The following is a 461373-nucleotide window of genomic DNA, read 5'->3' as shown; positions in this document are numbered from 1 at the left end:
GACGGGCAGGTCAGACTTTCAGCATGGACGGGCAACGCGACGAGCGGCACGACGACGCCGATGACCGGGACGACCCGGTGACCGGCGTCGATCGGCCGCGCCCGACGGGTTGGTGGGTCGGGGCCGCCGGCCCGCTGCGCCGCCTCGGGCTGATCGTCGCCGTCCTCGCCGTGGCCTTGGCCGGGGCGGTGCTCGGGGTGCTGGCCGGTGGCCAGGTGAGCACCGACATCGGCCCGTTCCGAGCCAATCTCAGCATCTCCCCGGCCCGGGACGGCGGCACCACCGTCGACATCCCGCCGCTCGGCGCGCTGCTGCTCGACAGCCACGACGGGCCGACCCATCTCACCGTCCGGCTGGGCGCCCTCGACCAGGGGCGCACCGAGGCGCTGATCGACGACCCGGCCAGCATCAGCCGGGCCAGCCAGAGCGCCGTGGAGGACGTCCGCTCCGGGGTGATGCGCCTCGGCCTGCGCACCCTCGGCGCGTCGCTGCTCGTCACGTTGATCCTGGCCGGGCTGATCTTCCGCGACGTCCGGCGCACCGCCTGGGCGGGAGGGTTGGCGTTGCTGGTCACCGCCGGCAGCCTCGGCACGGCGGCGGCGACACTTCGTCCGCAGGCCATCGAGGAACCACGCTACGAGGGGTTGCTTGTCAACGCGCCGGCCATCGTCGGTGACGCCCGCCGGATCGCCAACGACTACACCAAGTACGCGGAGCAGTTGCAGCGCCTGGTCGGCAACGTCAGCCAGCTCTACACCACTGTCTCGGCGCTTCCGCTGTTGGAGCCAACCCCGGGCACCACCCAGGTGCTGCACGTCTCCGACATGCACCTCAACCCGACCGGATGGCAGCTGATCCGGACGGTAGTGGAGCAGTTCGGCATCGACGTGGTGATCGACACTGGGGACATCACCGACTGGGGCAGCGAACCGGAAGCCTCCTTCGTCGCCTCGATCGGCCTGCTGAAGAAGCCGTACGTCTTCATCAGGGGCAACCACGACTCCGGTAAGACCGCCGCCGCTGTGGCCCGTCAGCCGAACGCGATCGTGTTGAACAACACGACGACGACCGTCGCCGGGCTGACCATCGCCGGCATCGGCGACCCGCGCTTCACCCCGGACAAGAACACCTCCCCGGCTGGCAGCGGGTTGACCCAGCAGGTGGCCGACCAGGTGATCGGGGTCGGCAACCAGCTCGCCGCGACGGTTCGCAGCTCACCGCGACCTGTCAACATCGCGCTCGTGCACGACCCGGCGTCGGCCGGGCCGCTCGCCGGCACCTGCCCGCTGGTGCTGGCCGGGCACACCCACTCCCGGCAGGTCTCGGAGTTGCCGCAGGCGCCCGGGCAGCAGCGCACCACGCTGATGGTGGAGGGCTCCACCGGCGGCGCCGGGCTGCGCGGCCTGGAGGGCGAGAAGCCCACCCCGCTGTCGATGAGCGTGCTCTACTTCGACCAGCAGAAGCTGCTCCAGGCGTACGACACCATCACCGTCGGCGGCACCGGGCAGGCCCAGGTCAACCTGGAACGGCGCCTGGTGGAGAACCCGGCCGCCGGTGTCCCCGCCACGCCCACACCCACGCCGAGCGGCGGTGTCCCCGCCACACCCACGCCCACGCCGACCGGCTGAGCCGACGTCGACGCCCGCCAACGGATCGGCGGGCGGTCGACGGGTCAGCGCAGGGCGATGGCGGCCAGTGCGGCGTTGACGATGCTGCCGGGCAGCAGGTCGTGCAGTTCGTACAGCTCGGCGACGCTGCCGGACTGGCCGAACTCGTCCACCCCGAGCGGCACCGCCGGCGCGCCGACCGCCGAACCGAGCCAGGCCATCGCGTGCGACGCGGCGTCGTGCACTGTCACCACCGGCACCCGATCGGCGAACGCGGACCGCAGCGCGCCCGGCACGCTGGGCACAGTGGCCGTCCGTACGCCCTGGCGGAGGGTGCGCTGCCAGGCCCGGTAGAGCCGGTCCAGCGAGGTCACGTCCACCACGTGCGCGGCGATGCCCTCGTCGGCCAGTTCCGCCGCGGCGGCCAGCACCTCGGGCAGGACCGCGCCGGAGGCGGCCAGTTGCACCACCGGGGCGTCGACCAGGTGCGGGTACGTCTGGTGCGCGTCGACCAGCCGGTACGCCCCGGCGACGACCTGCCGGCGCAGCACCGCGTCGCCGAGCCGCGCCCGGGCCGCCTCGAACGGCGCCTGGTCCAGCGGTCGGGTGCTCAACCGGAAGTAGTACGCGCCGTCCTCGGCGGGTGCGGCGGTCGCGGCCGGGGCCGGCCCACCGGCGATCTGACCGAGCGCGTCGCAGAGCAGCCAGTCGAGGGTGGCCGCGTACGCCGGCTCGATGAAGGTCACCCCGGGCAGCTCCAGGCCGACCGACGCGGTGATGGTGGACTGGTGGGCGCCGCCCTCCGGGGCGAGGGTGATGCCGGACGGCGTGCCGGCCACCACGAACCGGGAGCCGGAGTAGGTGCCGTAGAGGAACGCGTCGAGGCCGCGCAGCACGAACGGGTCGTAGACAGTGCCCACCGGCAGCAGCGGCTGCCCGGACAGGTCCCAGGACAGCCCGAGCTGGCCGAGCAGCAGGAACAGGTTCATCTCCGAGATGCCCAGCTCGATGTGCTGCCCAGCGGGGCTCTCCGTCCAGCGCAGCATCCGGTCCTCGGTCCAGGAACGCTGCTCGGTGGGGGCGAACACCCCGGTCTTGTTGATGAACCCGGCGAGGTTGGTGGAGGTGGCCACGTCCGGGGCGGTGGTGACCAGGTAGCGGCCCACCTCCCGGTCCCGCGCCAGGTCCACCAGCACCCGACCGAAGACCTCCTGCGTGGAGATCGGCTTGTTGGCGCGTACTCCGGTGCTCTCCGGAACGGTGACCGCCAGCGCGCGCTCGCGCGGCGCACGGGACAGCGCCTCGCGGCGGGCGCCGGCCTGGATCCCGGCGGGTGACGCCGGGTCGAGGCGGTCCCACTCGGTCTCGGCGGTCAACCCCTGCGCGGCGCGCAGCGTGTCGACCTGCTCGGAGCTGAGCAGCGCGGAATGGTTGCGCGGGTTGCCGGCGATGGGCAACCCCCAACCCTTGACGGTGTACGCGAAGACGACGCTGGGCCGGTCGGTGACCGCGTCGCACTGGGCGTACGCGTCAAGCATCGCCTGAAGGTCGTGCCCGCCCAGGTCGGTGACGAGCGGGCCGAGCTCCTCGTCGGAGACGTCGGCGATCAGCTCGGCGATGCCGGCCGGAGCGCCGTCCAGGAACTGCTTGCGCAGCGCCGGCCCGGCCAGCCCGAACAGCGACTGGTACTGCTCGTTGGGCATCGCGTCGATCCAGTCGCGCAGCGCCTCGCCGCCCGGCCGGGCGTACGCCTCGGCGAGCCGGCGGCCGTACTTGACCTCCACGACGTGCCAGCCGGCCGCCTCGAACTGGCCCCGCCACTGGTTGATCCGGATGCCGGGGACCACCCGGTCCAGCGACTGGCGGTTGAAGTCGACGAGCCACATGACGTTGCCCAGCCCGGTGGTCGCCGGGTCTGCCACCGCCTCCCAGATGTTGCCCTCGTCCAGCTCGGCGTCGCCGATCAGCGCCACGAACCGGGAGTGCGGGCGGGCCCCGAAGTGCGCGTCGACGTACCGCCGGGTGGCGGCGGCGAAGAGCGGCGCCGCCGCGCCCAGACCGACCGAACCGGTGGAGAAGTCCACAGCGTCCGGGTCCTTGGTGCGCGACGGGTACGACTGGAGGCCGCCGCGGGCCCGCAGCCGGGGCAGGTAGGAGCGGTCCAGGTTGCCGAGCAGGTACTGGATGGCGTGGAACACCGGGGACGCGTGCGGCTTCACGGCGACCCGGTCCTCGGCGTCGAGGTGCGCGAACCAGAGCGCTGTCATCGCCGTGACCAGGGAGGCGCTGGACGCCTGGTGGCCGCCGACCTTCACACCGTCGCCGGTGACCCGGTCATGGTTGGCGGCGTCCACGATCCGGGTGGCGAGCCAGAGCACCCGCCGCTGGATCTCGTCGAGGACATCGAGGTCGTGCTCGGTCACTGTGGCTCCATCCAGGCGTCGCCGTTGACGCCCTCGCGAGGGGTGTGCGGGGTGGCCGCGTAGTCGACAGGGGGTTGCGGAAGGCCGCCGCCGGGTCACGGCGGCGGCCTGCTCCGGTCGGGTCTCTCAGCCCTCGACGCCGAGGCGCTCCAGGATCAGCTCACGCAGGGTCTTCGCGTCGGCCTGACCACGGGTGGTCTTCATGACCGCGCCGACCAACGCGCCGACCGCCGCGACCTTGCCGCTGCGGATCTTGTCGGCGATGCCGGGGTTCGCGGCGATCGCCTCGTCCACGGCGGCGGTGAGCGCGCCGGTGTCCGACACGACCTCCAGGCCCCGGTTGGTCATGATCTCGGTGGGCGAACCCTCACCGTCGACCACGCCCTCCAGCACCGTACGGGCCATCTTGTCGTTGAGCTTGCCGGCGTCGACCAGCCCCTGGAGCTCGGCGACCTGGGCGGGGGTGGCACCGATCTCGGCCAGCTCCACGCCGCTCTCGTTGGCCCGACGGGACAGCTCACCCAGCCACCACTTGCGGGCCGCGGCCGGGGTCGTGCCGGCGGCCACTGTCGCCTCGATCAACTCGACCGCGCCGGCGTTCAGCACCGACTGCATGTCCAGGTCGGAGAGGCCCCACTGCTCCTGGAGCCGACGCCGGTGTACCCGGGGAAGCTCCGGCAGGGCGGCCTTCAACTCGGCGACCCAGGCCGGGTCCGGGGCGATCGGCACCAGATCCGGCTCCGGGAAGTACCGGTAGTCGGTGGCCGTCTCCTTCGAGCGACCCGGCGTGGTGTCACCGGTGTCCTCGTGGAAGTGGCGCGTCTCCTGGGTGATCCGGCCGCCCGCGTCGAGCACCGACGCCTGCCGCAGCATCTCCGAACGGACCGCCCGCTCCACCGACCGCAACGAGTTGACGTTCTTGGTCTCGGTGCGGGTGCCCCACTCCGCGCCCGGCAGGTTGAGCGAGGTGTTCACGTCGCAGCGCAGCGAACCCTCCTCCATCCGCACGTCGGAGACCCCGAGCGTGCGGATCACGTCGCGCAGTTCGGCGACGTACGCCTTGGCCACGTCGGGGGCGAGCGCACCGGTGCCCGTGATCGGCTTGGTGACGATCTCGACCAGCGGAATGCCGGCCCGGTTGTAGTCGACGAGCGACTCCGTCGCGCCGTGGATGCGGCCGGTGGCGCCACCGACGTGCAGCGTCTTGCCGGTGTCCTCCTCGAGGTGCACCCGCTCGATCTCGATCCGTACCGTCTCGCCGTTGACCTCGACGTCCAGGTAACCGTCGACGCAGATCGGCTCGTCGTACTGGCTGATCTGGAAGTTCTTCGGCATGTCCGGGTAGAAGTAGTTCTTCCGGGCGAACCGGCACCACTCGGCGATCGAACAGTTCAACGCCAGGCCGATCCGGATGATCGCCTCGATGGCCGCCTTGTTGGCCACCGGCAGCGAACCGGGCAGGCCCAGGCACACCGGGCAGACCCGGGTGTTCGGCTCGCCACCGAAGTCGGTCGGGCAACCGCAGAACATCTTGGTGTTCGTGCCCAGCTCGACGTGGGTCTCCAGGCCGATCACCGGCTCGAAGCGTGCAACGACCTCGTCGTACGCGGGCAGTGTCGTGGTCATGAGACGCTCCAGGCGCGATCCGGGACAGAACCTGTCCAGCCTAATGGGGTTGCCCGATCAATCCTCGGCCGGGTTTCGTCCGGCACGCGTGGCGTCACCGACAGCGGGGTACGGAACGACAATGACGAATACGGGGAGAGAGTCAGGAGCCCAGGTCCGGCCGGTGCTCGTCGGGGTGGTCGCGGTGTGGGCGGTGGCCGTCGTGGTGACGCTGATCAGTTGGTTCGCCTCCGGGGAGGACCGGAACCCGGACACGGCCGCCGAGTTGGTGATCGGCATGGTGCTGCCCGGGGTGGCGGCGGTGGCGATCGCGTACGCCGGCGTGCACCTGGTGAACCGGCGGCGTCGGAATCAGGGGCGGCCGTGAGCACCGAGGAGAGTGTCGCCGCTGAGAAGCAGGTGGCGAAGGAAGACCTGGCCGCGGCACAGGTTCCGGAGAACCGGGGCCGGCAGCGCCCCCGGAGCACGTACGTTGTCGCCGCGTTGGTAGTGGTCCTCTTCGCCGCGCTGGGCACCGCCGCATTTGTCGGCCGAGGCACCGTGAAGTCCGATGACCTGCTCGTGACGTTCGCGTGGATGCTGATCCCGCCGCTGGTCGGCGCGGCCGTCGCCCTCGCCTTCGGCCGCCGGCTGCTCAGGCGGCTGCCCCGGACGGCCGGTGCCGACCCGACGACGAGGCGGCGGATCGGGCAGGCGCTACGCGACGGGTCCACTGACGACCCTCGCCTGGACGCGCTGGCGCGCAAGGAGGCTCGAACCCGGGTCAGTCAACGCTGGCTGCTGCTGCTGTTCGTGGCAGGTCTCCTCACCCAGGTGGGGCCCCTGGTGAGCCCGGTCCGCCCGTTCGGCCGCCTGCTGGCCGCACTGCTGATCCTGCTCTGGGGAGGTGCCGCCTGGTGGCGCTGGCGTGGTCTGCGGGAGGCCCGCCGCTACCTCGCCGGGCCGCCGAGCCAGCCCTGATCCACGCCCAACCCGCCAGATGCGCGATCGGCGCCGAGGGACAGGTCCCTCGGCGCCGATGCGGTGACGTCCGTTCTAGAGCGCCGGCGGGGTGAACGTGCCGACTGCGGACTCCAACGCGGCGGCGACCCGGTACATCCGGTCGTCGGCCATCGTCGGGGCCATCACCTGCAGACCGACCGGCAGCCCCTCGGAGAGCCCACAGGGCACCGAGATGCCCGGCCCGCCGTACAGGTTCGTCGGAATCGTGTACAGGTCGGCCAGGTACATCTGGTACGGGTCGGCGGTCCGCGCGCCCATCGGGAACGCCACCGACGGGGTCGTCGGCGAGATCAGCGCGTCGACCCGCTCGAACGCGGCGGTGAAGTCCCGGGTGATCAGCGTCCGAACCTTCTGCGCCTGCCCGTAGTACGCGTCGTAGTAACCCGACGACAGCGCGTACGTGCCGATCATGATGCGGCGCTTGACCTCCGGGCCGAAGCCGGCCTCCCGGGTCAGCGACATGACCTCCTCCAACGACCGGTTGCCGTCGTCGCCGACCCGCAGGCCGAACCGGACACCGTCGAACCGGGCCAGGTTGGAGGAGCACTCGCTCGGGGCGATCAGGTAGTACGCCGGCAGGGCGTACGCGAACGTCGGGCAGGACACCTCGACGACCTCGGCGCCCATCTTGGTCAGCGCGTCCACCGACTCACGGAACGCGGCCATCACGCCCGGCTCGGCGCCCTCGCCCACGAACTCGCTCACGATGCCGAGCCGCACACCGGTCAGGTCACCGGTAGCGCCGAGCTTCGCCGCCGCCACCACGTCCGGCACCGGCTGCGGGATGGAGGTGGAGTCGCGCGGGTCGTGCCCGCCGATCACCTGGTGCAGCAGGGCCGCGTCGAGCACCGTACGGGCACACGGGCCGGGGGTGTCGAGCGACGAGGAGAAGGCCACCAGCCCGTAACGGGAGGTGCCGCCGTAGGTGGGCTTGGCGCCCACGGTGCCGGTGACCGCGCCGGGCTGGCGGATCGAGCCGCCGGTGTCCGAGCCAATCGCCAGCGGCGCCTCGTACGCGGCCAGCGCGGCGGCGCTGCCACCACCCGAACCACCGGGGATCCGGCTCAGGTCCCACGGGTTGTGCGTCGGGCCGTACGCCGAGTATTCGGTGGAGGAGCCCATGGCGAACTCGTCCATGTTGGTCTTGCCGAGCATCACCGTGCCGGCCTCCCGCAGCCGCTGCACGATCGTCGCGTCGTACGGCGGGCGCCAGCCCTCCAGGATCTTCGACCCCACGGTGGTCGGTACGCCCCGGGTGGCGAGCACGTCCTTGACCGCGACCGGCACACCCGCGAGCGGGCCCAGTTCCTCGCCGGCGGCCCGGCGCTCGTCCACCGCGCGAGCCGCGGCGAGCGCGCCCTCGGTGTCGACGTGCAGGAAGGCGTGCACCCGGTCGTCGACAGCGGCGATCCGGTCCAGGTGCGCCTGGGTCACCTCGACGGCCGAGGTCTCGCCCCCGGCGACCAGGCTCGCGATCTCCGTCGCGGTCATTCTGGTCAAATCGCTATTGCCGGTCAGCTCGCTCATGAGGCCACATCCTCGGTCAGGATCCGCGGTACGCGGAACCGCTGGTCCTCGGCGTCGGGCGCGCCCGACAGCGCTTCCTCCGGGGTCAGGCACGGCGTGACGACGTCCTCGCGGAAGATGTTCGTCAGCGGCACCGAGTGCGAGGTCGGCGGGATGTCCGCGGCGGCGACCTCGCCGACCTGGGCGACCGCCTGGAGGATCACGTCGAGCTGGCCGGCGAACGTGTCCAGCTCCTCCTCGGTGACGGCGAGCCGCGACAGGCGCGCCAGGTGCGCGACCTCCTCGCGGGAGATGGCGGCCATCCGTGCCCCCTTCTGAATTCCTGCTGGTCGGGCGGTGTGCCGGCCGCGCGACAGGTGGAGCGTGACACGCGGTGACCGGAGCGAGTCTATTGTTCCGCTCCGGTGCCGCGTCCCCGACTCCCCCTCCGGCGGCCCTCGTGCCGGGTCAGCGGGTGGGGCGGCGAGCGACATCCGGCTGTGGGAGCCCGCCGGTCGGGCGGACCGGCCGGTACCGGGCCAGCCAGGTGACCAACTCCTCGGCCGGCATCGGCCGGGCGTAGAACCAGCCCTGAGCGGCGTCGCAGCCGGCGGCGTGCAGCATCCGCCAGGTCCGCTCGTCCTCGACACCCTCGGCGACCACCCGCAGCCCCAGCGCGCCGGCCAGCTCGATCATCGACCGGACGATCGCCGCGTCGTCGGCGTCGTCGGCCATGCCGAGGACGAACGACCGGTCCACCTTCACCTCGGACAGCGGCAGGCGGCGCAGGTGCTGGAGCGAGGAGTAGCCGGTGCCGAAGTCGTCCAGCGCGATGGCCACCCCGATCCGGTGCAGTCGGGAGATGGTGGCCAGCACCCGACGCGGGTCGGCCATCAACGCACCCTCGGTGATCTCGACCTGAAGCCGCTCGGCCGGCACCCCGTAGCGGGCCAACCGGTCGGCGATCTGGTCGGCGATCTCGCCGGTGTGCAGGTCGCGCACGCTCACGTTCAGCGCCGCGCGCAGGCCGATGCCGGCCGCCGACCACTTGGCGAGCTGCTCCACCACGTCGTCGACGACACGACGGGTGAGCAGTCGCATCACGGCGCTCTGCTCGGCGACCCGGATCAGTTCCTCCGGGTCGACCATGCCCCGCCGGGGGTGCCGCCACCGCAGCAGGGCCTCGACACCGACCACCTCGCCGGTCGCGATGGCGATCTGCGGCTGGTAGTACATGGTGATTTCCCCGGCGTCGTCGGCCGGCTCGTCGTCCGCGTGCGCCCACCCGGTCGATTCGAGTGGCTGCCCAGGCGTACCCGGCCCGACATCCCGACGAGCCCCGTTGCGCCCCTTGCCCACCGCGCTCCCGTTCGGGGACCGCCGACCGATCACGCCACCGGCGCGCCGCTCCCGAGCCGGGCCGGAGCGGGCGCCGGCGACAGTGGCACGGGCATTGCGGCCCCGGATCGGGTCGGCGCCGGTGGCGATCCGGTTGATCAGCTCATCGGAGTGCACCAGCTCGGCGTCGGTGCGCCTACGGCGTGCCCACCACCGGGCGGCAACCGGCCGTGCTGTGACAACCGCCGACGCCGGGTCCGCCGCCAGCCCGGCCCGGTCCGACGCCGCACCGGGCAGCGCGCCCTCGGCCGGGGCGCCGGTGGGCAGCGCCGCCCCGTCACCGCCGCGCACCTCCGCCGACGCGACAAGGGGTACGTCGGCAGTCCGCTCGGCGTCGCTCGGCACGCCGTGCCGGTCGTTCCCGTCCGGTTCCGTACCCTCGCCCTGGCCCTCAACCGCCGACTCGGCGTCGGCGTCGAACGGTCCCTCGGCCGACGGGCTGGTCTCCAGCACGCGGCGCAGGTCGGCGAGGAGGCCGAGTCGCTCGGCGGAATTGTGGTCGGACTCCGGGGCGTACACGGCCACCGTGTCGTTGCGGTGTTTGGCGTCGTACATCGCCACGTCGGCGTGGCGCATCAGGGTGGCGAAGTCCTCGCCGTGCTCTGGGAAGAGGGCGATCCCGATCGACCCGCCCACGTCCAACGGCAACCCGTCGAGCGGCACCGGCTCGGCCAGCGCCTCGACGACCCGGTCGGCCAACTCCCGCGCCTGACCGACATCGGTCAGCCCGGTCATCACGATGGCGAACTCGTCACCACCCAGCCGGGCGATCATCTGTGGTCGGGGTTGCATGTCGGTGAGCCGGGCGCTGACCTCGACCAGCAGCCGGTCGCCCACGGCGTGCCCGAGGGCGTCGTTGACGTTCTTGAAACGGTCCAGGTCGATCAACAGGAGCGCGAGCTGCCCGTCGGGTTCACCACGGGCCGTCCGCTCGGCGTGCAGGTGCACCTGCTCGGCCACCTCGGCCAGCAGGGCCTTGCGGTTGGGCAGCCCGGTCAGCGGGTCGGCGGCGGCGAGGTGCTGCTGTTCGTTCGTCAGCCGCGCCATCCGATAGACGGCGAAGAGCGGCACCAGCACCAGCGGGATCAGCGCGGCGCTGACCCGCGCCGCCGCGACCAGCACCGGGGCGAGCAGCAGCAGCGAGCCGGTGGAGAGCAACTCGAAGCCGAGGCCCTGGCGGACGGTCGGCCACCAGCGATCCCCGAAACGCAGCCGCACCGCCCAGCTCACCAACCCGTAGTTGACGACGAACCAGGCCAGCGCGGCACCGCCGACAGCGGCCACGTCAGTCCAGTGCAACCGCCCACCGGAGAAGATGGTGCCCGAGCCGAGCTGGATCACCCCGTACGCGGCGGCGAGGGCGCACGCGTACTGGCCGACGTTGAACGCCGTGCGCCACGCGGCGTGCCGCATCCGCCAACCCGAGACGACGACACCGACCGCCTGCACCACCACCGCCGGGCCGAGGCCCCAGCCGAGCAGGATCGCGAAGGTGAAGCAGGTGGACGGGAACACCGCCGACGTCTGCCGGCGCCCCGGTGGCACGAACGGGCGCGCGTCGCAGATCACGGCGAGCGCGGCCATCGTCCAGAACGCCACCGGCAACTGGGACAACTCGCCGGGAAGCCTCGCGAGTGGAACGGCGGCGGTCAGCGCGGCGAACGCCAGGATGCCGGCGACGAAGGCGGCGAACGGTGCGACCCGTCCCGCAGGAAGCGAGTTGCGTGGGTCGGCGACCTCCACCACACCTCCCGACCGACCATCGGCGTGCCGGTGCGCGCGCCGTGACCCAATGAAACGCCCTCGGCCCCCAGTTTCCCGGTATGACAGTCACGAATCGGTCGTAGTCGTAATTAAGTTGGTATACGCGGCCACTCGCCGTGCCGTGCCGCCGGCGGGGGTCAGCCGCCCGGTTGGGCGACCTCCCGGGCGGCGTCCGGGCCGGCCTCCAGCAGGAGGCGGAACCCGTCCTCGTCGAGCACCGGCACCTTGAGACTGGCGGCCTTGTCGGCCTTCGACCCGGGGTTGTCCCCCACCACCACGAAGCTCGTCTTCTTGGAGACCGACCCGCTGACCTTGCCGCCCCGGCTCTGCACGGCCTCCGCGGCCTGGTCGCGCGAATAACTGGCGAGGGTGCCGGTCACCACCACCGTCAACCCCTCCAACGGGCGCGGCCCCTCGTCGACCGCCTCCTCGGCCATCCGTACGCCGGCCTCGGCCCACTTGCGGACCACCTCGCGGTGCCAGTCCACAGCGAACCACTCGCGGATGCTGGCAGCGATGGTCGGCCCGACCCCGTCGACGGAGGACAGTTCCTCCTCGGTGGCCGCGTCGATGGCGTCCATCGAGCGGAAGTGCCGGGCGAGCGCCTGGGCCGCGGTCGGGCCGACGTGCCGGATGGAGAGCGCCACCAGCACCCGCCACAGGTCCCGTTCCCGGGCGACCGCGAGATTGTCCAGCAACTTGGTGGCGTTGCTGCCCAGGCTGCCGTCCTTGTTGACGAAGAACGGCGACCGGGACAGCTGCTCGGCGTCGAGCTGGAACAGGTCGCCCTCGTCGCTGATGATCTCCGCGTCGAGCAGGGCGGCGGCACCCTTGTAGCCGAGCACCTCGATGTCGAAGCCACCCCGGCCGGCGAGGTGGAACACCCGCTCCCGCAACTGGGCCGGGCAACTGCGGGTGTTGGGGCAACGGATGTCCACGTCGCCCTCCTTGGACGGCGCGAGCGGGGTGCCGCAGGCCGGGCAACTGGTCGGCATGACGAACGGCCGGGCGTCGGCGGGCCGCAGATCGACGACCGGGCCGAGCACCTCGGGGATCACGTCTCCGGCCTTGCGCAGCACCACCGTGTCGCCGATCAGCACCCCCTTGCGCTCCACCTCGCGGGCGTTGTGCAGCGTGGCGAGCGCGACTGTGGACCCGGCCACGCGCACCGGCTCGAGCACGGCGAACGGGGTGACCCGGCCGGTGCGCCCCACGTTGACGTCGATGTCGAGCAGCTTGGTGGTGACCTCCTCCGGCGGGTACTTGAAGGCGATCGCCCAGCGGGGGGCACGACTGGTCGACCCGAGCCGGCCCTGGATGGAGACCGGATCGACCTTGACCACCACGCCGTCGATCTCGTGCTCGACGTCGTGCCGGTGCTCGGCGTAGTAGGCGATGAACTCCGCCACGCCGGCCAGGTCCGGGACGACCCGCCACCGGTCGCTGGTCGGCAACCCCCAGGACTTGAGTGCCGCGTACGACTCGGACTGCGCCGTGGGCTGGAACCCGCGGCGGGCGCCGATGCCGTGCACCACCAGGCGCAGCGGCCGGGTGGCGGTGACCCGTGGATCCTTCTGTCGCAGGCTGCCGGCGGCGGCGTTGCGGGGGTTGGCGAAGGGCGCCTTGCCCTGCTCCACCAGACCCGCGTTGAGATCGGCGAACGCGGCGATCGGGAAGTAGATCTCGCCTCGGACCTCCACCAACTCGGGGACATCCGGGAATTCGGCGGACGCGACGAGCTGGCCGGGCACGTCCCGGATGCTGCGCACGTTTGCCGTGACGTCCTCACCGGTACGCCCGTCGCCTCGGGTGGCGGCCCGGACCAGCCGGCCGTTCTCGTAGGTCAGGTTGATCGCCAGCCCGTCGACCTTCAGCTCGCACAGGTAGGGCACCGGGCCGCCCGCGTCCCGTTCGACCCGCTCGGCCCAGGCCGCCAACTCCTCGTCGGCGAAGGCGTTGTCGAGCGACAGCATCCGTTCGGCGTGGGTGACCGGTGTGAAGTCGGTGGAGAAGGTGCCACCCACCCGCTGGGTCGGCGAGTCGGGAGTCCGCAGCGCCGGAAACTCCTCCTCCAGTGCCTCCAACTCGCGCAACTGCCTGTCGAAGTCGGCATCGGGGATGGTCGGCGCGTCCAGCACGTAGTAGCGGTACTGGTGCTCGGTCAACTCCTGACTGAGCGCGGCATGCCGTTCCCGGGCCTGCGGCGTCGGCTCAGCCCCGGCCGCCGCCTCCTGCGCCGGGCTGACCTGCTGACCGATCTGTTCCTCGGACACACCGCCACCTTCGGACACGCCTGCGACCTCCCTGATCACGCTACTCCGGCACCGTATCGGGCCGGTGGGACAATCCGCCGCCCACCCGCACCCAAAGCGCCACCCCCCTCCCCTCCTTCCCCCTCCCCTCCTTCCCCCCTCCTTCCCCCCTCCTTCCCCCCAGCCCTATCCGGTGATCAGTTGATCCACCCTTCCCGCGATCTTGCATTTGCTGTCGCGGCATTTGGGGTGTTCCGCGCATCTCGGCGACCGAAACTGCAAGATCGGCGCGGGCGGGGCGGCTGCGGTGTGGTTGGCGAGCGGCACGGGCGGTGGCGTGCGAGGATCGCCGGACGATGGCGGCCCGTGGGCCGCCGGGACACGGAGGTACGGATGCCCGAGGCACTGCTCTGGGCGGCGGCGATCCTGCTGGCCGTGGCCGCCGGCTGGGCGTGGAACAGTTGGCGGCACCGGGTGGCCAACCGTCCGGGCACCCGGCCGGGTCGGGGCGGCAGCGGTGGCCGTCGTTCCACCCCACCACGGCCCCGTGGCGCCGGACGGCCGTCCACCAAGCCCCGCTCGCGTGACACCGACCGACACGGCGACGCCCCGGCGCCCGGTGAGATCTGGTGGGCCGACGTGCCGTACGCCGACGGCAGCGGGTCGAAGGTGCGCCCATGCCTGGTGCTGCGCGCCGACTCCCGGGGCGCCGACGTTCTGAAGATCACCAGCCAGGACAAGAGCGACCGGGACGACCACGTGCGGATTCCCACCCGGGACTGGGACCCGGGCGCGGAGCACGACAGCTACCTCAGCCTCACCGAGCCGATCCGACTCAACTCGGCCGCCTTCGCCGACCACGCCGGCCGCTGCGACGCCGACCTGTGGCGAAAGGTCCGCAGCCTGCGCCACCTCCCCACCTCCTGACCACCCCCTCGTGGCCGCCCCTCGTGGCCGCCCGCCCCTTCACATCCTCACGGCCTGGCTCTGCTCATGGTCGACTCGGGTTCCTGAAAGTCGCGGTGTCCTGAACTCCCGGATACCCCGGTTTGCAGAAACCCGAGTTGATCATGACTGCGCGGTCGCGCCGGTCGGGGCCGGCTGAGCCGAACCGGACCCGACCGGGCCGAGGCGGACCCGACCGGGCCGAGGCGGACCCGACCGGGCCGAGGCGGACCCGACCGGGCCGAGGCGGACCCGACCGGGCCGGGGCAGGCCGGGCCGACCCGGCCGCCCGGATCAGTCCCAGGTCGCGCCGAGCGTGGCCAACTGGTCCGCGTACTCGATGCGGTTGGCCCAGTCGCGCGGCCAGGCGGTCATGCCGACGGCCGCGCCCACGAACGCGCCGGCCAGGGCGGCGATCGAGTCGGAGTCACCGGCGGTGGTCGCGCCCCGGGCCAGCGCAGCGACCGGGTCGTCGGCGTGCCGTACGGCGCAGAGCAGCGCGGTGGCCAGCGCCTCCTCCGCCACCCAGCCCTCCCCGGTGTCCCGGCACGGGTCGCCGCCGTCGTCGGGCTGGCGCAGGGCGTCCGTCAGTCGGCCCAGCACCGCCAGGCACTCGTCCCAGCCCCGGGCGATGAACTCCTGCGGAGAACCGGAACCGGCGTGCTGCCAGAGGTCGCCCAGCCACCGCTCGGAGTAGACCAGGCGCTGGGACAGTGCCCGCTCGGTGAGCACCGCGGGAAGGTCGGGCAGCGAAACGCCCGCGCGCAGCACGAAGACCGCGTACGCGGTGAGTTCGCTGGCGGCCAGCCCGGTCGGATGGCCGTGGGTCAGCCCGGCCTGCAACTGGGCCAACCCGGCGAGCGTGTCGAGGTCCACGTCGAGCAACCCGACCGGGGTGACCCTCATGTTGGCCCCGCAGCCCTTCGAGCCGACCACCGTCGCCTCCTGCCAGGGCAGCCCACGGCTCAACTCCGCGCAGGCACGCAGGCAGGTCATGCCCGGGGCTCGGTTGTTGTCCGGGCTGACCGCCCAGGCCAGGAAACGTTGACGCAGCAGCGGCTCCACCGCCTCCGGCGTGAACGACGGCGCCTCGTGCAGCGCCCAACCCACCGCGAGCGCCATCTGGGTGTCGTCGGTGACCAGTGCCGGCTCGCCGGACAGCTCCCGGGGGCCGGCCGGGCCGTACCGGCGCACGATCTCGGCGACGGTCAGGAACTCCGTCGGCTTGCCCAGCGCGTCACCGTAGGCGAGACCGAAGAGCGAACCGGAGGCGCGAAGCGCAGAGGTATGGATCACGGCGGCCATGATGCCGGGCCGCCGCAACCCACGGCAGGGTCAGTCCCAGCAGAGGCAGAACGGGTGGCCGGCCGGATCGGCGTAGACCCGGAAGCCCTCGCCCTCACCTGGCAGCCGCCGAGCACCCAGCGCGAGCGCGGCCTTCTCGGCGGCTTCGATGTCGTCGACCGTCACGTCGAGGTGGAACTGCTGTGGGCGCTCAGGATCCGGCCAGGCCGGTTGGCGCAGGTTGAGCGCCTGTTGAAAGGCGAGGCGCGGCTGGTGACCGGGTGGGCCGCCCAGCACCACCCAGTCGTCATCGGAGTCACCCTCGGCGAGCGGTACGCCGAGCAGCTCGGCGTAGAACGCCGCCAACGCCCGCGGATCCGGGCAGTCGATCACCACTGAACGCAGCTGTCCAATCATGACCGTCATCCTGCCCACCGGGTACGACAGGAAACCTCAGTCCTCGCCGAGGCGTCGGCCGGCGTCCCGGCACGCGGCGAGCACCGCCCGCGCGTACTCCGGTGTGGCGCCGGCGAGGCCGCAGGCCGGGGTGACCACCACCTGCTCGGCGAGTTGGCGACGAGGGAAGCCGAGGCGGTCCCACACCTGGCGTACCCGATCGGCGATCTGCGCGGAGGTCGGCACGCCACCGGCCGACGGCGGCCGGGTCGGCGCGGCCCCGGCCAGCAACCCGAGGCCGGCGTCGATCGCCTCGCCCAGCGGGTCGAGCTTGGTGACCAGGTCCAGGTCGAGGGCGACCGCGACGGCGCCGGTGGAGCGGATCAGCTCCAGCGGCACGTCCGGGGCGCAGCAGTGCACCAGCGTCGGCACGCCGACCGCCTCGACGACAGTGCGCAGCAGGGCGGCGGCGTCCACCGAGTCGACCGCCCGGTACGCGCCCAGACCGCTCTCCGTCGGCACCCGCCCGGCCAGCACAGTCGGCAGTGACGGCTCGTCCAGTTGCAGCAGCACCGATGCCTGGGGCAGCCGGCGGGCGACCGCCGCGACGTGCGCGCGCAGCCCTTCGGCGAGGGAGCCGGTCAGGTCGCGGACCGCGCCGGGATCGCGCAGCATTCGGCCACCGATCGGCAACTCCAGGGAGGCGGCCAGCGTGAGCGGGCCGGCGGCCTGCACCTTGATCGGCCCGGCGTACCCCTCGGCCTGCTCGGCGAGCTGGTCCAGGTCGCGTTCCATCAGGTCACGGGCCCGGCGCAGGTCCCGGCCCGGGCGTGGGGCGACCCGCCACCGCCCCGCGTACACCTCGACGGGCACCTCGACGAGCAGCCCGGCGGACCGGCCGATCATGTCCGCTCCGGGGCCACGGGCCGGCAACTCGGGCAGGTGGGGCAGCTCGGGAAGCTCACCGAGGACCACCCGCTGAGCCTCGCCGATGTCGGTGCCGGGCAGCGAACCAATTCCGGTTGCCGCGCCGGCCGGCCAGGGCCACGCCTGATCTGTCACGGGCGAAGGCTATCCCGCGAACACCCAGGCCGTGCGGTCAGCCGGTGATGGTCGCGGAGCCGAGGACCACGTCGCCGGCAGGGTCCGGCCGGTACGCGACCACGGCCTGACCGGCGGCGACACCGCGGACCGGTCGGCGCAGCTCGGCGTGCAGCCGGTCACCGTCGAGGGCGACGGTCGCCGGCACCGCGTCGCCGTGCGCGCGCAACTGCACCTCGCACTCGACCGGGGCGTCCGGACGGGCGCCGCCGGTCCAGACCGGACGTACGGCGTGCACGTCGGACACGTCCAGGGCCTCGGCCGGGCCCACAGTCACCGTGTTGGTCTTCGGCGTGATGGAGAGCACGTAGCGTGGCCGGCCGTCCGGGGCGGGCCGGTCCAGGTGCAGCCCGCGGCGCTGCCCCACCGTGTAGGCGTACGCGCCGCTGTGACTGCCGACGACGGCGCCGGTGGAGGCGTCCACCACCTCGCCGGGGGCCTCACCGAGCCGGCCGGCCAGGAAGCCGCGGGTGTCCCCGTCGGCGATGAAGCAGATGTCGTGCGAGTCCGGCTTGTCGGCCACGGCCAGGCCACGCTCGGCGGCCTCGGCGCGGACCTGCGCCTTCGTCGCGTCACCGAGCGGGAAGATCGATCGGTCGAGCTGCTCACGGGTGAGGACGGCGAGCACGTACGACTGGTCCTTGGCCAGGTCGACACTGCGCCGCAGGAGCCCGTCCGCGCCGAGGCGGGCGTGGTGCCCGGTCACCACCGCGTCGAAGCCCAGGGCCACCGCCCGGTCCAGCACCGCCGCGAACTTGATCTTCTCGTTGCAGCGCAGGCAGGGGTTCGGCGTACGACCGGCGGCGTACTCGGCGACGAAGTCGTCGACCACGTCCTCGTGGAAGCGGTCGGCCATGTCCCACACGTAGAACGGGATGCCGATCACGTCGGCCGCCCGCCGGGCGTCCCGGGAATCCTCCAGAGTGCAGCAGCCTCGCGCGCCCGTCCGATAGGTCTGTGGGTTGCGGGCCAGCGCCAGGTGCACGCCGGTCACGTCGTGCCCGGCCGCCACCGCCCGCGCCGCCGCCACGGCCGAGTCAACCCCACCCGACATCGCCGCCAGAACCCTCACTGAGCCACTCCCCTTCCCGTCCCCACCACAACCCTATCCACCAGCCCCGGAAACCCGCCGGACCCGTGCCCGCCCCGCCCGTCCACCTTCGCGATCTTGCAGTTTCTGCGGCGACATATGCCGCGCAAGGCGCGAACGGCCAACCAATAGCGCACGATCGCGGGGCTTGACCCGCGCTAGCGGGGGGTGCGGAGAGCGGCGGCTCGGCGGGCCCGGTCGACAGCTGCCGGGAGGGCCGCGATGAGGGCGTCGATGTCGGCCTGGGTGCTGGTGTGGCCCAGTGTGAAGCGCAGCGAGGAGCGGGCGCGGTCGTCGTCGGCACCCATCGCCAGCAGCACGTGCGAGGGCTGGGCCACGCCGGCCGAGCAGGCGGAGCCGGTCGAGCAGGCGATCCCCTGCGCGTCGAGCAGGAGCAACAGCGCGTCGCCCTCGCAGCCGGGGAAGGAGAAGTGCGCGTTGCCGGGCAGCCGGTCGGTCGGGTCACCGTTGTAGATCACCTCGGGCACCGCCTGGCGGACCCGCTCGATCAGGTCGTCGCGGAGCGCGGCCACCCTGGCCGCGTACTCCTGCTGACCCTTCACTGCCGACTCCACAGCGACCGCGAAGGCGACGATGCCGGCGGTGTCCAGGGTGCCGGAGCGGATGTCGCGTTCCTGACCGCCGCCGTGCAGCAGCGGCGTGGCCGGCACGTCCCGGGCGAGCAGCAGCGCGCCCACCCCGGTCGGGCCGCCCAACTTGTGCCCGGTGACGGTCAGCGCGGCGACCCCGCTGGCGCCGAAGTCGACGGGCACCTGACCGACCGCCTGGATGGCGTCGGTGTGGAAGGGCACCCCGTGTTCGGCGGCGACGGCGGCCAGCTCGGCCACCGGCTGGACGGTGCCCACCTCGTTGTTCGCCCACATCGCGGTGACCACTGCCACCTGGTCGGCGTGCGCGGCCAACTCGGCGCGCAGGGCCTGCGGGTCGAGCCGACCGACGGCGTCCACCGGCAGCCAGCCGACCTCGGCGCCCTCGTGCTGGCCCAGCCAGTCGACAGCGTCCAGCACCGCGTGGTGCTCGACGGCGCTGGAGACCACCCGGCGACGGTCGGGCCGGGCTGCTCGACGGGCCCAGAAGATGCCCTTGACCGCGAGGTTGTCGCTCTCCGTGCCACCACCGGTGAAGATCACCTCGGAGGGCCGGGCGCCCAGCACCGCTGCCACCTGTTCCCGTGACTCTTCGACCCGGCGACGGGCACGGCGGCCCGCCGCGTGCAGCGAGGACGCGTTGCCGACCTCGCGGGCGGTAGCGACGTACGCCTCCAGTGCCTCATCGAGCATGGGAGTCGTCGCCGCGTGATCCAGGTAAGCCATCGCCGTTCAGCGTACGGCCGACACGTTGGGGACCGGATGCCGGAGGGGACTGCACGCAACGGCCGGGGTGGAACTCCACCCCGGCCCGATGCGCGCGGACCCGGTCAGGCGGGCACCGCGGTGACGACGATGTTGTCGCGGTACTTTCGGGCCTTGGCGTCGAACGGCCCACCACAGGTGATCAGGGTCAGCCGCGGCTTGCCGTCGCGGGCGAAGTACCGGTCCAGCGGGATCTTGGTCTTGGCGTACTCCTCCCGGGCGACGACCCGGTACCGCCGCGCCTCACCGTCGCTGCCCGTCGCTGTCAACGTGTCGCCCTGGTCCAGCTCACGCAGCCGGAAGAACGCCCCCTTGCCCTGCTTGGCGCTGTCCACGTGACCGGCGATGACCACCGAGCCGACCTCCGCCTCCAGGCCGGGGCCGTAGCGGTACCAGCCGATCTGGTCGACGCTCGGCGGCACCTCGAACTCGTTGGTCCGCTCGTTGATGCCGACCGCGTTGACGGTGGCGGTGACGCCGATCTCCGGGATCAGCAGCCGTACCGGCGGGATGATCTTCGGACCGGCGGGCAGTTCACCAGCGGTCACCGGCACCGACGGGGCACTGGCGGCGGTCGGTGCGGGGCTGGCCAGCGTGCTCGCCTCCTCGGCCCCCACCGTCCCGGCCGGCTGGTTGGCGCACGCCACCAGGGTGGCGGCGGTGAGCGCGGCAACGCCGGCGGCGAGGGCCGCCAGCGCGCCGCGGTTGCGCACCGTCACTTGCGGCCGGTCCGCGCGGTCGCCATCCGCACCCCACCACCAAGCAGCAGGAGTACGCCGGCACCGGTGAGCACGTACCACCAGGTGTCCACGCCCGTGCCGGCCTGGCCGCCGTCACCGCTGGGCACGCCGCCCGGGGCGGAGTGCAGGCCGGTGATGGTCTGGGCCACCACGTCGAGAGTCTTGCCCTCGGCGGAACCGATCGCGTAGACGATCGTGGCGGTGCCCTCCTTGAGGTTGAGGTCCGCCGGGCCGATGGCGACGGTGTCGGTGCCGGCCAGCACCACGTCGGCCTTCACCTCGCCCGCGTCGACGTCGCCCTTGGCCTCGTTCGGGTTGGTGAGGCCCTCGAAGACAGGGGTGCCACCGGCGCGGACGTCGACCGCCGGGGCGGCGGCGGTGTGCCGGACGATCAGCCGGGCCTTGCCGGCGTCGACCTTCGAGACGTCGTTCACGAACGGGGTGATCTTCGGCTGGCCGGCGGCGTCGAGGTGGGCCGCGATGCTGATGTTCGCACCGCCCGGCACCGCGGCGTTGTCGACCTTGAGGATCGCGCTGCCGATCGGCTCGCCCGGCTTGGTGAGCGCGATGTCGTAGTCGCCCTCCTCCAGGTTCAGCGGGCCGGCGACGTCGCCGGGCTTGAAGTTGTCAAGCGTCTTCTTGCCGTTGACGTAGACGTCGACAGGGGTGTCCGGGATGCCGTGCACGACGGAGACCTTCGACGTGGCGGCGTACGCGGGGCTGGCGGTGAGGGCACCGACGCCGGCGAAGGCCAGCGCGGCGACCGCGCCGCCCGCGGCGACCCGACGGAAGTACGAGAGCTGCATGTCTGCCTCCTGATATTTGGTGCTGATTCGTCAGGCCTGGCTTGCAGAACGGGTTACGCCGGCTCTCGGTCGGGCGGATGCGCCCCGGAGGCACTTTTCTTTTCCGGCCCCAACCGCATCCGGAACGGGGTCGGGAGACGAAGAGCTGGTGAGATGACATCGACCGGGGAAGTGGGGCGGGGACTGTGGCAGCTACAGTCGGGCATGCCCCATCGAAGGCGAGCCGCCCGATGACGGCGCTACGACAGGAACCGGACCCTCCGGTGGACGACCTCGACCGCAGGTTCCGCGACGGCGACGACGTGGCGCTGCGCGAGGCGTATGACCGCTACGGTCGTGCCGTGCTCCACCTGGCCACGTCCATGCTGGCGAACCGCAGCGACGCCGAGGACGTCACCCAGGCGACGTTCGTCGCCGCCTGGCTGGGACGCGACACGTTCGACCCGGCCAAGGGGTCGCTGATCGGTTGGTTGCTCGGCATCGGCCGGCGAAAGGTGATCGACCGGATGCGCGCCTCGGCCCGGGAGACCCGGGTGGTGGAGACGGTCCGACAACTGCCCGAGCCGGCACAGACCCAGCCGGACCCGGACCGCGTGGTGGACCGGTTGGTGATCGCCGACGAACTGGCTCGTCTCCCGGACGATCAGCGACGGATGCTGGAGCTGGCCTTCTACGACGACCTGACACACCAGCAGATAGCCACTGTGACCGGCGTGCCGTTGGGCACCGTGAAGAGTCACATCCGACGCGGCATGGCGAGCTTGAAACGCAGATGGGAGGTGGACGGTGCAGCACCTGGACCACGACCGGCTGGTATTTCTGGCACTCGGTGAGAGCGAGGCGGACAACGGGGAGAGCACCCACCTCGGCACCTGCGCGCTCTGCCGGGCGGAGGTCGCGAGCCTTCAACAGGTGGCGGGGCTCGGCACCGAGACGCAGGGCCTGGCCGACCTGCCCGACCCGCCGGAGCACGTCTGGCAGGGCATCGAAGCCCAGGTCAGGGCGGCGGAGGCCGGGCCTTTGCTGACCGAGACCCGTCGACACCGGGTGCCCGAGCAGGCCGACACCACGACGGCCGAGCAGGCCGACACCACCACGGCCGAGCAGACCTTCGGCGCGGCGGCCGAGCCGACGGTGACCCGACTCGACCCGACGCGGCGATCCCGCCGGGGTCGCGGCTGGTCCGGTTGGGTGGCCACAGCGGTCACCGCGGCCGCCGCCGCGGCGGTCGGCGTCGTTGGCACCGTCTCGGTGCTCCGACCGGACGATCCGACGCCCACCCCGACGCCGGTGGTGGTGGCGAGCGCGCCGCTGGCGGCGTACGGGGCGACACCGCCCGCGGCCAAGGGCGACGCCCGGGTTTTCCAGGACGGCCAACTACATCTGCATGTGGCGAATCTCCCGAGCGTCCCGGGGTACTACGAGGTCTGGCTCATCAATCCGACGACGATGGAGATGTTCTCGGTCGGCACCCTGGGTGGCGGCCCGGACGCCCTGCTACCCCTGCCCCCGAATGTCGACCTCAAGAGCTACTCGGTGGTCGACGTCTCCGCCGAGCAGTACGACAACAACACCCGCCACTCCGGCGACAGCCTGCTGAGGGGCTCCCTGACGGGCTGATCGGCGGGCCGGCTCAGCTCCCCGGCTCGCCGATCAGCTCCCCACACGTCAATGGCCGCCCGTTCACACGGGCGGCCACTGACGTATCGCTTGCCTACTTGCGCTTGCGGATCTCCTCGGCGGCCTGCGGGACGATCTTGAACAGGTCGCCCACCACCCCGAAGTCGGCCAGCTCGAAGATCGGCGCCTCGCCGTCCTTGTTGACAGCGACGATGGTCTTCGACGTCTGCATGCCGGCCCGGTGCTGGATGGCACCGGAGATGCCGAGGGCGACGTAGAGCTGCGGGGAAACCGTCTTACCGGTCTGGCCCACCTGGAACTGGTGCGGGTAGAAGCCGGAGTCGACGGCCGCGCGGGACGCGCCGACGGCGCCGCCGAGCAGGTCGGCCAGCTCCTCGACCAGCTTGAAGTTGTCGGCGTTGCCGACGCCCCGGCCGCCGGAGACGACCACGCCGGCCTCGGTCAGCTCGGGGCGGGAGCCCTTCTGCTCGGCGACCCGCTCGACGACAGTGGCCAGCTTGTCGGTGTCGGTGACCGAGACGCTGAGCTGCTCGATCGCCGGGGTGGCGGCCGCCGGGGTCGGGGTGACCGAGTTGGGCCGGACGGTGACCAGCGGCAGGCCCTTGGTTACCTTGGACTTGACGATGGTGGAGCCGGCGAAGGCGACCTGGGTCGCGGTGCCGTCGGCGTCCAGGCCGACCACGTCGGTCAGGATGCCGTTGTCGAGCTTGACGGCGAGCCGGGCGGCGATCTCCTTGCCCTCCTGGGCCGACGCCAGCAGCACGGCGGCCGGCTGCACCCGCTTGACCAACTCGGCCAGCACTGTCGCCTTGGGGGCCACCAGATAGCCGTCGATCTCGTCACCCTCGGCGGCGTAGATCTTCTCCGCGCCGTACTCGCCCAGCTTGCCGCTCAGCGCCTCGGCGGCGCCGGCGCCACCGAGCACCACAGCGCTCGGGGCGCCCAGCTCACGCGCGAGGGTGAGCATTTCCAGGGTGACCTTCTTGACGCCGAATTCCTTTGTGGCTTCGACGACGACGAGAACCTCGGACATGTCAGAACCCCCCTCTCACACGAACTTCTCGGTGGCGAGGAACTCGACCAGCTTGACGCCGCCCTCGCCCTCATCAGTGATCTTGGCGCCGCCGGAGCGCGGGGGGCGCTTGGTGTGCTCGACGACGGCGCTGGTGGCGCCGTCGAAGCCCACCTCGTCGGCAGCGACCCCGAGGTCGGCCAGCGAGAGCGTCTGCACCGGCTTCTTCTTGGCGGCCATGATGCCCTTGAAGGAGGGGTAGCGCGGCTCGTTGATGGTGTCCCAGACGGAGACGACGGCCGGGGTGGCGGCGGTGACCACCTCGTAGCCCTCCTCGGTCTGCCGCTCGACGGTCAGCGTCGCGCCGTCGACGGTGAGCTTGCGGGCACCGGTGAGCGCCGCGACGCCCAGCCGCTCGGCGATCATGTGCGGCATGACCTGGACCCGGCCGTCGGTGGACTCGGCACCGCAGATGACCAGGTCGGCATTGAGCTGACCGAGCGCGGCGGCGAGCACCTTCGAGGTGGCGACGGCGCACGAGCCGTGCAGGGCGTCGTCCAGCACGTGGACGGCCTTGTCCGGGCCCATGGAGAGCGCCTTGCGGATCGACTCGGTCGCCCGGTCCGGACCCATGGTCAGGATGGTGACCTCGCCGCCGTGCGCCTCCTTGATCTTCAGCGCCTCCTCGATGGCGTACTCGTCCATCTCGTTGATCACGTTGTTCGCCGAACCGCGGTCGACGGTGTTGTCGTCATTGCGCAGGTTGCGGTCCGCGCCCGAATCAGGCACCTGCTTGACGAGTACGACGATGTTCATCGCGCTTCGACGACCCTCCTGTGTGGTGTTGCGATTCGCTCGCCCGGTCTGGGGCGCAGCGTCGCGCGTCGGTCGACGCCAGGTCAACCGAGGGCGGTTGTGCAGTTGCCCACGGCGCAATGTTACCTGCCAGTAGGTTGCGCTCCCGCAGCACTCAGAGTGACACAGCTCACCGACGCGCAGCCGGTCAGGCCGGCTCGGCCAGGGCGACCCGAATCTGGTCGATGGCCGCCGCCTCGGCGGGCGCCACCCCGTCGTGCGCGCGGGCCACCTGATCCGCCGCGGCCAACACCAGTTCGCGGTACGCGTCCACGTCCCGTGGGGACTTCTCGCGCAGGATCCGCACCGCCTGCCCCAGCGCCGGCAGCACCACCGACTCGATCTCCAACTGCGAGTCCCGGGGAAGTCGCGGCAGCGGGCCGGTGGTCAGCGCCTCCTTGACCGTGCCACTGGCGTCGGCCAGCGCGCCAGACGCGGCGATGCTCTCCCGAATCACCCCCAGGACACCGGGGTCGGCGTTGGAGACCAGGAAGACGGCGCCGAAGGCACCCGTCTTGAGGGTCAGCCGCTCCTCGTCCGTCAACCGCTGCTCCATGATCACGGAGTGTAGACGTACGGGGTGGTGGTGGTGACCGCGACGAGGCCGAGCCGCTGCAGGATGGGCCGGCTGTCCTCGGAACAGTCGACCTGCATGAGCGTGCGACCTCGCTGCTCGGCCAGCCGCGCCCGGTAGTTGACCAACGCCCGGTAGATGCCCCTGCGCCGCCACTGCGGCAGGGTCGAGCCGCCCCACAGGGAGGCGAAGCCGGTGTTCGCCGGGAACCGCACCCAGCCGGCACTCACCACAGTCCCGTCCGCCTCGGCCACCACGACGGTGATCGAGTTCGGGTCGGCGTCGATCTCCTTGCCCAGGCCCCACACGAGGTGCGAGCGGTCCTCCTGCCAGACCTCCTCCTCCATGGCGGCGATCCGCTCCAGGTCCTCCCGGGACGTCACCTCACGCAGACGTACCCCCTCGGGGACGACCGGTAGCGCGGCGGCGAGCGGCGCGACCGGGCCGACCACGACGGTCTCCCGGTCCGCCGGCACGAAGCCGGCCGCGCGCAGGCGGTCCGCCAGGTCCGCCGGTTCGTCGTGCTCGTTGAGCTTCCACTCCGCCGACTCGCCCCGCTCACCGCACAACCGCGCCTGCCGGGCGATCAGCTCGTCCAGCGCGTCGCCGGTCAACCCGCCCAGGTCGCGGTAGGTGATGAACCCACCGGAGTCGAGCCCGGAGATCCGGACCAACGGCCCGTCCCGCTCCACCGTCACCCCGGCCGGAACCGGGTCGAAGATCTCCGGACGGAGTTGGTTGTCGTAGGCGGCCCGGAGCGTCTGTACGTCGAGATCAGTCACCGGCCCAGGCTAAGCGGGATGGGAAGCGGATAATCTCCCACTGTGTGGGAGGCGATCAGGCGGTGGTTCGACCCGGCGGAGCTGGGCTCGGTCGGTGAAACGCCGGACTACCGCTTCTCCCTGGCCAACGAACGGACCTTCCTCGCCTGGCTGCGCACCGGGTTGGCGCTGGTCGGGGGCGGTTTGGCCGCCGCGCAGTTCCTGCCACCCCTGCCGATGAGCCACCTGCGGGAGGTGATCGCCGTGGCGTTGCTGCTGCTCGGCGCGGCGGTCGCGATCCGCGCTGTGGACCACTGGGCGCGTACCGAGCGGGCCATCCGGCTCGGTCAGGAACTGCCCGCGTCCCGGTTCCCCGCCATCCTGGCGCTCGCCGTCGGCGTCGGCGCGTTGCTGCTGGTGGCCGCCGTCCTGATGCGGGCGGTCGGCGGGCGGTGAGCACCGGACGCGACCCGGGGCTGCAACCGGAGCGGACTCGGCTGGCCTGGCGGCGCACCCTGCTCACTGTGACAGTGGTGACAGTGCTCGCCGTCCGGCTGGCGTCGACCGGCGACGCGACCGGTGCGCTGATCGCCGGCGGCGCCGTTCTGGTGTGGGGCGCCGTGCTGGTGCTCTGCTGGCCACGGGGCACCGGCACCGGTCCGGCCCGCACCGGCGGCCGGACTCTGCCCCTGGTCACCGTGGGCACTGTGGTGCTGGCGTTACTCGGAGTGCTGCTGGTGCTGCGCGGACTGTGGTGACGCGCGCCGGTGCGTCATCATGGGTCCATGGCCCGGCTTGGCGTACTCCTCTTCCTGGTGCAGATTGTCCTCGCCGTCTGCGCGCTGATCAGCTGCCTCTCCGCTGAGGAGGGCAAGATCCGTGCCCTTCCCCGGATCGCCTGGGTGCTGATCATCCTGTTCTTCCCGCTGGTGGGCTCGATCGCCTGGTTCATCGTCGGCCGGGAGCCCAGCCCCGGCGCCCACAAGGGCTGGCCGGGCGGCACCGGCGGCGGCGAGCGGCAGCGCCCTCGGCCGGTGGCCCCCGACGACGACCCGGAGTTCCTGCGTTCCGTCGAGGAACGCGCCCAGCAGCAGGACCAGGAGCTGTTCCAACGCTGGGAGGAAGACCTGCGGCGACGCGAGGACGACCTGCGCCGCCGCGACGGTGAGCCGCCGCGTGAAGGCGACCGACCGGAGGTGTGAGCGCGCCGCCGCCGCCGGCGCAGGAGCGACGGCGGCGGCGGGTGCGACTCAGGCCAGGTTCGACGACCGCGGGTACGCGTCGGTCGGGTCGGTGAGCACGTTCACCAGGTACGGCACTCCGGAGTCGAACGCCCGCTGGAGCGCCGGGCCCAGGTCAGCCGCCTTGGCGACCGTCTCCCCCGCCCCGCCGAGCGCGCTGACCACCGTGTCGTACCGCAGCTCTGGCTGGAGGTCGGCGGCCACGTCGTAGCCGTACATGGCCCGCATCGGGTGCTTCTCCAGCCCCCAGATGCCGTTGTTGCCGACGACGATCACCACCGGCAGCTTCTGGCGGACCAGCGACTCGACGTCCATCAGCGAGAAGCCGGCCGCCCCGTCGCCCATCAGCACGCAGATCTGCCGGTCCGGGTGACTGACCCGGGCGCCCATCGCGTAACCCATGCCGGTGCCCAGGCAGCCGTACGGGCCCGGGTCAAGCCAGGTGCCGGGCTGGGCCGGCTCCAGGTACCGCCCGGCGTACGACACGAAGTCGCCGCCGTCGCCGATGGTGATCGCGTCCGGGGCGAGCGCCCGACGCAGCTCGCCGTAGATCCGGGCCGGGCGGATCGGGTCGGTCTCGGCGGCCATCTCCGCGGCGTCCCGAGCCTTCGCCGCGTCCTCGGCGACGCGCAGGTCGGCGATCCAGTCGGCGTGGTCGGCCCGGTCGCCGGAGTGGTCGGCCAGCGCGGAGAGGATCAGGCGCAGGTCACCGGCGGGGGCGGCGGCCGGCTGCACGTGCGTCGCCCGCTGGCTGGGCGCGTCGACGATGTGCACCACCTTGGCGTCACCGAAGTCACCGAAGCTGAGCCGGAAGTCCAGCGGGGTGCCCACCACCACGACCACGTCGGCGCCGGAGAGCGCGGCCCGGCGGGCCTTGGCGAACGCCAGCGGGTGCTCCGGCGGGAGTGAGCCGCGACCCATGCCGTTGGTGAAGACCGGCACCTGCAACGCCTCGGCCGCCTCGCGCAGCGCGGCGACCGCGTCGCCCGCGTACACGTCGGAGCCGGCGATGATGACCGGCCGCTGCGCCCCGGCGATGAGCAGCGCGGCGCGGCCGACCTCCTCCGGGTCCGGGGCGATCGGGTCGACACCGGTCACGGTCGGCAGCTCGGCCTCCGCGACCGAGAAGACCGTCTCCAGCGGAAAGTCGAGGAAGGCCGGGCCGCGGTGCGGGGTGAGCGCGGCGTTGAGCGCCGCACCCACCGCACGCGGGATGTCGTCGGTGCTGAACACCGTCTCGGCGTGCTTGGTGACCGGGGCGACCAGCGGCAGGTGGTCCATCTCCTGGAGGCTGCCCGAGCCCCAGCGGAACGCGGGCGCGCGCCCGCCGAGCACCAGCACCGGCGAGGCGTTGAAGAACGCGCTGGTCATGCCGGAGATGCCGTTGGTGACACCGGGCCCGGCGGTGAGCACGGCGAGGCCGGGGCGGCGCTGGAGCTTGGCCACCGCCTCGGCGGCGAAGACCGCGGACTGCTCGTGCCGGACGTCGTAGATCGGGAAGTCGGTCTTGTACGCGGCGTCGTAGAGCGGGAAGACGTGCCCGCCGGACAGAGTGAACATCTCCCGTACGCCGTGCGCGCGTAGTGCCGCGAGCGCCAACTCGCCGCCGTGACCCTCGATCCGCTCCGTCATGTCGCTCCCATCGTCCGTGGCCGGGATCACAGGTTACCGGCCAGTCACTTGGCAGTGCGACCGTGGCCCCTGCCGGGGGACGTTGCCGAGGTCAGGGGCCGTTGGCGCGGGAGGCGACGGATCAGCGGCCGGTGAAGCCCGGCTTGCGCTTCTCGACGAAGGCCGCCATGCCCTCGCGCCGGTCGTCGGTGGCGAACAGCGCCGCGAAGAGCTGACTCTCCCAGGCCAGGCCCGAGTTGAGATCCATGTCCAGGCCGCCGTCGACCGCCAGCTTCGCGGCGCGCAGCGCCTGCACCGGCCCGGTCAGGTACGGAGTGATCAGCGCGACGGCCGTGTCGTACACCTCGGCGGCCGGGGCGACCCGGTCGGCCAGGCCGATGCGCAGCGCTTCCTGCGCGTCCACCATCCGCCCCGACATGATCAGGTCCTTGGCGCGGGCCGGGCCGACCAGGCGGGCCAGCCGCTGGGTGCCGCCCGCCCCCGGGATGATGCCCAGCTTGATCTCCGGCTGGCCGAGCTTCGCGTCCTCGGCGACCACCCGCCAGTCACAGGCCAACGCCAGCTCACAGCCGCCACCCAGGGCGTACCCGGTGATAGCGGCGACCACCGGCTTGGGGATCCGGGCGATCGCGCCGAGCGCGCTGGACAGGTTCGCGGCCCGGTCGGCCATGTCCACGTAGGACATGTCGGCCATCTGCTTGATGTCGGCGCCGGCGGCGAAGACCTTCTCCCCGCCGTACACGATGACGGCGCGGACCTCGGGATCGGCGGTGGCCGCCGTGGCGGCGGCGCGCAACTCCTCCTGCACCTGGGTGTTGAGCGCGTTCATCGGCGGCCGCTCCAGCCGGATCGTGCCGATGCCGTCAGTGGTCTCCAGCCGAACGAACTCGCCCACGCTGCCCTCACTTCCTCGTCGAAGTCGCGTGCCAACCTTACGACCCGGCTCGTTTGGGTAAGTAGTGTGGTGTCAGCCCCGTGGGCGGGAGTCCAGCCATGATCACGTATTACGACGACAGGTCGGTGCAGGTCACCTCCACCACCCTCCGTGTCGACGGTCGCAGCTACAAGCTGGCCGACATCACCATGATCTGGCACCGCCGGGGCACCCGTTCCTGGCGCGTGCTGGTGGGACGGGGTGCGATCGGCGCAGCGCTCGCCGGCCCGCTGGTCGCGGCGGTGCTCGGCATTGGCGTGGCCGTCTGGCTGCACCGCTCACCCACAGTGACGATCGCGATCGTCGGCGCGTCGGTGCTGGTCGGGTTGGCCGTCGGGCCGGTCGCCGACTTCCTCTTCGAACACCTGGACCGCTCGTACGCCCGGGGCAGCCGCCAACTGGAGATCTGGGCCCGTTGGCGGGGTCAGCCGGTGCGTCTGCTGCGCACCGGTGACGCGCTGCGCTTCGGGCAGATCTACCGGGCCGTGCAGCGCGCGGTCGAGCACAGCCAACCGGCCCACCCCGTCACGCGCCGCTAGCCAGCCTGGTACCGCTTCACGTCCCGACCTGACCGGACCTGTCGTCACTGGTGGGACCTGCGCAGCGACAGCTCTCGCCGAGCCAGGTGGGACGCAGCGGACGCGAGCGCAACGGACGCGAGCGCAACGGACGCGAGCGCAACGGACGCGAGCGCAGCCTTCCTGCAGTGCCTTTGGAGCTGATATCACAAACGAATCGACCGTTGGCCTTGCGGCGCGACGCGTGATGTCGCAGACGATTCAGCTCCAAAGGACCACTGCAACATCACCTCTACCCCGTCGGACGGCCTCCGTCGAATCCTCTGCGCGGACTGGCCGATCCTCTGCGAAAGAAGCCATCTGCCAAGGTCCGAGCGAGGCGCGGTTTGCCTGGCGGTGGTTAGGCTTAGTGATGACCCTCTATTACCGGGACGACGCGGTGCAGGTGACCTCCGAGTCGATCCGGGCGGGCGGTCACGTGATCGCCCTGTCCGACGTGACGTTCGTCTGGCACGACCGGGGGCGGAAAACCCTCGCCGTACGCGGCCGTGTGCTGGGGCGCGGTGTCCTGGTCCTGCTGCTCTCGCTGCCGCCGCTGGTCGCCGTGGTCTGCGTGCTGTCGCTGGCCTGGTCGGCTCAGGACCGGGGCAACTGGCAGCTGGCGCTGATCATTCTCGCCGCCTGCGCCGCGGGGGCGCTCGCCTTGGCGCCGTTCCTGGAGATCCCCCTTGGCTGGCTGGACCGCTCCTACGAGCGCGGCAGCCACGTGCACGAGTTGTGGGTGCAGCACCACGGTCGGGAGGATCTGCTGGTGCGCACTCCGGACGCGCTACGGTTCGGGCAGATCTACCGGGCCGTGCAGCGCGCCGTCGAACAGCAGGGGGACCATCGATGACCAACCGTCGCGGCGAGGCCGTCGCACTGGCCGGCCTGCTCGCGGCGGCCGGCGTCACCCATCTGCTGCGACCCGGCGTCTACGACCCGATCGTGCCGCGCGCGTTGCCTGGCCCACCCCGGTTCTGGACGTACGCCAGCGGGGTGGCCGAGCTGGCGGTGGCGGCGGCCGTGGCGCACCCGACCACCCGGCGGGCCGGCGGTCGGGCAGCCGCCGCACTCTTCGTCGCCGTCCTGCCGGCGAACGTGAAGATGGCAGTGGACTGGCGACACCGACGCCCGACGAAGCGGGCCATCGCGTACGGCCGGGTGCCGCTGCAGGTGCCACTGATCTGGTGGGCGCTGCGGGTGGCCCGTGCCGACACCGCTGGTCGACAGGCCCGCTGACCGGCTCCGTCGGGCGGTTGTGGCACGGCCGACGCACACTTGATCCCATGGCGATTCCCCTCCCCACCCCGGCCGCCGTGGTCGGCCTGACCCGCTCCGCTCTCGACCAGGCGCTCGGCTCCGCGGCCTCGATGGCGGCCGTGCCCGCCCGCGCGTTCGCCGTGCTGGACGGGGTGGAGGCGCTGGTGGCCCGGATCAACGGCGTGGTCGACCGGATCGAGACGACACTGGACCGGACCGACCAGGTGCTCACCGACGCCGAGGCGGCGGTCCGCGAGGTGGCCGTCATCAGCGCCGCCGCGACCACCGCCATCGACACGGCCACCGAGGTGGCCACCGCCGCCGCCGTGGTGGTGGCCGAGGCCGAACGGGTCTCCCGGGCGGCGGGCACCGTGGTCGCCGAAGCCGACCGGGTCGCGAACCGCGCCGCCACCACAGTGGGCACCGCGACGGAGGCCGCCGCCACGGCGGCTGAGCTGCTGGCGGCGTACGAGCCGGCGCTGCGCCGGGCCGCGCCGATGGCCGGGCGGTTCGTCGAGGAGCTGAGCCACGAGGAGATCAGCGCGGCGATCCACCTGATCGACGAGTTGCCCAAGCTCAAGGAACACCTGACGGCGGACATCCTGCCGATCCTGGCCACGCTGGACCGGGTCGGGCCGGACCTGCACGACCTGCTGGACGTGACCCGCGACCTCAAGCTCGCGGTGGCCGGTATCCCCGGGCTGGGCATGCTGCGCCGACGCGGCGAGAAGCTCACCGACGAGCCGGTCAGCTGACGGCCGGCCGCGCGGGCGGGCGAGTCGGCCGGTGTGCGGCGGGTGCGGCCGGTGTGCGGCGGGTGCGGTCAGGCCGGTACGTACAGCTCGTCGATCTCGGCGCGTTGCGGTAGCGCCACCGAGGCGCCGAGCTTGCGGACGCAGGCAGCGCCGGCCGCCGACGCCCAGCGCACCGCGTCGACCAGGTCGCGTCCTTCGCCCCAGCCGACGGCCAGCGCGGCGGTGAACGCGTCACCGGCGGCGGTCGAGTCGACCACGTCGACAGGTACCGCCGGCACGTGCACCTCGGTGCCGTCCCGGTCGACGTACCAGGCGCCCTCACCGCCGAGAGTGAGCACGGCCCGGGGGGTCAGGTCGAGCAGCGCACGCGGCTCCTCCCGACCCCGGCCGGCGAGCGCCTGCGCCTCGCCCTCGTTGACGACCAGCAGGTCCACCGCGGCGAGCAACTCGGGTGGGAGGTCCCGCGCCGGGGCGGCGTTCAGGATGACCCTGGTGCCGGCCTCGCGGGCGGCCACCGCGGCGGCGGCCACGGTCTGCACCGGGATCTCCAGTTGGGCGACCAGGACGTCCGCCGCGCGCACCGTGGCCAGTTCCTCCTCGGTGAGGCCGACCAGGGCGTCGTTCGCGCCGGGGGTGACCACTATGGCGTTCTCCCCCTGGGCGTTGACCATCACCAGCGCCACCCCCGAGGCGCCGTAGACCACGCGAAGCTGACTGGTGTCCACGCCGGCAGCGGTGATGCGGGCCTTGAGGGTGACGCCGAAGGCGTCCGAGCCGATCGCGCCGAGGAAGGCGCAGGAGGCACCGGCCCGGACCGCGGCCACGGCCTGGTTGGCGCCCTTGCCGCCGGGCACCATCACGAAGTCGGTGCCGAGCATGGTCTCGCCCTGTCGGGGCAGCGCGGGTGCCATCGCGACGAGGTCCATGTTGGCGCTGCCCACCACGGCAACCCGGGTCTGCGGCACGGCCGTCTCCGCCTGTCCGACGCTCAGGCGGCGCGAGCCGTGAAGCGGTCGCCCGACCGCTCGACCACAAGTGGCAGCCCGAAGGTCTTGGAGAGGTTGTCACCGGTCAGCGTCTCGGCGAGCAGGCCCTGGGCGACCACCCCACCCTCGCGCAGGAGCATGGCGTGGGTGAACCCGGGCGGGATCTCTTCGACGTGGTGGGTGACCAGCACCATCGCCGGGGCGTCCGGGTCGTACGCCAGCTCGGCCAGGCGGGCGACCAGGTCTTCCCGACCACCCAGGTCGAGCCCGGCGGCGGGCTCGTCGAGCAGCAGCAGCTCCGGGTCGGTCATCAGGGCACGGGCGATCTGCACCCGCTTGCGCTCACCCTCGGAGAGGGTGCCGTAGCGGCGTTCGGCGAGGCCACCGACGCCGAGTTGACTCAGCAGCGCTCGCGCCCGCGCCTCGTCGCCACGGTCGTAGTTCTCCCGCCAGCGGCCGACCACCGACCAGGCGGCGGTCACCACCACGTCGCTGACCCGCTCGTCGGCGGGCAGCCGCTCGGCGATCGCCGCGGTGGTGAGCCCGATCCGGGTACGCAGCTCGTTGACGTCGGTGCGGCCGATCCGCTCGCCGAGCACGTGCGCGACGCCCGTGGTCGGGTGCAGCCGACCGGCGGCGAGGTTGAGCAGTGTGGTTTTGCCGGCGCCGTTGGAGCCGAGCACCACCCACCGCTCGTCCAGTTCGACGCGCCAGGTCAGGTCCTGGAGGAGGGCGGTGCCAGAGCGGCGTACGCCGACGCCGTCGAGGCTGACCACCAGATCCGGGTCCACGAAAGCGGCGGCAGGCGTGGCGCCGGCAGCGCCGGGGATCAGGTCACCAGTCACCACACCATCCAACCACGCAGCGCCGGGGTACCCCCCATGGGCGGCACCTCAGCCATAGGGTGAAGCGCCGTGTCATTGATCACCAAGCCCGAAGGACGACCCATGCCACGCCGACGTACGGAGCCGCGCAGATGAGCGCGGTCATCGAGATCGAGGGTCTGCGCAAGACCTTCCGCAGCCTGCACAGCGGTCGACGGGTGGCGGTGGACGGGTTCGACCTGTTGGTCGAGGCGGGCCAGGTCCACGGTTTCCTGGGCCCCAACGGCTCGGGCAAGACCACCACCCTGCGGGCCCTGCTCGGGCTGGTGAGCGCCGACAGCGGCCGGATGACGGTGCTCGGCGAGCCGTCGCCGGAGCTACTGCCCCTGGTGGCGGGCCAGGTCGGCGCCATCGTGGAGAGCCCGCAGTTCTTCGGCAACTTCACCGGCTACCGGACGCTACGGTTGTTGGCCCGCGCCGGTGGTGTGCCGGTCTCTCGGGTGGACGAGGTGCTGGATCTGGTGGGCCTGCACGACCGGGGCGATGAGCGGGTGAAGGGCTACTCGCTGGGAATGAAGCAGCGTCTGGCGGTGGCGTCCGCGCTGTTGAAGGACCCGCGCCTGCTCATCCTGGACGAGCCGGCGAACGGGCTGGACCCGGCGGGCATCCGGGAGATGCGGGACCTGATGCGGTCGCTGGCGGCCAACGGGGTGACAGTGCTGGTGTCCAGTCACATCCTGGGCGAGATCCAGCTGATCTGCGATCACGTCACGATCATCTCTCGGGGCCGGCGGGTCGCGACCGGTCGGGTGGACGAGGTGCTGGCGGGCCACGACCGGCACGAGTTCCTGGTCCGGGTGGCCGAACCGGAGCGGGCCGTCGAGCTGCTGCAGGCGGCCGAGCTGACGGCGGTCGTGGACGGCGGAGCGTTGGTGGTGAGCGGGGTGGACGACCCGACGGCGATCAGCCGGGTGCTCGGTGAGCAGGGTCTGTGGGTGGGCGAGCTGACGCCGCTGCGGCCGGATCTGGAGAGCGTCTTCCTGGAGCTGACCGGCGCGTACGAGCATCCGTCGGTGCCCCGGCAGGGCGGCGACTCGTCGCTGCCGCAGGGCGAAGCTGTGATCGACCTCGATCGGGGAGTGGACGCGTGAACCTGGTGCGTGCCGAGTTGGAGCGACTGTCGGCGCGTCGCTTCGTGCAGCTCATGCTCGTCCTGTTGGTGTTGGCGTTCGCCGTCACGGCGGCGACCACGCTGGCCGGTTCTCACAAGCCGAGCGTCAGTGAGCTGAACTCGGCGCGGGCGCAGGCCGCCGAGGCCAGGCAGAGCATGGAGGCGAGGCACCAGGAGTGCCTGGCCCGCCAGGACGGCACCATCCAACCCGACCCGGACGACTACCTCTCCACAGACTGTTCGGAGATCGACCCGATCCGGCAGGACCGGTTACCGATCGCCGCCGACTTCCTGCCGGGTGTGTTCAGCTTCGCCGAGCAGGCCGAGTCGCTGCTGTACTTCCTCATCGCGTTCCTGGTGTTGTTCGGGTTCCTGGTCGGCGCCTCCTACATCGGCGCCGACCTGAACTCTGGCGGGGTGGTGAACCTGCTGCTCTGGCGACCGCGCCGGATGACGGTGCTCGCGACCAAGTTGGGCACCCTGCTCGGCACTGTGCTGGTGCTTGCCCTGCTGGCGTCGCTGGCCTACCTCGCCACGTTCTGGGTGATCGGTCAGACCGCCGGCCTACCGGGCCGGTTGAACAGCGACTTCTGGAGTTCGCTCGGCGCGGTGCACGGCCGTGGCCTGGTGCTGGTGCTGCTGGCTTCCACGCTGGGCTTCGCGATCGCCACGCTCGGTCGGCACACGTCGGCGGCGTTGGGCGCGTTCGCCGCGTACGCGGTGCTGTGGGAGTTGGGTGGCCGGCTGGTGCTGGAGATCATCGACGCGCGGAAGTCGGACCTGTTCATGCTCTCCAGCCACATCGGGGCGTGGCTCAACGGCGGGGCGCGTTTCTATGACGAGCAGCTGTGCCGGGGCAACAACTACGGCTCCTACTGCGAGGGGTTCTACACGCTGCCCTGGCTGCCGGCGCTGTTGGTGCTGCTCGGCCTCACCGGCGGGTTGACCGCGGCGGCGTTCGCCGTGTTCCGTCGCCGTGACCTGATCTGAATCGAGACCGTCGGGTCGCCCGGCTGCGGGCGGCCCGACGGAACGGCCAGGCCGGCGCTCGGCAAGAGCTTGCAAGCTGTGGGCACGCGGTGAAATATTCCTTCGCATGACCGCCGCAGCGGGCTCAGCCGACGGTGGAGCCGAACACCTCGTCGCGCACCGCGTCCAGGGCGGTGCGCAACGCGCCCTGCAGGATCGGCTCCTCGGTCAACCCGGTCGGCACCACTCGCGGCTGGACCAGGGTGATCGCCGCGACCTCCTGCTGCACCCGGTCGGCGAGCGCCGCGCCACCGGCCTGGCCGACCTCGCCGGCGAGCACTACCAGCGGTGGGTCCAGCACCACGCAGGTGCTGGCCACGCCGAGCGCGAGCCGACGGGCCAGTTCGTCGAGCATCGGGCCGCCGTCGGCGCCGGCCGCGACGGCCGCGCGGACCGCCTCGGCGGCATCGGCGTCCGGGTAGCCGTGCTCGCGGGCCACAGCGCGCACCGAGTCCGCACCGATCAGCTGCTGGAAGGCCGGCTTGGCACGACGGGAGACATCGCGCGGGATGGGCGCGCCAGGCACCGGCAGGTAGCCGATCTCGCCGGCGGCGCCGCTGCTGCCGTGGTGCAACCGCCCGCCCAGCATGATCGCCAGGCCGACGCCGGCGCCCACCCAGACCAGCACGAAGTCCGACAGCCCCTGCGCCGCGCCGGACTGCGCCTCGGCCACCGCGGCCAGGTTGACGTCGTTCTCGAAGACCACAGGCGTGTGCAGGTCGTCCCGCAACGCGGCGAGCAGACCGCTGTGCCAGCGCGGCAGGTTGAAGGCGAAGGTGATGTCGCCGGTGCCGGGGTCGACCAGGCCCGGCGTGCCGAGCACGATCCGTCGTACGCTGCTCAGCTGCGCCTGGGCGCTGCTCGCCGCCTGCACGACGGCGTTGTGCACCACGCCCACCGGGTCGTCGGTGTCCCGGGTCGACTGCTCCACGCGGCCGATGACCGCACCGGTGATGTCGGCGCACGCCGCCACCACCCGGTCCGGCCCGACGTCCACACCGACCACGTGGGCGCTGCTCGGGCGGACGGCGTAGAGCTGGGCGTTCGGCCCTCGCCCGCCGGCCTGCTCGCCGACCCGCGCGACGAGGCCGCGCTCCTCCAGCCGCTCGACAAGTTGCGACGCGGTGACCTTCGACAGCCCGGTCAGCTCGCCGAGTCGAGCTCGCGTCAGCGGGCCGCGTTCGAGGAGCAGCTCCAGCGCGGCACGGTCGTTGAGCGCCCGCAACAGACGGGGGGTGCCGGGCAGCCGGGTCGCACTCATGACACGTCCTCTAGTTTTAGTAAACTTTGCTAACTGTAAACCGACCTGCGAACGGGTAGCCGTAGCGTAACGGCCACTCGACGGTGGGACGCTCCGCCGAGTCGGCAGGGCCAAGACCACCACCGGTACGACGTTTCGTACCCGCGGGGCACCGAAGGGGGAAGCACGTGGGGTTGGATCCAGGACTGCGCCGGCTCGCGCTGGGCACGCTGCTGGGCGCGTACCCGGGACCGGTCCCGCCGGACTGGGCGGTCGACCTGCTGGCCGACGGGCTGGCCGGGCACACCCTGTTCGGCACCAACGTGCACGACCCCGCGCAGGTGGCGGCGAGCACCGCCGCGCTGCGCGCCGGTCGGCCGGACGCGCTGATCGCGATCGACGAGGAGGGCGGCGACGTGACCCGGCTGGCGCACGCCACCGGCAGCCCGTACCCCGGCAACGCCGCCCTGGGTGCGATCGGCGACGTGGCCCTCACCCGACGGGTCTACCAGTCGATCGGTGCCGAACTGGCAGCGCTCGGCATCACCGTCAACCTCGCGCCCACTGTCGACGTCAACACCGCCGACGACAACCCGGTGATCGGCACCCGGTCCTTCGGCGCGGATCCGGTGCGGGTGGCCGCCCACTCGGCCGCCGCCGTGGCGGGTTTGCAGGCCGCCGGCGTGGCCGCCTGCGCCAAGCACTTCCCCGGGCACGGCGCCACAGTCACCGACTCCCACCACGAACTGCCCACTGTGGACGCTCCGCTGAGCCTGCTCCGCCAGCGGGACCTACCGCCGTTCGCGGCCATCGTCGCCGCCGGAGCGCGCGCGGTGATGACCGCGCACATCCGGGTGCCGGCGCTCACCGGCGCCGACCCGGCCACCTTCAGCCGAGCCGTCCTGGTCGACCTGCTGCGTACCGAGTACGGCTTCACCGGCACCGTCATCACCGACGCGCTGGAGATGAAGGGTGCCGCGGTGGCAGCCGGTGGGGTCGGGCCGGCTGCGGTCCGGGCCCTGAGCGCGGGTGCCGACCTGCTCTGCATCGGCGCGAAGGTCGACGCCGGACTGGTCGAGCGGGTGGCCGCCGAGATCGTCGACGCGCTCGCCGACGGCCGGCTGGCGAGAGCGCGGGTCGAGGAGGCGGCCGGCCGCGCCGCCGATCTCGCCGCCTGGACCCGGGCCGCCAGCGGGTCGCCGGCCACCGGCGATCCCGAGCTGGGGTACGCGGCAGCACGTCGAGCGGTACGGGTGGACGGTGTGCTCAGCGGCCTGGACCAGCCACTGGTGGTGCAACTGCACACCGAGTCGACGATCGCCGAGGGTCGGGTGCCGTGGGGCCTCGGACCGCACCTGCACGCGGTGCCGGAGATCCGGGTGATCGCCACCGAGACCGACCCGGCCACGCTGCGCGGACTGGCGGGCGACCGTCCCATCGTGCTGGTCGGGCGACACCTGCACCGGCTGCCCGGCGGTCCGGAGCTGATCGCCGACCTGGCGGCCCAGCACCCGGTGACAGTGGTGGAGATGGGCTGGCCGGCACAGTGGCGGCCCGCGGGTGTCCGCGCCTTCGTCACCACCTACGGCGCGAGCCACGCCAACGGTCGCGCGGCGGCCGAGGTGCTCGGCCTGGCGGGCTGAACCACCGCGTTCTCCGGCCGAGCTGAAACGCTCGGCCGGACGCCGCGCCTTTGAGCACCGCGCCAGAAGTGTCCACAGTCACTCGTCGCCACTTCTTGAACATGTTCAATATCGGCCCTAGTCTGATGACGTCGGTAGTTGAACACGTTCAAGAAGGGCGTCCACATGGACATCAAGGTCTGGATGTACGTGATCTACCTCGCGGTCAGCGTCGGGCTGACCATCTGGGTGGCTCGAGCGCTGTCCCGCAACGGGCTGGTCTTCCTGGAGGAGGTGTTCGCCGAGAAGCGACTCGCCCAGGCGGTCAACAGCCTCCTCGTGGTCGGCTTCTACCTGCTCAACCTCGGCTACGTCACCGTGGCGATGAAGCACTCCGACCCGGTGGGTTCGACAAGCCAGGCCATGGAGGAACTGTCACTCAAGATCGGCTTGGTGCTGCTGGTGCTTGGCGCGCTGCACTTCTTCAACGTCTTCGCACTCGGCCGCTACCGCCGAAACCGACTCCGCCAGCTCGCCACCCACCCCCCGCTCGCCCCGATCGGCCGGCTCCCCATGCAGTCCGCCCCACCCGGATCGCCGTTGGTCGGCGCGTACCCGGCCGGACCCCAGCCGACCGGCCCACACCCGGCCGGACCCCACCCGACCAACCCGCACCCGGCCGGTCCGCAGCCGGGCGTCGGCCCGAACCCGCCGACCCGATGACAGTGCCCCCGACCCACGGCGTCGGTCGACTCCCGGATCCCACCGCCCACTCCGGCGGTGGGATCCGGGGGTTCACCGTCCTCTTCGACGCGGCCTGCCCAATCTGCCGCGCCGCCCGCCGCTGGTTGTCGTCCCGCGCCCAGCTCGTACCCCTGGAGTTCGTGCCAGCCGGGTCCGCCGAGGCCAGGCGGCGCTTCCCCGGCCTGAACCACGACGCGACGCTGCGCGACCTCACAGTGATCGCCGACACCGGCGAGGTGTACGCGGGCGACGGCGCCTGGTTCGCCTGCCTCTGGGCGCTGACCGACCATCGGTCCACCGCCGAGCGGCTGGCCCGACCGCACCTGCTGCCCCTCGCCCGGCAGACGGTGGCCGCCGCCTCGGCGATTCGGGAGCGGATCCGCGACCCGTGGGCCGAGCCGACCGACGAACCGGCGGGATACGGTGACCCCGATGACCGAACAGCCTGCGCAGACGACCACTGCGGGTGACCCAGCCACCGCCCGAGGCGAGCAGACCCGGCAGCTGATCCGGGACACCGCGATGCGGCTGTTCCGCGAACGCGGATACGCCCAGACCACCATGCGGGCCATCGCGCAGGAGGCCGGCGTGGCGGTCGGCAACGCCTACTACTACTTCGGTTCCAAGGACCATCTGATTCAGGAGTTCTACGCCCAGTCCCAGGTCGAGCACCGGGCCGCCGCGCAGCCAGTGCTCGATCGGGAGGAGGCGTTCGGTCCACGGCTCGCCGGAGTGCTGCACGCGGGGATCGACGTGTTGACGCCCTCACACGGGTTCGCGGCGACCTTCTTCAAGACGGCGGCGGAGCCCACCTCCCCGTTGAGCCCCTTCTCCGCGGAGTCCTCCGGCCCCCGACAGGCGGCCATCGACCTCTTCGGCGAGGTGGTGAGCGGCTCGACGGCCAAGGTCGACGCCGAGTTGCGCCCACAGCTGCCCGAGCTGCTCTGGCTCGCGTACATGGGCGTGATCCTCTACTGGGTGCACGACCGATCGCCGGGCCAGACCAAGACCCGCCAGCTGATCGACGGGGCCGTACCACTGATCGACCGGCTCGTGGCGCTGTCCCGGCTCCGGGTCCTGCGGCCGGTGACCCGACAGGTGCTCGACCTGATTCGCACGCTCCGTCACTGATCCGGCCGACCCCTGCGGCCGGCTAAGCAGCAGGTCAAGTCCACTTTTCGACACTCCGAACCGACAGCTTCAACCTTGCCCCGAGCCTGTTCGATACGTAGCGTGATCGACACGTAGCGGCTCGTCCCCGGCGAGGCCGTTACACCCGGTACCGGGGCCTGGGGGGAGGTTGCGGACCGTGGATCCGGCCCGGGATCCACGGTCCGCGCCGATTGCCCCGCCACCCCACCCGCCGCCCAACCCCGCCCCGCCCCGCCCCACCCCGCCCCGCCCGCGCCGATCTTGCAGTTTCGGTCGTCGAGATGCGTGGAATGCCCGCCATGTCGCGACAGAAAGTGCAAGATCGCGGGCCCGCTGCGGCTTCGGGCCCCGCTCAGCGCGGATAGACGCCGTACGCGCGCCAGCCCCGGTTCGGGAAGCCGGCCGCCTCGGCGACCCGGGCCGAGGCGTGATTGTCCCGCTCGTGCAGGTAGGTGGGGACGGCTCCCTCGTCGAGCACCCGCCGTGCGGCCTGGGCCACCAGTCGACGGGCGAGGCCGCGCCCCTGGGCTGCCGGTACGGTGCCGACGGCCAACTCGTGCCCGTACGCGTCGTGCCGTTTGATCCCGGCACCGGCCAGGTAGACGCCGTCCGGGTCCCGGACCACGAGCACCGGCCGGTCGAAGAGTCGCAGCCACGGCGGCAGCCCGGGAGCGGTCGGCTCGGTCCACTCCCCCACGTCGGGCAGTGGCGCGGGGGCCAGGCTCCACCGGAACGGACCGTCATGCACGGAGAATTCGGGCCGGCCGACGGCCTCCGGCAGCGCGGCGAGCAGCCGAGCCGGCGTACGGCCAACCAACGCGCGGATCGCCGCCACGCGGTCCGGCGCCACGGAGAGCACGGCGCTCTGCCCGGTGTCCACGGCGAGCGCGGGGCGTAGCCGGCCGTCCCAGGCCGGTTCGGCCCGCCGCTGCGAGGCGACCACGTGCAACCCCGGCCCGGCCGGCCACTGGCCGAGCCAGGTGGCCAGGTGCAGGTGAAGTCGCCGGTCGAGCATGCGCACCTCCCCGTCACCCGACCCGTCGTCGATCACCGTACGCCGGACGGCGGGGCCGGGCGCGGGATACGTCAGGGCCGAGTGGGCCAGGGGTCCGGGAACCAGGCACATGAATCGACCGTCATATGTATTTCCATATCTGGACACCTTTGTTTGGGACGGTGAACCCATGCCGATTCAGCCGAGCGACCACTACCAGCAGGACCCCGAGCGACTCTGGCAGGCGGGGGAAGCCGTCGGAGGCAATCCGCCCCAGCCGCGCTACCGGAACCCGCGGACGATCGGCGGCGGCGCCCTGTCGTGGGCCGGGCTGAACAAGCTGCCCATCGGAAGCTCCAGTCGGCACCGCCTGAACAACCACTGACCCACCACCGAGTGGGTGGCACCGAAGGGAAGCCTCTGACGTTCGCCCGGGGCGACACACCGGAGGAGGTCCAGCGGCGGCTTTCGCACACCTGTCGGGTAATTTCTTGTGGTCCGCCATCCCGGCCTACGACAGGAGAAGCTCCGCGCATGGGCAAGAAGACGATCCACGTCTCCGACTTCACCGGCACGGTTCTGCAGCAGGACGACGAGGTGGTCCGCGTCGTCGTGCTGGAGCACCCGGACCTGGTCGCCGGGCCCGTGCAGCTGGACGCCACCCCGGGCGAGGTGGAGAACATCGACGACGCCGCGTTGGACGTGGCGGTGGTGGAGATCCACGATCGGCACGGTGGCGGCGAGCCCCGCCGGGTGGTGTTGACCGCCAGCGAGTTCGACGCGATGGCCACCGACGTGCCGATGGCACAGCTGTTGAAGACGGCCGAGCGGGTCCGCCCACCCAAGGCCCGGAAGACCACCGAAAAGATCGACTACGGCACGCTGGAGCACGCCGGCAAGCCACACCGGGGCCGGGTCACCGAGGAGGAGGCCCGCCTGGTGCGCGAGCAACTCGACGAGGTCAACAAGCGCCTCGCCGACGCGGGCGTACGCCAGATCGACCCTGCCGATCCGGAGCACGCCCTGCGTTACGGCTTTCCTGAGGCGTCCTGACCCCGGGTTCTCACTTCTTTCCGACGGCGGCGGCGAGGGCGGCGGCCAGGTCGGCCTCGACCGTCGTCTTGTCCAGGCCGAGGTTGGTGAGCACGCCGGCGCCGTCCTCCTGCTCCAGCAGTGCGAGCAGCATGTGCTCGGTGCCGATGTAGTTGTGCCCGAGGCGCAGCGCCTCCCGGAAGGTCAGCTCCAGCGCCTTCTTGCCGCGCGCGTCGTACGGGATGAGGTCCGGAACCTGCTCGGCCCGTGGTGGGAGGACGGCGTCGACCGCCTCCCGTACCGCCTCGGGGGTGGCGCCGCGACCGGCCATCACCCTGGCGGCCAGCCCTTCCGGCTCGGCCAGCAGGCCCAGCACCAGGTGCTCGGGGCCGATTTCGGCGTTTCCGCTGGCCCGGGCCTCCTCCTGCGAGGCCATCACCACGTTGCGGGCACGCGGGGTGAACCGGCCGAAGCCGGCGTTGGGGTCGAGCGCTGCCGCCTCGGTCGCCTTCGGCACGAAGCGCTTCTGGGCGGCCTGCTTGGTGACCCCCATGCTGCGGCCGATGTCGGTCCAGGAGGCGCCGGAGCGTCGTGCCTGGTCGACGAAGTGCCCGATCAGGTGGTCGGCGACCTCGCCGAGGTGATCGGCGGCGATGACCGCGTCGGTGAGTTGGTCGAGCGCGTCGGTGTGCGCCGTCTTGATCGCCTGGATCAGGTCGTCGAGCTTGACGGTGTTACCCATCTGAAGAGGATCTGTCATGCGTCAACCATAGGTTGACGCACTCCTCGCGTCAACCCTGAGTTGACGATGTTGTGTCAGATCAGGCGGCGTACTCCGGCAGCAGTCGAGCGACGGCCCCCGGCGAGGGCATGGCCGCGATCTCCTCGGCGACCGCCCGGACCGCGTCGCGCTGCTCGGCGTTGCCGTGCTGCGACAGCAGGCGGTGCGCCTGCTCGGCGACGGCGCTCGCGTCCACCTCGCCGGGAAGGAGCCGCACTGCGACACCGGCGGCGGCGAGCGTGTCGGCGTTGGCGAACTGGTCGGCGCCCTGCGGCAGCAGCAACTGCGGTACGCCGGCCGCGAGCGCGCCGAGGGTGGTGCCGCTGCCTCCGTGGTGCACCACCAGGTCGACGAGCGGCAGCAGCTCCGCCTGCGACACCCACTGGTGCACGCTGACGTGGTCAGGGATCTCGCCCAGTTGTTCCGGGGGCACCCGGCCCGCCGCGACCACCACCTCGGCGTCCAGCGCCGCCAGGCCGGCGATGGCGGTGCGCAGCAGCTCCGGCGTACCGAACGCGGTCCCGAGGGTCAGGTAGATCAACGGCCGGGACGTTCGACCGCTCACCCGTTCGGGCAGCGGGGCCGGTGTGGAGAAGGCGACCGGTCGCAGCTCGATCCGACGTTCGGTGGCGAGGAAGTTCTTGTCCTGGAGCGAGGGCGGCCAGATGTCCAGGTGCGGCCGGCCGACGACCTCGGGGTTCCTGGTGGGCAGTTCCAGGCCGATGCCCTCGGGAAACATCCGGCCGAAGCCGTGCCACAGGCCTGGGATCCCGGCCCGGTGAGCCGCCACGGCCGCACCCGGCAGCCCCCACTCGTGCACCACCAGGTCGGGCCGCAGCCGCGCCAACTCAGGAGCAAGATCCTCGGCGTACACCTCGTAGAAGGCGTCGCCGGGCCGGAACGGCCGCAGGCCGTGCGCGGCGAGCGGTGGGTGCACCTCTGGACCGGCGGCGAAGTGGACCTCGTGCCCGGCCTCCCGGGTGGCGATCGCCAGCGGGATCAGCGGGTACGTGTGACCGACGGACGCAAGACTGGCGAACAGCACACGCATGGCGTCGGACCCTACCTGCCGCACCGTGGACCCGGCCGGGTCCGCCGGCCCGTATACGGTGGGCTCCGGTCGAGCGCGGTCACCGGCGGGAAGGGCGGTCATGCGTCTGCACGTGGGGTGCGCGATGTGGAGTCACCGGTCGTGGCCGGGCCAGCGGCTGCCGCCCGCCGAGCGCCTGCGGCACTACGCCAGCTGGTGCGACGCCGTGGAGGGCAACACCACGTTCTACGCGACCCCGGCCCGGGACACAGTGGCCTCGTGGGCAGCCCAGACGGGTCCCAACTTCCGGTTCGTCCTCAAATTTCCCAAAGTCATCACGCACGAACGCCGGCTCACCACCGTCGACGAACCGCTGCGCGTCTTTCTGGACGCCATCGAACCGCTCGGCCCGCGCGCCCACGCCCTGTGGATCCAACTGCCCGGCTCGTTCGCGCCCGCCGACGTCCCAACCCTGAGCCGTTTCCTGGAACAGCTCCCGCGGTCCCACCGGTACGCGGTGGAAGTCCGCCATCCCGCGTTCTTCACCGACACCCGCGCGGCCCGACTGCTCGGGGCGACCCTCGCCGCCGCCCGCGCCGAGTGGATCCCCTTCGACACGACAGCCTTCTTCGCGAGCCCGCCGACCAGTGACGCGGAGCGGGACGCCTGGACCAAGAAGCCCCGCGTGCCGCTCCGGTCCCTCGCGCTGACCGACCGGCCGATCGTCCGCTACCTCGGTCGTGACGACTCGACGCGCACTGTCGAGGGGTGGCAGCGCTGGGTCGACGTGACAGTCACCTGGCTCCGCGAGGGGCGCTCGCCGACCATGTTCATCCACACCCCGGACAACGCCGACGCGCCGGCGCTCGCCCGCCGGTTCCACGACGAGGTACGGGCACGCGTACCCGGGCTCGACGCGTTGCCCGAGCCGATCCCCGTCGAGCCGCTGACGCTGTTCTGACCGGACCGGTCAACCCTGCTGGTCGAGCAGGTCGTCGAGGTGGGCCGCCGTGCTGATCAGCGAGAGGTGGCTGAACGCCTGCGGGAAGTTGCCGATCTGCTCACCGGTCGGCGCGATCTCCTCGGAGTAGAGGCCGAGCGGGTTGCTGTAGGTGAGCATCTTCTCGAAGGTCAACCGGGCGTCGTCGATCCGGCCGGCCAGGGCGAGCGCCTGCACGTACCAGAAGGTGCACATGTTGAAGGTGCCCTCGGTGCCGGCGAGACCGTCCGGCGAGGCCTTCGGGTCGTAGCGGTAGACCAGGCTGTCGGAGACCAGGCCGGTGTCCATCGCCCGCAGCGTCGACTCCCACATCGGGTCGGTCGGCGAGATGAAGTTCAGCCCCGGCATCGCCAGCAGCGACGCGTCCAGGATGTCGGACCCGTAGTGCTGCACGAACGCGCGATGTTCCTGGTTGAACCCACGAGTCATCACCTGCTCGTAGATGGCGTCACGTTCGGCGGACCAGCGGGCGATGTCGCCGGGTCGGCCCCGGCGTCGCGCGATGCGGATGGCCCGGTCCAGCGCGACCCAGGACAACACCCGACCGTAGGTGAAGTCCTGCCGGCCGGAACGGGTTTCCCAGATGCCGTCCTCGGGCTGGTCCCAGTGCGCACAGAGCCAGTCCATCAGCCCGGCCGTCTTGCGCCAACCCTCGTACGGCGCGATCAGCCCGTTGCGGTCCGCGAGTTCCAACGAGACGAGCGCCTCGCCGTAGATGTCGAGTTGGAGTTGGCCCGCGGCGCCGTTGCCGATCCGCACCGGCGCGGAGCCGCGGTATCCCTCCAGGTGACCCAGCACCTCTTCGGGGAGGTCCGGTGAGCCGTCGATGCGGTACATGATCTGCAGGGGAAGGTTGCCGTCCCGTGCCTCACGGATGCGCGCGTCGAGCCAGAGCAGGTACTTCTCGGCCTCTTCGGTGAAGCCCAGGCGCAGCAGCGCGTGCACGGAGAAGGACGCGTCCCGGATCCAGGTGTAGCGGTAGTCCCAGTTCCGCTGCCCGCCGATCTGCTCGGGCAGCCCCGCGGTGGGCGCGGCGACCAGGGCGCCGGTGGGTGCGTACGTCATCAGCTTGAGGGTCATCGCCGACCGCTCGACCACCTCCCTCCAACGGCCCTTGTAGCGGGAACCGCTCACCCACCGCCGCCAGTAGTCGCGGGTCTCGGCAAGCAGATCGCACGCCTCGTCGGTGCTGAGTGCTCGGGGCGCGTGCGGACAGGCAGTCTCCAGGACCACCCCGCCGATGTCGCCGGCGTGCAGGGTGAACGACGCGGACACGCCGTCGGTGTCCCGTTTGATGTCCCTCGCGTCGAACTCGTGGAGCGAGTTCTTGAAGGCGGCCAGGGTGAGGTCCATCGTCGGGCTCCGGAAGACGTCGCCCTCGGGGTGCACCTCCAGCTCGTACGAGTCGCGCCCGTAGTTGAACCGTGGGTGGCAGTGGAAGCGGAAACGCATGCTCCCCCGAACCATCCGCACCAGCCGGATCAACCGATGCCGATCGGTGGCCTCCGCACCGGTGACCGGCATGAAATCCAACAGCTCGCCGACACCGTCGGCGCTGTGGAAGCGGGTGATCAGGATCGGCGTACCGGGCAGGTAGAGCTGCTTGCTCGTGTAGTCGACATTCTCGGGCGAGAGTTGGAAGTGGCCGCCGTTGCGGCGGTCCAGCAGCGCGCCGAAGACGCTCGGCGAGTCGAAGCGGGGCGCGCAGAACCAGTCGACCGTACCGTCCGTGCTGATCAGTGCCGCGGTCTGTAGATCACCGATCAGACCGTGGTCCTCGACTGCCGGGTAGCTGTCCACGCCATCCCCCGCCATGAGTACTGGCAATGGCGGCGACTACCCGGGCACCGGCGAAAGATGCGGCCCGCGGCTCGACACGGTCGAGACCACCGCTTATTGCGGAAGCAAACCTTCCGCAATCGTCGATAGCGTCGACATCAACGACATCGACGAGAGGACACCTGATGAGCCTGCGAGGATTCGCCACCCTGAACATCTGGGCGGACGACGTGGAAGCGGCCACCGCCTGGTACGCGGACTTCCTCGGCATCGAGGCGTACTTCATGCGCCCCGGCCCCGACGGACGCCCGGCCTACACCGAGTTCCGCATCGGGGACTACCAGGCCGAGCTGGGCATCATCGACAGCAGGTACGCACCGGCCGGCCCGGCGACCGGGCCCGGCGGGGTGGTCATGCACTGGTGCGTCGACGACCTCGACGCGACAGTCGAGCGGCTGCTGGCGTTGGGTGCCACGGAGTACCAGCCGATCACCCCGCACGGGGACGAGGGGTTCATCACCGCGGCGGTGGTCGACCCGTTCGGCAACGTGCTGGGGGTCATGAAGAACCCGCACTACCTCGACGTCCTCGCCTCGCTGAAGGCGACCTGACGGGTGCCCGGGCCGTTCAGTCCCACTCGTCCCGACCCGACGTCCGCCGCACCAGCGCTGCCGCCTCTTCGGTGTCCAACCCACTGGCGATGAGCAGGTCCTGGGCGGCCATGCGGAATTCACCCGCGGCGATCATCCCGGAGTAGCCCAACCGGTGGGAGTGGGGGCGGGTGGGATCCGGGGCGGCGGGGCCCTGCGCCTCTCCGACCAGCTTGAGAGCGGTCAGGATCTGCTGGCGCGCCTTTTGCGGATCCGCCCGCTCGGGAGTGGTGGTGCGTCTCAGCGTATGCATGCTGGTGGCCAGCAGCTCGACGGCTGCCGCGAACTCCTCCGGTATCGGCTCATCCTCCCGGAGAGCCTTGGTGAGTCTTCGCGCGACGGCCCGACAGCCGTAGAGGCTGCGCTCGAGATGTTTGACGGCCTGGGTGGAGCGGGCCAGCAACCTACGTTGGTGCCACCGTAGCGGCGCCAGTCGTACCACCTCCTGGGCAGCCTCCAGCCCTTCGTCCAGCGCGGTCACCCGCGACCCGAGGATCCGCAGGCCGGTCAGACTCTGCTCGGTGCCGTCAAGGTCCCGACGGCGCAGCGCCGCGCCCAGGTTGTGCAGGGCGTCGATAGCCGGGTCGAGGACCGGTTCGGCCAGCCGCTGCACCGTCCGTTGCGGGTGGATGGGCACCACCAGCAGACCGACCGCCAAGCCGACCAGGCCGCCGACCGCAGCATCGACGAAGCGAGGAACGGACAGGTCACGCACTGGCGGTTCCAGGGTGGCGATGAGCACCGCTGTGCCACCGGCCTGGGTGAGCAGGGAGCCACCGCCCTTGAGCAGGATGGCGACGATGATCGCCAGTACGACGACCAGGCCGGTCTGCCAGGGCCCGATGCCGAACAGCGGCATGACCGCGTCACCGACGGCGAGCCCGAGAACGACCCCGACCAGCAGCTCGATGGTGCGCCGCAGGCGTGTGCCCATCGAGGCGGCCACGATGCCGACCGCTGTGGTGGGCGCGAGGACCGGGGCGGGATTGTCCAGGAACTGGGCCCCCACGAACCAGGCTATCGTCGCCGCGACGCCGGCCTGCACGGCGAGCAGCCCGTAGAGGCGAAACCGCCAGGCGCGGGAGCCCAGCCCGTGCCGCACCCGCTCGCGCAGACCGGCCCAGGTTCGGTCGACCCGGGACACCCCGTGCGGGGGCGGGTCGTTGTCGGCTGCCGGCTCCTGCTTGGCGGGCATCCGCGCCGCTTACCCAGCGGATACGGACCTATCCGGCCAGCGAGCCGAATCGTGCGGATCCCCGTCAGTGGGCGGGGTTCGGCGTGTGCGGGAGTTTGCCGAGCTGGCGCCAGTTCGTCTCGGCGACGTCGACACCGTAGTGCTTGGCGGCGGCGAGGATGTTCTGAAAGGCCAGGTCCCGGTCCTTGTCGGTGACGCCCTGCACCTGATCGAACCGGGCGACGGCATTGCGGACGTGGCTGGCATCGGTCATCGGTTCCTTGCGTTTGCCGGGGAACGCGAAGACGGTCTCCGGCAGCTCGCGCTTGTCCTTGTCCGACAGGCCGCCGTGCTTCTCGTGGGGCTTCCAGGTTGATGTCATCGTCCAGCATTACCCGCACGCCGTCCGGCAGCACCTCCGAAGCCGACATTTCCCCGACCACCGCCACCGGCAAGATCCATATCATGGCGACACCTCGGGTCGAGGCCGAAGCCCTGCACACGTCGTCCTTTGTGGAGTGCGAGCATGGCCGGCATGGATATCTATGAGGACTCCCGTACGGTGTCACGCTCCGACCTGGCCGCCTGGCTGCGCCAACTGGCGAACCAGCTGGAGTCTGACGGGCGGCTCTTCTACGGCGCGGCGGGTGCGGTGACGGTCGCGGACACGGTGCGGTGCGAGCTGGAGATCGAGCGAGAGAGCGAGACGGAGGTGTCCGTCGAGATCGAGTTCTCCTGGACCGAGCCCGCGCGCGTCAAGGTGGCGGACGAGGAGGAGCCCTCGAAGGACGACGAGGCCGCCGAGCCGGCCGACACCACGCCGCACGCCGCCCCCTAGCGACGTCGCCGACCCGAGATCGGGCGTGGGCACCGTCCGTCGGATCCGGCGGACAGTGCCCACGTACGCGGCCAGCCCGCGTACTTTAAGGAAGGTTTAAAGACCTTCCGAGCGCGAGCCGCAAGCGCCTACCATTCGGCGGCCGTGGCCGTTCGGGTCATCCTGGCGTCCACTCGTTGGGAGAGACCCCGTGTCCTACGAAAGCCCGCAGCCGCCCCGTCATCGCGTTCCTGGCTGGCTCGGCCGCAACAGGCTCGGCGTGGCCGTCGGCGCGGCGGCCGTACTCGTCATCGCGGCCGGGGGCGTGTACCTGGGCAACGGCGCGGCGCAGCCCAAGCCGTCGAACGCGGCCAACGCCCTCGAATACCCGTCACCACCGGCCGGGCAGCCGGCGTCGCCCGGCGTGGCGGTGTCGACCTCCGCGACGCCGTCGGCCTCCACGACCCCGTCGACCGGCGCGGCACCGTCGACCGCTGCCGCGCCAAAGGTCCCGGCGACCGGCTGGATTCCGGTCGACCGGGCGACCTGGAAGGCGCAGGCCGACGCGTACCGGGCGTTGAAGGTCGACCCCGTCCCGTCCGGAGTGGGCAACCTCCCGGAGTTCCGGGCGGACTGCCAGTACAGCCACCGGCTACCGGACGACCCGATCGTCGCGCCCGGCCTACCGGGCGCGTCACACATGCACTCGTTCGTCGGCAACAAGGCCGTCGACGCGAACACCGTCGCCGGCGACCTGACGAAGTTCACTGCCACCTCCTGCAAGCCAGTCCAGGACCACTCCGCCTACTGGGTGCCCACGCTCTACGACAACGCCACGGGAAAGCCGGTCGAGACCACCGGGTTCCGGGTCTACTACCGCTCGCTCGCCAAGAACTCGACAGGCCAGATGCCGATGCCCAACGGCCTGCGCATGATCTCCGGCGACGCCAAGAAGAAGAAGCCGACCCCGCGCGGCGCGACCGGCCAGTTCTACTGCGCCTTCTACGGCCCCGGTGACCTCGACGGCATCGCCCGCAGCACCAACGGCAACTGGCCCATCTGCGGGGGCGACGCGACGCTGCACTTCATGATGCAGTTCCCCGACTGCTGGGACGGCAAGCACCTGGACAGCCCCAACCACAAGGACCATGTGGCGTACGGCAGCGGCAACTCCTGCCCGACCAGTCACCCGGTCCGGATCCCGGCGATCACCTTCGACATCCAGTACCCGGCCAAGGGCACCCCGGCCGGCTACTACCTGTCCTCCGACAAGGAGGGCAAGAGCGCCTCGTCGATGCACGGCGACGCGTTCGTGATGTGGGACGTCGACACCATGAACAAGCGCACGAAGAACTGTGTCCAGGGACGCCGGACCTGCGACAACTACGGCTACCAGAAATAGCCGGGGCCAGGCCCGTGTCGGCCTGGCCCCGGGGTCGGGTCGGTCAGCTACGCAGCGTCCACCGCTGGTTCGTGCCGCCGTTGCAGGACCAGAGGATGAGCTTCGTGCCGTTGGCGGTGGCGGCACCGTTGGCGTCGAGGCAGAGCCCCGACTGGGCGTTCGTCACGGTGCCGTTGCTGTTGACGTTCCACTGCTGGTTGAGCCCACCGTGGCAGTCCCAGATGATGACCGCGGTGCCGTTGGCAGTGCCCGACCCGGAGGCGTCCAGGCACTTGTTGCCGTACACGGTCAGCTGCTTGCTGGCGGTCTGGGCCCACCGCTGGTTGGCGCCCGTGGAGCAGTCCCAGAGTTGGGTCTGAGTGCCGTTGGTGGTCGAGGAGTTCGGCACCTCGACACAGCGGCCGGACTGGCCACCCACGAGTTGCCCGCTCCCCGTGCCGCTGCCACCGCCCTGCTGCTGCCGGACGAGGAAGGTCGACTCCGCCGACCGGTTGCCCTGAGCGTCGACGACGTACAGCCGGTACTCGCCCTGGGTGGCCGGCACGGCGATGGACGTGGCGTTGCCGGCGGACCTGGTCATCGTCGCCCCGGCGGTGAAGGTGGTCGTGCCGGACGGCGCCAGCCAGACCGACTTGGTGGCGTCGCCGGTGCTGCGGATCGGGATCGACGCCGTGGCACTGGTGACGAAGGTGCTGGCGGGCAGCACGTAGTTCGGCGCGGAGAAGGTGCTCGCCGGGACGATGTCCCGGTACGCGTCCTCAAGGCCGGAATTCGCGGCGATGCCGTACGCCGCAGCGGGCCAGACATAGTCGGAGGAGACGAGGATGTCGGCGACCGTGCTGTTCGGCAGATTCTTGTTCGAGACCTTGTTGATCGGGCCGTAGATCTGCGTGATGCTCAGATCGTGCTTCCGCCCGAAATCGTCCGAGTTGATCATCCAGGTGACGTTCTTGTCGATACTCAGGACGTTGTCGCGGAACGTGATGAACGCTGATCCCTCATCCGGGTGCAGTCCGTACTTGTGGCCCGACGGCACACCCTGCAGATAGTTGTTGGTGATGGTGGTCCCGGGCTGGCTTCCGAGCGTGTAGATGGGGCCCGTGTCGCTGAGACGCTGCACGGTGTCGATGATGTGGTTGTAGCTGATGGTGTTGTTTCTCGCCGTGGTGGTCGGCCGGTTCGGCACGATCGAGCCCGACGATCCGTCGAAGTTCCACCAGCCCCAGCCGAGCGTGATGCCCGACCACGGGGTCTTCTCGATCCGGTTGCGCTGGATGGTGAGGGTGTCGACGAAGTACGCGGAGATGGGGCTGTGCCCGTTGAACAGGACCGCGCTGTCGTAGAGGTAGTTGTTCTTGATGTCGATGTTCTTCGGTAGTCCCTCGACCGACGCGGAGTACTTCTCGCGGTTGGTCGACGTGCCGTCCCCGATGTAGACGTGCTGCGGATGGCCCACGAGGATCGCGGACCCGGCAATGTCGTTGGTGTGGTTGCCGATCAACTGTGTGCCCTGCACGTCGTTGACCATGCTGATCCCGTCGGCACCGGTGTGTTGGACCCGGTTGCGTTGCAGGAGGATCCCGTCGGCGTTCTGCACCTGGACGATGCCGGGAACCACGTCGACGTTGCGGTAGTGGTAGACGTGGAAGTTGCCCTTGGCGTACACGTTCGCGCTCAGATTGCCCTGCTGTGCCTGCTTGAGGACCGAGCCTGCGACGTTGACCAGGTTCCAGTCGGAGTGCTGCACCGTCAGGCCGGAGAACGTGATGTTGCGCGCGTGGCTGCTCGTCGAGGTGCCGGCGACCCGCAGCACTGTGGAGACGTTGTTCGGCGCGTAGACCGTCGCTGTCGACATGTTCTCGGCGCTGGCCTTGTAGTAGTAGAGCGTCCGGCTGCCCTTGTCGAAGAAGAACTCGCCGGGGGTGTCCAGGAACTCGTAGGCGTTCATGAGCTTGTGCGTGCCACCGACCTGGGCGTTGCCGTTGAACGAACCCTGGGCGATGGCCGCACCGGGTTGCTGGAAGAGGGCCACCCGGTTGGCGCCGTCGGAGCTCGTGGTCACCTGGCGGACGCCAACGATGGCCGTGGTCCAGGTCGTTCCGGTCTCGATCTCGATGTCGTCCTGGTTGCGGGCGACGGCAGGGAAATCGTTCAGGCTGTATTTCGCGCCGTCGCACTGCGAACCTGACTCCCAGGCCCACGCGGCCTGGTTGGCAGTGATGTTGTACGTCCCGTAGCAGCCCGCCGAGCTGATCGTCTTCGACGCCATGAACGCGCGCTTGTCATTGACGTAGAGCGCCCGCAGCTTGTTGGCGCGATCGAGCGGCGCCTTCCAGATGTTGCCGCTGTGCTGGCTCCACCCGGTCACCGGGACGCCGCCGTCGAGGACCGGCGTCTCGCCGGGATAGGCGGCGTAGGCGACCCGGAACCCGTTGTTTCCGGAGTCGCTGGCGCCGAACTCGACGGTGCTGGTGACCGGATATCTCCCGCCGCGGAGATACACGTTGATGTCGCCGCTCATCGTTGAATTGATGGTGCGAACCACGTCCCGCGCGCGTTCAACCGTCTTGAACGGCGATTGAATGGTCCCCGGATTGGCGTCGTTACCGTCCGGGGCGACATAGTAGGTCGCCTGGACTGCGGCCGAGGCCGGTAGTTGGTTTGTCAGCACTGCCGGCAGTGTGGCGGCGACAAGCGCCGCCACCGCCAACACTGACATTCGAGCGGTGGATATGGCTGACTTCACGTCTGTTCCTCTCACTGGTCGTCGATGTGGTGCCCAAAGTGCGTATCGAGCGACGAGTACGGAACAGCGACGCCACTAAGGGCCGGCGGGGACTTCCGTCGCCCCGACCGCACTCTTTGTTAACCGCCCCGAAATTCTTACTGGGAGCGTAGGTCACACGTCTGACCAATGCAACCGGCAATTGGAGGGCGTCTATGCAGAAATGCCGTCGGATCGGGCAGATCAACCACGCCGGCCATACAACCCTGCCTACGTCGTCCGACGAATCCGCAGGGACGACGCGAGGCTCGTCGTGGAGGCCCGCGACCACTCGCACGCACCTCGGCGATCGACAACTGGACGGCGGCCTCGGCCTGCGCCCCGCAGCGCAGGGCGCTGAACGTCGCGAGCAACCACAGCCCTCCAGGGGACGCCGGACCAGGGGACGCCGTTGGTCCGGTCCTCCTTTGGAGCTGAATCGCCTACGACATCACCGACAGCCGACCCCTCGAACCGCTCCAGCGACACAGCCCCACACGATCCCCACGACATTGCCGCCAGGCGGCTCGCCCGCACGGTTCGTCGCGACCGGGCCCGGGGAAGGCCAACCGGACCCGACGCCGGGCACACCACCGACCCCTTGCCTGATTCGTTTACGGCATCAGCTCCATAGGCGCCCGCAGGTACTAGGCCCCCGCCCACCCGAGCGGTCGCGAGAGGGCTCAGCGACCCCCGGCCGGACCGACGATCAACCCACTCCCAGGACTCGATCAATAAAGAGGCCGCGCGACCCGAAAGGCTCCGAAAGTTTCGGCGACCTCGTGAGCCGGGGTGGCGTCCCGGGCATGCCCACGTCAGACGCACCACACCCTCGCCAGCCGGCCCGGGGACCTGCCGGTGCACACGGATCACACATTGACTTGCATTGATGTTCTGCTTACAGTCGCCAACGAAATACCGAAAGTTTACCGAAAAGTAGCCCGGAGGTCCGGCCACCTTCCGCAGGTCGCCACGCAGCGACGGCGGTCTGGCGTCGGTCCGCTCCGGCGTGAACCAGGAGGAACCCCAGCGATGTCGCAGCTCGTCCTGTTCGCGATCGACATCTGCGCGGTGGCGCTGCTCGTCTTCGGGCTCTACTTCCCCCGGCACCGCCGACGCGACCTGGTCGTCGCCTATCTGGGGGTCAACGTCGGCGTCCTCGCGGTGGCGAGCGCGCTGAGCGCCAGCGACGTCGGTGCCGGGCTCGGGCTGGGGCTGGCGCTGTTCGGAGTGCTCTCCATCATCCGACTCCGGTCGACGGAGCTCGACCAGCACGAGGTCGCGTACTACTTCTCCGCTCTCGCACTGGGCATTCTCGGCGCACTCAGCACCACCTCGGTCTGGCTCAGCGGAGGCCTGATGGCACTCATCGTCGCGGTGATGTTCGTCGGCGATCACCGACGGCTGCTCCGGCACTACCGGCACCAGATCATGGTGCTCGACTCCGCCGTCACCGATCACGTCGCTCTCGTCGCCCAGCTGGAGCAGCTGCTCAACGCCCGGGTGCACAACGCCATCGTCCAGCGGCTCGACATGGTCAACGAGACCACTGTGGTCGACGTCCGGTACTCGGTCGCCCGGCGCAGCGCGGCGGCCGGCACCAGCAAGTCGGTACGGGCCGGGGCACTCCGATGAGCGCGCCACAGCTGGCGACGCTGACGCCGATCGCACTGGCCGAGGTGATCGACAGGGCAGCGCTGCAGTGCAGGGTGGACCGCAAGTACGTCCTGACGGTAGGCGAATTGCCGTACCTGCTGGACCAGCTCAGCCCGTACGCCCGGGTGCTGGACATCGATGGTGAGCGCAGCTTCCGGTACGAGTCGGTGTACTTCGACACGCCCTGCCTGGCCAGCTACCACTGCGCCGCGTACCGGCGGCGCAGGCGCTTCAAGGTACGGACCCGGACCTACCTCGACTCCGCCCAGTGCTGGCTCGAAGTGAAGATCAGCGGAGCACGCGGACGGGTCACCAAGCACCGACTGCCGTATCTGGCCGAGGACCGCCGCACCGTCCGGTCCGGGCGCGGGTTCGTCGACGAGGTGCTTGACCGGGAGTCGATTCTGTCCAATCTCACCGGCAGCCCGCTGGAGCCGATGCTGGTCACCAGCTACCGTCGCTCCACTCTGCTGCTCCCCGCGACCGCGAGCCGGGTCACCATCGACACCGGGCTCACCTGGCAGGACGGTGACCGCACACTGCGACTGCCCGGCATCGCCGTGGTCGAGACCAAGACCAGCTCGGCCCCCTCTCTGGTCGACCGCGCGCTGTGGCAACGCGGGACCCGTCCCGTACGCATCTCGAAGTACGCCACCGGTCTCGCGGCCCTGCGCGTGGACCTTCCAGACGTGCCGTGGCGACGGACCTTACGCCGCCATTTCCGCGCCGACCCGTCCTCGGCGCTCCTGGAGTTGACAGTTCCGACCCGATCAGAACAGGAGGCATCGTGCGCATGACCACCCGCAACACCGGTCTTCCGGTGGCGGCCCTTCGTGCCGCCGGGATCGCCGCCACCGCCGTGTTCGTCGCAGGCCTCCTCGTGGTGTCCTCGCCACCGGCCGGCGCCGAACCCGTCTCCGCTGTCCAGGCCGCCCAACCGGTCACCGAACTGCTCGCCGGTGCCCCGGCGGCCGATGCCGCCGCCGCACCGGCCGTGGCAGACGACCTGGTCGGCGACATCACCTTCTCGGTGCCCAGCGGCACCTTCCAGGGGGAGGTGGCGGTGACGCTGAGCAGCACCGTCAGCGGCGCCCAGATCCGCTACACCACCAACGGGCAGCCGCCGACCGCCCAGTCGTCGCTCTATTCGGGCTCGGCGCTGCGCTTCACCCGCACCACCCAGTTGCGGGCTCAGGCGTTCGTCGGCCAGACACCGACCGGTGCGCCCGGCACCGCCATGTACGCCGCCCAGAACGTCACCACCGCCCACGACCTGCCGGTAGTGCTGATCGACTCGTACGGCGCTGGTCGGCCCGACCGTGAGTACTTCGACGCCACCACAATGATCTTCGAACCGACGGGCGGCGGCACCACATCGTTGGCGGCCGCCCCGACACTCAGCACCCGCGCGGGATTCCGGCTGCGCGGCAACTCGTCGGCGACGTTCGAGAAGACGCCGTTCCGCGTCGAGTTCTGGGACAACGAGGACGACGACGCCGACCACCCGGTGCTGGGCATGCCCGCCGACTCGGACTGGGTGTTGCGCGGCCCGTTCCCCGACAAGGCGCTGATCCGTGAGGCGCTCGTCTACGACCTCGGGCGCGAGATGGGGCTGCCCGCCCCGCGCTACGCGTTCGCCGAGTTCTACCTCAACACGGACGCCGCACCGGTGGGTGCCAGCGACTACATGGGCGTCTACATGCTGATGGAGACGATCAAGAACTCCAAGGACCGCCTCGACCTGAAGCAGTTGGACGCCGACGACGTGACACTGCCGAAGATCCAGGGCGGGTACATCTGGAAATTCGAGTGGATGGCGGCCGAGGAGCCGACGTTGCCGTGCACCGGGCCGGCGGCCACCTGCTGGAACTACCTCGAAGTCGCCGACCCGTCGCCCCTGCAACCGCAGCAACGGGACTGGCTGCGCGGTCACCTCCAGGAGTTCAACGACGTGTTGCACTCGTCGAACTTCGCCGACCCGACCACGGGCTACCGCAAGTACATCGACGTCGACTCGTTCATCAACCTCATGATCGTCAACGAGCTGAGTCGGGAGATGGACGCCTACGTCCGCAGCTCACACTTCTACAAGGACCGAGACAGCAAGATCTTCGCGGGTCCGCTGTGGGACTTCGACCTCAGCTTCGGCGTCGGTGGATTCTTCGCCAACGACCAGGTGTCGGGCTGGCAGCACCAGCAGACCCGGCAACCGTCGGCCAACGACTGGTTCGCCCAGTTGCTGCGCGACCCCGCGTTCGTCAACCAGGCCCGATCGCGCTGGCAGACGCTGCGACGGGGCCCGCTCTCCGACGCCGCGCTCCAGACCCGGGTCAATGCCCTCGCGGCCCCGCTGACCAACGCCGCCCAGCGCAACTTCCAACGCTGGCCCAACCTGACCGCGCCGACGGTCAGCTTCTTCCGCACCCCGACCTCGCCCACCTGGCAGGGGCAGGTCCAGGTCATGCGGGACTGGATGCTGCGACGCGCCGCCTGGCTGGACTCCACCGCGGGCTGGGGTGGGTCCGTCACCACGCCACCGCCCACCACGCCACCGCCGACCACACCACCGCCCACCACCCCACCGCCCACCACACCACCGCCGGCGGCGGGCTGCACCGCGACGTACACGGTGACCAGCCAGTGGACCGGCGGCTTCCAGGGCGAGGTACGGGTCACCGCCGGAACCTCGGCGATCAGCAACTGGACCGTGACGTGGACCTTCACCGGTGGCCAGAGCGTCGCCCAGGCCTGGAACGCGACAGTCACGAGCCAGGGCTCGACGGTCACCGCCCGCAACGTCGCCTACAACGGGGCACTCGGCGTCGGCGCGAGCACCGCGTTCGGGTTCCTCGGCTCGTCCACCGGCGCGCCCAGCACACCGACGCTGACCTGCACGGCGAGCTGACCAACCAACGTCCCGGGCCGGGTCGACATTCGACCCGGCCCGGGGCTTCGGTCACCTGATGGAGAATTCCGCCAGCCGCAGCGGGGAGTCGAACACCAGGTACACGTCGTGAGTGCCGACGGCCCGAGCCAACTCGGTGCTGGTGCTGACGTACCGGTAGTCGTCACCGGTGCTGGGCACTGTGGCCGTACCGAGCAGCCGGCCGGTGGGCGACCCCAACCGGATCTGGATCGTGCCGACGCCCGCTCCGGCCTTGGCGACCTTCGCGGTGAAGGTGCGCGCGTCGGCTCGCAGCCCGGAACCGTCGAAGGAGATCCACTGACCGGCGGCGGTGGCACCGACCGCCGTACCGCTGGGTTTCGTCTCGTCGACGAGCCGGGCACCCGCGTACCTGTCAAAGTTCTCCGCCCTGGTGGGCCGGGACAGGTCGCGGGCCGGAATGGTCTCACCGCGGACCCGGACCGCGGCGCGGGCCCGGATGTCCTCGACGGACGCCCCGACCATCAGGTCGTGGACCGACGACTCGACCACCCACTTGCTGCGGGTGACGTCCCAGTGCGCCAGGTCGGCGGCGGGCAGGCGCAGGGTCACCGTACGGGTCTGCCCGGGTGCGAGTTTCACCTGTTGGAACGCCTTGAGCTGGCGGATCGGGGTGGTGTCCCGTGAGGTGCGCTGGTGGGTGTAGAGCTGAACGACCTCGGTCCCGGTCCGGCTGCCGACGTTCGTCACGTCGACACTGGCCGTGATGGTGCCGTCGGCCGCCACCGACTGGGCACCGGCACGCAGCTGGCCGTACCGGAACCGGGTGTACGACAGCCCGTGGCCGAACGGGTAGAGCGGCTTCGCGCGGCTGTACAGGTAGGTCTGCCCGGACGAGATGATGTCGTACTCCAGCAGGTCCGGTGGTAGTTGCGAGTCCGAGCGGTACCAGGTCTGGGTGAGCCGGCCGGACGGGTTGCGGTCGCCGAAGAGGACGTCGGCGACGGCGTGACCGGTCTCCGCGCCCGCGTGGGTGGTCCAGACGATGGCCGGTACGTGCTCCTGCTCCCATCGGATGGTGACCGGGTAGCTGGTCTGGAGCACGAGAACGGTCCGCGGGTTGGCCCTGGCCACGGCCTTGACCAGCGCCTCCTGGCCGGCGCTCAGCGCCGTTGAGGTCCGGTCGTGTGCCTCGCGGCCGTTGATGAACGGGTTGCTGCCGACCACCAGCACTGCGGTGTCGGCCGCCTTGGCCGCCGCCACGGCCCGGTGGATTCCGTTGCTGATCAGCTCGCGACTGAAGTGGGTAGCGGCGGCCGGGGTCGAGGCGCCGAGCTTGAGGGCGCCGTCGTCGCCGATCGTCACGTACGTGTCGGCACCGAACCAGCTCTCCTTGGTCTCGTAGCCGACGTAGCGCAGCACCACGGTGCCGTCGGCCTGCGGCTCCAGCTTGAACTGCTGCTGGACGTACCAGCCGTTCGGCTGTTCGTCCCGGGTGAGGAACGGCCCCCAGTTGTAGCCGAGGTAGCGGCCGTTGGCGGCGTTGCGCAGCGTCACCACGTCCTGCCCCCAGTCGACGACGTCGAACTGGGCGACGAGCGCCGGGGTGGCGCCGGTTCCGAGGACGCGGTCGGCGTCGGTGGTGCCGGTTGCCGAGACGTACCGGCCGGTCGACACGTCCTTCAGGGCGATCCGGTCCGCCCCGTCGAACCCGCTCACACTGGCCGAGCTGCCCAGCCGCTCGCGGATGCCGTCGAGCGCCGTCACCTCGTACGGCAGGTCGCCGCCGTACCAGTCCGAGTAGAGGGTGTCGGCCAGCGGGCCGAGCACCGCCACCTTGCGGGTCCGGGCCGGGTTCAGCGGTAGCGCCTGCCGCTCGTTCTTCAGCAGCACCATCGCCTCGCCGGCGGCCTGCCGGGCCAGTCGCTGGTGTTCGGGGCTGTTGATGACATCCGGGGTGATGCCGCCGTACCGGCCGCCGCCCGGGTCGAACTCACCCAACCGGAACCGGACGTTCAGGATCTCGCGGATCCGGGCGTCGATGTCCGCCTCGGTGAGCAGGCCGGTGGCGAGGGCCTGCTTGATGGCGGTGATGGTGGGCTGCGCGTTGGTGTCGTCGGTGATGAAGCTGTTGAGGCCGGCCTTGATGATCGCGGCGTTCCCCTCGGCCTGGGTCGGGTAGTACCCCTGCGAGGCGACGAGGTTGTTCGGCGCCCAGGCGTCGGTGACGTTCATCAGCGGCTGGTCGGTCCAGTCGCGTACCACTGTGGCCAGGTCCGGGTCCACTGTTGCCGGACGGCCGTTGACCAGGTTGTACGCGGCCATCATCCCGGTCGCCGCGTCGGCGGCGATGGCCGGCTTGAAGGCGGCGCGGTCGTACTCGTTGAGCACCCGAGGCGGGACGTTCGAGGAGGTCACGTCGCGTCGGACCTCGTTGTTGTAGGCCAGGTAGTGCTTGAGGGTCGGCGCGCTCTTCAGGTGGTTGGGGTCACCGCCGGTCATTCCCGAGCCGTACGCGGTGGAGATCTCGGCGGTGAGCAGCGGGTCCTCGGAGTAGCCCTCCTCGTTGCGGCCCCACCGGGGGTCGCGCAGCAGGTTGACCACCGGCGCCCACAGGTTGAGCCCCCAGACCCTGGGGTTCTGCGCGTGGTAGCCGCGCGCCTCGTCGCCCACGGCCGAGCCGACCTGCCGGATCAGGTCGGTGTTCCAGGTGCTCGCCATGCCCACCGGCTGTGGGAAGACGGTGCCGCGAGCCTTGACCACCGCGCCGTTGTTGTCGATGTCGGTCGACCAGGCCACCCCGTGCAGCGCCTCGGTCCCGGTCTTGAACAGGCCGATGCCCAGCCGGGGAATGGCCGGCTGGTACTGGTGCAGCCAGGAGATCTTCTCGTCCTGGGTGAGCCGGCCGAGCAGGTCGTCGACCCGGACGTTCACGGGCAGGTGGGGATCTCGGAACGGATAGGTGGGTTCGGCGAGCGCGGTGCCGGGAACGGCCGGTAGGGCTAGCAGGGCGAGCGCGAGCGCGGTGATTCCGCGCCGAAGGCGCCAGTTCCGCATGCGGTTCTCCTCATGTCGTACGACAGACGCCCAGTCGGGCGCCGAGGCCGGCGTGACCAGGCTCGACACCCGGCTGACGGGCCTGAACGACGAATCGTCGAAGCGCTTCGACGACCCGGCCGCGTCACCACGGCCATGATTGTTGTGATCCGCGCAACTATAGATGCACGCCAATGACTGGGCAATACCTGTTTGCCCTACTGGCCGGTGGACCCCAGCCGCTTGACCAAAACGCCCTCGATGTCTTTCAGTGGCACGAATCCCCACCGACGCGAGTCAACGCTGTCCGGATGCTCGCCGAGCAGCACCGCCATGCCGGCCGGCACCTGCCGCACCCCGGCACCGACGGCCGGGGCGACCACGTCCGGGACGGCGTCGCCCGGCAGCGCCACGAGGCGTTTGACCAGCCAGCCGGACGCGGGAGAGCCCGCGACGACATCCCGGGGACCACCCTCCTGATGGCGCGCGACGACGATGCCGCCGGCTCGGAGTCGGCGCGTTCGGCGCACCACGAGGCGGTCGCCGTGAGCCAGAGTGGGGGCCATGCTGTCACCCATCACATCGACTATCATCAGCCGCTGGCGCGCCAGGGCAACGCCGACGACGGGTGCCGCGAGCGCGGCAAGCCCACCCAGGACGGTGAGCAGGAATTGTGACTCGTCGGTCATAAGACCCCCTTCGAGGGGTATTACTCTCATCTTTCCGTCGGCAAATCAACCCGTTGACAGCATCGAAGCACGCCGATAATCTCGGGTTTCCCAGCCGGGGTTCTTGAGGTCTGTGCGACTCGCACCTCGGCACATGGGCACCACGGGGAATGGGGGACTATGTGGGTGTCGCTGTTGTCGCGTCCATTTTGACGCTGGCCGGCGTTCTTGCGATATCTGTCATCGGAAAAGTGCGTAGTCGAATGAGTTTTCGCGCGTTCGCCGACGGCATTGCCCAACTGCGGGTCGCCCCCGTGCCCTGGTCCCGCCCGGTGGCGGTGGCATCGATCGCGTCCGAGGTTGCCGTACTGGCGCTTGTCCTGTGGCCCAAGGGCGCGGTCATCGGCCTAGCCGCGGCCGTGCTGCTCTTCGGCGCGTTCACCGTCGTGCTCGCGCGGGCCGTCCGACAAGGGTCCACGGCGGGGTGCCACTGTTTCGGCCCGACGGACACGCCCGTTGCGTGGCGGCACGTCGCTCGCAGTGCTTTCCTCGCCAGCACGGCCGCCGGCGCCCTTCTTGGCGCGATCACTGTGCCCGCCATATCGCTCAGAAGTCTAGAGCCGCCGCACCTCATATTGGCTCTTTCCCTAGCGGGATTCATCGTCACGACGCTGGTCAGGCTTGACGACCTCACCTGGCTCCTTCGTGGAGCGTCTCACGCGCGCTGAATCTCTCCAATCGATCGCGCACTTCTCGTGCGCTGCGCTTCGACGCCCCGATCCAAGGAGCCCCACAGTGCTATTTCTGTCCACCGCCGTCGGCATACTCGCGGCGCTCGTCCTCGTCGATCTCGCGCTGAGCGCCGCAGTGATCAGGCGGCTACGCGAGACGGAGGCGAAACTCATCGAGATGAACTCGCCGCCCGCCTCGGGGCTGCCGGTCGGCGCCACCATGCCGGAGTTCGTGTCACCGGACGGCCAGGTCTCCAGCGCCGACCTCGCGGGCAGCCCGACCCTCATCGGGTTCTTCTCCGCCGGATGCCGACACTGCCCCACGCAGGCGGAGAAACTGGCCGACCGGGCCGAGGAGTTCGGCGGCACAGGCGTACGGGTGGTCAGCTTCCTCACTGTGGGTGAGGGCATGACCGACGAGCTTGGCCCGACGCTGCGGAAGGCCGGCCTCCTCGTCATTGACGACAGCCCGAGCGCGGTGATGGCCGCCTTCCAGGTGCAGGGCACTCCATCGTTTGTGCTCTTCGGCGCGGACGGACGACTGGCGGCACGCGGGCATGACCTGAGCGAGGTATTGGGCAGCCGATGAGGCGGTCGGCAGCGTTGATGCGTCGCGCGTTCGGGATCTACTTCGGCGCCGCACCCTGGGCGGCGGCGGTGAGCGTCGTGATCATGGTGGTGGGTGGTCTGACAGCGGTAGCCACCGCCTGGTTCACCCGAGCCCTCATCGACGGTCTCTCCGCCGACGCCACGTCGACGATCTGGCTCGGTGTCGTCGGTTTCGGCACGCTGGCCATCGTGTCGCCAGTCATCCTGCACGTCTCGCAGTACGTACAGCGGGACGCGGAACGCCGGGTGACGATACGCACGCAGCAGGAACTGTTCACAGCGGTGTCGGCGCACCCTCGGCTGACCGAGTTGGAGGACAGCAAGTTTCATGATCGGCTCCGGCTCGCCCACGAGGCGAGTCGCTTCGCGCCGACCCAGCTCAACAGCATGGTCCTGGGCATCGGGCAGGAGATGATCACCATCGTCGCCTTCGGCGTGACGCTGGTGCGCTGGTCTCCCCTGGTGAGCGCGTTGGTCATGCTGGCGGTGCTGCCCACTCTCGTGGCCCAGATCCGGTTGGCGCGGATGCGCGGGGCGATGATGGAACGCACCGTGCCGATGTTCCGCCGGCAGACGTTCTACGCGGCACTGCTGCTGGACATGCGCGCCGCGAAGGAGATCCGGCTGTTCGGGCTCGGCCAGTTCTTCCAGGGTCGCCTGCTGCGCGAGCTGCGCGCGGCACAGGGACAGGAACGTCACCAGGACCGGCTTGCCCTGTGGGTCGACAGCGCCCTCGCGACGCTGACCGGCATCGTCTCGCTGGTCGCTCTGGCCGTCTTCGTCGCACGGGTGGTCGACGGACACGGCACCGTCGGCGACCTCGTGCTCGTGATCGCGGCACTGACCGCGTTGCAGATGTCCGCGTCGAGCCTGGTCCGACAGATCGCGATGCTCGGCGAGACATTGATCGTGTTCGGCCACTACGTCGACATCACCGCGGTGATCCGCGAGGCCCGACGTGCCGTTCCGCTGCCCGCCCTGCCGCCACTGACGCGAGGTCTGGAGTTCGAGAACGTCTGGTTCCGGTACGCCCCCGAGCACGACTGGGTCCTGCGCGGTCTCACGTTGCGGATCCCCTGCGGCTCGTCCCTCGCCCTGGTGGGCGACAACGGCGCCGGGAAGTCGACAGTGGTCAAGCTCCTCTGCGGCTTCCACGTCCCGAACAAGGGCGTCATCCGGTGGGATGGCGTCGACATCACCACCATCGACCCGGCTTCGCTCCGCGCCCGTCTCGGGGCGACATTCCAGGACTTCATGACCTACGAGTTTTCCGCCCACGACAACATCGCTGTCGGCGACATCAGCGCGCTGGACGACCGGGCCCGCGTACGGGCAGCAGCCGCCACGGCGGACATGGACGCCACCCTGGTTGCGCTTCCGAACGGGTACGACACCATGCTGACGCGAACCTTCAGCGACGGGGATCTGCCCGGGGTGGGTGTGGTGCTGTCCGGGGGGCAGTGGCAGCGGCTGGCGCTGGCCAGAGCCCTGCTCAGGGAGGGCGCGGACGTGTTGATCCTCGACGAACCGTCGTCAGGTCTCGACGTGGCGACCGAGCACGAGATCAACCAGCGGCTGATGTCGCTGCGCCGCACACACACCAGCCTGCTCATCTCGCACCGGCTCAACACCGTCCGCGAGGCGGACAGCATCGCCGTGCTGGCCGCCGGCCGCATCCTCGAACAGGGCAGCCACGACGAGCTGATGGCATCGGGAGGGCGCTATGCCGAGTTGTTCCACCTCCAGGCATCCGGTTACGACGACGCGATCACCACTCGGACCTCGATGTGAACGCTAACACCCTGCTCAGAGTGTCACTGCTGGGTCCGATCGAGGCAACCGTCGGCGGGCAGCCGATGGCCGTCGGCGGCCTGGGCAGGCGAGCACTGCTGGCGGCGCTCGCCTTCAACCTGGGCTCGGTGGTCGCCGTCAACCGTCTCATCGAGGTGATCTGGGACGACCACCCGCCGGCGACGGCGACGACGAAGCTGCAGGGCCACGTCTGCGCCCTGCGGCGAAGCCTGGTGCGGCTCGGCGGGCCGGACGCCGTGAACATCCTGCAGACTCGCCCACCGGGTTACCTGCTGTGCGCCCGCCTCGCGTCGACAGACCTCGCCCGTTTCGACGACCTGACGCAACGGGGTGCCGGCGCTCGGCTCCCCGAAGGTGCCGAACGCCGGGTCGCCGCCCTCTCCGCGGCACTGCGGCTGTGGCGGGGGGACGCCTGCGTCGATGCCCGGTCCGCTGGGGTGGCGGTCGTGGCGGCATCACTGGACGAGCGACGGTGGCGGGCCATGGAGGACCTCGCCGAGGCGCAACTCGTCCTCGGCGACAACAACTCCGTCATCGACGCGATGGAGCCGCTCGTACGCCGGTGGCCGTACCGGGAACGGGCCTGGGAGCACCTCATCGAGGCACACATGAGACGTGGTGACGTCGCGTCCGCCCTGGCCGCCCACGACCAGTTGTGCGAGATCCTCGCCGGGGACCTCGGCGTCGCGCCCGGTCAACGAATCGGCCGGTTGGTCAGCATCATCCGCGCGAGCGGCCAGCGGTAGCACCGTCGCCCACCTGCCACCGACGACCACCACACGAGGCGGCGGCTTGGCCGCCGACGTCGTGCGTCGGGCGGCCGTGACCAGTGCTGATGCCGACCCGGAGTCGCTCGCCGGGGCATTAGCGCACCGTTAGCGAATCGTAAGTGGTCGATGACATCGTGACCTCTGTCGACAAACCGTCGTACCGACGGAGAAGGAGAGAGGTCGTATGATTATCAACAAGCTGGCGGACAAGCTACTGGCCACGCTGCTGCCAAAGGCCACGGCGTCCGCGTGCAACGTCTGCTCTCTCGCCTATGTCGGGTGTGGAGGGCCGTTCTGCTACTACTACTACAACAAGGTGGTCGCGGGGCAGGTCCGCTGTTACGCCAACACGGCGAGAGACTGCAACGCGTCCTACGTGAGCTACTCCACGGGCTGCTGCTGATCGTCGATTCGCGGCCGTCGGTCGGATGTCACCATCCGGCCGACGGCCTCATGCTGGAGGACCAACGATGCGGGGCACGGTGCGTCGATGCTGGGGATAGCCGCGTCGCAATGGCGGGTACGACTACGCCGGTCACTGGCCCTGCTCTCGATGATCGCCGTCGCGGTAGCCGGGTTCACAGTGCTCACCGGGGCCGCTGTGACCTCCCGGCTGGATGCGGTGGGCGCGGTCAGCGCCAACTACCGCCCGGTCTACGACCTCCTGGTACGCCCCCAGGATGCGGTGCTGCCGCTGGAGCAGGAGCGCAATCTGGTCCAGTCCGGCCAGTTGGCGGGCATGCGTGGCGGCATCACCCACGATCAGTGGCGCGAGATCCAGGCGGTGCGCGGGGTGTCGGTGGCGGCACCGGTCGCGATGATCGGGTACGTGATGCGCACAGTGCCCGTGACTGTCGACCTGTCGGAACACCTTGACCCGACCGCCGAGCGTCAGGTGTTGCGGGTCCAGCCGACCTGGGCGACGGACGCGGGGCTGAGCCAGATCCCGGACGGGCCGGCGTTCCTCTACGCGACGCGGAACCGGCTGGACGTGGTGCCGAACAGCGAGCTGAAGAGCGGCGGGGGCCTGCCACCGCCGGAGGAGGTCGACGCCGACGGCCAACGGGTGAAGATCTGCCCAGCGGCTCCGGCCATCACCGCTGAGGACTGGCTCGCGCCGACCGACCTCCGAGCCCGATCGTCGTTGACGTGCGTCGGCGGCATGGGCTCGACGGATCGCGAGGGAAAGGCGACGCGGCCGACAGTCACGTTGGCGTGGACGGTGCCGTTCCTGATGGCTGCGGTCGACCCGGAGTCGGAGGCCACGCTGGCCGGGTTGGACCAGGCCGTCACCTCGGGCCGATACTTCACCTCGGCCGAAGCGCCGGCCTCGCGGCGGCTGGACGGAATGCCGTACCCCTACTCGGTGCTCCCGATCCTCGTCGCGGACCGACCCCAGGTCGACAGGACGCTCAACGTCACAGTGCAGCGCCTGAACTCCGACGTGCCCGAGCTGGTCCGGAGATCCGCCGACGACCAGCGGCTCCGCGCCGCTCTGGTCAACGAGTCCGGCACGCCGGTCGCCACACGGGCGATGTCGTTCGAAGAGCCGTACCAGAACCTGCTCGACCGGATGCTCCGCCCCGACGACCTCGGTGTCGAATACGACCTGGCAACGTCGAACACCAGGTGGCTCGACCAGTTCTGGACCGTCGGACCGCCGAAGAGGGTACGGGCCGGGGACGGTCTGCGGGCCCAGCCAGATCCCTACGACCTGAAGATCTGGGGTCAGGGCGCCGACGACGGTGGGTCGTCCCGGCACGTGCCGATGGAGTTCGCCGACACCAGCGTGCGCAGCGAGGTGGCCGTCCATCGGAACCTGGCGCACGGTTACCAGGAGCAACCGGGGGACGTGAGCATGCCCGACGCCGCGCTGGGCGCGGTGGGCACCTTCGACCCCGCCAAGGTTTCGCTGGGCAGCGCGCTGTCAGCGGTGCCCATGGACACGTACTTCAACCCGGGCGCCGAGGGTGCCGACGAAGCGTCACGGCAGGCACTGGGCGGCCGACGACTGACCCCGAATTCGAACGTCACCGGCCTGCTCAGCCAACCTCCGCTGATGCTCACCACCATGGCGGCCCTGCCCGCCATCTTCGACCCCGGCGCGTACAGCACCGAGCCCAGCTACCCGGAGTACCAGCTCAACACCACCGCGCCGATCAGCGTGGTGCGAGTTCGGCTGGCCGGGGACGTCGGCATCGACCCGGTCTCCCGGGAGCGGGTACGGGTGATCGCCGAGGAGATCGCGCAACGCACCGGCCTCCAGGTCGACATCACCCTGGGGTCGTCACCCACCGCGATGACTGTGCACTACCCGGCGGGCAACTACGGCCGGCCCGACCTCGCCGTGGCCGAGCCCTGGGTCCAGAAGGGCGTCGCGTCCGTGCTGGTCCGCGCGGCCGACCGCAAGAGCGTACTGCTGTCCCTCCTGGTGCTCGCGGTGTGCGCGCTGGCAGTGCTCAACGCCAACACCGCCGCCATCCGCGCCAGACGCACCGAGTTCGGCATCCTCACCTGCCTCGGCTGGGGCCGCCGGCACCTCCTCCAACTGATGTTCATCGAGATCGTCGGCATCGGCCTCGCCGCAGGCATCGCCGGCACCGGGCTGGCGCTCGGGATCGCGTTCGGTCTCGGGCTGAACATCGCGTGGAGCCACACACTGCTCGCCGTACCCGCGGCGGTGGCCCTGGCCCTGCTCGCCGGCGGCTGGCCGGCCTGGCGGGCCGCCCGGCCGGATCCCGGCGAGATCATCAGGCCCGCCGTCTCGGGTTTCGCCCTCCGCCGGCAGGCGCCGCGCCGGCTGGGCACTCTCGCGCTGGCCAACCTTGCCCGCACCCCCGGTCGGACCGCGCTCGGCGCGCTGAGTCTGACGATCGGGGTGGCCGCGCTGACCATGTTGTTGGCGATCACGTTCGCGTTCCGTGGTGCGATCACCGGCACCCTGCTCGGTGATGCCGTCACCCTCCAGGCCCGCACCGTCGATCACATCGCCGTGGCGGTCACGATCGTGCTGGGCATCGTGTCGGTCGCTGACGTGCTCTATCTCAACATCTCCGAGCGCGCCGCCGAGTTCGCCCTGTTCGCAGCCGTCGGCTGGACCGACGCCATGCTGAACCGGCTGGTCATCATCGAGGCCATCGGCATGGGTGCCATCGGCGGCACGCTCGGCGCCGCTGCCGGCCTGGGCGCGGCGGCGGCCTTCGCCGGGGGCGTCACCGCTGCGATCCTCTGGTGTTCCGCAGCCGCCCTGGTGTTCGGCGTCGCCGTCTCCGCCCTGTCCGTGGTGGTGCCGATCGCCGTGCTCCGCCGACTGCCCACCGCCCACCTGCTCGCCGAGGGGTGAGCGGCAAAGGAGTAGGTCCGATGGAACAGACGTCAGCTGCGACGTCGAGCACCGTCACCATGCCGCTGGTGTGTCTCACCCGGGTACGGAAGTCCTTTCCGCTGCCCGACGGCGCACCGCTGGTCGCTGTGAACGACGTCAGCCTGGCGATCGACGCCGGCACCGCGATCGCGTTGACCGGGCCGAGCGGCTCGGGCAAGTCGACGCTCCTGCACCTCATCGGTGCCATCGAACGAAGTGACGGTGGCACCATCGAGGTCGGCGGCCAGGAGGTGAGCGGCTTGGCCGGCCGGGGGTTGGCCGCCTACCGGCGACGGGTCGGCTTCGTGTTCCAACGGTTCCACCTGCTGCCCACGCTCACCGCACTGGACAACGTCGTGGCACCCCTGATTCCGTTCCGCACCGACTTCGACAAGGTCGCTCGTGCCCATGAACTGCTGGCGATGGTGGGGCTCGCCGACCGGGCCGCCGCCCTGCCGTCGCGGCTCTCCGGGGGGCAGCAGCAACGGGTCGCCATCGCTCGCGCGCTGATCAACCAACCTGCCCTGTTGCTGGCCGACGAACCCACCGGCAATCTCGACAGTCAGACCGGCACCGCGATCGTCGACCTGTTGCTGAGGCTGCGCGACGAGCAGGGCACGACTCTCATCATGGCGACCCATGACGCCGCTATCGCCGCGCGTTGCGACCGAGCCGTCCAGATGCGGGACGGGTGCCTGACGTCGTAGCTGACGGATCACCAGTGGTGGAGCACATTCACCACCAGTGCGGCCACCACGGTGACGAAGAATACGGCCCATCCCACCAGCTGACGGGAGCCGACGCGCAGATGGGCGATGAGCGCGCCGATGAAATACAGCACCAGCCCAGCGGCCGCGAGGGTGCCCAGCAGCGGTACGGCGAAGCCGGCCAGCAACCCCAACGAGCCTGCCGCCAGCGCCACGCCCAACCGCGGCACCCACGACCGTGGCACGCGCTTCATGTCCGCCTGTGCCTTCGGATAGTCGTGGCCGATCAGGTAGGTGACGGCGGCGAAGCCGGTGAAGACCGACGCGAGAATGGTGACAGCGACATAGGCAGCGAACATTGTTCCTCCGTCGTGGTTGCTCGCCCCCTGGACGATCTGGCGCTGCGGAATGTGACGGCTGGATGCGCCGCGATCAGCTCGTTTGTCGCAGCGCGCCGAACCGTACGCCGGTGGCCTGTTCGGACAGTTCCCACAGACGGCGGCCGTGCTCGGGGTCGGTCGCGGCGGTGGAGAGCTTCGCCGGCGCGGGGTGACCGCGCAGTTCACCCGGCCCACCCGGGGCGACGAGTTGGCCCGGCTGCGCCCCCGGGTCGGTGGCGGCGAACAGCTGCGACCAGACGCCGCGACGGATGGCCGCCGGAATGGCACTGCTGGCACTCGACACCGTGCTCCAGCGGTGGCAGCCGGGCGACGACGAGCAGCACCTGGCCGAGCTGATGGACCAGGCGTTCGCCGTCGTGGCACCGGCCCTCGACGCGCCCGCCGCGTCACCCTCCGCCGGCTGAGCGCGAGTCAGCGCGGTTTCAGCGCCCTTTCCGGGCGCTCAATACGTTCGCGGCATGACAGTCAAACGTTCCACGCGCACCAGGCGCGGGACCGCCGTGCTGGCGATGATCGCGGTCACGGCGGCAAGCGTGCTCTTCGGCGAACCCGCGTCGGCCGATCCCGTCCCCGTCCCCGTCCCTCAGGCAGCGCTCACCGACCGGGCCTTCGGCCAGGTCGCCGAACTCCATCTCCAGGGCGCCGCTCGGATCACCACCGTCGTGCTGTCGGCCGAGTTCGTCCAGTGGCACCGGTTGCACCCCAACGCCACAGCCGCACAGGCGCAGGCCCAGCTCACCGCACGCCACCAGCTGCTCGACGAGTCGCTGACCACGTTCGACCTCCTGCTTCCCGAACAGGACCTGCTGCTCAAGTCCGTCGACATCCTGCTCGGCGCGCCCGGCGGCGACACCCGGACCTCGCCGGAGATCACCGGCCTGGTCGGGGCCGTGATCGGCAAGACTGTCGAACCGTGGGACACCCGCGAGGAACTGGCCTCCGGCGCGCTGCGGACCGCCCAGTGGCTGCGCGGCCGCGATGACGCTCTCGCCGCGGTGTGGTCCGCGACCCGGCAGGCGGGGGCCGCCAGCGCGCCCGTCGCCACCGCCTGGAACGCCGTCCTCGGTGAGCCGGTCGGGGTGGACATCACCAGCACCTACGAGGAACTCCAGCAGGATCCCGGACTTTCGCATGTCGACCTCGACGCGATCCTGGCGCTGCGGGACGATTCGACGGCGTACGTAGCGGCCGCCAAGCAGCAGCTAGCCTCCCTGCACGCGGAGCTGCTCGGCCTGAGCCTGGAGATCCGCCTCGAGATCGGCGAGAACAACCAGAAGTGTCCGCCGGAGGGGCCGCCGAGCGCCGCGTGCACCGCGGCGGCCAAGAAGGCCGCCGAGGACCGGGACAAGGCTCGGCAGCAGACGATCTCCGACATCAAGGCCGGGGTGGGCATGGTCTCCACCATCATCGGGTTCGCCGACCCCGCCGCCGGCAAGAAGTCCAAGGTGATCGGGGAGGCGGTCCTCACCACGATCAGCGCGATCTCCAAGTACGCGGCGGCGATCACCGGCCGCGGCCTCGCGGGCTCGATCTTCAGCACCGCGACGTTGGCGATGACCGGCAACGTCTTCGGTGCGGTGATGTCGATCGTCGGGCTCTTCGGCAGCAGCGGACCGTCGCTGGACGCACAGATCCTGGCCCAGGTGAAGGCCCTACGCGACGAGGTGCGGGCCCTCGGCGACGAGATGCGGGCCAGCTTCGCGCGGGTCGAGGCCCAGATCAACACGGTGTACGCGAACATGATGGCCCAGTTCGACAAGTTGAACGCCGCGATCGCCGGCAACACCGCGCAGATCACCCTCGTCCAGCAGCAGGTCGCCCAGCTCGGTCTGCGCCTGGAGGACATCGCGGCCACAGTGCTGGCCGCGATCGGCGACGCCACACTGCACGACGCCCGCGCCGACATCAACAAGTACATCGGCTACCTGGAGAACTTCGGTCAACCGATCCCGACGTACGGCGAGTTCGTCGGCCCGGAAAACGAGTTCCACCTGACCTCGACACAGCTGGCCAGCGGCGCCGCGTTCGTGGTGCCCCGGACCGACGCCGACAACCCGGCGGTCGACCCGACCACGGTGCTGAACAGCTTCGGCGAGGCCCGATCGATCAACTACCTGGCCCGGGTCGCCAACGGACGTGACCCGTCGATGGTCGAACCGTCGACGCCGGTCGGCAACCCGACGGTGTGGAACCTCGGCGCGCAGGCGTACGCCATGTTGATGCTGCAGAACCCGACGTACGCCGCCCAGGTCAGCACCGGCCGCGCGGCGCAGATCGAGGCGGAGGGCACCCGGATCGCCGACCTTGCGGCCAGCTTCGCTCAGCCGGTCAACGGCAACGCCAACGTCCTGATCACCGGGCTGGTCAACGACTACGTCGCCGCCACCAACGAGCTGTCGACAGCGCTGGCCGCCTTCCGGACCAACGACGTCCAGGTCCGCTACGAGCCGGACGCCAACGGCGTACAGGTGAAGACGCCCAAGAGCTACGACCTGTTCTGGGACACCGACAAGCCGCTCGCCGCGGCGCCGGCGAAGGCCGACGAGGCGACGGTGCCCGCGTGCGAGGGCAGCAGGCAGATCGACCGACCGAGCAACGTTCGCCACGAGCTGACGTCGAACATGGTGCGGGCAGTCCAGTACGCGTACACACCGCGCCACGACGAGCCGCCCGCCGGGGTACGGGAGTTGCCCGAGGTCGGCTACTGCTACACGCCGAGCTGGGTCTACACGCGTACGACGGGCTACGGCAGCGGGGTGATCCGCCACTACGGCAAGCTGCGGTTGCAGATCCACAGCCGATTCCGGCTGAACTCGAACACGGCCTGGCAGAACTCGCGCACCGCCGACTACACCTGGCCGAACGAGCAGGTCTACCAGGTCGACTGCGAGTTCTTCAACTGTGACAGCGAGACCACGCCCGAGCAGGGACTGACCCAGAAGTGGCCGTCCGGACGGTACGCCTTCGAGGGCGGCGCGACGGCCGTGAACAACGCGGCGCTGGACGCCACGCTGACGCCGACCCTGCGCGGTTTCCTCCAGGCACGGCAGAAGTCCATGTACGACCGGCTACGGGACCAGAGCACCCAGGTCAGCGGGCCGGTGCCCACCGCCCTGAAGAAGCTGAACACGGCGGCGCGGCTGCTCCAGGCGTACACCCGGTTGGGTCTGCCCAACGCCCTCGACTCGGACGACGTGTTGTCCGCGAACCTGTTCGGGCAGTACCAGATCCCGGTGAACATGCCGACGGACGCCAAGATCGGTAACGCCTATGCCAGGGCGAGCGGGAACTACGCCCTCTGCGGGCCCACGCCGTGCTCGCCCGACTCCAGCCGCCCGCTGCGCGACCAGGTCAGCCTCAAGGTGCCCTGCGAGCCCGCTGTCGACTCGTCCCACCTGCCCGGTGACCCACTGGGCGACTGTCTGATCACCAGCGCGCGGTCCCGCGCCAACACGCTGATGCAGCGGTACGAGGTCTGGGCGGACCAGATGACCGCCGGCCTGCACCGCGAGCGGGTGCCGTGGATGAACGACACCCTTCTGGGCTTGCGCATCACCACACGCCTGACCCACGCCAACTGATCCACTCGCGTTGCCGGCGTCTGCGGACGCCGGCAACGCTTGGTGTCAGGTTCAGTTAGCGTTCGGGCCATGGGATCCGTGGACGTGGTCTTGGCGGTCATCGCCGCCGCAGCCAACCTGGCTTTCGCCACTGTGCTGTTCCACAAGAGCCGTGGCGGCACGACGGCGCCCCGGATCTTCGGCCGCCCTCAGCCCCAGCCGCGCCTGCGGGCAATGATGCACGTATGCCTGGGGCTGGGGACGGGCGTCGGCTGGCTCGCCAAGGACATCTTCCCGCCCCACTCCACCGGCGACACGGTGCTGTTCAACGTGGCGAGGGTCCTGCTGTTGGCTGCGGTGGTCTCGGCCCTGCTGACCGCCTTCCGGCACTCGCGACCCATCGGTGACAGGGCCGCTCGCTAGCTCTGGCGCTGGCCGACGGCCGGGTGATGATCACCACGTTCGGTGAACTCTCCTCTGACGGAAGGGTAGGTTCGCCGTCGGCTATCAGGGCGAGAGCGCATGGCTCCCCCGGCGACCGTGACACGTCCGGGCAATGACCCCCTGAGGCCGCTCGACCGCTGTCGCTGATCGTCGGGTAGCTGCCCGGTCCAGGGCGGAGCTGAGCGCGTCCACGGGACGCCCGAGTGGAAATGGCTGTATGTCTTCTGTGCTGTCCGCGGTCAACCGGCCGCGTCTGTCCCGTCCGTCCTGGTTGTCGCCGAAGGTGTTCCGCACCGAGGTCCTCGCCGGTCTGGTCGTCGCCCTGGCGTTGATCCCGGAGGCGATCTCGTTCTCGATCCTCGCCGGTGTCGACCCCCGCGTGGGGCTGTTCGCCTCGTTCACGATGGCAGTCACCATCGCGATCTGCGGAGGACGTCCGGCGATGATCTCCGCCGCGACCGGAGCCATCGCCCTCGTCGTCGGGCCGCTGGCGAAGGAACACGGGCTGGACTACCTGATCGCGGCGGTGATCCTCGGCGGCGCGATCCAGATCCTGCTCGCCGTGCTCGGCGTAGCGAAGCTGATGCGGTTCATCCCGCGCAGTGTCATGGTGGGCTTCGTCAACGCCCTGGCCATCCTCATCTTCGCCGCCCAGGTCCCGCACCTGCTCGGAGTGCCGTGGCTGGTCTACCCGCTCGTCGCCGTCGCCCTGGCGATCATGGTGGGGCTCCCCCGGCTCACCCGCGCCATCCCGGTGCCGTTGGTCGCCATCGTGGTCCTGACCCTGGTCACCGTTTCCGCCAGCGTCGCGGTGCCGACCGTCGGCGACGAGGGTGCCCTGCCGGACAGCCTGCCCACCCTCGGCCTTCCGCAGATCCCCTGGACCATGAACACCCTCACCCTCGTCGCCCCCTACGCCCTGGGGATCGCGCTGGTCGGGCTGATGGAGTCGCTGATGACCGCCAAGCTGGTCGACGACATCACCGACACCCCCTCAAGCAAGACGCGCGAGTCCTGGGGCCAGGGCGTGGCCAACATCGTCACCGGCTTCTTCGGTGGCATGGGTGGCTGCGCCATGATCGGCCAGACGATGATCAACGTGAAGGCGTCCGGCGCCCGTACCCGGCTGTCGACGTTCCTGGCCGGCGTTTTCCTGCTGGTCCTGGTCGTCGCGCTCGGCGACGTGGTGGCGCTGATTCCGATGGCCGCCCTGGTCGCCGTGATGATCATCGTGGCGGTGTCGACGTTCGACTGGCACTCCGTCGCCCCTGCCACGCTGAAGCGGATGCCGTACGGCGAGACCATCGTCATGGTCGCCACCGTCGCCACCACCCTGGCCACCCACAACCTCGCCATCGGCGTCGTGGTCGGCGTCCTCACCGCCATGGTGATCTTCGCCCGGCGGGTGGCCCACCTGGTCGAGGTGACCAGCGTCCTGGACCCGGACGGCACCACCAGGATCTACTCAGTGCGCGGCGAGTTGTTCTTCGCCTCCAGCAACGACCTGGTAGGCCAGTTCGACTACGCGAACGACCCCGAGACGGTAGTCATCGACATGACCCACGCCCACGTCTGGGACGCCTCATCCGTCGCCGCCCTCGACGCCATCACGCAGAAGTACGCCACCCGCGGCAAGACCGTCGAGATCATCGAACTGAACAAGCCCAGCGCCCGCATTCACGACACGCTCGCCGGTCAGCTCGGCGTCGGCCACTGATGGCCACCACCACCCGGGGTACGGGGCCGGAGCAGCACGGCTCCGGCTCGGCCACCGGCCGGCTCATGCAGATCGGCGAGGCCGCCGAACGGGTCGGGCTGAGCATCCGCACCATCCGCCACTACGAGGAAGCCGGCCTGATCGTGCCCTCCGCCCGCAGCGAGGGCGGCTTCCGCCTCTACACCGAGCCCGACCTCGACCGCCTCGCCGTCGTCAAACGCATGAAACCCCTTGGCTTCACCCTCGACGAGATGCGGGACCTCCTCACCGTCCTCGACGCCCTCGACACCGCCACCGGCGCCGACCGCGCAGCCCTGCTCGACCGGCTCGCCATGTTCCACACGGCCGCCACCACCCGCGTCACCGCCCTCCGCGACCAACTCGCCGTGGCCGAAGGCTTCGCCGACACGCTCCGCGCCGAACTCGACCACCGCACAGGGCCCACCTGTCCGAACGCCCCTCATCGGTGACCCTGAGCTGTGGTGTCCGGTCGGCAAGCTTGCCGGGCGCCGGGCTTGCATCCGGTACTCAGGTACAGGCTTACCGTCGTTGGTATGACCGCTGATCCCCAAACGTGGGTGCCCGAGTCGTGCACCTTGCCGAGCGGGCAACGGCCGCTGCGGCTGGCCGAATTCGACTACCTGTTCGCCACCGCCCTGCTGGCGCAGCAGCGACTGTCCCCCACCGAACTGCTGTGGCATCTTGAGCCGACCGCCGAGGCGGTCGTACGGGACCTGGTCGGCCGGGAAAGCTCCTGCTGCTCGTTCTTCTCGTTCACCCTCTCCGCCGACACCTGCACGCTGCGCCTCGACGTGCAGGTGCCGGCCGCGCACCTCGACGTCCTCGACGCGCTCGCGCTGCGAGCCGCCGCCGGGATGACGGCGTGAGCGGATTGCGCAGCGGCCAGGTCGCCGCCGCGGCCGGAGTGAACCCGCAGACGCTGCGCTATTACGAACGCCGCGGACTGCTCGCCGAACCAGACCGGAGCCTGGGAGGGCACCGCCTCTACCCGGCCGAAACGGTCACCGTGCTGAGGGTGATCAAAGCGGCGCAGCGGCTCGGGTTCACCCTCGACGAGGTCGCCGAACTTCTCGACGCGAGCCAGCACCGTCACGGTCGCCACCCCGACGCCGGCCTACGGGTCCGCGCCCAGGCGAAGCTCGCCGAGGTCGAGGCGAAGATCGCTGATTTGCAGGTCATCGCCGACACACTGCGCGCGGCGGTTAAGGCCGGCTGCGACGACCTCGTCGAGTGCGCCGGCCAGCCGTGCTGCCCCATCCCCTTCGCCACCATCGCTCCAGGAGGCACCTGTTCGAGCGGGTCACCGGCGTGATCGGGGTCCGAGGGCACATCGGTACGGTCCACGGATGACAGTCGTCCGCTCTGTCCTGCTGTTCGTCGTCGCCGCCCTGTTCGAGATCGGCGGGGCCTGGCTGATCTGGCAGGGCTGGCGCGAGCACCGCGGCCTGTGGTGGATCGCCGCCGGAGTCATCGCCCTCGGCGCGTACGGATTCGTCGCCACCTTCCAACCCGACCCGAACTTCGGGCGCATCCTCGCCGCCTACGGCGGCGTGTTCGTCGCCGGATCCCTCGCCTGGGGCGTGATCGTCGACAAGTTCCGGCCAGACCGGTGGGACGTCATCGGCGCCGGCATCTGCCTGATCGGCGTCGCCCTGATCATGTACGCGCCGCGTGACGCAGGCGGCTAAGTCCGCCCATTCCCCGCTCCGCCGACCTCAGCCTCGTTCCGCCGCACGACCGTCCCGCACAGTCCCCGTCCACGGCTCCTGAGGTGCACCGGAGGTGTTCGGAGTGTTCGGACCTGTTCGGACCTGTCCGCGCGTCTGTCATCCATCGACGGATCGCGCCCATCATCGGTCGTGACGACCACACCGGTCGTTTCTCGACGGTAGGAGATTGCCGATGATCCGCAAGAATTCACGCTGGTTCGGTGCCACGCTGATGGCGATGGCGCTCACGGTCACCGGGCTCGTGGCCACCCCGAGCACCGCTTCGGCGGGGTACCCCGTGATCGTGTATTCGGCCGACCCGTACTCCGCCGGCAACGGCTTCGCCATCTACACCAACTCCGGAATTGATTCGGCGTTCAGAGCCTGCGACGAGGGCGCAGCCGACGGTCGCCGTACCATTGGCCGCATTTGGTGGGAGCCCGTCTACGCCAAGGTCACGCTCCACGCGGCGAACGGCAGTGGCACCTGCTCCGAGCCTTACTACGTCAGACTGCTGCCGGGCACGAGGGTCTATGTCGAAGCCTGTGAACGCAAAGGCGCTGGCGGCTCCGACGAGAAGTGTCGAACGACCTGGGACATTGTGGCGTGACGGAGGACGGCCGGCCGGCGTTCGCCGCTGCCGGCCGGCCGTCAGGCCGGTCGCGCCGACGTGTCGCCGGGCAGGACGGCGGTGCGCAGCGCGGGGGTCGGTTCCGGTGTCCGGCTGAAGACTGACGTCAACGCTGATGCCAAGCCCGACCCGCCGTAGCGTGGCGGGGTGGCAGCACCCCGCATGGCACCCCCGTCAGGGATGAGCCGCCGGCTGACGTTCCTTTTCGCGTTGGCGGCGGGAGTGGCAGTCGGCAACCTGTACTGGGCCCAGCCACTGCTCGGCTTCATCGCGGGCGATCTACGCGTCACGACCGCGACGGCCGGCTGGCTGGTCACCGCGGCGCAGCTCGGGTACGCCGTCGGCGTGCTGCTGCTGGTACCGCTCGGTGACGTCCTGGACCGCCGCCGGTTCGTCCCGATCATGCTGCTGACCTCGGCCGCCGCACTGCTGATGTGTGCGCTGGCGCCGTCGATCGGCGTACTCCTCCTCGCACTCGGCGTGCTCGGCGTGACGACGATCTCCGGGCAGATCCTCACCCCGCTCGCCGGAGACCTTGCCGGCGACGCCCAGCGCGGTCGGATCGTCGGCGTCGTCGGATCGGGGACCCTCACCGGCATCCTGGCCTCCCGCACGATCAGCGGCCTCGTCGCCGACGCCGCCGGGTGGCGGACGATCTTCGCCCTCGCCGCGGTCCTCGCCGTCCTGCTCGCGATCGTGCTCTACCGCGCGATCCCCCCGCTGGCGCCGCGGACGCGCATGCCCTACGCGCAACTCATCGCCTCGGTCGGCGCGGTCGTCGTACGGGAGCGGGCGGTCAGGTGGACGCTGGTCCTGGCCGCCACCGGGTTCGCCGCGTTCTCGCTGTTCTGGACGGCGCTGACGTTCCTCCTCAGCGGCCCGCCGTTCCGGTACCCGGTGGCGGTGATCGGGTTGTTCGGGTTGGCCGGCCTCGCCGGCGTCCTCTCCGGCCTGCGCGGCGGACGGCTGCACGATCGCGGTTGGTCGGTCCCGGCCACCGGCGCGGCCTGGGTACTGGCCCTCACCGCGTTCGTCGTCGCGGCGTTCGCCGTACGGTCCGTCGTCCTCGTCATCATCGTGATCGTCATGCTCGACGTCGCCCTCCAGACGCAGGCCCTGCTCAACCGGGCGCGCCTTTTCGCCCTCTCTCACGAGGCCCGGAGCCGGCTCAACACCGCGCTGGCCACCTGCAACTTCGTCGGCGCCGCCATCGGCTCCGCCGCCGCGACCGCGCTCTGGACCGCGGGCGGCTGGACAGCGGTCACCATCGCGGGAGCGGCGCTCTGCTGCTTCGCGCTCATCGTGTGGGCGCTCGGACGTCGTGGTCCACTCGTGCTCCGCGTCGCCCCGCTGGACGACGCAATTCAGGGGGTATGACCAATTGGTCACGCCCCCTGAATATTGCTGGTGCGCCGCCAGGGACTCGAACCCCGAACCCGCGGATTAAGAGTCCGCTGCTCTGCCAGTTGAGCTAGCGGCGCTCGCTGACAACGGGACGAGACGTTAGCAGCAGGCCGGACGGTTCCCCAAGGCGGCCACCGAGCGCGGCGTCACCGGGTCGGACGTGCTCACCGACGTGCAGGCAAACCCGGGTCAGGCTTAGAGTTGTGGTCGTACCGGGTTCCACAGTGACGAGGCCGGCTTGACGGCAGCGCAGACGCCAACGCCGTGGATGCTGCGGTCGGCCAGGTCCGGTTGATCAAGCGGGTTTGCTCGTTACCGCTACCTGCCGCGCTGACCGGCGTCAACGGCGCCGAACGGCCGGCTCGGCCGCGAGCCCGCGGTGGATCCGAGGAACCTCGCGCCGCGGCAGGGGGAAGTAGCCAGGTGAGCACCCATTCGATGTTGTTGTTCGTGCTCGCCGCTGTCGCGGTCATCGTCGTCGTGCGGTGGGTGGCGGCCCGCACCGGTCTGCCGGCCGCGGCGCTTCTACCGCTCATCGGCATCGCGTACGCGCTGCTCCCCGGCCCCAACGTCGGCCTGGATCCCGAGCTTGTGCTCATGATCGTGCTGCCGCCGTTGCTCTACAGCGCCGCACTGGACTCCTCGCTGTTGGACATCCGCCGGAACCTCCGCATCGTGGTCAGCCTGTCCGTGCTGCTGGTGCTCCTCACCGGGATACTGGTCGGTATCGGGTTTCACCTGTTCGTCGCCGGGGCGACGCTCGCCGCCGGGATCGCTGTTGGCGCCGCCATCGCGCCGCCCGACCCGGTGGCTGCCCTGGCGGTGGGCCGCCGAGTGAACCTGCCACCGAAGATGGTCACGATCATCCAGGGCGAGGGGCTGCTCAACGACGCCACCGCGCTGACGATGCTCAGCGTCGCGGTGGCCGCCGCGGTGGGTGGTGAGTTCTCGTTCCCGTCCGCGATTGGTCAGTTCGTGTTGGCGGCGGTCGGCGGGGTCGCCGTGGGAGCGGCAGTGGCCTGGCTGGTACGTCTGGCCCGACCGTTCACCGCGGACCCGCTGTTGTCGAATGCCATCTCGCTCGCGACACCGTTCGTGGCCTACCTGTTGGGCGAGGAACTGCACGTCTCCGGGGTGCTCGCCGTGGTGATCGCCGGGCTGATCGTTGGCCACAAGACGCCTCAGCTCACCTCGGGCGCCGCCCGGCTGCAGACCAGCGCGGTGTGGCGGTTGGTCGACTTCCTCCTCGAAGGCTTCGTCTTCCTGCTCATCGGCCAGCAGCTTCCCGAGGTAGTCAAGGGCCTGCGTCAGTACGACACGTCGACCATCGTCATCGCGGTCGCGGTGTCCGTGGGCGTGGTGCTCCTGCTGCGTCCCGCGTGGCTGGTGATGACCCAGTCCCTCCCCCGGTCGCTGCACACCCGGCTGGGCGGCATTTCCGAGCAGGACGACCCCGACGAACCCGGGACCGCCCGGCAGATCGAGCGTGCCGACCGCAACGCCCGCCGACTCACCTCCCGCGAGGTGGTGGCACTGAGCTGGTCCGGCACCCGTGGGGTGATCAGTCTGGCCGCGATCTTCACCCTGCCGCTGACCACTAACAGCGGCGCGCCCTTTCCCGACCGTGACCTCCTGCTGTTCTGCACCTTCGTGGTCGTCCTGGTGACACTCGTCGGGCAGGGCCTGACGTTCGCGCCGCTCGTGCGGATGCTGGGCCTGCGCGCCAACGAAGCCGACCAGGCCCGCGTACGCAACGAGGCCCGCTCGGCGGCGGTCGAGGCCGCCCTGGCTCGCCTCGACGAGGTTGCCGCGGTGGAGCCGGACAGCGCGGTGGCCGTCAACACCACTCGTACGCAGCTGCTGGCCCGACTGGCGCGCTACCGCGGACGGCTGGACCTTCTGGAGCAGAGCGGATCATCCGAGCTGCCCACCTCGCCGGCGTACGAGGCGGCGCTTCGTATCCGGCGGACAGCCATCGACGCGCAGCGCGAGGAACTCGTGCGCTGGCGCGACTCCGGCCGACTGCCGGACGAGGAGCTCCGTGTTCTGGAACGTGAACTCGATCACGAGGAGCTGTTGCTGCCGAGGCGGTCCTCCAGCTGACCTGCCACGCCTGTGTCGAGCCACCGGCGTCGTACCCCGTCGCACTGGCGTACGCGAAAAAGGCCCTGACCGGCAGACATCTGCCAGGTCAGGACCTTCATCGTTGGTGCGCCGCCAGGGACTCGAACCCCGAACCCGCGGATTAAGAGTCCGCTGCTCTGCCAGTTGAGCTAGCGGCGCTCATCGGCAACGGAGAGAACATTAGCACCCCTCCAACACGGGCTCCAATTTGGTTCCCCGGGTCCCCCCTTCGGTCGAGCTTTGCCGGCAAAAAGCCCCAAACCGACCACCGCCGCCAAGATCGGGGCGTGGGTTGCGGCGGTGATGCGGCACGATGTCCGCCAGGTACGCGAGAACAGAGGTGGGCATGGCACGGTTCACGCGAGCCGGGGCGGTGGTGGGCGCCCTGACTCTGGCGGCGTCGCTGGCACTGACCGGATGCGGCGGCGGCGAGAAGAAGCCGGAATTCGTTGGCGGGGCGTCCTCGGACGTGAGCGCCACCCCTGGCTCAGCCGCACCTTCGACACCGAGCACACCGAGTGGGCCGGCGCTCACGCTGAGCCCGGCGAACGGCACCAAGAATCGGCCGGTGAGCACGGAGATCAGCGCCAAGCTCCCGGACGGCGGGAAGGTGTCCGCTGTCACCCTGACGGCGGACGGCGGCGGCTCGATCGAGGGCAAACTGCGTAGCGATGGTTCGTCCTGGGTGCCGTCAGCTCCGCTGAAGTGGGGTACGCGCTACACGGCCACTGTGACGGCGAGCGCGTCGGACGGCACGAGCAGCCAGGGCACCAGCAGCTTCACCACGATGGCCAAGCCGAAGTCGACAATCGGTTCGGGCCTGTACCTCTTCGACGACAAGAGTTACGGGGTGGCCATGCCGGTGGTCACCGAGTTCCACCCGGGCATCCCGAAGAAGGACCGGGCTGCGGTGCAGAAGCGGATGTTCGTCCGGACCGACCCGCCTCAGCCGGGCGCGTGGCACTGGGTCAGCAATGGCACGCAGGCCTACTACCGGGCCCCGGAGTACTGGAAGCCGGGCACCACCATCACCGTGCGGATCGCGCTGGCGGGGGTGCCGTTGAGCAACGGCAAGTACGGCGACATCGACCGCAAGGCCACCGCCAAGATCGGCCGGTCGTTCGAGATGAAGGTCGACAACGCCAACAAGAAGATGACGGTGTACGAGAACGGCGCGCCGGTACGCACCATTCCGGTGAGCCTGGGCAAGAAGAGCACACCGTCGTCGAGCGGCACGATGGTGGTGATGGAGAAGAAGGAAGCCACTGTCTTCGACACCCGCGACGACCCGGATCCGGCCAACCGCTACGTGACCGACATCCAGTTCGCCCAACGGCTGACCTGGGGTGGCGAGTACATCCACGCCGCGCCCTGGTCGGAGCACGTGCAGGGGCGGCAGAACGTCTCGCACGGCTGCGTGAACGTGTCGATGGCGAACGCCAGGTGGTTGTTCGGCAAGACCCGGATCGGTGACCCGATCACGATCAAGGGCACCGAGCGCAGGATCGCCGCCGGTAACGGTTGGACGGCGTGGAGCCTGAGCTGGTCGGAGTTCGTCAAGGGCAGCGCGTTGCCGGTGCCCAGTGGTGGGGCCGGTCCGGCGGTCTGAGCCGTCGGCCTCGTTGCGCCGGCTCGGCCGTTGGCCGGGCCGGCGTACCCTTGCACTCCCGCCGCTCGATGACAGCGCGGCGACCCCCGCGCTCCCGACACGGAGACGAACCAGGCTCACGAAACGCCGGATAGTAGCAGGATTCGGGCACTATTGATGGCGTGTTTCGGTTCACCCTCGGCAACCGGGGCCGGCTCTGGCGCGTCAGTAAGAGACGATGGGGCAGCGACCACAACTGTGAGGGAATTCATGCGAGCTAGCCAGGACCAGCTGATCAGGCCCGGTGGGCGACGCCGCGTGTTCGCGGCGGGGCTTCTCGCCGTGGCGCTGGCCTTCACCTCGGCCTGCACCGACGGCGACGGCGGCAAGCCGTCCTCGTGGCACGGCGGCGGCGAGAACCCGGCGCCGAAGGCCGCCGCGACGATCAGCGAGCCGGCGGCCGACGCCAAGGACGTGCCGGCGTCCACCGGCGTCACCTTCACCACGAAGGACGCCGTGGAGACCGCTGTCGAGCTGAAGGACGCCGCCGGCAAGGTGGTCGAGGGCGCCCTCGCCACGGACGGCAAGTCGTGGCTGCCGACCGGCGCGCTGGCCTACGGCACGAGCTACACGGCCACCGTTACCGCCAAGGGCGACGACGGACGCCCGGCCACCGCGACGAGCACCTTCACCACGATGGCCAAGCCCGGCAACCAGGTACGCGTGAGCAGCTTCCTCGGCGACAACCAGGTGGTCGGTGTGGGCATGCCGCTGATCGTGAAGTTCAGCCGGGGCATCCCGGAGGACTACCGCGACGACGTGCAGCGCCGGATGACTGTCACCTCGACGCCGGCGCAGGCGGGGATCTGGCACTGGGTCAGCCCCACCGAGATCCGGTTCCGGCCGAAGGAGTTCTGGAAGACCGGCAGCAAGGTCTCCTACCGGGTCCAGGCGGGTGGCCTGCCGATGGGTGAGGGTTGGTACGGCCGCGCCGACCTCTCGGTGGACGTCAAGATCGGCGCGGCGGTGGTCATGACTGTGGACAACAAGACCAAGCGGATGACGGTGACCCGCAACGGCTCTGTGATCAAGACCATCCCGGTGAGCCTGGGCAAGAAGAGCACCCCGTCGTCCAGCGGCACCATGGTCGTCATCGAGAAGTTGCGCAAGACGGTCTTCGACACGTTCGAGGAGCTGGGCCCGGAGGAGGGTTACCGCACCAAGATTGACTTCGCGCAGCGCCTCACCTGGGGCGGGGAGTTCATTCACGCGGCACCCTGGTCCGAGGGACAGCAGGGCACCACTAACGTGTCGCACGGCTGCGTGAACGTGTCGATGGCCAACGGCGACTGGCTCTTCAAGAACACCCAGATCGGCGACCCGATCACGGTGAAGGGCACCGAGCGCAAGCTGCAGAACGGAAACGGCTGGACCGACTGGAACATGAGCTGGGACGAGTACGTCAAGGGCAGCGCCCTCCCGTACGAGCCTCCGGCCGACCCGGACGCCACGCCGACCCCGGACGGGACGGGCGCCCCGTCCCCCACGCCGACCTCCTGAGCCAGCCGACGAAAGCCCCCTCCTCGGAGGGGGCTTTCGCGTAGGCCCTGTCTCGCCCCGACAACGACTCAGGCCCCCTCCGAGGAGGGGGCCTGAGTCGGTGAAACCAGTGGGGTGACTGAGGGGAATTGAACCCCCGACAACCGGGACCACAACCCGGTGCTCTGCCAACTGAGCTACAGCCACCATGCCGCCGTCGCCCGGTCGATCGCTCCGGGCGGGGTGCGGACCAATAATAGCCACACCACGACGCACCTCGTCCAGCGGGTTCCCTGCTCTCCGAGAGGAGCTGCCGCGGTCAGAGTTCGGCGGCGATGGCCTTGGCGGTCTCGACATCCGGGCCGGGCAGCGGAACGAAGACGGTGCGCCGGTAGTACTCCAGCTCCCGGATGCTCTCCCGGATGTCGGCCAGCGCCCGGTGCGCCAGACCCTTCTGCGGCTGACCGAAGTAAACACGGGGGTACCAGCGGCGACAGAGTTCCTTGATCGAAGACACGTCGATCATCCGGTAGTGCAGGTGGGCGTCGAGGCGGGGCATGTCCCGGGCGATGAAGCCCCGGTCGGTGGCGATCGAGTTGCCGCAGAGCGGCGCCGTACGCGGATCCTTGACGAAGGTGCGGACGTAGTCCAGGACCAGGTCTTCGGCCTCGGCGAGGGTGACCGCCGAACGGCGGACCTCCTCGGTGAGGCCGGACTTGGCGTGCATGGTCTGCACGATCTCCGGCATCCCCTCCAGCGCCGCCTCGTCGGCGTGGATCACCACGTCGACACCGTCACCCAGCACGTTGAGGTCGGGATCGGTGACCAGTGCCGCAACCTCGATCAGTTTGTCCCTGCCGAGGTCCAACCCAGTCATCTCACAGTCGATCCAGACGAGGAGATCAGCCACCGGGACAGCCTACGCGCAGCCCACGCCCCGCGGCTGCGCGCTCTCGGCCGACCGGACCGCTAGGGTTTCGGGGTGCCAGCAGAACCCGTCGCACCGCCCGCCGTCACCGAAGACGATCCCGGCGGCCGTACGGTCCGTCGTCTGGTCACGGTGGTGGCCCTCGGTGCTGTGCTGCCAGCGCTCTACCTGCCCGGCCTCGTGCACGATTTCTTCGATCTCAAGATCTACATGTCCGCGATGGACTGGTGGCGCGTCGGCCACCCGCTCTACGACTACGTCCAGCCCGACCGGGTGCAGGGCGAGTTGTACTTCACCTACCCACCGTTCAGCGCGCTGCTGCTGTGGCCGTTCGGTCTGTTGCGGCTCGGCGCCACCGTGGCGATCTTCACGGCGCTCACCGTGCTGGCCGTGGTGCTGACCACCCGGTGGCTGGTGACTCCGGTGATCGCCCGACACGACCTGCCCCGAACGTTCACACTGATCGCCGCCGTACTGCTGGTGCTGGCGGTGGAGAGCATCCGCGAGACGATCACCTTCGGCCAGATCAACATGTTGCTGGTCGTGCTGATCCTGGCCGATCTACTGTTCGCGGTGCCGCGGGCGCGACGCTGGGCCGGGGTGGGCGTGGGGCTGGCGACGGCACTCAAGCTCTTCCCCGGCATCTTCATCGTGTACCTGCTGGCCACCCGGCGGTGGCGGGCGGCGGCCGTGGCAAGCGCGACAGCGGCGGCGGCGACCCTGCTCGCGGCGGCGATCGCCCCTCGTGACTCGTGGCGGTTCTGGACGCACGAGCTGTGGACCACCGAGCGGGTGGGACGCACCGACATCGTCGGCAACCAGTCGCTGTTCGGCCTGCTCAGCCGGTTCACCGAGCCGGAGAAGCCGGACCGGCTGCTCTGGCTGCTGCTGGTCGCCGCGGTGGCCGGCTACGGGCTGTGGCGGGCCGCCCGTGCGGCGCGGGCCGGCGACGCGGTGGCCGGCCTGACGTTGACCGGGCTGGTCGGTTCCCTGGCGAGCCCGATCACCTGGACCCACCACATCTACTGGTTCGTGCCGGCGGTGGTGCTGCTCGCCGACGCGGCGTTGAGCGCGGACCGCCCGGAGGAGGCACGCCGGCGTCGCTGGCTGGCCGGGCTCGCGCTGGGCATCACCGCCGTGACCATCTACGGCGTGGTGACGTTCCAGGCCTGGGGCGCGGGACCGGTCCGCACTCACGACCCGGTGGACTTCGTCGTGCAGAACACCTATGTGCTGCTCAGCCTGCTGCTGCTGGTGGCGTTGCCGGTGCGCTCCGGGCTCGGTGCGGAAAATCGCACCAATTGGACAGACCTCCCGAGTGGCCATGTTCGGCGCTAATCTGTCCTCATCTACCTCAAGCGTCGCTCGGGTAGCACCGATCCCCCGGTGAGGGTGGCCCTCCGCGTCGGCAGCGCGGAGGGCCGCTCGCCGTCTCACCCACCACCACCGGCCGGGCAGTCACCCGACCGGGCCACCACGGGCCGGGTCGTCGCCCGGTGCGGCCGCCACCGGCCCGGCCGTCGGCTCGTCCACGTCGGCCGGCGGCCAGGCGAGACTCAGCGTCACCTCCGGTGGACGGGGCAGCCGGACCGGTTCGTCCAGGTCGGCGAGGGTGGCCGCACGGGCCGCGCCGATCGCCGACCGCGCGGGTTCCGGGGCTCCGGAGCCGACCGGGGCGAGTTGTCGTGCCGGCAACGGTGGGGTCGGATCGGGTTGGCGAGGGCCCAGGCCACTCAGCGAGGTGACCCCGAGCCGGCCGGCGAGCACCGGCACCTGATCCGGCTCGACCACGAAGATCACCTCGCGTGGCCGTAGTGGCCGTAGCAGGAGCAGCGCCGCGCACACCACCAGCAGCACGCCGACGGTCAGCAGACCCCAGGTGGCCGGGCCGGTCCACCCGACCCGCAACTCGGCGTGCAGGTCCAGGGCCAGGTCGTCCTCGCCGTCGGGGCGCATCACCACCAGGCTCACGGGTTCGCCGGCGAGGTCGTCCGCGCTCCACTCCAGCGAGCCGATCCCCTCTCGTACCCAGAAGGGCCGGCCCAGCGGCGTGACCGGCCCGTCGGCCGGCGCGACGCCCGGGGTGTCGGCGGCCGGTCCGGCCGGATCGAGCCGGACCGGCAGCGGACCACGGGCCAGCGCCACGCGACGGACCGTGGCGTGCGGCACCGCCTCCAGCCAGCCACGCACCTCGGCGGTGGGCGCCAGTCCGACGAAGGCCGGCCCACCCGTGGTCCGGGCGTCCAGGCGCAGCCGGGTCTGCGCGGTACGCGCGAAGGGCGCGTCCTGCCGCAGCAACCGGTCGAGGTCGGTGACGACGATCGCGTGACCGGGCGTGCGGACCGTTTCGAAGCGGGCGGCGAAGGACCCGCCGGGGTCGGCGTGTCGGGTCACCAGCCACAGCCCGCCACCGGCGAACAGCGCCGGAATTCCCACTACCAACAGCAGCACTCCGGCGATCACCCGCACGAACCGCATCCGCACCGTCCCCCTCCGTAGCCAAATACCCGGCCGACCTTACCGACGTACACCGCCTGATCAGGGGATATCCACGGCACGGTCGGCATCGGCTCCGGAAAGCACGCTGGCCCGCCGGAAGATCCGGCGGGCCAGCGGATGGAACAGGATCAGGCCTTGGTGATCGACTCCCGGCGGGTACGCGTGAACGCCAGCCCGCCCAGCACCAGACCGGCCAGACCGGCAACGAGACCGGCCACGCCGAGGCCGACCGCGAGCCCGTTGCCGTCGTCGTCGTCATCGTCGTCGGGCGAGGCGACGGCTGCGGCCGGCGAGGCCGAACCCGACGGCGCCGCGGCGGCGGCGGCCAGGGTGAGCACCGGGGCCGGGTGCTCCGGCTCCTCGGCACCCGGCGCCGGGTCGTCGATCCACCGCGAGATGGTGCCGTCCGAGTAGGTCTGCAGGGTCTTGAACACCATCGAGTCGACCTGCGGCAGAGGCCCCATCGAGACGGGGAACTCCTGGAACTGACCCGGCTTCACACCCGCGTCGCCGGAGGCCGTCCAGGTGATCTTGGAGACCGCTTCGGTGAGCTGACTGCCGTGCACCTCGATCGGCGGGTCCACCTTGCGCTTCTCCGTGGTAACCGTCCAGCCCGGCACCGGCATCGTCGACACCGAGCCGACCGGGGCGTTCTCCGGCAGGACCACCTCAAGCTTGGTGGTCGACGCGGTGTCGCTCTCGTTGGGCACCCGGAACGCCACCCGGGCGTAGCCGCCCTGGGTCGCCTCCTTCGGGTTCACCGTGACGTGTGCGGACGCCGGTCCGGCGAAGCCGAGCACAGCGGTGGCGGCGGCGGTGAACGCCAGGGCGGCAGCGGCGGTTGCGGTACGCCGGAATCGGGTCATGGGTTTCGCGAGCCTTTCTAACGGATGGGCACGGTGGCGGTCACCGTGGCCTGGTCGATGTCGGTCGTTCGGGCGGTGATCTTCAATTGCCACTCGCCGGGGGTCGGCAGGCTGATGTCGCCGTAGGCGTGACTGTCCGTCAACCGCAGCAACGGCACCTCGATCGGCTCGATCCCGGCCGAGGGCAGCGCGACTGTCGCCTTCCACTCCGCGACCAGCAGTGGCTGGTTGGCCTTGTCGTACGCGTAGAGGTGCACCGAGTTGTTGCCCCGCTCGGCCGGGCTCACCTCGACCTCGACGGACAGGAGCGGGCTGGAGAGCCTGGTGCTGAAGAGGCCGGCCTCGGCCCCGGCGGATGGGGCGGCTCCGGCGGTGCGCGCCGGCGTGGTCTGCACGAGCGTGGCGGACACGGCCAGCACCACGACGGTGACGGCCAACTCCACCAGGACCGCCCGGCGCACCGGTGCCGGGCGTTGCGCCGCGACACGGCTGCGCACCAACTTGCGGGAGTACGCGGCCACGGCGATGACCAGCGCGAACAACCCGATCTTGGCGAGCAGCAAGCGCCCGTACGTGGTGTCGAAGAGTGCCTGCGGGGTGGCCACCTCGATCAGCGCCTGGACGGTGCCGGCCAGCAGCAACGCCGAGACGGCGAGCGCCGCCCAGCGCGACCAGATCGGCAGGATCGCGCCCAACTCCCGCTCGTCGGCCTGGCGCAGCAGGAAGACGGCGAGCATGAGCAGACCGCCCAGCCAGACCGCCATGCTGCCCAGGTGGACGGCGTCGACCACCACCGAGACCGCCGGGGCCGGGGACGCCGCCGGGTGCCCGGCCAGCGGCCAGGTCAGCAGGGCGGCGACGCCGAGCACGGCCAGGATGATCGCGTCCGCGCGGCCGGCGGGCCGGGCCAGCAGCGGGCGGAGCAGGAAGACGGACGCCGCCAGCAGGCCGAGTCGGACCAGGTGGGCGGCGCCGAAGGCGCTGCCGAACACACTGCCGAACCCCTCGCCGGTGACGTCGAAGAGACCACCACCGGCCGTGTAGGGCACCTGCAACCACAGGTCGGCGAGGGTGGCGACGGCCACCAGACCGAGGCCGGTCCAGGCCAGCCGGGTCGGCCCCCGCCGGGAGAGCCGTCGTGGCCAGAGCGCGGCGAGCACCAGCGCCGGCCCCACCAGCAGCACCAGGCCGGCGTAGCCGAGGAAGCGGGCCACCTTCACCGCCGTCTCCACCACCGGGTTGGCGCGGCTGTCAGTGCCCGAGTCGACGGGTGGGGTCGAGGGTGCGCCGACCGAGTAGGTGTACGCCCCGGAGACCGGATGGCTGTCGGCGGAGATCACCCGGAAGCTGACCAGGTAGGTGCCGCGGGCGCCGGCCGGGTCCACCGGGATGGTCACCACACCGCCGCTGAACGACGGTTCACCCCGGTCGGCCCGGGAACCGTCCGGCGCGATGATCCGGATCTTGCCGGGCACCTTACGGACCGACTCGCTGAACGTGAGGACCACCTCGGACGGCCCGCTCGGCACGATGGAGGCGGCAGCCGGGCTGCTGCTCTCCAGCACCGCGTGGGCGCTGGCGGAGGTGGCCGGCGCGATCAACAAGGCGACGACGGTGACCAGGAGGCCGGCGGCTGCGGCCAGCCTGGCGGCCCAGCGGCGGGGGGCGACAGTCATGCCGGCCATGGTCGCCGATGGGTGTCCCATTCGGCGACCCGAGGGGGGTGGTCGCTTCTGTGGTCGCACGTCATGAACTGGTAGTCGGCCCGGGTCGGGGAAAAGTTCCCGACGTGTCGCAGACCATCCAAAGGCCGAACGACACTGACGCGCCGCCGACTGCCGCGTAACCTGGTGTGTCGTGATCCCTGTCCCGCGTGACTCCGGTGCCGCCGGTCCGGCAGAGCCGGTCGACGAGGTCGCCCGGGACCCGGCAACCGAGTCGGCGCTGACCGCCCGCGACGGTGACCCCACCGCCCAGGCCGCGTTCGTCCGGCTGACCCAGGCCGAGGTCTGGCGGTTCGCCGCCGCCCTGGTCGACCCGGACAGCGCCGACGACCTGACCCAGGAAACCTACCTGCGGGCGTTCCGGGCACTCCCCGCCTTCGAGGGTCGCTCCAGCGTCCGCACCTGGCTGCTCGGCATCGCCCGCCGGGCCTGCGCCGACCACCTGCGCACTGTCATCAGGCGTCGGCGACTCGACGAGCGCCTGGCGGCGAACGCGTACACCGACCGGCCGCACCCGGACCCGGCCGGCCAGTTCGGCGCCGCCGACCTCGTTCGTCGCCTCGGCCCCGAGCGACGCTCAGCGTTCGTGCTCACCCAACTGCTCGGCCTGTCGTACGCCGAGGCCGCGGCCGTCGAAGGGGTGCCGGTGGGCACCATCCGGTCCCGGGTCGCCCGGGCCCGAGACGACCTGGTCGAGGCGGTCGGCGACGCCCTGACCGGCTGAACCCGGAACTTCCGGCGCGGACGGGACGACAAATGAGCGTGACAGCACCTTCCACCCGCTTCGGCCGTTGGCCAGTGGTCCGCCCGTGGCTCGGCATCGCGGCCCGACTCGGCCTCGCCGCCGTGTGGCTGGTCGCCGGCGCGTCGAAGGTCAGCGATCTCGCCGCCTCCGGGCGGGCGGTCAACGCGTACCAGGTGATGCCGTACGACGTGGCGACAGTGATCGGCGCGGCCCTGCCCTTCGTCGAGCTGGCGTTGGGCGTGCTGCTGCTGCTCGGGCTGGCCACCCGGCTCATCGCCGGGGTGTCCGCAGCGCTGCTGGTGGTCTTCATCGTGGGGATCGCCTCGGCGTGGGCGCGTGGGCTGGCCATCGACTGCGGCTGCTTCGGCAGCGGCGGGCAGTTGGCCGCGGGGCAGGCACCCAGTTACCTCCCGGAGATCCTCCGGGACCTGGGATTCTTGGTTCTGGCCGGATTTCTGCTGATCTGGCCGCGTACGCCGGTATCGGTGGACGGGTGGTTGTCCGGCGAACCCGTTGTGGAGGACGAGGATGAGTAGTCGTAAGGGGCAGCGGGACGCCGCCCGGGTGGTTCGCGAGCAGTTGGCCCGCGAGCGGCGCCGCCGCCGCACGATCTGGGTCTCCGCCGCCGCGGTCCTCGTCCTGGTCATCGCCGGGGGCATCGGCTGGGCCGTCTGGTCCAGCCAGCGCTCCGACAGCTTCACCACCCCGCCCGGCGCCAACGCGGCCGGCACCGGCATCGTCACCGGCGGCGGGCCCGTCACCGTCGACGTCTACGAGGACTTCCTCTGCCCGGCCTGCAAACAGTTCGAGCAGACCAGCGGATCGACGCTCGAACAGTTGGTGGCCGAGAACAAGGCGAAGGTGGTCTACCACCCGGTCGCGTACCTCAACCGTTTCTCCACCACCGACTACTCCACCCGCTCCTCGGCGGCCTCCGGCTGCGCCGCCGCGGGCGGCAAGTACCACGAGTACGCAAAGGCGCTCTTCGCCCAGCAGCCGCCGGAGGGCAGCGCCGGGCTCACCGACGACAAACTCATCGACATCGGCACCAGCGTGGGCCTCGACCGGGGCGCCTTCGGAAGCTGCGTGAAGGACAAGACGTACCGGACCTGGACCGAACACGTCACCGAGGACGCCAGCCAGAGCAACGTCACCGGCACGCCGACCGTCAAGGTCAACGGTCAACCCGTCGAGAACCCCACCCCGGACGCTCTCACCGCAGCCGTGGCGGCGGCCGGCAAGTGATCCGTACCCTGCTGGGCCGCGCCGGACTGGTCGCCGCCGCAGCCAGCCTGGTGACGCTGATCAGCGCGGCGCCCGCCGCCGCGCACGGCGCGGACGCACCGGACGGCACCGACTACCGCACCCGGACCACAGGGGTCGCACCAGCGCGGCCAGGGCTTGAGGTACGCGTCATCGAGGCGGGCGCCCGACTGGAGCTGACCAACCGCACCGGCCGCACCATCGAGGTCATCGGCTACTCCGGTGAGCCGTACCTGCGCGTCGGCCCGGACGGGGTCTTCGAGAACAGCCACTCCCCCGCCACTTACCTGAACCGCACCATCGCCGGGGACACCGCGCTCCCGGCCGAGGCGGACCCGGCAGCCGCACCGTCCTGGCAACGGATCGACCACGGCACCACAGCGCGCTGGCACGACCAACGCGCGCTGTGGCAGGAGTCGGCACCACCGGCCGCGGTACGCGCCGCACCGGACCGCGAACACCGGGTCCGGGACTGGGCCATTCCACTGCGCGACGGCACCGACCCGCTGGCGATCGGCGGCACGCTGGACTGGGTGCCGCCGCCGGACGCGTACACCTGGTGGGCCGCGACCATCGTGGGGCTGCTCGCGGTGGGCGCGCTCGGCCTGTTCGCCGCCACCGCACCGGCCGGCTCCCGCGCGCTGTCCGCGCTCGGCGTGTTGCTGATCGGCGGCGGCGTGCTGGCCGTCGGGTACCCGGTGGGACGGGAATTGGACGCGGGCGCCCAAGGCGTGGGCGGGGTGCTGGTCGGGCTGCTCTCCGGGCAGATCTGGTCCCTGCTCACCGGCGTCGGCGCGATCGCCGCCGGTTGGTACGCGCTGAGCCGCCGCCCGGCCGCCGACTTCGTGGTCGCGCTGGCCGGTGCCTGCCTGGCGCTCTTCGCCGGTGCGTCGAACGCCGCCGTCTTCGCCCGCGCCATCGCCCCGGTGCCCTGGTCACCCGCTGCCGCCCGGGTGATGGTGGCGCTCTTCCTGATCACCGGCGCCGGCGCGACAGCCGCCGGCATCCTGCGCCTACACGCCACCTCCCGCACCACCGCCGCAACCGTCCCAACCCCCTAACCCCCGCAACCCCGCCCCGCCCCGCGCGCCCCGCCGCGCAGCCCCGCGCAGCGCAGCGCCGCGCCGCGCCGCGCCGTGCCGCGCAGCGCCGCCCCGCCCCGCCCCGCCGCGCGCCGATCTTGCACTTTGGGTTGGCTAAATGCGCCTTTCGCCCCAAAGGCGGGGACAGAAAGTGCAAGATCGGCGGGGCGAGGGCGGGGGCGCGGGCGAGGGGCGCGGGCGGGGGACGCGGGCGGGGGGCGCGGGCGGGGGCGCGGGCGGGGGCGGCCGCTGGGAGTTGGTTTAGGACTGCGGGGTGAAGCCTCGGGGGAGTTCCAGGCGGTGCCTTGCCAGCAGGGGAGCGTCGTTGAGCAGGGTGTTGGTGGGGGCGTCGGCGACGATCCGGCCGTCGTCCAGGATCACCGAGCGCTCGCACAGCTCCGCCGCGTACGGCAGGTCGTGCGTGACCATCAGCAGGGTCACCGGCAGGCCGCGCAGGATCTCGGCGAGCTCCCGACGGGCCGCCGGGTCCAGGTTCGACGACGGCTCGTCGAGCACCAGGATCTCCGGGTGCATGGCGAGCACCGTGGCCACCGCCACCCGGCGACGCTGCCCGAACGACAGGTGCTGCGGGGCCCGTTCCCGATGCTCGCTCATCCCCACCGCGGCGAGCGCCTCGTCCACCCGGGCGGCCAGCTCGGCCCCGCGCAGACCCAGGTTCGCCGGCCCGAACGCCACGTCCTCCGCAACCGTGGGCAGGAACAACTGGTCGTCCGGGTCCTGGAAGACGATGCCCACCCGGCGGCGCACCTCGGCCAGGGTGGCCCGATCCGGGGTGACCGTCAGCCCACCGACGCTCACACTGCCCTCGGTCGGGGTGAGGATGCCGTTGAGGTGCAGCACCAGCGTGGTCTTGCCGGCGCCGTTGGGCCCGAGCAGCGCCACCCGGTCGCCCCGCGGCACGGTCAGGTCGACCCCCTGAAGGGCGACGTGCCCGTCCGGGTACGCGTAACGAACACCCCGAACGTCCAGCGAGACAGCGGTCTGCACGACACCGATCATGACAGCACGACGGCGGTGGCGGCGATGGAGGCCGCCACCACCGGAACGGTCGCCGCGACCAGCCACTGACCGGCGCTCGCCGCACCCTCGCCCTGCCACACGGCGGGCATCCGCCCGGTGTAGCCCCGGGACAGCATCGCCAGATAGACCCGCTCGCCGCGCTCGAAGGCACGCAGGAACAACGCCCCGATCCCGGCCGCGAAGCCGCGCAGCTGCCACAGGAAGCGCGGATCGTCGCCCCGCGAGATCCGGGCCACCCGCATCCGCCGCGCCTCACCGACCAGCACGTCGAGGTAACGCAGCATGAACGTGGCGATCTGGGTGAGCACCTGCGGGCAGTGCAACCGGTCCAGCCCCACGATCAGGTCCCGGGTGGTGGTGGTCGCGGCCAGCAGCAGCGAGGCGAGCACCCCCAGCGTGCCCTTGGCCAGGATGTTCCACGCGCCGTGCAGCCCGTCCTCGGACAGCCGCAGGCCGAGCACCTCGACCCGGTCGCCGCTGCCGAGGAACGGCAGGGCGACAGCGAACAGCACGAACGGCAGCTCGATCAACGCTCGGCTGAGCAACCACCGTGGGCCCACCCGGGCCAGCGCCGCTACCGCCGCCACCAGCACGGCGTACGCGCCGAAGGCCCAGAACGCCTCGCGTGGAGTGGCCACCACGGCGAGGGTGAAGACCACCATCGCCACGATCTTGACCTCGGGCGGGAGCCGGTGCACCGGCGAGTCCGACTCGCGGTACAGCACGTGCCCGTGACCGGCCCCCATCCGCGTACCCCTGCTCAGCTGGCCGCGTCGGCGCGACGCCGGATGTCGCTGGACGTCGCGGGGTCACCCTCGGTGGGCGTCGCCGCGTCAGCGCCGGTCGGTGTGCCGCCTCGACGGCGCAGCAGCCAGAATCCGCCGGCCCCGATCGCGAAGGTGACCAGCACCCCGAGCACCCCGGAGAGGCCGGTGGAGACGAAGCTGTTCCGCACGCCCCGTACGCCGTAGTCGGCGAGCGGGCTGTCGGCCAACTCGTGGTCACGGGCCTGCTGGGCCGGGCAGCTGCCCCCGACGATGTTGTCGTCGGCGTCGACGGTGCAGCCCTTGAGCAGGGACGAGTCCAGCCCATCCGGGTGGGAGGAGGCGTAGTTGCTCACCACGCCGGCGAGCAGCAGGGCGACCAGCAGGCCGCCGGCCAGGAAGGCCCAGGAGCGGTTCTTCATCGGACACCTCCGGCGACCGGGACGGCGGGGGCGGCGGGCGCGCGCAGCGAACGCAGCGCGTACACCAGGTCGGGGCGCACCTTCGCGACGGTGAGCACCGTGGTCGCGGTGATCAGGCCCTCGCCGATGCCGATCAACAGGTGGACGCCGGCCATCGTGCCGGCCAGGCCACCCAGGTTGTTGCCCAGGTCGGTGGTGCCACCCAGCCAGTACTCCAGGACGAAGCCCTGCGACGCCACCACCACGCTGAGCGTCGCGGCGACGAAAGCGGTCACTGCCAGACCGGCACGCGTGCGGGGCAGTACCCGCAGCAGCAGCGCGATCAGCGCGTACGCCGCGGCGGTGCCGAGCAACGCCATGTTCGTGATGTTGAGGCCGAGCATCGCCACGCCGCCGTCGCCGAAGATCAGTGCCTGTACGACGAGCACCACCGCCACGCAAAGCGCGCCGACCCACGGGCCGACCAACATGGCGGCCAGCGCTCCACCGAGCAGGTGACCACTGACACCGGCCGTGAAGATCGGAAAGTTGAGCATCTGGACGGCGAAGATGAACGCCGCCACCAGGCCGGCCATCGGGGCCAGCCGGTCATCCAGGTCACGCCGGCCGCGCAGAACGCAGGCGGTGAGCGCGGCAAGAGCGAGCGCAGCGAAGATCGCTGCCACGGGACCGTCGATGATCCCGTTCGAGATGTGCATCGCCAGTGTCTCCACGCGACCTCCCACGCGTCAGCGGGCCCAACCGGGCCGGCGTGGGTCAGCCTATTTCCCAAGCATCGTTGTTGCCAGACTCTGGCAACAACGCATGGGCTTGATCACTCCAGGTCAGACCCCGCCAGCCCATCGGTGCTCGGCCGCTCGCCGGCGCGGCGGTAGGGTCGAGGCCATGACCTCGCCCGACCGCCTCTCCCCCGGTGACCCCGCGCCCGAGTTCACCCTCGCCACCGACACCGGCGACCAGCTCTCCCTCGCCGACCTGCGAGGTCGCAAGGTCGTCCTGTACGCCTACCCGGCCGCGATGACCCCCGGCTGCACCAAGCAGGCCTGCGACTTCCGCGACTCGCTCGCCTCACTCCAGGCCGCCGGCTACGAGGTCGTCGGCATCTCCCCGGACAAGCCGGAGAAGCTGGCGAAGTTCCGCGAGCGCGACGCCATCACCTTCCCGCTGGTGTCGGACCCGGACAAGTCGGTGCTGACCGCCTACGGCGCGTACGGCGAGAAGCAGCTCTACGGCAAGACCGTCACCGGCGTGATCCGCTCGACGTTCGTGATCGACGCCGACGGCAAGGTCGAGCGGGCGCTCTACAACGTCAAGGCCACCGGGCACGTCGCCAAGCTCCGCCGCGACCTCGGCCTGGACTGACCTGTCGTACCGGATCGCTACGGTCCGTCAGTGGTTCGATACAAGTACACGCCCGAAGCGCTGGCCGCCGCTGCCGCCGCCGCCCGCAACATCACCGAGGTGATGCGGTTGCTCGGCGTACGCGTCAGCGGTGGCTCGCACGCGCACATCAGCCGACAGCTCAAGCGGTTCGGCATCGACACGTCGCACTTCGCGAGGCAGGCCCACAACAAGGGGCGGCGTGGCGAACGGCGCACCACATCGGCGCAGCTCCTGGTTGTGCTGCCCGACGGGTCCCGCCGGACGCCCGGCGTGCGGTTGAAGTGGGCACTGGGCACACTCGGCGTGCCAGAGGAGTGCGAGGGCTGCGGGATAGGGCCGGTGTGGCAAGGCGCGTCCCTCATCCTGCACGTCGACCACATCAGTGGGGACTTCCTCGACAACCGGCCACCGAACCTGCGGCTCCTCTGCCCGAACTGCCACAGCCAGACCGCGACCTACGCCGGGCGAGGAAAACGGGCTACCGACCTCCCCATCCTCGCGACGCCAACCGAGGGGGAGGAACGCTACGTCGGGACGGCCGGTTCTGATCGTCGACCGGCCACCCGGACGGACCTCGTCGACCTGTTCGGTCGGGTCGACGCACAGCAGGTGACGGCCCTGGAGGCGGCACGACAGTTGGGCTGGCCTCCGGCCTATCTGCACAAAGTTCGGCGAAGGCTTGAGCAGGACGGCGTGTTGAAACCGCGTCCGAGCCGCAGTTGGCGTTCGATCGCTCATCGCGACGCGGTGTTAGAACAGGCGCTGGCGCACCCGGATGTCGGGCCGAAGCGCCTGTCCGGCATTCTCCGCGATCTGCCTGGTGGGGGATGCAGAGTTGGTCACGGCACGATCTCGGCCATCCTCAAGGAGGCCGGGCTCAACACCGCCGAAGCCAGACACTCTAAACTCAGGGAGTTGGCGGGAGTGGCGTAACGGCAGCCGCGCAGGTCTTAGGAACCTGTATCCGGAAGGATGTGGGGGTTCGAATCCCCTCTCCCGCACAGGGCAACGAAAACACGTACTGAACGGCGGCGGCTGTCGGGCGCGTCACTGTCACGGGTCGTGGGCCTGGTCGTTGGGTCAGGATGGCGAGCGTGAGTCTGCGCTTCGTCCTCGATCCTGACCTGACCCCGCAGTTGCGTGCCGAGATCGTCGATCTCTGGGTGGACGTCAGCAACGCCGGCGGCGCTGTTGGTTTCGTGCCACCGGTCACCGCCACCGACGTGCACGTCACCGCCGATCCGACCTTCGCCGGCATCGCCGACGGACCGGACCGGCTGCTGGTCGGTTACTCCGGGGACCGGCTGGCGGCAATGGTGATCTTCAGTGACAACCGTTTTCCGCTCACTGCGCACTGGTGTGTGCTGAAGCGGGTGATGGTCCACCCGGACACCCAGGGTGCCGGCTACGGCTCGGCGCTGATGGTGGAGGCCGCCCGGCTGGGCAGGGCGTTGGGCCACGAGGCGCTGCACGTCACGGTGCGCGACGGGCTGGGGTTGGACAAGTTCTACGGCCGCCTCGGGTATCGGGAGGTCGGCCGGCTGCCGGGCGCGTTGCGGGTGGCCCCCGATGACGACCGGGACGAGATTCTGATGTGGCTCGATCTGACGGTGGCCGACTGAGCGGTCAGCCCTCGCACCACCGGGCGTTGGCCCGGGCCGAGCTGGTGGTCGGCACGTCGGTGGCCGGAGCGCTCGTCCTCGCCACCTCGACCGAGCGACGGGTCGGCGTCGGCGTGACGGCGGGTCGGCTGCTCGACGGTCGGGCCGACGCGGACGGACGACGTGTGGCGGCCCCGGGTGCGTACATCCGGACCGTGCTGTTCTGCGCCTGGCCCGGCGCCATCCGGATGCCCCCGACGGTGACCCGGTTGCCGTACACGTCGGTGACCCGGACGTTGAACGGGCCCGGCCCGGCGCCGGAGGCGATCAGCCAGTAGTTGTAGTCCTGCCGGGCGGCCGACTGCCAGGGGTCACTGTCACGCTGCCGGACCTCGACGGACCGCAGCGGGTTGCCGTGGTTGCCGACGCGGACGGCGAACCACCACTGCGATGCGCCCTCCTTGATCCGGAAGGTGAGTGGTCCGGGCAGCGGCGGGTTGACCACCGCGCGGTAGGTGACCGGAACGAGACCCTGGACCGGGTCGGCGATCCGGGCGAACGCCTCGCGGGACAGGTCGAGGTGGCCGGGCTCGCACTCCGGGCACTGGTCCATGATGAGCACCCGGACGGTTCCCTTGGGGCCGACGACGTCGAGGAATCCGCCGCAGGCGGCACCGGCGGAGTATTCCGTCGGACCGAGCGCGACGTAGAGCCGGTTCGCCGGGGCAGCCGGGTTCGAGCAGTTGCCGCCGGCGCCCTTGGAGTCGTAGAAGGTGGCCTTGCCGGTGTGCGTGGCGTTGCCGGTCGGCGGCGCGGCCAGCGTCCGACCGGCGGCGCAGGCCGGGGTGGAGCCGGAGCGCAGGGTGAGGGTGAGCCCGAGCGTCGCCGCGAGGACCGTGACGCCGGTGGCGACCAGCCAGGGCTTCATGCCGGACGACGGCGCGGGCCGGTCCTCTGGAGGATGGTCCAGGTCGATGTTGATGTCGACAGCGCTTCCGTCCGTCACGACGGCGATGCTGCCGGACCCGGTCGGGTGCCGACAAGCGGGCTAAGCCAAAGCTAAGACAGCATCGACGGACGGTGACCGTGGGGTGCCGATTGCTGGTCGGCGGCCGGTCAGGGCGCGACGGCGATCGGGGCGTCCACCGCCAGCGGTCCGCTGTCGAGTGGCACCAGGTTCAGTCCGAAGAGGAGTTTCTGCTTGACGTTGCGGTGCCGACCGAGGGTGCGCAGCGGCTCCTTGGTGCGTACCCCGGTCTCCTGGTCGGTGGTGGTCACCACGCAACGGTCGCACGGCCCGGCGGCCTGGAACATCCGGTCGCCGATGCGCAGCCGACGACCCACCCAGTCGTCCTCGGCCCAGGCCGGCGCACCGTCGACGACCAGGTTGGGTCGGAACCGCGTCATCGGCACCGGCGCCTCCCCCGCCTCGACCAGCCAGTCGTTGAGGGCGTCGAGGGAGGTGACGTTCGTCAGCAGCACCGGGTAGGCGTCGGCGAAACTGACCTGGTCACCGGTGTCGTGTTCGCGGGTGCCGGCGGCCAGGTGGCGGGTCGGCTGGGCCAGCCAGACCAGTCGGACCGGTCGGCCGAGCAGGGCGCCGAGCCAGTCGTCGGCCGCTTGGCCGGCCGGCAGCGCGGGGACCGGGAAGGTGCGGCTGCGGAAGGTACGGACCGCGACCGGGTCGCCGTCGGCCGGCTCGGGCACGTCGAGGTCGGGTTGCCCGTCGGCGCGCAGCGACAGACCCCCGGGGCGCACGGCGGCGCGCAGGTTGACGAGGCGGGTCGTGTCCCGCTGGGTGACGCCGACCCCGTCGGCGTCCACGACCATCCAGCGTCGGTCGCCGGCCAGGCCCCACTGGTGCACGAACGCGCCGTCGTGGTCGAGCCGGTGACACCCCTTGATGGGGTACGTGTGAATCGAGGTCAGCCGCACCCGGCTACCATGCCACGCCGATCCCGTCGCCCGGGTACCAGTGGTTGGCCGGGCTCTCCCGGTAGGCGAGGAACCGCCGGCCGGTCCGTTCGGCGTGCTCGGCGAGCACGTTGGTGCTGGTGACGTTGTCGGTGAGCAGGATCGCGCCGGGGGCGAGCTTGGGTTCCACGGCGTCGAACTCACGCTTCTCGTGGGCGCGGCTGTGGTCGCTGTCGTGCAGGAACAGGTCGACTGGGCGGTCCAGCGCGCCGATCGAGGCGATCGAGTCGCCGATCACCAGGTCGACGACCTCCGACCACGGCGCGACCCGGGCGAGGTAGCCGGCCTCGGGGTTGATGTCCAGCGAGGTGACCCGGCCCGGGTGTCCCTCCTGGGCGTTTCGCAGCAGGGCGGACGCCAGGACGACGCTGCCGAGTCCCTTGTCGACACCGGTCTCGACGACGTGGGTGGGGCGGGTGGCACGGACGATGGCGTACCAGCCGATCCGCCGGGCGTAGCGGATCTCCCTGTCGGCGAGGCCGCGCCGGTCGGAGGCGGCGATCGCCGCCAGGAGGTGCTGGCGCAGGCTGTCGTCCGACTCGATCTCGCCGAGGTACGCGCGTACCTGTTTGACGGGGATGTCGCAGACCACGCTGACGAACCAGGCGAGGTGGTTGCGGCTCAACGAGGTGAGGTCGTACGTGTAGTTGTGGTGCTCGCGGGAGGTCAGCAGCCAGCGCGCCGAGCGGCGCAGCACCTTCGCGTCGTGCCGCGCGATCGTGCGAAGCCGCTTGGGAAAGGCGGCAATCGGGGCGAGTGGGGTACGCGCGACGGCCCGTCGGAGCTTGATTCGATCCACGGGTGCCGTTGTAGCAGGGTTCGGGCGGCAGCGGGAGGGTCCTCGCGAAAGTCGATGGTCACGCTGTTTCCGCCCTCCCGCCGGGGCAGCACAATAGGGCCTGGAAAGCGCTCCCGGGCCGGCGTTACCGGCAGTCCGTCCGAACGCAGGGCCGGGTTCGCCGCACCGGTCGGCAGGTATGCGATACCCGAAAGGACGAGGGTGCACGTCAGGAGCGTGCGATCAGTAGCATCGCCGGCATGTCTGGTGCTCAGCGGTACACCGATGCCGACACCGAATTCTTCGACCCACACGCAGTCGATCCGCAGGAGGATGTCCCGGCCGGGGGCAAGCGGCGACGTCGTGGCCCTCGCTGGCGTCGCGTCCTCGTCATCTGCCTGGTAGTCGCAGCGATCCTGGGCGGCGGCAGCATGATCGGTGGTGCCCTCTATCTCCGCTCGGTCGAGAAGGACATCGATCGGGTGGACGCCTTCGCCGACGTTCCGGAGGAGGGGCGTCCGCAGGCGGTGGCCGACGGCGCGATGAACATCCTGATCCTGGGAAGCGATTCCCGCGACCCGGAGAGCACTGGCGGCTCGCGCACGGACACCATCATCGTCGCGCACATCCCGAAGGACCGGGCCAGCGCGCAACTCGTCTCGATTCCTCGGGACACCTGGGTGAACGTGCCGAAGGCCAAGAACGGGGGGCACGGCGGCCGCGATGCGAAGATCAACGCAGCGTACGCCTGGGGTGGCATTCCGCTGATGGTGCAAACAGTCGAATCGTTCACCACGGTGCGAATCGACCACGTCATGATTGTCGACTTCGCTGGCTTCAAGGAAATCATCGACGCCTTGGACGGCGTCGACATCAACGCGGAGAAGTCGTTCACGTCGATCCACCCGCCGTTCCGCAAGTTTGAGCAGGGGGTGCAGCGGATGGACGGTGAGACGGCCCTGGACTACTCCCGCCAGCGCAAACAGTTCGCCGACGGCGACTTCGCCCGCATCCGTCACCAGCAGCAGGTCATCAAGGCCATCCTCGACAAGGCCGTGTCCGGCGGCATCGTCACCAATCCCGGGCGGCTCAACTCCTTCGTCAAGGCGACCTCGAGCGCCGTGGCGGTGGACGAGAAGATGTCGCTCGTCAGTATGGCGACAGACCTGCGGAGCCTTCGCGGCCGTAACCTCACCTTCGTCACCAGCCCGACGAAGGGCACCGGCCGAGTGGGCAGCGAGAGCGTCGTCTTCGCGAACACCGAGAAGGCAAAGACCTTCTACGATGCCGTGCGCCGGGACTCCGTCGACGAGATTCTCGCCAGCGCCAAGTAACACCCGGGCCGGTGGCTGTTGCCGGCCGCCGCCTTGTCTTGAGTTACGGACCGGCCAGGTCAGCCGGCCCTCACGGGGAGGTCCACAATGTCCAATCAGCCCGCCATGTGGCATCGGCCGGTACCGGCCGATGACCGCGACGGCAACGCCACCGATACCCAGGGCGACGGTGAGGGGGACGACGAGGGGAGCCGCGGCGGGAGTCGCCCTCCCGCCTACCAGTTCCCCGGCTACCAACCTGCCGGTTACCAGACTTCCGGCCACCAGACCCCGGCCTTCCCATCGCCCGCCGACCGGCGCTCAACCCTGCCCGCATCGGCACCGCCCGCATCGGCACCGGCACCGGCGCCTGCGCCTGCGCCTGCGCCTGCGCCTGCGCCTGCGCCTGCGCCTGCAGAACACGAGCCTCGCGCCGGCCTGGACACGACCGCTGTCCTGCCGTACGCCGGTTCGCGCGCCTCGACCCGGACCCGGTGGCTGCGGGCCTGGATGATGACCGCGCCGGTCGACGTCCTGGCACTGCTGACGCCGCTGCTGGTCACCCAGCAGTACTGGCGCGGCACCCTGGCCATGACGGTCCTGACCGTGATCGTGTTCGCCAGCGGCGGCCTCTACCGGGCACGACGGCACGTGAGCTTCCTCGACGAGGTGCCGAGCCTCTGCGGGCGTCTGCTGGCCGCGGCGTCCGCGGTCGCCATCGTCGCGGCGATGCGTCACGAATCCGCCGAGTACGTCTTCAGCTTCACCCGCGGTGTCGCCGCGTCGGCGGGGCTGGTCATCCTCGGGCGGGCTGTCACCCGCGAATTCGCCATCGTCGCCCGCAAGCGCCGGTGGGTCGAACACAACACGATCATCGTCGGCAGTGGCCCCACCGCCGTCGAACTCGCCCGGCTCCTGCGCCGCTACCCCCAGTACGGCCTGCGCTTCGTGGGTTGTGTCGACACTCCGGACGGCCCGTCGGCGCTGCCGCTGATCGGATCCCTCGACGACCTCGACAGCCTCGTACGGCTGCGCGAGTGCGACGTGGTGATCGTCGCGGACGCGAGCTGCTCCGAGACCTCACTCATGGAGATCCTGGCCCGGCCCCGGACGGCGGAGTGCGACCTGTGGGCTGCCACCCCCCTGTGGGGGTCCCGTTCGCACGGCGACCACATTGGCGCGGTCCCGGTAGTCAGCATCGGCGACATCACGCTCTCCGGCCCACAGTCCGCGCTCAAGCGCGCGTCGGACATCGCGTTCGCCTCGGTGGCGCTGCTCCTGCTGAGCCCGGTGCTCCTCATCTGCGCGGTCGCCACGCTCATCGACGGCGGCCCCGGCATCTTCTTCTACCAGGAGCGCATCGGTCGGCACGGCCGACCTTTCAACATCATCAAGTTCCGGTCCATGCGCCCCGTCGACGAGCACGAGTCGCAGACCAACTGGTCCATCGCCAACGACCGGCGGGTGGGGCCGATCGGCCGGATCATGCGCAGGACCTCCCTCGACGAACTCCCCCAGCTCTGGAACATCCTCCGGGGCGACATGAGCGTGGTCGGCCCCCGACCCGAGCGTCCCTACTTCGTCGAGAAGTTCTCGGCCGAATACCCCCAGTACGCGATGCGCCACCGCGTCCCGGTCGGTCTCACCGGCTTGGCGCAGGTCAGCGGGTTGCGCGGTGACACCCCGATTTCCGACCGGGCCCGCTTCGACAACTTCTACATCGAGAACTGGTCCCTCTGGCTCGACGTCAAGGTGGTGCTCCGTACGGTGACCGAGGTGTTCCGCGCCGGCGGCCGCTGATCCGCCCACGCACCGACACACCGCCGGGTACGGCCAACGGCCGTACCCGGCGGCCGTGTGCCGGTCGTACCCCCAACGCATGGAGAACGCAATGCCGAACGTATCCGTCGTGATCCCCACCACGGGCCGCCCCAGCATCGCCGACGCGGTGCTCTCCGCCCGCTCCCAGCAGGGCGCATCCGTGCACATCGTGGTCGTCTGTGACACCCCGGAGGTGCCGCAGACGGTGCGGAACCTGGGACAGCACATCGACCGGGTGGTCTGCACCGGCGGCGGCCGACGGGGGTCGTACGCCCGCAACCTCGGAGTCACCCACGCGATCCCGGGCAGCCACGTCGCGTTCCTCGACGATGACGACACCTGGCTGCCGACCAAACTGGCGGCACAGGTGCCCGCGCTGGAGCGGGTCGCGGCGGCCGGGTTCCGCCCCGTCGTGTCGTCCCGGATCCTGCAACGCAAGGACGGCGCCGAGCCGCTGCCGACGCCGGCTCCCGCCGAGGTGATCCCCGACGGCATGCTGCCGGAGGACTACCTGTTCCGCCGCCGCCACCTCGGCATCGGCCGGCAGTCGCTACCCACGTCGACGCTCCTGACCACGTACGAGTTGGCGACCGAGTGCCGCTGGGACGAGACGCTCCCCCGGCACCAGGACTGGGACTGGTTGGTTCGGGTCGCCCGGCTGCCCCGGGTGAAGATCGTCCAGGTGGAGGAGGCGACGGCCGTCTACACGGTGGGCAGCCCCGGGTCGATCTCGGCCGGCGCGGACTGGCGTACCTCGTGGCACTGGGCCCAGCGCTGGGAGGGAGTGTGGGCGCCGGGAACCTTCTCGGACTTCATCGCGGCCCAGACCCTCCGCTACGCTCTCCAGGCCCGAGACCGGGAGGGCGTACGGGAGATGGTGCGGGCGATCCGCCGCAACTCACCTCCGTCCGCCCGGAACGCGGTGCTGGCGGCGCTCGGGCTGGTACCCCGGTCGACCCTGGAACGGGTCGCCATGCGCAAGTCGAAGGCCCCCAGCAGCCCCACTCGACCGCTTGAGACCGAACGGCCACACTGATGCGTCTGCACTTCGTACTGCCGCAGCTCGAGCCGTACTACGGCATGGAGCGAGCCGCAGTCCTGGTGATGCGCGGGCTCGCACGTCACGGCGTGGAGGTGTCCGCGACCGTTCTGTCCCGGGGAGTTCCGCACGGGCTCGACGACCTCCGTGTCGACACCCTGGACCTCGGGTCGCGGCTCACCCGGCTGGTGGAAGCGGTGCCCCCGCTGCGCCGCCGGCTGCGGAGCCTGCCCCCGGACGTGGAGGTCGTCGCCAGCGGACTGTGGGGCAGCGTGCCCGTCGGGGCGGCTCTGGCTGGCTCATCTCGGACCTTCATCGCCTGGGAGCACTCGCTGCTGCCCGAGCGGATGCGGGCCGACCGTCGGGTGCGGATGCTCGCCCGCGCGTCCGGGTTCGGTGCCCTCCGGCCACGGCTCGTCGTGGCCGTGTCCGACGGGGTGGCCCGGACGGTGCGCGATCTCCACTCCGGGTCGCGCGTCGTCACGATCCCCAACCCGGTGCCGACCGTGCCGTTCGTCCCGCCCCGGCCAATCGCCGATCCGGCGAGGATCCGGCTGGTCACCACGGGCGCGCTCCGCCCCCTGAAGAACCACCTGTGCGCGATCGACGCGCTCGCGGAACTGCCCGCCACCTACCACCTGACGCTTGCCGGAGACGGCGAGGAGCGGACTCTGTTGGAGACCCGGGCGCGCGAGCGCGGCCTGGCGGATCGGGTGACGTTCCTCGGCCGGATCCCTGACGTCCGCGGGCTGCTGGCCGACGCCGACCTGCTCGTTCACCCGTCGCTGGCGGAGACCTTCGGTTTCAGCCTCGTCGAGGCAGCCGAAGTAGGACTGCCCGTCGCGGCGATGCCCGTGTCCGCCGTCGACGAGATGGTGCCGCACCTGGTGCCCGGCGTGCTGACGACGGCCCCGACCTCGACCGCCCTCGCCGAGGCGATCAGGCACCTGACGGGCTTCGGCCGGCCCGGGCCCGTCGATTTCGAGAAGGCCTGGCACGCCCGCTCGGTCGCTTTCGATCCGGCCCGGATCAGCCGACAGTGGGTGGAGGCGGTGCGCCGATGACCCTCGCCCAAGGAACAGTCGATCTATCGGGCGAACCGGATCGCAGCGCGTCACCACGCCATCGTGCGCCCCGCCGCGGTGACGCCTTTCTGCGCAAGTCCGGCACCTTCTTCGTGGGAACCCTGCTGCGGACCCTCGCGCAGGGGGCACTCTTCGTGCTGCTGGCGCGGGAGATGCCCATCGACACGTACGGCCTCTTCGTCGGCATCACGGCCCTGGTGGCGGTCGTGTCGCCGTTCGCGTCGGCCGGTGCACCAAGCCTGATCTTCCAGAGCCACGCCGACGCGCCCGCCGAGTGGGCCCGCCATCTGGTCCGAGGGCTGCTGCTGTCGGTGATGTTCGGGGCTGGCGCGACAGTGCTGATCGCTGCGGCGGGAGCGCTGATCTGGGGTGCCCAGACGAGCCTGATCGACCTCTTCTGTCTGGCTTTCGCCGATCTGGTGGCCTGGCGTCTCATCGAGGCCGTTGGCGCGTCCGTGCAGGCACGTGGTCGGATTCTGCTCGCCTCCGTCATCCCCGCGTTGCTACAGGTCTCCCGGTTGGTTGGGGTCATCGCGTTGGCCGCGGCAGCCGGACCAGTCACCCTGCACGCCTGGGCCGTGACCTCGGTGCTGTTGTCGACGGCGGTGTGCGTGGCAGTGGTCCTGGGTGGCCTGCGCGGGTCAGGTCGGACTCCGCTGGAGGTCCGGGGATCGTTGGCGCAGGCGCGGACCGGCATGCTGTTCGCCGTGGGTCTGTCGGCCCAGACTGTCTACAACGACCTCGACAAGGTGATGCTCTCCAAGCTGGGGACCACGGAGAGCGCGGCCATCTACGCTGCGGCATACCGCGTTGTCGACTTCGCGTACACGCCGGCCCGCTCGATGGGTGCTGTCGCGTACCCCAGCTTCTTCGAGGCGGGGCGCAACGGCCCTCGATCCGCACTGCGGCTCACGCGTAAGTTGCTGCCGCGCTACCTGGCGTTCAGCGTGCCGGCATCTCTCCTGCTCGTCGCGTTCGCCTGGATGATGCCGGTGGTCTTCGGCCCCGAGTACGAGGCCGCCACCCTCGCCCTGCAGGGCCTGAGCGCGCTGCTGGTGCTGAAGGCGATCCACTACCTCGCCGCCGATACCCTTTCCGGTGCCCGGATGCAGGGACGCCGCACCGTCGCTCAGATCGCGGTCGGAGTGGTGAACGCCGGCCTGAACGTGTGGCTGATTCCGGCGTACGGGTGGCAGGGTGCGGTGGTGTCGAGTCTGGTGTGCGACGCTCTGCTCGCCGTCCTGCTGTGGGGGTGCCTCGTCGTCGCCCTGCGACGCGACCCGGACGGCACCCGCACCGAGCGCCGCACGGAAGGGGTATGACGTGACCACGCTCTTCGGCGTTCTGCTGAGCATCAGTGGCGTCATGGTGGCCGCATGGCTGATCTGGACCCGGCGGGCGGTCGTCGCCGCCTTCGGTGACAAAGGGGTCGCTGTCGCACTCATCGCCTTCGCGGTGCTTGCCAACGCCGCGCCGGCGCTCGCCGAGGACCGCTCGTCCTTGATCATCGGCCTGCTGCTGCTCGGTCTTCTCGGGTGGCTGGTCGTCGCGCGGCGAGGGCGGCTGCGCGGCCCCGTCGGCGTCTGGCAGCGGATCAGTCTGGCGATGGCCGGGGCGGTACTCATCTGGTGCCTCGTCGTCGACGCCCTCGCCGGCGCCGGCGTGTACGGCTCACGGCTGCCCGCGTACGGTGCCGCGGGGCTGGTGCTGCTCGCGGTGTGGCTGATGGCGGCGCGGGTCACCCTGAGCATCGGGGCGATGGCCTACACCGGGCTGGCCGTCCTGTCGGTAATGACGATCCCGACCGCCCTCTACGACCAGGCATGGCGGGCCTGCACCACCGGAAAGCTGGATAAGTGCTCGCTTGCGGGGGCGCTGTTCAAGAGCTTCTACAACTCCGAGAACTACGTCGCCATGATCGCGTCTTTCACCCTGGTCGCCGCTGTCTACAGCCTGAGCCGGACACGACTGTTGGCCGCGGCGGGGTACTGCCTGCTGATCATCGTCGCCACCGGATCCCGGACCAGCTACCTGGCCATCGCCGCGGTGGGCGTATGGGTGGTCGGTGCTTGGCTGCTCGAGCGGCGGCGCGCGTACCCGCAGATCAACTTCGCGCTCTGCGTGGCAGTGGTGGTCGGATGCGTCGGCATGGCCACCTACCTGACCTGGAGCGCGTCGAAGACCACGCTGAGCAACCGCGGCAACATCTGGGTCCACGCCCGCGACTACATCGCCAACTCGGAGGTCACCGGTGTCGGTGTCTCGAAGTGGTACTACCTCAGGGACATCGGCGAGGCGCCGTACCACTTCTTCCACTCGGGATACGTGCTGGTCATCTTTTCCGGGGGCCTGGTCGCGCTGACCCTGTGGGGCCTCTGGTTGACGGCCCTGCTGCATGGGAGGGTCACCGACGGTCGGGCCTTCTCCGCCAAGGCGCCCGTGGCGCTCTTCGTCATCTACTCGTTCACCGAGGTCGTCTGGAACCCGCTCTCCGTCGACGGACTGACCTGGATCTTCATCACGATGATGCTGACCACGTCAACGACCGCACCGGCGGGACCTCCACCAACGGAGGCACCGGTGGAGACCGCCGACCGACCGGAACCGCTGGCAGCGCTTCGCCGCCTTTCCAGCGATCACCGCATCGGTCATGCCACGGCTGACGCGCGAGACTGAGTCGCAGGGTCCGGTAGACGCACAACGAAGGAAGCACCCGATGTCGTCAGGTCCCCTCGTGACGCCGGATCCTCGTGTCGCCTCTCGGCATCCCGGGACACCCGGCACGGGCTTCCGCGCGGACATCCAGGGACTGCGAGCCGTAGCGGTCGTGGTGGTGATCCTCGAACACGTCCTCGGCTGGCCGGCCGGTGGCTTCGTCGGCGTCGACGTCTTCTTCGTCATCTCCGGCTTCCTGATCACGAGCCTGCTGCTCAAGGAACACGATCGGACGGGACGAGTCTCCTTCGCGGACTTCTACCGGCGCCGGGTGCGGCGGATCATGCCCATGGCGGTGCTGGTCCTGGTGTGCACGTACGTCGCTTCGTCGCTGCTGTTCCTGGGCGACCGCTTCCGGTCCACGGCGTGGGACGCACTCTGGGCCGGACTGTTCGCGTCCAACTGGCGGTTCGCCTCCGTGGGCACCGACTACTGGCAGACCGACGGCCCCGTCTCGCCGCTACGGCACTACTGGTCGCTGTCGGTAGAGGAGCAGTTCTACCTCGTCTGGCCGCTGTTGCTCGTGCTGGTGTTGCACGCCGCCGTACGGTGGGGTCGGGCCGGGAGCGCGTCCCAGTGGGCGACGGGGGCGGTCCTGGGCGCGGTCGTCGTCGGCTCGATCGTGTTCGCCCTCTGGGAGGTCGGCCATCGCCCGACGGTCGCCTACTTCTCGACCTTCTCCCGCGCCTGGGAATTGGGAGTCGGCGCGCTGCTCGCCGTGGCGACGCCGCTGCTGGCCCGCATACCGGCGCCGGCTCGCCCCGCGTACCAGTGGCTCGGGTTGACCGGCCTTGCCGTCTCGCTCTTCACCGTCTCCGCGCAGACCCCTTTTCCGGTCCCGGGCGCCATCCTGTCGGTGATCTCGGCGGCCTTGGTCATCGCGGGCGGCGTCGGTGGGCAACGGCTGATGTTTCCCTTGACCAACCGGGCCGCACGGTACGTCGGCGACATCTCCTACTCCCTCTACCTGTGGCACTTCCCCCTGTTCGTTCTGATCGGTGCTGCGCTGCCCGCCGGCCGGCACACCGTACCCATCCTCACGCTCGGCGGTACGGCGCTGCTCTCCGTGCTCTCCTACCACTTGGTTGAGGACCCGATCCGCAGATCGTCGTGGTTGGAGGGCCGGCGGACAGCAACGCCGCGCCGCCGGACCCGCACAACGCTGATCCGGCGGGCCGCCGGCCTGACAGCACTGGCTGCCACTGTGGCTGTGGTCGCCACGGTGACGGTCCGCACGCCCTCGCCGGAGGTCGCCGCGCACCCGGTGGCGATCACGTCGCAGGACCAGTTGGAAGCCCAGATCCGCACGGCGCTCGACGTCGCGGAATGGCCGGTGTTGACGCCTCCCCCGGGCAAATTGGATCGGCTGGTCTTTACCGATGGCGACGGGCGGGGATGCCGGCCGGCCGTCCCGGACGGCAACGACTGCGCGGTCACCGCACCGCGCCCCCGCCGGTTGGCCGTCGTGGTCGGCGACTCCATCGGTGCGGCCTGGCTGCCCCTGGTCCGCGCGGCTCTCGAGCCGGCCGGGTGGGTGGTCCGGGACCTGACCTACGCCGGCTGTCCCTTCCTCGCCGCGGACACCGTCTCCCCCATCGACGACATCACCCGATCCTGTCCGGGCCATCGGGAGACGGTACGGACCCTCGTCACGAAACTCGAACCCGAACTGGTTGTCGTCAGCAACGCCTATCACCAACGGTTCACCAAAGCCGGTCAGCGCGCGTCACTGACCGAATGGGAACAGGCCACCCGTACCGCTCGGGAACGGTGGCTGGCGGCGGCAGGGAGGATCGTCGCCCTGCAACCGCCGCCGGTGGGGCTGGACCCGAGGACGTGCATCACCCGGCTCTCCGCACCCCCGGATTGCATCTCGACGCTGTCCCAGGAGGATCAGTCGTACGGCAGGGTCGACCGCCGCGTCTGGAGCGCCCGGGGCTCGTGGCACATCGCCACGGCGGACTGGTTCTGCGTCTCCGAGCGGTGCCCGATCTTCGTCGGCGGGGTAGTCGTCCGCCGGGACCGGAACCACGTCACCGCGGAGTACGCCCGCAAGCTGGCACCGCTGCTTGAGGAGGCCCTGGTGCCGGTCCTCGCGGACTAGACGACGTCGCCGAAGCGGCGCGTGAGGCGTCATCGGGCCGATGGAGGGCCTGCGGCACAATCCTCGCCATGAGAATAGCCATCTGCACGGCCGAGGGACGCGCCGACGACATCCTCACCTGGTCCGGAATCCCGGCCAACGTCGTCCGCACCATGCGGGACCTCGACGCCGACTGCGTGGTGCTCGACGAGCCCTCGCCGTTGCTCGTGCGTTCCGGCAAGGTGGTCGCGGCGGCGTCGAAACGGGCACGGTTGAAGGTGAACTGGGAGGTGGAGCCGTGGCTCGTCCGACGGATGACGCGAGAGATGCAGGCGCAGGCGCGGCGGGCGAACGCCGACGTCCTCCTTCTGCTTGGCTGGCACACGTTGGGCGTCGAGGACGGTGACATTCCCGCCGTGATCTGGACCGACGCCACCTACGCGCAGCGGATGGACAAAGCGCCGCACTGGCAGCGCCTCTCCGAACGAACTCGACGCCAGGTCGAGCCGATCGAGGGAACGTCGTTGCGTGAGATGGCCGCGGTCATCATGTCCTCGACGGTCGCGTACGAAGACGCCCTGTCCCGGTACCGCCTCACCCCGTCCCGGGTCCACCGCATCGGTTTCGGCGCCAATCGGGTCGGCGCGGAGGCGCAGCCGAAGCTTCGGATCGGGGCCCTCCCCCGGCTTCTCGCCGTGGGCGTCGAGTGGGAGCGAAAGGGCATGGACCGGTGTGTGCTCATCGCCGACGAATTGCGCCGACGGGGCGTCCCGGTCCATCTCGACGTGGTGGGCGTCCGACCGCCGGACAGTTCGTGGCAGCGGGACCACGTCACCTACCACGGGTTCCTGAACAAGGACAGCGCCGAGGACAGCGCGAAGCTCGACAGCCTGTACCGGGCGGCCGACCTGTTCGTCCTCCCCACCCGGAACGAGCCGTTCGGCATCGTGTTCGCCGAGGCCGCGGCGTACGCCCTCCCGTCGCTGGGCAGCGCGGTCGACGGCGTACCGGATGTCGTTCGGCAGGGCCACAGCGGAATCCTCCTGCCTGTCGACGCCTCGGCGGCGCAGTACGCCGACGAGGTCGCGAACCTGTTGGCCTTCTCCGACCGCTACGCCGGCCTGAGCCACGGTGCCGTCACCCACTTCCGCACCTCGCTGACCTGGGACAGCGCCGTTCGCAGCGTGCATGAGGTGTGTGAGATCGCGGCCAAACAGCAGTAGGGCGTCGGCCATGCCGTGCGGCGACCGACCGTACGGCACGGCCCGGCGGAGGCCCTGGCCCCCGCTACCAGGAGTTGCGGCGCCGCCGCCACACGACGAGCATGCCGATCCCACCCGCCAGCGCGACGCCGGCGGCGACGAGCAGCGGCACCGCCCAGCCGGGTCGGGAGGATTTGCCGTCCGACGCGGCGGCCGCCTCGCGGTACGCCCGGGCCAGGACGTTCGAGGGAACACGCTCCACGACGTCCTCGAACCGCGGCACGGCGCTCGCCTCGTCGCCGGCGAAGTAGGCGTCCAGGCCACTGCGGTACAGCCGGTCCGGCTCGCCGAGGCCGTTCTCGATACCGGCGGCGCCGAGCAGCCCGCTTATCGTGGCAACCGGCACCACGAGCCGGGTCGCATCGTCGCTGAGCGACAGGTCGTGGTCGAGCATCCCGACCACCCGGCCCTGTTGGTCGATCGCGATCCCCCCACGCGAGTACACCCCGACGTCCGCGTTGATCCGGTAGACCGAAGACTGGGGGTCCACTTCGGTCACCCGCACCGGTGCGGACCGCACGGTGTAGGTGGCCGAGCGGTACTCGGTGTCGGTGGTGCCGTAGCCGAGGATCAGCAGCGCGGTATCCGGGGCGATCGTGGCGGAGGTGTTCAGTTCGGCAACGGGAAGGTCCGCCTGGTCGAGCGCTACCAGCGCCAGGTTGCCCTCGGCGAGGGGGAGAGCCCGGACGATGGTGCCAGGGATCGCCGGACCGTTGGTGACGTCGCCAATGGCCACGTTCAACTGTCCGTACAGCTTGGCGTCGGGCTCCGTGCCGCGGTCGCGGCCGGTGAAGACCGTGGTCGCCGCACGGCCCTTGGTGTAGCCGTCCACGTCCGCGGGCTTCAGCTGGCCGGCGGCGACGAGCCTCTTGGCGAGCCCAGCGAGCGCGTTGTCCCGCATGGTTTCCGGGGAGGGCTTGACACACTGGCCGTTGGTGAGGACGTGCCCGCCGCGGTTGACGATGACGCCGCTGCAGCGACGGCTGAAGGTGAAGGGCTCAGCGTGCAGCAGGGTGCCGTCCTGCGCGTTGCGCGCGTACCCGCTGATGATGACCTCGAGGAAGACCATCGAGGGCGCGGCGGTGGCGAGGGCATGCTCATCCGGGCTGCGCGGTGCGGCCGCCGCCCACGGCTCGAGCCCGGGTGCCGCAGATGTGGCGGTCGGGGCGGCCGTGGGCGCGGCTGCCGGCTCGTCGGGCGTCGTGGCCGAGACGGCCCAGAGGCCCGCTCCGCCCCCGAGCGCGGCCACCGACAGCAGCGCGGCGACGGCGACCCAGAGGCCGATCGGCCGCCTCGGCGGCTCGGAGGGCTTGATTCGACGTTCCGACGCCACGAACGGGTTGAACGGTGGAGCCTCGGCGGGACTGGCCTGTGTGGGCGACATCTGCAGGTTCTCGCCGGATGCCGGGCCACCGTCGGACGCGGCCGGAGCGGCCGACGCCGGCACCCCCGACGCGGGCACCCCCGACGCCGGCACCCCCGACGCCGGCACCCCCGACGCAGGCACCCCCGACGCAGGGAAGGCCGACGTGGGCGCGCCCGACACCGGGTGCGGATCCGAGAGGATCGGCTGGCGAGGAATAGGAGTTCCCTGAACCGCCCACGGCGCGTGCGGCATGCCGGACACCGGCTGCGGCGGGCCAGACACCGACTGCGGCGGGCCAGACACCGACTGCGGCGGGCCAGACACCGACTGCGGCGGGCCAGACACCGACTGCGGCGGGCCAGACACCGACTGCGGCGGGCCAGACACCGACTGCGGCGGGCCAGACACCGACTGCGGCGGGCCAGACACCGACTGCGGCGGGCTAGACACCGGCTGCGGCGGGCTAGACACGGGCTGGGGCGGGCCGGACACCGGCTGCGGTGGTGCGGCGGGCACGGGGTGGTACTCCACGCCGAGCGCCCGGATCAGCTTCTCCGCGCCCGGCCCGGCCTCCGCGGGATATGCCACCCAGGGCGCGGCGGCGGAGAAGTCCGCGTACGTGAAGGCGGGGCCGTTGGCCGACTGGGCGAGAGCGTCAGCGATCCCGGCGAAGGCGTCCCGCCATCCGGGAGTGGCGGCCACGGCGGCGTCCAGCACGGCCACGCTCACGAACCGACCCTGCTCGTCGATGGCGGCCCAGGCCTTGCCCACCGGTGAACCGCCCAGCAAGTGGGTGAACCTGTAGGGGCCTTCCGGCTGCATGCCAACTCCTCCGCTCGACCGCCAGGCGCATGGTACCGACCGGTGCCACAGTCAGTCGCCCGGCGGTCACCCGTCAGCTCGTCGCCGCCGTCACCTCTTGCTGATCACGACCACTGGCTCCGGTCCGGACGTGACGCGTTGCACGTGATAGTCGGCGAGCGCCGCCTGCCACACTGGCTCACTCGGGTGGGTGTACGCACGGACCAGCCAGACCCGGGTGCCGGGCGGCCGTTTCGCGGCCTGGGCCAGAATCTCGTCGAGTGCGTCCTTGATGGACTGCTCGTCGGCGGCGGCCGGCTTCGGGAGGATCACATCGGCGCGGGTGGGCATCGTGAGGGTCCAACCGACGGTGCCGGTGACCGGCGCGACCAGCTTCAGCGGGTCCTGGTCGGAGTAGAGCGTGAACCCGAACCAGGCGGGCCCACTGACCACGACGAGGTCGTGTGGTCCCTTGTGAGCCGCGACGTACCGGGTCGACGATCCGATGTCGGTGATGGCCTGGTGTGCCCGCCAGACCCCGGGTTCGTCGCCGTCCGTGCGGTACCAGCGGTGGTTGACGGCGGCGAAGCTGGCGAGCAGGACGGCGCAGGTAACGGCGGCCACCACGCCCGGTGGTAGCCGGGGCAGCCCGCGGCGGACCACGGCGACGGTCAGATCGGCCAGACCGATGATGCCGATGCCGGCCACCAGGCCCGCCACCACGATCAGGAAGTGGGACGTGCGCGGGTCGAGCAGGGGGTAGATCCCCGCGACCCCCAGCCCGATGGCCGCCACCGGCAGCAGGAGGACGGTGATCGCCGGGGCGGCGTGTCCGCGTCGGAACAGCGTGAGGACGCCGAGCACGAGGAGGACGGCGAGGATCGGCACTGGTGCGCCGAGCATCGGCGACAGGGCCTTGGCCTGCCGCACGAGGTGTGCGGGCAGTTCGGAGATGCTCGGCAGGAAGGCGTCCCAGTAGTCCCGCATGGCGTCGTTGTTGCCCCGGGCGGACACTCCGAAGTAGACGGCGGCGACGAGCGCGCCGGTGATCAGGCCGGCGACGGTCGCCTCGGCCGTCCTCGCCCACTCCCGGCGCACGGCGACGGAGAGCAGCAGCCCTCCGAGGACGCAGACCGCGACGATGGCGGTGGTGTGACTCAGCAGCATGCCCAGGCCCACCGCGGCCACCACCACAGCGAGTCGTCGCCGAGACCAGGAGCGTTCCGTCCAGGTGGCCAGGGCGAGCAGGCAGACCGCCACGGCGGCGTCCGCTGTGTACTGCTTCAGGTCGTGGCGGGTCTGCTGGACCGGCAGGAGCAGGACGGCGAGCCCGGTGACGACGCCGATGAGGATGCCCCGAGCGCGTTCGGACGCCAGCGAGCGGCCCAGAAGGTAGGCCGCGACGACTGTCAGCAGTTGGAAACCCAGGGGTACGACCCGGAGGTGGTCGATGTCCGGGACCAGTCGGAGCAGGAAACTCCACCCGATCGGGCTCGATGAGGTCGTCACCGGCAGATCGGCAAGGGGGAAACGGACCGAGAGCGCGACCCACGCCTCGTCGCCCCAGTACTGGGCTGTGAGCCACGACCGGATGTCGTTGACGACGAAGAAGGCCCCGACGAGAGCGATGATCGGCAGCGCCTCGCCGACCGTCGCCCGGACGCGCCGGGCGGGTGCCGGCGGAGTGACGCGAATGGGCGGGGCGTCCTCGACTGCGACCACGACGCTCCTTCTCGCTGGCGCGATCCTGCTCGCGCTGGACGCCCGCATGTTACGAGTCGTGACGGCTGAGCGGGGGGCGGGGGTGACCCGAGGTGGTTGTCTATGAAAGTTTCTATGCATAGAGTCAGCTCATGAATGAAGGAGCTGTCGCAGCACCCGCTGACCGGGTGCTCGACCTGTTCCAAGGGGTGCGACTCACCCCCACCCAGCGCCGAATCGCGCACTGTCTGGTGCAGCACGCCCCCGGCGTGGCATACCTGTCCGCCGCCGAGGTCGCCGAGCTGGCCGGCGTGAGTCAGCCGTCGGTCACCCGGTTCGCCGTCGCGCTCGGCCACGACGGCTATCCGGCGCTGCGCCGCCGGCTGCGAGACCTCACCGGCTCGACTCCAGGCGGATCGACGGACGCCGGCAACGAACTCCAGCAGGCGGTACGCGCGGAGATGGGCAACCTGGAACGACTGGCCGGTCAGCTCGCCGACCGGGACCGGATCGCCGAGACCGGACGGTTGCTCGCCGAGAGTCGCCCACTGCCGGTGCTCGGCCTGCGCGCCGCCGCGCCGCTGGCCGCGTACTTCGCCTACTTCGCGGCGAAGGTGCACCCGGACGTACGGGTCCTCGACGACGGCGGCAGCCTGCTCACCGACCGCCTGGAGCAGGCGGCCGAGGCCGGGGCGTCCGCCGTCCTGGCCTTCGTGCTGCCCCGCTACCCCCGGGAAACCCTGGACGCGCTGCGCGACGCCCGCCACGCCGGGTTGACAGTGGTGGCGATCACCGACTCCCCGGTCAGCCCGGCCACCGAGCACGCCGACGTGGTGCTCGCCGCCGCGGTCGGCGCGCAACTCGTCTTCGACCTGCACACCGCCCCGATGACCCTGGCCATGGTGCTGTTGCAGGCGATCTGCGACGCCACCCCGGCCGACACCCAGCGCCGACTGGAGGCGTTCGAAGCCTCCGCGGCCCGCCGACAGTTGTTCCTCGGTTGACCGGAGGAGAACCAGAGATGACCCAGCCCATTCGTGCCGCACGGGGCAGCCAGCTCACCACCCGCGGGTGGCAGCAGGAGGGCGCCCTGCGGATGTTGATGAACAACCTCGACCCCGAGGTGGCCGAACGCCCCGACGACCTGGTGGTCTACGGCGGCACCGGCAAGGCGGCGCGGGACTGGCCGTCGTACCACGCGTTGGTCCGCACGCTGACCGACCTGCGCGAGGACGAGACGATGCTGGTGCAGTCAGGCCGCCCGGTCGGGGTGATGCGCACCCACGAGTGGGCACCCCGGGTCCTGCTGGCCAACTCGAACCTGGTCGGCGACTGGGCGACCTGGCCGGAGTTCCGCCGCCTCGAACAGCTCGGCCTGACCATGTACGGGCAGATGACTGCCGGTTCGTGGATCTACATCGGCACCCAGGGCATCCTCCAGGGCACCTACGAGACGTTCGCGGCGGTGGCCGCCAAACGGTTCGACAGCACCCTCGCCGGCACGCTGACGCTGACCGCCGGCTGCGGCGGCATGGGCGGCGCGCAGCCACTCGCTGTCACCATGAACGGCGGCGTCTGCCTGATCGTGGACGTGGACCGCACCCGGCTCGACCGTCGGGTGCACGACCGCTACCTGGATGAGGTCGCCGACTCCCTGGACGACGCGATCGCCCGGGTCCGCGCCGCGAAGCGGGAGCGTCGCGCCCTGAGCGTGGGCGTGGTCGGCAACGCCGCCGAGGTCTTCCCGGAGCTGCTGAACCGGGGCGTCGAGATCGACATCGTGACCGACCAGACCAGCGCGCACGACCCACTGGCCTACCTGCCGGTGGGAGTGGAGCTGGCCGAGGCCCGGGACTACGCCGCCGCGAAGCCGGCCGAGTTCACCGACCGGGCCCGCGCCTCGATGGCGACGCACGTGGAGGCGATGGTCGGCTTCCTCGACGCCGGCGCCGAGGTGTTCGACTACGGCAACTCGATCCGGGGTGAAGCGCAGCTCGGCGGCTATCAGCGCGCCTTCGACTTCCCGGGCTTCGTGCCCGCGTACATCCGGCCGTTGTTCTGTGAGGGCAGGGGTCCGTTCCGGTGGGCTGCGCTCTCCGGCGACCCGGCCGACATCGCGGCCACCGACCGGGCCATCCTCGACCTGTTCCCGGAGAACGAGTCGCTGGCCCGTTGGATCAAGCTGGCCGGTGAGCGGGTCGCGTTCCAGGGCCTACCGGCCCGGATCTGCTGGCTCGGTCAGGGCGAACGGGACCGGGCGGGCGTGCGGTTCAACGACATGGTCGCCTCCGGCGAACTCTCCGCCCCGGTGGTGATCGGCCGGGACCACCTGGACACCGGCAGCGTCGCGAGCCCGTACCGGGAAACCGAGGGGATGGCCGACGGCTCCGACGCCATCGCCGACTGGCCGCTGCTCAACGCCCTGGTCAACACGGCCAGCGGGGCTTCCTGGGTGTCCATCCACCACGGCGGCGGGGTGGGCATCGGCCGGTCGATCCACGCCGGGCAGGTGTGCGTGGCCGACGGCACCGCCCTCGCCGGGCAGAAGATCGAGCGGGTGCTCACCAACGACCCGGCGATGGGCGTCATCCGGCACGTCGATGCCGGCTACGAGAGCGCCCGCGAGGTCGCCGACCGCGCCGGGGTCCGGGTCCCCATGACGGAGGGACCCGCGTGACGGACGACCTTTCCGCCCGGTTCCGGGCGCTGTGGGACGAGATCGCGCCGGTCGGGCGGGACGCCGACAGCGGCGGCTATCTGCGGTACGCGTTGACCGAGCCGGAGCGGGAGCTGCGCGCCTGGTTCCGGGCGCAGGCCGAGCGCCGTGCCATGCCGGTCACCGAGGACGGCAATGGCAACCTCTTCGCCCACTGGGGTGACCCGGAAGCGTCCGACGCGGTGCTCACCGGCAGCCACTTCGACTCGGTGCCGCACGGCGGGGCGTACGACGGGCCGCTCGGCATCGTGAGCGCGTTCCTCGCCGTGGACGAGCTGCGCGCCGCGGGCGTCGCCCCTGGCCGACCCCTGGTGCTGGGTGCCTTCGTCGAGGAGGAGGGGGCGCGCTTCGGCGTACCGTGTCTGGGGTCGCGGCTGCTCACCGGGGCGCTGTCGGCCGAACGGGCGGCCGGCCTGCGCGACGCGGCCGGGGTGAGCTTCGCCGAGGCGCTCGGTGACCGGCCGGCGGGTGCCCGCCCGGAGTTGCTGGGCCGGTTCGGCGCCTTCGTGGAGCTGCACGTCGAGCAGGGCCGCGCGCTCGTCGACACGGACGCGCCGGTCGCGGTGGCCAGCGCGATCTGGCCGCACGGCCGGTGGCGCTTCGACGTCGTCGGCGAGGGCAACCACGCGGGCACCACCCGGATGGCCGACCGCCGCGACCCGATGTTGACCTACGCCTTCACCGTGCTGGCGGCCAACAAGGAGGCCCGGCTGCGCGGCGCGCACGCCACTGTGGGCCGGGTCGCCGTCGAACCCAACGCCACAAACGCGATCCCGTCGAGGGTGACCGGCTGGCTGGACGCCCGGGCGGCCGACCCGGAGACGCTGACCGGGCTGGTCGACGCGGTACGCGGCAAGCTCGCCGAGCGGGCCCGCCGCGACGGTACGACGGTGACGGTCACCGAGGAGTCGGCCACCCCGGTGGTCGCCTTCGACGGCGGGCTGGCCAACCGCCTGGCCACACTGCTCGACGCGCCGGTGCTGCCCACCGGCGCGGGGCACGACGCCGGAGTGCTCGCCGCGTACCTGCCCACCGCGATGCTCTTCGTGCGCAACCCGACCGGCGTCTCGCACTCCCCCGCCGAGGCCGCCACCGACGACGACTGCGCGGCCGGGGTTCGGGCGCTGGCCCGGGTGCTGGAGGAGCTGACATGCCGGTGACCGATGTGTCGAGCCGCCCCTCGGACGGCACGGAGCCGCGGCGTCGGTGGGTGCGGAGTCTCCGGCGTGGCGAGGTGTCGCATCTCCTGTTGTCGTCCTTTGGAGCTGATGTCGTAAACGAATCAGCCGAAGCGCGCCAACTGCCGGTGTCACCCCGGCCGCCGGTGTCACCACGGCCGCCGGTGTCACCACGGCCGCTGATGTCGCAGACGATTCAGCTCCAAAGGAGGCGAGGAGTATGACCACCGCCCGCTGGCTCGCTGAGTACGCCTGGCTGCCCGAGCACGCCGAGCCCACGCCCGACGTGCTCATCGAGGTCGAGGACGGCCGGATCGCCGCGGTGACGCCGCTGACCCCCGGCAGCAGACCACCGGCCGGGGTCGAGGTGTACGCCGACGCGGTGCCGCTGCCCGGCCTCACAGTGCCCGGTCTCGCGAACGGGCACTCGCACGCCTTCCACCGGGCGCTGCGCGGGCGTACCCACGGTGGGCGGGGTGACTTCTGGACCTGGCGGGACCAGATGTACGCCGTCGCGGACCGGCTGGACCCGGACACCTACCTCGCGCTGGCCCGGGCCGTCTACGCCGAGATGGCGCTCGCCGGCATCACCTGCGTTGGCGAGTTCCACTACCTGCACCACCGACCGGACGGCGGCGCCTACGACGACCCGAACGCGATGGGCGCGGCGCTGGTGGAGGCCGCCGCGCACGCCGGGATCCGGCTCACACTGCTGGACACCTGTTACCTGACCTCCAGCGTGGACGGTCGGCCCCTCACCGGCCCGCAGCGCCGCTTCGGCGACGGTGACGCGGCCCGCTGGGCCGAGCGGGCCGCGGCGTTCCAGCCGGCGGACCCGCACGCCCGGGTCGGCGCTGCCGTGCACTCGGTGCGGGCCGTCCCGGCCGATCAGTTGCACACTGTCGCCGACTGGGCCCGGGAGCGGCAGGCGCCGCTGCACGTGCACCTCTCCGAGCAGCCCGCCGAGAACGACGAGTGCCGGGCCGTGCACGGGCGCTCGCCCACCGGGCTGCTCGCCGAGCACGGCGTGCTCGGGCCGCACACCACCGCCGTCCACGCCACCCACCCCACCAGCGCGGACCTGTCAGTGCTCGCCGACAGCCGGACCGCTGTGTGCCTCTGCCCGACCACCGAGCGGGACCTCGCCGACGGCATCGGCCCGGCCCGGCTGATGGCCGACGCGGGCATCCGGTTGAGCCTCGGCAGCGACAGCCACGCCGTGATCGACCTGTTCGAGGAGGCTCGGGCGGTCGAGCTGGACGAGCGGCTGCGTACCCGCCGGCGCGGTCACTTCGCGCCACTCGACCTGCTGAAGGCGGCCAGCGTCGCCGGGCACGCCACGCTGGGCTGGGCCGACGCCGGGAGGATCGCGGTGGGTGCCCGCGCCGACCTGGTGACGGTACGCCTGGACAGCGCCCGCACCGCCGGGGTGCCGCCGGTGGGCGCGTTCTTCGCCGCCGGCGCGGCGGACGTCGAGCAGGTGGTGGTGGACGGCCGGGTGGTGGTGGCCGAGGGCCGACACCTGACAGTCGACGTGCCGGCCGAACTGTCGTCCGCGATCGAGGCGGTGACACCCGCATGAGCGGCAGTCTGCTGGTCGACAACATCGGTGAGCTGGTCACCAACGGCGCCGGCGACGGCCCGCTCGGCATCCGCCGCAACGCCGCGGTGCTGGTCGAGGAGGGCCGGGTGGTCTGGGTCGGGCCGTCCGCGTACGCGCCGGCCGCCGACCATCACGTCGACGCCGGTGGGGCCGCCGTGCTGCCCGGTTTCGTGGACAGCCACGCCCACCTGGTCTTCGCCGGGGATCGGGCCGCCGAGTTCGCCGCCCGGATGGCGGGTCAGCCCTACACCGGCGGCGGCATCCGGACCACTGTCGGTGCCACCCGGGCCGCCACCGACGAGGAGTTGCGGGCCACAGTGCGGCGGCTGCGCGGGGAGGCGCTGCGCCAGGGCACCACGACCATGGAGATCAAGAGTGGGTACGGCCTGACCGTCGCCGACGAGGCCCGCTCGCTGCGGATCGCCGCCGAGACCAGCACCGAGACCACCTTCCTCGGCGCGCACGTGGTGCCCGCCGAGTACGCCGACCGCCCCGACGACTACGTGGGGTTGGTCTGCGGACCGATGCTGGCCGCCGCCGCCCCGTACGCGAAGTGGATCGACGTGTTCTGCGAGCGGGGCGCCTTCGACGTGGACCACGCCCGCGCCATCCTGGCCTGCGGTCAGGCCGCCGGGCTGGGCGTACGGCTGCACGCCAACCAGCTCGGCCCCGGCCCCGGGGTGCGGCTGGGCGTGGAGCTGGACGCGGCCAGCGTCGACCACTGCACCCACCTGAGCGACGCCGACGTGGCCGCGCTGGCCGACACGGCCCACAGCGACGGATCGGGCACCCGCACGGTGGCGACACTGCTGCCCGGCGCGGAGTTCTCCACCCGCTCGCCGTACCCGGACGCCCGCCGGCTGCTCGACGCCGGTGTCACGGTGGCGCTGGCGACGGACTGCAATCCGGGCTCGTCGTACACCTCGTCGATGCCGTTCTGCGTGGCCCTCGCGGTCCGCGAGATGCGGATGACCCCGGCGGAGGCGGTCTGGGCCGCCACCGCCGGTGGCGCACGGGCGCTGCGCCGCGACGACGTCGGTGTCCTCACCCCCGGCGCGCGGGCCGACCTCGTCGTCCTCGACGCGCCGTCGTACCTGCACCTGGCCTACCGGCCCGGTGTCCCCCTGATCCGCCAGGTAATACGCAACGGAGTTCCGCAATGACGCACGTGACCATCCAGCCCACCGGGATCACCGCCGACGACGTGTTCGCGGTGGCCCGCGGCACCGCCACTGTCGTCCTCGCCCCGGCCACCATCGACGCGATGGCGACCAGCCGGGCCATCGTGGACGGCATCGAGTCGTCGGGCCGTCCCGTCTACGGGGTCTCCACCGGGTTCGGCGCGTTGGCCAACACCTTCATCGCACCGGAGCGGCGGGCCGAGCTGCAACACGCGCTGATCCGCTCGCACGCCGCCGGGGTGGGCGCCCCGATGCCGCGCGAGGTGGTCCGGGCCATGATGCTGCTGCGGGTCCGGTCCCTCGCCCTGGGCCGATCCGGGGTCCGGCCGCTGGTCGCGGAGGCCCTTGTCGACCTGCTCAACCACGACATCACCCCCTGGGTGCCGGAGCACGGCTCGCTGGGCGCCTCCGGTGACCTGGCGCCGCTGGCACACTGCGCGCTGGTGCTGCTCGGCGAGGGCTGGGTGCTCGGCCCGGCCGGCGAGCGGCAGGACGCGGCGGACGCGTTGACCGCCGCCGGGCTCAAGCCCATCGAGCTGGCCGCCAAGGAGGGGCTGGCGCTGATCAACGGCACCGACGGCATGCTCGGCATGCTGCTGCTGGCCATCCACGACGCGGCGCACCTGTTCGCCATGGCCGACGTGACGGCGGCGCTGGCCATCGAGGCGATGCTCGGCTCGGAGCGGCCGTTCCTGCCTGAGCTGCACGCGATCCGGCCACACCCCGGACAGGCGGCGTCGGCGGCGAACATCCACCGCCTGTTGCAGGACTCCCGGGTGATGGACTCGCACCGCGACGACCTGGCGCACGCCGTGCAGGACGCGTACTCGATGCGCTGCGCGCCGCAGGTGGCCGGCGCGGCCCGCGACACCCTGGACTTCGTCCGCACCGTCGCCGGCCGGGAACTGGTGTCCGTTGTGGACAACCCGGTGGTGCTGCCGGACGGCCGGGTCGAGTCGACAGGCAACTTCCACGGCGCACCGCTCGGCTTCGCCGCGGACTTCCTCGCCATCGCCGCCGCCGAGGTGGGCGCGATCGCCGAGCGGCGGGTCGACCGGCTGCTCGACGTCACCCGCTCCCGGGAGTTGCCGGCGTTCCTCTCCCCCGACGCCGGGGTGAACTCCGGGCTGATGATCGCCCAGTACACGGCGGCCGGGATCGTCGCCGAGAACCGTCGACTGGCCGCCCCCGCCTCGGTGGACTCGCTGCCCACCAGCGGAATGCAGGAGGACCACGTCTCGATGGGCTGGGCGGCGGCCAAGAAGCTGCGTACCGTCCTGGACAACCTGACCAGCCTGCTCGCGGTGGAGCTGCTGGCCGGTGTACGCGGCCTCCAGCTGCGCGCCCCGCTGGAGCCGTCCCCGGCCGGTCGGGCGGCCGTCGCCGCGCTCGGTGCGGCAGCCGGCGAGCCCGGCCCGGACGTGTTCCTCGCCCCGGTGATGGAGGCGGCCCGTGCCGTCGTCGCCGGGCCGGAGTTGCGCGCCGCCATCGAACGGGAGGTCGGCCCGCTGGGCTGATCTCCGGCGGGTCGCTGTCGTCCGCCGCGGGTCAGGCGGCGGGCGACAGCACCTGGTACGCCCGTCAGGCGGCGGGCGGCAGCACCTTGGCGATCAGTTTCGCCAGCTCGCGCAGCGCCTTGCCCCGGTGACTGATGGCGTCCTTCTCCGCCGGGGTCAGCTCCGCGTTGGTCCGGTCCTGTCCGTCGCCCAGGAAGATCGGGTCGTAGCCGAACCCGCCGTCACCGCGAGGCGCGCGCAGCACCCGCCCGGACTGCCGCCCGTCGACGAGATGCTCCTTGCCGCCCGGCAGCACCAACGCGACGGTGCAGACGAACGAGGCCGCCCGCTGCTCGTCGGGCACGTCGCCGATCTGGTCCAGCACCAGCTGAAGGTTGGCCTGGTCGTTGCCGTGCTGGCCCGACCAGCGGGCGCTGAACACCCCCGGCATCCCGTTGAGCGCGTCCACAGCGAGCCCGGAGTCGTCGGCGATGGTCGGCAGGCCGCTCTGCCGGCAACCCTCCCGCGCCTTGATGAGCGCGTTCTCGCCGAAGGTCAGGCCGGTCTCCGGCAGCTCCGCGTACTGCTCGATGTCGTCCAGCCCGAGCAGGGCGATCCGGTGCGCGCCGAGCGCGCCGTCCAGGATCCGCTGAAGCTCGACGAGCTTCTTGCGGTTACGGGTGGCGAGCAGGACCTTGTTCATGCGAGTGCCTTCCGCTGGGCTTCGGCCAACTCGGAGCAGCCGGCGACGGCCAGATCGAGCAGGGCGTCGAGCTGGTCGCGGGCGAACACGCCCGCCTCGCCGGTGCCCTGCACCTCGACGAAGTCGCCCGCACCTGTGCAGACCACGTTCATGTCCACCTCGGCGGCGACGTCCTCCTCGTAGCAGAGGTCGAGCCGGGCCTCCCCGGCGATGATCCCCACGCTGACCGCGGCCACCGAGCGGTGCATCACCTTGTCCGGCTTGCCGGCCAAGGACTTGCGGGCGGCAAGCCAGCCCACCGCGTCGTGCAAGGCGACGTACGCGCCGGTGATCGCGGCCGTGCGGGTGCCGCCGTCGGCCTGCAGCACGTCGCAGTCGAGCACTATCGAGTTCTCGCCGAGCGCCTTGAGGTCGATGCTGGCCCGCAGACTACGGCCGATCAACCGGGAGATCTCGTGGGTACGGCCACCGACCCGACCCTTGACGCTCTCCCGGTCGGAGCGGGTGTTGGTGGCCCGGGGCAGCATCGCGTACTCGGCGGTCACCCAACCGAGCCCGGAACCCTTGCGCCAGCGGGGCACCCCCTCGGTGACGCTCGCCGTGCAGAGCACCCGGGTGCCGCCGAACTCGACGAGCACCGAGCCCTCCGGATGGGTGCTCCAGCCTCGGGTCAGGGTCACCGGTCGAAGTTGAGAGGGCCCTCGCCCGTCAGGTCGCGCCATGCCTGCACCCTATGCGGTACGGCGATCCGCCTCGCTCGCGGTGCCCCGGGGAACGTCCGTGCCGCACACACCGGGGAACCCGGCGACCGCGGCCCGGCCTCGGCGAACCGGGCGTGCTGCGTCAGACCTCGTAGCTGGCGCCGGGCCGAACCACCTCGAGCGGCCCGGTGTACGCGGAAGCGGCCGACTCCAACGTGTGCGCCTCGCTGCCCCAGGCGGGCACCAGGTGGGTGAGCAGCAGCCGACCCACCGCTGCCTTGGTCGCCGCCTCGCCGGCCTCCCGACCGGTCAGGTGCAGATCCGGCGGATTGTCCATGCCGTCGAGGTAACTGGCCTCGCAGAGGAACACGTCGGCGTTCTGGGCCAGCCGCAGCAGCGACTCGCAGGGCGCGGTGTCCGACGAGTAGCACAGCGAACGGCCGTCGTGCTCCAGCCGCACACCGTACGTCTCGACGGGGTGGTTGACCCGGTCGACGGTGACCGCGAACGGACCGATCGGGAACGTGCCCGGCTGGAGCGCGTAGAACTGGTACACGTCCTCCACCGAACCGTCGTCGCCGTAGGCGGCGCTGAGCCGGTCCGGAGCGCCGGCGGGCGCGTACACCGGCAGCGCCGGGTACGGGCCGTCCGGGGCGTACCGGCGCACCACCACGTACAGCACGGCGTCGAACATGTGGTCGCAGTGCAGGTGGGTCAGCAGGATGGCGTCCGGGGCGTGCAGCCCCGCGTACCGCTGGAGGCTGGACAGCGACCCCGAGCCGAAGTCGACCAGGAGCCGAAAGCCGTCGGCCTCGACGAGGTAGGCCGAGCAGGGCGACTCGGGGCCAGGGAAGCTGCCGGCACTTCCCAGAACGGTCAGTCGCATCGAGTGGTCTCGCTGTCACTATCAGTAGCACCCGCACCGGCGATGGTCCCGGCCATGATCTCTACCGACGCGTACGCCACGCTGCGCAGCCTACGCTGGCGCACCCGGCAGCAAGAATCATCCAACGGAAGTTGTCACGAACGTGACACACGCTCGCGGTACGCCGCGATGCGTACGGGCCGCCGACGAATGTCGACGGCCCGTAGTCGGCAGACCAGATCGGTCAGGCCCAGAGCTGCCCCTCCAGGGCGTCCTCGGCATCGGCGAGTGTGCCGCCGTACGCGCCGGTGGACAGGTATTTCCACCCGCCGTCGCAGACCACGAAGGCCACGTCGGCCCGCCGGCCGTCGCGCACCGCCTCGTGCGCCACCGCCAGCGCGGCGTGCAGGATCGCACCGGTGGAGAACCCGGCGAAGATGCCCTCCACCTCCACCAGCTGGCGGGTGCGCAACACCGCGTCCCTGGTGCCGACCGAGAACCGCCGGGAGAGCACCGAGGCGTCGTAGAGCTCCGGAACGTACCCCTCGTCGATGTTGCGCAGGCCGTAGACCAACTCGCCGTAGCGCGGCTCGGCGGCCACGATCTGGATGCCCTCGACCTTTTCCCGCAGGTAACGCCCGGTGCCCATCAGGGTGCCGGTGGTGCCCAGCCCGGCCACGAAATCCGTGATGCTGGGCAGGTCGTGCAGCAGCTCCGGCCCGGTCGTCTCGTAGTGCGCCCGCGCGTTCGCCTCGTTGCCGTACTGGTAGAGCATCACCCAGTCGGGGTGCTCCACGGCGATCTGCTTCGCCGTGGCGACCGCCTGGTTGGAACCACCCGCCGCCGGCGAGAAGATGATCTCGGCCCCGTACATCCGGAGCAGCTGCACCCGCTCGGTGGAGACGTTCTCCGGCATCACGCAGACCAGCCGGTAGCCGCGCAGCTTCGCCACCATGGCCAACGAGATGCCGGTGTTGCCACTCGTCGGCTCGAGGATGGTGTCACCGGCGCGGAGCCGGCCAGCCTCCTCCGCCGCCCGGACCATGAACAGCGCCGCGCGGTCCTTGATGCTGCCGGTGGGGTTGCGGTCCTCCAGCTTGGCCCAGAGCCGCACCGGAGGGGCCCCGTCGGGCACCGTCGGGGAGAGTCGGGGCAGGCCGACCAGCGGCGTACCCCCACAGGCGTCGAGCAGGCTGTCGTACCGCGCCATGGCGGCCGACCTCAGCGAGCCGCGACGGCGTCGCGAGCCACCGCGGCGGCGACACTCTGCGAGCTGATGCTGTGCGAGCTGATCGCCGCTGCCGCCGCGCTGTGCGAGCTGATCGCCGCTGCGGCGGCGAAGCCGAACGCGCCGCCTGCCACCGCCGGCAGGATGGTGACGCTGTCGCCGTCGGAGAGCTTCGCGTCGAGCGCGCCGAGGAAGCGGACGTCCTCGTCGTTCACGTAGACGTTGACGAAGCGGTGCAGCGTGCCCGCGTCGGTGATCAGCCGGCCGCGCAGACCGCCGTGCCGGGAATCCAGGTCGGTGAGCAGATCGGCGAGCGTGTCGCCGGAGCCGTCGACGACCTTGGCGCCGCCGGTGTAGCTGCGCAGGATGGTGGGGATGCGAACCTCAATGGCCATGATGGGGAACTCCTCGATCGGGTGTGCCTACGGTGACGGGACGAGACGGATGCGGCGCTGACAGGTCAGCGGCCGGAACACTCGTAATCGACCGTCGCCGGGCTCTGCCCGAACATGTAGGACTGGACGGCGTGCGGGTCGACACCGGCCTCCACGACACGGACCGGCTCCTCGGTGACCACGCCGTCGACGATCCGGAACGACCGGATCTCCTCCGAGTCGGGCTCACGGGTCGAGACGAGCAGGTAGTGCGCCCCCGGCTCACCGGCGAAGGAGACATCCGTCCGTGACGGGTACGCCTCGGTGGCGGTGTGCGAGTGGTAGATGACGACGGGCTCCTCGTCCCGGTCGTCCATCTCCCGCCACACGCGCAGGTGCTCCATCGAGTCGAACTCGTAGAAGGTCATCGACCGCGCGGCATTGTCCATCGGGATGTGCCGGGTCGGGGTGTCGCTGCCGATGGGACCGGCGACCACGCCGCACGCCTCGTCAGGGTGATCCCGGCGCGCGTGGGCGACGATCGCGTCGATGATCGACCGGTCGATGCTCAGCACGTGCACCAGCCTAACGCCTGCCGGGCACGGGCCGAAGTGGTGCCGGTCACGCCTAGTCGATCAAGGCGTTGAGCAGCGACTCCTGTAGATACCCGAGATAGGCGTAGACCGAAAGCTGGAACACCCGGCTGGAACCCGGGTCCTCGGCGACCGCGTCGTCCAACTCCTCGCCCAGATCCGTGCCGTCCTTGATCTCCAGGCGGACGCCCATCGCGAGCCGGGCGTCGTTCAGTGCCCGCAACCACGCCTCGGCGGCCTCGGCGTCCAGCCGCACCTCGCCACCGGCGTCGTCCGGCAACGCGGCCAGGATCGCCCCCGCCTGATCGATCTTCGCGGTCTTCAGGTCGCCCTCGGTGTAGCGGCGAAACTCGGCGGTGCCCGGGGCGTCCTGTGGGTAGACCGCCGGAAAGAGCCGACCGACCACCGGGTCGGTGTGGTCGAAGCCATCGGTGAGCAGACCCACCACCTCGGAGGCGACCTTACGCAGCACCCGCACCTCGTCGACGGCGAAGACGGCGACGTAGTGACCCGCCTGGCGATGGAACATGCTCATGATCTGTCCACCGTCGCCCACAGCCCGTACGCGTGCAGCTGCGACGCGTCGTGCTCCATCCGTTCGCGGGCGCCGGTGGAGACCACGGCACGGCCCTTGTGGTGCACGTCCAGCATCAGCTGTTCGGCCCTCTCCCGGCTGTAGCCGAAAAGCTTCTGGAAGACCCAGGTCACGTACGTCATCAGATTGACCGGGTCGTCCCACACGATCGTCACCCACTGCCGGTCGGACGCCGGCACCTCGTCAGTGTCCGGCGTCTCGACCGGTGCAACCTGCGGAGCCGCCATGCCCCCCATCGTGCCACCGGTTTCCCGGAACCGAGGAACCGGAACGCCGGCCCGGCGCGGATCACCCACCCCGGGCCCTCCCGACCCGCCCCGGACGCCATCGGAGGTGGGGTCCGGCCCGGACCCGGACCAACCGGTGGGCGCGCCGTCAGGCGAGCAGAATGCCGTGATCGACTGCATCGGAGAGCACCACGCCCAGCGAGAGGCGGATCACCTCGAACCGTCGGGAGATCTCCCTGGACAACCCCAACTCGACCTCGCGCACCGCCCGTTGTGACCAGGCCCGCGCCGCGCTGTGGTCGCCGTTGCCGGGCGTACGCCACTGCTGCCAACACCCGCCGGAGAGAGCCACCGCAATGGGCGGAAGCACCTCGTCCCGGTAAGCGACCGGATAGCTGGCGGCGGCGTCGATCGCCTCCAGGCCGGTCAACTCGGCCACGCCGGCCGTGCTGGTGATCAACAGCACCTTGTCCAATTCGTGGCCGGGCCGGTGATCGGCCAGGCCGAACTGCACCGCGGTGGCGATCCGGCGTCGCACGCCTTCGTCCGGCGTCGCGCCGAGCACCTGGGACGCGACGTCGGTCATGATGCCGCGCACCGCCTGGTCGCACTGCGCGGTGGCCAACAACGCCAACGCCGCCATCTCCCGGTCGAGGAGATCCGCTAGGCCGACACAGCCGACGCCGAACACGATCTCCTGAACGGCCCGAAGGTGGATGTTCGCCAACTCCAGGGCGAGGTGCTGGCGGATCCGCTGAGCGCACGAGCGGGCCTGACGGTCGAGCCGCTCGGACCAGTCACCCGGATCGGCGGCCACGGCGACGCGGCCCTGCTGGCCCGGCAGGACCGGTGGGTCGACGCTGGCCCGCCGCAACCCCTCACGCGACGCCCAACCCACCAACGCCCGCCGCAGGTCGGCGGCGGTGTCGGCGCCGTCGACCGGGAACCACCGCGCGCCGGCCAGCGCCGGCACCGCGGCCAGGAGGGCCGCCCGATGCGCCTCCACCGTCACCGCGACCGCGTCCACCTCGGTCTCCGCACCCCCGACCGGCGGGACGGACGCCCCCGCGCCCTCCGTAGTCGCCGTGCCGTCGGACACCGGAGCCCACCCCGCCGCGCCGGGGGTGACCGCGAAGACGACCTCCACCGAGGTCGGGGCGACTTCGGCGAGCAGGTTCAACTCGGCGGCGGTGAAGGCCTGGTCGGCGGCGATCACGAAGAGCAGCGCGCCAGCTCGGCCCGCCGCTTCGAGCAGCACCCGGGTGCCGGACACGCCGAGGGTGGCGGTGTCCGGAACGTCGACCAGGGTGAAGTGCCGCAGCAGCGGCTGGGGCACGCTCAGCTCGACACGCCGGGGCGGGCGGGCCAACGCCGGACCGGCCGCGTCCCGGTCCGCGCCGTACGAGTGTGGCTGGCGGTAACCGGGCACGAACGCCGCGCGGGTGGGCACCTTGGCGTCGCGCACCACCAACCAGCTGCCCGCCGGCACCGTGAGCATGACCGGGTCGAGCCCGAGCAGGGTGGCGAGCACGGCGCGCCGCTCGGCACCGGCCGGGCCGACGGCGACCACACCGAGCGGCTCGTCCGGGGCGGCGCCCGACACGCCGACCCTGGTGGGCAGAGGGCCGCAGGTGGGTAGGTCGGCCGGGCCGGTCATGTCGCCCGGCGAATCGACCGAGGGGAGAGGGCCCTGCTTCATCAGGTGCCTCCCATTGCAGGTGACCGTGGGTCCGGTCGCGAAAATTCCGGTACGTCAACCCGGATGTCGGAAGACTACGGGCGGGCTGGCAACCGGGCGGAACACCTCGAATACTCACCGGTAATTGTGCGATTACTCAACTTCGCACGGTGACGGTACGGGCGCGGACGGATTCCGGTCGATATGCTGCGCGAATGAGTCGATGGGAGTTCGTCGGCCGCACGGTTGAGCTCAACCGCCTGCTGGAGGCGGTGACCGGTGAGGCCGGCCGTGGGCTCTTCTTCAGCGGCAGCGCTGGCATCGGCAAGAGTCGTCTGCTGCGCGAGGGCGTGGGCGCGTTGCCCACCGACCGGTTCGCGATCTGGTCCATCGCCGCCAGCGCCACCACCGCGGCGCTGCCGTTCGGTGGGCTGGTCCAGGTCCTCCCCGCCGAGCAGCCCCAGGGCCTCTCCCCTGCGGGCATCCTGCGCTGGGCGCTCAACGTGCTGCAACAGCAGGCGGCCGGCCGGCGGATCGTGCTCGCCATCGACGACGCCCACCTGCTCGATCCCCCCTCGGCCGCACTTGTGCATCTGGTGGCCCGTGCCGAAAACGCCACAGTGGTCGGCACCCTGCGCGACGGCGAGCAGATCCCGCTGCCGATCCGCGCACTCTGGACCGACGACCTGGTCGAGCACGTCGAGCTGACCCCGATGCCGCAGGAGGAGACCACCGACCTGCTGGCGGCGATCCTGGGCGGCCCGGTCGACGCCGGCTCCGCCGACCGGCTCGGCCGGCTGTCGGCCGGCAACCCGCTGCTGCTGCGCGAGCTGGTGCACGCCGCCAACGGCAGCGCCGAGTTGAAACGCGCGTACGGGATCTGGAAGTGGACCGGGCGACTGGAACTGGCGCCCAACCTGACCGACCTCATCGACACCCGGGTCGGCAAGCTCACCGACGGCGTCCGCGCGGTCGTCGAGCTGGTCGCGTTCGGCGAACCACTGGGCCTGCACCTCCTCAGGCAGGCCGCCGAACAGTCGGACGTGGAGACCGCCGAGGAACGCGGGCTGATCACCGTCGTACAGCACGACCGGCGCACCGACGTCCGGCTGGCGCACCCGCTCTACGGCGAGGTGATGCGCCGTCGCTGCCCGGTCAGCCGCACCCGCCGACTTCAGGCGCACCTCGCCGAGTTGCTTGAGCAGGTCGGCAAACGCCGACGCGACGACCTGTTGCGGGTGGCCGTCTGGCGACTCGACTCGGGCACCGCACAGGATCCGGCTCTGCTGCTGGACGCCGCGGTGCAGGCGTTCACCCGCTACGACGTGCCGCTGGCGACCCGCCTGGCGCGGGCCGCACTGCACGCTGACGGCGGCTACGACGCGGCGGAGCTGCTGGCCACCATCCTGATGTTCGCCGACCGGCCCGACGAGGCGATCGACGTCCTCGACGCGGTCACCCCGGAGCCCGGCGACGAGCGGCGGCTCTGCCGCTGGCTGACCGTACGCGGCATGGTCAGCTACTGGGGGCTGAGCCGGGAGTCCACGGTGGAGGAGATCGCAAGCCGCGTCGAGCAGCTCAGCGACTCCGCCGACCGGTCCCGCGTGCACGCCTTCGAGGCGATCATGCGCCTGCACCGACTGGACACGGCCACCGCGGTGCAGCTCAGCCGACGGGTACTGGACCGGCCGGCGGCCGGCGTCGCCGCCCGCGAGCTGGCCCGATCGACCATCGCGTACGTCCAGGCCGCGCAGGGCGAGCTGGCCCGCAGCGGTACGGCGATCGCCCAGGTGCACTCGGCCGCGGCGAGCTGGCGCACCGACATGCCGTACCTCCAGTTGGCCCTGGAGCTGGCCCGAGGCACCCGGCTCATGCTCACCGGCGACCTGGCCGGGATCGACGCGATAGTGGCCGACGAGTTCGCCGACCTCGCCGGAGCCGGCGACTTCCGCCTCGGCACCGGTTACCTGGCCATCCTCCAGGCGTACGCGGCCCGGCTGCGCGGGCAGAGCGACGCGGCCATGCGGACCTCCCTGGGCGCCTGCGCGGTGTTGGCCACGAGTCGGGTCTACGCCGGTCTGGCCCAGGCCGAACGCGCCCAGGCGGCGGCGCTGCGCGGTGACGCCGCGCAGGCGGTTGCGGCGATGGCCGAAGCCGACCGCACCCACGCGCCGGGCATGGCGGTGCTCTACCCGTGGCTGGAGCAGGCCCGGGGTGCGTCGCTCGCCGTCTCGGGCGACCTGCCGGGCGCTGTCAAACACCTCGGTGACCTGGTGGATCGGCTGCGCTCGGACGGCTTCGCCGGGCACGAGGTGCATGTCCTGCACGACCTCGTCCGACTCGACCAGGCGGGCATGGCGGTCGGTCCCACCTGCTCCGACGGTGGTCGGCGCACCGTCGCGCAGCGCCTCGCCGAGCTTTCCGAGCGGGTCGACGGGGTGCTCCCGCCGCTGTTGGCCCGGCACGCCCGCGCCGCGGTGACCGACTCCGCCGCCGATCTGCTCGCGGTCGCCGACGACTACGCCGCCCTGGAGTTGACCGTGTACGCCGCCGAGGCGACCTCCCAGGCCGTCCAGCGGCTGCGTCGTCAGCACTCGGCTGCCGCCAACGACGCCCGGGAGCGCCTCGCCGGGTTGCTCGGGCGCTGTGACCTGATCCGGACGCCGGCGCTCCAGGCCGGTGCGCCAGTGCTCACCGAGCGGGAGTGGCAGGTGGCGCGCCTCGCCGCGCACGGCGCTCCCAGCCGGGCCATCGCCGAACGGCTCTACCTGTCGGCGCGCACGGTAGAGAACCACCTCCAGCGGATCTACGCCAAGCTCGGCGTCACCGGCCGGGCCGAGCTGTGGGCGGCGTTGCGCTCGATCCCGGGCCACGACGGCGGCGACCCGAGCTGAACCTTAGGCTGGGGCGGTGAGCATCCACCGCCCCGCGCTCCTGACCGACCACTACGAGCTGACAATGGTCAGCGCGGCACTGAAGGACGGCACCGCCGACCGCCGGTGTGTCTTCGAGGTGTTCAGCCGCCGGCTGCCCAGCGGCCGCCGGTACGGCGTGGTCGCCGGGACGGCCCGGCTGATCGAGCTGATCCGCGACTTCCGGTTCGACCCCACCGAGGTCGAGTTCCTGCTGCGGACCGGTGTGGTCGACGAGACGGCGGCGGCGTGGCTCACCGACTACCGCTTCACCGGCGACATCGACGGGTACGCCGAGGGTGAGCTGTTCTTTCCCGGTTCACCGATCCTCACCGTCTCCGGCGGCTTCGCCGAATGTGTGGTGCTGGAGACGCTGGCGCTGTCAGTGCTCAACCACGATTGCGCGGTGGCCGCCGCGGCGGCCCGGATGGTGACAGCGGCGCGGGGCCGGACGCTGATCGAGATGGGGTCGCGCCGGGCACACGAGGAGGCGGCGGTGGCCGCGGCGCGGTCCGCGTACCTGGCCGGGTTCCGGTTCACGTCCAACCTCGCCGCCGGCGCGCGCTACGGCATCCCGACGGCGGGCACCGCTGCGCACGCGTTCACCCTGCTGCACGACGACGAGCGGGCGGCGTTCGCCTCGCAGGTCGCCACGCTGGGCAAGGACACCACGCTGCTGGTCGACACGTACGACATCAGCCAGGGCATCCGCAACGCCATCGCGGTGGCCGGGCCGGACCTGCGGGCGGTACGAATCGATTCCGGCGACCTCGCGGTGATCGCTCAGCAGTCCCGGGAGTTGCTCGACTCGCTGGGCGCCACCGAGACCAAGATCATCGTTTCCGGTGACCTGGACGAGTACGCGATCGCCTCGCTGGCCGCCGAACCGGTGGACATGTACGGCGCCGGCACGGCCGTTGTCACCGGCTCCGGGGCACCGACCGCCGGGCTGGTCTACAAACTGGTCGAGGTCGAGGGACGGCCGGTGGTGAAGCGCTCCGAGCACAAGGCCACCATCGGCGGCCGAAAGGTGGCGGTGCGCCGGCACAAGCCGACCGGCACCGCCACCGAGGAGGTCATCGTCCCGCAGGGCGTTCCCGACCGGCAGCCCAACGACCGCCTGCTCCAGCAGTCGTACGTGGTCGCCGGCGAGTCGGTGTCGCTGCCCACCCTCGACGAGTCTCGGGAGCACCTGCGGGAGTGTCTGATCTCCATCCCGTGGGAAGGGCTGAAACTTTCGGCCGGCGATCCGGCCGTGCCGGTCACCGTCGTACCCGCTGGCTGAGGCATCCCCGAGCACCACCGACCAACAGTGCGGAGAGAGGAAACCCCCATGGCCAACGCGCTGATCATCGTGGACGTGCAGAACGACTTCTGCGAGGGCGGTTCGCTGGCCGTCGCCGGCGGCGCAGGGGTGGCCGCCGGCATCTCCCGGTTGCTCGCCGCCGAGCCGGACCGGTGGACGCATGTGGTCGCCACGAAGGACTACCACGTCGACCCGGGAGCCCACTTCGGCGATCCGCCGGACTTCGTGGAGTCCTGGCCCCGGCACTGCGTGGTCGGCACCACCGGTTCGGAGTTCCACCCGGAACTGGACACCGCCCGGGTCGAGGCGATCTTCCACAAGGGCGAGCACGCGGCGGCGTACTCCGGTTTCGAGGGGCATGCCGACGACGGCGAGTGCCTGGCCGACTGGCTGCGCCAGCGCGACGTGGACCGGGTCGACGTGGTCGGCATCGCCACCGACCACTGCGTCCGGGCGACCGCGCTGGACGCCGCCCGGGAAGGTTTCGCCACCACAGTGCTGCTGGAGTTGACCGCCGCCGTTGCCCCGGCGACCACCGACGTGGCCCTGCGCGCCATGGAGGGCGCCGGGGTGATCATGCAGGGTCAGCCTGTGATCAGGGCCGCATGAGGCGCTAATTGGTTGGCCAAGGGGCCGCCGCCGGTCGAAGATGGCGCCGGAGGTACGGACCCACGTGAACATGAAGCCTTACCGGCGGGCGCTCGCCCTGCCCGGTCTGCGGTCGCTGCTACTGGTTGCCGTCCTCGCCCGCATCCCGCTCACCGCGACCGGGGTGACGTTGACCTTCCACGTGGTGCTCGATCTTGATCGGGGCTACGGGGCGGCCGGGCTGGTGGGTGCGGCGGTCACAGTGGGCGCGGCGATCGGCGGGCCGCTGCTCGGCCGACTCGTGGACCGGCGTGGACTGCGCCCGGTCCTGGTGCTCACCGCGATCGCCGAGGCGATCTTCTGGTCCACCGCGCCGACGCTGGCGTACCCGGTGCTCCTGCCTGCCGCCTTCGTGGCCGGTTCCCTGGCCCTGCCCATCTTCTCCGTGGTCCGTCAGTCGATCGCCGCGCTGGTCCCCGAGGACCAACGCCGCCCGGCCTACGCACTGGACTCGATGTCGGTGGAGCTGTCCTTCATGATCGGCCCGGCGTTGGCGGTGGCCCTGGTCACCGCGATCTCCGCGCAGACCACCATGTACCTGGTCGGTGGCGGCATCGTCGCCGCCGGGATCGCCCTGTGGGTGGTCAACCCACCCATCCGGGAGGCCACCGAGCCCACCGGCCCACAACGCCGCGTGCCGCGCCGGGAGTGGCTGACCCCCCGGCTGCTCGCCGTCCTGGCGCTCAGCGCCGCGGCGACCCTGGTGCTCGGGGGCACCGACGTGGCGGTGGTCGCCGTTCTGCGGGCCAGCGGCGAGGTCGGGTGGACCGGCGCGGTCCTGGCCATCTGGGCGGTCGCCTCGCTGGCCGGCGGTTTCGCGTACGGGGCCGTACACCGCTCGTTCTCCCCGCTGGCACTGACCGCCGCGCTGGCAGTCTGCACCATTCCGGTGGGGCTGGGCGGCGCGCACTGGTGGCTGCTGTGCCTGGCGCTGATCCCCGCCGGAGCGCTCTGCGCGCCGACCATCGCGGCCGGCTCGGACGCCGTCAGCCGCCTGGTTCCGGCCGAGGTACGCGGTGAGGCGATGGGTCTGCACGGCTCCGCCGTCACCGTCGGCATCGCGGTCGGTGCGCCGCTCGCCGGCGCGGTGATCGACGCCAGCGCGCCACTCTGGGGCTTCGTGGTGACCGGTGCGCTCGGCGCGCTGGTCACTGTGGTGGTGCTCCCGATCGAGCTGCGCCGCCGCCGCATCGCCGAGGCGGCCACCCCGCCGCCCGCCGAGGCCGACCTCACCCCCGCCGCCCGCTGACCACCCCGCCGTCGCGCGAAGCTGAAGGTCGGCGTCCCTGCTCTGCCGGAACGACGCATTGCCACACTGGTAGGCGATCCACCTCGACCGCACCGACAGACGGCACACATGCTGACGGCAGAGATACCTGTGAGGCATATTTATGACTCACAGGTATATCGCTCGTCAGCACTACCGTCACCTGGAGATCCGGCCACGCTGGTGCCACGCGGGCCCGGCCGGCAGGGCCAAGCGGATCCAGCCGAAGCAGGCCAACCGGCGGGACCAGGCCAGGGTTAGACGGACCCAAGCCGGGCTGGCCGAGTCAGGCCGGCCTGGCGGACTGGAGCCGAGGCTATACAGCCGTCAGGGTCATCAGGGAAATGCAGCCCAGCCCAGCCGCGCCAAGCAAGGGCAGGGCGGGCAGGGCCGATCCAGGCCGGGCAGGGCGGGCAGGCGGAACTGCGGTAGACAGCCCGCCGGTGAGCGACGCGGATCGGCTGGAACGCGGCGAGACGCGCCAGTGACAGTGGGCTGGGCATGGCGACGGGCGCCGCTCCCGGTGTCCCGGGGGCGGCGCCCGTCGTACTGCTGAGCTGAGCGTCAGTGCCTGTCGGCGTCGCTCGCGGTGTCCTCGCGGTAGCTGGCCCCGCCGTCCGACTCGCTGGTGAGCGGCTTGGCGCCACCCTCCGGCGGGCCGGCCAGGCTCTGACCACCGGCCGCCAACTCCGGGAACTTCGCGTCGAACGCCGGCCGCTCGGAGCGGATCCGCGGCATCCGGTCGAAGTTACGCAGCGGCGGCGGGCTGCTGGTCGCCCACTCCAGCGAGTTGCCGTGACCCCAGGGGTCGTTCACCTCGACCACCGGGCCGGTCTTGTACGACTTCCAGCAGTTGTAGATGAACGGCAGCGTGGAGATACCGGTGATGAACGCGCCGATCGTGGAGATCGTGTTCAGCGTGGTGAAGCCGTCGCTGGGCAGGTAGTCGGCGTACCGACGGGGCATGCCCTCGTTGCCGAGCCAGTGCTGCACCAGGAACGTGGTGTGGAAGCCGATCATGGTGAGCCAGAAGTGCACCTTGCCCAGGCGCTCGTCGAGCATCCGGCCGAACATCTTCGGGAACCAGAAGTAGATGCCCGCGAAGACCGCGAACACGATGGTGCCGAAGAGCACGTAGTGGAAGTGCGCCACCACGAAGTACGAGTCCGACACGTGGAAGTCGATCGGCGGGCTGGCCAGCAGCACACCGGTGAGACCACCGAAGAGGAAGGTGACCAGGAAGCCGACCGCCCAGAGCATGGGGGTCTCGAAGCTGATCTGGCCCCGCCACATGGTCCCGATCCAGTTGAAGAACTTCATACCGGTCGGCACGGCGATCAGGTAGCTCAGGAAGCTGAAGAACGGCAGCAGCACCTGGCCGGTGGCGAACATGTGGTGCGCCCAGACGCTCATGGAGAGCGCGGCGATCGCGACGGTCGCGGCGACCAGACCCTTGTAGCCGAAGATCGGCTTGCGGGAGAAGACCGGGATGACCTCGCTGATGATGCCGAAGAACGGCAACGCCACGATGTAGACCTCGGGGTGCCCGAAGAACCAGAACAGGTGCTGCCAGAGCATCGGCCCACCGGTTGCCGGGTCGTACACGTGCGCGCCGAGGATCCGGTCCGCGGCGAGCGCGAACAGCGCGGCGGCCAGCAGCGGGAAGACCAGGATCACCAGGAGGCTGGTGACCAGGATGTTCCACGTGAAGATCGGCATCCGGAACATGGTCATGCCGGGCGCGCGCAGGGTCAGCACCGTGGTGATCATGTTCACGGCGCCGAGGATGGTGCCCAGGCCGGAGATGGCCAGACCCATGATCCACATGTTGGCGCCGACGCCCGGCGAGTGTTCGACGCTGCTCAGCGGCGCGTACGCGAACCAGCCGAAGTCGGCGGCGCCGCCCGGGGTGATGAATCCGGCGGTCGCCATCGTCCCGCCGAACAGGTACAGCCAGTAGGCGAAGCTGTTCAGCCGGGGGAAGGAGACGTCGGGCGCGCCGATCTGGATCGGCACGATGTAGTTCGCGAACGCGAACACGATCGGCGTCGCGAAGAACAGCAACATGATCGTGCCGTGCATCGTGAAGAGCTGGTTGTACTGCTCCGGCGACAGGAACTGCAGCCCGGGTCGGGCCAGCTCAGCACGCATGACCAGAGCCATCAGGCCACCGATCATGAAGAACGCGAACGCGGTGATCATGTACATGATCCCGATTTGCTTCGCGTCCGTGGTTCGCAGCAGCCGCGCGATGGCCGACCCCTTGACCGGCTCCCGGACCGGCCAGGGCCGGGTCACGACCGGCTTGGGTGCGACGGTGGTCACGAGTGGCCTCCGGTTCTCGGTTGTCCCGCTCGGCACACGCTGTTTATCGGCGGGCCGTCATCCGCAAGGAGGATAGTCCCCGGCAGGTCGCAGCGCCGCGTGGGGTGGCGTGACACGATCTACTACGGGCCTACAGCGGGCCGAGCAGGAGCCGGTAGTGCTCCCCGAAGATCCGGTCGCCGCGTCCGCGCAGCAACGGGTCGCGCAGCGCCGGCGGGACGTCCCTGGTGCGGTTGCGGTCCCGGGTCCGGTCCCGCACCCATCGGGTACGCGGACGGCGACGACTCTCGTACGCCACGAGCGCCGCCTCCACGCTGTTGGCGGCGCGCAGCGACTCGGCCAGCACCACGGCGTCCTCCAAGGCCATGGCCGCACCCTGCGACAGCGTCGGCGCGGTGGCGTGCGCGGCATCGCCGACCAGCAGGACACGCCCTCGGTACCAGCGGCCCAACTCCACCTCGTCGGTGATCCCGACGTGCACCTCGTCGAGGGCCGCCAGCACCTCGGGTACCGGGCCGCGGTAGTCGGCGAAGAGGTCCCGCAGTCGGGCCAGCGGGTCGGCGGGTTCCTCGGTGCCGGCCTCGTCGGCGTAGAGGTGCAGCCGCCCGGCACCGATCGGCACCATCAGGAACCCGGAACGCTGGCCGAGCAGTGCGGTCCACTCGGTGACCGGTGGACCGTCGCGCAGGACGGCCCGGTAGACCACCTGCCCCACCGGGCGCGGCGGCCCACCGAGCGCGGCCAGCGCGCGGACCGAGGAGCGTGGCCCGTCGGCGCCGATGACCAGGTCGTACTCGCTGGTGGTGCCATCGGTGAAGGTGACGCCGACAGCGCCCGGGAGCAGGTCCAGGGTGCGGACCTCGGCGCCGTGCCGGACGGCGCCACCGGCACCACTGAGCAGCACCCGGTGCAGGTCGGCCCGGGGCAGCGCTCGGCATTCGCCGACGCCGGTCCAGAGTGCGTCGAGGTCGACCTCGCAGAGTTGCGCGCCCGCGGCGTCGAAGAACCGCTGCCGGCGGATCACCTGCCCGATCGGCCGGACCGGGTCGTGCAGGTCGAGCCGGTGTAGGGCGCGGGCGGCATTGCCGGGCAGGTAGAGACCGGTCTCGGTGGACTCCCCCGGTGGCAGCTTGTCGGTGACGTCGGGCCGGAAGCCCGCCAGGCGCAGCGCCCGGGCTACGGCCAGGCCGGCGATGCCCGCGCCGACGACGAGGATGCGCAGGGGGGAGCCACCCATGGTGGTGTACGCCTCCGGAGGGGGAGCGGCACGCGTTGGAGGCAACACGCTACTCGGAGCGATCGGCGCACACCAGGCCCAATCGGCCCGCACCCCGCCGCTCGTCGGTGACCCGCGCCGCTTGGCTGGCCGTCCGTGGCCAGCCGTCCGGCGGGGCATGGCAATCCTCACAATTCACCAGTTCGACGCGGACGGTTGCGCAGCAGTTTCAGACATGTAAATGTGTCGTTGAGCGTGGGAGCGCTCCCGCACTGCCCCACCACATCCGGCGCCCGGCACGCGCCGAGTCGAGGAGTGTCATGAAACGTCAACTTCGGGCCCTGGCCGCCGCCGGGTTGCTGGTCGCCAGTTCGCTGGTGGCAGTAGCCCTCGGAGGCAGCGCCTCCGCCGACACGCAGATCTGCGAACAGTACGGCTCGACAGTCATCCAGGGCCGCTACGTGGTGCAGAACAACCGCTGGGGCACCACCGCCCAGCAGTGCATCAACGCCACCAACAACGGCTTCGAGATCATCACCCAGAACGGCAGCAGCCCCACCAACGGCGCGCCCACGGCGTACCCCTCGGTGTTCCTCGGTTGTCACTACACCAACTGCTCCCCCGGCACGAACCTGCCGATCCAGGTGAGCCAGATCAGCAGCGCCACCAGCAGCATCTCCTACCGCTACGTCAGCGGCGCCACGTACAACGCGTCGTACGACATCTGGCTGGACCCGTCGCCGAAGCGGGACGGGGTGAACCAGATGGAGATCATGATCTGGCTCAACCGGCAGGGCCCGATTCAGCCCATCGGATCGGTCGTCGGCACCACGAACCTGGCCGGCCGCACCTGGGAGGTCTGGCGGGGCAGCAACGGCTCCAACAACGTCATCTCCTACGTCGCGTCGTCGGCGATCTCCAGCCTGAACTTCAGCGTGCTGGACTTCATCAACGACACCCGCAACCGGGGTGCGATCACCAACTCCTGGTACCTGACCAGCATCCAGGCCGGCTTCGAGCCGTGGCAGGGCGGCGCCGGCCTCGCGGTGACCTCGTTCTCGGCAAACGTCAACGGTGGCGGCCAGCCGCCGACCAACCCGACGACCCCGCCGCCGAGCGGTGGCGCGAGCTGCGCCGTGAAGTACACGGCGAACTCGTGGAACAACGGCTTCACGGCCGACGTGCAGATCACCAACACCGGGTCCAGCGCGATCAACGGTTGGACGCTGGCCTACAGCCTGCCCGGTGGGCAGCAGGTCACCAACGCCTGGAACGCCACTGTGAGCCAGAGCGGGTCGACGGTGACCGCCCGCAACACCGGCCACAACGGATCGGTAGCACCCGGCGGCACGGCCAGCTTCGGCTACCAGGGGACGCTGAGCGGCTCGTACTCGTCGCCGACCAGCTTCTCGCTCAACGGGGCAACCTGCTCCCGCAACTGAGCCGACACCACGATGTGCGGGGGCGTGACCTGGTCGGTCACGCCCCCGCACGTCGTATGTCGCGGGTGAAAGAATCACGCTTAACTATGCATTAATATTATTTGAGTACCTTCCGAACATGTCGGTCAAAGCCCTATTTCGGCACGATGTCCCCTCGTCGATCGTTGTCTTCCTGATCGCCATCCCGTTGTCCCTCGGCATCGCTGCCGCCTCCGGAGCACCCCTGCTGGCCGGGCTGATCGCCGCCGTCGTGGGCGGGATAGTCGCCGGCGCGCTCAGCGGCGCGCCGCTCCAGGTCAGCGGACCGGCGGCTGGGCTCACCGTGATCGTCGCGGGCACCATCGCCGAGTTCGGCTTCGCCGGCACCGCCGCGATCGTGACCCTCGCCGGGCTGCTGCAGATCCTGCTGGGCATCACCCGCCTCGGGCGGGCCGCGCTCGCCCTGTCGCCGACTGTCGTACACGGGATGCTGGCCGGCATCGGCCTGGTCATCGCGCTGAGCCAGGTCCACGTAGCGCTCGGCGGCGCGCCCCAGAGCTCGGCGTGGGCGAATCTCCGGGACCTACCCGGCCAGGTCGCCGACTACCACAGCGTGTCCGTGCTGCTCGGCGCGCTGACCATGACCCTGCTGCTGGTCTGGGCACGTCTGGTCAAGACCACCATGCTGCCGGCGACCCTGGTGGCGGTGGTGGTTGCCACAGTGGTCGCGACGGCCCTCGGTGCCGACGTGGAGCGGGTGAACCTGCCCGCCAACCCCTTGAACGCGCTCACCTTCGCCCGCTGGCCCGATTCACCGCTGTGGGAGGTCCTCCCGGCAGTCATCACCATCGCCCTGGTAGCGAGCGTGGAATCTCTTCTCTCGGCGGTGGCCGTCGACCGCATGCACCACGGCGCACGGGCGAACCTCGATCGCGAACTCATCGCGCAGGGCGCCGCGAACGCCGTGTCCGGAACGCTCGGCGGCCTCCCGGTCACCGGCGTCATCGTGCGCAGCTCGGCCAACGTCGCGGCTGGGGCACGCACCCGCGCCTCGGCCATCCTGCACGGAGTCTGGATCGCCGGGTTCGTGATGGCTGGCGCCGTACTGCTGGAAATGATCCCGATGGCCGTGCTCGCTGCCGTCCTCGTAGTCGTCGGCCTGCGACTGGTGAGCCTCGCCCAGATCCGCACGTACGCCCGGCACCGGGAACTGCCCATCTACGTGATCACCGCGGTCGGCGTTGCCGCGACCGACCTGCTCATCGGGGTCGGGCTCGGCATGGCGACGGCGGTGCTCTTCATGTTGTGGCGGTTGGCCCGGTGCGAGATCCACGTCACCGAGCCGAACTCCGGCAGTTGGCTCGTGTCGATCATCGGAACACTCGCCTTCGTCGCCTCCGGACGACTCACCCGCCGGCTCACCGCCCTGCCCCCGGGGCAGCACGTCGTCCTCGAACTACACCTGGACTATCTCGACCACGGCGCCTACGAGACCATCCGCGACTGGCAGGCGTCCTACACGCGGTCCGGCGGCACCGTCCAGGTCAACGAGGTACACGGCTCGTGGTTGCACCGTGCGGGCACCGACGGGCTCGGTACCGGCAAACGCACCTCCCCGTGCGTGGCTCGGGGTCGCCAGTCTTCGGATGCGCATGGGCACGTTGCACCGTCCCTCGCAAACCCTCGGGTTCCGTGAAGCCAGAACCGTCGTCAGACGCGGGTGAGGCGTACGGCGTCGGCGACGACCAGGCCGGTGGCGTTGCTCCACCGGCTCACGCCGACCCGGTTGGCGTCACCGGCCGGGAGTGTGAACGTGCCGAGGACCCGCCACTGCCCACCGGTGGCCCGTTGGTCGACCCGGACGGTCTGGTTGCCGGCGCTGGTGGCGACGATGTACGGGGCGGCACTGTTGTAGCCGGAGTTCGCCGGCCACCACGCCTCGACCCGGTAGCTGGCGGTGGCCGGGACGTTGAACCGGTACCACGCGACGTCGCTGGCGGCGACCGGGTCCGCGTAGCGGTAGTCGGCGCCGTAGCGCTGACTGGAGTACGACGACACGCCCCAGTTGGCGCTGGCGGTGAACCGACCGCTGGTGGTGTTGTCGACAGTGGAGGACCAGGCCGTGCCGCCGCCGGCCATTCTCGCCGCCACGTCGGCGCGCATGACGTTCAGGTCGATGAAGGACGGGTCGATCTTGCCGCTGGTGCTGGTCTCCCGGTGGCCCCGGGCGTAGCTGCTGTCCCGGCCGAGCCGGGTGAGCACGGCGGCCGTGGCGGCGAGCGACGCGTTGTACTGCGCGGCGGTCATCTCCTGGTTGACGCCGTTGTAGTCGATCTCCCACCCGATCATCAGGGTGTTGCCGTCACCGGCCGGGATCGGCCCGCTGCCGCCGCTGACTCCGGCGTGGTTGCACCGGCCGGCCGAGATGACGTGGAAGACACCGTTGTAGTCGACGAGCGCCTGGCACAGCGGGCCCGGCAGGTCGGACCGGCCGTTGATGCAGATGCCGAGCGCCGGGTGCGGATTGCTGGCGCTGGAGGTCGAGGCGGTGTGGTGCCAGAGCACCCCGATCGGGTCGAACGAGCCGGGCCGCATCCGGTTGAGCCAGTCCCCCTCGACCACTACCTGGACCCCGGCGGCGCGCAGCACGTCCACCAGCCAGGGAATGGTCGCCATCAGGCGTCCTGAAGCAGGTCGGCGAGGCACTCGGCCTTCGGCGCGGCGCTCGCGGCGGCGGGTCGGGCGACGACTGTCAGCGCGGCGACCACCAGGGCGGGGATGCCGAGCACCCCACGGCGGGGCAGACGGATGGACGGGATTCGGGCCATGGCGATCCTCCAGCGACGGCGGGTACGAACGGATCGACGAACGTGATGACGGGGACGCTATACCGTCACGTACGTCGATGTCGATACCCTTCATTGCCGGTTCACGGGTTGAAGGAATTCGCCGATTCAGACCTCGCCGAGCGCGTCGATGTCGCGCATCTCCTCCGCCGTGAGCGAGAAGTGGAAGACGTCGAAGTTGGCGGTGATCCGCTCCGGGGTCACCGACTTCGGGATCACCACGATCTCGTGGTCGATGTGCCACCGCAGCACCACCTGCGCCGGGGACACGCCGTGCGCGCCGGCGATCCTGGTCAGCACCGGGTCACTGAGGTCGCTGGTCTTGAACGGGCTGTACCCCTCCAGCACCACGCCCCGGTCCCGGTGCTCGGCGTGCCGCTGCCGGTCGTACAGCGACGGACTCCACCGGATCTGGTTGACCGCCGGGTTCTCCTCGGTGGACTGGATCAGCTCGTCGATCTCCGCGGTGCTGTAGTTGCTCACCCCTACCGCCCGGGCCAGGTTCTCGTCGCGGGCGGCGAGCAGCTCGCGCCAGAGCGGGATGCTGTCCCCCGGCGACGACGGCGGCCAGTGGATCAGCCAGAGGTCCACGTGCTCGACGCCGAGCGCCTCCAGGCTGGCCTCCAGCGTCGCGCGCTCCCGGCCCACCCGGTCCGGCGGGATCTTGGTGGTGATGAAGAGGTCCTCCCGGCGCAACCCGCTCTCCCGTACCGCCCGGCCGACCTCCCGCTCGTTGCCGTAAACGGTGGCGGTGTCGAGGTGCCGGTAGCCGGTGTCGAGCGCGGCCAGCACGGCGTCGTAACCGGCCTGGCCGGTGGCCTGCCAGGTGCCGAAGCCGAGCAGGGGCATCCGCACGTCACCGGGGAGCAGGGCGGTGGGCTGGTCGGTGAGGTCCATGAGGTCCGTTCTACCCCGCCGCGCCCTCGGCCGCCGAGCGAACCGGACACTCCGGCCTCCAGCGCACCGGTCCGGATTGCCGGAGAATGCTTGTGTGACCGACCGGCTGGACGAGTACCGGCGACGGCGGGACGCGGCCCGCACACCCGAGCCGGTGCCGTCGGCGAGCCCGCCGCCGTCCGGTGCTGACGCCGAACGCTTCGTCATTCAGCAGCACCACGCTCGCAGCCTGCACTGGGACCTGCGACTGGAGCGCGAGGGTGTGCTCGCCTCGTGGGCGGTGCCACGCGGCCTGCCCCGCGATCCGGGTCGCAACCACCTCGCCGTGCACACCGAGGACCACCCGATGGAGTACCTCGACTTCGCCGGTGAGATCCCCGCCGGGGAGTACGGCGGCGGCCGGATGCTGATTCACGACCGGGGCACCTACCGCTGTGAGAAGTGGCGCGACGACGAGGTGATCGTGACGCTCTCCGGTGAGCGGACCGCCGGCCGCTACGTCCTCTTCGCCACCGGAGGACGCGACTGGATGGTCCGCCGCACCGACCCCGCGCCGCCGGGCTGGACGCCGATGCCGGAGGTGGTCCGACCGATGCACACCACGCCCGCCGCCGGGCTCCCCCGCGACCGCGCCGCCTGGGGGTATGAGCTGCGCTGGGACGGCGTCCGGGCGATGGCGTACGTCTCCGGCGGGCGACTGCGGCTGCTCTCCGAGACCGACGAGGAGATCACCGGCGGGTATCAGTGGCTGCGCGCGATGGCCGAGGCGCTCGCGCCCACCGAGGCGGTGCTCGACGGTGTGCTGGTCCGCATCGACGGTGCCGGGCGGGTCCGCCCGGTACGGCCGGCCACCGGCAGCCGGGTCCCCGCCGGCGCCCAGTACCTGATCGTCGACCTGCTGTGGCTGGAGGGCGTGAGCAGCGTCGACGTGCCGTACACGCAACGCCGCGAGCTGCTCGATGGGCTGGTCTTGTCCGGTACGCACTGGCAGACTCCGCCGTGGTTCCCGGGCGCGGGCGACGAGGCCCTGCGTGCCGGGCGGGAACAGGGCCTGCCGGGCGTGGTCGCCAAGCGACTGGACTCGGTCTACCAGCCGGGGCGGCGCAGCCGGCACTGGCTGAGCATCGACGCGGTGTGACGGCGAGGAGCGACGTGTACCTGACTCACCTGGACTGCCCGCGCTGCGGCAAGGAACACGCCGCCGACCGGTTACAGAATCTCTGCGAGTGCGGGTCGCCGCTGCTGGCCCGCTACGACCTGCCGGCCGTGGCGAAGGCGGTCACCCCGGAACGCTTTCCGCTGCGCCCGGCCGACCTGTGGCGCTACCGGGAGGTCCTGCCGGTAGCCGACCCTCGGCACGTCACGACGCTGGGTGAGGGCTGGACGCCGCTGTTGCGGGCTCCGGCGTACGGCACGGAGATCGGCATCGCGGACCTGATGGTCAAGGACGAGGGGCTGGTCCCGACCGGCTCGTTCAAGGCCCGGGGCGCGGCGGTCGGGGTGAGCCGGGCCCGCGAGCTGGGCGTCGAGCGGATCGCGATGCCTACCAACGGCAACGCCGGGTCGGCCTGGGCCACGTACGCCGCGCGGGCCGGAATGGGCGCGACGATCGTCATGCCGCTGGAGGCGCCGACCATCTGCCGGCGCGAGTGCGTCGCCGCCGGGGCCGACCTGCGCCTGGTCGACGGGCTGATCGGCGACGCCGGTCGGCGGGTGGCCGAGCTGATCGCGGAGTCGAACGGGGCGATCTTCGACGCCGGCACGCTGCGCGAGCCCTACCGGTTGGAGGGCAAGAAGACGATGGGGTACGAGATCGTCGAGCAGCTCGGCTGGCAGACACCGGACGTGATCATTTATCCCACCGGCGGCGGGGTCGGCCTGATCGGCATCCACAAGGCGCTGCACGAGCTGCGCGAGCTGGGCTGGATCGGCGACAAGCTGCCCCGGCTGGTGGCGGTGCAGTCCACCGGCTGCGCGCCGATCGTGCGGGCCTTCGCCGCCGGCGAGGATCGGGCCCAGCCGTGGGCGGACGCGCACACTGTGGCGTTCGGCATCACGGTGCCGGCCCCGCTGGGCGACGAGCTGATCTTGGCGGCGCTGCGGGAGTCCTCCGGTACGGCAGTCGCCGTCGACGACGCGGACATCCTGGCCGATCTGCGGGACTTCGCCGCCCGGGAGGGGCTGCTGCTCTGCCCGGAGGGGGCGGCCTGCCTCACGGCGGCCCGGCAACTGCGCGCGGGCGGGTGGATCCGGGCCGGCGAACGGGTGGTGGTGCTCAACACCGGTGCCGGGCTGAAGTACCCGGACACTGTCGACGTCTCCGGCGTACCAGTGATGGCTTGAGGTGACGGCGCCCCGCGGACCGGGCGGTACGCGGGGCGCCGTCGTGCCGGTCTACTGGTAGGTGATGTCCGAGGGTGAGTAGAGGCAGTTGACGCCGTCGGCGCCCTCGCCGATCTCGGTCGGCTCGCTGCCCTTCGGCACGCCCTTGTACTTCACGCAGATCGAGGTCTCCCGGTCCGGGTCGCCGACGATGGTGATCCGGCTGAACCGGGCCGTGTCGCCCCAGTTGGTGTTGATGCCGGCGATCGCGTCGGTGTTCCGGACGATCACGTTGTCGATCACCACGTGCCGCTGGTACGACGTGGAGCAGTTGCCGCAGGCGCGGTAGAGCTTGCCGGCGTTCTCCACCCGGAAGTTCTTGATGTAGACGGTGCCCGAGCCGTTGTGCTGGAAGACCTTGTCGCTGGCGGAACGGGCTCCACCGCCGTCGACGGTGTACGTGGTGCCGCCGCGGAAGGTCGCCGCGTCCTCGCCGACGTCCTCCCACCAGACGTTGATCAGGGTGCAGTTGCCCTCGCAGTGCACGCCGTCGCCGGCCGGAGCACCGATGATCACGTTGCGCAGGGTGGCGCCCGCGGCCAGCTCGAACATCGGGTCCTGGCTCTCGCCCTGCCCGCCGTCACCGATGCCGTAGTAGCGCTTGAGCCCACCGTCGAACGAGCCGGAGACCGGGATCGTGGCGTCCACCTTCTGGCTGCCGGTGGGCGTTGGCCAGCCAGCCGGCGGAGGCGTGGTGGTCGGCGGCGGCGTGGTGGTGGGTGGCGGAGTGGTCGTCGGTGGCGGAGTCGTCGGGGTGCCGCCGCCGGACGAGTCGACCGACACGTCGTCGAAGCCGCCACTGGCGTACGCGGTGACCAGGCCGATCCGGCCCGCGCCGGCCAGGCTGTTGCTGCCGGACGCGATCTGGGTGCCGTTGACGAAGCCGCGGATGGTGCTGCCGCTGGTCTCGATGCGCAGGTTGTACCAGGTGCCGGTGCCGACGCCCAGAGCTGCGGAACCGATCGCCGTGACGGAGCTGCCGTTGACCGCCTGGAGTTCGGCCCGACCGGAGCCGAGCAGGGCCAGCCGGTACATCTTTGTGCTGCTGGTGGAGCGGGCGGCGAGCCCGACCAGGGCACCGGACGAGCCGAAGCTCGTGGGCCTGACCCGGGCCTGCACGGAGTAGTTGGTCCAGCTGGTCTGGCCGGCGAACTGCCGGGCCAGCTCGCTGCCGGCGTTGGACTGGTTGAGCACGCCCGAGCCGTCGACGGCCCAGGTGCCGCCGGACTTGGACCAGCCGGAGGTGTCGCCGTCGGTGAAGTCGTCGCTGAAGACGGTGGCCGCGAAGGCCGAGGTCATGCCGGCGGCGAGGGCCGCAGCGGTCACCCCGGCACCGACCGCCAGCAGGAGTGGTCGGCGGCCGGAGAGTCGTCTTTTCTGCACAGGTGTCCTCCTTGACGCATGTGGTGGTGATCCCTCGGCCGCCGTACCGAGACGTGCTCGCACGGCGTGCTGCGCTGAACGGGATCGGTGTGCGCCCCCGTCGGACGCCCGGATCCGAGGCGGGGTGAGGCGGGTTCAAGACCCTGGGGAAAGGGCTTTCCCGATGCTTCGAGGCTAGGACTGTCCAACCATCAACGTCAATGCCTGGCGTTTGCAGGTCTGTTGCAGGATTCCGGGGCGCAACGCCGACCGCTCAGTAGCTCTCCGGCTCGGTGATCCGCCACGCCGCGTTGATCAGCCCGATGTGCGAGAGCGCCTGCGGGATGTTGCCGAGCTGCGTGCCGGTGGTCAGGTCGATCTGCTCGCTGAACAACCCCACGTCGTTGGAGTACCCGACGACTCGCTCGAAGAGCGCCTCGGCGCGCTGCGGCTCACCCGTCATCACCAGACATTCCACCAGCCAGAACGAGCACAGCAGGAATCCGGCCGGGTCGGTCGTCCAACGCCGCAGCAGGCCGTCCTCGGTGCCCAGCTCGCGCTCGACCATCGCGATCGTCGAGCGCATCCGCGGATCGGTGGCCGGCAGGAAGTGCGTGACCGGCAGCGCGAGCACCGAGGCGTCCAGCTCCGCCGATCCGAACGCGCCGGTGAACGCCCCGATCCGTTCGTTCCACCCCTCGCGCAGCACGGTGTCGCGGATCTCGTCGCGTACCCGCGCCCAGCGATGCGGGTCGGCCCGATCACCGAGCCGGTCGGCGAGCCCCACCGCCCGGTCCATCGTCAACCAGCAGGACACCTTGGACGAGACGTACTGGCGTTCCTCGTCGCGGGTCTCCCAGATGCCCCGGTCCGGCAGGTGCCACGTAGCGGCCACCTGCTCGGTCAGCCCGAGCACCATCTCCCGCAGCTCGTCCTCGAACCGTGCGCCGAGGTAGTCGCGCAACCGCCACACCGCCGACATCACCTCACCCGGCACGTCGAGCTGCCGCTGCCGCCAGGCGTCGTTGCCGACCCGCACCGGTCGACTGTCACGGTAGCCGCGCAGGTGGTTGCAGTGGTGTTCGGAGAGGTCGCGTTCCCCCTCCAGCCCGAAGAGCACCGGCACTGGCTCATCACCGAACCGGCCGATCGAACGGGTCGCCCAGGCGAACAACCGGGACGTCTCGTCGGGGCAGGCCGCCACCCAGAGAGCCCGCATGGTCAACGAGAAGTCCCGCAGCCAGGAGTAGCGGTAGTCGTAGTTCCGGTCGCCACCGATCTGCTCCGGCAACGAGGTGGTCAACGCGGCGGCGACCGCGCCACTGCGGGCGTACGTGAGGCCGGTCAGGACAGTCGAGCTGTGTTTGACGAGTTCGGGGTATCGGCCGGAGTACCCGTGCGTCTCCCGGAACGCCTGCCACGCCTCCGTCGTCTCGGCGAGGGTGGTCAGCGGGTTCACCCGGGCCGGCGGGTCGCCGTACGCCTCGCCGAACGCGAGGTCCATCCCGATGACCTGACCGGCGGAGACCTCGAACTCGTGGGTCACCCGGTCGGTGCCCGCCCGCAGGTGCAGGCCCCCGGCGCGCAACATCAGCACCACCGGGCCGGCGCCGGCCAGCACCCCGCCGTCCGGCTGCTCGTGCAGGTACGGCGTGAGCAGGCCGTACTCCGGGCGGGGCGCGAAGTCCAAGGCCATCCGTACCCGCCCGGAGAGCCCCTCGACCACCCGGATCAGCACCGCGGGTGAGTTCTTGCCCAGCTCGTGGGCGCGGGCGCCGACCTCGGCGGCCAGCGCGTCGGTGACCGCCACGCTGCCATGCGGGGTGTGGTGCACAGTCCGCAGCACCAACGTGTCCGGCAGGTACGCACGCTCCACCCGGTGACCCGGACCGCCGAACCCGACCGGCGCCAGCCGGAAGTGGCCGGCCCTCGGGTCGAGCAACCGCGCGAACACGGACGATCCGTCGAACCGGTGCGGGCACCACCAGTCGATCGAGCCGTCCTTGCCGACCAGGGCACCCGAACGAGAGTCCGAGAGGAACCCGTAGTCGGAGATCTGCGGCTGCTGCTCCACCCGCCGGGGGTACCCGCCTCGGCCCGGATCAGGCCGGAACGATCACTCGGTCGGTGGCTCGTCCTCGCCCGCCGCCTCTGCCGCGTCGGCCTCTTCCTTGGTCTTGTGCACGGCCTTGTCGGCGTGCTCCGGCGGCCCGTAGACCGTGTAGAGCACCAGCGGGTTGGGGCCGGTGTTGACGAAGTTGTGCTTGGTGCCCGCCGGCACCACTACCAGGTCGCCAGCGACGACCTTCCGCTTCGCGCCGGCGACCCGCGCCTCGCCGACGCCGCTGACGAAGGTGAGGATCTGGTCGATGTCCTCGTGCACCTCCTCGCCGATCTCCCCATCGGCGGGGATGGTCATGATGACCAGCTGGGTGTGCTCACCGGTCCACAGCACGCGCCGGAAATCCGGGCTCTTCTCGGCGACAGTCGCGATAGTGAAATGCTCCATGTCCACGCTCATACCCCGTCTGGCGGCGCGCCACGCCGGGACTGGCGGATGGTGCAATTCCCCACGGGTGGCGGGTTTGGATCCGCGCGGACCGGGGATCGACAACGCTGACCGGCGCGAACGGCCGGTCGAGCCAGGTCCCCGCCGACGTACCGCCGAACGGCTGCGGTGGTGGGAGACGGCCAGAGCACGGCGACGTTCCGACAACTGTCGAAACGGCGCCGTGCGCTCTTGTGTGCCCGGGGCCTAGCGGTGCAGCCAGGTGAGCAGGTCGGGTGGGGCCAGCGCCGCGACCCGTTGCCGGTAGCGGGCCAGACCGGTCTCGTCCAGCAGGTCGCGTCCCTGGCCTGAGCCTCCCCGGCGAAAGAACGCCTGCCGGTCACGCAGCACGCCGAGCGTGTCCGGTGCGAGCTGGTCGGCGCGCTCCCGCATGCGACCGAAGGTGGCCGCCTCGACCAACTCCGGCCCCGGGCTCGGGAGGTTCCACAGGTCGGCCAGCCGGCGCATCTCACCGCCCAGATCCGCCATTAGGTCGTCGTAGTGCACCAGCTCGACGTTCGGCTCGTGCCGGCGCGCCCACGCGTCACCAATGTGCATCAGCACCCCGGGCAGCGAGTCCAGCTCGACTCGGGGGTCCACCTCCCGGTCGACCCAGCTCAGCAACCACTCGCGTACCGGAGGCCGCTCCCGGGGTGGCCCGGCCGGGGCGGGTTGGCCGGTCAGCTCGGCGATGCGCGCCCGGTCCAGGTTGGCGCTCTGGTGGTAGAGGGAGACCGCCATGTCCAGCGGATGCCGGGCCACCACCACGTACCGCGCCCGAGGGTCGAGCGGCACCCCGTCCAGCGGAGTGTGCGTCTTGATGAACCGCCGGTGTGGCTGGGCGGCCAGCCGGTCGTACACCGTGGCCCGCGGCTCGCCCAACCAGTCCAGCCACGGCGACAGCACTGTCAGCGGTGCCGGCAACTCCGGGGTACGGAGCACCAGGAGCGCACAGATCATCTGCATCCAGGTGGTGCCGCTCTTGGATCGGGTGCTGATCACGAGGTCGCCGTCGCGGAACGGGAAACCGGTCCACCGCGCGCTGTCCTCTTCGTCGGACTGGTAACGGTGAATCGGCGTGAGCATCGGTGGATGGTAGTCGCCGAACCGACAGTCGAGCAGCCGAATTCCGGCTTACATTCCTGGGGCCTGTGCGTATGCCTGGCTAGATTGAAGTATGGTGCCCGCCCACGGGGGCCGGGCGGCGGCACCGGTCTACCGCCCCATCCTCGCCAACCGACGAGGCGAGCTTGAGGCCCTGAGCCACCTCGATCCCGCGTACGCCGCGCTGGTCGCCCCGATCCTGGAGATCGGCGCGATCGGTCGGTCCACGATGGACGCCATTCGTCGGTTGCCATCCGGGCTGCTGCCCGCCATCGACGTCAGCGCACTGCCCGACATCCCCGAGGCGGAGCTGAGCCGTTGGGGCGTACCGGTGGTGCCGGTGATCGGGCTCTCCGAGAGCGACCACCGGCTGGTAGCGCACGGCGCGGCGGCGCGGGCGTACGGCCGGAGCGCGCTCATCCGGCTGCGGACCGGCCGGGACCGGGCCGGACCGGACGCCAGCACCACAGCCGTGGAACGGATCTGGCGGTTCACCGGCCTCGCCCCTGAGGAGTGCGACCTGCTGGTGGACGCGGGGGACGTCTGCTGCCCGGCGGACGTGCGGACCGTCGAGCCCCGGGTACGCCACCTGCTGGACTGGGCACGTCGACACGCCTGGCGGTCGGTGACGGTGGCGGCAGGCGGTATGCCGCCGACGCTGTCCCGGTTGCCCACCGACGAGCCGGTCCCGCTGGACCGTTGGGACTGGCAACTGTGGCGGCGACTTGCCGACGCCGGGGTCGACTACGGCGACTACGGCGTCCACCCGGCCGGGCCGGGCACCGGTGACCCTGGCGACCGGTTGCCGACAGTGCGTTACACCGACGACGGCCGCTGGTGGGTCTACCGCTGGGCGCGACGCGGCGGCCGGGGCGACGACCGGTTCGCCGACCTGTGTCGCACGCTGGTGTCGGCACCGCACTGGCCCACCACCGGGGCGGCCTTCTCCTGGGGTGACCATGAGCTGCTGCGGCGGGCCCGCCGGGGCGCCGGGGCCGGCTCGACCGCCAACTGGGCGGCGTGGAGCACCTCGCACCACCTGGCCCACGTGCTGGCCACGCTGCTGCACCCGGCCGGGGAGGGCACGCCGCGGTGGCACCCCGGGCAGGGGCCACCGCAGCGGGGACGATCGCTGCGGTGAGGCCGGGTCTACTGCCTCTCGGTGAAGCCGAACTGGATGATGCCCTCGTCGTCGACTGTGGCATCCACCGACGCGTCGCCGAGCAGCTCGGCGGCGTCCTCGTCCAGGAAGATCCGGGCGCCCTGGTTGTCGACCACCCGATCGCCCTGCGCCGGTTCAGGCACCAGCTCGACGGTGAGCGAGCCCGCCTCGGTGTCGGCGGCGATACGCACCCCGCCGTCCTGGGCGACGTCCTGTTGGTTGGCGAGGTCACGGATGACGAGCACGGCGTTATCAGTCATGGTGAGCATTGATGGAACTCCTCGTGAATTGTCGGCTCGCGGTCGGATACCGCGCGGACCGGACAGTCGGCCCGCGTACGAGCACACGTGGGAGGCGACAGAGGGGCGAACGGTCATCGCCGTCGCATCGGATCGGGGCAGCTGACGGCCCCGTCACTCCCACCGTGCCCGCTGGCCGACCATCCGTCAAATAGAGCCAGGTCAGTGGAGAGCGGCGGCCGGCTCCAGCCAGGCGCGAATCTCGTTGACCGCCGCGCGGCCGGCCCGGTTGGCTCCGATCGTGCTGGCCGAGGGGCCGTACCCGACCAGGTGAACCCGCGCGTCGGCGACCACCCGGGTGCCGTCCATCGTGATACCGCCGCCGGGCGCGCGCAGCCCCAGCGGGGCGAGGTGGTCGATGGCCGCCCGGAAGCCGGTGCACCACAGGATCACGTCAGCCGGCACGAACCGCCCGTCCGTCCAGGCCACCCCGTCGGGCGTGATCCGCTCGAACATGGGTAGCCGGTCGAGGACGCCGCGCTCACGCAGTCGGCGTACCTCCGGGGTGACCGGCAGCCCGGTCACGCCCACCACACTGCCCGGCGGTCGGCCAGCCCGGACCGCCTGGTCCACCCGGGCCACAGCGGCCCGACCCAGCTCCTGGCCGAACTCCCCGTCGTTGAACGTCGGCGGCCGGCGGGTCACCCAGGTGGTGGCCGCCGCCACTGTGGAGACCTCACCGAGCAGTTGCACGGCCGAGGTGCCGCCGCCGACCACCACCACGCGCAAGCCGGTGAACTCGGCCGGCCCTCGATAGTCGGCGGTGTGCAACTGGCGTCCGCGAAACGTCGACCGGCCCGGGTAGTGCGGCCAGAACGGCCGCGTCCAGGTGCCGGTGGCGTTGATCAGGGCGCGGGCGGTCCAGGTGCCCCGGTCGGTGTGCACGTCCAGTCGCCCATCCGGGCGGGAGTGCACCCCCCGGACCCGCACCGGCCGCCGCACCGGCAGGTCGAAGGCCCTCTCGTACGCGGCGAAGTAGGCGCTGACCTGCTCGGAAGCCGGGCGATGCGGCGCGGTGGGCGGGAGCGGCAACCCGGGCAGGTCGTGGAAGCCGTGCACCCGGTCGAAGACCAGCGTCGGCCAGCGGTGCTGCCAGGCGCCGCCGGGCCCGTTGTCGGCGTCGAGGATGACGAAGCCGCTGCCGGGTGCGAAGCCGGTGCGGTGCAGGTGGTAGCCGGCGCTCAGGCCTGCCTGCCCGGCACCGATCACCACCACGTCCGCGGAGTGGGTGTCCACGTGGGCTACAACGCGCCGGACGTCACCGCTGTGCCCGTCCTCGACCGTCGCGCCGATCACAGACGGCCATTACGGCTTCGGCCGCCTGAGCTGCACTTACGCTGAGTGAATGAGCGACTTCCGTCGGTACGCGGCCGAGTTCCTCGGCACCCTGCTGCTGGTGTTCTTCGGGGTGGGCAGCGCGGTCGCCGCACGGGTCCAGGGCGGCGTGGTGGTGGTGGCGCTGGCCTTCGGGTTCGTGATGGTGGCCCTCGTCTACACGATCGGCCCACTCTCCGGCAGCCACGTCAACCCAGCGGTGACACTCGGTGTGCTGCTCTCCGGCAAGATCTCGGTGCTCGGGGCTGTGGCGTACTGGATCGCGCAGTTCATCGGCGCGACCGTGGCGGGCTTCGTGCTCTGGGCGCTGACCCGATGGGGTGACGTAGCGGACCAGACCGGAGCCCTGGGCACGAACGGCTACGGCGCGCACATCAACCGGGGCGGCGCGGCCGTGCTGGAAGTCGTGCTGACCTTCCTCTTCGTGCTGGTCGTGCTGGTGGTGACGAGTCGGAGCGAGAATCCGGGAACTGCCGGACTGGCCATCGGGTTGGCCCTGGCCGTGACCCAACTGGTGGGCGTGACGCTGACCGGCGCTGCGGTCAATCCGGCCCGCGCGTTCGGCCCGGCGGTCTTCGAGGGCGGCGTGGCGCTACGGCAACTCTGGGTGTTCATCGTCTTCCCGCTGCTCGGTGGGGCGCTCGCCGCGCTGGTCGCACCGCTGGTGATGGGGGCGCAGCGGCACTACTGGGGTGGCCACGAGAAGACGGTCGGTGGGCCGAAGTAGCCCACACGGCAATATCTTTCGCTTGAGGGCCTTCTCCGGCGAATATCTCCGTGACAGCATCAGCGGATGCATCGCCGTCACTTTCCCCGGGCCGTCGCGCTGCTCGCGCTGGTAGCCACAGCGGCCACCGCCGCCGCGCCCAGTGCCACCGCCGAGTCGCCCACCCCCGCGACGACCCAGCTGCGTGCCACCATCGACACGATCCTCGCCGACACCCGGTTGGCCGGCGCGCAGGCCTCGGTGGTCGTGGTCGACACCAGCACGGGACAGACGCTCTACGACCGCAACGGTGACCGCCGGCTGGTTCCGGCGTCAAACACCAAGCTGCTGACCTCGACGGCCGCCCTTGAGCTGCTCGGCCCGGGTCACCGTTTCAGCACCGACGTACGGGCCAGCGGCAAGCGCCGTGCGGGCCTGCTCTCCGGCAACCTCTACCTGCGCGGCGGAGGCGATCCGACGATGCTCGCCGCCGACTACGACGCGCTCGCCGCGCAGGTCGCCGCCGACGGCGTGCGGGTGGTCACCGGAAACCTGGTCGCCGACGACACCCGCTACGACCGCACCCGACTCGGCCCCGACTGGACCTGGGACGACGAGCCCTACTACTACGCCGCGCAGGTCTCGGCGCTGACAGTCGCCCCGGACACCGACTACGACGCGGGCACCGTGATCGTGCGCGCCGCACCGGCGGGCCGGGCCGGCGCCCCGCCGGTGGTCACCACCACCCCCGCCACCGGGTACGTCCACGTCGACAACCGCGCCCAGACGGTCAGCGACGGCGAGACCTCGATCTCGATCGAGCGCGAGCACGGCGGCAACACCGTCGTGGTGACCGGTCAGATCGCCGTCGGCGACGAACCCGCCAGCGACTGGGTCACCGTCTGGGAACCCACCGGCTACGCGGCCGACGTGTTCCGGGCGGCGCTGCACCGACACGGCGTCCGGGTGCTCGGCCGGACCGTGCTCGGCCAGCCCACTCCGGAGACGGCCGACCCGGTGGCGCGCCACGACTCGATGAGTCTGGGCGAGCTGATGACGCCATTCCTGAAGCTGTCCAACAACGGGCACGCCGAGGTGTTGACCAAGGAGATCGGTCGGGTGCTCTCCGGCTCGGGCACCTGGACCGCCGGGCTCACCGCGATCAGCGAATACGTCGCCGACACCGGAATGGACACCGGGAGACTGCGCCAGCGTGACGGCTCAGGATTGTCCCGACGCAACCTGATTCCGGCGGCGGAATTCGTCGACCTGCTGAGCGCCGTCCGCGCCGAACCGTGGTTCGCGACCTGGTACGCGGCGCTGCCGATCGCCGGTCAGCCCGAGCGGTTCGTCGGCGGCACCCTGCGCAGCCGGATGGCCGACACGCCAGCCGCGGGCAACGTGCACGCCAAGACCGGCAGCCTGACCGGGGTCTCCGGGCTCTCCGGCTACGTCACCAGCGCCGATGGTCGGCTGCTGGCGTTCTCCATCCTGCTGAACAACTACCTCACTGCGTCGGTGAAGTCGATGGAGGACCAGATCGCCGTGGCGCTGGCCGGCTTCCGCGAGGATGGTGCGTCGACGGCACGGGTGGCCCCGCCGGCGGTGCCGGAGACGCCGCGCACCCCGGAGGGCGTCGAGTGCTCCTGGATCAAACCGATCACCTGCTGAGCGACGGCCGGGAGGCGCGGACGCACCTCCCGGCCCGGCGAGCGCTCAGGCCGGACGGTCCGGTGGGGGGACCACCGCCGTCGGGTCACCACGTTCGATGAGCGCGGCGATCTCAGCGGCCCGCAGCCCGCGCAGGGCCAGCACCCGGGTGCCCCAGCGGTGCAGGCGGCACGGGTGCGGGCTGGCATCGTTACGGCAGACCACACCCCCGGACCACCGTCGGGGGGCGTGCACCACCACCGCCCGTACGGCGAACTGGGTGTCCTCGCCCGTGACGTACGGCGGCAGGGGGATGTCGCGAAGAACCTCCCCGGACGCTTCGCCGATGCCGGACGAAGCGGCACGACGGTCGCGGTGGGCGATGCTACTCATCTCCGCTGCCTCCACACTGGATGGTCGGATGGGGACAGCAGAAAGTTACGGCGCATTCGACGGTCTGCGACGGACAAACTGTCCCGCTCTCCGAACGCACAGCGATCAGTCAGTCAGTCACCGCACCGTCACGGCCTGGAGGCCGACGTTGCCGCAGTGCGACGTGAAGACCTTCTCGACGGTCCAGGTCAGCAGCAGCCGGGCACCCTTCGGCGCTGTGAAGCGGATGGTGAACTGGGCGCTCTGGCTGGTGTAGGGGTCTTCGAGTCGGGCGATGCTGGTCGGCCCGCCGGTGGACAGCCGCGCTTCCAGTCGCCCCCGAGCCATCCAGATGCCACCGTAGAGCTGGACCGTGCGCGGCTCACCACTGCCGGCGACGGCGACGCTGAACCCGTTCCCGGCACCGCAGGCGTAGACGCCGTTGGAGCTGCCGCTCGTCGACCGCTCCGGCGTGCCGTCGGCCCAGCGCACGTACTCCTGGTTACCGTCCCAACCGACCCGCCGGCCCGGGCCACCTCCGTCGATGATCTCGCCGGAGCCGGAACGCTTGCGGTTCATCGATCTGCCGCCGCGCTCCCCCCAGTGCACCCAGTCCCGAGCGCCAACGGCGGTGAGGTCGACGATGGCGGGCATCTCGCCCCGGCTCACCGTCAGCGCCGGCGAATCGGGCTTCGGCGGTGGCGGGGCGGGCGTGCTGGCCGACGGCGTCGGGTCCGGCGAGGGTGGTCGCTGGCGCGGACGCAGACCGGGCGTCGCCGGCCCCGCCTCGCCGGTGCGCCCGTCGGCGGCCGGCACACCGGGGGGACGTGCGGACACACTGCCCGGGCCCGCCTGGTCGTCGTCCGGCGCCGGACCGGACCGGGTGGCGAGGTACGAGATCAACACCACCAGGCAGACGAGGACGGCGGCTCCCTCCACCGCCCAGCGCCGCCGCTGTCGGGCGCGGCGCAACACGCTGCGGGTCACCCCGGCGGTAATGGCACGCGGACGGTGCTTCGGCGGCGCGTCGCCAGCCCTCGAACCAGCCCGCGTGCGGTCTTCGTCCGCCACCGACCCCTCCAACTCCGCCGCCCGGCCGTTTTGGACCGCCGAGGACCACACCATCCACTGTGGGCAGTTTCACGTTTGCCCCGGGCGTGGACGACACGCTAGATCCGGACTACCGGACGTGTCCAGCCCACAATGGGACGCTGCCGGACAACCCGGCCGCCCGCCCAGGCACCTGGGCAGACCACCAGTGCTTCCGGGGTCAGCCGATCCGGAAGCCGAGCAGTTGCGCGACGACCACTGCCTGCTCGACGTCGATCACGGCACCGGCCCGTTCGACGACCGTCGGATCCAGCGCTGTGAGATCGCTGCCCCGCAGGTCGGCGCCGCCGAGCCGGACGTTCGTCAGCTGCGCCCCGGAAAGATCGACACCGGTGACCGTAGCACCGGTGAGGTTGGCCCTGGTGAGGTCCACCTCGCGCATGCGCACCCCGGTCAGCCGGATGCCACGCAGGTCGGCACCGGGCAACGCGACGAAGGACCAGTCACCGCCGTCCACCGTCAACGGACGCAGATCGCACTCGCTGAAGGTGCTGCCGACCAGCTTGCAGCCGGTGAACTCGGCCTCGAAGAAGTTGCACCGCCGAAACACGCAACGGGTGAAGGCGGAGTCGACATGCCGGGAGGCGTTGAACGCCACGTTGCCGAACGTGCACCCGGTGAAGACCGCGCCCCTGCTCACCGCCTCGGTCAGGTCCACACCGAAGAACTCACAACCCACGAAGTGCCGGTCGGTCAGCTCCTCGCCGTACCAGTCCTCGTTGCGGAAGGTCACGTCCTCGGTCAACTCCGGCATCCGGCCAGGTTAGTGGGCGTCGCCGACAGCCGACGGCCGGCGGGCCGACGCCGACCCCCTTCCGGTGTCGGTGTACCGGCGAGTACGTTCGGCGGCGTGAGTGTGGCTCGGAGCAGGGACCCGGATCAGATCGGTTTCGACACGGCGCGGCTGGCACGCATCGACGAGCACTTCGGCCGGTACGTCGACGACGGCAGGCTGGCCGGCTGGCAGGTGGTGGTCACCCGTCGCGGTGAGGTGGCGCACTCCTCGACGTACGGGCTGCGCGACCGGGAGTCGGGCGCACCGGTCGAGGCCGACACTCTGTGGCGGATCTACTCGATGACCAAGCCGGTCACCTCGGTCGCGGCGATGATGCTGTGGGAGGAGGGCCGGTTCGAGCTGACCGACGAGATCAGCCGCTGGCTGCCCGAGTTCGCAGACCTGCGGGTCTACTCCAAGGGGTCGGCGCTCAAGCCGTACACGGTGCCGGCGGTCGAGCCGATCCGGGTCTGGCACCTGCTCACCCACACGGCCGGCCTGACGTACGGCTTCATGCAGACCTCGGTGGTCGACGGGCTCTACCGGGCCGCCGGCTACGACCTGTACCCGCCGGCGGACGTCGACCTGGCCGGCGCCTGCGCGGCCTTCGGCGAGCTGCCGCTGCTGTTTCAGCCCGGTTCGGCGTGGGGCTACTCCGTCGCCACCGACGTGCTGGGCCGACTCGTCGAGGTGATCTCGGGGCAGAGCCTCGACGCGTTCTTCGCCGACCGGATCTTCGACCCACTGGGCATGACCGACACCCGCTGGTGGGTGGAGGGCGACGAGGCCGACCGGCTGGCCGCGCTCTACGTACCGGAACCGCGCAGCGGCCGGGCCGTCCGCTACGACAGCCTGGGGTCGCTCGCGTTCGGCAAGCCGGCGCTGCTCTCCGGCGGTGGCGGCCTGATCTCCAGCGCCGCCGACTACCACCGGTTCACGCAGTTGCTGCTGCGCGGCGGCGAGCTGGACGGCGTCCGGCTACTCGGGCCGCGCACGGTGCGGTTCATGACCCGCAACCACCTGCCCGGCGGTCAGGACCTGGGCACCTTGTCCACCGGCGGCTTCGCCGAGACCACCCTGGACGGGATCGGCTTCGGCCTCGGCTTTGCGGTGGTCGACGACCCGATCCCCAGCCGGGTGCCCAGCAGCGTCGGCGAGTACTACTGGGGCGGGGTGGCCAGCACCGCGTTCTGGGTCGACCCGGCCGAGGAGATCACCGCGCTGCTGTTCACGCAGCTGATGCCGTCGAGCACCTACCCGCTCCGCTCCCAGCTGCGCCAGCTCGTCTACGCCGCCCTGGTCGACTGACCCCGCCGGAGGCGCTGACGGACCCCACCCCAGCCCTGCCGATCTTGCACTTTGTGTTGTCTAGATGACCGTGATGAGTCGTTTGTCGGGACAGAAACTGCAAGATCGACGGAACGCCCAGCGAAGGAACGGTCAGTCGGCGAGGCGGGCCGGGAAGCCACCGGTGGCGATCGGACCCCAGGCGTCGATGGTGACCCGGATCAGCGACTTGCCCTGACGCACCATCGCCGCCCGGTAGTCGTCCCAGTCCGGGTGCTCGCCGGAGATGCTGCGGAAGTATTCGACCAGCGGCTCCAGCGCCTCGGGCAGGTCGAGCACCTCGGCGGTGCCGTCGATCTGCACCCAGGGGCCGTTCCAGTCGTCGCTGAGCACGCAGGCCGACACCCGGGGGTCGCGGCGGAGGTTGGTCACCTTGGCCCGCTCGGGGTAGGTGGAGACGACCAGCCGCCCCTGCCCGTCGACCCCGGCGGAGACCGGGGAGGACTGCGGTCGCCCGTCGGCCCGGGTGGTCATCAGCACGACGCGGTGTCGCGGCCGGAGGAAGTCGAGCAGGCCGTCCCGGTCGACGCGGGTGTTCCTTGCGATGCTGCGTGCCATTCCCCGTTCCTACCAGGGTGCGGGCGCAACGGTGGCGGCGGGTCAGCGGGGTCGGGCCGCGGCGCGGTGAACCGCCTGGGTGGGCACCCGGGGACGGCCGGACGGACGCCAGGCCCGACCGTTGGCGTAGATCACCCGAAAACCGAGGTACGACGCGAGCGGCGCCCAGTGGGCGGAGCCCATCCGCAGCTCGGCGGCATTGTGTCGCTGGCCGTTGGCGAGCACGTCGAGGAGCACTGTTTCGAAGGCTGCCGATTCGACCCAGTCGACCTCCCGGGTGAAACCGCAGATCAGAGCGGCTCCGGTGACCTCCAGGAACTCGCGCAGCACCGCGTCCGAGGCGCGCAGCACCGAGCAGCTGCCGAAATAGAGTCGCCGGCCCTCCGCGCGGCCGGCCATCAGCTCGGCCACCTCGTTCAACTCCACCGACTGCCAGTCGGTGAGGCAGAGCCGGCTCGGCTCACCGTGCATGGCGAAGAAGCCGACCCGGTGGTCGGCGTACTGCTTGAGCAGCCAACGGTCCAGGAAGTAGAACAACTCGTCGCGGGTGGCCGCGTCCTTGTGGATGAAGCGGATCTTGCCCAGCCGCTCCAGCAGCTCCAGCGTGGGCAGCACCGAGCCCCGTTCGTTGAGGTCACGGTGCCACTGACCCTCGACACAGAAGACGCCACCGCGTGCCACGCGCACCTCCGCCAGTCCGCCGCCCGGGGGCTGACGTTACCGGCCGCCATCACCCCGGGAACATCACCCGCCGTGTGGCAGATTGCGACGTTCGGTGCCCTTGACCGTGCGAGGGGTGATCGGCCGCAAATGGCTGTTTCGCAAATCAGTCGAATTCCCAGGCAATACCCAGGGACAGCGGATTATGAGCACGATTCTCGTTAACCACCTCCAACGGCACTGATCAGTGCGAGGGTGGAAATCACGGGACTTCTCGGTCGATGTCCTGGAGCCACCCCATTCGCTCTCCTATCGGGAGGACTTCTGTGCGCGTAAACACCTTGAAGCGGGTCGCCGTCGCATTCGCCCTGGCACTGCCCGGGGCCGCAATCGCCACGGTGATCGCCGCACCGGCGGCGTACGCGGACGGCTGTTACACCTGGAACCGCACCCTGACCCAGGGGCGCTCCGGCGACGACGTCCGCCAGTTGCAGATCCGGGTCGCCGGGTGGGCCGGCTACCGGGACATCGTGGAGAACGACGGCCGCTACGGGCCGAAGACCGCCGCCGCGGTCAAGCGGTTCCAGCAGGCGTACGGGCTGCGCGCCGACGGCATCGCCGGCCCACAGACCTTCGCCAAGCTGTACCAACTCCAGGACAACGACTGCACACCCGCGCACTTCACCTACGGCGAGTTGGACAACGGGTGCGGCGGGAGCGGGTGGAGCGGCGGCCCGCTGTCGGCGAACCAGACCAAGCAGAACGCGCTGCGCACCATGTGGAAGCTTGAGGCGCTGCGCAAGAGCCTCGGTGACAAACCGCTCAACGTGTCGAGCGGTTTCCGCAGTCGCGCCTGCAACAACCAGGTCGGCGGGGCGTCCGACAGCCAACACCTGTACGGCAACGCGGCCGACGTGACCTCACGGACGTCCTCGCTGTGCCAGGTCGCCCGCGGCGCCCGTAACAGCGGCTTCAGTGGGATCTACGGGCCGGGCTACCCCGACCACGACGACCACGTGCACGTCGACTCACGTCGGGAGAACAACAGCGACGACAGCTCGAACACGACGAGCTGGTCCGCCCCGGACTGCGGGGTCGGCAACTGAGCCCACCCGCTCGTAGCGACGTCGGCCCGACGCGGAGGGGGAATCCTCGCGTCGGGCCGACGTCGTGTCGCCCCGGGTCGGATGGGCGGAGGGGTAGCGCGCTCAGCTCGCCCGGGGCCAGCGCGGCGCGGTGACGGGGGGAGTCACCGGCCGGCCAGCAACGGTGGGCCGTACCCCCTGGGGGACGACCCGCGCGGCCTGTTGCCGCGACGGCCCGGTCGCCGTGAACGGGAACGGCACGTGCACGAACGGATTGCCATGCCGGATCAACGCCTCGATCTGCCGCTCGTTGAGCCCGTGTGTCTCCAACACCCGACGCCCCCAGCGGTGCAGACGGCACGGGTAGGAAGCGCCGTCGTTGCGGCACAGCGGCCCGGTGGGCCACTCCTCGGCGGTGTGCACGACCACCGCCCGGACCGCGAGCCGGACATCCTCCGGGGTCAGTGGTGCCGGCATTGGCACCTCACCCAGTACCTGATCGATGGGATCCGTCGACTGCTCACCAACTCGCACGGCAGGCCTCCCGCAGTTCGGCAGCGGTACGGCGGACCTACCGCACCGACATCCTCGGCCATGGGTACGGCGGACACCGGACGAAAGTTCAATTCCGGTACGCGGTAAGCAGATCCTCCGCCGACAGCACCCGGATGCCGTCCACGGCGGTGCCACTGCGCGACACGGCAACGACCGGCACCGACTCGTCGGCGCCGGGCAGCAGAGAGCGGTGCAGGAGCAGCCGGCCCAGGTCATGCGCGTCAAAGGGTCGGCTCTCCTGCCACTTGACCGATCCCACGAAGCTGATCCTCTGAGCGACTGGCGCACGGTCGGCGCCGACGATATCGATCTCCGGGTCGTTGGTCCGGGTCCAGTAGCCGCCGATCGTCGCCGCCTCCGCCGGCAGATGGTCACCGGGCAGTCGGCGCAGCGCCTCCCGGACGACAGGTTCGATGGCCCGCCCCCGCCAGGACGTCCACGACCGGTCGATCCGGTCCAGGGTCAGGTCGCCACGCCCCCGCTCGATCTCGGAGAGGTGCGGTCCGAGAAACGACAACCAGAAGCGCAGGTACGGATCGGCCACCGCGTACCGGGTCTCCCGCGACGGCTTGGTCGACAGCGGAACGGTGACCTCCACTGCCCGCTTCTGGGTCAGCAGGCGCAGGGCGCGGTTGAGGGACGCCTGCGGAAGATCCCCTGCCGCGCGGGAGATCAGCGAGAAGGTCCGCTCACCGGAACCGATGGCACGCAGCACCAGACCCGCCTGGGACTGGGGCGGGAACTCCGCCGCCAGGGCCCGCTCGCCGCTCACCAGCAGGGCAGAGGTCGGATCCCGTACCGCGTCGGTCAGATACTCGCGGACGGACGCACCGGTCGGCCACTCGTCGAGGATCAGCGGCAGACCGCCGGACACCAGGTAGGCGTCGAACGCGTCGGCGGCGGACAGGCCGAGCATGTCGCTGACGTCGGCCGGGCTCAGCGGCGGAATGACCATTTCCGTGGCTCGCTGGTGGAATGGCCTGCCGTAGTCGTTGAGGGCCTCCATCATGGCCAGGTCCGATCCGACGCAGATCAGCAGGACCGGCCGTCGGGACAACTCGCGATCGAAGACCTTCTGCAGCGTTCCCTCGAAGCCCGGGTCGCCAGCGATGAGGTACGGCATCTCGTCCAGGACGACGACGCTGGGCCGGTCGGACGGCAGCGCGGCGGCGAGCAGGGTCAGCGCGGCGTCCCAGGTCTGTGGTTGCTGCTCCCGAAGGATCTGCGCACCCGGCAGCGTCGAGGCGGCCGCCTCCTCCACGAAGAGGGCGAGCTCGGCTGCGACGCTCGGCTGCGCGGAGGCGGTGAAGAAGAGGTACGGCACCTCGGCCCGCTCCACGAACTCCTCGACCAGTCGGGACTTGCCTACCCGCCGGCGACCGCGCATGAGCAGGGCCCGCCCAGGCCGACCGGCACGGCCACCCCGTCGCACCCGAGAGAGCATGCCGCCCAGGAGATCAAGTTCACGGTCCCGCCCGACAAAGCCGTCCACGATCACCCCTGACACAACCAACGATGGAACAACCAAATTTGAGTGTAACCTCATCCGTGTTGGTGTGCCCGATCATTCGGCGCGTGTGAAACCGCTCGTCAAACGAGGCCGGCGTCGTGCACGAGCAGCGCCACCTGGACCCGGTTGTTCAGCTCCAGTCGGGTCAGCAGCCGGGAGACGTACGCCTTCACCGTCGCCACGCTCATGAACAACTCCCCCGCGATCTCCGCGTTGGTGTGGCCCCGCCCCAGCGCGACAGCCACCTGCCGCTCCCGCTCGCTGAGCCCGGTGAGCAGCCGCAACGCCCGCTCGCGGCGCGGGTCCGGGCCGACCGGGCCGGGGGCGGCTGCGGTCACGTGGGCGATCAACGTCCGGGTCACCGTCGGCGAGAGCGTCGCCTCGCCCGCCGCGACCCGGCGTACGGCTCGCACGATCTCCGCCGGTGGGGTGTCCTTGAGCAGGAAACCGGCCGCCCCGGCGCGGAGCGCCCGCAGCACCTGTTCGTCGGCGTCGAAGGTGGTCAGCACCAGCACTTCCGGCGGGTGCGGTTGGGCACGCAGCGCCTCGGTGGCGGTCAGCCCGTCGACCCGAGGCATTCGGATGTCCATCAGCACCACGTCCGGGGTGTACGCGGCGACGGCCGCCGGCACCTCGCCACCGTCGGCCGCCTCGCCGACCACTGCCAGGTCCGGCAGACCGCCGAGGATCATCGAGAGCCCGGCCCGGACCAACGCGTCGTCGTCCACGATCAGCACGCGTACCGGCGGCGCGGCCCCGCCGGCCGGCCCGGTCGCGTCCGGCGGTCCGGCTGCGCCGGCAGGGCTGGTCACGCCGGCCACGGCAGCCAGGCGGCCAGCCGGAAGTCACCGCTGTCGTCCCGACCGTAGGCGAGTCGACCGCCGGCCAGGGTCACCCGTTCGCTGATGCCGACCAGGCCGGTGCCGGCACCGGGCAGAGTGTCGCCGGCCGGCGCCCCGACCGGCCACCGGTTGCCGATCGCCACTGTCAACCCGGCGCCCGGCCCGCCGGCCACGTCCACTGTGACGGCCGCGCCGGCGGCGTGCTTGCGGGCGTTGGTCAGCCCCTCCTGCACGATCCGGTACGCGGCCCGGCCCAGCGCAGCCGGCACCTCCCCAGGGCTGGTGACGCTGTCGCTGACGTTCACCCGCACCCCGGCCGACCGCGACTCGGCGATCAGGGCCGGCAGGTCGGCGAGGGTCGGCTGCGGTGGCTCGGGGGCGTCGCCGGCACCGTCATCCTCGGCCCGGAGCACCCCGATCACCTCCCGCAGGTCCTGGAGGGCGGCGTGCGCGCTGCCCCGGATCACCCCGGCGGCACGGGCCACCTCGTCGGCCGGCGCGTCCGGGCGGAACTCCAGCGCACCCGCGTGCAGGCTGAGCAGCGAGATCCGGTGGGCCAGCACGTCGTGCATCTCCCGGGCGATCCGGGTGCGTTCGAGGTGGCGGGCCTGGGTGACCCGCAGTTGCTGCTCCGCCTCGGCCCGCTCGGCCCGCTCCCGCAACGACATGATCAACTGCCGGCGGGCCCGGACGAACATCCCCCAGGCCAGCACGGCGAAGCTGAGCACCACACCCCAGGACGCGGTCTCCCAGTACGACATGTGCGGATCCGGACGCACCCAACTGAAGACCAGGTTCGTGAGAAGGCCGGCACCGGTGACCGCTATCGCGACGGCCGTCCGTCGATGCACCACCACCGTGAAGTAGAAGATGAGAAGTGGAATGGCGGCGGCCAGCGCAAACAGGGTCAGCGGTGTCGTGGCCACCAACAGCCCGAGCGGCCACCGTCGGCGCAGCCAGAGCAACCCACAGCAGACAAGACCGAGCAGCGCGTCAACGCCGGTCATCCAGTCGTACGGCAGCGGGACCGCCATCGCCGGATCCGGCGACAGGGCGTCCGCGGTGACGAACAGCACCCAGAGCAGGGAGACCAGGAAGGCCAGGGTGTCGACCGCCCAGTCCCGGGTGGTGCGGCGCGGCCGTCGGGTCGCCGCGTCCGGGCTGACCGCGCCGGCCAGCGCCCCGGGCAGCAGCCAGGGGTGCTCCGGGACGGCGATGCTGGTCACGACGCCATGCTAGGCAGCCGAGGGGCGACACGACCAGCTACCAAAGTCGAGATCCGATGATCGACCAAGGTCGACGGGGCACCGACCGGTGGCCGCAGCGGATGGCCGGGCGGCGCGGGCAGTCTGAACCGCATGATCACCGTGGAGAACCTCACCAAGCGATACGGGCCACACCCGGCCGTGGACGACGTGTCGTTCCAGTGCGAGCCGGGCACCGTCACCGGCTTCCTCGGCCCCAACGGCGCCGGCAAGTCGACCACCATGCGCATGATCTGCGGGCTGACCACGCCGACCGCCGGCCGCGCGACCGTCTCCGGGCACCCGTACCAGGATCTGCCCAACCCGGGGCGGGAGGTCGGCGTGCTGCTGGACGCCTCCGCCCAGCACGCCGGGCGCACCGGCCGCGAGGCGTTGACGCTGTCCGCGTACACAATGGGTCTGGACCGGCGCGAGGTCGCCGCGAAGCTCGACCTGGTCGGGTTGAACGCGGTGGCAGCGAAGCGCCGGGTCCGGGCGTACTCCCTGGGCATGCGCCAACGGCTCGGGCTGGCGCACGCGCTGCTCGGCGACCCCCGGGTGTTGATCCTCGACGAGCCGGCCAACGGCCTGGACCCGGAGGGGATCTTCTGGATGCGCGGCCTGCTGCGCGACTTCGCCGACCGGGGCGGCACCGTGCTGCTCTCCTCCCACCTGCTGCGCGAGGTGGAGGCGGTCGCGGACCGGCTGGTGGTGATCGGGGGTGGCCGGATCGTGGCTCAGGGCGACAAGAACGAGTTGCTGGCCGGCGGCGGCACCGTGGTCCGGGCCCGCGACGGTGCGGCGCTGCGCCGGGCGCTGGAGGTGGCCAACCTGAGCGCCGCCGACAGCTCGGAGGGGCTGCTCGTCCAGGCCGACGCCGAGGCGGTCGGCCAGGCCGCCGCCGATGCCGGCGTCGCGCTGGCCGAACTGCGCCCCGCCACCGGCGGTGGCCTCGAACAGCTCTTCCTCACCCTGACCGCCGGCGAATCGACCAAGGAGGCCGTCCGATGACCACCACCACCGCGCCCGCCGCCGGCGCCGTCGCGCCCCGGCACCACACGCCGGTACGCCGACCGTCGCTTCTCCGGCTCACCGCCGTGGAGGTGCGCAAGCTCGTCGACACCCGGGCCGGCCGCTGGCTCCTGATCACCATCGGCCTGGTCACCGCCGCGATCGTCACCCTGCAACTGATCTACGCCGGGGACGCCGACCAGACGTTCCCCAACTTCTTCGTCCCCTCGCTGCTGCCGGTGTCGGTGCTGCTGCCGGTGTTGGGCATCCTGTCGATCACCAGTGAGTGGTCGCAGCGCACCGCCCTCACCACGTACGCCCTGGTGCCCCGCCGGGAGCGGGTGGTCGCCGCGAAGCTGATCGCCGTGTCGCTGACAGCGCTCGCCTCGGTGCTGGCCAGTCTCGCCGTCGCCGCCGTCGGCACGCTGGTGGCGTCCGCCACCGGCGGGGCGGGCACCTGGGAGTTCGACTGGTCGCTGGTCCTGAACGCGGGAATCCTCCAGGTCACCAGCGTGTTGATGGGTGCCGCCTTCGGTCTGCTGCTGCTCAACCCGCCGCTGGCGATCGTCGGCTACCTGCTGCTGCCCACCCTGTGGGGGGTGCTCGGCGAGATGGTCAAGCCGCTGCGCGGTCCGTCCGAATGGCTGGACACCAGCAAGACCATGGAACCGTTGTTCAGCAGCGACGCCATCACCGGCGAGCAGTGGGGGCGGGTAGCGGTCTCCCTGTTGGTCTGGATGGTCCTCCCGCTGGCCGCCGGCCTGTTCCGGACGCTGCGCCGCGAGGTGTCCTGATCATGGACGTGGCCGGCTACCGTCCGCGCACCGTGGTCAGCGGTGGCCCGCTGGAGCTGGCGGTCATGTGGGGTGGCTTCCCGCTGCTCGGCGCGGGCGCCGGATGGCTGCTCGCGGCGGCGACGGGCTGGCTCGCCCGGCTGCCCTGGGTGCCGTTCAGCGACCTGATCGAGTGGTTGGACCGGCTGCCCGAGCCGCAGGCCACCGCCGGCACCATCGGTGTGGGCGTCCTGGCCGGCCTGGTCATCGCCGGGATCGGCACCGCCGAACGGTTGATCGTCACCGTCGACGGGGCGCAGGTCCAGCTGCGCCGCTCCGATGAGAACCGGACCATCGCCCGGGTCGACACCCGGGTGGCCTTCCTCGCCGACAAGCACCTGGTGCTGCTCGACGCCGACGGCGCGGAACTGGTCCGGGAGTCGACGGACCTTCCGGCCGCCCAACTGGCGGCGGCGTTCCGGGAGCACGGCTGGGGCTGGGCGGACGACGACCCGCACCGGTCGGCGTACCGGCTGTGGGTTCCGGACCTGCCCGGATTGCCGGCCGGCGCGGACGCGCTGCTGCGCGCCCGGGATCGGGCCATCCAGCGGGACCGCCGCGACGACGCCCGGGAGCTGCGCCGCGAGCTGGGCCAGATCGGGGTGGTGCTGCGCGACGAGGGCAAGCGGCAGTACTGGCGGTTGACCACAAAGGCCCTCGCCCCCGGGCCGGAGCGGCCGACTTCGGCCGAGCGGAAGGCGGACGGGCGGTAGCGTCTGTCCCAGCAGACCCTGGGAGCCGCGCGATGACCGAACAGCAGCCGTACCGGGTGGTGTCCCGACACCCCGGCTTCGAGCTGCGTCGGTACCCCGCCCACCTGGTGGCCGAGATGCAGATCCAGGCATCGTTCACCCGGGCGCCGATCGAGGCGTTCCGGCCGCTGGCCGCGTACATCGGTGGCGCCAATCGGGCCCGGCACCCGATCGGCTCCGCCGCTCCGGCGACGGCGGCGGCCGGCGGCTCGGAAAAGATCGCCATGACCGTGCCGGTGGTGCAGATCGAGGGTGAGTGGCCGGGCGCGTACCTGATCCAGTTCGTCATGCCGGCCAGCTTCACCACCGCCACCCTGCCCGAACCGGTGGACGCCCGGGTGCGGATCCACGCGGTTCCGGCGCGGCTGGCGGCGGCGATGCGGTTCTCCGGGCGGTGGACGGAGCAGGCGTTCAGCCAGCGGGCCACAATGCTTGGCCGGTCGGTGACCGCGGCCGGGCTGCAACCGACAGGCGCGATCCGGTACGCGCGCTTCGACCCGCCGTGGAAGCCGTGGTTCCTGCGCCGCAACGAGGTGGTGCTGCCGGTCGTCGAATGAGCTACCTGAGCTGCCGACGATCCTCGACGCTGGGCCGCGCCAGCAGCACTGCCATACCCAGCCCGGAGAGCAGCCCGGCCAGGGAGGCCAGCAGATCGGAGTCGGCGGCGTGGATCGGGCTGTTGCCAGCCAGGGCGGTGAACGTCGCGCCGACCGGCATCATGATCATCATGGGAATGGCAGTGGCCACCAGGAACACCACCGGGCCCACAAGCGCGATGAGCGCGGCCAGGGCGTGGTGCCACCAGATCGGCCGACCGCCCGGCCAGTCCCACGCCAGCAGTGTGACCCCGGTGAGCAGCACCGCCCCGAGAGCGACCTCCGGCAGGAGGCGTGTGCCGGGCGCTGTGGCACGGACCAGCCCGACGCCGAGCAGGGCCACCACTGTCAGACCTGCCGCCAGCCCAACACGAACCCGGGTCCGCGCCGGAGCCGCCGCCAGCGCGGCACCGACTGCCACTGCCACCAGCAGCGCCGCGGTGACCAGGGCACCCTGGTTCAGCTCCGGCTCCCGGTCGGTCGGTGACTCCATCGCGGCCGCCACCAGCGTCAGCACCCCGGCCACGCAGGCCGCCCCGGTCAGCACCCGCCGATCGGAAGCCGGGAGCGTGCCGCGCTCCCGTCCCGACGACGTACCAGGCTCCCGCGCTGGCAGCGTGCGGCGCTCCCACCAGAGCAGAAGCGCCGTGACCACGCCGAGCACGGCGCACCCGGCGACGGCGAGCAGCACCGTCGCGTCGGAGCCGATCGGGTCGGCCCGGTCGATCGCCACGTCGGCGGCGACCCAGCAGCCGCCCAGCACCACCGCCGGGCCGCACCACCGCATCAGCCCTCGCCCAGCCAGCACCAATCCGAGCGGCACCGCCATGATCGCCATGAATCGCAGGTCGCGCGCCCAGTAGGTGTTGTTGCCCGGCAGGTGCTCCGACCACGGGCCGAGCGGCTCGGTCAGCGGTTGCCACGTGGTCATGCCGTACGCCCAGAGCACGACGGCGGCGGCGGAGAGGAGCAGCCCGACCGGCCGCGCGGATCGCATCAGTGGACGGTAACGGCCCAACCGCCAGTGCGGGAGGGCGCGGTCATCCGCCGACCGGTGACCGGGCGGGACTGTGGCGCAGCAGCCGCCACGTCGGCAGCACACTGGACAGCACCGCGAGCAGCAGACACAGCCCCACCACACCGGCGACCACCGACCACGGCATCACCAGGTCGACGGGGGCGCCGACCTGCTCGGCGAGGCCGGCGCTGATGCTGAGCAGACCGACGAACGCGACGGCACCACCCAGCAGCGCGCCGATCAGGACCACCAGTGCGGACTCCGCCGTGACCAGCCAGATGACCTGCCGTCGGGTCGCCCCGGCCATCCGGATCAGCCGCAGGTCCGCGGCGCGGCCGGCAGCGGCCAGCAGCAGCGTGTTGGCCACCGCGATGGCGCCGTAGCCGGCGGACACCCCGATCAGCAGCAGTGTGAAGAGCCAGACGAGGCGGTCCTCGGCGGCGTCCGCCTCGGCCGCCCAGCCCGGGACGTCGAGGATCCGCGCGCCGACCGGTGGATCGATGCGATTCCGGACGAACACGGTGGACGTCAGCGCCGACGGGTCGTGCGCCCGCACCACGGCCCGGGGTACGAGCAGGTCGCCGGGGATCGAGGCGTCGTCGACCACGGCGACGACGCGCAACGACACAGTCGTCCCGTCGGCGAACACCACCGGGTACGGCTCGGACGGCAGCCGATTCGCCGAGGCGGTTACCACCACAGCGTCGTCACCCCTCAGATCGTTCAGCGAACCGGCGACGACGGTGAGCACCCGGTTCGCGGCGGCGAAGCCCTCCGGGTCCACGCCGAGCGCGGTCATCGGCCGGTTCGGCGGCGACGTTCCGGGGTCGGTGCGGTAGACGGTGGTCGGCAGGAGGGCGGTGCCACCGCTCGCGGTGACGGCCCGATCGGACAGGCCGGGTGCATGGTCCGGCACGACGATCCAGCCGGCGTTCACGTTGTCCGCCCGACCCGCGGCGTACGCGGCGGTGCTGGTGCGCACCATTCCGGACACCAGCACCGCGAACGCGACAGTGAGCAGCACCGGCGCCGCGATGGCGGCGGTCCGCCGGGTCGCTGTCAACGCCCCGCCCCGGACCAGCATCCCGATCGCGCCACCGGGGCGACGCACCGGAGAACGCAGCAGCCACACCAGTGGCCCGACCACCACCGGGGCGAGCACAGTGGTGCCGGCCACCAGCGCCATCACCGCGTAGAGCGCGTACTGCGCCCCCACCCGCGCCTCGTCGGCGGTCGCCGTCCCCACACTGAGCGCGGCCCCCGTCGCGAGAAGCAGCACCCCGGTGGCGACGCGCAGCCGCCCGATCGGTCGCTGCTCCACAGCAGCCTCGCGTAACGCCTCCAACGGGCGGACCCGCGCCGCCCGGCGGGACGCCGACCAGACGGCCAGCAACGCGATCACCGGCCCGGCGGTGAGCGAGACCGCGACCGGCCAGAGTTCGTAGCGGACCCGGAAGGTCGACGGTTCGTAGCCGACGTCGACCAGCAGCCGGCCCAGCAACGGGGCGAGCGCCGCGCCCACCAGCAGGCCGACGAGCCCCGCCGACACGCCGACGGCGAGCGCCTCGGCGTACACCATGCGGCGGACCTGGCGTCCGGTGGCGCCGACGGCGCGCAGCAGGCCCAGTTCGCGGCGGCGCTGCGCGATGGTGAACGCGAAGGTGGAGGCGACCACGAACACCGTGACGAAGCCGGCGAGGGCTGCCGTGGCGGTGAGCACCTGCATGCCGATCCACCGGGTACGGGCGTCGCCGCGCGGCTCCAGCGCACCACGGGCGGCACCGGTGAGCACCCGTCCGTCCCCGGCGACGACTCCGCGAGCCGCAGTGGCGACGCGCTCGGGGTCGGCGTCCGGGGCGAGCACCAGCCCGATGGCCCGCACGCCGGGCGCGAGCGCGGCGGCGACCTCGTCCGCGACATGGACGCCGGGTCCGTCGACCAGACCGGTGACTGTGTACGACTCCGGGCCCGCCGCGGTCAGCACTGTGACCGGTGCGCCGACGCGCAGTCCGAGCGCCCTGTCGACGACCACCTCGCCGGGCCGGCGGGGTGGCTCGCCAGCGGTGAGGCGCAGCCCACCGAGTTGGGCGCTGGACCAGCCGTGCCCCTGGTAGGCGTCCTCCCGCCGGGTGTCGGCGGCCGAGGGCCGGCCGTCGACGAGCGGCTGGGCGTAGAAGGTGCGGTCCGGCACCGCCGCCACCACGTCCGGCAGACCGGCCAGTCTGCCGGTCAACTCCGCCGCCGCGCTGGCGGACCAGGGCCGGGTCGGCACGAACTCGTCAGCTGACGCACCCGCGTCCGGGCTCTGCACCACGACCGCTGCCCGCGTCAGCCGGTCCGGCACCTGCGGGCGGCCGGAAGCGAGCAGCAGGGTGGCCGCCGCGACCAGCGTGACCCCGATGGCGACGGCCACGAACGCGCTCGCCGACCGCCGGACGCTCAGCACGACGACTCCGCGACGGTCTCCCGCTCGGCGATCCGGGCGGCGACGACGGCGGCGGTGATCGGGCCGGTCAGCTCGTCGACGACGCGGCCGTCGGCCAGCAGGAGGACCCGATCGGCGCACGCGGCGGCGGCGGGATCGTGGGTCACCATCACGACGGTCTGCCCGTGGTCGTCGACGAGCGTTCGCAGCAGCCGGAGCACCTGCCGGGAGGACGCGCTGTCCAACGCCCCGGTCGGCTCGTCGGCGAAGACCACCGCCGGACGGGTGATCAACGCTCGGGCCACGGCGACGCGCTGCTGCTCCCCGCCGGACAGCTCACTCGGCCGGTGCCCGGCCCGGTCGGCGAGGCCGACGGCGTCGAGGGCGGCGGCCACGTCCCCGGCCGGCGGGCGGCGGCGGGCCAGACGCGACGGCAACTCGACGTTCTGCGCGGCGGTCAGCGTGGACACGAGGTTGAACGCCTGGAAGACGAAGCCGATCCGGTCTCGCCGCAGCCGGGTCAGCTCGTCCTCACCGAGGTCGTTGAGGCTGGTGCCGTCGATCGTGACGGTCCCCTCGGTCGGACGGTCCAGCCCCGCCGCGCAGTGCAGCAGTGTGGACTTCCCCGAGCCGGAGGGGCCCATCACCGCAGTGAACGTGCCGCTCGCGAAGCTTGTGGTCACGCCGTCGAGCGCCGTCACCCGCCGGGTTCCGGTGCCGTACACCGCGCGCAGCCCCGTCAGGGTCACCGTGTCTGTGGTCATGACCGTTACCGTGCCGAATGCCGGGGGTGCGGCGCGTCGTGCCGGGGCGGGCACTTTCCGACCCTCCCCCGGGTGGACGCGGCGGCCCGCAACCGCCGGCGGGTCGTCCTGCGGGATGACCACCCGCAGGCGGACGCGGCCAGCCCAGTCGGCCGTTACCGTTCGACGGATGACCGCTCTTCTGCTCACCCGACGGATGCGGCCGGTGGACCTGTACAGGGTGGACGCCCTGCTGGCGGTGGCCGTCGGTGGGCTGCTCTGCCCGTACGCCGCGCTGGAATCGCCGCTGCACGGCGGCGTACGCGAACCGCTCTGGGTGTCGGTGCTGGTCGGGATGGCCCTCGGACTGCCGTTGGCCGTCCGGCGACGGTGGCCGATGACGGTGGCCGTCGTGATCAGCTCGATCACCACCGTTGCCCTGATCACCGGGGTGATACCCAACTTCGCGGCCGCCGCTCCGGCGTTCGCCATCGGCCTGTCCTTCTACACGGTGGCTGTGTTGACGCCCACCCGCCGGTCGATGCTGTGCGCCGCCGGTTGTCTGGCGTTGGTGAGCGTCGGCCTGGCGCTGACCGCTGGCGACCTCTGGTCGCGGACCGGCGGTGTCGTCTACGCCACCGTCATGGTCGCGCCGGCCTGGGTGATCGGTTGGCTGATCCGGGAGCGACGCGCCCTCGCCACCCGGCAGAGTGATCAGCTGGTCCGTCAGGCCGCCACCGAGGAGCGGTTGCGGGTGGCGCGTGAACTGCACGACGTGGTCGCGCACACGCTCAGTCTCATAGTGGTGAAGGCGGCCGTCGCCAATCACGTCGCCGAGGCCGACCCCCGCGAGGCGGGCGCCGCGCTGCGGGTCATCGAGGAGACCGGCCGCACCGCGCTGACCGACGTCCGTCGGGTGCTCGGCGTGCTGCGCGAGGACAGCCCGTACGCGCCGACACCAGGGCTGGACGAGTTGCCCCTCCTCGCCCGGCAGGCGGCGATCGGCGGCGTCGACGTTCAGCTCGACGTGCGGCGGGACGAGCCGACCGGCGCGGTGCCGGAGTCGGTGGGCCTCGCTGTGTACCGGATCGTGCAGGAGGCGGTGACGAACGTGGTGAAGCACGCGGCGCCGGCCGCCTGCCGGGCTACGGTGACCGTCCGGCCCGACGAGGTGCGGGTGGAGGTGACCGACGACGGCCAGCGGCCGGTCCTGCTCGGCGGGGAGGGGCACGGGTTGATCGGCATGCGGGAACGGGTGGCGCTGCACGGCGGGGAGTTCCGCGCCGGCCCCCGCTCCGACGGTGGCTTCACGGTGACGGCCAGCCTCCCCTACCGGGTGGCCGCGTGATCCGCGTGCTGATCGCCGACGACCAGGCGCTGCTGCGCGGCAGTTTCCGGCTGCTGGTCGACCTCAGCCCGGACTGCACCACTGTCGGCGAGGCGGGCACCGGTGTGGAGGCTGTCGCGTTGACGGAGCAGCACCGGCCGGATGTGGTGCTGATGGACGTCCGGATGCCGGAGATGGACGGCATCGAGGCGACCCGGCGGATCTGCGCCGACCCGGCGACGGCCGACACCCGGGTCATCATCCTGACCACGTTCGACCTCGACGAGTACGTCTACGGGGCGTTGCGCGCCGGGGCCAGTGGGTTCCTGCTCAAGGACACCCCACCGGCGGACCTGCTGACCGGGATCCGGGTGGTCGCCGCCGGAGAGGGGCTGCTCGCGCCGACGGTGACCCGCCGGCTGATCGACGAGTTCGCCCGGCAGCCGGAGCCGACCAGGCCGCTGCCCCGGCGCCTCGACGGGGTGACCGACCGGGAACGGCAGGTGCTCGCGTTGATCGCCCGGGGCCTGTCCAACGCGGAGTTGGCCGCGCACCTCAACCTCAGCCAGGCCACCGTCAAGACCCACGTCGGGCGGCTGCTGACCAAGCTGGCGGTACGCGACCGCGCCCAACTGGTCATCGTCGCGTACGAGACGGGCCTTGCGGGTCCCCACCGGTCGGGGTAGCGAGGTCGTGTCTCGACGTGGGCGAGTTGACCTCCAGGAAAGACCGGCGATTCGCTGGGTGGCGACCGGCGGTGGAAGCCTATCGATCCCGTCCGACAGCTCCGCTCACACCGCTAGGCTGACGCCGGACCCATGTGGACGGAGGAGGACGGGATGACCCGGTACGTCGCCCTGCTGCGTGGGATCAACGTCGGCACCACCCGACTGGCGATGGCCGACCTGCGCCGGATCGTCACCGACCTCGGGCACGCCGACGTCACGACGTACCTGCAGAGCGGCAACGTGGCCTTCGGCAGCTCGGTGCGCGACGCGGAGAAGCTGGCCGCCGGCATCGCTCGGGCGCTCACCGACGAGCTGGCGTTGACAGTGCCGGTGCTGGTGCGCAGCGGCCGCGAGTTGGCGGCGATCGCCGGCGGCAACCCGTACGCCGACCGGGAGGACGACCCGACGCGACTGTTGGTGGCCTTCCTCGCCACCGCACCGAGCAAGTCCAGTGTGGACGCTTTGGCTGTGCCCGGTGGCGAGAACGTGTCGTTCACTGTGACCGGCCGGGAGGTGTTCCTGCACTACGTCGACGGCGGCTACGGGCGGTCGAAGTTCACGAACGCGTACCTGGAGAAGAAGCTCGGCGTGGTGGCCACCTCCCGCAACTGGAAGTCGGTGCGGGCCCTCGCGGAGATGACCGCTTCCTGACCGGGGTGGGGGCCACTGCTCGGCGACCCCCACCGACGCTGCTCAGAAGTGGTAAGCGGTCTCGTACTCGGGGACCAGCACGCGGCTGCGCGGCGAGATCCGGCGCACCGCCGCGATCATCTCGTTCAGCCGGGTGCGATCGGTCGGGGCGACCGGCGGCGGGTTCCGCAACGCCGTCTCGAAGTTGTCGTAGTGCACCGGCACCACGACCTTCGGGTAGTCGAGGCCGGCCAGCAGCCGGGGCAGGTAGTCGCCGGTGGTGGTGGCGTTCTGCATGGCCACCATCGCCACGTCGGGCGCGAGGCCGGTGAGGTTCCGCTCGGCGACGTCGCTGGCCCCGGTGAAGTAGACCGACGGTCCGCCGTCGACCCGCAGCAGGTAGCCCAGCGTGTCGCCCTCCGGGAGGTCGGCGATGGTGGCCGGCTGCGGCGGCGGGCTGACCCGCACCCCGGGAAAGGCCACCGAGTACGACGGGTTGCGGCTGTGCAGTGAGCCGACCACCTCGACGCTGTGGTCGCCGAAGTCCAGCACCTCCCCACCCTTGACGGCGCTGAGCTGCGTCGACGGCAGCCCGTAGGCCAACCCCAGGTGGTACGCGGTCAGCGTGCCGAACACCCGTGCGCCGGTGCGCTCGGCGATGTACGGCACGTCCATGAAGTGGTCCCAGTGGGTGTGCGTGACCAGCACCGTCGTGGCCCGGTCGACCCGCGGGTCGATCACGTCGGTGCGCACCGTCAACGCGGTATCGGTCTTGAACGCCCCGGTGAACAGCCCGGTGTCGATCCGGCTGAGGAACGGGTCGACGAGAACGGTGCGGTCGCCGATGTCGACGCGCCAGCCGGCCGTACCCCACCAGCGGAAGCTGACCGCGCCCTTGCGGCGAGCGGTCGGCGTGGGCGCGGCGGTCGAGGGTGCGGCCTGGGCCGGGGTGGCGACGCCGGCGGCGAGGCCACCGGCGGAGACCAGGGCGGTGGTGGCGGCGGCGTCGCGCAGGAAGCGTCGGCGGTCGAGACTGGGCATGCGGATCTACTCCCCGTGGTCGGGTGATGTGTCGACCACGAGCCAAGCAGTGGCACCGGGCGCCAGTCCAAGATCAAGGGCCGTCGGCTTTGATACGCCAGCGGATATCGGTCCTGCTCAGCGGGGGTGCGGCGGCGGGCGGAGGGTCGCGAAATCAGTCGCCGCGCAGCGCCTCGACGGCCGTCCGGGCGGCCTCCCCCATCGCCAGGTCCACGTCGATGCGGCGCGCAGTCAACTGTTCGGCGCGGGCGAAGACGGCGATCGCGTACCGGCCGCCGTCGGGGTATTCGGCGACCCCGGCCTCCAGGTGGAACCCGGGCAGGGTGCCGGTCTTTCCGGAGACCCGGACGCCGGGCGGGAAACCGGCGGCCAGCCGGGTCCAGAAGATCTGCCGGGCCATCCAGGTGCGGACCATCGCGCAGGCCGCCGCCGGCCCGGCCTCGTCCCGCCAGATCAGCGTGAGCAGCCGGGTGATCTCCCGGGCGGTGCTGGACGTGGTGTGCGCGGGGTCGAAGACCCGCATCGCCCGGACCCGGTCCGCCGGCAGCGTGGGGAAGATCCGGGCGAACTCCGCCTCGGTCCGGGCGCCCACGTCGGCGAGCATCATCTCGACCAGTTCCCGAGGGCCACCGAGGACGCGGGTACGGGTCAGCCCCAGCTCGACGGCGAGCATCGGCAGCAGGTCCGGGCCGACCCGGCGCAGCAGCAGATCGGCGGCCGTGTTGTCGGTGACCGACATGGCGAAGTACGCGAGGTCGCGTAGCGACACCTCGGCGTCGTCGTCACAGCCGGCCAGACCCCACCCACCGAGCCGGTCGGCGGCGGTGACCAGTACCCGCTCGGTCGGGTCCAGCTGACCGGCCTCGACCTGCCGGGCGAACTCCAACACCAGCAGGATCTTGAAGATCGAGGCGATCACCACCTGCTCGTCGGCCCGCACCCCGACCTCACCGGGCCCGCCGACCGGTCCGCCGTCGTCGACGACTCTCAGGTCGACGGCGTCCAGCTCCACGACGTGCAGGCTGGCCGTCACCCCGACGGCGGCGAAGATGGCCTCGATCCGTTCCTCCACGTCCACGCCAGCACGGTATCCAGCGCCGCAGTGGTCGCGCTGGCGTAGGGTCCCGGCCGTGGATCTGCTCCGGCACCTGCGGCACTTCGTGGTGGTCGCACACGAACTGCACTTCGGGCGGGCCGCGGAGCTGCTCGGGATGGCCCAGCCGCCACTGAGCCAGTCGATCCAGCGGCTGGAACGGGAGCTGACTGTCGAGCTGTTCGACAGGTCCCGCCGGCAGGTGCGCCTCACCACCGCCGGGGAGCTGCTGCTCGGCGAGGCGGAGGAACTACTCGCCGGCGAGGGTCGGCTCCGCAGCCTGATGGGGCAGATCCGCGCCGGTGAGCTGGGCGTACTCCGCGCCGGGGTGCCACCGGAGACGCCCGCCGTGACGCTGCGCTCACTGCTGGACGGGCTCACCACCCGGGCGCCCGGCCTGGACGTGGAACTGCACGAGCTGACCACTGCCGAGCAGGTGCGGATGCTCACCGAGCGGACCCTGGACGTGGGGCTCGTGCATCACCCGGTGGCGGCGGACGGGCTGCGCTTCGGCGCCCCGGTCGACGTACCCCTGGGGGTGCTGCTGCCGCGCACCTCGCCGCTGGCCCGCGGCCGCGAGGTGACGCTCGCGTCGCTGGCCGGTCTGGACCTGGTGGCCGCTCCCCGCGCCACCGCCCCCGGCTGGCACGACCACCTGCTGGCGGTGTGCCGGCAGCACGGGTGGCGCCCGGCCCGGGTGCGTCCGGCCCGCAACCCGGAGTTCCTGTGCGGGCTGGTGCTGGCCGGCGGCGGGGTGGCAGTGGAACCGGCGGCGGTGGCCCGCCGGGAACCCCGGATGGCCTGGCGGCCGATCAGCGACGCGCCGCTGACCAAGCGCACCTCGGCGGCCTGGCCGGATCGGTCGGCGCACCCGGCGGCGGCGATGTTCGGCCAACTCGCCGCGGAGGTGCTGGCCGACGCCGAGCCCACAGCTCCCGCGCCGGCCGCGACGTCGGTGCCGGCCGCACGGCCGTGGCCGGTGCTGTTCGACACGACCGGGTGAACCGACGGGCCGTCGCGTTCGTCACCCCCGATTGGGCGGTGGATCGTCCACCCACCCGGGTATGGATGACAGGAAACGAAGACGAGAAGGAGCCGCAGTGGCAATCACGATTCCCGACATCAGCCTGAACGACGGCACCACCATTCCGCAGCTCGGCTTCGGGGTGTTCCAGATCGAGCCGAAGGACACTGTCGCGGCGGTGACCGCCGCCTTCGAGGTGGGCTACCGGCACATCGACACCGCGCAGATGTACGGCAACGAGGCCGAGGTCGGCGAGGCGGTACGCGTGTCCGGCCTCGACCGGGGTTCGGTCTACGTGACCAGCAAGCTGAACAACGCCTTCCACCGCCCCGACGACGCCCGCAGGGCGTTCGACTCGACGCTCGCGGCGCTGAAGATGGACTACATCGACCTGTTCCTGATCCACTGGCCGCTGCCCACCCTCTACGACGGCGACTACGTCTCGACCTGGAAGGTGCTGGAGGAGTTCCAGCGCGACGGCCGGGCCCGCTCGATCGGCGTGTCGAACTTCCAGGTGTCGCACCTGGAGCGGCTGGCCGCCGAGGCGAGCGTCGTGCCGGCGGTCAACCAGATCGAGGCGCACCCGTACTTCACCAACGACGAGGTCCGCGCCTACGGCCGTGAGCACAACATCCTCACCGAGGCGTGGTCGCCGATCGCGCAGGGCAAGGTGCTCGACGATCCGACGGTCGTCGACATCGCCGGGCAGCTCGACCGGACCCCGGCGCAGGTGGTGCTTCGCTGGCACGTGCAGCGCGGCGACATCATCTTCCCGAAGTCGACCACCCCGAAGCGGATCGAGGAGAACACCCGGATCTTCGACTTCGAGTTGGACGACGCCGCGATGGAGCGGATCACCGCGCTGGACAAGGGCGAGGCGGGCCGGCAGGGCCCGAACCCGGACACCTTCGCCTACCTGCCCAACTGACCTGGGCCGCCGAGGGGCGGGCGCCGCAGCGGTGGCGCCCGCCCCTCCCCCCGATGCGACCCCCCTGGTCAGACGCGGCCCACGGAGTCCTGGTTCTGCAGCACGAGCCACCGGCCGTGCTGGTACGTGTAGCTGACCCCGATCAACAGCGGCACCCTGGTGCCGGTGGCCGGCACCGCGTAGACGGAGTCGAACAGCACGAACCCGGTCCGGCAGCCCACCACGGTCCGTTTGGCCACACTGAACGACTGGGTCCAGGAATCATCGGCGAAGAACCCGCGCAGCCAGTCCACGGTGGCCCGTTTGCCGTCGAGCACCTCTCCGTCGGAGGCGAAGACGGAGGTGACCTCGGGGTGCAGCAGCGCGGCGAAGCCGTCCAGGTCGCGCCGGGCGGTGGTCTCCACGTACGCCCGGACGGCGCGGTCGAAGGCGCGCTCGCAGCCGTGGGCCGTCGCGTCCCCGGTTGTGGTGTCGCCCGGGCCGGGGGTGGCGGCCGACACCGCGGCCGGAGCGGCGGCGAGGAGGCCGGCGGTGAGCCCGAGCAGGGCGATCGTGCGGCCGAGCCGGCCGGCGGGACGGGCGGAGGCGGGTGGGCGCATCGGTTTCTCCTCAGGAGGGGTGGTGTTGCCGTCGCAGCCAACCCGGCCAGCGACGCAGTCGGCCAGTGATTCGAACCCACTCGAATGCGGACGGCACATCGATGCCACCGCTTGTACGATCCGCGCTGTGATGGTCACGCATCTGGACGGTTCGAGCCTCGCCCGGCTCCGGTTGGCGATCTCGCCGGCCTGGGAGGTGACGTCCTGGCTGCGGGCCGCGCTCTCGCGATTCGGGCATCCGGTGCACGGCGATCCCGGTCCGGCCGCCCGCGCCGCGCTGCGGCACCCCGACGTAGCCCTGGTCGCGGAGCTGGTGACCCCGCCCGGCCGGGTCGGCTACACGCCGGACCTGCTCACGCCGAAGCCGCCGCTGGGCCCGCTCGACGCGATCTTCGAGCAGCAGTTGGCGGCCATGGCGGCGACCCCTGCCAACGAGGTGGCGACGCAGGTGAACGAGCGGTTCCCGACGGGCCCGATGCCGACGCGGGTCCGCGCGGCGGTCGAGGACGGCACCCTCGCCCGGCGGGTCACCGATGGGCTGCGGCACTTCTGGCGGACCTCGCTCGCCGAGCAGTGGCCGGCGGTGCGGGCCACGCTGGAGGCCGAACTGGCCGTGCGGGCCACCGCGATGGCCACCGCCGGGGTGGGCAGCATGCTGAACGGCCTGCACCCGAAGGTCGGCTGGACCGGCAGGTCGCTGACCATCGACAGCTCGTACCGGATCACCACGGCGCTGACCGACGCGGAGCTGGTGCTCGCGCCGTCCGCGCTGGCCTGGCCCCAGGTGTCCACCCAGCTCTGCGACGAGGGCAACGCCGTGCTGGTCTACCCGGTCGGCGCCGGACGGGCGGACCAGCGCCGGGCGGGTCGGCTCGGTGACCTGGTCGGTGCGAGCCGGGCGGCCATCCTGGCGGACCTGGACGTGCCCCGGTCCACCGGGCAGCTCAGCGAGCGCCACCGGCTGGCCCCGGCCACCGTCTCCTACCACCTGGGGGTGCTGTTGCGCTCCGGTCTGGTGGTGCGCACCAGGGAGCGGCACAGCGTGCTCTACCGGCGGTCCGACCACGGGGACGGGCTGGTCGGCTGCCGGCCAGGTCAGGGCGCGACCCGCGACGTCGTGCTCCGCCCACAGCCGCGCGAACCGGGGCGAGATACCGAGCAGCTCGGTGACCAGCTCACGGATCGCCGGGTCGGCCGGGTAACGGCCGTAGGCGGCCCGCAGGTCCGCCACTGAGCGCTTGACCTGGAGTGCGCTCCAGCCGGCACTGTGACTCGTGCGCCCACCGGTAGGGCGCACGAGAGGAGACCCCCATGCGGTACCGCACAATCGGCGCCGACCCGGCGACCCGGCGCGAGGTCAGCGTGCTCAGCCTCGGCGCGATGCTCTTCGGCAGCGCCACCGACGAGGCCACCTCGTACGCGATCCTCGACCGGTACGTCGAGGCCGGCGGCACATTCATCGACACGTCGGACAACTACGCGTTCTGGGTGGACGGCGGGCAGGGCGGGCAGAGCGAGGAGCTGCTCGGCCGGTGGCGGCGCAGCCGGGGCGTCGGCGCCGAGATCGTCATCGCCACCAAGCTGGGCGCCCGACCGCTGGCCCCGGGGACCAGCTACCTGGACAACGCCGAGGGCCTCTCCGCCAAGGTGATCCGTGAGTCCGCGGAGCGCAGCCGGGAACGGCTCGGGGTGGAGCGGCTGGACCTGCTCTACGCGCACATCGAGGACCGAACCGTGCCGCTCCAGGAGACCGTGGAGGGCTTCGCCGAGCTGGTCGCCGAGGGCACCGTGGGTCTGCTGGGCGCCAGCAACCACCGGGCCTGGCGGGTGGAGCGGGCCCGCGCGTTGGCCGCCGCCGCCGGCCTGCCGGGGTACGAGGTGCTCCAGTACCACCGCAGTTACCTGCCGAACCGCACCGACCTGATCAGCGAACTGGACCCGGACGGCGAGCCGGGCGGTGTCAGCGGTGACCTGCTCAGCTACCTGCGGGCCGAGCCCGAGTTGACCCTGGTGGCGTACTCACCGCTGCTCAAGGGGGCGTTCACCAGGGCGGACAAGCCCCTCAGCTCGGCGTACGACCTGCCGAGCGCGCCACGGCGACTGGCCGCGCTGCGGGAGGTGGCTGAGCAGAGCGGCGCTACCGTCAACCAGGTGGTGCTCGCCTGGCTGCTGGGCGGGGAGCTGCCGTCCATTCCGCTGGTGGGCGCCTCGTCGGTGGCGCAGTTGGAGGAGAGCCTGGCAGCGGTCGACCTGGAGCTGACCGCCGAGCAACGGCACCGCCTCGACACCACCTGGTGACCTGTCACCGGCCGCCCCGCCGACCTCAGCTCACCGTCGGTGGGGCGGTCAGGTCGAGCTGCCAGTCGTTGGCCCGCATCATCTGCCCCGGCGGGTATTCGAAACCGGTCTCGCCGAGCAGCGTGAAGCCTGCCTTGCGGCACACAGCGTTCGAGGCGGGATTGTCGACCGAGGGGTAGGCGTGGGCGTAGTGCCGGTCCCGTCGGGCGCGAGCCACGTCCACCACGGCGCGCACCGCCGCGGTCGCCAGCCCCTGCCCCCGGTACGCGGGCAGCACCGCCCAGCCCAGCTCGTACACCGGCTGGTCGCGCCACTCGCGGGCCCAGTAGCCGACGCTGCCCGCCCGCACCCCGTCCGCCAGCACCAGCGTGAACATGCAGCCCTGCTCGGTGCCCGAGAAGTGCACGTAACGATCGTGCCGGGCGAGCACCTGCTCGTCGGTCTCCGGGCCGCCGGTGTGCTTGCGGGTGTCCGGTGAGTTGAGCTGCCGCAGCAGGTCGAGGTCGTCCTCGTGCCACGGCTCGATGCGTACCTGTGCCATTCCGCGCCCCCGTTCGTCGACCCCCAGTCAAGCGGATCCCACCGACATTTCGCCCCGAACCGCGCCCGCTAGATCGGATCTAGCGGGCGCGTGACGTCACCTCGCGCCTTCAGTGTGGAAGGGAGGTGGGCCATGGCACCGTTGCGGATCGCCGTGATCGTCGGCAGCACCCGGGAGGGACGAGTCGGCGACCGGCTGGCGGCCTGGTTCGTCGAGCAGGCCGTGCGGCACGACGACCTGGCGGTGACTGTCGTTGACCTGACCGAGTACGACTTCCCGGCCACCTACCCCGCCGAGCCGACCGCGTCCATCCGGGCGTTCGTCCGCGAGGTGGGCCGGGCGGACGCGTTCGTCGTGGTCACCCCCGAGTACAACCACAGCTTCCCGGCGCCCTTGAAACAAGCCATCGACTACGCGTACGACGAGTGGCAGGCCAAAGCGGTCGGCTTCGTGTCGTACGGCTGTCGCTCCACCGGCCAGCACGCGGTCGACCAACTACGTACCGTCTTCACCGCACTGCACGCGATGACGGTGCGCGACGTCGTCGGGATCGACCTGCTCGCCGGCGAGCCGACCGCCCAGTGCACCGACGAACGGCAACGCGACGTCGGCGTCCTGCTCGACCAGCTGCGCTGGTGGGGTCTGACACTGCGCGACGGCCGGGCGGCTCGACCCTACGTCTCCTGAACACGTCCAACACGAAAGGTAAGGATCATGAGTAGACGCACCACCGGTCTGGCCATCGAGGCCGAGGGGCTCACCCGCTCGTTCGGGGACACCCGGGCGCTGGCCGGCATCGACCTCCAGGTGCCCGCCGGCACCGTCTACGGTCTGCTCGGCCCGAACGGCGCGGGCAAGACCACAGCGGTCCGGGTGCTCGCCACGTTGCTGCGACCCGACGGCGGCTCGGCCCGGGTCTTCGGGCACGACGTGGTCACCGAGGCCGACAAGGTCCGTTCCCGGGTCAGCCTCACCGGCCAGTACGCCTCCGTCGACGAGGACCTGACCGGCACGGAGAACCTGGTGCTCCTCGCCCGCCTGCTCGGCCTGCGCAAGCCGGCCGCTCGGGAGCGCGCCGCGGCCCTGCTGGCCGCGTTCGGTCTGACCGAGGCGAGTGACCGCCAGGTGAAGAAGTACTCGGGCGGGATGCGGCGACGCATCGACATCGCCGCCAGCATCCTGAACACCCCGGATCTGCTCTTCCTCGACGAGCCGACGACCGGCCTCGACCCGCGCAGCCGCAACCAGGTGTGGGAGATCGTCCGGGCGGTGGTGTCGCACGGCACGACGGTGCTGCTGACCACCCAGTACCTCGACGAGGCCGACCAGCTCGCGGGACGGATCGCTGTCGTCGACAACGGCCGGGTGATCGCGGAGGGCACCCCTGGTGAGTTGAAGTCGTCGATCGGCTCCGGCACCGTCCACCTGCGACTGCGCGACCCCGCTCAGCGCCCCGAGGCGGAGCGGGTGCTCCGGGAGGCACTCGACGTACCGGTGCAGCTCGCCGCCGATCCGGTGGCGTTGACCGCCCGCGTCGGCGAGGCCGGCACCGACCTCGACGCCAGCTCCCAGGCCGCTCGCGTGCTCGGCGACCTGGCCCGCGCCGGCATCGTGGTCGACAACTTCTCCCTCGGCCAGCCGAGCCTGGACGAGGTCTTCCTGGCCCTGACCGACCACCCCGCCGTGCCGACCGACGAGCGCGACGACGAGCTGGAGGCAGCCCGATGAGCGACACCACCACCACCACTACCGAACGGGCGCCGACCGTCTACGTCCCGTCCGCCGAGGCGCTGGCGACAGTGCTCGCGCCCGGTTCCCGACCGCCCCGGCCGAGCGCGCTGGGCGCGTCGCTCACCTTCGGCTGGCGGGCCATGCTGAAGATCAAGCACGTGCCGGAGCAGCTCTTCGACGTAACCGCGTTCCCGATCATCATGGTGCTGATGTTCACGTACCTGTTCGGTGGCGCCCTCGCCGGCAGCCCGCGCGAGTATCTGCAGTTCTTCCTGCCCGGCATCATGGTGACCAGCGTCGTCATGATCACCATGTACACCGGCATCGGCCTCAACACCGACATCGAGAAGGGCATCTTCGACCGGTTCCGGACGCTGCCCATCTGGCGCCCGGCCGCCCTGGTCGGCATGATCTTCGGCGACGTGCTGCGCTACATCCTCGCCGCCGTGGTGATCCTGGGGCTCGGGCTGGTGCTCGGGTTCCGCCCCGAAGGCGGGGTGGTCGGGGCTGTCGTCGGGATCGGGCTGCTGGTGGTCTTCTCGTTCGCGTTCTCCTGGGTGTGGACGTTCTTCGGCCTGATCCTGCGCAGCGAGAAGTCGGTGATGGGGGTCAGCATGATGGTGCTGTTCCCGCTGACGTTCCTGAGCAACGTCTTCGTCGAGCCGAGCACCATGCCCGGCTGGCTCCAGGCGTTCGTGAAGGTCAACCCGGTGACGCAACTGGTGGCCGCGATCCGCGGAGCGATGAGCGGCGAGTCGGACCCGTCGGCCACGATGTGGCTGCTGCTCTGGAGCGCCGGCTTCGTCCTGGTCTTCGGCACCCTGACCATGTACAGGTACAACCGCCGCTAACCCCACCCCACCCACCCACCCCGCCCCGCCCCGCCCCGCCCCGCCCCCGCGATCTTGCACTTACTGTCCCGACAAAGGTGGCGAATCCACCTGAACCGGCGACCGAAAGTGCAAGATCGCGGAGGGCTGGGGTGGGTTGGGTTGGGTTGGGGTTAGAGCTTCCAGGGCAGCGGCCCGGGGGGCAGGTAGCGGCAGGTGGTGCCTGTGGAGACGGCGTCGCGCAGGTGGCCCGCCAGTGCCGGGTGTCGGTCGTCGAGCTTGCGGAACGTGTCACGGATTCGCGCGGTCACTGTCTTTCGGGCCCGTTCGGCCTCGTCGCCCAGTCGGCGGCTTCGGCCGGCCAGCCCCGCCGCGGCACGCAGCTCGTCGAGCAACGCACCCCGCTCGGCGTCCAGCTTGGCCACCTTCTGGTCGTCGTCGCGGGCGGCGGCCCGGTCGATCTCCTCGTCGAGGCGGGCCAGGTGCCGCCGGTAGCGGGCCTTCGCCTCATCGTCGAGGACCGGGTCGGCGCCCAACCGGCGGGCGGCGACCAGCTCCGGCCCGGCCGTCGGGTCGAGCAACTCCACGGCGGGCACATCGCTGCCCGGACGGCTGAGCAGCAGGTGCAGGTCGTGTAGGCCCTTGGCGTCGGGCAGGTGCACGACGACACCCTCGTACGCGAGCTGCCAGACCGGCCCGTCGCGCCGAAACTCGTACCCCTCGATCGCAGCCGCGACCGGCGCGGCCCGGCCGGGCGCGACAGCCTGGCCCGACCCGACAGCCTGGCCCGAGCCGACAGCCTGGCCCGAGCCGACAGCCTGGCCCGACCCGACGGCCTGGCCCGACCCAGCAACCTGGCCCGACCCGACAGCCTGGCCGGGCGCGACAGCCTGGGCCGACCCGGCGGCCTGGGCCGGGAGGTCGGCGTCGAGGGCTGTCGGGGCGGCGAGCCGGTGGAGCACCTGCGTCATGCCGAGGGCTGTCGCCTCCTGGATGGCGGCGGCGCGCAACGCGGTCGACGTCGCGGAGTCGCCCGGGTGACCTCGGCCGGCGAGGGCGTTCACGAGGCCGGTGCGGGCGAGCAGCGACCAGGGTCGCGAGCCCAGCCGGTCGGCGGAGTCCCGAGCGGCGGCGAAGCCGGCGATGGCGTCGTCCCAGCGTTCCTGGGCGGCGTCGATCAGCGCCAGCCAGTGGTCGACGGGGCCACTGATGTCGCAGCCGAAGAGCCCTACCGTCCACTCTCCGCGGTGCGGGGCCAACGCGGCCCGAGCGGCGTCGCAGCGCTTCGGGTCGGCGGACGCGGCGGCGGCCTGCGCGCGTAACCGTAGCCAGAGCGGTGACACCGGGCGCGGGTACCGGATGGCGCCGGCCTCGATGCCGGCGGTCAGCCGGATCGCCGTCTCGCCGTCACCCCGTTCGGCCGCGGTGATCGCCCGCAGCAGCTCCCGGTAGGGGTAGTCGATCGGGGCCAGCCCGTCCACCAGCACGGCGGCCTCGGCGACCCGACCCTGGAGCAGCAGGCGGGACCAGCGCAGGTGGTGGCCCATGAACCCGAAGTCGGTGTGACCCGGGTCGGTTTGGTCGGAGAGGATGGCGAACCGCTCGTCGGCAGTGGCGAAGTCACCCTGGAACGCCGCGATGATCCCGCTGTCGACGGCCGCGGCCATCCGGTGCCGGGCGAAGTCACCCTGCCGTTCGGCGTCGACGAAGGTGGTGAGCTCCTCGGCGAAGCGAGGGTCGCCCAGCTCCAGCAGCGCCACCCAGCGCAGCGAGGTGGCCCACAGCTCGGTCTCCCGGTCGCCCGTCCGCCGGGCCACGTCTCGGATCTCGGCGGTGAGCGCGGCTCGGGTCGCGGCGGTGCCCAGCCCCCAGGTCGTGTCGTGGCGGGCCCAGAGGCTGAAGGTGAGCGCCTCGTCGTCCTGCCCTCGACGGGCGATCGTCTCGCTGGCGGTGATCAGGTCCGCGACCAGGGCGCCGACCGTCGCGCTGGCGTCCGGTTCGCCGATCAACCGGCGGTACGCCTCGCGCACCAACTCCGCCGCCTCGAGCGACTGGGCGGTATCGACCTGGCGGGAGCGGTTCACTGTGAGCGCGACCCGGGCCAGCAACACCGGTTCGTCGAGTGAACGGGCCAGCGTGGCGGCCTCGGTCAGTAGTCGGGTGACCTCTTCGCGGCGGGCGTGGTGATAGTGCGACTCGGCGAACTCGACGAGGATCCGCACTCGTTGTGCCGGGTCTTCGACGACCTCGAGGGCTCGGCGGAAGTGCACCGCCGCCTCGTCGCCGGCCAGCCGGGCAAACGCGTCCCGCCCGGCGGCGACCAGCAGCGTGGCCACCCGGGCCCGGTCGAGCGCGGGGCCGGCCAGGTAGGCGTGGCGGGCGAGGTCGGCCGGGATTAGCCGGTCGGTGAGCTCCCGCAGGTCGTCGACCGCCCTGACGACAGCGCCGTGCCGGGCCCGCCGGTCGTCGTCGGTCAGCCCGTCGTAGAGGGTTTCGCGGACCAGGTCGTGGGCGAAGGCGAAGCGGCCACCGCCCCGGGCGACCACCAGTCGGGCGGTCACCGCCCGGTCGAGCAGCCGGTCGACCTGCGCCGCGGGTGCGGCCGCGCAGGCCGCGAGGACCTGACGGTGGAACTCGCGACCCAGTACGGCGGCGACGGTCAGCGCCTCCACCACAGCGGCGGGCAGTTGGGCCAGGCGGCGGCGCACCGCCTCCCGTACGCCGGGTGCGATCGTGCCGACCGCGTCGTCGGCGTGCCACAGCCGCGCGGTCTGCTCGACGAAGAACGGGTTGCCACCGGTGCGCCGGTGCACCTCGTCGACAAGGCTTGCCTCGGGCTCCCGGCCGGCGGTCCGGGTCATCAGTGCGGCGACCTCGTCGCGGGTGAAACCGGTGAGGGTGATCGTGGTGGCCTTCGCGACCAGCGGCATCAGCAGCGGACGCAGCGGATGCTCGCCCGACTCGACCTCGGCGTCGCGGTAGGTGCCGATCAGCAGGAGCCGCTCGAACCAGGTGTGCTGGGCGGCGAAGCTCAGCAACCGCAGCGAGGCCGGGTCGGCCCAGTGCAGGTCGTCGAGGACGACCACTACCGGCCGGTGCTGGGAGACGGCGACCAGGGCTGCGGTAACCGCGTCGTACAGCGCGAAGGCCTCCTGGTCGGCGGCGTCGGGGCCGGGGTCGATGCCGGCCCAACTGACGAGGCGACCGGCCTGGTCGCCGCCGGCGCCGGACTGGCCGAGCAGGGCCGCGAGGGCCGGCTCGGCGGACTGCCGTGCCACCGCCCAGTCGTCGGCGGAGCGCCGTAGGGCACGCAGCACCTGCACCCACGGCCAGTAGCCGGGGGCGCTGTCGGAATCCCAGCAGGCGGCGCCGAGCACCAGCGCGCCTCGCTGCCGGGCCTCGCGGGCCGCCGACGTGACGAGTGTCGTCTTGCCGATGCCCGGCTCGCCGGTGACCAGGGCGAGACCGCCGTGGCTGGTGGTGGCGCGATCCAGCTCGGCGCGCAGCAGACCCGCGGGGTGATCCCGCCCGATGATGGCGTCGCCGAGCGCGTTCATGGTTTCCAGACGGTACTGGAACCGTCCGACAGCGCGGGCGTGTTAACCGGCCGAACGCCTCGCTGGGTCTCGCTGACGCAGGCGTGTTCGGAGCCTTTGGAGCTGATGCCATAAACGAGTCGACCCCATCGCTCCCTATGCTTCCCTATTCGGGTAGCGTAGGGGGCGATGACGGAAGAAGTGTACTCAGTTGAGCAGGTGGCCGACCGGCTCAACCTGCATGTGCGCACCGTGCGCGGCTACATCCGCTCGGGCCGGCTGCGCGCGGTGCGGATCGGCAAGCAGTACCGGATCGCCGCCAGCGATCTCGACGCGCTCACCGGCCAGGCCCCGACCACGCCCGGCGTCGCCAGACAGGCGGAGGTGTCGAGCATCGTCCAGATCGACGGTGTCGACAGGGCCGCCGCCGACCGGCTCGGCACGCTCGTGCTCACCAGCGCCAACACCGGCCACGACCAGGCCAACCCGCTGCGGGTGCAGACCGTGCACGACGAGCAGCGCCACCGCCTGAAGATCATCATCCTGGGTGACCCGGCCGCCACCGCCGAGTTGCTGCACCTGCTCGACGCCGTGCTCAACGCCGACAACGGCCTGCTCGACCGGGAGGTTCACGATGCCTGACGAGATCCAGGAACGGGCCGGAGTGCCGGTGCTGGTCTGCGACCCGGCGGGGCCGCCGGTGGCCACCGAGCAGGACGCGCTGGACCTGATCGGGGCGGCGTTCCTCGGCGCCCAGGTGGTGGCCGTGCCGGCCAACCGACTCGACGCGCGCTTCTTCACGCTGGGCACCCGCTTCGCCGGCGACGTGATGCAGAAGTTCGTCAACTACCGGGTGCGGCTGGCCGTCGTTGGCGACATCTCGGCGCAGCTCGCGGAGAGTTCAGCGTTGCGCGCCCTGGTGCACGAGTCGAACCAGGGCGGGCAGATCTGGTTCGTCCCCGACCTCGACGCGCTCGACGCACGCCTCCGCGCCGCCCGATAGCCACCTCACCTTTCGGGCACGACCGCCATCTGCACCGCGTCCGGCTCCACTCCCCGGGCCCGAGCCTGCTCGGCCGCCCACCGCAGGTAGGCCAGCCACTGCTCGGACGACCAGCCGTTGCGCCGGCCGACACCCGCCTCGGCGGGGAGCAGGCCGGCCACGACACGGTCGAGGATCAGGGGCTGCACGCCACCCGCCCCGCGCCGGTAGCCGACGAAGTAGAGGACCTTCGTGAACAGGCCCGGCCCCAACCAGGGCAGGCGAGCGTGATCGGGGTCGCGGAAGCGGCGGTACGCCGTGCACAGCGCGGCCTCGTCGGGCGCTGGCGTGGACACCTCTTCCAGCGCGTACGCCAGGCGTTTGCCGTCGGGATCGGCGTCGAGCGACCTGGCGGCGCGCCAAGGGCCGTACCCGATGGGTCCGTAGGCCCAGACCAGCACTGCCGTCAGTAGTTGACGTGGGCTCGCGGACCCCGCCCGGTACGCGTCGGCCACCGCGAAGACGTCGCGCCGCCAGATCACGCCGGTCACCGGAAGGCCCTCGGGCCATGCCTGCGGCGGTAGCCCCGCCCGCCAGCGGTCGACGTTCACTGTGACCGGGGTCCGCTCCCCCGGTAACACCACACCTTCGGTCGTCCGCATGGTCGCCTCCCTCAGATCGCGCGCTCGCGGAACCCTGCGATTCGGACGCTATGGTCGGGCGCTTCCCCCTGCCGCCCGCCGACGGCAAATCGCGGTATCGATTGCAGGTGCGCCTTTGCGGGCAGCCAGCATCCGGCGGGGTCGAGAAACGTCGCACTGCTGACCTACGGTGCTCCCGTGCTTCCCCGAAACGTGAAAATCATCGATCAGGTTCGCGCCGAGGCGCTGCGCCGCGGCATCCCCGCCGCCGACGTGGAGCGCTGGCTGGGGCTCGCCCGCCCGTCCGCCTTCCTGACGCAGAGGGGTGACGGGCCGGTAGTGGGCGCCATCCGTGGGCCGGTGATGCTTCCGGCCGACGCCGAGGACCCCGAGTACCCCTTGATCGCCACCATCGACTGCGCTGCCCTTCCGGCAGACGTGACCGACCTTCCACTGCCGTCCGACGGCCAACTGCTGCTGTTCGGCTGGCCCGAGGAAAGTGGCTGGGGCGAGGTCAGGTACGTGCCGGCAGGCGTGGCGGTCGAGGAACGGGAGCAGTACCCGCCGGGCTTCCCACCGGACGACGAGGAGTTCGCCGAGGTCTACGCGGAGATCCCGCAGGGCGATCTGCACCTCACTGTCGACATCTCGCTGCCCTACGTCAAGACGATCCCGGGGCCCCCGTGGTCTCCGCCGCTGCCGGGAGATCCCCCGTTCGAAGAGCTGACCGACGTGTGGAAGGACGTCCTGGGCAAGGTGCCCGACGGCCCGTTCTCCTATGAAGACGGGACGACGCCGCTGCTGTTGGGCGGCTACGGCACTGACTGCAACGGTTTCAACCCCGCGTGGTTGGGCGCCAACCCCTCGGGCCGCTCCGGCGACGACGGGTCGGGGCGCGATGGTGGGACACCCGACCCTGGTGACTGGGTTGTGCTGGCCGAGTTCCACGGCGGCAGACAAGGCGGCGCGAGCATCCACTGGGTGATCCAGCGTGCGGACCTGAAGGAGCGCCGCTTCGACCAGGCCAGCGTCCTCGTCTACTGGAACCCGTGAAGCCGGACGAGCACTGGGTCCACCGTCCTACCCGACCGAGTGGGTCACCACCGCCGTGTAGGTGCCGGCGACCCGCTCGACCGGCAGGACCACCCGCAGTGACGGATTCCACGACACCACGTTCGGGCCGGTGCCGGACCAGCCCGCGGCGACCTGCGACGCGGGCAGGCCGATCCCCGGCTGCGGGATGAAGACCCCGTTGCCGCTGCTGGCGGTGGCCGGCCCGGACGAGTAACTGACCAGGCCCCGACCGATGATCGCGGTGTCGGCATCGGTGGTGAAGTCGGTGACGGTCACCGTCGCCTGCCACGATCCGGCCGCCGGTCCGCGGTCGTCGGTCACGGTGACGGTGCCGAGCTGGCCGGAGAAGTCACCGTCTCCCGCTGAGATCGTCCCGAGCGCCGACTGTTCGGGCACGCTGATGCTGAGCCCGACGAGGGCCTCGATCTGCACGGTGACGGCCTGGGTGGCGGAGAGCCCGCTGGCGTCGGTGACCCGCACCGTGAACGGGTAGCTGCCCGGGGTGGTCGGGGTGCCGGCCAGCAGCCCGGTGGTCGGGCCGAGGGTCAACCCCGGCGGGAGCGTCCCGGCGCTCACCGTCCAGGCGTAGGGCGCGGTGCCGCCGGTCACTACCAACTGCACGCTGTACGCGATGGTCTCCTGCCCTCTTGGCGGGGCCGGGAACGACAGGCTCGGTGGGGCGTTCACCCGGACCGGCGCGGAGGCCGCCGAGGCCGGGCCGGTACCGACGACGTTCGTCGCCGCCACCGTGAAGGTGTAGGTGGTGCCCGGGGTGAGCCCGGTCACCGTTCGGGTGGTGGCGGTGCCGTCGAAGGTGCGCGCGCTCTGCGCCTGACCGTTGACGTACGGCGTGACGGTGTAGGACACGATCGGGCTGCCGACGTAGTCGGGAGCGGTCCAGCTCAGTGTGGCCGAACCCGATCCGGCGTTGGCCGCCGTGATGCTGATCGCGGGCGGCAGCAGCCGAATGCCCTGGTCGATGTCGTTCAGGTTGGCCCCGGTGCCGAGGGTCAGCGGTGCCGTGTTGCCGGTGCTCGGGTCGCCGTCGGAGTCGACGGCGCTGTTGGTGCCCTGCGACCGCTGCGAGAAGCGTTGGTCGGCCCGCAGCGCGGCCGGGGAGAAGGTCACCGTGTAGCTGCCGGCCCGCAGCCCGATAAAGGAGTACGTGCCGTCGGTCGCTGTCGTCGTCGAGCGGGTGACCGACGCGCCCTGGTCGTTGGTGCCCGACAGGGTGACCGGGAAGCCCGACACGGCCGGTTCACCGGCCTGGCGGATGCCGTCCGCGCTCACGTCGTTCCAGGTCCGACCGCTGATGCCGGAGGAGACCACTGTGACCTGGGTGATCTCGGTGGTCGGCAACGCCACCGGTGTCGTCGTGCCGCTGGGGGTGTAACTGCCGGTGCTGGTGTTCACGTACCGGTCCCCGCTCGCGTTGCCGCTCGGGGTGAGGGTGATCCGCACCGAGTCGACGGCCGCGTTCGCCAGGTTGCTGACCACGATGCGCAGCGCTGTGGTGTCCGGCCCGCAGGTCGGGGTGTAGTCGCCGGGGTTGGGGGTGATGGTGCCGTGCGCCCGGTTGGTGCACTGGACCTGCACGCCGGCCGGCGCGGCGCTGCCCGTGTAGGCGAGGGTTCCGGTGAACGCGGAGCGACCGTCCCCGTTGTACGGCAGCTCGGTCAACAGCACCAGCGAGGGCACTGTCAGCCCACTGATGTTTCGGTACGCCAGCGTGAAGTTGATCGGATCGCCGGCGGTGACCTGCGGGGTGGAGGTCGACTCCGAGATGGCGAACTGGGTCTGGTTGCGTACCGCGATGGTGTTGCTGGTGGTGCGGCGGGCGAGGTCGATGGCGACGGCCGCGTCCGAGCTGATCACCGCGAGGTTGGTCGCGACGGTGTTGTCCGAGGCGATGCGCAGCGCGACGGCCTGGAACGTGATCGCCGGGATCGTGACGCCGGGGGTGGTCGCACCGAGCTTGAGCAGGAGCCTCGGGCCGGTCTCGCCGCTGTCGCCGGTGCACGGGATGCCGTCCGCGCCGTGCTGCGCGGCGGTCAGCTCCACGGCCAGCGTGGCGGCGCCGGAGGCGTAGCGGGCGCTGCCGGCGACGTAGCTCATGCAGGCGGGAAGGGTGTCGGTGATGGTCACCCCGCCGACCGGAGAGGTGGCCGACGTCGCCCGGGTGACGGTGGGCGTCAGGGTGTAGGTGACTGTGCTGCCGGCGGCCACGAACTGTTGGCCGACCGGCAGTCCGTTCGACTGGGTCACCCGCAGCACACCGTCGGTCAGGGTCAGCCGGTTCCCGGTGTACGAGGGGTTGTTGGTCGCCCGGTTGTAGTAGGAGGGTCCCCAGGTTTCGGTGCCGCCGAGGCGTCCGCTGTCGAAGTTGGCGATGATTGTGCCGGTCGGGTTGGGCTGGACCTGGAACTGCGGGTGGAAGTAACTCACCTCGCCGTTGCCGATGGTCCAGGTGGCTGTGAAGCGGACGGCGTTGACCACTGCGGCGCCGCCAGCGGCTTCGATCGAGCCGTACCAGCTTCCCGTGGCGCAGGAGGTGGTCCGCCGGGCGTTGTCGTCGGGCAGGTTCAGCACGCCGTACTCGACGAGGTATTCGCTGGCGGCGACGACAGTGTTGTTGCGGTACGCCCGCCCGGCCCCGACGATGCGGGTTTCGGCGGGGTTCCACTTGTCGCAGATCGCGGCGCCGACAAGGGCCGGTCCGCTGGTGGAGTAGAGCTGGAGCCGGTCGTAGTAGGTCTGCCCGGGTGAGGCGATCCCGTCGCCAGCGGTCCCGTTCGTCGCGTTGCCGGCGGGAAGTCCAGCGGGGGTGTCGGTGGTCCAGAAGTACCCGTTGTATCCGGCCGATCGGGGTCCGAAGGTCGTCGAGAAGCAGTTGTCGTTCGCTCGGGTGGCGTTGGCCGCGACGTAGGCGCAGGTGGCGGCGGCGGGCTCACCGCCCGGTTCGTACCCGGCGCCGAAGTTGGACTGCCCGGTGACGCTTGTCGGGTCGAAGCCCCGGTACTGGATGGTGGACTGGATCGTCGAGGTGCTGTCGCCGCTGGGCACGAAGACGGTGAAGGTGCCGGAGGCCAGGTAGCTGAGCGTGCTCGGCAGGGTGTTGCCCTGGGCACCGAAGGTCGGGCTGGTCCGCCCGGCGAGGTCGGCGCCGGTGATCGTGATCGACACGGTGCGCCCGGTCTGGGTGCACCCGACGGTGCCGGAGTTGACCACCGAGTTCGACGCGGTGGCGTTGGCGACGATCCCGATCCGGCCGTACGGCACGCCGTATCCGCCGTTGCTGACCGGGGCGCAGGAGTCGGCGACGAGGACCGCGTTGGCGGAGATCGTGCTCAGGTCGGCGGTGAACGTCAGTGGCGCGGTCACCAACTCGGTGCCCTTGGCGGTGGTCGGCACTGTCACCACGAAGCTGAACGCGTACCCGCTGCCGCTGGCCCCGCCGACCGACGCGGGCGTCGGGGTGCCGAAGAGGTTGGCCTGCAGGTTGAGCTGGGGAAGAGCGACCACTGTGGTGCTCCGGGTGCCGCCGTTGAGGGCGCCGCCGTTGGCGGTGAGCGAAGCCCCGATGGTCGTCCCGTTCGGCACGCTGCCGCCGATGGTGACGCTGATCGGGACGGTGCCCGCGCCCGTCGCGTCCACGGCGACGGCGCAGGTCAGCGTCTGCCCGTCGGTGCTGAGGTTGCCGCCGCCCGGGCCGGTGCACTGGGCCAGGTTCGACGTGTCGAAGCGGACCAGCGACGGGGCGGTCAGCGTCTGCACGAAGGTGACCGACCCCGCGCCGGCACCGTCGGACGAGTACCCCCAGCCGTAGGTCAGCACGTCCTTGGTGCGTACCCGCCCGTTGTTCGCACCGCTGTCCAGGCTGTCGAAGGGCGCGGCGCCGTCGGAGATGACGGTGAGCGCGACCTGGTTGACGGCGGCTTGGGCCGGCGCGGGCGCGACAACTGTGGTGGTGACCAGGCAGGCGACCAGCACCGAGGCCGCGAAGCCGAACCACCACGACCGGGACCTGCGAATCGGAGACATGAAAGTGAGCAGCCCATTGTTCGAGCGACCATTGTTGGTCTGCGGATTACCGCCCCACTAAACCATCCGGATGCGACATTATGCTCTATAACGGACAAACGGCATGGCCGCCCCGATGCTGCCAGGGCGACCACACCGGAGGAACGTCGTTACGGCAAGGCGCAGATGGCGTACGCCGTGTCGGACCAGTTCCCGGCGAACGCGTCCTCCTCGTACGCGCCGGACGCGGCGGACGTCGGCGCTGTCGCGGGGCCGCCGTTGGGGCGGAAGTCGTCCACGATGCCCTCGCCGGTCACCCCGTTCAGCTCGTAGCCGGCACCGGTCAGCACCTTCCCGACCGGGCAGGTCGCGGTGACGCTGCGGAAGTCGAGGGAGTTGCTGGCCCCCACGGCCGAGGTGCGCACCAGGCCCGCGAGGGGGTTGGCGCAGATCGCGTACGCGGTGGCGGACCAGTTCAGGGCCGTGGCGTCCGACTCGTACGCGCCGACGGTGACAGCTGTCGGTGCCGCGGCGACGCCACCGTTGGGCCGGAAGTCGTCGACGACACCTTCACCGGTGACGCCGTTCAGCTCGTAGCCCGTGCCGGTCAGGACCTTCCCGACCGGGCACGTCGCCGTGACGCTGCGGTAGTCGGTCGAGTTGCTGACGCTGGTGGTGGCCACCCGGACCAGGCCGGGCAGCGGGTTGGCGCAGATCGCGTACGCCGTCACCGACCAGTTGCCCGCGAACGCCTCGGTCTCGTAGGCGCCGACGGTGACCGCTGTCGGTGCCGTGGCGACGCCACCGTTGGGGCGCAGGTCGTCGACGATGCCCTCGCCGGTGACGCCGTTGAGTTCGTAGCCGGTGCCGGTGAGCACCTTCCCGACCGGACAGGTCGCCGTGACGCTGTGGTAGTCGGTCGAGTTGTTGACGCTGGTCGCGGCGACCCGCACCAGACCGGGGACCGCGGCGGACGCCGGGCTCGCCGGGACGAGCACCGCTCCGGTGGCGACAAGACCGAGCACGAGTACGGAGGCGCGGGCGCCGTAACGCCGGCTCTTGTTCTGAGCACGCATGTGTTTCTCCCGTCTGAGGCCGGACGGGGCGGCAGGTGCGACGCCGACGTCGAGGCCGTTCGTGATGACGGGTTCACGCTAGGTAGCAGCGTGACCAGGCATTATCTCCAAGCCGACTACGTCGCGTAACGGACTGGACCTGCGTTCGACGTCTCTGGACTGACGGACGATGCGCAGGCATCGATGCTTGTGCATACCATTCGGTCATGCCTGCTCGCCGTGTCGCCGCCACCATCGCCCTCGCCGCGCTGGCGAGCCTGCTCGCCGTCAACGCCGCCCGCGCCGACGGGCCGGCGATCAGCACCCCGGGCACCCCCACTGTGGTGGCAAACGAACCACATCAGCTCACCCTCAGCTGGACGCCTTCCGCCTGGGTCGAGCCCGGCGCCGAGCAGCCGATCAACTACGAGGTGCAGGTGCCGCTGGGCCCGAACACGTACCGCTTCCTCGGCTCCACGACCGACACCACGATCACGCTGACTGATCTCGCACCCGGCACGACGTACCGGATCGCGGTTGCCGCCCGTGCGCTCGGCGGCTACTCCGACACCTCGCCCACCACCACAGTGCGCACCGCGTCCGGTCAGGCGACGGTCAGCTACCTCAACCTGGACTGGTCGCCCACCAACAACCAGATCCAGCACCTCCTGAAGGTGACAAACACCGGCACCGGGCCGCTCGACCTGAGCACGGTGCGGGTGCGCTACCACCTGCGCTTCGAGGGCGCCAACACCTCGCTGGTGCCGAACTGCGACTGGGCAGCACTGGGCTGCGATCGGATCCGGCAGACCGTGCAGTTCTTCATCCCGCCGGGCGGGCCGCCCAGCGGGATGACGACGCCAGCGCCGCCGGGTTACCCGATCCCGGGAACGCCGGTCCCCGGCTGGGTGGAGCTGACCTTCACCGACGGCACGCTCGCGCCGGGAAAGTCGACCGGGCCGATCCAACTGCGGCACCATCGGCACAGCTGGAGCAGTATCGACGAACGCGATGACCCGAGCTGGCTCGCCGCCACCGGCCAGTGGACCGAGAACGACCGGATCACGCTGGACGTCGACGGGGTACGCGAGTTCGGCGACACCATCAGTTGACGCACCAACGGCACCGCGTCCTCTGACTGTCGAACGCCTCAGCCCGTGCCTTGACCGGTCACCTTACGATCCGCTCATGCGACGCGAGGAGATAGACGGAGTTACTGTCATCCACCGCGATGTGCCTGGCACCTTGGCCGCGTCGCTGACGTTTGGGTGCGGTGCCCGCGACGAAGAGATCGACTCCATCGGCCTGACCCATCTCGTGCAGCACCTGGTGGACTGGACGGAGGATCACGTCGCGGAGAAGCACGAGGACAACGTGTGGATGAACGACACGTCATTCCTCGCAGGCGGCCCACCGGATCAGGTAGCGGAGCATCTCGCCACCATCTGCTCGGCCATCAGCAATCTTCCGCCCGAGGATCTGTCAGACGCGGTCGCGGACCTCGATGCGGACAGCCGGTACGTCTCGAACATCGAAGATGGTCTGCGCGACCCGTGGGGAGCGCTGCTGTCGCGGCGTTTCGGGCCGAGCGGATACGGCCTGTCGCGCTGGCCCGCAGTGGACTACAAGCTCTTCACGGCGGACGAGATCCGACGGTATGTCGAAAGGTTCTTCACCAGCGGCAACGCGGTTCTCACCCTGACGGGCGAACCGCCTCAGGCGATGCGACTGCCATTGCCCGCCGGCCCGCGAGTCACCCGCAGCACGCCACTCGTCAACAACCACATGGGGCCGATCTGGTACGCCGACGAGGTCCGCGGCGTCGCGCTGACGGTCGGTGTCGAACCCAGCGCGGAAGCTGTCGATCTGATGTGGGCACTGCGGTCGCGAGTCGCTGAGGCAGTAGACGAGGCCGGGGTCGCCACCGGTGCGGAATTCATGTGCGAGGTCGTCGACGGTACGCGGCACGAGCTCGGGTTGAGGGTCACACCAGACTTCGGCAGGAACGGCAAGAATTTCGACGCCACCGTCGCGGCGGAGCTGCTCTGGGCCGAGCTGCAACGGCTTGCCGCCGATGGAATCGATCGAGTGGAGATCGCCGACCGGGTGCCAACGCAGCGCATGGCCATGGAGGGCGACAACGAATGGATGCAGTCGATCAACGAGCTGCAATCCTTTGCCCACCAGGAGCTGCTCGGCACGGCTGAGATCTACGGCTCGGAAACACTCAGCGAGCTGACTGGGCTTACTCCGGACGCGACACGGGACATGGTGTCGGGCTGGCTCTCAAGCGCCATGATCGTCGTGCCGTACGGGTCGAAACCCGACCTTCCTCGCGCCACCGAGGATTCCTGCCCGACCACCCGCTTCGTGCCCGCAGGTGAGGTCGTCAGGCCGCCGTTCTCCAAGCGGCTCCGCAACAAGGGCAAGCTGGTCATCGGCATCGACGCGATTTCCACAGTGGATGACGACGGGAACGTGCACACCGTCCCGCTGTCCCAGGCACTCGTGGTCGAGCGGTCTGGTGTCATCCGGCTCGCCCACCTCGGCCACGGCTGCGTCACCACGATCTCGGACTTCGCTGACGCTGCCGACAAGCTCCGGGCCATCCTGCCGCCGCGGCGTTTCCGCCAGGCCGTCAAGCAGCTCAGTTGAGGCCTTTGGGCAGGTGGATGCGTGCGGCGGGGATGCCGAGTGCGCACAGCCGTGGCCGCGCGTCGGCCAGCATCGCGGATGGGCCGCAGAGGTAGATGTCCTGACCGGGCCGGTGGTGTCCGAGGGCGATGGTCAGGGCGTCGCCCTGCTCGGCCGGCTCCGCGCAGGGGTCGTCGGAGAGCGCCGGCACGATGGTCAGCCAGTCGTGGGCGCATTGCAGCTTGTCGAGGGCGATCGCGTCGTACAGGTCGGTGAAGGTGCGTGCGCCGACGATCAGCGTCACCCGCCGACCGTTCGGTGCGGCGGCGACCTGCTCGACCAGTGCGCGCAGCGGCGCCAGGCCGGTGCCGCCGGCGACGAGCAGCAGATCGTTTGTGCTCGCCGGGTCAAGGCTCAGCCCGGTGTCGACGGGTGGGCCGAGCCAGAGCAGCTCGCCGAGGCGTACCTCCTGGACCAGGTGGTGGGAGACGGTGCCGGCGGGTACGGCGCGGACGTGCAGCTCGACGGTGCCGTCCGCGCGTGGGGCGTTGGCCGGTGAGAGCCAACGCCAGTGCCCGGGCAGGCGCGGTGTGCAGACCGGCACGGCCTGACCTGGTTGGAAGGGCAGGCGCCGCCATGGACGTACCGTCAGGATGGCGATGTCGGGCGACGGCCGGTCATGGCCGATCACCTCGACGTGCCACCAGGCCCGGCCGTCGCCGGCCTGCGCGGCGGCGCGACGGAGGGCGCGCGTGGCGGGGCACAGGGCGCGCTCGGCGGCGATGGTGAGCTGCGGCGTCCACAGGGCGCGCGCGTGGCGGGCAATGGTCGCGACCAGCGCGTCGCCGATGGTGGTGGCGTGCGGGAGCAGGTCGAAGTGACGGTACGCGTGGCCGAGCACCCGGAGCAGCGCCGCCCGGTTCGCCGGGTTGTCGCCGCCGACCAGGAGGCGGCCCAACGCGGTGAAGAACAGCGGCGCGTCACGCTGTGGGAGCAGCCCGGGGCGGCGGTCTTCGAGGGTGCACCAGAAGTCGCCGGCGGCCCGCGCGTCGACCGACTCCCAGGCGGCGGCCAGGCTCCCGCTGGCCGGGTGGTCGTCTTTCACCTCGGGCATGCGGGCTCCAAGTCGTTGATTCATGGGCTGGCACCGGGGCGGGCGGGAGGAGCTGCGCCGTTGAGGGCCGGCGCAACTCCGGGACAAGGCACCCGCCCCGGGCCATGCGTCGACTGTCGTGGCTGACCAGGCACAACGGCATGTCACGGTGATCGTTGACGGCATACGTGATCGGTATGCGGCCGACGTCGCGGCTGTCGAATCGGGCAGACTGCGGGCATGACGGAACGTCCGGTGCTGTATCTGGTCGTCTGCGCCGCGGGTCCGGCGGAACACATCGACGAGCTGGTCGACCTCCTGATCGCCGACGGGTGGCAGGTGTGCATGATCGTCAGCCCGACCGCCGCGCCGTGGCTCGACCGGGCGGCGTTGCAAGACAAGACCGGCTATCTCGTACGCGTCGAGTGGCGGATGCCCGGCGACCCGGAGCCGCACCCCCCGGCTGATGTGGTGGTGGCCGCCCCGGTCACGTTCAACACGGTGACGAAGTGGGCGTTGGGCATCAACGACACCCTGGCGCTCGGCGTCCTCAACGAGTCGCTGGGCGCGGGGCTGCCGATCATCGCGTTTCCGCATACCAAGGCTGAGTTGGCCGCTCATCCGGCGTACGCGGGTCACCTGGCGGTGCTGCGCGCTGCGGGCGTGGTCGTGGCCGACGGGAAGCCGCTGGAGTCGGTGAACGGGCCGGGACGGTGGGGCGTGGTCGTCGAGGCGCTGCGGGCCGTACGCCCGTCCTGAGTAGTTGCAGTCCGCTCGCTTGTTCGGCGGTCCTTTGACGATATGCGTCGCGCGTATACCAGCGCTCCACGCAGCGTGTTCAATGGATACGCTCGATGAGGCGAGATGGACGGAGCCGCCGGTGACACACGCGAACTGCCCTCGGTGCGGCGGACGGCTGGCCCGGGACAACGACAGCGGACGGTGTACGCCGTGCCAGGCCGCCGAGCGGGACCGGCTGAGCGCGCCGCCGGTAGCGCCGGCGAGCTTCTGGGAACACGAGCCCGTGCGACAGGCCCTCGCCGAGCGGCATCTGGGGCGGGTGATTCGGGCGTACCGGTGCCATCCGTATCACGGGCGGGTCGCCTTGCCGCAGAGCGTGGTGGCAGGGTGGTTGGGAATCACGCAGGCGCAGTTGAGTCGGGTGGAGAACGGCCCGCCGCTGGTTCACCTGGACCGTTTGGCCCATTGGGCAAAGCTTCTCGGGATACCCGCATCGTGTCTCTGGTTCACCCTCCCTGGACAGCCTCAGCGATCGGCCGAGCAAGCCGGGAGCGCCCTCGCCTCAACCGACGCACAGGGTGCCGGGCCGGACGAGGGCCGGAGGGCCCTGTTGGCCGGGATCGCCGCTGTCGCTGCGGGCGCGGGTCTGCTCGGCGGCAACGAGCTTGTCCAGCCTCGGCGAATCGGCACGGCGGATATCGCTCGGCTCAACGCGGTACTGGAGCTGTACCGGTCGGTGGACCGGGAATCGGGCGGTGGTCTGCTGTATCGAGAGGTGGCTCGGTTCGCGGAGTCGGTGTACCGGATGCTTGATTGGTCGCACCCGGCCGGGCTTACATCGCCCCTCATCGCGGCGGTGGCGACAGCTCGCCAACTGGCTGGCTGGACCGCCCTAGATGCGGGGAGACATGCCGACGCTCAGCGGCATTTCGTTGCTGGGGAGCGCGCCGCGCTCGCTGCCGGAGACGTGCCTTTGGTCGCGATGATTCGCTACGCACAGGCTAAGCAGCTCCAACACCTCCGGCACAATCGGGATGCGCTCGCGACACTGCAGCTCACTCACGCGCAGCTCGAGACACGCGCCACGCCAGCGACCAAGGCCCTGCTCTGGGGTGCGGAGGCCGCCTCGGTTGCGGCACTCGGGGACCATCAGACCGCCGTAAAAACCCTCGGCAAGGCGAGCGACCAGTTCGAGCGCATCAACAAAGAGCGTGAGCCGACCCGGATGGGCTTCTACGACCGCGGTGAGCTGCTGGCTCAGTACGGTCGCGTCTATCGGGACATGGCACGACGTGACAGCAAGTACGCGTCTGAGGCTGTGCGTTGGGGCAGGGAATCTATCGCTGCGTTTGCTGCTGGGAACGCGCGTAGCGCCGTGCTTAACGAGGTCGGGCTGTGCAGCGCACTGTTCCTCGCCGATGAGCCTGAGCAGGCAATCGCGATCGGTAATCGGGTGCTGGAAAAGTCGCAGGTGATGAGTTCCAAGCGGGTCATCGACCGAGTAATCAATCTACGTCGTGATCTCGCTCGGCATAAAGAGCTTCCCGAGGTGGCCGCGTTCGACCGCGTCCTCAGCGCTCGGGCTGCGGCGGGCGCGTGAGCGGGCGATTCTCCGAGGCCGCGATGACGGCGGCCATGCGGGACATCGCTGCCAATCTGGGCGTCTCTCCCGAGGGCGCCCAGTTGCTGCAGTTGACCAATAACGCAGTCTTCGCATTGCCTCGATCTGGAATCGTCATCCGGATCGCCCGAACTCAACGGCTCCTGGACCGGGTGACCAAGGTCGTTCAGCTTGGGCGTTGGTTTGCTCGGATCGACGCACCGACAATCCGGCTCGCACCCGACGTCGAGCAGCCGGTGCGAGTCGGCGACCTCGTCGCCTCGGTCTGGGCCTACGTTCGACCGTCACCGGTTGCTCCAACGGTGGAGGACCTCGGCCTTGTGCTGCGCGAGTTCCATGCTCTCGACGTGGCCCCCATTGCACTCCCGGCCTGGGATCCGGTCGGCGACGCCCGACGTCGCCTGGCTGACGCTGAAGGTCTCGATACGAATGACCGCGACTTCCTGGTGAAATGGTGCGATCGCTTGGAACCGCAACTCGCCGCGCTCAGCCACCGGGAAGAGCCGAAGCTCGTCCACGGGGATGCCCATGTCGGCAACCTGCTGCGAGAGGCATCGGGCCGGGCGGTGATGTGCGACTTCGACGCCACGTGCATCGGGCCATGGCAGGTCGACCTGGCAGCGGTGGCGGTAGGCGAGGCACGGTTCGGAGGCACGGGCCTTCATCGAGGGCTGGCTAGCGCGTACGGCTATGACGTGACCTCGGACCAGTCGTGGGCAGTCTTGCGAGAAGCGCGCGAGCTGAAGATGATCGCAGCGGCCGCGCCGCTGATTCGTAACTCGCCGCGTGTCGCGGGTGAGTTCTCAGGCCGCCTCCAGTCAGTGCGAAGAGATGACCCGCAAGCCCGCTGGAAGCCGTTCGCCGCTCTCGCACCAGACCTTCATGAAGCAGAGCTGTCGGCGAACCGACACACGTGAAAAGGCGTGATCCAGGAGCAGTCTTGAAGCCTCGCGGCCGATTAGATTGCGTGGATGACGGATCTTGAGCGGGGTGTTTACGAACACCTGATAACCCGTGAGCTGGCCGATCGCCTCCAGCACGTCGACCCCGCCCTGGTTCAGCACCACAAGCTCGACCCCGCCGACGCGCACAAGACCCTCGCCCGGCACATCGCCACCCTGGCCGCCCGAGCCCTCCACTCCGTCCCCAACGGAGACGACAAGCTCCACCACCAAATCGCCATGGCGAACCAGATCGCCGAAGCCATCGCCACCCTGAGCCCCAAGGCATCGACCGATCAGGACCAGGTAACCGACGCCAAGCACCTACTCCACGCCATCGCCGCCCCACCAACCCCACCTGCGGAGCCCACCTTCCCGCAGCGCCCCACCACTCCCCTCTCCACCGGCGCGCTACTCGTCAACGGCCGTCACCAGCCCCGCATCGGCCACGAGGTCAACCACGAGATGGCGTCGGCCGAGAGCGTTGACCTGCTCTGCGCGTTCATCAAGTGGTACGGCCTCCGCATCGTCGAGCCGGCCATCCGCGAGCTGATCGCCCGAGGTGGCAAGGTCCGCGTCATCACCACCACCTACCTCGGCGCGACCGATCAGCGAGCGCTAGACCGGCTCGCCGAACTGGGCGCCGAGATCAAGGTGTCGTACGAAACGAGGACCACCCGCCTGCACGCCAAGGCGTGGCTGTTCCGCCGTAACAACGGCACCACCACCGCGTACGTCGGCTCGTCGAACCTGTCGAAGACCGCGCTGGTGGACGGCGTGGAGTGGAACGTCCGCATCTCGAACATGGAGCAGCCGCACGTCATCGACACGTTCACGGCGACGTTCGAGGACTACTGGAACGACCCCGCGTTCGAGACCTACGACGCGGCCCGGGACGCCGAACGGCTACGGCAGGCGTTGAGCGGGGAACGCCGCGCCGATGCGCCGACCGCGATCTCGAACCTGGATGTGCGCCCGTACCCGTATCAGGCCGAGATCCTGGCCGACCTGGACGCCGAGCGGCTGGTGCACGGGCGGTGGCGCAACCTGGTGGTGATGGCCACCGGGACCGGCAAGACGGTGGTCGCCGCCCTCGACTACCGTCGGCTACACAAGGCGAAACGAGCAGACTCGCTGCTCTTCGTCGCTCATCAGGAGCAGATCCTGCGGCAGAGCCTGTCGACGTTCCGGCAGGTCATGGGGGATGGCAGCTTCGGCGAGACGTTGGTCGCGGGCGAGAAGCCGAACGGTTGGAAGCACGTTTTCGCCTCCATCCAGTCGCTGCACCGCCGCGAGGTCGACCCCGAGGCGTACGACATGGTGATCGTGGACGAGTTCCACCACGCGGAAGCGCCGACGTACACGCGACTGCTGGAGCGGCTGCGTCCCCGCGTACTCCTGGGCCTCACCGCGACCCCCGACCGAACCGACGGCGGCGACGTGCGCCGGTGGTTCGACGGGCGCGCGGCCGTTGAGCTGCACCTGTGGGACGCCTTGGAGCGGCAGTTGCTGGCGCCGTTCCAGTATTTCGGGCTGCACGACGACGTGGATCTAACGCACGTCACCTGGAAGCGCGGCCAGGGCTACGACCCGACGCAGCTCAGCACCATCTACACCGGCAACGATGCTCGGGCGCGGACGGTGTTGCGGGCGGTTCGCGACAAGGTGGACGTCGGGCGAATGCGGGCGCTCGGGTTCTGCGTGAGCATCGGACACGCCGAGTTCATGGCCGCCTGGTTCAGGAAGCACGGTGTCGAGGCGGCGGCGGTGACCTCGAAGGCCGGCACCGATCGGGCGGGGCTGCTGCGGGACTTCAAGGCCGGCAAGCTGCGGGTGCTCTTCACAGTGGACCTGTTCAACGAGGGTGTCGACCTGCCGATGGTCGACACGATCCTGATGCTGCGGCCCACCGAGAGCGCCACGATCTTCCTGCAACAGCTCGGCCGTGGCCTGCGCCTCGACGACGACAAACCCTGCCTCACGGTGCTCGACTTCATCGGTGGGCAGCACGCCAACTTCCGCTTCGACCTGCGCTGGCGTGCCCTGACCGGGGTCAGCCGGCGGGCAATCACCGAAGCGGTACGCGACGACTTCCCGAGCCTGCCCAGCGGCTGCCACGTCGAGCTGGACCGGGTGGCGAAGGAGGTAGTGCTCGCCAACCTGCGATCGGCGCTGCCCACCTCGAAGGCCGGTATCGTCTCCGAGCTGCGGCAACTCGGCGACGTCAGCCTGGCCACGTTCCTCCGCGAGACCGGCCTGGAGATCGAGGACGTGTACCGATCGGCCAGCATCGGCGGCTGGACCGGGCTGCGGCGGCTCGCCGGCATCGAAACGTCCACACCCGGTCCCGATGACCGCGAGTTGGGCAGGGCCATCGGTCGCATGCTGCACACCGACGACGTCGACCGGCTAGAGCTGCTGACCCGGGTCGCGGCCGGACCGCCCGCGCCAGATCAGCAGGTGTACGCGGGCAACAGCCGACTGCTGGACATGCTGCACTTCAGCCTCTGGGGGCCGAACGCACCCCTCGCAACGCGCGACGAACGGCTAGCGCGGCTGTGGAAGGAACCGGCCCGCTGCGCCGAGCTGCGGCAGGTCGCCGAGGTGCTGCGGGACCGCATTCACCGGGTCACGCCGACAGCCGCTCCAGGAGTGGTGCCGCTGCGGGTGCACGCCCGGTACAGCCGCAACGAGGCATGCGCCGCCTTCGGGATGACCAACCCGGGATCGCTGCGCGAGGGGGTGAAGTGGCTGCCCGACGCCCAGGCCGACCTGTTCTTCGTCACCCTGGTCAAGTCGGAGGCCCACTACTCCCCCACCACCATGTACGCCGACCGCGCCATCACCGACACCCTGTTCCAGTGGGAGTCGCAGAGCACGACTTCGGCGGCGTCGGCGACCGGGCACCGCTACACGTCGGGCGGCTCGACCGTGCACCTCTTCGTTCGGGAAACCCGCATCGCCGACCGTGACCTGGGCGCGCCGCCGTACCTCTACGCCGGGCCGGTGACGTACCAGGAGCACACCGGCGACCGACCCATGCGCATCCTCTGGAAGCTGCACCACGCGCTGCCCGCCGACACGTACGCCGCAGCTCGTGCCATCGCCGCCTGATATCGGCCGTCCGTCCGCTCGCCCGGCTACCCCTTCGCCACGGCCTCCGGCTCCGGCGGGACGTGCGGCCCGCCGGCCGGTCGCTCGTCGCCGTGGCCCGGCCACCACGCCTTGTGCCCGATCAGCGCGGTCAGCGCTGGCACGAAGAACATCGACATGACGAACGCCGACAGCACGATGCCGATCGCCACCGCGAAGCCCATCTGCTGCAGGAACGAGATCGGAGCAAGCAGCAGCACCGCGAACGTCCCGGCAAGGATCAAGCCTGCTGCCGCGACCGTCGGACCGGCGTGTTCGACCCCGATGGCGGCGGCCTGGTGCGGCTCGTTGCCCTCCCGCGCCTCCTCGCGTAGTCGGGCGATCATCAGGATGTTGTAGTCAGTCCCGATCGCCACCACGAAAAGGTAGAGGATGATCGGCAGCTGGAAGGTGACACCGGGCTCGCCCTGCAGCCCTTGGAAGAGGTAGACAGTGGCGCCCAGCGTGGCGGCGAAGTTGAGCAGCACCGCTATCACGAGGTAGATCGGCGCGACCAGACTGCGCAGCAGCAGCCCGAGGATAAGCGCGATCAGGCCGGCCGCGACCGGCAGGATCACCGACAGGTCGCGGTTGTTGGCCGAGTTGATGTCCGCGAAGATCGCGGTGGTCCCGCCGACCAGCGCCCGGGTGCCCGGCGGGGCCGCCGCGTGCACGGCACCGCGCAAGTCGTCGCGGACGAGGGTGATCGCCTCGTTGGAGACCGGGTTCTCGTTGAGCAGCAGGTTGACCCGGGCCACACTCGGGTCGGTGCTGCGCTCCGGGGGCTGCGCCTGGCCCACACCCGGGGCTTTCGCCACGGCCACCGCGAAGTCGTTGACCTGCTGCTCGTTCAGCGGCGACCCGTTGCTGGTGGTCAGGTAGACCTCGGTAGGGGCGAGCGCACCGGCGGCGAACCCGCGCTGTAGGTCCTGTGCGGCCTTCGCCGACTCGGTGTCCTGCGGGAAGCCGGCGCTGAAGTCGTAGTCAGCCTTGTAGCCAAGCACGCCTGCAGCGAGCGCGACCAGGAGAACGCCGGAGGCCGCCGCGACAAGCGCCGGCCGGCGCCCGACGGTGTTGCCGAGCCGGTGCCAGATGGTGGCCTTGGGCGCACGCTGCCACGCCTTCGAGGGCCAGAAGACGTACCGACCGAGCAGGGAGACGACCGCCGGGATGAGGGTGAGCGAGGTGACCAGCATGACGCCGACCGCGATCGCGAGCGCCGGACCGAGGGAGCCGAAGAAGCCCAGCGAGGCGAGGAGCAGCACGAGGAACGCGACAATGACCGCTCCGGCGGCCGAGGTGATGACCTCGCCGACCCGCTGGACGGTGACGATCATCGCGGTGCGCTTGTCGTCGCCGGCGCGCAGCCGCTCCCGGTAGCGGAAGAGCAGGAACAGGATGTAGTCGGTGCCGATGCCGAACAGCACGATCAGCAGGATCGTCTGCAGATCCTGGCTGACACTGAGGTCGAATGCCTTGCCTGCGGCGGCGACGAGACCCGTCGTGATGCTCAGGACGACGCCGACGACCACCACGGGCAGCAGCGCCGCGATGGGGCTGCGGAAGATGACGAGGATCAGTCCGATGATCAGGATGATCGTCGCGACGCCGACCACGGCGAAGGCGTTGTTGAAGGTGTCCTCGTTGTCGACGAAGCTCGCCACGTCACCGGCCACGCCTGCGGTCAGCCCACTGTTCGCCAGCTCCGGGCCGATGTCCGCGCGCAGGTCGCGCACGGCGTCGAGCAGTGCCGGGTCGTCGGGGGTGGGGGCGTCGAGCCCGACGTTGATGATCTGCACCGACTTGTCCGGTGCGACAGCAGGCGGGCCGGTCAGGTAGCCGGACGTGCGCGGGATGTTCTTGGCCTTGAGCGACTGGGCGAGCTGGCCCACCTTCGCCTCGTCCGCCGACGTGAGTTTCTGCCCGTCGGCGCGCTTGACCACGATGGTCGCCGTCGCGGTGGCCTGCTGCGGGAACGCCTTCTGCCCCAGCTCGGTGGCCTGCACCGACTCGTACGAGCGAGGCAGGAAGCTTTCCTGGTCGGCGGAGGTGATGTCGCTCAGGGACGGTGTGGTGAGGATGATGGCGGCTGCCGCGACCACCCACCCGGCGATCACCCACCACGCTCTGCCCACGACGAATCTGCCCAGCCGCTCGAACATGGTTCCCCCCGTGTTTCCGGCACAACCGACGTCTGGTGGCCGAGGCGCCCACAGACGCCCCGATCACCACCCTGCGCTACCGATATGCAGCGTACCGTCACGCCCTAATCCTTTTCGGACGCACGGGAGTGTCAGGCGCGTGCTTTTCAGCCTCGCCGCCGATGACCAGGCAGCCGTCCGGGTACCACAGCCGTCGACTAATCACGCACTAGGTTGGGGGCATGGAGCAGCGGATCAGCCTGATCACCCTCGGCGTCAGCGACCTGGCGCGCGCCAAGGCGTTCTACGAGCACCTTGGCTGGCGTGGCCAGGAGGTTGAGGAGACGGTCTTCATCCAGGCCGGTGGCCTGGCGGTCGTTCTTTGGGGCCGCGACAAGCTCGCCGACGACGCCGGCATCGCCGACCCGGGCACCGACGGCTTCGGCGGGGTGACCCTCGCCCAGAACGTCCGATCCCGCGAGGAGGTGGACGAGGTGATCACCACGGCCACCGAGGCGGGTGCCACGGTGACCAAGCCGGCCCGGGAGACCTTCTACGGCGGCTACGCGGGCTACTTCACCGACCTGGACGGCCACGTCTGGGAGATCGCGTGGAATCCCGGCTTCGCCCTTGCGGACGACGGCACCCTCACTGTCCCTGACTTCAGCGCCATGGGCTGAGCCGCGCACCCACGAACACGGATCAGGGCGTCGGAGGCGGGCAGAGCAGCGGGTCCAGCAACGGCAGTTGCAGAGGATCCAGGCAGACCGCCAGCAGCGAATTCGGCGAAGGCGTCGCAGTGGGCGTCGGAGTCGGGGAGGCCGACGCGACGGGCGGCGTCGGGACGGCTGAGGTGGACGGTTCCGTGGTGGGGACCGGCTCAGGGGTCGGCACCGAGGTGGGCGACGGCGCAGGAAGGGCCGACGGGGTGACGGCCGGCGCTACAGCCACCGCCACGGCCGGTGACACCACTCTGGAGACGGCTGCCGCAGTCGACGGCCGGACAGCCGGGGCGTGCGGCGGGCTCCAGACGGCACTGTCGGCCGAACCGACCCTCGACCGGGGTGCCACCGGCCCGACGGCACCGATCGGCACGAGGGTCGCCCCAGCCCTCGGCACGTCCAGGGCGATGGTCTCCGCCAACGGCACGGGCTCGGATGCCAAGAGGTGCGGGTTCGGGCCGAGAGCGCCGGGGCCGACCGTCGCGAACACCACAGCTGCGATGGCGGCAGCACCGAGCGCCCGCCGGTCGGGGCGTACCGCGGTCAGGGGCGCGTCGTCGGGTTCCGCCAGCACGATAGGCGCGGGTCGGGCGCCCCGGTGTGCGGCCAGCAGCGCGTCGACCTGCGCCAGGACGGCAGCGCGATCCGTAGCGACAGCGAGGGTGAGGTAGAAGCGGAAGTTCACCACGGCATTGACGGGGACGAGCAGCCCGGAGAGTCGACTGTGGTCGGGCAGCAGGGTGAACGGGGTGTCGGGGTGGTGGGCGGGCCCGACCAGGTCCTTGTACCGCCACTCGCGCCGGTGCTCACGCCCGCCGAAGGCGACCCGGTGACTGGTCACGACGGCCATTCCGGTGTCGACGGTCCGCAGGCCCGCCGGCAGCGCTTCGGAGGAGGCCTCGGCGAAGGAACAAGAGCCGCCCGGAGTGGGTAGGCCGGGGACGTGCCGCGCTTCGGCCTCGACCAGCGTGGCGACGGGGAGGACGCGGAAGACGAGTTCGTCGTCGTCGAGCTCCACCGGCAGGCCGGTGCGGGGCTGCGTACACCCGAGGAAGCTGGCGGCTTCGATGCGGAGCCGGGCCAGGTGGTCGTCGCGGCGCCGCCACGCGTCGGTGGCGTCGCGGTACGCGCGCTGCCGGCGCTCGTTCTCGCGCTCGGCCCAGGCGATCCGCCAGGGGGCGCAGGACACCGAGGTCACTGTCACACGCGGTACAACCGCTCACGTACGTGACAGGCAACGCGACCAGGATCGATGCATCCCGTTGCGCCCGAAAGGAGAGTATTGACGGACACCAGAGTCGGTGCGGCGACGCTAGCCTGCCCAGGACCCCGGCGGCCGAGGAGCTTCCTGATGCTTGACGACATGGGTGTGCTGCGTGACGCGGTACGCGACTATCGCCTGGCGGCGACGTCCGCCGGCCTCGACTGGCCGGACTACGGCGAGTCGCCGGCCGGGCAGCCGCCGGAGGTGGTCCACCGGATCTTCGGCGTGGAGCGTGTCGCCGAGCAGTTGACCTGGTTGCAGTCGCAGCGCTGGCCCGACCGGCAGGTGTTGCCCAACGTCGGATGGCGGATGCCATGGCCGGAGGGCGGGGACGCGCTGGACTATCTGGGGTTGGCGATCGGCACGCCGTTTCCCTGGCGGCACCAACTGCCCCTGTTCTTCTTCGATGTCACCCTCTACACGTTCGTGCTGGCCGGCGAGCACGAGGGTGAGATCTGGCGCTACGAGATCTCACCCGACGCGTGGGACTCGGTCCGTGCCGCCACCAGCCTGGCCACGCTTTTCGATCAGTGGACCAGGGGAATCGCCGCCGGGGTGGTCGTCTACGACGAGCAGAGCAAGTGGCTCCTGGTCGAAGACTTGGGCTCCGCGCAAGGTCTCGACCCGCTGGCCTTCCCGGTAGCCCCGGTGGAGGAGACGCTGCTGCGGGCGCGGCAGCGTGAATGCGGGGTCGACATGGCCATCGTCGAGGACGGCTTCCCGTATACCGAGGAACTGTCCGACGCCATCGACGCCGTCAAGGCATCGCTCAGTCGGTGACGCAGGTGATCAGCCGGCTCGTCGCCGGTACGGCTGCGGGCCGTGGGTCGGAAACCGCGACTGGGTACGCGGCGGGTACGCCTCGCAGTGCTCGGACCAGTGCTCGGCGGCGGTGGCGAGGGCATCCGCGGAGACGGTGAGGATCAGCGGGTAGATCGCCGTGGACGGGCGGCGCATCCACGGTGGCAGTGACTCGGCGGAGAACTCCACGATCAGCTCCAGCCGGCGGCGGCGCAGCACCCGGCTGCGCAGGGCCAGGTTGGGTTCGGTGAAGCTGACCATCGCCGGTGGCGCGCTCAGCCCGAGGGCGGCGGTGGCCTGCCCGTGCAGCCAGCCGCCGAGCGCGCGGGCCTCCTCGACCATGAGGCTCGGGTAGTGGTGCGACCAGGTCTGACCGTCGGCGGTGCGGGCGTCCACCTCGATGAGCAGCCAGTCGTGCCAGCCGGGTGTGGCCCCGTCGGGGTCGTCGGGCGGGTCGATGCCGGGCTGGTAGCCGACGGGGCGTACCCGCACCCGAGCGCCATCGTCAGACCGGATCTCCACTCGATCATTCTGGCCGAGCGAAGCGGACTTCAGGCCCGGAATCGGTCACTTCGTGATGGTTCGCCGTACGCCCTGGTGCTCGGCGCAGGCGGTGGACCGGCCGCCGGCCAGGCTGACCGAAGCGTCGCGGCACTGCACGAGGTAGCCGCGTCCGGCCCAGAACTGCGGTACGCAGTCGAACCAGTCGCACACCTCGGCGGCCGGCTTGCGGATCCGCGTACCGCCACAGAAGCCGTACCCCAGCGGGTTCTCCGGTGCCCCGCAGAGCGGGCCCTGGGTCGCGCTGGGCGACGGGCGTGGTGACGTCGTCCGCTTTGGCGGTGGGGTCTTCAGGGCGAGCGCCGGGCCGGCGGGGCGGATCAGCGCGGGTGCCACGCTGCTGGTGGGCGCCGGGGTGGCGGCTGCGGCGACCTCCGCGCCACCGGTCGGGTCGGACGGGTCCGACTCGATCAGTGCCGCCGGCACCAGCAGCGCGATGGCCGCCGCCACCGCGATGGTTCTGCGGCCACCCGGTACCCGCGCGGAGAACCGGGCCTGCGCCGGGGTGTTCACGGCCGGCCGGAACGGCTTGAGCTGGGCGTGTTCGGCGATCAGCTCGTCGAGTTGGGCGATCACCGCGGCGCGCTGTTCGATCGCGTCGGCGAAGGCCAGCGTGAGCTTGAACCGGAAGTCGGGCGCGGCGTCGGTGGGCAGCAGCAACCCGGAGGTACGCCGCCGGTCCAGCACCTGGAGCAGGGTGACCGGCGCCGCCGGGTCGTGGGCCAGGCCGGTGATCCGGCCGTACGCCCAGTCGCGCCGGCCCCGCCCGCCGAGCAGCACGAGCCGGCGGCTGGTGATCACGGCCATGCCGGCGTCGGTGACGCGTACGCCGTCCGGGCGGCGCGGGCGCAGCGACCCGGTTCGCGGGGCGACGGTGAGGTCCGGCGCGGGCAGCACGGTCGTGTGCCGTACCTCGACCAGTTGCGCGGCGGGTAGCGCCCAGAGCACCACCTCGTCGGCGGCCAACTCCAACGCCAGCCCGGCGCCGGCGGCCGCCGACCCCTGGAAGTCGGCGGCCAGGGCGCGCAGCCGCCGCAACTCGTCGTCGCGTCGCTGCCACGCCGCCTCAGCGCCGCGGTACGTGCTGACCCGCCGCACGTTCTGCCGGTGCGCCCACCGGTACCGCCATGTGGAACCCGTCGAATCAGTCCTCGCCACGCCGACTCCTTCGCCGCGCTGGCCACCAATCTGGGGGTGTCACGAGGTTTAACAGGCGCGGCGCGGCGCCCGGACACGCCGAAACGGGCGAACTAGCCGATCGGCGGAGCAACCCACACGATAGGGCGATACTCTTGCGTCGATTCATGTTCTCCGAGGGGGGTGGCGGTCGTGCCGGCAGTCACGCTGCCCGGGGTCGTGATCGGTGTCGACATCGGCACCACCAGCACGAAGGCCGTCGCGTACGACACCGACGGGCGGCAGCTCGGCAGTCACCTGGTCGGCTATCCGCTGAACAACCCGCAACCCGGCTACGCCGAGCAGGATCCACAGCTCATCCTCGAAGCGGTGCTGAAGTCGATAGGCATGGTCGTGGCCGAGCTGGTCCAGCCGGTGTCCGGGCTGTCGTTCGGCTCCGCCATGCACAGCCTGATCGGGTTGGACCGGGACGGTAATCCGCTCACCCCGTCGGTGACCTGGGCCGACTCGCGGTCCACCCGGCAGGCCGAGCGGTTGCGGGCGGTGCCGTCGGGGCTGGCCCTGCACCGGCGCACCGGCACGCCGATGCATCCGATGTCGCCGCTGCCCAAGCTGCTGTGGTTCGCCGAGCAGGAGCCGAAGCTCTTCGAGCGGGTGGCGCACTGGGTGGGCATCAAGGACTGGGTGCTGCTGCGGCTCTGCGGCGCGCTGGTCACCGACCACTCGATCGCCTCGGCCACCGGCCTGCTCGACATCCACGAGCTGAAGTGGGACCGCGAGGCGCTGACCATCGCCGGTATCAGTGAGGAACAGCTCCCGCAGCTCGTCGCCACCACCGCCGTGCTGCCCAACCTGACCCCGCAGGCCGCTGCCGAGACCGGCCTGCCGGAGCGCACCCCGGTGGTGGTCGGCGCTGGCGACGGACCGCTGGCGAACCTGGGCCTGGGCGCTGTGCACCCCGGCATGGTGGCCTGCTCGATCGGCACCAGCGGCGCGATGCGGGTGATGGTCGAGCGGCCCGGCGTGGACCCGCTCGGCGGGGTGTTCTGCTACGCGCTGACCGAGCATCGCTGGGCGGTCGGTGGCGCGATCAACAACGGCGGCATCGTGCTCAAGTGGGCCGGCGCGGCGCTCGCCCCGGACCTGGGCGAGCACTCCGAGGAGGACCTTGTCGCCCTGGCGGCCCGCGCGCCTGTCGGTTCGGGCGGGCTCATCATGCTGCCGTACCTGCACAGTGAACGGGCACCACACTGGAGCGCCCTGCCGCGCGGCGCGTACGTGGGGTTGACCCACGCACACCGCCGCGAGCATCTGGTGCGGGCCGCGTTGGAGGGCGTCTGTCAGCAGCTCGCGCTGGTGCTCAGCTCGGTGCGCGCGGCCGGCAACGAGGTGCGGGAGGTCCGGGCCGGAGGCGGCTTCGCCCGCAGCGGCCTGTGGCGGCAGATGCTTGCCGATGCCCTCGGCCTGCCGGTGAGCTTCCCGTCCGCGCACGAGGGGTCGAGCTTCGGGGCGGCGCTGCTCGGCATGGAGGCGCTCGGGCTGATCCCCAGCATCGACGTCGCCGCCGACCTGGTGCGGATCGAGGAGACGATCCGCCCCGACCCGGCCGCCGCTGCCACCTACGCGGCGCTGCTGCCGCTCTTCGCCGAGTTGTACGAGGCCCTCACGCCCACCTTCGCCTCGATCCGCCGGATGGCACCGGGCCTGCCCACCGGCCCCGAACCACAGGCGTGAGCGGTGCCGGGTCAGGGCGCTTCGACGCCGGCGATCAGGTAGCGCCGCACGTCGGCGTCGAGGATTGCCACTTCCTGCGCGTCGTCCGGGCCGGAGCCACGGAACGCGGCCAACTGCTCCGGTGACTCCCAGCGTTCGTAGACGTGGATCCTGCCGGGCTCCAACGGGTCGGCCGCCAGCAGGAAGTCGAGGCAGCCGGCGGTGGCGCGCGCCCGCGCGATGACCTGCTCGCAGTCGGACAGGTACGCCTCGCGGGTGGCCGGTTCGACCTGCAGACTGCCGGCGATGATCAGCATGGGTCCTCCGGGCTCGTGGCTGACCTTTGCTCTGCACCCGCCCGCGCGCCACGCACGGTCCGTAGCTGGCGCATCGGCGGGTGCAGAGCAAAGCGTGATACCTGTGCGTCACAGTTATACCTGTGGGTCGTCGCGCTCGGGGGGACATCGCCGCCCGGACGGGTGACGCCGGTCCCGTCGGTCTCACCAGCCTCCAACGCTTCATATCGTGCAAAAGTGAGAAAAAGCGACAAGAGGCGCTCATCTTCCCTGCTGGGGAACTCTGCCCGCGTACCCCTGAAGGTGCTGACGGCGGCGGTCGCGCTCGCGGTGCTCGCGGCGACCGGCCCGGCCACCGCGGACGGCGCGGGCCGCGCGCCCGTCGCGGACCCGGCGCAGACGACCGATCCGGGGTACGGGGTTGAGCCCGGCGACGGTCAGAGCCACGAGCCCGGTGTGGACCCGACGCCGGAGCGCCCGCCGACCAGCGAGGTGTCCTGGCTGTCGTTTCCCGGCGGGGTGTTCGCTGTGGACTCGCTCGGGCGCACGGTGCGCTACCGCGCCTGCGACGGCGACACCGGCCGGGTCGCCGACCCGACCATGCGGGTCGCCGCCGGGGTGGCCAGCGGCGCGGTAGTGGTCGGCGGGACGGCCTACCGCTACCGGGTGCCGCTGGTCGGGCGCAGCGAGGGGACGCTGGAGGTGATCCAGCGGCACCGCCCGCCGACGACGCTGACCGGTGTGGTGGTCACCAGCCCGCAGCCGCCCACCGACCCGGTCGCCGGGGCCCGGCTGTTCCCGCTCAGCGGGCAGCTCGCCCGGGTGGTCGCCGACGCGAGCCTCAACCCGGCCGGGGTCACCGTCCGCGACCTGTCCGGCCGCTACGGCGACCAGCAGATCGCCGTCAACGGATCGCTGCGGCCCAAGGCGGCCAGCGTCATCAAGCTGTGGATCCTCGTCGAGCTGCTGCGCCGGGTTGACTGCGGACAGGTCTTTCTCGACGACGGGGTGCTGGTCACGCCGGAGGACGTGGTCGGCGGCACCGGTCAACTGCAGTTCGAGACGTTCCCGCAGGTGGTCACGGTGCGCCGGCTCGCCCAGTACCTGATCAAGTACAGCGACAACGTGGCAGCGAACGTGCTGATCACCTACCTGGGTGGGTTCGCTCCGGTCAACGCGCTGATCGACTCGATGAACCAACGCTCCACCATCCTGGCCCGCCGGATGCTCGACAGCGCGGCAGCGCAACGCGGCGAGGAGAACTACACCAGCCCGGACGACGTGGTGTCGCTGCTCGGCGCGGTCTGGGACGGCGAGATCCTCACCCCCACCTCCCGGGACCTGATGATCGGGTTCATGCGGGAGCAGACCCTGAACACGAAGATCCCGGCGGCGTTGCCACAGGGCGTGCCGGTGGCCCACAAGACCGGTGACCTGCCGGACGCCTCACACGACGTCGGCTACTACCTGATCCCCGGCACCGAGACCGCCGTCGCGTTCCTCACCGCCGGCCCCATGGCCACCGGCGACGACACGGTCCGGCGGATGGCCCGCACCGTCTACGACTTCCTGGTCACCCCGGTCGACGGGGCGGTCGAGGAGTGACCCGACCTCAGGCGCCGGGAATGTTCGCCGGCGGGTCCTCGCCCACCAGGTCGGCCGCCGGCGGGTCCGCCGACACCGGCAGCCCGAAATCCGAGTACGTCAGGTCGAGCTGGGCGGTCTGCGACTGCTCGCTGGCCAACTCGATGCGGTAGCGGACCAGCCGGCCCTGCTCGTCCACGGCAGCGGTGAACGGCACCGCCGCCGCCCGGTCGCCGAGCACACTGCCGACGCCGCTGCCCAGCACCGCGCCGCTCTGGCGCAGGTCCAGCGTGCCCGCGTACTCCCGCTCCGCGGTCAGCCGGACCCCCGCCGGCGCGCCCAGCGTGCTGGCCAGCCGGGTGTTGTCCAGGCCCTGCTTGGCCGCCGGGTCACCCGGGGCGCCGACGTGCCACCAGGTCTTGCCGTCCCAGACCGGGACGCGGCGGTCCGGGGCGGTGACCCGCACGTACACGTCCGGCCCGGTGGTCAACCGTTCGATCTTCACCACACCGGAAGGCACCTTCAGTGAGGTGGTCTCCAGACCACGCTTCGCCTTCGGGTCCCAGAGCAGCACAGTGGCATCGCCGTCCGCGCCGCCGGTGCCAACTGTCAGCTTGTACGGCTGCTCGTCGGCCTTCGCCGCGGCGGCCTTCAGCACACCGACCGGGTCGGCCGGGCCCGCCGACGCCGCCGGGCGACCAGCGTCCGGTTCCTCGTCGTCGCTGGTGGCGACCAGCGCCCACGCCCCGGCGCCGACCGCCACCACGAGCACGGCGACAGCGGCGATCAGCTTCGGTTTCTGCACTGTCATCTCCCCCGGGCGGTGCGGTCCGGCCAGACTAGCCGGACCGCACCCCGTCACGCCCGGCTGATCGCGTTGGCGTGGATCGCCTCGTGCAGATACGTGGCCAGCCCGGTGGCGATCTTCTCGTAGTACGCGGTGAACCGCTCGTCGGCCAGGTACATGTCGGCCAATCCGGTCTGCATCTCGTACGAGCACTCGTAGAACCAGCGGCTGATGAGCTGCCGGTGCTCCTCGGCCAGCTCCATCACCTCCGGGCTGTCCGCCGGCGCGCCCGAGGCCATCAGCGCGACGATCCGCCGGCCCCAGTCCTCGTTCTCCGCCTTGTTCCGCAGCCAGTCTTCCTTGGTGTAGCGGGAGACCCGCCGGTTCGACTCCCGGTACGCGTCGGTGTCACCCCACCGCCGCTCCGCCTCGGCCTGGTGCTCCTCCGGATCGACGTCACCGAAGACCTCGAACCGCTCCTCCGGCGTGAGTTGGATGTTCATCTTGCTCGCCTCCATCGCGAACTCGATCGCCGTGACCATCTCCTGCAACCGCTTGAGCCGTACCGTCAGCAGTTCGTGCTGCCGGCGCAGGTGCGCGGCCGGATCGGCCGCCGGGTCGTCGATGATCGCGGTGATCTCCTCAAGCGGGAAACCAAGCTCCCGGTAGTACAGGACGAGTTGCAGCCGTTGCAGGTCCGCGTCGTCGTAGCGGCGGTAACCGGCCGAGGTGCGCCCGCTGGGCGAGAGCAACCCGATCTCGTCGTAGTGGTGCAGCGTCCGCACCGTCACGCCAGCCACCTTCGCGACCTGACCCACCGTGTACGCCATGGTCCCCCTCCCTTCCGGGAACCAGGCTCCTGCCTGCCGTTACGTGAGAGTCAACTCCGATTCTGGCCCACCATGGCGGGGGCGTCCGGCCGCCCGTACAGATAGCCCTGACCCCGTGGGCAGCCGATCGCGGTGACCGCCTCGTGCTGACGCTCGGTCTCCACCCCCTCGGCGACCACAGCCAGGTCGAACGCGCCGGCCAGGCGGGTGACCATCTCCACCGTGGCGTACGCCCGGTCGTCGGTGCCCAGCCGGGCCACGAACGACCTGTCGATCTTCAGCTCGGTGGCCGGGATGCGGTGCAGGTAGCTCAGCGACGAGTAGCCGGTGCCGAAGTCGTCGATGGCGATCCGGATGCCAAGCTCCCGGAGCTGGTGCAGCCGCTCCAGCACCGCCTCGGTGCCCTCGATCAACGCCGACTCGGTCAACTCCAGTGTCAACGCCCGTGGTGCCAACCCGGCGGCGCTGGTCGCCGCGGTGACAGTGGCGATCAGGTCCGGCCGACGCAGGTGCGCGGCGGCGATGTTCACAGCGACCGTCGCCTCCGGCGCCCGGCCCCGCCAGGTCGCCGCGGCCCGGCACGCTTGGTGGATCACCCAGCGGTCGATCGGCAGGATCAGCCCGGTCTCCTCGGCCAGCGGCAGGAACTTCGCCGGCGGCAACATCCCCAGCCGGGGGTGCCGCCAGCGCACCAACGCCTCGGCGCTGCGCACCGCGCCGGTGGTCAGGTCGACGATCGGTTGGAACTCCAGGTGTAGCTGGTCCTCGTCGACAGCGCGGCGCAGGTCGGCGATCAATTCGGCGCGGGAGACGGCCGACTCGCGCAACGCCGCAGTGCACGTGCGGTACGCGGACTTCCCGGCCGCCTTGGCCGCGTACATGGCGATGTCGGCGTCGCGCAGCAGGTCGGTGTGGGAGGCATGCTGCGGGCCGTACTCGGCGATACCGATGCTCGCCGACGGGTGCACCCCGACGTCCTCCTCGTCGTCGGAGGGCCGCAGCGCATCCAGCAGCCGCTCGGCGAGCCGTTCGGGTGACACCGGCCGGTCGCCGTCGACCAGCACGGCGAACTCGTCACCGCCGAGCCGGGCGATGGTGCCGTCGCCGTTCACGGCAGTGTGCATCCGGGCCGCGAGCCCGGTCAGCAGGGCGTCGCCGGTGGCGTGCCCGAACCGGTCGTTCACCTGCTTGAACCCGTCCAGGTCGAGCAGCAGCACCGCCACCGGCCGCCCGTCGCGCAGGGCCAGGCGCAGCCGCCGGTTGAACAACAGCCGGTTGGGCAGCCCGGTGAGCTGGTCGCCGTACGCGAGCCGGCGCAGTCGGGCCACCAAGCGGAGGTTCTCGTTGGCCGCCAACCCCTGCCGGACGGCGAGGGCGGCCAGCAACACCATCATGGTCACGAACACGAGCTGCGGGGTCTGCCCGGTGGGCCGGCGGGCCAGCACCACAGCGATGATCGCCCCGCCCACCGGCAGGTACGGCAGCGCCACCCGCCACCAGGGCGGCAGCGGCGACTCGGCGGTGTCGTCGGTGCCGTCGCAGTCCGGTGGCGGCGGGTTGCGGGTGGCGAGGCCGATCAGCAGGTAGCTCAACGGCCAGCACAGGTCGATCGGGTGACCGGCGGTGTAGTCGGCGCGGGCGACCAGCGACACGTAGACGACGTCGGCGACGACCCGCAGGGTGAGGCTCGCCGCGAGGACTGTCATCGGCCGCCACATCGGCCGGGCCGGCCCGGAGACCGCGACCAGGATGGTGAGCTGCATCAGGTCGAACATGGGGAAGAGCAGCCCCAGCGTCCGCGCCGGGTCGGCCAGCTCGGCCGCGGCGACCCCCCGGAAGACCAGCACCCAACCAATCGGCACCAGCGCCAGGGCGACGATCACCCCGTCCAGCAACGTACGGGCCCGCCCGACCGCCGTCCTCGGTGCGGACGGCGAGCTGAGCAGCGCCGCCGTGCCGGTGAGGATGCCGGCGGTGAAGACCACCCCGACCACCGGCGTGTGCGGCAGGTCGCCGCCGACGAGCCGCTGCACCGTCCAGATCGCCCGACCGATCGCGGCCAGCGCCATGGTGAGAGCGAGCATCGTCCAGAACCGGCGCAGCGGCGCCGGATGCCGACGGGCCACCCCGACGCAGGCGAGCGTCGCCCAACCGGCGACCAGCATCGCGCCGATGTCGCTGACCAGCGCGGCGCCGGGCAACGCGGCGAACAGCCAGCCCGCCTCCAGCAGGATGACCCCGGCCGCGACGAACGCGCCGGCGGGATTCAGCGTCCCCGCAGCCTGCTTTCCGTCCTGTCGGGACACGGTCGCTCCGGCTCTTTCGTCGTGCGTGCACCCTCGGCGGCGCCGGTCCACGGCAAACCCCGAAAGCCTAACCAGCGCCCAGAAACGCCGCCAGAGCCGAACGTGCACCCCGGGCCTCTGTCGCGCTGAGCACCCTCACGCCTCTGGTCAGCGGCCCGCGGATCGGTTCCACGGTGAACGGGGCAGTGCGGTGCCGGCCAACGGACGGCGTGCGCGGCGGCGTCTGCGCCGGCCAGGGGTGCAGGGCGGGCGGGCAACGGTGTGCACAGCCACGTCGGCCGAGGGCGTCGGTCGGCCGATCAGCCAGCAGAGGAAGCGTTCCATCGTCGGATCAGCCGACCGGGAGGCGCTCGACGTCGGACTTGGCGATCTCGTACTCCGCCCCGCAGAACGTGCACTGCTGCGCGTACCGGGTGCGGATCGGAATGAGGGGGATGAAGAAGAGTGTGAATTTCGTCGAGCGGCGGGTGATCACCTGCGCGGCCTGGTTGCCGCAGTGGCGGCAGACCTGCTGCACGACACCGGACCGGTCGACCTTGGTACGCAGACCAAAGATGAAGAACATCGCCAGCCAGTACCCACTCGACAGCGAAAAGTCACCACATCCCGCCATCGGATCAAGACAACCGTCTACCAACGCGTAGGTATAGCGATTGGTATACTCGTTTCGTGAGCCAGGAAGAGTGGGATGTCTTCGTCGTCGACGAGGTTCGCGCCTGGATCGACAGCCTGGACGAGCCCACGTTCGCCCGTGTGGTCCAGGCCATCGACGCACTCTCCGAAGCTGGCCCCGGGCTGGGACGACCCCTGGTCGACACGATCAGCGGGTCATCGATAGCCAACCTGAAGGAGTTGCGTCCCGGCACGGTCCGCATCCTCTTCGTCTTCGACCCATGGCGCGCGAGCATTCTGCTGGTTGCCGGCGACAAGTCAGGCCAATGGACGAGCTGGTATCGACAGGCCATCCCGCTCGCCGAGCAGCGGTACGAGATTTACTTGAAGGAACGTGCACAGCAGGAGGGGGGACAGCGGTGAGTGGTCACGTGCGGTGGGCGGACATCCGGGCGGAGTACGTGCAGCGTGCTGGCGGCGAGGCGGCTGTCGAAGCGGGCAAGGAAGAGCTGCTCGCGGAGGTCGTCGGTCACCGCCTCGCGGAGGTGCGACGCTCTCGCGGCTTCACCCAGCAGCAGATCGCTGAGCGGATGGGCGTGACCAAGGGCCGGGTGTCCCAGATCGAGCAGGGCAGGATCTCCGGTCAGGATGTGGTGGCCCGATACGCTGCCGCCCTCGGTGGCCGGCTCCACCAGGCAATCTATTTCGACGACGGTGACATCGCCGCCATCGCCTGAGGCTCGCACGCACAAGATCGTGCTCGATCCGGTCAGCTGGCTGACTGCCAGGGCCGGCGCTGGTCCAGTTCGCCCGCCAGCCGGCGGAGGAAATCGCGGAACCCCTGCTCGCTGTGCGACGTCTCGATCTCGTCGATGAGCGGGCCGTCGTACTGCTGCGCCTGGACGATCGCGTCCGCATAAACAGCCGGGCCGTCCCCGAAGTAGCGTCGCTCGACCATCGCCTCAGCCATCTGGCTGGCGGAATCGTCGTCGAGCTGAGGGGTGAACATCAACCCGTACAGGATCTGGTTGATGACGCCCTTCCAGTTGCGGCTGTCCATTCCATGCACCTTTCCGACGGGTCAGTTCAACCGGGTACGGCCGTCGAAGCCGAAGAGCGGGATGTCCTTGACGCCGTTGCGGCTCAGCTCGTCGGTGACCTGCCGCATGTGCTCGGGGCCGGGTTGATAGTGCCCGCTGGCGGAAGTCACGTACTGGACCCTACCGTCGACGACCGCGATCTCACCGGCCGCCGCGACCGGCTGACCGTTGCCCAGTGTGGAGTGGTGGAAGTCGCCAACCTGTTGGTAGTTCGAGGCGTACATGTTGCCTCGCTCATCCATCACGAAGATGGCCCGGCCGCCGTCCCTCGTCCAGTGGGTGGACGCGGCGCGGGTGTCGAAGGGCTGGCCGTCCTTTGCCTGGCGCAGGATGCCGTCCGAGTCGACGTACACGCGGTGCGCCTCCCGTTCCGCCTCGCTGAGCCGACGCACCGAACTGGGCCGAAAGGGGTTTCCCGGATGGTCACCGGCGGTCTCGTACCGGTACTTGTCCAGCATCGGCCGGCCCTGGTAGCGGACCTCCCGCAGCGGTCCGGGCACGCCGGGCCGCCCCGGGGGCCGATCCGGGCCCTTGCGGTTGAACCTGCGCAGCAACGTCTTGGCGCGGCGAAGCAGTCGCGGAATGATGTCGTTGACGACCCGTTGCACGATTTCCTTGATGATCCGGCGGATCGCGACCCGGGCCACGCCGATCGCGATCGGGATCTGTGCCAGCGAGCCACCGAGGGTGGGGGCCGCTGCCGCCAGCGCCATGGCAACCTGGATCACCAGGATCGTGAGCTGGACGATCGTGAGGACCTTCTGGGTCAACGTGATCACGGCCATCACGAGCAGCGCGGCGGCGATGAGTTCTGCGGCCTCGGCGCCGTCCTCGATACGGCTGGTCGGGCCCTCCTCGCCGCGCCACATCGCCTCGAAGGCGGTGACGTCCCGCCCCCGGTTGGTAGCGCTCACGACACTCGCGCCGGCGTTCGCCTCGTTGGCCGCCGTGCGCAGCGTGCCGGCGAAGGACATCCACGCCTGGGCGGCCTCGTACAGCAGCTCCTCGTCGGCCTCTGGCCAGGTGAAGCCCACCCAGTTGAGGGCCTCGGCGAGCTCAGCTGGCAGTTGTAGGCCCACCGGGCAGTCCCAGTCTCGTGAAGAGGGCCGCGCTGTCGAGGTCGCTGCGCTCGTGGGCGTCGGCGGCGGCGTCAAGCCTGTCGGCCACGCTCAGGAGTTGGTCGGCCATCGAGGCGTAGACGTCGAGAGCGTGTTGCAGCACCTCGGTGTAGGCCGCTCCGAAGACCGTCCCGGCCTCGTCGCCACCCCAGGGGCTGGCCGAACCGGTGACGGTGCCCTGCAACCGTTGCACCTCCGCGCCGAGCCGCTCACCGCTGGCCTCGATGGTCCGCGCCGCCGAGTGCAGCGCGGTGACGTCGACCTCTATCGCGTCGGTCATCCGGTCACCGCTTGTCGAATCGGCGGGTCAACGCGTCCAGGTCGCCGATCATCCCGTCCAGCCCACGCCAAGCCTCTGCCGCGACCGCCTCCAACTGCCGACGCGTCGCCGCCTGGTCGATGTCGCCGCCGAGCAGCTCCTGGCGCTGTCGCAGCTCGTCATCCTGGGCGGCGCGCACTGCCTCGATCACGTGGCCGGCGATGGCACCGGTGCCGCGCCGCAGCAGGCGGGGGTCGATCTCCAGGGACTCCAGCCGGCCATAGCCAGCCACCACGGCCTCGACCAACCCGTCGGCGGCGGTGCCGCACCCGCGCAACTCGCCCTCGCCGGTTGGCACAGCGGGTGATGACGTCGACTCCGTCAGTGTTGACGGACCGGCGGCCTGGCCCAACAGACGCATTGCCGCTTCCAGCGAACGCCCGACGGCTGTGTGATCTGCATTTTCTGGATCTGCCACCCGCACCGCCCCGGCCGCCGACTCGACACTGACTCGGCCGACCTTACCGATCAGCCGGCCGTTTGACGGACCCGTTTCCCGGTCCCTCCACCTTGGTCACCGATGGCGTGGTGTCCAAGGTGGAGGCCGGTCGGGGATGTCGAGATCAGTTGGCCGGGGCGGGCTCCAGGCCGGGGATCTCCTCGGAGATCCAGATCGGCTGCCAGTTCGACACCTCGTGGAAGCGGCGCAGCTCGAACAGCCCGGCAACCGACCCGCTCCAGGCCCCGTACGGCGGGTTGGCCTCGTCGAAGCCGCTCTGCACGAAGGTCAGCGTGGTCCGGCCACCGGACTCGGCCAGCTCCCAGCTCGTCACGCCGGTCGGCCCCCAGTCGACGGACATCCGGCGGCCGGGCTGCAGGTCGACGACCTTGGCCGCGTAACCGGTCTCGAAGCCGCCCATGGCGTACCGGCCGCCGACCCAGGGCTCGATGCCGATCGGGTAGCCGAACCAGGCGCTGGCCTGCTCGGAGTCGGTCAGCGACTCCCACACCTTGTCGGCGGGGGCGGCGATGACCAGCTCACCGCGCAGGTCGGCGGAGGTGAAGTCGGTGCGGGGCAGCACTGGCTTGCCCTCCACGTGGGCGGCCAGGTTGGCGATTGACAGCGCCCAGTACGTCTGGAGCACGCCCCGGATGGTGGAACCGCTCATCGCCTCGGCGAAGTCGAAGTGGCTCTGGATCAGCGTCAGCACGGTGCTGTCGGTGCCCTCGGCGGTCAACTGGAACTCGGTGGTGGTCTCCACGCCGTCGAGCAGCCAGCCGAAGCGCAGCGTGTCGTCGTCGGCGTGCAGGAGCCGCTGGTGCGGGGCGTCGCCCTCGGGCGTGTAGCGACCCCAGAACTCGTACCGCTGGGGCAGCTCGACCTCGGCGTGCTCGGCCAGCCAGACACGCAGCTCGGCCGGGTCGGTCAGGGCCTGGCGGACGCGCCCGACGGGCGCGGAGAGACGGGCCTGGACCTTCATCGGCTCACTCATTGTCGTTCCCTTTCGGATAGCAGGCGACGGCCAGCTTGAAGGCATCTCCTTCGCTGCCGCCGTAGCGGGTGAACAGGTCCTGAAGTGCGGTTTGCAGGTCGTGCAGGAACTGCTGGCGCTGCTCGGCCGGCACCCGGATCTCGCCGGAGACTCCGATCGAGGGCAGCTCGGGCGCCGCCCGGTCCAGGCCGGCGATGTCGGCCTGGACCTCCTCCATCAGGTCGAGCAGGTAGCCCAGGCTCAGTTCGTCGCGGGCCCGGCGCAGGCCGATCCGGCCGACGAGCCGCGGGGAGAGCCAGTAGGAGCGGGCGGCGGCCTGGTAGATGCCTTCGGTGATGCCGCGGACCTTGCGTTCGTTTACCAGCTCGACGAGGCCAGCCGCGACGAGCTGCTTGACGTGGTAGTAGACGCGCTGTGGCGTCTGGTCGAGTCGGGCCGCGACCTCGGTGCAGGTGCGCGGCTCGGCCAGTTGCCGCAGCACCTCGACGCGCTGCGGCTTGAGCAGGACTTCGGCCTGCTCGATCTGCTCCAGGTACAGGACATCTCTCATGGCAAAATCAGTTTGTACGTACAAAACTTCTTTGTCAATCGCTTCGCGAGAAGCCGCGCCGACTTTCTTCGACGCGGCTTCAGGCGGCGGTCAGCAGGTGATCAGGGCAACCAGTCCGGTCGCAGCGGGTAGCCGTTCACGCCGTTCGGGCCGTTGTGGGTGGCCAACACCTGGTGCAGCTGGATGCCGTTGCGTTCGAACGCCATCCGCGACCCGGCCATGTAGAGCCCCCACACCCGGGCCGTGCCCGCGCCCACCTCCGAGACGCAGAAGTCCCAGTTCTCGACCAGGTTGCGGCACCAGGCGGCCAGCGTCAGCGCGTAGTGCTGCCGCAGGTTCTCCTCGTGGTGCACCTCGAACCCGGCGTCGTGCACCTCGCTGATCAACCGGCCCGGACCGGCCAGCTCACCGTCCGGGAAGACGTACCTGTCGATGAACGCGCCCGAGCGGTGCGGCGCCCGGTTGTCAGCGCGGGTGATGCAGTGGTTGAGCAGTCGCCCGCCCTGCCGCAGCCGGCTGCGCAACGACCCGAAGTAGGCCGGGTAGTTGCGCACCCCGATGTGCTCGGTCAACCCGATCGAGGAGATGGCGTCGAACTGCTCGGCCGGCGCGTCCCGGTAGTCGAGGTATCGCACCTCCGCCAGCTCGGTCAGCCCCTCCCGCTCGATAGCTGCCTGCGCCCACTGCGCCTGCGCCTTCGACAGGGTCACCCCGAGAGCCTTGACGCCGTACTCGCGGGCGGCGTGGCGCACCATGCCACCCCAGCCGCACCCGACATCCAGCAGCCGCATCCCCTTCTTCAGGGCCAACTTGCCGGCGACCAGGTCGTACTTCGCCGCCTGGGCCTGCTCCAGCGTGTCGTCCGGAGACCGAAAAACCGCGCAGGTGTACGTCATGGACGGGCCGAGCACCTTCTCGTAGAAGGCATTGGAGACGTCGTAGTGGTGCGAGATGGCAGTGCTGTCACGCACCCGCGAGTGCCGCAGCCCGTTCATCACCCGCTTCCACCGGGGCTGCGCCTCCTGCGGCGGTGCCGGCGGCGGCATCAGCCGCTCCCAGCCCAGCCCACGGACCAGCGCCAGCCCCTCGGCCAGCGACGGTGGGCGTAACCGCAGCTCGTCCTTGAGCACCCGCAACGCCTCGTACGGGTCGCCCGGGTGCACGCCCTGCAACGCCAGGTCACCACTGACGTAGGCCCGGGCCATGCCCAGGTCACCGGGCGCGGTGAGCAGGTACGACAGCCCACGCTCGGAATGGATCGCCAGGGTGATGCCGGCGTCGGACGGGCCGACGGCGCTGCCGTCGTACCCGGTGATCCGCACCGGCAACGGCCCCATGGTGACCGCGCGGATGACATCCGCGACGGTCGGACCCGTGTGCCGGCCCCCCGCCGGCGGGGTGGCGGGGACGCTCGCCGCCCCCTGATCTCTGTCGGTCAGGCTCATGCTCGTGCTACCGCCTTTTCGTACAGTCCCGTCAGCCGGTGGTCCGGGTCGTAGCGGTCTTTCACCGCGCGCCACGTGTCGCCGCCATAGAGGCGATCGAAGGCGTCCCGGTCGTAGTACGCGTCGGAGTAGAGCGACTTGTGCCCGCCCGATTCCGACACCCTGCGTTCGATCGTGCGGTTGACGTCGCCGTCGGCGGCGCCCGGCGCGATCGGCACGCTCCCCCAGAACCCGATGTTGACGTAATCCTGCCCGGGCCGCAGCGGATATAGCGGCCAGGACCGCGCCGATCCGGGCCCCGCCGGCTCACGCAGTCGCAGCGGACACAGCCACACCGGGTTCATCCCCACAGCGCCGGCGAACCAGCGCAGGAAGTCGGCGGTACGGTCCAGCGGGATCTCCACGTCCTGCACTACCCGCTCCCGGGCCGGTTGCCCGCGCAGCCGGTCGATCCGGGCCGCCACCTGGTGGCGGTGCTCCAGCCGGACCAGTCGGTGGTAGAAGTCGCTGCGCCGGTAACGCGCCGGCCAGAGCCTGCGCACGACCGGGTGCTGCGCGCCGAACGCCGACGAGCACCAGAACCAGTCGGTGTCCCAGCGCCACAGATAGTCGTACGCGGTGAGCACGTCGCGGGTGCGCTGGCGCAGCGACCGGTAGTAGATGGCCTGACCGGTGTAGTCGCTGGGCGGGTCGGCCCCGTCGGTGAACGTGGCGAAGACCAGGTACGACTCGCCAGGGCTGAACATCACCCCGTCCATCGCGTCCACCGGTTGGCCGGCCCAGGACCGGGTGGCGGTCACCTCAGCGATCGCGTCGGTCAGCGCCTCCAGTTGGGTGAACCGGACGTTGCGCAACGCCACGTACCGGCCGACCGGTTGCAGTTCGATGCGCAGCCGGGTGGCGTACCCGAGGCTGCCCAACGAGTTGGGGAACGCGGTGAACAGGTCGGCGTGCTCCCCGTCGGGTCGGGCGGTGATGATCTCGCCGGACCCGGTGAGCACGTCCAACTCTAGGACGGACTCGTGCGGCAGGCCGTTGCGGAACGAGGTCGACTCGATCCCGAGGCCGGTCACCGCGCCGCCCAGCGTGATGGTGCGCAACTGCGGCACCACCAGCGGCATCAGGCCGTGCGGCAGCGTCGCGTCGACCAGGTCCTCGTAGGTGCACATGCCCTGCACGTCGGCGGTACGGCCGGCCGGGTCGACCGACAGCACGCCGTTCAGGCCACTCACGTCGAGCCCCGGGGTCCGGGGAGCGGACCGGGGACGGAACAGGTTGGAGGTGCGTTTGGCCAGCCGGACAGGCTCGCCAGTGGGCACCGCGGCGTACGACCGCCGCAGCGTGTCCACCGCTTGATCATGGTCAATCGGTTGATCCACACGCTCAGCGCGCATGTGATCACCTTACGCTCGCCGTTTGGAAACCGTGGGATGTCGGCGGTGGCAGTTTCCCGTCCGGTGGCAGGCCCGACCGTTACCGTGGCGGGCATGCCATCGCCAGCGATCACCGCCCTGGACGACGCCAAACTGCCGTATCGGCTGGTCAGCCACGGTGCGGTAGGCAGTCTCGCGGAGGCCGCCGCCGCCCGGGGCGTGGCCGTTCCCGACGTGGTCAAGACGATAGTGGTTCGCCGTGGTGAAGACGATCACCTGTTCGTGCTCACCCCCGGCGACCGGGTCATCTCCTGGCCCAAGCTGCGCGCCCTGCTCGGCGTGCACCGGCTCTCCATGCCGGACGCGGCCGGCGCCCTGGCCGCCACCGGCTACGAACGCGGCACCATCACCCCGTTCGGCGCGAGCACGGCCTGGCCGGTGGTCGCCGACGAGCGACTGCGCGGCCGGGAGATCACCCTCGGTGCCGGCGAGCGCGGTCTCGCCATCGCGATCGACGCCGACACCGCGATCGCCGCCCTCGACGCCACGGTCGCCGACGTCACCGACCCGCAGCCCACCCGCTGAGCCTCGCCACCGCCGCTCCGCCGGGCTGGCTCCGGCGCGACGTCGTGGGTGAGGATGGCGCGTATGTCCGCGCCCGAGGAACGCCCCGACCCCGCCGGCACCGTCTACGGCGGTCACCGGGCACCGCGCTCCGGGCCGCTGGCCGATCCGCTGCTGCGGGTCGCGGTGGCGGTCGGAGCCGTCGGCGTACTCCTGGGGGTCGTCTTCGCCACCGGGCTGCTCGACGGTGACGACGAACCGTCGGTGCCGGCGTCGGTCGGTACACCGTCCAGCGCGGCGCGGCCCAGTGAGCCGGCCGGCGAGCCGAGCCCGACCGCACCGGCCGAGCCGTCACCGACCCCGTCGGCCAGCACGCCGGCCGCCCCGCCCACCGGGCCCCGGGTGCTGCGCGCCGCCTCGGGCCTCTGCCTGGGGCTCAACGGTGACGGCAAGGAGGCCGAGGCCGAGCTGGCAGTGTGCACCGGCGCCCCCGAGCAGCAGTGGGTGATCAGCCCGGCCGGCACGGGCGTGCTGTCGTTGACAAACGCCGCGTACGGGCAGTGCCTCGACGTCGAGGGTGGCAGTGGGGACGACGGCGCGCGGCTGCTCCAGTTCCCCTGCCACGGTGGGGCCAACCAGCAGTGGCGGTTCGGCGGCACCGGAACCAGCGCGGTGCTGCTCATCGCCGCGCACAGCAACAAGTGCGCCCAGGCCGACGACGATGCCGTCGAGGCCGGCGACGACATCCGGCAGCGACAGTGCGACGGCCGGCCGGCCCAGCAGTGGACAGTGAGCTGACCGGCCGACGCGTCACGGTTCAGCCCCGGAAGCTCCACGCCCTGGGCGCGGTCGCGGCGACCAGCACGGCCTCCGGCACCGGACGGCCCGGTCGGCGGCGCAGCAGCAGCGACAGCCCGGCGGCGCCGATCGACAGCGCGCCCGCCACGTACCAGGCCATCGCGTAGTCGCCCAGCCGGTCCCGGACCAGCCCCGCGCCGGTCGCGGCGACCGCCGCGCCGAGCTGGTGCGCGGCGAACACCCAGCCGAACACCACAGCTCCCGCGCCACCGAAGTACTCCCGGCACAGCGCCACCGTCGGCGGCACGGTGGCCACCCAGTCCAGGCCGTAGAAGACGATGAACACCAGCATGCTCGGCTCGGCGGTGCCGGAGAACAGGCTCGGCAGCACCAGCAGGGACAACCCGCGCAGCGCGTAGTACATGCCGAGCAGCAGCCGGCTGTCCACCCGGTCGGTGAGCCAGCCGGAGGCGATAGTGCCGACGATGTCGAAGAGCCCTACCAGGGCGAGCAACCCGGCCGCTGTGGTCTGGGCCATTCCGTGGTCGTGCGCGGCCGGCACGAAGTGCGTACCGACCAGGCCGTTCGTGGTCGCCCCGCAGATCGCGAAACCTCCGGCCAGCAGCCAGAACGGTCGGGTCCGGGCCGCGGTGGCCAGCGCGCCGAGCGCCCGGGTCGCCGCGCCGCCGGTCGCCGGCGGCGCGGCGACGACCTCGGTCGCCCCGTAGGCGGGCAGGCCGAGATCCGCCGGGTGTTCGCGCAGCAGCCACACCACCAGGGGTACGACCGCCAGCGCCGCCACGGCCACCACGAGTGCGGCGCTACGCCAGCCGTGGTCGCGTACCAGGATGGCGATCAGTGGCAGGAAGACCAGTTGCCCGGCCGCCCCGCCGGCGGTCAGCACCCCGGTGACCAGGCCCCGGCGGTGCACGAACCAACGGCCGGTGACGGTGGCCACGAACGCCAGCGCCATCGATCCGGTGCCCAGCCCCACCAGCACACCCCAGCAGAGCAGGAGCTGCCAGCTGGCGGTCATGAAGACCGTCAACCCGCTGCCCGCGGCGACCAGCAGCAGGGCCACCGAGACCACCCGGCGGATGCCGAACCGGTCCATCAGGGCGGCCGCGAACGGCGCGGTGAGCCCGTAGAGCAGCAGGTTGACCGAGACGGCCGCGGAGATCGTGGCCAGGGGCCAGCCGAACTCCTCGTGCAGCGGGTGCAGCAGCACCGACGGGGTGGCGCGGAAGCCGGCCGCGCCGACCAGCGCCACGAAGGCGACGGCGGCGACCAGCCAGGCGGGATGCAGACGGCGGTTCGTGGTCACGGGACAAGTCTGAGCCGGGCCACCCACCTCGACGAGTGGCCGGAAAGCCATCATGCGCAATAATCGGGCCATGAGCGCTGGCCCGCACCGGATCGCCGTCCTCGCCCTGCACCAGGTGGTTGGCCTGGACCTCGGCACCCCGTCCCAGGTCTTCAGCACGGCCCGGGCCGCCGACGGGACACCCTTCTACGACGTCCGGGTGTGCACACCGGGAGGGCGGGCGGTGCGCAGCACCGCCGGCTTCCAGGTGGTCCCCGACCACGGGCTGGAACTGCTCGACACCGCCGACACGGTGATCGTCCCGGGCATCCACGACGGCACCGCGTTGACAGCGGGCACCGTCGAGCCGGAGGTGACCGAGGCGCTGCGCGCGGCGTACGAGCGGGGCGCCCGGATCATGTCAATCTGCACCGGAGCGTTCGTGCTCGCCGCCACCGGGCTCCTCGACGGGCGGCGAGCGACCACCCACTGGGCGTACGCCGAGCGGTTCCGCCGCCTGCACGACCGGGTGGACCTCGACCCGGGCGTGCTCTTCATCGTCGACGACCGGGTGCTCACCTCGGCCGGAGTCGCCGCCGGCATCGACCTCTGCCTGCACGTCATCCGCCTCGACCACGGCAGCGAGGTGGCCAACCGGGCGGCCCGCCGCTGCGTCATGCCACCGTGGCGCGACGGCGGTCAGGCGCAGTACATCGAGCAGCCGGTGCCGAAGGCGACCGACACCAGCACGGCTGGCGCCCGGGAGTGGGCGCGGCAGCGGCTGCACGAGCCGATCGCGCTGCGCGACCTGGCCGAGCAGGCGCGGATGAGCGTGCGCACCTTCACCCGACGCTTCCGGTCGGAGACCGGCCTGAGCCCAGCGCAGTGGCTGCTGCAACAGCGCACCGACCACGCGAGGCTGCTGCTGGAGACCACCGACCTCACCGTCGACCAGATCGCCCACCGCTGCGGGTTCGGCACCACCGCCGCCCTGCGCCAGCAACTCCACCACCGCATCGGCGTGGCCCCGTCCACCTACCGCCGCACCTTCCACCCCCGCCCCGAGCCAGCCAAAACCTGACCCCGCCCCGCAGCCCTAGCGCCCCCGCCCCGCCCCGCCCGCCCCGCCCCGCCCCGCGATCTTGCACTCACTGTTGTTGAATTGCCCTTTTATGTCGCTTTCGTCGGGACAGGAAGTGCAAGATCGGCGGAGGGCGGACTCACGGACATCACGCTCACTTGCACAAGACCGGCGACACCGACCTTCCGAGCGGCGTCGCTCAGGAGCGGAGCAGGTGCAACTGGGACTGGTGCTTCGGCAGGTGCACCCGGGTGTGCAGGTCCAGGGTGCGGGACCAGGGCAGTGGCTCGTCGACGATGAGGTCGAAGCCCTCGCGGAGATGCGTCTCGACAGGGGTCTCCGCTGCCAGGCCGAGCTGGTCGACCAGCCCGCACAGCCGGTCGCTGGTGCCGTGCAGCAGCGCGGTCAGGCCACGCAGACCACAGTGCTCGGCGGCGAGCGCGTCGAGCTGCGGGCGGTGCATGTCCTCCGCCGGCTCGTAGTACGCGAACGGTGACCCGGCCAGCAACGCCTCGGTGGCCTGGATCATCAGCTCGTCGTTGGCGACCAGATGCGCGACGATCTGCTCGGCACTGAGCTGCCCCTCCGGAGCCGGACCGAACCCGCCCGCGTCGACCTCAGCGAACAGGGCACCGTAAGCCCGCCGCAATCCCCCGCTCTCCATCCCCCCAGTCAACCCGCCGCGGCGGGAGTTAGCGGCGGGATTGGCGGGAGCGGAGGTAGTCGCTGACCACGTACTCGCCCAGGTCGTCGGTGTCCGGGGTGAACATGCGGCCCCGGCTGCGGCGGGCCACCGCGTCGACGAAGCGCCGCAGGCCCGGGTCGTCGCCGAGCATGAACAGGTTGAGCGTGGCACCGTAGCGGCTCAACCGGTCCACCTCGCGGACCGTCGCCTCGATCGTCTCCGGTAGCGGCGGCCAGTGGAACAGCGCCTCCCCGTCGTCCGGGTCCAGGTGCGCGGTCGGCTCGCCGTCGGTGACCACCAGCACGATCGGCTCGGCGTCCGGGTGCCGGCGCAGGTGCCGGCCCGCCAACCGCAGCGCGTGCTGGAGGTTGGTGCCCTGCTCCATGTCCGGCTCCACTGCCGCCAACTCCTGCTGGGTGAGCGTCATCGCCTCCCGGCCGAAGCCCACGATCTGCAGGGCGTCCTGCGGGAAACGCGTCTCCATCAGGTGTGCCAGCGCCAGCGCCGTCTGCTTCATCGGCCCCCAACGACCCTGAGAGATCATCGAGTACGACAGGTCGACGCAGAGCACCACTGCGGCCGAGGCACGCCTCTCGGTCTCCACCACCTCGAAGTCGTCCACCGAGAGCTGCACCGGGACCGTCGGCCCGGCCCGACTGACCGCCCGAGTCAACGTCCGGACCACGTCCAACGGTTGCTCATCGCCGTACTGCCAGGGCCTGGACGCGCCGCTGACCTCGCCCGCCGCACCGGCCGAGCGCAGGTCGTGCTGGCCGCGCGGCCCGGCGGTCAGCTCCGCGAAGACCTGCCGCAGCGCGGTCCCGCCGAGCCGGCGCAGCGCCTTCGGGCTCAGTGTGAGCCCCTCGGCGTCCCGGCTCACCCAACCCTGGCGGCGCAGTTCCCGCTCCAGATCGCGCAGCCGGCGAACGTCGTCTGCCGCGTCCCGGCCCAGCGTGCGCGCCACCGCGTCGACGTCCACGTCGTCGAGGGTCGCCCCCGGGTGTTCCTGGTCGAGTTGGTCCAGCAGGTCGTCCAGGTCGCCGATCTCACCCAGCGCGCCGGCCGCGTCGGCGTAGTCCAACGGCTGGTCGCCGCGGACCCGCTCACCCCGCCCCCAGCGCAGATCGGGTCGCAGTGCCCGCAGGTTCGCGTCGAGCGCTGACAACTCCCCCGCCAGGCGGTCGCCGAGCGACTGCTGCATGAGGCCGGCCAACTCGGCGCGCTGCCGCTCGGAGAGCGAGTTCATCAGCCGCTCACCGGCCGCCGCCCGGCGGGCCAACACGTCGATCAACTCGTCGACGTTCTCCGGCTTCTCCGGGAAGAAGTCGCCATGTCGGCGCATGAACTCGGCGAACGCGTCGGTGGTGTCCTCCGCGCGACCATGCCGGGCGAGCAGGTCGTTCAGGTCACCCATCATCTCGGCGAGCCGCTGCTGGGCGGCCGGGTCGGCGGAGGCGCGCACCGCGTCACGCAGCCCGGCGAAGCGCTGGCCGAGCACGTCGTCGCGGAGCTGGTCGAGGATCTGCTGGTACGAGCGGCGCGCGTCGTCGCTGGCCCACTGGTAGCCGGACAGCTCCTCCACCGCCCGCGCCGTCGAGCGCGGCAGATTGTCCAGCACCGCCTCGGCGAACCGCGCGGCGTCGTCGTCGCGACCCCGCAGCTCGTCCCGCTCGGCGGCGAGGGCCTGGTCGAGCAGGGCCTGGGCCCGGGTCACCGCCCCGTCCAGGTCGCCCCTGCGCAGCGCCTCCCGGCGCAGCCGCCGAGCCCGGGCGGCCAGGTCGTCCAGGCCACCCCGTCCCTGCGGGCCACGGCGCAGCAGGTCACGCAGCGCCTCCCGCAGGCTGCCGCCGGCCAGCACCTCGGCACCGACCGCGTCCACCGCCTCGCGCACGTCGTACGGGGGTGCGAGCGGGTCGGGCCCGCCGTTCCACTGCCCGTAACGGAACCGGTTGCCGGCCACTGTCAGCCCCGGCCGCCGTAGACGGTGCGCCCCGAATCGGTGACGTCCTTGCCGAGCCGGCGGGTCAGGTGCAGCCCCTCCAACACGAACTCGACGGCGGCAGCAGCCTCCTCGGAGGTGGGTGCGTCGCCCAGGTCGAGCCGGTCCAGAACCTTCGCCAACCCGGGTACGGTGCCGACCTGGCGCAGCAGCTCGGCGGCGCTGACCAACTCGCCGGTCTCGATCGCGGCGCCGTCCTCGACCAGTGCGGTGAACCCGGACAGGTCCAGCCCGGCCAGGTGGGCCCGGAACGTCTCGGCCGTCGCGGTACGGAGCAGGTGCGCGAGGATCTCGATCTCCCGGCCCTCCTCGCCGCTCTCGAACTCGACCTTGCCACGCAACGTGCTGGTCACCGACACCGCGTCACCGACGCGGGCGACGGCGGCCTCGGGGCGTCCGTCCGGGGTGTCGGAGGCGGCGAGCAGACCGGCACGGCGCAGCGCGGCACCGGCGACCGTCTCGGCGGCGGCGATGGCGAATCGGGCGGAGACACCGGAGCGCGGGTCCACCGACGGCGACTCCCGCACGGCGCGGGCGAAACGCGCCAGCACCTCCAGCACGTGCTCCGGCACCTCGGCGACCAGGTCGGCCTCCTGGCGGATCAGCGCCAGCTCCAACTCCAGGTCGACCGGGTAGTGGGTGCGGATCTCCGCGCCGAACCGGTCCTTGAGCGGTGTGATGATCCGGCCCCGGTTGGTGTAGTCCTCCGGGTTGGCGCTGGCCACCAGGAGCAGGTCCAGTGGCAGACGCAGCTGGTAGCCGCGAACCTGGATGTCCCGCTCCTCCAGCACGTTGAGCAGCGCCACCTGGATGCGCTCGGCCAGGTCGGGTAGCTCGTTGACGGCGAAGATGCCTCGGTTGGTGCGCGGCACCAACCCGAAGTGGATGGTCTCCGGGTCGCCGAGAGTACGGCCCTGGGCGATGCGGATCGGGTCGACGTCACCGATCAGGTCCCCGACGCTGGTGTCCGGGGTGGCCAACTTCTCGCCGTACCGCATCGAGCGGTGCAGCCAACCGATCGGCAGGTCGTCACCGGCCTCGGCCACCTGGGCGCGGGACGCCGGGGTGAGCGGGTGCATCGGGTGCTCGTTGAGCACCGAGCCGGGCAGAACGGGGGTCCACTCGTCGAGCAACGCGCCCAGCGAGCGGATCAGCCGGGTCTTGCCCTGGCCGCGCTCACCGAGCAGCACCATGTCGTGCCCGGCGAGCAGTGCCCGCTCGACCTCGGGCAGCACGCTGTCGTCGTAGCCGACGATGCCGGGGAAACGGATCTCGCCGGAGCGCATCCGGGCGAGGAGGTTGTCGCGGAGTTCCTGCTTGACGGTGCGGTACTGGTGACCGGCCGCCCGTAGCGCGCCGAGCGTGCCGGGCAGGTCGGCCGGTGGAACCGGGATTACCGGGGTAGGCGCAGTCACCCAACCCACGCTAGCTCACATCCGCAGGGGTGCCCCGGCATCAGGGAGCACCCCCACTCCCGCTCAACCCCGACCACAGCGCCGGCAGGCTCCACGGCGGCGCAGGTGGTACGCGTAGGTGGCCGCGCCGAGCGCCACGCCCCAGACCGGCCAGAGCAGCATCGGCGCCCCGGTAATGCTGAGTCCGCCGGTCAGCTCCCAGAACTTCGGGTTGCTGAGCAGCCCCAGCGAGGCCGCGGTAACGGAGATAGCGACCACTGTGGCGGGCACCACAGCCAGCTTCACCGGCACCCGCCGGCCGGCGAGCCCGAGCATCCAGCGCGGGAACCGCTCGCCCCAGCCCTGGACCAGGCCGAGGGTGAGGACCGCGCCGACGGTGGCGAACGCGGCCAACCCGAACCCGGCCCAGACCAGCCCGGTGTCCTGCATCTCGGTCAGGAACTCGCGGGAGATGCCGAGCGGGATGCCGGCCGCCCAGGCGAACCGGGTCAGCGCGTACGTGAACGGGATGACGGCGGCGATGCCGGCGGCCCACCGGCCCCAGCGGGTGGCGGCGGTCGGGGTGGTCCACCCTCGGTCGGTGTGGTTGCGGCCGCAGCCGACGCAGGCCCCGGCGGTGCGCCGCTGCCAGGCGAGCACCGCACCGGCCAGCAGCAGCCCGCCGGCCAGCGCCGCGAACCGGCCGAACAGCGCCCAGTTGAAGATGTCGGCGTAGTCGACCGGCGGCCACCCGAACGGCGCACCGACGATGAGTATCGGCAGGTAGCCGAGGACGACCAGCACCCGGACGTCCGGCACGACCAGGACGAGCACGAACGCGACAGCCCAGCCGTAGCCGGCGAGCAGCGCCCGCAGCGGGCCGGTTGGGCGCGCCGCTGGGCGGCTCATGGCCAGGGCGGCCACGGCGGCGGCGAGCAGTATGCCGGCGAAGAGCGGGGTGGCCACCTCCACCGGCACGAGGCGCAGCAGGCTGACGTCGCCGCCGTGGGGGTCGTTCGGACCGAACGGGTAGCCGGCGCCGGTGAGCGTGCCGATCAGGGCGAGGACGCCCCACAGGCCGAGCCAACCGGCGGCCAGTGGGGCGAGCCGGTCCGGCCAGCGGGAGCCGGTACGGGACGGGGAGGCAGTGATCGTTGTCATGGTCTCAGCCTCGACGGACAGCCACCGGATTCCCTCCCGGCCGGCGGTGAACCCACTCCCCCGGTGGGGGGACCGATCAGCCCGACGGGGTGACGAAGCCGGACTCGTACGCGGCGATGACGGCCTGCGTGCGGTCGCGGACGCCCAGCTTGGCCAGCACGTTGCCGACGTGCGTCTTGACCGTCTCCACCCCTACCACCAGGTGCGCGGCGATCTCCGGGTTGGACCGGCCGGTGGTCATCAACCGCAGCACCTCGGCCTCCCGTTCGGTGAGCCGGGCGGCGGTCAACCGGTCGCCGCCCGCCGGCCCGTACGCCCCGACCAGTTGGCGGATCGCGGCCGGGAAGAGCAGTGACTCGCCGGCAGCGACCACCCGGACGGCCTCCACCACCTCGGCGGGCCGGGCCCGTTTGAGCAGGAACCCCGAGGCGCCGGCGCGTAGCGCCTCGTAGACGTACTCGTCGTTGGCGAAGGTGGTGACCACCAGCACCCGGGGCGGGTCGGCGGAGGTGGCCAGCAGGTGCCGGGTGGCCTGGATGCCGTCGATGCCGGGCATCCGCACGTCCATCAGCACCACGTCGGGCCGGTGCCGGGCGACCAGCGGCGGCACCTCGGCGCCGTCGGCGGCCTCGGCGAGCACGTGCAGGTCGGGTTGGGCGTCGATGATGGCTCGCAGCCCCACCCGGATCAGCTCGTCGTCGTCGACGATCAGCACTCCGGTGGTCATGTCGTCTCCTCGTACGGCAGGCGGGCCCGGATCAGCCACCGGTCGCCGTCGGGGCCCACTGTGAGCCGGCCGCCGAGCAGCAGCACCCGCTCCCGCATGCCGTCCAGGCCTCGACCGCCCCGCCCCCGTTGGGCCCGGTCGGGGCGGCGCACCGCGTTGGCCAGTTCCAGCTCCAGCGCGTCGCTGTGCAGGTCCAGGCGTACCGTCACCGGACCGTGGCCGTGCCGGGCCGCGTTGGTCAGTCCTTCCTGGACGATCCGGTAGCCCTCCCGGGAGACCACAGCGGGCAGCCGGGTCGGGTCGCCGGCGCGTTGCGCGTGCACGGTCAGGCCGGCCGCGCGGGCGTCGGTGACCAACCGGTCCAGGTCGGCGAGGGTACGCTGCGGCGCCACAACGGGCCTGTCGCGTCCGTTCTCCCGGAGCAGTCCGAGCACGTGGTCGAGGTCGTCCATGGCGGTCCGTCCGACGTCCTCGATGGCGGTGAGCGCCCGCCGGACGAATTCGGGGTCGGTGTCGAGGACCTCGCGGGCGGCTCCGGCCTGGAGGGTGGCGACTGTCAGCGCGTGACCGACCGAGTCGTGCAGCTCCCGGGCCAGCCGGTTGCGTTCGGCGAGCCGGGCGGCCCGTGCTTCGAGGGCGGCGATCCGCTCCGCCTGAGCCGGGCCGAGCAGCACCGGGGCCATGGATCCGGCGAGCGCGCCGAGCCCGGCGACGGCGTAGCCGAGGCCGACCAGCAGGAGCACCCCGGCCACTGTCAGCCAGCCGCTGTCCTGCCCGTCCAGTGGCCCGAACTGTTCCTTGCTGGTCAGCTCGGTGCCGATGCCGAACTGTTGGGCGATGAACGCCAGCGCCATCGGCAGGGCGCTGAACAGCGCGATCATCACCACGGCGCCGACGATGAGGTGGGTGGCGATCCAGAGCGCGCTGCGCAGCCGGGTCTCCCGGTCGCCGTGGTGCCCCAGCTCCGGCTCGGGCAGGTCGACGCCGAGCAGAGCCCGCACGGCGGCGATCTCCAGTGCCCGACTGCCGTCCAGCAGCAGCGGCACCACGGCGATCAGCGCCGCGATCAACAGCAGCGCGTACGACAGTGAGCGGGGGATCTCCGAGTCGGTGAGCAGTTGGGCGAAGGTCACCGCGAGCAGCCCGTACGGCAGCGCCAGCACGCCGCCGAGCAGCAGGAACACGCCGCGTCGCCAGGTGGTGCCGGCGACCAGCGGGGCCAGCGCCGCTCGGAGGGTCACCTCGTCATTCTGCGGCCCGGACGGTCCCGGCGACTCCCCCGCGCCGGGGAGATGTCAGCGGTGGTCGGCGACGTACTGCTGCGGGTCCTTGTCGCGGAACGGGAGGTTGCGGCCGTTCTTGTGTTCGCCGTAGAAGGTGAGCCAGCGTTGGCCCAGTTCGGCGCGGAGTTCGGTGCTGGCGTGCCGGCGGAAGTCGGGCAGCGCCTCGTCTTCCTCTTCGGCGAGGTGTTCGCTGTTCTCCCGGCGGGCGTTGCCGACCGCCTCCCACCACTGGTCCGAGCCGACCGGGTGCAGTTTCGCCTCGGCGATGGCATCGCGGATCTTGTTGTGGTCGCCAATCGCGTCGGCGGTCTCGTCCTCGCCGTCGTCGCCGTGCTTGACCAGGTGCGGGTAGAGGATCGCCTCCTCCGCCTCGGCGTGGATGTCCAGGTGCAGGGCGAGGGCGTCCCAGATGGCGAGCATCTCCTGCTCGTCGCGGGCGTCGTCGAGGCGGGCGAAGCCGCGCCGGAAGGCGGCGTGGTCGTCCAGGATCAGCGCGGTGATGTCGTCCACTGTGCTCACTTTCCGGTTGGTTTGCCGAACCGGGCACGCAGCATCGCCGGCATCGCGGCGAGTCCGGTGATCGGGCGGAAGCGTTTCGCGGCCTCGGCCAGCGCCGTGTACTCGTCGTCGGCGAGGTCGATGTCGGCGGCGGCGGCGTTGCGTTCCATCTGCTCGACCCCGGATGCCCCGGGGATGGCGAGCACGTTCGGGTGGCGCAGCAGGTAGGCCAGCGCGATCTGACTGGGGGTGGAGTCGTGGGCGTCGGCGACCTGGCGCACTGTGTCGATCAGGGCCGCGCCGCGCTCCAGGTTCTCCGGAAGGAAGTACGGGTTGGCGCGCCGGACCGCGCCGGTCGGCGGGTTCTTGGCGTCGTAGCGGCCGGAGAGGAAGCCCTGCGCCAGCGGGCTGTACGCGATGACCACCCGACCGGCCTGCCGCGCGTACGGCAGCAGGTCCTGCTCGGGTGCGCGGTCCAGCATGCTGTAGCGGACCTGGTTGCTGAGCACCCGCCGGCCGAGCGCCGCTTCGGCGACCTGCCAGCGGCGCAGCCCGTAGTTGCTCACACCGACCTCGCCGACCAGCCCGACGTCCTGGAGGGTGCGCATGCCGCGCATCGTGGTGTGGTCGGCGACAAGCGGGTTGGGCTGGTGCACCTGGTAGAGGTCGATGCTGGTGACGCCGAGCCGGGCCGCCGAGGCGACAGCGCGCTGCTGCACCACGGCGGCCACCGGCAGCACCGGCAGGATCTTGCTGGCGACCACGACCTTCGGCCGGTCGTCGCCGAGGGCCGCGCCGAGGATCCGTTCGCTGCGCCCGAAGCCGTAGATCTCCGCGCTGTCGAAGACCGTCACGCCCAGCTCGACGGCCCGCCGGACGATCTGCGCCGCCTGCCGCTCGAAGTCCGGGCCGTACCCCCATTCCCGGGAGCCGAACTGCCAGGTGCCCAACCCGATCTTGGACAGCGGTTTGGGGGTGTCGAGCGCAATGAAACGCATGGCGTCGAAACTACCCCGATGTCCCGGTTTCCACGCCCGATCCGCGCCACGGTGGGCCGGAGCTAGGCTCATGATCGTGACTTACCTCGCTGCGGATGACCGCTACGACACCATGACCTACCGGCGCAGCGGACGCAGTGGCCTGCGACTGCCTGCCGTCTCGCTCGGGCTGTGGCACAACTTCGGTCCGGACCGCCCGTTCGAACGGCAGCGCGACATCGTGCGCCGCGCCTTCGACCTGGGTGTCACCCACTTCGACCTGGCCAACAACTACGGCCCGCCGCCCGGTTCGGCGGAGGAGAACTTCGGCCGGATGCTCGCCACCGACCTGAAGCCGTACCGGGACGAGTTGGTCATCTCCAGCAAGGCCGGGTACCTGATGTGGCCCGGCCCGTACGGCGAATGGGGCTCGCGCAAGAACCTGATCTCGTCGCTGGACCAGTCGCTGGGCCGGATGGGGCTGGACTACGTCGACATCTTCTACTCGCACCGGTTCGACCCGGACACCCCACTGGAGGAGACGATGGGCGCGCTCGACGCCATCGTCCGCTCCGGCAAGGCGCTCTACGTCGGCATCTCGAACTACAACTCGGAGCAGACCGCGCGGGCCGCCGCGATCCTGCGCGAGCTGGGCACGCCGCTGCTGATCAACCAGCCGTCGTACTCGATGCTCAACCGCTGGACCGAGTCCGACGGCCTGCTCGACACGCTGGAGCAGGTGGGTGCGGGCTGCATCGCGTACAGCCCGCTGGCCCAGGGCCTGCTGACCGACCGCTACCTGGGCGGCATCCCGGCCGACTCGCGGGTCCGCACCAGCGTCTTCCTCAACGAGAGCGACCTCAGCGAGGAGAAGATGGCGACCATCCGTGGGCTCGGCGCGGTCGCCGAGCGGCGCGGCCAGTCCCTCGCCCAACTCGCGTTGGCCTGGGCGCTGCGCGACCCGCGGATGACCAGCCTGATCATCGGGGCGAGCAGCGTCGAGCAGTTGGAGACGAACATCGCCGCGCTGGACAACCTCGACTTCACTGCCGACGAGTTGGCCGAGATCGAACGCCACCTGGGCTGAACGCCGCCGGGTCCCGGGCGGGTCCGATCACCAGATCCGGCGCCGCCCGGCCCGGTGGTTGCGCACCTCGCACTGCCGGCCCACCGGTGCGGCGGCGCTGCGACGTCGCCGTCCGGCACCGATCAGCAGCAGCGCCAGGAGCAGCACGGCGGCGGCGCCGGCCAGCACCGGCCACCGGCCGCCGAGGTTGGTCACCGACGCCACCGGCACGCCCGGGTCGGCCGCCGCCGCCACCGCCGTCTCGGTGGCGGCCGACCCACTCGCCGCGGTACGCGGAGCAGCCGCCGCGCTCTTCGTCGCGCCGGCCTTCGCCGGGGTGGCGGTGGCCGTGGCACCGGTGGCCTTGGCGCCACGGAACACCACGTCCGAGCAGGAGTAGTAGGTGTCCGGCGTGTTGGAGTTCTGCCAGATCGTGTAGATCAGGTGTCGGCCGCTGCGGCCCGCCGGCAACCGGCCCGCCAACTGGTACGCCCCGGCCCGCACCGGCGGGTCGGTCAGCGTCAGAAACGGGCGCGACTCCAGATCCGCCCAGGTCAGCTTCTTGCGGGGGTCGTAGTCGGGCGTGGTGACGTAGAGCCGGAAGGTGCCCCGGTGTTCGATGGTGGTCCGGTACCGGAAGGTGAACGTCGCGCCGGTGGTCAGCGTGGTGCTGGGCCAGTCGGTGCGGGGCAGGTCCAGTCCCCGGTACGCGGACAGTCCGCCGCTGCACAGCTCACCGTTCGGAATCCGTTCCCGATCTCGCCCGTTTACAGTGGAAACACGCACGTTGTCCCATTCGCGGACCGCCGCGCCGGCCTTGACCGCCGCCCGGCAGGCGCTGGTGGCCGCGTACCGACCCTCGGGGCCACAGGCCGCCGCGCGACTGATCGGGTCGGTCGGGGCGCCGTGGGCGGCGGCGGGTGTGGCGGCCAGGGGCACTGTCGCGGCAGCGACCAGCACCGTGGCGAGGAGCCGGCGTACGGGCATGAGGATGACCTCCGCCCACTGGTACGGCCCGGAGACGGCAAAGGTTCGACGCTGACCGGCCGGGAATCCCGCGGGTGGGTGCGGCGTTTCGATACTCGGAACCGCTAGCACCGAGGAGGCAGACATGAAGGTACGTAGCTCATTGCGTGCGCTGAAGCAGAAGCCGGGTTCGGTGGTGGTCCGCCGTCGCGGCCGGGTGGTCGTGGTGAACCGCGCCAACCCGCAGTGGAAGAGCCGCCAGGGCTGATTCAGCCCATACCGAACATCTAGTCGCCAACGCCCCGACCGGGTCATCCGGTCGGGGCGTTCTGCGTGCCGAGGCGGTTCGGCGGATCGACTAGGGTGATTCGGAAGATCGCCCCGATGAGGAGGAACCGGTGTTCATCTTGGAGCTGTCCTTCGGCGACGAACCCGACCGGCTCGCGGCCCGGCCGGCGCACCGGGAGCGTCTCCAGGCCCTGCACCAGGAGGGCCGGCTGGTCATGGCCGGGCCGTTCGCCGACGACTCCGGAGCACTGCTGATCTTCGACGTCCCGGACGCCGAAGCGTTCGCCGCTGTGGTCGCCGAGGACCCCTACTACCGGACCCCCGGGGTGACGATCGCCAGCCAGCGGGAGTGGTCACCGATCGTTCGGTAGCCGCGGCTTCGACGACGCCCTGGCCGCCACTGTCCGGGTGGCCGGCCGACTCACGACTCGTCGTCCACAGCGTGCGCGGCACGGTTGCCGACATGGCCCAGGTAGAGCAGGTAGGGCACTACCAGCACGGCGAGCACCAGGACCGCCGCGATCACCGGCGGGTCCCCGAATGCGGCGCCGAGGATGACCGGCAGCGGAGACACGACGGCCAACAGCATCCCGGTCCGATAGAAGGGGCGCTCGACCCGGCGGTGTGCCGCGTACCAGTGCTCGATCGATTTCATGGTCATGGTGGTCCGCACCCCGGGGCTGCGGTACATGTCGACCGACGGCCGCACCGACGCCCTGGCGGTGAACGCGACGAGCCATCCGAGGAATGCGTAGACCACCGAGATGAACGCTCCAGCCAGCACCGGCCACCTCCTGACGCAGCAAAACGCCCTGGTCGGATTATCCCGACCAGGGCGTTTCTCAAGGGTGGAGCCGAGGGGACTCGAACCCCTGACCCCCACACTGCCAGTGTGGTGCGCTACCAGCTGCGCCACGGCCCCTTGCTGTCATCCCGGTCGCCCGGGCACTGGGAAACTATACACAGACGGGCCCGCATGGTCATCTCGCGGGGTCCCCCGCCGAGCGGGTCAGTTGAGCGCCACGTCCGGCGGGAAGTGCGCGACGGCGGCCATCATTCCGCCCTGCCGGCGCAGCACCATCGGCCACAGGTCGTCGGGCCTGTCGACGAAGGCGTCCCCGGGGAGCCCGTCCAGCACGAACCAGGACCCGTCGGCGATCTCCTGCTCCAACTGGCCGCTGCCCCAGCCGGAGTAGCCGGCGAAGACCCGGATGCCGCCGATGCTCTCCCGCAGGCGCTCCGGGTCGACCGAGAGGTCGATGGTGCCGACCGCCCCGGAAACCTGGTGGAAGCCCTTCACCCGGCGCATCGGGTGCCGCATCCGAGCGAGGCAGATGGCCGAGTCGGGCTGCACCGGGCCACCCTCGAAGAGCACCGCCGGGTGGCGGGCCAGGTCGCTCCAGTCACCGAGCACCTCGGCCACCGGCACCTCGGTGGCCCGGTTCAGCACCACGCCGAGCGCGCCGCCCGGCTCGTGGGCGACCAGCAGCACGACCGTACGGTCGAAGTTCGGGTCCTTGAGCGCCGGAGTCGCGACCAGCAGCCGCCCGGTCATCGACTCCATCGCTCGTCCGCCGATCGCCTGGCCCTCTCCCTGCATGCCACACACCCGTCAACCGTGAGCCCGCGCCGGGGGCCGGTCATCGACCGGATCCGCCCGCCGCATCGGGTTCAGCCGCCCTGTCAACGCCATGCCTGGCACCATAGCCTGCGTGCTGGGTGCTGGCTAAGGTCTGACCGGCGGGTGATCGGACAGTTAAGACGAAGGGCCGACGCACCCGACGGCGGAGCTCCCGGTGATCGACCGATCGGGGCCACCGACGGCCGAGAAACGCCCGAAAGGTCCGTCACATCCCGATAGATTCGGCTGATCGGGAGGGCGACCGCGGACGCCCCTGCCCGCGACACGGAGGCGGGTGCGATGGCAACTGTCCGGGACGCGACGTACGACGTGCTCCGCACCCTCGGTATGACCACTGTCTTCGGCAACCCCGGCTCCACCGAGGAACCGTTCCTCCAGGACTTCCCCGCCGACTTCCACTACGTCCACGCGCTGCACGAGGCGACGGCCGTCGCGATGGCCGACGGCTACGCCCAGGCCAGCGGAGTGCCCGCCCACGTCAACCTGCACACCGCACCGGGCACCGGCAACGGCATGGGCAACCTGGTCACCGCCTGGCACAACAAGACCCCGCTGATCGTCACCGCCGGCCAGCAGACCCGGGAGATGCTGCTCCTGGAACCCCGGCTGGCCAGCCGCCGACCCACCGAGCTTCCGCAGCCCTACGTGAAGTGGGCCTACGAGCCGGCCCGGGCGCAGGACATCCCCGCGGCGATGCTGCGGGCGTACGCGACGGCGGTGCAGCCACCGGCCGGGCCGGTCTTCCTCTCCCTGCCGATGGACGACTGGGCCCAGCCAGCCGACCCGCCCCCCGCGCCGCGAACGGTGGCCACCCGGTTCGCGCCCGACCCCCAGAGGTTGGAGGAGTTCGTCCGGGTGCTGGCCGGCAGCCGCAACCCGGTGCTCGTGTACGGGCCGGGGGTGGACCGCTCAGCGAGCTGGGCGACCGCGATCGCGCTGGCGGAGCGGCTCGCCGCGCCGGTCTGGTCGGCTCCCGCCACCGAGCGGGCGGTGTTCCCCGAGGACCACCCGCACTTCCGCGGCGTGCTGCCGTACGCGATCGGTCCGCTCGCCGAGGCGCTGCGCGGGCACGACACGGTGCTGGTCGTCGGCGCTCCGGTGTTCCGCTACTACCCGTACGTGCCGGGCGGGCACCTGCCCGACGGCGCCCGGCTGCTGCACATCACTGACGACCCTGACGAGGCCGCGCGAGCCCCGGTCGGCGACAGCCTGCTCAGCGACCCGGGGCTGGCCCTGGCCGCGCTGGTCGAAGGGGTGCCGCCGAGTGACAGGCCGGCACCCACCCGACGGGACGCACTGCCACCGCCGGAGGTCGGCACCCCGCTGAGCGCCGACGCCCTGTTCGCCGCGCTGGCCGCGCACTGGCCGACCGACGGCGTGCTGATCCAGGAGTCACCATCCAATCTGTCCGCGCTGCGTCGTCAGCTACGGATCACCCGCCCGGCGTCGTACTTCACGATGGCCAGCGGCGGCCTCGGCTACGGCCTGCCGGCGGCGATCGGCATCGCACTGGCCGAGCGGGACACCGGGCGCGGTCGCCCGGTGGTGGCGGTGATCGGCGACGGTTCCTTCCACTACTCGGTGCAGGCGCTCTGGACGGCCGCGCGCCTGGCACTGCCGGTGGTGGTCGTCGTCCCGGTCAACCAGCAGTACGCGATCCTCAAGGCGTTCGCCGAGCTGAAGCACACTCCCGGGGTGCCCGGCCTGGACCTGCCGGGGTTGGACGTCATCGCGATCGCGGCCGGCTACGGCTGTGCCACGCAGGTGGTGGAGACCCCCGATCAGCTCGGCGCGGCGCTCTCCGCCGGGCTACGCGCCGACCGGCCCACCGTGTTGCCGGTGCCGATCAGCACCGACGTGCCCAGCATCCTCTGAGCCGAGTCAGCGCGGTCCGATCGACAGCGGGGCACCGGTGACGACGTCCAGCACCGGCCGGCTGCCCAGCGGCGCCGCGAGGGTCACGGTGACCGGCTCCAGTTTCAGCAGGGCGATACATTCGCCGGTGGCCCGGGTGACGCCGCCACCGACCACCACGACGTCCGGCCGTTCCCACACCAACGGCGTGATCCCGGTGTCGCACGCGCCGACGCCGAGGCGCACTGTCAGCCGGGCGTCGTCGACGGCGGCCAGGTCCTGGGCCGCCACCAACCCGTCCGGCAGCGGCCGGGCCGGCGTGGTCGGCTCGGGGACGGCGGTGACCGCCGTCGGCGCGACGGCGAGCCGGACCACCGGGGTGGCCAGCTCCTTGATGGTGAACAGCCAGGCCGGGACCTGCGCCACGCCCCGGCTCGTGCGCACCGGCACGGCGCCGAACGTGACAGCGGTGACGGTGAGCGGGAGACAGGCGGTCTGCGTGCTGCTCGTGGTCCACCCGTCGGGCCCCGGCTCGACAGTGGGGCCGCCGGGGGTGGGCAGACCGGGCCGCTTCGGCCGCCCCGGGCAGGGCAGCGGGTCACCCTGGTCGAGCTGCCGGTACGCCTCGGCGGCACTGACCAACGGCAGCGTCAACCGCCCGTCCGGGAACTGGATCTCGGCGCCGACCCGGGTGGGCGGAATTCCGACCTGCGCGCGGTACCACCCGGCCCGGAAGGCCGCCTCGGTCTCGGGGGTGAAGCCCGGGTCACCGGTGAGCACCGTCGGTCCCTCCAACGGCACGTAGCCCGTGCGCCAGTCGGGGCCGGGCCGCCACGCCTCGGCGACCTGGGCGGCCCGCTGGTCGAACGCCTTCGCCCCGTGCGTCGGGCTCGGCGGGTCGCCGGCCGGACCGGCGTCGGTCGCGGCGCAGCCCGCCATCAGCAGCACCGGGAGTACGAGCAGCAGGGCAGGCCGTTTCATGTACGGTTCGACGCCTCCGCCGACCTACCGGTTCCCGACCTGAGGTCAGGTCTCGCCACCCAGATCCGTCTGGTACGCCTCCCAGAGCAGGTCGGCGCCGCGCCGCCGGTGCCGGGCCAACCGCCGCAGCAGGTGTCCGGCCCGGTGTCGCAACTCATCGGGGCGCGTCTCGGGCCGCTCGGCGATCTGCTGAACCGCCAGGATCGCGGCGACGATCGCCACGTGCTCCCGGGTCAGCAGCCGCACCCCGTGGTCCAGTCGGGGCGACTGGGTGAGCAACTCCCGGTAGAGGCCGGTGGGGCCTTCGGTGTCCCGGACGTGCTCGGCGAAGCCCTGGCGCACCGGCCGCAGCCGAAGGAGAACCTCTTCGCGCCAGCGCGGCTCGGTGCTGGCGACGGCGACGGCCCGGCCGAGGGCGTGCACGTCACCGGCGAGGCCGGCCGGACGCGGCGCGCCGGGTAGACCGATGGAATGTGGATCGGCGGGGAGCCCCGCCGGATGCGCGACGCGCGGTCGGGCGACGACTGACGGCTGCTGGACCGGACCGGTGACCATTGGCACCTCCCGCGCGGCGGCGCTGCTATCCCATACCGCGATGGTGAGGCTGCCCGGCCCGCCCTGTCCAGGGCCCTGAGCGGTCTCATCTGCCCCGTTGAACCCACTGACCCCACCAGCCACGCAGGTGCTGCCCCCAGCGCCGCACCGGCCTCCTCGGACCGACGACCGCCTCAGTCGGTCGACGGGCGCTCTGCCAGTCGGCGCAGGTGCTCGGCCACGGCACGCGCGTCGCCGGCCCGCTCGTCGCCCGGTCGACCCGTCGTGATCGCCTCGGCCAGCGCCCGCAGCTCGGACGGCGGCAGGACGGGCAGCCCCATGCCGCGCAGCGGGATCGTCACCCCCCGGGCACTCCCCGGGTCGGTCGCGCGGACGGCCCGCACCTGCGGTTCGCCGGCCGGACCGTCGTCCGCCTCGCGGTACGACACCGCGCCGGACTCGATCCGGGCGGTGGCGAGGTCGACGGTGCGGGTGCGCAGCGCACCGCGTACCCGCGCCCGGCTGCCGTCCAGCCAGGCGGCCGTGCGGAGCACCCGCAGCACCAGGTAGAGGCCGAGCAGGACGAAGGGCAGGCCACACAGGCCGATGAACAGGCTGGGACCGGACTGGTTCGGGTCGGCGGAGTCGCGTAGCCCGGGCGGCAGCAGCCCCGGTGGCAGGTCGCGAGCCTCCTCATAGGAGGCGAACGCGTCACCCGGGCCGGTCAGCCGGCGCAACAGCCCGTCGGCGACGAGGGGCAGTGCCACGAACGCCGCGCCGACCGCCGTGAGCAGGACGCCGAACACCACCGCCACGACGCGCTGGCCGGGCGACGCGCCGACCGACAGACGCAGCTCCTGGTTGTTCACAGGGGGCAGCGTAAGACCCCGCGAACAACGAAGCGCCCCGGCTGGTGGGCCGGGGCGCTTCGCTTCGAGGTGGTGGAGGTGCCGGGAATCGAACCCGGGTCCTTCGCCGGTTTGTCAGGGCTTCTCCGAGCGCAGCTCGCTGTGCCTCTACTCGGCCCCACCGCTCACGCGAGCAAGTTGGTGTGACGGGCCCAGTCGCTGATTAATCTCGCCGCACGGACCCCGCGACCGGGTCCGATTGGCCAGCCTCCTAGCTGATGCCGGCTACTGGGACGAAGGCGTTCCCAGGCCGACAGACTTAGCTACTCGCCTCAGGCGGCGAGAGCGAAGTCAGCGCGATTTTGCTTGGCGCTTATAAGTTTCCGACGACCGATTCTCGAGACGACGTCGGCTTCCTCGGCTCGCTTCCCCTGTCGCTGCGTACGAAGTCGAAACCAGTCACCCCCTCGACAGGCCGCCGATGTGGCGGCACTGACAAGACTAACGCCTGCCGCAACAGCTTTCATCCCGAGCCCCGGGCCGGCACGCCGACCCGGACAAACAGGATGAACTAATCGTCCATGCCCTTGCCGCGTCGACCGGACACCCGGGCGATCTCCCGGTCCGCGTCCCGCTTGGCGAGGTCCTGACGCTTGTCGTACGACTTCTTGCCCTTGGCCAGGGCGATCTCGACCTTGGCCCAGCCGTCCGAGAAGTAGACCTGCAACGGGACGATGGTGAAACCGCCCTCACGGGTCTTGCCGAGGAGCTTGTCGATCTCGCCCCGGTTGAGCAGCAGCTTGCGGGTACGCCGGGGCTCATGGTTGGTCCAGGTGCCCTGGGTGTACTCCGGGATGTGCATCGCGTGCAGAAACAACTCGCCGTCACGTTCCTGCCCGAACGCGTCGACAAGTGACGCCCGCCCGGCCCGCAGCGACTTGACCTCGGTGCCGGTCAGCGCCATGCCCGCCTCGTACGTGTCGAAGATGGCGTAGTCGTGACGCGCCTTCTTGTTGGAGGCGACCACCTTGCGCCCCTTTTCCCGTGGCATCGGTGCCACCCCCTCTCCAGGCGTCCGTGGCCGGGCTCACCCCGGCCGGACAACCGATCATGCTACCCGAATGACAAGGACCCTCCCGCGCCGTTTATTTCCGGCTGCGGGAGGGTCCTCGGGAGACCACGGGACGACCCGTACGGTGCCTAGACCCGCAGGTAGAAGCGCAGGGTGATCCAGGCGGTGCCCGCGCTGACCAGACCACCGACGCCAGCCATCAACGGGAAGATGAACAGGATGTCGCCCCAGGTGATCGGCGAGAGCAGACCCTGCAACGCGCTCAACGACCCGTCGAAGAGCAGATACTTCGCCGCGACCAGGGCCACCAGACCGAGCAGTGAACCGATCAGGCCGGCCACCACCGCCTCCAGCACGAACGGCGCCTGGATGAACCAGTTGGACGCGCCGACCAGCTTCATGACCGCGACCTCACGCCGCTTGCTGTACGCGGCCACCTGAATGGTGTTCGCGACCAGCAGCAGGGCGGCGACCGCCATCACGATGGCGGCAGCCAGGGCGATGTTCTGGATCGAGGTGAGGATGTTGAAGATCTTGTCGAGCAGTCGACTCTGGTCGATGATCTCCTCGACGCCAGCGGTGTCCTTGTACTGGTCGTAGACGTTCTTGTACTGCTCCGGGTTGTTCAGCTTGAGCCGGAACGCCTCGGGCAGTTGGTCCGGCTTGACCGCGTTCACCAGGTCCGGCGCGTCCTGGTACATCTCCTTGAAGCGCTTGTACGCCTCGTCCTTGTTGACGTAGAGGACGTCCTTGACCAGGGGGTCGCTGTCGAGCTTGGTCTGGAGTTCGGTGCGCTCCTGCTCGGTCACCTCCTGGGTCAAGAAGATCGAGACTTCGATGTTCTTGTAGTAGAGGTCCTTCATGTCGTCGACCTGGCGGTACATGAGACCGCTGGCGCCGAGCATGGTCAGCGAGACCGCCATCGTGATGATCATCGCGATGGACATGGTCACGTTGCGCCACAGTCCGACCAGTACCTCGGACAGGACGTATTTCACGCGCATCGGGATTTCCTCCGGGTCTCCGGCATGAGGTGTTCGTCGTCAGGCTGCGCAGGGGTGGAGCGCCGGCTCACCCGTAGACGCCGCGGGCCTGGTCACGCACGATGCGACCGCTCTCAATCTCAACGACGCGGCGGCGCATCTGGTTCACGATGTTGGAGTCGTGGGTGACCATCACGACGGTCGTGCCGGTGCGGTTGATCCGGTCCAGCAGGCGCATGATCTCGATCGAGGTGTCCGGGTCCAGGTTTCCGGTGGGCTCGTCCGCCAGCAGGATCAGCGGACGGTTCACGAACGCCCGGGCGACGGCGACCCGCTGCTGCTCACCACCGGAGAGCTCGTGCGGGTAGCGGTGCTCCTTGCCACCGAGCCCGACCAGCTCCAGCACCTCCGGCACGACCCGGCGGGCAACCGCCTTCGTCTTGCCGATCACCTCGAGGGCGAACGCCACGTTCTCGTAGGCGGTGCGGTTGGGCAGCAGCCGGAAGTCCTGGAAGACGCAGCCGATCGAGCGCCGGAAGTGGGGTCGCTTCCAGGAGCGCATCGACGTGACGTCCTTGCCGTTGACGACGACACGCCCCTTGTTGGGGGCCACCTCGTGCAGCAGCATTTTGATGATCGTGGACTTGCCGGAGCCGGATGGACCGATGAAGAAGACGAACTCGCCCTTCTCGATCGAGACGGACACGTTGTCGAGCGAAGGCCGGGACGCCTTCGGGTACGTCTTCGTCACTTGCTCAAGCTGAATCACGGGTGGTGAGTCTACGCGGTGTAACAACTGAGCCAAGCCCCACGCCCCGCCGATCCGGCACGAGTCGTCGAATCAGGCCTCTACCTGGAGATCGATGACGCGCTCCGCCCGCGCGCCGTCACGCACCGTCGCCGGCGAGCTGCCGCCGCTTGCGCCAACGGATACCCGCCTCGATGAAGCTGTCCAACTCGCCGTCGAAGACCGCGCTCGGATTGCCGGTCTCCTGCTCGGTTCGGAGATCCTTCACCATCTGATACGGGTGCAGGACGTAGGAGCGCATCTGGTCGCCCCACGAGCCGGCCGCATTCTCCTTGAGACCCTCGAGCTTGGCCTGCTCCTCCTGGCGCTTGCGCTCCAGCAGTCGGGCCTGGAGCACCCGCAGCGCGGAGGCCTTGTTCTGCAACTGGGACTTCTCGTTCTGGCAGGTCACCACGATGCCGGTCGGGACGTGCGTCAGGCGCACGGCCGAGTCGGTGGTGTTGACGCTCTGCCCACCCGGCCCGGAGGAGCGGTAGACATCGACCCGAACCTCGTTCTCGGGGATGTCGATGTGGTCGGTCTGCTCGGTGACCGGCAGAACCTCGACGCCCGCGAAGCTGGTCTGCCGACGACCCTGGTTGTCGAACGGGCTGATCCGGACCAGCCGGTGCGTGCCCGACTCGACGCTGAGCGTGCCGTACGCGTACGGCACCTTGACCGCGAAGGTGGCCGACTTCAGGCCCGCCTCCTCGGCGTACGAGGTCTCGTAGACCTCGGTCGGGTAGCCGTGCCGCTCCGCCCAGCGCAGGTACATCCGCAGCAGCATCTCGGCGAAGTCCGCGGCGTCCACGCCACCCGCGCCGGCCCGGATGGCGACCAGCGCCTCCCGGGAGTCGTACTCGCCGGAGAGCAGGGTGCGGACCTCCATCTCCTGGATGGCCTTGGTCAGCCCGGTGATCTCCGACTCGACCTCGGTCAGCACACCCGGGTCGGCCTCGGCCTCGGCCAGCTCCAACAGGACCTGGGCGTCGTCGAGGCCGGAACGCAGGCTGCCCAGCTTGCTGATCTCGCCGTTGACGTACGACAGCTGCGAGGTCACCTGCTGGGCCTTGGCCTGGTCGTCCCACAGGTCGGGGGCGGAGGCCTCCTGCTCCAGGCGGGCCTTGTCCTCGTGGAGCCGGTCGAGGTTGAGGACGGCCTCGATGTTTCGCAGGGTCGCGTCGAGTTCCTTGAGCTGTTCGGCGTAATCGGCAGCGGTCACGACAAGCAAGCGTACTGTGCCGGGAGCGGAGCAGCTCGTTCCCTATGCGCGAACCCGCTGACCGTCACCCGACGGGGGCGGACTTCAACCACGACAGGGCCGCCCGGTGGTAGGCGACGGCGAACTCCAGCGCGCTGGCGTCGTACGTCTCGCCGTCCCGTTTGGCGTTCTTCACCTGCTCCCGGACCTGGGCGAGGGCCTCGGTGTGGTATTCGTTGGCCGAGGCGTACAGGCCCTTCAGCTGGCTGGCGGAGTGCAGGTTGCCGAAAGCCATCCGGAGCGCTATCGGATTGCGGATGGTGTCCCGCCCCGGGTTCTCCGCGAGCCAGCGGGAAAACGTTCGTTTTCCGCTGGCGGTGAGTGCGTAGGGCTGGCTCATCCGCGGGCCCGGCTTGCCGAGCCGCACGTAACCCCGCTCAGCCAGCACCGGCAACTCGCGGTACACCTGACTGCGGGTCATCGACCAGTACGGCGCCAGACGGCGCTCAGCGGCGGCCATCAACTGACCGCCTGTCATCGGGCCCTCGTGGAGGAGGCCGAGCAGGGCCGCCGCCGTAGGGTTGACTCCGGAATCCGCCATGGCCACTACGCTGCCACTTTGCGCACCCGGCGTCCAGGATTTGCCGGTTTGCCACCCGACAGGACTTCCTAAGTGCACTGTCGGCGGCAGACTGTCCGTTGAGGACTATCGATGGATTGCCACATTCCGGGCGTCCGCCGGCGGCGCCCACGCGCCGCCGGCGGGTCGTCGCCGGTCAGCCCATGTGAGGGTACGTGTGGTCGGTCGGCGGCACGAAGGTCTCCTTGATCGTCCGCGGGGAGATCCAGCGGACGAGGTTCAGCCAGGAGCCGGCCTTGTCGTTGGTGCCGCTGGCGCGGGCGCCACCGAAGGGCTGCTGCCCGACCACAGCGCCGGTCGGCTTGTCGTTGATGTAGAAGTTGCCGGCCGCGTACCGCATGCGCTCGCCGACCGACTCGACGACCCGGCGGTCGGTGGCGAACACCGAACCGGTCAGCGCGTACGGGGCGATCGACTCCGCCTGCGCGACGACCTCGTCGAACCGGGCGTCGTCGAACACGTGCACGCCCAGGATCGGCCCGAAGTACTCGGTGGTGAAGGTCTCGTGGGCGGCGTCGCCGCACTCGAAGAGCGTCGGTCGCACGAAGTAGCCGACCGAGTCGTCGGCGGTGCCACCGGCCAGCACCCGGCAGCTGTCGTCGCCGGCGATCAGCTCCAGCGCGGCGGTGTGCCGGGCGAACGCCTTGTCGTCGATCACCGCGCCGCCGAAGTTGCCGAAGTCGGCCACGTCACCGTAGGTCAGCGAGTCGGCGGTGGCGGCCAGCCGGTCCCGAAGCCCACCCTCCCAGATCGAGCGCGGCACGTACGCCCGCGAGGCCGCCGAGCACTTCTGGCCCTGGTACTCGTACGCGCCACGGATCAGCGCGGTGTGCAGCGCGTCCACGTCGGCGCTGGTGTGCGCGACGACGAAGTCCTTGCCGCCGGTCTCGCCGACCAGGCGCGGATAGCCCCGGTAACGCGAGATGTTGTCGCCCACGGTCCGCCACAACTGCTGGAAGACCTTCGTCGAACCGGTGAAGTGGATGCCGGCCAGATCCGGGTCGGCGAGCACGACGTCCGAGACCTCCTCGCCCCGGCCGGTGACCATGTTGATCACGCCGGGCGGCAGGCCGGCGGCCTCGAACAGCCGCATGGTGAAGTGCGCGGCGAACTGCTGGGTCGGGCCCGGCTTCCAGACCACCGTGTTGCCCAGCAGGGCCGGCGCCGACGGCAGGTTGCCGGCGATGGCGGTGAAGTTGAACGGGGTGACCGCGTAGACGAAGCCCTCCAGCGGGCGGTGGTCGAAGCGGTTCCAGACGCCGGGCGAGGACGCCGGCTGCTCCTCGAGCAGGCGACGCGCGAAGTGCACGTTGAACCGCAGGAAGTCGATGAACTCGCACGCCGCGTCGATCTCCGCCTGGATCGCGGTCTTCGACTGACCGAGCATGGTGGCGGCGTTGAGCGTGTCCCGCCAGGGACCCGCGAGCAACTCGGCGGCGCGCAGGAAGATCGCGGCGCGCTCCTCGAAGGGCAGCGCCCGCCACATCGGCGCGGCGTCCTTGGCCGCCTTGGTCGCGGCACGCGCGTCGTCGTGGGTGGCGTGCGCGGTCACCCCCAGCACGTGGGCGTGCTTGTGCGGCTGCACCACGTTGATCGGGTCACCGCCGGCCATCCGCTGCTCACCGCCGATGGTCATCGGCAGGTCGATGCGCTCGGCGGCGAGCTCGGTCAGCCGCCGCTGGAGCCGGTCCCGGTCGGGGCTGCCCGGCTCGTAGTTGCGAACCGGCTCGTTGCGCGGCTCGGGAACGGAGAACACGGCATCCATCAAGGCTCCTGGCGATCTCGACAGCAGTGGCGAAACCGGACCCGCGGGCACCGACCGGATGGCCGGACACCGGACGCCGCACGGGAGGCCGAGCAGCGGCGGGACCTCCCCTGATTCTCCCACGACGGGCCACGCGACCCACTTCCGCCACCGCCCTGCGCCAAGGACCGCCCCACCCCTCCTCTCCTTACCGACCGGTCTCGATCCGTCCCGCTGTCCCGGGGCGACAGGCAGCCCAGCGGGCCCGCGTACCCTGAATGGTCGGTGACCTGCCGCCTCGAAGGGGAGACGATGACCAAGCAGCCCGGCCGCGTCCCGGCCGCTGAGTCGGACGAGCCGGCTGTCGACCCGGCCAGCGCCGGCAGTCGGCCGCTGCCCGCCCCCGGCGCCGCAGTGCTCGCGCTGCTGGCGCTCGGTTGGCTTGCCGCCATGCTCTGGTCCACCCGGGAGGCAATCACCTCGGCGGCGGCCGGGGTCACCGCGATCAGCCTCTCCGCGTTCGCCCTGCCCGGCGTGATCTCGGCCGCGCTGGTGGCCGGGGCGGCCGTCGCGCTGGCCGCTGGCAACCTGCTGGCCCGCCGGTACGGCGACTGGGCCACTCTGCGCTTCGCCGGGGCGATCGGCGGCGGAATGCTGGTCGGGCTCGCTGCCGCGGTGGCTATCAACCTCACCTACTTCGACACGTCCACCACCAACGTGATCGCCGGCACCACGGCAGCCGCGGCGATCATCGGGGGCGCGCTGGCCGGCGCGCGGACCGCACCGGCGGTCGGTGCTGTGGTCACCGCCGCGCTGGGCACGCTGATCTTCGTTGTCGCGTTCAGCCGCGCCCGGGATCCGCTGTTCGACCTCTTCGGCTCCGGCGACAGCCAGGAATCGTTGATCAACGCGGCCAAGTGGGTGTCCCGTACCGAATCGCTCGTCGCCGGGCTGCTCGCCGGGCTATTGACCTTCGGCTACCTGACCTGGGCACGGCGTCGAGCCGTTCGCCGCGATCCCGAGGCACCGGCGCTGCGCTGGCCGGCGTACCTGCTCGCCGGCGCCGGGCCAGGGCTCCTCCTGCTGCTCGCCGAAGTGATCATCAGAGTCGGCGGCCGGTCGCTGCTCGACCTCGCCAGCGCGCTCAGTGAGGCGGACGCGGTGGCGCAGACCTCGCTGGGCACCTCGCGGGTGGACAACGGCATCTGGGTGCTGTTCGTGGGGGCGCTGACCGCGCTCATCGCGTTCGGCCGCACACTCAGCCCGGCCCACGGTGACGACGACGAACCGGCGCAGGTGCCGAACCCGGTCGCGGACCAGGTAGACCCGGCGGACGACAAGCCGGGCTACGCCAAGGCGTTCGACGCCGACCCGGCCGAGACGTTCGACGGCGACGCGGCCAAGGCGTTCGACGCCGACGCGGCCGAGACGCCCGACGCGGACCCGGCAAAGGCGGACCCGGCACGCTGAGGCCTCACCGGGACCGGTGCTCGCCTCCGGCTGCCGCCTGGGGGCGCCCGGCTCAGTCGGTCGCGCTCAGCACCTGGTCCAGCTCCGTCACGTCGTACCACTCCAGCTCGTGGTCCTCGGCGCCGTCGACTGTGAACTGGGCGTCCGGGTCACCAGCCGCCGCCTCGGCCACCACGTCGGCCGCCGCGCCGACTTCCTCGGCCGCGTCCGTGCCGTCCACGTGAATGGCCGCGACAGCGCCCACCGGCACGGAGTCGGTCAACGTCACAGTGCTGGAGCCCAGCTCACCGTCGCCGCGCCCGATCGCTGCCGACGGCAGGTCGACCGAGATGACGACGCGACGGCGGGGAGCTGTCGGATCGGCCCGGAGCAGGTGCAGGGCGTCCTGGGCAGCCCGGGTGAAGGCGACGTACTCCAACTCCTCCTCGTCACCCTCGGCGTACCACTCGCGCAGCGCCGGGGTCACTGCGTGCGCCTGGTCGGCGGACAGCCCCTCCGCACGCAGCCGGGCCAGCATCGGTACGGTCGCCGGCACGTACACCCGGACAAGGTCGTCGGTCACCGGTCGTCTCCCCGCGTCGTCCTCCACCGGCGGCCGCCGGCACGGGCGCAGATCATGCCGCACGCCGTGACCGTCATACACCCCGCCTCCGGCCGGAGGAAGTTCCCTGCCGGTGTGTCCCGCGCGGTTGGTCCGCCACCGACCCGGTCCGGTGCTGGGCGGCGAGGGCTGTCGGTGGCAAACTGAGCCAAACGACATCAACCCCGGGAGTTTCTGTGGAGCCGAGGTTCCTGCTGCTCTCCGACGTGGCCGCCGAGCTCAACGTGTCGGACTCGCAGGTCTACCACATGGTGCGCAGCGGCGAACTGCCGGCGATCAAGATCGGCGGGCGCGGCCAGTGGCGCGTCGAGCGCGCCCGGCTGGAGGAGTACATAGCGCGCAAATACGACGAGACGGCAGATTGGGTGCAGAGCAACCCGCTCATCGACCGCGACCCCGAGTAGCAGATGCCCGGCCCGCTCTCCCGGCCTGGCCTGCGCCACTCAGCCAGCCCCGCCCGATCTGGTCCGCCCACCCCGCCTGCCTGACCAGGCCCATCGGTCCTCGCGGGGCATGATCCACTCGGCTTTACGGAAGTCGGGGTGTTGGGGTCGCTGGGACCGCGCGACATCAAGGAACCCGAGTGGATCAAGCGCCTTGTCGGGCGGAGGCCACCACAAGGCCATTGACCGAGGCCGTTCCGTCGCTCAGAATCGAGCTTGTCGGAGGCAAACGAAGGTAAACGCAAGATCAAGGGGGCCATGATGAGCGGAGCGCGACCCGGTCCCTCCCGACCACCCGTTCGGCTGCGCCCCGTCCCGCCCTTCGACCCGCCGTACGTCGACGAGACCGACGGGTCGTACTGGCCGGCGCCGACCGACGGTCAACTCGCCCTCGACCTGTTCGCCTCCACCCGGCCCAGCCCGGTCCGGCCGCCGGAGCGGCGAGCAGCACTGCGCCCGGTGCCCAGCCGGTCCACCACCACCCATCCGGTCGCGTCGTTGCCGCCGTCGACCGCTCCGGAAACCACCCGGGCCGCGCACCGCTTCGTCGGCACCTGCCTGGAGGTGGTCAACGGCTACCGCTCGCCGGCCCAGGTGCGGGCACTGCTCGACCCGGCCCGGGCGGGCGACCTGCTGACCGAACTCGCCCGCGCATCCGGCCGGGCCGGGGCATCCCGCCGCCGTAGCGGCCGACCACTGGTCCGGCTGCAACGCCTACGCGTCTGTGAGCCCCGGGAGGCCACGGTGGAGGCGGCAGCCGTCCTCACCGGTGCGGGCGGCCGAAGTTGGGCGATGGCCCTGCGCCTCGAACATCGCCGGGGCCGCTGGCTCTGCGTTGCCCTGCACGTGCTCTGACCCCACCGGCCCGGTCGCCGGCGAGGCTGAGAAGACACCGACGGGCCCCGGCCTGGTCGGCCGGGACCCGTCGGTCAGACGCTGTCGGTTCAGTTGCCGCCGTTGGGAGCGCCGTGGCAGCGCTTGTACTTGCGGCCCGAGCCACACGGGCACGGCGCGTTGCGGGACGGGCCGTTGCTCGCCTCCGCCTGGTTCGGTGCCGGCCGACGGGCGGCGGCCGACGGAACTGCCGGGCCACGCAGCCCGGATGCCGGCCGCTGCGGAGCGGACGGCGCACTCTGCCCCGGTGCCGCAGGAGCACCCGGAGCCGGTCGGCCCACACCGAGCGCCGGAGCCTGCTGCTCGGCCTGCTCCACGGCGACCGCACCCGGGCTGGCCTCACCGTCGATGGTGGGGGCGGAGTATTGCAGACCCTGCCGCCGCGGGGCCTGGTTGAGGCCCTTGGCCCGGATCTCCACCGGCTTGTCGAGCAGGGTGACCTCGTCGGCCCCCTCCTCCGGCTCCGGTTCGGTCACCTGGACGTCGACGTTGTAGAGGAAACCGACGGTCTCCTCCTTGATGCCGTCCATCATGGTGGCGAACATGTCGAAGCCCTCGCGCTGGTATTCCACCACCGGGTCGCGCTGGGCGTACGCCCGGAGGTTGATGCCCTCCTGGAGGTAGTCCATCTCGTAGAGGTGCTCGCGCCACTTGCGGTCGATGACCTGGAGCAGCACCATCCGCTCGAGCTGGCGCACCCCCTCGGTGCCGAGCTGCTCCTCACGCCTGTCGTACGCGGCGTTGGCGTCGTCCTTGAGGCGGGCGACCAGGAAGTCGGCGTCCATGCCGGCCCGGGAGCCACCGGCTTCCTCTTCCAGCTCCTCGATCGTCACGCCGACCGGGTAGAGCTGCTTGAGGCTGGACCAGAGCTGCTCGAGGTCCCAGTCTTCGCCGTAGCCGTCGGAGGTGGCGCCCCGCACGTACGCCTCGACGGTGTCGTCGATCATGTTGCGAACCTGGTCGGAGAGGTCTTCCCCGTTGAGCACCCGGAGCCGCTCGGCGTAGACGACCTGGCGCTGCTTGTTGAGCACCTCGTCGTACTTGAGCACGTTCTTGCGGATCTCGGCGTTCTGGCCCTCGATCTGGGCCTGGGCGCTCTTGATCTGCCGGGTGACCATCTTCGACTCGATGGGCACGTCCTCCGGGATGTTGAAGCGCTCCATCACCGCCTCGACCGCTCCGGCCCGGAAGCGCCGCATCAGCTCGTCCTGAAGGGACAGGTAGAAGCGGGACTCGCCCGGGTCGCCCTGCCGGCCGGCGCGACCACGCAACTGGTTGTCGATCCGCCGGGACTCGTGCCGCTCGGTGCCCAGCACGTAGAGGCCGCCAGCGGCCGAGACCTCTTCCGCCTCGGCGTCGCAGGCCTGCTTCCAGGTGGGAAGGACCTCCTCCATCGCCTTGGCGTACTCTTCCTCGTTCTCCAGCGGGTCGAGGCCGCGCTGGCGCAGCTCGTTCGCGGCGAGGAACTCGGCGTTGCCACCGAGCAGGATGTCGGTGCCGCGGCCGGCCATGTTGGTCGCCACGGTGACCGCGCCCTTACGCCCGGCCTGGGCGACGATCTCGGCCTCCCGCGCGTGGAACTTGGCGTTCAGCACGTTGTGCGGGATGCCACGGCGGCGCAGCAACTGGGAGAGGATCTCGGAGTTTTCCACCGAGACGGTGCCTACCAGCACCGGCTGACCCATCTGGTGCCGCTCGGCGATGTCCTCGATGACGGCGTTGAACTTGGCCTTCTCCGTCTTGTAGATGACGTCGGGCCGGTCCTCGCGAACCATCGGGCGGTGGGTCGGGATGGTCACGACGCCGACCTTGTAGACCTTGTTGAACTCGCTCGCCTCGGTCTGCGCCGTACCGGTCATCCCGGACAGCTTCTCGTAGAGGCGGAAGTAGTTTTGGAGGGTGATGGTGGCCAGGGTCTGGTTCTCCTGCTTGATCTCCACCCCCTCCTTGGCCTCGATCGCCTGGTGCATGCCCTCGTTGTAGCGGCGGCCGTGCAGGATGCGACCGGTGAACTCGTCGACGATCAGGACCTCACCGTCGCTGACGATGTAGTCCTTGTCGCGCTTGTAGAGCTCCTTGGCCTTGATGGCGTTGTTGAGGTAGCCGACCAGGGGGGTGTTCACCGACTCGTACAGGTTGTCGATGCCGAGCCGGTCCTCGACCTTGGCGACACCCCGCTCGGTCACCGCGATGGTGCGCTTGGAGTGGTCGACCTCGTAGTCGCCCTCGCCGTCGGTGCCGGCCTGGAGCCGGGCCACCACACCGGCGAACTCGCCGTACCAGCGGGCGGAGTGCTCGGCCGGGCCGGAGATGATCAGTGGGGTGCGGGCCTCGTCGATCAGGATGGAGTCGACCTCGTCGACCACCGCGAAGTTGTGCCCGCGCTGCACCAGCTCTTCCTTCGACCACGCCATGTTGTCGCGCAGGTAGTCGAAGCCGAACTCGTTGTTGGTGCCGTAGGTGATGTCGCACTCGTAGGCGGCCTTGTGCTCACTGGCCGGCCGGTTGGGCAGCACCACGCCGACGGTCAGCCCGAGGAACTCGTGCACCCGGCCCATCCACGCCGCGTCACGCTGGGCGAGGTAGTCGTTGACCGTGATCACGTGGACGCCCTTGCCGGAGAGCGCGTTGAGGTAGACGGCCATGACCGAGGTCAGCGTCTTACCCTCACCGGTCTTCATCTCGGCGATGTTGCCGAAGTGCAGCGCCGCGCCGCCCATCACCTGGACGTCGTACGGGCGCTGGCCGAGCACCCTGGCGGCCGCCTCGCGGGCCACCGCGAACGCCTCCGGCAGCAGGTCGTCGAGGGTTTCACCCTCGTCGAGCCGCTCCCGGAACTGTTCGGTCATGCCGGCCAGTTCCTCGTCGGTGAGGTTGACGTAGTCGTCCTCGATCGAGCTGACGGCGGCGGCGATGGCCTTGAGCCGTCGCACCATGCGGCCCTCGCCCGCGTTAAGGACCTTTTCCAGAATCGACACGGATCAACGCTCCCCTAGACAGTCTCGAACCATCGTAGGCGCTCCATCGGCCCGATGGTCACTGGTGGCGGTGCTCGACCCCGCCGAACCCGACAAAACTCGCGTCCTGCGCACGCTCCAAACGTTATCCGGTTACGCCGTCGGCGAACGCTACGGCAGGATGCACGAGTGGAGCCCGTGGAGATCATCGAGGACGGCGTGCTGCTGCGGCCCTGGCGGGAGACCGACGCCGAGACAGTGCACCGAGCCTGCCAGGACCCGGACATTCAGCGTTGGACCAACGTACCGCGCCCGTACCGGCCGGAACACGCCCACGGATTTGTCACCGAGATGAGCCCGAAGGCCTGGGCCGAGGGCACCGGAGCGCCGTTCGCGGTCTGCGACCCGAGCACCGGGGAGCTGCTGGGTTCCAGCGGGCTCAACTCGATCGACAAGGACGGCACCGGTGAGATCGGCTACTGGACGGCACCCTGGGCTCGTGGTCGGGGCGTGATGGTCCGGGCCACCCGGGCGGTGGCCCGCTGGTCCTTCGACACACTCGGGCTTCGCCGGCTCCTCTGGCAGGCCGAGGTGGGCAACCACGCCTCCCGGCTGGTGGCCCTCCGGGCCGGTTTCCGGATCGACGGCAGGTTGCGGCTGGCCAACCCGGCGCTGCCGGGCAGCCCGGACGGCTGGATCGGCTCACTGCTGCCCGGCGAGGTACCGGACGCCGGGTCGACCGGTCCGGCCGGACCGGGCACCCTCGCCGCCCGTCGCGCCGCCGTCTTCGGCCGCCCGCAGCCCGTTCTGTTCGCCGAGACCGGGACCGGCGAGCTGCGGCTGCGGCCCATGGAGGAGAAGGACCTGGACGCCGTGGTGCAGACCTGCCGGGACCCGGAGAGCATCCGCTGGACGACAGTGCCGGACCCGTACGAGCGCGCCGACGCGCAGGGCTATCAGACCTACGGCCGGGACGCCTGGGCTCGGGGGGACGCCGCCTGCTTCGTGATCGCCGACTCCGACGACCGGTACGCGGGCACGCTCGACCTGCGGCTCTCCCCCGCCGACCCGCTGGTGGCGGACGTCGGCTTCATGACCGCGCCGGCGGCCCGGGGCCGGGGCTACCTGTCCGCCGCGCTGGTCGCGGTCAGCGCCTGGGGCTTCAGCACGTTGGGCCTGGCGCGGATCGAGTGGAAGGCGAATGTGGGCAACACCGCCTCCCGTCGGGCGGCGGAGAAGGCGGGCTTCCTGATCGAGGGGATCGCCCGGGGCGGCGTGCCGCACCGGGGCGAGCGGGTGGACGTGTGGGTCGGTGCGCTTCTCGCGAAGGATCTGAGATGAGTCTGCGGCCGGTCGTCGAGGCGCACGGGGTGCGGCTGCGCCCGTTTCGCGCGGAGGACAGTGCCGACGTGGTCGACGGCTGCGCGGACGCGCTGACTCAACGGTTCGTGTCGAACCTGCCGACGCCGTACACCGATGCCGACGCCCGCTGGTGGATCGACGTCGGCGCCCCGGCGGCCTGGGCCGGCGGCGGCACGGCGTACGCCGTCGCGGACCCCGCCACCGACCGGCTGCTCGGCGCGGTGGGGTTGAACAACCCGATGCCCGCCCGGGGTCAGCTGGAGATCGGCTACTGGATGCGACCGGCGGCGCGCGGTCGCGGGCTGGCCACCGCGGCGACCCGCGCGCTGAGCGAGCACGCGTTCGCCGTCGGCGCGGCCCGACTGGAGCTGCTCACCGAACCGGAGAACGGTCCGAGCCAGCGGGTCGCGCTGGCCGCCGGCTTCCGCTACGAGGGTCTGCGCCGGTCGGCCGGCGCGTCCCGCGACGCGGGTCGGCACGACCTGCTGGCCTGGGTACGTGTCGCCGGTGATCCGCCCGGCCCGGCCGCCCGGCTGTTGCCCGACCTGCCCGGCGGGGTGCTCACCGACGAGGTGGTGGCGCTGCGCCCACTCGGGCCGGACGACGCGGCGCTGATGTACCGGCTGCACAGCCGACCCGAGGTGGTGGCGAACCAGGCGCCGCCGGTGCCGCCGACCCGCGAGGCGATCGAGCGGCGTTGTCGTCTCGCGCAGAGCGGCTGGCTGACCGGCGAGATCGCCCGACTGCTGATCACGGACGTGGCCAGCGGCGAGCCCGTGGGCAGTTGCGGCGTGTCGTACACCGACGCGGGCGCCGGCGAGGCGTCGGTCGGCTACGCGTTGCTGCCGGACTGGCGCGGCCGGGGGTACGCGACGCGGGCGGTCCGGTTGCTCGCGGGGTGGGCGTTCGGCTCGGCCGGTGTCGCCCGGCTGTCGGCCGGCACGGTGCCGGACAACACCGCGTCGCACCGGGTGCTGGAGCGGGTGGGTTTTCGGCGCGAGGCCCTTCAGCGCGGCCGGCTGCCCGGGCTGGCCGGCGCCCGCCTGGACGACCTGACCTTCGCGCTGCTACCCGCCGACCTCCGCTGACGGATCATGGAGTTGTGGTGGGCGTTTCCCCACCACAACTCCATGATCGACGCGGATCGGCTACCTGTCAGGTGGCGAGGGAGATGATGCCGTAGTCGTACGCGTGGCGCCGGTAGACGACGCTGGGGCGGCCGGACTCCTTGTCCTGGAACAGGTAGAAGTCGTGGCCTACCAGCTCCATCTCGAACAACGCGTCGTCGATGGTCATCGGCTCGGCCGGGTGCACCTTCTCCCGGGCGATGTGCCACGGCTGGTCGTCCTGCTCCTCTTCGACCCGCTCCGCGACCGCGGTGCCGGCGCGAGCGCCATCGTTCGGCGCGCTCAGCGCGCTGGGCACCAGGTCCGCGACCGGCAGGCCCGCTGTGGCCTCGGCGACGGAGATCGGCGCGTGCCGGCCCCGGTGTACGCGGCGGCGGTCGGCAGCGCGGCGCAGCCGGGTGTCGAGCTTCGCGATGGCCGCGTCGAGCGCGCTGTAGAAGTCGTTAGTGCAGGCTTCGGCCCGTATCACCGGGCCCCGGGAAACGCAGGTGATCTCCACCCGCTGGCAGTGGTCGGCTTGGCGCGGATTGCGCTCGTGAAACAGCTCGACATCAACGCGAATAAGTTTGTGGTCGTAGCGTTCGATCTTCGCGAGTTTCTCGGCTACGTGTACCCGGTAATGGTCCGGCACTTCGACGTTTCGGCCCTTGACCACGATGTCCACGTGACCTCCCTTGTTTCGGACGGTCTTCGATCCGGTTACCCGGCCGCGCGCCGTGGGGAGACCCGCTGGCGTCGACCGGTTGGTACGGCTACGCCTCCTCTCACCGCCGAGGGTGGTGGGAACGACCTCCTACCCCCGACAGCGAAACGCTAACTCCTGTTTGCCCGGCAGTCACCCCATGTTGCCGAGACGGCCCAGGATTTTTCGCAGCTCATACACCAACGGGTGAAACGGAAACACTATCGGTTACGACTGGTGTCTTTTCTCGGTCGCCGCGAGCACCGCCGCGACACTCGGTGCCCATCCCGTCGCGGTCAGCACCCGGCTCGCGGCGGCGAGGGTCACGCCGGTGGTGACGATGTCGTCGAGCAGCACCACGATCGGCGCCGCGCCCCCGGCGCCACCCCGGACCGGCCCCGTCGAGCGGGGCTGGAAGGCCGTCTCCGCCGCCGCCGCGCGCCCGGCGCTGTCCAGGGTCACCGAGTCGGGCCGGGGCGAGGCTCGCAGCGGACGGTGCACCCGCACCGCCCAACCGCTGCGGTTGAGTCGGGCCGCGCAGTGCCGGGCCAGCCGGTCGAGATGGTCCCCGTAGCGGGACCGGGCCGCCGCCGCGGTGTCCGGGACCGGAACCAACGCCAGCGGACGGGCCTCACCGACGGCCGCCGCGACGACCTCGGCGAGCAGCGCGCCGAGCGGGCGAGCAAGCCCGTGTCGGCCGTGTTCCTTGTACGCCAGCAGGGCCTCGCGCAGCGGACCCGCGTACGGGCCGAGGGCGACGCAGGGCGGCAGGCCCGGCGGGGCGGGGGTGGGGCGGACAGCCAGTGGCCGCAGTGCGCCCAGCGCCACGACACAGGCTGGGCAGACCCCCCGCCGCAGGCCGGGTCGGCGCTCCCGGCAACCGGCGCAGTCGGCGGGCAGCACCAGGTCGGCGAGGTCCGCCCAGAGCCCGCTCACCGTGTCAGTAGAGGAAGAACGGCGCCGACGGGTTGCTCGGCCGGACACCGGTCGGCACCGGGGCGATGTCGCGTACCCGGCCGGGCTCGATCCGTTCGAACGGGCTGCTGCGGTAGGCCACCCCGTTCGCCTCGTACATGTACGCCCCGCTGGGCGCTCGCACACCGCGGTTGGTCGGGTACGCGGTCAGGTGGTTGACCTTGGCGCCGAGGTCGGTCCGCAGCGGCGTCTCCAGGGCGCCGTCGACACTGATCTCGTAGATCGCCGGCTGGCCGACCGACCCCGCCACCACCAGCTGGTCCTCCCTGCCCCAGTCGACAGCCGTCGGGTTGGTCAGCGAGGTGACCAACTCTCGGGGCGGGCCGATGGAGGCCCCGCCGCCGTCGAGGTTGACAGCGGCGACGTAGAGACGGCCGCCGGCGATCAGCGCCACCCGCTGGCCGTCCAACGCGGCGGCCACAGCGGTGACCGCGGCGGAGGGCAGGTTGAGCGGTACCGGATACATCCGGGCCGCCTCGTCGAACCGGTAGAGCTGCCCGTCGGCCACCACCAGGCCGCGGCTGGGGCGGTTGTCGACAGTACGCAGCCAGACCGGTCGGCCGATCGAGGAGTATTCGGCGGCGCTGCGGCTGATCACGGAGACCGGGTCGGCGCCCGTGCCCACGGCGAGTCGGTACCGGTTCTTGCCGTCGGCGACCACCATCGCGGCGAGGATCCGGCGGTCCTTGGCCAGCCCGAGGCTGGCGGAGACGACGTTGCGGTTGGCCTCGGGTGTCAACGGCACAGTGCCGCTGGGCTCGCCTTCGAAGTCGAGTGGGTGGATCGCGCCGTCGTACACGCCGAACCGCTGCGGGCTGGCGGCATACGGATAGAGCTCCCGGGAGTCTCGTCGCTCGCCCAGGTCCACCACGGGCTGCGCGTTGTTGCGGATCTTCAACTCCAGCTGACCGGGGAGGTCGCCCAACGACCAGGCGATCTGCGTGATCAACTGGTCGATCCCGCTCTGGTCGTCACCGGACATGTCCAGGTTGACCTCCCACCGGCCGTTGCCGCCGGTGGCGTTGTTGATCAGCTCGGTGCGGTCCGGCAGCCCGACGACTCCCGGGCGCAACCAGTCGGAGGGGCCACCGACCAGCCACTTCACCACCTCGTTGACCTGCCGCTCGACCGGCACCGCCTGCGGCCGGTAGCGCTGGTCGGGCACCAGGCGGCTGCGGTCCGAACTCCAGAAGTAGATCGTCTCGTCCTGGTAATACTCCCGAAGGGCGGTGTCGCTGAGCAGCAGCACGTTGGGCGGGTTGATGATGTAGAGGCCGGCCCGGTCATCGTTGACGCCACCGTTGAAGGACGCGCTACGCAGGCCGAACTCGTACTCCGTCTCGGTCGCCACCGGTGGGGCCAGGGTACCGTTGGTCCGCAGCACCCCGATCTGCTGCACGGTGATCTTCACGGTCGTGGTCGAGTCGCTGTTGAGGGTGTAGACCGCCTCGCGCAGCCGGACCACGTTCAGCGCGACCTCGCTGCCCTTCTTGTCCTGTAGACGGGTCTTGTCCTCCGGTGCGATGAACGCCTTGACCCGCTCGTACGCCCGATCCGGCTCGCCGGCGGCGGCGGACAGGAAGTTGCGGACGAACGTCTCGTTGACGCTGCCGCTGGCCGTCCGCGTCGGTGGCTCACTGCCCCGACTGATCACACCGGCCTCGGTCGCGGCGCCGCCCTTGCCGTCCACCCGCACGTCGGATGCCGCCGGAATACCACAGCCGGCGCCCAGCAGCACCATCACGCCGAGGGTCCCGAGCAGAGTCGGCCGTCTCACGAGCGCACCTCCGTCCGCTGTCCGTCTCCGGCCGGAGCCGGGCCGATCGCCAGGGCCCCGCCGGTGCCGGGACCGATGGCCAGTGGTCCACCGTCGCGGGGGCCGCCGAACGGCAGGGCGGCGTCGGCAGGCACCAGCCGCAGCGGTGAGGTGGTCAGCCGATCGCCCGCACGGGCCGGCAGGGTGAGCCGGAACTGCGCGCCCTGCCCCGGAGCACCCCACGCCTCCAGCCAGCCGCCGTGCAGCCGTGCGTCCTCCAGGCTGATCGACAGGCCCAGGCCGGTGCCCCCGGTCTGCCGGGCCCGGGACGGGTCCGCCCGCCAGAACCGGTTGAACACCAGCTTCTCCTCGCCCACCTTCAGCCCCACACCGTGGTCGCGGACGGTGATCGCCACGGCCGTCTCGTCGATGCCGAGGGTGATCAGCACCGGGCGGGCCTCACCGTGCTCGACGGCGTTGCCGACCAGGTTGCGCAACACCCGCTCGACCCGGCGCGGGTCGACCTCGGCGATGACCGGCGTGCCCGGCAGGTCGAGTTCGATCGGTACGCCCACCCGTTCGGCCAGGCCGGCCAGCCGGTCGACCACCCGGTGCACCACCGGCACCAGGTCGGTCGGCTCGGAATCCAGCATGGCGAAGCCCGCGTCGAACCGGCTGATCTCCAGCAGGTCGGTGAGCAGCTCCTCGAATCGGTCCAACTCGGCCTGGAGAAGCTCGGCGCTACGGGCGACCGCCGGGTCGAACTCGTCACGCTCGGCGAAGATCAGGTCGGCGGCCATCCGGACCGTGGTCAGCGGGGTACGCAGCTCGTGGGAGACGTCCGAGGTGAAGCGGCGCTGCAACCGGGACATCTCTTCCAGGCGCAGAATCTGCCGTTGCAGGTTGGTGGCCATCTGGTTGAACGACGCGGCGAGCAGGGCCAGGTCGTCCTCGCCGTTGACCACCATCCGCTGGTCGAGCAGGCCCGCGGAGAGCCGCTGGGCGGTTCGTGCCGCGACCCGGACCGGGTTGACCACCAGCCGGGTGACCAGCGCCGCGAGCAACCCGAGCAGGATCACCAGCGCGACACCGGTGGCCACCACAGTCGCGCGGGCGTCGGCGGCGGTGACGTCCTGCCGGCCCAGCGGGACCAGATAGTAGAGCTCGATCTGGCCGAAGCGGGTGGGCACCGGCGAGCCGTAGACCAGGTATTTGGTGGTCTCTCCGGTGAGTCGCCCGGTGCGGATCTGACTGGCCACCTTGCCGTCGGCTATCGCGGCCCGCAGCTCGGGGCTGATCAGCGACTGCACGTTCGCCGAGGGGGAGGTGCGCGTCTGGATGTCGTTGGGATAGTCGTCGGCGGTGATCGCCACGACCACCCCGCTGGTCTGCTGGGGGTCGCCGCCGGCCAGGTAGTTGACAGTGCCGTCGATGGTCTCCTGGAGCTGGGCCTCCTGCGGCTGCCCGTAGAAGGAGACCTGCTTGGCCGCGTAGCTGGCACCGCTGGTCACCCGCTGCCGGACGTCGCTGCGAGCGCTGTCGAGCAGGATGGTGGTGATCTTGTCGGCGATCAGGAACGCGAACCCGCCGACCAGCAGGCTGGACGCGACCAGCGTGATGGTCACGACCCGGACCTGGAGCGAGCGGCGCCAGGTCTGGTGTGCCCGACCCACAGCACGAGCGACCCGACCGCTCACCGCACGCCAGAGCTCCCCGCCGGCGCTGGGCCGGCGGGCAGCCGTATTCGGGGAGGGTGGGGGCGGCGAGGTCGACACAGTGCGACCAGGCTATCCGGTCCCTGCCTTGTAGCCCACGCCCCGCACGGTGAGGATGATTTCCGGTCGCTCCGGGTCCGGCTCGATCTTGGCCCGCAACCGCTGGACGTGCACGTTGACCAGACGGGTGTCGGCCGCGTGCCGGTAGCCCCAGACCTGTTCGAGCAGCACCTCGCGGGTGAAGACCTGACGTGGCTTGCGGGCGAGCGCGACCAGCAGGTCGAACTCCAGCGGCGTCAGCTTCACCTCCTCGTCGTTGCGGCTCACCGTGTGCGCGGGCACGTCGATGGTGATCTGGTTGTCCGGTGGCCCGATGGTGAGCATCTCCGGGGCCACGTCCTCGCCTCGGCGCAGTCGGGCCCGCATCCGGGCCACCAGTTCCTTGGGCTTGAACGGCTTGACCACGTAGTCGTCGGCGCCGGACTCCAGGCCGAGCACGACGTCCACGGTGTCGCTCTTGGCGGTCAGCATGACGATGGGCACGCCGGACTCCGCCCGGATCGACCGGGCCACGTCGATACCACTCATACCGGGAAGCATCAGGTCAAGCAGCACGATATCGGGACGACTGTCGCGAAAGGCGGCCAACGCCCGCTCGCCGTCCGCCACGAAAGAGGGCAGGAAACCCTCACTGCGCAGCACGATGCCGAGCATCTCGGCGAGCGCGGGGTCATCGTCGACCACCAGTACGCGGGCTCTCATGGGATTAATATTGCATCCTCATTCAGTTCGGTGGGACCGGCGTCCGCCGGTAACGCTTCGCGCCGCCGTCACCACGGTGATCGCGGTCCGCGGCGGCGGCGCCACGGCTGCGGTGCCTGGCGCACGAACAGGCCGCCGCCAGGCTGCCACCATGATCCCCCTTCGGCGCCGCCTGGCGCCACCGCAGGCCGGGCCGATCCGGTTGTCGCCATCCGGACGACAATCAGCCGAACAGCCCACGCCCCCAGTGATCCCCGCCGTCGCGTACCCCGGGAGGACAGGCGAACACCCCGCTGGAGACGTGCCGCAGGTACTCGTTCATCACGTCGTGCCGCGCCAACTGGGTCTGGATCGGTACGAACTGGCGGCGTGGGTCGCGCTGGTAGGCGATGAAGAAGAGGCCCGCGTCGAGCCGGCCCAGGCCGTCCGAGCCGTCGACGAAGTTGTAACCCCGACGCAGCAACTGGGCGCCGCCGTTCCGACTCGGATGGGCCAGCGTGACATGGGCGTGCTCAGCGATCACCGGCTTGCCGTCCGCGCCACGGGCGGCGAAGTCGGGCTCGTCGAACTCGTCGCCGCGACCCAGCGGCGCGCCGCTGCCCTTCGTTCGGCCGACGATCTCCTCCTGCTCGGCGAGGGAGGTCCGGTCCCAGGTCTCCACGAGCATCCGGATCTTGCGGGTCACCAGGTACGAGCCTCCGGCCATCCAGTCCGGCCCGTCGCCCGGCTGCACCCACAACTGGTCGCGTAGCAGCTCGGTGTCCTCGGCCTTGAGGTTGGCAGTGCCGTCCTTGAACCCGAAGAGGTTGCGCGCGGTGGCCTGCTCCCGCGAGGTCGACGAGGTGCGGCCGAAGCCCAACTGCGACCAGCGGACGCTCACCACGCCCATACCGAGCCGGGCCAGGTTGCGGATCGCGTGCACCGCTACCTGCGGGTCGTTGGCGCAGGCCTGGACGCACAGATCGCCGCCGGAGAGCTGCGGCTGCAACGCGTCGCCGGGAAACCTGGGCAGCTCGGCGAGGGCGGCGGGCCGACGGTCGGCGATGCCGAACCGGTCCCGCCCGTCGGCGTCGCGGAACAGCGTCGGCCCGAAGCCGATGGTGAGGGTGAGCTGCGAGGGAGGCAGGCCGAGTGCCTCGCCGGTGTCGTCCGGTGGGGCCTCCGGCATTCCGCCGACCGCACCGAGCACCCCGGCATCGCGCCCCGCGGTCATCCGGGCGGCGGCGGCCGACCACTCCTCCAGCAGTTCGACGAGTCGGGCCCGGTCCTTGGTGATCACGTCGAAGGCCACGAAGTGCAGCCGGTCCTGCGCCGGGGTGACGATGCCGGCCTGGTGCTCACCGTGGAACGGCACAGCCCCGGCCGGGTGGTCGTTCGCCGCGGCCGGGCCGTGGGAGCCGTTCAGCAGCGCCCCCGCGCCGGCCGCCACTCCGGCGACCCCCGCCACCCCGGCGGCGGCCAGGGTGATCGCCCGGCGCCGGGTGAACCTGCTCCCGCTCATCGACTCGACTCTTTCTGCCAGGTGGTCACTTCGCGACGGCCGCGGCGACCTTGCTGATCGGCTCGGCGAGCGCGTTGATCCCGTCGGAGAGCTCCTTGAGCTCGGCCTTGCTCAGCGCGGTGTGCAGCTTCCACCCGTCGCCGTCGCGGTGTTTGCCGAGCAGCCCCTCGACGTTCGTGAACTCGGTGTCCAGCTGGGTGACCAGCTCCGGCGAGCGCTGCTGCAACGCGGGCCGCAGGGCGGACACGGCGGCTTTGGAACCTTCGAGGTTGGCGGCGAAGTCCCACAGGTCGGTGTGCGAGTAGCGGTCCTCCTCGCCGGTGATCTTGCCGCTGGCCACCTCGTCGAGCAGTTCCTTGGCACCGTTGGCGAGCTGGAGCGGGGAGAGCTTCTCGGCGTTCGCCTTGGCCACGATCTCCTTGACGTCGACCAGCAGGCGGTCGGCGATCGGGCCGTCCTTGCTGATGTCGCCGGACTGCCAGAGGTCCTTCTCGATCCGGTGGAAGCCGGTGAACTCCATCCCCTCCTCGATGACCTCCTCGCGACCGTCGATCTTGGGGTCGAGGTCGCCGAAGATCTCGGCAACCGGCTCGATCCGCTCCCAGTAGGTGCGGGCGACCGGGTAGAGCGCCTTGGACTTCGCCACATCGCCGGCCTTGACCGCCCCGACGAACTCCTCGGTTTTGTCCAACAGAGCGGTGGTCTGGCTCTTGACGTAGCGCTGGTAGTTGTCGGTGGCGTCACCCAGCGCGGCGTCGGCGGTGAGCGGCTGCGCCGACCCGCTCACCTTGAGCGCGCCCCGGATGCCCTTGCCACTCATCCCTGGCTTGCAGGCAGTCTGGTACGTGCCGGCCGGCAACTCCACGTGCAGCTCGCGGCTCAGGCCGGGGGCGATGTTCTCCACCTCGCCCATCACCCGGTCGCCGTCGGCGTACACGTAGAACTCGGTCACCTTCGCGCCCGAGTTGGTGATCTTGAAGGTGGCGGTGCCGGCGCCCAGGTCGGTCGAGCCGACCTCACAGGCGGTGTCGCTGGCCTTGACCACGATCGGTCCGCCGGACGCGGCCGAGTCACCCTTGTCGGAGTCGGAGCAGGCGGCCAGACCGGCCGTCGCCAGCACGCCGGCGGCGGCCAGCGCGAAGAACTGGGTGGTACGCATCTGGGCTGTCTCTCCTCGTGGGTCAGGCACGCTGCGGCGTAGACGCCGCCTCGGCCTCGGCCTCGGCGCCGGTGTCGGCCCCGCGCTCGGTGACGGTGGTGGTGGTCGCGGTGGGTGCCGGCTTGCGCCGGGCCGGTCGCAGGAAGAGCAGGAGCACCGGCACGGCGTACGCGACCCAGGCGATCGTCTCCAGCACGGTGGGCGCGGGAGTCACGTTGAACATGCCGGCGAGCAGGGCCGCGTACCAGGTGCTCGGGTCGAGCGCGCCGGTGATGTCGAAGGCCAGGTCGTTCAGGCCGGGCAGGACGCCGGCCTCCTGGAAGTCGTGCACGCCGTACTTGAGGATGCCGGCGGCGACCAGGATCAGCAGCGCGCCGGTCCAGGTGAAGAACTTGCTGAGGTTGATCCGCAGGGCGCTGGCGTAGAGCAGCACACCGAGGACCACGGCGGTGACGATTCCACCGATCAACGCGAGCAGCGGGCCGCTGTCGCCGGCCGCGCCCTGTGCGGCCGAGTAGAAGATCAGCGCGGTTTCCAGGCCCTCGCGGATCACCGCGAGGAAGGCCATGCCGGCGACGGCGAGGGACCCGACGGCCAGCGCCTCGGTGAGCTTGCCCCGCAGTTCGCCGGCGATGGTCCGGGCGGCCCGACGCATCCAGAAGATCATCCAGGTCACGAAGACCACGGCGGCGACCGAGGTGATCGCCTCGAACAACTCACGGTCCTCGGATCGGGACAGCAGCGAGGTCGACGTGTACTCGATCAGCCAGCCGAAGAGCACCGATAGCGCCACGGCCAGGCCGACGCCCGCCCAGACCTGCGGCAGCCGGTCCCGGCGCTGCGACTTCACCAGGAAGGCGACCAGGATGCTGACCACCAGGGTGGCTTCCAGCCCTTCCCGCAGACCGATCAGGTACGTGGCGAACATCCGGGCTCCGAGTAGGTTAGGCACGCCTTGGCTGACTTAGGGCAGGCATACCTTCCTCCCTGCTCAGGACCCTCGTCAAGTCGTTCACGACAAGCTCACTGAGCCCATGACGAGGACCGACGACCGCCCGGCAGCCGGTCAGCCGCCGGTCGGCTGTGGGAGGATCCCCGCCGTGAGGGGATTCCTGCCGTGGTTGGCGGTGCTGGCCGTGGTGCTGCTGCTCAGCGCGCTACGTCTGCGGGCGCTGGCCACCGTCGTGTCGGTCGGCTGGCTGATCTGGTGCGTCTGGACCTGGTTCCGCCCCACCCGCCGCAGATAACCGCCCCCACCCCACCCCACCCCACCCCACCCGCGATCTTGCATTTCCTGCTGCGGCATATCGCGCCAAAAGCCGCAAAACTCCAACCGAAACTGCAAGATCGCGAAAGCTGTGGGGCCCAGCCGGCGGCGGAGACGACGAACCGGGCCGGCTGCGAACAGCCGACCCGGTCCGGAAACGTCGATCAGTAGCGGTAGTGATCCGGCTTGAACGGACCCTCCGTGGAGACGCCGAGGTAGGCGGCCTGCTCCTTGGTCAGCGTGCTCAGCTTGGCGCCGAGCGCGCCGAGGTGCAGCCGGGCCACCTTCTCGTCCAGGTGCTTGGGCAGCACGTAGACGCCGATCGGGTACTCCTCGGTCTTGGTGAAGAGCTCGATCTGGGCGATCGTCTGGTTGGCGAACGAGTTCGACATGACGAAGCTCGGGTGCCCGGTCGCGTTGCCCAGGTTCAGCAGGCGGCCCTCGGAGAGCACGATGATGGCGTGCCCGTCGGCGAAGCGCCACAGGTCGACCTGCGGCTTGATGTTGATCCGCTCGACGTCGGACCGCTTGGCCAGCCCGGCCATGTCGATCTCGTTGTCGAAGTGGCCGATGTTGCCGACGATGGCCTGGTGCTTCATCCGGGCCATGTGCTCGTTGGTGATGACGTCGAAGCAGCCGGTGGCGGTGATGAAGATGTCGGCCTGCTCGACAATGTCGTCCAGGGTGGCGACCTGGTAGCCGTCCATCGCGGCCTGCAACGCGCAGATCGGGTCGACCTCGGTCACCACGACCCGGGCGCCCTGGCCGCGCAGCGACTCGGCGCAGCCCTTGCCCACGTCGCCGTAGCCCATGACGACCGCCATCTTGCCGCCGATCAGCACGTCGGTGGCGCGGTTGATGCCGTCGATGAGCGAGTGCCGGCAGCCGTACTTGTTGTCGAACTTGCTCTTGGTCACCGAGTCGTTGACGTTGATGGCCGGGAAGAGCAGGGTGCCAGCCCGGTGCATCTCGTAGAGCCGGTGCACACCGGTGGTGGTCTCCTCGGTCACGCCCTTGATGCCGGCGGAGATCCGGGTCCAGCGCTGGCCGTCCTCGCCGAGCGAGCGGTGCAGCAGCTCGAGGATGACCGCGTACTCCTCGGAGTCGGCGGACTCGACGGGCGGGACCGCCCCGGCCCGCTCGAACTCGGCGCCCTTGTGTACGAGCAGGGTGGCGTCGCCGCCGTCGTCAAGGATCATGTTGGGGCCCTGCCCGTCCGGCCAGGCGAGCACCTGCTCGGTGCACCACCAGTACTCCGGCAGGGTCTCGCCCTTCCAGGCGTACACCGGAACCCCGGCCGGAGCCTCGGGGGTGCCGTCCGGGCCGACGACGATCGCCGCGGCGGCGTGGTCCTGGGTGGAGAAGATGTTGCAGGACGCCCAGCGCACCTGCGCGCCGAGCGCGACCAACGTCTCGATCAGGACGGCGGTCTGGATGGTCATGTGCAGGGAGCCGGTGATCCGCGCGCCGGCGAGCGGCTGCGCCTCGGCGAACTCGCGACGAATCGCCATCAGGCCTGGCATCTCGTGCTCGGCGAGCTGGATCTCCTTACGCCCGAACTCGGCGAGCGACAGATCCGCCACCTTGAAGTCGCCGTCGGCGAGCGTGCTCGGCCGGGCCTCGGACGGCGTGCCGCTGGCGGACGCCGGGAGGGTGCTGGTCATGAAAGCTCCTGTCGAACGATGTCTGCGCCGACCCTCCACCTTACGCGCGTCGGCGACGGGCATCAGGCACGGTCCGCGGACAGCGCACGGGGCGGTCGGTGATGGACGGACTTTCCCGCCCACGTCCCGCCCGCCCCGTGCATCCCCCCGGTTTGGTTCCCCCGCACGTTCTCGGACCGTCGTCGCGATAACGCTGCGTACTCATAGAGTCACACTCAGCCAGGGTGACGTCAAGCTATTCCGGGAAAGTCGGACTTGTGCCTTTCGCCCGAGGCGAGGTCAGCGCAGCCCGGACGTCGCCACGAACGCCACACCGGCGCCGTCGATCCGCAGCGGCGCTCCCAACGCCGTACCGATCGCCGCCTCCCCCGAGACCAGCGTCAACGCGCCAGCGCCGTCGTCCACGGTGACCGAACCACCAGCGCAGAGCACCACCCGGGGGCCGGGCAACGGCAGCGTCACCGAGGGCACCGCCGCGTCGACCCGGACCCGGTGCAGCGCGAAATCGTCCACCGGCACGGGCCACCAGTCCACGCCCGGGCCGACCGGCTGCGCGGCCCGCACCGGATCGTCGAGCACCTCGAAGCGCAGCACCCGCAACAACTCGTCGACGTCCACCCGCTTCGGGGTCAGGCCGCCGCGCAGCACGTTGTCGCTGGCCGCCATGATCTCCACGCCGCAGCCGCTCAGGTAGGCGTGCAGGTTGCCGGCGGGCATCCAGATCGCCTCCCCCGCCTCCAGCCGCAGGTGGTGCAACAGCAGCGCGACCAGCGCACCCGGATCCCCCGGGTACGCCTTGGCCAACCGGCGGGTCAGCTCCGCGTCCGGGCCGTCGGCCGGCGCTGCCGCCACCGCGGCCAGCAGGTCGTGACGCCTGGCCACCGGCCAGGCGAGCAACGTCCGCACCGCCGTGCGCAACCCCGCCGGCCCGGCCCGCAACGCGGCGACAACAGGCGCCAACGCCGGTACGCCGAACGCGGCGAGCGCCTCGGCCGACTCCGCCGGATCCCGGAAACCGCACAGCGCCTCGAACGGAGTGAGCGCGACCAGCAACTCCGGCTTGTGGTGCGGGTCGGAGTAGTTACGCTGCCCCACGGGACGCCCCACCTCCGCCGCGTAGCCGGCCTGCGCCTGCTCGGCGTCCGGGTGGGCCTGCAGGCTCAGCGGAGCGTCGGCCGCGAGCACCTTGAGCAGGAACGGCAGCCGGCTGCCGAACCGCTCGGACACCCGCTGGCCGAGCCACTGCCCTGGCTCGTCCCGCACCAGGTCACAGAGGCTCACCCGCAGACCGGCGCGATCCACGTGGGCCGGAGCGCCCGGGTGGGCCCCCAACCACAGCTCCGCCTCCGGGCCCGCGCTCGGCACCGATCGCCCCTGAAGGAGGGCGATTGCCGAGCGCGAGCCCCAGGCGTAGTCCCGGATCGGCCCGTACAGTGGCTCCACCTGTCAGCCCCCGGGCCGCCCGGCCGCCTCGCCCGACGTGTCCTGCGGCTGCGGCACCGCGGTGTCGGCCGCGGCACCGGTGCCGGCCTCGGCGGCAGCGGCGCTGTAGACGTCCGGCTCCAGGTAGATCACCCGGGCGATCGGCACCGCGGCACGGATCCGCGCCTCGACGGCGTTGATGCCACGGGCCAGGTCGTGGGCGCTCTCCCACTCCGGAACGGCGATCTTGGCGGCCACCATCAGCTCTTCCGGGCCCAGGTAGAGCGTCTTCATGTGGATGATCCGCTCCACCTCGGGGCCGTCGGTGACGGCCCGTTCGATGGCTGCCAGCTCGGACGCCTCGGCGCCCTCACCGAGCAGCAGGCTCTTCGTCTCGATGGCCAGCACGACGGCGATGACGACCAGCAGGATGCCGATCATCGCGGTGCCGGCGGCGTCCCACTCGCCGTTGCCGGTGATCAACGTCATGGTGACGCCGAACAGGGCGAACACCAGACCGACAAGCGCGCCGAAGTCCTCCAGGAGCACCACCGGCAGCTCCGGCGCCTTGGCCCGGCGGATGAAACGGACCCAGGACTGGTTGCCCCGGACGTGGTTGGACTCCTTGATGGCGGTCCGGAAGGAGAACGACTCCATGATGATCGCCGACACCAGCACCACCACCGGCAGCCAGTGCCAGGACTCGATGCCGCCCTTGTGATGCCACTTGTGGTACGCCTCGTAGAGCGCGAACAGGCCACCGATGCTGAACAGCACGATGGACACGATGAACGCGTAGATGTAGCGCTCCCGGCCGTACCCGAACGGGTGTTCCGGGGTGGCCGCGCGCTTCGCACGCTTGCCACCGAGCAGCAGGAGGCCCTGGTTACCGGAGTCGGCGACCGAGTGGACCGCCTCGGCCAGCATCGACGACGAGCCGGAGAGCAGGAACGCGATGAACTTGGTGACGGCGATGCCGATGTTGGCCAGCAAAGCGGCGACGATCGCCTTCGTCCCACCATTGGCGCTCATGCCACCGCTCCGCTTCGCCGCGCGAAGCCGCCCGGTCCGCGCATGACGCGCCGCCCATTGCGTTCGTTCACTGGTTCGACAGCTCCTTCATCTCGGTGATGGCCGGCACGGCCATCGGGTCCAGCCCGTGGGCCAGGGCAAGGTAGATCGAGGCGAAATCCGGTACCGCGATCAGCGAGGCCAGCCGCTCCAGGGCGGAGCCACCCTCGGCGGTCACCACGTCGCACCGCACGCCACGGCGCTCGGCGAGGGTCTGCACCGCGTCCGCGCGGCGCTCCTCGACGGCGAGGGGCTCATCGGTGTCGTCCTCGGCGTTGAGCCCGCCGTCGCGCAGCAGCACCAACCGCAGCCGGGTGCCCTCGCCGTCGTCGTCGTCGGCCGGGTCGGCGAAGATGTCCCGCTCCCCCTCGGCCAGGCCGCCGAAGACACCGTCGAGCAGACCGACCCGACCCCGCCCGGCCTCACCGAGCGCCCCGGTGACCACCGGGTAGCGGGCGTTTGCCGACAGGGTGTCGCCGAACCGGCGGGCGGCCACGGTGGCCAGCGGGGACGAACCCCAGACGATCGGGATCGAGCCGGCCAGGCCCAGGGCCAGCGACTTCGCCGGGTTGACGAAGGACTCGGCGGCCGACCGGCAGCGGTCGGCGTCCGCGTCGAGCCGGGCCGCGGTCTCGGCCAGGTCCGCCTCGTTGACCTTCACGAGCCCGAGGGAACGGGCCGCGAGCAGCACCGGCACTGTGAGCGCCCAGAGGCTGGCCCGGGCCGGAGCACGCCGGGGCACCGGGATGAACGGCGCCCTGGCCTGCTCGGCGATCGACTGCAACTGCGAGTCCGGGGCACCCACGGCGACGAGTCGGGCACCACGGCGGTGGGCCGCCTCGGCGGCGCCGAGCGCCTCCGGGCTACGTCCGGACGCGCTCACCGCGATCACCACGTCGGCCGCGCCCACCCAACCGGGTACGCCAGCGGAGCGGTGCCCGATGATCGGGACCGGGCAGCGTGGCCCGGCGACAGTGGCCAGCACGTCCCCGGTACGCCCGGCGGTGCCGATGCCGGCGATCACGACGGCTCGGGGCCGCCCGTCGTCGGCGAGCACCGAGAGGTTCGCCTCGGCTGCCAGCGCGGCGCTCTCGCGGACCTGCGCACCGGCCGACGCCGTGTGCCGGAGCATGCCACCCGGGTCGGCCTCGGCCAACGCCTGCGGGTTGTCGAGCAGGGCCTCGTCGGCGTCCCGGCGTCCGCTGACCCCGGCCGTACCGTCGATCATGAGGACTGCCCGGGGCCGCCGCGCGCCTCGTCGAGCAGCAGCACCGGCACGTCGTCGCGGACCTCGAAGATCCGGCCGCACTCCGTACAGGTCAACGTCTGCGCCTCGGCGTCATAGGTGAGCGGGGCGTGGTGCGTGTCCGGACAGGCAAGGATCTCGAGCAACTGCGGATCCAGGGCCATGGCGCGGCTCCTTCCACGTGTACGGCTTGACCGACGGCGGTGCCGACCGGCGCAGGCGATCTTATCGGCGAACGCGGTCGAGCACGTCGTCCCGGAGCGAGACCATCCGATCCCGGGTGGGCGCCTCGACGTTGAGTCGCAGCAGCGGCTCGGTGTTGGAGGCGCGCAGGTTGAACCAGGCGCCGTCGGGGAAACGCAGGGTGAGCCCGTCCATCTCGTCGGCCACCGCGTCGGGGTACGCGGCGCGCACCTCGGCCACCGCCGCCGCCTGGTCGACCACCGTCGAGTTGATCTCACCGGAGGCGATGTAGCGCTCGTACTCACCGGCCAACACGGACAGCGGCAGCGACTGCTCGCCCAGCGCGGCCAGCGTGTGCATCGCCGCGAGCATCCCGGTGTCGGCGAACCAGAAGTCCCGGAAGTAGTAGTGCGCGGAGTGCTCGCCGCCGAAGACGGCGTTGGTGCGAGCCATCTCCGCCTTGATGAAGGAGTGCCCGACCCGGGCGACGACCGGCTGCCCACCGTGCTCCCGGATGATCTCCGCGACGGCACTGGAGGTGATCAGGCCGTGGATCACCGTGGAACCCGGGTGCTTGGCCAACTCACGGGCGGCGACGAGCGCGGTGATCGCCGACGGTGAGACCGGCTCGCCGCGCTCGTCCACCACGAAGCACCGGTCGGCGTCACCGTCGAAGGCCAACCCGATGTCGGCCCCGTGCTCGACCACCGCGCGCTGGAGGTCGACAAGGTTCGCCGGGTCGAGTGGGTTGGCCTCGTGGTTGGGGAAGCTGCCGTCCAACTCGAAGTAGAGCGGCACGATCTCCAGCGGCAACGGCGACAGGGCCGCGTCGCCGAGCACTGTCGGAACGGTGAAGCCACCCATGCCGTTGCCGGCGTCGACGACCACCTTCAACGGCCGGATGCCCGAGAGGTCGACCAGCTTGCGCAGGTAGCCGGCGTAGTCGGGGAGCAGGTCGCGTCGCTCGGCGGACCGGGTCGGCGCACCGGCGGGACGAGCGTCGCCCGAGTCCAGGAGGGCCTGGGCCCGCTCCCGGATCTCGGCCAGGCCGCTCTCCTGGCCGATTGGGCGCGCGCCGGAACGGCACATCTTGATGCCGTTGTACTGCGCGGGGTTGTGACTGGCGGTGAACATCGCGCCGGGCAGGTCGAGCGAACCGGACGCGTAGTAGAGCAGGTCGGTGGAGGCGAGGCCGATCTCGATCACCGAGCGGCCCTCGGCGCGTACGCCGGTGGCGAACGCGGCGGCCAGGCCGGGCGAGGTGGCCCGCATGTCGTACCCGACGACGACGGCGTCGCCCGGCTCGTCGGTGGAGTTGAGCAGTTGGGTGAAGGCAGCGCCCAGTGCCTCGGCGGCCCGTTCGTCCCACTGGTCCGGCACCGTCCCGCGGACGTCGTACGCCTTCACAATCTGGGACAGATCAGACACGTGTTCCACTCCTTGGCCGCAGGTTAGACACCGATCCTGAGCCTAACGGAGGGCCGGGCCGTCCTCCGCTCAGCCGGGGAGGCGGGGAATGAACACGGTGTGGCCGTCACCGTCGGTGGGCGGGTCACCGGGCTTCGGGCGACCGTCGGGCCGACCCGGCATCGGCTGGGTGGCCTCCGGGGCGGGGGTGTCCGGCCGGGCACCGTAAACCCCGCCGGTGGCGGGACGCGGTGACGGCACCGCACCACCCCAGGCGGCGGCCGGCGGCTGCTGGCCGTACACCTGACCGGGGCGACCGGGCGCGGCCGGCAACCCACCCCCGGCGCGGTAGGTGGTGCCACCGGGGTTGCCCGGGAGGGTGCCCGGCGCGTCGTCGGACGGCTTGCGGTCCTGCCGGGACCGACGGAACAGCAGCACGATGAGCAGCAGTCCGACCGCCACCAGCACAATGCCGAAGTACATCACCGGTGAACCTCCTCCGGACGATTCGGCGGCCGTCGCCGTGGTGTTCGGCGCCGCGGAGACGCCCCCCTGCGCCGCCGGGTTCACCGCCTCGTCGACGGTAGCGACCTCGGTTGGGGTCGGAGTCGGCGTCGGCTTCGGCGACCGCGACGGAGTCGGCGACGGAGTGACCCGCCCTCCGGTCAGCCGCGCCGCGTCCGTGGCGTGACCCAGCGTCTGGCCGGCGGCGCTGATGCCCGCGCCCCTGACCACGAGACGGCCGCCCGGCGAACCCGCCGCGAACGCCACCCGGTACCGCACCGTGATGCCCTTGCCCTTGCACAGCGTCGGCTTCAAGGGTGACGTCTGCGCGGTCGACACGGTGCCGGCGCCGCCGGTGACGGCCACCGGGAACCAGTGCCCGCCCGCGTTGACCTCGACCGCCACCTGGTTCGGCTGGAGACCCTCCAGGCTGAAGCCCAGCGCGGTACGCAACAGGACGCACCCGTCGGTGCGCTTGCGCACCGCGACGTTCACCCCCTGCGCGGAACCACCGGCGGCGAAGCTACTGGCCGCGCCCACCCGGACCGAGTCCTGATCGGCCAACGCCGGTGACGCACCGAGCATCACCAGGCCGCCCGCAAGACCGCAGACCGCCGCGAGCCGTGCCACGCGTCGACGCACTGTCATGATTACCTCGCCGTTCTCCCCGGGTGGGGTCCGCGGGTCAGGCTACTACCGGCCCACCTGTCCCACCGGTCATAGAGCGCCCCGCATGTGGGCGGCGTTACGGTTTACGGCGCCTCCCGCCGACCAACTGATGACCGGGCTGACCAGCCAGTCAGCGGGCCTGCTGCGCCTCGGCGAGGGCGTCGCGGCACAGCCGGTCGGCGGTGCGGGTGGTCTCCGGCAGCCGGTAGCGCGGAGTCAACGCGAGCACCTGCGCTGTCGCGTTCTCCAGACTCATCCGATGGCCGACACTGACGAAGACCGGCTTCACCCCGTCGCGGGTCCGCAGCACCCGACCGACGACCTCACCACCGTCACGCAACGACGACCAGGAACCCCGCTCGGCGGCCGGCGGATCCCACACCCCGACCAGTGGCGTCTTCGCCACCCCGATCGCGGGCAACCCGGTGACCACCCCCAGGTGGCACGCGAGCCCGAACCGACGCGGATGGGCCAACCCGTGCCCGTCGCAGACCAGCAGGTCCGGGACGGCGGTCAGCCGGTCGAGCACAGCGAGCAACGCCGGCAACTCACGGAAGGCGAACAACCCCGGCACATAGCCGAACGCGGGTCGCCCCACACCGACAGCGGAATCCACCACCGCGAGGGTCCGGGCGTCCAGGACCGTCACGGCCGCCGCCAGCAGGTCACCACCCTCGGCGTACGCGACGTCCAGGCCGGCCACCGTCGCGGGCGCGCTCGGCCCCGGCCCGACCAGGTCCACCAGCGGCCGCAATTCCTCCTGTACGGCCACCGCCTCGGCAACACTGCCCGGCCCTGTCGTTCCCGCGCCCGCCGCGTCCGGCGCGGCGTTCATGCCCGGCGTGCCCGGCGTGCCCGGCGTGCGCCATGATCCACTCGGCTTCACGGAAGTCGGGCTATCCCACGGCCTTGGATGCCCCGACTTCAAGGAACCGGAGTCGATCACCCTCGGCCCGAGGCGTCGGCGCCATCCCCGGCGGCCCTACCGTCCGAGCCACCGTGAGCGGGGTCACCGTCGGCCCGGCCCCTGATCGCACCCAGGCCGAGCGCGAAGGCAATGCCGAGGGCGACACCGAAGGCGACGCCACCCTTCGCACCGAACACGGGAATGCCGATCGCCAGACCGATCAGGATGCCGACCGGCCAGGCCCAGACGGTGGACCTGACGCTCTGCGTACCGGATCTCGTCATGCGTCGATCTTATTCGGCCCCGCCACCGACCCGCCCTCCGTCTGTCCATCCGCGACGCATGCCTACTTCGCTCTCGCTATGTCGGGGTCCGCGCCAGGATCACCGGCCGCGCGAAGCTGCTCCTCGAACATGACGAACGTCCGCTGCCGAATCCCACGAATGAGCGCCTGCTCCTTCGGCGTCTCGTGACGCGCTTCGGCGTCCGCCAGAAGCTCGATCGAACGCACCGTCTCATAGAGCGCGAAGATTGGCCCTTCACCCTTGAGATAGTGAGCCCGGAATGCCTCCACCTCCTGCACGAAGTCCTCCGCGGTACGCCGGAAAATGTCACCTCCGACGCCTAGCGTTATCTCAACAAAGATGTCGTTCTTCTCGTGCCAACCCCCAGAGTCGATAGACAGCCGCCAGACCCTGGCACCGCCGTCGGGAGTCTCGACGATCTTCACCGGCGATTGGTAGTAGAGGTAGTAGGAGGGAAGCACCAGACCTCTGCCCATCGGAATATCCCCTCAGCGACCACCGCCGCGCTTGAACATGGCGCGGATTGAACTTTCGTCGGGCAGCGTCTCACCACCGGTGACTGCTTCAACCACCGCCTCAGCGTCAGCGCGGCTCACGTTCTTGTAACGGTCCGCATTCCGATAGTCATCGAGGAAGCGCACTACAAGTCCCGGATCGTAGGCCCATGCTCGGGAGCGATGATCCCAGAGAATCGCCTGACCTGGGCCCGCATCCATGACGAAGAGGCCCGCCGGCCCGCTCTGCTCATCGATCCGGTAGATCACGTAGTAGCTCAACAATCTCCTGCTCCAACTCTTCGGCGACCTGCGGCGCTACGGGGAAGTCACGAGACCTTAGCCCTAGCTCTTGCACCACCTGCGCGAGGCTTGTCCCTTGGCGAGTCAGCCAGGCGCGGTATTCGTGCCAGACGTCAACGTTTTGACTGATCCACTTGGCCAAGGTGGCATCCTTGGCCGGAAAACGGAGATCGAGCCCACCCGGCAGCGCATCCGGCAGGCCGCGTGCACGGTTCGCACTGAGCATCCGCAGAAGAGCGTCGACTCGTTGTTCGGGGCTGTTCGACGGGCGCCGAACAACTTCGTACTCCTCATGGGTGGCCAGCCACACTTCACGCGAAACCGAAGTGTGTAGCTGCAACTCAATTAGCATCCCGTCCTGCGAACGGAGTGTGCAATTCAATCCGTAGAAGCGGTTTCCGCGGCGCCAGAAGTTCTTGCAGGCTGAAGTCGGCACTGAGAAGCCAGCTTCGATCAGGCCGCTAAGAACCCGGTCGACGGCGTTGCTGTAGTCCCGGCCCGACGGCATTTCGAAGCAGAATCTCAGGACGTCATTGACGCTTGCCGCAAAGTCCGTTGCGTCGATCGTGGCAACGCGGGCCTCGTCGAGGTACTTTCGTGCCAGCGATTCCAGCCCCTTGACGCGATACTCGCGATCTCGTAGCCGAATTGGGTCGCTCAGGCCGAGCGCGTCGGTAACGTCCTGCCCTACCTGAGCCAGAGCATCCTCGACTCGGTCAGCAGCGCCCAGGGCGCGCTCACGAAGCTCCGTCAGCACCGCCAGTTCCGCGCTGGTGAGCTGGGCGAGGTCGAACGTTGACGGAGCAACATCGCCCGATTCGGTCCGGCCGTCACCCACGCCTGTCGAGCCCGGGCCGTCGAGGAGCAGGTACATCCGGTTGATGTACGGGTCGCCGTGGCCGCCGTCGTCGTGCGTCGGCGGGTGATCCGGCAGGTCGGGCCGTTCGCTGAACCGGCCCCGGGGTAGTCCGCCAAGCGGCATCGGTCGGCCGTCTCCGCTCAGCACTAGCGCGTCGATGCCGACCACGTCAGGGTAGAGCGGCCGGTCCCGGACCACGCCGTTCTGCGGGTCCACGTAGAGCACAGTGCCGTTCTGGTTGAGCGCCACCCAGGCGTGCGAACCGCCGTGCGCCCACTCGGTGACCAGGAACGAGTAACTGCCGTGGCCGCCCAGCAGCAGTTGGTCGTGCAGGTTGCGGTAGCCCCGGTCGGCGGCCTGCCGCGCCTGCGCTGCGTCAGTACGTTGACCGGACGCCGGGGCGAGGAGTTGCTGGAAGCGCCCGCCGGTCACGTCCTCCACCCGACCCGGGCCGCCCGCCTCGCCACGGATGGGGCGCCGGATGTCGCCGTCGAGGTAGCCGTCGAACGTTCGGGGCGCCGACACGCGGGGTCGCCCGTGCACCCACGTCTCGAACAGCGACAGTGTGCAGTCCAGGCAGTTGATGCCCCGGGTGGCGTCGGCCGCGGGACCGCCATCGTTGAGCAGCCGGAACCAGCCGCCGTGTCGAGGGTCGGCGGTGCGGGTGACGGTGCCGTCCGGTCCGCGGGGCATCTGTCGTTCGACGTCGACCTGGTGCAGGGCGAGCGGTGGCCGAAGTCCTCCGGGCTGCCCGTACGGCCGGGAGTCGTCGATCGGCGGCGGATCGTCGTCGCCGGTGAGCATGGACGGACCGGTAGTTTCCACAGCGCCGAGCGCGAGCGCGCCCACGTCCCGGTTGGCGTGCTCGAAGGTGGCGCTGATGTCCACTACCGGCGGGGCCGTGGTGCCGGCCAGCACCGCGTCTGCCAGGTCACGCCATTCGGCGTACGCGCGAGTTTCCTCGTTCGCGGCGCGCTGCCAGCCGTCGGCCCACTGCCGGTTGCCGGCCTGGTGCAGTTGCCGGGCGTAGGTGGCGTACTCGACGGCTCGCCGATCGTGCTCCACGGCGCGGGTGCGCAGTCGGGCGGCTTCGGCCTGCCGGCGGTTGTTCTCGAACCCGATCCGCACCGATTCGTAGTGGTCCTGGTAGCGCTGCCGCTCGGCGGCTTCCGCCGCAGCGGCCCACTGCGCCGCGTACGAGTCGTTGGTCTCCGGCTCGCGCACCGTCGGGGCGCCGAACGCTGCCACGTCGACGGGGATCGACGCCCTTCCCCGGGCGGGATGGTCGGGCGCGCGCACCGGTGCGGGCGTCGCCCGGGTGGGGACACGCGAGGGCACGGCGAACCGACCCACCGCTGGTGGGGTGGAGGCGACCGGCAGTGGCCCGTTGGTGGTGCTCGGGACGCCGAAGGTGACCGGCGCCGCCAGCCCGGGGTTGATCGTCGGCGCGGAGGGTCCAGTCGTCGGAGACCAGGCGGTCGGTCCGGAGGTGGTGGGGTGCGGTGAGCTGCCGGGGTGGGCCGGCGGCACACCGGTGGCAGCCGGCCCGCCCGATTCGAGGGGACCGACCACGGGCGCGGACGCCGACGAAAGCCTCGGATCGGCACCCACCACAGGCCGACTCGGGTCAGCCACCGCCGAGGTGGCCGGATCGGCAGCCGAAGCCGACGCGACGGGACCGACACCCACCGCCGACGTGGCCTCGGTGGTGGTCGTCGCCGAGGGCACGGGGTCGGCCGGGTGTGCGACGCCCGCTCTGTCGCCGAACGACCCACCCGTCGACGGAGTCACCTCGGACGCGCGTACCGAACGATCCACCGCGTCCACGTCGGACACCGCGCCAACCGGCATCGGTGACGACGTCTGCACGTCGGGCGCGACCGGAGACGCCAGCCCGGCTCCCCGTGACTGCTCGACAGCCGGTGTCGTCGGCGCAGCCGACTGGTTCGGCGGCGTGGTGGCAACGCTCTCCGTCGCCTGCATCGGAATGCTCGCAGCCGTAACCACGCCACCCGAAGCCACACCACCGGCAGCCCCCGCAGAAGCAGCCCCCGCCGCAGCCGAGGCCACCGTTGAGGGAGACCCTCCCGCAGAGACCGCATCCCCCGCGACAGGCAGCACGGCCGGGACGGAGGGGCCCGTGAACGATGCTCCGGCGAGGGCGTTGGCCTGTGCGTCGAGCCGGGCGCGTAGCGCGTGGTCGGTCTGCCCGGTCGCCGAACCGGTGGCCCCGGACGCGGCGGCGCGCGCCACGTCCTCCATCGAGGTCAGGCCCTGACCGGTGGCCAGGCTCGCCGCGCTGTCGGCGAGCACCTCGCCGGTCATCTCCCGCCCCAGGTGCTCCCCGACTTTCGCCGCTCGCCCGGTCGCGTGCCGGCCCAGGCCGGCCAGCGGCGCCACCGCCCCGCCGGCCAGGCCACCGACCGCCGAGGCGCCGAGATCGGTCAGGTCCAGGCCGTGTGCCCGCCCGGTGGAGTTCTGGTACGCCTGGGTGGCCAGGGTGACCCCGGCCTCCTCGGCGGCCTCCTCCAGCCCGCCACGGGCGGCTCGCTTGGCGAGCCCGCGTGCGCCACCTCGAGCGATGTCCTTGGCGGCCCGCTCGCCGGCCTCCTTGAGCCCGTGCTTGAGGGACTTGCTGGCCAGTTGGCCCATCAGCCGCTTGAAGATCTGTTGGACCAGCAGTCGCGTCGCGGTGATCGCCGCGCCGGCGGCCGGGGTTGCCGCACCGGCGGTCAGCACCGCCGCCACCGCCACTGTGAGAAGCTCGATGACCAGGATGCCCAGCTCGATCCAGACTTCCAGCTTGGCGCCCTCGATGTCGCAACCGCACTCCTCGACCAGTCGGCCCAGGTCGGCGGTGACCGCGAGCAGCACAGGCAGCGGGGCGTCGGCGCCCTCGGCGATCCCCCGCCAGGCCGCCTCGAACGCCGCGTCGACAGCCCCGACACCGCCGTACCCGTTGCGCACCTCGACGGCGGCCGCGGCGGCGTCGGCGTGCGGCCCGGCGAGCACGGAGGCGACCGCGTACCACTGGTCGGCGACGTCCCAGACGGCCCGCTCGTTGCCCTCCGGCCACTGCACGCCGACCACCCAGTCGAGGGCCTCGTAGATCCAGCCGGGCACGTCCCACGGCGCGTAGTCCAGGGGGTGCGGGATGGGGCTCGGCAGCACGCTCATCGGGATCGTCGACCGTCAGCGCCGGTCGGCGGCCCGACCGACCCGGGCGGCGTTGGCCCCGTCGGTCTGCACGCTCGCGTCGACCGCCTCGACCACGTCGCCGCCCAGCTCGGTGAGCCGGTGCCCGACGCCGGCCCAGGCCCGCAGCACTGTCTGCTCGAACCCGCGGTAGTTGCGCTCGAAGGCAGCGCCGATGTCGTCGCGACCCCAGGGCCTGGCACCGCTGGCGGCCTCGATCGCGCCACCCTCCGCCGCACGACGGGCCGTCACCGCCTCGCCGGCGAGCGCCAGGTCGGCACCACCCCGGAGGGCCCGGGACGGATCAAGCCAGAGCTGCCCGTCGGTCATGGCTTCGCCTCACCTTTGCCGAGTACGGCGTCGGCCCGACCGAGCAGCGTGGCGTAATCGCCGGTCTTGAGGAAGTCCGTCGCGCCGGAGCCGGCCGGCATGCTCTCGGCGACGAGGTCGCGGGTGGCGTCGGCGGCGGCTGTCGCGGCGGCCCGGATCGTTTCGGTGACCTTTCGGCCGAGCGCGCCGGCGTCGCGGTCCCGGTAGATGGCCGGCGTCAGCTCGACCTCGATCAACTGGCCCTGCGCGCCCACTGTCGCCGTCACCTGGCCGTCAGCCGACCGGCGGGTCACCCGCAGCGCGTCGAGTCGCTTCTGGAGCGTGTCCAAACCGGACCTGAGCTGCTGGTATTGCCCATAAACGTCGTCGAATCGGGCACGTAGCTCGCGATTGACGCCCCGGTCCGCCTGTTCGTCCACCGCCGCCCTCCCGTCACCGTCGGTAGAGCAAGACAATACCGGCCGCCATCGATCCGTGTAGTCCGGTAGTTTCAATGCGTGATCGACCGTCAACAGGCCGAGCAGCTCGCCGCCACCTGGGCCCGCCGTGACTCACAGCGTCTCGGCCACGAGTGCACCGCGATGGTCGACGAGTTCGACCTGGGGTGGGTCATCACGTCCGTCGTGCCCACCGAGGTGCGCACGGTGCCGGGTGACCTGCCGACGACAGTCATCGACAAGCAGACCGGCACTGTCACCACGTGGCCCCGGGTGCCGAGCACTGTGGTGGCAGAGCTGTACCGGCGTAGCCAGCCCGTCGGGCCGACGGCTCCCCGCACTCTCGACCCGTCGAGCCTGCTGGTCCGGGAAATCCATCGGGGCGCCACCCCGAACACCGCCGCGCACCTGACCATCGACGGACGGATCTGGACGGCCCAGGGCACGAAGGCCGACGTGCCAATCAACCATCACCCGCTGGTCCGCGACTATCTCGACCAGCTACCCCCCGGCGAGTTGGTTCGCGGCGGGGCGGCGCACGCCGAGCTGATCGTGGTCTCCGACGTCCTGCACGAGTACGACCACCGCCGCGTCGCCGAGGGCATCGCCCCGATGGGACGGGCCGAGGCAGCGGCGCTACTGGAGGGCGCCCGCTTCGAGATCTTCCGGATCCGTGAGCCGGGCGATCCCGCTGGTGGGCCCGCCGAGCGGCCCTGCGACTCGTGCATCGCCTTCCTGGTGCGGGCGAACGTCCTGCCGGAGTCGGCTCGCGCCTACACCGAGACGTGGACCGCGCCGAAGGCATCCGACCCCGATCCTGGGCGATTCCCGGCGGAGGTCGCGAACGCCCTGGTCGCGGCCGGTTGGCGGCCACACATCGGCGATCAGATCATGGCCGCCGCCGCCGTACGGGACGTCACGTCGGTGCCGGGGCGCAACCATCGGCACGAGGTCTTTCCCGCCGCCGTGGAGGCGCTCACCGCGTTCCCCAGCCTGGTCGGTGCGCGGCGCGGCAGGGGCGAGCAGGTGTGGATCTCCCGTTTCGACATCCGCCCGCACACCATCGCGCACACCGCCGACACCCTCGCGGACTTCGGCGCGGTGCTCGGCGTACGCCTCTTCCCGATCGGCACCGAGCAGCAGGACAGCATCCTGGCGGTGGACGAGCGCGGCCGGGTCTTCGCGCTCGACCAGGCCGGCGAGTGGTTCCTCGGCGACACCATCGACGCCGCGCTGACCACTCTGCTGCTCGGCCGGGCCCCCGCCCGGGTCCGCGACGACGGCACCTGGCAGGCCGACTAGCCCGGCGGTGTCGCCGGGCTAGAGCGCGAGGCCGGTCAGCACCATGACCCTGGGCTCGGTGTAGTCGTCCATCGCGCTGCGCAGCCCCTCCCGGCCGACGCCGCTGCCCTTCACCCCGCCGTAGGGCATCTGGTCGGCGCGGTACGACGGCACGTCACCGATGATCACCCCGCCCACCTCCAGCGCGCGGGCGGCGGCGAAGGCCACGTCCAGGCGTCGCGTGAAGACGCCGGCCTGCAAGCCGTACGCCGAGTCGTTGACCGCTGTGAACGCGGCCTGGTCGTCGGCGACCGGGGTGACCACCAGCACCGGCCCGAACACCTCCTCGGCCACGACCTTGGCGTTCGCCGGCACGCCGGTGAGCACTGTCGGGGGGTAGGTCGCGCCGTCGCGGAGGCCGCCCACCTCGACGGTGCCGCCGGCGGCGACGGCCTCGGCCACCCACGTCTCGACCCGACGGGCGGCGTCCTCGGACACCATCGGCCCGACGTCGGTCAGTTCGGACGTGGGGTCTCCGGTCCGCAGCCCCCGCACGGCCGCCACCAGCCGGGGCAGGAAGTCGGCGTGCAGGGCATGGTGCACGTACACCCGCTGGACGGCGATGCACGACTGGCCGGCCTGGTAGTTGGCGAACGTCGCGATGCGCTGCGCGGCGAAGTCCAGGTCCTCGTCGGCGGTCCAGTCCGCACAGAGCACCGCGGCGGCGTTGCCGCCCAACTCCAGCGTCACGTGCTTCTCCGGCGCGGCGCGTCGGATGGCGGCGCCGACCGGCCCGGAGCCGGTGAACGACACCAGAGGTAGCCGGGGTTCGGTGACCAGCTCGGCGGCGCGGTCGTTGGGCAGCGGCAGCACCGAGAACATCCCGGCCGGGAGGTCGGTCTCGGCCAGCAACTCGCCGAGCAGCAGCGCGGTCAGGGGCGTCGCGGGCGCGGGCTTGACGATGATCGGCGCGCCGACGGCGATGGCCGGCGCCACCTTGTGGGCGACGAGGTTGAGCGGGAAGTTGAACGGCGTGATGCCCAGCACCGGCCCGCGCGGCACCCTGCGGACCAGGGCGATCCGCCCGTCGGCGGCCGGGTCGGTGTCGAGTCGTTGCAACTCGCCGGAGAATCGGCGGGCCTCCTCGGCGGCCCAGCGGAAGGTCGACACGGCACGCCCGACCTCGGCGCGGGCCCACTTGAGCGGCTTGCCGTTCTCCGCGGTGATCAGGGCGGCGATCTCGCCCGCGCGCTCGGCGATCCGCCGCGACACGTGGTCGAGGGCCGCCGCGCGGGCGTGCGCGGGCAGGGCCGCGGCCTGCGCGGCCACCCCGGCCGCCGCGGCGACGGCGGCGTCGACCTGGTCCGGCGTGGCGAATGTGGTACGCCCCACCGGGCGGCCGTCGTACGGGTGGTGGACTGTCAACTCACCCTCGCCGGTGGCGGGGCGGGAGGCGACGAAGAAGGCTGTGGGCTCCACGCCGAGCAGAGTAACCGAGCGACCAGTCGACGGAAACAGTCGCGATAACCCTTGTCTGCCGCGAATTCAGTAGCGAAGATGGCAGAGAGATTGCGATAACCGCCGCAGAACCGCGCCCCCGGCCCCCTCGGAGTGATCCCTCATGAGTGACCAGCAGCAGCTGCGCAACTTCGTCAACGGCTCCTACGTCGACCCGTCCGACGGCGGTTACGCCGACCTGGTCGACCCCTGCACGGGTGAGGTGTTCGCCCAGGCCCCGGTCTCCGGCGCCGCCGACGTGGACGCGGCGATGAGCGCCGCCGCCACCGCGTTCGAAAGCTGGCGGGAGGTCACCCCTGCCGAGCGGCAGCGGGCGCTGCTCAAGCTCGCCGACGCCGTGGAGGCGCGCGCCGCCGAGTTGGTCGACGCCGAGGTGCGCAACACCGGTAAGCCCCGCCAGCTCACCGCCGAGGAGGAGCTTCCCCCGGCGGTGGACCAGTTCCGGTTCTTCGCCGGCGCCGCGCGGATGTTGGAGGGGCGGTCCGCCGGGGAGTACCTGGCCGGGCACACCTCGTACGTGCGGCGTGAGCCGATCGGCGTCTGCGCGCAGGTGACCCCCTGGAACTACCCGCTGATGATGGCGGTCTGGAAGATCGCGCCCGCACTCGCCGCCGGCAACACAGTGGTGCTCAAGCCGTCGGACACCACACCGGTGTCGACGCTGCTGCTCGCCGAGATCGCCGCCGAGTTCTTCCCACCAGGGGTGTTCAACGTGGTCTGCGGCGACCGCGACACCGGTCGTACCCTCGTGTCGCACCCGACCCCGCAGCTGGTGTCGATCACCGGCTCGACCCGCGCGGGCATGGAGGTCGCCGCCGCGGCGGCCCCCGACCTGAAGCGCACCCACCTGGAGTTGGGCGGCAAGGCCCCGGTGGTGATCTTCGACGACGCGGACGTGGCGGCGGCCGCCGAGGCCATCGCGCTGGGCGGCTACTTCAACGCCGGGCAGGACTGCACAGCGGCCACCCGGGTGTTGGCCGGCCCCGGCGTCCACGACGACTTCGTGGCGGCGCTCGCCGAGCAGGCCCGCAACACGAAGACCGGCGCCCCGGACGACGCCGACGTGCTCTACGGTCCGCTGAACAACGCCAACCAGCTCACCCGGGTCAGCGGTTTCGTGGACCGCCTGCCGGACCACGCGGCGATCCAGACCGGCGGGTCCCGGCAGGGCGAACGCGGCTACTTCTACGCGCCGACGGTGGTCTCCGGGCTGCGTCAGACCGACGAGATCATCCAGGACGAGGTGTTCGGGCCGGTCATCACCGTGCAACGCTTCTCCGACGAGGACGAGGCGGTGCGCTGGGCCAACGGCGTCGACTACGGCCTGTCCGCGTCGGTCTGGACGCGGGACCACGGCCGAGCCATGCGGATGACCCGTCGACTGGACTTCGGCTGCGTCTGGGTCAACACGCACATCCCGTTCGTCTCCGAGATGCCGCACGGTGGCTTCAAGCACTCCGGGCACGGCAAGGACCTCTCGGTCTACAGCCTGGAGGACTACACCCGGATCAAGCACGTCATGCACAACATCGAGGGCTGAGCCATGCCGACGTCCGAGGAGCTGCACAAGCGGCGCGGCGATGCCGTGGCCCGGGGTGTCGGCAGTGTGATTCCATCCTACGTGGACCGTGCCTCCGGCGCGACGATCACCGACGTGGACGGCCGGGAGTGGATCGACTTCGCCGCCGGCATCGCCGTGACCAGCGTGGGCAACTCGGCACCGAAGGTGGTCGAGGCGGTCCGGGCGCAGGTGGAGCGGTTCACCCACACCTGCTTCATGGTCGCGCCGTACGAGTCGTACGTGGCGGTGTGCGAGCAGCTCAACGCGTTGACGCCCGGCGGGTTCGCCAAGCGCTCGGCGTTGTTCAACTCGGGCGCCGAGGCGGTGGAGAACGCCGTCAAGGTCGCCCGACACGCCACCGGGCGGCCGGCTGTGGTGGTGTTCGACCACGCGTACCATGGCCGGACCAACCTGACCATGGCGTTGACAGCGAAGAACATGCCGTACAAGCACCGGTTCGGGCCGTTCGCCGGGGAGATTTACCGGGTGCCGATGTCGTACCCGCTGCGCGACGGCGGGCTCTCCGGCGCGGAGGCGGCGACCCGAGCGATCGAGATGATCGAGAAGCAGGTCGGCGCGGAGAACGTCGCCGCACTGCTCATCGAGCCGATCCAGGGCGAGGGTGGCTTCGTCGTACCCGCGCCGGGTTTCCTGCCCGCGCTGCGGGCCTGGGCGACGGCGGCCGGGGTGGTCTTCGTCGCCGACGAGATCCAGACCGGTTTCTGCCGCACCGGCGACTGGTTCGCCTGCCAGCACGAGGGCGTCGAACCAGACCTGGTAACCCTGGCCAAGGGCATCGCCGGTGGCCTGCCGCTGGCAGCGGTGACCGGTCGGGCCGAGCTGATGGACGCGGTGCACGTCGGTGGGCTCGGCGGCACGTACGGCGGCAACCCGATCGCCTGCGCCGCCGCGCTGGCCACCATCGAGACCATGCACGAGCTGGACCTGGCCGGCGCGGCCCGACGGATCGAGTCGGTGCTGGTCCCCCGGCTACGGGCCATCGCCGAGCGGGATGCCCGGGTCGCCGAGGTACGCGGCCGGGGCGCGATGCTCGCCGTGGAGCTGGTGCTGCCGGGCACGCTCACCCCCGACCCGGTCGCCACGGCGGCGATCTCGGCGGCCTGTCACGCCGCCGGCCTGCTCACCCTGACCTGCGGCACGTACGGCAACGTGCTGCGCTTGCTGCCACCGCTGGTGATCTCCGACGGGCACCTCGGTCGCGGTGCCGACCTCCTCGACGCCGCCTTCGGCTGAGCGGCTGAGCGGCGGAGGGGGCCCGGTGCACGGGCCCCCTCCGCCGAGGGTCAGCGGAGCACCTCGACAGTGTTGCGGCGCACCAGGTTCTTGCCCGGCTCGCGGATCTGCTCCATGGCGGCGGAGTTCAGCAGTACGCAACTGCCCGACGGGCCGGTCACCGTCACAGTGGTCGCCCGGTTGTTGTCCAGGTTGGTCACCCGCAGCCGGGTGCCCACCGGGAACTGCCCACTGGTCGCCGCCGGTCCGGCCGCCTCCTCGAAGAAGGTGATCGCCCCGGAGCACGCCGACTGGGGTGCCGGGCCGGGTGCGCCGGGAGACGCGGCGCCGGGGCGGACGGTGCCGGGGGCCGGAGCGCCGGCGGGCGGGGCCGCGCCGTCGACACGTTCCACCACGTTGCGGCGGATCACGTTCTTTCCCGGCTCGCGGACCAGCTCCATGGCGGCGGCGTTGAGCAGCACGCAACTGCCCGACGGGCCGGTCACCGTCACAGTGGCCGCCCGGTTGTTGTCCAGGTTGGTCACCCGCAGCCGGGTACCCACCGGGAACCGGTCGCTGGTCGCCGCCGGCGCCCCGCCCTCCGCGGAGAAGGTGACCGAGCCGGAGCAGACCGACGACCGTGCCGGGGCCGTGTCGGCGAACCCGAAGCTGGTCCCCACCGACACGCCCACCGCGGCGAGCACCGCCACGCTCGCTGCCAGCACGTGCCTGCGCTGCACCCTCATCGCCGTCACTCCCGTCCTCGGTGGTGTCCTTCACCCACCGGTACGGATCGGAGCGTCCTACCGTTCAGCCGGCACGGGTATCGATCGTGCGGCGGCCAGGTCCACCGGCCCGTACCGGGTGCGCGGGGCTCCGGTGATCAGCGCCCAGTAACGGTCGCCGTACGACCAGTGCCACCACTCGGTCGGGTAGTTGACCATCCCCGCGCCGCCGAGGGCGTCCACCAGGATCTGCCGGTCCCGGCGAGCGGTGCCGCCGATCGCCGGCGCGTCGGTGAAGCAGGCGTCGGCGCTGTCCTCCGGGGTGGCGTCGATGGCCGTGCCCAGATCAAGCTCCACGCCGTCGTCTGTGCAGAGCGTCAGGTCCACAGCGCCGCCGGTGCTGTGCGGGGCCACCTCGACCGGTGAGACGAACTTCGTGGTCTCCCGGTGCAGCCGCTGCGGTGACCAGTCCGGGTGCCGTCGGCGCAGTTCGTCGCGGTAGCCGGTGAAGATGGCCAGTTGCGCCTGGTACGGCCGGTAGCCCTCGACCACCAGCAACCGCAGCCCACCGGGCAGGGCACGCTGCGCGGCCAGCAGGCGGTCCACGACACCGGCGCGCAAGCGGGCGTACGCCCCGGCCGGGTCTGCCGCCCGGCCGTCGAGCCGCAACTCCGGCAGCTCACGCAGGTCCACGAACTCCTCGCCGTCGTCGGCGCTGGGCACCGCCGCCACCCGGGGGTCGGAGAGCAGGATCATCGGATGCTCCCCGCCGTGCTCGCGGACCGCTCCGCGTGCCGGAGCCGGGCCAACTCGACGAGTCGGTCCACCACCTCCCGGTAGCCGACCCCGACGGCGGCCCACACCTTCGGGTACATCGAGTGCGCGGTGAAGCCGGGCATCGTGTTCAGCTCGTTGACGTACAGCTCACCGGCCGTCTCGTCGTAGAAGAAGTCGACCCGGGCCAGACCCCAACCCCCGATCGCGGCGAACGCCCGCAGCGACAGCTCGCGGACCCGCGCGGTCACCTCGTCCGGCAGCACGGCGGGGACGATCATCGGGTCGGCGTCGCCGAAGTACTTCTGCTGGTAGTCGAACCAGCCGCCGCTGACCTGCACCTCGCCCACCGCCGACGCCTCGGGACGCCAGCCACCGAGCACCGCGCACTCCAACTCCCGGCCGGCGACCCCCTGCTCCACCATGACGAGTTGGTCGTGGCGAAGCGCCTCCTCCACGGCGGCGGCGAGGTCGTCACCCTCGCCGACGCGGGAGATGCCGATCGACGAACCCATGCTGGCCGGCTTGACGAACAGTGGCCGGCTCAGCCCGGTTACCAACTTCTCCGGGTCGTCGACCGCCCGGTAGGCGTGCGCGTCGAACGACACGTACGGGGTGACGGGGATGCCCTCGGCGCGCAGCGCCCGCTTCATCGCCACCTTGTTCATGCCGACGGCCGAGGCGAGGATGCCGCACCCGACGTACGGCACGTTCAGTGACTCCAGCAGCCCCTGCACCACACCGTCCTCGCCGTACGGGCCGTGCAGCACCGGGAAGACCACGTCCAGCTCGGCGTGCACAGCGCCGGGGGCATTACCGGCGGACACCTGCACGACACCCGGGCGCGGACCGGCCCGCAACTCGACGGCCGGCCCGGTCACCACCAACTGGTCGTCGATGGCCCGCTCGCCGGCCGGCCGGTCGCGCAACTCGGCCAGCAGCGCGTCGGGCATCAGCCGGAAGCCGCCGCTGCGGGTGACGCCGATGGCGACAGTGCGGTAGCCGCCACCGGCGAGCGCCCGAGCCACCCCGAGCGCCGAGGCACAGGAGACCTCGTGCTCCGCCGACGGTCCACCGAACAGGATTCCGATCCGAACTGGCGCGCTCACGCCGCCGCCCCTTCCTCAGCCAGGTCGGCGGATCGCGGGGCCATCAACCGGGCCACCAGCGCTGCCTCCACGTTTCCGCCGGTCAGCACCACGCCGACCGTCCGCTGCCGGTCCCGGTCCGGCGCGAGCCGCAAAGCACCGGCCAGGCCCGCCGACCCGGACGGCTCGGCGAGCACCTTCAGCTCCGTCAGGATCAGCCGGAACGCGGCGGCGATCTCGTCGTCGTCGACCCGGACGACGCCGCGCAGCGTGTCCCGCACGATGGCGAACGGCAGCTCCCCCACGCAGGACGGCCGCAGCCCGTCCGCGATGGTGGGCGCCGGCGCGACCGGCACGCGTACACCTGCCGCCAGGCTGCGGGCGAGCGAGTCGCAGCCCACCGGCTCCACGCCGTACACCTCGATGCCGGAACCGGCGGCGGCCAGGCACGCACCGGCCACCCCGCCACCACCCCCCACCGGTACGACAAGCGCGTCCAACGGCGTCCCCGCGCGCTCGGCGTCCTCGATCAGCTCCAGGCTCGCGGTGCCCTGCCCGGCGATGACATCCGGGTGGTCGTACGCGTCGACGACGGGGTGACCGCTCTCGTCGCTGAGTCCGTCGGCCACCGCCACCCGCTCCTCGACGCTGGTGCCGGCGAACACCACCCGGGCTCCCGCCGCGCGGGCCCGGTCAACCTTCGTCGAGGCCGCGTCGACAGGCAGCACCACTGTCGCCGCGAGCCCGTGCTGCCGGGCCGCCAACGCCACGGCCGCCGCGTGGTTGCCGGTGCTCTGCGCGATCACCCCGGTGTGCCCGGCCATCGCGAGGCGGCCGACCGCGCGCAGCGCGCCGCGCATCTTGTACGAGCCGCCGTTCTGGAGGTTCTCCGCCTTGAGCAGGACCCGTGCCCCGGCAAGCTCGTCGATCACCGGGGAGCGCAGCACCGGGGTACGGACGACTCGGCCGGCAAGCCAGTGGCTGGCCTCCTCGACATCGGGCCGGACCTGGCCAACGGTGCGTGTCATCGGTTCTCCTTTTCGGGCACACCACAGGCGGGGTCCAGCGGTACGTGGACCCCGGGAAAGGTAGGTGGAAGTGTCAGGTCACTGTGGGTAGCTGGACGTCGACCCGCAGGCCGCCGTACTCGGCGGGCCGGGCCGCGATGATGCCGTCGTGGGCCTGGGTGATCGAGCGGGCGATGGCCAGGCCCAGGCCGGCCCCACCGCCCTGCGAGGTCCGGTCCCTGGCGAGTCGGCGGAACGGCTCGAACAGGCCGGCCACCGCCTCAGCCGGCACGGGCTGGCCGGTGTTCACCACGGACAGCGCGGGCACACCGCTCACCAGGACGGTCAGTGAGCCGCCCGGCCGGTTGTACTTGATCCCGTTCTCCACCAGGTTGGTGACCAGGCGTTCCAGCAGCACCCGCTCGCCGACGACGATGCGGGGTTCGAGATGGGTCTCCACCGTGACCCCGGCGTCCCGGGCCCGGTCCAGGTAACCGGCCAGCACCGCCTCGACGATCGTGTCCAACCGCTGCGGTATCCGCGAACGGAGGCCCTGGTCACTCTCGCTGAGCGCGAGCAGGCCCTCGATCAGTCGTTCGTTGCGCTCGTTGGTCTCCAGCAGCTGACTGGTCAGCAACTCCAACTGCTCACCGGTGAGCGCCCTGGCCATGCCGACCTCGATGAGCGTCCGCTGCACGGCGAGGGGCGTCCGCAGCTCGTGCGAGGCGTTCGCGGCGAACCGTCGCTGCCCCTCGTACCCGGCGGAGACGCGTTCCATCATCTCGTCGATCGCCCGGGACAGCCGGGCCAATTCGTCGCGGCCCCGCGGCCGGATCCGGTGACCGAGGTTCTGCGGGCCCAGGTGCCCGATCGGCCCGGCCAGGTCAGCGACCGGGCGCAGGCACCACACCGCGGCGAACCAGAGCCCCACCAGGACTGCCACTGTCACGAACAGGACGGCCACCAGGGGCAGCATGAACGCCCCCGGCCGTACGTTGCCGCACACAGTCGACAACCCGGGCACGGGCACGTCACAGAACTGCTGCCCCCAGGCCCAGGTCATCTCCGACAGCCACTTGCCCATCGCCGGCAGTATCGGGCCGGCCAGCAGCGCCAGCAGCCCCACCAGCAGCACCCGACGTCGGGGCGTCCAGCTCACGCCGTGCCGCCGATGCGGTAGCCGGCCTTCGGCACGGTGTGGATGATCGCCGGATCGCCGAGCTTCTTGCGCAGTGTCATCACCGTGACCCGTACGGCGTTGGTGAACGGGTCGGCGAACTCGTCCCAGGCCTGCTCCAACAGCTCCTCGGCGCTGACCACCTGGCCGTCCGCGCGCAGCAGCACATGCAGCACGGCGAACTCCTTCGGGCTCAACGCGAGGGGGCGGCCGTCCCGGGTGGCCAGGTGTCGGCCCACGTCCAAGGCCAGGCCGTCCTGGGCGAGCACCGGTGGCAGCGCCGGCGTGGACCGTCGCCCGAGGGCCTGCACCCGGGCCACCAACTCGGCGAAGGCGAACGGCTTCGTCAGGTAGTCGTCCGCGCCGAGCCCGAGGCCCTCGACCCGGTCCCGAATGCCGGCCGCCGCGGTGAGTAGCAGCACCCGGGTGCCGACCTGTGAGTCGGTGATGCTGCGACACACCTCGTCGCCGGTGTGCCCAGGCATGTCCCGGTCCAGCACCGCGACGTCGTACCGGTTCACCCCGACCCGCTCCAGCGCACCGTCACCGTCGTAGCAGACGTCGACGGCCATCGAGAGGCGGCGCAGCCCTTCGGCCACCGTGTCCGCCAACAACCGCTCGTCGTCCGCCACCAGCACCCGCACGTTTGTCCGCTCCCCCAGTTCGGCTTGCCCGGCATACCGTCGCAGGCCCGGGTTAAGGGTTCTGTAAGCACCCGTCGCAGCCATCCTCCACGCGGGTGTCCAGCGGGCAAACCACCGCAAGCCAGTCCCGGTCGACTTCGTGCCCGTGTCACGTCATCTGGGTCGTCCGTCCCCGAAGGCCGAGGCGGGTTGGCGGACGCGGGTGAGCTGCGTCACCCTGGCCCGGCCCACCCCGTCGATCTCGCACTTTATGTTGCCCAAATGTCCCTAAGGCGTTATCTGTCGGGACAGAAAGTGCAAGATCGACGGGGCGGGGCGGGGCGGGGCGGGGCGGGGCGGGGGTGACGGGGGTGCTGGTGTGGTTAGGAGAGGGCGGCGCGGATGGTGGCCTTGATGTGCTGGGGGCGCCGGTAGAGGTCACGGTCGGTGAAATAGCGCATCCGCCAGCCCGCAGCGTCCAGCCAGTTGACCCGCTCCCGGTCGTGTCTGAGCCGTTCACGGTCCAGGTGCGACAGTCCGTCGTACTCGATGCCGATCCGGCGTTCGCGGTAGCCCAGATCCAGCCGGTAGAGAGCTGTGCCATGACGGTCGGCCACCCATAGTTGCGGCTCCGGTGGAGGCAGCCCCCCATCGATCAGAATCAGTCGCAACTGGCTCTCCTGTCGGCACTCCGCCCTGCCGTCGGCCAGCGGTACGAGTTGCCGGGCTTGGCGGACACCACGCAACGCGTTGTGGGCGGCAACCTCGGCAAGCAGGTCATCCTGGGTGACCAAGCCCGACCGGAGCGCGGCATCGAGTACCGGGAGTGCGTCGAGTCGTCGGACGGCGCGAGCCAGGTCGACCGCACAGCGAGCCGCCGGCACACAGGGCAGACCGTCGACGAAGACCGGCCGAACGGGTAGCACCGTCCGGTGAACGACCACCCCGGGTAGACGGGGCTTTGGCACTTCGGCGGGCAGATGAACGTGGATCAGATCATCACGCAGAACCCCGAAGCCGTGTCGGCGGGCGGCACTCTGCCTCGCCAACATCGCCCCGTCGGGCAGCCGGAGCAGCAGTGCGCGCAGTGCGTCATCGTCGCCGCAGGGTTGGTCGGCGTAGACCCCTCTGCGTACGCGGTGCAATTCCTCGCGGTCGAGCCGACTACGGATTCGCCCAACGGTGAGTTGCCGCATGAGTGCGTCGGTACGCCACAACTGAGTTGCCATGGGAGCAGGCTGACCAACCCGGGAGCCCAGAGAGGACCCGCGACGACCACCTGTGGAAAACCATCCGCCCTGTGGACAACCCCCAACCCCACCCCCTGCCGTGCTAGCGCCCCACCCCCGGACTCGCCGCCCCGAATCATCACTCCCACGATCTTGCACTTCCTGTCGTCGATACGCCCTATATGCAGCGAAAGGTCGGCGCAGAAAGTGCAAGATCGCGGGGGCGGGGGCGGGGGCGGGGGGCGGGGGCGCGTGGGGTGCGGGGGCGCGGCGGGGTTAGTCGCAGGCTATGCCGTCGCCGTCTCGGTCCAGGTCGTAGATGTCGTTGCCGATCACCCTGATCGGCCCGCTGACGTAGGCGGGGCCGTTGCCACTGCCACCCGCGCAGTCGACGTCGCTGGCGATCGGGACGCAGCCGCTGTAGTTCGGGTCGCATCTGGACGACTGCGGCTTCTTGGTGCCGACGGCCACGACCTGGGTCACCGGCTGCTTGGTCACTGCGGATTTGACCAGTTTCTTGGCCGTCCGCACGCCGTCGGTGGTGGTCACCTCGTAGGTCAGGGTCCGGACGCCGTTCACGCCCTTGGTGCGGACGACCCGCTTACCCTCGGCCAGTGACGAGTCCTTGACGGTCCGCTCGCCGTACCTGATGGTGGCCTTCTCCGTCACGGTCGTCACCTGCACCACCGGCACGGCTGCCGCGCTGGACGGGCTGGGTGCGACCGACGAAGGCGCCGACGAGGGTGTGGAGGGCACGGCGATCGGCGACTCCTCCTGGGCCGGCTCGCCGGAAGCGACCAGGATCGGCTGCTGCGGCTGCTCGGCGGCGGTGCCGGTCTTTGTCGGTTCCGGCTCGCCGGTCAACGCGCCGACGATGGCGGTGCCGGCGCAGCAGAGCAGCAGGAGCGACAGCGTCACCGAGCCGAGGATCACGGCGACCCGGCTGGCGGGAGTGGCCCGGCGGAACCAGTTCGGTCGGGGCGTCTGGCCAAACGACGGCGGGTACGGCGGCCCCGGGTTCTGTGGTGGTTGCATCGTCACGGCGATGAGTGTCGTCGCAAACACAGCCTGCAATATCCCCCGTCGCGTTCGTCACCTGCGCCTTTCGCTTCGCCGGGAAGATCGGTGGGCGCGCTCGCGGGCGACGAGTCGGCAGGTGCGGCAACCCTCCAGGTCGGCAGGGCAGGGCCGATCGTGCGGGTGTCAGCACCAACAAAAGCCGCAGATCACCACGCACTGAATCGACAGGGGGTCGGAGGCCGAACGGCGACGACGGAACTGTCGCGATGCCGTCAACGGGGCGGGCTCAGCGCTCTTCCATCGCCCATGGTGACCCGTAACCGTTCAGCAGGTCGAGGAAGGGCTTCGGGGGCAGCGCTTCCGGCCCGAGCACCCCGACACCGGCCCACGCGCCGCTGGCGAGCAACTCCAACGCGACGACCGGGTTGACGGCGGTCTGCCAGACCACCGCCTGGTGCCCGTACTCCCGCATCGACCACTCGTTGTCGACCACGTGGTACAGGTAGACCTCGCGGGGATGCCCGTCCGGGCCGAGCCCGCGTACCCAGGTGCCGGCGCAGGTCTTGCCGCGCATTCGGGCACCGAGCGTGGCCGGGTCGGGCAGGCTCGCGGCCACCACGTCACGCGGCGAGACCTCGACGCCGCGTACCCGCACCGGGGAGACCGCGTCCAGGCCGAGCTTGTGCAGCGTCTTGAGCACCTCGATGAACTCGTCGCCGAGGCCGTACTTGAAGGTGACCCGCCGGGCCTTGACCCAGCGCGGGATGAGCAGCACCTCCTCGTGCTCGACGTTGACGCACTCGACCGGCCCGATCCCGTCCGGAAAGTGGAAGACCTCGGGCTCGGAGAACGGTTCCGTGGTGAACCAGCCCCGGTCCCTCTCCCAGATGACCGGCGGGTTGAGGCACTCCTCGATGGTGGTCCAGATGGAGAACGAGGGTGCGAAGTCGTATCCGTCGACGGTGAGGTTCGCCCCGTCCCGGACACCGATCTCGTCGATCTCGCTGAACAGCTCGTCGGCGGCGTAACGGGCGAACACGTCGGACAGGCCGGGCTCGACCCCGATGCCGCACAGCGCCAGCCGACCGGCCGCCGACCAGGTGTCGGCCAGCGCGAACTGTTCGTCGCCGAGCTTCACGCCGGTCTCGACGTGCGACAGCGACATCGCCATGTCCAGGTAGTCCGCGCCGGCAGCGAACGCGCCATCGAAGATCGGCATGACGAATCGCGGGTCGACGGCGTTCAGCACGTGCGTGATCCGGTGCTCCCGGCACAGTGCGGTGACCGCGTCGGCCGAGGAGGCGTCCACCTGGGCGGCGACGAAACGGTCACCATGCCCGGCGACCGCCCGCTGGGCGCGAACGGGGTCGTGGTCGGCGACCACGATGGTCTCGAAGAAGGTCCGTCGGGCGGCGATGGCTACGGCGGCGGAGCCGACGCCACCGGCGCCGACGAGGAGGACACGCATCAGGAATCAAACCCCAAACCGAAACGATCGAGAGTACGGAGCCAGAGGTCGCGCCGGCCCTCACGCGCGTCGGCGCGGGCCAGTGACCAGCGGGTGAGATTGATGCCGACCGCGCGGGCGGGTTCCGGCGGGAACGGCAGTGGCTTGCGGCGAACCAGGTCGAGCCGGGTCAGCGGGGTGTTCCCGCCGTCGAGCAGGTCGAGCAGCACCCGGGCCCCGAAGCGGGTGGCCCCGACGCCGAGGCCGGTGTAGCCGGCCGCGTACGCCAGCCGACCGCCGTAGGCGGTGCCGAAGAACGGGCAGAACCGGGTGCAGGTGTCGATGACCCCGCCCCAGCGGTGGCTGAACCGCACGTCAGCGAGCTGCGGGAACGTGGTGAAGAAGTGGCGGGCGAGGGTGGTGAAGGTGGCTGGGCGTTGCTCCAACTCGGGCGCGACCCGGTTGCCGTAGTGGTAGACGGCGTCGTAGCCGCCGAAGAGGATCCGCCCGTCGGTGGTGATCCGGTAGTAGTGGAACTGGTTGGCGGTGTCGGCGAGCCCCTGCCGGTTGCGCCAACCGATGGCGTCGCGCTGGGCCGGGGTGAGCGGTTCGGTCATCAGCACGTGGTCGTACACCGGCACCAGGTACGCCCGCAGCCGGCGCAGCAGCGGCGGGAACGCGTTGGTGGCCAGCACGACCCGGCGCGCGCGTATCGAGCCGGGAAGACCTGCGGCGCGGGTGTCGGCCGGGCCGGGGTCGGCCGACAGGGCTGCGGGATCGGTGCCCAGGGTGCTGGCGTGCACCGCGGCGATGTCGGCGCGCAGGCCGGTGACCCGGGTGTGCTCGTGCACGCGTACGCCGAGGTCGAGGCAGGCGCGGCGCAGCCCCCAGGCCAGCTTCGCCGGGTCCACCATCGCCACCCGGTCGGCGTCGAACATTCCACCCAGGTACGTCGGTGAGTGCACCTCGGCGCGTACCTCGTCCCGGTCGAGCAACCGCACCCGGTGGCCGTACCGGCGGGCCAGGTCCGCGTCGGCGGCCAGCCCGTCGAGTTGGTACGGCTCGACGGCGACGGCCAGCTCACCGGTGCGCTCGAAGTCGCAGTCGATGTCGAACGTCGCGACGGTGGCGGCGATGGCGTCCAGGTTGTCCCGGCCGAGGCGTTCCAACTCGCCGACCTCGTCGGGGAAACGTTCGACGCCGTTGGCGAGGCCGTGGGTCAGCGAGGCGGCGCAGAACCCGCCGTTGCGCCCGGATGCGGCCCAACCGCAGGTCCCGGCGTCGACGAGAAGCACGTCCCGGTCCGGGTCCGCCTGCTTCGCCAACAGCGCGGCCCACAGCCCGCTGTAACCGCCGCCGATCACCAGCAGGTCGGCGGAGTGCCGACCGCTCAGTGGCGGTAGCGGGTCGGGTCGGTCCGGGCGATCGAGCCAGTACGGCACGGGCGCCGCGTCGGCCAACGCCCGGCCGGTATGCGGGAGCGTCATGACGGCCCACCGGTCGGATGACCCGCATCCGGGGGCGTCATGACGACCGACGCGGGTGACCTGACGGCCCGGCCAGCAGGGTGGCGCGGCGGGCCCGTCGACCGCGCAGCGAGCTGAGCCCCACGAGTAGCAGCGCGCCAGCGAACATCGCGGTGCCGATCACGTTGACCTGCGGTGGGATGCCACGCTGGGCAGCGCCCCAGACGTACATCGGGAACGTGACAGTGGTGCCGGCGTTGAAGTTCGTGATGATGAAGTCGTCGAAGCTCAGCGAGAAGGCCAGCAACGCGGCGGCCACGATGCCGGGCAGCACCAGCGGCAGGGTGATCCGCCGAAAGGTCTGCCACTCGTTGGCGTAGAGGTCCATGGCGGCCTCCTCCAGCCGCCGGTCCATCCCGGCGAGCCGCGCCTTCACCGTCACCACCACGAACGACACGCAGAACATCACGTGCGCGATCACGATGGTCCAGAACCCCTGCGGCACTCCCGCCGACACGAACAGGGCCAGCAACGACGTGCCCATCACCAGCTCCGGGGTGGCCATCGGCAGGAAGATCAGCACGTTGATCCCGGATCGGCCCCGGAAACGGTGCCGGACCAGCGCGAACGCCATCAGGGTGCCGAGCACCGTGGCGACCACAGTGGCGATAAAGCCGATCTGCACGCTGCGGACCACCGCGTCGCACATGTCCGAGGTGGCGCACGGCTGCCGCCAGTTGTCCAGTGTGAACTCGTTGAAGTCGTACGACAGCCGGCTCGACGGCCTGTTGAACGACAGCGCGGCCACCACCAGGATCGGCAGCGCCAGGTAGCCGAGCACCAGCAACGCCACGATCATCACCCAGCGGTCCGCGAGCCAACGGGAAAGCCTCATCAGAGCCGCCTTTCGTTCGCGACTGCGGGGCTCCGCTGCGCTGCGCTCCTCGCGCTCACAGGACCTCCTCCGTGCCGGCTCGACGGAGGTAACCGAAGACCACCGCGAGGATCGCCGCCATCAGCAGGAACGACAACGCGGCGCCCTGCGGGTAGTCCAGTCGGACCAGGAACGCCGAGTCGATGACGTTGCCGATCATGTATTCGTTCGGGGTGCCGAGCAGTTCGGCGTTGATGTAGTCGCCGCTGGCCGGGATGAAGAACAGCAGCGTGCCGGCGACCAGGCCGGGCATGGACAGCGGCAGCGTCACCCGACGGAAAGCCTGCACCGGGCTCGCGTACAGGTCGGTGGCCGCCTCCAGCAACCGGGGGTCCAGCCGCTCCAGGCTGGCGTACAGCGGCAGCACCAGGAACGGCAGGAAGTTGTACGTCAGGCCGAGCACCACAGCGAACGGGGTGGCCAGCAGCCGACCGTCCGGGGCGAGTAGGTGCACGTCGCGCAGCAGACCGACGAGCGCGCCGTTGTCCGACAGGATCGTCTTCCAGGCCAGCGTGCGGACCAGGAAGCTGGTGAACATCGGCGCGACGACGCACACCAGCAGCAGGTTCTTCCAACGGCCGGCCTTCTGCGCGATGGCGTATGCCAACGGGTAGCCCAGCAGCAACGCCAGCACCAGCGCCAGCCCGGCGTAGCCGAACGAGCGCAGGAACTGCGGCCAGTACGCCTGCAGCACGTCCGGGTAGTTGCCGACCGCCCAGGTCATCGCGTACCCGGTGGAGAGCGAGCCGCTGGGGTCGTACAGGCTGGCCGCCGCCAACTGCACCAACGGCACACCGAAGAAGATGAGCAGCCAGGCCGCACCGGGCAACAACAGCAGGTACGGCAGGAGTCGGCGCCGCCCGGACCGGGCTGCCGGTGGCGCGGGCGGCGGGTGCCCCGCCCTGGTAGGGGCCAGCAGGGTCACGACGACGCACCCACCGGCTCGTCGAGCACCGGTGATGTCCGGTCGGTGTCGGCGGCGTCGCGGGGCAGCAGGAACGCGTGCTGCGGATCCCAGTACGCCACGGCCTCGCTGCCGACCGCCACCGGCGTCGACGTCCCGCTGTTGGCGGCGAAGACCGACAACTCGGTGCCCCAGCCGGTGCGCAGCAGGTACTGCGTGCTGACTCCCACGTAGGAGGCGTCGGTGACCACTCCGGTGACGTGCTGATGGCCGGCGGGCACCTGGTCGGCGGAGCCGACCAGAATCAGCTTCTCGGGGCGTACCCCCAGGTGGACGGGACCGTGGTCGGCCCGTGAGCGGCCGGCGGGCACCGAGAAGCGCGTGCCGTGCGCCGTCACCGCGACCTCGCCGCCACCGGCGCCGGTGGCCTCGCCGGCGAGCAGGTTCGACTGGCCGAGGAAGTTCGCCACGAACGCGGTGGCGGGAAACTCGTAGAGGTCGGCGGGAGGACCGAGTTGCTCGATCCGGCCGGCGTTCATCACCGCGACGGTGTCGGCCATTGTCATGGCCTCCTCCTGGTCGTGGGTGACGTGCACGAAGGTGATGCCGACCTCGGTCTGGATGCGCTTCAGCTCGATTTGCATCTGTCGGCGCAGCTTGAGGTCGAGTGCGCCCAGCGGCTCGTCGAGCAACAGCACCTGCGGCCGGTTGATCAGGGCGCGGGCCAACGCGACCCGCTGCTGCTGGCCGCCGGAGAGCTGGGCGGGGCGGCGGTTGCCGTACCCGTCGAGTTGCACCAGCGACAGCATCCGGGTGACCTCGTCGTCGACCGAGCGGATGCCGCGTCGACGCAGCCCGAAGGCCACGTTCTCGAAGATGTCGAGGTGCGGAAAGAGGGCGTAGCTCTGGAAGACGGTGTTGACCGGCCGCTTGTACGGCCGCAGCCGGGCGATGTCCCGGTCACCGAGCAGCACCTGGCCGCTGGTCGGCTCCTCGAGGCCGGCGATCATCCGCAACGTGGTGGTCTTGCCGCAGCCGGACGCGCCGAGCAGCGCGAAGAACGAGCCCTGCTCGATGGTCAGGCTCAGGTCGTCGACAGCGGTGAAGACGCCGAACCGTTTGGTGAGGTTGGCCAGGCGCAGGTCGCCGGCGGGTGTCTCGCGCGCCATCCTCGTCACGCCCCGATGACCTGTTGGAACTTGCCCTCGTACTCCTTCTCCTGCTTCTCGTCCAGGGCCATGAACACCTTGGACTTCGACAGCAGCGCCTCGTCCGGGAAGATCAGCGGGTTGGCTGCCAACTCGGGGTCGATCTTCTCCATCTCGGCCTGAGCGCCCTTGACCGGGCAGATGTAGTTGACGTACGCGGCCAGCTTCGCCGCGACAGCCGGCTCGTAGTAGTAGTTGATCAGCGCTTCGGCGTTGCCTTTGTGGGTGGCCTTGTTGGGGACCATCATGTTGTCGCTGTAGAGCATCACGCCGGAGTCCGGCGCGACGAACCGAACTTTCTCGTCCTCACCGGACAGTTGGATGACGTCGCCGGACCAGCCGATGCACGCGGCGATGTCGCCCTTCGCCAGGTCGGGCGCGTAGTCGTTACCGGTGAACTTGCGGATCTGCCCGGAGTCGACTGCCTTCTTGAGCTTGTTGAGGGCGTCGTCGAACTGGGCGGCGGTAAAGTTCGCCGGGTCATGCCCGTTGGACCCGAGCAGCAGACCCATGGTGTCGCGCATCTCGCTGAGCGCTGTCACCTTGCCCTTGAGATCGGGGCGGGTGAGCAGTTCGTCGACAGTCCGCAGTTCCTTCGTGACGTTGCCGTTGTAAGCGAGGCCGGCGAGGCCGGACTGCCACGGGATGGAGATCCGGTTCTCGGCGTCGAAGGGGCGGTTGAGCAGCGACGGAAGCAGGTTGGCCTGCACGTTCGGGATCTTCGCCGGGTCCAGCTTCTGGATCCAGCCGAGCCGGATCATCCGGGCCGCCATCCAGTCGGTCAGCACGATGATGTCCCGGTCGGTGCTCTGGCAGGCGGCGAGCTGGTTCTGCACCTTGCCGAAGAATTCGTTGTTGTCGTTGATGTCCTCGGTGTAGGTCACCTGAATGCCGGTCTTCGTGATGAACTCGTCGAGGCTCGGCCGCTTGGACTCGTCAGCGTCGTCCACGTCCATGTACTGCGGCCAGTTGGCGAAGGCGAGTTTCTTCTCGGTGCCGGAGAGGTCCTCGCTGACGCAGCCAGCTTCGGTCTGTTGCGCGCCCTTGGTGCCGCAGCCCGCGAGGCTGCCACCCATGGTGAGCAGGGCGGCCGAACCGAGAGTGCCGGTGAGCAGTCCACGCCGGGAGAGGGGCCGGAGGGGAGTACGCATGACGACTCCTAGGGGTCATCGTCGGCGGGCGGGACGGGGAGGCGCGCCGGCGGGAATGTCGGGAGGGTCAAGTGCCATGGACGACTGATCCTGACATGAGGTGACCTCCCTTACAAGGGATTCCGTTGCGGGAATAGCGATGCACGACGAAATACGCCAGACTACGCGGGGATACACGCGCGACATCACGATTCGGGACATGGGGAGCGGGCAATGACAAACCGGCAGCACGAGAACAGCAATGGCGGTCGACGCGTCGCTGTCCGTGACGGCGCCAATCACGCTCTGCTGGATGACGTGGCCAAGCAGATCATCGAGCAGCTCCAGGAGGACGGCCGCCGCCCGTACGCGACGATCGGCAAGGCGGTGGGGCTGTCCGAGGCGGCGGTCCGGCAACGGGTGCAGCGGCTGCTCGACTCCGGCGTGATGCAGATCGTGGCGGTGACCGATCCGCTCCAGCTCGGCTTCAACCGGCAGGCGATGATCGGCCTCCGTACCGACGGCGACCTGGAAGCGGTCGCCGACCGGCTGGCCGAGTTGGACGAGGTCGACTACGTGGTGATCACCGCTGGGTCGTTCGACCTGCTCACCGAGGTGGTCTGCCGCAACGACGACCACCTGCTGGAGATCCTGCAACGGCTGCGCGCGGTGCCCGGGGTGCTCTCCACCGAGGCGTTCGTCTATCTCAAGCTGCGCAAGCAGACCTACACCTGGGGTACGGCCTGACGCTGCCCGCTGCCCGCCGCGCTGACCGCGCCGATGAACGACGCCCAGGCGGTCGGCGCGAAGGTCAGGGCTGCGCCGTCGCGATCCTTGCTGTCGCGCACCAGCACCCGGCCGGGCAGGTTGTCGGCCACCTCGACGCAGTCACCACCGTTGTTGCTGCTGCGGGTCGCGGTGCGCCAGCGGGCGTCGGTCATGTCCATGTCGTGGCCACTTCCCTGATCAGCTCGATCGACCGGCGTTGGGGGAACGCCTCGCCGGTGACGCTCTCCCACCTGCGTCCCAGGCTAGCGACGTCGAGGGGATCGGTCACGACCTGACCGCGGAGCTGGTTGTCGAGATACGCCAATTCCGTCCCGTCGGGCAGCCTGCCCAGCACGAAAGGGCCGGCCAGCCCGGTGTGCCACGGGCTCTCGGCCGGGATGATCCGGACCTGCACGTGCTCCCACTCGGCCACTCTCGCGAGGTGGGCCAACTGGGCGGCCATCACGGCGCGGTCACCGACCGGCCGGCGCAGCACCACCTCGTCGATCACCGCCACGAGCTGCGGTGGAGCATCGCTGCACAGGACCGCCTGCCGTTCGAGGCGGCTCGTCACTATCTGGTCCACCTCGGACGGTGCGACCAGCCCGCCGGTGCCCAGGATCGCGCGGGCGTACCCCTCGGTCTGCAGCAGACCCGGCACGAGCAGCGGCTGGTAAGACCGGAGCGAGGTGGCGTCCTGTTCCAGCTCGGCCCACGGCCGGAACCACGGCAGGTCACGGCGGCGGAACGGCTCCGGCCAAAGGTCGGCCGCGTCCCGGCGCAGGACCTCGGCCACCGCCACCCGGGTACGCGGATGCGGGATGCGCCCCGGAGCGAGCCACCGCGCCGCCGTCTTCGGGTCGACGCAGACCTTCTCGGCCAACGACTCGACAGTCTCCCCCGCCTCGGCCATCGCCACCCGCAACGCCTCGTTCGCCACCAGACCCTCCCGCCGCTCCTCCGTGCCGTGGCGGACGACCCCGGGTCGTTCGCCCAGCAGGCGCGCTGCGACGCCGCTCGATGCACGTTGCGGCGGACGATAGCCACGCTGCGTGTCGGTGTCTGCGCTCTACCGGCGTGTTGCGGTGGGACGTGTTGGCGCGCAACCAGGACGCCCCCGACCGTCCCCGAAGTGCCCCACCAGCGTCCCAAGACCCGCGCCTCTCGGCCCCCGGCGCACCCTCCCCGGCCCCCCGCGGCCCGCGCCTCCCGACCCCGGCGCGCCCTCCCCGGCCCCTGCGGCCCGCGCCTCCCCCGTCACGCGTCGCCCCCGTCACGCGTCGCCCCGACCTTCAGCCGCGCCCCCGACCCCAGCCGCGCACCCAACCCCAGCCGCGCACCCAACCCGGCCTGCGTCACCGCAATCCGCGACCGCCGCCCTGCGGCCTCCCCGGCCCCGCGTGCCCTGCCCTTGCACTTTCACTTGATCCACTCGACTTCACGAATATCGCGGTATCAACCACGCCCGGGACACCGCGATTTCGGCGAACCCGAGTGGATCGAGGCAGCGGCCGAGGAAGGCGCTGTCACCCGCCGGGCCCTTTGGAGCTGATGTCGCAAACGAGTCGCGGACGGGAGAACCCGGCGACGAGCCGGCTTGCCTGACCGATAGGCGCGAGCCGGGAGGCGCGAACCGGCAGGCGCGAACCGGGAGGCGCGAACCGGGAGGCGCGAATCCGGGAGGGCACGTGGCGGCCCCGACAGGACGGCCGTGATGTCGCAAACGATTCAGCTCCAAAGGCAGCCACCAGCACACCTCCGCCTCCAGCCGGCCGTCGATCAACCAGTCGGCAGTAGTACGGATTCCGTTGCCTCCATGACGCCTGTGCGCTAAATCCGTCGCCAACCGACCGTGATACCGCCGATAACACTTGCTTCCGAGGTTGAGACTGTGCGATAACCGTTGGCAGAGCGGCCGGCCTCACCCCTTTGACCGGCCCGACGACCGATGGGGCTGACATGGCCAACGCCACCGACCACCTCTGGATGCACTTCACCCGGATGGCGAGCTACTCCGCCGGTGAGGTGCCGACCATCGTGCGCGGCGAGGGAGCGTACGTGTGGGACGCGCAGGGTCGCCGCTACCTGGACGGGCTCGCCGGGCTTTTCGTTGTCAACGCCGGCCACGGCCGTACCGAACTGGCCGAGGCCGCCGCCAAGCAGGCCGGCGAGCTGGCCTACTTCCCGCTCTGGTCGTACGCGCACCCGAAGGCCATCGAGCTTGCCGAGAGGATCGCCGCGCTCACCCCCGGCGACCTCAACCGGATCTTCTTCACCACCGGCGGCTCCGAGGCCGTCGAGGCGGCGTGGAAGCTGGCCCGCGCCTACTTCAAGCGCACCGGGAAGCCCAACAAGTACAAGGTGATCAGCCGGTACATCGCCTACCACGGCACCTCCATGGGCGCCCTGTCGATCACCGGCCTGCCCGGCATCAAGAGCGACTTCGAGCCACTGGTGCCGGGCGCGATCAAGGTGCCGAACACGAACTTCTACCGGGCGCCCGAGCATGGCGACGACCCCGAGGCGTTCGGCCGCTGGGCCGCCGACGAGATCGGTAGGGCCATCGAACGGGAAGGGCCGGACACTGTCGCCGCGGTCTTCCTTGAGCCTGTGCAGAACTCCGGCGGGTGCTTCCCACCACCACCCGGCTACTTCGAGCGGGTACGGGAGATCTGCGACGCGTACGACGTGCTGCTCGTCTCGGACGAGGTGATCTGCTCCTGGGGGCGGTTGGGCGAGTACTTCGGCGCGGTGCGCTACGGCTACCAGCCGGACATCATCACCACTGCCAAGGGCATCACCTCCGGCTACGCCCCGCTCGGCGCGATGATCGCCAGCGACCGGTTGATGGAACCGTTCCTCACCGAGACCGGCATGTTCGCCCACGGGGTGACCTTCGGCGGGCACCCGGTCTCCTGCGCGGTTGCCCTGGCCAACCTGGAGGTGTTCGCCCGCGAGGACCTGGTCGGGCACGTACGCGCCAACGAGGACGCCTTCCGGGCCACCCTGGAGAAGCTGTACGACCTGCCGATCGTCGGCGACGTCCGCGGCGACGGCTACTTCTACGGCATCGAGCTGGTCAAGGACAAGACCACCCGGGAGACCTTCACCGAGGCCGAGTCGGAGCGCCTGTTACGCGGCTTCCTCTCGACCGCCCTGTTCCAGGCGGGCCTCTACTGCCGGGCCGACGACCGGGGCGACCCGGTCATCCAGCTGGCCCCACCCCTGATCGCCGAGCAGCAGCACTTCGACGAGATCGAGCAGATCCTCCGCACAGTCCTAACCGAGGCCTGGACCAAGCTCTAACCCCACCCACCCACCCCACCCCACCCACCCTCGTTGATCATGAAGTTATTGCCAAGACACGCCGAGGCAGAGGGCAATAACTTCATGATCGACGCCGACAGGGGCGCCGGCCGGGGGTCCCGCCGGGGCGGGTGCGGGGTTAGTGGTTGGGGGGGATTACCCGGAGGTGGCCTCTGCGGCCGGTCTGGTGGGGGTTCTCGGGACGGTTTTGGTCCGGCTCCGGGGGGCGGGGGGCCGGTCGGGCGGCTTCGCGGACCGCTTCGGCCAGCGCGACCAGGTCGTCAGTGGTGGGCGGCGGTGGCTCGAACTCGCCCTCGTGCCGGACGACATCCCAGCCCCGCGGCGCGGTCAGGCTGCGGGCGTGCGGCTCGCACAGGTCGTACGTGTGCGGCTCGGCGAACGCCGCCAGCGGCCCCACCACCGCTGTCGACTCGTTGTAGACATAGGTCAATGTGGCGACCGCTTGCCGGGGGCAGCCGTTACGGGAGCAGCGCCGTGGTGACCTCACGTGCGGCAGGGTATCTCCATTACCGGGTCCGGCGCATCGCTTCGCGTTGCGACACGCCCGTCATGGTGATCACAGTCGACCGTCCTGGGCGCGCCGCGCCACGAGAGCGGCGCTGCCGCTGACCAGCCCGACGCGGGCGCTACCCTTTGCCTCATGACGAGCCCGGAACACCGCCGCCCCGGCTCCGGCCGGCGTGCGCATCGTGACCGGCACGGGCGCGGCCTGCGCGGGCGGCTGGTTCCGGCCACCGTCCCGTTGGCGCGGACCAAGGCCGAGGTCTTCGACGACCTGGTCCTGGACACCGTCGAGACGCTGGAGCGTCGGTTCGCCAAGGAGTTGGCCGGGGTCGAGTTCGCGGTCGAGGACGTCCCGCCGGACCTGAACGTCTACGACTCGGACGTGCTGGAGGACGGCGAGGTCCCGTTGGCCCGGCTGCTGCCCGGCCGCCCGGGCCGGCAGGAGGTGCCGCCGCGGATCGTGCTGTACCGGCGGCCCCTGGAGTTCCGGGCGATGGACCGTGAGGACCTCGCCGATCTCGTCCATGACGTGATCATCGAACAGGTGGCGAACCTTCTCGGGGTAGACCCGGACGAGCTCGCCTGAGCCAACCCCCGAGCCTGAGCCAACCCCCGAGCGGAGAGTCGGGCGGCCCCCACCGCCTCGACCTCACACCGCTCAGGCGGCCCCCCGCGCAGACCCACACCGCCCGGACCTGCACCGCTCAGGCGGCCCGCCGCTTCAACTTGCGCCGCTCCCGCTCGGAGAGCCCACCCCAGATGCCGAACCGCTCGTCGTGACCCAGTGCGTATTCGAGGCACTCGGTCTTGACCTCGCAACGCGAGCAGATCCGCTTCGCCTCGCGGGTCGAGCCGCCCTTCTCGGGAAAGAACGCCTCGGGGTCGGTCTGCGAGCACAACGCCCGCTCCTGCCACTCCGGCGCGTTTCCGAGCAGGTCGGCCACCTCAAGCTGGCCGTCCATCAAATGCCTCCTTGTCGCGCACCGGCGTCATCGCCGCTGCAACCCCCCACGCGAAAGGCGTGCTTGTCCGTCCGGTCCCGTTTTGTTGCGTTCCGTGCGAACAACCCCATTCAAATTACACGCGTGTAATGCGTGCGCCGTCAAGCCAAACTTGATAATGGAGTCGCCCTCCCGACACCCCCGGCCGGCCACTCGGGCCGTCCAGCCTCGCAACCTGCCCTATCGATTCAGACCCCGGCCGAGTAACGCCCTCTCCGGCGAGTTGCCCGACTTTTCTGCCGTGGCGCTTCTCCGACGAGTCGCCGACCGGACGGCACCAGAGACCTCCACCCCTAAGCTGATCTTGGTGGGGGACAGGTTAACGCGGCGCGGCGCAGACTGCCCGTCAAGCTGCGGACAGCACTCGCGCCCCGTCCACAATGTGGACAGGGCGCGGTGGTGAAAACGAGGTTCCGGGGTCAGCCGGCGGCCCCAAAACTACTGCTGGGCCAGGCAAACTCGGCTATCTCTCCACCATGGACAGGAATCGTGCCGGCGGGCGTACGATCGTCCCACCAGACGGTATACATTCCGCTCGGCAGATCGGGATAGACCGCACTGTGGAACGAGCCGTCCCGCACCCGACGCTCACGCACCGCCGAGTGGACCCGCCGGTCGTCGTCGCGACTGATCTCGATCTCCCGGCCGTGCAGATCCGGGCCCGTGTAGACGATCAGGGCACCGGTGTCACCGCCCAGATCGAGGACGACGGTCCCGGTCTCCGACGGCCCGTACGCGTGCTCGTGCATTCGCTCGCCCCCGGCCCGATCAGGACGCCGCCGGCGGGTTGTTGAACCCGTCGTACGGCGTACCCAGGTAGGGGAAGTTTCCGAGGAACGGCGCTGTCACGTCGGCGGCGCTCAGCCCAGGGGTGACAGCGGCGGCCGCCGCGTCCGGCTTGAACGTCTTGTCCACCAGCGGGACGGTGACCCCGGCGATGGCCCGCAACGCGATGCTGACCACGTCGTCGCCGACCCGCCGCCCGTTCGGGAACCCGGCCAGGTCGCCACCGAGCACCCCGAACCGGTCCGGCCGCCTGGTCGGTGGGATCGCCGTGTTCAGTCGCAGCATGTCGGCCTGCACGTCGCCGGTGGCGTTGGTGAAGCCGTCGATCAGCCCGGCGGGCACGCCGGTGAGCAGGATCGCCACCAGGTCGGCTCGGGCCTTCTTCGCCTTGGTGAGCTTGTCCAGGTTGGGAAAGACGTCCGGGTAGAGCGCCGGCAGCAACGCGGCCAGCTCCGGTTGCTCGACGAACTGGGCGAACCGCTTGTCCTCCGACGGTGGCAGCGAATTCCACAGGTCCTTCTTGGACATCGGCACGATGACCTCGTTGAACAGCGGATTTCCCAACCGCGAGACCTGGGTGAACGGGCCGGTGCTGGTGTCCGCCCCGCCCCGGTCGCCGAGCACCCGCACCTGCCGACGTGACGCCGACGTCCACACCCCGATCACCGACGCCCGATCGGCGGCACCGTAGCGGTTGGCGCGCCGACGTACCCGCTCCAGCGGCACCTGCACCGCGATGCTGTGCACGTTCATCCGGTCGGTGGCGTTTACCGGCTCCCCCTCGGCCTTGAAGATCTTCTTCCCGGCGACGTGCAGCTGCTGGAACGGCCGCAGCGTGCCGAGGTCGAAGATCGCCCCGAGGTCCACGAAGAACCCGTCGGCGCGCTGCCCGGCGAAGACCCGCTCCCCCGTGGACAGCGAGTAGGTGGCCTGCCGCACCAGGTCGGCGTACTTCGGGGTGGACAGCGGGCCGACGTTGCACGGCGGGCACTGCAGCTTGTGCGCCAACCGGTGCTCGCGGCCGTCAGCCACCCTGGTCAGGCTGTAGAACTGCCGCCGGTTCCAGTTCTTGCTGTCCAGCGAATCGATCGGACCGGTGTTGTAGAGAAAACTGTTCGGGTTGGTGATCTCGGTGGTGAATTCGAACCGGTAGGTGACATCCGGACGACCGTCACCGTCGTTGTCGATATGGATCTCGTACCGCACGTCGTCGCCGAACTCGAAGAAGTTCGGGCCCCCGGAGGGGAGCTGCAACGGCACGTAGTTGGCGATCAACGTGACCGTGTCGCGTTTGTCGGGGCTGACGAACGCGTACAGGTCGGAGCTGTCGGCGACCGGATCCTTGGCTATCTCCGGGGCCTCGCGGTGGGAAGACATGACGGACCAACCTCACTGGGCGGGGACAGGATGGCGGGGCGGAGGGTCGGGTCAGCGCCGGGCGGCGCGCCGCAGCCGGTCCGCCAGGCCGCGGTCGCGTACCTCGATGCGCGTCTCACCGACGAAGACGTCCATCGTTCCCGAGGCGGCGTCACGCAGGTGCACGACGATCGGTTCGTCGGCTCGTCCGGCCGCGCCGGGGGCGTTCTGCGCGGCCGACAGGCCCGGCACTGTGAGCGCGGCGGCGCCGAGGGTGGCGCTGGCAGCGGCGGTCAACGTCTGCCGGCGGGTCAGTCGCGGCCACTGCCGCTTCCGCTGATCACTGGTCATGGGCAACCTTTCCGGCGGTGGCGCGAGCGCGCCCGCGGAGACGGACGGGTCCGGTGCCGTCTCGCGACGCCGCCGGGCCCCTGAGGGGACACCGGCGGCGGTCCTCGCCGCGACCGCCACCGGCATCGCGTGGTACGGCCGGTGGCGGGGAAAGGTTCGACGTCAGGGGCGGGCGTGACCGTACGCAGTCGACCGCTTGCGCGCCGGACGACCGGCGGCCTTCGCGATGGCCCGCAACTGCTCCTCGGTACGCGCCGAACCGTTGTCGGAACCGGCCATCCGGGAGATGGTCTCCTCCATCAGCGTGCCGCCGAGGTCGTTGCAGCCGCCCTGGAGCATCGCGACAGTGCCCTCGTCGCCGAGCTTCACCCAGGAGCACTGGATGTTGTCGATCCGGCCGTGCAGCAACAGCCGGGACATGGCGTGCACCACCCGGTTCTCCCGCCAGGTCGGCCCGGGTCGGGCGATACCCGCCAGATAGATCGGAGCATTCGTGTGCACGAACGGCAGCGCCACGAACTCGGTGAACCCGCCCGTGCGGTCCTGCACCCCGGCCAGCACCCGGAAGTGCGCCAGCCACTGCCCGGGGTGGTCGACGTGGCCGTACATCATCGTGGAGCTGGACCGGATGCCCAGCTCGTGCGCGGTGCTGACCACCTCGACCCAGGCGGCGGCCGGGAGTTTGCCCTTGGTCAGCACCCAGCGCACGTCGTCGTCGAGGATCTCGGCGGCGGTGCCCGGAATGGTGTCCAGCCCGGCCTCACGCAACTGGAGCAGCCACTCACGGATCGGCACCCCGGCCTTCGCGGCGGCGGTGACGATCTCCATGGGCGAGAACGCGTGCACGTGCATCTCGGGCACCCGGGCCTTGATCGCGCGCACGATGTCGGCGTACCCGGTGACCGGCATCTTCGGGTCGATGCCGCCCTGGAGGCACACCTCGCTGGCACCGGCGGCCCACGCCTGCTCGGCCCGGTCCGCGACCTGCTCGACGGAGAGCCGGTACGCGTCGGCGTCCCGCTCACGCTGCGCGAACGCACAGAACCGGCAGCCCACGTAGCAGACATTGCTGAAGTTGATGTTGCGGTTGACCACGTAGGTGACGTCGTCGCCGACCACCGCGCGGCGCACGTCGTCGGCGAGGCGGCACACCTCGTCGAGCGCCGGCCCGTCCGCGCCGAACAACGCCAGCGCGGCATCGGTGTGCGCGGGGTCGAGCAGGGCCGCCGGGTCGTCCGCGGCGAGCCGCAGACCGGCCGCCAGGTCACGGTCCGCACCACTGCCGGCCGGTGCCACGGGTACGCCAGCCCGGCGGGCGGTCGCCTCCGGGGTGACCTTGCCAGCGACCTCGGCCCAGTCGCCGTAGACGCTGTCGAAGTCGCCGCGCCGGTCGTCGGTGCGGCCGGTGGTGTCGATGGTGGCGTGCAGGTCGACCCGCCCGCCGAACACCTCCTCCGGCTCCTGCCACGGTCGTCCCTGCGGTATCGCCGACTCGACAGCCATGCCCGTCGACGGATCAGCCAGGGCGCCGACGTGCGGCAGCAACCGTGGGTCGAGCCACGGGTCACCCGCGCGCACGTACTCGGGGTAGATCGTCAACCGCTCCCGCAGCGTGAACCCGGCCAGCTCGGTGTGCCGGGCCAGCTCGTCGATCTGCGGCCAGGGGCGCTCCGGATTGACGTGGTCGGGGGTGAGCGGGGAGACGCCACCCCAGTCGTCGATGCCGGCGCGCAGCAGCAGGTCGTACTCGCCGGCGATGAGGTTCGGCGGGGCCTGGATCCGGGCCTTCGGGCCGAGCAGCAGCCGGGCCACCGCCACAGTGGCGGCCAGATCGTGAAGCTCCGCGTCCGGCATGCCGCGCATCGCCGTGTCCGGCTTGGCGCGGAAGTTCTGCACGATCACCTCCTGGAGGTGCCCGTACTCCCGGTGGGCGCGGCGGATCGCGAAGAGCGCGTCCACCCGCTCCGCCGAGGTTTCCCCGATGCCGATCAGGATGCCGGTGGTGAACGGCACCCCCACCCGCCCCGCGTCCTCGAGCACCCGCAACCGGACCGCCGGCTCCTTGTCCGGCGAGCCGAAGTGCGGGCCACCCGGCTCGGACCAGAGCCGGGTCGCTGTCGTCTCCAACATCATGCCCATGCTCGGCGCGACCGGCTTGAGCCGTTGCAGCTCCGACCAGGACAGCACCCCGGGGTTGAGGTGCGGCAGCAGACCTGTCTCCTCCAGCACCGCCACCGCACAGGCGCGCAGGTAGTCCAGGGTGGAGTCGTAACCGCGCTCGTCCAACCAGGTCCGGGCCGCCGGCCAGCGTTCCTCCGGCCGGTCACCCAGTGTGAACAGCGCCTCCTTGCAGCCCTGCGCGGCACCGGCCCGGGCGATCGCGAGGACCTCGTCGCGGTCCAGGAACGGCGCCGGCAGCCGGTGCGGCACTGTCGCGAAGGTGCAGTAGTGGCAGCGGTCCCGGCAGAGCCGGGTCAGCGGAATGAAGACCTTCTTGGAGTACGTGACCACACCCGGCCGCCCGGCCTCGCGCAGCCCGGCGTCGCGGATTCCCCCGGCGAGCCGGAGCAGTTCGTCGAGCGCGTCGCCACGAGCGGACAGCAGCGCGGTCGCCTCGTCGACATCGAGCGCCCGCCCGTTCGCGGCCCGGCCCAGGGCCCGCCGCACGCTCGCATCGCTCGGGCCGGAGTGGGTGCGATCAACCATCCACTCACCCTATGCGCAGCCCGACGCGACCCAACCAGTCCCAGCCCGCACCGTGGGAAACGGCACCCCCCGCCCCCACCCGGCCCCCTCCCGGCCGCCCTCCCGGCCGACCTCCCGGCTGCCCTCTCGGTTGATCATGAAGTTATTGCCACGACACGCCGCGTGATCGGGCAATAACTTCATGATCGACGGGGGTTGGTGGGGGCCGACGGGTTGGCGGAATCAGCGGGGCTGGTCGGGGTGGTCGTTGGGCTTGATGTGCTGGGTACGGTCGGTGTCCGGGTCGGCCGGGTGGGAAATGACCTCGGTCGGGTCTGCGGACTGGCGCGGGATCGCCTGAGTCGGGTCGGCCGACGGAGGCTGCCCGAACGGCGGCGGCGCGGCCGGGGACGGCGGCACCGACTGGGGGGCGGGGTTCGTCGGCGGCGCGGACTGCGGGAACGGCGGCGCGGACTGCGGGTGCGGCGGCGCGGACTGCGAGAACGGCGGAGCCGACTGCGGGTGCGGCGGCGCGGACTGCGGGTGCGGCGGAGCCGACTGCGGGGCCTGGAACGGCGGCGACTGCTGGCCGTACTGGCCGGCCTGCGGGTAGCCACCAGGCTGCGGGTAACCACCAGCCTGCGGGTAGCCACCAGGCTGACCAGCCTGCGGGTGTCCGCCAGGCTGGCCGGGAGCGGGCCATCCGCCCTGCGGCTGGCCGCCGGGCTGACCCGGGGCAGGCCAACCGCCCTGCTGCTGCGGCCAGCCCGGCTGGGGCTGGCCGTAGACGCCAGGCTGCGGCTTGGGCCGCGGCACGTAGTAGTGGGCGCGCCAGATGGTGTAGACCACCCAGGCGGCGATCGCGAAGATCACCATCCAGGCGAACCGGGTGAGCACGCCGAGCAGCGCATCGAGCACCTCAGCCTCGGCCAGCCGGCCCACCGTCCAGATCAGCATGGTCAGCGTGCCGAACAGTGCGCTGACCGCGTACTCGACGACGGCTGTCTGCGTGATCAGCTTCGCCTTCGCCAGCACCGGCGAGATGTGCGTGGCCAGCAGCACCGCCAGCAGCGGGAGGCCCACCGCCTCCACCCCGACGAACGCGGAGAAGGCGCTGCCCGCGCGGTCGGTGAAGGAGCCGTAGTCGTTCGGGGCGATGAGCCGGAGCAGGCCCACGAAGAGGAACACGGCGTTGGCGCCAAGCAGCGCGAGCGCGGCGAGCTCCCGTAGCGGCTTGGTCAGCTGGCGGGCCTGCGTCGCGTCGGCGGACGCGGGCTCGGCGGGGCTGGTCACGAGCTCCCCCTCGGGGCATCAACGGACAGGGCGCACGTGAGCCTAGTCTCTGGGGCCACCGACGGATCGGAGGCGTCACGTGCGCGAGGATGGTCGACATGCGCATCGTGGTTCTGGCCGGCGGCATCGGCGGCGCCCGGTTCCTGCTCGGGGTCCGGGCGTACGCCCGTGACGTCGGCGCGGAGGTGACCGCCGTTGTCAACGTCGGCGACGACCTGTGGTTACACGGGTTGAAGATCTGCCCCGACCTGGACAGCGTCATGTACACCCTCGGCGGGGGCGCCGACCCGGAACGGGGCTGGGGTCGGGTCGGCGAGAGCTGGACTGTCAAACAGGAGTTGGCCGCGTACGGGGCGGAGCCGACCTGGTTCGGCCTCGGCGACAAGGACATCGCCACCCACCTGGTCCGCAGCACCATGCTCAACGGCGGTTACCCGTTGAGCGCTGTCACCGAGGCGCTGTCCAGCCGCTGGGAGCCGGGGGTACGCCTGTTGCCGGCGACTGACGACCGCCTGGAGACCCATGCCGTGGTGGAGGACGACCAGGGCCAGCGGGCGATCCACTTCCAGGAGTGGTGGGTGCGGTACCGGGCCGACATCACCACGCACCGTTTCGTGTTCGTCGGCGCGGAGACGGCGAAGCCGGCCCCCGGGGTGCTGGACGCGATCGCCTCGGCCGACCTGGTGCTGATCGCGCCGAGCAACCCGGTGGTGAGCGTCGCGCCGGTGCTGGCCGTACCGGGGCTGCGTGCAGCGGTGGCGGACGGCCCGGCGCCGGTGGTGGGTGTCTCGCCGATCATCGGCGGCGCGCCGGTGCGGGGGATGGCCGACCGTTGCCTGGCCGTGCTCGGTACGGAGTGCAGCGCGGCCGGGGTTGGTCGGCTCTACGGCGGTCGGGCGAGCGGCGGCCTGCTCGACGGCTGGCTGGTGGCCGAGGAGGACGCGGGCACTGTGGTGCCCGAGGTGACGGTCCGCGCGGTGCCGCTGCGGATGACCGACGAGGCGGCGACGGCGGCCATGGTCCGCGCCGCGGTGGAGTTGACGTGAGGCTGGAGATTCTGCCGGTGCTCGGCATCGGTCACGTGACCGAGGGTGACGACCTGGCCGCGGTGATCGCTACCGCCGCGCCGTGGCTGCGCAACGGCGACGTGCTGGTGGTGACCAGCAAGATCGTCTCCAAGGCCGAGGGGCGGTTGGTCGACGTGCCGGCGGACGGGCCGGAACGGCTGGCGGCCCGGGACGAGGTTCTGGCCGGTGAGACCGCCCGGGTGGTCGCCAGCCGGGGGGCTACCCGGATCGTGCAGACCCACCACGGCTTCGTCATGGCCTCGGCGGGGATCGACGCGTCGAACGTGGACAAGACCCAACTGGTGCTGCTGCCGGTCGACCCGGATGCCTCGGCGCGGGCTCTGCGCGACGCGTTGCGGGAGCGATACGACCTGGACCTGGCCGTGATCATCAGCGACACGATGGGCCGGCCCTGGCGCAACGGGCTCACCGACGTGGCGCTCGGGGTGGCCGGGATGCCGGCCATCCGCGACCACCGGGGCGAGGTCGACCCGTACGGCAACGAGTTGCAGTTGACCCAGATGGCAGTGGTGGACGAACTGGCGGGTGCCGGCGAACTGATCAAGGGCAAGTGCGATCAGGTCCCCGTCGCGGTGGTGCGGGGCTACCTGCCGGCCACCGTCTCGGACGACGCCGGTGGCGCGCGGGCGCTGATCCGCGACGCGGCACAGGACCTGTTCTCGCTCGGTACCGCCGAGGCCCACGCCGCCGGGCTCTCCGACGCCGCGACCCTGACCGACGGCCCCGGCCCGACACCGGCCGACCTGACCGCGGTGCGACGGGCGATCGACGAGGTCGCCGGGCTGGTCGCCCCCGGCACGGTCTTCACACTGGTCGACGAGGCCGAGGTACGCGCCGGCCTGGTCGCTGAGATGCCCGGGTGGCCGGATGGCGCCGACCTGCTGCTCGGCTCGGCCCCGACGCCCGTCGAGCCGTTCGGTCTGGTCCGCTTCGGCGCCGACCTGCACCGACTGCGCGTCGCATTGGCCGCCCAGGGCGTCGGGTCGACTCTGTTGCCGCCACCGCCCGGCAGCCCGGCGAGCGCCGCGCTCGCCCTGTAGAACCGCCCTCGGCCGGTACGAACGGCCGGGTCACGCGTCCAGCATGGCCCGGCCGAGCGGGGTCAACGTGTGCAGCACGCTGTTGCGTTCGCGGTGGCTGACCAGCAGACCAGCGTTGCGCAGCACCGTGGCGTGTTGGCTCGCCGCCGCCGGTGAGATGTTGAGCTGGCGGGCGACCTCGCCGGTGGTGCAGCCCTCGTCGCTGGCCTGCAAGACCGCTGCCCTGGTGCGGCCCAGCAGCGCGGCGAGTGATTCGCGGGCAGCACCGGACGCGGCGCCGGCGTCGGCGGAGACCAGGGCACCCAGCCGGTCCACCGGGTAGACCAGCACCGGTGGCAGCGCCGGGTCGAGCAGTGCGACAGGGGTGGCCGCGCAGAAGAACGACGGCACCAGCAGCAGCCCACGGCCGTCCAGGTGCAGCTCCCGACTGTGCGGGTAGCTGTGGACCTCCAGCACCCCGCTCTCCCAACGCATCGTCGGCCGAAGGCTGCTGAGCAGGCCCTCGACGCCGCCGTCGAGCAGCGCCCGCGCCCGCCGCGTGCGGTCCGCCGCAACCGCGGCCTGGATCCGGCCCCAGTACGGGCTGATCGCCAGCGATCGGTACTGCTCCATCGACTCGGCCAGGTGGTGCAACGCCGACACCTCACCGCGAGCGAGCGCGGCCGCCGAGGAAGGCAGCTGGTTCTCGGCGGCCAGCACGCTCAGGTCCCGGTGCAGCAACTCGGTGGGGGTACGGCGGAGCGCGTCCAGCCCGGCCTCGAAGCCCTCGACGCTGGCGTACGGGGTGAGGAAGTCCGGGAAGTAGCCACGCGGCGGGTTCAGCGCGAAGAGCAGGCGGAGCTGCTCGGACGCGGAGTCCTGGCGCAGGTCCCGGGCCACGCTGCGCCGCCAGTTGGCCGTCAGCGGGTCGCGGGTGCGGCCGCGAAGCACGTGCAGGCTGAGGACCAGCTCCCAGACCGGGTCCGCCGCCGGCGCCACCCGGGTCCGGAGGATGTCCTCCCCAGAAAAGTGGATCTTCAGCATGGAGCGCTCCTGTGTCGCCGGCAGGGGGATGCCGGATGACCGTTCGACTCTACCTGGCTGGCAGTAACCTCCATCTTTAAGCCTGGACTGAAAAACCTCGACGCCTCCGGGGCCGGTTCGGCATGCTTCCCATGCCCGAACACGGCGCCGTGCGTCCTTGACGCCCGTGCTGCCGGGCACCGGGACCGGGGAGGCCCCGGTGATCGGACGGCACCACGAGGGTCTGCGGCCCTTGTTCCGCAGAGGTGCCGTCCGGTCATCCCGCCCCCGGTGCCGGCTCAGCCGACCCAGAGCGCGACCCGATGGTCCTCGTCCGTGACGTAGAACGACAGTCCGTCCAGCTCCGCCACCCCCTCGACGTGGTGAAACGGGGCCAGGTCCGCCACCTGCTCCCCGACGAGCCGCCGCCCGGCGTCCGCCTCGCCACCGGTGAGCCGGAAGCGGACGTGCCGCGAGGTGACCTCGCCCCCGCCCGGATGGTCGTCGAGCAGGACCGACCCCTTGCCCAGCGCGTCGATCGAGCCGATCACGGCCGCGTACCCGCCGTCCGCCGTCGGGGTGATCGCGCGGAAGCCGGTCAGTTGCCCTGGCGGGGTGACACCTGTCAACACGTACGCGCCCAACGCCCGCGGCCACGCCCGCTCGGCGGTGAACATGCCCGGCACACCGGCCACCTCGACCAGGATCGGCTCACCGGCGTCGGTGACCGGAAAACGCAGCCCGAGCAGCACCGTCCCGGCCGGGGTGAACGCCGCCGCCTCCACGTTCAACGGCAGGTCGTCCGGGGCCAACCGGCTCACCCAGCTCTTCTCCCGGACGGTCCCCCGGGCCAGCGTCTCCACGATGAACCGTTCCCGCACCCGCTCCCCCGCCGGCAGGAGGGTCAGCGGCGCCGCGGCGAGGGCGTCGTTCACCACCCGGTGCAGTCGAAACGAGTTGCGTACCACGTGCACCGGCACCGGCCCGACCGCCGCGTCGTCCTCGCGGAACCGGGCCACGAAGGCGCGCCGAGGTCGCAGCGGGCCAGCCTTCGAGCCGAAGTGGGAACCGAAGACGTACACCCAGCCGTCGTGATGGGCGAGCGCCTCACCGTCCTCGGTTCGCCCGTTCTCCACACCGGCATCCGCCCGCACGTGCACTGCCGTCCACTCCCCGGCGTCACGCTCCAGCAGCAGCGCGAGGCAGCGCTCCACCGGCCCCTCGTCCAGCACCGTCCAGAAGCCCCGCCGGGCACCGTACGCGCGCAGCAGCGCCGCCGACCGCACCGGCAGCAGATCGCTGGCCTCGTTACCGGCCACCACGAATTCGACGAGTCGCACTGTCACCGAGCCAGCGTACGGAGCACACGCTCGTACAGTGGCGGGGTGCCCGACACCGTGATCACCGGCCCGACCGCCCAGACGAGCGACCCCGAGACGTACCGGGCGCTGCACACCGACGCCGTCGCCTTGCTGGAGGGCTGGCAGCCCACCAGCCCGGGTGCTGCCGACGCGCGGGACCGAACCCTCGCGCTGCTCGCCGCCGGTCCGATCGCGATGAGTCGGCAGCACCGGCCCGGGCACGTCACCGCCAGCGCGTTGGTGCTGGACTCCACCGGCTCGCGGGTGCTGCTCTGCCTGCACGTCAAGTTCGGGTGGTGGGTGCAGCTCGGCGGGCACTGTGAGCCGGTCGACCAGACCCTTGTCGCCGCCGCCCTCCGCGAGGCCACCGAGGAGTCCGGAATCGCCGGCCTGCGCATCGACCCGGTGCCGATCGACGTGGACGTGCACCCGGTGCAGTGCCAGGGCGGCTCGGCGCACCACGACGTACGGTTCGCGGTGATCGCTCCGCCCTCGGCGGTGGAGCAGGTCAGCGACGAGGCCGAGGCGCTGGGCTGGTTCCCACCGGACCAGCTCCCCGAACCACTGGCCGGCGGGACCGCGCAACAGGTCGCGCCGGCACTCGCCGCGCTCAGACGTAGCCCTCTTCGCCTCGCTCCTTGAGCTCGTCGACCAGGGCCTTGACGTCCTGCGCCCGGTCGCGCGGGCAGACCAGCACCGCGTCCGGGGTGTCCACCACGATCAGGTCGCGCAGACCGAGCACTGCCACCAACCGACCCGACTGCGGAACGACAACGAGGTTGCTGCTGTCCCGTAGCAGCACGCCCGGCTTGGCCTCCGTGCCGAGCACCACGTTGCCCGCGTCGTCGGCCGGCAGCACGTCGCCCAGGGTGTGGAAGTCACCGACGTCGTTCCAGCCGAAATCGCCCGGCACCGTCGCGACTCGACCCGCCGTGGCCGCGCCCTCCATCACCGCGTAGTCGACGGAGATCTTCGGCAGGGTCGGCCAGATCGCGCCGAGGACGTCGTCCTGTTCCGGGGTGCCCCAGGCAGCGGCGATGGCGGCGACGCCGGCGTGCAGCGCCGGCTGTTGGCGGGCCAGCTCGGCGAGGAAGACGTCCACCCGCCACACGAACATGCTCGCGTTCCACAGGTGCCGGCCCGAACGGACGTACGCCTCGGCGACCTCAGCGGCCGGCTTCTCCTTGAACTCGGCCACCTGTCGCCACGGCACACCCTCGGTCGGATCGCCGGTCTCGAGGTAGCCGTAACCGGTCTCCGCACGGGTCGGAGTGATCCCGACGGTCATCAGCATGCCCTGCTCTGCCCCGCGGACCGCCTCCTGGACAGTGCGGACCCAGCTGTCCGGGTCGCGGATCAGATGGTCGGCAGCGAAGCTGCCCATCACCGCGTTCGGGTCACGCGCCGCGATCACCGCGGCGGCCAACGCGATCGCCGCGCAGGAATCCCGGGGGGAGGGCTCGACCAGGATGTTCTCCTCCGGCAGCACCGTCAGCTGCCGCGCCACCGCCGCGACGTGCGCGGCACCGGTGACCACAAGGGTCCGATCCGGTGTGGTCAGCGGCGCGAGCCGTTCGACTGTCGCCTGGAGCAGCGAGGCGCTGGTGCCGGTCAGCGGGTGGAGGAACTTGGGATGGCCAGCGCGGGACAACGGCCACAACCTCGTGCCACTGCCACCTGCCGGAATGACCGCATAGAGCATCCGCACATCATGCCCGACGTACCTGCCCAAAGTGGCACGGGTCACCCGCGACGGCGCGGAGGGTCAGGAACGGGCGCGACTCCACGCCGCGATGTGCACCTCGGCGCTGGACTCCCAGGTGAACTCCTTGGCCCGGTCGAACCCCGCCTTCGCCAGCGACAACCGCCGCTGCTCGTCGTCGAGCAGGGCGGCCAGGTCGATGCCGATCTGCTCCGGGTCCTCCGAGGTGTACGCGACCGCGTCGCCGCCCACCTCGGGCAGCGAGAGCCGGGGCGTGGTGAGCACCGGGGCGGCGCACGCCATCGCCTCCAGGATCGGCAGCCCGAACCCCTCGCCGTAGGACGGGTACGCGGCGACCAGGGCACCGCCGAGGAAACCCGGCAGGTCGGCGTAGCGCAGGTAGCCGGGGCGCAGCAGACGCAGGTGCGACGGCACCTCGGCCACCGCCCGGTCGATGTCCTCGTCGTGCCCCTGCCCACCGGCGATCACCAGGGCCGGCGGGTCGACCCGGTCAGCCACGGCCCGCGCCCACCCACGGATCAGGTTGGGCACGTTCTTTCGAGGCTCCTTGGCACCGAGGAAGGCGACGTAGCTGCTGTTGCCCAGCCCCAGACGCGCGCGTACCCGGGCCTTCTCCTCCTCGGTGGGAGCGTGGAAGGCAGCCTGGTCGACGCCGTGGTAGGCCACGTCGATCCGCGTCGGGTCGGCGTCGAGCAGCCGGATCAGCTCGTCCCGGGTGGCCTTGCTGGGCACGATCACCCGGTCGGCGCGGCGCAACGAGGTCTTGATGGCGCTGCGGAAGAACGTGCGGCGCGACTTGTCGTAATGCTCCGGCTCGGTGAAGAACGTCGCATCGTGCACGGTGACTGTGACCGGACACCCGGCCCGCAGCGGGCAGGTGTAGAACGGCGAGTGCAGCACCTCTGCGCCCACCTGTTGGGCGAGCAGCGGCAGGCCGGTCTGCTCCCAGGCGAGCCGGGCCGGGCGGTGCGCCACGGCGGCCGGGGCCGGGATGATCTCCGCGCCCGGCAGCATGCGGGTGTACCTCTCCAGATCGGTGCGGAGACTGACCACCGCCAGCTCCACCCCCGACCCGCACACCTTGCCGAGGGCACCGAGCAGACCGTCGACGTATCGACCGACACCACCACGGTCGGTGGGGACACTCGTGGCGTCGATGAGCACGCGGGGCGGGCGACCGGCGGTCACGGGGCGACTCCTTGAACTGGCAGGCCTGTGGGGAACAACACTCCGGGGGTAAAGCCTACGCCGGGGCGCGGGGCCGACGCTGACTGCGACCCGACGGTACGCCGACTTGTCATCGTCATCGAGTACGGCCCGCACTGGCGTATCGTTCGCGCCGATGGCCGACAACATTGCCCGGGTGTTCGCCGACGCGATCGCGACCGACCCGACCCGACCGCTGCTCACCTGGTACGACGACGCCACCGGCGACCGCACCGAACTCTCCGGCGTCACAGTGGCGAACTGGGTGGCGAAGACCGCGAATCTCCTCGTCGACGAGGTCGGCCTCGCGCCGGGCACTCCGGCCGGGGTGCTGCTGCCGCCACACTGGCAGACCGCGGCGGTGCTGCTGGCCTGCTGGTCGGCCAAGCTGAGCGTCGTCGACACGCCGGGCGAGGTGGGGGTGCTCTTCGCCGCCGCCGACCAGTTCGACGAGGCGCAGTCCTGGTCCGCCGACGAGCGGTACGCCCTCGGGTTGGCCCCGCTCGCCGCCCCGCTTCGGCAGGTGCCGCCCGGCTTCGCCGACTACGTCGTCGAGGTACGCGCCCACGGCGACCACTTCACGCCGCAGTCCGGCAGTGGCCCCACCGACGCGCACCTGCTGAGTCGCGCCGAGGCCCGCGCCACCGAGTTGGGCATCGAGCCCGGCGCGCGGGTCCTGGTTGACGCCACCCGCTATCCCGACCCGGTCGACTGGCTGCTGGCCCCGCTGACCCGGGCCGCCACAGTCGTCCTCTGCGCCAACCAGGACCCGGCCCGCCTGACCAGCCGCCAAGCCACCGAAAAGGTCACCCAAACCCTCCCGTAACCGCCCCAGCCCCGCCGTCGCCCCCGCCCCGCCCCGCCCCGCCCCGGCCCGCCCCGGCGATCTTGCAGTTTCGGTTGTCGAGATGGGTGGGATGCCCCTTAAGTCGGGACAGAAAGTGCAAGATCGCGGGGGGACGGGGGTCAGGACGTCGCGCGGGACTGGGCCAGGGCGGCGAAGGCGGTGAGGGACTCGGGGTTGACCAGGGCACCCTTGGCCGCCGCCTGGTCTACCGGGGTGCCGGTGAGGATCTTCTTGACCGGCACCTCCAGCTTCTTCGCCGAGAGGGTGCGGGGCACCGAACGCACCTGGTGGATCTCGTCGGGCACGTGCCGGGGTGAGAGCGCCGTGCGCAGTTCACGGCAGATCTTCGCGCGCATCGGGTCGTCCAGCTCCAGACCCTCCGCCAGCACCACGAAGAGCAGCAGCTCACCGGCGCCGCCCTCGTCGTCCTCCAGGTGCACGACGACCGAGTCGACCACCTCGTCGAGCCCTTCCACCACTGAGTAGAACTCGGCGGTGCCGAGCCGCACCCCACCGCGGTTGAGGGTGGCGTCGGAGCGGCCGGTGATCACGCAGCCACCCCGCTCGTTGATGGTGATCCAGTCACCGTGGCGCCAGACGCCCGGGTAGACGCCGAAGTACGCCTCCGCGTAGCGGGTGCCGTCCGTGTCGTTCCAGAAACCCACCGGCATGCTCGGCATCGGTTCGGTGATCACCAGCTCGCCCAGCTCACCGATGACCGGGGTGCCGTCGGCGGAACGAGCCTCCACCTTGGCGCCCAACGCCCGGCAGGCGATCTCACCGGCGTACACCGGCAACAGCGGCACCCCGCCGACGAAACCGGTGCACACGTCGGTGCCACCGGAGAGCGACTGGAGCTGGACGTGGTCGCCCACTGTCTCGTACACCCAGCGGAAGCCCTCGGCGGGCAGCGGCGCACCTGTGGAACCCACGCCGCGCAGCGCCGACAGGTCGGCGACCTCCCGGGGGACCAACCCGGCCTTACGGCAGGCCAACAGGTACGGCGCGGAGGTGCCGAAGTACGTCGTCCCGGTCTCCGCCGCGAGCCGCCACAGCCCGCCGAGGTCAGGCTCGGCCGGCCGGCCGGGCTCAGCCCGGACCCCCGGATTGCCGTCGAAGAGCACGATGGCCGCCCCCACCGCCGGGCCGGAGACCAGGAAGTTCCACATCATCCAGCCGGTGGTGGTGAACCAGAAGAACCGGTCGGCCGGGCCCAGATCGTGGTGCAGGGCGAGCATCTTCAGGTGCTCCAGCAGGATGCCGCCGTGGCCGTGCACGATCGGCTTCGGCAGACCAGTGGTGCCCGAGGAGTACAGCACGTAGAGCGGGTGGTCGAACGGCACCGGCGTGAACGTCAAGGGCTCGTCGGTGGGTGCGGCCAGCTCGGCCCAGCCCAGCGCGCCCTCGGGCGCGGGACCCGTCGGGTCGAGGTAGCCGATGCTGACGGTGTGACGCAGCGACGGCAGGGCGGCCCGGATCGCGGCGACCTCGGCGCGCCGGTCCACCGGCTTGTCGCCGTACCGGTAGCCGTCCACCGCGACCAGCACCGTCGGCTCGATCTGCTGCCAACGGTCGGTGACGCTGCGGGTGCCGAACTCGGGCGCGCAGGACGAGAAGATCGCTCCCAGGCTGGCGGTGGCCAGCAGCAGGACGTACGTCTCGGCGATGTTCGGGGCGTACGCCGCCACCCGGTCACCGGCGGTGACGCCGAGCCGGCGCAGCCCGGCCGACACCCGGCGGACCTGCTCGCGCAGCTCACCGGCGCTCAACGTGACCGGCGGGCGGGTCTGCCCGTGGGAGATCACCACCGGGTCGTCGTCGGCCCGCCCCGGCATCCGCAGCACGTTCTCCGCGTAGTTGAGGGTGGCGTCGGGGAACCAACGGGCGCCGGGCATCCCCCGCTCGGCCAGGGTGGCGGACGGCGGAGTGTGCGCGATCACCTCGAAGTGGTCCCAGATCGAACGCCAGAACCCGTCCAGGTCGGTGGTGGACCAGCGCCACAGCGCGTCGTAGTCGGCGAAGTCCAACCCGCGGTGCTCCCGCAGCCAGCGCAGGTAGGCACCGATCCGGGACCGCTCACGTACGTCCGCCGGCGGCGTCCACAGCATGTCACCCACTGCTCCACCCTCCCCCTGGCCCGACACGACACTGTGACTGGGCCGTGGCGCCATCTTGCCCTACCTCGAAGCGCCATTCTGCGCACCGGGTAGGCCAACCGACGCGTGCCCGTCCCACACTCCAACCCGCCACCTCATGTGGGTCAGCCGGCGCGGTGGGCCTGGATGGCGCGGCGGCGGGCCAACCGGTGCGCGCGGCGGATCTCCGCCTCCTTGTACCGGCGCTCGTCCTCAGCGGTCTCCGGCAGCACCGGGCGGACCGTGCGAGGCGCCCCACCCACGTCCACGCCAACGAACACCAGGTACGCGGTGGCGACCCGGACCGGCGCGTCCTCGGCCGAGTCCCACCGTTCGGCGACCACCCGCACGCCCACCTCCATGGAGGTCTGGCCGGTCCAGTTCACCTGGGCGTGCGCGTGCACCAGGTCGCCGACCCGGACCGCCTCGGAGAAGACGATCTCGTCGATCGCCGCGGTCACCGCGGTCCCGCCGCTGTGTCGGGCGGCAGCGGCACCGGCCACATCGTCGACGAACTTCATCAGAACTCCGCCGTGCACGGTGCCGTAGAGGTTGACGTCCACCGCAGTCATGATCTTGCTGAGAGTGACGCGCGAGTACGACGTCGGCTTGCCGGTTGGAGCGGCGGAGAGGTGCTCAGTCATGTCGAAAACGGTACGGTGCGCGGATGCGACATCTCTGGAGCTTCCTCGCCGGGCTGGTGGTGGCGCCCATCACCTGGGTGCTGGTCACACTGGGGCAGGACGGGTCGAGCCGGACGGTCGACCGCTGGGTGGAGATCGGCACGTTCAACACCGCCAACCTGATCGAGCCGGCCGTGTACCTCGGTGTCGGCGGTGTCCTGCTGGGCCTGCTCGGCACGCTGCGCTTCTCGCCGCTGGGCCCGTTGGTGGCCGGTGCGCTGCTGGTCACCCCGTACGTCGGGATGTTCGTGGCGCCCTTCTCGGTGCGGGACGCGATCCCGCACGAGTGGAAGGTGTTCGGCGATCCTCTGCCGCTGCGACTGCCGGTCGAGAACGGCACGCTCTTCCTGCTCGGCCTGCTACTGCTGATGGCGACCTTCAGCCAACAGCGTTGGCGGCAGTGGCCGAGCCCGGCGACCGAACCGGCCGCGGCACCCACCCCCGCGTCGGACGGAGGCCCCCGCAACGACGACTTCACGTTGACCGACTGGCCGGCCCCCACGCCCGCGGAGCGCGACACAGCGCCCCTCACTCTCGGTTACCCGGCCGACTCGACACCGACCGAGCCGCTGCCCCGCCGGGTGGGTGGCGAATCACCCTGGTCCGCCCCACCGCGCGGCCAACCGCGCCCCGAGGACACCACCGAGATCCGCTGATCGCCGGGGCGGGCCGGGTGACCGGCCCGCCCTCCGTCTAACTCCCCGCCGCCAGGGTGGCCCGGACGGTGCCCAGCAGGGCGTCCCGGGCCGTCATCGGGAAGAAGTGCCCGCCCGGCAGCACGTGCAGGGTGGACCCGGCAGACGTCTGCTCCCGCCACGGCGCGACCCGATCCGGCGGCACCTCCCGGTCCCGGTCCCCCGCGAAGGCGACGATCGGGCAGCTCAGCGGCGGCTCCGGCCGGTACTCGTAGGTCTCGCAGAGCGCGAAGTCGGCGCGGATGGCGGGCAGGAGCAGGTCGAGCAGTTCGCGTTCGGCCAGGATCTCCTCGTCCAGACCGCCCAGCTCACGCAGCCGTTCGACGACCACCGCGTCCGGTTGGTCGTGAATGTTCGGCAAGGTACGCCGCAGCGTCGGCGCGAGGCCACCGGCGGCGAAGAGAACCCGGGGCGGCGGCACCGCGCGGCGGCGCAGTTCGCGGGCCAGCTCGAAGGAGACCAGCGCCCCCATACTGTGCCCGAACAGGGCGTAGGGCACCCCCAGCTCGGGTGCCAGCGCCGGGGCGAGGGCCTCCACCAGCTGCCGCACCCCGGTGTACGCCGGCTCACGCCAGCGGGACTGCCGCCCGGGCAGCTCGACGGGGCAGACCTCGACGTCGTCGCCGAGCAGCTCCTGCCACCCGTGGTACGCCGAGGACCCACCACCGGCGTACGGCAGGCAGATCAGTCGGACGGCGGGGGTGACGCGGCGGCGCGGCCCGGCGGCCAGCCAGCCCTGGGCGCGGCCGGGCGGGTGGGTGGTGAGGCGGTTCACGGAACGGCTCTCCTAGTACGTCGGCTCGTCGGCCAGCAGGGCGCTGGCCTCCTCGTCGGACATCTCCTCCAGCTCACTGAGCAGGTGGTCCTCGATGGCGAACGCGGCGGCCTCCAGGGTGGGGCTGTCGAACAGCACCCGGATCGGCACCTGCACGTCGAACGCCTTGCGCAGGTGCACCACCGCCCGCATCGCCAGCAACGAGTCTCCGCCGAGGGCGAAGAAGTTGTCGTGCACGCCGATCCGGTCGACCCGCAGGATGCCGGCCCAGACCTCGGCGATGGTCTCCTCCAGGGTGGAGCGGGGTGCCACGTACGGCACGTCGTCCGCCTCGACCGCGTCGGCCAACTCCACCAGTGGTCGCCTGTCGACCTTCCCGTTGGCGGTCAGCGGCAGATCGTCGATCTCGTGGAACGCCGCCGGCACCATGTACCCCGGCAGCTTGCCCGTGAGGAACTCGCGCACGTCCGTCGGCGCGGCACCGGCGACCCGGGGGACGACGAAGGCGACGAGACGCTTCGCGCCACGCGGATCGCCCTGCGCCACCACCACCGCGCCGCGCACCTCGGGGTGCTGGGCGAGGGCGGTCTCGATCTCGCCCAGCTCGATGCGGTAACCCTGCACCTTGACCTGGAAGTCCTCCCGGCCCAGGAACTCGATCTCTCCGCTCGGCAGGAACCGGCCGAGGTCACCGGTGCGGTACAGACGGGTTCCGGTGGCCGGGTCCGCAACGAAGCTCGCCGCCGTCCGCGCCTCATCGTGCAGGTAGCCGCGGGCCAGGCCGACACCACCGATGTGCAGGTGCCCGGGAACCCCGGTGGGTCGGGGTCGCAACGCGTCGTCGAGGACGTGGAAGGTCTGGTTCACCATGGGCCGCCCGTACGGGATGCTCGTCCACTCCGCCGGGACCGCGCCGATCGGGTAGAGGATGGACCAGATCGACGCCTCCGTCGCGCCACCGAGGCTGACCACCTCGGGCCCGCCGAGCGTCTGCCGGATCCGGTCCGGCAGGGCGACCGGGATCCAGTCACCACTGAGCATGACCAGTCGCAGGCCGCCGGTGGCCTCCCGGACGGTGAGGTGCTCGACGAACAGCTCCATGAGGGCCGGCACCGAGTTCCAGATCGTCACGTTGGCCTTGGTGAGGAGGTCGAGCCAGGCGGCCGGATCGCGGTGTGCCGCCGCCTCCGGGAGCACCACCGCTCCGCCGACGGCGAGCGGACCGAAGACGTCGTACACGGACAGGTCGAAGCTCAGCGACGACAGCGCCAGGACCCGGTCGTCCTCGCCCACCCGGAAGCGCTCGTTGATGTCGACGACGGTGTTCAACGCGCCCTCGTGTTCGATCATCACGCCCTTGGGCAGGCCGGTGGACCCGGAGGTGAAGATGACGTACGCGAGGTTGTGGGGCGTGGTGTCGATCGCCGGCAGCGCGCCCGCCGGGAGGACCCGCAGCTCGTCCACCCGCAACACCTCGACGTCGCCGAACCGGTGCGCCCCGGGACCGGCCAGACGCCCCTGGGTCAGCACCACACGCACCCGGCCGTGCGTCAGCAGGAAACGCACCCGCTCGTCCGGCAGGTCCGGGTCGATCGGCAGGTACGCGGCCCCGGCGGCGAGCACACCGAGGACGGCGGCGCACTGCTCCCAGCCCTTGTCCATCACCACCGCGACGAGCTCGTCGGGGCGTACCCGCAAACCGACGAGGTGGGCGGCGATCGTGCGGGCGCGGTCCGCCAGCTCGCCGTAGGTGAGCGTCCGGGTCGGCGTGATCACGGCCGGGCGCTCGGGCACCCGGGCGGCGGTGGCGAAGAACGGCTCGTGCAGCATGCCCACCGGCAACGGCGCCTCCGTGCGGTTGTACGCCGCCTGGGCGGCCAGCTCCGCGCGGGGCACCAGCGACGGCACCGGGTCGGCCCAGTGCGCCTCGTCGGCGGCGAGCCAGTGCAGCACCGACAGCGTCGCCGCGTGCATGGCGGCGACCATGCCCTCGGGGAAGAGACCCTCGACGGCGTCGATGTCCAGCACCAGGGCGCCGTTCATCTCGTACACCTGGGTGTCGATCCAGATCTGCGGTGTCTGGGAGATGGAGTAGACCACCTCGCCGATCTGCGGGTGCCCGCCGATGCCCTCGAACAGGCTGGTGAACACGACGGGCATGACGGCGGCGGCGTCACCGCGTACCCGCTTCAGCTCCCGCGCGACCCGCACGCCGCTGAACAGTCCGTGGTCGAGGTCGGCGAGGAGTTGGTCCCGGATCGTCCGGGCGCGGTTCTCGAACGACGCCGCACCGCCCGCGTCGATCTCCAACAGCGTCACCGAGGTGAAGTCACCCAGGATCGCGTCGACCTGCGGGTGCAGCGGCAACCGGTGCGCCATCGGCAGGTTGAGGCTGAACCGCTGGTTCTTCGACCAGGTGGCGACCACCTCGCCGTACGCGGCCAGCAGCAGCGCGGTCGGAGTGAGGCCGCGCCGGGACGCGGCGGCCTTGACGGTGTCCCACTCGTCCGCCGGCACCTGCCCGGTGAGCCGGGCGAAGCGGGGCGAAGCGATGGTGTGCGGGTCGGCCGCCAGCGGCAACTCCGGGGCGAGGGCCAGTGTCGGCACCCGCTCCTGCCAGTACGCGGCGGCGCGCTGGTACCGCTCGGTGGACTCCGCGGCCCGCGCGGCGAGCACGTAGTCGCGGAAGCTCAACTCCAGCTCGGGCAGGGTCGCGTCCGGCTCGTGGTAGAGCAGGGTCAACTCACGCATCACGATGCTCGACGCCCAGGCGTCGGTGATCAGGCCGTCGATGCTGTAGTGCACCCGCCCACGACCCTCGTCGAGCAGTGTGGCGCGCAGTTCGAACAGCGGCCACCGGTCCGGCACGAACACCTGGTGCGACATGGCGGCGCGGGTCCGCTCGAAGCTCGCGTGCACCTCGGCGGCCGGGCGACCCCGCACGTCCTCGGTGACGACGACGTAGTCCGGTACCTCGTCGAGGACCTGCTGCTCGCCGTGCGGCAGCACGACGGTACGCAGCGACCCGTGCCGCCGGATCAGCCGGCGCAGCGCCCGCTGCAACCGCGACACGTCCAGCTCGGGGACGTCGAACTCCTCGTAGCCGTGCATGCCGACGTTGCCCAGCTCGAACACGCCGGTGCGGCCGATCCAGTACGCCTGCTGCACATCGGTCAGCGGGAACGGCAGGTGCGCCGACGCCGGGTCCGGCACGACGGCCGGCAACGACTCGGGGCCGCTGACACCGGCCTCGGCGCGGGCCGCGCGTACCGCGGCGGCGAGACCACGGACCGTTGGGTCGGCGACGAAGGCGCGCAGCGGGATGTCCGCCTCGCACACCTGGCGGATCTGGGCGACGAGCTGAGCGGCGAGCAGGGAGTGTCCACCCAGCTCGAAGAAGCCGACGGTGGGCGCGACGTCCCGTTCGCCGAGCAGGTCGGCGAAGATCGCCGCCACCTCACGCTCGGTGGGGTCCTCGACCGCGTGGACCTCGGCGGGGTCCTCCGCCGCGCCGTCCTCGGTCTCGTCGAGCACTGTGACCACCACGTGGCCGGTGGAGGCCGCCCCGCCCACCACCCGGGCGGCTGTCCGTTCGACGGCCGACAGGTCCGCCACCGGCCACCCGTAGGTCACCCACTCCGCGTCGGACTCCCGGCCCAGTGCCGCCGCCTGCGCGACGAGGTGGCCGGCGAGCGGGTTGTCCGGCGTACCGCCGAGGAGGTGCACCTCGACGGCGGTGACCGGCTCCCGCGCGCTGACGCCCACGGCGGCCAGCGTGGCCAGGGCCTCGTCGGCGGACGTGCGGGCGTCCACCGGCACCAGCACGGTCACCGGACCGGGCTGACCGGCACCCCCCGGGTCGTCGACGCTCGCACCGGCGGTGGTGAGGGCCCGCCGGAACGCGGCACCGACCACCGTGTCGCCGGCGAGCTGGTATCGGGCGCCGGTGTGCCGCTCGGGGGCGGCAGCCGGAGCTGCGGTGACGTGCGGCAGGAAGCGGTGCCCGCCACGCAGGGCCACCACCGGCTCGGGGTGCGCGCACCTGACCTCCCGCACCACCGAGGCGGCGAGGCGGCGGGCGGCCACCGGCGTCGTGGCCGGAAGCACGTCGAGCAGCGTCCGGGTGCCGGGCACGCCGCCGGTCGCCCAACCGGCGAGCACGCCGCGCGGCGGCACCAGCGTCTCGGCGCCGGTCACGTCGAGCGCGCCGTCGGTGACGACGACCACCCTGGCGTACGCGTCGCCGCGACTGGTGAGCGCGTCACCCAGGGCCGCGAGCGTGGGTGCCGGGTCGCTCTGTGGAACCGCCAGCAGCACCCCGCTGATCCGCTCCTGCGGCGACAGCGACGTGCGGAGCGCGCCGGTCGCCGGATCGAGGTCGGCGGCGACCACCCGGCCCCCCGCCGCGCGTAGCTCGTCGACGACGCCGTCCGGCAGACCAGCGTCAACGGCCAGCCAGGCACCGGTCCCGGTGGTCGCCGGCCCGGCACCGCCGGCCCGGCGATAGCCGCGCACGACGAGCCCGTCGGCACCCGCCCGGCTCGTCACCGCGTCCTGGGGAGGATCGACCCAGCAGCGTTCCCGCTCGAACGGGTAGGCCGGCAGGACGGTCCGCCCGGGCGGCACGTCACCGTGCAGCGCCTCCCACCCGATCGCGACGCCCATCCGCCACAGCGCACCGGCGGCGGCGAGAAGCTCCGTCTCGGCGTCGGCGTCCCGACCGGCCGACGGCAGCGACGCCACCGCGCGGGCGGCCGACCCACCGGCGAGGCGGGTCAACACCCGCCCGGGGCCGATCTCCAGCACCACGGCGTCGGCGTCAGCGTCGCGCAGCGCCGCCAGGCCGTCGCCGAAGCGGACGGTCGACCGCAGTTGCCGGGACCAGTACGCGGGGCTGGTGGCCGACTCGGCGGTGATCCAGGCACCTGTCACGTTGGACACGAAGGGGATCTCCGGCGCCGAGCGCGGCACCTGGGCCACCTCCGCCTCGAACGCCGACCCGGCGGCGGCCATGGCCCGGGAGTGGAACGCGTGCGAGGTGGCCAGCCGGGTCGAGGCCACCCCCCGCTCGCGCAGCCGGGCCTCGAGAGCCGCCACGGCCTCGGGCGGCCCGGCAACGGTGCACTGCCGGGGGCCGTTGACGGCGGCGAGGTCCAGCACATCGTCGAGCAGCGGCAGCAACTCGGCCTCGGCCAGCGGCACCGCCAGCATCACGCCTGGCTCGGCCGCCTGCATGAGCCGACCGCGTGCCGCGACCAGGCGCACCGCGTCGGGCAGCGCGAACACCCCGGCCAGGCAGGCGGCCACCAGCTCACCCACACTGTGCCCGAGCAGCCCCGCCGGTCGTACGCCCCAGTGCGCCCAGAGCTTCGCCAGCGCGTACTCGACGACGAACAGCGCCGGCTGCGCGTACCGGGTCTGCTGGAGCTGTTCCGCAGCGGTCTCCCGCTGGTCGGCGGGGAACAGCAGGTCCCGGATGTCCGTGTCGAGCAACGGCGTCAGGAGGTCCGCGACCCGGTCCACCTCGGAGCGGAACACCGGCTCAGCGACGTAGAGGGCGTGGGCCATGCCGGTGCGCTGCGCGCCCTGACCGGGGAAGGTGAACAGCACCGCGCGGTCGGTGGCGGTCTCGGCCGGCCGGGCCGCCGGTTGCCGCAACGCCTCGACCACCTCGGCGCGGCTGCCGCCGACGACCGTCCGGCGGTACGGCAGGGTCCGCCGGCCGCGTTGCAGGGTGTACGCCACCTCGGCCAGCGGCGTGTCCGGGTGGGCGCTCAGGTGCGCGGCGAGTCGGTCGGCAGCCGTGTCGAGGGCGGTGGGTGTGGCGGCGGACAGGGGCAGCACGTGCCGCCGACGGCTCTCCTGGCCCGCCGCGCGGGTCGGGGCCTCCTCCACGACGACGTGCGCGTTGGTGCCGCCGATGCCGAACGAGCTGACCCCGGCACGGCGCACCCCGCCGGGCCATGGGGTGCGGGCCGCGACGACGTGGAAGGGACTCGCGTCCAGAGCCAGCTCGGGGTTGGCGGTGCGGAAGTGCAGCGACGGTGGAATCTCGCCGGCCCGCAGTGCCAGCACCGTCTTGATCAGACCGACGACCCCGGCGGCGGTGTCGAGGTGCCCGACGTTCGTCTTGACCGAGCCGAGCCCGATGCGGCCCGGCGGCAGGTCTCCGAAGGCACTCGTCAACGCGGCGACCTCGATCGGGTCACCGAGCGGGGTGCCGGTGCCGTGCGCCTCGACGTAACCGATCGTGCCGGGGTCGACCCCGGCGACGGCGAGCGCCTCGGCGATGACGTCGGCCTGCCCGTCCACGCTCGGGGCGGTGAAGCCGACCTTACGGTCGCCGTCGTTGTTCACGGCCGAGCCCCGGATCACGGCGTGCACCAGGTCGCCGTCCGTCATCGCGTCGGCGAGCCGCTTGAGCACGACGACGCCGGCGCCGCTGCCGGCCACCGCGCCGGTCGCCTCGGCGTCGAACGCCCGGCAGTGGCCGTCGGCGGAGAGGATGCCGCCCTGGGTGTGCCGGTAGCCACGGCGGCGGGCGATGACCGTCGCGCCGCCGGCCAGCGCGACGTCGCACTCGCCGGCCAGCAGCGCCTGCGCGGCCATGTGCACGGCGACCAGGGAGCTGGAGCAGCCGGTCTGCACGCTGATGCTGGGGCCCCGCAGGTTGACCTTGTACGACACCCGGGTCGGCAGGAAGTCCTTGTCGTTGCCGATGGAGGTCTGGAAGGCCCCGACCCGGGCCACCAGGTCCGCGTTGGGCAGCAGATTGTGCAGCAGGTAGGAGCTCTCCCCCACCCCGGCGTAGACACCTGTCACGGGTGTCGTGGAGTCGAACGGGTGACCGGCGTGCTCCAACGCCTCCCAGGCGCACTCCAGGAAGATCCGGTGCTGCGGGTCGAGCAGCTGCGCCTCACGGGCCGAGAACCCGAAGAAGCGGGCGTCGAAGCCGGCCGGGTCGTCGAGGACGCCGAGGGCACGGACGTAGTCGGGGTGGTTGAACTCCTCGGGTGCGACACCGTCGGCGATCAGGTCGGCGTCGTCGAGGGTGGTGAGGGATTCGACCCCGTCGCGCAAGTTGCTCCAGAAGGCGTCGAGGGTGGCGGCCCCGGGAACCCGGAGCGCCATTCCGACGACGGCGATGGCGGTGTTCGGCAGCGTACGTTCCTCGGTCATCATGCGTCCCCCCTGTCGTGATGCCGGCCCGGCCGACGTCGCGGTGTGCGCGCCCGTTGGATGGCGGCGCGTGTCTCGGCGCGGTGGTGCCCCGCGGACATCGCCGGCGTCCGGTCCCCGGACGCCAGGTGCCGGGCGAGTGCCCGCACGGTGGGGTGGCGGAACAGCTCCACCACCGGCACCGTGCGACCCAGCCGCTCGGACAGGCGCGTCTGCACCCGCATCACGAGCAGCGAGTGCCCACCGATATCGAAGAAGTTGTCATCGACGCCCACCTCGTCGACCACCAGCACGTCGCGCCAGATCGCCGCCACCGCGCGCTCCAACTCGCTGCCGGGCACACCCACCCCGGCAGGGGTCGGGGCGGCGGGCGGCGCGAGGGCGTTCCGGTCGACCTTGCCGCGGTCGCTGCGTGGCAGCCGGTCCAGCGTGACGATCGTGGCCGGCACCATGTACCCGGGCAGCCGGTCGGCCAGGTGCGCGCGCAGCAGCGCCACGTCCACGTCGCTGGGCGTCACGTAGCCGACCAGCATGGGTCGGCCCGGCACGTCCTCGCGCAGCACCGCAGCCGCCTCTCCTACCATTGGGTGGGCACCGAGCGCCGCCTCGATCTCGCCCAACTCGATCCGGAATCCGCGTACCTTGACCTGGCCGTCCTCCCGGCCGAGGAACTCGAGCACCCCACCGACACCGAGGCGGACCCGGTCCCGGGTGCCGTACATGCGGCCGCCGGGCGGGCCCCACGGGTCGGGCAGGAAGCTGACGGCGGTGCGGGACGGGTCCCCGACGTAGCCCTGCGTCACCCCCGGTCCGCCGAGCCACAGGTCCCCCGGGACCCCGCGCGGCACCGGCCGCAGTCCACGATCGAGGACGTACGCCCGCACGCCCGGCAGCGGCAGCCCCACCGGGACGCTGCCGGTGACCGGCTCCCGGTCGCCGCCCGGCTCGTGCACGGTGGCGGTGATGGTGGCCTCGGTCGGGCCGTACGCGTTGAGCCAGCGCACCTCCGGCGCGGCGGCGCGCCACTGGGCGAGCCGCCCCGCGTCGACCCGCTCGCTGCCGACCACGACGAGCCGCAGGTCCGGACAGGAGGCGGGCGGGTGACGGTCCAGCACCGCCACCCACTCGTGCCAGTACGACGCCGGCAGGTTGAGCACTGTGAGTCGCTCCCGGCGGACCAGCGCGGTGAACTCGTCGAGACCGGGCACCGGCCCGGCCGGCGGCAACACCACGGCCCCGCCCCGGATCAGCGTCCCGAACAGCTCCTCGGCGGCCACGTCGAAGCCGAGCGCGGCGAACTGGAGCACCCGGTCGGCGGGGGTGAGCGCGTAGTGCCCGGCGACCGCCTCCAGGGTGTGCACCAGGTTGCCGTGGCTGACGCGGACGCCCTTGGGTTGCCCGGTGGTGCCCGAGGTGTAGAGCACGTACGCCGGCGCCGACGGGGGCACCGGCGTGCCGGCGGCTGCCGGGGCGGCGAGCAACGCGTCCTCGATCGCGACGAACGGCAGGTCGGCGGCGGGCGGGTGGTTCTCGCGGGAGCCGAGCAGTAACACCGCCGACGAGTCGGCGAGGATGTGCGCCAACCGCTTCGGCGGGATCGCCGGGTCCAGTGGCACGTACGCGGCCCCGGCGCGCAGGACGCCGAGCAGCGCCGCCGGCCAGTCAGGGCTGCGCTCCAGCAGGACGGCGACGGTGTCACCGGGGCGTACACCCCGGGCGGTCAGGTGGGCCTGCACTGCGGCGGCACGGCTGTCCAGCTCGGCGTGGCTGACCTGCCGGTCGCCCTGCACCAGCGCCGGGCGCTGCTGCCAGCGCGCCGCGGCGACGGCGACCAGGCCGTGCAGAGTCGACGCGGTCGGCGCGTCGGTCGCCCCGCCGACCGGCGGGATCGGCTCGGGGCCGGGCACCAGGTCCAGTGTGGACACCGGGGCGTCCGGGGTGCTCAGCGCCGACTCCAGCAGGGTGCGGTAACTGTGCGCCAGCCGCTCGGCGGTGTCCCTGTCGAACAGGTCGACGTCGTACTCCACGGTGCCGCGCAGCTCGCCAGTGGCACTGGGCACCTCGTCCCAGGCCACCGTGAGGTCGAACTTCGCCACCCGGCCGGGTGACTCGGTCACCCCGACCGACAGGCCGGGCACCGCGTCGGTCCGCTCGGGCAGGTTCTGTGCCGACAGCATGACCTGGAACAGCGGGGTACGGCTGGGGTCGCGTGGTGGCCGGACCGCCTCGACGACCTGCTCGAACGGAACGTCCTGGTGCTCGTACGCGCCGAGCACCGCGTCCCGCACCCGGGCCAGCACGTCGACGAACGACTCGGTGTCCTGCCAACGGGTCCGCAGCACGACCGTGTTGACGAAGAAACCCACCAGGTCGTCGAACTCGGAGCGGGTGCGCCCGGACACCGGGCTGCCGACACTGACGTCGCGAACGTCCGCGTACCGGCCCAGCACCAGCTGGAACACGGCGAGCAGCACCATGAACCGGGTGACGCCGTGCCGCCGTCCCACCGCGTCGAGGCGTTCGACCAGGGCGGCGGGCAGCCGTACGTCGAACGTCTCCCCCCGGTGCCGGACGGTGGCCGGGCGGGGACGGTCGGTCGGGAGGTCCAGTGCCACGGGCGCACCCGCGAGCCGGTCCACCCAGTACGCGAGCTGGGTCGTCCGCGCGGCGCCGGCCAGCAGCGCGCGCTGCCACAGGGTGTAGTCGACGTACTCGACGGTGAGCGGGACCGGTGCGGGCGTGCCGATGGTCCGGGCGGCGTAGAACGCGCCGAGGTCACGGATCAGCACACCGATCGACCAGCCGTCACAGACCGCGTGGTGCAACGTCATCAGGAGCATCGCGTGCTCGTCGGTCAGCCGGATCAGATGCCAGCGAGCCAGCGGCCCGGTGGCGAGGTCGAAGGGTCGGGCGGCGGCGTGGCGCAGCAGGGCGTCGGCCTGCTCGTCACGGTCGGCCCGGTCGCGCAGGTCGTCCACGGTGAGGGCGACCGGTGGCTCGTCGTCCACTACCTGCCGGGGCTCGCCGTCGATCGTCACCAGCCGGGTCCGCAGCGCCGCGTGCCGCGTCACCAGCCCCCGCAGGCCGGCATCGAGGGCGTCGACGTCGAGCGGGCCGTCCACGGTGAGCACCAGCGGCACCGAGTAGACCGCCTGACCAGGGTCGAGCTGGTCGAGGAACCACAGCCGCTGCTGGGCGTACGACAGGGGGTGCGGCCCGGGGCCGGCGGCCGGCACCGGCGGGCGGGCGTCGTCCGGGCCGGCGTCGGCGACGCGTGCCGCGAGCGCGGCGACGGTGGGCGCCTCGAAGGCGGCGCGGACACCCAGCCGCACGCTGGCGGCGGCGGCGATCCGCGCCACCATCTGCGCCGCGAGCAACGAGTGGCCGCCGAGGGCGAAGAAGTCGTCGGCGGCGGACACCACCGGCACGCCGAGCAGGTCCTGCCAGGTCCGTGCGACAAGTTCCTCGATCGGGCCGCTGGGCGGCACGCCGTCGGCGGCCCGGACGCCGTGGTCCGCGTCGGGCGCGGGCAGCGCCCGGCGGTCCACCTTGCCGTTGGGGGTGACCGGCAACGCCGCCAGCGGCACGTACCAGGTCGGCACCATCGCCTCGGGCAGCCGGGCCGCGAGGTGGGCGCGCAGCTCACCCGCCGGGACCGCGGCGTCGTCCGGGACGACGTAGGCGACGAGCCGACGTTCGTCGCCGTCCCCGTGCACCGTGACGGCGGCGGCCCGGACGCCCGGGCAGGTGGTGAGGGTGCTGGCGATCTCGTCCGGCTCGATCCGGACACCACGGATCTTGACCTGCTGGTCGGCCCGGCCCAGGCACTCCAGTTGACCGTCCTCGCGCCACCGCACCACGTCACCCGTGCGGTAGACGCGGGCGCCGGGCTCGAAGGGGCTCGGCACGAACCGCTCGGCGGTCAGGTCGGGCCTGCCGACGTACCCGTGCGCGAGACCGGCGCCGCCGATGAACAGCTCCCCCGGAGCGCCGATGCCGGTCAGCCGGCCGTGGTCGTCGAGGACGTAGAGCAGCTCCCCACCGATCGGTCGACCGATCGGGGTCCGCGCCGCGTCGCCGGGCAGGTCGGTCACGTCCCAGGTGCTGGAGAACGTGGTGCACTCGGTCGGGCCGTACCCGTTGACGAGGCGCAACCCCGGCAGCGCGGCGGCCAGCGTGGCGACCCGGCGGGCGTCGGCCGGCTCGCCGCCGAAGTAGAGGGCGCGCAGCGGGGCGAACATCGCCGGGTCGGCGTCCACGCACCTGTGGAACAGGGCGGTGGTGAGCATCAGCACCGTGACGCCGTGCTCGGCGAGTCGGTGACCCAGCCGGGACGGCGTGAGCACGTCGTCCTTGGGGATGCCCACCAGGCGCGCACCGTTGAGCAGCGCACCCCACACCTCGAAGCTCGCCGCGTCGAACGACACGTTGGCCGCCTGTGCGACCGCGTCGGCGGGCCCGACGGGGAAGTAGTCGGCACGGTGAACCAGCCGGACGATCCCGCCGTGGGTGGTCTCGACCCCCTTCGGCCGCCCTGTCGACCCGGAGGTGTACAGGACGCAGGCCCGCTGGGTCGGGTACGTCAGCGGCCACGTCGGCGCGGGCCGTCCCGAGGGCAGCACCAGCCGGTCGAGCCGCAGCACCGGCAGGTCGTCGACAACGGCCACCGGACCGTCGGCGAGCAGCAGTCGCGCCCCGCTGTCGCGCAGCATGAACTCCCGCCGTGCCTCGGGGTAGGACGGGTCCAGGGGCAGGTACGCCGCCCCGGTGGCGAGCACCGCGAGCATCGCCACGACGAACTGGGCGGACGAGCCCATCGCCAGGCCGACGACACTGCCCGGGGTGACCCCGTGTCCGGTCAGGACGGTCGCCAGGGCGTCGGCCCGGGCGCGCACCTCGGCGTACGTGAGGATGGTGCCGTCGTACTCCAGAGCGACGGCGTCCGGTGTCGCCTCGGCCTGGGTGAGAAACGCCGCCGGCACACTCGGCGGACCTGCCGTACCGCCGCCGGTGCCCCACCGGACGATCAGCGCGCGCTCCTGCGCCGACGTGTGCGCGAGGGTGGAGATCGGCGCCTCGGGGTCGGTCAGGGCGTTGTCGAGCAACGTCAGGTAGTGGTCGGCGAACCGGCGCGCCGTCGCGCTGTCGAACAGGTCCGGGTCGTAGGCGAGGACGCCGAACGCCCCGTCGGGCCGCGGCTCGTCCCAGAGCACGCTCAGGTCGGGCGGCACCGCCCCGGTGGTGGCGGGGGCCGCTCCCACCCCCAGCACGACCGGGCAGAGCGCGGCACGACTCGGGTCGTGGGGTAGGCCGAGCGCCTCGGCCACCCGGTGCAGCGGGACGCCGGTGTACGGCGAGGCCGCCCGCAACCCGGCGGCGACCCGCGCGAACAGGTCGGCGGCCGACGGGTCGTCGTCCCACCTGCCGCGCAACGGCACCAGGGCGCCGTCCAGCGGCGTCGCGGTGGCCAGGTCCCGGGTGCCGGCGTGCCTGCCCAGCACCACCTGCCCCGCGGCGAGCAACGGCACGGAGGGTGCGACGCCCACCGCCGCGCTCACCGCGTGCAGCCGTCGGGTGGTGTCCGGGCCGACGGTGAGCGTCACCCGGTCGGTGTGCTGGCGTCGACGGGCCGGGCGGACCCGGTCGGTGACCAGGTCCAGGGTGGGTATGCCGGCCAGCGCGGCCCGCCAGTGGACGAACGCGTCCATCTCCGGGGCCACCGCACGCGATCCGGTCACTGGACCGGCTCCCCGAGACTCGGCTGGCCGGCTCGCTGCCCGACCGGGCTCGTCGCCCCGGCCAGCACCCCGGCCGGATCGCGGTCGGTCACCCGGGCCACCAGCCCACCGTCGAGCGTCACCACCCGGTCGGCGCCGGCCAGGGTCTCCCTGCGGTGGGCGATGGTGAGCACCGTCGCGTCGGCGAGGTCCACCGCCAGCAGCCGCTGGATGCGGGCGTCGGTCTCGGCGTCGAGGCTCGACGTGGCCTCGTCGATGAGGACCAGCTTCGCGTCCCGTAGCAACGCCCGGGCCAGGCAGAGCAGCTGCCGTTCACCGGCGCTGAGCTGCCCGCCGTCGGCGGACAGGGCCGCGTCGAGACCGCCACCGCCCACGCCGAGCAGCCGGTCGGCGAGGCCCACCTTGGTGAGGACGGCGGTGACCGCCGCGTCGGGGTACGCACCGGTCGGGTCGATGTTGTCCCGCAGGGTGCCGGGCAGCAGCACCGGATCCTGCGGTACCACCTCGACGGCGGCCCGCAGGTCGGCCAGCCGCAGCGTGGCGGTGTCCACCCCGTCGACGAGGATGCGCCCCTGCTCGGCCGGCACGAACCGCAGCAGCGCGGTGAACAGGCTGGACTTGCCGCTGCCGGTCCGGCCGACGATGCCGATCTTGCTGCCCGCCGGGGCGTCGAACGACACGCCGTTCAGCGCGGCCGGGCCGCCCTCGGCGTAGCGCAGGGTGACGTTCTCGAAGTGGACCTCGCCGGCGGTGGGCCAGCCGGCCGGGGCCGGTCGCCCGTCGGTCGGCTCGACCGGCAGCCGGGTGTAGTCGTCGACACGTTCGAAGCTCGCCAGCGACAGGTCCATCATTTGCACCGTCATCAGGCTCATGGCCAGCGCCTCCATCAGCGCGTACACGAAACTGATCCCGACGCCGGCCAGCCCGGCGCCGATCCCGCCCACGGCGACGATCAGCACCCCGTACGTCAACAGGACGACCGCGCCGAGCATGTCGAGCTTCAGGTTGAAGTGCCGCGACAGCGCGTTGACCGTGTAGTCGGCGTGGTGCGCGACGCGGACCCGGTCACCGAACGCGGCCTGGTAGCCGCGCACCCGGCTGTTCCGGCCCTCGATCGAGGTCACCCCGTCGACCGCCTCGTTGAGCAGCGCGAGCATCGGCTCGTTCGCCTGCTTCGACAGCCGGGACGCCTCGACAGTGCTGGCCCTGGTGAGCCGCTGCCAGCGGAGGTAGACCACCAGCAGCAGCGGGGCCGCCACCAGCATCAGTGGACTGGTGAAGGCCAGCGCCGCCAACGGCACGACCAGGCCGACGGCGACCCGGAGGGTGTCCATTGTGGTCTCCGGCAACTCCAGGTCGATGGTCTCCATGTCACCGGAGAACCGCGCCAGGACGCGTCCGGAGGAGTTGCGGTCGAAGAACGACAGCGGGGCCCGGAAGACCCGGTGCAACATCGACGCGTGCAGGTTCTGGCCGGCGGACACACCTCGGGCGAAGGCGAAGCTGAACAGCCCGCGATCCAGCACGAGCGCCACCAGACCGATGGCGGCGAACACCCCCGCGTAGTACAGCGTGTCCTGCCCGGCGTGCTCGGTCCAGTGGCCGAGCCAGAACGACGAGCCGCCCAGGACGGCCTGCCCGCCGACGGCCAGGCCGAGCAGAACGACAGCGAGGAGGCCCGGGGTCAGCACCTGCAGGTAACGGCGGTAGGTGGCGGAACCGACTCGACCGGCGCGGACCGTCTCCTCCTCCTCGGCGGCCACCTCCTCGGCCACCTCGTCCAGCCCGGCGCCGTCCGGGTCGGACGGCGTCGCGGCCTCGGCGGCCACGGCCGGCAGCAGGTCGGGCATCTGCGCGGCGACATCTGCGAACCGGCCCGCCGCGACCACCCGGCCGCCGTCGAGGACCAGCACCCGGTCGGCCCGCCGGGCCACGTCGAGGCGGTGGGTGGCAACGATCCGGGTCCGCCCGGCGAGCACCCCGTCGAACAGCGCTTCCAGGATGGTGCCGGCGACCGCGTCGTCGACGGCGCTGGTCGGGTCGTCGAAGAGGTAGACGTCGGCGTCCTCGTAGGCGGCGCGGGCCAACGCGATGCGCTGCCGTTGCCCGCCGGAGAGGTTGACGCCCCGCTCGCCGATGGCCGTGCCGTCGCGGGCCGGCATCGCCGCCAGGTCCGCCTCCAGGGCGGTGGCGCGGACGACCGCCGCGTACCGGTCCGGATCGTCGGGCGAGAAGCAGCGGATGTTGTCGACGACGCTGCCCTGCATGATCCAGGGGCGCTGCGGCAGGTAGACGGCGCTGCCGCCGACCCGTGCGGTACCCGCGACCGTCGGCAGCGCCCCGGCCAGCGCCGCGAGCAGCGCGGACTTGCCGCTGCCGACCCGACCCAGCACGCAGATCAACTCACCGGGCGCGACCCGCAGGTCGACGCCGGTCAGGACCGGCCGGGCGTCCGCGTCGGCCCCCGGCCAGGTGAACGACGCGCCGTCGAGGTCGACCGCCCCGGCCGGCGCGTCGCCGTCCGTCGACGCCTCGGCGGTGTCCGGGGCCCGCAGGAAGGTCGTCACCTTCCCGAACGCCACCCGCCACTCGTTGCGCATGTCCAGGTAGCGCACCAGCTCGGGCAGTTGGGACCGGAGGACGGTCAGCACGGCGATCGCCGCGAACACGTCCGCCGCCTTCAGTTCGTTGCCCAGCGCCGCGTACGTGACCAGGGTGGCCATCACCATCAGCACCGGCGCGGCGGCGTTCACCAGGTAGAGCGTGGCGAGCCGCTTCTGCCGGCGGACCAGCAACGCGTTGAGCGTCGCGCGTTCCCGGCCGACAGCCCGCTCGGCGACGTCCTCCCAGCCGTGGGTGCGCAGCGTCCGCATGGCCCCCAGGTACTCGCCGACCAGCCCGATCCGGACGCCGTTCGCGTCCCGGATCGCCGGCACCAGCGCGAAGACCCTCTCGTTGGCCACGTGCGACAGCCACAGACCGGCGATGAGGATGACGATGCCCACCAGCGCCGCCCAGCCCAGCAGCACCCAGAGGACCACGCAGGAGCCGGCGATGCCCAGCGGCACCGCCCACGCCATGTGCGTGAAAGCGACCCGCCCGACCCTCCGGGCGTCGGACGACGCGAGGGTGATGACCTCCCCGGAGGGGTGGGCCAGTCGGGCACCGCGATCCATCCGCAGGTACTTGCGCAGCATCTCGGTCCGCAGCAGCGCGGTGATCGAGTGCGCGGTCTTCCACACCTCGGACCACTGGTGCTTGTGGCTCAACGCGTCCAACACGTAGAAGCCGGCCAGGCCGGCGGCGATCAGCAGACCCTCCACCACCGGGCCCCGGCCGTCGCCCTCGAACCAGGCGATCAGCTCCCGCACCAGCAGCGGCCCGACGGTCGCGCAGGTCTGGTAGGCCAGGAAGATCAGGCCCGCCCACCAGAACCGCCGACGGTAGGTCTGGTAGAGGGCCCCCCGCAGCCCGTCCGGACGGTCCCGCCGGGCGGCCCAGGCACGCTCGAAGACCGGGGTCACCCGCTCCAGGTGGTCGTACCGGGGCGGCGTCAGGCTGTCCGACAGCTTCAGTGGTCGGCGCAGGGACGCCTTCACCAGGATCGAGGGCCATTGGACGAAGAGTCGGGACAGCACTCCCGCGTCCTGTTCGGCACTCGGGCGGACCGGTGTGGTGGTTGTCGACACGGTGCGTCTACTCGTTTCCAGCGAGGGCGAGCGGAGCGAACCCGTAGGCGCGCTCCAGGGCGGTACGGACACTGTCCGGCAGATAGCGGCGCATGGCGTCGAACTCGCGGGCGCGGCTGAACTTGCTGGACTCGGCGAACCGGGGACGTTGCTCCAGCCAGTTCGCCACCGTCAGGGCGGCGAGGTCGGCGTACTGGCCGGCGCTGACACCGACGCAACCGCCTGAGCGGTCCTCGAGCAGGAACGGCGGGCCGTCGAAGGCGGCGTCGAAGAGGGCGCTGCGGGTGACGGTGCCGAACAGGTACGCCAGCGTCTCCGCCTCCGCACCGATCAGCTCCCGCACGGCGGGCCGCAGCTCGTGCGGGATCGCGCCGGTCGGGAAGATCTCCGTGCCGTACACCGAGTGGAACAACCCCGCGTCGCACAGCTCCTGCCGCGACCCCCACTGGGCCAGCAGGTCGTGCACGCCGCGCAGGTGCGCCAGCAGGTTGGCCTCCGAGTGCGCCAACTCGGCCACCCCGTGCGACTCCAGGAAGGCGATCTTCTCGGCGAGCCCGCTCACGCCCCCTCCCGACTGCCGTACGACCCGGTCATCGCCACCAACGTCTTGCGCGACCCGGTGAAGCTGGACCGGCCGTGCGCCATCGCCATGTTGTCGACGACCAGCAGGTCACCCTGCTGCCAGGGGAAGGCCAGGGACTCCGCGTCGAACGCGGCGCGGATGGCCGCGAGGTCGGCGTCGGTGATCGGGCTGCCGTCGCCGAGGTACGCGTTACGCGGCAGGTCCTCCTCGGCCAGCAGTTCCAGCAGCGCCTCCCGGGTGGCCTCGGGCAGGTTGGAGACGTGGAACAGGTGGGCCTGGTTCATCCAGACCGTCCGCCCGGACACCGGGTGCACGGTGACGGCCTGGCAGGTCTCGGTGGTCCGCAGCGCGCCGTCGTCGAACCACTCGTAGGTGATGCCCCGCTCGCGGCAGAACTCCTGCACGGCCTCCCGGTCCATCCCGGGGAACGTCTCCTGCCAGGACACCCCGAGACCGACCCGGTAGTTGCGCACGTACCGCACACCGTGCCGCTCGAAGCGCTCGCGCACCTCGGCGGGGATGCGCTGCCAGACGGCGTGGCTGTCGGCGAGCGGGGTCTCCCCACCGGTCTGGGCCGGGATGTTCGAGTAGAAGAACAACCGCCGGGGCCACACGCTGGTGTACGCCATCTCGTTGTGCAGCGGGATGACCTCGCTGGCCGGGTACTCGGTCGAGGTGTACACGTCGCCGACCTTGCTGCGCGGCGTGGACCGGTAGGTGTACTCGGCCATCTCCTCGCCGAAGACCTTGACGAAGGCGGAGAAGGCCGGCGCGTCCGGGGCGTCGAACCCGCGCAGCAGGACAGCGCCGTGGCTGTCCAGTCGGTCGTTGATCAGGTCGAGGTGCTCGGTGGCCCATCCCGCCGGCGAGATGCCGGGCGAGGTGGCCTCGATGCAGGCCACCCGGTTGCGCTCCGGGAACAGGCAGCTCTCTTTCACGTGGTCCATGTCGGAGGTCCTTCCGCGTACGTCGGGTCTTGGTCCGGGTCAGTCGGCGTCCGGCCGGACGAACGACCGGAGGGCGGCCAGGGTCAGGGCGGCGAGCCGCTCGATGCTCTTCCGCTCGTTGAGGTTGCTGCTGTACTTCAGGTGCAGGCTGAGCTCACCGTCGGCGAACCGCGCGAACACCTGGAGCCGGTGCATGCGTTGCAGCTTCGGCATCGGCCAGAAGTCGTCCATGGCCGGCCCGAGCAGCGGCGACTCCTCGGGCTCGTGGGCGAACTCGCCCCAGTTGTTGAGCAGGATGTCCGGCTTGCCGAGCGGGGCGAGCGCGTCCGCCACGTCCGGATGCCCGCCGAGGTAGCGCAGCAGGCCGAAGGCGAGGCCGCGCCGGGGCACCGCCTCGATCTGCTCGCGGACCGACTCCAGCAGCGCCCTCGGGCCGGGCTTCTCGGGTCGGCGGACGAGCCGGGGTGAGGTCATCGAGAACCGGCCGATGGCACGGGACAGGTCGAGGTCCTGACCGCCCATCTCCCGACCCCGGGCGACGAGGTCGACCAGGATCGACGACTGACCGGACCAGTCGGTGAAGCCCTGGAGGGTGGCGGCCAGCAGCGCGTCGTTGACGCTCAGGCCGTACTCCTGCGGCACCAGCCGGCGCAGCGCGGCGGTCTCCTCCGCGTCGAGCCCGACCACCACCGTCTCCTCCGACGACATGCAGTCGTCTCCGTCGGGGTGGTCCAGCGGCCAGGTCGGGACAGGTTCCTTGGCAAGCGCCGTCCAGTACGCGATGTCCTCGGTCAACTCCGTGCCACGGGCGAGCGCGTCCAGGTTGCGGGACCATTCGGCGAACGACGCCGTCGACAGCGGCAGGCGCGGCTCCTCGCCGGCCTCCACCGCCTGGTACGCGGTCTGGAGATCCGCCATCAGGACGTCCCAGGAGCTGTTGTCCATCAACTGGTGGTGGACGATCACCACGAGCAGCTCGGGACGGTCGGCCCCGAAGCGGACCAGGGCGACCTGGAGCAGCGGCCCGTTCTCGATGTCGAGCTTGCGGTGCAGGGTGCGATCGAGGCGCCGGAAGGCGACCTCCTGGTCCGCCGGGTCGAGGGCGGACAGGTCCACGCTGGTGAACGGCGTGGGCTGGTACGCCTCGTTGACCCGGACCGACAACCGGCCACCGGCCCGGGGGAAGCTGATCCGCAGCGAGTCGTGATGGGTGATCACCGCCGCCACGGCCCGCTCCAGCAGCGCCGGGTCGAGTGACCGCATCGCCTCGAACATGAAGATGTGCGTGTACTTGTGCGGGTCGGCGAAGTTCCGCTCGGCGAAGGCCACGTGCGACGCGACGAGCGGCACCCCACCGGGGTGCGTACGGCGGCTTTCGTCACCACCCGCACCGGCGGTCGTCGACCCACCGGCAACGGACGCGAGGCCGGCGATGGTGGGGTGCGCGATGAACTGCGCGGGCGTGATCACCACACCCGCCTTACGGGCACGATCCACCACCCGGATCACGTGCAGCGAGTCCCCACCCAGGGCGAAGAAGTTGTCCTCCGGACCCACCGACGGCACCCGCAGCACCTCCCGCCAGATCCCGGCCAGGACCTCCCGCGCCTTGTCGGCCGGCGTCTGCGCGTCGGTAGCGACCGAGGCGAGCGCGGCGATGGTGGGGTGCGCGATGAACTGCGCGGGCGTGATCACCACACCCGCCTTACGGGCACGATCCACCACCCGGATCACGTGCAGCGAGTCCCCACCCAGGGCGAAGAAGTTGTCCTCCGGACCCACCGACGGCACCCGCAGCACGTCCCGCCAGATCCCGGTCAGGATCCCCTCCACCGGTCCACGCCGGGTCTCCGCGGTGGCGGTGGCAGCGGCGGTGGCCGGAGCCACGGTGGGGGTCGGTGCCGACAACGTGGCCCGGTCGACCTTCCCGTTGGGCAGCCGGGGCAGGCGGTCGACGAGCGCCACCGTCGGCACCATGTAATCCGGCAGCCGCTCCCGCAGCGCCGCGCGTAGGTCGTCGGTGGAGAGCGCGGTACCCGGCCGCAGCGCCACGTGGGCCATCAGCCGCCGGTCGTCCGCCCCGTCGTCGTCGCAGAGCACCACGCACTCGCCCACACCGTCCAGGGCGGACAGCGCCGAGGCGACCTCGTCCGGCTCGACCCGGTGACCCCGGATCTTGACCTGGTCGCCGATCCGGCCCAGGAACTCCACGGTGCCGTCCGGCAGCAGCCGCCCCCGGTCACCGGTGCGGTAGAGCCGGTCGCCCGGCGCGCCCAGCGGATCGGGCACGAACCGCTCGGCGGTCAACGCGGCGTCCCCCAGGTAGCCGCGGGCCAGGCCCGCACCACCGACGACGATCTCGCCGGGCAGGCCGGTCGGCACCGGCCGCAGCCTCTCGTCGAGTACGTACAGCCGTGCGCCCGGGATCGGCCGACCGAGCGGCACCACCGCCTCGCGGCCCGCCCGGTCGATGCGGACCTCCGCCACGGCGACGATGCCCGTCGTCTCGGTCTGGCCGTACATGTTGACCAGCCGGGGCGCGGTCCCCGGCGCGTTGCGGATGGCCTCGGGAAGTTCGTAGCGCAGCGGCTCGCTGGCGGTGAGCACCACCTGTGGCCGCCACCCGCCGGGCGAGGTGAGCGCCGGCAGCAGGACCCGCAGGTACGACGGCACCAGGTCCAGCACCTGCACGCCGTGCGCGGTGACGAAGGTGAGCAGTGCCAACGGGTCGGCCAGGTGCGCGCGCCCGGCGACGACCACGTGGCCGCCCAGCGCCAGCGGAACGGCGAACTGCCGCACAGACGACGAGAACGCGAACGACGCGGTGTGCAGGAACACCGGCTCGTCGGGCAGGGCCAGCGCGGCCGGCAGCCCCTCCAGGTACGCGGACAGCCCGCCGTGGGTCACCACCACACCCTTGGGGAGCCCCTTGGTGCCGGAGGTGTAGACCACGTAGGCCGGGTGCTCCGGTCGCAGCGCCGGTGTCGGCCGGGGGCCCACCGGGGCCGGCAGGTCCTCGATCGTCACCACCTCGCCCGCGCCCTGGGGCGTACGACCCGCCAGGTCGCGCGTGGTGAGCGTCATCGTCGGCCGGGCGTCCGCCACGATCGCCGCCAACCGCTGCGCGGGGTACGCGGGGTCCAGCGGCACGTACGCGGCACCTGTCTCCAGGACCGCCAACGCCGCCACGACGACGTCGACGCCCCGGTCGAGGTGCAGGGCGATCGTCGTTCCCGGGCCCGCGCCGCGTTCGGCGAGCACCCGGGCCAGGTCACCGCTGCGGCGGTGCAGGTCGCCGTAGGAGAGGGTCGTCTCGCCGCTGGTGACCGCCGGAGCGTCGGGTCGGCGTCGCGCCTGCTCGCCCACCCGGGCGGTGAGCGTGCGGTGCGCGGCGCCAACCGGCAGCGCCGGACCGTGCGCGAGCGCGTCGAGACGCTCCCGCTCGCCCGGCAGGAGGGGATCCACGTCGAAGACGCGCTGGTCGGGGTCACCGACCAACCGGTCCATCAGCACCCCGAGGCGGCTCATCATCGCCTCGACGGTGCCCGCGTCGAACAGGTCGGTGCTGTACTCGGCGTGCCCCTCGATGCCGTCCCCGTTCTCCCACAGGTCGATCAGCAGGTCGAAGCGGGCGGTGCACTGCTCGTTGTCGATCGACGTGAGGGTGAGGCCGGGGCCCGGGTCGGGTAGGCCGCCCGGGGCGTTCTGCAACGCGAAGCGCACCTGGAACAGCGGTGAGTGGCTGAGGCTGCGGGTGGGCGCCACCGCGTCGACGACCATCTCGAAGGGGACGTCCTGGTGGGCGTACGCGCCGTGCGCCGTGCTGCGGACCCGCCGCAGCACCTCGCGGAAGGTGGGGTCGCCGGAGAGGTCGACCCGCAGCGCCAGGGTGTTGGCGAAGAACCCGACGAGCTTCTCCAACTCGGTGCTGGTGCGGTTGGCGACGGGCGTACCGACGGTGATGTCCCGTTGGCCACTGAGCTGGGCCATGAGCACGTCGAAGCCGGCCAGCAACGCCATGAACAGGGAGACCTTCTCCCGCCGGGCCAGGTCGGCCACCGCCCGGGATCGCTCGGCCGACCAGCTGATGTCATGGCGCGCTCCGCGGAAGGTCTGCACCGCCGGTCGCGGCCGATCGGTCGGCAGGTCCAGCGTGGGTACGCCGTCGAGCTGCCGCTTCCACCAGTCGAGCTGGTCGTTTAGCTCGGCGCCGATCAGCCAGGACCGCTGCCAGAACGTGTAGTCCACATAGGTGTGTGTCAGCTCGGGCAACGACGACGGCTGCCCCTGGGCGATCTCCCGGTAGAGCGTCACCAGGTCGTTCAACACGATGTTCAGGGACCAGCCGTCGGAGACGGTGTGGTGCAGCGTCAGCAGCAGCACGTGCGAGTCGGGGCGTACCCGCACCAGGGTGCCGCGCAGCAGCGGCCCGGCGGCCAGGTCGAACGGAGTGCGCCCCTCGGCGTCGAAGAGGGCGGCCAGCCGACCCTCCGGGTCGGCGTCGCCCTGCACGTCCACCTCGGCGTACGCCACGGCGTCGACGGGCAGGAACTCCTGCACCGGTTCGCCGTCCACGGACGGGAACCGGGTGCGCAGCCCCTCGTGCCGGGCCCACAGCGCGCCGAAGGCCACCCGCAGCGCGTCCGCGCGCAGGTCACCGTCGAAGCGCAGCGCGAGGGGCACGTTGTAGAACGCGCTGTCCTCGGCGAGCCGGTTGAGGAAGTACAGGCGTCCTTGCGCGTGCGACAACGGCACCGGGCCGGTCCTCGGGACGGCGACGAGACCGGGCCGGGGGGCCCGCCCGCCGAGCGCCTCGATCCGGGTCCCCAGGTCGGCCAGCGAGGTGGACTCCAGGAACACCGCCAGCGGCAGCTCGATTTCGAGCTTCTTGCGCAGCCGGGCCATGGCCCGGACCGCGAGCAGGGAGTGCCCACCCAGGTCGAGGAAGTTCGCGTCCCGCCCGATCGACTCGACCGGCCGCCCCAGCACGTCGGCCCACACCTCGGCGATGGCCTCCTCCAGCCGGCTCTCCGGAGCGGCCAGGGTGGGCGCCGGCTCGGCCGCCGTGGGCGCGGGCAGGGCCGCCCGGTCCACCTTGCCGTTGGCGGCCAACGGCAGCGCGTCGAGCGGAACGACGACCTCCGGCACCATGTAGTCCGGCAGTTCCGCGCGCAGCGCGTCACGCGGGTCGTCGGCCATGGAGTCCCCGGCCGCTGTGACGTACGCGACCAACCGCTCCTCACCAGGCCGGTCGGTTCGCAGCAGGACCACCGCCTCGCGGACCTGCGGCAGCCGCGTCAGGGTGGCCTCGATCTCCGCCAACTCGACCCGGTACCCCCGGATCTTCACCTGGGTGTCGATCCGGCCCAGGCAGTCGAGCTCGCCGTCGGGTCGTACCCGGACGAGGTCGCCGGTGCGGTACATGCGCTCCCCCGGCGTCGGGGCGAACGGGTCGGGCAGGAACCGCCCGGCGGTCAGGTCCGGCCGACCGTGGTAGCCACGGGCCACACCGGCACCCGCCACATACAGCTCACCGACCGTGCCGGGCGGCACCGGCAGCAGGTTGCCGTCCAGCACGTAGAGCCGCGTGTTGGCGATCGGACGACCGATCGGCACCACACCGGACAGGTCGGTGCCGTCGTGCACCTCGTGCACGCAGCAGCCGACGACGGTCTCGGTGGGCCCGTACTCGTTGACGATGCGCAGGCCCGGAGCCCGGCGTCGCCAGGCGGCGGCGGTGGCGCCGTGCAGCGACTCGCCACCGACGATCAGGTAGCCGTCCGCAGCGATGGTCCGGCTCGGAACGGCCCGGTCCAGCGCCTCCAGGTGGGCCGGGGTGAGCTTGACCAGCCCGAGGTCCAGGTCGCTGCCGAGCAACTCGGTGAGGGTCTCCAGCTCGGTGCCGTCGGCGACGAGCACCACCGGACGCCCGGCCAGCAGCGGACAGAACAGCGTCGTCACCGACAGGTCGAACCGCAACGGCGAGACCAGTGGCGCGCCCCCGCCCTCGGCCACCCGGTACGCCCGCAGGCTCCACGCCAGGTAGTTGGTCAGGCCGCGGTGGGTGACCACCACACCCTTCGGTCGCCCGGTCGAGCCCGAGGTGTAGATGACGTAGCAGGCGCTGTCCGGGTGCGGACGCGGCAGCGGCGGCAGGTCGGTGGTGGCGTCCTCGTCGCCGTCGGGCAGCAGCACCGACACGTCGGTGTCCGGTAGGTCCGCGACCCGGCCCGCGCTGGTGACGACCACCCGCACCTCGGCGTCGGTGAGCATGAACCGCACCCGCTCGGCGGGCTCGCCCACGTCCAGCGGCACGTACGCGCCGCCGGCCCGGAGGGTGGCCAGCACGGCCGTGACGAGGTCGACACCACGGTCCAGGAAGAGGCCGACGCGGGTCTCCGGTCCCACACCGTGCCGGCGCAGCCGCGCGGCGAGGGCGTCGGCCCGGCGGTCCAGCTCTCCGAATGTGACAGTCAGGTCGCCGACCAGGAGCGCGGGCGCGTCAGGGGTACGGGCGGCCTGCCGAGCGAACAGCTCGTGCGCGGGCACGTCACCGAGGAGAGGGTCCTCGGTGCGGTTGCCGTCCACGACCGCCGCCCGGGTCTCCTCATCGGACAGAAGGCGGGCCAACCCGACCGGGGCGTCCGGCGTGGCGGTCAGACCGACCAGTAGAACGCCGAGGTGAGCGGCCATCCGCGCCACAGTTCGCTCGTCGAGGATGTCGGTCGCGTACTCGGCCACCCCCCGCAGCCGACCGTCGGCGTCCGGCCACACCTCGACCGTCAGGTCGTGCTTGCTGATCGGCAGGTGGTGTTCGACGGCCGTGACCCGCAACCCCGCCGCCTCGGCCTCCAACGCCTGGTCCTCGACGAGGGCGAACATCACCTGCGCGAGGGGCGTGTGGCTGAGGTCGCGCTCCGGGTCGACCGCCTCCACCACCGTGTCGAAGGGCACCTCGCCGTGCGCCATGCCCTGCTGCACGAGATCGCGGACCCGTCCCACCAGGGCCCGGAAGGTGGGCGCGCCGGAGGTGTCGACCCTTACGACGATCGAGTTGACGAAGGAGCCGACCATCGTCTCCAGCTCGACCCGGGGGCGGTTCGCCACCGGGGTCACCACCGAGACCTCGTCCTGGGCCGCGTACCGCGACATCAGCGCGGCGAACCCGGCGAGCAGCACCATGAACGGGGTGGCCCGCTCATCCTGGGCCAGGCGAGTCACCGCCTGCCACAGGCCGTCGGGCAGGGCGAAGCGGTGCCGCTCGCCCCGGAAGGACTGCACGGGCGGGCGGGGACGGTCCAACGGCAGGTCGATGACGGGTACCGCGCCCGCCAGTGCCCGCTTCCAGTAGTCGAGGCCCTCGGCCAGCTCGGCGGCCCGGTCGGGACGGCTCTCCCAGGCGGCGTAGTCCGCGTACTGCACGGTGAGGGGCGCGAGCCGGGGAGCCCGGTCCTCTGCCCCGGCGCGGTACAGCTCCAGCAGCTCATCGATGAGCAGGCTGACCGACCAACCGTCGCAGATGCTGTGGTGCAGGGTCAGCACCAGCACGTGCGCGGTGGGGGTCTGCCGGAACAACGCGGCGCGAGCCAGTGGCCCGACGGAGAGGGAAAACGGACGACTCGCCTCGTCGCGTACGGCGGCCAGCACCGCCGCGTCGTCGACGGGCAGTGGGCGCGGGGTGAGGTCCACCTCGATGTCTCGCAGGATGCGCTGCACCGGGTCGCCCTCGTTCGCCGCGAACACGGTCCGCAGCGCCTCGTGCCTGTCGACGAGGGCGCGCACCGCGTCGGTGAGCACGTCGAGCCGGAGTGCGCCGGTCAGGCGTAGGGCGGTCGGCACGTTGAACATCGCCGAGCCGGGGACGAGCTGGTCCATGAACCACAGCCGGCGCTGTGCCGGGGAGACGGGCAGGTCGCCCCCGCGCGGCACCCGGGCGAGCGCCTCGGCCGGCCGGGGGCGCCGGCCGCCGAGACGCTTCTCGAACAGGGCCCGCTTCGAGGGCGACATCGAGTCGAGGCGTGACCGGCCGGGCGAGAGCCCCGCGCCGTGCGGCGCGGGGCGGCTGGCACTCGCGTCGGTGGTCATCAGGCCACCTCCCGAGCGGCGCTCTCCAGGTGCGTCACGAGGCTGCGCGGCCGCATGTCCGTCCACTCGGTGGTGACGTGGTCCAGGCAGGACGCGCGGTCGGCGGGCCCGTGGGTCACCGTCCAGCCGGCCGGCAGGCTGAGCGACTCGGGCCACAGCGAGTGCTGCCCCTCGTCGTTCACCACTACGAAGAAGCATCCGTCGGGGTTGTCGAGAATGTTCACGTCTTCCTCACTCTGCGCCTGGTCCCAGGACCCGACGGGGAAGCGCTGAACCGGCACGGCGGCCAGGCAGGGACCACGGCGGTCAGACCTGCCAGCGTCGAAGTCGGGACGCGCGTCCCCAGATCGGGCGTCGTCAACTGTCGTTTGCGGAGACTTTTGCTATGCGTCGCTCAGAGGACGTGCGGGGTTTCGCCGCCGCGTGTCTCGCTATCGGATTCCACCACGGCCACGGCCGGCCACCTGCACGTTAATCGGCTATCCGACCCGAAGCCGAGGGCCCTTTGCGGACGCAACCCGGTCGATGTCAAGCAGATTCTGGCAAGCCACGCTGAACCCACGTCGCGCTCCCCCCCGAAGTTTGCGACCCAACAGCGTTCATGAATGTAAACGCAAGCGAGGCACAGAAAACCATCAGACACGGAGCGTGTCAAGACCCTTGCCTGCCGCTGAAGTTCAGCATGCCAACCGGGACGTATTTATGACAAATACTCCGCAGATGGTTGGTCGACCGGGTACGCCGCCAGGCCCGCCGGCGTACCGTCGGGCGGGGCTGCTGGCGGTCGGGCGAGACGGCCGAAATCGGCCAGAAATGCGTTGCCGCCAACGCATCTGCGCAGAACAGGAGCATTGCCGCCTACTCCGTGCGGCGTGCGGACCGATCAACGACGACGCCACCGTCCAGGCTGGACGCGGCGCGTCGGAAAAATCACTTGCCCGGACGGGCAGGATCATTCATCGCGGAACTCGTGACCAGAGTCCGACACGGAGACGAGTTTCACTCGACAGGCGGAAAGAACGACCGATCATCCATTGGCCGAGCATCCGAATGGCTGGACAACAGTCAATGTAATGGTTATTAACGCACCCAAGGCGAGGCACGACAGAGAGCGTTGGCGTCGCCGAATCGCAGCTCCCGCGAAGCCGTCGACCATCCGAGCCGACAAGCCGACGCGTGGGCCGCCCGACGATTGCGTCCGATTGCCGGATCCGATCAGGCCGAGACGTCGGGTCGAGCACGGGACCCCCTTCGCCGCACGGACCCGCACCACGCGTGCGTGGCGGGGGGAAGGCGCCCGGCGTACCCGAAGGCACCCGCACGCCGGGCAAGCAGCAGGCATCGACACCCGAATTCGGGCGGACGCGTGCGCCGGGGCCATCGACGAAGGCCAGTGTGCGTACGCGCCGAATCAGGCCCCGTCCGTCGCGGCCCCGCCTTTACCCGAGCGCCGGGATGCCGTGCGCCGGCGCCGGCGATTGCCGGCACCGGACGCTTGTGCCACGGCGTTCGGAAACACCTCGGTCAGCCCTGCAAAAGCTGCCGAGCCATCACGATCCGCTGGACCTGGTTGGTGCCCTCGTAGATCTGAGTGATCTTGGCGTCCCGCATCATCCGCTCGACCGGGTAGTCCCGCGTGTAGCCGTAGCCACCGAGCAACTGCACCGCGTCGGTGGTGATCTCCATGGCGGCGTCGGAGGCGAAGCACTTCGCCGCCGCGCCGAAGTAGGTGAGATCCGCGTCGCCACGCTCCGACTTGCCGGCGGCCGCGTACGTGAGCTGCCGGGCCGCCTCGAGCTTCATGCCCATGTCGGCAAGCATGAACTGGATCCCCTGGAACTCGGCGACAGCCTTGCCGAACTGGCGACGCTCGGCCACGTACCCCTTCGCGTAGTCGAGCGCGCCCTGCGCGATGCCGACGGCCTGCGCGGCGATGGTGACCCGGGTGTGGTCCAGGGTCTTCATCGCGGTCGCGAAGCCGGTGCCCTCCGCGCCGATCATCCGGTCGGCCGGGATCCGCACGTTGTCGAGGTAGACCTCGCGGGTGGGCGAGCCCTTGATGCCGAGCTTCTTCTCCGGCGCGCCGAAGCTCACGCCGGCATCGGACTTCTCGACCACGAAGGCCGAGATGCCCCGGGACCGGGCGGAAGGGTCGGTGACGGCGAAGACGGTGTAGAACTCGGACACCCCGGCGTTGGTGATCCAGCGCTTCACACCGTTGAGCACCCAGTGATCCCCGTCACGTACCGCCCTGGTGGTCATGGACGCCGCGTCGCTGCCCGCCTCCGGCTCGGAGAGGCAGTACGAGAACATCGCGTCACCGGCCGCGACCGGCGTCAGGTAGCGACTCTTGAGGTCGGCGGAACCGGACAACAGCAGCGGCATGGTGCCGAGTTTGTTCACCGCCGGGATCAGCGAGGAGGACGCGCAGGCGCGTGCCACCTCCTCGATCACGATGGCGGTGGCCAGCGCGTCCGCGCCCGCGCCGCCGTACTCCTCGGGGATGTGCGGTGCGTGGAAGTCGGCCGCTCGCAGCGCGTCGTAGGATGCCTTGGGGAACTCCCCTGCCTCGTCGGCCTCCGCGGCGTGCGGAGCCACCTTCGCGGCGCAGACCTCTCGCACGGCTTCCCGGATCGCCTGGTGCTCCTCGGGCAACCGGTAGACGTCGAACGACTCCCCTGCGGCCATCTCGGCCCTCCCCTTCACCACTATCATGCGCAGTCTGTGACGACTCCTGACCGCCGTCCGCGCAGACTGAAGACTAGCGACTGCAGTTCAGGTGATGTTACCGGCGCGTAGGTATGGGCAGGACGGTGGACCTGACGCGCTCAGCGATGATGGAGATTGAGACAGTGAGCCACCCTCCGGTGCCCCGCCCAGGCGCCGCAGCAAAATGCGACGCGACGACGCGACGCCAGCGCGAGCGGAGAAGACAGGCGTGACGATCCCCTACCCCACCATCCAGCCGACCCCCGCCATCGCCGCGGTGACCCCGCCCTCGGGCGCACCCCGGCCGCGGGTGACGTTCCTTGGGACTGGTTACCTCGGTGCGACGTACGCCATTTGCTACGCCGAACTGGGCTACGAGGTTCTCGGGTTCGACGTCGACGCCGACAAGATCGCGATGCTGAACGCCGGTCAGGTGCCGATCCACGAGCCCGGCCTGGACGAGCTGCTCCGGCGCAACCTCGCCGCCGGCCGCCTCCGGTTCAGCACCGACATCGCCGAGACCGCCGAGTTCGGTGACGTGCACTTCATCTGCGTCGGCACCCCGCAGCGGGCCGACGGCATGGGCGCCGACCTGTCGTACGTCGAGGCGTCGGTCACCAGCCTCGCGCAGCACCTGACCCGCAAGGCCTTGATCGTCGGCAAGTCCACCGTGCCGGTCGGCACCGCCGAGTGGGTCGAGCAGCTCGTCGGCAAGCACACCCCGAACGACCTGGACGTCGAGGTGGCGTGGAGCCCCGAGTTCCTCCAGGAGGGCTTCGCCGTCGACGACGTACTGCGGCCCAACCGGATCGTGGTCGGCGTCAAGAGCGAGTGGGCCAACGGCATGCTCTACGCCGCGCACAAGGGCGTGTTCGACCTGGCGGCCACGGAGGACCGCGAGGTGCCCCTGGTGGTCACCGACTTCTCCACCGCCGAGCTGGTCAAGGTCGCCGCGAACGCCTTCCTGGCCACCAAGATCTCCTTCATCAACGCGATGGCCGAGGTCTGCGAGGCCTCCGGTGGCGACGTCACCCAGCTGGCCCGCGCAATCGGCTACGACCCGCGAATCGGCAACAGGTTCCTCCAGGCCGGCCTCGGCTTCGGAGGCGCCTGCCTGCCCAAGGACATTCGGGCCTTCCAGGCCCGCGCCCAGGAGTTGGGCGCCGGCGAGGCGCTGCGCTTCCTGCACGAGGTCGACCTGATCAACCTGCGTCGGCGTACCCGGGTGCTCCAGCTCGCCGCGGACCTCCTCGGCCGCCGCTCCGGCCCGGCCGGCCCGGACTTCTCCGGCACCCGGATCGCGGTGCTCGGTGCCACCTTCAAGCCCAACACCGACGACGTCCGCGACGCCCCGGCGCTCGCCGTCGCCGCGCTGCTGCACAAGGCCGGCGCCGACGTGCACGTGTACGACCCGCAGGGCACCGAGAACGCCCGCCGCGCGGTTCCCGAGTTGACCTACGAGAGCAGCATCAACGAGGCGGTCGACGGGGCCGACCTGGTCTGCGTCCTCACCGAGTGGGCCGACTTCCGCAACGCGGATCCGGTCGCCCTCGGCGAGTTGGTCAAGGGTCGCAAGGTCGTCGACGGCCGCAACTGCCTCGACCCGGCACTGTGGGCCCAGGCGGGCTGGGAGTACCGGGGCATGGGTCGCCCCTGACCCGACCGACGCTCCACCGGCCGGCCATCGAACATCTCGGTGACCGGCCGGTGTCGTTGTTTGCCCCGGACCCGCCGACAAGAGTCGAAATCCGCGCCAGCATTGGGCATGCTGCGACAGTGGGAGTCCACAGTGCGGGTGGAGGGGTGTCGTGGCGACCTTTCAATGCTCCTCGTGCGGCCGGGAGATCAAGCCGGCCGTCCGATGCCCGCACTGTGGGGCAGATCAACCACAGTGGGTCGAGCACCTGGCCGACATTGAGCGTTCGATAGCGGAGATGAAGGCGCGCGACGCCGCCATCGCCCGCGAGCAGCGGCAGATCGCCGCCAAGATGCAGGCCGCGCTCTTCCAGCGGGACATCCTCGCCCACGCCGGCGAGGAACGGATCAAGCAGGCCACCCGGCCGCGCCGGGTGCTGCGACGCCGCCCCGCTCGGCGGCCACCGACGGCCACCATGGGAGCGCCGCCCCGGGTGCCTCGCCAGGGCACACCGCCCGCCCCGGAGGATCCGCCGCCACCCCCGCCCCGGGCCGCCTGGCTGGACGCGGACGACCCGGAGCACCCGCCGGAGGCGTCCTCGCGCGAGGTGCAGAACATCCCGCTCGGGCTGGGCGCGCTGCTGCTCGGCGTGGCCGCTGTGGTCTTCGCCGCGGTTGCCACCAGCTCGATGGACGCGCTGGCCCGGCTCGGCATCCTGCTCCTGGCCACCGTGCTGATGCTGCTCGCCCCACCGGCACTGGCCCGGCGCGGGCTAACCTCGACCGCCGAGACCATCGCCGCGGTCGGCCTGCTGCTGGTGCCGCTCGCCGGCAACGCCCTCTGGGCGGTGGACCGAATCGGCACCGGCGGCGGCTCCGGCACTGTCTTCGCCGGGGTGATCTTCGCGGTCACCGCCGCCGTCGCGTTCGGGTACGCCGGTTGGACCGGTCTGCGCGCGCCCCGCTTCGCCACAGTGCTCGCCGCCCAGCCGGTGCTGCCCCTGCTGGCGTACGACCAGATCACCGGGCCGGGCGGCTGGGCCCTGGTGCTGGCCCTGGTCGCTCTCGTCAACCTCGGCCTGGCCCGCTCCGGCGTGACCGTCGAACGCCCCGTCCGACAGGACCTGCCATCGCCGGGCACGCCGTCCGCGCCCCGCCAACGCGACGCCGAGAGCCGGCCGGAGGGCGACCCGGAGGAGGCCGCCGAGCTGATCGACGCCAGCGGCGGTGCCACCGCCCCCCAGCCGACCCGACCGGTGCCCGGCCTGCGTCAGCTGACCTGGTTGCTGCACGCGCTGGCGGTCGCCGTCTCGCTGGCGTACGCGGTCACCGCCCTGCTCCGGGCACAGACCGTGCCGACCGCTACCGGCGCCGGGGTGGTGCTGCTGTTGGCCGCCGTGATCGGGCTGGCCGGCGCGTTGGTGCTGCGTCGTCCGCCGCTGCCGGACGTCGCGGCCGGCATCGTTACCCTGGCGGTGATCGGCTCGCTCAGCCGAATCGCCTCGGTGGCACTCCCCGGCCGGGCGCTGCTGCTGATCGCGGCGGTCATCACGGTGACCGGGCTGGCGGTGCGCGCGGTTCCGGAAGCGGCCCGGCGTGGCCCACAGCTCGCCTCCGCGGTGGCGTTGACCGTCAGTGGTCTGGTGGTCGCCGGCGGCGCGTTACGCGCCGGGGTGGCGCCGGTCCGGGCGGCACTGCCCGCCTGGAACCCCGACCTCAGCCGGTACCCGGGGGAGTTGGCCGCCGCCGTCGGGCCGACCACCTGGCAGCTCGCGGGTGCCGCGTTCCTGCTCACCATCGCGGCGGTGCTGGCCCTGCCCACCGAGATCCGCCGGGAGTTCGCGGTCGCCGGCGCGGCGCTGACAGCGCTCGCCGTCCCGGCCTCGTTCGGTCTCGGCTGGGCGACGGCACCCTGGCCCATGGTCATCACCGCGATCGGCATCGGGGTCATCGGGCTGTCCGCCCGCACCGACCGGGCCGCTGTCGCGCACGCCATCGGGGCGGCCGTGGTGGGCCTGTTCGGCGCGGGTGCCAGCCTGACCAGCCCCACCCTCACCGCCGCAGTCCTGATCACCCTGTTCGTGGCGGGCACGCTGGTCACGCTGGCGCCCCGGATCCGGATCGCCTCGGCCGCCTCCGACACGGTCACCGCCTGGGCCGCCGGTGGCGCCGCGTTCGCGCTGCCCGGGGCGGTGGCGGCGTTCGTGGCCGCGACCATGCCGAGCGACCCGACCCCCACCCCGGCGAGCCTGCGCGAGGTGACCGTCCCGATCCTGGCGGCCAGCTTCCTGGCGGTCTGCGTGACCCTGGGCTACGCAGCCGTCGTGCAGGTCTCCCAGCGCCATATCCCCGCCCCACTGTCGGTCGGCACCGGGCTGGGCGCGCTGATGGTCACCGCCGCCGCGTTCGGGGCGCCCGGCGCGACAGTCGCCGACGCCTGGGTGGGCGCGCTCCTGCTGGTCGCGGCGGTGCTGCTCTTCCTGGCCCCCTCCATCGACGCCGGCCGTCGAGCCGACCTCACCCTCGACGGCTCGGACCTGGCCGCCGCGGCGGTCACCACCGCCCTGATCGCCACACTGGTACGGATCGGGGCGGTGCTCGCCCCGGGGGGTCAGTTGGCGGTGGCCGCCGCCCTGCTCCTGGTGGTCGCCGTGGGCGCCCGCAGCATGCCCGAGGAGTGGCGACGCGGCCCGATCCTCGGCCTCACCGTCGGCGGTGTCCTGATCGGCGTCCTCGCCGGCTGGTCGGCGGTACGCGGTGGGGTTGGCGTGCTGGCCACCCCCGGGCCGATCTGGAGGGGCGACCTGAGCGACTGGCCGGCCGCCCCCGTGGGCGGTGCCACCTGGCAGGCGCCTGTGGCGCTGGCGCTCCTGGCCCTCGCCGCCGGCATTCTGCTCCCGCCGCCGTGGCGCTGGGACGTTTCCGGCGTGGCGGTGGTGCTCGCCACGATCGGCGCGCCCGCCGCATTCGATCTGGCCTGGTGGTCACCGGTCCTGGTCGGCGGAATGGTCGCCACCGTGTTCGGCATGGCCGCGGTGGCCACCGAGGAGGCGCGCGCCGGGCTGTCCCGGGCCACGGTGGCCGGGGTCGTCGCGCTGCACGCCGCCGGAGCTGGACTGGTCCGCCCGTGGACCACGGCCCTGGCGCTGGGCAGCATCGCGCTGATCGGCGTGGTGGTGGCCTCGCTGGCCCGCGTCCTCGCCGGTCCACAGGTCGCCGACATCGAAACCGAGGGTATGCCGCCGCACCTGGCGCAGATCGGCGGCGCGGCGATCGGTGCCGCCCTGCTGGCCCTTCCCGGTGCGGTGGCGGCACTGTCCGCCGAGTTCGATCATTCGGCGCAGGTGGTGCTGACCGCCGCGCTGGCCGCGACGAGCCTCGGCCTGGCCGCTGTGGCCGCCGTCCGCCGGTTGGTGCCGCAATATCTGCCCTGGGTCAGCGTGGCGGTGGTCGGCGGGGCCACCATCAGCGCCCTCGCCGCCATCCCCACCGGGCTCGCCGCCGGGGTCTACGCGGCCGCCGCCGCCCTGCTCGGCGTGCTGGCCGAGCTGATCCGCGCGGCCACAGTGCCGCCCACCGGCGCGGCCCAGCCGGTCCGGCGGTGGTCGGTGCGACTCGACGGCGCCCTCTGGCGGCTGCCCGACGACCCGGAGCGACGGCGGTGGCGGGTCAACCCGGCAGCGGGCGCGTTGGCCGCGGCGGCGCTGCCGACCGCCCTGGCGCTCGCCTCGATCGCACCCGCGCTGGTCACCGCCCTGGTCGAGCCACACCGCACATTGACCCGGATCTGGCAGGGTCCGCTCCCGGAGTTGCTCACTCCACCGTCGGACGTGGTCAACCCGACCCACGTACTGACGGCGTTGCTGCTCACCGCGACCGCCGCGCTGGCCGCCACCGGGTTCAGCGGTGGGCGACGGTCCCGCGCCGTGCCGGTGGTGCTGCCAGGGGCGGCCGTCACGCTGCTGATCGCGCCCATCGCGCTGGGCCAGGGCTGGCCCGCCAGCACCGTCGCCGCGCTCTCCGTCTTCACCATCGCGATGCTCGGTCTCGCACTGACCCCGCCGCCGGCGCTGGTCGAGCGGGCCCGCTCACTGCGGCTGGCCCGGGTGCTGGTGTTCGCCATTGGTCTGGCCGGTGGCAGCGCCGGGCTCGCCGGCAGCCTGGCCGACCGGCAGATGACCCTGTTCACCCTCGGCAGCGCGGTCGGGGTGGGCGCGGTGGCGGCGCTGTTCGGCACCACCCAGCGGGCGCGCATCCTCGGCTGGCTCTTCGCCTCACTCATGGCGCAGCTCTTCGTGCTCACCGCCGGCCTGGTCGCCGGACTGGCGGCGGTCTGGTCCGCGTTCGGGGTGCTCGCCGTCGGCGCGGTCCTCCAGGTGCTCGCCGCTACCCTGCCCCGGCTGCGCCGCCCGGAGGCGCAGCGTGAGGCCTCCACGGTGGAGTGGACCGGGCATGCTGCCGCGCTGATCGCGTTGGCCCTCGCCTTCGACTCGCCCCGTCACATCGCCGCCCTGCTGGCCGCCTGGGGCGCTGTCCTCGGGGTGGCGGCGACCCGACCCGGTCGCCGGCCGGTGGAACGCCGGATCCTGTTCTGGGCGGTGGTGGTGTGTGAGATCACCGCGTGGTGGATCCTGATGCGAGTCGCCGACGTGGCGTTGCCCGAGGCGTACACGCTGCCGTTCGCCGTGCTGGCCCTCCTCGTCGGAGTCCTGGAGCTACGCCACCGGCCCGACATGAGCAGTTGGGTGGCGTACGGTCCGGCGCTGGTCGCGGCCTTCGTGCCGACGTTGGCGATCGTGCTGGCCACCGAGTCCAGCACTGTGCGGCAGATGCTGCTGCTGCTCGGCGCGGTCGCGGTGCTGATCTTCGGCTCGTCCAGTCGGCAGCAGGCCCCGGTGATCGTCGGCGCGTCGGTCACCGCGATCACGGCGATCCACGCCCTGTTCAGCCTGGGCCCGTGGCTGGCGCTGATCCCGGTGGGCATCCTGCTGCTGGTGCTCGGTGCGAGCAACGAGCGCCGCCGCCGCGCCCAGGAACGCCTACAGACCGCCCTGCGCGGCATGAGATAAGACGGAGGGTCCCGGCGGCGTGGACGAGTGGGGACGGGTTCGCGTCACCCGCGTCCGTCTCGCGCGATCTTGCACTTTCTGTCGCGGCATAAGGGGTAAAAGCCGCGAAGCGACGACCGAAAGTGCAAGATCGCGGGGGCGGGGGTGGGGGGCGGGGGGCGGGGGGGGGGGGGTTAGTGCAGGGTGGCTTGGAGGGCGGCTTCCTTCGTTGCTACCAGCTTCTCCAGGTCCTGCTGGTAGGTCGCCATCTTGGCGCGCAGGCCCTCGTCGGCGGCACCGAGGATCCGCACGGCGAGCAGGCCGGCGTTGCGGGCGTTGCCGATCGACACTGTGGCGACCGGGATCCCGGCCGGCATCTGCACGATGGACAACAGCGAGTCCATGCCGTCGAGGTGCTTCAGCGGCACCGGCACACCGATCACCGGCAGCGGTGTCACCGAGGCCACCATGCCGGGCAGCGCGGCGGCGCCCCCAGCCCCCGCGATGATCACCTTGAGGCCCCGGTCGGCGGCGTCGCGCCCGTACTCGATCATCGCGACCGGAGTCCGGTGCGCCGAGATCACCCGGACCTCGTACGCCACGCCGAAGTCGTCCAACACCTCGGCCGCGGCCCGCATGGTCGGCCAGTCCGAGTCGCTGCCCATGATCAAGCCAACCGTGCTCACTGCGGCCCTCTCCTCGTTCCCGAAACCGTTACTCACTCGTGGCCCTCGCGCAGCCAGCGCACGGCCCGCGCGGCCCGCTCCCGCAGGTCGTCCAGGTCGTCACCGAGCACCGTGACGTGCCCGATCTTGCGGCCAGGTCGCACCTGCTTGCCGTACAGGTGCACCTTGGCACCCGGCTCGGCGGCGAAGAGGTGATGCAACCGCTCGTCGATCGACATCCCGCCCGGCTCACCACCGAGCACGTTCGCCGACACCACCACCGGGGCGGTCAGCGCGGTGTCACCCATCGGGTAGTCCAGCACGGCCCGCAGGTGCTGCTCGAACTGTGAGGTCCGGGCACCCTCGATGGTCCAGTGCCCGGAGTTGTGCGGACGCATCGCCAGCTCGTTGACCACGATCGCGGGCCGGCCGGCGTCGTCGCGCACCTCGAACAACTCCACCGCCAGCAGGCCGATCACACCGAGCGCGGTGGCCAGGTCGATGGCGAGCTGCTGAGCGGAGACCGCCAACTCCTCGTCCAAGCCGGGCGCCGGGGCCAGCACCTCCACGTTGATGCCGTCGCGTTGCACGGTCTCGACCACCGGGTACGCGGCCACCTGACCGAACGGCGAACGGGCCACCTGCACTGCCAACTCCCGCCGCAGCGGCACCCGCTCCTCGACGATCAGCCGGGTGCCGCCAGCGAGCAGAGTGGTCGCCAACTCCGTGGCCTGGGCGGCGTCGTCGACCATCCAGACGCCCCGGCCGTCGTACCCACCCCTGGCCGCCTTCAGCACCACCGGCCAGCCGACCTGCTCGCCGAAACCGACGAGGTCGGCGGGCTCCCCGACCGGCCGCCAAGCCGGGTTGGGCGCACCCAGCTCGGTCAGGCGTTCCCGCATGACCTGCTTGTCCTGGGCGTGCAGCAGCGCGTCCGCCGGCGGGTAGAGGGACACCCCTTCCGCCGCCAGCGTGCGAATGTGCTCGGAGGGTACGTGCTCGTGGTCGAAGGTGACGACGTCACAGCCCTTGGCGAAGGTGCGCAGCGCGGCCAGGTCGGTGTGGTCGCCGTACTGGACGTCGGCGGCGACCAGCGCCGCGCCGTCGTCGGGAGTGGTCGCGAGCACACGCAGTGACTGGCCGAGGGCGATCGCGGCCTGGTGGGTCATCCGGGCCAACTGGCCGCCACCCACCATGCCGACAACTGGCAGACCGGTACGGGAATCCATAGCGCGGCCAGCCTATCCGGGCCGCCGACGGGCCCACCGGGAGGGCTGGCGACCCGCCTCCGAAGCGCTGGCGGGACCGCCCGGCGGGCGGCGCGGGCGACTACCGGGCGTGGCCGTGCGCTCAGCCCAGCTCGGCTACCAGCTCCTCGACGGAGGTGACCGGCCGCTGGCAGACGAAACCCCGGCAGACGTACGCGGCGGAGCGGCCGTCGACCAGCGGACGGTCGGCGAGCAGCGGCACACCCGGCTGGTCCGGACGCCCGGCGACGACCACCGCTCCGGGCGGCGCGTGCCGGCGGGCGGCAGCCACCAGTGGGTCGCCGTCCGGGTCGTCGGTGACGACGGCGATCTCGTACGGCCCGGAGAGCAACGCCTCCCCGACCGTTGCCGCGTATCCGGCGAACCGGGGGTGCCTACCGACGATCGGCGCGACAGTGCCGAGGGCCGACTCGGCGGCCTCCCGGTAGCGCGTCTCCCCGGTCAGCGCCGAGTACGCCACCAGTCCGGCGATCAACGCCGACCGGCCGGACGGGGTGGCGTTGTCGGTCGGGTCGGCCGGCCGGGCGACGAGCCGCTCCGCGTCGTCGGCGGTGTCGTAGAAGGCGCCGCCGGGCGCGGCGAAGTGCGCCAGGGCGGTGTCCAGCAGCTCGCCGGCCAGTGTGAGCCAGCGGCCCTCCCCGGTGAGCTGGTGCAGCGCGCAGAAGGCCTCGGCCACGCAGCCGTAGTCCTCCAGGACACCGGCCGGCTCGCCGACCTTGCCGTCCCGGGAGACCCGGCGCAGCCGGCCGTCCACCAGGTGCACAGTGGCCAGGTGTTCGGCGGCCTGGCGCATCGCCCCGTCGGCCACGATGGTGACGCCGTCCATCAGGTTGGCGTCCTCGTCCTTCGGTGACGCGTACACGGCGGCGACCTGCTGGAACTCGGCGATGGCGGTGATCGCCAAACCGTTCCAGGCGGCCACCACCTTGTCGTCGAGGGCCGGCTGGGGGCGGGTGTCCCGGGCGGCGAGCAGCCGCCCGACCACCTGCTGCCAACGGGCGCGCACCTCGGGCGCGGCATCGTCCACGTCCCGGGCGAGCTTGAGCACGCTCATACCGTGCTCAAAGGTGCCTTCTTCCGTGACGGTGAACAGGTCGGCGGCGAACCGGCCGTCCTCCTCGCCCAACGCCTCCACGAGTTGGGTGGGCGTCCAGGCGTACGTGAGCCCCTCGACGCCCTCGGTGTCGGCGTCCAGTGCGGACGCGAACCCCTGCCCCGGCCGGTGCAGCTCGTCAGCGAGGAACCGGGCGGTGTCCCGGGCCACCCGACGGGCCAGCGGGTCACCGGTGAGTCGCCACAACTGGGTGTAGACCCGCAGCAGCAGTGCGTTGTCGTAGAGCATCTTCTCGAAGTGCGGCACCGTCCAGTGCGCGTCCACCGAATACCGGGCGAAGCCGCCCGCGAGCTGGTCGTAGATGCCGCCCCGGGCCATCGCCTCGGCCGTGTGCCGAGTGATCTCCAGGCTGCGCGGGTCGCCGGTGCGCTGGTGGTGGCGCAGCAGGAAGAGCAGGTTCATGTGCGGCGGAAACTTCGGGGCGCCACCGAACCCGCCGTTCGTTGCGTCGTACTCGCTGGCCAGCTTTGCGGCCGCCGCGTCGAGCAGCGGGGCGTCCAGCGGCGCTGTGGGGCCGCCAACGGCCTGCGCGCCGCCGATCGCCTCGACCACTGCGGCGCCCTGGCCCAGCACCGCCTCGCGCTGCTCACGCCAGGCGGTGGAAACCGACTGGAGCAACTGGACGAAGTTGGGTCGCGGGAAGTAGGTGCCGCAGAAGAACGGGGTGCCGTCCGGGGTGGCGAAGACGGTCATCGGCCAACCGCCCTGGCCGGTCATCGCCTGGGTGGCGGTCATGTAGATCGCGTCCACGTCCGGACGTTCCTCACGATCCACCTTGATCGACACGAAGTTGTCGTTCATCAGGGTGCCGACCTGCTCGTTCTCGAACGACTCGTGCGCCATGACGTGGCACCAGTGGCAGGCGGCGTAGCCCACCGAGATGAGCACCGGAACGTCCCGCCGCTTCGCCTCGGCGAACGCCTCGTCCGACCACGGCCACCAGTCGACCGGGTTGTCGGCGTGCTGAAGGAGGTACGGACTGGTGGCGTCGGCGAGTCGGTTCACCTGACGACCATAGCCAGCCCCGGCGCGGACCGCGCGGGCTCCACCCGGACGGTCAGGACGCGCCGTCGGCGCGGAGCCGGAACACGTTCGACTCCGCCGAGTCGCGCAGCGACCCCAGCACCGCGCCGATCTTGTCCGCCGGCATGGGCTTGAAGAAGTGGTAGCCCTGCGCGGAGGTGCAGCCCAACTCGGCCAGGGCCATCCGCTGCTCGGCGGTCTCCACCCCTTCGGCGACCACCCGCAGCCCCAGCTCGTGAGCGAGGCCGACCGTCGTCCGGACGATCGCGGCAGCCTCCGGCGAGTCGGCCATCCGGATGACGAAGGAACGGTCCACCTTCAACTCGTCCACAGCGATCCGGGTGAGGAAGGTCAGCGACGAGAAGCCGGTGCCGAAGTCGTCGACAGCGAGTTGCACGCCCATCGACCGGAGCGTCGCCAGCACCTCGTCGATGACCTCCAGCTCGCTCATCACCACCGTCTCGGTGATCTCCAGAACAAGCCGGCGCGGCGGCACCTGGTGGCGGCGCAACGCCTCGGCGATCTCCGCCGGCAACCGGGGGTCGAGCAGGCTGCGCGCCGAGAGGTTGACCGAGATCGGGACGTCCAACCCCTCCCGGGCCCAACTGGCGGCCACGCTGAGCGCCTTGTTCAGCACGTAGCGGGTGAAGGTGCCGAGCTGCTCGCTGTTCTCCACCGGTCGGATGAAGTCGGCCGGGTTCAGCCACCCACGCCGGGGGTGCTGCCACCGGATCAGCGCCTCCACGCCGGTGGGCGCACCCGTGGCCAGGTCGACCGCCGGCTGCAACGCCAGCACCAGTTGGTCGTCGACCTTCAACGCCTCCCGCAGCTCGGCCAGCAGGGCGAGCTGGTCGGTGCTGGCCGCGTCGCGTGAGCCGTCGTACGCGGCGACGTTGCCGCCGCCCTCCTTGGCCTGGTACATCGCGATGTCGGCCCGACGCAGCAGCTCGGTCAGGTCCGCGGTGCCCGCGGCGGCCACCACCACCCCGACCGAGACCTCGATGGACATCCGTACGCCGGCCACCTCGGTCGGTGCGGCCAGCCGTTCGGCGATCTCACGGGCCTGACGTAACGCGTGGGCCATCGGGGCGGCCCGGTCGCCGAGCACCGGCACCGCCGTGAGCAGGAGGGCGAACTCGTCGCCACCGAGTCGACCGAGCAGGTCACCGGCGCGGACCAGCGAGTTGAGTCGGTTCGCGGTCAGTCGCAGCAGTTGGTCACCCGCCGCGTGGCCGAGGGTGTCGTTGACTTCCTTGAACTGGTTGATGTCCAGCAGCAGCAGCGCCACCGGGTGGTCGTGGCTGAGCTGTCGCAGCGACTGGTCGCCCTTGCTCAACATCGCCGCCCGGTTGGCGAGCCCGGTGAGCGGGTCGTGCACCGCCTCGTACGACGAGCGGGCGGTCACCAGCCTCAGCTCGTGGTGGGTCGCGGCGTCGTGCAGCGCGGCGGCGAGGGCGTCGCCGAACGCGGCCACCGCGTCACGTTCCCGGGCCGTGGGCGGGGCCGAGCGGGGGAACCGCACCCGCAGCCGACCGACCGGCGTGGCGCCGACCGACAGCGCCCGGCTCAGCTCGTGCTCGTCCGGCTCCGACTGGTCCGGCGGCCCGGTCTCCCGGTCGATCAGCTGACCGCTGGCGTCGCCTCGGTAGAGGTGCCACCGGCCGTCGGCCCGGGCCACGTCGACGTCCACCAGCTCGGCATTGAACAGCGTCAGCGCCCCGGTGACCGCCGCGCTGGCCACACCCCGCTCGTCGAGCTGGTTGAGGGCCGCGGTGGCCTCGGCGAAGGCACGCCAGGTGCGGCGCTCCTGATCGGAGCGCAGCCGGTAACGGTAGGTCTGCTGCAACAGCCACAGCAGCGGCGGCAGCAGCAGCAACCAGCGGGGGTCGAGTTCCAGCAGTGCGACCACCACGAGGCCGACCGCCACGTTGCCGACGAACATCAGCAGCTTGCCGCGCAGCGCGGCGAGCAGCGGCGGCCCGATCGGCAGCCCGTGTCGCAGGCCCAGCGTCACGCCGCCCAGCCAGGCGGTCACCAGGAGGTACGTCACCGAACCGGCGATCACGGCCAGCGCCAGGATCGGAGTTGGCGGCGAGAGCAGGGGCCGCCCGAGCGCGGTGGTCACGGAGACGGCCAGTGCCGACGCGGCGGCCAGCGACGCGGCGATCCGGACGATCTCCAGGGCCGGACGGCGGTCGTTGTGCAGTGACAGCAACGTCCAGGCCAGCCCGGTGCCGAGCAGCGTGGCGGACGGGAGCCAGCCGGCTGGGGTCAGGTAGAGGCAGACGATCAGGGCCGCCTCGCCCCAGGTGATGCTGACCATGCCCGCGGCCGAGCGGAATCGCAGCCGGGCGAGCTGGGCGAGCGCCAGGACGGCGACGGCGATGCCGAAGCGAGCCGGACCGCCGAGGGGGTCGTCGGCCGGCAACCGGACCGGGAGGGTCAACCCGACAGCGGCGGCGGCCAGGGCGGTCAGCGTGACGGCTGCGGTGAGCACGAGCAGCCGGCCCGGTGTGCCACGCACCCCGAGCCGATCGAACGGGCCGTCGGCCGGATCGGAGGTCATCGACCTCCCCCGTCAGCCGACCGACCGACGTCGCGGTGGGCGGCCGCTGCTGTGCTGGTCATCGGCGCCCCCTCCCGCACACGGCTCGGAGACTTTTGGTCCCCCCGGCGGAAGGCTAAGCCAAACCGGGTGGCCGCAACAGGGGGCGACCACCCGGTTCGGCGTGATTCACGCGCGGACTACCCGTTCAGGTGCTGCTGGTGCCCGTTGGGAGCGGGCGCGGATGAATCACGCCCCCCGGTCCCGTCTGTCGGATCGACGACTGCCGCATCGGCCCTGGTCGGGTCGGTCGCCCCGGACTGCTGGGGGAAACGGTCCGGCAGGCGGCGCAGCCGAGCGTTCATGTTGCGGATCAGCAGGATGGTCGCGGTGGCCAGCAGCAGGATGAGGAAGAGGCCCATCGGCCCGGCCAGACCACCCGTGCGGGTGTCCCCGAAGTTGTTCTCCGCGAGCACCTGGGCAGCGGTCAGCATGGCGTTCCTCCGATGTGCGGTTGGTAACCAGGGTAGCCCCGCCGGGAATCAGCGCGCGTGCGCCGTCTCCCGCACTCCGGCGAAGAGATCGGACTCGGGCAGCGGGCTGTCGACCATCGAGCGGGCCAGCTCGTAATCCTCGGTCGGCCAGGCGCGCTTCTGGAGCTCCATCGGCACATGGAACCAGAAGCCGTCCGGGTCGACCTGGGTGGCGTGGGCGCGCAGCGCGTCATCACGAACCGGGAAGTAATCGGCGCACTCCACCCGGGTGGTGATCCGCGGGCCCTTGTCGGGGCGGTCCTCCCACCGCTTGAGCCACTCCTCGTAGGGCGACTCCAGACCGGCGGCCAGCATGCCCTCGTGCAAGGCCATGATCTTGCCCTTGGAGAAACCGATGTCGTAGTAGAGCTTCAGCGGCTGCCAGGGCGCGCCCAGCTCCGGGTAGCGCTCCGGATCACCGGCGGCCTCGAACGCGGCCACGCTCACCTTGTGACACATGATGTGGTCCGGGTGCGGGTAGCCACCCTCCTCGTCGTACGTGGTCACCACGTGCGGACGGAACTCGCGCATCAGCCGCACCAGCGGACCTGCGGCGACTTCGACGTCCTGGAGGCCGAAACAGCCCTCGGGCAGCGGCGGCAGCGGATCACCCTCGGGCAGACCCGAGTCGACGAAGCCCAGCCAGGCCTGGTCGACACCGAGGATCGCCCGCGCGGCGTCCATCTCGGCACGCCGGATCTCGCCGATGTTGGCCCACACGTCGGGTCGGTCGAGCTTGGGGTTGAGCACGCTCCCGCGCTCGCCACCGGTGCACGTCACGACCAGGACGTCCACCCCCTGAGCGACATATTTCGCCGTCGTCGCCGCGCCCTTGCTCGACTCGTCGTCCGGGTGCGCGTGCACGGCCATGAGACGCAGTTGCTCTGCCAACTTCGGCGCTCCTCGTCTGTGCCGGACGGGGGACCCGACCGGGCTCGACCGGCTGACCTGCCGGGATCTTTCCTCACCGCACCCTGTCACCGGCCACCAGCGCCGGGCATGACCTGCCATTCCTGCCGCTGGACCGGGTGGGAGGATGGGGCTCTGTCATTCTTGCCGATGCCGCCGACAACAACGCCAGGAGATACCCGCCGGTGACCGAGACGCACGCCACAATTTCACCAGGTGCGCCGGTATTCCCGGCCGGGCGCTACGGCCGCCGCCGGGCACCGGGCGGAAAGCGCCGCCGTACGCTGCTGGCCGCGCTGGCACTGTTGGCCCTCGTCGCGACGCTGACCGTGATCTCGGTACGGCTCTACCGCCAGTACGGCGATCCCGTCTACGACGCCCAGGTCATCACGTACACCGACATCACGGACAAGCAGGTGCTTGTCGACTTTCGGGTGACCGTCCCGCCGGGTGGATCAGCTGTCTGCGTGCTGCGCGCCCGGGACCGTGCCGGCGCCGAGGTCGGCCGCGAACAGGTCACCGTGACCGCCGACCCCGGGGATCGGCACGTGACGACCCAGCACCGCCTGGCGACCACCGCGCGGCCCTTCATCGGTGAGGTCCTGCGCTGCCGAGCACCGTCCTGAGCTGCTCGAACAGCACCAAACGCGGGGCTGACGGGGCGCCTACCCCCGGTGTCGGATCCGGACACCGGCGGTGATGGCCGACACGCTGTGTCGTACCGCACTGGTAACTTGGTGGTTCACCTGTCAGCCAGCCACGCACAACTGAGGAGAACGCCTGTGTCCACTGGCAACGAGGCGCCCGCCACCTGGCTGTCGCAGGACGCGTACGACCGCCTCCAGGCCGAGCTCGACGAGCACATCGCCAACCGTCCGGCCATCGCAGCCGAGATCAACGCTCGGCGCGAGGAGGGCGACCTGCGGGAGAACGGCGGCTACCACGCCGCCCGCGAGGAGCAGGGCAAGGCCGAGGGTCGCATCCGCTACCTGCAGGAGCTGCTGCGCACCGCGAAGGTCGGCGAGGCCCCCACCGCCGACGCGGTGTCGCCGGGCATGGTGGTGACGATCTACTTCGACGACGACACCAACGACACCGAGACCTTCCTGCTCGGTTCCCGGGAGATCGCGGCCACCACCGACCTGACCGTCTACAGCCCCGAGTCCGCGCTGGGCAAGGCGATCCTGGGCGGTCGAGCCGGGCAGACCTGCACCTACACGGCGCCCAGCGGCGCCGACATCAAGGTGACAGTGGTCAGCTTCGAGCCGTTCTCCGGCTGACCGTCGCCGGTCGCGCTACCCGCCGCCGGCCGGCTCGACCGACGCCGGCACCCACTGTCGGAACGCAGGTCGACCGACGCCAGCACCCATTGTCGAAACGCAGCGCATCCGAGGCGTGGCACCCACCGGTGTCACGCCTCGGCCGCGAAGACCACCTGGTAGCCGCTGGCCCGTAGGGCGCTGATCAGGGTGTCCGAGTGCTCGACGCCCCGGGTTTCCACCGACAACGCCACCTCCACCTCGCCGAGGCTGAGGTGCGGGTTGGCCCGCTGGTGCTCCACGTCCACCACGTTGGCCCGGTGCTCGGCGATCTGAGTGAGCAGCGACGCGAGCTGCCCCGGCCGGTCCGAACAGCGGACGGTCACCCGCAGGTAGCGACCCGCCGCGGCCAACCCGTGCTCGATCACCCGCAGCATCAGCAGCGGGTCGATGTTGCCGCCGGAGAGCACCGCGACCACCGGGGTCTCCACCTCGACCACGCCGGCCAGCAGCGCGGCCACACCGACCGCCCCGGCCGGCTCGACCACCTGCTTGCCCCGCTCCAGCAGCATCAGCAGGGCCCGGGAGATGTCCTCCTCGGAGACCGTGACGATCTCGTCGACCAGCTTGCGCACGTGGTTGAAGGTGATCTCGCCCGGACGGCCGACCGCGATGCCGTCGGCGATGGTGGAGAAGATGGGCAGCCGGACCGGTTCCCCGGCCACCAGTGAGGGCGGGAACGCCGCCGCCCCCGCCGCCTGCACGCCGATGATCCGGACGTCGGGGCGCAACGCCTTCGCGGCCACCGCCATGCCCGAGATCAGACCGCCGCCACCCACCCCGGTGATGATCGTCTTCACGTCCGGGCACTGTTCGAGGATCTCCAGCGCCACAGTGCCCTGCCCGGCGATCACGTCGGGATGGTCGAACGGGTGGATCAGCACCGCGCCGGTGCGCTCGGCGTACGTGTGCGCCGCGACCAGCGACTCGTCGACGGTGTTCCCGGCCAACTCGACCTGCGCGCCGTACCCCTTGGTGGCGGCCACCTTCGGCAGCGGCGCGTTGACCGGCATGAAGACCGTGGCGTGCGTGCCGACCAGGCCGGCGGCGAGAGCCACGCCCTGCGCGTGGTTGCCCGCGCTCGCCGCGACCACGCCGCGCTCCCGCTCCGCCGCCGACAACCGGGAGATCCGCACGTACGCGCCCCGCACCTTGTACGAGCCGGCGCGCTGCACGTTCTCGCACTTGAGCCACGTCGGCCCGCCCAGCGCCGCGCTGAGCGGCCGGGAGGGCTCCAGTGGGGTGGTGCGGGTGACGCCAGCGAGCAACTCCCGTGCGGCCCGCACATCGTCGAGACCGACCAGTTCCGTCATGCCCCGATCGTGCCACCCGCCTGCGGAGCCCTCGGCGGCGACACCGGAGTGCCCGACAGCGCGCACACCGTCGAACCTCAGGCGGTGGCCGGCGACTCCGTGCCGACCCGCGGGTAGCCGGGGGCGTGGCGCGTCCACGGGGCGGCCATCTCGAACTGACCGGCCACACCGAGCAGCAGCAGCTCCGAGCCGGGCGGACCGACCAGCTGCACGGCGACCGGCAGGCCGTCCGGGCGGCGGCCGACCGGCACGACGACCGCTGGCAGGCCGGCGATGTTCCAGGGTGCGGCGTACGGGGCGTACCGGATGTTGGCTGTCATGTTCGCCCGCCAGGACCGCTCCGACCAGCGGGCCGCCTCCGGTGGCGCGCTGGCCAGCGCCGGGGTGAGCAGCAGGTCGACCGAGTGGTCGGTGAAGAAGTCGACAGACCGTTGCCGCCAGGCGGCCCGGTCCGCCTCCCGCACGTAGCCGCGACGCTGCGCCCACTCGCCCAGCGCGACGTGCCGCCGGGTACGCCGTTGCAGCCCACGCCGGTCCAGACCGGAGGCCCGGACGTCGGTGGCGGCTGCGGCGAACCAGGTGGCGATGCCCTGCAGACCGAGGGCGGTCGGGTAGACCGGATCGGCCGGCACGGTGTCGTGCCCGGCGGCGGCGAGGAGCCGACCGGCGGCGGCGACCGCGTCCCGGTTGGGCGCGTCCGGGGCGACACCGCGCACCGGGGAGCGCAGCGAGACACCCACCCGCAGCCGCTGCGGGGGGACCAGCTTCTCGGGACGCCGGCCGGCGAGCACCGAGAAGCCGACCGCCGCGTCGGCGACCGTGCTGGTCAACATGCCGTGCTCGGTGAGGCCGAACCAGTCGTCCGCCCCGAGCTGGCAGGGGACCACGCCCCGACCGGGCTTGAGCCCGACGAGTCCGCAGCAGGCCGCGGGAATCCGGATCGAGCCGAGACCGTCGTTGGCGTGCGCGATCGGCACCAGCCCGGCGGCGACCGCGGCGGCGGCACCACCGGAGGACCCACCGGGGGTACGCGTGCTGTCCCACGGGTTACGGGTCACCGCGCTGTCGTCGTCGGTCAGTGCCCACAGCCCCAGCTCCGGCATCCGGGTCACGCCGAGGATCACCGCGCCGGCGCCGCGCAGCCGACGCACCACCTCGTGGTCGGCCTCCGCCACGTCGGTGCGGGCGGCGGCCGACCCGTTCCAGGTCGGCAGGCCGGCGACCGGAGTGTTCTCCTTGACCGCCACCGGAACACCGGCCAGCGGCAGGTTGGCCAGGTCCTCCTGCTCGTCGACCTTCTCCGCCTCGGTGATCGCCTCACCGCCGCGAACGGCGCGGAACGCGGCCAGCTCACGGTCGGCTCGGGAGATGTACTCGAGGTGGTCGGCGACGACCTGGGTCGCCGAGACGTCACCTCGGCGTACGCCCCGGGCGATCTGCTTGGCGGTCGCTCCGACCCAGGTCGCCATGATGTCCTGCACGGCCATCCTCCCCCAGCGGTCAGCCCAGCGCCTGCTCCAGATCGGCGAGTAGGTCGTCGACCGTCTCGATGCCGACAGACAGTCGCACGAGATCGCCGGGAACTTCAAGCGGCGAGCCGGCAGCACTTGCGTGTGTCATCCGACCCGGGTGCTCGATCAGGGATTCCACACCACCCAGCGACTCGGCGAGCACGAAGAGCTTGGCCCGGTTGCAGATGTCCACCGCGTGGTCCTCACCACCCGCGGCGCGGAACGAGATCATGCCGCCGAACCGGCGCATCTGCTTGGCTGCCACCTCGTGACCCGGGTGCGAGGGCAGCCCCGGATAGAGCACCTGGGCGACCTTTGCGTGGCCGTCGAGGTACGCGGCGAGCCGCTCGGCGTTGTCGCAGTGCCGGTCCATGCGTACCCCGAGGGTCTTGATGCCCCGCAGGGTGAGCCAGGCGTCGAACGGGCCGTTGATCGCGCCCATCGCGTTCTGGTGGTAGCGCAACTCCTCGCCGAGCCCGGCGTCGGCGACGACGAGAGCGCCACCGACCACGTCGGAGTGCCCGCCGACGTACTTGGTGGTGGAGTGCACCACCACGTCCGCGCCGAAGGCGATCGGCTGCTGGAGGTACGGCGAGGCGAAGGTGTTGTCCACCACCAGCAGGGCGCCCGCGTCGTGTGCCACGGCGGCCAGGGCCGCGATGTCGGCGATGCCGAGCAACGGGTTGGTCGGCGTCTCCACCCAGACGATCTTCGTGCGGCCGGGCCGCACGGCCGCCCGGACCGCGTCCGGGTCGGAGACCTTGGCCGGGCTGAACTCCAGGCCCCAGCGCTGCGCGACCCGGGCGAAGAGCCGGTACGTGCCGCCGTACGCGTCGTCCGGGATCACCACGTGGTCGCCGGGCTGGCACACGGCCCGCAACAGGGTGTCCTCCGCCGCCAGGCCGCTGGCGAAGGCGAGCCCCACCGGCCCGCCCTCCAGCGCCGCCAGGCACTCCTGGAGCGCGTCACGGGTCGGGTTGCCGGAGCGGCTGTACTCGTAGCCGAGACGGGGTGCGCCGACGGCGTCCTGGGCGTACGTGCTGGTCTGGTAGATCGGTGGGATCACCGCGCCGGTGCGGGCCTCGGGGTCCTGACCGGCGTGGATGGCGAGCGTCTCGAAGCCGTGACTCATTCTGGTGAGGCTAGTGCCCCCGTCCCGCAGGCTGGAACGGAACCCGCGCTCCCGGTGGGGGCCGGACCGTCCGGCCCGGCCCCCGCGTGCCAGCCAGGGGCCGGCGGCCGGTCAGCCGGCCGGTACGGGCAGGACGTGCAGGGTGGCCTGGTTTCTCCCGGTCCAGTCGTAGGAGAGCGCATAGAGCCGTGCGCCGTTCGGCGACCAGGCCAACCCACCCCGGCTCAGCTCACCGCCGCCCAGCACGAAGCGGGTCAGTTCGGTTCCGTCCGGCCGATAGACGAACAGGTACGACGTGTCCGCCGCGGCGGCGATCCTGGTGCCGTCGCGGGACGGCTCGACGGCGGCCGGGTAGGCACCGGTGGGGAAGGTCGCGGAGGGGGTGGTGATGTCGGCGAACGGGAAAGCCTGCACCTCGTACGGGGCACCGGCCGCGGTGTAGAGGGTGGTGCCGGTCGGGTCGAGGGCGATGTCCTGCAGGTTGCTGCCGATGACAGTCCAATCGTTGGCCCGCAGCAGGTTCAGCGTTCCCCCGGCTCCGATCGCGTACGCGTAGACCGACGCCGGGCTCAACGACATCTGCCCGGCCAGCAGCACCGAGCGGTTCTGGCTGGCGGCGGCCAGCAGCGGAGCGCCGTAGAAGTCCTGAGTGGTGGCCATCCCCGTGCGCACCTGGGCCGGCTGGCGGCCCAGGTCGATCTGGCCGATGTTGCCGCCCCACTGGTCACAGCCGTAGCCGAACCACAGGTACCGGCCGGTCAGCGCCAGCGACGACGGGCACTCGCCCGCGCCGGTGTCGTACCGGGCGGACTCGATCAGCGAGCCGGTGTCGAAGGCGGCGATGGCGTTGGCGGTGGGCAGCGCCACGTAGAGGGTCCGCCGGTCGGCGCTGAGCAGCAGGTCGGTGGGGCCGGGCAGGCCCGACAGCGTGCCGACCACAGTGCCTGTCGCGCCGGTCACCACGACATCGGTTGCGGAGCTGCCACCGCTGACGAAGACCCGGTCACCGGCCGACACCACGTCGGCCACAGTGTTCAGCGGCAGTGCGGTGGCGGTCTGCGCGGCGGCCGCCTGGGCATGGCCCGGGGCCGCGCCGGTGAGCAGCCCGGCGGTCAGCGCCGCCAGCGCCAGGGTCAGGCCTCTTCTGATCTGCAAGCTTGGTCCTTTCGGAGCATCGACGCGCACGCCGATGGCCGGGATCACCCCGTGTTCATCCATTCACGTAGATGATTACCACAGTCGGTTCACGCGTGGGGGGCGCCGTCGCCCGCGAGGTCGCCGGCATAGCCTGGCGCGATGAGCGGTTGCGTGTTCTGCGGGATCGTGGCGGGCGAGGTGCCGGCGTTCCGGGTGGCCGACACCCGGGACGGGGTGGCGTTCCTGGACACCCGGCCGGTGTTCAAGGGGCATGTCCTGGTGGTGCCCCGGGTGCACCTGGTGACCCTGGCGGAGTTGCCGGCCGACCTGCTGCCCGACTACTTCGCCATGGTCCAGCGGATGGCGGTGGCGGTGGAGACCGCTCTCGGTGCCGGTGGGACGTTCGTGGCGATGAACAACAAGGTGTCCCAATCGGTGCCTCACCTGCACACACACGTGGTCCCGCGGACCAAGGGCGACGGGCTGCGGGGCTTCTTCTGGCCGCGCACCCGGTACGACGACGACACCGAGGCCCAGACGTACGCGGATCGCATCAACGCGGCGCTCCCCGGTGGGGCCTGACTGATCCGCACGCGGGTAAGGAAGGTGGACCCTCCGGTGTTGCACGCTGGGAGTGGTACGAGAGGAGATCCCACGTGTTCTTGCGCCGTATGAAGGCCGATATGGTCTCGCCCGACCAGGCCCTGCCGGGCCGTCCGATCGCCATGCCGGTGGCCGACCGCCACGAGGTGCTGGGCACCCCGCTGAAGGGCCCGTTTCCTGAGGGCCTCCAGGTAGCGGTCTTCGGCATGGGCTGTTTCTGGGGTGCCGAGCGGCTGTTCTGGACGCTGCCCGGCGTCTACACCACCTCCGCCGGCTACGCGGGTGGCATCACGAAGAACCCGACGTACGAGGAGACGTGTTCCGGGCGGACCGGGCACGCCGAGGTCGTCCAGGTGGTGTACGACCCCAGCAAAATCAACTACGAGGATCTACTGAAGGTCTTCTGGGAGAACCACGACCCGACCCAGGGCATGCGCCAGGGCAACGACGTCGGCACCCAGTACCGCTCGGCGATCTACACGACCACCGACGAGCAGCGGACCATCGCGGAGTCTTCGCGGGACGCGTTCCAGCCGATCGTGGCGCGGGCCGGCAAGGGCGAGATCACCACTGAGATCGCCCCGCTCGGCAGCTACTACTTCGCCGAGGACTACCACCAGCAGTACCTGGCGCCGACCAAGAACCCGAACGGGTACTGCAACCACGGCCCGAACGGGCTGAGCTGCCCGGTCGGCGTGGCCCGTGTCGCCGGCTGAGTCGAGGCGTTAGCCTGATTCAGACGTACGGGAGGGCACGATGAGCGGTGACAGCGCCAGCCGTCCGCACGGTTACGCCAAGCCGGTCGTCGTGCCCGAAACCCTTGATCAGCTTCGCGGGCCCACGTCCGGGGTCATAGATCTACCACGCCACTTGAAGTGGTCCGGCAACTCCCGTTACGACCTTACGCAGCCCGGGCGCATCGGCGACCTGTACCGGACGGTCCTCAACGAGGCCGCTAGTCCGACTGACCTCTACGCCTACGTCAGCCGCGACTCGCTGATCCAGCTCTGGCCGTCGATGTGGTTACCCCAAGCCGTGCGCCGCGCCTGGGAAGAACGCTTCCCCGAACTCCGCAGCGCCCCTCGACGCGCCGCCTGAACGATGGGGTACGCCGACCCGACCTTCGCCACCTAAGGAGGTGGCCGGGCATTCCCGTTCGGGCCTGTGATCGAAATCCGTTGCCGAGCCCGACGAGAACTCGATAACGTGGCCGTACACGTGAAAGGAGGTGGTCCAGACTTGTATAGCAATCGGACTCGTGAGGTGGCTGTCAGCTAGCCGCTGTCCTCGACAGTGATCGGCCTGCCGCGAGGCGGGCAAAAAGCACCATCGTCGAGACCGTGTGGCAGCGGTGCGGCGAATCCACGACAGCCACCCGACCCCCGGGGTGCCGGCCAAGTCCAGCCGGCCCGCGCACATGCGCGGAGCGCCCCGGGGGTCGCTCCATATCCGCGGGAGTGGCGATGTCCATGCGCGAGATGGTGGTGCTGGGGACGGCCAGCCAGGCGCCGACCCGTCAGCGCAACCACAACGGGTACGTGTTGCGGTGGGACGACGAGGTGATCCTCTTCGACCCGGGCGAGGGCAGCCAGCGTCAGCTCCTGCACACCACTGTCACCGCCACCGACCTGACCCGGATCTGCGTCACCCACTTCCACGGCGACCACTGCCTGGGCCTGCCCGGCACCATCCAGCGACTCTCCCTGGACCGGGTGGCGCACCCGGTCGCCGTGCACTTTCCCGCCGGCGGCGCCGAATACTTCGCCCGGCTGCGGCACGCCACCTCGTTCTACGAGACCGCCGAGCTGCGGGTCGAGCCCATCGAGGCCGACGGGCAGCGGATCGCCCTGCGCTGCGGCACGCTGGAGGCACGCCGGCTCCGGCACCCCATCGAGACGTACGGCTACCGGTTGGTCGAGCCGGACGGGCACCGGATGCTGCCGGAGAAGCTGGCCGCGTACGGCGTCGCGGGGCCGGCTGTCGGCGAGCTGATCCGCGTCGGGCACCTGGACCTCGACGGACGCCGTGTCACCCGGGCCGAGGTGAGCGTGCCCCGGCCGGGGCAGCGGTTCGCGTTCGTGATGGACACCGGCCTCTGCGACGGGGTGTACGCCCTCGCCGAGCACGCCGACCTGCTGGTCATCGAGTCGACGTTCCTGGAGTCGGAGGCCGCGCTCGCCGCCGAGGTCGGCCACCTGACCGCGGCGCAGGCCGCCCGGGTGGCGACCGAGTCCGGGGTACGACGACTCGTGCTCACCCACTTCTCCCAGCGCTATCCCGACCCGCGCCGGTTCCACGACGAGGCGCGCGCGCACTTCGACGGCGAACTGATCGTCGCCGAGGATCTGACCACGGTGCAGGTTCCGCCGCGCCGGGTAGCCTCGGCCGGGTGACCGTCACGCTCCGCCCCGCAACCGAAGGCGACCTGATGGCGGTGGGTGCCCTGCACCAGCGCTCCCGGGTCGCCGCGTACTCCGCCTTCGTGCCGGCCGAGGCGCTGGCCGACCCGACACCGGAGGCGATGGGGCGGTACTGGGTCGAGCGGTGGATCTGGGAGCGGGACACCCACCGGATGACAGTGGCTGAGCGGGCCGGGGCTCTGGTCGGATTCACCCACCTGGGCCCGGACGACGAGGACGACCCCGCCACCGGGCTGCTCAACGCGATCCACCTCGACCCTGCCGAGCAGGGCCGCGGCGTCGGCCGCACCCTGATGGTGGACGCCCTGGACGCCATGCGCGCGCAGGGCTGGCGACGCGCCGCGCTCTGGGTGCTGAGGGACAACGCCCACGCCCGCTCGTTCTACGAACGCGGCGGCTGGACCCCCACCGGCGACGAACGAGACGAGGCAATCGGATCGGCCCCAACCCCACAACTCCGCTACACCCGCCCCCTCTAACCCCCACCCCACCCACCCCCCACACCCCAAACCCCGCCCTTCCCACCTCGCCGATCTTGCACTTTCTGTCGTGACAAAACGCCGCGATAGCGACATTCAGGCGACAGGAAGTGCAAGATCGGCGAGGGCTGGGGGCGGGGCCGGGGACGGGGGGCGGGGCGGGGCGGGGAGGGCTTAGTGGGCGCCTAGGTGGGACAGGAGGTCCTGGCGGGTCAGGACGCCCTTGGGCTTGCCGTCGACCAGGACGAGGGCGGCGTCGGACTTCTCCAGCATGCCCACCGCCTCGCTCACCGGCTGACCACCACCGATCATCGGCAGCGGGTCGCCCATGTGCCGCTCGATCGTGTCGTGCAGGTGGGCCTGGCCGGTGAACAGCGCGTCGAGCAGGTCCCGCTCGGCGATCGAGCCGGCGACCTCACCGGTCACCACTGGCGGCTCGGCCTTGAGCACCGGAAGCTGCGAGACGCCGTACTCGCGCATGTAGTCGATCGCGTCGCGGACGGTCTCGGTCGGGTGCACGTGCACCAGCTCGGGCAGCCCGCCCGGCTTGCTGGCCAGCGCGTCGGCCACCGTCGGCTCCGCGCCGGAGTTGTCGAGGAAGCCGTACCGGGCCATCCACGAGTCGTTGAAGATCTTGGAGAGGTAGCCACGACCACCGTCGGGCAGCAGCACCACCACCACGTCGTCCGGGCCGGCCCGGCGGGCGACCTCCAGAGCGGCGACCACCGCCATTCCGCAGGAACCGCCGACCAGCAGCCCCTCCTCGCGGGCCAGCCGCCGGGTCATCTCGAAGGACGCCTTGTCGGAGACCTCCACGATCTCGTCGGCGACACCCCTGTCGTACGTCTCCGGCCAGAAGTCCTCGCCGACGCCCTCCACCAGGTACGGCCGGCCGGTGCCGCCGGAGTAGACCGAGCCCTCCGGGTCGGCCCCCACGACGCGCACCCGCCCCTCGGACGCCTCCTTGAGGTACCGGCCGATGCCGGAGATGGTGCCGCCGGTGCCGACGCCGGTCACGAAGTGGGTGAGCTCGCCGTCGGTCTGCTTCCACAGCTCCGGACCGGTCGTCTCGTAGTGCGAACGCGGGTTGGCCGGGTTGCTGTACTGGTTGGGCTTCCAGGCGCCCGGGATCTCCCGGGTCAGCCGGTCGGAGACGTTGTAGTACGAGCGCGGGTCCTCCGGCGCGACGGCGGTCGGGCAGACCACCACCTCGGCGCCGTACGCCCGGAGCACGTCCTGCTTGTCCTGGCTGACCTTGTCGGGGCAGACGAAGACGCACTTGTAGCCCTTGAGCTGGGCCACCAGGGCCAACCCGACGCCGGTGTTGCCGCTGGTCGGCTCGACGATGGTGCCGCCGGGCTTGAGCAGACCGGCGGCCTCGGCGTCCTCCACCATCCGCAGCGCGATCCGGTCCTTCACCGAGCCGCCCGGGTTGACGTACTCCACCTTGGCCAGCACTGTGGCCTGGATGCCCTCGGTGACGTTACGCAGACGCACCAGCGGGGTGTTTCCGATCATGTCGACGACGTTGTCGTAGTACTGCACGGTGTGCCCTTCGTTGCGGCGCCGGCGGTGGGCGGCCGGGAAGACGTTTGCTCACCGCCAGCGTACGTGTCGTCAGGGCACCAACCCCCCGGGGATGACCGAGCTGCGGCGGGCCTCCCACTCCAGGAACCGGTCGGTCTCGGCAAGCACGCTGCCCGCCAACCAGGTGACCATGACCGCGTCGTCGGCCAGCCCGAAGATCGCCAGCGGGATCTCCGGAAGCAGGTCGATCGGCGAGACGATGTACGCCGTCGCCGCGGTCATCAGGGCCAGCCGAAGACCGCCGTCGTACTCCCCCTTCGTGGTGGCTCTGATCATCCGGGGCAGCGCGGCCAACCGCGTGCCGATCGACGGCCCGTTGCGCGCCCCGGTCGCCAGGGCCCGCGCCAGGGCCGTGAACGCCGCGCTGCGCTTCAGTGTCTTACCCATCGTCGCGCTCCTCTCCGCCGGATCAGCGTGGCGGGTCGGCGCAAGTCGGCCGGCCTCTGGAACCCAAGTACCCCGCCGCGTCGGTTTCCAGGCACCCGGGTGCCGTCACGACGACAGCGGTGTGTCGGGCCAGCGCGATAATGTCGCGGTATGGGGGTGGCACATTCCGTCGTACCCGGTGGTGAGCGCTGGCGGCAGGCCCGGCGGCTCGTCCGGCTGGCCGCCATCGGGACGGGCGCCACCGCGGCGGCCGCGGTGGCGACCGGCGGGGTGCTGGTCGGCCAGGCCCGCCAGGCTCGACGGACCATCCCGATGGCCGAGGCGCCGCCGCCCCGCTGCGATGGGATGTACGGCGCGAAGTTCCCCGGTCCCGCGCTCACCATGGTCGTGCTCGGCGACTCGTCGGCGGCCGGCTACGGGGTGCACCGCCGTCGGGAGACGCCCGGGGCGCTGCTCGCCACCGGCCTGTCCCGTCGACTGCACCGGCCGGTGCAGTTGCACCGCTTCGCGGTGGTCGGCGCGATCTCGTCGGCGCTGCGCCACCAGGTGGAGGCGGCGCTGGAGTGCCGACCCGACATCGCGGTGATCCTCATCGGCGGCAACGACATCACCAACCGCACCCCACGCGGCTTGGCGGTGCGCTACCTGGTCGAGGCGGTGCACGCCCTGCGCGACGCGGGGTGTGAGGTGGTCGTCGGCACCTGCCCCGACCTGGGCGCGATCCGCCCGATCCAACCGCCGCTGCGCTGGCTGGCGCACCGGTGGAGCCGCCAGCTCGCCGCCGCCCAGACGGTGGCAGTGGTCGAGGCGGGCGGGTGGACGGTTTCCCTCGGTGACCTGCTCGGCCCCCGGTTCGCGGCCGAGCCCACCCGGATGTTCGCCTGGGACCGGTTCCATCCCTCCGCCGAGGGGTACGCGATGGCCGCCGCCGCGCTCCTACCGACGATGCTCTCCGCCCTCGGCGCGACCCCGGAACGACGGGCCACACCGACGCGCGGCGACGGCGTACGGTCGCTGCCGAAGGCCGCGCAGGAGGCGGCTCGACACGCCGGCACGGAGGTCAGCGGCGTCCAGGTTCGGGGCCGCGACCGAGGGCCGGCCGGCCGGTGGGCGCAGTTGCGCCGACGGGCGTTCTTCGGTGTCGGCGCGGTGCCGCAGCACGGGTCCGCCTCGGACACCTCGACAGTGGAGGGACTGGCATGAACGAGCGCAGCGCGCGGAGCGTGACCTCCGGCCTCGCCGGCCGACTGGGTCGGGCGGCGGCGATCTCGCTGTTCGCCGGCACCGTCGGGGGCGCCGCCGTCCTCGCAGGTGAGGCCTTCATCGCCCGGCACCGACGCTACGCCGAACCGGAGCTCGGCCTTGCCCTGCGCGCCACGATCGGCCGGGCGGGCGCTTCCCCGCTGCGACTGGTGTTGCTGGGCGACTCGTCGGCACTGGGCGTCGGTGTGGACCGTCTGGAGGACACCATCGGCGGGCAGTTGGCCAACCTGCTCGCCGAGGGCCCGACCGGCCGCCGGGTGCACCTGTCCAGCGTCGGCGTCTCCGGCTCCCGCTCGACTGACCTCGCCACCCAGGTGGCCCGAGCCCTGCTCGGTGAGCGGCCCGACGTGGCGTTGATCCTGATCGGCGCGAACGACGCCACCGGGCTGCGCCGACCCTCCGACGCGGCGGCCTATCTCGGCGCGGCGGTGCACCGCCTGCGCGAGGCGCGCGTCGAGGTGGTGGTGGGCACCTGCCCCGACCTCGGGGCGGTGCGTGCCATAGCGCCTCCGCTGCGCCAGGTGGTCGGCTGGTCCGGGCGTCGGGTGGCTCGCGCGCAGACCACTGCCGTGCTGGAGGCGGGCGGCTCGGTGGTCGACCTGGCCACCGAGACCGGGCCGGTGTTCCGGGCCGACGCCGGCACCCTCTGCCAGGACGGTTTCCACCCCTCCGCCGACGGCTACCGGGTGTGGGCGCACGCGCTGCTCCCCGCCATCGTCGCCGCGGCGGCTGCCACGACCCGGCGCTAGATCGTCCCCGGCCAGGGTGACATTTCCCGCCGCGCCGGCTTCTTCCGCGCCATGTTACCGGCGGGTTAACGTTGGTCCATGCCGATTGAGTCGTCCCGCGACGCCGTCATCGTCGCCACCGCCCGCTCCCCCATCGGCCGGGCGCACAAGGGGTCCCTGCGCGACGTCCGCTCCGACGACCTCGCCGCGACCATCGTCCAGACCGCGCTGGACAAGGTCCCCGCGCTGGATCCGACCACGATCGACGACCTCTACCTCGGGTGCGGCCTGCCCGGTGGCGAGCAGGGCTTCAACATGGCACGGGTGGTGTCCACCCTCCTCGGTCTGGACACTGTCCCCGGCGCCACGCTGACCCGCTACTGCGCCTCCTCGTTGCAGACCACCCGGATGGCGATGCACGCGATCCGGGCCGGCGAGGGCGACGTGTTCGTCTCCGCCGGCGTGGAGATGGTCTCCCGCTACGCCCGGGGCAGCTCCGACGGGCTGCCGCCCGAGGCGCAGGCCCTGGTCGGCGGCGGCTGGGAGAACCCCCGCTTCGGGACGGCCGGTGAGCGCTCGAAGCGCCGCGCGCAGGGCGGCGCCGAGGTGTGGACCGACCCGCGTGAGGCCGGCGAGCTGCCCGACATCTACCTGACCATGGGGCAGACCGCCGAGAACCTGGCCCAGGTGTACGACGTCAGCCGCGCCGACATGGACGAGTTCGGCGTACGCAGCCAGAACCTCGCCGAGAAGGCCATCGCCGGCGGTTTCTGGGCCCGGGAGATCACCCCGGTCACCACGCCGAACGGCACCGTGGTGAGCACCGACGACGGGCCCCGGGCCGGCGTCACCCTCGACGCGGTCTCCGGCCTGAAGCCGGTGTTCCGCCCGGACGGTCGCATCACCGCCGGCAACTGCTGCCCACTCAACGACGGCGCCGCCGCCGTTGTGGTGATGAGCGCCCAGCGAGCGGAGGAGCTTGGGCTCACCCCGCTGGCCCGGATCGTCTCGACCGGTGTGACAGCCCTGTCACCGGAGATCATGGGTCTCGGGCCGGTCGAGGCGTCCCGGCAGGCGCTGCGCCGAGCTGGCATGACCATCGACGACGTCGACCTCGTCGAGATCAACGAGGCGTTCGCCGCGCAGGTCATCCCCTCCTACCGCGAGTTGGGCATCCCGGAGGAGAAGCTGAACGTGATGGGCGGGGCCATCGCGGTCGGCCACCCGTTCGGCATGACCGGCGCCCGGATCACCGGCACCCTGCTCAACGCGCTGGAGTGGCACGACAAGACCATCGGTCTGGAGACCATGTGCGTGGGCGGTGGCCAGGGCATGGCCATGGTGCTGGAACGGCTCAGCTGAGCTGCCCTCAGAGCGCGCTGCGGGTCGCCGTCACCTCGGCGGCGGCCCGGGCCAGCGCCTCGGCCCCCGGGTCGGCGGCCAGCAGGTCCGCCGCGACGACCCGCAACTGATCGGGTAGGGCCAGGTCGTTGTCGAGCCGGGGCACCACCCGACGGGGCTCCCCCTCGGCGTCGGCGGCCAGGTTGGCGACCTCCTGCACCAGGCGGTGCACCAGGTCGGCGCGGGACACGTTGCCGGTGGTCGCGACCGCCGCCCACCGGGGCTGCTGCCAGTGCGCGATCTGACGGACCAGCAACTGCACGGCCTTGTCCAACTCCGCTGCGCTCATCGCCGCCGAGTCTACGGCCGGCACCGACCACGCCGGGTCGGGCCGGTCAGCGGCGCAGGTAACTGAGCAGCCGCAGCAACTGCCAGTAGAGAAAGACCAACCCGGTGAGCAGGCCGAACGCGCTCAGCCACGCGTACCGACGGGCTCGGCCGTCGCGGACCGAACGCTCGACGAGATCGAAGTCGAGGATGAAGCTGAACGCCCCCGCGATGATGGCCACCACCGAGAAGGCGTACGGCAGCCAGCCGACCTCCCCACTGACGCTGTAGACCGCCAGGCCCGGTCGCCCGGTGATCAGGTACGACACCAGGTTGACCACGCTGAGCACGGCGATGCCGAGCAGGGTGCCGATCACCAGGCGGGCCAGTCGAGGCGTCGCCCGGATCACCCGGGCCCGGTAGAGCGCCGCCATGCCGAGGAAGACGCCGAAGGTGCCGGCCACCGCCTGCACCACGATGCCCGGATAGACCTGCTCGAAGGTGCGGCTCGCCACCCCCAGCAGCAGCCCCTGGAGAATGGCGTACCCGACGATCGGCACCGGGTTGGTGATCGCTCGCAACGAGATGACCAGGACCAGCGCGATCGAGGCGAGGGCGCTGCCGGCCAACGCGGCGCCCAGCCACACCGCGTCGGGGATCACCGCCCAGGACACCGCCGCGGTCGCGCCGGTCACCAGCAGCAACCCGACGGTACGGACGACCACGTCGTCGACTGTCATCGGCTCGACGTCACGGGCGCCGAGCACCCGGGCCTCCACCCGGCCGGTCTCGTCCAGCCGGTTGAGCACCGGGTTGTTGCTGCGCACCGCCGCCTCCTTCGCCCTACCCCCCGAAGTCACTCTGCCCCGGGCGGACCGGCGGCGGCGGGCAAACGGCGCGGACGACGGCGCCCGCCCCCACCGGAGTGGGGACGGGCGCCGGTCGGCAGTGCGGACGAGGTCAGTCGTCGCCCTGGAAGTAGCTCAGCAGGCGCAGGATCTCGATGTAGAGCCAGACCAGGCTGACCAGGATGCCGAAGGCGGCCACCCAGGAGTAGCGCTGCGGCAGGCCCATCCGGACGCCGTCCTCGATCTCCTTGAAGCTGAGCACGAAGCTCAGCGAGGCGACCACGATGCAGACCAGGCTGAAGCCGATGGCGAGCGGGCTGCCGTCGCGCAGGCCGGTGTTGACGCCGAACAGCGCCAGCACCAGGTTGATCATCATGACCGCGAACAGGCCGACCATCACCGCGATCATGCCCTTGACGAAGGCCGGGGTGGCCCGGATGACCTTCGCCCGGTAGAGCATCGCCATCAGGAAGAAGATGCCGAAGCTGGCTGCGGCGGCCTGGAGCACGATGCCGTCGAAGCGCGTCTCGAACGCCTTGCTGACCATGCCGACGAAGACACCCTCGACGACCGCGTACGCGATCACGAGCGCCGGGTTGGCCATCCGGGAGAACGAGATGATCAAGCCGAGGACCAGGCCGACCACCGCCGCGCCGATCCAGGCGGTACCGACCAGCGCGTCGGGCACGAGCACCCAGGCGGCCGCGGCGGTGATGCCGAGAATGCCGAGCAGAGCGACCGTCTTGACGACCACGTCGTCGACGGTCATCGGCGCCACGGTCGGCGGCGCGGCCGGGTAATCGGCCTGGGACGGGTACTGCTGGGGAATGCCGGGCTGTCCGTACGGCCCGGCCGGGGCGTACCCGGCGGAGCGCTCCCGCTCGGCCGCTTGGCCGAGCCGGGCGAGCACCGGGTTCGAGGTCTTCACTGTCTGGCCTCCCTCAGGGGGTCGTTTGCACGTGAACGTGCCCTCCAAGAGTAAACGGCAGAGCCAAGTCCTGGAGATCACGAATGAGAATGTGTGAGTCGACCGGTGCCCGGGGCGGGGGTCGAACCCGCACGCCTTGCGGCAGCCGCTTTTAAGGCGGCCGTGTCTGCCTTTCCACCACCCGGGCGAGTGGCACCGGCGCGCCGACACGCCTGGTGCAATGTCACCGTAGCCGGTCTGCGGCGACCCGGCGTACCCCGCCGGCCCGGCCACATTAGGGTCGATGCCGTGAGCAGCGCAGCCCCCATGGCCCCCGACGCCGCACCTGAGCAGGCATTCCGCCTCGCCGATCAGGTCAACCGCCGACCCCGGGCCACCCGGCTGCTGGCCGCCGCCCGCCGCCACCGGGCGGACCTGCTGGCCGCTCTGGTCTTCGCGGCGCTGGCCGGCTGGCTCACCCACGGGCTGTGGCCCGACCCGGGCGGCCGGATCCTGGCGCTCAACCCGGAGGACCAGGCCCTCTACGAGTGGTTCCTGGCGGTGGACGCCCGCGCGCTGCTCGGCGACTTCGACCTGCTCACCGACCGGCTCAACGCGCCCGACGGTGTGAACCTGATGGCCAACACCACCGTGATCGCCCTCGGCGTCCTCTTCGCGCCGGTCACCCTGCTGCTGGGAGCACCGGTCACCTTCGCGCTGCTCGCCGCCGGCAACCTCGCCGGCACCGCACTCGCCTGGTACCTGCTGTTCCACCGGACGCTGCGCGTCCGCCGGGTAGCCGCCGCACTCGGCGGAGGGCTGTGCGGATTCGGACCCGGGATGGTGTCGCAGACAAACAGCCACCTGCACATGACCGCCCAGTGGCTCGTGCCGGTGATCATCTGGCTGGTGGTCCGGCTGCTCCGGGCGGCCGACCCTGGGCCCGCCACCCCCGACGAGGCCGGCCGTAGCCGAGCCACCGGGCCGAACCGTCGTCGACTGTTCACCTCCGCGGCGGGGCTGACCGGCGCGGTCAGCGCACAGGTCTTCATCGGCGAGGAGGTGCTCTTCCTCACCGCGATCGCGCTGCTGGTGATGGCGATCAGCTACGCCGTGGCGGACCGGGACCTGGCCCGCCGGGCACTCCCCGGGTTCGCCGGCGGGTTGGCGATCGCCGCCGGGCTCGCCCTGCTGGTGCTCGGCTATCCGCTGTGGTTCCAGTTCGCCGGGCCGCAGGGAGTCGCCGACGGGATGTTCACCCCGGCCTACTTCTCCGCCGACCTGAGCAGTTGGTGGAGGCTCTCACCACTGTCGGTGGCCGGCAGCGACGAATCCGCCCGGCTGACCACCGGCCCCGCCGAGTACAACACGTTCCTCGGCTGGCCACTGCTGCTGGTCACCGCGGTCTGCGCGATCTGGGCCGGGCGACGCCGGCTGGTCTTCGCCTGCGTCGTGGCGGGCCTGGTGATGGGGGCGCTCTCCCTCGGCCCAGAGGTGGTGCTCGGCGGCACCAGGACGGCGATCCCCGGCCCGTACGCCCTGATCGGAGGGCTCCCGGTGGTGGACGGGGCGTTGCCGATGCGGTTCGCGCTGGCGTTGCTGCCGATCGTCGCGACGCTGCTGGTGCTCGCTGTCGACAGGGCAGTGCGCAGCTCCGGTCGGGCGCGGCGGCTGGTGCCCCTGGCCGTCGGCGTGGCGCTGCTGCCGATCTTCCCGACCCCACTGCCGACCGCCGGACGACCCCCCGTGCCGGAATTCATCACCGGCGGCCACTGGCGGCAGTGCGTACCGCCGGGCGGGGTGCTGGTCCCGGTGCCACTGCCCACCCCGAAGGAGCCCTGGCCGATGCGCTGGGCGACCGCAGCGGACGCCGGTTTCGGGCTGCCGGAAGGCTTCTTCATCGGTCCGTACGGGAGGGGCGGCACCGCGGCGATGGGCACGTTCAAGCAGCCCACCTCCGCGCTACTGGCGGATGTCGCCCGGCGCGGCGACCAACCGGCCATCGGCGACGAGCAGCGCCGACAGGCCGTCCGCGACGCCGACTTCTGGGGCGCCTCCTGCGTGGCGCTCACCGACGACGCCCCCCACGCGGAAAGCCTGCGCGCCACCCTGGAGCAGCTCTACGGCCCACCCACCCGCATCGCCGACGCCTGGACGTGGCGGGTCTAGACCACCAGAAACCCCGCCGATCTTGCACTTCCTGTCCGGACAAGACGCGCCAGAAGGCGCATTACGGCATCCGGAAGTGCGAGATCGACGGGGTTTGGCGTCGCTTCCTAGTCAGACGCGGGGCGCGCCGACCGGCTGGGAGGCCTCGACGAACTCCTCGCGCGGATCGTGCAGCTGACCCAGGGCGACCACCTCGCGCTTGAGGAAGAACGCCAACGACCAGTCCACCACCACGCGGACCTTGCGGTTGAACGACGGGATCCGGCTCATGTGGTACGTCCGGTGCATCACCCACGCCGGCCAACCGGTCATCTTGATCCCGTACACCTGGGCCACGCCCTTGTGCAGGCCGAGGCTCGCCACGCTGCCGACGTGCTTGTGCTTGTAGTTCACCGGCTCGCGGCCCCGGATCACGGCCGTGATGTTGTCGGCCATCCGGGCGGCCTGGCGCACCGCGTGCTGAGCGCTCGGCGAGCAGAAGTTGCCCGGCTCCTTGGTCAGGTCCGGCACGGCGGCGCAGTCGCCCGCGCTCCAGGCGCCCTCGAGCACCTGGTCACCGTCGACCACCTGGAGCGTGGGCAGGCAGGTGATCCGACGACGGTCGTCACGCGGGAAGTCGGTCGAGTCCAGCATCGGCGACGGCTTCACGCCAGCCGTCCAGACGATCGTGTCCGAGCGGAAGCTGTCACCGTCGGAGAGCTTGACCACCCCGTCGACGCAGGACTCGAGCCGGGTGTCCAGCCGGATGTCCATGTTGCGCTTCATCAGCTGCTGCACGGTGTAGGCGCCCATGTCCCGGTCGACCTCGGGCAGCACCCGCTGGGTGGCCTCGACCAGCACCCAACGGACCTCGTCCTGCTTGAGCTCCGGGTAGTAACGCAGGGCGTCGCGAGCCATGTCCTCCATCTCGGCGAGCGCCTCGATGCCGGCGTACCCACCGCCGACGAAGGTGAAGGTCAGCGCCGAACGGCGGACGTCCGGATCCGGCGTGGCGGCCGCCACGTCGAGCCGATCCAGCACGTGGTTGCGCAGGTAGATCGCCTCGCCGATGGTCTTGAACCCGATGCCCTGCTCGTGCAGACCAGGGATCGGCAGGGTGCGGGAGACCGAACCCGGGGCCACGATCACGTGGTCGTAGGTGATCTCCCGGGCCGGGCCGCTGATCGGCTGCACGGTGGCCACCTTGCGCTCGTGCTCGATCCGCGTGACCGTGCCGGCCACCATCTTGCACCGGCGCAACTCCCGCCGCAGCGGCACCACGGAGTGCCGCGGGGAGATGTTGCCCGCCGCCGCCTCCGGCAGGAACGGCTGATAGGTCATGTGGGGTTGGGGGTCAACCACCATGACCTCAGCCTCACGGGAGCTGAGCTTCTTCGACAGGCGCAGGGCCGCGTACAGACCGACGTGCCCGGCACCAACCACAAGGATCCGCTTCGGATTCACGTTGTCTATCTTTCCCCGGCCGGCTCAGGTAATCCCGCTCGCGGCCCCCATCTGTGACGGAGCACAACCCATGTGACCTGCGTAACCCTCAGGTCGCAGGGGTCACCGACGCCGCAGCAGCCAGCCCAGCAACACTGCCATCCCCACCGCCACCAGCAGCCCCAGCACTGTCACCCACTGGTATCCGGCACCCCCACCCGTCCCCGTCGCCTGCAACAACAGCACGCCGAGCACTGCGGAACCCAACAGCACGGCGGCCGACCGCACCAACCACCGGGTGATCAACTCGGGGTCCACCATCGCGTCATAGGGCAACAGCGCGGCCAGCGCGCAGAGGGTGTGACCCAGGTAGAGCAGGGCCGCGACGGCGAGCAGCCGCCAGAGGGCGACCGGACGGCCGTACCCGTCGGTGGCGAGCAGCCACCCGCCGACAGTTACCAACGCGGTGAAGGTCGTCCAGACCTTGCGCGGCCCGATTGCGGGCAACAGGGCGGCCACCGCCAGGAAGAAGATCGGCCGGCCGGACAGCACCTCCGCGGGGAACGCCAGGACGAACCCGGCAAACACGATGACGAAGATCCCGGCCCGGACCAGCAGCGGGGCCACGCTGACGCGAGCGACGGCGTACTGCGCCGCCCGAACCCGCTCCACCAGAGCGCTCACCGGGCCCGCCTTCCGTTCGCGACTGCGGGGCTCGCAAGCTCACTCCTCGCGCTCACCGGCCACCCACCCTTGGGGCCGTCGCCAACCGGGCCACGTCCCGCAACACCTGGTCCAGGCTGCCGGCACCCGCCCAGCGCACCACCGGCACGCCGTGCTCCCGGAGCTGCCCGATCATGATCTCCCGATCCAGGCGCCACAGCCGGTACGCCACCTCGGCCCAACCCCGGTCCTTCGGCGACGCCAGGTCGGTCGGCAGCGTGTCGACAGCCACCACGAACCGCCCACCGCGGGCCAACCGGGCGAGCATTTGCGCCGACCGTTCGTCCAGCAGCGGGGTGAGCACCACCACCAACGCGTCCGAGGAGAGCAACTGCGGGCCGAAGACCTGGTCGTACGGCTCGTGCGCGGACGCGTGGACCCGGACGTCGAGCAACCACTCCAGGACGGTCAGGTACTGCCGCCGTCCGGCGGCCGGCCGGAGCCGGCGGGCAGCCGGCCCGTACTCCAGCAGCGAGACCCGATCACCACGGTGCAGGTAGTGCTCGGCGATCGCGGCGGTGGCCCGGACGGTGGTGTCCAGCACCGAGGCGGCGCCGCCCACCCCACCGGAGCGGCCCGCCTCGGCGAGCACGTCGAGCAGCACCACCACCTCCGCGTCCCGGTCGGAAAGGGTGGCGGCCACGTGCAGCTGCCGGGCCCGCAACGAGACCCGCCAGTCGATCCGGCGCAGCCGGTCCCCGGGGGCGAAGACGCGTACGCCGGCAAGCTCGCCGCCCTCTCCGGGTCGACGGGAGTGGTGCGCCCCGACCAGGCCGGCGGCGCGGGGCATCGCCTCGACCGCCTCGAACGGCTCGGTACGGGGGTACACCCGCACCCGTACCGGCTCGGTGATCACCGCCCGGGAGACCAGCAGACCACCGGCAGTGGCGACTCGGGCACCGGCGGGGCCGACCGGGTGCCGGCCCCAGCGCACTGCCTTGCCGGCCAGCTCCAGGTCGACCGCGGCGCCGATCGGCACCGAGGTCACGAACGGCCGGTCCGCGACGGATCGACGCCGGCCGTTGCCCTGCGCCGTCGCACCGGTTTCCGGTGTGGCGCTCGGCTCCCCGGCGTCGACGGCCCCGTCACTGGCGAAGCCGGCCCGGACGATCCGCAGCCACGGCGACACGCGGGTACGCATCACCACCAGGTCGTAGTCGACAGTGTCCGGGTTGCCGACGCTCACCGCCGCCGCCACGTCGCCGCCCTCGACCAGCGGCCCACCGTCGCCCTGGGTGATCCACACCTGGGGCAGCGCCGTGGGCCGTCGACGCAGCGCGTACGCGGTGCCCAGGGCGAACGGGGCGGCGAGCACGATGAGGTCCACCCGGCCCAGCAGCACCCCGGCCACCAGCAGCAGGCCGGCGAGCAGCACCGCGCGGCCGAGCGCCGGGGTGGGCGCCCAGCCGGCGGCCGGTTCCGCTTCGGTGGCCGTCGGCACTGTCGGTCCGGTCATCAGTGCCGGGGCCCGCCGGCGGCATAGCTGGGCAGCGCGCCACTGGCCGGGGCGGGAGTCGCCTCCAGCACCTCGCCCACCACGAACGCCGGGTCGACCCGGCGCAACCACATCTCCGGGCGCAGGGTGATCCGGTGGGCCAGGGCGGGCGCCGCCACCGACTTGACGTCCTCCGGCACCACGTAGTCACGGCCGCCGAACACCGCGCGGACCCGGGCCAGCAGCAGCAGCGCCAGCGAACCACGAGGTGAGGCGCCGACCAGCACCGACGGGTGCTCCCGGGTGGCCGCGGTGAGCGACACGATGTAGCGGCCGATGGAGTCCTCCACCACCACGTCCTCCAGGGCGGCCTGCATGGCCCGCAGCGTCGCCGCGTCGACCACCGCCTTGATGTCCGCCTCCTCCCGGCGACGGCTCATCCGACGGCGCAGCACCTCCCACTCCTCTTCGTGCTGCGGGTAACCGAACGAGACCCGCAGCAGGAACCGGTCCAGCTGCGCCTCCGGCAGCGGGTAGGTGCCCTCGTACTCGATGGGGTTGGCGGTGGCCAGCACGTGGAACGGCTCGTCGAGCTTGTAGGTCACACCCTCGACCGAGACCTGCTTCTCCTGCATCGCCTCCAGCAGCGCGGACTGGGTCTTCGGCGGCGTGCGGTTGATCTCGTCGGCGAGGAGCAGGTTGGTGAAGACCGGGCCGGCCCGGAAGGTGAAGTCGCCGTTGCGCTGGTCGTAGAGGAAGGAACCGGTGACGTCGGCGGGGAGCAGGTCGGGGGTGAACTGCAACCGACGGAAGTCCAACCCGAGGGCCTGGGCGAACGAGCGGGCGGTGAGTGTCTTACCGAGCCCTGGCAGGTCCTCCAGGAGCACGTGCCCGCCCGCGAGGATGCCGGCGAGGACCAGCTCCAACGCGTCCCGTTTGCCGACCACGACGGTGCCGACCGCGTCCAGGACCGCCCGAGCCAGGTGCCCGACCTCGGCGGGGGCAATGCTCCGGTCCACGTCGTTCATCAAATACTCTCCAGTTCGGCGACGATCACCGCGAGGTCGCGCGGCGACGGGGTGCGGCGAGGCGGGGTCTCCAGGAACGTCCACAGGCGGTCACCCAGCAGGACGCGAGCGCGGGCGGGATCCGACTCACGGGTGACGCCGTGTTTGAGCCGCATCCGCTCGTCGGCCAGTTCACCGATCCGGGGCAGAACCACCTCGGTGAAACGTTCGGGTCTGTTCGAGGACCAGTCCAGGGGCCGTTCCCACTGGTTGATCGCGCCACGCAGCGCGTCCCTGGCGTCCCAGTTGTAGCTGCCGTCCTCTTCGCCCGCGCCGGCCTGGCGAGCCGGCGGTTGCGGGGGTGGCGGCGCCAGCAGGGCGGTGACCCGGCGGACCGCCAGCACGGCGAGCACCCCGGCGATCAGTACGGGCAGCGAGACCTGGAGGCCCACCGCGCGGAGGCCGACCAGCAGGACCGCTACCACCGCGGCGGCCCACGCGAGCGAGCGCAGCACCGGACGCCATCGGGACGGGCGTGCCTGCGGACCGGCCGGTGCGGCCTCCTCCTCGAATGCGAGCAGATCGTCGATGCTGGTGCTGCTCATGAGGTCACCGCCGCGGTGAGCTCTCCGCGCAGTCGGCCGAGCGCGGCGCGGGCCTGGTCCCGGGTGCGTTCGCCGACCGGGTGGGTGGCGTACCGGGCCTCCCGGTAGACGTGCGCGAACTCGGCGAGCACGTCGGTGCTGGCGATGGCCGGCACGCCCGCGGCCGGGTCACCCTGCAACAGCCGGCTGACCAGGTCGGTGGGGGTGTCTCCGGCGAGCCTCGGCACACCGGCGGCGGCGGCGGTCTCCTCCAGGCGCACCCAGCAGGCGATCACCGCCACCCGGGGGTCGGTGTCCTGGTCGTCGAGTTCCTCCAGGCCGGCGTCGAGGGCGGCTACCACCTCGCGGGCGGTGCCCTCGGCGGTACGGCGGGCCCGCTGCGCGGGTAGTGCCCGGGTGGTACGACGCAGCGCGCCCCGGATCAGGACCCAGCTGAGGTAGCCGAGCGCGGCGAGGATGGCCAGCCCGAGCAGGACCACCGCCACAGTGCCGACCCACTGCGGGATGTGCGCCTGGGTGGCCTCGCCGGCGTCGCGGGGCTCGATCGGGATGGACGGCGATGGCTCAACCGTCGGGTACTCGGGAACCCAGGGAACGTTGTCCGCGGCCGGCGGGATGCGACTGGCCCCGATCGACGAGTGAGCGGACGCCAGCGCGGCGCCGGCGAGCAGGGCGGCGACCGCGCCGACCGGCCACCACCGGTGGAGCAGGCCGAGCGCCGGCCGCAGCGCACCCGGCTCGGCGGACGGTACCGGTGTGGGCGGGCGTGTTCCGTCTGTCATCGCCACCACCCCACGCGTCGTCTCAGTCCACTCCGGCCAGCTGCTTAGCCTGGCCGAAGACGTCGTCCAACATCCCTGGTGTCAACCGCCCGGTGAAGGTGTTCTGCTGACTGACGTGGTAGCAGCCGAGCAAGTCCGGGGCGTTCGTGCCGGACCAGTGTGCCCCATGACCGAACGCCGGTCGCGGGCTGGGCGGGCGCTGCCCGTACACCGCCTGGAGCACCGGCCACCACGCGGCCCAGGCGAACGCGCCCAGCGCGACCACGACCCGCAGCGTGGGCCGGATCAACGTGACCTCGCGGTGCAGCCAGGGTGCGCAGGTGTCCCGTTCCACCGGGGTCGGCTTGTTGTCCGGAGGCGCACACCGGACGGCCGAGAAGATTCGCAGGTCGCGCACCGTGAGCCCGTCGTCGGCGGCGACGCTGGTCGGCTGGTTGGCAAGCCCGGCCCGGTGCAGCGCCGCGAACAGCACGTCACCCGACCGGTCACCGGTGAAGATCCGGCCGGTGCGGTTGCCACCGTGCGCGGCGGGCGCCAGCCCGAGGATGGCGATGCGGGCGTCACCGGTGCCGAGGCCCGGCACCGGTCGACCCCAGTAGTCCTGGTCGCGGAAGGCCGCCCGACGGGTGCGGGCGACCTCCTCCCGCCATTGGACCAGCCGCGGGCAGGCGAAACAGTCGCTCACCGCAGCGTCGAGGTCGGCCAGGTCGGTCGCCCGCGCTGCGCGGGCGACCACCTGTGCGGGGGTACGCGTCTCAGCCAAGCTTGGCCCGGAAGAGTTCCAGGGTGCGGGCCCAGGCGCTGGAGGCGGCGCGCTGGTCGAACGCCTCCGGCCGGTCGTCGTTGAAGAAGGCGTGCGAGGTGCCCGGGTAGTCGTAGAGGTGGCAGTCGCCGCCGGCCTCCTCGATGCCCCGCCGGGCGGTCTGTACGCCGTCGGTGGCCGAGGTGCCGTCCTCTTCGGAGCAGTGGATGACCGCTGCCTTGCCGGCGTAGTCGGCCCAGTCGGGGCGCATCGACTCCCAGGGCAGCACGGGATAGAAGCCAGCGGTCGCGACGATCCGCTCGGAGATGGTGGCCGACCAGAGGGCCAGGCTGCCACCGGCGCAGAAGCCCACGGCACCGACCTTACCGGTGACCTCGGGCCGCCCGGCGAGATAGTCGGCGGCGCCGGCGATGTCCTTCGCCGCCTCGTCCATCCGCATCGCCAGCAGGAGCCGCTGCGCCTCGTCCGGCTCGCTGGTCGTCTCACCGTGGTAGAAGTCCGGGGCGAGGGCGACGAAACCGGCCTCGGCGAACCGGTCCGCCACCGACCGGATGTGCGGGACCAGGCCCCACCATTCCTGAATGACGATGACGGCGGGGCTGGCCGTGCCGCTGGCGGGTATCGCGAGATACCCCTCGCTCGTGCCCCCGTTGCTGCGGTAGCTCACCATTTCGCCCATGGGCCGTCCTCCTAGCGGTCAGTCATCGTTGGCTGGTCGCCCAGTGGTCCTACGTGCCGGTAGCCTGCCACGCCACGCGGCCGTCGGGAAGACGCCGGAACAGTGGCATTCACCTCCTGTTCGCCCCCCGGTGACTCCGGGTACGCCGACGGCGGCGGGGTCTGCTCCCGCCGCCGTCTTTGTCGAGCTAACCGCTGTGGTCAGACCTTCTTGGTCAGGCAGAGCACGTAGCCCGTCTTGCCTGGCTTGATGCTGGAGTAGATGTACCCCTCCTGGCCTTCCTTGAAGAACTGGGTGCAGGTGGTGTCGGCCTTGGCCTGCGCCTCGCTCTGGCCGTCCACTCGACCGACCACGCTGTACGCCGCGTCGGTGGAGGTGCACTCGACGACCTTGGCGCCGTCGACCTCCTCCTGCTCGGTGCCGGTGACCTCGGGCAGTTCGGCGATGCAGTCGCCGGTCTTGGCGGCTGCGGTTTCGTCCTTGTTGAAGTAGTTGCCGATCGCCGAGGCGACGCCGAACTTCAGGCCGGCGATGACGACGACGACGAGGATCGCACCGACGATGCCGATGGCCTTCTTCGCACCGGACTTCTCCGCCTTCGGCTCGGTGGCCGGCTGCGGCTCAGTGGCCGGCTGCGGCTCGGTGGCCGGCTGCGGCTCGGTGGCCGGCTGCGGCTGCGTGGCAGGCTGCGGCTCGGCCGCCGGCGACTCGACGGCCGGCTCAGGGGTTGCGGCGTCGGGCGCGGGGGGCGGTGCGACCTGCTCTGGCACGGGGGTTCCTTCCGAGGGGTTGATGAGCAGACGACACCGTAACGATCATTGATTTCCGGTGTCGTCCCGCTCGCCTCGTCCGTTCAGCTAATTCCCAGTTTCACCCGCATGATCCAGTTCACACCTCGGTCAGCTCGTCGGGGTGGGGGTTGGTGTGCCGCTCGGCGTCGCGGTCGGGCTTGCCGTGGGCTGGCCGGTGGCCGTCGGGGTCGGCGTTGCGGTCGGGTCGAGTGTGCTGCTCGGGTCCGGCGTGGCTGTGGGCGACGACGCCGGAAGGAGAGGCGCACCCGGACCGCGAGGCCCGAAGGGAGCCTGCTCGGGGCAGTACGGGTACGGCCGCAGCAACGGCTGGCCATAAACGTCGAGCGGGCTCGGGCAGTCCGGGTGGTAGCCGAGCCGGATCGGATTGCCGTTCTGATCGAAGAGCCGGGCGTTCTCCACCAGCCGACCCTCGCCGTCGTAGACGAAGACGTCCCGGATGTGGCCGTACTGGCTGTCAACCGAAGTCTGGTCGTAGTAGTAGTCGTTGTCGCGCGCGTTCTCCGCGTCGACCAGCCCGGCGAGCGCGAAGACCACCAGCACCGCGCTGGCGACCTGAACGGCCGAGCGCGGCCAACGGGTCAGCTGGGCCGAACGGCGACCGATCCAGATGGAGGCGAGCACGAAGCCGATCAGCATGATCAGGCCGGCGAGTAGCTCGCCGCCGAACCGGGGCAGCAGCCCGAAGTCGCCACCGGTGCTGATCACCGTGACCAGCATCGCCGCCAGATAGCCGCGCAGCACCCACCAGGCCGGGCGCAGCAGCCGGAGGAAGTCGCTGGCCGTCTCGTACCCCAGGGGTGGGCCGAGACGGGTGTCCATGGTGCGCAGCCGGCCGCGGACCCGGGCCATCGCGCTCGCCACCCGCTGGTCGAGGTTGCGCCCGCTGCCCGGCGCGGCGCCGGCTGCGGCGCGCAGCTCGGCGGCGTACGTCTCGGGCTCGCCCAACCGCTCGACCAGGGTGCCCTCGGCCTCGGCGGCTACCTCGGTGAGGTGGTCGGCGAGATCCTCGGTCAACTCGTCGCGTTGCCCGGGGGGCAGGTCGGCCAGAGCGGCCCGGACCCGCGCCACATAGTCGGTGATCTCCTGCTCCGCGACGGTCATGCCGCCATCCCCCGATCGTCGAGCAGACTGTCCATTGTGGTGGCGAACGAGCGCCAGAGCTTGCCGGAGCGGGTCAGCTGGTCGCGCCCCGCGACGTTGAGTGAGTAGTACTTGCGGTGCGGCCCGGATTCGCTCGGCACGACGTAGGTGGTGAGCAGGCCGGCGGCGAAGAGGCGGCGCAGCGTCCCGTAGACAGAGGCGTCACCGACCTCCTCCAGGCCGGCCTCGCGCAGCCGGCGCAGAATGTCGTAACCGTAACCGTCCTCCTCTCGGAGCACGGCCAGGACGGCCAGATCAAGCACGCCCTTCAACAACTGTGTGGTGTCCACGCATTACACACTAGTGTGTAATGCGAAGTAGCGTCAACGAAACGGCCGCGACACGCCCGGCGCGCGGCGCGCGTGATGGTGATCGACTCGGCTTTCAGGAAGTCGGGGCATCCACGCTGCCCGCACACCGCGACGCCGATGAAGGCGCGTTGATCAAGATCGCTGGCGCGCGGTGGCTTACTGGACGCTCCAGGCGATGCCGTCGAGGATGTCGTGCTCCGAGGCGACCACCGACGGCATCCCGGCCCGCTCCATGATCACGCGAAGCACCAGGGCGCCCGCGCCGATCACGTCGGCGCGGCCCGGGTGCATCACCGGGTTCGCCAACCGCTGCGCACGGGTCTGACCCAGCAGCTCCGCTGTCACCCGGGCGACCTCCTCGTACGACACCCGGGCGTGGTGGATGCGCTCCGGGTCGTACTCCCGCAGGCCCTGGGCGAGCGCGACCACTGTGGTGACCGACCCGGCGAGGCCGACCAGGGTGGCCGCCTCGCGACCGGGAACCACGGCGAGCGCCCGGTCCACCACAGCGGCGATGTCGGCCTGCGCCGCCGCGACCTGCTCGGGCGTCGGCGGGTCACCGGGCAGGTGCCGCTCGGTCATCCGGACGCAGCCGATGTCCACCGAGATCGCCGACCGCACCCCGGCGGCCCGGTCACCGACCACGAACTCGGTGGAGCCACCACCGATGTCGACGACCAGGAACGGCTCCTTCGCGTCGGCGGGCAGCCCGCGCACCGCGCCGGTGAACGACAGCCGGGCCTCCTCGTCGCCGCTGACCACCTCGGGCGCGACACCGAGGGTGGCCCGCACCATCTCGGTGAAGTCGGCGGCGTTCGCCGCATCGCGGGAGGCCGAGGTGGCACACATCCGCACCCGCCGCGCGCCCAGCTTCTCGATGTCGGCGGCGTACGACGCCAACGCCACCCTGGTCCGCTCGATCGCCTCCGGCGCCAGTCGGCCGGTGCGATCCACGCCCTGCCCCAACCGGACGATCTCCATCCGCCGGGTCAGGTCGACCAGCGGCGCCTGCGGCCCGGCCGAGGCGTCGGGCAGGTCGGCGACCAGCAGTCGGATCGAGTTGGTCCCGCAGTCGATGGCCGCCACACGCGTCGTCACGGCAGCAACCTTACGGCAGCACGGGCGGCCACCCGGCGGCTTGGTTGGCAGTGGGCCACGACTCGCCCAGGTCGCCCGACGGGCCCCGCAACAACGCCACACCGAGCGAGGTCAGGTGATGTCGCACGGCCCCGCCCTCCCGCTCACTGGTCACCAGACCGGCGGTCCGCAGCGCGCGGGCATGTTCCGAGGCCGAGGAGAGACTGATCCCGACCGCCCGGGACAACACTGTGGTGGTCAACCCCCCGTCGGTCGCCAGTCGGCGCAGCACCAGCGCCCGGGTGACGCCGAGCAGCCGACCGAGGGCACCGTCGTCGGCGGGAGCCCCGCGCACCGGCATGACCACCGGGTAGACGAGCAGGATCGGGTAACCCTGCTCGACGAGCACCCGGGGCCGCGGCCCGGCCAACGGGGAGGGCAGCAGGATGATCCCGTGGCCGGTGCCGGGAAGGTCGCCGTCCCACCACGTCCGTACCTCCAGCACCGGCTCCCGCCACCGGATGCTCGGGTGCAGACCGGCGAAGAGGCTGGCCAGGCCATGCTGCGCCAGCCGCTGGCTGGCAGACGCCACCTGCTGACGGTACGCGGACACCAGCTCGGCCCAGTGCGGTTCGAGCACCGCGTCGAACCAGGTCCGCACGGCCCCGCCGAACAGGTCGAGCACCTCCGGATCGGCCGCCGCGAACCGCCGCCGCAGCGGGCTGACCGACGTGTCTGAGTACGCCAGGGTGACCTCGGCGCGGACCCGCCGCGCCGGGGTGGCCCGGATCGCCTCAAGCCCGGCCTCCACCGACTCCAGGCCGTCGAAGGGAGTGACGAAATCCGGCAGACGTCCCCGGTCGGGCAGCAGATGCCGCAGGACCGCGGTGGCGGCCTGGGCGGCAGCCGTGCCCTCGGCCGCCGCCACCCGCTCGGCCAGGGTCGGCGCCATCGCCGCGACAGTGGGATCGCGCAGCCACTGACCAGCCAGCAGCGCGATCCCGACCGGATGCAGCCGATCGGCGAACCGCACCCGGCACAGGTCGGCCGACCCGAGCTGGAGGCGAAGCATGGCACCAGCCTGCCTGCCTTCGCCCAGGACCGAAAGGGTTGCTCCGCGGCTGAATGATCTCCAGTGTGGACAGCGGGGTCGACGGGGGGTGGCCGGCGTGCGGCGAACGGTGGCGGTGTTAACGGGGCTCTGCCTCATGGTCGTCGCGGCAGCTTGTGATGAGCGGGGGCAACCCTCGTCGGCCCCACCAGCCTCACCGTCCGCGTCGAGCGAACGACCGGCGGCCGGCGACCACCAGCTCACCCTGCACCACAACGGACTCGACCGCACCTACCTGCTGCACGCGCCACCGGGGTACGACCCGGGCAGGCCCTCCGCGCTGGTCATCGCGCTGCACTTCTATCCCGGCCTCGGATCCTCGATGCGGGAGTTGGCGGGCCTCGACGCCAAGGCCGACAAGGACAACGTGCTGGTCGCCTACCCCAACGGGCAGGGCGGCGGCTTCAACGCGCTGATCTGTTGCGGCAGCGAGGACGACGTCGGCTTCCTCAACGCCCTCACCGACCATCTGGTGCAGACCTGGCACGCCGACCCGAACCAGGTGTTCCTCACCGGCATCTCGAACGGCGGCGACATGAGCTTCCGGGCCGCGGTGGAGAGCACCGGCAAGTACGCCGCTATCGGAGTGGTCAGCGGTGGTTACAGCGGAAACTTGACCACCGCCGACAGTTACGTGCCGAAGAGCCCCGTCTCCGTGATCACCTTCATCGGCGGCCAGGACCGCTACGCCTCGACCTTCCAGGCCGGCATGCGGACCTGGCAGCAGCGGCTCAGTTGTCGGCCGAGCCCGAAGGCGTCCGGGGTGCCGGGGGTGACGCACACGGTGGCGGGCTGCGCGGACGGCAGCGAGGTCAGCGTCTACACGATCGCCGACATGGGCCACAGTTGGCCGGGAGCGACAACGGGCCAACTCGCCGCATCCTCCGCGGGGCTGTCCGCCACCGACCTGATGTGGGAGTTCTTCGCCGCCCACCCCCGCAAGGCCTGACCTACAGGCGCAGCAGCATCCGGGTGTTGCCCAGCGTGTTCGGCTTGACCCGCTCCAGGTCCAGGAACTCCGCGACACCCTCGTCGTACGAGCGCAGCAGTTGCTCGTAGACCGGCTGCGGCACCGGAGCGCCGTCGATCTCGCGGAAACCGAACGCGTCGAAGAACCGCGTCTCGAAGGTGAGCACGAAGATCCGTGCCACCCCCAACTCCCGGGCCGCGTCGATCAGCTCACCGACCAGCCGGTGACCGATGCGCCGGCCCCGGCAGGACGGGTCCACCGCCACCGTACGGATCTCGGCCAGGTCCTCCCACATGACGTGCAGCGCGCCGCAGCCCACCACGACGTCGTCCTCGGCCCGGACCGCGACCCGGAACTCCTGCACCTGCTCGAAGAGGGTGACTGTCGCCTTGCTCAGCAGCCGCCGGTCGTTGGTGTAGGTGTCGACGAGTCGTCGGATGCCCCGCACGTCCCCGGTGCGGGCCCGCCGCACGAGGATCTGACTCTCGGGTGCCTCGGACCCGGCCTGCCTGCTCATTCGGCCGCCGGCACGTCCACGCACGGCCCCGCCGACCACCAGGGCTCGACCAGGCCCAACGTCTCGTCGCCGAACGGGTTCACCCCGGGGCCGGCGCCCAGCGCGTGACCCAGGTGCACGTGCAGGCACTTCACCCGACCCGGCATCCCGCCGGCCGAGATGCCGGCGATCTCGGGCACCTCACCGATCGCCTCCCGGCGGGTGAGGTAGTCCTCGTGCGCGGCACGGTAATGGGCGGCCAACTCCGGATCCGTCGTCAGCCGGTCCGCCATCTCCTTCATCAGCCCCGCCGACTCCAGCCGGCTGCACGCCGCCGTGGCCCGGGGGCAGGTCAGGTAGTAGAGCGTCGGGAACGGGGTGCCGTCGGCGAGGCGGGGAGTCGTCTCCACCACGTCGGGAAGGCCACACGGGCACCGGTGGGCCACCGCCCGGGTGCCCCGAGGCGTCCGGCCGAGCTGCGCGGCCACCGCGGCCAGGTCGGCCTCGGTGGCCGGCTCGCGCTGCGGCAGGGGAACGGAATCCGCCGCCGGCTCCGACGGTGGTACGACAGTCACGGTGCCCATCTCTCCTGGTGTGCTGGTCGGTGGATCACTGGCCCGGCTGCTGGCTGTCCGCAGCCCGCACGCTCGACCAGAGCGTGTCGTACCAGGTCGACGGTCCGGCTGGCGGGGCCGAAGCGGCCGACTTCCCGGCGTCCCGGGCGGCGCCCTCCGGGTCGTGCAGCACCACCATCATCTTCTCGCCCGGCTCGCCCATGAAGAACCGCTCCCGAGCCTGCGTCTTGATGTACTCGTCGTCTTTCCAGTTCGCGGCCTTGGCGGCGAGCTTGGCGATCTCCCGCTCCTGCACCGCCTGGGCCGCCTCCATCCGCTCGATGTCGGCCTGCTGATCCAGGTAGACCCGGACTGGATAGGTGTAGGCCAGAGCGAGCGCGATCAGCACCGCGAACAGCACTGTGGCCCGGCCGGTGAAGCGACGGGGGTGGGGTGCGGCGAGCCGCTTCACGACACCAGCGGCAGCGGTACGCCGAGCTGCGGCGGGACGATTCGCGGAGCGCACGCCTTCCGCGCCCCGGGCAGCACCCGGTGCGCGACCGGCGGCGCGCGGCTCGGCGCGTACGCCCGCCTCGCGGACCGATCCCCGCGTGGCGCGCCCACCGCCCGGCCGACCGGACTGACCCGGCCGGCGGGCGGGACGCTGACCACCCGGTGTGCGGCGCTGCTGCATCGTCACACCCCTCCCCCGAGGCTTCGTGCGTCTCAGGCCGAACGGTAGCGCGGGAACGCGCCAGCGCCGGCGTAGCGCGCCGCGTCGGCCAGCTCCTCCTCGATCCGGAGCAGCTGGTTGTACTTGGCGACACGGTCCGAGCGGGCCGGGGCACCGGTCTTGATCTGGCCGCAGCCGGTGGCCACCGCCAGGTCGGCGATGGTGGTGTCCTCGGTCTCGCCGGAGCGGTGGCTCATCATGCACTTGAAGCCGGCCCGGTGGGCCAGGTCCACCGCGTCCAGGGTCTCGGTCAGCGAGCCGATCTGGTTGACCTTGACGAGAACCGCGTTCGCCGACTTCTCCGCGATGCCGCGGGCGATGCGCTGCGGGTTGGTCACGAACAGGTCGTCACCGACGATCTGCACCCGGTCGCCGATCGAGGCGGTCAGCGTCTGCCAGCCGCTCCAGTCGTCCTCGGCCAGCGGGTCCTCGATCGACACGATCGGGTACTCGTCGGCCAGCTTCGTGTAGTAGGTGCTCATGTCCTCGGCGGACTTCGCGGCACCCTCGAACGTGTAGGTGCCGTTGTCGAAGAACTCGGTGGCCGCCACGTCGAGCGCGAACACGATGTCGGTGCCGAGCCGGTAACCGGCCTTCTCGACAGCCTCGGCGATCAGGTCCAGAGCCGCCGCGTTCGTCGGCAGGTTCGGCGCGAAGCCACCCTCGTCGCCGAGCCCGGTGGAGAGGCCCTTCTTCTTCAGCACCGACTTCAGCGCGTGGTAGACCTCCGCGCCCGAGCGCAGCGCCTCACGGAAGGTGGGCGCGCCGATCGGCGCGATCATGAACTCCTGGATGTCGACGTTCGAGTCGGCGTGCGCGCCACCGTTGAGGATGTTCATCATCGGCACGGGCAGGAGGTGCGCGTTCGGGCCGCCCAGGTAGCGGAAGAGGCTCAGCTCGGCGCTGCCGGCAGCGGCCTTCGCCACCGCCAGGGAGACCCCGAGGATGGCGTTCGCGCCCAGCTCCGACTTGCTCTCCGTGCCGTCGATGTCGAGCATCTTCTGGTCGATCAGCCGCTGCTCGCTGGCCTCGTACCCGATGATCTGGTCGACGATCTTGTCTTCGACGTTGGAGACCGCCTTCTCCACGCCCTTGCCCTGGTAGCGGTCGGCGTCACCGTCGCGCAGCTCGATCGCCTCGAAGGCGCCGGTGGAGGCGCCGGAGGGCACGGCGGCGCGGGCTACCGTGCCGTCGTCCAGACCGACCTCGACCTCGACCGTCGGGTTGCCCCGCGAGTCGAGAATCTCCCGGGCGACGATTCCCTCGATGGTTGCCACTAAGTCGCTCCTCGTTGTTGTGATCCGGTCCGTGGGTGGGCCGCGACGGTGCGGCTGAGGCAGGTGTTGAACGCAGCGTATCGGGCGACGCGAACGGGCACGGCGTCGCCCGCGCACCCGGGTCACCCCGCGTTGACGGACATTCCCGGATTTCCGGGCGTCAACCGGCAACGGGTTTGCGCTGCGCGGACCAGATCCACCAGGCTGGTCGCCATGCCCGCCGCCTCGACCACCCTCCGCATGCTCGCCGTGTCGGTCATCGCGTCGCTCACGGTCACCGGCTGTCAGACATTCGAGGACGCCGGAGTCGCCATGGGCCGCTCGGAACTCGTCAACGACCTCGCCGCCCGGCTCGATCGGGCACTGGAGTTGACCTACTCGGCCGACTACCAGTTGCCCGGCGGCCAACGCGCCGCGATCGTGCAGGCGCAGGACCCGGCGCGATCCACGTACACCTACCCGGGCGGGCAACTCACCGTCACCCCGGAGGCCATCACCCGGTGCACGACGACCGCCGCGCGCCCGCAGTGCACGCTGATCACCCCGCCCACCCCGGGCAGCAAGCCCACGGTGACGCTGTTCGGCGAGGCCAACCAGCAGGGCCTCGTCACGCCGCCAGTAGTGGTCGGGCTGCTCACCGCCGCAGCGCTCGACCCACAGGCGGTGATCAAGCAGAGTGACACCACAGTCGCCGGGCGCCACGCCGCCTGCGTCGTGGTGGAGAGCTCGTCGTCCGGCGACTTCACCGCCTGCGTGACCACCGAGGGCGTGCTCGGCAGCTTCACCGGGCCGGTCGACGGCAAGCCGATGGAGTTGGCGCTGAGCAACTACTCCGCGACCGTCGACGAGGGCGCGTTCGAACCGCCCGCCGGCGCCGCCGTCGTCGACCGCCGCCCCGGCGGCTCGTGACCGACCCACCGGTCGAGCCCCCAACCGTCGCGCCGCCCGGCGGGTTCCTGCCGGGAGCCGACCGGAGCCGGCCTCCCGGCCCCAGCGACCTGGCCCTGCCGGTGACCGGCGCGAAGCTGCTGACCGGCGTCGACGGCCATCCCCTCCGCGTCGCCGATCTGCCCGTCGACACCGACTGGGTGCCGCTGGGCACGCTCGACGGAGTGCCCGCCTGGGGCGCCGACCTGACCACCACCGCCAACGACCTTCCCGGCCGGGCGCGCGGCTGGGCGTCCCTCGCCGCCGAGGTGCCGGAGCCGCACGCCACGCTCGCCAGCCGGGCGCTGGCGGTGCTGACCTGGCGGCGTACCCACCGGTGGTGCGGCGCCTGCCGAGCGGAGCTGACCGACCGACCCGGCGAGACCGCCCGACAGTGCCCCGACTGCGCGCTGTACGTGCCGATGCAGCTCTCCGCCGCCGTACTGGTGGCGATCACCCGGCCCGGTCCGCCCGGGCACGTCGACGAGCTGCTGCTGGTCCAGCACGCCACCGGTCCGACCGGGCTGTGGGCGCTGGTGGCCGGCTTTGTCGAGGCCGGCGAGACGCTTGAGGCGGCGGTACACCGGGAGGTCGGTGAGGAGGTCGGGCTGCCCGTCGACCGGCTGGCCTACTTCGGCAGCCAACCCTGGGCGATCTCCGGCCCGGGCGTGCTGCTCGCCGGCTTCACCGCCCGTGCCGCCGACTCCGAGGCCGAACCGGTGGTCGACGGGCGGGAGCTGACCAGGGCTCAGTGGTTCGGCCTGGACGCGCTGCCGGCGCAACTGCCGCCCGCGTACTCCATCTCGCGCTGGCTCATCGACGCGACGGTGACCGCCGCGCGGCGCTGAGACCCGCGCGGCCCGGCGTTTCTGCTCAGAGACCGAGCAGGGTGCGGAGGTGGCGCGGGGGCGGGCAGTCGTGGGCGAGCATCGCGTCGTGCCAGTCGCGGACCGACACCCCGGCCGGACGGGCGGCGGCGATCTCGGCCACCTCGCTGTACCCGACGAAGTAGGTGGAGAGCTGGGTGGAGGTCAGTTGCGCGCGCCGCCACTTGCCGGCCGCCTCGCCCTCCTCCTGGAAGCCGCGCCCGGTCATCAACGCCATCGCCTCGGCCTCGGGCAGGTCCTCGGCGTGCACCAACTGGTCGAGCAGCGCGTTGATGGTCATCCGCAGTTGCATCTTGAGCTGCTGCAGCCGCACCGGCAGACCGCCGAAGCCGAGCCCCGTCATCACCTCCTCCGCGTAGACCGCCCAGCCCTCGATGAACGGGCCGGACTCGGCCAACGCGCGGACCCGCGTCCCACCGACGTAGCGGCGGGCGTGGGCGAGCTGAAGGAAGTGCCCCGGCATCGCCTCGTGCACCGTCAGGTTGCGGATCATATGAGCGTTGTATTCGCGGTAGAAGGAGTCAACCCGCTGCGCCGGCCAGTCCGACGGGGTGGGCGCGATGCAGTAGAAGGTCGGCAGGGCGGCGGTCTCCAGCGGGCCGGGGGCGTCGCAGTACGCCACAGCGACCCCCCTGGCGAACTCCGGCATCTCCTGGATCACGCACCGGTCGTCCACCAGTGTGACCAGGTCGTGTGCGCGGACGAAGTCGGTCGCCTCGTCCAGTGTCACCCCGGCCAGCTCGACGATCGTCGCGTCGTTCGGGTGCTCGGCGGCGAGCAGGTCCAACGCCCGACGTACCGTCGCGTCGTCGGCCGGACCACCGACCAGCTCGACGGCGGCCTCGCGGATCTCCGCGGTGACCCGGTCCAGGTTGGCCCAGGCGCGACGCTGGATTTCGGCGGCGCCCAACTCGGTGTCGAGGGTGTGCCAGAGCCGGGCCTCCCAGCGGCGCCGGCCCAGTCGCGGGTCACGGCCGGGGCCGGCGTCGGCGGCCAGGCCGGCGCGCAGCCAGGCCACGAACTCGTCCAGCGCGGCGATCGCGGCGGTAGCCGCCGGCTCGACCCGGTCGAGGTGGCTCGGGGCCTGGGCGAGCAACGCCGGAAGCTCGTCGCGGATCAGCGCGGCCGTGCCGGTGAACTGCCCGACCGCCGTCTCCGCGTGGACGCGCGGCATGTCCCGCAGCGTCGCGCGGGCGGTGGCGAGGGCGTCCGGTACGGCGGCGAGCCGGCCGGCGAGTTGGGTCAGCCGCACGTCCACGGGGGCGTACGGGCGGGCCAGCAGCGGGTGCAGCAGCGGGCCGGGGTTGTGCCGCAGCGGATCCCACTCGTGCGAGCGGATCTCGGTCAACTCGAACAGCTCCCGGTCCACGAATGCGCTGAGCAGCGCGTGGTCCACCTGCTCGTCGACGTCGAGCGAGTCCGGGTCCAGTTCGGACAGTGCGTTGGCAGCGTCGGAGAGCATCGCCCGATCGGCGGTCAACCCGTCGGCGGACAGGTCCGGCAGCCTGTCGTCGAAGCGGTGGTCACCGGCGGCGGTGGCAACCCCCGGCCGCGACTCCAGTAAAGCCTCGACAACCCGCTCAGCCAGCACCCCAAACGCTTCCACCGCACCACCCTACCGACCGCTGTGCGCTCCGCCCCCGGTTTCACCCACCCCGTCGATCATGAAGTTATTGCCATCCACCTCGGCGTGTCGGAGCAATAACTTCATGATCACCGCGGGCTGGTGGGTGGGGGTGGGGGTTCGGCCTTGCGGATGGCTTCGGCGTGGGCGAGGGTGGTGCGGCGGAGGGCTGCTTCGGGGTCTATGCCCGCCTCGCGGGCCGCAGCGACCCTGGCCAGCAGGTCGACGCCCAGTCTTGCCTCGGCATCCGCCTGGGTGTCGGTCGGTGGGAGCGGGACGTCGATGCCTCTGCGGGCGGCGCGGTCCAGGATCTGCGTTGCCAGGGCCAGCGCGGGCTGACTCATTGCCACACCGTCCAACGCCGAGTGCCGTGCCTTCTCCGCGCGCTTGATCCGCTCCCAGTTCTCGGTGATCTCCTCCAGGGTGCCCGCCTCGGCACCGGCGAAGACGTGCGGATTACGCCGGATCATCTTGTCGACCAGACCACCGGCCACGTCGTCGATGGTCCACCGCTCATCCTCGGGCAACTCCTCGGCGAGCCGCGCGTGCAGCACCACCTGCAACAACACGTCGCCCAACTCCTCGCGCAGCGCGTCGGTGTCGTCGGCGCTGATGGCGTCGTACGCCTCGTAGCTCTCCTCCAGCAGGTAACCGGCGAGGCTGCGGTGCGTCTGCGCCCGCTTCCACGGGTCGCCACCCGGAGAGGCCAGCCGATCCAGCACGGCCACCGCGTCGAGCAGTCGGGCACCCGGCGGATCCCACGAGCCGTACATCAGCTCCATCTCGGCCAACCCCGGCTGCCGGGCCAGCCGCAGACCCAACTCCCGGGCCAGCGCCTCGTCACCCGCCGGGCCGGCCAGCCACACCACTGTGCCGTGCGTCGCCACCGCGTCCAGCAACGGCTGCGTCGCCGGGCCGTCCACCACAGTGACCTCGGCGCCCGCCTGGCGCACGGCAGTGGTCAACTCGCTGTCCGCGCCGGTCAACACCGGGTGCTGGCGTACGACGTCCCAGGCCGCGGCCGTCAACAGGCCGGCGGGCAACCGAGGTGAGGTGACCAGGAGGACGATCCGTGCCGTCATGCTCAGCTGGCCGTGCCCTCGGCCTCCGGCGTCCCGGTCGGCCCCTCCGGGGTGGAGATGTCGGTGACCGCGTCGGAGCCCGGCTCACCCAACGGCACGCTCACCGCGGGTGCGTCATCGCTGAAGCTGAGCAGCGGGAAATCGAGCGGACGGTACCGAGGGCTGACGGTGACGTCGTAACGACCGACCGCCTCGGCCAGGATCCGCTTGGTCGCCAGCGCGCCGCGTAGCTGCTCGCCGTCGAGCTGCTGGGCGGCGGCCTCGTCGGTCACGTCGGCGGGGATCTTGCCGGCCGCACGCCCGGCGGCGATCACGTCGGCGAGCTCCTCCTTGGTCGGCTCGATCGGCTCGGCCGGCAACCCGGACAGGCAGGTGAAGAACTTCGCCACCTCCCGCACGTGCCCCGTCTCCGGGTCGAGGCTGAGCTGCTGGGCGGCCTGCTCGACAGTCACCTGGCCGCGCGGCTGGTAGTTCTTCTCGGCGGAGAGCTTCTCGCACACCTTGGTCAGCACCATGGCCCGAACCACGTCGGCCACCTTGGGCAGGGTCGGTTGCGGCGCCCCGGGCTGCCCACTGGCGGAGGATTCCGGCGCCGGGTTCTTCGTCCGCAGGTCCTTCATCGCGGCGGTGACCTGAACGTCGGTGATGCGCTGGTCACCGATGTAAGCGGCGATACCAGGCTCAGCACGGCAACCGGAGAGGGCGACGAGGCCGAGCGCCACAGTGGCGACGGCGGCAAGACGGCGAGCACGCATAGCCGCCACTCTCTCACGCCGTCACCCGGGGTTGTGACACCCCCCACCTTCGCTCATCCCACGACCAGGGACGGCGTCGACGCGACCGTCCCTGGTCCAGAGCACACAGCCGGCTCAGGCGTTCGCGGCGACGGCGAGCGGGGCGGGGGCACCGAGCACATCGGAGAGCAGTTGCGCGCACCACTGGAGCAGCGCCTGGTCACGCAGCGGCTCGCCACCGATCCGACGGGTGGTCGGTCGGGGCACGCTGACCTGGTCGGTGGCCTGCTTGTAGACGGCATCCGGGTGGTAGCGCTTGAGCCGCATCTGCTTGGAGTCCGGCAACGGCAGCGGGCCGAACCGTACGTGCTTGCCCTGCATGGACACGTCGGACAGGCCGTAGCGGCGGGCCAGCAGACGGAACCTGGCCACCTCCACCAGGTTCTGCACCGGGGCCGGCGGCTCGCCGTACCGGTCGGTCATCTCGGCGATCACCTCGCCCAGCCGCTCCTCGTCGCGCACCTCGGCGAGCTTGCGGTACATCTCCAGTCGCAGCCGCTCCACGCTCACGTAGTCGTGTGGCAGGTGCGCGTCGACCGGCAGATCGATCTTGACATCGGTCTCCTCCTCCGGCCGCTCACCCTTGAACGCGGAGACCGCCTCGCCGACCATCCGCACGTACAGGTCGAAGCCGACGCCCTCGATGTGCCCGGACTGCTCGCCACCGAGCAGGTTGCCGGCGCCCCGGATCTCCAGGTCCTTCATCGCCACGTACATGCCGGCGCCCAACTCGGTGTGCTGGGCGATGGTCGCCAACCGCTCGTGGGCGTGCTCGGTGAGCGGCTTCTCCGGCGGGTAGAGGAAGTAGGCGTACGCCCGCTCCCGGCCCCGGCCGACCCGGCCCCGGATCTGGTGCAGCTGGGCCAGGCCCAGCAGGTCGGCCCGCTCCACGATCAGCGTGTTGGCGTTCGGGATGTCGATGCCCGACTCGACGATCGTGGTGCAGACCAGGACGTCGAACTCCTTCTCCCAGAAGCCGACCATGACCTTCTCCAGGGCGTCCTCGCCCATCTGGCCGTGCGCCACCGCGACCCGCGCCTCGGGCACCAGCTCCCGCAGTCGCCGTGCCGCCCGGTCGATCGACTCGACCCGGTTGTGCAGGTAGAAGACCTGCCCGTCGCGGAGCAGCTCACGGTGGATGGAAGCGGCCACCTGCCGGTCGTCCTGCGCGCCGACGAAGGTGAGCACCGGGTGCCGCTCCTCCGGCGGGGTGGCGATGGTGGACATCTCCCGGATGCCGGTGATCGCCATCTCCAGGGTGCGCGGGATCGGAGTGGCCGACATGCTGAGCACGTCGACCGACGCGCGCAGCGTCTTCAGGTGCTCCTTGTGCTCGACACCGAAGCGCTGCTCCTCGTCGACGATCACCAGACCAAGCTGCTTGAAGCGGGTCGCCGTCTGCAACAGCCGGTGCGTACCGATGACGATGTCGACGGTGCCGTCGGCGACCATCTCCAGCGTCCGCTCGGTCTCCTTCGGCGTCTGGAACCGGGACAGCTGCCGGATCTGGACCGGGAACTGGCTCATCCGCTCGGCGAACGTGTTGTAGTGCTGCTGAACCAGCAGGGTGGTCGGCACCAGCACCGCCACCTGCTTACCGTCCTGCACCGCCTTGAACGCCGCCCGGACCGCGATCTCGGTCTTGCCGTAGCCGACATCACCGCAGATCAGCCGGTCCATCGGGACGGTCTGCTCCATGTCCCGCTTGACCTCGTCGATCGCGGCGAGCTGGTCCGGCGTCTCCTGCCAGGGGAAGGCGTCCTCCAGCTCGCGCTGCCACGGCGTGTCCGGGCCGAACGAGTGCCCCTTGGACGCCTTGCGGGCGGCGTAGAGCTGGATGAGCTGCGCGGCGATCTCCCGGACCGCCTTGCGGGCCCGGGCCTTTGACTTCTGCCAGTCCGAGCCGCCCATCTTGTGCAGGGTCGGCTGCTCGCCGCCCACGTAGCGGGAGAGCTGGTCGAGCTGGTCGGTCGGGACGAACAACCGGTCGCCGGGTTGGCCCCGCTTGCTGGCCGCGTACTCGATGACCAGGTATTCCCGGCTGGCGCCGTTGACGGTGCGCTGCACCAGCTCGACGTAGCGGCCGATGCCGTGCTGCTCGTGCACCACGTGGTCGCCGGTCTTCAACTCCAGCGGGTCGATGGTGTTGCGCCGACGGCTCGGCATCTTGCGCATGTCCCGCGTCGAGGTGCCCCGACCGCCTGTCACGTCATTGCCGGTGAGCAGCACGAAGCGGGACGCCTCGTCGACGAACCCGCTGCTCAGCGCACCGCAGGTGACCACCAGTTCGCCGGGGACGGGCGCGGTCGGCACCTCCTCGGCCAACCGGGCACCCAGGCCGGCGTCGCGCAGCACCTCCACCGCCCGCTGGGCGGGGCCGTGCCCCTCGAAGACCAACGCGATCGACCAACCCTCGCCGGCCCAGCGCTTGAGGTCCTCGACGACCCGCGAGGTCTCGCCGTGATAGAGCGGCGCCGGTTGGGCGGCCAGGGTGACCGCGATGGCGTCGTCCGGGGTCACCGCGGCCTGCTCGGGAGCGTCCTCCCAGGGCTGCCGAGTCTCGGCGGTCTCCCCCTCGACCAACCCGAACGGGGACAGCGTCCACCACGGCTGGCCGAGCCTGCCCGCGGCGGCGCGTACCTCGCCGAGGGTGCGGAAGGCGGCGGCGCCGACGTCCACCGGGGCCTGGCCGCCGACCGCGGCGGCGGCCCAGCTGGCCTGCAAGAACTCCTCCGACGTACGCACCAGGTCGTGCGCCCGCGTGCGGATCCGCTCCGGGTCGCAGAGCAGGACGTGGGTGCCGGCCGGCATGGCGTCCAGCAGCAGCTCCAGTGAGTCGGGGCCGACCAGCACCGGGGCGAGGGACTCCATCCCCTCCACCGGGATGCCCTCGGCCAGCTTGTCGAGGATCTCGGCCAGCTCGGGGTGCTGCTCGGCGAGCGCGGCGGCCCGGTCGCGAACCGCCGGGGTGAGCAGCAGCTCGCGGCAGGGCGGCGCCCAGAGCAGCGGAACCTGCTCGATGGTCCGCTGGTCGGCGACGGCGAAGGTGCGGATCTCCTCCACCTCGTCGCCCCAGAACTCGACCCGGGACGGGTGCTCGTCGGTGGGCGGGAAGACGTCCAGGATGCCGCCGCGCACCGCGAACTCACCGCGCTTGGTGACCAGGTCGACCCGGGCGTACGCCATGTCGGTCAACCGGCGGGCGACCTCTTCCAGGTCGGCCTCCTCGCCGGCGGCGAGCTGCACCGGCTCCAGATCGCCGAGCCCCTTCAGCTGCGGCTGGAGCAGCGAACGGACCGGCGCGACTACCACTCGCAGTGGCCCGGTGCCGCCGTGCGCGTCGGTCGCCTCCGGGTGCGCCAGCCGGCGCAGCACGGCCAGCCGCCTTCCGACAGTGTCGGAGCGCGGGGACAGCCGCTCGTGCGGCAGCGTCTCCCAGGAGGGGAAGACCACTACCTGCTCGGCCGGCAGCAACCCGCCCAGCGCGGCGGCCAGGTCGTCGGCCTCCCGGGTGGTGGCGGTCACCGCCAGCACCGGTCGCCCGGCGCCGTCGTTGTCCGCGGCGACCGCCGCGACGGCGAACGGGCGCAGCGCCGCCGGGGCGGTGATGTCGAGCCCGTCGACCTGGGCGGCACCGGAGCGCGCCAGGTCACGCGCCCGGGTCAGCCCGGGGTCGGACAGGGCGGCGGTGAACAGACCGGTGAGCAAGGGAATCCTTCCCGGGGAGTCGACGCACACGACGGCGGCCCCTCGTCCAGCCGGACGGGGGGGCACGACGACAAGCCTAGCCCCGTCGACCGACAGCCACCCCCTTCCGCCCAGGTCCGCGCCGCGCGCGTCACGCCCGCGCCCCGCGCCCCGCGCCCCGCGCCCCGCGCCCCGCGCCCCGCGCCCCGCGCCAAGATCGTGCTCGAACCAGGATGTAGTGGCCTCAGCGGCGCACCGATGCCCCTACCTCCTGGATGTTGCGCGATCTTGCCGGGTCGAGCCCCGGTCGCCGCCAGGAAATCTTGACCGTCGCTGGCGGGCGTGGTCGGGTTTCGGGATGGGTGAGCAGCGGCGGGCACAGTTCGACGCGGAGGTGAGCTTCGCCAACGGCGGCGGGCTGCGTACCGAGGGGTTCCGGCTGGACATTCCCGGTCGGGAGATCACCGACGACGACCTGGCGGCGTTGTTCGTCAGGCACCTCGGGCTGCTGATGGTCGCCGACGTACGGATCAGCGCCAAGACGGTCATCGAGGAGCCGCACAAGGGCGGCCGGGGTGTCGCGGTCGACGGCTCCGACGCGGATCGTCGGCTGGTCGAGCTGAGCCACGTGATCAGCGACGGGATGACCACCCTGCCGGGTTGGCCGGGGCCCAGGATCACCGACTGGCTGACCTTCGCGGCATCCCGTGAGCGGTACGCCCAGGGCACCGAGTTCCACGTGGCCCGAATCGACATGATCGCCAACACCGGCACGTACCTGGACACGCCCGCCCACCGCTGGGCCGGGCGCGACGACCTGACCGAGGTGTCGCTGGACCGTCTCGCCGACCTACCGGGGGTGGTGGTCCGGGTGCCGGCCGGCATCCGCGCGGTGGACCGGCTGATGCTGGCCCCGTACGAGGTGACCGGCCGGGCGGTGTTGCTGCACACCGGGTGGGACGCGCACTTCGGCACCGAGCGGTACGGCGCGCCGCAAGCGCCGCACCTGACCGGGGACGCCGCCCACGCGCTGGTCGACGCGGGGGCTGCCCTGGTCGGCATCGACTCGATCAACATCGACGACATGAGCCCGGCGGCCGCCGGCGTACGCCCCGCGCACAGCGCGCTGCTCGCCGCCGGCATCCCGATCGTCGAGCACCTGACCGGCCTGGACGCGTTGCCGCCGAGCGGTTTCCGGTTCACCGCGGCCCCGCCGATGGTGGCCGGCATGGGCACCTTCCCGGTCCGCGCCTTCGCCGTCGTCAACCCCTGACGCCACCGGCGACGCCTGCCGCACGGCCTGCGGCTGGTCACTGCCGGGCCGCCGGGGCGGCGAGCTGGTTCCGCACTGTGCTCCACAAAACGGACCATAGGCTAGCAACGTGGACAAAGAATCGCACGGCGCAGCTCGCGACTGGGCGCCGCGCAGCATCGGACTGCTCCTCGGCACCCTCGTGCTAGCCACGGCGTTCATCGCGGCCTACGTCGGCGCGTTACACCAACCCACACCGCGCGACCTGCCGATCGGCGTCGTCTCCGGCGACCAACGCGCCCAGGCGACGCTCGACGCCGTGCGCGGCCAGACCACCATCCTCAAACCCATCGGGTACGACGACCCGGCCGCCGCCGAGCACGGACTACTCAGCCGCGCGGTGTACGCCGTACTCAGCACCGGACCCGACGACGGCCTGCTCCTGACCGTGTGGCGAGCGCCTCCGGACCCTCGGCCACCAGCGCGATCAGGGAGGTCCTCGGCACCGCCACCACCCGCGCCGGTACTCCGCTCCAGATCGTCGACGAGGTGCCGGTCACCCCGGCCGACCCGCGCGGGGTGGTGCCCTTCTACCTGAACGTCGGGTACGTGCTCGGCGGCTACCTCGCCTCGACAGTGCTCGGCATATCCGCCGGCACCACCCCCCGTACGGCGCGACGCGCCGGACTGCGTATCGCCGCGCTGGCGGTCTACAGCGTGCTGCTCGGCATCGCCGGCGCGGTAGTCGTCGGACCCGTCCTGGACATCTGGCACCACGACGTACCGACGATCGCCGCCATCGGCGCGCTGGCCGTCTTCGCCGCCGCCATGTTCGCCAGCGCCATCCAGGGCTGGCTCGGCGTCGCGGGCACCGCGCTGGTCATCCTGCTGTTGGTGGTGCTCGGCAACCCGGGCTCCGGCGGCATCTACGCGCCCGAGTTCCTGCCCGGGGTGCTGCGCGGCATGCACCGCTGGAACATCCCCGGGCTCGCCAACGACCTGACCAAGGCCGCCGTGTACTTCGACTGGCGGTCGGCCGGCTGGCCGGCATCCGCCCTCGGGATCTGGGCGGTGCTCGGAGGGCTCGGACTGGTCAGCGCGAGCCTGGTCCGGGGTCGCCGGGCCGCCTCCTCCGGCCCCGGAACAACCCGCTCCGACCCCTCGCCGGACCGCGACGGTGGTTGAGATCACCCCGGAAACACCCCTCCGCGGGGCAGTGGATCACCAGGGGGCCCTCCAGACATCCCCTGCGCGCGGATACCATCCAGTAAGTCGGACAGCGCTGTCCTTCGTATCCACGTAAGGGAGCGCATCGTGACCGACCAGCACGACCACGACGGCCCGGACGCCGCACTGCGCGCCGACATTCGCCGACTCGGCACCCTGCTCGGCCAGACCCTGGCCCGCCAGGAGGGTCGCCCACTGCTCGACCTCGTCGAGGAGATCCGCGCCCAGGTTCGCTCCGACGCCCCCGCTGCCGCCCAGCGCCTCGGCGGGCTCGACGTGACCACCGGCACCAAGCTGGCCCGCGCCTTCTCCACCTACTTCCACCTGGCCAACATCACCGAGCAGGTGCACCGTGCGCGGGACCTGCGCCGCCGTCGCGCGGTGCAGGGCGGCTGGCTGGACCAGGCCGCCAAGATGATCGCCGAGCGCGGGGTGCCGGCCGAGGAGATCGCCAACGCGGCTCGCCGGCTGGCGGTGCGACCGGTCTTCACCGCGCACCCGACCGAGGCGGCCCGGCGCTCGATCCTGTCCAAGCTGCGGGCGATCGCCGACGAGTTGGACAACGAGACCGCCAACGCGATCCTCTACGGCGCCAGCGACGAGGGCCCGGCCAACCGCCGGCTGGCCGAGTTGTTGGACCTGATGTGGCAGACCGACGAGCTGCGGCTCGACCGGCCGGACCCGACCGACGAGGCCCGCAACGCCATCTACTACCTGCGCGACCTGTACGCCGAGGCCGCCCCGCAGGTGCTCGACGACCTGGCCGACACGTTGCGCACGCTCGGTGTGGAGACCTCACCGACGGCCCGGCCGCTGAGCTTCGGCACCTGGATCGGCGGCGACCGCGACGGCAACCCGTTCGTCACCCCGGCGGTCACCCGCGAGGTGCTGACCATTCAGCACGAGCACGGCATCGCGGCCACCGAGAAGGCGATGGACCACCTGATCAACGAGGTCTCGGTGTCCCGCCGACTGCGCGGGGTGTCCCTGGACCTCTCCGCCAGCCTCGCCGCCGACCTGGACGCGCTGCCCGAGGTGGCGCAACGCTTCCGCCGGGTCAACGCGGAGGAGCCGTACCGGCTGAAGGCACGCTGTGTGAAGGCGAAGCTCGCCAACACCCGGCTGAGGTTGCGCCAGGGCACCGCACACGTGCCGGGCCGGGACTACCGGGGCTCCGCCGAGCTGATCGCCGACCTGGACCTGCTGCGTGCCTCGCTGGCCCGCAACTCCGGGCAGCTCACAGCGGTCGGCCGGCTGGCCTCCACCATCCGTACGGTCTCCGCGTTCGGCCTGCACCTCGCGACGATGGACGTCCGGGAGCACGCCGAGGCGCACCACGCGGTGCTCGCGCAGCTCTACGAGGCGGTCGGCGAGGTCTCCGACTACCCGGCGTTGACCCGGCTGGAACGCACCAAGCTGCTCGCCGACGAGCTGACCGGTCGACGTCCGCTGTCGACGCTGGACACGTCGCTGTCCGAGCCGGCCCGCAAGACGTTCGACGTGTTCAGCACCATCCGGGAGGCACAGGACCGGTTCGGCGCCGAGGTGATCGAGTCGTACATCATCTCGATGACCCTGGGTGTCGACGACGTGCTGGCCGCCGTGGTGCTGGCCCGCGAGGCCGGCCTGGTGGACGTGCACAGCGGGCGGGCCCGGGTCGGGTTCGTGCCGCTCCTGGAGACCCCGGCCGAGCTGAACTCGGGGGGTGAACTCCTCGACGAGCTGCTGTCGCTGCCCGCCTACCGGGCGCTGGTGACGGCCCGCGGTGACGTGCAGGAGGTCATGCTCGGCTACTCCGACTCGAACAAGGAAGCCGGGATCACCACCAGCCAGTGGTCGATCCACCGGGCGCAGCGCGCGCTGCGCGACGTGGCCGCCCGGCACGGTGTGCACCTGCGGCTCTTCCATGGCCGGGGCGGCACCGTCGGGCGCGGCGGCGGGCCGACGCACGAGGCGATCCTGGCGCAGCCGTACGGCACCATGGACGGCGCGATCAAGGTGACCGAGCAGGGCGAGGTGATCTCCGACAAGTACACCCTGCCCTCGCTGGCCCGGGAGAACCTGGAACTCACCCTCGCCGCGGTGCTCCAGGCGACCCTGCTGCACACCGCCCCCCGGCAGCCGGCCGAGATGTTGGAGCGCTGGGACGCGACGATGGACGTGGTCTCCGAGTCGGCGTTCCGGTCCTACCGGTCGCTCGTCGAGGACCCGGACCTGCCCGCGTACTTCTGGGCGTCCACCCCCACCGAATTGCTCGGCGCGCTGAACATCGGCTCCCGGCCGGCGAAGCGCCCCAACACCGGCGCTGGGCTGTCCGGGCTGCGGGCCATCCCGTGGGTGTTCGGCTGGACGCAGACCCGGCAGATCGTGCCGGGCTGGTTCGGCGTCGGCTCCGGGCTCGCCGCCGCCCGCGAGGCCGGTCTGGCGGACGTGCTGGCCGAGATGCACCGCAATTGGCACTTCTTCCGCACGTTCCTGTCGAACGTCGAGATGATGTTGACCAAGACCGACCTGAGCATCGCCCGCCGGTACGTCGAGACGCTGGTGCCGAAGAAGCTGCACCCGATCTTCGAGCAGATCGAGCAGGAGTACGAGCTGACCAAGCGGGAGGTGCTGGCGGTGACCGCCTCACCGGCCCTGCTGGAGAACTCGCCGGTGCTCCAGCGCACCCTGGCCGTCCGCGACACCTACCTGGAGCCGCTGCACCATCTCCAGGTGGCGCTGCTGCGGCAGTACCGGGAGTCGGGCGCGGCCGGGCGGGCGATCGCCACCGCGCCGGGCGGCCGACGCGCACCGAGCGACGGCACCGCCCTGGAACGCGCATTGCTCACCACCGTGAACGGCATCGCCGCCGGGATGCGCAACACCGGCTGATCGGCAGGTACGGAAACGGGCCCCGGTCACTGTGACCGGGGCCCGTTTCCGTAGGTCTGGACGACTGTCAGAAGTCGCCGCCGCCGAAATCCCCGCCCCCGAAATCTCCGCCCCCGAAGCCGCCGCCGCCGAAGTCCCCACCGGCGTAGTCGCCGCCGCCGAAGTCCCCACCCTGGTCGCCGCCGCCGAAGTCGCCGCCCTGGTCGCCGCCGTCGCCGCCCTGGTCGACACCGTCACCGAAGCCCTCCTGGTAGCCGGCGTCGTAGCCGTACCCCGGGTCGGCGAAGGCTGGCGAGAACAGCGCGTCGGCGATCAGGATGCCGCCGAGCACACCAGCGCCGGCACCCAGCGCCGTCTTCCACCAGGGCGTCGAATACCAACCGGCGGGCACCGGGCGACCCTGATAACGCCCACCGGGGTAGTAGTAGGGCGTTTCCCGGCCGGGTTGTGGCCCGGCCCGGAAGGTCTGCCCCTGCACATCGACCTCGCGCTCCTTGGTGAGCTGCCCCACGCCGCGGGCGGCGGCCAGTGTCGGCACCTCGGGGCCCGGATCGATGCCCAGCGCCGTACGCGCCGCCCGGATGTACGCCAAACCCTCCAGCGCGGTCTCCCGGGCCAGCCCGAACTGGTGCGGCGTGGACGCCTGCTCCAGCTGGGAGCCCGCCGCGTTGTACCGCTCACCGGCATCGGCCAGCGCCTGTCGTACCGCTGGGTCGTCGCCCTGCAGGTTCATCAACTGGCCGCCGAGGCGCTCGTACCACCGCTGCGCCTCCGCGCGGGCATCGCCGAGCTCGGTGCGCCGACGGGCACCGGCCTGAGCGCGGACGAGCGCGGCGGCGCCCAGCGCGCCGACCAGCACAACGGCGAGGCAGAGCACAAGTTCCATGTCATCGAACGTACCCCCGGGTCGCACGTCGTATCCGTCTGGCAAGCTCCGGTGATGGACGTCTCGACGCTGCTCCTGGTGATCGTGTGCCTCGGCGCCGGCGGGGCGGTGGGCTGGCTCGCGGCCCGGTCCCGGTCGGCCGCCGACATCGCCCGCCTGGATGCCACCCTGGCCGCCACCCGGGAGGGCGAGGGTCGGCTGGAGCAGTCCATGCGGGCGTTGAGCTACGAGGCCACCGCCCAGTCCCAGGAGGCGGTGGCCCGCGCGGTCGCGCCGCTGCACGACACCCTGCGCCGCTACGAGCAGCGGGTGGCCGAGCTGGAGCACGACCGCGTCGACGCGTACGCCGAGCTGCGCGAGCAGGTCCGCTCGATGAACGCGGTCTCCGGTGAGCTGCGCACCGAGACCAAACAGCTGGTGGCGGCGCTGCGCGCACCGCAGGTGCGGGGCCGCTGGGGCGAGCACCAGTTGCGCCGGATCGTCGAGGCTGCCGGCATGCTGGAGCACTGCGACTTCTCCGAGCAGGTCACCGCCGCCACCGACCAGCAGGTCGTCCGACCGGATCTGGTGGTCCGCCTGCACGGTGGTCGCTCCGTGGTGGTGGACGCCAAGGCCCCGTTCGACGCGTACCTGACAGCCATGGAGGCCCGCGACGAGCGCGGCCGGGACACCCACCTCGACGCGCACGCGCGGCACCTGCGCGGGCACGTCGACGCCCTGGCCGCCAAGTCGTACTGGTCGGCGTTCGACAACTCCCCCGAGTTCGTGGTGCTGTTCGTCCCGGCCGACCCCTTCCTCGACGTCGCGCTCCAGCGGGACCCGACGCTGCTGGAGCACGCCTTCACCCGCAACGTGGTGCTCGCCACGCCGGCCACGCTTGTCGCCCTGCTCCGCACTGTCGCCTACTCCTGGCGGCAGGAGGCACTGGCCCGCAACGCGCTCGCCGTGCACACCCTCGCCCGGGAGCTGTACGGCCGGCTCTCCACCCTGGGCGACCACGTGGGCAAGCTCGGGTCCTCGCTGGCCGGTGCGGTGACCGCGTACAACAGGGCGGTCGGCTCGCTGGAGGCCCGGGTGCTGGTCAGCGCCCGCAAGCTCGCCGAGTTGGGTGTCTCGGACGACGAGTTGGCGACCCCGGCTCAGGTCGAGTTGACGCCCCGGCAGCCGCAGGCCCCCGAGCTGGCCGATCCGGCTGACGAGGTCTCGACCCGTTAGCCATTCATGTGACAGTGCGTATGCCCGCGCATCACGAACTGGTCACAAGGGACTGACCAGTAGTGACAGTGCTTGTCGATACCGCGAAAGATTCTGCTCACCCGAGCGCCCTTCTCTGAAGGGCCCTGTTCTCTGGAGGTAAAGAGAACGTGAGCAGACTCCGAAATATGAGCCGGCGCACCTCAGCCGCGCTCTTCGCGTCGGTCCTGGCGGCGAGCGCCATGACGACCATGGCTGGTGCCGCCACCGCGGCCGCCGCTCCCGCCACCACACCGGACGCTTCCCCGGCCACCGCCGCCGAGACGCTGGGCGCCCACGACGCCAAACTGCTCAGCGAGGCCCGCGCCAAGAAGGCCCCGACCGTCACGTTGATCGTCGCCACCGAGAAGGGTGAGGCGGGGGACGTCGCCGACAGCCTCACCAAGCTCGGCGGCACTGTCAGCCAACGGCAGGACCGGGTCGGCTTCGTGCTGGCGAAGGTCCCGACCGACCGGGTCCTCAAGGCGGCGCGACTGCCCGGAGTCTCGGCCGTCGACCTGGACGAGGTCATCCAACTGCCGGACCCGGCCCCGGAGCGCACCGCCACCGGCACCGCCGGCGCGCGGCAGGCCGCGGTCGAGGCGCCGGGAGAGAGCACCCCGGCCGACAACCCCTACATGCCGACGAACGAGACCGGCGCTGTGGCGTTCACCGCGGCCCACCCCGAGTGGGACGGCCGGGGCGTCACGATCGGCATCATGGACTCCGGTGTGGACCTTGCCCACCCGGCGTTGCAGCAGACCACCACCGGCGAACGCAAGATCGTCGACTGGGTCACCGCGACCGACCCGCTGGAGGACAGGACGTGGCGGGCGATGCAGACCGAGGTCGCCGGGCCGTCGTTCACCATCGCGGGCGGCGCCTGGACGGCGCCGGCAGGCACGTACCGGTTCAACCTGTTCAGCGAGTCGGTCACCGCCGCGAGCGACGCCCGGGGTGACGTCAACCGCGACGGCGACACGACCGACACCTGGGGGCTGCTCTACGACCCGGCCACCAACAACATCTGGGTGGACGCCAACCAGAACCGCAACTTCACCGACGAGCCGATGATGCGGCCGTACAAGGAGAAGTACGACGTCGGACACTTCGGCACCGACAACCCGGCGACCGCCGTCGCCGAGCGGCAGCCGTTCGTCGTCGAGTTCCGCAAGAACGTCGACGTCGAACCTGGTGACGGGCAGGCCGGCCCCTACTACGACTTCGTCAACATCGGCATCGTCGAGAGCACCCACGGCACCCACGTCGCCGGCATCACCGCCGCCAACGACATGCTCGGCAACGGGGCCTTCGACGGCGCCGCGCCCGGCGCCAAGCTGGTCTCCGCCCGCGCCTGCTCCTGGGGTGGCGGCTGCACCGCTGCGGCCCTCACCACCGGCATGATCGATCTGGTGGCCAACCGTGGCGTCGACATCGTCAACATGTCGATCGGTGGCCTTCCGGGCCTGAACGACGGCAACAACGCGCGGACGAACCTCTACAACGAACTGATCGAGACGTACGGCGTGCAGTTGGTCATCTCGGCCGGCAACTCCGGCCCGGGTCTCAACACCATCGGCGACCCGTCGGTGGCCAGCAACGTGATCAGCGTTGCCGCCAACATCAGCAAGGACACCTGGCTGGCCAACTACGGCTCGGTCGTCAAGAAGAAGAACGCCCTGTTCAACTTCTCCTCCCGTGGCCCGCGCGAGGACGGCGGCTTCAAGCCGAACATCGCCGCCCCCGGCTCGGCCATCTCCACCGCGCCGACCTGGCAGCTCGGCGCCCCGGTCGCCGAGGCCGGATACGCGCTGCCCCCGGGCTACGCGATGCTGAACGGCACCTCGATGGCGTCTCCGCAGACCGCCGGCGCCGGCGCGTTGTTGCTGTCGGCCGCCAAGGCCACCGACCGGGGCGTCAGCCCGGCGGCACTGCGGCGGGCGCTGTTCAGCTCCGCCAAGCCGATCGCTGACGTGCCGACGTACGCGCAGGGCTACGGCATGGTCAACGTTCCGGGCGCCTGGCAGCTGCTGCGCCAGGGCGTCGAAACCCGGTCGTACGTCTCCGACGCGCCGGTCTGCAGCCCGCTGGCGGAGCAGCTGACCATCTGGAACGGTGTGAAGTTCGTGCCGAACCCGGGTCGGGGCACCGGCGTCTACAACCGCTGCACCTCGTCCGAGGGTGGCCACAAGGTCGGCCAGAGCAAGACGTACCCGGTCAAGCTCACCCGCACCAGCGGCCCGGCCGGCACCATCAAGCACAACATCACGCTCCAGGGCAACGACGGCACCTTCAAGGCACCGAAGACCGTCGCGTTGCCGCTCAACAAGGCCGTCACCATCAGCGTCACCGCCAAGCCGGCCACCGAGGGCGCGCACGGCGCGATCGCGCGGATCGACGACCCGGCCACCAACGTTGTCGACTTCGAGGTGTCCACGGTGGTAGTGGCCTCGAACGACGTGAAGAAGCCCAACTTCTCGTACACCAACGAGGGGTCGGTCGACCGCAACGGCTTCACGTCGTACTTCGTCACGGTGCCGGAGGGCGCCAAGGCCCTCCAGGTGAACCTCTCCGGGATCGCCACCGGTTCGCAGACCCGGTTCATCGCCATCAACCCGTTGGGTGTGCCGGTGGAGGCCACCACCAGCACCGTCTGCTACACCAACTTCTCCGACGTCAACGTCTGCAAGCCGCAGGAGCGTGACTACCAGAACCCGCTGCCCGGGGTCTGGGAGATCGAGGTGGAGTCGCGGCGGACGTCCCCGGCGCTGAACAACCCGTTCACGCTCCAGGCGCGGGTGCAGGGCCTGACTGTCGAGCCTGCGCTGGTCGAGCTGCCCAGTGTCGAGGCCGGCGAGCCGACCCCGGTGACCTGGAAGGTCACCAACGCCTTCGGTCCGGTCTCGGTCAGCGGCCGCAGTGGCGCGCTGACCGGTGTGCGGACCGAGCGTCCGACCATCACCGAGGGCGGTCCCAACCAGGAGTGGACAGTCGAGATCCCGGCCGGTACGTCGACGTTCACCGCCCGGATCGGCAACCCCGCAAACGCGGGCGCCGACCTGGACCTGTTCGTCTACCGGGGTACCACCGAGGTCGGTCGGGCCGCGGACGGCGACTCGGAGGAGGCGGTCACGCTGACCAACCCGGCCGCCGGCACCTACCGCGTCGTGGTGGAGCCGTACGGGGTTGACGGGCCGGGCACCAGCACCGCCTACGACTACTACGACGCGTTCGCGTCCGCGTCGCTGGGCACGATCACCGCTCCGGCCGTCGCGGTGCCGCTGATGCACGGCGAGTCGGCCACCATCACCGGCACTGTGACCGCGGTGGCCGTTCCGGCCGACGGGCGTCAGCTCTCCGGTGAACTGGCGATCGTCACCAGCGAGGGTGCGATCGTGGGTCGCGGCAACGTGTCCATCGGTGCCGTGAACTGATCCGTCCGTAACGCCAGCGGAAGCCCGTCCCCAGGTCCGGGGGCGGGCTTCCGCGCGTGAGGGGGGCCGAAGGGTCAGGACCGGTGGGCGGCCGTCACGACGAACGGGGTGCCCTGCTGGCAGGTGGTCATCATGCCGGGCTCGACCCGACCGGTGACCTCGACCCGGGCGCCCGGCGTCAGCACCTCACGCGGGCCGCCGAGCAGCAGGTAACCGTCGAGCAGTACGCAGCCGGGCTCCACACCGCCCTGCACGGTGCCGCTCAGTGTGGTGGCCCCGACGCCCGGCGGCGTGCTCGGGCCGCCCGGTTTCGGAGTCTTCAGGCCGGGCGGCACGGACCGGGTGACGGTCTCTGGCGAGGGCGTCGGGTCGGGCGTGGGCTGGCTGGTCACCGGCTGCGCTCCCGTCGGTGTCGGGGTGGGTGTGCCGCCCCCGACACCCTGGCCGCCGCAGGCGCTCAGCGCCACGCAGACGGCCAGCGCGGGGACGGCGAGCCGAAGAGTCCTCATGCCGAATCTGACGTACGCCGACCCGAGTTCGTTCCCGCGCTTCAGCCGCGCGCCGCTGCGGCCTTCATGTCCCGCCTCAGCTCCTGCGGAAGCGAGAACGTGAGCCGCTCATTGGCGGTGGTGATCTCCTCGACGTCGGCGAAGCCGCGGGCGGCGAGGTGGACCAGCACCTCCTGGACCAGGTCGTCCGGGACGCTCGCTCCCGAGGTCAGGCCGACCGTGGTGGCCCCCTCCAGCCAGGCGTCGTCGATCTCGTGCGCGAAGTCGACCAGGTGACCGGCGCGGGCGCCGGCGTCAAGGGCGACCTCGACCAGGCGGACCGAGTTGGAGGAGTTCGTCGAGCCGACCACGATCACCACGTCACAGTCGGCGGCGATCTCCTTGACCACGTGCTGCCGGTTCGAGGTGGCGTAGCAGATGTCGTCGCTGGGCGGGGACTGCAACAGCGGCAGCCGCTGCTTGAGGCGGGCCACCGTCTCCAGCGTCTCGTCGACCGAAAGCGTGGTCTGGGAGAGCCAGACGACCTTCTCGGGATCACGTACGGTGATCTTGTCGGCGCCGTCCGGGCCGTCCACCAGCTGGATGTGCGCGGGAGCCTCACCGGCGGTGCCGATGACCTCCTCGTGCCCCTCGTGGCCGATGAGCAGGATGTCGTAGTCCTCGGCCGCGAAGCGCCGCGCCTCGTGGTGCACCTTGGTGACCAGCGGACAGGTCGCGTCGATCGCCTTGAGCGACCGCGCCTTGGCCTGCTCGTGGACCTCCGGCGCCACACCGTGCGCGGAGAAGACGACTGTGGCGCCCTCCGGCACCTCCTCGTTCTCCTCCACGAAGATCGCGCCCTGGGCTTCCAGGGTCTGCACCACGTGCTTGTTGTGCACGATCTGCTTGCGCACGTAGATCGGGGCGCCGTAGAGCTTCAGCGCCTCCTCCACGGTCTGCACCGCGCGGTCGACACCCGCGCAGTAGCCGCGGGGCTTGGCCAGGAGCACGCGCTTGCCGGTCCGGTGAGTCGCCTGAGCCTCAGTCACCACCCCATCGTACGTGCCACCCCGCAGCGCGGCAGCGGCCCGCAACCCACCCCCCAGCCCTCGGTGATCAAGAGGTTTACGTCAGAAACGCGCCCAGCGCCGACGCAAACCTCTTGATCACCCGGGGAGGTCCGTAGGGTGGGCGGGTGAGCGAGGGTGGGCGGGTGGGAAGCGGCGGAAGCGGCGGAAGCGGCGGCGGGGGCGGCGGGGGCGGCGGGGCCAGCAGCGCTGAGGAGCCTTGGCCGGTACGGGTGGTCAGCCAGAAGGTGGGCGCCTGGATCGCCAAGCTGGGCTGGGTGTGGGTGGACGGGCAGGTCGCGCAGATCAGCCGCCGCCCGGGAGCCAGCACTGTCTTCCTCACCCTGCGTGACCCATCGGCCGACCTGAGCCTGACCGTCACCACCAACCGGGACGTCCTGGACTCCGGCGCGCCGGAGCTACGCGAGGGCGCACGTGTGGTGCTGCACGCCAAGCCCGAGTTCTACGCCGCCCGGGGCACGCTGAGCCTGCGGGCCGACGAGATTCGTCAGGTGGGGCTCGGGGAGCTGCTGGCCCGACTGGAGAAGCTCAAGAAGCTGCTCGCCGCCGAAGGGCTCTTCGACCGCGCCCGCAAGCGTCGACTGCCGTTCCTGCCCGGCCGGATCGGCCTCATCACCGGTCGCGCGTCGGCGGCGGAGCGGGACGTGCTGACAAATGCCCGGCGGCGCTGGCCGGCGGTGGAGTTCCGGACTGTCAACGTGGCAGTGCAGGGCCCCTCCGCGGTGCCACAGATCGTCGACGCGCTCAAGGTGCTGGACGCCGACCCGAGCATCGACGTGATCATCATCGCCCGGGGTGGCGGCGGCATCGAGGACCTGCTGCCCTTCTCCGACGAGGCGCTCTGCCGCGCGGTGTTCGGCTGTCGTACGCCGGTGGTCAGCGCGATCGGCCACGAGACGGACGCGCCCTTGATCGACTACGTCGCCGACGTCCGCGCCTCCACCCCGACCGACGCGGCGAAGCGGGTCGTCCCCGACCTCACCGAGGAGGTACGCCTCATCGGTCAGGCCCGGCACCGCCTCGAACGGGCGGTACGCAACCTGGTCGACCGGGAGACGCACCGGCTCGACGGGCTGCGTTCCCGGCCGGTGCTGGCCCGCCCCCAGGTGATGGTGGAGCATCGGGCCACCGAGCTGGCCGCGTTGCGTCAGCGGGCCGGCCGCTGTCTGGAGCACCGGCTCGGGGCCGCCGAGGATGACCTGCGGCACACCCTCGCGCGGCTGCGCGCCCTCTCCCCCGCCGCCACCCTCGACCGGGGGTACGCGATAGTGCAGCGCGCGGACGGCCACGTGGTCCGCGCGGCGGCGGAGGTCGGCAAGGGCGACCCGCTGCGGGTACGACTGGCAGACGGCGAACTGGCCGCCACCGTCGATGGCTGAGTGGCGACGCGGCGCGGTGGGGAGTGGTGTGCTGAGATGAACGCGATGACTGATGACACGAAGGCCGGGCCGGACGAGCGGCTCAGTTACGAGCAGGCCCGCGCCGAGCTGGCCTCGGTGGTGGAGCGGCTGGAAGCCGGCGGCACGTCCCTGGAGGAGTCGCTGGCGCTCTGGGAGCGCGGCGAGGCGCTGGCGGTGATCTGTCAACGCTGGCTGGACGGTGCGCGGGCGCGGATCGACGCCGCCCGGCAGGAGCCCGCTTCCTGACCGACCGCCGGTGGGGCGGCCGGAGCCGCCCCACCTCGGTACGTCAGTTGAACAGGCTGTACAGCTCGGCCGGCGCCTCGACGACCTGGTCCGCCGGCGGCTTCTGCGCGGCGGTGGCGGCACCGTAGTCCGAGTAGGTCATCTTGACCTCCTGGGCGGCGGTCTGCCCGGCGGCCGGCAACTGCAGCACCAGCTCGCTGAGCCGGCCCTGCGGATCCACCTTCGCGGTGAACGGGACGGTCTTCGCCTGTGTGCCCAGCGCGGCGATCGTGGCCGCGTTCAACGAGCCCGCCTCGGCGGCCTTGGTGACGTCGAGGGTGCCGGCGTACGTGCCGGTGCCGGTGCTGCGGACCTCGGTGATGCCCTGGGTGAGCACCGCGCTGCCAGCCGGGTCGACCTTCTCGAAGTCGAAGCCGAGGTTGCGGTTGCCCTTGATCCGGTTCTGGTCCAGGTGCTGGTACTTGCCGAGGTTGAGCTGCTTGATGGCGGGCAGGCTGTCGGCGGTGGGGCCGCTCAGCTCCAGCTTGACCCAGCTGTCCGGCTTGAAGTGGATCACGTCGAGCTTCATCGCCAGGTCGGCCGAGGGGCCACCGATCGCGATCTTCATCGCCGCGCTCTGGCTCGGCTGGTGCACCAGCCCCTCCGCCGTCGAGCCGGCGCCGGCCAGGGTGAACCGGAAGTTCCCGTTGCTGATCTCCTTGGTGGAGTCGAGCAGGGCCTGCTTGGCGTCACCCGCCACCGGGGCACCGGACGGGCTCGCCGTGCCGGAGGCGCTCACCGTCGGGGACGGCGTCGATCCGGTGGTGCCGGTTCCGCTGGCGCAGGCGGCCAGTGCGGGCGTGATCAGAGCGGCGGCTACCAGGCCGGCGCCGAGTCGTCGAACAGTCATACGTGTCTCCCAAGGGGGTCACCCGACGACCTGGACGCCGCCGGAAACCGGGCGACGCAGCAGCACCGTCGGCTGCGTCGCGCGACCCGGGCCGAGCAACGCGCCAGGGTCACCCCCTCCTTGTTCCCTGTCGACGCGTCGGACAATCACCCTTCGGGCCTGTTGCCCAGATTCGGCGCCTGCGGGGCCACCCCACCGGGTCCGGTCAGCGCAGCGAGCCGGCCAGTTCGCGGAGTTCGTTGTCCCGGGCGTCGCCGACGACGATCACCGTGCGGGTCGGCTCCAGCAGGACCAGCGCCTGCTGGTTTCCCCGGGCCGTGTAGAGCTGCCACGTGCGCCCGGCCAGCTCGGTGGGGCCCTGCGGCTGGCCCTGACTGGTCAGCTCGGCGGGGAGCAGACGGTCCGCCGGGACGCTGCTCTGCAGCAGTTGGACGCCCCGCCCCTCCGGTGTCAGGTAGCCGATTCGCAGGTTCGCACCGCCCTCGACGGTCTGGTAGCGGGCGCTGACCGTCTTCCAGTCGGCGTCGAGCCCCTGCGGCTGGCTCACCGGAAAGACGTTCGCCGCACGTGCCTGCTCGAAGGCGGGCGCCGGATCGACCGTGGTGGCCTGGTCGCCGCCGAGGAAGCCCCGGTAGAACGCCAGCAGCAGCGCGATCGGGACGAGCAGCACCAGCAGCGAGATCGCCATGTCCTTCGGCGACCGCTCGGACTTGCCGGACACCGCCGGCGGCGGTGGGGTCGGGTCGGTCGCGGCGGGCTCACCACCGCGGCCGGCGGGGACGTCGGCCGGCGGCTGGCCGTCGGGCGGCGTGCGGTCGGCGGGTACGCGGTCGGCTGGCTGTGCGGGTTCCACCCCGCTATCTTCGCAGCCGCCCGACCGGCGGTATCCGGGCCATCACCGCCCCGCGCCGACGCCCGGTCGGCCATCGTGTGAGGATCAGCGACAAAGCCGGCAGTGGGGGCCTCCCCGCCGCCGGTCGTCCCCGCACCGTCGCGAGGAGGAGTAGCCGTCATGACGAACACCAGGACGCGGATCCCACAGGATCTCGACCGAAACCTTGCCCTCGACCTGGTCCGGGTCACCGAGGCCGCGGCGATGGCCGCCGGCCGGTGGGTCGGTCGGGGCGACAAGGAGGGCGGCGACGGGGCCGCTGTCGACGCGATGCGCAAGCTGATCAACTCGATTCAGATGCGCGGTGTGGTGGTGATCGGCGAGGGCGAGAAGGACAACGCCCCGATGCTGTTCAACGGCGAACACGTCGGTGACGGCACGGGCCCGGAGGTGGACGTCGCCGTCGACCCGGTGGACGGCACCACACTGATGAGCAAGGGAATGCCGAACGCGGTGGCGGTGCTCGCCGTCTCCGAGCGGGGTGCGATGTTCGACCCGAGCGCCGTGTTCTACATGGAGAAGCTCGCCGTCGGGCCGGCGTACGCCGACGTGATCGACATCAACGCCGGTGTGGCGGAGAACCTGCGCCGGATCGCCAAGGTCAAGGGCACCGACGTTTCCGAGGTGACAGTCTGCGTGCTGGACCGGAGCCGTCACGACGACCTGGTCGCGCAGATCCGCCGGACCGGGGCGGGGATCCGGTTCATCTCCGACGGCGACATCGCGGGCTCCATCGCGGCGGCCCGGGGCGAGTCGGACGTCGACGTCCTGATGGGCATCGGCGGCACCCCGGAGGGCATCATCTCCGCGTGCGCGCTGAAGTGCATGGGCGGCGCCATGCAGGCCAAGCTGTGGCCGCGCGACGAGCAGGAACGGGAGAAGGCGATCGCCGCTGGTCACGACCTGGACCGGGTGCTGGGCACCGACGATCTGGTCACCGGCGACAACTGCTTCTTCGTGGCGACCGGGGTCACCTCGGGCGACCTGCTGCGCGGGGTGCGGTACCGGGCGGGCGGCGCGTACACCCAGTCGATCGTCATGCGCTCGAAGAGCGGCACCATCCGGGTGATCGACTCGTACCACCGGTTGGAGAAGTTGGCGCTCTACTCCGCTGTCGACTTCGACGGTCGTCCGCTGGCCGAGCAGGAGTGACAGCCGCCGACACGGCGACCCCGCAGACCCTGTCGGCCGCCCGCCGGATCACCGGCGTCGCGCTGGCGTCGGCCTCCGGGGTCGCTGTGGCGGTGCAGTCGCGCATCAACGGTGAGCTCGGGGTACGCCTCGACGACGGTTTCGCCGCCGCTGTCGTCTCGTTCGGCATCGGCCTGCTGGTGCTGCTGGTGCTGGTGCCCGCGACCCCCGGTGGTCGGCGAGGGCTGGTCGCGACGCGGCGGGCCCTGCGGACCGGCACGCTGCGGCCTTGGCAGTGCCTCGGCGGAATGTGCGGAGCCTTCCTGGTGGCCACCCAGGGTCTCACCATCGGCACGTTGGGCGTGGCGGTCTTCACAGTGGCGGTTGTCGCCGGCCAGACCGGCAGCAGCCTCGCCGTGGACCGGGCCGGGATCGGGCCGACCGGCCGGCAGCCGATCACCAGGCAGCGGCTGGCCGGCGCGGTGCTCACAGTGCTGGCGGTCGGCCTGGCGGTCGGCGACCGTCTCGGCGACCCGGGCGCGCTGGCGCTGGCGCTGCTACCGCTGCTCGCCGGGGTGGGTATCGCCTGGCAGCAGGCCGTCAACGGCCGGGTCCGCGCGGCGGCCGACAGCGCGTTGACCGCCACGCTCGTCAACTTCGCCGTCGGCACCGTCACCCTGCTCGTCGCGTTCGCGATCGACATCGCCGTACGCGGCTGGCCCGGCGGCCACCTGCCGACCGAGCCGTGGCTCTACCTGGGCGGCCCGATCGGCATCGTGTTCATCGCGATCGCCGCCGCGATCGTCCGCTTCACCGGTGTGCTGCTGCTCGGCCTGGCCACCATCGCCGGGCAGATCGTGGGCGCCGTCCTGCTGGACCTGGTCCTCCCCACGGCGGCCTCGCACCCGGGTGTGAACACCCTGCTCGGGGCGGCGCTGACAATGGTGGCGGTGCTGGTCGCCGCGTTGGCGCCACCCGCTGGTCGACGTGATGCCCGCGTGTGACGACCGACAGCCGACCTCGTCAGTGACCGCAGCTCCGCCCTCGACGACGAATGTCAGCCGGCGTCGGAGGAGTGCCCGGGGAAGAGGTGGGCGCTCGGGTCGATGGCCACTGCCGCGTTGTTGACCGCTGTCGCCGCCTCGCCGAAGCCGGTGGCGATCAGCCGGACCTTGCCCGGGTACTCGGTGATGTCGCCCGCAGCGAAGACTCGGGGCAGGTTGGTGGCCATCGCGCTGTCGACCAGGATGTGCCGGCGGTCCAGTCGTAGCCCCCACTCGGCGAGCGGGCCCAGGTCGGCGGTGAAGCCGAGGGCGGCCACCACGGTGTCCACCGGCAGCGTCTCGGTCGCGCCGCCGCGCACTGTCACCTCGGCACCGGTCACCGCGCCGTCCCCGAGCAGCCTGGTGACCTCGGCGTTGACCACCACCCGCACCGGCAGGGAGAGCACCCGGGCGACAGTCGAGGCGTGGGCCCGGAACTTCTCCCGGCGGTGCACCAGGGTCACCGACCGGGCCAGTGGTTGGAGCGCCAGCGCCCAGTCGAACGCGGAGTCGCCGCCACCGACGATCAGCACGTCCCGGTCGGTCAGCTCGGTCGGCTCGGTCACGAAGTAGACGATCCCCGAGCCGGGGGCGCCGTCGGCGCACGGCAACGGCCGAGGGCTGAAGCTGCCGAGCCCGCCGGTGACCACTACCGCGCCGCAGGCGAGCTGCTCGCCACCGGCCAGGCCGAGCACCGGGCGCCCGTCGGCGTACGCGAGCTTCTCCGCCCGGGTGCCGAGCAGGTACTGCGGGCCGAACGGTGCCGCCTGGGCCACCAGGTTGGCCACCAGGTCGCGGCCCTTGACCGCGGGGAAACCGGCGACGTCGAGGATCAACTTCTCCGGGTACATGGCGGTGACCTGACCGCCTGGCTCGGGCAACGCGTCGATCACCGCCACCGACAGCCCCCGGAACCCGGCGTAGTACGCGGCGAAGAGACCGGCCGGACCGGCCCCGATCACGGCGACATCGACCTCGCGCATGGCGTACCGTCGCTTTCCGCTCACGGATCAACGCGTGCTGATCTCGACCGTAAGCGGGCGGCGACGGTCCGGCAAGCACGTCCCAGAGGCGCGCCGGAGAATCGGCTCAGGGCAGGCTGAGCGTGGAGCCTGAGTAGTCCGGGCCGCCCACGGCGGGTCGCCGCCGACGGAACAGGATCGCCGCCACCACCCCGCCGAGCAGGCCGAACAGGTGCCCCTGCCAGGAGATCCGCTCGTCGGTGGGGAGGATGCCGACCAGTTGCCAGCCGTAGAGCAGACCGACAAGCAGGAAGACCGCGAAGTTCCACCAGCTGCGCTCGACGATGCCCCGGGTGAGCAGGATGCCCAGGTAGCCGAAGATGACACCGCTGGCGCCGACCACCACCGAGTTGGGTGAGCCGGTGAACCACACGCCGAGCCCGCTGACCACGATGATGACCAGGGTCGACCAGAGGAACCGGCGGGCGCCGGCGGCGAGGACGAAGGTGCCCAGCAGGATCAGCGGGATGCTGTTGCTGTAGAGGTGGTCGAAGCCGTGGTGCAGGAACGGGGAGAAGAAGACCCCGTCCAGCCCGTCGATGCGCTGCGGGATGATGCCGGCGGTGGCGTCCAGGCCGAACGCGAGCCCCTGGTCGACGGCCTCGATGAGAAAGAGGAACGGGACCACCGCGCACATGGCGACGAACGCCCGGCCGAGCGCGGCGTAGAACGCCTCGGTGCCGAACCGGTAGGGGTCGCCGCTTGACGGGTGCAGGGTCACTCCACAACTGCTATCAGCAAAAGCGGCCGACCGCCACTCATGTCCCGTCCGGGTACGCGCGAAGGCGGGGCGAGTGGAGAGCCACCTGCCCCGCCTTCGAGAGCCGTCAGTAGTGGTTGTTGTTCTGGAAGTAGGTCCAGGCGCCGCAGGGCGTCTTGTACCTGCCCTTGATGTAGCCCAACCCCCACTTGATCTGCGTGGCCGGGTTGGTCCGCCAGTCGGACGCGACGGAGCCCATCTTGCTGCCCGGCAGAGACTGCGGGATGCCGTACGCACCGGACGAGGAGTTGTTGGCCTTGTGGTTCCAGCCGCTCTCCTTGGTCCAGAGCTTCTCCAGGCAGGGGAACTCGGCGATGCCGAAACCCGCGCTGATCATCAGGGCGCAGCCAGTCTTGCGGTTGCCGCTGTACTCGGCGCAGGACGCCGGGATCGGCCCGTCGTACGGCTTTGCGGGCGCGTTCGCGGCGGCGCGCTCGCGCTTGCGGGACGCGGCGGCGGCCTCGGCCCGGCGGGCCCGCTCGGCGGCCTCCTTGGCGGCCTGCTTCGCCCGCAGTTTGGCCTGGTACTCGGCGGCCCGCTGCTTGGAGAACTGCACCTGGTGGGCGGCCTGCCGCTCGCGCTGGTACGCGAGGTCGGCCCGGTCGACCTCGAGACTGACCTGCTCGGTCAGACCCTGTTGCTGGGTTTCCCGGTCTTCGCCCAGGTAGAAGCCACCGGCAACGCCCACGGAGAGCAGCGCTACAGCAGCCGTACGGGCGCCCAACCGGCTCCACAGCCGACTCACGAAGTGGTCCCTTCGTCGGGAGCAAGGACGTGGCGCGGCGCAGACCACAGGTGGGCCGTCAGCCGTGCCACGAGCGCCCCGACCGGTTGCCGGTCGCGCCGACGCACCGACCTTCGCCGATGTCGTCCGTCTCGCGACGAACGATCGCCGACGATTCCGGTGGTGCGTGGACGCTCGTGGGACACGATTGCGCACAGTGAGGCTGATGGGAAACCAACCAGGCCGTTTGTGATCTGCGCCACACAAAAAATGCGGACAAAAGCCTACAAAATACCCGTTAGATTGGGATGTCCTCCAGGAGGTCCGTGACCATCGCGGCGATCGGCGACCGCTCCGAACGGCTGAGGGTGACGTGCGCGAAGAGCGGATGGCCCTTGAGCGCTTCGATGACAGCCGTCACCCCGTCGTGCCGGCCGACCCGCAGATTGTCCCGCTGGGCCACGTCGTGGGTGAGCACCACCCGGGAACCCTGCCCGATCCGGGACAGCACGGTCAGCAGCACCCCGCGCTCCAGCGACTGGGCCTCGTCCACGATCACGTAGGCGTCGTGCAGGCTGCGTCCTCTGATGTGGGTCAACGGCAGCACCTCCAGGATCCCCCGCGAGGTGACCTCCTCCAGCACGTTCTCGTGCACCACCGCGCCGAGCGTGTCGAAGACCGCCTGGGCCCACGGCGACATCTTCTCCGACTCCGAGCCCGGCAGGTAGCCCAGCTCCTGGCCACCGACGGCGTACAGCGGGCGGAACACGATCACCTTCTTGTGCCGGCGGCGCTCCATCACCGCCTCCAGCCCGGCGCAGAGCGCCAGTGCCGACTTTCCGGTGCCGGCCCGGCCACCCAGCGAGACGATCCCGATCGACTCGTCCAACAGCAGGTCGAGAGCGATCCGCTGCTCGGCCGAGCGGCCGTGCAGGCCGAACGCCTCCCGGTCGCCCCGGACCAGACGCACCGACTTGTCCGGCAGCACGCGACCGAGCGCGGAGCCGCGCCCGGAGTGCAGCACCAGACCGGTGTGGCAGGGCAGTCCGGCCGCCTCGTCGAGGTCGAGCGTCTCGCCGCCGTACAGCTGGCCGATCTGCTCCTCGCTCAGCTCCATCTCCGACATGCCGGTCCAGGTCGGGTCGCTGGCCTGGCCGTGGCGGTACTCGTCGGCACGCAGACCCACCGAGGCGGCCTTGACCCGCAACGGCATGTCCTTGCTGACCAGGGTCACCTCCCGCCCCTCGGCGGCGAGGTTGAGCGCGACGGAGAGGATCCGGGCGTCATTGCTCTCGGTGCGGAAACCGGGCGGCAGGACGCCGTCGTCGGTGTGGTTGAGCTCCACCCGCAGGGTGCCGCCGACGTCGTTGGCGGGCACCGGACGGTCGAGTCGGCCGTGCCGAACCCGCAGGTCGTCGAGCATCCGCAGCGACTGCCGGGCGAACCAGCCCAGCTCCGGATGGTGCCGCTTGCCTTCCAACTCGGTGATGACCACCAGAGGTAGCACCACTTCGTGCTCCGCGAACCGGTGGAAAGCCGCCGGATCGGAGAGCAGCACCGACGTGTCCAGGACAAAGGCCTGGCCGGCTGGTCGTGGCTCCTTGGGGTCGGCCGGCGCGGCGGCCGCCGAACGGCGGCTCCTGGTGGCTCGGCGGGGCGTGGCAGTCGCGGCCGGGGTCTGGTCGGCACCGGCGATGGTACGGCGAGTCGTCACAGGCCTGCTCCGACGGATGGGCACCCGCCACCCGTGTTCCGCCTCCTCCGGTGCCCGGGGACACGGGGTCGGATGCGGAACCCCATGCGCGAGGTCGCAGATCCGGGCGGACCGGCTGGCTCGGGAGAACCCCGCGCCATGCCTAGACGCTAGCCCCGCCGGACCTTCCCGGCTAGGGGCCGAACGTGGATCTCCCAAGACGCGCTCGTGAACGGGGCTCCGTCGACGTCCGCACCAGCCGAAAGGCATTGTCGCGGACGCGGCGGAACCGGCCGGGATGCATGCCCCCTGCGCGCATCCCGGCCGGGTGGGGCCACCGTCACCGGTCTGACGTGACCCCGACGGTGCGTGTCCGCCGCGGACGACGCACCGCGCCTGTGGCGCCGGTCGGCGGGGCAGTCCCGCCGACCGACCTCAACCGCTACGTCGGACGAGCGTGCCGGTCGGGTGCCGCCCGGTGATCGGGGCGGCCGGCGCGCTGAACGACGAGCCGGTGTACGTGGTGCCGGGGCGCTCGACAGCGCCGGCGGAGCGGACCACGCCCGCTGGTGAGACCGACAGGGCCGAGGCGATCGCCGCCTGGGCGTCCCGACGACGCCGGTTCCAGGCGCCCCGGTCACCGTCGAAGTAGCCCTGCCGGTAACCGAAGCGGTAGCCGATGCGGTAGCTGAGCTGCCCGTGCAGCCGACCGGCCGCGTAACTGGTGGCACCGAGCACCAGAACGAGGAACACCGCGAGGAACGGGCTCATCGGGCAGCTCCGGCCCAGCCGGGACGCCAGGTCATCGCTCCTCCGGCTCGATGGTGGTGGGGTCGGCGACGAGCAGCCGGTCCAGGTCGTCGGTGCTGACCTCCTCGACCAGCTCGACGCTGATCCGGCAGCCGTCCAGCACGACTTCGGCAACCGAGGACCGGCGGATCTCGCCGCCGGCGTCGTAGACCCGGACGCTCAGCTCCGGGCAGCCGAGATGGGTACGCCAGGCGTTCCACTCGGCACGATCGCCGACGCTCAGCGACAGGTAGCGGCAGCCTCGGGCCAGGTAGAGGCGCCAGGGGGCGGTCAGCCCTGCGGCGACCCCCTCGGCGATCAGCCCGAAGGCCTGGGCGCGGGTGGCGAGCTCGGTCACCACGACCCCCTGGCACCGGGGGCGTGACGCATGTGAGCACCAATCGTCTCATGCACGTGACACACCGTAGAATGTCCCATGGGCGTGACAGTATCAGCTTTTCGTCCGCTTACGTTTGCCACTACGTTCATCTATTCTGCCCGCGTGACACCCCTCAACAGTGGCACTGACTCGTTTACCGGAAACCCGAACCTCTCGTCACGTCTGCGTGACAGTGGCGAGCCGGGGCGCGCGCCCGCTGCCGGCTGGCCGTACCGTCACGGAGTGACCGAGACGGCCAATGCGCGGAAGATCGCCTTCGCCACCTTCGTCCGGCGGGCTCTGGACGAGGCACGGGCGACCCGAGCCTGGAGCGGCACCGAGGTGTCCCGGCGCACCGGCGTCTCCCGGCAGACCATCAACCGCTGGGTCCGAGGCGACTGGGCCAGCGACCCGGAGGCCGAGCGGGTGGTCGCCTTCTGCGAGGGCCTGGGGTTGAACCCGGCCGCGGCCTTCGCCGCACTCGGCTGGGACCGCGCCGCAGCCGGCCCCCGCACCGGCCAGGCCGCCCCTCCGATGGACCCCGACGTGGAGGCGCTGCTGCGCCGTCTGGTCGATCCGCAGGTTTCGGACGCGGAGAAGTTCCACATCCGGGAAACCATCAGATACCTCGCATACCGCCCAACGTTGCCGGTCGATGTCCGAAAAAGGGGCAATCAGGCAGGCTAGTTCCTCAGATAGCGAAAGAACGCCTGGTCAGGTTCATTCGTTTGCCTCCGGGGCTGGAACGGGCACGCTAGCGTCCCTATTCGTACTGCTTGGGCTCGTCATCGGCGGGGGGACGGGACAAGGCCGAACCTAGCCCTGCGGGACAGAAGGAGGGGTCTGTCCATGACCCTGAAGTGGTTGGCAGTCGTGGTCGCAACGGTGTCGGTGACACTGTGGGCGACCGGCAACACGGTGACCCTCGCGGTCGACGGCGGGCAGCTGCCGCTGCTCGTCAACCTCTTTGCGCTCATCACCGCCGGCACCGCGGTCGTCCTGGCCGTCGTCGCCGAGCTGCACGAGCGTCTGAACAACCGAATCAGCGCGCTCACCGAGTTCCTGGTGGCACGGCTCAACGAGATCGACAACCACACCGGCGATCGCAACACCGGGTTCGTGGAGGGCTATCTGTTGAGCCATGGCCAGGAGGCGGCAGTGGTGCCGTTCGGCCGGCGCGGACGAGGAGCCGCCGAACGCTGATCCCGTACCGCTCAATGGGTCCGCTCGGCCAGGAATGAGCCTGGATCGCCGGGGTACGCTGACGCGCGTGCCGCCGTTGAATCTGGGCAATCAGCAGCCGAGAACCCCGTTGAACGCCGACCAGGCCTGGCGGATAACCGCCAGCCGGGCGGCCGGGACCGTGCTCTTCTTCGACTTCGACGGCACGCTCGCGCCCGTCGACGACGATCCGACAGCGGTACGCCCGGCACCCAAGGCGTTAGCCGCGATCGAGGCGCTCGCCCCGGTCGTGCAGCGGGTCGCGATCGTTTCCGCCCGACCCGTCGAGTTCCTTCGGGATCAGCTCGGCGGGCTCGCTGGCGTGGACCTCTACGGCCTCTACGGGCTGGAGCACAGCCACTCCGGCGGCGAGACGGTCACCGAACCGGCCGCGCTGCCCTGGGTGCCGACCATGGAGGAACTGGCCGATCTGGCCCGGGCGGAACTGCCGCCCGGCACGCTCGTGGAGTACAAGCGGCTCTCGGTCGCGCTGCACTGGCGTACCGCCCCGCAGCTCGGCGCGACAGTGCAGCAGTGGGGGCAGGCGCAGGCCGACCGTCTGGGGTTGCGCTCGCAGGCCGGGCGGATGGTGCTGGAGCTCAAGCCACCTGTCGACCGGGACAAGGGCATGGTGATCGGCGAGGCGATCAAGGGTGCCACCGGCGCCTGGTACTTCGGCGACGATGTCTCCGACATCAAGGCCTTCGCCGCGCTGCGCGCTCGCGCCGCCGCCGACCCGGACTTCCTCGGTGTCTGTGTGGCGGTGGCCAACCCGGAGACCGGCCACGAGGTGGCCAACGCCGCCGACCTGACCATCGAGTCGCCGGCCGCCCTGGGCGACTTCCTTACCCGGGCGCTGACCCACCTGCCCTGAACCGACCTGACTCCGACGGCGACCGACGGTGTCGCCGCCGGGGGTCAGGCGCCGTAACGGCGTTGTCTGGTGGCGTACGAGCGCAGGGCCCGCAGGAAGTCGATGTGCCGGAAGTCCGGCCAGTTGAGTTCGCAGAAGTAGAACTCCGAGTGCGCGGACTGCCAGAGCATGAAACCGGACAGCCGCTGCTCGCCGCTGGTGCGGATGACCAGGTCCGGGTCGGGCTGGCCCCGGGTGTAGAGGTGCTCGGCGATGTGCTCGACGTCCAGCACCTCGGCCAACTCCTCGATCGTGCCCCCGGTGGCGGCGTGCTCCAGCAGCAGCGAACGGACCGCGTCGGTGATCTCCCGGCGGCCGCCGTAGCCCACCGCGATGTTGACCTCCGCGCCGCCGGTGCGCTCGCGGGTGCGCTCCTCGGCGCCCTTGAGCGCCGCCGCGGTCTGCGCCGGCAGCAGGTCGAGCGCCCCGACGATGCGCAGTCGCCAGGGGTTGCCCTCCTCTGAGAGCTCCACCACCAGGTCCTCAATGATCTTGAGGAGCGGGTCCAGCTCGGCGGCCGGACGGCGCAGGTTGTCGGTGGCCAGCAGGTAGAGGGTCACGTGCCCGACCCCGGCCTGGTCACACCAGCCGAGGACATGCTTGATCTTCGCCGCGCCGACCCGGTGCCCGTCGTTCGGGTCGACGAAGCCCATCTCCCTCGCCCATCGGCGGTTGCCGTCGCACATCACCCCGACGTGCCGGGGCACCGGCTTACCGGCGAGCTTCGCCGTGAGCCGGCGCTCGTACACGGAGTAGATAAGGTTCCGCAGCGTCATCACCTAGCAGCGTAGCGACCCTTCAGCCGGTCCACTGCCTCGGAGCCCCATCCCCGCCACCCAGACCGGCGCCGATCAGTGCGAGCGTACGAGCGGTGAGGCGTCCGTCACCCAGTCCCAACTCGACCACGTCGTAGAACACCCGGTCGTCCCGACGGGCGGCCCGGACCGCCGCGTCCACCACCCGGCGTCGCCGGGCCAACCAGGCCGCTACCGAACTGTGCCGCAGGTGGGTGCCGAGGCGCCGACGCAACCCGTCGGCGTAGCGGCCAGCAGCGCCCTCGGGCGACCGGGCCGCCGCCGACCCGGCGAGCGCGCCGGAGAGCAACGCGTAGAAGATGCCCTCCCCGGTGAACGGATTGATCAGTGACAGCGCGTCCCCGGCCAGCAGCGTGCGCCCACGCCCCGGCGCCGGCCGGTGGGTGGAGAGCGGCAGGTGATGCGCGCGCAACGCGGTGACTGTCGCCAGATCGGTGCCGGGCAACAGCGCGGCCAGCCGGTCCAGCAGGTACGCGCGGCTCAGCGGCTCGCCACGCAGGACCTCCCCGTACCCGACGTTCGCCCGCCCGTCACCGATCGGAAACGACCAGGCGTACGCCGGCCAACGCGCCTTCGAGGTGACGATGAGCTGCTCGGACGGGCCGGGCAGAGCCGGGGCGTACCCCCGGATGGCCAGCGCGAGGTGCCGGTCGGGGTTCTGCGCATGGCCGAGCGCCCGACGTACCACCGAGCCGGCGCCGTCCGCGCCGATCACCACCCGGCCGGACACCTGCCCGTCGAGCACCACCCGGTCCGCGCGCGGCTCGACCTGGCGCACCGTGTGCCGTCGCAGCTGCGCGCCGGCGGCCACAGCGGCCGCCACCAGCCGCGCGTCGAAAACCTCCCGGGGCACCGTGTACGCGGGTCGGGGCAGAGCCCGAGCCACCGCACCGCCACCCGGCGAGATCATGCGTAACGCCGGCAGCGGCGCGTAGCCCGCCACCGCCTCGGTCACCCCCAGCTCGGCGAGCACATCCACCGAATGCGCGGCGATCCCGTCACCACACGCCTTGTCCCGGGGAAAATCGGCCCGGTCCAGCAGCAGCACGCTGGCACCGGCCCGGCGCGCCGTCAGCGCGGCTGCCGACCCGGCCGGCCCCGCCCCCACCACCACCACGTCGAACTCGTCACCCACCGCGCGCCTCCCTCCAGTCCGACGCGGCGCGGCCGTTCCCGCCGGGCGACCCGGTCGGCCTTGCGGCCGGCCGCCCCGACGATCTCCGCAACCACCCCGACGCCGACCGCTGTGACCGACGCCACCCGCCATCCTGCCCCCTGCCCGCCCTCGAAGACCGCTCCCGCACTGGGCCGACCGGTCTCACTCCCCTCCTTTGCTCTGCACCCGCGGACGCGACGGTTACCGTCCGCGACTGTCGCCTATCGGGGTGCAGAGCAAAGGAGGGGATGGATGGACTGGGTCGCGGTCGGCCGCCGGGTCGGCCCCAGCGGCGCCGGTGCGGCCCACCAGCGGTCAGGGTTGGGGTTCAGGTTGGGCCGCGTCGGTGGTGCGGGCGGCGCGGCGCAGGCCGTAGAGGGCCAGCCCGGCGGCGGCGAGCAGGGGTGCGCCGTCGCGGACCAGGCCGTCCACGCCCAGCAGCCACCAGCACAGCGGCAGATCCACGGCGAGTACGGCCACCGTGACGACGACCAGCAGGCCACGCGCCCAGTCCTTGCCCCGCATCAGGAACGCCGTGCAGAACAGCACCGCGTAGCTGGCCGTGATGCCAGCACCGAACCAGAACAGCACGGCCGGCACCGCTGTCAGTCGACCATCCAGGATGGAACCCCCGGCCACCAGGGCCGGCACCAGCATCAGCGGGCTGTAGGTGAAGGCCGCCACCCGGCTGGTCAACAACCAGGCACTGGCCTGTGGCCGGCGTGGAGGGGTTTCCCGCCACGAGATGCCGTCCCGGTCGATGACGAGGCGTGGACGGTGCCGGACCAGGTGCCCGGCCAACGCCGACGAGCGGTAGAGCAGCCAGACCACCGCGACACAGAGCGCCGTGAGAATGGCGAAGCCGAGCAGGCCGGGCAGCGGCGGCACTCCCTGCCGGGGCACGATGAGCCGGCCGACCGCGAAGATCGTGGTGACCGCGAGGATCAACCCGAACGGGCGGGCCACCGTACGACCCCGTCGCACGTGCCCGATCAGCAGCAGGAAGCCGAACGAGCGCAGCATGGCCCAGCCGGTCCGTACGGCCAGCCCGAATCCCTGCTCCGGGGCGTACCACCAGTTGAGCAGCTCGACCACGACGGTGGCCGCCGCCGTCGTCGCCAGCAGGGTGGTCAGCACCCGGACGGCGGACGGCCGCCGGACCTGGGTCTCGGCGGCCGTCCTCATGAAATCCGATGTTGCCCGCGAAGGGTCTCGTTCACACCTATCGCTGCGGCTGCGCGGCGTCCAGGCGGGCGCGCAGCGCGTCCAACTCGGCCCAGAGCACGCCGGGCAGCTTGTCACCGAACTTCTCGAACCACTCGGTGATCATCGGCAGCTCGTTGCGCCACTCGTCCGGGTCGACCTTCAGCGCGATCCGAACATCCTCCGGGGTCATGTCCAGGCCCTCGACGTCGAGGGCGTCCGGAGCGGGGACCATGCCGACCGGCGTCTCGACCGCGCCGGCAGTGCCCTCGATCCGCTCGACGACCCACTTGAGCACCCGGGAGTTCTCCCCGAAGCCCGGCCAGAGGAACGAGCCGTCCGGGTCCTTGCGGAACCAGTTGACGTAGTAGATCTTGGGCAGCTTCGCCTCGTCGCCGTCGGCGCCCTTGCCCATCTCGATCCAGTGCCGGAAGTAGTCACCGGCGTGGTAGCCGATGAACGGCAGCATCGCCATCGGATCCCGCCGGACCACGCCGACGGCGCCGGACGCGGCGGCGGTGGTCTCCGAGGAGAGCGTGGCGCCCATGTAGACGCCGTGCACCCAGTCGCGGGCCTCGGTCACCAGCGGGATGGTGTCCTTGCGGCGTCCGCCGAAGAGGATCGCGTCGATCGGCACCCCGTTGGGGTCGAAGTACTCGTCGGCGAGGATCGGGCACTGGGTGATCGGGGTGCAGAACCGGCTGTTCGCGTGGGAGGACAGGCTGTCGCTCTCCGGCGTCCAGTCGTTGCCCTTCCAGTCGATCAGGTGGGCCGGCGGCTCGCCCATGCCTTCCCACCAGACGTCGCCGTCATCGGTGAGGCCGACGTTGGTGAAGACGGAGTTGCCCCGGTCCAGCGTGCGCATGGCGTTGGCGTTGGTCTTCCAGTCGGTGCCGGGCGCGACGCCGAACAGGCCGTACTCGGGGTTGACGGCGTAGAGGCGGCCGTCCGGGCCGAATCGCATCCAGGCGATGTCGTCGCCGATGGTCTCGACCTTCCAGCCGGGAATCGTCGGCTCCACCATGGCGAGGTTGGTCTTGCCGCAGGCAGACGGGAACGCGCCGGCGATGTGGTAGGTCTTGCCCTCGGGCGAGGTGATCTTGAGGATCAGCATGTGCTCGGCGAGCCAGCCCTCGTCCCGGCCCATCACACTGGCGATCCGCAGCGAGTAGCACTTCTTGCCCAGCAGCGAGTTGCCGCCGTAACCCGAGCCGTACGACCAGATCTCCCGGCTCTCCGGGAAGTGCGAGATGTACTTGGTGTCGTTGCACGGCCACGCGACATCCTGCTGGCCGGGGGCGAGCGGGGCGCCGATCGAGTGCAGCGCGTGCACGAAGTCGGCGTCGTCGCCCATGGCCTCGAGGACCCGGGTGCCCATCCGCGTCATGATGCGCATCGAGGCGACCACGTAGGGGCTGTCGGTGATCTCGACACCGAACATCGGGGACTCGGCCTCGACCGGCCCCATGACGAACGGGATGACGTACATGGTGCGACCGCGCATGGAGCCCCGGTACAGCTCCGTCATCGTCCGCTTCATCTCGGCCGGCGCCATCCAGTTGTTGGTGGGGCCGGCGTCCGCCTCGTCGACGGAACAGATGTAGGTGCGCTCCTCGACCCGGGCGACGTCCGTCGGGTCGGTGCGCGCGTAGAACGAGTTGGGCTTCTTCTCCGGGTTGAGCCGGATCAGGGTGCCGGCCTCGACCAGCTCATCGGTGAGGCGGCGCCACTCCTCGTCGGACCCGTCCACCCAGACGACACGGTCGGGGGTGGTCAGTTCCGCGACCTCACGGACCCAGGCGAGCAGTTTCGGATGGGACGTCGGGGCCTGATCAATACCCCGCACAACAGCCGGAGCAACCATGACACATCTCCTTGTGGTCGACGCTGACCGATCTATGGGATGCACGAGACTCAGCGGCGCGATGCGTCGCCTTCGTGGAAACCTGGGATTGGCCTCAGCGTAAACCGGGCAGCCTTCCGAGTCAGTGGGACAGGTTGTGAAGAACTGCACAAGCTACGGCCTCGCTGCGGCATCACGAGCTGATACCCGCTTTCCCGCGCAGTTTCACGCAAATCTTGTTGTGCACCCCGGCGGACGCTTGTTGCGGTCGGGCCGTGGACCTGCCCCGCCGACCGGTGCGGGGATTCCCGTTCCGCGGCGGCTCAGTCCTCCCAATTGGCTACGCTCTGTGCAGTGGTCACGTACGCGGCGCTGGACCCTTCGGGAGACCACGCCCGCTTGCCGTTGCTACCCCTCTGACTGGCCGGCAGCCGGTAGGCTCCCTCCGTGGCCGCCACGATGACCGGGGAACAACCGGGTCCCCGGCAGACCCGACGGGGTCTCGTCGGCTTACTCCTCGACCGCTTCGGTCACCTCATCCGCGAGATGGGCAAGTTCGCCACGGTGGGCGGCTTCGCCTTCCTCGTCGACTTCGCGCTCTTCAACTACCTGACGAGCAAGCACGGCGTCGAAGAGCTGACGGCGAAGACGATCTCCACGGTGATCGCGGCGTCCGTCGCCTTCGTGGGCAACCGGTTCTGGACGTGGCGGCACCGCCAGCGCAACAACGCGGCCCGCGAGTACGCGCTCTTCTTCTTCTTCAACGCTGTCGGTCTCGGCATCACCGTGGCCTGCCTCGCGCTCAGCCGCTACGGGCTTGGAGCCATCTGGCCGGCCGTGTTCCAGACGCGCCTGGCGGACAATCTCGCCAGCTACATCGTCGGCACCGGGTTCGCCACGCTGTTTCGATTCTGGTCGTACCGGCGGTTCGTCTTCGTCGAAGCGGGAACCCCGACCCTTCCGCAGGTGAATCCGGATCGAGACCACGGGGCGTGACCTGCCGCCCACCTCGTTCGGCCGGTGATCGCCGGCCGCACCGACTGCCCTAAGGTGTTTCGCATGCGTCTTGTCCGCCTGCTGCCTGAGCGCTGGCAGAAGTTCATCCACGAGGCGCTCAAGTTCGGCATCGTCGGCGGCATCAACACCGTCATCAATTACGCGGTGTTCAATGCCCTTGCACTGACCGTTTTCGTCAACGGTCAGTTGAAGGCGACAGTGATCGCGACGATCGTCGCCACCATCACGTCGTACCTCATGAATCGGCACTGGACGTACCGCGATCGCCCGAAATCGGCGCTTCGCCGAGAATATCTGCTTTTCTTCCTATTCAACGGTGCTGGTCTGCTCATTGAGCTGGGGGCCGTGGCGGCAGCCAAGTACGGTCTCGGCGTACACGGCCTTCTGGCGCTGAATCTGGCCAAGACCGTCGGTGTCATGCTGGCCACGCTGTTCCGGTTCTGGTCGTACCGCACCTTCGTCTTCCAGCCCGTCGCACCGGCCGAGGACGAGGCCGCGAAGCCCGACTCCACCTGGCACGACATTCCGCGCGACGAGTGGGACACCATGGCGGAGATGGACCCGGTCGCCGAGTTGGCGGAATCGGTGTCCGAGCTGGAGGAGGCGGAATCCGCGCAACGCCTCGACTCCCCAGCCGGCGCACCGGCTCAGAGCCGGCTCCCGCGGCTGAGCGTCAGCCCCGCCGTCGACCTGGACGCGGAACTCGCCGCGGAGCTGCACGTCAGCACCCGTCGCGCGCCCCGACGGTGACGACACCCGACGCCCGCTCCGGCACGGGGCGACCGGCCGAGCTGTTCTTCGAGGATCTCGTCCCGGGGCTCACCGTCGACCTCGGCGTGGTCACCGTGGACGCCGACGAGATGGTCGCCTTCGCCCGCCGCTTCGACCCGCAGTGGTACCACGTCGACAGCGACCTGGCCGCCGCGAGCCGGCACGGCGGTCTGATCGCCAGCGGCTTCTACACGGTCAGCCTGTTCATGCGCGCGTACGTCGACCACCTGCTGTCCCGGGCCGCCGCTGACGCATCCCCCGGCCTGGAGGAGCTGCGTTGGCTCGCCCCGGTGCGGGCCGGCGACCGGCTCGCGGTCCGGGTCGACGTGATGGGCGCCCGACCGTCGACTGCCCGCCCCGGGCTCGGCACCGTCAGCCTCACCGGCACCATGCTGCGCCTCGGCCCGGACGACCGGCCCGAGCAGGAGGTGCTGCGGACCCGCTTCCGTGGCTGGTTCGCCGTGCGACCGGTCGAGGCCGACCCCGCCGAGGTCGAGGTCCAAGCCGAGGCCGAGGTTGAGGCCGAGGTTGAGGCCGAGGCCGAAGCCACCGACGCTGACCAGCCCGAGGTGGACCAGCCCGACCCCGGCCCGACCGCA

The 461373-nt window shown here is 71.3% G+C and carries 404 protein-coding genes, 6 tRNA genes, 1 other RNA gene and 5 pseudogenes (1 of these 416 running past the window's edge); 169 read left to right on the top strand and 247 right to left on the bottom strand.

What is annotated here, in order from left to right; genetic code table 11:
- Positions 1 to 23: 23 nt before the first annotated feature.
- Positions 24 to 1628, top strand: coding sequence for a metallophosphoesterase (locus OHB44_RS07245; RefSeq protein ID WP_330440001.1), 1605 nt, complete (start codon positions 24 to 26; stop codon positions 1626 to 1628).
- A 44-nt stretch (positions 1629 to 1672) separates the two neighbouring features.
- Here the strand turns inward: OHB44_RS07245 and OHB44_RS07240 are convergent, their stop codons facing one another.
- The gene (locus tag OHB44_RS07240) at positions 1673 to 4030 is read right to left on the bottom strand and encodes a transketolase-like TK C-terminal-containing protein (RefSeq protein WP_330439999.1); all 2358 of its coding nucleotides are present in this window, start codon (positions 4028 to 4030) and stop codon (positions 1673 to 1675) included.
- Between the two features lie 126 nt (positions 4031 to 4156).
- Entirely contained in the window at positions 4157 to 5656 is a 1500-nt protein-coding gene (gatB, locus tag OHB44_RS07235; protein WP_238684685.1) for an Asp-tRNA(Asn)/Glu-tRNA(Gln) amidotransferase subunit GatB, read from the bottom strand.
- A gap of 121 nt (positions 5657 to 5777) precedes the next feature.
- Between gatB and OHB44_RS07230 the strand changes: the two genes are divergently transcribed.
- Positions 5778 to 6023 carry a hypothetical protein gene (locus tag OHB44_RS07230; protein WP_238684686.1) on the top strand — a complete coding sequence of 82 codons (246 nt, stop codon included), beginning with the start codon at positions 5778 to 5780 and terminating at the stop codon, positions 6021 to 6023.
- Entirely contained in the window at positions 6020 to 6616 is a 597-nt protein-coding gene (locus OHB44_RS07225; RefSeq protein WP_266303474.1) for a hypothetical protein, read from the top strand. The genes OHB44_RS07230 and OHB44_RS07225 overlap by 4 nt, the downstream gene beginning before the upstream one ends.
- A gap of 75 nt (positions 6617 to 6691) precedes the next feature.
- Here the strand turns inward: OHB44_RS07225 and gatA are convergent, their stop codons facing one another.
- From gatA to ligA, 4 genes are all read right to left on the bottom strand, one after another.
- Positions 6692 to 8185 (bottom strand): Asp-tRNA(Asn)/Glu-tRNA(Gln) amidotransferase subunit GatA, encoded by a 1494-nt coding sequence (gene gatA, locus OHB44_RS07220; RefSeq protein WP_238684688.1) that lies wholly within the window; start codon positions 8183 to 8185, stop codon positions 6692 to 6694.
- On the bottom strand, positions 8182 to 8487 hold the full coding sequence (gatC, locus tag OHB44_RS07215) for an Asp-tRNA(Asn)/Glu-tRNA(Gln) amidotransferase subunit GatC (protein WP_091393256.1): 306 nt from the start codon (positions 8485 to 8487) through the stop codon (positions 8182 to 8184). The genes gatA and gatC overlap by 4 nt, the downstream gene beginning before the upstream one ends.
- A gap of 145 nt (positions 8488 to 8632) precedes the next feature.
- A complete protein-coding gene (locus tag OHB44_RS07210) occupies positions 8633 to 11305 on the bottom strand; it encodes a putative bifunctional diguanylate cyclase/phosphodiesterase (protein WP_330439995.1) in 2673 nt (890 codons plus the stop codon).
- A gap of 158 nt (positions 11306 to 11463) precedes the next feature.
- Positions 11464 to 13599, bottom strand: coding sequence for an NAD-dependent DNA ligase LigA (gene ligA, locus OHB44_RS07205; protein ID WP_266303477.1), 2136 nt, complete (start codon positions 13597 to 13599; stop codon positions 11464 to 11466).
- A gap of 372 nt (positions 13600 to 13971) precedes the next feature.
- Between ligA and OHB44_RS07200 the strand changes: the two genes are divergently transcribed.
- Positions 13972 to 14505, top strand: a complete 534-nt coding sequence (locus tag OHB44_RS07200) for a type II toxin-antitoxin system PemK/MazF family toxin (protein ID WP_238684691.1) — start codon at positions 13972 to 13974, stop codon at positions 14503 to 14505.
- A gap of 312 nt (positions 14506 to 14817) precedes the next feature.
- Here the strand turns inward: OHB44_RS07200 and OHB44_RS07195 are convergent, their stop codons facing one another.
- From OHB44_RS07195 to OHB44_RS07165, 7 genes are all read right to left on the bottom strand, one after another.
- On the bottom strand, positions 14818 to 15828 hold the full coding sequence (locus OHB44_RS07195) for an ADP-ribosylglycohydrolase family protein (protein ID WP_266303480.1): 1011 nt from the start codon (positions 15826 to 15828) through the stop codon (positions 14818 to 14820).
- A gap of 30 nt (positions 15829 to 15858) precedes the next feature.
- Complete coding sequence (locus OHB44_RS07190; protein ID WP_238684693.1) at positions 15859 to 16224, bottom strand: VOC family protein; 366 nt, start codon at positions 16222 to 16224, stop codon at positions 15859 to 15861.
- A 36-nt stretch (positions 16225 to 16260) separates the two neighbouring features.
- Positions 16261 to 17265: a methionine synthase gene (locus OHB44_RS07185; RefSeq protein ID WP_330439993.1), complete on the bottom strand. Its 1005-nt coding sequence runs from the start codon at positions 17263 to 17265 to the stop codon at positions 16261 to 16263.
- A 37-nt stretch (positions 17266 to 17302) separates the two neighbouring features.
- The gene (mnmA, locus tag OHB44_RS07180) at positions 17303 to 18376 is read right to left on the bottom strand and encodes a tRNA 2-thiouridine(34) synthase MnmA (RefSeq protein WP_266303482.1); all 1074 of its coding nucleotides are present in this window, start codon (positions 18374 to 18376) and stop codon (positions 17303 to 17305) included.
- A 176-nt stretch (positions 18377 to 18552) separates the two neighbouring features.
- On the bottom strand, positions 18553 to 19728 hold the full coding sequence (locus tag OHB44_RS07175; RefSeq protein WP_266303483.1) for a cysteine desulfurase family protein: 1176 nt from the start codon (positions 19726 to 19728) through the stop codon (positions 18553 to 18555).
- 104 nt (positions 19729 to 19832) lie between these two features.
- Complete coding sequence (locus tag OHB44_RS07170; protein ID WP_238684697.1) at positions 19833 to 20486, bottom strand: class F sortase; 654 nt, start codon at positions 20484 to 20486, stop codon at positions 19833 to 19835.
- Complete coding sequence (locus OHB44_RS07165; RefSeq protein ID WP_330439990.1) at positions 20483 to 21313, bottom strand: DUF4397 domain-containing protein; 831 nt, start codon at positions 21311 to 21313, stop codon at positions 20483 to 20485. Before OHB44_RS07165 ends, OHB44_RS07170 begins: the two co-directional genes overlap by 4 nt.
- A gap of 230 nt (positions 21314 to 21543) precedes the next feature.
- On the opposite strand from OHB44_RS07165, the gene OHB44_RS07160 reads away from it, so the two are divergent.
- Positions 21544 to 22146, top strand: a complete 603-nt coding sequence (locus tag OHB44_RS07160) for an RNA polymerase sigma factor (protein WP_238684699.1) — start codon at positions 21544 to 21546, stop codon at positions 22144 to 22146.
- Positions 22100 to 22933 carry an anti-sigma factor gene (locus tag OHB44_RS07155; RefSeq protein WP_266303485.1) on the top strand — a complete coding sequence of 278 codons (834 nt, stop codon included), beginning with the start codon at positions 22100 to 22102 and terminating at the stop codon, positions 22931 to 22933. The genes OHB44_RS07160 and OHB44_RS07155 overlap by 47 nt, the downstream gene beginning before the upstream one ends.
- A gap of 94 nt (positions 22934 to 23027) precedes the next feature.
- On the opposite strand, the gene OHB44_RS07150 is transcribed toward OHB44_RS07155, so the two are convergent.
- The 4 genes from OHB44_RS07150 to OHB44_RS07135 all read right to left on the bottom strand — a co-directional run bounded on the left by OHB44_RS07150 (position 23028) and on the right by OHB44_RS07135 (position 26177).
- On the bottom strand, positions 23028 to 23987 hold the full coding sequence (locus OHB44_RS07150; protein ID WP_330439989.1) for an electron transfer flavoprotein subunit alpha/FixB family protein: 960 nt from the start codon (positions 23985 to 23987) through the stop codon (positions 23028 to 23030).
- Positions 23988 to 24002: 15 nt separating this feature from the next.
- Entirely contained in the window at positions 24003 to 24782 is a 780-nt protein-coding gene (locus OHB44_RS07145; protein WP_112582103.1) for an electron transfer flavoprotein subunit beta/FixA family protein, read from the bottom strand.
- A gap of 187 nt (positions 24783 to 24969) precedes the next feature.
- On the bottom strand, positions 24970 to 25383 hold the full coding sequence (locus OHB44_RS07140) for a hypothetical protein (RefSeq protein ID WP_210781064.1): 414 nt from the start codon (positions 25381 to 25383) through the stop codon (positions 24970 to 24972).
- Positions 25380 to 26177 carry a GNAT family N-acetyltransferase gene (locus tag OHB44_RS07135; RefSeq protein ID WP_330439987.1) on the bottom strand — a complete coding sequence of 266 codons (798 nt, stop codon included), beginning with the start codon at positions 26175 to 26177 and terminating at the stop codon, positions 25380 to 25382. The genes OHB44_RS07140 and OHB44_RS07135 overlap by 4 nt, the downstream gene beginning before the upstream one ends.
- 42 nt (positions 26178 to 26219) lie before the next feature.
- On the opposite strand from OHB44_RS07135, the gene OHB44_RS07130 reads away from it, so the two are divergent.
- From OHB44_RS07130 to OHB44_RS07120, 3 genes are read left to right on the top strand one after another with little or no spacing between them, the layout of a single operon-like run.
- Positions 26220 to 26612 (top strand): YidH family protein, encoded by a 393-nt coding sequence (locus OHB44_RS07130; RefSeq protein WP_196921422.1) that lies wholly within the window; start codon positions 26220 to 26222, stop codon positions 26610 to 26612.
- Entirely contained in the window at positions 26609 to 26914 is a 306-nt protein-coding gene (locus OHB44_RS07125; RefSeq protein ID WP_266303489.1) for a DUF202 domain-containing protein, read from the top strand. The genes OHB44_RS07130 and OHB44_RS07125 overlap by 4 nt, the downstream gene beginning before the upstream one ends.
- Before the next feature lie 27 nt (positions 26915 to 26941).
- Positions 26942 to 27358, top strand: a complete 417-nt coding sequence (locus tag OHB44_RS07120; RefSeq protein ID WP_238684705.1) for a PLD nuclease N-terminal domain-containing protein — start codon at positions 26942 to 26944, stop codon at positions 27356 to 27358.
- A 48-nt stretch (positions 27359 to 27406) separates the two neighbouring features.
- Here the strand turns inward: OHB44_RS07120 and OHB44_RS07115 are convergent, their stop codons facing one another.
- Both OHB44_RS07115 and OHB44_RS07110 read right to left on the bottom strand, forming a co-directional pair.
- Positions 27407 to 29029: an acetolactate synthase gene (locus OHB44_RS07115; RefSeq protein WP_330439985.1), complete on the bottom strand. Its 1623-nt coding sequence runs from the start codon at positions 29027 to 29029 to the stop codon at positions 27407 to 27409.
- 121 nt (positions 29030 to 29150) lie between these two features.
- Entirely contained in the window at positions 29151 to 29924 is a 774-nt protein-coding gene (locus tag OHB44_RS07110; protein ID WP_210781058.1) for an enoyl-CoA hydratase/isomerase family protein, read from the bottom strand.
- A gap of 98 nt (positions 29925 to 30022) precedes the next feature.
- Between OHB44_RS07110 and OHB44_RS07105 the strand changes: the two genes are divergently transcribed.
- The 4 genes from OHB44_RS07105 (at position 30023) to OHB44_RS07090 (ending at position 32538) form a co-directional block, all read left to right on the top strand.
- On the top strand, positions 30023 to 30502 hold the full coding sequence (locus tag OHB44_RS07105) for a DUF6232 family protein (protein WP_238684707.1): 480 nt from the start codon (positions 30023 to 30025) through the stop codon (positions 30500 to 30502).
- A 391-nt stretch (positions 30503 to 30893) separates the two neighbouring features.
- A complete protein-coding gene (locus OHB44_RS07100; protein ID WP_266303491.1) occupies positions 30894 to 31376 on the top strand; it encodes a DUF6232 family protein in 483 nt (160 codons plus the stop codon).
- On the top strand, positions 31373 to 31762 hold the full coding sequence (locus OHB44_RS07095; RefSeq protein WP_330439982.1) for a hypothetical protein: 390 nt from the start codon (positions 31373 to 31375) through the stop codon (positions 31760 to 31762). Before OHB44_RS07100 ends, OHB44_RS07095 begins: the two co-directional genes overlap by 4 nt.
- 47 nt (positions 31763 to 31809) lie before the next feature.
- Positions 31810 to 32538, top strand: coding sequence for a hypothetical protein (locus tag OHB44_RS07090; RefSeq protein ID WP_330439981.1), 729 nt, complete (start codon positions 31810 to 31812; stop codon positions 32536 to 32538).
- Positions 32539 to 32606: 68 nt separating this feature from the next.
- Here the strand turns inward: OHB44_RS07090 and OHB44_RS07085 are convergent, their stop codons facing one another.
- Positions 32607 to 33503 (bottom strand): ribokinase, encoded by an 897-nt coding sequence (locus OHB44_RS07085; RefSeq protein ID WP_238684711.1) that lies wholly within the window; start codon positions 33501 to 33503, stop codon positions 32607 to 32609.
- Positions 33504 to 33526: 23 nt separating this feature from the next.
- Positions 33527 to 34369, bottom strand: coding sequence for an ABC transporter ATP-binding protein (locus OHB44_RS07080; protein WP_238684712.1), 843 nt, complete (start codon positions 34367 to 34369; stop codon positions 33527 to 33529).
- Between the two features lie 131 nt (positions 34370 to 34500).
- On the opposite strand from OHB44_RS07080, the gene OHB44_RS07075 reads away from it, so the two are divergent.
- Positions 34501 to 35499 carry an ABC transporter ATP-binding protein gene (locus OHB44_RS07075; protein WP_330439980.1) on the top strand — a complete coding sequence of 333 codons (999 nt, stop codon included), beginning with the start codon at positions 34501 to 34503 and terminating at the stop codon, positions 35497 to 35499.
- Positions 35496 to 36509 (top strand): ABC transporter permease, encoded by a 1014-nt coding sequence (locus OHB44_RS07070; protein WP_330439979.1) that lies wholly within the window; start codon positions 35496 to 35498, stop codon positions 36507 to 36509. The genes OHB44_RS07075 and OHB44_RS07070 overlap by 4 nt, the downstream gene beginning before the upstream one ends.
- A gap of 124 nt (positions 36510 to 36633) precedes the next feature.
- Here OHB44_RS07070 and OHB44_RS07065 read toward each other — a convergent pair whose 3' ends face one another.
- Positions 36634 to 37809 (bottom strand): ROK family transcriptional regulator, encoded by a 1176-nt coding sequence (locus tag OHB44_RS07065; protein ID WP_238678372.1) that lies wholly within the window; start codon positions 37807 to 37809, stop codon positions 36634 to 36636.
- Between the two features lie 167 nt (positions 37810 to 37976).
- On the opposite strand from OHB44_RS07065, the gene OHB44_RS07060 reads away from it, so the two are divergent.
- From OHB44_RS07060 to OHB44_RS07045, 4 genes are all read left to right on the top strand, one after another.
- Entirely contained in the window at positions 37977 to 39431 is a 1455-nt protein-coding gene (locus OHB44_RS07060) for a glycoside hydrolase family 3 N-terminal domain-containing protein (RefSeq protein ID WP_330439977.1), read from the top strand.
- 138 nt (positions 39432 to 39569) lie between these two features.
- Positions 39570 to 40133, top strand: coding sequence for a hypothetical protein (locus OHB44_RS07055; RefSeq protein ID WP_330439976.1), 564 nt, complete (start codon positions 39570 to 39572; stop codon positions 40131 to 40133).
- Positions 40130 to 40624, top strand: coding sequence for a thiol-disulfide oxidoreductase DCC family protein (locus tag OHB44_RS07050; RefSeq protein WP_330439975.1), 495 nt, complete (start codon positions 40130 to 40132; stop codon positions 40622 to 40624). The genes OHB44_RS07055 and OHB44_RS07050 overlap by 4 nt, the downstream gene beginning before the upstream one ends.
- Positions 40587 to 41285 (top strand): TetR/AcrR family transcriptional regulator, encoded by a 699-nt coding sequence (locus OHB44_RS07045; RefSeq protein WP_266303498.1) that lies wholly within the window; start codon positions 40587 to 40589, stop codon positions 41283 to 41285. The genes OHB44_RS07050 and OHB44_RS07045 overlap by 38 nt, the downstream gene beginning before the upstream one ends.
- Positions 41286 to 41658: 373 nt before the next feature.
- On the opposite strand, the gene OHB44_RS07040 is transcribed toward OHB44_RS07045, so the two are convergent.
- On the bottom strand, positions 41659 to 42321 hold the full coding sequence (locus OHB44_RS07040) for a GNAT family N-acetyltransferase (protein WP_330441195.1): 663 nt from the start codon (positions 42319 to 42321) through the stop codon (positions 41659 to 41661).
- A gap of 169 nt (positions 42322 to 42490) precedes the next feature.
- On the opposite strand from OHB44_RS07040, the gene OHB44_RS07035 reads away from it, so the two are divergent.
- Both OHB44_RS07035 and OHB44_RS07030 read left to right on the top strand, forming a co-directional pair.
- On the top strand, positions 42491 to 42685 hold the full coding sequence (locus OHB44_RS07035) for a DNA repair protein (protein WP_238684719.1): 195 nt from the start codon (positions 42491 to 42493) through the stop codon (positions 42683 to 42685).
- A 149-nt stretch (positions 42686 to 42834) separates the two neighbouring features.
- Positions 42835 to 43353, top strand: coding sequence for a hypothetical protein (locus OHB44_RS07030; RefSeq protein ID WP_203122260.1), 519 nt, complete (start codon positions 42835 to 42837; stop codon positions 43351 to 43353).
- A 10-nt stretch (positions 43354 to 43363) separates the two neighbouring features.
- Here the strand turns inward: OHB44_RS07030 and OHB44_RS07025 are convergent, their stop codons facing one another.
- Positions 43364 to 44092, bottom strand: a complete 729-nt coding sequence (locus OHB44_RS07025) for a Clp protease N-terminal domain-containing protein (RefSeq protein WP_330439971.1) — start codon at positions 44090 to 44092, stop codon at positions 43364 to 43366.
- A gap of 61 nt (positions 44093 to 44153) precedes the next feature.
- Positions 44154 to 45164, bottom strand: coding sequence for a glycosyltransferase (locus OHB44_RS07020; RefSeq protein WP_330439970.1), 1011 nt, complete (start codon positions 45162 to 45164; stop codon positions 44154 to 44156).
- Positions 45165 to 45288: 124 nt separating this feature from the next.
- Here OHB44_RS07020 and OHB44_RS07015 point away from each other — a divergent pair, with 124 nt between their 5' ends.
- On the top strand, positions 45289 to 46104 hold the full coding sequence (locus OHB44_RS07015; protein WP_330441194.1) for a DUF72 domain-containing protein: 816 nt from the start codon (positions 45289 to 45291) through the stop codon (positions 46102 to 46104).
- 9 nt (positions 46105 to 46113) lie between these two features.
- On the opposite strand, the gene OHB44_RS07010 is transcribed toward OHB44_RS07015, so the two are convergent.
- Positions 46114 to 47943, bottom strand: a complete 1830-nt coding sequence (locus tag OHB44_RS07010; RefSeq protein WP_330441193.1) for a glycoside hydrolase family 15 protein — start codon at positions 47941 to 47943, stop codon at positions 46114 to 46116.
- A gap of 164 nt (positions 47944 to 48107) precedes the next feature.
- Between OHB44_RS07010 and OHB44_RS07005 the strand changes: the two genes are divergently transcribed.
- Positions 48108 to 48533 carry a VOC family protein gene (locus tag OHB44_RS07005; RefSeq protein ID WP_238684724.1) on the top strand — a complete coding sequence of 142 codons (426 nt, stop codon included), beginning with the start codon at positions 48108 to 48110 and terminating at the stop codon, positions 48531 to 48533.
- 16 nt (positions 48534 to 48549) lie between these two features.
- Here OHB44_RS07005 and OHB44_RS07000 read toward each other — a convergent pair whose 3' ends face one another.
- Positions 48550 to 49767 carry an FUSC family protein gene (locus OHB44_RS07000; protein ID WP_330439969.1) on the bottom strand — a complete coding sequence of 406 codons (1218 nt, stop codon included), beginning with the start codon at positions 49765 to 49767 and terminating at the stop codon, positions 48550 to 48552.
- Positions 49768 to 49831: 64 nt separating this feature from the next.
- On the bottom strand, positions 49832 to 50128 hold the full coding sequence (locus OHB44_RS06995) for a DUF6582 domain-containing protein (protein ID WP_210781038.1): 297 nt from the start codon (positions 50126 to 50128) through the stop codon (positions 49832 to 49834).
- Positions 50129 to 50281: 153 nt separating this feature from the next.
- Between OHB44_RS06995 and OHB44_RS06990 the strand changes: the two genes are divergently transcribed.
- Positions 50282 to 50584 (top strand): amphi-Trp domain-containing protein, encoded by a 303-nt coding sequence (locus OHB44_RS06990; RefSeq protein ID WP_238684726.1) that lies wholly within the window; start codon positions 50282 to 50284, stop codon positions 50582 to 50584.
- 190 nt (positions 50585 to 50774) lie between these two features.
- Positions 50775 to 51965: a DUF1996 domain-containing protein gene (locus tag OHB44_RS06985; RefSeq protein ID WP_238684727.1), complete on the top strand. Its 1191-nt coding sequence runs from the start codon at positions 50775 to 50777 to the stop codon at positions 51963 to 51965.
- Between the two features lie 43 nt (positions 51966 to 52008).
- Here OHB44_RS06985 and OHB44_RS06980 read toward each other — a convergent pair whose 3' ends face one another.
- Positions 52009 to 54684 carry an RICIN domain-containing protein gene (locus OHB44_RS06980; protein ID WP_330439966.1) on the bottom strand — a complete coding sequence of 892 codons (2676 nt, stop codon included), beginning with the start codon at positions 54682 to 54684 and terminating at the stop codon, positions 52009 to 52011.
- A 1077-nt stretch (positions 54685 to 55761) separates the two neighbouring features.
- On the opposite strand from OHB44_RS06980, the gene OHB44_RS06975 reads away from it, so the two are divergent.
- From OHB44_RS06975 to OHB44_RS06960, 3 genes are read left to right on the top strand one after another with little or no spacing between them, the layout of a single operon-like run.
- Positions 55762 to 56364, top strand: coding sequence for a DUF4956 domain-containing protein (locus OHB44_RS06975; protein WP_091393400.1), 603 nt, complete (start codon positions 55762 to 55764; stop codon positions 56362 to 56364).
- Positions 56361 to 57182: a polyphosphate polymerase domain-containing protein gene (locus tag OHB44_RS06970; protein WP_330439965.1), complete on the top strand. Its 822-nt coding sequence runs from the start codon at positions 56361 to 56363 to the stop codon at positions 57180 to 57182. Before OHB44_RS06975 ends, OHB44_RS06970 begins: the two co-directional genes overlap by 4 nt.
- Positions 57179 to 59290, top strand: a complete 2112-nt coding sequence (locus tag OHB44_RS06960) for a CotH kinase family protein (protein ID WP_442932687.1) — start codon at positions 57179 to 57181, stop codon at positions 59288 to 59290. Before OHB44_RS06970 ends, OHB44_RS06960 begins: the two co-directional genes overlap by 4 nt.
- 51 nt (positions 59291 to 59341) lie before the next feature.
- Here OHB44_RS06960 and OHB44_RS06955 read toward each other — a convergent pair whose 3' ends face one another.
- Both OHB44_RS06955 and OHB44_RS06950 read right to left on the bottom strand, forming a co-directional pair.
- The gene (locus tag OHB44_RS06955) at positions 59342 to 62326 is read right to left on the bottom strand and encodes a glycoside hydrolase family 3 protein (protein ID WP_330439964.1); all 2985 of its coding nucleotides are present in this window, start codon (positions 62324 to 62326) and stop codon (positions 59342 to 59344) included.
- 197 nt (positions 62327 to 62523) lie between these two features.
- Positions 62524 to 62994 (bottom strand): S26 family signal peptidase, encoded by a 471-nt coding sequence (locus tag OHB44_RS06950; protein WP_274531048.1) that lies wholly within the window; start codon positions 62992 to 62994, stop codon positions 62524 to 62526.
- Positions 62995 to 63143: 149 nt separating this feature from the next.
- On the opposite strand from OHB44_RS06950, the gene OHB44_RS06945 reads away from it, so the two are divergent.
- The 7 genes from OHB44_RS06945 to OHB44_RS06915 all read left to right on the top strand — a co-directional run bounded on the left by OHB44_RS06945 (position 63144) and on the right by OHB44_RS06915 (position 70966).
- Positions 63144 to 63701, top strand: a complete 558-nt coding sequence (locus OHB44_RS06945; protein ID WP_330439963.1) for a MauE/DoxX family redox-associated membrane protein — start codon at positions 63144 to 63146, stop codon at positions 63699 to 63701.
- A 67-nt stretch (positions 63702 to 63768) separates the two neighbouring features.
- A complete protein-coding gene (locus tag OHB44_RS06940) occupies positions 63769 to 64293 on the top strand; it encodes a TlpA family protein disulfide reductase (RefSeq protein ID WP_266303506.1) in 525 nt (174 codons plus the stop codon).
- A gap of 17 nt (positions 64294 to 64310) precedes the next feature.
- On the top strand, positions 64311 to 66104 hold the full coding sequence (locus tag OHB44_RS06935; RefSeq protein ID WP_330439962.1) for an ABC transporter ATP-binding protein: 1794 nt from the start codon (positions 64311 to 64313) through the stop codon (positions 66102 to 66104).
- A 20-nt stretch (positions 66105 to 66124) separates the two neighbouring features.
- Entirely contained in the window at positions 66125 to 66871 is a 747-nt protein-coding gene (locus OHB44_RS06930) for an AfsR/SARP family transcriptional regulator (protein ID WP_238684734.1), read from the top strand.
- 208 nt (positions 66872 to 67079) lie between these two features.
- Entirely contained in the window at positions 67080 to 67298 is a 219-nt protein-coding gene (locus OHB44_RS06925) for a hypothetical protein (protein ID WP_210781026.1), read from the top strand.
- Positions 67299 to 67385: 87 nt separating this feature from the next.
- Positions 67386 to 70238 carry an ABC transporter permease gene (locus OHB44_RS06920; protein ID WP_330439961.1) on the top strand — a complete coding sequence of 951 codons (2853 nt, stop codon included), beginning with the start codon at positions 67386 to 67388 and terminating at the stop codon, positions 70236 to 70238.
- 20 nt (positions 70239 to 70258) lie between these two features.
- The gene (locus OHB44_RS06915) at positions 70259 to 70966 is read left to right on the top strand and encodes an ABC transporter ATP-binding protein (protein WP_238684736.1); all 708 of its coding nucleotides are present in this window, start codon (positions 70259 to 70261) and stop codon (positions 70964 to 70966) included.
- Between the two features lie 8 nt (positions 70967 to 70974).
- On the opposite strand, the gene OHB44_RS06910 is transcribed toward OHB44_RS06915, so the two are convergent.
- Together OHB44_RS06910 and OHB44_RS06905 are read right to left on the bottom strand one after the other, a co-directional pair.
- Positions 70975 to 71325, bottom strand: coding sequence for a DoxX family protein (locus tag OHB44_RS06910; RefSeq protein ID WP_238684737.1), 351 nt, complete (start codon positions 71323 to 71325; stop codon positions 70975 to 70977).
- 73 nt (positions 71326 to 71398) lie between these two features.
- Positions 71399 to 71650 (bottom strand): hypothetical protein, encoded by a 252-nt coding sequence (locus tag OHB44_RS06905; RefSeq protein ID WP_238684738.1) that lies wholly within the window; start codon positions 71648 to 71650, stop codon positions 71399 to 71401.
- Here OHB44_RS06905 and OHB44_RS06900 point away from each other — a divergent pair.
- From OHB44_RS06900 to OHB44_RS06855, 10 genes are all read left to right on the top strand, one after another.
- Positions 71628 to 71771 (top strand): hypothetical protein, encoded by a 144-nt coding sequence (locus OHB44_RS06900; RefSeq protein ID WP_330439960.1) that lies wholly within the window; start codon positions 71628 to 71630, stop codon positions 71769 to 71771. The genes OHB44_RS06905 and OHB44_RS06900 overlap by 23 nt on opposite strands.
- 54 nt (positions 71772 to 71825) lie before the next feature.
- Positions 71826 to 74948 carry a hypothetical protein gene (locus OHB44_RS06895; protein WP_330439959.1) on the top strand — a complete coding sequence of 1041 codons (3123 nt, stop codon included), beginning with the start codon at positions 71826 to 71828 and terminating at the stop codon, positions 74946 to 74948.
- 69 nt (positions 74949 to 75017) lie between these two features.
- On the top strand, positions 75018 to 75350 hold the full coding sequence (locus OHB44_RS06890; RefSeq protein ID WP_266303514.1) for a hypothetical protein: 333 nt from the start codon (positions 75018 to 75020) through the stop codon (positions 75348 to 75350).
- Between the two features lie 238 nt (positions 75351 to 75588).
- Entirely contained in the window at positions 75589 to 77088 is a 1500-nt protein-coding gene (locus tag OHB44_RS06885) for a SulP family inorganic anion transporter (protein WP_330439958.1), read from the top strand.
- Positions 77088 to 77558 (top strand): MerR family transcriptional regulator, encoded by a 471-nt coding sequence (locus OHB44_RS06880; protein WP_442932655.1) that lies wholly within the window; start codon positions 77088 to 77090, stop codon positions 77556 to 77558. The genes OHB44_RS06885 and OHB44_RS06880 overlap by 1 nt, the downstream gene beginning before the upstream one ends.
- Before the next feature lie 84 nt (positions 77559 to 77642).
- Positions 77643 to 77975, top strand: coding sequence for a hypothetical protein (locus tag OHB44_RS06875; RefSeq protein WP_330439957.1), 333 nt, complete (start codon positions 77643 to 77645; stop codon positions 77973 to 77975).
- Positions 77972 to 78421 carry a MerR family transcriptional regulator gene (locus OHB44_RS06870; protein ID WP_330439956.1) on the top strand — a complete coding sequence of 150 codons (450 nt, stop codon included), beginning with the start codon at positions 77972 to 77974 and terminating at the stop codon, positions 78419 to 78421. The genes OHB44_RS06875 and OHB44_RS06870 overlap by 4 nt, the downstream gene beginning before the upstream one ends.
- 34 nt (positions 78422 to 78455) lie before the next feature.
- The gene (locus tag OHB44_RS06865; protein ID WP_238684742.1) at positions 78456 to 78797 is read left to right on the top strand and encodes a YnfA family protein; all 342 of its coding nucleotides are present in this window, start codon (positions 78456 to 78458) and stop codon (positions 78795 to 78797) included.
- Positions 78798 to 79011: 214 nt separating this feature from the next.
- Positions 79012 to 79428 (top strand): hypothetical protein, encoded by a 417-nt coding sequence (locus tag OHB44_RS06860; protein ID WP_266303516.1) that lies wholly within the window; start codon positions 79012 to 79014, stop codon positions 79426 to 79428.
- A 168-nt stretch (positions 79429 to 79596) separates the two neighbouring features.
- A complete protein-coding gene (locus tag OHB44_RS06855; protein WP_330439955.1) occupies positions 79597 to 80826 on the top strand; it encodes an MFS transporter in 1230 nt (409 codons plus the stop codon).
- 28 nt (positions 80827 to 80854) lie between these two features.
- Here OHB44_RS06855 and OHB44_RS06850 read toward each other — a convergent pair.
- Positions 80855 to 80930, bottom strand: a tRNA-Lys gene (locus OHB44_RS06850).
- Between the two features lie 361 nt (positions 80931 to 81291).
- On the opposite strand from OHB44_RS06850, the gene OHB44_RS06845 reads away from it, so the two are divergent.
- Complete coding sequence (locus OHB44_RS06845; RefSeq protein WP_330441190.1) at positions 81292 to 82956, top strand: Na+/H+ antiporter; 1665 nt, start codon at positions 81292 to 81294, stop codon at positions 82954 to 82956.
- A gap of 104 nt (positions 82957 to 83060) precedes the next feature.
- Here the strand turns inward: OHB44_RS06845 and OHB44_RS06840 are convergent.
- A tRNA-Lys gene (locus tag OHB44_RS06840) sits at positions 83061 to 83136 on the bottom strand.
- A gap of 187 nt (positions 83137 to 83323) precedes the next feature.
- Here OHB44_RS06840 and OHB44_RS06835 point away from each other — a divergent pair.
- Together OHB44_RS06835 and OHB44_RS06830 are read left to right on the top strand one after the other, a co-directional pair.
- Positions 83324 to 84586 carry a L,D-transpeptidase gene (locus OHB44_RS06835; RefSeq protein WP_238684745.1) on the top strand — a complete coding sequence of 421 codons (1263 nt, stop codon included), beginning with the start codon at positions 83324 to 83326 and terminating at the stop codon, positions 84584 to 84586.
- A 249-nt stretch (positions 84587 to 84835) separates the two neighbouring features.
- Entirely contained in the window at positions 84836 to 86125 is a 1290-nt protein-coding gene (locus OHB44_RS06830) for a L,D-transpeptidase (protein ID WP_330439954.1), read from the top strand.
- A gap of 110 nt (positions 86126 to 86235) precedes the next feature.
- Here the strand turns inward: OHB44_RS06830 and OHB44_RS06825 are convergent.
- Positions 86236 to 86311, bottom strand: a tRNA-His gene (locus OHB44_RS06825).
- Positions 86312 to 86423: 112 nt separating this feature from the next.
- Positions 86424 to 87014, bottom strand: coding sequence for an oligoribonuclease (orn, locus tag OHB44_RS06820; RefSeq protein WP_091393455.1), 591 nt, complete (start codon positions 87012 to 87014; stop codon positions 86424 to 86426).
- A 72-nt stretch (positions 87015 to 87086) separates the two neighbouring features.
- Between orn and OHB44_RS06815 the strand changes: the two genes are divergently transcribed.
- Positions 87087 to 88370 carry a glycosyltransferase family 87 protein gene (locus tag OHB44_RS06815; RefSeq protein ID WP_330439953.1) on the top strand — a complete coding sequence of 428 codons (1284 nt, stop codon included), beginning with the start codon at positions 87087 to 87089 and terminating at the stop codon, positions 88368 to 88370.
- A gap of 120 nt (positions 88371 to 88490) precedes the next feature.
- Here the strand turns inward: OHB44_RS06815 and OHB44_RS33435 are convergent, their stop codons facing one another.
- The 3 genes from OHB44_RS33435 to OHB44_RS06800 all read right to left on the bottom strand — a co-directional run bounded on the left by OHB44_RS33435 (position 88491) and on the right by OHB44_RS06800 (position 92082).
- Positions 88491 to 89510 carry a hypothetical protein gene (locus OHB44_RS33435; protein WP_442932686.1) on the bottom strand — a complete coding sequence of 340 codons (1020 nt, stop codon included), beginning with the start codon at positions 89508 to 89510 and terminating at the stop codon, positions 88491 to 88493.
- 149 nt (positions 89511 to 89659) lie between these two features.
- Positions 89660 to 90397 carry a YcnI family copper-binding membrane protein gene (locus OHB44_RS06805; RefSeq protein WP_330439952.1) on the bottom strand — a complete coding sequence of 246 codons (738 nt, stop codon included), beginning with the start codon at positions 90395 to 90397 and terminating at the stop codon, positions 89660 to 89662.
- Positions 90398 to 90414: 17 nt separating this feature from the next.
- Entirely contained in the window at positions 90415 to 92082 is a 1668-nt protein-coding gene (locus OHB44_RS06800; RefSeq protein WP_266305208.1) for a copper resistance CopC/CopD family protein, read from the bottom strand.
- A 172-nt stretch (positions 92083 to 92254) separates the two neighbouring features.
- On the opposite strand from OHB44_RS06800, the gene OHB44_RS06795 reads away from it, so the two are divergent.
- Genes OHB44_RS06795 through OHB44_RS06780 form a run of 4 tightly spaced genes read left to right on the top strand, consistent with a single transcriptional unit; the run spans position 92255 to position 95190 of the window.
- Positions 92255 to 92845, top strand: coding sequence for a sigma-70 family RNA polymerase sigma factor (locus OHB44_RS06795; protein ID WP_238684749.1), 591 nt, complete (start codon positions 92255 to 92257; stop codon positions 92843 to 92845).
- A gap of 32 nt (positions 92846 to 92877) precedes the next feature.
- A complete protein-coding gene (locus OHB44_RS06790) occupies positions 92878 to 93402 on the top strand; it encodes a MauE/DoxX family redox-associated membrane protein (protein ID WP_238684750.1) in 525 nt (174 codons plus the stop codon).
- Positions 93395 to 94111, top strand: a complete 717-nt coding sequence (locus OHB44_RS06785; protein WP_238684751.1) for a DsbA family protein — start codon at positions 93395 to 93397, stop codon at positions 94109 to 94111. The genes OHB44_RS06790 and OHB44_RS06785 overlap by 8 nt, the downstream gene beginning before the upstream one ends.
- Positions 94108 to 95190 (top strand): hypothetical protein, encoded by a 1083-nt coding sequence (locus OHB44_RS06780; RefSeq protein WP_330439951.1) that lies wholly within the window; start codon positions 94108 to 94110, stop codon positions 95188 to 95190. The genes OHB44_RS06785 and OHB44_RS06780 overlap by 4 nt, the downstream gene beginning before the upstream one ends.
- Positions 95191 to 95472: 282 nt before the next feature.
- Here OHB44_RS06780 and OHB44_RS06775 read toward each other — a convergent pair whose 3' ends face one another.
- From OHB44_RS06775 to OHB44_RS06760, 4 genes are read right to left on the bottom strand one after another with little or no spacing between them, the layout of a single operon-like run.
- Positions 95473 to 96231 (bottom strand): energy-coupling factor ABC transporter ATP-binding protein, encoded by a 759-nt coding sequence (locus tag OHB44_RS06775; RefSeq protein ID WP_330439950.1) that lies wholly within the window; start codon positions 96229 to 96231, stop codon positions 95473 to 95475.
- Positions 96228 to 96998 (bottom strand): cobalt ECF transporter T component CbiQ, encoded by a 771-nt coding sequence (gene cbiQ / locus OHB44_RS06770; RefSeq protein ID WP_266303524.1) that lies wholly within the window; start codon positions 96996 to 96998, stop codon positions 96228 to 96230. Before cbiQ ends, OHB44_RS06775 begins: the two co-directional genes overlap by 4 nt.
- 14 nt (positions 96999 to 97012) lie before the next feature.
- The gene (locus tag OHB44_RS06765; protein ID WP_330439949.1) at positions 97013 to 97438 is read right to left on the bottom strand and encodes a PDGLE domain-containing protein; all 426 of its coding nucleotides are present in this window, start codon (positions 97436 to 97438) and stop codon (positions 97013 to 97015) included.
- Positions 97435 to 98151 carry an energy-coupling factor ABC transporter permease gene (locus tag OHB44_RS06760; protein ID WP_112582195.1) on the bottom strand — a complete coding sequence of 239 codons (717 nt, stop codon included), beginning with the start codon at positions 98149 to 98151 and terminating at the stop codon, positions 97435 to 97437. The genes OHB44_RS06765 and OHB44_RS06760 overlap by 4 nt, the downstream gene beginning before the upstream one ends.
- A 172-nt stretch (positions 98152 to 98323) precedes the next feature.
- On the opposite strand from OHB44_RS06760, the gene bcp reads away from it, so the two are divergent.
- The 4 genes from bcp (at position 98324) to OHB44_RS06740 (ending at position 100443) form a co-directional block, all read left to right on the top strand.
- Positions 98324 to 98800: a thioredoxin-dependent thiol peroxidase gene (bcp, locus tag OHB44_RS06755; protein ID WP_091393498.1), complete on the top strand. Its 477-nt coding sequence runs from the start codon at positions 98324 to 98326 to the stop codon at positions 98798 to 98800.
- A gap of 30 nt (positions 98801 to 98830) precedes the next feature.
- Entirely contained in the window at positions 98831 to 99754 is a 924-nt protein-coding gene (locus OHB44_RS06750) for a hypothetical protein (RefSeq protein WP_330439948.1), read from the top strand.
- Positions 99740 to 99822: transfer RNA gene (locus tag OHB44_RS06745), tRNA-Leu, on the top strand. The genes OHB44_RS06750 and OHB44_RS06745 overlap by 15 nt, the downstream gene beginning before the upstream one ends.
- A 93-nt stretch (positions 99823 to 99915) precedes the next feature.
- On the top strand, positions 99916 to 100443 hold the full coding sequence (locus OHB44_RS06740) for a GNAT family N-acetyltransferase (RefSeq protein WP_238684405.1): 528 nt from the start codon (positions 99916 to 99918) through the stop codon (positions 100441 to 100443).
- A gap of 4 nt (positions 100444 to 100447) precedes the next feature.
- On the opposite strand, the gene OHB44_RS06735 is transcribed toward OHB44_RS06740, so the two are convergent.
- The 3 genes from OHB44_RS06735 to OHB44_RS06725 form a co-directional block, all read right to left on the bottom strand.
- Complete coding sequence (locus OHB44_RS06735) at positions 100448 to 101428, bottom strand: expansin EXLX1 family cellulose-binding protein (RefSeq protein ID WP_330439947.1); 981 nt, start codon at positions 101426 to 101428, stop codon at positions 100448 to 100450.
- A 110-nt stretch (positions 101429 to 101538) separates the two neighbouring features.
- On the bottom strand, positions 101539 to 102357 hold the full coding sequence (locus OHB44_RS06730; RefSeq protein WP_330439946.1) for an MOSC domain-containing protein: 819 nt from the start codon (positions 102355 to 102357) through the stop codon (positions 101539 to 101541).
- A gap of 4 nt (positions 102358 to 102361) precedes the next feature.
- Entirely contained in the window at positions 102362 to 103195 is an 834-nt protein-coding gene (locus OHB44_RS06725) for an O-methyltransferase (protein ID WP_238684408.1), read from the bottom strand.
- 410 nt (positions 103196 to 103605) lie between these two features.
- Between OHB44_RS06725 and OHB44_RS06720 the strand changes: the two genes are divergently transcribed.
- From OHB44_RS06720 to OHB44_RS06685, 8 genes are all read left to right on the top strand, one after another.
- Positions 103606 to 104508, top strand: coding sequence for an LCP family protein (locus tag OHB44_RS06720; RefSeq protein WP_238684410.1), 903 nt, complete (start codon positions 103606 to 103608; stop codon positions 104506 to 104508).
- 489 nt (positions 104509 to 104997) lie between these two features.
- Positions 104998 to 106287 (top strand): sugar transferase, encoded by a 1290-nt coding sequence (locus OHB44_RS06715; protein ID WP_238684409.1) that lies wholly within the window; start codon positions 104998 to 105000, stop codon positions 106285 to 106287.
- A gap of 91 nt (positions 106288 to 106378) precedes the next feature.
- Positions 106379 to 107344: a glycosyltransferase family 2 protein gene (locus OHB44_RS06710; protein WP_210780971.1), complete on the top strand. Its 966-nt coding sequence runs from the start codon at positions 106379 to 106381 to the stop codon at positions 107342 to 107344.
- The gene (locus OHB44_RS06705; RefSeq protein WP_330439945.1) at positions 107344 to 108411 is read left to right on the top strand and encodes a glycosyltransferase; all 1068 of its coding nucleotides are present in this window, start codon (positions 107344 to 107346) and stop codon (positions 108409 to 108411) included. Before OHB44_RS06710 ends, OHB44_RS06705 begins: the two co-directional genes overlap by 1 nt.
- Entirely contained in the window at positions 108408 to 109754 is a 1347-nt protein-coding gene (locus tag OHB44_RS06700; RefSeq protein ID WP_330439944.1) for a lipopolysaccharide biosynthesis protein, read from the top strand. The genes OHB44_RS06705 and OHB44_RS06700 overlap by 4 nt, the downstream gene beginning before the upstream one ends.
- Before the next feature lies 1 nt (position 109755).
- Positions 109756 to 111108, top strand: a complete 1353-nt coding sequence (locus tag OHB44_RS06695; RefSeq protein WP_238683400.1) for an O-antigen ligase family protein — start codon at positions 109756 to 109758, stop codon at positions 111106 to 111108.
- Between the two features lie 40 nt (positions 111109 to 111148).
- On the top strand, positions 111149 to 113251 hold the full coding sequence (locus OHB44_RS06690) for an acyltransferase family protein (RefSeq protein WP_330439943.1): 2103 nt from the start codon (positions 111149 to 111151) through the stop codon (positions 113249 to 113251).
- Between the two features lie 68 nt (positions 113252 to 113319).
- Positions 113320 to 114453, top strand: a complete 1134-nt coding sequence (locus OHB44_RS06685; protein WP_238683402.1) for a glycosyltransferase family 4 protein — start codon at positions 113320 to 113322, stop codon at positions 114451 to 114453.
- Positions 114454 to 114517: 64 nt separating this feature from the next.
- Here OHB44_RS06685 and OHB44_RS06680 read toward each other — a convergent pair whose 3' ends face one another.
- Together OHB44_RS06680 and OHB44_RS06675 are read right to left on the bottom strand one after the other, a co-directional pair.
- The gene (locus tag OHB44_RS06680; protein ID WP_330439942.1) at positions 114518 to 116680 is read right to left on the bottom strand and encodes a trypsin-like peptidase domain-containing protein; all 2163 of its coding nucleotides are present in this window, start codon (positions 116678 to 116680) and stop codon (positions 114518 to 114520) included.
- A 90-nt stretch (positions 116681 to 116770) separates the two neighbouring features.
- Positions 116771 to 118381: a DUF6541 family protein gene (locus OHB44_RS06675; protein ID WP_330439941.1), complete on the bottom strand. Its 1611-nt coding sequence runs from the start codon at positions 118379 to 118381 to the stop codon at positions 116771 to 116773.
- Between the two features lie 131 nt (positions 118382 to 118512).
- Between OHB44_RS06675 and OHB44_RS06670 the strand changes: the two genes are divergently transcribed.
- From OHB44_RS06670 to hutH, 6 genes are all read left to right on the top strand, one after another.
- Complete coding sequence (locus OHB44_RS06670) at positions 118513 to 119364, top strand: MurR/RpiR family transcriptional regulator (RefSeq protein ID WP_238683404.1); 852 nt, start codon at positions 118513 to 118515, stop codon at positions 119362 to 119364.
- Positions 119365 to 119381: 17 nt separating this feature from the next.
- Positions 119382 to 121037 (top strand): urocanate hydratase, encoded by a 1656-nt coding sequence (hutU, locus tag OHB44_RS06665; protein ID WP_330439940.1) that lies wholly within the window; start codon positions 119382 to 119384, stop codon positions 121035 to 121037.
- Positions 121034 to 122236: an allantoate amidohydrolase gene (locus OHB44_RS06660; protein ID WP_330439939.1), complete on the top strand. Its 1203-nt coding sequence runs from the start codon at positions 121034 to 121036 to the stop codon at positions 122234 to 122236. The genes hutU and OHB44_RS06660 overlap by 4 nt, the downstream gene beginning before the upstream one ends.
- 238 nt (positions 122237 to 122474) lie before the next feature.
- Positions 122475 to 123836 carry a formimidoylglutamate deiminase gene (locus OHB44_RS06655; protein WP_330439938.1) on the top strand — a complete coding sequence of 454 codons (1362 nt, stop codon included), beginning with the start codon at positions 122475 to 122477 and terminating at the stop codon, positions 123834 to 123836.
- The gene (gene hutI / locus OHB44_RS06650) at positions 123833 to 125020 is read left to right on the top strand and encodes an imidazolonepropionase (protein WP_238683408.1); all 1188 of its coding nucleotides are present in this window, start codon (positions 123833 to 123835) and stop codon (positions 125018 to 125020) included. Before OHB44_RS06655 ends, hutI begins: the two co-directional genes overlap by 4 nt.
- Positions 125017 to 126555, top strand: a complete 1539-nt coding sequence (gene hutH, locus OHB44_RS06645; RefSeq protein WP_238683409.1) for a histidine ammonia-lyase — start codon at positions 125017 to 125019, stop codon at positions 126553 to 126555. Before hutI ends, hutH begins: the two co-directional genes overlap by 4 nt.
- A 64-nt stretch (positions 126556 to 126619) precedes the next feature.
- On the opposite strand, the gene rdgB is transcribed toward hutH, so the two are convergent.
- From rdgB to OHB44_RS06600, 9 genes are all read right to left on the bottom strand, one after another.
- Positions 126620 to 127237, bottom strand: a complete 618-nt coding sequence (rdgB, locus tag OHB44_RS06640) for an RdgB/HAM1 family non-canonical purine NTP pyrophosphatase (protein ID WP_238683410.1) — start codon at positions 127235 to 127237, stop codon at positions 126620 to 126622.
- Complete coding sequence (gene rph, locus OHB44_RS06635) at positions 127234 to 127959, bottom strand: ribonuclease PH (protein ID WP_238683411.1); 726 nt, start codon at positions 127957 to 127959, stop codon at positions 127234 to 127236. The genes rdgB and rph overlap by 4 nt, the downstream gene beginning before the upstream one ends.
- 121 nt (positions 127960 to 128080) lie before the next feature.
- Complete coding sequence (locus OHB44_RS06630; RefSeq protein ID WP_238683412.1) at positions 128081 to 128824, bottom strand: MBL fold metallo-hydrolase; 744 nt, start codon at positions 128822 to 128824, stop codon at positions 128081 to 128083.
- A gap of 223 nt (positions 128825 to 129047) precedes the next feature.
- The gene (locus OHB44_RS06625; RefSeq protein WP_238683413.1) at positions 129048 to 130013 is read right to left on the bottom strand and encodes a PLP-dependent cysteine synthase family protein; all 966 of its coding nucleotides are present in this window, start codon (positions 130011 to 130013) and stop codon (positions 129048 to 129050) included.
- Between the two features lie 11 nt (positions 130014 to 130024).
- A complete protein-coding gene (locus OHB44_RS06620; RefSeq protein WP_238683414.1) occupies positions 130025 to 130426 on the bottom strand; it encodes a MoaD/ThiS family protein in 402 nt (133 codons plus the stop codon).
- A gap of 65 nt (positions 130427 to 130491) precedes the next feature.
- Positions 130492 to 130980 carry a M67 family metallopeptidase gene (locus tag OHB44_RS06615; protein WP_308193634.1) on the bottom strand — a complete coding sequence of 163 codons (489 nt, stop codon included), beginning with the start codon at positions 130978 to 130980 and terminating at the stop codon, positions 130492 to 130494.
- Positions 130981 to 131032: 52 nt separating this feature from the next.
- The gene (locus OHB44_RS06610) at positions 131033 to 131533 is read right to left on the bottom strand and encodes a DUF2017 domain-containing protein (protein WP_091393575.1); all 501 of its coding nucleotides are present in this window, start codon (positions 131531 to 131533) and stop codon (positions 131033 to 131035) included.
- Positions 131530 to 131820 (bottom strand): ATP-dependent Clp protease adapter ClpS, encoded by a 291-nt coding sequence (gene clpS, locus OHB44_RS06605; RefSeq protein ID WP_088946433.1) that lies wholly within the window; start codon positions 131818 to 131820, stop codon positions 131530 to 131532. Before clpS ends, OHB44_RS06610 begins: the two co-directional genes overlap by 4 nt.
- A 148-nt stretch (positions 131821 to 131968) precedes the next feature.
- The gene (locus OHB44_RS06600) at positions 131969 to 133519 is read right to left on the bottom strand and encodes a hypothetical protein (RefSeq protein ID WP_330439937.1); all 1551 of its coding nucleotides are present in this window, start codon (positions 133517 to 133519) and stop codon (positions 131969 to 131971) included.
- A 194-nt stretch (positions 133520 to 133713) separates the two neighbouring features.
- Between OHB44_RS06600 and OHB44_RS06595 the strand changes: the two genes are divergently transcribed.
- From OHB44_RS06595 to OHB44_RS06580, 4 genes are read left to right on the top strand one after another with little or no spacing between them, the layout of a single operon-like run.
- Entirely contained in the window at positions 133714 to 136392 is a 2679-nt protein-coding gene (locus OHB44_RS06595) for a LuxR C-terminal-related transcriptional regulator (RefSeq protein ID WP_330439936.1), read from the top strand.
- A 16-nt stretch (positions 136393 to 136408) separates the two neighbouring features.
- Complete coding sequence (locus OHB44_RS06590) at positions 136409 to 137695, top strand: nicotinate phosphoribosyltransferase (RefSeq protein WP_266303541.1); 1287 nt, start codon at positions 136409 to 136411, stop codon at positions 137693 to 137695.
- Positions 137696 to 137743: 48 nt separating this feature from the next.
- Positions 137744 to 138325 (top strand): isochorismatase family protein, encoded by a 582-nt coding sequence (locus tag OHB44_RS06585; protein ID WP_112638522.1) that lies wholly within the window; start codon positions 137744 to 137746, stop codon positions 138323 to 138325.
- Between the two features lie 40 nt (positions 138326 to 138365).
- Entirely contained in the window at positions 138366 to 139613 is a 1248-nt protein-coding gene (locus OHB44_RS06580; RefSeq protein WP_330439935.1) for an MFS transporter, read from the top strand.
- 582 nt (positions 139614 to 140195) lie between these two features.
- Here OHB44_RS06580 and ctaD read toward each other — a convergent pair.
- Positions 140196 to 141956, bottom strand: coding sequence for an aa3-type cytochrome oxidase subunit I (gene ctaD, locus OHB44_RS06575; RefSeq protein ID WP_238683419.1), 1761 nt, complete (start codon positions 141954 to 141956; stop codon positions 140196 to 140198).
- 130 nt (positions 141957 to 142086) lie between these two features.
- Positions 142087 to 143193: an FAD-dependent monooxygenase gene (locus OHB44_RS06570; RefSeq protein ID WP_238683420.1), complete on the bottom strand. Its 1107-nt coding sequence runs from the start codon at positions 143191 to 143193 to the stop codon at positions 142087 to 142089.
- A 299-nt stretch (positions 143194 to 143492) separates the two neighbouring features.
- Here OHB44_RS06570 and OHB44_RS06565 point away from each other — a divergent pair, with 299 nt between their 5' ends.
- Together OHB44_RS06565 and OHB44_RS06560 are read left to right on the top strand one after the other, a co-directional pair.
- The gene (locus OHB44_RS06565) at positions 143493 to 144614 is read left to right on the top strand and encodes a GH12 family glycosyl hydrolase domain-containing protein (RefSeq protein WP_238683421.1); all 1122 of its coding nucleotides are present in this window, start codon (positions 143493 to 143495) and stop codon (positions 144612 to 144614) included.
- Between the two features lie 118 nt (positions 144615 to 144732).
- The gene (locus OHB44_RS06560; RefSeq protein ID WP_330439934.1) at positions 144733 to 146289 is read left to right on the top strand and encodes a SulP family inorganic anion transporter; all 1557 of its coding nucleotides are present in this window, start codon (positions 144733 to 144735) and stop codon (positions 146287 to 146289) included.
- A gap of 14 nt (positions 146290 to 146303) precedes the next feature.
- Here the strand turns inward: OHB44_RS06560 and OHB44_RS06555 are convergent, their stop codons facing one another.
- The 3 genes from OHB44_RS06555 to OHB44_RS06545 form a co-directional block, all read right to left on the bottom strand.
- Positions 146304 to 147269, bottom strand: coding sequence for a golvesin C-terminal-like domain-containing protein (locus tag OHB44_RS06555; RefSeq protein WP_238683423.1), 966 nt, complete (start codon positions 147267 to 147269; stop codon positions 146304 to 146306).
- The gene (locus tag OHB44_RS06550) at positions 147269 to 147421 is read right to left on the bottom strand and encodes a hypothetical protein (RefSeq protein ID WP_330439933.1); all 153 of its coding nucleotides are present in this window, start codon (positions 147419 to 147421) and stop codon (positions 147269 to 147271) included. Before OHB44_RS06550 ends, OHB44_RS06555 begins: the two co-directional genes overlap by 1 nt.
- A 126-nt stretch (positions 147422 to 147547) precedes the next feature.
- On the bottom strand, positions 147548 to 148336 hold the full coding sequence (locus tag OHB44_RS06545; RefSeq protein ID WP_238683425.1) for an aldo/keto reductase: 789 nt from the start codon (positions 148334 to 148336) through the stop codon (positions 147548 to 147550).
- 94 nt (positions 148337 to 148430) lie between these two features.
- On the opposite strand from OHB44_RS06545, the gene OHB44_RS06540 reads away from it, so the two are divergent.
- Together OHB44_RS06540 and OHB44_RS06535 are read left to right on the top strand one after the other, a co-directional pair.
- Positions 148431 to 149474 (top strand): DNA polymerase ligase N-terminal domain-containing protein, encoded by a 1044-nt coding sequence (locus OHB44_RS06540; protein WP_238683426.1) that lies wholly within the window; start codon positions 148431 to 148433, stop codon positions 149472 to 149474.
- 14 nt (positions 149475 to 149488) lie between these two features.
- Positions 149489 to 150679: a threonine synthase gene (locus OHB44_RS06535; RefSeq protein ID WP_330439932.1), complete on the top strand. Its 1191-nt coding sequence runs from the start codon at positions 149489 to 149491 to the stop codon at positions 150677 to 150679.
- Positions 150680 to 150730: 51 nt separating this feature from the next.
- On the opposite strand, the gene OHB44_RS06530 is transcribed toward OHB44_RS06535, so the two are convergent.
- The 4 genes from OHB44_RS06530 to OHB44_RS06515 all read right to left on the bottom strand — a co-directional run bounded on the left by OHB44_RS06530 (position 150731) and on the right by OHB44_RS06515 (position 155714).
- Positions 150731 to 152101, bottom strand: a complete 1371-nt coding sequence (locus tag OHB44_RS06530; RefSeq protein ID WP_330439931.1) for a pectate lyase — start codon at positions 152099 to 152101, stop codon at positions 150731 to 150733.
- A gap of 253 nt (positions 152102 to 152354) precedes the next feature.
- Positions 152355 to 154154, bottom strand: a complete 1800-nt coding sequence (locus OHB44_RS06525) for a glycoside hydrolase family 15 protein (RefSeq protein WP_238683429.1) — start codon at positions 154152 to 154154, stop codon at positions 152355 to 152357.
- Between the two features lie 42 nt (positions 154155 to 154196).
- The gene (locus OHB44_RS06520) at positions 154197 to 154589 is read right to left on the bottom strand and encodes a cupin domain-containing protein (protein WP_091397116.1); all 393 of its coding nucleotides are present in this window, start codon (positions 154587 to 154589) and stop codon (positions 154197 to 154199) included.
- Between the two features lie 246 nt (positions 154590 to 154835).
- Positions 154836 to 155714, bottom strand: coding sequence for a sulfotransferase domain-containing protein (locus OHB44_RS06515; protein ID WP_238683430.1), 879 nt, complete (start codon positions 155712 to 155714; stop codon positions 154836 to 154838).
- A 91-nt stretch (positions 155715 to 155805) separates the two neighbouring features.
- Here OHB44_RS06515 and OHB44_RS06510 point away from each other — a divergent pair, with 91 nt between their 5' ends.
- Complete coding sequence (locus tag OHB44_RS06510; RefSeq protein WP_330439930.1) at positions 155806 to 156873, top strand: beta family protein; 1068 nt, start codon at positions 155806 to 155808, stop codon at positions 156871 to 156873.
- Positions 156874 to 156881: 8 nt separating this feature from the next.
- Here OHB44_RS06510 and OHB44_RS06505 read toward each other — a convergent pair whose 3' ends face one another.
- Together OHB44_RS06505 and OHB44_RS06500 are read right to left on the bottom strand one after the other, a co-directional pair.
- Positions 156882 to 157163, bottom strand: coding sequence for an adhesin (locus OHB44_RS06505; RefSeq protein WP_088946415.1), 282 nt, complete (start codon positions 157161 to 157163; stop codon positions 156882 to 156884).
- Positions 157164 to 157355: 192 nt separating this feature from the next.
- Positions 157356 to 158489: an NAD(P)-binding domain-containing protein gene (locus tag OHB44_RS06500; protein WP_330439926.1), complete on the bottom strand. Its 1134-nt coding sequence runs from the start codon at positions 158487 to 158489 to the stop codon at positions 157356 to 157358.
- A gap of 49 nt (positions 158490 to 158538) precedes the next feature.
- Between OHB44_RS06500 and OHB44_RS06495 the strand changes: the two genes are divergently transcribed.
- Together OHB44_RS06495 and dacB are read left to right on the top strand one after the other, a co-directional pair.
- Positions 158539 to 159255, top strand: coding sequence for an MIP/aquaporin family protein (locus OHB44_RS06495; protein ID WP_330439925.1), 717 nt, complete (start codon positions 158539 to 158541; stop codon positions 159253 to 159255).
- A 66-nt stretch (positions 159256 to 159321) separates the two neighbouring features.
- The gene (dacB, locus tag OHB44_RS06490) at positions 159322 to 160905 is read left to right on the top strand and encodes a D-alanyl-D-alanine carboxypeptidase/D-alanyl-D-alanine endopeptidase (RefSeq protein WP_330439924.1); all 1584 of its coding nucleotides are present in this window, start codon (positions 159322 to 159324) and stop codon (positions 160903 to 160905) included.
- A gap of 45 nt (positions 160906 to 160950) precedes the next feature.
- On the opposite strand, the gene OHB44_RS06485 is transcribed toward dacB, so the two are convergent.
- From OHB44_RS06485 to OHB44_RS06475, 3 genes are all read right to left on the bottom strand, one after another.
- The gene (locus OHB44_RS06485) at positions 160951 to 161277 is read right to left on the bottom strand and encodes a hypothetical protein (RefSeq protein ID WP_238683435.1); all 327 of its coding nucleotides are present in this window, start codon (positions 161275 to 161277) and stop codon (positions 160951 to 160953) included.
- A gap of 117 nt (positions 161278 to 161394) precedes the next feature.
- Positions 161395 to 162327, bottom strand: coding sequence for a hypothetical protein (locus OHB44_RS06480; protein ID WP_238683436.1), 933 nt, complete (start codon positions 162325 to 162327; stop codon positions 161395 to 161397).
- Positions 162328 to 162526: 199 nt separating this feature from the next.
- The gene (locus tag OHB44_RS06475; RefSeq protein ID WP_238683437.1) at positions 162527 to 163120 is read right to left on the bottom strand and encodes a pentapeptide repeat-containing protein; all 594 of its coding nucleotides are present in this window, start codon (positions 163118 to 163120) and stop codon (positions 162527 to 162529) included.
- A gap of 96 nt (positions 163121 to 163216) precedes the next feature.
- Here OHB44_RS06475 and OHB44_RS06470 point away from each other — a divergent pair, with 96 nt between their 5' ends.
- A complete protein-coding gene (locus OHB44_RS06470) occupies positions 163217 to 164449 on the top strand; it encodes a serine hydrolase domain-containing protein (RefSeq protein ID WP_238683438.1) in 1233 nt (410 codons plus the stop codon).
- Between the two features lie 132 nt (positions 164450 to 164581).
- Here the strand turns inward: OHB44_RS06470 and OHB44_RS06465 are convergent, their stop codons facing one another.
- Entirely contained in the window at positions 164582 to 165046 is a 465-nt protein-coding gene (locus tag OHB44_RS06465; protein WP_238683439.1) for a PPOX class F420-dependent oxidoreductase, read from the bottom strand.
- A gap of 42 nt (positions 165047 to 165088) precedes the next feature.
- Positions 165089 to 165727, bottom strand: coding sequence for a DUF6642 family protein (locus OHB44_RS06460; RefSeq protein WP_091393643.1), 639 nt, complete (start codon positions 165725 to 165727; stop codon positions 165089 to 165091).
- Positions 165728 to 166032: 305 nt separating this feature from the next.
- On the opposite strand from OHB44_RS06460, the gene OHB44_RS06455 reads away from it, so the two are divergent.
- Positions 166033 to 166812 carry a D-Ala-D-Ala carboxypeptidase family metallohydrolase gene (locus OHB44_RS06455; RefSeq protein ID WP_238683440.1) on the top strand — a complete coding sequence of 260 codons (780 nt, stop codon included), beginning with the start codon at positions 166033 to 166035 and terminating at the stop codon, positions 166810 to 166812.
- 102 nt (positions 166813 to 166914) lie between these two features.
- On the opposite strand, the gene OHB44_RS06450 is transcribed toward OHB44_RS06455, so the two are convergent.
- The 4 genes from OHB44_RS06450 to OHB44_RS06435 all read right to left on the bottom strand — a co-directional run bounded on the left by OHB44_RS06450 (position 166915) and on the right by OHB44_RS06435 (position 170924).
- Complete coding sequence (locus OHB44_RS06450; protein WP_266303551.1) at positions 166915 to 167268, bottom strand: hypothetical protein; 354 nt, start codon at positions 167266 to 167268, stop codon at positions 166915 to 166917.
- Positions 167269 to 167413: 145 nt separating this feature from the next.
- Entirely contained in the window at positions 167414 to 168790 is a 1377-nt protein-coding gene (locus OHB44_RS06445; protein WP_442932654.1) for an ATP-binding protein, read from the bottom strand.
- 146 nt (positions 168791 to 168936) lie between these two features.
- Complete coding sequence (locus OHB44_RS06440) at positions 168937 to 169686, bottom strand: response regulator transcription factor (RefSeq protein ID WP_266305209.1); 750 nt, start codon at positions 169684 to 169686, stop codon at positions 168937 to 168939.
- Positions 169665 to 170924: a sensor histidine kinase gene (locus OHB44_RS06435; protein ID WP_238683442.1), complete on the bottom strand. Its 1260-nt coding sequence runs from the start codon at positions 170922 to 170924 to the stop codon at positions 169665 to 169667. The genes OHB44_RS06440 and OHB44_RS06435 overlap by 22 nt, the downstream gene beginning before the upstream one ends.
- Positions 170925 to 171056: 132 nt before the next feature.
- Between OHB44_RS06435 and OHB44_RS06430 the strand changes: the two genes are divergently transcribed.
- From OHB44_RS06430 to OHB44_RS06415, 4 genes are read left to right on the top strand one after another with little or no spacing between them, the layout of a single operon-like run.
- On the top strand, positions 171057 to 171953 hold the full coding sequence (locus OHB44_RS06430) for an ABC transporter ATP-binding protein (RefSeq protein WP_238683443.1): 897 nt from the start codon (positions 171057 to 171059) through the stop codon (positions 171951 to 171953).
- The gene (locus OHB44_RS06425) at positions 171950 to 172747 is read left to right on the top strand and encodes an ABC transporter permease (protein ID WP_238683444.1); all 798 of its coding nucleotides are present in this window, start codon (positions 171950 to 171952) and stop codon (positions 172745 to 172747) included. Before OHB44_RS06430 ends, OHB44_RS06425 begins: the two co-directional genes overlap by 4 nt.
- A 2-nt stretch (positions 172748 to 172749) precedes the next feature.
- Positions 172750 to 173499, top strand: coding sequence for a YqeB family protein (locus OHB44_RS06420; protein WP_266303553.1), 750 nt, complete (start codon positions 172750 to 172752; stop codon positions 173497 to 173499).
- A 32-nt stretch (positions 173500 to 173531) separates the two neighbouring features.
- Positions 173532 to 174095 carry an SOUL family heme-binding protein gene (locus tag OHB44_RS06415; protein ID WP_330439921.1) on the top strand — a complete coding sequence of 188 codons (564 nt, stop codon included), beginning with the start codon at positions 173532 to 173534 and terminating at the stop codon, positions 174093 to 174095.
- Between the two features lies 1 nt (position 174096).
- On the opposite strand, the gene OHB44_RS06410 is transcribed toward OHB44_RS06415, so the two are convergent.
- The 3 genes from OHB44_RS06410 to OHB44_RS06400 are packed head-to-tail and all read right to left on the bottom strand — an operon-like array spanning position 174097 to position 178341.
- Positions 174097 to 175131: a hypothetical protein gene (locus OHB44_RS06410; protein ID WP_330439920.1), complete on the bottom strand. Its 1035-nt coding sequence runs from the start codon at positions 175129 to 175131 to the stop codon at positions 174097 to 174099.
- 43 nt (positions 175132 to 175174) lie between these two features.
- Complete coding sequence (locus OHB44_RS06405; RefSeq protein WP_330439918.1) at positions 175175 to 177598, bottom strand: ABC transporter permease; 2424 nt, start codon at positions 177596 to 177598, stop codon at positions 175175 to 175177.
- On the bottom strand, positions 177592 to 178341 hold the full coding sequence (locus OHB44_RS06400; RefSeq protein WP_330439916.1) for an ABC transporter ATP-binding protein: 750 nt from the start codon (positions 178339 to 178341) through the stop codon (positions 177592 to 177594). Before OHB44_RS06400 ends, OHB44_RS06405 begins: the two co-directional genes overlap by 7 nt.
- A gap of 169 nt (positions 178342 to 178510) precedes the next feature.
- On the opposite strand from OHB44_RS06400, the gene OHB44_RS06395 reads away from it, so the two are divergent.
- The 3 genes from OHB44_RS06395 (at position 178511) to OHB44_RS06385 (ending at position 181026) form a co-directional block, all read left to right on the top strand.
- On the top strand, positions 178511 to 179668 hold the full coding sequence (locus OHB44_RS06395) for a sensor histidine kinase (RefSeq protein WP_238683450.1): 1158 nt from the start codon (positions 178511 to 178513) through the stop codon (positions 179666 to 179668).
- A complete protein-coding gene (locus OHB44_RS06390; protein ID WP_330439915.1) occupies positions 179665 to 180333 on the top strand; it encodes a response regulator transcription factor in 669 nt (222 codons plus the stop codon). Before OHB44_RS06395 ends, OHB44_RS06390 begins: the two co-directional genes overlap by 4 nt.
- Before the next feature lie 153 nt (positions 180334 to 180486).
- The gene (locus OHB44_RS06385; protein ID WP_238683452.1) at positions 180487 to 181026 is read left to right on the top strand and encodes a DUF1697 domain-containing protein; all 540 of its coding nucleotides are present in this window, start codon (positions 180487 to 180489) and stop codon (positions 181024 to 181026) included.
- Positions 181027 to 181068: 42 nt separating this feature from the next.
- On the opposite strand, the gene OHB44_RS06380 is transcribed toward OHB44_RS06385, so the two are convergent.
- Together OHB44_RS06380 and OHB44_RS06375 are read right to left on the bottom strand one after the other, a co-directional pair.
- Entirely contained in the window at positions 181069 to 182046 is a 978-nt protein-coding gene (locus OHB44_RS06380) for an MBL fold metallo-hydrolase (RefSeq protein ID WP_238683453.1), read from the bottom strand.
- A gap of 154 nt (positions 182047 to 182200) precedes the next feature.
- Positions 182201 to 183124, bottom strand: coding sequence for a serine hydrolase (locus OHB44_RS06375; protein WP_238683454.1), 924 nt, complete (start codon positions 183122 to 183124; stop codon positions 182201 to 182203).
- A 52-nt stretch (positions 183125 to 183176) separates the two neighbouring features.
- Here OHB44_RS06375 and OHB44_RS06370 point away from each other — a divergent pair, with 52 nt between their 5' ends.
- Positions 183177 to 184142 carry a LysR family transcriptional regulator gene (locus tag OHB44_RS06370; RefSeq protein WP_238683455.1) on the top strand — a complete coding sequence of 322 codons (966 nt, stop codon included), beginning with the start codon at positions 183177 to 183179 and terminating at the stop codon, positions 184140 to 184142.
- 97 nt (positions 184143 to 184239) lie between these two features.
- Positions 184240 to 185091, top strand: a complete 852-nt coding sequence (locus tag OHB44_RS06365) for an aldo/keto reductase (protein ID WP_238683456.1) — start codon at positions 184240 to 184242, stop codon at positions 185089 to 185091.
- Positions 185092 to 185159: 68 nt separating this feature from the next.
- Here the strand turns inward: OHB44_RS06365 and OHB44_RS06360 are convergent, their stop codons facing one another.
- Positions 185160 to 185690 (bottom strand): nuclear transport factor 2 family protein, encoded by a 531-nt coding sequence (locus OHB44_RS06360; RefSeq protein WP_238683457.1) that lies wholly within the window; start codon positions 185688 to 185690, stop codon positions 185160 to 185162.
- 130 nt (positions 185691 to 185820) lie between these two features.
- On the opposite strand from OHB44_RS06360, the pseudogene OHB44_RS06355 reads away from it, so the two are divergent.
- Positions 185821 to 186699, top strand: a pseudogene (locus OHB44_RS06355) (DUF5937 family protein); the annotation flags it as partial.
- Between the two features lie 150 nt (positions 186700 to 186849).
- Here the strand turns inward: OHB44_RS06355 and OHB44_RS06350 are convergent.
- Positions 186850 to 186921, bottom strand: a pseudogene (locus tag OHB44_RS06350) (hypothetical protein); the annotation flags it as partial.
- Between the two features lie 80 nt (positions 186922 to 187001).
- Here OHB44_RS06350 and OHB44_RS06345 point away from each other — a divergent pair.
- Positions 187002 to 187988 (top strand): aldo/keto reductase, encoded by a 987-nt coding sequence (locus tag OHB44_RS06345; RefSeq protein WP_238683458.1) that lies wholly within the window; start codon positions 187002 to 187004, stop codon positions 187986 to 187988.
- A 25-nt stretch (positions 187989 to 188013) separates the two neighbouring features.
- Here OHB44_RS06345 and OHB44_RS06340 read toward each other — a convergent pair whose 3' ends face one another.
- Complete coding sequence (locus tag OHB44_RS06340; protein WP_238683459.1) at positions 188014 to 188529, bottom strand: GNAT family N-acetyltransferase; 516 nt, start codon at positions 188527 to 188529, stop codon at positions 188014 to 188016.
- 132 nt (positions 188530 to 188661) lie between these two features.
- Here OHB44_RS06340 and OHB44_RS06335 point away from each other — a divergent pair, with 132 nt between their 5' ends.
- From OHB44_RS06335 to OHB44_RS06325, 3 genes are read left to right on the top strand one after another with little or no spacing between them, the layout of a single operon-like run.
- Complete coding sequence (locus OHB44_RS06335; protein WP_330439913.1) at positions 188662 to 189216, top strand: NADPH-dependent FMN reductase; 555 nt, start codon at positions 188662 to 188664, stop codon at positions 189214 to 189216.
- A 27-nt stretch (positions 189217 to 189243) separates the two neighbouring features.
- Positions 189244 to 190257, top strand: coding sequence for an ATP-binding cassette domain-containing protein (locus tag OHB44_RS06330; protein WP_238683461.1), 1014 nt, complete (start codon positions 189244 to 189246; stop codon positions 190255 to 190257).
- Positions 190254 to 191111, top strand: a complete 858-nt coding sequence (locus OHB44_RS06325) for an ABC transporter permease (RefSeq protein ID WP_266303560.1) — start codon at positions 190254 to 190256, stop codon at positions 191109 to 191111. Before OHB44_RS06330 ends, OHB44_RS06325 begins: the two co-directional genes overlap by 4 nt.
- A gap of 486 nt (positions 191112 to 191597) precedes the next feature.
- Here the strand turns inward: OHB44_RS06325 and OHB44_RS33430 are convergent, their stop codons facing one another.
- Together OHB44_RS33430 and OHB44_RS33425 are read right to left on the bottom strand one after the other, a co-directional pair.
- Positions 191598 to 192329, bottom strand: coding sequence for a hypothetical protein (locus OHB44_RS33430; RefSeq protein WP_442932685.1), 732 nt, complete (start codon positions 192327 to 192329; stop codon positions 191598 to 191600).
- Between the two features lie 1760 nt (positions 192330 to 194089).
- Positions 194090 to 194647, bottom strand: a pseudogene (locus OHB44_RS33425) (ATP-binding protein); the annotation flags it as partial.
- Between the two features lie 168 nt (positions 194648 to 194815).
- Between OHB44_RS33425 and OHB44_RS06315 the strand changes: the two are divergent.
- Positions 194816 to 195268, top strand: a complete 453-nt coding sequence (locus tag OHB44_RS06315; RefSeq protein ID WP_330439909.1) for a helix-turn-helix domain-containing protein — start codon at positions 194816 to 194818, stop codon at positions 195266 to 195268.
- Positions 195261 to 195629, top strand: a complete 369-nt coding sequence (locus OHB44_RS06310; protein ID WP_330439908.1) for a DUF4180 domain-containing protein — start codon at positions 195261 to 195263, stop codon at positions 195627 to 195629. Before OHB44_RS06315 ends, OHB44_RS06310 begins: the two co-directional genes overlap by 8 nt.
- A 5-nt stretch (positions 195630 to 195634) precedes the next feature.
- On the opposite strand, the gene OHB44_RS06305 is transcribed toward OHB44_RS06310, so the two are convergent.
- Positions 195635 to 196270, bottom strand: coding sequence for an 8-oxoguanine DNA glycosylase OGG fold protein (locus OHB44_RS06305; protein WP_330439907.1), 636 nt, complete (start codon positions 196268 to 196270; stop codon positions 195635 to 195637).
- 177 nt (positions 196271 to 196447) lie between these two features.
- On the opposite strand from OHB44_RS06305, the gene OHB44_RS06300 reads away from it, so the two are divergent.
- Positions 196448 to 197302, top strand: a complete 855-nt coding sequence (locus tag OHB44_RS06300) for a hypothetical protein (RefSeq protein WP_330439906.1) — start codon at positions 196448 to 196450, stop codon at positions 197300 to 197302.
- Positions 197303 to 197329: 27 nt separating this feature from the next.
- Here the strand turns inward: OHB44_RS06300 and OHB44_RS06295 are convergent, their stop codons facing one another.
- Together OHB44_RS06295 and OHB44_RS06290 are read right to left on the bottom strand one after the other, a co-directional pair.
- Complete coding sequence (locus OHB44_RS06295) at positions 197330 to 201364, bottom strand: SdrD B-like domain-containing protein (RefSeq protein WP_330439905.1); 4035 nt, start codon at positions 201362 to 201364, stop codon at positions 197330 to 197332.
- A 149-nt stretch (positions 201365 to 201513) separates the two neighbouring features.
- On the bottom strand, positions 201514 to 202419 hold the full coding sequence (locus tag OHB44_RS06290) for a hypothetical protein (protein ID WP_330439904.1): 906 nt from the start codon (positions 202417 to 202419) through the stop codon (positions 201514 to 201516).
- Positions 202420 to 202625: 206 nt separating this feature from the next.
- Between OHB44_RS06290 and OHB44_RS06285 the strand changes: the two genes are divergently transcribed.
- Together OHB44_RS06285 and OHB44_RS06280 are read left to right on the top strand one after the other, a co-directional pair.
- Positions 202626 to 203510, top strand: coding sequence for a fibronectin type III domain-containing protein (locus OHB44_RS06285; protein WP_330439903.1), 885 nt, complete (start codon positions 202626 to 202628; stop codon positions 203508 to 203510).
- A 76-nt stretch (positions 203511 to 203586) separates the two neighbouring features.
- A complete protein-coding gene (locus OHB44_RS06280) occupies positions 203587 to 205053 on the top strand; it encodes a hypothetical protein (RefSeq protein WP_330439902.1) in 1467 nt (488 codons plus the stop codon).
- On the opposite strand, the gene OHB44_RS06275 is transcribed toward OHB44_RS06280, so the two are convergent.
- Complete coding sequence (locus OHB44_RS06275) at positions 205046 to 206146, bottom strand: FAD-binding oxidoreductase (protein ID WP_330439901.1); 1101 nt, start codon at positions 206144 to 206146, stop codon at positions 205046 to 205048. The genes OHB44_RS06280 and OHB44_RS06275 overlap by 8 nt on opposite strands.
- 219 nt (positions 206147 to 206365) lie before the next feature.
- On the opposite strand from OHB44_RS06275, the gene OHB44_RS06270 reads away from it, so the two are divergent.
- The 4 genes from OHB44_RS06270 to OHB44_RS06255 all read left to right on the top strand — a co-directional run bounded on the left by OHB44_RS06270 (position 206366) and on the right by OHB44_RS06255 (position 212542).
- The gene (locus tag OHB44_RS06270; protein WP_330439900.1) at positions 206366 to 206884 is read left to right on the top strand and encodes a flavoprotein; all 519 of its coding nucleotides are present in this window, start codon (positions 206366 to 206368) and stop codon (positions 206882 to 206884) included.
- A 592-nt stretch (positions 206885 to 207476) separates the two neighbouring features.
- Positions 207477 to 208466 (top strand): hypothetical protein, encoded by a 990-nt coding sequence (locus OHB44_RS06265; protein ID WP_330439899.1) that lies wholly within the window; start codon positions 207477 to 207479, stop codon positions 208464 to 208466.
- A gap of 23 nt (positions 208467 to 208489) precedes the next feature.
- On the top strand, positions 208490 to 209404 hold the full coding sequence (locus OHB44_RS06260; RefSeq protein WP_330441189.1) for a phosphotransferase family protein: 915 nt from the start codon (positions 208490 to 208492) through the stop codon (positions 209402 to 209404).
- Positions 209405 to 209458: 54 nt separating this feature from the next.
- Positions 209459 to 212542 (top strand): DUF3427 domain-containing protein, encoded by a 3084-nt coding sequence (locus OHB44_RS06255; RefSeq protein ID WP_330439898.1) that lies wholly within the window; start codon positions 209459 to 209461, stop codon positions 212540 to 212542.
- Between the two features lie 26 nt (positions 212543 to 212568).
- Here OHB44_RS06255 and OHB44_RS06250 read toward each other — a convergent pair whose 3' ends face one another.
- The gene (locus OHB44_RS06250; protein ID WP_238683476.1) at positions 212569 to 214722 is read right to left on the bottom strand and encodes an MMPL family transporter; all 2154 of its coding nucleotides are present in this window, start codon (positions 214720 to 214722) and stop codon (positions 212569 to 212571) included.
- 221 nt (positions 214723 to 214943) lie between these two features.
- Between OHB44_RS06250 and OHB44_RS06245 the strand changes: the two genes are divergently transcribed.
- Positions 214944 to 215381 carry a VOC family protein gene (locus OHB44_RS06245; RefSeq protein ID WP_266303585.1) on the top strand — a complete coding sequence of 146 codons (438 nt, stop codon included), beginning with the start codon at positions 214944 to 214946 and terminating at the stop codon, positions 215379 to 215381.
- Positions 215382 to 215403: 22 nt separating this feature from the next.
- On the opposite strand, the gene OHB44_RS06240 is transcribed toward OHB44_RS06245, so the two are convergent.
- Complete coding sequence (locus OHB44_RS06240; RefSeq protein WP_330439896.1) at positions 215404 to 216612, bottom strand: hypothetical protein; 1209 nt, start codon at positions 216610 to 216612, stop codon at positions 215404 to 215406.
- Between the two features lie 162 nt (positions 216613 to 216774).
- Between OHB44_RS06240 and OHB44_RS06235 the strand changes: the two genes are divergently transcribed.
- Entirely contained in the window at positions 216775 to 217467 is a 693-nt protein-coding gene (locus OHB44_RS06235; RefSeq protein ID WP_330439894.1) for a hypothetical protein, read from the top strand.
- A gap of 9 nt (positions 217468 to 217476) precedes the next feature.
- Here OHB44_RS06235 and OHB44_RS06230 read toward each other — a convergent pair whose 3' ends face one another.
- Both OHB44_RS06230 and OHB44_RS06225 read right to left on the bottom strand, forming a co-directional pair.
- Positions 217477 to 218010, bottom strand: coding sequence for a WapI family immunity protein (locus tag OHB44_RS06230; protein WP_238683480.1), 534 nt, complete (start codon positions 218008 to 218010; stop codon positions 217477 to 217479).
- Positions 218011 to 218055: 45 nt separating this feature from the next.
- Positions 218056 to 219207, bottom strand: coding sequence for a hypothetical protein (locus OHB44_RS06225; RefSeq protein ID WP_330439891.1), 1152 nt, complete (start codon positions 219205 to 219207; stop codon positions 218056 to 218058).
- 171 nt (positions 219208 to 219378) lie between these two features.
- On the opposite strand from OHB44_RS06225, the gene OHB44_RS06220 reads away from it, so the two are divergent.
- Positions 219379 to 220920: a gluconokinase gene (locus OHB44_RS06220; protein ID WP_266303589.1), complete on the top strand. Its 1542-nt coding sequence runs from the start codon at positions 219379 to 219381 to the stop codon at positions 220918 to 220920.
- An 11-nt stretch (positions 220921 to 220931) separates the two neighbouring features.
- On the opposite strand, the gene OHB44_RS06215 is transcribed toward OHB44_RS06220, so the two are convergent.
- On the bottom strand, positions 220932 to 221216 hold the full coding sequence (locus OHB44_RS06215) for a putative quinol monooxygenase (RefSeq protein ID WP_330439889.1): 285 nt from the start codon (positions 221214 to 221216) through the stop codon (positions 220932 to 220934).
- A gap of 216 nt (positions 221217 to 221432) precedes the next feature.
- Between OHB44_RS06215 and OHB44_RS06210 the strand changes: the two genes are divergently transcribed.
- Entirely contained in the window at positions 221433 to 222800 is a 1368-nt protein-coding gene (locus tag OHB44_RS06210) for a serine hydrolase (RefSeq protein ID WP_330439887.1), read from the top strand.
- Between the two features lie 7 nt (positions 222801 to 222807).
- Here OHB44_RS06210 and OHB44_RS06205 read toward each other — a convergent pair whose 3' ends face one another.
- From OHB44_RS06205 to OHB44_RS06190, 4 genes are all read right to left on the bottom strand, one after another.
- Positions 222808 to 223584: a hypothetical protein gene (locus OHB44_RS06205; protein WP_330439886.1), complete on the bottom strand. Its 777-nt coding sequence runs from the start codon at positions 223582 to 223584 to the stop codon at positions 222808 to 222810.
- Positions 223585 to 223637: 53 nt separating this feature from the next.
- The gene (locus OHB44_RS06200) at positions 223638 to 224396 is read right to left on the bottom strand and encodes a MerR family transcriptional regulator (protein WP_330439885.1); all 759 of its coding nucleotides are present in this window, start codon (positions 224394 to 224396) and stop codon (positions 223638 to 223640) included.
- Between the two features lie 50 nt (positions 224397 to 224446).
- Complete coding sequence (locus OHB44_RS06195) at positions 224447 to 226702, bottom strand: putative bifunctional diguanylate cyclase/phosphodiesterase (RefSeq protein WP_330439883.1); 2256 nt, start codon at positions 226700 to 226702, stop codon at positions 224447 to 224449.
- Between the two features lie 331 nt (positions 226703 to 227033).
- Positions 227034 to 227267 carry a zinc-ribbon domain-containing protein gene (locus OHB44_RS06190; RefSeq protein WP_274525086.1) on the bottom strand — a complete coding sequence of 78 codons (234 nt, stop codon included), beginning with the start codon at positions 227265 to 227267 and terminating at the stop codon, positions 227034 to 227036.
- A gap of 104 nt (positions 227268 to 227371) precedes the next feature.
- Between OHB44_RS06190 and OHB44_RS06185 the strand changes: the two genes are divergently transcribed.
- Positions 227372 to 227737: a type II toxin-antitoxin system RelE/ParE family toxin gene (locus tag OHB44_RS06185; protein ID WP_238683488.1), complete on the top strand. Its 366-nt coding sequence runs from the start codon at positions 227372 to 227374 to the stop codon at positions 227735 to 227737.
- Positions 227734 to 228051: a helix-turn-helix domain-containing protein gene (locus OHB44_RS06180; RefSeq protein ID WP_238683489.1), complete on the top strand. Its 318-nt coding sequence runs from the start codon at positions 227734 to 227736 to the stop codon at positions 228049 to 228051. The genes OHB44_RS06185 and OHB44_RS06180 overlap by 4 nt, the downstream gene beginning before the upstream one ends.
- A 32-nt stretch (positions 228052 to 228083) precedes the next feature.
- Here the strand turns inward: OHB44_RS06180 and OHB44_RS06175 are convergent, their stop codons facing one another.
- From OHB44_RS06175 to OHB44_RS06140, 8 genes are all read right to left on the bottom strand, one after another.
- A complete protein-coding gene (locus OHB44_RS06175) occupies positions 228084 to 228374 on the bottom strand; it encodes a hypothetical protein (protein ID WP_238683490.1) in 291 nt (96 codons plus the stop codon).
- A gap of 21 nt (positions 228375 to 228395) precedes the next feature.
- Positions 228396 to 229493 (bottom strand): WXG100-like domain-containing protein, encoded by a 1098-nt coding sequence (locus OHB44_RS06170; protein ID WP_238683491.1) that lies wholly within the window; start codon positions 229491 to 229493, stop codon positions 228396 to 228398.
- Positions 229471 to 229812 (bottom strand): WXG100 family type VII secretion target, encoded by a 342-nt coding sequence (locus OHB44_RS06165; protein ID WP_266303596.1) that lies wholly within the window; start codon positions 229810 to 229812, stop codon positions 229471 to 229473. The genes OHB44_RS06170 and OHB44_RS06165 overlap by 23 nt, the downstream gene beginning before the upstream one ends.
- A gap of 4 nt (positions 229813 to 229816) precedes the next feature.
- Positions 229817 to 230212 carry a YbaB/EbfC family nucleoid-associated protein gene (locus OHB44_RS06160; RefSeq protein WP_330439881.1) on the bottom strand — a complete coding sequence of 132 codons (396 nt, stop codon included), beginning with the start codon at positions 230210 to 230212 and terminating at the stop codon, positions 229817 to 229819.
- Between the two features lie 202 nt (positions 230213 to 230414).
- Positions 230415 to 231284 (bottom strand): SRPBCC family protein, encoded by an 870-nt coding sequence (locus OHB44_RS06155; protein WP_330439880.1) that lies wholly within the window; start codon positions 231282 to 231284, stop codon positions 230415 to 230417.
- Positions 231277 to 231834 carry a winged helix-turn-helix domain-containing protein gene (locus OHB44_RS06150; protein ID WP_030490876.1) on the bottom strand — a complete coding sequence of 186 codons (558 nt, stop codon included), beginning with the start codon at positions 231832 to 231834 and terminating at the stop codon, positions 231277 to 231279. Before OHB44_RS06150 ends, OHB44_RS06155 begins: the two co-directional genes overlap by 8 nt.
- 101 nt (positions 231835 to 231935) lie before the next feature.
- On the bottom strand, positions 231936 to 233279 hold the full coding sequence (locus OHB44_RS06145) for a class I SAM-dependent methyltransferase (protein ID WP_238683495.1): 1344 nt from the start codon (positions 233277 to 233279) through the stop codon (positions 231936 to 231938).
- Positions 233276 to 234673 (bottom strand): FAD-binding oxidoreductase, encoded by a 1398-nt coding sequence (locus OHB44_RS06140; RefSeq protein WP_330439879.1) that lies wholly within the window; start codon positions 234671 to 234673, stop codon positions 233276 to 233278. Before OHB44_RS06140 ends, OHB44_RS06145 begins: the two co-directional genes overlap by 4 nt.
- A gap of 93 nt (positions 234674 to 234766) precedes the next feature.
- On the opposite strand from OHB44_RS06140, the gene OHB44_RS06135 reads away from it, so the two are divergent.
- The gene (locus tag OHB44_RS06135; protein ID WP_266303599.1) at positions 234767 to 235237 is read left to right on the top strand and encodes an aminoacyl-tRNA deacylase; all 471 of its coding nucleotides are present in this window, start codon (positions 234767 to 234769) and stop codon (positions 235235 to 235237) included.
- 63 nt (positions 235238 to 235300) lie between these two features.
- A complete protein-coding gene (locus OHB44_RS06130; RefSeq protein ID WP_330439876.1) occupies positions 235301 to 236014 on the top strand; it encodes an RICIN domain-containing protein in 714 nt (237 codons plus the stop codon).
- A gap of 19 nt (positions 236015 to 236033) precedes the next feature.
- Here the strand turns inward: OHB44_RS06130 and OHB44_RS06125 are convergent, their stop codons facing one another.
- Positions 236034 to 237389 carry an MFS transporter gene (locus tag OHB44_RS06125; RefSeq protein WP_330439874.1) on the bottom strand — a complete coding sequence of 452 codons (1356 nt, stop codon included), beginning with the start codon at positions 237387 to 237389 and terminating at the stop codon, positions 236034 to 236036.
- Position 237390: 1 nt separating this feature from the next.
- On the opposite strand from OHB44_RS06125, the gene OHB44_RS06120 reads away from it, so the two are divergent.
- Entirely contained in the window at positions 237391 to 238398 is a 1008-nt protein-coding gene (locus tag OHB44_RS06120) for a GlxA family transcriptional regulator (RefSeq protein ID WP_330439872.1), read from the top strand.
- 199 nt (positions 238399 to 238597) lie between these two features.
- Here the strand turns inward: OHB44_RS06120 and OHB44_RS06115 are convergent, their stop codons facing one another.
- The 8 genes from OHB44_RS06115 to OHB44_RS06080 all read right to left on the bottom strand — a co-directional run bounded on the left by OHB44_RS06115 (position 238598) and on the right by OHB44_RS06080 (position 247143).
- Entirely contained in the window at positions 238598 to 239062 is a 465-nt protein-coding gene (locus tag OHB44_RS06115) for a hypothetical protein (protein WP_330439870.1), read from the bottom strand.
- Between the two features lie 28 nt (positions 239063 to 239090).
- A complete protein-coding gene (locus tag OHB44_RS06110) occupies positions 239091 to 241043 on the bottom strand; it encodes a VWA domain-containing protein (protein ID WP_238683502.1) in 1953 nt (650 codons plus the stop codon).
- 2 nt (positions 241044 to 241045) lie between these two features.
- Positions 241046 to 242506, bottom strand: coding sequence for a sigma 54-interacting transcriptional regulator (locus tag OHB44_RS06105; RefSeq protein WP_330439869.1), 1461 nt, complete (start codon positions 242504 to 242506; stop codon positions 241046 to 241048).
- 54 nt (positions 242507 to 242560) lie between these two features.
- The gene (locus tag OHB44_RS06100; protein ID WP_330439868.1) at positions 242561 to 243637 is read right to left on the bottom strand and encodes a hypothetical protein; all 1077 of its coding nucleotides are present in this window, start codon (positions 243635 to 243637) and stop codon (positions 242561 to 242563) included.
- Positions 243638 to 243713: 76 nt separating this feature from the next.
- Complete coding sequence (locus OHB44_RS06095) at positions 243714 to 244364, bottom strand: response regulator transcription factor (protein ID WP_238683505.1); 651 nt, start codon at positions 244362 to 244364, stop codon at positions 243714 to 243716.
- Complete coding sequence (locus tag OHB44_RS06090; RefSeq protein WP_330439867.1) at positions 244361 to 245605, bottom strand: sensor histidine kinase; 1245 nt, start codon at positions 245603 to 245605, stop codon at positions 244361 to 244363. Before OHB44_RS06090 ends, OHB44_RS06095 begins: the two co-directional genes overlap by 4 nt.
- A 54-nt stretch (positions 245606 to 245659) precedes the next feature.
- Positions 245660 to 246166: a hemerythrin domain-containing protein gene (locus OHB44_RS06085; RefSeq protein WP_238683507.1), complete on the bottom strand. Its 507-nt coding sequence runs from the start codon at positions 246164 to 246166 to the stop codon at positions 245660 to 245662.
- Positions 246163 to 247143 carry an aldo/keto reductase gene (locus OHB44_RS06080; RefSeq protein WP_266303606.1) on the bottom strand — a complete coding sequence of 327 codons (981 nt, stop codon included), beginning with the start codon at positions 247141 to 247143 and terminating at the stop codon, positions 246163 to 246165. The genes OHB44_RS06085 and OHB44_RS06080 overlap by 4 nt, the downstream gene beginning before the upstream one ends.
- Before the next feature lie 70 nt (positions 247144 to 247213).
- Between OHB44_RS06080 and mgrA the strand changes: the two genes are divergently transcribed.
- Positions 247214 to 248209: an L-glyceraldehyde 3-phosphate reductase gene (mgrA, locus tag OHB44_RS06075; RefSeq protein ID WP_238683509.1), complete on the top strand. Its 996-nt coding sequence runs from the start codon at positions 247214 to 247216 to the stop codon at positions 248207 to 248209.
- Between the two features lie 27 nt (positions 248210 to 248236).
- Here mgrA and OHB44_RS06070 read toward each other — a convergent pair whose 3' ends face one another.
- Positions 248237 to 249175, bottom strand: a complete 939-nt coding sequence (locus OHB44_RS06070) for a lytic polysaccharide monooxygenase auxiliary activity family 9 protein (RefSeq protein ID WP_330439866.1) — start codon at positions 249173 to 249175, stop codon at positions 248237 to 248239.
- A gap of 124 nt (positions 249176 to 249299) precedes the next feature.
- Here OHB44_RS06070 and OHB44_RS06065 point away from each other — a divergent pair, with 124 nt between their 5' ends.
- Positions 249300 to 249422 (top strand): 50S ribosomal protein L36, encoded by a 123-nt coding sequence (locus OHB44_RS06065; protein ID WP_030490864.1) that lies wholly within the window; start codon positions 249300 to 249302, stop codon positions 249420 to 249422.
- A 130-nt stretch (positions 249423 to 249552) separates the two neighbouring features.
- Positions 249553 to 249813: a YciI family protein gene (locus OHB44_RS06060; protein WP_238683511.1), complete on the top strand. Its 261-nt coding sequence runs from the start codon at positions 249553 to 249555 to the stop codon at positions 249811 to 249813.
- Positions 249814 to 249863: 50 nt separating this feature from the next.
- Here the strand turns inward: OHB44_RS06060 and OHB44_RS06055 are convergent, their stop codons facing one another.
- The 3 genes from OHB44_RS06055 to OHB44_RS06045 form a co-directional block, all read right to left on the bottom strand.
- Positions 249864 to 250226, bottom strand: a complete 363-nt coding sequence (locus tag OHB44_RS06055; RefSeq protein WP_330439861.1) for an SdpI family protein — start codon at positions 250224 to 250226, stop codon at positions 249864 to 249866.
- 65 nt (positions 250227 to 250291) lie between these two features.
- Positions 250292 to 250364 (bottom strand) — tRNA-Ala (locus OHB44_RS06050).
- 87 nt (positions 250365 to 250451) lie between these two features.
- The gene (locus tag OHB44_RS06045; protein ID WP_112582369.1) at positions 250452 to 251042 is read right to left on the bottom strand and encodes a YqgE/AlgH family protein; all 591 of its coding nucleotides are present in this window, start codon (positions 251040 to 251042) and stop codon (positions 250452 to 250454) included.
- Positions 251043 to 251363: 321 nt separating this feature from the next.
- Here OHB44_RS06045 and mdlC point away from each other — a divergent pair, with 321 nt between their 5' ends.
- A complete protein-coding gene (mdlC, locus tag OHB44_RS06040) occupies positions 251364 to 252959 on the top strand; it encodes a benzoylformate decarboxylase (RefSeq protein ID WP_238683513.1) in 1596 nt (531 codons plus the stop codon).
- 6 nt (positions 252960 to 252965) lie between these two features.
- Here mdlC and OHB44_RS06035 read toward each other — a convergent pair whose 3' ends face one another.
- The 10 genes from OHB44_RS06035 to pruA all read right to left on the bottom strand — a co-directional run bounded on the left by OHB44_RS06035 (position 252966) and on the right by pruA (position 261749).
- Entirely contained in the window at positions 252966 to 253919 is a 954-nt protein-coding gene (locus OHB44_RS06035) for a hypothetical protein (RefSeq protein WP_330439858.1), read from the bottom strand.
- A 45-nt stretch (positions 253920 to 253964) separates the two neighbouring features.
- On the bottom strand, positions 253965 to 254474 hold the full coding sequence (locus OHB44_RS06030; RefSeq protein WP_266303610.1) for a hypothetical protein: 510 nt from the start codon (positions 254472 to 254474) through the stop codon (positions 253965 to 253967).
- Positions 254475 to 254647: 173 nt separating this feature from the next.
- Positions 254648 to 255322, bottom strand: a complete 675-nt coding sequence (locus tag OHB44_RS06025) for a hypothetical protein (protein WP_330439856.1) — start codon at positions 255320 to 255322, stop codon at positions 254648 to 254650.
- 70 nt (positions 255323 to 255392) lie between these two features.
- Positions 255393 to 255768, bottom strand: a transfer-messenger RNA (tmRNA) gene (gene ssrA / locus OHB44_RS06020).
- Between the two features lie 104 nt (positions 255769 to 255872).
- Complete coding sequence (gene smpB / locus OHB44_RS06015) at positions 255873 to 256352, bottom strand: SsrA-binding protein SmpB (protein WP_238683517.1); 480 nt, start codon at positions 256350 to 256352, stop codon at positions 255873 to 255875.
- 149 nt (positions 256353 to 256501) lie between these two features.
- On the bottom strand, positions 256502 to 257377 hold the full coding sequence (gene ftsX, locus OHB44_RS06010) for a permease-like cell division protein FtsX (protein WP_238683518.1): 876 nt from the start codon (positions 257375 to 257377) through the stop codon (positions 256502 to 256504).
- A gap of 67 nt (positions 257378 to 257444) precedes the next feature.
- Positions 257445 to 258125, bottom strand: coding sequence for a cell division ATP-binding protein FtsE (ftsE, locus tag OHB44_RS06005; RefSeq protein WP_030331491.1), 681 nt, complete (start codon positions 258123 to 258125; stop codon positions 257445 to 257447).
- Positions 258126 to 258243: 118 nt separating this feature from the next.
- Positions 258244 to 259365: a peptide chain release factor 2 gene (gene prfB / locus OHB44_RS06000; RefSeq protein ID WP_238683519.1), complete on the bottom strand. Its 1122-nt coding sequence runs from the start codon at positions 259363 to 259365 to the stop codon at positions 258244 to 258246.
- 64 nt (positions 259366 to 259429) lie between these two features.
- A complete protein-coding gene (locus OHB44_RS05995; protein WP_238666587.1) occupies positions 259430 to 259945 on the bottom strand; it encodes a PadR family transcriptional regulator in 516 nt (171 codons plus the stop codon).
- Positions 259946 to 260120: 175 nt separating this feature from the next.
- Positions 260121 to 261749, bottom strand: a complete 1629-nt coding sequence (gene pruA / locus OHB44_RS05990) for an L-glutamate gamma-semialdehyde dehydrogenase (RefSeq protein ID WP_238683520.1) — start codon at positions 261747 to 261749, stop codon at positions 260121 to 260123.
- Positions 261750 to 262040: 291 nt separating this feature from the next.
- Here pruA and OHB44_RS05985 point away from each other — a divergent pair, with 291 nt between their 5' ends.
- Positions 262041 to 263198 (top strand): hypothetical protein, encoded by a 1158-nt coding sequence (locus tag OHB44_RS05985; protein WP_330439851.1) that lies wholly within the window; start codon positions 262041 to 262043, stop codon positions 263196 to 263198.
- A 52-nt stretch (positions 263199 to 263250) separates the two neighbouring features.
- Here OHB44_RS05985 and OHB44_RS05980 read toward each other — a convergent pair whose 3' ends face one another.
- Entirely contained in the window at positions 263251 to 263760 is a 510-nt protein-coding gene (locus OHB44_RS05980; protein ID WP_330439850.1) for a DUF6912 family protein, read from the bottom strand.
- 215 nt (positions 263761 to 263975) lie between these two features.
- Here OHB44_RS05980 and OHB44_RS05975 point away from each other — a divergent pair, with 215 nt between their 5' ends.
- Positions 263976 to 264203 (top strand): helix-turn-helix domain-containing protein, encoded by a 228-nt coding sequence (locus OHB44_RS05975; RefSeq protein WP_112582381.1) that lies wholly within the window; start codon positions 263976 to 263978, stop codon positions 264201 to 264203.
- A gap of 297 nt (positions 264204 to 264500) precedes the next feature.
- On the top strand, positions 264501 to 265097 hold the full coding sequence (locus OHB44_RS05970; protein WP_238683523.1) for an Rv3235 family protein: 597 nt from the start codon (positions 264501 to 264503) through the stop codon (positions 265095 to 265097).
- An 89-nt stretch (positions 265098 to 265186) separates the two neighbouring features.
- Here the strand turns inward: OHB44_RS05970 and secA are convergent, their stop codons facing one another.
- On the bottom strand, positions 265187 to 268114 hold the full coding sequence (gene secA / locus OHB44_RS05965; protein ID WP_238683524.1) for a preprotein translocase subunit SecA: 2928 nt from the start codon (positions 268112 to 268114) through the stop codon (positions 265187 to 265189).
- Between the two features lie 168 nt (positions 268115 to 268282).
- On the opposite strand from secA, the gene OHB44_RS05960 reads away from it, so the two are divergent.
- Entirely contained in the window at positions 268283 to 269434 is a 1152-nt protein-coding gene (locus OHB44_RS05960; protein WP_330439846.1) for a GNAT family N-acetyltransferase, read from the top strand.
- On the top strand, positions 269431 to 270543 hold the full coding sequence (locus OHB44_RS05955) for a GNAT family N-acetyltransferase (protein ID WP_238683526.1): 1113 nt from the start codon (positions 269431 to 269433) through the stop codon (positions 270541 to 270543). Before OHB44_RS05960 ends, OHB44_RS05955 begins: the two co-directional genes overlap by 4 nt.
- A 67-nt stretch (positions 270544 to 270610) precedes the next feature.
- Here the strand turns inward: OHB44_RS05955 and hpf are convergent, their stop codons facing one another.
- The 8 genes from hpf to efeU all read right to left on the bottom strand — a co-directional run bounded on the left by hpf (position 270611) and on the right by efeU (position 280060).
- The gene (gene hpf / locus OHB44_RS05950; RefSeq protein ID WP_238683527.1) at positions 270611 to 271246 is read right to left on the bottom strand and encodes a ribosome hibernation-promoting factor, HPF/YfiA family; all 636 of its coding nucleotides are present in this window, start codon (positions 271244 to 271246) and stop codon (positions 270611 to 270613) included.
- Positions 271247 to 271492: 246 nt separating this feature from the next.
- Positions 271493 to 272167 carry a ComF family protein gene (locus OHB44_RS05945; RefSeq protein ID WP_330441188.1) on the bottom strand — a complete coding sequence of 225 codons (675 nt, stop codon included), beginning with the start codon at positions 272165 to 272167 and terminating at the stop codon, positions 271493 to 271495.
- Between the two features lie 37 nt (positions 272168 to 272204).
- The gene (locus OHB44_RS05940; protein WP_274530774.1) at positions 272205 to 273980 is read right to left on the bottom strand and encodes an LpqB family beta-propeller domain-containing protein; all 1776 of its coding nucleotides are present in this window, start codon (positions 273978 to 273980) and stop codon (positions 272205 to 272207) included.
- A gap of 32 nt (positions 273981 to 274012) precedes the next feature.
- Positions 274013 to 275770, bottom strand: a complete 1758-nt coding sequence (gene mtrB / locus OHB44_RS05935; RefSeq protein ID WP_238683529.1) for an MtrAB system histidine kinase MtrB — start codon at positions 275768 to 275770, stop codon at positions 274013 to 274015.
- A gap of 12 nt (positions 275771 to 275782) precedes the next feature.
- On the bottom strand, positions 275783 to 276472 hold the full coding sequence (gene mtrA / locus OHB44_RS05930) for an MtrAB system response regulator MtrA (RefSeq protein WP_030331519.1): 690 nt from the start codon (positions 276470 to 276472) through the stop codon (positions 275783 to 275785).
- 223 nt (positions 276473 to 276695) lie between these two features.
- A complete protein-coding gene (gene efeB / locus OHB44_RS05925; RefSeq protein ID WP_330439843.1) occupies positions 276696 to 277973 on the bottom strand; it encodes an iron uptake transporter deferrochelatase/peroxidase subunit in 1278 nt (425 codons plus the stop codon).
- 25 nt (positions 277974 to 277998) lie between these two features.
- Positions 277999 to 279132 carry an iron uptake system protein EfeO gene (efeO, locus tag OHB44_RS05920; RefSeq protein ID WP_238683531.1) on the bottom strand — a complete coding sequence of 378 codons (1134 nt, stop codon included), beginning with the start codon at positions 279130 to 279132 and terminating at the stop codon, positions 277999 to 278001.
- 22 nt (positions 279133 to 279154) lie between these two features.
- A complete protein-coding gene (gene efeU / locus OHB44_RS05915; RefSeq protein ID WP_330439841.1) occupies positions 279155 to 280060 on the bottom strand; it encodes an iron uptake transporter permease EfeU in 906 nt (301 codons plus the stop codon).
- 172 nt (positions 280061 to 280232) lie between these two features.
- Here efeU and OHB44_RS05910 point away from each other — a divergent pair, with 172 nt between their 5' ends.
- A complete protein-coding gene (locus tag OHB44_RS05910; protein ID WP_238683533.1) occupies positions 280233 to 280379 on the top strand; it encodes a hypothetical protein in 147 nt (48 codons plus the stop codon).
- A 184-nt stretch (positions 280380 to 280563) separates the two neighbouring features.
- On the opposite strand, the gene ahcY is transcribed toward OHB44_RS05910, so the two are convergent.
- From ahcY to OHB44_RS05840, 14 genes are all read right to left on the bottom strand, one after another.
- Positions 280564 to 282063 carry an adenosylhomocysteinase gene (gene ahcY, locus OHB44_RS05905; protein ID WP_238683534.1) on the bottom strand — a complete coding sequence of 500 codons (1500 nt, stop codon included), beginning with the start codon at positions 282061 to 282063 and terminating at the stop codon, positions 280564 to 280566.
- Positions 282064 to 282342: 279 nt separating this feature from the next.
- Positions 282343 to 283506 carry a mannose-6-phosphate isomerase, class I gene (gene manA, locus OHB44_RS05900; RefSeq protein WP_330439839.1) on the bottom strand — a complete coding sequence of 388 codons (1164 nt, stop codon included), beginning with the start codon at positions 283504 to 283506 and terminating at the stop codon, positions 282343 to 282345.
- Between the two features lie 3 nt (positions 283507 to 283509).
- Positions 283510 to 284517 carry a cation diffusion facilitator family transporter gene (locus tag OHB44_RS05895; protein ID WP_238683536.1) on the bottom strand — a complete coding sequence of 336 codons (1008 nt, stop codon included), beginning with the start codon at positions 284515 to 284517 and terminating at the stop codon, positions 283510 to 283512.
- Positions 284518 to 284584: 67 nt separating this feature from the next.
- The gene (locus OHB44_RS05890; protein WP_330439837.1) at positions 284585 to 285784 is read right to left on the bottom strand and encodes an SIS domain-containing protein; all 1200 of its coding nucleotides are present in this window, start codon (positions 285782 to 285784) and stop codon (positions 284585 to 284587) included.
- Positions 285781 to 285966, bottom strand: coding sequence for a Trm112 family protein (locus tag OHB44_RS05885; RefSeq protein WP_091394023.1), 186 nt, complete (start codon positions 285964 to 285966; stop codon positions 285781 to 285783). The genes OHB44_RS05890 and OHB44_RS05885 overlap by 4 nt, the downstream gene beginning before the upstream one ends.
- Positions 285967 to 286027: 61 nt before the next feature.
- Entirely contained in the window at positions 286028 to 287413 is a 1386-nt protein-coding gene (locus OHB44_RS05880) for a phosphomannomutase/phosphoglucomutase (RefSeq protein ID WP_238683538.1), read from the bottom strand.
- 69 nt (positions 287414 to 287482) lie between these two features.
- Positions 287483 to 288544, bottom strand: coding sequence for a hypothetical protein (locus OHB44_RS05875; protein ID WP_330439834.1), 1062 nt, complete (start codon positions 288542 to 288544; stop codon positions 287483 to 287485).
- A gap of 151 nt (positions 288545 to 288695) precedes the next feature.
- Entirely contained in the window at positions 288696 to 289400 is a 705-nt protein-coding gene (gene nfi, locus OHB44_RS05870; protein ID WP_330441187.1) for a deoxyribonuclease V, read from the bottom strand.
- Positions 289401 to 289507: 107 nt separating this feature from the next.
- The gene (locus tag OHB44_RS05865) at positions 289508 to 289756 is read right to left on the bottom strand and encodes a hypothetical protein (RefSeq protein WP_330439833.1); all 249 of its coding nucleotides are present in this window, start codon (positions 289754 to 289756) and stop codon (positions 289508 to 289510) included.
- Positions 289757 to 289818: 62 nt separating this feature from the next.
- Positions 289819 to 290253: a hypothetical protein gene (locus OHB44_RS05860; RefSeq protein ID WP_330439832.1), complete on the bottom strand. Its 435-nt coding sequence runs from the start codon at positions 290251 to 290253 to the stop codon at positions 289819 to 289821.
- Between the two features lie 12 nt (positions 290254 to 290265).
- On the bottom strand, positions 290266 to 290553 hold the full coding sequence (locus tag OHB44_RS05855; RefSeq protein WP_330439831.1) for a hypothetical protein: 288 nt from the start codon (positions 290551 to 290553) through the stop codon (positions 290266 to 290268).
- Positions 290522 to 294610 carry a toxin glutamine deamidase domain-containing protein gene (locus OHB44_RS05850; protein WP_330439830.1) on the bottom strand — a complete coding sequence of 1363 codons (4089 nt, stop codon included), beginning with the start codon at positions 294608 to 294610 and terminating at the stop codon, positions 290522 to 290524. Before OHB44_RS05850 ends, OHB44_RS05855 begins: the two co-directional genes overlap by 32 nt.
- Positions 294611 to 294625: 15 nt before the next feature.
- Positions 294626 to 294958 carry a hypothetical protein gene (locus OHB44_RS05845; RefSeq protein WP_238683545.1) on the bottom strand — a complete coding sequence of 111 codons (333 nt, stop codon included), beginning with the start codon at positions 294956 to 294958 and terminating at the stop codon, positions 294626 to 294628.
- A complete protein-coding gene (locus OHB44_RS05840; RefSeq protein ID WP_330439829.1) occupies positions 294955 to 295377 on the bottom strand; it encodes a YbaB/EbfC family nucleoid-associated protein in 423 nt (140 codons plus the stop codon). Before OHB44_RS05840 ends, OHB44_RS05845 begins: the two co-directional genes overlap by 4 nt.
- Positions 295378 to 295455: 78 nt before the next feature.
- Here OHB44_RS05840 and OHB44_RS05835 point away from each other — a divergent pair, with 78 nt between their 5' ends.
- On the top strand, positions 295456 to 296697 hold the full coding sequence (locus OHB44_RS05835; RefSeq protein ID WP_266303624.1) for an SUKH-3 domain-containing protein: 1242 nt from the start codon (positions 295456 to 295458) through the stop codon (positions 296695 to 296697).
- Positions 296698 to 296715: 18 nt separating this feature from the next.
- Here the strand turns inward: OHB44_RS05835 and OHB44_RS05830 are convergent, their stop codons facing one another.
- Positions 296716 to 298155 carry an aldehyde dehydrogenase family protein gene (locus OHB44_RS05830; RefSeq protein WP_330439826.1) on the bottom strand — a complete coding sequence of 480 codons (1440 nt, stop codon included), beginning with the start codon at positions 298153 to 298155 and terminating at the stop codon, positions 296716 to 296718.
- Positions 298156 to 298297: 142 nt separating this feature from the next.
- On the opposite strand from OHB44_RS05830, the gene OHB44_RS05825 reads away from it, so the two are divergent.
- Together OHB44_RS05825 and gabT are read left to right on the top strand one after the other, a co-directional pair.
- Positions 298298 to 299734 carry a gamma-aminobutyraldehyde dehydrogenase gene (locus OHB44_RS05825; RefSeq protein ID WP_330439825.1) on the top strand — a complete coding sequence of 479 codons (1437 nt, stop codon included), beginning with the start codon at positions 298298 to 298300 and terminating at the stop codon, positions 299732 to 299734.
- Between the two features lie 3 nt (positions 299735 to 299737).
- Entirely contained in the window at positions 299738 to 301009 is a 1272-nt protein-coding gene (gene gabT, locus OHB44_RS05820) for a 4-aminobutyrate--2-oxoglutarate transaminase (RefSeq protein ID WP_330439824.1), read from the top strand.
- 50 nt (positions 301010 to 301059) lie between these two features.
- On the opposite strand, the gene OHB44_RS05815 is transcribed toward gabT, so the two are convergent.
- The 14 genes from OHB44_RS05815 to OHB44_RS05750 all read right to left on the bottom strand — a co-directional run bounded on the left by OHB44_RS05815 (position 301060) and on the right by OHB44_RS05750 (position 315741).
- Entirely contained in the window at positions 301060 to 301734 is a 675-nt protein-coding gene (locus OHB44_RS05815; protein ID WP_266303627.1) for a hypothetical protein, read from the bottom strand.
- 57 nt (positions 301735 to 301791) lie between these two features.
- A complete protein-coding gene (locus OHB44_RS05810; RefSeq protein WP_266303628.1) occupies positions 301792 to 302469 on the bottom strand; it encodes a M15 family metallopeptidase in 678 nt (225 codons plus the stop codon).
- Positions 302466 to 303596: a D-alanine--D-alanine ligase family protein gene (locus OHB44_RS05805; protein ID WP_238683553.1), complete on the bottom strand. Its 1131-nt coding sequence runs from the start codon at positions 303594 to 303596 to the stop codon at positions 302466 to 302468. The genes OHB44_RS05810 and OHB44_RS05805 overlap by 4 nt, the downstream gene beginning before the upstream one ends.
- Positions 303593 to 304603 carry a threonine ammonia-lyase gene (locus OHB44_RS05800; RefSeq protein WP_330439822.1) on the bottom strand — a complete coding sequence of 337 codons (1011 nt, stop codon included), beginning with the start codon at positions 304601 to 304603 and terminating at the stop codon, positions 303593 to 303595. Before OHB44_RS05800 ends, OHB44_RS05805 begins: the two co-directional genes overlap by 4 nt.
- A gap of 73 nt (positions 304604 to 304676) precedes the next feature.
- Positions 304677 to 305741 carry a sensor histidine kinase gene (locus OHB44_RS05795; protein WP_330439821.1) on the bottom strand — a complete coding sequence of 355 codons (1065 nt, stop codon included), beginning with the start codon at positions 305739 to 305741 and terminating at the stop codon, positions 304677 to 304679.
- Positions 305738 to 306403, bottom strand: coding sequence for a response regulator transcription factor (locus OHB44_RS05790; RefSeq protein ID WP_238683556.1), 666 nt, complete (start codon positions 306401 to 306403; stop codon positions 305738 to 305740). The genes OHB44_RS05795 and OHB44_RS05790 overlap by 4 nt, the downstream gene beginning before the upstream one ends.
- A gap of 362 nt (positions 306404 to 306765) precedes the next feature.
- On the bottom strand, positions 306766 to 307611 hold the full coding sequence (locus OHB44_RS05785) for an endonuclease domain-containing protein (RefSeq protein WP_330439820.1): 846 nt from the start codon (positions 307609 to 307611) through the stop codon (positions 306766 to 306768).
- Positions 307612 to 307887: 276 nt separating this feature from the next.
- A complete protein-coding gene (locus tag OHB44_RS05780; RefSeq protein WP_330441186.1) occupies positions 307888 to 308646 on the bottom strand; it encodes a G5 domain-containing protein in 759 nt (252 codons plus the stop codon).
- Positions 308647 to 308917: 271 nt separating this feature from the next.
- Positions 308918 to 310099, bottom strand: coding sequence for a saccharopine dehydrogenase C-terminal domain-containing protein (locus OHB44_RS05775; RefSeq protein WP_330439819.1), 1182 nt, complete (start codon positions 310097 to 310099; stop codon positions 308918 to 308920).
- Positions 310099 to 311565, bottom strand: coding sequence for an NAD(P)/FAD-dependent oxidoreductase (locus OHB44_RS05770; protein WP_266303633.1), 1467 nt, complete (start codon positions 311563 to 311565; stop codon positions 310099 to 310101). The genes OHB44_RS05775 and OHB44_RS05770 overlap by 1 nt, the downstream gene beginning before the upstream one ends.
- Before the next feature lie 37 nt (positions 311566 to 311602).
- Positions 311603 to 312439, bottom strand: a complete 837-nt coding sequence (locus tag OHB44_RS05765; protein ID WP_330439818.1) for an ABC transporter permease — start codon at positions 312437 to 312439, stop codon at positions 311603 to 311605.
- A 55-nt stretch (positions 312440 to 312494) separates the two neighbouring features.
- Entirely contained in the window at positions 312495 to 313403 is a 909-nt protein-coding gene (locus OHB44_RS05760) for an ABC transporter permease (RefSeq protein WP_238666623.1), read from the bottom strand.
- Positions 313400 to 314551 carry an ABC transporter ATP-binding protein gene (locus tag OHB44_RS05755; RefSeq protein WP_266303635.1) on the bottom strand — a complete coding sequence of 384 codons (1152 nt, stop codon included), beginning with the start codon at positions 314549 to 314551 and terminating at the stop codon, positions 313400 to 313402. The genes OHB44_RS05760 and OHB44_RS05755 overlap by 4 nt, the downstream gene beginning before the upstream one ends.
- A 5-nt stretch (positions 314552 to 314556) precedes the next feature.
- The gene (locus OHB44_RS05750) at positions 314557 to 315741 is read right to left on the bottom strand and encodes a polyamine ABC transporter substrate-binding protein (RefSeq protein WP_238683562.1); all 1185 of its coding nucleotides are present in this window, start codon (positions 315739 to 315741) and stop codon (positions 314557 to 314559) included.
- 213 nt (positions 315742 to 315954) lie between these two features.
- Between OHB44_RS05750 and OHB44_RS05745 the strand changes: the two genes are divergently transcribed.
- Positions 315955 to 316467: an Lrp/AsnC family transcriptional regulator gene (locus tag OHB44_RS05745; protein WP_091394101.1), complete on the top strand. Its 513-nt coding sequence runs from the start codon at positions 315955 to 315957 to the stop codon at positions 316465 to 316467.
- On the opposite strand, the gene OHB44_RS05740 is transcribed toward OHB44_RS05745, so the two are convergent.
- Positions 316446 to 316667: a DUF397 domain-containing protein gene (locus tag OHB44_RS05740; RefSeq protein WP_330439816.1), complete on the bottom strand. Its 222-nt coding sequence runs from the start codon at positions 316665 to 316667 to the stop codon at positions 316446 to 316448. The genes OHB44_RS05745 and OHB44_RS05740 overlap by 22 nt on opposite strands.
- Entirely contained in the window at positions 316658 to 317401 is a 744-nt protein-coding gene (locus OHB44_RS05735) for a DUF5753 domain-containing protein (protein WP_330441185.1), read from the bottom strand. The genes OHB44_RS05740 and OHB44_RS05735 overlap by 10 nt, the downstream gene beginning before the upstream one ends.
- 1046 nt (positions 317402 to 318447) lie before the next feature.
- Between OHB44_RS05735 and OHB44_RS05730 the strand changes: the two genes are divergently transcribed.
- Positions 318448 to 319794: an aspartate aminotransferase family protein gene (locus OHB44_RS05730; protein ID WP_112601888.1), complete on the top strand. Its 1347-nt coding sequence runs from the start codon at positions 318448 to 318450 to the stop codon at positions 319792 to 319794.
- A 139-nt stretch (positions 319795 to 319933) separates the two neighbouring features.
- Here the strand turns inward: OHB44_RS05730 and OHB44_RS05725 are convergent, their stop codons facing one another.
- Positions 319934 to 320302 carry a DUF3499 domain-containing protein gene (locus OHB44_RS05725; RefSeq protein ID WP_091394110.1) on the bottom strand — a complete coding sequence of 123 codons (369 nt, stop codon included), beginning with the start codon at positions 320300 to 320302 and terminating at the stop codon, positions 319934 to 319936.
- Between the two features lie 153 nt (positions 320303 to 320455).
- Here OHB44_RS05725 and OHB44_RS05720 point away from each other — a divergent pair, with 153 nt between their 5' ends.
- Positions 320456 to 320905 (top strand): metallopeptidase family protein, encoded by a 450-nt coding sequence (locus OHB44_RS05720; protein ID WP_074316962.1) that lies wholly within the window; start codon positions 320456 to 320458, stop codon positions 320903 to 320905.
- 118 nt (positions 320906 to 321023) lie between these two features.
- Here OHB44_RS05720 and OHB44_RS05715 read toward each other — a convergent pair whose 3' ends face one another.
- The 6 genes from OHB44_RS05715 to OHB44_RS05690 all read right to left on the bottom strand — a co-directional run bounded on the left by OHB44_RS05715 (position 321024) and on the right by OHB44_RS05690 (position 327791).
- Complete coding sequence (locus tag OHB44_RS05715) at positions 321024 to 321281, bottom strand: WhiB family transcriptional regulator (protein WP_007455784.1); 258 nt, start codon at positions 321279 to 321281, stop codon at positions 321024 to 321026.
- 458 nt (positions 321282 to 321739) lie between these two features.
- The gene (locus tag OHB44_RS05710) at positions 321740 to 322069 is read right to left on the bottom strand and encodes a phospholipase (RefSeq protein WP_330439798.1); all 330 of its coding nucleotides are present in this window, start codon (positions 322067 to 322069) and stop codon (positions 321740 to 321742) included.
- A gap of 19 nt (positions 322070 to 322088) precedes the next feature.
- Positions 322089 to 323483 carry a DUF4331 domain-containing protein gene (locus tag OHB44_RS05705; RefSeq protein WP_238686073.1) on the bottom strand — a complete coding sequence of 465 codons (1395 nt, stop codon included), beginning with the start codon at positions 323481 to 323483 and terminating at the stop codon, positions 322089 to 322091.
- 51 nt (positions 323484 to 323534) lie between these two features.
- The gene (locus OHB44_RS05700; RefSeq protein WP_030486799.1) at positions 323535 to 323813 is read right to left on the bottom strand and encodes a hypothetical protein; all 279 of its coding nucleotides are present in this window, start codon (positions 323811 to 323813) and stop codon (positions 323535 to 323537) included.
- Between the two features lie 162 nt (positions 323814 to 323975).
- Positions 323976 to 326519 (bottom strand): bifunctional FO biosynthesis protein CofGH, encoded by a 2544-nt coding sequence (locus tag OHB44_RS05695; RefSeq protein ID WP_266303637.1) that lies wholly within the window; start codon positions 326517 to 326519, stop codon positions 323976 to 323978.
- Positions 326520 to 326741: 222 nt separating this feature from the next.
- Positions 326742 to 327791, bottom strand: a complete 1050-nt coding sequence (locus tag OHB44_RS05690) for a hypothetical protein (protein WP_330439795.1) — start codon at positions 327789 to 327791, stop codon at positions 326742 to 326744.
- A 98-nt stretch (positions 327792 to 327889) separates the two neighbouring features.
- Here OHB44_RS05690 and cofD point away from each other — a divergent pair, with 98 nt between their 5' ends.
- Both cofD and OHB44_RS05680 read left to right on the top strand, forming a co-directional pair.
- Positions 327890 to 328837 (top strand): 2-phospho-L-lactate transferase, encoded by a 948-nt coding sequence (gene cofD / locus OHB44_RS05685; protein WP_330439794.1) that lies wholly within the window; start codon positions 327890 to 327892, stop codon positions 328835 to 328837.
- Positions 328834 to 329919: a coenzyme F420-0:L-glutamate ligase gene (locus OHB44_RS05680; RefSeq protein ID WP_238686077.1), complete on the top strand. Its 1086-nt coding sequence runs from the start codon at positions 328834 to 328836 to the stop codon at positions 329917 to 329919. The genes cofD and OHB44_RS05680 overlap by 4 nt, the downstream gene beginning before the upstream one ends.
- 30 nt (positions 329920 to 329949) lie before the next feature.
- On the opposite strand, the gene OHB44_RS05675 is transcribed toward OHB44_RS05680, so the two are convergent.
- Positions 329950 to 330942 (bottom strand): ArsR/SmtB family transcription factor, encoded by a 993-nt coding sequence (locus tag OHB44_RS05675; protein ID WP_238686078.1) that lies wholly within the window; start codon positions 330940 to 330942, stop codon positions 329950 to 329952.
- Positions 330943 to 331220: 278 nt separating this feature from the next.
- Entirely contained in the window at positions 331221 to 332267 is a 1047-nt protein-coding gene (locus tag OHB44_RS05670) for a DUF4185 domain-containing protein (RefSeq protein WP_238686079.1), read from the bottom strand.
- Between the two features lie 39 nt (positions 332268 to 332306).
- On the opposite strand from OHB44_RS05670, the gene OHB44_RS05665 reads away from it, so the two are divergent.
- The gene (locus tag OHB44_RS05665; RefSeq protein ID WP_266303642.1) at positions 332307 to 332924 is read left to right on the top strand and encodes an NUDIX hydrolase; all 618 of its coding nucleotides are present in this window, start codon (positions 332307 to 332309) and stop codon (positions 332922 to 332924) included.
- Here OHB44_RS05665 and OHB44_RS05660 read toward each other — a convergent pair.
- Together OHB44_RS05660 and OHB44_RS05655 are read right to left on the bottom strand one after the other, a co-directional pair.
- On the bottom strand, positions 332893 to 333984 hold the full coding sequence (locus OHB44_RS05660) for a mannose-1-phosphate guanylyltransferase (protein ID WP_238686081.1): 1092 nt from the start codon (positions 333982 to 333984) through the stop codon (positions 332893 to 332895). The genes OHB44_RS05665 and OHB44_RS05660 overlap by 32 nt on opposite strands.
- A gap of 63 nt (positions 333985 to 334047) precedes the next feature.
- Positions 334048 to 335193 (bottom strand): glycosyltransferase family 4 protein, encoded by a 1146-nt coding sequence (locus OHB44_RS05655; RefSeq protein WP_238686082.1) that lies wholly within the window; start codon positions 335191 to 335193, stop codon positions 334048 to 334050.
- A gap of 154 nt (positions 335194 to 335347) precedes the next feature.
- On the opposite strand from OHB44_RS05655, the gene OHB44_RS05650 reads away from it, so the two are divergent.
- Entirely contained in the window at positions 335348 to 336037 is a 690-nt protein-coding gene (locus tag OHB44_RS05650) for a TIGR03089 family protein (protein ID WP_330439791.1), read from the top strand.
- Positions 336038 to 336177: 140 nt separating this feature from the next.
- On the opposite strand, the gene OHB44_RS05645 is transcribed toward OHB44_RS05650, so the two are convergent.
- Both OHB44_RS05645 and OHB44_RS05640 read right to left on the bottom strand, forming a co-directional pair.
- Complete coding sequence (locus OHB44_RS05645; RefSeq protein ID WP_330439790.1) at positions 336178 to 338175, bottom strand: acetoacetate--CoA ligase; 1998 nt, start codon at positions 338173 to 338175, stop codon at positions 336178 to 336180.
- A 143-nt stretch (positions 338176 to 338318) separates the two neighbouring features.
- On the bottom strand, positions 338319 to 338837 hold the full coding sequence (locus OHB44_RS05640) for an acyl-CoA thioesterase (RefSeq protein WP_196928284.1): 519 nt from the start codon (positions 338835 to 338837) through the stop codon (positions 338319 to 338321).
- 23 nt (positions 338838 to 338860) lie between these two features.
- Here OHB44_RS05640 and OHB44_RS05635 point away from each other — a divergent pair, with 23 nt between their 5' ends.
- Complete coding sequence (locus OHB44_RS05635; RefSeq protein ID WP_238686085.1) at positions 338861 to 339532, top strand: hypothetical protein; 672 nt, start codon at positions 338861 to 338863, stop codon at positions 339530 to 339532.
- Between the two features lie 37 nt (positions 339533 to 339569).
- Here OHB44_RS05635 and OHB44_RS05630 read toward each other — a convergent pair whose 3' ends face one another.
- The 9 genes from OHB44_RS05630 to OHB44_RS05590 all read right to left on the bottom strand — a co-directional run bounded on the left by OHB44_RS05630 (position 339570) and on the right by OHB44_RS05590 (position 369255).
- Positions 339570 to 340346, bottom strand: coding sequence for a thioesterase II family protein (locus OHB44_RS05630; RefSeq protein WP_238686086.1), 777 nt, complete (start codon positions 340344 to 340346; stop codon positions 339570 to 339572).
- Between the two features lie 12 nt (positions 340347 to 340358).
- On the bottom strand, positions 340359 to 347525 hold the full coding sequence (locus OHB44_RS05625) for a non-ribosomal peptide synthetase/type I polyketide synthase (RefSeq protein ID WP_330439788.1): 7167 nt from the start codon (positions 347523 to 347525) through the stop codon (positions 340359 to 340361).
- Positions 347525 to 353263, bottom strand: a complete 5739-nt coding sequence (locus OHB44_RS05620; RefSeq protein WP_330439786.1) for an amino acid adenylation domain-containing protein — start codon at positions 353261 to 353263, stop codon at positions 347525 to 347527. Before OHB44_RS05620 ends, OHB44_RS05625 begins: the two co-directional genes overlap by 1 nt.
- Complete coding sequence (locus tag OHB44_RS05615) at positions 353260 to 356952, bottom strand: ATP-binding cassette domain-containing protein (protein WP_330439785.1); 3693 nt, start codon at positions 356950 to 356952, stop codon at positions 353260 to 353262. The genes OHB44_RS05620 and OHB44_RS05615 overlap by 4 nt, the downstream gene beginning before the upstream one ends.
- Positions 356953 to 356959: 7 nt before the next feature.
- Positions 356960 to 357514 (bottom strand): DUF6817 domain-containing protein, encoded by a 555-nt coding sequence (locus tag OHB44_RS05610; protein ID WP_112582443.1) that lies wholly within the window; start codon positions 357512 to 357514, stop codon positions 356960 to 356962.
- On the bottom strand, positions 357511 to 358482 hold the full coding sequence (locus OHB44_RS05605) for a TauD/TfdA family dioxygenase (RefSeq protein WP_238686090.1): 972 nt from the start codon (positions 358480 to 358482) through the stop codon (positions 357511 to 357513). The genes OHB44_RS05610 and OHB44_RS05605 overlap by 4 nt, the downstream gene beginning before the upstream one ends.
- Positions 358483 to 358521: 39 nt before the next feature.
- Positions 358522 to 366567 (bottom strand): amino acid adenylation domain-containing protein, encoded by an 8046-nt coding sequence (locus OHB44_RS05600; protein WP_330439782.1) that lies wholly within the window; start codon positions 366565 to 366567, stop codon positions 358522 to 358524.
- Positions 366567 to 366791, bottom strand: a complete 225-nt coding sequence (locus tag OHB44_RS05595) for an MbtH family protein (protein ID WP_112582509.1) — start codon at positions 366789 to 366791, stop codon at positions 366567 to 366569. Before OHB44_RS05595 ends, OHB44_RS05600 begins: the two co-directional genes overlap by 1 nt.
- A 1300-nt stretch (positions 366792 to 368091) precedes the next feature.
- On the bottom strand, positions 368092 to 369255 hold the full coding sequence (locus OHB44_RS05590) for an acyl-CoA dehydrogenase family protein (protein ID WP_238683195.1): 1164 nt from the start codon (positions 369253 to 369255) through the stop codon (positions 368092 to 368094).
- 250 nt (positions 369256 to 369505) lie between these two features.
- Here OHB44_RS05590 and OHB44_RS05585 point away from each other — a divergent pair, with 250 nt between their 5' ends.
- A complete protein-coding gene (locus OHB44_RS05585; RefSeq protein WP_238683194.1) occupies positions 369506 to 370933 on the top strand; it encodes a UDP-glucose dehydrogenase family protein in 1428 nt (475 codons plus the stop codon).
- Positions 370934 to 371084: 151 nt separating this feature from the next.
- A complete protein-coding gene (locus OHB44_RS05580; protein WP_330439779.1) occupies positions 371085 to 375980 on the top strand; it encodes an SCO7613 C-terminal domain-containing membrane protein in 4896 nt (1631 codons plus the stop codon).
- A gap of 173 nt (positions 375981 to 376153) precedes the next feature.
- On the opposite strand, the gene purE is transcribed toward OHB44_RS05580, so the two are convergent.
- The 6 genes from purE to mca form a co-directional block, all read right to left on the bottom strand.
- On the bottom strand, positions 376154 to 376645 hold the full coding sequence (gene purE, locus OHB44_RS05575; protein WP_238666648.1) for a 5-(carboxyamino)imidazole ribonucleotide mutase: 492 nt from the start codon (positions 376643 to 376645) through the stop codon (positions 376154 to 376156).
- 32 nt (positions 376646 to 376677) lie between these two features.
- Positions 376678 to 377853 (bottom strand): 5-(carboxyamino)imidazole ribonucleotide synthase, encoded by a 1176-nt coding sequence (locus tag OHB44_RS05570; protein WP_238683191.1) that lies wholly within the window; start codon positions 377851 to 377853, stop codon positions 376678 to 376680.
- Positions 377854 to 377974: 121 nt separating this feature from the next.
- Positions 377975 to 380011 (bottom strand): thioredoxin domain-containing protein, encoded by a 2037-nt coding sequence (locus tag OHB44_RS05565; RefSeq protein ID WP_330439777.1) that lies wholly within the window; start codon positions 380009 to 380011, stop codon positions 377975 to 377977.
- A 52-nt stretch (positions 380012 to 380063) separates the two neighbouring features.
- Positions 380064 to 382595: a putative bifunctional diguanylate cyclase/phosphodiesterase gene (locus OHB44_RS05560; RefSeq protein ID WP_238683189.1), complete on the bottom strand. Its 2532-nt coding sequence runs from the start codon at positions 382593 to 382595 to the stop codon at positions 380064 to 380066.
- Between the two features lie 179 nt (positions 382596 to 382774).
- Positions 382775 to 383068, bottom strand: coding sequence for a hypothetical protein (locus OHB44_RS05555; protein ID WP_266303651.1), 294 nt, complete (start codon positions 383066 to 383068; stop codon positions 382775 to 382777).
- 48 nt (positions 383069 to 383116) lie between these two features.
- Positions 383117 to 383998 (bottom strand): mycothiol conjugate amidase Mca, encoded by an 882-nt coding sequence (gene mca, locus OHB44_RS05550; protein ID WP_330439775.1) that lies wholly within the window; start codon positions 383996 to 383998, stop codon positions 383117 to 383119.
- Positions 383999 to 384201: 203 nt separating this feature from the next.
- Between mca and OHB44_RS05545 the strand changes: the two genes are divergently transcribed.
- Positions 384202 to 384642, top strand: coding sequence for a DUF4307 domain-containing protein (locus OHB44_RS05545; RefSeq protein WP_238683186.1), 441 nt, complete (start codon positions 384202 to 384204; stop codon positions 384640 to 384642).
- A 156-nt stretch (positions 384643 to 384798) separates the two neighbouring features.
- A complete protein-coding gene (gene greA / locus OHB44_RS05540; protein WP_091394193.1) occupies positions 384799 to 385296 on the top strand; it encodes a transcription elongation factor GreA in 498 nt (165 codons plus the stop codon).
- Between the two features lie 131 nt (positions 385297 to 385427).
- On the opposite strand, the gene ilvA is transcribed toward greA, so the two are convergent.
- The 4 genes from ilvA to OHB44_RS05520 form a co-directional block, all read right to left on the bottom strand.
- Positions 385428 to 386648 (bottom strand): threonine ammonia-lyase, encoded by a 1221-nt coding sequence (ilvA, locus tag OHB44_RS05535; protein WP_238683185.1) that lies wholly within the window; start codon positions 386646 to 386648, stop codon positions 385428 to 385430.
- Between the two features lie 77 nt (positions 386649 to 386725).
- A complete protein-coding gene (locus tag OHB44_RS05530) occupies positions 386726 to 388135 on the bottom strand; it encodes an amidase (RefSeq protein WP_112733108.1) in 1410 nt (469 codons plus the stop codon).
- 13 nt (positions 388136 to 388148) lie between these two features.
- The gene (locus OHB44_RS05525) at positions 388149 to 389291 is read right to left on the bottom strand and encodes a cystathionine gamma-synthase (RefSeq protein WP_210784919.1); all 1143 of its coding nucleotides are present in this window, start codon (positions 389289 to 389291) and stop codon (positions 388149 to 388151) included.
- Between the two features lie 111 nt (positions 389292 to 389402).
- Complete coding sequence (locus OHB44_RS05520; RefSeq protein ID WP_238683184.1) at positions 389403 to 390446, bottom strand: YncE family protein; 1044 nt, start codon at positions 390444 to 390446, stop codon at positions 389403 to 389405.
- 141 nt (positions 390447 to 390587) lie between these two features.
- Between OHB44_RS05520 and OHB44_RS05515 the strand changes: the two genes are divergently transcribed.
- From OHB44_RS05515 to OHB44_RS05495, 5 genes are all read left to right on the top strand, one after another.
- Positions 390588 to 391010 (top strand): HIT family protein, encoded by a 423-nt coding sequence (locus OHB44_RS05515; RefSeq protein ID WP_330439770.1) that lies wholly within the window; start codon positions 390588 to 390590, stop codon positions 391008 to 391010.
- A 74-nt stretch (positions 391011 to 391084) separates the two neighbouring features.
- Positions 391085 to 391747, top strand: coding sequence for a peptide-methionine (S)-S-oxide reductase MsrA (gene msrA, locus OHB44_RS05510; RefSeq protein ID WP_266303654.1), 663 nt, complete (start codon positions 391085 to 391087; stop codon positions 391745 to 391747).
- A gap of 40 nt (positions 391748 to 391787) precedes the next feature.
- Positions 391788 to 392129, top strand: a complete 342-nt coding sequence (locus OHB44_RS05505) for a hypothetical protein (protein ID WP_330439769.1) — start codon at positions 391788 to 391790, stop codon at positions 392127 to 392129.
- Between the two features lie 365 nt (positions 392130 to 392494).
- Entirely contained in the window at positions 392495 to 393424 is a 930-nt protein-coding gene (locus OHB44_RS05500; RefSeq protein WP_330439768.1) for a ribonuclease Z, read from the top strand.
- On the top strand, positions 393421 to 393930 hold the full coding sequence (locus tag OHB44_RS05495; RefSeq protein WP_238683180.1) for a GNAT family N-acetyltransferase: 510 nt from the start codon (positions 393421 to 393423) through the stop codon (positions 393928 to 393930). The genes OHB44_RS05500 and OHB44_RS05495 overlap by 4 nt, the downstream gene beginning before the upstream one ends.
- Before the next feature lie 174 nt (positions 393931 to 394104).
- On the opposite strand, the gene OHB44_RS05490 is transcribed toward OHB44_RS05495, so the two are convergent.
- Together OHB44_RS05490 and OHB44_RS05485 are read right to left on the bottom strand one after the other, a co-directional pair.
- On the bottom strand, positions 394105 to 395475 hold the full coding sequence (locus OHB44_RS05490) for a cystathionine beta-synthase (protein ID WP_112582465.1): 1371 nt from the start codon (positions 395473 to 395475) through the stop codon (positions 394105 to 394107).
- Between the two features lie 72 nt (positions 395476 to 395547).
- Positions 395548 to 395904 (bottom strand): YkvA family protein, encoded by a 357-nt coding sequence (locus OHB44_RS05485; RefSeq protein WP_238683179.1) that lies wholly within the window; start codon positions 395902 to 395904, stop codon positions 395548 to 395550.
- A 150-nt stretch (positions 395905 to 396054) separates the two neighbouring features.
- Here OHB44_RS05485 and OHB44_RS05480 point away from each other — a divergent pair.
- The 3 genes and pseudogenes from OHB44_RS05480 to OHB44_RS05470 all read left to right on the top strand — a co-directional run.
- Positions 396055 to 397118 (top strand): annotated as a pseudogene (locus tag OHB44_RS05480) (SGNH/GDSL hydrolase family protein); the annotation flags it as partial.
- Positions 397104 to 397916 (top strand): SGNH/GDSL hydrolase family protein, encoded by an 813-nt coding sequence (locus OHB44_RS05475; protein WP_238683177.1) that lies wholly within the window; start codon positions 397104 to 397106, stop codon positions 397914 to 397916. The pseudogene OHB44_RS05480 and the gene OHB44_RS05475, both read left to right, overlap by 15 nt.
- Before the next feature lie 78 nt (positions 397917 to 397994).
- Positions 397995 to 399257, top strand: a complete 1263-nt coding sequence (locus OHB44_RS05470) for an acetyl-CoA C-acetyltransferase (protein ID WP_330439766.1) — start codon at positions 397995 to 397997, stop codon at positions 399255 to 399257.
- A gap of 7 nt (positions 399258 to 399264) precedes the next feature.
- Here the strand turns inward: OHB44_RS05470 and OHB44_RS05465 are convergent, their stop codons facing one another.
- From OHB44_RS05465 to OHB44_RS05450, 4 genes are all read right to left on the bottom strand, one after another.
- Positions 399265 to 399585, bottom strand: coding sequence for a hypothetical protein (locus OHB44_RS05465; protein ID WP_238683175.1), 321 nt, complete (start codon positions 399583 to 399585; stop codon positions 399265 to 399267).
- Positions 399586 to 399631: 46 nt separating this feature from the next.
- On the bottom strand, positions 399632 to 400390 hold the full coding sequence (locus OHB44_RS05460) for a Bax inhibitor-1/YccA family protein (protein ID WP_238683174.1): 759 nt from the start codon (positions 400388 to 400390) through the stop codon (positions 399632 to 399634).
- Between the two features lie 133 nt (positions 400391 to 400523).
- Positions 400524 to 401339: a Bax inhibitor-1/YccA family protein gene (locus OHB44_RS05455; RefSeq protein WP_238683173.1), complete on the bottom strand. Its 816-nt coding sequence runs from the start codon at positions 401337 to 401339 to the stop codon at positions 400524 to 400526.
- A gap of 106 nt (positions 401340 to 401445) precedes the next feature.
- Positions 401446 to 401526: transfer RNA gene (locus OHB44_RS05450), tRNA-Leu, on the bottom strand.
- A 101-nt stretch (positions 401527 to 401627) separates the two neighbouring features.
- On the opposite strand from OHB44_RS05450, the gene OHB44_RS05445 reads away from it, so the two are divergent.
- The gene (locus OHB44_RS05445; protein ID WP_330439765.1) at positions 401628 to 403487 is read left to right on the top strand and encodes a hypothetical protein; all 1860 of its coding nucleotides are present in this window, start codon (positions 401628 to 401630) and stop codon (positions 403485 to 403487) included.
- A 111-nt stretch (positions 403488 to 403598) separates the two neighbouring features.
- On the opposite strand, the gene OHB44_RS05440 is transcribed toward OHB44_RS05445, so the two are convergent.
- The 13 genes from OHB44_RS05440 to OHB44_RS05380 form a co-directional block, all read right to left on the bottom strand.
- Entirely contained in the window at positions 403599 to 404930 is a 1332-nt protein-coding gene (locus OHB44_RS05440; RefSeq protein ID WP_238683171.1) for an NAD(P)/FAD-dependent oxidoreductase, read from the bottom strand.
- 102 nt (positions 404931 to 405032) lie between these two features.
- The gene (locus OHB44_RS05435; protein WP_266303659.1) at positions 405033 to 405593 is read right to left on the bottom strand and encodes a hypothetical protein; all 561 of its coding nucleotides are present in this window, start codon (positions 405591 to 405593) and stop codon (positions 405033 to 405035) included.
- A 52-nt stretch (positions 405594 to 405645) separates the two neighbouring features.
- The gene (locus OHB44_RS05430; RefSeq protein ID WP_266303660.1) at positions 405646 to 407088 is read right to left on the bottom strand and encodes a DUF58 domain-containing protein; all 1443 of its coding nucleotides are present in this window, start codon (positions 407086 to 407088) and stop codon (positions 405646 to 405648) included.
- A complete protein-coding gene (locus OHB44_RS05425) occupies positions 407088 to 408095 on the bottom strand; it encodes an AAA family ATPase (RefSeq protein WP_091394243.1) in 1008 nt (335 codons plus the stop codon). The genes OHB44_RS05430 and OHB44_RS05425 overlap by 1 nt, the downstream gene beginning before the upstream one ends.
- Positions 408095 to 408679 (bottom strand): hypothetical protein, encoded by a 585-nt coding sequence (locus OHB44_RS05420; protein WP_238683168.1) that lies wholly within the window; start codon positions 408677 to 408679, stop codon positions 408095 to 408097. The genes OHB44_RS05425 and OHB44_RS05420 overlap by 1 nt, the downstream gene beginning before the upstream one ends.
- Complete coding sequence (locus OHB44_RS05415; RefSeq protein ID WP_238683167.1) at positions 408676 to 409461, bottom strand: DUF4129 domain-containing protein; 786 nt, start codon at positions 409459 to 409461, stop codon at positions 408676 to 408678. The genes OHB44_RS05420 and OHB44_RS05415 overlap by 4 nt, the downstream gene beginning before the upstream one ends.
- A gap of 22 nt (positions 409462 to 409483) precedes the next feature.
- Positions 409484 to 410197, bottom strand: a complete 714-nt coding sequence (locus OHB44_RS05410; RefSeq protein WP_323181873.1) for a uracil-DNA glycosylase — start codon at positions 410195 to 410197, stop codon at positions 409484 to 409486.
- 19 nt (positions 410198 to 410216) lie between these two features.
- Positions 410217 to 410903: a dienelactone hydrolase family protein gene (locus tag OHB44_RS05405; RefSeq protein WP_238683166.1), complete on the bottom strand. Its 687-nt coding sequence runs from the start codon at positions 410901 to 410903 to the stop codon at positions 410217 to 410219.
- Positions 410904 to 411103: 200 nt separating this feature from the next.
- Complete coding sequence (locus tag OHB44_RS05400; RefSeq protein WP_330439764.1) at positions 411104 to 411673, bottom strand: LppU/SCO3897 family protein; 570 nt, start codon at positions 411671 to 411673, stop codon at positions 411104 to 411106.
- A 129-nt stretch (positions 411674 to 411802) separates the two neighbouring features.
- Positions 411803 to 412816, bottom strand: a complete 1014-nt coding sequence (locus OHB44_RS05395; protein WP_238683164.1) for an HAAS signaling domain-containing protein — start codon at positions 412814 to 412816, stop codon at positions 411803 to 411805.
- A complete protein-coding gene (locus OHB44_RS05390; RefSeq protein ID WP_238683163.1) occupies positions 412813 to 413145 on the bottom strand; it encodes a PadR family transcriptional regulator in 333 nt (110 codons plus the stop codon). Before OHB44_RS05390 ends, OHB44_RS05395 begins: the two co-directional genes overlap by 4 nt.
- Before the next feature lie 177 nt (positions 413146 to 413322).
- Complete coding sequence (locus OHB44_RS05385) at positions 413323 to 414252, bottom strand: Ppx/GppA phosphatase family protein (RefSeq protein ID WP_238683198.1); 930 nt, start codon at positions 414250 to 414252, stop codon at positions 413323 to 413325.
- 22 nt (positions 414253 to 414274) lie between these two features.
- Positions 414275 to 415315 carry an ArsR/SmtB family transcription factor gene (locus OHB44_RS05380; RefSeq protein WP_330439763.1) on the bottom strand — a complete coding sequence of 347 codons (1041 nt, stop codon included), beginning with the start codon at positions 415313 to 415315 and terminating at the stop codon, positions 414275 to 414277.
- Positions 415316 to 415412: 97 nt separating this feature from the next.
- Between OHB44_RS05380 and OHB44_RS05375 the strand changes: the two genes are divergently transcribed.
- Positions 415413 to 416303 (top strand): alpha/beta hydrolase family esterase, encoded by an 891-nt coding sequence (locus tag OHB44_RS05375; RefSeq protein WP_330439762.1) that lies wholly within the window; start codon positions 415413 to 415415, stop codon positions 416301 to 416303.
- Position 416304: 1 nt separating this feature from the next.
- Here the strand turns inward: OHB44_RS05375 and OHB44_RS05370 are convergent, their stop codons facing one another.
- Genes OHB44_RS05370 through eno form a run of 4 tightly spaced genes read right to left on the bottom strand, consistent with a single transcriptional unit; the run spans position 416305 to position 419384 of the window.
- The gene (locus OHB44_RS05370; RefSeq protein ID WP_238683160.1) at positions 416305 to 416841 is read right to left on the bottom strand and encodes an amino-acid N-acetyltransferase; all 537 of its coding nucleotides are present in this window, start codon (positions 416839 to 416841) and stop codon (positions 416305 to 416307) included.
- The gene (locus OHB44_RS05365) at positions 416838 to 417395 is read right to left on the bottom strand and encodes a DUF501 domain-containing protein (RefSeq protein ID WP_091397196.1); all 558 of its coding nucleotides are present in this window, start codon (positions 417393 to 417395) and stop codon (positions 416838 to 416840) included. Before OHB44_RS05365 ends, OHB44_RS05370 begins: the two co-directional genes overlap by 4 nt.
- A gap of 34 nt (positions 417396 to 417429) precedes the next feature.
- Positions 417430 to 418068 carry an FtsB family cell division protein gene (locus OHB44_RS05360; protein WP_238683159.1) on the bottom strand — a complete coding sequence of 213 codons (639 nt, stop codon included), beginning with the start codon at positions 418066 to 418068 and terminating at the stop codon, positions 417430 to 417432.
- 32 nt (positions 418069 to 418100) lie between these two features.
- The gene (gene eno, locus OHB44_RS05355) at positions 418101 to 419384 is read right to left on the bottom strand and encodes a phosphopyruvate hydratase (RefSeq protein ID WP_238683158.1); all 1284 of its coding nucleotides are present in this window, start codon (positions 419382 to 419384) and stop codon (positions 418101 to 418103) included.
- Positions 419385 to 419597: 213 nt separating this feature from the next.
- Between eno and OHB44_RS05350 the strand changes: the two genes are divergently transcribed.
- Positions 419598 to 420293: a hypothetical protein gene (locus tag OHB44_RS05350; protein ID WP_238683157.1), complete on the top strand. Its 696-nt coding sequence runs from the start codon at positions 419598 to 419600 to the stop codon at positions 420291 to 420293.
- Positions 420290 to 421159 (top strand): NAD(+) diphosphatase, encoded by an 870-nt coding sequence (gene nudC / locus OHB44_RS05345; RefSeq protein WP_330439761.1) that lies wholly within the window; start codon positions 420290 to 420292, stop codon positions 421157 to 421159. The genes OHB44_RS05350 and nudC overlap by 4 nt, the downstream gene beginning before the upstream one ends.
- Before the next feature lie 25 nt (positions 421160 to 421184).
- On the opposite strand, the gene OHB44_RS05340 is transcribed toward nudC, so the two are convergent.
- From OHB44_RS05340 to mfd, 4 genes are all read right to left on the bottom strand, one after another.
- Positions 421185 to 422804: a DUF885 domain-containing protein gene (locus OHB44_RS05340; RefSeq protein WP_330439760.1), complete on the bottom strand. Its 1620-nt coding sequence runs from the start codon at positions 422802 to 422804 to the stop codon at positions 421185 to 421187.
- Between the two features lie 107 nt (positions 422805 to 422911).
- A complete protein-coding gene (locus OHB44_RS05335) occupies positions 422912 to 423904 on the bottom strand; it encodes a nucleoside triphosphate pyrophosphohydrolase (RefSeq protein ID WP_330439759.1) in 993 nt (330 codons plus the stop codon).
- Positions 423905 to 423906: 2 nt separating this feature from the next.
- The gene (locus OHB44_RS05330; protein WP_330439758.1) at positions 423907 to 424659 is read right to left on the bottom strand and encodes a hypothetical protein; all 753 of its coding nucleotides are present in this window, start codon (positions 424657 to 424659) and stop codon (positions 423907 to 423909) included.
- Positions 424660 to 424773: 114 nt separating this feature from the next.
- A complete protein-coding gene (mfd, locus tag OHB44_RS05325; RefSeq protein WP_330439757.1) occupies positions 424774 to 428406 on the bottom strand; it encodes a transcription-repair coupling factor in 3633 nt (1210 codons plus the stop codon).
- Positions 428407 to 428743: 337 nt separating this feature from the next.
- Here mfd and OHB44_RS05320 point away from each other — a divergent pair, with 337 nt between their 5' ends.
- The 3 genes from OHB44_RS05320 (at position 428744) to ppc (ending at position 433738) form a co-directional block, all read left to right on the top strand.
- Positions 428744 to 429658 (top strand): cyclase family protein, encoded by a 915-nt coding sequence (locus OHB44_RS05320; RefSeq protein WP_330439756.1) that lies wholly within the window; start codon positions 428744 to 428746, stop codon positions 429656 to 429658.
- 429 nt (positions 429659 to 430087) lie between these two features.
- Entirely contained in the window at positions 430088 to 430822 is a 735-nt protein-coding gene (locus OHB44_RS05315) for a hypothetical protein (RefSeq protein WP_330439755.1), read from the top strand.
- 129 nt (positions 430823 to 430951) lie between these two features.
- Positions 430952 to 433738: a phosphoenolpyruvate carboxylase gene (gene ppc / locus OHB44_RS05310; RefSeq protein WP_266303669.1), complete on the top strand. Its 2787-nt coding sequence runs from the start codon at positions 430952 to 430954 to the stop codon at positions 433736 to 433738.
- A gap of 67 nt (positions 433739 to 433805) precedes the next feature.
- Here ppc and OHB44_RS05305 read toward each other — a convergent pair whose 3' ends face one another.
- Positions 433806 to 434624 (bottom strand): hypothetical protein, encoded by an 819-nt coding sequence (locus tag OHB44_RS05305; RefSeq protein WP_330439754.1) that lies wholly within the window; start codon positions 434622 to 434624, stop codon positions 433806 to 433808.
- Positions 434625 to 434678: 54 nt separating this feature from the next.
- Between OHB44_RS05305 and OHB44_RS05300 the strand changes: the two genes are divergently transcribed.
- A complete protein-coding gene (locus OHB44_RS05300) occupies positions 434679 to 435839 on the top strand; it encodes a DNA recombination protein RmuC (protein WP_238684412.1) in 1161 nt (386 codons plus the stop codon).
- 149 nt (positions 435840 to 435988) lie between these two features.
- Complete coding sequence (locus tag OHB44_RS05295) at positions 435989 to 439291, top strand: S8 family serine peptidase (protein ID WP_330439753.1); 3303 nt, start codon at positions 435989 to 435991, stop codon at positions 439289 to 439291.
- 74 nt (positions 439292 to 439365) lie between these two features.
- Here the strand turns inward: OHB44_RS05295 and OHB44_RS05290 are convergent, their stop codons facing one another.
- Together OHB44_RS05290 and OHB44_RS05285 are read right to left on the bottom strand one after the other, a co-directional pair.
- Positions 439366 to 439800, bottom strand: coding sequence for a hypothetical protein (locus tag OHB44_RS05290; protein WP_238684414.1), 435 nt, complete (start codon positions 439798 to 439800; stop codon positions 439366 to 439368).
- A gap of 41 nt (positions 439801 to 439841) precedes the next feature.
- Entirely contained in the window at positions 439842 to 440828 is a 987-nt protein-coding gene (locus OHB44_RS05285) for a 4-hydroxy-3-methylbut-2-enyl diphosphate reductase (protein ID WP_091397205.1), read from the bottom strand.
- 164 nt (positions 440829 to 440992) lie between these two features.
- On the opposite strand from OHB44_RS05285, the gene xseA reads away from it, so the two are divergent.
- Both xseA and OHB44_RS05275 read left to right on the top strand, forming a co-directional pair.
- The gene (xseA, locus tag OHB44_RS05280; RefSeq protein ID WP_330441184.1) at positions 440993 to 442246 is read left to right on the top strand and encodes an exodeoxyribonuclease VII large subunit; all 1254 of its coding nucleotides are present in this window, start codon (positions 440993 to 440995) and stop codon (positions 442244 to 442246) included.
- Positions 442247 to 442291: 45 nt separating this feature from the next.
- Entirely contained in the window at positions 442292 to 442513 is a 222-nt protein-coding gene (locus tag OHB44_RS05275; protein ID WP_030328827.1) for an exodeoxyribonuclease VII small subunit, read from the top strand.
- Positions 442514 to 442556: 43 nt separating this feature from the next.
- Here OHB44_RS05275 and OHB44_RS05270 read toward each other — a convergent pair whose 3' ends face one another.
- Together OHB44_RS05270 and OHB44_RS05265 are read right to left on the bottom strand one after the other, a co-directional pair.
- Positions 442557 to 443402 (bottom strand): hypothetical protein, encoded by an 846-nt coding sequence (locus tag OHB44_RS05270; protein ID WP_266303672.1) that lies wholly within the window; start codon positions 443400 to 443402, stop codon positions 442557 to 442559.
- A gap of 205 nt (positions 443403 to 443607) precedes the next feature.
- Positions 443608 to 444255, bottom strand: coding sequence for a DUF4245 domain-containing protein (locus OHB44_RS05265; RefSeq protein WP_238684417.1), 648 nt, complete (start codon positions 444253 to 444255; stop codon positions 443608 to 443610).
- Positions 444256 to 444414: 159 nt separating this feature from the next.
- Between OHB44_RS05265 and glpX the strand changes: the two genes are divergently transcribed.
- Together glpX and OHB44_RS05255 are read left to right on the top strand one after the other, a co-directional pair.
- Positions 444415 to 445446, top strand: a complete 1032-nt coding sequence (gene glpX, locus OHB44_RS05260) for a class II fructose-bisphosphatase (protein WP_091394313.1) — start codon at positions 444415 to 444417, stop codon at positions 445444 to 445446.
- Positions 445443 to 446429 (top strand): DMT family transporter, encoded by a 987-nt coding sequence (locus OHB44_RS05255; RefSeq protein ID WP_238684418.1) that lies wholly within the window; start codon positions 445443 to 445445, stop codon positions 446427 to 446429. Before glpX ends, OHB44_RS05255 begins: the two co-directional genes overlap by 4 nt.
- 53 nt (positions 446430 to 446482) lie before the next feature.
- Here OHB44_RS05255 and OHB44_RS05250 read toward each other — a convergent pair whose 3' ends face one another.
- From OHB44_RS05250 to OHB44_RS05225, 6 genes are all read right to left on the bottom strand, one after another.
- Positions 446483 to 447451 (bottom strand): NAD(P)/FAD-dependent oxidoreductase, encoded by a 969-nt coding sequence (locus tag OHB44_RS05250; RefSeq protein WP_238684475.1) that lies wholly within the window; start codon positions 447449 to 447451, stop codon positions 446483 to 446485.
- A 106-nt stretch (positions 447452 to 447557) separates the two neighbouring features.
- Positions 447558 to 448211 (bottom strand): rhomboid family intramembrane serine protease, encoded by a 654-nt coding sequence (locus OHB44_RS05245; RefSeq protein ID WP_238684419.1) that lies wholly within the window; start codon positions 448209 to 448211, stop codon positions 447558 to 447560.
- Positions 448212 to 448317: 106 nt separating this feature from the next.
- Positions 448318 to 448995, bottom strand: coding sequence for a lytic transglycosylase domain-containing protein (locus OHB44_RS05240; RefSeq protein ID WP_238684420.1), 678 nt, complete (start codon positions 448993 to 448995; stop codon positions 448318 to 448320).
- A gap of 277 nt (positions 448996 to 449272) precedes the next feature.
- Positions 449273 to 450688, bottom strand: coding sequence for a PhoH family protein (locus OHB44_RS05235; RefSeq protein ID WP_238684421.1), 1416 nt, complete (start codon positions 450686 to 450688; stop codon positions 449273 to 449275).
- Positions 450689 to 451102: 414 nt separating this feature from the next.
- On the bottom strand, positions 451103 to 451438 hold the full coding sequence (locus tag OHB44_RS05230) for a hypothetical protein (protein ID WP_124854368.1): 336 nt from the start codon (positions 451436 to 451438) through the stop codon (positions 451103 to 451105).
- Between the two features lie 31 nt (positions 451439 to 451469).
- The gene (locus OHB44_RS05225; RefSeq protein ID WP_030328857.1) at positions 451470 to 451814 is read right to left on the bottom strand and encodes a hypothetical protein; all 345 of its coding nucleotides are present in this window, start codon (positions 451812 to 451814) and stop codon (positions 451470 to 451472) included.
- Between the two features lie 264 nt (positions 451815 to 452078).
- Between OHB44_RS05225 and OHB44_RS05220 the strand changes: the two genes are divergently transcribed.
- The 3 genes from OHB44_RS05220 (at position 452079) to otsB (ending at position 453930) form a co-directional block, all read left to right on the top strand.
- Positions 452079 to 452522 carry an XRE family transcriptional regulator gene (locus tag OHB44_RS05220; protein WP_091394342.1) on the top strand — a complete coding sequence of 148 codons (444 nt, stop codon included), beginning with the start codon at positions 452079 to 452081 and terminating at the stop codon, positions 452520 to 452522.
- 162 nt (positions 452523 to 452684) lie between these two features.
- Positions 452685 to 453038, top strand: coding sequence for a hypothetical protein (locus OHB44_RS05215; protein WP_210784414.1), 354 nt, complete (start codon positions 452685 to 452687; stop codon positions 453036 to 453038).
- 67 nt (positions 453039 to 453105) lie between these two features.
- On the top strand, positions 453106 to 453930 hold the full coding sequence (gene otsB / locus OHB44_RS05210) for a trehalose-phosphatase (protein WP_238684422.1): 825 nt from the start codon (positions 453106 to 453108) through the stop codon (positions 453928 to 453930).
- Between the two features lie 44 nt (positions 453931 to 453974).
- On the opposite strand, the gene OHB44_RS05205 is transcribed toward otsB, so the two are convergent.
- The 4 genes from OHB44_RS05205 to OHB44_RS05190 form a co-directional block, all read right to left on the bottom strand.
- Positions 453975 to 454745 (bottom strand): isoprenyl transferase, encoded by a 771-nt coding sequence (locus OHB44_RS05205; RefSeq protein ID WP_091394347.1) that lies wholly within the window; start codon positions 454743 to 454745, stop codon positions 453975 to 453977.
- A 22-nt stretch (positions 454746 to 454767) separates the two neighbouring features.
- Entirely contained in the window at positions 454768 to 455919 is a 1152-nt protein-coding gene (locus tag OHB44_RS05200) for a geranylgeranyl reductase family protein (RefSeq protein WP_330439752.1), read from the bottom strand.
- 336 nt (positions 455920 to 456255) lie between these two features.
- A complete protein-coding gene (locus OHB44_RS05195) occupies positions 456256 to 457125 on the bottom strand; it encodes a hypothetical protein (protein ID WP_330439751.1) in 870 nt (289 codons plus the stop codon).
- 37 nt (positions 457126 to 457162) lie between these two features.
- The gene (locus OHB44_RS05190; RefSeq protein WP_238684425.1) at positions 457163 to 459007 is read right to left on the bottom strand and encodes a phosphoenolpyruvate carboxykinase (GTP); all 1845 of its coding nucleotides are present in this window, start codon (positions 459005 to 459007) and stop codon (positions 457163 to 457165) included.
- A gap of 136 nt (positions 459008 to 459143) precedes the next feature.
- Between OHB44_RS05190 and OHB44_RS33420 the strand changes: the two are divergent.
- From OHB44_RS33420 to OHB44_RS05175, 4 genes and pseudogenes are all read left to right on the top strand, one after another.
- Positions 459144 to 459233: pseudogene (locus tag OHB44_RS33420) on the top strand (GtrA family protein); the annotation flags it as partial.
- Between the two features lie 212 nt (positions 459234 to 459445).
- Positions 459446 to 459982: a GtrA family protein gene (locus OHB44_RS05185; protein ID WP_274525128.1), complete on the top strand. Its 537-nt coding sequence runs from the start codon at positions 459446 to 459448 to the stop codon at positions 459980 to 459982.
- Positions 459983 to 460045: 63 nt separating this feature from the next.
- A complete protein-coding gene (locus OHB44_RS05180; protein WP_238684427.1) occupies positions 460046 to 460753 on the top strand; it encodes a GtrA family protein in 708 nt (235 codons plus the stop codon).
- A protein-coding gene (locus OHB44_RS05175; RefSeq protein WP_330439750.1) for a MaoC/PaaZ C-terminal domain-containing protein crosses the window boundary here: on the top strand, positions 460750 to 461373 show its 5' portion. The gene runs 81 nt beyond the window's last position; only the first 624 of its 705 coding nucleotides appear in the window; its start codon is at positions 460750 to 460752; the stop codon falls past the right edge of the window. Before OHB44_RS05180 ends, OHB44_RS05175 begins: the two co-directional genes overlap by 4 nt.

This window comes from Micromonospora sp. NBC_00821 (assembly GCF_036347035.1).
Classification (GTDB): domain Bacteria; phylum Actinomycetota; class Actinomycetes; order Mycobacteriales; family Micromonosporaceae; genus Micromonospora; species Micromonospora hortensis.
This window is presented reverse-complemented; position numbering and strand designations above follow the sequence as displayed.

Excerpts from the sequence above, each read along its gene's own strand:
- OHB44_RS07245 (WP_330440001.1), top strand. The coding sequence starts at position 24 with ATGGACGGGCAACGCGACGAGCGGCACGACGACGCCGATGACCGGGAC.
- gatB (WP_238684685.1), bottom strand. The coding sequence starts at position 5,656 with ATGACCACGACACTGCCCGCGTACGACGAGGTCGTTGCACGCTTCGAG.
- OHB44_RS07230 (WP_238684686.1), top strand. The coding sequence starts at position 5,778 with ATGACGAATACGGGGAGAGAGTCAGGAGCCCAGGTCCGGCCGGTGCTC.
- gatA (WP_238684688.1), bottom strand. The coding sequence starts at position 8,185 with ATGAGCGAGCTGACCGGCAATAGCGATTTGACCAGAATGACCGCGACG.
- gatC (WP_091393256.1), bottom strand. The coding sequence starts at position 8,487 with ATGGCCGCCATCTCCCGCGAGGAGGTCGCGCACCTGGCGCGCCTGTCG.
- OHB44_RS07200 (WP_238684691.1), top strand. The coding sequence starts at position 13,972 with ATGCCCGAGGCACTGCTCTGGGCGGCGGCGATCCTGCTGGCCGTGGCC.
- OHB44_RS07195 (WP_266303480.1), bottom strand. The coding sequence starts at position 15,828 with ATGGCCGCCGTGATCCATACCTCTGCGCTTCGCGCCTCCGGTTCGCTC.
- OHB44_RS07190 (WP_238684693.1), bottom strand. The coding sequence starts at position 16,224 with ATGATTGGACAGCTGCGTTCAGTGGTGATCGACTGCCCGGATCCGCGG.
- OHB44_RS07175 (WP_266303483.1), bottom strand. The coding sequence starts at position 19,728 with ATGGCTTACCTGGATCACGCGGCGACGACTCCCATGCTCGATGAGGCA.
- OHB44_RS07165 (WP_330439990.1), bottom strand. The coding sequence starts at position 21,313 with ATGCAGCTCTCGTACTTCCGTCGGGTCGCCGCGGGCGGCGCGGTCGCC.
- OHB44_RS07160 (WP_238684699.1), top strand. The coding sequence starts at position 21,544 with ATGACGGCGCTACGACAGGAACCGGACCCTCCGGTGGACGACCTCGAC.
- OHB44_RS07150 (WP_330439989.1), bottom strand. The coding sequence starts at position 23,987 with ATGTCCGAGGTTCTCGTCGTCGTCGAAGCCACAAAGGAATTCGGCGTC.
- OHB44_RS07145 (WP_112582103.1), bottom strand. The coding sequence starts at position 24,782 with ATGAACATCGTCGTACTCGTCAAGCAGGTGCCTGATTCGGGCGCGGAC.
- OHB44_RS07120 (WP_238684705.1), top strand. The coding sequence starts at position 26,942 with ATGGCCCGGCTTGGCGTACTCCTCTTCCTGGTGCAGATTGTCCTCGCC.
- OHB44_RS07115 (WP_330439985.1), bottom strand. The coding sequence starts at position 29,029 with ATGACGGAGCGGATCGAGGGTCACGGCGGCGAGTTGGCGCTCGCGGCA.
- OHB44_RS07105 (WP_238684707.1), top strand. The coding sequence starts at position 30,023 with ATGATCACGTATTACGACGACAGGTCGGTGCAGGTCACCTCCACCACC.
- OHB44_RS07100 (WP_266303491.1), top strand. The coding sequence starts at position 30,894 with ATGACCCTCTATTACCGGGACGACGCGGTGCAGGTGACCTCCGAGTCG.
- OHB44_RS07095 (WP_330439982.1), top strand. The coding sequence starts at position 31,373 with ATGACCAACCGTCGCGGCGAGGCCGTCGCACTGGCCGGCCTGCTCGCG.
- OHB44_RS07090 (WP_330439981.1), top strand. The coding sequence starts at position 31,810 with ATGGCGATTCCCCTCCCCACCCCGGCCGCCGTGGTCGGCCTGACCCGC.
- OHB44_RS07075 (WP_330439980.1), top strand. The coding sequence starts at position 34,501 with ATGAGCGCGGTCATCGAGATCGAGGGTCTGCGCAAGACCTTCCGCAGC.
- OHB44_RS07065 (WP_238678372.1), bottom strand. The coding sequence starts at position 37,809 with ATGAGTGCGACCCGGCTGCCCGGCACCCCCCGTCTGTTGCGGGCGCTC.
- OHB44_RS07050 (WP_330439975.1), top strand. The coding sequence starts at position 40,130 with ATGACAGTGCCCCCGACCCACGGCGTCGGTCGACTCCCGGATCCCACC.
- OHB44_RS07045 (WP_266303498.1), top strand. The coding sequence starts at position 40,587 with ATGACCGAACAGCCTGCGCAGACGACCACTGCGGGTGACCCAGCCACC.
- OHB44_RS07040 (WP_330441195.1), bottom strand. The coding sequence starts at position 42,321 with ATGCTCGACCGGCGACTTCACCTGCACCTGGCCACCTGGCTCGGCCAG.
- OHB44_RS07035 (WP_238684719.1), top strand. The coding sequence starts at position 42,491 with ATGCCGATTCAGCCGAGCGACCACTACCAGCAGGACCCCGAGCGACTC.
- OHB44_RS07030 (WP_203122260.1), top strand. The coding sequence starts at position 42,835 with ATGGGCAAGAAGACGATCCACGTCTCCGACTTCACCGGCACGGTTCTG.
- OHB44_RS07025 (WP_330439971.1), bottom strand. The coding sequence starts at position 44,092 with ATGACAGATCCTCTTCAGATGGGTAACACCGTCAAGCTCGACGACCTG.
- OHB44_RS07020 (WP_330439970.1), bottom strand. The coding sequence starts at position 45,164 with ATGCGTGTGCTGTTCGCCAGTCTTGCGTCCGTCGGTCACACGTACCCG.
- OHB44_RS07015 (WP_330441194.1), top strand. The coding sequence starts at position 45,289 with ATGTGGAGTCACCGGTCGTGGCCGGGCCAGCGGCTGCCGCCCGCCGAG.
- OHB44_RS07005 (WP_238684724.1), top strand. The coding sequence starts at position 48,108 with ATGAGCCTGCGAGGATTCGCCACCCTGAACATCTGGGCGGACGACGTG.
- OHB44_RS07000 (WP_330439969.1), bottom strand. The coding sequence starts at position 49,767 with ATGCCCGCCAAGCAGGAGCCGGCAGCCGACAACGACCCGCCCCCGCAC.
- OHB44_RS06995 (WP_210781038.1), bottom strand. The coding sequence starts at position 50,128 with ATGACATCAACCTGGAAGCCCCACGAGAAGCACGGCGGCCTGTCGGAC.
- OHB44_RS06990 (WP_238684726.1), top strand. The coding sequence starts at position 50,282 with ATGGATATCTATGAGGACTCCCGTACGGTGTCACGCTCCGACCTGGCC.
- OHB44_RS06980 (WP_330439966.1), bottom strand. The coding sequence starts at position 54,684 with ATGTCAGTGTTGGCGGTGGCGGCGCTTGTCGCCGCCACACTGCCGGCA.
- OHB44_RS06975 (WP_091393400.1), top strand. The coding sequence starts at position 55,762 with ATGTCGCAGCTCGTCCTGTTCGCGATCGACATCTGCGCGGTGGCGCTG.
- OHB44_RS06970 (WP_330439965.1), top strand. The coding sequence starts at position 56,361 with ATGAGCGCGCCACAGCTGGCGACGCTGACGCCGATCGCACTGGCCGAG.
- OHB44_RS06960 (WP_442932687.1), top strand. The coding sequence starts at position 57,179 with ATGACCACCCGCAACACCGGTCTTCCGGTGGCGGCCCTTCGTGCCGCC.
- OHB44_RS06955 (WP_330439964.1), bottom strand. The coding sequence starts at position 62,326 with ATGCGGAACTGGCGCCTTCGGCGCGGAATCACCGCGCTCGCGCTCGCC.
- OHB44_RS06950 (WP_274531048.1), bottom strand. The coding sequence starts at position 62,994 with ATGACCGACGAGTCACAATTCCTGCTCACCGTCCTGGGTGGGCTTGCC.
- OHB44_RS06945 (WP_330439963.1), top strand. The coding sequence starts at position 63,144 with ATGGGGGACTATGTGGGTGTCGCTGTTGTCGCGTCCATTTTGACGCTG.
- OHB44_RS06935 (WP_330439962.1), top strand. The coding sequence starts at position 64,311 with ATGCGTCGCGCGTTCGGGATCTACTTCGGCGCCGCACCCTGGGCGGCG.
- OHB44_RS06925 (WP_210781026.1), top strand. The coding sequence starts at position 67,080 with ATGATTATCAACAAGCTGGCGGACAAGCTACTGGCCACGCTGCTGCCA.
- OHB44_RS06920 (WP_330439961.1), top strand. The coding sequence starts at position 67,386 with ATGCTGGGGATAGCCGCGTCGCAATGGCGGGTACGACTACGCCGGTCA.
- OHB44_RS06915 (WP_238684736.1), top strand. The coding sequence starts at position 70,259 with ATGGAACAGACGTCAGCTGCGACGTCGAGCACCGTCACCATGCCGCTG.
- OHB44_RS06910 (WP_238684737.1), bottom strand. The coding sequence starts at position 71,325 with ATGTTCGCTGCCTATGTCGCTGTCACCATTCTCGCGTCGGTCTTCACC.
- OHB44_RS06900 (WP_330439960.1), top strand. The coding sequence starts at position 71,628 with ATGGCACTGCTGGCACTCGACACCGTGCTCCAGCGGTGGCAGCCGGGC.
- OHB44_RS06895 (WP_330439959.1), top strand. The coding sequence starts at position 71,826 with ATGACAGTCAAACGTTCCACGCGCACCAGGCGCGGGACCGCCGTGCTG.
- OHB44_RS06890 (WP_266303514.1), top strand. The coding sequence starts at position 75,018 with ATGGGATCCGTGGACGTGGTCTTGGCGGTCATCGCCGCCGCAGCCAAC.
- OHB44_RS06885 (WP_330439958.1), top strand. The coding sequence starts at position 75,589 with ATGTCTTCTGTGCTGTCCGCGGTCAACCGGCCGCGTCTGTCCCGTCCG.
- OHB44_RS06880 (WP_442932655.1), top strand. The coding sequence starts at position 77,088 with ATGGCCACCACCACCCGGGGTACGGGGCCGGAGCAGCACGGCTCCGGC.
- OHB44_RS06875 (WP_330439957.1), top strand. The coding sequence starts at position 77,643 with ATGACCGCTGATCCCCAAACGTGGGTGCCCGAGTCGTGCACCTTGCCG.
- OHB44_RS06865 (WP_238684742.1), top strand. The coding sequence starts at position 78,456 with ATGACAGTCGTCCGCTCTGTCCTGCTGTTCGTCGTCGCCGCCCTGTTC.
- OHB44_RS06860 (WP_266303516.1), top strand. The coding sequence starts at position 79,012 with ATGATCCGCAAGAATTCACGCTGGTTCGGTGCCACGCTGATGGCGATG.
- OHB44_RS06845 (WP_330441190.1), top strand. The coding sequence starts at position 81,292 with ATGTTGTTGTTCGTGCTCGCCGCTGTCGCGGTCATCGTCGTCGTGCGG.
- OHB44_RS06835 (WP_238684745.1), top strand. The coding sequence starts at position 83,324 with ATGGCACGGTTCACGCGAGCCGGGGCGGTGGTGGGCGCCCTGACTCTG.
- OHB44_RS06830 (WP_330439954.1), top strand. The coding sequence starts at position 84,836 with ATGCGAGCTAGCCAGGACCAGCTGATCAGGCCCGGTGGGCGACGCCGC.
- OHB44_RS33435 (WP_442932686.1), bottom strand. The coding sequence starts at position 89,510 with ATGCGGTTCGTGCGGGTGATCGCCGGAGTGCTGCTGTTGGTAGTGGGA.
- OHB44_RS06805 (WP_330439952.1), bottom strand. The coding sequence starts at position 90,397 with ATGACCCGATTCCGGCGTACCGCAACCGCCGCTGCCGCCCTGGCGTTC.
- OHB44_RS06800 (WP_266305208.1), bottom strand. The coding sequence starts at position 92,082 with ATGGCCGGCATGACTGTCGCCCCCCGCCGCTGGGCCGCCAGGCTGGCC.
- OHB44_RS06790 (WP_238684750.1), top strand. The coding sequence starts at position 92,878 with ATGAGCGTGACAGCACCTTCCACCCGCTTCGGCCGTTGGCCAGTGGTC.
- OHB44_RS06785 (WP_238684751.1), top strand. The coding sequence starts at position 93,395 with ATGAGTAGTCGTAAGGGGCAGCGGGACGCCGCCCGGGTGGTTCGCGAG.
- OHB44_RS06775 (WP_330439950.1), bottom strand. The coding sequence starts at position 96,231 with ATGATCGGTGTCGTGCAGACCGCTGTCTCGCTGGACGTTCGGGGTGTT.
- cbiQ (WP_266303524.1), bottom strand. The coding sequence starts at position 96,998 with ATGGGGGCCGGTCACGGGCACGTGCTGTACCGCGAGTCGGACTCGCCG.
- OHB44_RS06765 (WP_330439949.1), bottom strand. The coding sequence starts at position 97,438 with ATGAAGAACCGCTCCTGGGCCTTCCTGGCCGGCGGCCTGCTGGTCGCC.
- bcp (WP_091393498.1), top strand. The coding sequence starts at position 98,324 with ATGACCTCGCCCGACCGCCTCTCCCCCGGTGACCCCGCGCCCGAGTTC.
- OHB44_RS06720 (WP_238684410.1), top strand. The coding sequence starts at position 103,606 with ATGATCGGTGGTGCCCTCTATCTCCGCTCGGTCGAGAAGGACATCGAT.
- OHB44_RS06715 (WP_238684409.1), top strand. The coding sequence starts at position 104,998 with ATGATGACCGCGCCGGTCGACGTCCTGGCACTGCTGACGCCGCTGCTG.
- OHB44_RS06710 (WP_210780971.1), top strand. The coding sequence starts at position 106,379 with ATGCCGAACGTATCCGTCGTGATCCCCACCACGGGCCGCCCCAGCATC.
- OHB44_RS06705 (WP_330439945.1), top strand. The coding sequence starts at position 107,344 with ATGCGTCTGCACTTCGTACTGCCGCAGCTCGAGCCGTACTACGGCATG.
- OHB44_RS06700 (WP_330439944.1), top strand. The coding sequence starts at position 108,408 with ATGACCCTCGCCCAAGGAACAGTCGATCTATCGGGCGAACCGGATCGC.
- OHB44_RS06690 (WP_330439943.1), top strand. The coding sequence starts at position 111,149 with ATGTCGTCAGGTCCCCTCGTGACGCCGGATCCTCGTGTCGCCTCTCGG.
- OHB44_RS06685 (WP_238683402.1), top strand. The coding sequence starts at position 113,320 with ATGAGAATAGCCATCTGCACGGCCGAGGGACGCGCCGACGACATCCTC.
- OHB44_RS06680 (WP_330439942.1), bottom strand. The coding sequence starts at position 116,680 with ATGCAGCCGGAAGGCCCCTACAGGTTCACCCACTTGCTGGGCGGTTCA.
- OHB44_RS06670 (WP_238683404.1), top strand. The coding sequence starts at position 118,513 with ATGAATGAAGGAGCTGTCGCAGCACCCGCTGACCGGGTGCTCGACCTG.
- hutU (WP_330439940.1), top strand. The coding sequence starts at position 119,382 with ATGACCCAGCCCATTCGTGCCGCACGGGGCAGCCAGCTCACCACCCGC.
- OHB44_RS06655 (WP_330439938.1), top strand. The coding sequence starts at position 122,475 with ATGACCACCGCCCGCTGGCTCGCTGAGTACGCCTGGCTGCCCGAGCAC.
- hutI (WP_238683408.1), top strand. The coding sequence starts at position 123,833 with ATGAGCGGCAGTCTGCTGGTCGACAACATCGGTGAGCTGGTCACCAAC.
- hutH (WP_238683409.1), top strand. The coding sequence starts at position 125,017 with ATGACGCACGTGACCATCCAGCCCACCGGGATCACCGCCGACGACGTG.
- rdgB (WP_238683410.1), bottom strand. The coding sequence starts at position 127,237 with ATGAACAAGGTCCTGCTCGCCACCCGTAACCGCAAGAAGCTCGTCGAG.
- rph (WP_238683411.1), bottom strand. The coding sequence starts at position 127,959 with ATGGCGCGACCTGACGGGCGAGGGCCCTCTCAACTTCGACCGGTGACC.
- OHB44_RS06630 (WP_238683412.1), bottom strand. The coding sequence starts at position 128,824 with ATGCGACTGACCGTTCTGGGAAGTGCCGGCAGCTTCCCTGGCCCCGAG.
- OHB44_RS06625 (WP_238683413.1), bottom strand. The coding sequence starts at position 130,013 with ATGGCGCGGTACGACAGCCTGCTCGACGCCTGTGGGGGTACGCCGCTG.
- OHB44_RS06620 (WP_238683414.1), bottom strand. The coding sequence starts at position 130,426 with ATGGCCATTGAGGTTCGCATCCCCACCATCCTGCGCAGCTACACCGGC.
- OHB44_RS06610 (WP_091393575.1), bottom strand. The coding sequence starts at position 131,533 with ATGAGCATGTTCCATCGCCAGGCGGGTCACTACGTCGCCGTCTTCGCC.
- clpS (WP_088946433.1), bottom strand. The coding sequence starts at position 131,820 with ATGGCGGCTCCGCAGGTTGCACCGGTCGAGACGCCGGACACTGACGAG.
- OHB44_RS06600 (WP_330439937.1), bottom strand. The coding sequence starts at position 133,519 with ATGAAGCAGGGCCCTCTCCCCTCGGTCGATTCGCCGGGCGACATGACC.
- OHB44_RS06595 (WP_330439936.1), top strand. The coding sequence starts at position 133,714 with ATGAGTCGATGGGAGTTCGTCGGCCGCACGGTTGAGCTCAACCGCCTG.
- OHB44_RS06585 (WP_112638522.1), top strand. The coding sequence starts at position 137,744 with ATGGCCAACGCGCTGATCATCGTGGACGTGCAGAACGACTTCTGCGAG.
- OHB44_RS06580 (WP_330439935.1), top strand. The coding sequence starts at position 138,366 with ATGGCGCCGGAGGTACGGACCCACGTGAACATGAAGCCTTACCGGCGG.
- OHB44_RS06570 (WP_238683420.1), bottom strand. The coding sequence starts at position 143,193 with ATGGGTGGCTCCCCCCTGCGCATCCTCGTCGTCGGCGCGGGCATCGCC.
- OHB44_RS06565 (WP_238683421.1), top strand. The coding sequence starts at position 143,493 with ATGAAACGTCAACTTCGGGCCCTGGCCGCCGCCGGGTTGCTGGTCGCC.
- OHB44_RS06560 (WP_330439934.1), top strand. The coding sequence starts at position 144,733 with ATGTCGGTCAAAGCCCTATTTCGGCACGATGTCCCCTCGTCGATCGTT.
- OHB44_RS06555 (WP_238683423.1), bottom strand. The coding sequence starts at position 147,269 with ATGGCGACCATTCCCTGGCTGGTGGACGTGCTGCGCGCCGCCGGGGTC.
- OHB44_RS06550 (WP_330439933.1), bottom strand. The coding sequence starts at position 147,421 with ATGGCCCGAATCCCGTCCATCCGTCTGCCCCGCCGTGGGGTGCTCGGC.
- OHB44_RS06545 (WP_238683425.1), bottom strand. The coding sequence starts at position 148,336 with ATGGACCTCACCGACCAGCCCACCGCCCTGCTCCCCGGTGACGTGCGG.
- OHB44_RS06520 (WP_091397116.1), bottom strand. The coding sequence starts at position 154,589 with ATGGAGCATTTCACTATCGCGACTGTCGCCGAGAAGAGCCCGGATTTC.
- OHB44_RS06515 (WP_238683430.1), bottom strand. The coding sequence starts at position 155,714 with ATGCTCACGCCGATTCACCGTTACCAGTCCGACGAAGAGGACAGCGCG.
- OHB44_RS06510 (WP_330439930.1), top strand. The coding sequence starts at position 155,806 with ATGGTGCCCGCCCACGGGGGCCGGGCGGCGGCACCGGTCTACCGCCCC.
- OHB44_RS06505 (WP_088946415.1), bottom strand. The coding sequence starts at position 157,163 with ATGCTCACCATGACTGATAACGCCGTGCTCGTCATCCGTGACCTCGCC.
- OHB44_RS06495 (WP_330439925.1), top strand. The coding sequence starts at position 158,539 with ATGAGCGACTTCCGTCGGTACGCGGCCGAGTTCCTCGGCACCCTGCTG.
- dacB (WP_330439924.1), top strand. The coding sequence starts at position 159,322 with ATGCATCGCCGTCACTTTCCCCGGGCCGTCGCGCTGCTCGCGCTGGTA.
- OHB44_RS06485 (WP_238683435.1), bottom strand. The coding sequence starts at position 161,277 with ATGAGTAGCATCGCCCACCGCGACCGTCGTGCCGCTTCGTCCGGCATC.
- OHB44_RS06475 (WP_238683437.1), bottom strand. The coding sequence starts at position 163,120 with ATGCCGGAGTTGACCGAGGACGTGACCTTCCGCAACGAGGACTGGTAC.
- OHB44_RS06465 (WP_238683439.1), bottom strand. The coding sequence starts at position 165,046 with ATGGCACGCAGCATCGCAAGGAACACCCGCGTCGACCGGGACGGCCTG.
- OHB44_RS06450 (WP_266303551.1), bottom strand. The coding sequence starts at position 167,268 with ATGCCGGCACCACTGACCCCGGAGGATGTCCGGCTCGCGGTCCGGGCG.
- OHB44_RS06445 (WP_442932654.1), bottom strand. The coding sequence starts at position 168,790 with ATGCTCTCTCGGGTGCGACGGGGTGGCCGTGCCGGTCGGCCTGGGCGG.
- OHB44_RS06430 (WP_238683443.1), top strand. The coding sequence starts at position 171,057 with ATGATCACCGTGGAGAACCTCACCAAGCGATACGGGCCACACCCGGCC.
- OHB44_RS06425 (WP_238683444.1), top strand. The coding sequence starts at position 171,950 with ATGACCACCACCACCGCGCCCGCCGCCGGCGCCGTCGCGCCCCGGCAC.
- OHB44_RS06420 (WP_266303553.1), top strand. The coding sequence starts at position 172,750 with ATGGACGTGGCCGGCTACCGTCCGCGCACCGTGGTCAGCGGTGGCCCG.
- OHB44_RS06415 (WP_330439921.1), top strand. The coding sequence starts at position 173,532 with ATGACCGAACAGCAGCCGTACCGGGTGGTGTCCCGACACCCCGGCTTC.
- OHB44_RS06410 (WP_330439920.1), bottom strand. The coding sequence starts at position 175,131 with ATGCGATCCGCGCGGCCGGTCGGGCTGCTCCTCTCCGCCGCCGCCGTC.
- OHB44_RS06400 (WP_330439916.1), bottom strand. The coding sequence starts at position 178,341 with ATGACCACAGACACGGTGACCCTGACGGGGCTGCGCGCGGTGTACGGC.
- OHB44_RS06395 (WP_238683450.1), top strand. The coding sequence starts at position 178,511 with ATGACCGCTCTTCTGCTCACCCGACGGATGCGGCCGGTGGACCTGTAC.
- OHB44_RS06385 (WP_238683452.1), top strand. The coding sequence starts at position 180,487 with ATGACCCGGTACGTCGCCCTGCTGCGTGGGATCAACGTCGGCACCACC.
- OHB44_RS06380 (WP_238683453.1), bottom strand. The coding sequence starts at position 182,046 with ATGCCCAGTCTCGACCGCCGACGCTTCCTGCGCGACGCCGCCGCCACC.
- OHB44_RS06360 (WP_238683457.1), bottom strand. The coding sequence starts at position 185,690 with ATGCGCCCACCCGCCTCCGCCCGTCCCGCCGGCCGGCTCGGCCGCACG.
- OHB44_RS06345 (WP_238683458.1), top strand. The coding sequence starts at position 187,002 with ATGCGGTACCGCACAATCGGCGCCGACCCGGCGACCCGGCGCGAGGTC.
- OHB44_RS06340 (WP_238683459.1), bottom strand. The coding sequence starts at position 188,529 with ATGGCACAGGTACGCATCGAGCCGTGGCACGAGGACGACCTCGACCTG.
- OHB44_RS06335 (WP_330439913.1), top strand. The coding sequence starts at position 188,662 with ATGGCACCGTTGCGGATCGCCGTGATCGTCGGCAGCACCCGGGAGGGA.
- OHB44_RS06330 (WP_238683461.1), top strand. The coding sequence starts at position 189,244 with ATGAGTAGACGCACCACCGGTCTGGCCATCGAGGCCGAGGGGCTCACC.
- OHB44_RS06325 (WP_266303560.1), top strand. The coding sequence starts at position 190,254 with ATGAGCGACACCACCACCACCACTACCGAACGGGCGCCGACCGTCTAC.
- OHB44_RS06315 (WP_330439909.1), top strand. The coding sequence starts at position 194,816 with ATGACGGAAGAAGTGTACTCAGTTGAGCAGGTGGCCGACCGGCTCAAC.
- OHB44_RS06310 (WP_330439908.1), top strand. The coding sequence starts at position 195,261 with ATGCCTGACGAGATCCAGGAACGGGCCGGAGTGCCGGTGCTGGTCTGC.
- OHB44_RS06305 (WP_330439907.1), bottom strand. The coding sequence starts at position 196,270 with ATGCGGACGACCGAAGGTGTGGTGTTACCGGGGGAGCGGACCCCGGTC.
- OHB44_RS06295 (WP_330439905.1), bottom strand. The coding sequence starts at position 201,364 with ATGTCTCCGATTCGCAGGTCCCGGTCGTGGTGGTTCGGCTTCGCGGCC.
- OHB44_RS06290 (WP_330439904.1), bottom strand. The coding sequence starts at position 202,419 with ATGCGTGCTCAGAACAAGAGCCGGCGTTACGGCGCCCGCGCCTCCGTA.
- OHB44_RS06285 (WP_330439903.1), top strand. The coding sequence starts at position 202,626 with ATGCCTGCTCGCCGTGTCGCCGCCACCATCGCCCTCGCCGCGCTGGCG.
- OHB44_RS06280 (WP_330439902.1), top strand. The coding sequence starts at position 203,587 with ATGCGACGCGAGGAGATAGACGGAGTTACTGTCATCCACCGCGATGTG.
- OHB44_RS06275 (WP_330439901.1), bottom strand. The coding sequence starts at position 206,146 with ATGCCCGAGGTGAAAGACGACCACCCGGCCAGCGGGAGCCTGGCCGCC.
- OHB44_RS06270 (WP_330439900.1), top strand. The coding sequence starts at position 206,366 with ATGACGGAACGTCCGGTGCTGTATCTGGTCGTCTGCGCCGCGGGTCCG.
- OHB44_RS06260 (WP_330441189.1), top strand. The coding sequence starts at position 208,490 with ATGACGGCGGCCATGCGGGACATCGCTGCCAATCTGGGCGTCTCTCCC.
- OHB44_RS06255 (WP_330439898.1), top strand. The coding sequence starts at position 209,459 with ATGACGGATCTTGAGCGGGGTGTTTACGAACACCTGATAACCCGTGAG.
- OHB44_RS06250 (WP_238683476.1), bottom strand. The coding sequence starts at position 214,722 with ATGTTCGAGCGGCTGGGCAGATTCGTCGTGGGCAGAGCGTGGTGGGTG.
- OHB44_RS06245 (WP_266303585.1), top strand. The coding sequence starts at position 214,944 with ATGGAGCAGCGGATCAGCCTGATCACCCTCGGCGTCAGCGACCTGGCG.
- OHB44_RS06235 (WP_330439894.1), top strand. The coding sequence starts at position 216,775 with ATGCTTGACGACATGGGTGTGCTGCGTGACGCGGTACGCGACTATCGC.
- OHB44_RS06215 (WP_330439889.1), bottom strand. The coding sequence starts at position 221,216 with ATGCTGATCATCGCCGGCAGTCTGCAGGTCGAACCGGCCACCCGCGAG.
- OHB44_RS06200 (WP_330439885.1), bottom strand. The coding sequence starts at position 224,396 with ATGGCGTACACGGTGGGTCAGGTCGCGAAGGTGGCTGGCGTGACGGTG.
- OHB44_RS06190 (WP_274525086.1), bottom strand. The coding sequence starts at position 227,267 with ATGTTCTTCATCTTTGGTCTGCGTACCAAGGTCGACCGGTCCGGTGTC.
- OHB44_RS06175 (WP_238683490.1), bottom strand. The coding sequence starts at position 228,374 with ATGGACAGCCGCAACTGGAAGGGCGTCATCAACCAGATCCTGTACGGG.
- OHB44_RS06165 (WP_266303596.1), bottom strand. The coding sequence starts at position 229,812 with ATGACCGACGCGATAGAGGTCGACGTCACCGCGCTGCACTCGGCGGCG.
- OHB44_RS06160 (WP_330439881.1), bottom strand. The coding sequence starts at position 230,212 with ATGCGTCTGTTGGGCCAGGCCGCCGGTCCGTCAACACTGACGGAGTCG.
- OHB44_RS06155 (WP_330439880.1), bottom strand. The coding sequence starts at position 231,284 with ATGAGTGAGCCGATGAAGGTCCAGGCCCGTCTCTCCGCGCCCGTCGGG.
- OHB44_RS06150 (WP_030490876.1), bottom strand. The coding sequence starts at position 231,834 with ATGAGAGATGTCCTGTACCTGGAGCAGATCGAGCAGGCCGAAGTCCTG.
- OHB44_RS06145 (WP_238683495.1), bottom strand. The coding sequence starts at position 233,279 with ATGAGCCTGACCGACAGAGATCAGGGGGCGGCGAGCGTCCCCGCCACC.
- OHB44_RS06140 (WP_330439879.1), bottom strand. The coding sequence starts at position 234,673 with ATGCGCGCTGAGCGTGTGGATCAACCGATTGACCATGATCAAGCGGTG.
- OHB44_RS06135 (WP_266303599.1), top strand. The coding sequence starts at position 234,767 with ATGCCATCGCCAGCGATCACCGCCCTGGACGACGCCAAACTGCCGTAT.
- OHB44_RS06130 (WP_330439876.1), top strand. The coding sequence starts at position 235,301 with ATGTCCGCGCCCGAGGAACGCCCCGACCCCGCCGGCACCGTCTACGGC.
- OHB44_RS06125 (WP_330439874.1), bottom strand. The coding sequence starts at position 237,389 with ATGGCTTTCCGGCCACTCGTCGAGGTGGGTGGCCCGGCTCAGACTTGT.
- OHB44_RS06120 (WP_330439872.1), top strand. The coding sequence starts at position 237,391 with ATGCGCAATAATCGGGCCATGAGCGCTGGCCCGCACCGGATCGCCGTC.
- OHB44_RS06115 (WP_330439870.1), bottom strand. The coding sequence starts at position 239,062 with ATGGAGAGCGGGGGATTGCGGCGGGCTTACGGTGCCCTGTTCGCTGAG.
- OHB44_RS06100 (WP_330439868.1), bottom strand. The coding sequence starts at position 243,637 with ATGACAACGATCACTGCCTCCCCGTCCCGTACCGGCTCCCGCTGGCCG.
- OHB44_RS06095 (WP_238683505.1), bottom strand. The coding sequence starts at position 244,364 with ATGACCACCGGAGTGCTGATCGTCGACGACGACGAGCTGATCCGGGTG.
- OHB44_RS06080 (WP_266303606.1), bottom strand. The coding sequence starts at position 247,143 with ATGCGTTTCATTGCGCTCGACACCCCCAAACCGCTGTCCAAGATCGGG.
- mgrA (WP_238683509.1), top strand. The coding sequence starts at position 247,214 with ATGATCGTGACTTACCTCGCTGCGGATGACCGCTACGACACCATGACC.
- OHB44_RS06070 (WP_330439866.1), bottom strand. The coding sequence starts at position 249,175 with ATGCCCGTACGCCGGCTCCTCGCCACGGTGCTGGTCGCTGCCGCGACA.
- OHB44_RS06065 (WP_030490864.1), top strand. The coding sequence starts at position 249,300 with ATGAAGGTACGTAGCTCATTGCGTGCGCTGAAGCAGAAGCCGGGTTCG.
- OHB44_RS06045 (WP_112582369.1), bottom strand. The coding sequence starts at position 251,042 with ATGCAGGGAGAGGGCCAGGCGATCGGCGGACGAGCGATGGAGTCGATG.
- mdlC (WP_238683513.1), top strand. The coding sequence starts at position 251,364 with ATGGCAACTGTCCGGGACGCGACGTACGACGTGCTCCGCACCCTCGGT.
- OHB44_RS06035 (WP_330439858.1), bottom strand. The coding sequence starts at position 253,919 with ATGAAACGGCCTGCCCTGCTGCTCGTACTCCCGGTGCTGCTGATGGCG.
- OHB44_RS06030 (WP_266303610.1), bottom strand. The coding sequence starts at position 254,474 with ATGGTCACCGGTCCGGTCCAGCAGCCGTCAGTCGTCGCCCGACCGCGC.
- smpB (WP_238683517.1), bottom strand. The coding sequence starts at position 256,352 with ATGCCACGGGAAAAGGGGCGCAAGGTGGTCGCCTCCAACAAGAAGGCG.
- ftsX (WP_238683518.1), bottom strand. The coding sequence starts at position 257,377 with ATGCGCGTGAAATACGTCCTGTCCGAGGTACTGGTCGGACTGTGGCGC.
- OHB44_RS05995 (WP_238666587.1), bottom strand. The coding sequence starts at position 259,945 with ATGGCGGATTCCGGAGTCAACCCTACGGCGGCGGCCCTGCTCGGCCTC.
- pruA (WP_238683520.1), bottom strand. The coding sequence starts at position 261,749 with ATGGATGCCGTGTTCTCCGTTCCCGAGCCGCGCAACGAGCCGGTTCGC.
- OHB44_RS05985 (WP_330439851.1), top strand. The coding sequence starts at position 262,041 with ATGACCAAGCAGCCCGGCCGCGTCCCGGCCGCTGAGTCGGACGAGCCG.
- OHB44_RS05970 (WP_238683523.1), top strand. The coding sequence starts at position 264,501 with ATGATGAGCGGAGCGCGACCCGGTCCCTCCCGACCACCCGTTCGGCTG.
- OHB44_RS05955 (WP_238683526.1), top strand. The coding sequence starts at position 269,431 with ATGAGTCTGCGGCCGGTCGTCGAGGCGCACGGGGTGCGGCTGCGCCCG.
- OHB44_RS05940 (WP_274530774.1), bottom strand. The coding sequence starts at position 273,980 with ATGGTGCTGCTGGGCGCCGGCTGTGGTATTCCGGCGGCATCCGACGTG.
- mtrA (WP_030331519.1), bottom strand. The coding sequence starts at position 276,472 with ATGAGAGCCCGCGTACTGGTGGTCGACGATGACCCCGCGCTCGCCGAG.
- efeB (WP_330439843.1), bottom strand. The coding sequence starts at position 277,973 with ATGAGCGGGAGCAGGTTCACCCGGCGCCGGGCGATCACCCTGGCCGCC.
- efeO (WP_238683531.1), bottom strand. The coding sequence starts at position 279,132 with ATGCGTACCACCCAGTTCTTCGCGCTGGCCGCCGCCGGCGTGCTGGCG.
- efeU (WP_330439841.1), bottom strand. The coding sequence starts at position 280,060 with ATGTTCGCCACGTACCTGATCGGTCTGCGGGAAGGGCTGGAAGCCACC.
- ahcY (WP_238683534.1), bottom strand. The coding sequence starts at position 282,063 with ATGACCAGCACCCTCCCGGCGTCCGCCAGCGGCACGCCGTCCGAGGCC.
- OHB44_RS05895 (WP_238683536.1), bottom strand. The coding sequence starts at position 284,517 with ATGAGCGCCAATGGTGGGACGAAGGCGATCGTCGCCGCTTTGCTGGCC.
- OHB44_RS05890 (WP_330439837.1), bottom strand. The coding sequence starts at position 285,784 with ATGATCGACGGTACGGCCGGGGTCAGCGGACGCCGGGACGCCGACGAG.
- OHB44_RS05885 (WP_091394023.1), bottom strand. The coding sequence starts at position 285,966 with ATGGCCCTGGATCCGCAGTTGCTCGAGATCCTTGCCTGTCCGGACACG.
- OHB44_RS05875 (WP_330439834.1), bottom strand. The coding sequence starts at position 288,544 with ATGACAGTGCGTCGACGCGTGGCACGGCTCGCGGCGGTCTGCGGTCTT.
- nfi (WP_330441187.1), bottom strand. The coding sequence starts at position 289,400 with ATGAACGCCGCGCCGGACGCGGCGGGCGCGGGAACGACAGGGCCGGGC.
- OHB44_RS05865 (WP_330439833.1), bottom strand. The coding sequence starts at position 289,756 with ATGACGAGATCCGGTACGCAGAGCGTCAGGTCCACCGTCTGGGCCTGG.
- OHB44_RS05860 (WP_330439832.1), bottom strand. The coding sequence starts at position 290,253 with ATGGGCAGAGGTCTGGTGCTTCCCTCCTACTACCTCTACTACCAATCG.
- OHB44_RS05850 (WP_330439830.1), bottom strand. The coding sequence starts at position 294,610 with ATGAGCGTGCTGCCGAGCCCCATCCCGCACCCCCTGGACTACGCGCCG.
- OHB44_RS05845 (WP_238683545.1), bottom strand. The coding sequence starts at position 294,958 with ATGACCGACGGGCAGCTCTGGCTTGATCCGTCCCGGGCCCTCCGGGGT.
- OHB44_RS05825 (WP_330439825.1), top strand. The coding sequence starts at position 298,298 with ATGAGTGACCAGCAGCAGCTGCGCAACTTCGTCAACGGCTCCTACGTC.
- gabT (WP_330439824.1), top strand. The coding sequence starts at position 299,738 with ATGCCGACGTCCGAGGAGCTGCACAAGCGGCGCGGCGATGCCGTGGCC.
- OHB44_RS05815 (WP_266303627.1), bottom strand. The coding sequence starts at position 301,734 with ATGAGGGTGCAGCGCAGGCACGTGCTGGCAGCGAGCGTGGCGGTGCTC.
- OHB44_RS05810 (WP_266303628.1), bottom strand. The coding sequence starts at position 302,469 with ATGATCCTGCTCTCCGACCCCCGGGTGGCGGCGGTGCCCAGCGCCGAC.
- OHB44_RS05800 (WP_330439822.1), bottom strand. The coding sequence starts at position 304,603 with ATGACACGCACCGTTGGCCAGGTCCGGCCCGATGTCGAGGAGGCCAGC.
- OHB44_RS05785 (WP_330439820.1), bottom strand. The coding sequence starts at position 307,611 with ATGGCAACTCAGTTGTGGCGTACCGACGCACTCATGCGGCAACTCACC.
- OHB44_RS05780 (WP_330441186.1), bottom strand. The coding sequence starts at position 308,646 with ATGCAACCACCACAGAACCCGGGGCCGCCGTACCCGCCGTCGTTTGGC.
- OHB44_RS05775 (WP_330439819.1), bottom strand. The coding sequence starts at position 310,099 with ATGCGTGTCCTCCTCGTCGGCGCCGGTGGCGTCGGCTCCGCCGCCGTA.
- OHB44_RS05770 (WP_266303633.1), bottom strand. The coding sequence starts at position 311,565 with ATGACGCTCCCGCATACCGGCCGGGCGTTGGCCGACGCGGCGCCCGTG.
- OHB44_RS05765 (WP_330439818.1), bottom strand. The coding sequence starts at position 312,439 with ATGAGGCTTTCCCGTTGGCTCGCGGACCGCTGGGTGATGATCGTGGCG.
- OHB44_RS05755 (WP_266303635.1), bottom strand. The coding sequence starts at position 314,551 with ATGGCGCGCGAGACACCCGCCGGCGACCTGCGCCTGGCCAACCTCACC.
- OHB44_RS05750 (WP_238683562.1), bottom strand. The coding sequence starts at position 315,741 with ATGCGTACTCCCCTCCGGCCCCTCTCCCGGCGTGGACTGCTCACCGGC.
- OHB44_RS05745 (WP_091394101.1), top strand. The coding sequence starts at position 315,955 with ATGACAAACCGGCAGCACGAGAACAGCAATGGCGGTCGACGCGTCGCT.
- OHB44_RS05740 (WP_330439816.1), bottom strand. The coding sequence starts at position 316,667 with ATGGACATGACCGACGCCCGCTGGCGCACCGCGACCCGCAGCAGCAAC.
- OHB44_RS05735 (WP_330441185.1), bottom strand. The coding sequence starts at position 317,401 with ATGGCCGAGGCGGGGGAGACTGTCGAGTCGTTGGCCGAGAAGGTCTGC.
- OHB44_RS05730 (WP_112601888.1), top strand. The coding sequence starts at position 318,448 with ATGGCCAACGCCACCGACCACCTCTGGATGCACTTCACCCGGATGGCG.
- OHB44_RS05720 (WP_074316962.1), top strand. The coding sequence starts at position 320,456 with ATGACGAGCCCGGAACACCGCCGCCCCGGCTCCGGCCGGCGTGCGCAT.
- OHB44_RS05715 (WP_007455784.1), bottom strand. The coding sequence starts at position 321,281 with ATGGACGGCCAGCTTGAGGTGGCCGACCTGCTCGGAAACGCGCCGGAG.
- OHB44_RS05710 (WP_330439798.1), bottom strand. The coding sequence starts at position 322,069 with ATGCACGAGCACGCGTACGGGCCGTCGGAGACCGGGACCGTCGTCCTC.
- OHB44_RS05705 (WP_238686073.1), bottom strand. The coding sequence starts at position 323,483 with ATGTCTTCCCACCGCGAGGCCCCGGAGATAGCCAAGGATCCGGTCGCC.
- OHB44_RS05700 (WP_030486799.1), bottom strand. The coding sequence starts at position 323,813 with ATGACCAGTGATCAGCGGAAGCGGCAGTGGCCGCGACTGACCCGCCGG.
- OHB44_RS05695 (WP_266303637.1), bottom strand. The coding sequence starts at position 326,519 with ATGGTTGATCGCACCCACTCCGGCCCGAGCGATGCGAGCGTGCGGCGG.
- cofD (WP_330439794.1), top strand. The coding sequence starts at position 327,890 with ATGCGCATCGTGGTTCTGGCCGGCGGCATCGGCGGCGCCCGGTTCCTG.
- OHB44_RS05675 (WP_238686078.1), bottom strand. The coding sequence starts at position 330,942 with ATGCTGAAGATCCACTTTTCTGGGGAGGACATCCTCCGGACCCGGGTG.
- OHB44_RS05660 (WP_238686081.1), bottom strand. The coding sequence starts at position 333,984 with ATGCTCTATGCGGTCATTCCGGCAGGTGGCAGTGGCACGAGGTTGTGG.
- OHB44_RS05650 (WP_330439791.1), top strand. The coding sequence starts at position 335,348 with ATGGCCGACAACATTGCCCGGGTGTTCGCCGACGCGATCGCGACCGAC.
- OHB44_RS05640 (WP_196928284.1), bottom strand. The coding sequence starts at position 338,837 with ATGACTGAGCACCTCTCCGCCGCTCCAACCGGCAAGCCGACGTCGTAC.
- OHB44_RS05635 (WP_238686085.1), top strand. The coding sequence starts at position 338,861 with ATGCGACATCTCTGGAGCTTCCTCGCCGGGCTGGTGGTGGCGCCCATC.
- OHB44_RS05625 (WP_330439788.1), bottom strand. The coding sequence starts at position 347,525 with ATGACCGAGGAACGTACGCTGCCGAACACCGCCATCGCCGTCGTCGGA.
- OHB44_RS05605 (WP_238686090.1), bottom strand. The coding sequence starts at position 358,482 with ATGGACCACGTGAAAGAGAGCTGCCTGTTCCCGGAGCGCAACCGGGTG.
- OHB44_RS05600 (WP_330439782.1), bottom strand. The coding sequence starts at position 366,567 with ATGACCACCGACGCGAGTGCCAGCCGCCCCGCGCCGCACGGCGCGGGG.
- OHB44_RS05590 (WP_238683195.1), bottom strand. The coding sequence starts at position 369,255 with ATGGCCGCAGGGGAGTCGTTCGACGTCTACCGGTTGCCCGAGGAGCAC.
- OHB44_RS05570 (WP_238683191.1), bottom strand. The coding sequence starts at position 377,853 with ATGGATTCCCGTACCGGTCTGCCAGTTGTCGGCATGGTGGGTGGCGGC.
- OHB44_RS05560 (WP_238683189.1), bottom strand. The coding sequence starts at position 382,595 with ATGACCTCCGATCCGGCCGACGGCCCGTTCGATCGGCTCGGGGTGCGT.
- OHB44_RS05555 (WP_266303651.1), bottom strand. The coding sequence starts at position 383,068 with ATGCTGACCGCTGCCCAGGTGCTCGCGGAGAACAACTTCGGGGACACC.
- ilvA (WP_238683185.1), bottom strand. The coding sequence starts at position 386,648 with ATGACGGAACTGGTCGGTCTCGACGATGTGCGGGCCGCACGGGAGTTG.
- OHB44_RS05530 (WP_112733108.1), bottom strand. The coding sequence starts at position 388,135 with ATGGCCGTGCAGGACATCATGGCGACCTGGGTCGGAGCGACCGCCAAG.
- OHB44_RS05525 (WP_210784919.1), bottom strand. The coding sequence starts at position 389,291 with ATGAGTCACGGCTTCGAGACGCTCGCCATCCACGCCGGTCAGGACCCC.
- OHB44_RS05515 (WP_330439770.1), top strand. The coding sequence starts at position 390,588 with ATGAGCGGTTGCGTGTTCTGCGGGATCGTGGCGGGCGAGGTGCCGGCG.
- OHB44_RS05505 (WP_330439769.1), top strand. The coding sequence starts at position 391,788 with ATGAGCGGTGACAGCGCCAGCCGTCCGCACGGTTACGCCAAGCCGGTC.
- OHB44_RS05500 (WP_330439768.1), top strand. The coding sequence starts at position 392,495 with ATGTCCATGCGCGAGATGGTGGTGCTGGGGACGGCCAGCCAGGCGCCG.
- OHB44_RS05485 (WP_238683179.1), bottom strand. The coding sequence starts at position 395,904 with ATGGGTAAGACACTGAAGCGCAGCGCGGCGTTCACGGCCCTGGCGCGG.
- OHB44_RS05475 (WP_238683177.1), top strand. The coding sequence starts at position 397,104 with ATGAACGAGCGCAGCGCGCGGAGCGTGACCTCCGGCCTCGCCGGCCGA.
- OHB44_RS05470 (WP_330439766.1), top strand. The coding sequence starts at position 397,995 with ATGCCGATTGAGTCGTCCCGCGACGCCGTCATCGTCGCCACCGCCCGC.
- OHB44_RS05465 (WP_238683175.1), bottom strand. The coding sequence starts at position 399,585 with ATGAGCGCAGCGGAGTTGGACAAGGCCGTGCAGTTGCTGGTCCGTCAG.
- OHB44_RS05430 (WP_266303660.1), bottom strand. The coding sequence starts at position 407,088 with ATGACCGGACCGACAGTGCCGACGGCCACCGAAGCGGAACCGGCCGCC.
- OHB44_RS05425 (WP_091394243.1), bottom strand. The coding sequence starts at position 408,095 with ATGAACGACGTGGACCGGAGCATTGCCCCCGCCGAGGTCGGGCACCTG.
- OHB44_RS05420 (WP_238683168.1), bottom strand. The coding sequence starts at position 408,679 with ATGAGCAGCACCAGCATCGACGATCTGCTCGCATTCGAGGAGGAGGCC.
- OHB44_RS05415 (WP_238683167.1), bottom strand. The coding sequence starts at position 409,461 with ATGACAGACGGAACACGCCCGCCCACACCGGTACCGTCCGCCGAGCCG.
- OHB44_RS05405 (WP_238683166.1), bottom strand. The coding sequence starts at position 410,903 with ATGGGCGAAATGGTGAGCTACCGCAGCAACGGGGGCACGAGCGAGGGG.
- OHB44_RS05395 (WP_238683164.1), bottom strand. The coding sequence starts at position 412,816 with ATGACCGTCGCGGAGCAGGAGATCACCGACTATGTGGCGCGGGTCCGG.
- OHB44_RS05380 (WP_330439763.1), bottom strand. The coding sequence starts at position 415,315 with ATGCTTCGCCTCCAGCTCGGGTCGGCCGACCTGTGCCGGGTGCGGTTC.
- OHB44_RS05370 (WP_238683160.1), bottom strand. The coding sequence starts at position 416,841 with ATGAGCAGGCAGGCCGGGTCCGAGGCACCCGAGAGTCAGATCCTCGTG.
- OHB44_RS05360 (WP_238683159.1), bottom strand. The coding sequence starts at position 418,068 with ATGCAGCAGCGCCGCACACCGGGTGGTCAGCGTCCCGCCCGCCGGCCG.
- OHB44_RS05350 (WP_238683157.1), top strand. The coding sequence starts at position 419,598 with ATGCCCGCCGCCTCGACCACCCTCCGCATGCTCGCCGTGTCGGTCATC.
- OHB44_RS05335 (WP_330439759.1), bottom strand. The coding sequence starts at position 423,904 with ATGACGGCACGGATCGTCCTCCTGGTCACCTCACCTCGGTTGCCCGCC.
- OHB44_RS05330 (WP_330439758.1), bottom strand. The coding sequence starts at position 424,659 with ATGCGTGCTCGCCGTCTTGCCGCCGTCGCCACTGTGGCGCTCGGCCTC.
- OHB44_RS05320 (WP_330439756.1), top strand. The coding sequence starts at position 428,744 with ATGGGTGAGCAGCGGCGGGCACAGTTCGACGCGGAGGTGAGCTTCGCC.
- OHB44_RS05305 (WP_330439754.1), bottom strand. The coding sequence starts at position 434,624 with ATGGAACTTGTGCTCTGCCTCGCCGTTGTGCTGGTCGGCGCGCTGGGC.
- OHB44_RS05300 (WP_238684412.1), top strand. The coding sequence starts at position 434,679 with ATGGACGTCTCGACGCTGCTCCTGGTGATCGTGTGCCTCGGCGCCGGC.
- OHB44_RS05290 (WP_238684414.1), bottom strand. The coding sequence starts at position 439,800 with ATGAGGACTCTTCGGCTCGCCGTCCCCGCGCTGGCCGTCTGCGTGGCG.
- OHB44_RS05275 (WP_030328827.1), top strand. The coding sequence starts at position 442,292 with ATGACTGATGACACGAAGGCCGGGCCGGACGAGCGGCTCAGTTACGAG.
- OHB44_RS05270 (WP_266303672.1), bottom strand. The coding sequence starts at position 443,402 with ATGACTGTTCGACGACTCGGCGCCGGCCTGGTAGCCGCCGCTCTGATC.
- glpX (WP_091394313.1), top strand. The coding sequence starts at position 444,415 with ATGACGAACACCAGGACGCGGATCCCACAGGATCTCGACCGAAACCTT.
- OHB44_RS05250 (WP_238684475.1), bottom strand. The coding sequence starts at position 447,451 with ATGCGCGAGGTCGATGTCGCCGTGATCGGGGCCGGTCCGGCCGGTCTC.
- OHB44_RS05230 (WP_124854368.1), bottom strand. The coding sequence starts at position 451,438 with ATGAGCCCGTTCCTCGCGGTGTTCCTCGTTCTGGTGCTCGGTGCCACC.
- OHB44_RS05215 (WP_210784414.1), top strand. The coding sequence starts at position 452,685 with ATGACCCTGAAGTGGTTGGCAGTCGTGGTCGCAACGGTGTCGGTGACA.
- OHB44_RS05205 (WP_091394347.1), bottom strand. The coding sequence starts at position 454,745 with ATGACGCTGCGGAACCTTATCTACTCCGTGTACGAGCGCCGGCTCACG.
- OHB44_RS05195 (WP_330439751.1), bottom strand. The coding sequence starts at position 457,125 with ATGAGGACGGCCGCCGAGACCCAGGTCCGGCGGCCGTCCGCCGTCCGG.
- OHB44_RS05190 (WP_238684425.1), bottom strand. The coding sequence starts at position 459,007 with ATGGTTGCTCCGGCTGTTGTGCGGGGTATTGATCAGGCCCCGACGTCC.
- OHB44_RS05185 (WP_274525128.1), top strand. The coding sequence starts at position 459,446 with ATGACCGGGGAACAACCGGGTCCCCGGCAGACCCGACGGGGTCTCGTC.
- OHB44_RS05180 (WP_238684427.1), top strand. The coding sequence starts at position 460,046 with ATGCGTCTTGTCCGCCTGCTGCCTGAGCGCTGGCAGAAGTTCATCCAC.